The sequence below is a fragment of the Elizabethkingia miricola genome (assembly GCF_001675285.1).
GTDB classification, from domain to species: Bacteria; Bacteroidota; Bacteroidia; order Flavobacteriales; family Weeksellaceae; genus Elizabethkingia; species Elizabethkingia miricola.
The window spans coordinates 1-461,373 of record NZ_LSGQ01000003.1 but is presented as its reverse complement, the minus strand read 5'-3'; the positions used below and the strand labels follow the sequence as shown (position 1 = coordinate 461,373).

General features: G+C 35.8%; 437 protein-coding genes, 11 tRNA genes and 1 riboswitch (1 of these 449 only partly in view). Of the genes, 198 read left to right on the top strand and 250 right to left on the bottom strand.

Annotated elements, in window-relative coordinates:
• The 3 genes from ATE49_RS05040 to dnaK form a co-directional block, all read right to left on the bottom strand.
• Positions 1–368, bottom strand: the 5' portion of a protein-coding gene (locus ATE49_RS05040; RefSeq protein ID WP_065081286.1) for an OmpA/MotB family protein. Its footprint begins 355 nt before the window's first position; 368 of the gene's 723 nt are visible here — the first part of the coding sequence; the start codon lies at positions 366–368; the stop codon falls past the left edge of the window.
• A gap of 169 nt (positions 369–537) precedes the next feature.
• A complete protein-coding gene (locus ATE49_RS20490; RefSeq protein ID WP_260255571.1) occupies positions 538–723 on the bottom strand; it encodes a hypothetical protein in 186 nt (61 codons plus the stop codon).
• A 546-nt stretch (positions 724–1,269) separates the two neighbouring features.
• On the bottom strand, positions 1,270–3,156 hold the full coding sequence (gene dnaK, locus ATE49_RS05030; protein WP_059343702.1) for a molecular chaperone DnaK: 1,887 nt from the start codon (positions 3,154–3,156) through the stop codon (positions 1,270–1,272).
• A gap of 203 nt (positions 3,157–3,359) precedes the next feature.
• Here dnaK and ppk1 point away from each other — a divergent pair, with 203 nt between their 5' ends.
• On the top strand, positions 3,360–5,438 hold the full coding sequence (ppk1, locus tag ATE49_RS05025; protein ID WP_065081285.1) for a polyphosphate kinase 1: 2,079 nt from the start codon (positions 3,360–3,362) through the stop codon (positions 5,436–5,438).
• A complete protein-coding gene (locus tag ATE49_RS05020) occupies positions 5,419–6,306 on the top strand; it encodes a Ppx/GppA phosphatase family protein (protein WP_065081284.1) in 888 nt (295 codons plus the stop codon). The genes ppk1 and ATE49_RS05020 overlap by 20 nt, the downstream gene beginning before the upstream one ends.
• Before the next feature lie 47 nt (positions 6,307–6,353).
• On the opposite strand, the gene ATE49_RS05015 is transcribed toward ATE49_RS05020, so the two are convergent.
• From ATE49_RS05015 to ATE49_RS05005, 3 genes are all read right to left on the bottom strand, one after another.
• Entirely contained in the window at positions 6,354–8,612 is a 2,259-nt protein-coding gene (locus ATE49_RS05015) for a TonB-dependent siderophore receptor (protein ID WP_065081283.1), read from the bottom strand.
• A gap of 115 nt (positions 8,613–8,727) precedes the next feature.
• Entirely contained in the window at positions 8,728–8,973 is a 246-nt protein-coding gene (locus ATE49_RS05010; RefSeq protein ID WP_009087823.1) for a NifU family protein, read from the bottom strand.
• An 8-nt stretch (positions 8,974–8,981) separates the two neighbouring features.
• A complete protein-coding gene (locus tag ATE49_RS05005; protein WP_059154245.1) occupies positions 8,982–10,085 on the bottom strand; it encodes an Mrp/NBP35 family ATP-binding protein in 1,104 nt (367 codons plus the stop codon).
• A gap of 182 nt (positions 10,086–10,267) precedes the next feature.
• Between ATE49_RS05005 and ATE49_RS05000 the strand changes: the two genes are divergently transcribed.
• Both ATE49_RS05000 and ATE49_RS04995 read left to right on the top strand, forming a co-directional pair.
• Positions 10,268–10,933: a DUF2461 domain-containing protein gene (locus tag ATE49_RS05000; protein ID WP_065081282.1), complete on the top strand. Its 666-nt coding sequence runs from the start codon at positions 10,268–10,270 to the stop codon at positions 10,931–10,933.
• Position 10,934: 1 nt separating this feature from the next.
• Positions 10,935–11,816 carry a chitinase gene (locus tag ATE49_RS04995; RefSeq protein ID WP_065081281.1) on the top strand — a complete coding sequence of 294 codons (882 nt, stop codon included), beginning with the start codon at positions 10,935–10,937 and terminating at the stop codon, positions 11,814–11,816.
• A gap of 112 nt (positions 11,817–11,928) precedes the next feature.
• Here ATE49_RS04995 and ATE49_RS04990 read toward each other — a convergent pair whose 3' ends face one another.
• Entirely contained in the window at positions 11,929–14,442 is a 2,514-nt protein-coding gene (locus tag ATE49_RS04990) for a M1 family aminopeptidase (RefSeq protein WP_065081280.1), read from the bottom strand.
• A 102-nt stretch (positions 14,443–14,544) separates the two neighbouring features.
• Positions 14,545–15,339 carry a thymidylate synthase gene (locus ATE49_RS04985; protein ID WP_059343696.1) on the bottom strand — a complete coding sequence of 265 codons (795 nt, stop codon included), beginning with the start codon at positions 15,337–15,339 and terminating at the stop codon, positions 14,545–14,547.
• Between the two features lie 127 nt (positions 15,340–15,466).
• Between ATE49_RS04985 and dusB the strand changes: the two genes are divergently transcribed.
• Together dusB and ATE49_RS04975 are read left to right on the top strand one after the other, a co-directional pair.
• Positions 15,467–16,456 (top strand): tRNA dihydrouridine synthase DusB, encoded by a 990-nt coding sequence (gene dusB, locus ATE49_RS04980; protein ID WP_059343695.1) that lies wholly within the window; start codon positions 15,467–15,469, stop codon positions 16,454–16,456.
• A gap of 103 nt (positions 16,457–16,559) precedes the next feature.
• On the top strand, positions 16,560–17,324 hold the full coding sequence (locus ATE49_RS04975; RefSeq protein WP_059343694.1) for an exodeoxyribonuclease III: 765 nt from the start codon (positions 16,560–16,562) through the stop codon (positions 17,322–17,324).
• A 61-nt stretch (positions 17,325–17,385) separates the two neighbouring features.
• On the opposite strand, the gene ATE49_RS04970 is transcribed toward ATE49_RS04975, so the two are convergent.
• The 4 genes from ATE49_RS04970 to ATE49_RS04955 all read right to left on the bottom strand — a co-directional run bounded on the left by ATE49_RS04970 (position 17,386) and on the right by ATE49_RS04955 (position 18,224).
• The gene (locus tag ATE49_RS04970; protein ID WP_065081279.1) at positions 17,386–17,775 is read right to left on the bottom strand and encodes a hypothetical protein; all 390 of its coding nucleotides are present in this window, start codon (positions 17,773–17,775) and stop codon (positions 17,386–17,388) included.
• A 135-nt stretch (positions 17,776–17,910) separates the two neighbouring features.
• A tRNA-Lys gene (locus tag ATE49_RS04965) sits at positions 17,911–17,983 on the bottom strand.
• A gap of 48 nt (positions 17,984–18,031) precedes the next feature.
• A tRNA-Leu gene (locus ATE49_RS04960) sits at positions 18,032–18,115 on the bottom strand.
• A gap of 36 nt (positions 18,116–18,151) precedes the next feature.
• A tRNA-Lys gene (locus tag ATE49_RS04955) sits at positions 18,152–18,224 on the bottom strand.
• A gap of 105 nt (positions 18,225–18,329) precedes the next feature.
• On the opposite strand from ATE49_RS04955, the gene ATE49_RS04950 reads away from it, so the two are divergent.
• Complete coding sequence (locus ATE49_RS04950; protein ID WP_059154253.1) at positions 18,330–18,851, top strand: shikimate kinase; 522 nt, start codon at positions 18,330–18,332, stop codon at positions 18,849–18,851.
• Here the strand turns inward: ATE49_RS04950 and ATE49_RS04945 are convergent.
• The gene (locus ATE49_RS04945; RefSeq protein ID WP_065081278.1) at positions 18,823–19,269 is read right to left on the bottom strand and encodes an RNA-binding S4 domain-containing protein; all 447 of its coding nucleotides are present in this window, start codon (positions 19,267–19,269) and stop codon (positions 18,823–18,825) included. The genes ATE49_RS04950 and ATE49_RS04945 overlap by 29 nt on opposite strands.
• 64 nt (positions 19,270–19,333) lie before the next feature.
• On the opposite strand from ATE49_RS04945, the gene ATE49_RS04940 reads away from it, so the two are divergent.
• A complete protein-coding gene (locus ATE49_RS04940) occupies positions 19,334–20,101 on the top strand; it encodes a hypothetical protein (protein ID WP_065081277.1) in 768 nt (255 codons plus the stop codon).
• A 47-nt stretch (positions 20,102–20,148) separates the two neighbouring features.
• Here the strand turns inward: ATE49_RS04940 and recO are convergent, their stop codons facing one another.
• The gene (gene recO / locus ATE49_RS04935; protein ID WP_065081276.1) at positions 20,149–20,823 is read right to left on the bottom strand and encodes a DNA repair protein RecO; all 675 of its coding nucleotides are present in this window, start codon (positions 20,821–20,823) and stop codon (positions 20,149–20,151) included.
• Between the two features lie 125 nt (positions 20,824–20,948).
• On the opposite strand from recO, the gene dapA reads away from it, so the two are divergent.
• From dapA to ATE49_RS04920, 3 genes are all read left to right on the top strand, one after another.
• Positions 20,949–21,821, top strand: a complete 873-nt coding sequence (dapA, locus tag ATE49_RS04930; protein ID WP_065081275.1) for a 4-hydroxy-tetrahydrodipicolinate synthase — start codon at positions 20,949–20,951, stop codon at positions 21,819–21,821.
• Between the two features lie 122 nt (positions 21,822–21,943).
• On the top strand, positions 21,944–22,438 hold the full coding sequence (locus ATE49_RS04925) for a GNAT family N-acetyltransferase (protein ID WP_059154258.1): 495 nt from the start codon (positions 21,944–21,946) through the stop codon (positions 22,436–22,438).
• Between the two features lie 161 nt (positions 22,439–22,599).
• On the top strand, positions 22,600–23,742 hold the full coding sequence (locus ATE49_RS04920) for an NAD(P)H:quinone oxidoreductase (protein WP_065081274.1): 1,143 nt from the start codon (positions 22,600–22,602) through the stop codon (positions 23,740–23,742).
• A 21-nt stretch (positions 23,743–23,763) separates the two neighbouring features.
• Here ATE49_RS04920 and recG read toward each other — a convergent pair whose 3' ends face one another.
• A complete protein-coding gene (gene recG / locus ATE49_RS04915) occupies positions 23,764–25,854 on the bottom strand; it encodes an ATP-dependent DNA helicase RecG (RefSeq protein WP_065081273.1) in 2,091 nt (696 codons plus the stop codon).
• A gap of 89 nt (positions 25,855–25,943) precedes the next feature.
• Here recG and ATE49_RS04910 point away from each other — a divergent pair, with 89 nt between their 5' ends.
• Positions 25,944–26,624, top strand: coding sequence for an aspartate/glutamate racemase family protein (locus ATE49_RS04910; protein ID WP_059154261.1), 681 nt, complete (start codon positions 25,944–25,946; stop codon positions 26,622–26,624).
• 56 nt (positions 26,625–26,680) lie between these two features.
• Here ATE49_RS04910 and hemL read toward each other — a convergent pair whose 3' ends face one another.
• The 4 genes from hemL to ATE49_RS04890 are packed head-to-tail and all read right to left on the bottom strand — an operon-like array spanning position 26,681 to position 30,231.
• Entirely contained in the window at positions 26,681–27,955 is a 1,275-nt protein-coding gene (gene hemL, locus ATE49_RS04905) for a glutamate-1-semialdehyde 2,1-aminomutase (RefSeq protein WP_065081272.1), read from the bottom strand.
• The gene (locus ATE49_RS04900) at positions 27,955–28,995 is read right to left on the bottom strand and encodes a glucosaminidase domain-containing protein (RefSeq protein ID WP_059154263.1); all 1,041 of its coding nucleotides are present in this window, start codon (positions 28,993–28,995) and stop codon (positions 27,955–27,957) included. The genes hemL and ATE49_RS04900 overlap by 1 nt, the downstream gene beginning before the upstream one ends.
• Positions 28,992–29,903 carry a 1-aminocyclopropane-1-carboxylate deaminase/D-cysteine desulfhydrase gene (locus tag ATE49_RS04895; protein WP_065081271.1) on the bottom strand — a complete coding sequence of 304 codons (912 nt, stop codon included), beginning with the start codon at positions 29,901–29,903 and terminating at the stop codon, positions 28,992–28,994. The genes ATE49_RS04900 and ATE49_RS04895 overlap by 4 nt, the downstream gene beginning before the upstream one ends.
• A 1-nt stretch (position 29,904) precedes the next feature.
• Complete coding sequence (locus ATE49_RS04890) at positions 29,905–30,231, bottom strand: hypothetical protein (RefSeq protein ID WP_059324233.1); 327 nt, start codon at positions 30,229–30,231, stop codon at positions 29,905–29,907.
• Between the two features lie 35 nt (positions 30,232–30,266).
• On the opposite strand from ATE49_RS04890, the gene ATE49_RS20315 reads away from it, so the two are divergent.
• Both ATE49_RS20315 and ATE49_RS04885 read left to right on the top strand, forming a co-directional pair.
• Positions 30,267–30,440: a DUF5522 domain-containing protein gene (locus ATE49_RS20315; RefSeq protein ID WP_021348876.1), complete on the top strand. Its 174-nt coding sequence runs from the start codon at positions 30,267–30,269 to the stop codon at positions 30,438–30,440.
• An 11-nt stretch (positions 30,441–30,451) separates the two neighbouring features.
• Entirely contained in the window at positions 30,452–31,000 is a 549-nt protein-coding gene (locus ATE49_RS04885) for a DUF4136 domain-containing protein (RefSeq protein ID WP_021348875.1), read from the top strand.
• A 47-nt stretch (positions 31,001–31,047) separates the two neighbouring features.
• Here ATE49_RS04885 and ATE49_RS04880 read toward each other — a convergent pair whose 3' ends face one another.
• From ATE49_RS04880 to ATE49_RS04825, 12 genes are all read right to left on the bottom strand, one after another.
• Entirely contained in the window at positions 31,048–31,779 is a 732-nt protein-coding gene (locus ATE49_RS04880; RefSeq protein ID WP_065081270.1) for a membrane lipoprotein lipid attachment site-containing protein, read from the bottom strand.
• Between the two features lie 13 nt (positions 31,780–31,792).
• Positions 31,793–33,877 carry a WG repeat-containing protein gene (locus ATE49_RS04875; RefSeq protein ID WP_065081269.1) on the bottom strand — a complete coding sequence of 695 codons (2,085 nt, stop codon included), beginning with the start codon at positions 33,875–33,877 and terminating at the stop codon, positions 31,793–31,795.
• A 55-nt stretch (positions 33,878–33,932) separates the two neighbouring features.
• Complete coding sequence (locus ATE49_RS04870) at positions 33,933–34,382, bottom strand: hypothetical protein (RefSeq protein WP_059343681.1); 450 nt, start codon at positions 34,380–34,382, stop codon at positions 33,933–33,935.
• Positions 34,383–34,466: 84 nt separating this feature from the next.
• Complete coding sequence (pafA, locus tag ATE49_RS04865) at positions 34,467–36,107, bottom strand: alkaline phosphatase PafA (protein ID WP_065081268.1); 1,641 nt, start codon at positions 36,105–36,107, stop codon at positions 34,467–34,469.
• Positions 36,108–36,123: 16 nt separating this feature from the next.
• Positions 36,124–37,374: a dicarboxylate/amino acid:cation symporter gene (locus tag ATE49_RS04860; protein WP_009087882.1), complete on the bottom strand. Its 1,251-nt coding sequence runs from the start codon at positions 37,372–37,374 to the stop codon at positions 36,124–36,126.
• Between the two features lie 92 nt (positions 37,375–37,466).
• Positions 37,467–37,832 (bottom strand): septal ring lytic transglycosylase RlpA family protein, encoded by a 366-nt coding sequence (locus tag ATE49_RS04855; protein WP_024564888.1) that lies wholly within the window; start codon positions 37,830–37,832, stop codon positions 37,467–37,469.
• A 210-nt stretch (positions 37,833–38,042) separates the two neighbouring features.
• Positions 38,043–39,347 carry a 30S ribosomal protein S12 methylthiotransferase RimO gene (gene rimO / locus ATE49_RS04850; protein WP_058877510.1) on the bottom strand — a complete coding sequence of 435 codons (1,305 nt, stop codon included), beginning with the start codon at positions 39,345–39,347 and terminating at the stop codon, positions 38,043–38,045.
• Between the two features lie 112 nt (positions 39,348–39,459).
• Positions 39,460–40,647 (bottom strand): ETX/MTX2 family pore-forming toxin, encoded by a 1,188-nt coding sequence (locus ATE49_RS04845; protein WP_059343679.1) that lies wholly within the window; start codon positions 40,645–40,647, stop codon positions 39,460–39,462.
• A gap of 56 nt (positions 40,648–40,703) precedes the next feature.
• Complete coding sequence (locus ATE49_RS04840) at positions 40,704–41,270, bottom strand: hypothetical protein (RefSeq protein WP_065081267.1); 567 nt, start codon at positions 41,268–41,270, stop codon at positions 40,704–40,706.
• Positions 41,271–41,359: 89 nt separating this feature from the next.
• Complete coding sequence (locus ATE49_RS04835) at positions 41,360–43,744, bottom strand: TonB-dependent receptor (RefSeq protein WP_078796001.1); 2,385 nt, start codon at positions 43,742–43,744, stop codon at positions 41,360–41,362.
• 224 nt (positions 43,745–43,968) lie between these two features.
• Positions 43,969–44,307 (bottom strand): hypothetical protein, encoded by a 339-nt coding sequence (locus ATE49_RS04830; protein WP_024568565.1) that lies wholly within the window; start codon positions 44,305–44,307, stop codon positions 43,969–43,971.
• Between the two features lie 49 nt (positions 44,308–44,356).
• On the bottom strand, positions 44,357–45,337 hold the full coding sequence (locus ATE49_RS04825) for a hypothetical protein (RefSeq protein WP_065081266.1): 981 nt from the start codon (positions 45,335–45,337) through the stop codon (positions 44,357–44,359).
• Positions 45,338–45,456: 119 nt separating this feature from the next.
• Here ATE49_RS04825 and ATE49_RS04820 point away from each other — a divergent pair, with 119 nt between their 5' ends.
• Positions 45,457–46,608, top strand: coding sequence for a formylglycine-generating enzyme family protein (locus tag ATE49_RS04820; protein WP_065081265.1), 1,152 nt, complete (start codon positions 45,457–45,459; stop codon positions 46,606–46,608).
• Between the two features lie 20 nt (positions 46,609–46,628).
• Positions 46,629–48,146 carry a sulfatase family protein gene (locus ATE49_RS04815; RefSeq protein WP_065081264.1) on the top strand — a complete coding sequence of 506 codons (1,518 nt, stop codon included), beginning with the start codon at positions 46,629–46,631 and terminating at the stop codon, positions 48,144–48,146.
• A gap of 47 nt (positions 48,147–48,193) precedes the next feature.
• On the opposite strand, the gene ATE49_RS04810 is transcribed toward ATE49_RS04815, so the two are convergent.
• Both ATE49_RS04810 and ATE49_RS04805 read right to left on the bottom strand, forming a co-directional pair.
• Positions 48,194–49,915: a RagB/SusD family nutrient uptake outer membrane protein gene (locus tag ATE49_RS04810; RefSeq protein ID WP_065081263.1), complete on the bottom strand. Its 1,722-nt coding sequence runs from the start codon at positions 49,913–49,915 to the stop codon at positions 48,194–48,196.
• Positions 49,916–49,925: 10 nt separating this feature from the next.
• On the bottom strand, positions 49,926–52,913 hold the full coding sequence (locus ATE49_RS04805) for a SusC/RagA family TonB-linked outer membrane protein (protein WP_065081262.1): 2,988 nt from the start codon (positions 52,911–52,913) through the stop codon (positions 49,926–49,928).
• A gap of 363 nt (positions 52,914–53,276) precedes the next feature.
• Between ATE49_RS04805 and pfkA the strand changes: the two genes are divergently transcribed.
• From pfkA to ATE49_RS04765, 8 genes are all read left to right on the top strand, one after another.
• Positions 53,277–54,263, top strand: a complete 987-nt coding sequence (gene pfkA / locus ATE49_RS04800) for a 6-phosphofructokinase (RefSeq protein ID WP_059154277.1) — start codon at positions 53,277–53,279, stop codon at positions 54,261–54,263.
• A 32-nt stretch (positions 54,264–54,295) separates the two neighbouring features.
• Positions 54,296–55,300: a type I glyceraldehyde-3-phosphate dehydrogenase gene (gap, locus tag ATE49_RS04795; RefSeq protein WP_009087903.1), complete on the top strand. Its 1,005-nt coding sequence runs from the start codon at positions 54,296–54,298 to the stop codon at positions 55,298–55,300.
• Positions 55,301–55,485: 185 nt separating this feature from the next.
• Positions 55,486–57,720: a TonB-dependent receptor plug domain-containing protein gene (locus ATE49_RS04790; RefSeq protein ID WP_065081261.1), complete on the top strand. Its 2,235-nt coding sequence runs from the start codon at positions 55,486–55,488 to the stop codon at positions 57,718–57,720.
• Positions 57,721–57,862: 142 nt separating this feature from the next.
• A complete protein-coding gene (locus tag ATE49_RS04785; protein WP_059343671.1) occupies positions 57,863–58,315 on the top strand; it encodes a 6-pyruvoyl trahydropterin synthase family protein in 453 nt (150 codons plus the stop codon).
• 5 nt (positions 58,316–58,320) lie between these two features.
• Positions 58,321–59,088 carry a UDP-2,3-diacylglucosamine diphosphatase gene (locus ATE49_RS04780; RefSeq protein WP_065081260.1) on the top strand — a complete coding sequence of 256 codons (768 nt, stop codon included), beginning with the start codon at positions 58,321–58,323 and terminating at the stop codon, positions 59,086–59,088.
• A 3-nt stretch (positions 59,089–59,091) separates the two neighbouring features.
• Complete coding sequence (locus tag ATE49_RS04775) at positions 59,092–59,673, top strand: Crp/Fnr family transcriptional regulator (RefSeq protein WP_065081259.1); 582 nt, start codon at positions 59,092–59,094, stop codon at positions 59,671–59,673.
• 60 nt (positions 59,674–59,733) lie between these two features.
• Positions 59,734–60,654: an NAD-dependent epimerase/dehydratase family protein gene (locus ATE49_RS04770; protein WP_065081258.1), complete on the top strand. Its 921-nt coding sequence runs from the start codon at positions 59,734–59,736 to the stop codon at positions 60,652–60,654.
• A 47-nt stretch (positions 60,655–60,701) separates the two neighbouring features.
• Complete coding sequence (locus ATE49_RS04765) at positions 60,702–61,706, top strand: LuxE/PaaK family acyltransferase (protein ID WP_065081257.1); 1,005 nt, start codon at positions 60,702–60,704, stop codon at positions 61,704–61,706.
• 86 nt (positions 61,707–61,792) lie between these two features.
• Here ATE49_RS04765 and aqpZ read toward each other — a convergent pair whose 3' ends face one another.
• The 3 genes from aqpZ to aceB all read right to left on the bottom strand — a co-directional run bounded on the left by aqpZ (position 61,793) and on the right by aceB (position 65,542).
• Positions 61,793–62,512, bottom strand: coding sequence for an aquaporin Z (aqpZ, locus tag ATE49_RS04760; protein ID WP_009087912.1), 720 nt, complete (start codon positions 62,510–62,512; stop codon positions 61,793–61,795).
• Between the two features lie 151 nt (positions 62,513–62,663).
• Positions 62,664–63,938 (bottom strand): isocitrate lyase, encoded by a 1,275-nt coding sequence (gene aceA / locus ATE49_RS04755; protein ID WP_065081256.1) that lies wholly within the window; start codon positions 63,936–63,938, stop codon positions 62,664–62,666.
• 38 nt (positions 63,939–63,976) lie between these two features.
• The gene (aceB, locus tag ATE49_RS04750) at positions 63,977–65,542 is read right to left on the bottom strand and encodes a malate synthase A (RefSeq protein WP_065081255.1); all 1,566 of its coding nucleotides are present in this window, start codon (positions 65,540–65,542) and stop codon (positions 63,977–63,979) included.
• Between the two features lie 78 nt (positions 65,543–65,620).
• Between aceB and ATE49_RS04745 the strand changes: the two genes are divergently transcribed.
• A complete protein-coding gene (locus tag ATE49_RS04745; protein WP_065081254.1) occupies positions 65,621–67,126 on the top strand; it encodes a helix-turn-helix domain-containing protein in 1,506 nt (501 codons plus the stop codon).
• A gap of 21 nt (positions 67,127–67,147) precedes the next feature.
• Positions 67,148–67,801 carry a ComF family protein gene (locus ATE49_RS04740; protein WP_065081253.1) on the top strand — a complete coding sequence of 218 codons (654 nt, stop codon included), beginning with the start codon at positions 67,148–67,150 and terminating at the stop codon, positions 67,799–67,801.
• 5 nt (positions 67,802–67,806) lie between these two features.
• Here ATE49_RS04740 and upp read toward each other — a convergent pair whose 3' ends face one another.
• Entirely contained in the window at positions 67,807–68,457 is a 651-nt protein-coding gene (gene upp, locus ATE49_RS04735) for a uracil phosphoribosyltransferase (protein ID WP_065081252.1), read from the bottom strand.
• A gap of 109 nt (positions 68,458–68,566) precedes the next feature.
• Between upp and ATE49_RS04730 the strand changes: the two genes are divergently transcribed.
• The 3 genes from ATE49_RS04730 to ATE49_RS04720 are packed head-to-tail and all read left to right on the top strand — an operon-like array spanning position 68,567 to position 73,874.
• Positions 68,567–72,487, top strand: coding sequence for a Pls/PosA family non-ribosomal peptide synthetase (locus tag ATE49_RS04730; RefSeq protein WP_065081251.1), 3,921 nt, complete (start codon positions 68,567–68,569; stop codon positions 72,485–72,487).
• Between the two features lie 44 nt (positions 72,488–72,531).
• Positions 72,532–73,017: a GNAT family N-acetyltransferase gene (locus tag ATE49_RS04725; RefSeq protein WP_161583451.1), complete on the top strand. Its 486-nt coding sequence runs from the start codon at positions 72,532–72,534 to the stop codon at positions 73,015–73,017.
• A 14-nt stretch (positions 73,018–73,031) separates the two neighbouring features.
• Entirely contained in the window at positions 73,032–73,874 is an 843-nt protein-coding gene (locus ATE49_RS04720; protein WP_260255560.1) for a carboxylesterase family protein, read from the top strand.
• Positions 73,875–73,894: 20 nt separating this feature from the next.
• Here the strand turns inward: ATE49_RS04720 and ATE49_RS04715 are convergent, their stop codons facing one another.
• Together ATE49_RS04715 and der are read right to left on the bottom strand one after the other, a co-directional pair.
• A complete protein-coding gene (locus tag ATE49_RS04715; protein ID WP_065081249.1) occupies positions 73,895–74,542 on the bottom strand; it encodes a 4'-phosphopantetheinyl transferase family protein in 648 nt (215 codons plus the stop codon).
• 54 nt (positions 74,543–74,596) lie between these two features.
• Positions 74,597–75,907 carry a ribosome biogenesis GTPase Der gene (der, locus tag ATE49_RS04710; protein WP_065081425.1) on the bottom strand — a complete coding sequence of 437 codons (1,311 nt, stop codon included), beginning with the start codon at positions 75,905–75,907 and terminating at the stop codon, positions 74,597–74,599.
• Positions 75,908–76,134: 227 nt separating this feature from the next.
• Here der and ATE49_RS04705 point away from each other — a divergent pair, with 227 nt between their 5' ends.
• The 4 genes from ATE49_RS04705 to murA all read left to right on the top strand — a co-directional run bounded on the left by ATE49_RS04705 (position 76,135) and on the right by murA (position 79,083).
• The gene (locus ATE49_RS04705; protein ID WP_034868598.1) at positions 76,135–76,614 is read left to right on the top strand and encodes a heme-binding domain-containing protein; all 480 of its coding nucleotides are present in this window, start codon (positions 76,135–76,137) and stop codon (positions 76,612–76,614) included.
• A gap of 7 nt (positions 76,615–76,621) precedes the next feature.
• On the top strand, positions 76,622–77,041 hold the full coding sequence (locus tag ATE49_RS04700; RefSeq protein ID WP_065081248.1) for a thiol-disulfide oxidoreductase DCC family protein: 420 nt from the start codon (positions 76,622–76,624) through the stop codon (positions 77,039–77,041).
• Between the two features lie 75 nt (positions 77,042–77,116).
• Positions 77,117–77,776, top strand: coding sequence for a DUF4290 domain-containing protein (locus ATE49_RS04695; RefSeq protein WP_034868592.1), 660 nt, complete (start codon positions 77,117–77,119; stop codon positions 77,774–77,776).
• The gene (gene murA, locus ATE49_RS04690; protein WP_034868590.1) at positions 77,776–79,083 is read left to right on the top strand and encodes a UDP-N-acetylglucosamine 1-carboxyvinyltransferase; all 1,308 of its coding nucleotides are present in this window, start codon (positions 77,776–77,778) and stop codon (positions 79,081–79,083) included. Before ATE49_RS04695 ends, murA begins: the two co-directional genes overlap by 1 nt.
• Positions 79,084–79,137: 54 nt before the next feature.
• Here the strand turns inward: murA and ATE49_RS04685 are convergent, their stop codons facing one another.
• From ATE49_RS04685 to ATE49_RS04675, 3 genes are read right to left on the bottom strand one after another with little or no spacing between them, the layout of a single operon-like run.
• Positions 79,138–81,132, bottom strand: coding sequence for a DUF2207 domain-containing protein (locus ATE49_RS04685; RefSeq protein ID WP_065081247.1), 1,995 nt, complete (start codon positions 81,130–81,132; stop codon positions 79,138–79,140).
• Positions 81,133–81,134: 2 nt separating this feature from the next.
• The gene (locus ATE49_RS04680; RefSeq protein ID WP_065081246.1) at positions 81,135–81,689 is read right to left on the bottom strand and encodes a LemA family protein; all 555 of its coding nucleotides are present in this window, start codon (positions 81,687–81,689) and stop codon (positions 81,135–81,137) included.
• A 19-nt stretch (positions 81,690–81,708) separates the two neighbouring features.
• The gene (locus ATE49_RS04675) at positions 81,709–82,155 is read right to left on the bottom strand and encodes a DUF1801 domain-containing protein (RefSeq protein ID WP_078795983.1); all 447 of its coding nucleotides are present in this window, start codon (positions 82,153–82,155) and stop codon (positions 81,709–81,711) included.
• A gap of 105 nt (positions 82,156–82,260) precedes the next feature.
• Between ATE49_RS04675 and ATE49_RS04670 the strand changes: the two genes are divergently transcribed.
• The 3 genes from ATE49_RS04670 to murB are packed head-to-tail and all read left to right on the top strand — an operon-like array spanning position 82,261 to position 84,971.
• Entirely contained in the window at positions 82,261–83,454 is a 1,194-nt protein-coding gene (locus ATE49_RS04670; RefSeq protein ID WP_065081244.1) for a pyridoxal phosphate-dependent aminotransferase, read from the top strand.
• A gap of 18 nt (positions 83,455–83,472) precedes the next feature.
• Positions 83,473–83,952, top strand: a complete 480-nt coding sequence (locus tag ATE49_RS04665; protein WP_065081243.1) for a hypothetical protein — start codon at positions 83,473–83,475, stop codon at positions 83,950–83,952.
• Positions 83,952–84,971 carry a UDP-N-acetylmuramate dehydrogenase gene (murB, locus tag ATE49_RS04660; RefSeq protein ID WP_065081242.1) on the top strand — a complete coding sequence of 340 codons (1,020 nt, stop codon included), beginning with the start codon at positions 83,952–83,954 and terminating at the stop codon, positions 84,969–84,971. The genes ATE49_RS04665 and murB overlap by 1 nt, the downstream gene beginning before the upstream one ends.
• 50 nt (positions 84,972–85,021) lie before the next feature.
• Here the strand turns inward: murB and hemB are convergent, their stop codons facing one another.
• Complete coding sequence (gene hemB / locus ATE49_RS04655; protein ID WP_059156911.1) at positions 85,022–86,011, bottom strand: porphobilinogen synthase; 990 nt, start codon at positions 86,009–86,011, stop codon at positions 85,022–85,024.
• 104 nt (positions 86,012–86,115) lie between these two features.
• Between hemB and ATE49_RS04650 the strand changes: the two genes are divergently transcribed.
• Positions 86,116–86,475, top strand: coding sequence for a T9SS sorting signal type C domain-containing protein (locus ATE49_RS04650; protein ID WP_065081241.1), 360 nt, complete (start codon positions 86,116–86,118; stop codon positions 86,473–86,475).
• Positions 86,476–86,520: 45 nt separating this feature from the next.
• On the opposite strand, the gene deoC is transcribed toward ATE49_RS04650, so the two are convergent.
• From deoC to ATE49_RS04625, 5 genes are read right to left on the bottom strand one after another with little or no spacing between them, the layout of a single operon-like run.
• A complete protein-coding gene (gene deoC, locus ATE49_RS04645; protein WP_065081240.1) occupies positions 86,521–87,264 on the bottom strand; it encodes a deoxyribose-phosphate aldolase in 744 nt (247 codons plus the stop codon).
• 7 nt (positions 87,265–87,271) lie between these two features.
• Complete coding sequence (locus tag ATE49_RS04640; RefSeq protein WP_009087955.1) at positions 87,272–87,742, bottom strand: Lrp/AsnC family transcriptional regulator; 471 nt, start codon at positions 87,740–87,742, stop codon at positions 87,272–87,274.
• Complete coding sequence (locus ATE49_RS04635) at positions 87,739–88,719, bottom strand: endonuclease/exonuclease/phosphatase family protein (protein ID WP_233174497.1); 981 nt, start codon at positions 88,717–88,719, stop codon at positions 87,739–87,741. Before ATE49_RS04635 ends, ATE49_RS04640 begins: the two co-directional genes overlap by 4 nt.
• Positions 88,720–88,729: 10 nt before the next feature.
• Positions 88,730–89,407 carry a tRNA (guanosine(37)-N1)-methyltransferase TrmD gene (gene trmD, locus ATE49_RS04630; protein ID WP_059156907.1) on the bottom strand — a complete coding sequence of 226 codons (678 nt, stop codon included), beginning with the start codon at positions 89,405–89,407 and terminating at the stop codon, positions 88,730–88,732.
• The gene (locus ATE49_RS04625; protein ID WP_065081239.1) at positions 89,404–90,663 is read right to left on the bottom strand and encodes an NAD(P)/FAD-dependent oxidoreductase; all 1,260 of its coding nucleotides are present in this window, start codon (positions 90,661–90,663) and stop codon (positions 89,404–89,406) included. The genes trmD and ATE49_RS04625 overlap by 4 nt, the downstream gene beginning before the upstream one ends.
• 122 nt (positions 90,664–90,785) lie before the next feature.
• Here ATE49_RS04625 and ATE49_RS04620 point away from each other — a divergent pair, with 122 nt between their 5' ends.
• The gene (locus ATE49_RS04620) at positions 90,786–91,643 is read left to right on the top strand and encodes a GH25 family lysozyme (protein ID WP_065081423.1); all 858 of its coding nucleotides are present in this window, start codon (positions 90,786–90,788) and stop codon (positions 91,641–91,643) included.
• A gap of 45 nt (positions 91,644–91,688) precedes the next feature.
• Here the strand turns inward: ATE49_RS04620 and ATE49_RS04615 are convergent, their stop codons facing one another.
• The 3 genes from ATE49_RS04615 to ATE49_RS04605 all read right to left on the bottom strand — a co-directional run bounded on the left by ATE49_RS04615 (position 91,689) and on the right by ATE49_RS04605 (position 94,249).
• A complete protein-coding gene (locus ATE49_RS04615; RefSeq protein WP_065081238.1) occupies positions 91,689–92,510 on the bottom strand; it encodes a carboxypeptidase-like regulatory domain-containing protein in 822 nt (273 codons plus the stop codon).
• Between the two features lie 69 nt (positions 92,511–92,579).
• The gene (locus ATE49_RS04610; RefSeq protein WP_065081237.1) at positions 92,580–93,095 is read right to left on the bottom strand and encodes a 5' nucleotidase, NT5C type; all 516 of its coding nucleotides are present in this window, start codon (positions 93,093–93,095) and stop codon (positions 92,580–92,582) included.
• A complete protein-coding gene (locus ATE49_RS04605) occupies positions 93,095–94,249 on the bottom strand; it encodes a TlpA family protein disulfide reductase (protein ID WP_065081236.1) in 1,155 nt (384 codons plus the stop codon). The genes ATE49_RS04610 and ATE49_RS04605 overlap by 1 nt, the downstream gene beginning before the upstream one ends.
• A gap of 138 nt (positions 94,250–94,387) precedes the next feature.
• Here ATE49_RS04605 and ATE49_RS04600 point away from each other — a divergent pair, with 138 nt between their 5' ends.
• Entirely contained in the window at positions 94,388–96,283 is a 1,896-nt protein-coding gene (locus tag ATE49_RS04600) for an ABC-F family ATP-binding cassette domain-containing protein (RefSeq protein ID WP_065081235.1), read from the top strand.
• A 58-nt stretch (positions 96,284–96,341) separates the two neighbouring features.
• Positions 96,342–97,049 carry a purine-nucleoside phosphorylase gene (deoD, locus tag ATE49_RS04595; RefSeq protein ID WP_034870604.1) on the top strand — a complete coding sequence of 236 codons (708 nt, stop codon included), beginning with the start codon at positions 96,342–96,344 and terminating at the stop codon, positions 97,047–97,049.
• A 69-nt stretch (positions 97,050–97,118) separates the two neighbouring features.
• On the opposite strand, the gene ATE49_RS04590 is transcribed toward deoD, so the two are convergent.
• Positions 97,119–98,264 carry a pepsin/retropepsin-like aspartic protease family protein gene (locus tag ATE49_RS04590; RefSeq protein WP_065081234.1) on the bottom strand — a complete coding sequence of 382 codons (1,146 nt, stop codon included), beginning with the start codon at positions 98,262–98,264 and terminating at the stop codon, positions 97,119–97,121.
• 75 nt (positions 98,265–98,339) lie between these two features.
• Entirely contained in the window at positions 98,340–99,395 is a 1,056-nt protein-coding gene (locus ATE49_RS04585; protein ID WP_065081233.1) for a Gfo/Idh/MocA family oxidoreductase, read from the bottom strand.
• A 219-nt stretch (positions 99,396–99,614) separates the two neighbouring features.
• On the opposite strand from ATE49_RS04585, the gene ATE49_RS04580 reads away from it, so the two are divergent.
• From ATE49_RS04580 to ATE49_RS04570, 3 genes are all read left to right on the top strand, one after another.
• Positions 99,615–101,855 (top strand): TonB-dependent siderophore receptor, encoded by a 2,241-nt coding sequence (locus tag ATE49_RS04580; RefSeq protein ID WP_065081232.1) that lies wholly within the window; start codon positions 99,615–99,617, stop codon positions 101,853–101,855.
• 240 nt (positions 101,856–102,095) lie between these two features.
• On the top strand, positions 102,096–102,698 hold the full coding sequence (locus tag ATE49_RS04575; protein WP_065081231.1) for an outer membrane beta-barrel protein: 603 nt from the start codon (positions 102,096–102,098) through the stop codon (positions 102,696–102,698).
• Between the two features lie 71 nt (positions 102,699–102,769).
• Positions 102,770–103,624: a mechanosensitive ion channel family protein gene (locus tag ATE49_RS04570; protein ID WP_059343645.1), complete on the top strand. Its 855-nt coding sequence runs from the start codon at positions 102,770–102,772 to the stop codon at positions 103,622–103,624.
• A 53-nt stretch (positions 103,625–103,677) separates the two neighbouring features.
• Here the strand turns inward: ATE49_RS04570 and sucC are convergent, their stop codons facing one another.
• The 5 genes from sucC to ATE49_RS04545 form a co-directional block, all read right to left on the bottom strand.
• On the bottom strand, positions 103,678–104,871 hold the full coding sequence (gene sucC / locus ATE49_RS04565) for an ADP-forming succinate--CoA ligase subunit beta (protein ID WP_009085002.1): 1,194 nt from the start codon (positions 104,869–104,871) through the stop codon (positions 103,678–103,680).
• A gap of 78 nt (positions 104,872–104,949) precedes the next feature.
• Positions 104,950–105,507 carry a PsbP-related protein gene (locus tag ATE49_RS04560; protein WP_059343644.1) on the bottom strand — a complete coding sequence of 186 codons (558 nt, stop codon included), beginning with the start codon at positions 105,505–105,507 and terminating at the stop codon, positions 104,950–104,952.
• A gap of 9 nt (positions 105,508–105,516) precedes the next feature.
• Positions 105,517–105,906, bottom strand: a complete 390-nt coding sequence (locus tag ATE49_RS04555; RefSeq protein ID WP_065081230.1) for a DUF423 domain-containing protein — start codon at positions 105,904–105,906, stop codon at positions 105,517–105,519.
• A gap of 11 nt (positions 105,907–105,917) precedes the next feature.
• Entirely contained in the window at positions 105,918–107,246 is a 1,329-nt protein-coding gene (locus ATE49_RS04550) for a hydroxymethylglutaryl-CoA reductase (protein ID WP_065081229.1), read from the bottom strand.
• A 103-nt stretch (positions 107,247–107,349) separates the two neighbouring features.
• A complete protein-coding gene (locus tag ATE49_RS04545) occupies positions 107,350–109,284 on the bottom strand; it encodes an ABC-F family ATP-binding cassette domain-containing protein (RefSeq protein WP_065081422.1) in 1,935 nt (644 codons plus the stop codon).
• Between the two features lie 166 nt (positions 109,285–109,450).
• On the opposite strand from ATE49_RS04545, the gene ATE49_RS04540 reads away from it, so the two are divergent.
• On the top strand, positions 109,451–110,728 hold the full coding sequence (locus ATE49_RS04540) for an esterase-like activity of phytase family protein (protein ID WP_065081228.1): 1,278 nt from the start codon (positions 109,451–109,453) through the stop codon (positions 110,726–110,728).
• Positions 110,729–110,769: 41 nt separating this feature from the next.
• On the opposite strand, the gene ATE49_RS04535 is transcribed toward ATE49_RS04540, so the two are convergent.
• From ATE49_RS04535 to ATE49_RS04525, 4 genes are all read right to left on the bottom strand, one after another.
• Complete coding sequence (locus ATE49_RS04535) at positions 110,770–111,378, bottom strand: DUF5715 family protein (RefSeq protein WP_059156892.1); 609 nt, start codon at positions 111,376–111,378, stop codon at positions 110,770–110,772.
• 75 nt (positions 111,379–111,453) lie between these two features.
• The gene (locus ATE49_RS20110) at positions 111,454–111,591 is read right to left on the bottom strand and encodes a hypothetical protein (protein WP_021348829.1); all 138 of its coding nucleotides are present in this window, start codon (positions 111,589–111,591) and stop codon (positions 111,454–111,456) included.
• 155 nt (positions 111,592–111,746) lie between these two features.
• Positions 111,747–112,661: a hypothetical protein gene (locus ATE49_RS04530; protein ID WP_065081421.1), complete on the bottom strand. Its 915-nt coding sequence runs from the start codon at positions 112,659–112,661 to the stop codon at positions 111,747–111,749.
• Between the two features lie 87 nt (positions 112,662–112,748).
• Positions 112,749–113,291 (bottom strand): helix-turn-helix domain-containing protein, encoded by a 543-nt coding sequence (locus tag ATE49_RS04525; protein WP_065081227.1) that lies wholly within the window; start codon positions 113,289–113,291, stop codon positions 112,749–112,751.
• A gap of 299 nt (positions 113,292–113,590) precedes the next feature.
• On the opposite strand from ATE49_RS04525, the gene ATE49_RS04520 reads away from it, so the two are divergent.
• The 4 genes from ATE49_RS04520 (at position 113,591) to ATE49_RS04505 (ending at position 118,531) form a co-directional block, all read left to right on the top strand.
• A complete protein-coding gene (locus ATE49_RS04520) occupies positions 113,591–115,753 on the top strand; it encodes a TonB-dependent receptor (RefSeq protein WP_065081226.1) in 2,163 nt (720 codons plus the stop codon).
• Positions 115,754–115,853: 100 nt separating this feature from the next.
• Positions 115,854–116,516, top strand: a complete 663-nt coding sequence (locus ATE49_RS04515) for a hypothetical protein (RefSeq protein ID WP_065081225.1) — start codon at positions 115,854–115,856, stop codon at positions 116,514–116,516.
• A 123-nt stretch (positions 116,517–116,639) separates the two neighbouring features.
• Entirely contained in the window at positions 116,640–117,803 is a 1,164-nt protein-coding gene (locus ATE49_RS04510) for a sensor histidine kinase (protein ID WP_081278410.1), read from the top strand.
• Positions 117,804–117,805: 2 nt separating this feature from the next.
• A complete protein-coding gene (locus tag ATE49_RS04505) occupies positions 117,806–118,531 on the top strand; it encodes a LytR/AlgR family response regulator transcription factor (RefSeq protein WP_065081224.1) in 726 nt (241 codons plus the stop codon).
• 60 nt (positions 118,532–118,591) lie between these two features.
• Here ATE49_RS04505 and ATE49_RS04500 read toward each other — a convergent pair whose 3' ends face one another.
• Together ATE49_RS04500 and ATE49_RS04495 are read right to left on the bottom strand one after the other, a co-directional pair.
• Positions 118,592–119,371 (bottom strand): hypothetical protein, encoded by a 780-nt coding sequence (locus ATE49_RS04500; protein ID WP_065081223.1) that lies wholly within the window; start codon positions 119,369–119,371, stop codon positions 118,592–118,594.
• A gap of 45 nt (positions 119,372–119,416) precedes the next feature.
• Complete coding sequence (locus ATE49_RS04495) at positions 119,417–120,238, bottom strand: hypothetical protein (RefSeq protein WP_065081222.1); 822 nt, start codon at positions 120,236–120,238, stop codon at positions 119,417–119,419.
• 280 nt (positions 120,239–120,518) lie between these two features.
• Between ATE49_RS04495 and ATE49_RS04490 the strand changes: the two genes are divergently transcribed.
• Positions 120,519–122,390, top strand: a complete 1,872-nt coding sequence (locus ATE49_RS04490; RefSeq protein ID WP_081278409.1) for a penicillin-binding transpeptidase domain-containing protein — start codon at positions 120,519–120,521, stop codon at positions 122,388–122,390.
• A 410-nt stretch (positions 122,391–122,800) separates the two neighbouring features.
• Here ATE49_RS04490 and ATE49_RS04485 read toward each other — a convergent pair whose 3' ends face one another.
• Together ATE49_RS04485 and ATE49_RS04480 are read right to left on the bottom strand one after the other, a co-directional pair.
• A complete protein-coding gene (locus tag ATE49_RS04485) occupies positions 122,801–123,622 on the bottom strand; it encodes a hypothetical protein (protein WP_065081221.1) in 822 nt (273 codons plus the stop codon).
• Positions 123,623–123,978: 356 nt separating this feature from the next.
• Positions 123,979–124,049, bottom strand: a tRNA-Gln gene (locus ATE49_RS04480).
• 190 nt (positions 124,050–124,239) lie between these two features.
• Here ATE49_RS04480 and recA point away from each other — a divergent pair.
• Together recA and htpG are read left to right on the top strand one after the other, a co-directional pair.
• Positions 124,240–125,241: a recombinase RecA gene (gene recA / locus ATE49_RS04475; RefSeq protein WP_059343632.1), complete on the top strand. Its 1,002-nt coding sequence runs from the start codon at positions 124,240–124,242 to the stop codon at positions 125,239–125,241.
• 145 nt (positions 125,242–125,386) lie between these two features.
• Complete coding sequence (gene htpG / locus ATE49_RS04470; RefSeq protein ID WP_065081220.1) at positions 125,387–127,282, top strand: molecular chaperone HtpG; 1,896 nt, start codon at positions 125,387–125,389, stop codon at positions 127,280–127,282.
• A gap of 70 nt (positions 127,283–127,352) precedes the next feature.
• Here htpG and ATE49_RS04465 read toward each other — a convergent pair whose 3' ends face one another.
• Both ATE49_RS04465 and ATE49_RS04460 read right to left on the bottom strand, forming a co-directional pair.
• Positions 127,353–128,147, bottom strand: a complete 795-nt coding sequence (locus ATE49_RS04465) for an alpha/beta hydrolase (protein WP_065081219.1) — start codon at positions 128,145–128,147, stop codon at positions 127,353–127,355.
• A 119-nt stretch (positions 128,148–128,266) separates the two neighbouring features.
• Positions 128,267–129,214, bottom strand: coding sequence for an NADP-dependent oxidoreductase (locus tag ATE49_RS04460; RefSeq protein ID WP_065081218.1), 948 nt, complete (start codon positions 129,212–129,214; stop codon positions 128,267–128,269).
• 133 nt (positions 129,215–129,347) lie between these two features.
• Here ATE49_RS04460 and ATE49_RS04455 point away from each other — a divergent pair, with 133 nt between their 5' ends.
• Complete coding sequence (locus tag ATE49_RS04455; RefSeq protein WP_059324168.1) at positions 129,348–129,686, top strand: winged helix-turn-helix transcriptional regulator; 339 nt, start codon at positions 129,348–129,350, stop codon at positions 129,684–129,686.
• Positions 129,687–129,956: 270 nt separating this feature from the next.
• On the opposite strand, the gene ATE49_RS04450 is transcribed toward ATE49_RS04455, so the two are convergent.
• From ATE49_RS04450 to ATE49_RS04405, 10 genes are all read right to left on the bottom strand, one after another.
• Positions 129,957–130,646, bottom strand: a complete 690-nt coding sequence (locus ATE49_RS04450) for a type 1 glutamine amidotransferase domain-containing protein (RefSeq protein ID WP_065081217.1) — start codon at positions 130,644–130,646, stop codon at positions 129,957–129,959.
• A 106-nt stretch (positions 130,647–130,752) separates the two neighbouring features.
• Complete coding sequence (locus ATE49_RS04445; protein WP_059343625.1) at positions 130,753–131,319, bottom strand: Crp/Fnr family transcriptional regulator; 567 nt, start codon at positions 131,317–131,319, stop codon at positions 130,753–130,755.
• A 2-nt stretch (positions 131,320–131,321) separates the two neighbouring features.
• The gene (locus tag ATE49_RS04440; protein ID WP_059156877.1) at positions 131,322–131,630 is read right to left on the bottom strand and encodes an MGMT family protein; all 309 of its coding nucleotides are present in this window, start codon (positions 131,628–131,630) and stop codon (positions 131,322–131,324) included.
• Positions 131,631–131,677: 47 nt separating this feature from the next.
• Complete coding sequence (locus tag ATE49_RS04435; RefSeq protein ID WP_065081216.1) at positions 131,678–132,376, bottom strand: Dph6-related ATP pyrophosphatase; 699 nt, start codon at positions 132,374–132,376, stop codon at positions 131,678–131,680.
• 104 nt (positions 132,377–132,480) lie between these two features.
• Entirely contained in the window at positions 132,481–133,569 is a 1,089-nt protein-coding gene (locus ATE49_RS04430; RefSeq protein ID WP_059343623.1) for an acyltransferase family protein, read from the bottom strand.
• Between the two features lie 61 nt (positions 133,570–133,630).
• Complete coding sequence (locus ATE49_RS04425; RefSeq protein WP_034870957.1) at positions 133,631–134,608, bottom strand: deoxyhypusine synthase family protein; 978 nt, start codon at positions 134,606–134,608, stop codon at positions 133,631–133,633.
• Between the two features lie 77 nt (positions 134,609–134,685).
• Entirely contained in the window at positions 134,686–135,078 is a 393-nt protein-coding gene (gene arfB, locus ATE49_RS04420) for an alternative ribosome rescue aminoacyl-tRNA hydrolase ArfB (protein WP_059156874.1), read from the bottom strand.
• Positions 135,075–135,557, bottom strand: a complete 483-nt coding sequence (locus tag ATE49_RS04415) for a hypothetical protein (protein ID WP_059156873.1) — start codon at positions 135,555–135,557, stop codon at positions 135,075–135,077. The genes arfB and ATE49_RS04415 overlap by 4 nt, the downstream gene beginning before the upstream one ends.
• A gap of 3 nt (positions 135,558–135,560) precedes the next feature.
• Positions 135,561–136,586: an AMP-binding protein gene (locus ATE49_RS04410; RefSeq protein ID WP_065081215.1), complete on the bottom strand. Its 1,026-nt coding sequence runs from the start codon at positions 136,584–136,586 to the stop codon at positions 135,561–135,563.
• A 43-nt stretch (positions 136,587–136,629) separates the two neighbouring features.
• Entirely contained in the window at positions 136,630–139,194 is a 2,565-nt protein-coding gene (locus ATE49_RS04405) for a M1 family aminopeptidase (RefSeq protein ID WP_065081214.1), read from the bottom strand.
• A gap of 162 nt (positions 139,195–139,356) precedes the next feature.
• Between ATE49_RS04405 and ATE49_RS04400 the strand changes: the two genes are divergently transcribed.
• Complete coding sequence (locus tag ATE49_RS04400) at positions 139,357–141,516, top strand: S9 family peptidase (RefSeq protein ID WP_065081213.1); 2,160 nt, start codon at positions 139,357–139,359, stop codon at positions 141,514–141,516.
• A gap of 53 nt (positions 141,517–141,569) precedes the next feature.
• Here ATE49_RS04400 and argS read toward each other — a convergent pair whose 3' ends face one another.
• The 3 genes from argS to ATE49_RS04385 all read right to left on the bottom strand — a co-directional run bounded on the left by argS (position 141,570) and on the right by ATE49_RS04385 (position 148,170).
• Positions 141,570–143,333 (bottom strand): arginine--tRNA ligase, encoded by a 1,764-nt coding sequence (gene argS / locus ATE49_RS04395; RefSeq protein ID WP_065081212.1) that lies wholly within the window; start codon positions 143,331–143,333, stop codon positions 141,570–141,572.
• A gap of 360 nt (positions 143,334–143,693) precedes the next feature.
• Positions 143,694–145,136, bottom strand: coding sequence for a SusD/RagB family nutrient-binding outer membrane lipoprotein (locus tag ATE49_RS04390; protein WP_065081211.1), 1,443 nt, complete (start codon positions 145,134–145,136; stop codon positions 143,694–143,696).
• Between the two features lie 19 nt (positions 145,137–145,155).
• Complete coding sequence (locus tag ATE49_RS04385) at positions 145,156–148,170, bottom strand: SusC/RagA family TonB-linked outer membrane protein (protein ID WP_065081210.1); 3,015 nt, start codon at positions 148,168–148,170, stop codon at positions 145,156–145,158.
• Positions 148,171–148,408: 238 nt separating this feature from the next.
• Here ATE49_RS04385 and ATE49_RS04380 point away from each other — a divergent pair, with 238 nt between their 5' ends.
• Positions 148,409–148,933 (top strand): hypothetical protein, encoded by a 525-nt coding sequence (locus ATE49_RS04380; protein WP_065081209.1) that lies wholly within the window; start codon positions 148,409–148,411, stop codon positions 148,931–148,933.
• 72 nt (positions 148,934–149,005) lie between these two features.
• Here the strand turns inward: ATE49_RS04380 and ATE49_RS04375 are convergent, their stop codons facing one another.
• Together ATE49_RS04375 and ATE49_RS04370 are read right to left on the bottom strand one after the other, a co-directional pair.
• Complete coding sequence (locus ATE49_RS04375) at positions 149,006–150,565, bottom strand: SusD/RagB family nutrient-binding outer membrane lipoprotein (RefSeq protein WP_065081208.1); 1,560 nt, start codon at positions 150,563–150,565, stop codon at positions 149,006–149,008.
• A gap of 11 nt (positions 150,566–150,576) precedes the next feature.
• Complete coding sequence (locus ATE49_RS04370) at positions 150,577–153,528, bottom strand: SusC/RagA family TonB-linked outer membrane protein (protein ID WP_065081207.1); 2,952 nt, start codon at positions 153,526–153,528, stop codon at positions 150,577–150,579.
• Between the two features lie 739 nt (positions 153,529–154,267).
• Here ATE49_RS04370 and ATE49_RS04365 point away from each other — a divergent pair.
• Positions 154,268–154,846, top strand: coding sequence for a ribonuclease HII (locus ATE49_RS04365; RefSeq protein ID WP_065081206.1), 579 nt, complete (start codon positions 154,268–154,270; stop codon positions 154,844–154,846).
• Between the two features lie 71 nt (positions 154,847–154,917).
• Positions 154,918–155,055: a bacteriocin leader domain-containing protein gene (locus tag ATE49_RS04360; protein ID WP_065081205.1), complete on the top strand. Its 138-nt coding sequence runs from the start codon at positions 154,918–154,920 to the stop codon at positions 155,053–155,055.
• Between the two features lie 59 nt (positions 155,056–155,114).
• Here ATE49_RS04360 and yidC read toward each other — a convergent pair whose 3' ends face one another.
• Positions 155,115–156,896 (bottom strand): membrane protein insertase YidC, encoded by a 1,782-nt coding sequence (gene yidC / locus ATE49_RS04355; protein ID WP_059343612.1) that lies wholly within the window; start codon positions 156,894–156,896, stop codon positions 155,115–155,117.
• 8 nt (positions 156,897–156,904) lie between these two features.
• Positions 156,905–158,524, bottom strand: a complete 1,620-nt coding sequence (locus tag ATE49_RS04350; protein WP_065081204.1) for a CTP synthase — start codon at positions 158,522–158,524, stop codon at positions 156,905–156,907.
• Between the two features lie 216 nt (positions 158,525–158,740).
• Between ATE49_RS04350 and radA the strand changes: the two genes are divergently transcribed.
• The 7 genes from radA to ATE49_RS04315 all read left to right on the top strand — a co-directional run bounded on the left by radA (position 158,741) and on the right by ATE49_RS04315 (position 165,937).
• The gene (gene radA / locus ATE49_RS04345; RefSeq protein WP_059156859.1) at positions 158,741–160,087 is read left to right on the top strand and encodes a DNA repair protein RadA; all 1,347 of its coding nucleotides are present in this window, start codon (positions 158,741–158,743) and stop codon (positions 160,085–160,087) included.
• A 20-nt stretch (positions 160,088–160,107) separates the two neighbouring features.
• Entirely contained in the window at positions 160,108–161,262 is a 1,155-nt protein-coding gene (locus ATE49_RS04340; RefSeq protein WP_065081203.1) for a helix-turn-helix domain-containing protein, read from the top strand.
• Between the two features lie 2 nt (positions 161,263–161,264).
• Positions 161,265–161,945: a class I SAM-dependent DNA methyltransferase gene (locus ATE49_RS04335; protein ID WP_065081202.1), complete on the top strand. Its 681-nt coding sequence runs from the start codon at positions 161,265–161,267 to the stop codon at positions 161,943–161,945.
• 6 nt (positions 161,946–161,951) lie between these two features.
• Positions 161,952–162,656: a VanW family protein gene (locus ATE49_RS04330; protein ID WP_065081201.1), complete on the top strand. Its 705-nt coding sequence runs from the start codon at positions 161,952–161,954 to the stop codon at positions 162,654–162,656.
• 325 nt (positions 162,657–162,981) lie between these two features.
• Positions 162,982–163,815, top strand: a complete 834-nt coding sequence (locus ATE49_RS04325; protein WP_065081200.1) for an SDR family NAD(P)-dependent oxidoreductase — start codon at positions 162,982–162,984, stop codon at positions 163,813–163,815.
• Positions 163,812–164,798 (top strand): NAD-dependent epimerase/dehydratase family protein, encoded by a 987-nt coding sequence (locus ATE49_RS04320; protein WP_065081199.1) that lies wholly within the window; start codon positions 163,812–163,814, stop codon positions 164,796–164,798. Before ATE49_RS04325 ends, ATE49_RS04320 begins: the two co-directional genes overlap by 4 nt.
• 563 nt (positions 164,799–165,361) lie before the next feature.
• Complete coding sequence (locus tag ATE49_RS04315; RefSeq protein ID WP_065081198.1) at positions 165,362–165,937, top strand: acyl carrier protein phosphodiesterase; 576 nt, start codon at positions 165,362–165,364, stop codon at positions 165,935–165,937.
• Here the strand turns inward: ATE49_RS04315 and ATE49_RS04310 are convergent.
• A complete protein-coding gene (locus ATE49_RS04310; RefSeq protein WP_034866413.1) occupies positions 165,934–166,446 on the bottom strand; it encodes a DUF6702 family protein in 513 nt (170 codons plus the stop codon). The genes ATE49_RS04315 and ATE49_RS04310 overlap by 4 nt on opposite strands.
• A gap of 87 nt (positions 166,447–166,533) precedes the next feature.
• Here ATE49_RS04310 and ATE49_RS04305 point away from each other — a divergent pair, with 87 nt between their 5' ends.
• The 6 genes from ATE49_RS04305 (at position 166,534) to ATE49_RS04280 (ending at position 174,880) form a co-directional block, all read left to right on the top strand.
• Positions 166,534–167,112, top strand: a complete 579-nt coding sequence (locus ATE49_RS04305; protein ID WP_034866410.1) for a HupE/UreJ family protein — start codon at positions 166,534–166,536, stop codon at positions 167,110–167,112.
• A 281-nt stretch (positions 167,113–167,393) separates the two neighbouring features.
• Complete coding sequence (locus ATE49_RS04300) at positions 167,394–169,754, top strand: M1 family metallopeptidase (protein ID WP_065081197.1); 2,361 nt, start codon at positions 167,394–167,396, stop codon at positions 169,752–169,754.
• 1,094 nt (positions 169,755–170,848) lie between these two features.
• The gene (locus ATE49_RS04295; protein ID WP_024564629.1) at positions 170,849–171,127 is read left to right on the top strand and encodes a co-chaperone GroES; all 279 of its coding nucleotides are present in this window, start codon (positions 170,849–170,851) and stop codon (positions 171,125–171,127) included.
• Positions 171,128–171,242: 115 nt separating this feature from the next.
• Positions 171,243–172,868, top strand: coding sequence for a chaperonin GroEL (gene groL / locus ATE49_RS04290; RefSeq protein WP_024568375.1), 1,626 nt, complete (start codon positions 171,243–171,245; stop codon positions 172,866–172,868).
• Between the two features lie 327 nt (positions 172,869–173,195).
• Positions 173,196–174,254 carry a DUF262 domain-containing protein gene (locus ATE49_RS04285; RefSeq protein WP_065081196.1) on the top strand — a complete coding sequence of 353 codons (1,059 nt, stop codon included), beginning with the start codon at positions 173,196–173,198 and terminating at the stop codon, positions 174,252–174,254.
• On the top strand, positions 174,254–174,880 hold the full coding sequence (locus tag ATE49_RS04280; protein ID WP_065081195.1) for a hypothetical protein: 627 nt from the start codon (positions 174,254–174,256) through the stop codon (positions 174,878–174,880). Before ATE49_RS04285 ends, ATE49_RS04280 begins: the two co-directional genes overlap by 1 nt.
• A 100-nt stretch (positions 174,881–174,980) precedes the next feature.
• On the opposite strand, the gene ATE49_RS04275 is transcribed toward ATE49_RS04280, so the two are convergent.
• Positions 174,981–175,322, bottom strand: a complete 342-nt coding sequence (locus ATE49_RS04275) for a helix-turn-helix domain-containing protein (RefSeq protein ID WP_260255550.1) — start codon at positions 175,320–175,322, stop codon at positions 174,981–174,983.
• Positions 175,323–175,372: 50 nt separating this feature from the next.
• Between ATE49_RS04275 and ATE49_RS04270 the strand changes: the two genes are divergently transcribed.
• From ATE49_RS04270 to ATE49_RS04135, 28 genes are all read left to right on the top strand, one after another.
• The gene (locus ATE49_RS04270) at positions 175,373–175,789 is read left to right on the top strand and encodes a helix-turn-helix domain-containing protein (RefSeq protein WP_024564633.1); all 417 of its coding nucleotides are present in this window, start codon (positions 175,373–175,375) and stop codon (positions 175,787–175,789) included.
• On the top strand, positions 175,786–176,364 hold the full coding sequence (locus ATE49_RS04265) for a hypothetical protein (protein ID WP_065081194.1): 579 nt from the start codon (positions 175,786–175,788) through the stop codon (positions 176,362–176,364). Before ATE49_RS04270 ends, ATE49_RS04265 begins: the two co-directional genes overlap by 4 nt.
• A gap of 61 nt (positions 176,365–176,425) precedes the next feature.
• Positions 176,426–177,418, top strand: a complete 993-nt coding sequence (locus ATE49_RS04260; RefSeq protein ID WP_065081193.1) for a phosphotransferase — start codon at positions 176,426–176,428, stop codon at positions 177,416–177,418.
• Between the two features lie 382 nt (positions 177,419–177,800).
• The gene (locus ATE49_RS04250; RefSeq protein ID WP_065081191.1) at positions 177,801–178,355 is read left to right on the top strand and encodes a hypothetical protein; all 555 of its coding nucleotides are present in this window, start codon (positions 177,801–177,803) and stop codon (positions 178,353–178,355) included.
• Between the two features lie 155 nt (positions 178,356–178,510).
• Positions 178,511–179,077 carry a hypothetical protein gene (locus tag ATE49_RS04245; RefSeq protein WP_065081190.1) on the top strand — a complete coding sequence of 189 codons (567 nt, stop codon included), beginning with the start codon at positions 178,511–178,513 and terminating at the stop codon, positions 179,075–179,077.
• Between the two features lie 161 nt (positions 179,078–179,238).
• On the top strand, positions 179,239–179,535 hold the full coding sequence (locus ATE49_RS04240) for a hypothetical protein (RefSeq protein WP_065081189.1): 297 nt from the start codon (positions 179,239–179,241) through the stop codon (positions 179,533–179,535).
• A gap of 1 nt (position 179,536) precedes the next feature.
• Positions 179,537–180,208 carry a hypothetical protein gene (locus ATE49_RS04235; RefSeq protein ID WP_065081188.1) on the top strand — a complete coding sequence of 224 codons (672 nt, stop codon included), beginning with the start codon at positions 179,537–179,539 and terminating at the stop codon, positions 180,206–180,208.
• A 116-nt stretch (positions 180,209–180,324) separates the two neighbouring features.
• Positions 180,325–181,209 (top strand): GLPGLI family protein, encoded by an 885-nt coding sequence (locus ATE49_RS04230; RefSeq protein WP_081278408.1) that lies wholly within the window; start codon positions 180,325–180,327, stop codon positions 181,207–181,209.
• Between the two features lie 44 nt (positions 181,210–181,253).
• Positions 181,254–181,907, top strand: a complete 654-nt coding sequence (locus tag ATE49_RS04225) for a DUF4919 domain-containing protein (protein ID WP_065081186.1) — start codon at positions 181,254–181,256, stop codon at positions 181,905–181,907.
• Positions 181,908–182,106: 199 nt separating this feature from the next.
• Positions 182,107–182,808: a DUF3667 domain-containing protein gene (locus ATE49_RS04220; RefSeq protein WP_065081185.1), complete on the top strand. Its 702-nt coding sequence runs from the start codon at positions 182,107–182,109 to the stop codon at positions 182,806–182,808.
• 68 nt (positions 182,809–182,876) lie between these two features.
• On the top strand, positions 182,877–183,575 hold the full coding sequence (locus ATE49_RS04215; RefSeq protein WP_065081184.1) for a DUF6304 family protein: 699 nt from the start codon (positions 182,877–182,879) through the stop codon (positions 183,573–183,575).
• 167 nt (positions 183,576–183,742) lie between these two features.
• Positions 183,743–185,038, top strand: a complete 1,296-nt coding sequence (locus ATE49_RS04210) for a hypothetical protein (RefSeq protein ID WP_059343592.1) — start codon at positions 183,743–183,745, stop codon at positions 185,036–185,038.
• A 34-nt stretch (positions 185,039–185,072) separates the two neighbouring features.
• Positions 185,073–185,471, top strand: a complete 399-nt coding sequence (locus ATE49_RS04205) for an NUDIX hydrolase (RefSeq protein ID WP_065081183.1) — start codon at positions 185,073–185,075, stop codon at positions 185,469–185,471.
• A 192-nt stretch (positions 185,472–185,663) separates the two neighbouring features.
• Positions 185,664–185,846, top strand: a complete 183-nt coding sequence (locus tag ATE49_RS04200) for a hypothetical protein (protein ID WP_034869423.1) — start codon at positions 185,664–185,666, stop codon at positions 185,844–185,846.
• Positions 185,847–186,002: 156 nt separating this feature from the next.
• On the top strand, positions 186,003–186,455 hold the full coding sequence (locus ATE49_RS04195) for a nuclear transport factor 2 family protein (protein WP_065081182.1): 453 nt from the start codon (positions 186,003–186,005) through the stop codon (positions 186,453–186,455).
• Positions 186,456–186,465: 10 nt separating this feature from the next.
• The gene (locus tag ATE49_RS04190; protein ID WP_065081181.1) at positions 186,466–186,849 is read left to right on the top strand and encodes a 5-carboxymethyl-2-hydroxymuconate Delta-isomerase; all 384 of its coding nucleotides are present in this window, start codon (positions 186,466–186,468) and stop codon (positions 186,847–186,849) included.
• 18 nt (positions 186,850–186,867) lie between these two features.
• Positions 186,868–187,425 carry a YdeI/OmpD-associated family protein gene (locus ATE49_RS04185; protein ID WP_065081180.1) on the top strand — a complete coding sequence of 186 codons (558 nt, stop codon included), beginning with the start codon at positions 186,868–186,870 and terminating at the stop codon, positions 187,423–187,425.
• Between the two features lie 12 nt (positions 187,426–187,437).
• A complete protein-coding gene (locus ATE49_RS04180; RefSeq protein ID WP_065081179.1) occupies positions 187,438–187,959 on the top strand; it encodes a YdeI/OmpD-associated family protein in 522 nt (173 codons plus the stop codon).
• A gap of 2 nt (positions 187,960–187,961) precedes the next feature.
• Positions 187,962–188,462 (top strand): DinB family protein, encoded by a 501-nt coding sequence (locus ATE49_RS04175; protein ID WP_065081178.1) that lies wholly within the window; start codon positions 187,962–187,964, stop codon positions 188,460–188,462.
• 39 nt (positions 188,463–188,501) lie between these two features.
• Positions 188,502–189,527 carry a proline-specific peptidase family protein gene (locus ATE49_RS04170; protein ID WP_065081418.1) on the top strand — a complete coding sequence of 342 codons (1,026 nt, stop codon included), beginning with the start codon at positions 188,502–188,504 and terminating at the stop codon, positions 189,525–189,527.
• Between the two features lie 65 nt (positions 189,528–189,592).
• On the top strand, positions 189,593–190,069 hold the full coding sequence (locus ATE49_RS04165; RefSeq protein WP_065081177.1) for a GNAT family N-acetyltransferase: 477 nt from the start codon (positions 189,593–189,595) through the stop codon (positions 190,067–190,069).
• Between the two features lie 408 nt (positions 190,070–190,477).
• Entirely contained in the window at positions 190,478–191,206 is a 729-nt protein-coding gene (locus ATE49_RS04160) for a DUF3108 domain-containing protein (protein WP_065081176.1), read from the top strand.
• A 24-nt stretch (positions 191,207–191,230) separates the two neighbouring features.
• Positions 191,231–191,737, top strand: a complete 507-nt coding sequence (locus ATE49_RS04155) for a hypothetical protein (RefSeq protein WP_065081175.1) — start codon at positions 191,231–191,233, stop codon at positions 191,735–191,737.
• Positions 191,730–191,888 (top strand): hypothetical protein, encoded by a 159-nt coding sequence (locus ATE49_RS20105; protein ID WP_155759289.1) that lies wholly within the window; start codon positions 191,730–191,732, stop codon positions 191,886–191,888. Before ATE49_RS04155 ends, ATE49_RS20105 begins: the two co-directional genes overlap by 8 nt.
• 137 nt (positions 191,889–192,025) lie before the next feature.
• Positions 192,026–192,715 carry a hypothetical protein gene (locus ATE49_RS04150; protein WP_065081174.1) on the top strand — a complete coding sequence of 230 codons (690 nt, stop codon included), beginning with the start codon at positions 192,026–192,028 and terminating at the stop codon, positions 192,713–192,715.
• Positions 192,716–192,837: 122 nt separating this feature from the next.
• Positions 192,838–193,398 carry an SHOCT domain-containing protein gene (locus ATE49_RS04145; RefSeq protein ID WP_065081173.1) on the top strand — a complete coding sequence of 187 codons (561 nt, stop codon included), beginning with the start codon at positions 192,838–192,840 and terminating at the stop codon, positions 193,396–193,398.
• A gap of 197 nt (positions 193,399–193,595) precedes the next feature.
• Positions 193,596–193,721, top strand: a riboswitch (FMN riboswitch).
• Between the two features lie 92 nt (positions 193,722–193,813).
• Complete coding sequence (gene ribB, locus ATE49_RS04140; protein WP_009084850.1) at positions 193,814–194,464, top strand: 3,4-dihydroxy-2-butanone-4-phosphate synthase; 651 nt, start codon at positions 193,814–193,816, stop codon at positions 194,462–194,464.
• A gap of 271 nt (positions 194,465–194,735) precedes the next feature.
• A complete protein-coding gene (locus ATE49_RS04135; protein ID WP_065081172.1) occupies positions 194,736–195,197 on the top strand; it encodes a hypothetical protein in 462 nt (153 codons plus the stop codon).
• Positions 195,198–195,268: 71 nt separating this feature from the next.
• On the opposite strand, the gene ATE49_RS04130 is transcribed toward ATE49_RS04135, so the two are convergent.
• From ATE49_RS04130 to ATE49_RS04115, 4 genes are all read right to left on the bottom strand, one after another.
• The gene (locus ATE49_RS04130; protein ID WP_065081171.1) at positions 195,269–196,402 is read right to left on the bottom strand and encodes an efflux RND transporter periplasmic adaptor subunit; all 1,134 of its coding nucleotides are present in this window, start codon (positions 196,400–196,402) and stop codon (positions 195,269–195,271) included.
• Positions 196,403–196,404: 2 nt separating this feature from the next.
• Positions 196,405–197,631, bottom strand: coding sequence for a TolC family protein (locus ATE49_RS04125; RefSeq protein ID WP_065081170.1), 1,227 nt, complete (start codon positions 197,629–197,631; stop codon positions 196,405–196,407).
• A gap of 5 nt (positions 197,632–197,636) precedes the next feature.
• On the bottom strand, positions 197,637–200,792 hold the full coding sequence (locus ATE49_RS04120; RefSeq protein WP_065081169.1) for an efflux RND transporter permease subunit: 3,156 nt from the start codon (positions 200,790–200,792) through the stop codon (positions 197,637–197,639).
• A 66-nt stretch (positions 200,793–200,858) separates the two neighbouring features.
• Positions 200,859–201,248, bottom strand: a complete 390-nt coding sequence (locus ATE49_RS04115; RefSeq protein ID WP_034869448.1) for a hypothetical protein — start codon at positions 201,246–201,248, stop codon at positions 200,859–200,861.
• A 147-nt stretch (positions 201,249–201,395) separates the two neighbouring features.
• Between ATE49_RS04115 and ATE49_RS04110 the strand changes: the two genes are divergently transcribed.
• Positions 201,396–201,749 carry an FEKKY domain-containing protein gene (locus tag ATE49_RS04110; protein ID WP_065081168.1) on the top strand — a complete coding sequence of 118 codons (354 nt, stop codon included), beginning with the start codon at positions 201,396–201,398 and terminating at the stop codon, positions 201,747–201,749.
• 179 nt (positions 201,750–201,928) lie between these two features.
• Here ATE49_RS04110 and ATE49_RS04105 read toward each other — a convergent pair whose 3' ends face one another.
• Positions 201,929–202,441 carry a nitroreductase family protein gene (locus ATE49_RS04105; RefSeq protein WP_065081167.1) on the bottom strand — a complete coding sequence of 171 codons (513 nt, stop codon included), beginning with the start codon at positions 202,439–202,441 and terminating at the stop codon, positions 201,929–201,931.
• 194 nt (positions 202,442–202,635) lie between these two features.
• On the bottom strand, positions 202,636–203,169 hold the full coding sequence (locus ATE49_RS04100) for an SRPBCC family protein (protein ID WP_065081166.1): 534 nt from the start codon (positions 203,167–203,169) through the stop codon (positions 202,636–202,638).
• A gap of 92 nt (positions 203,170–203,261) precedes the next feature.
• On the opposite strand from ATE49_RS04100, the gene ATE49_RS04095 reads away from it, so the two are divergent.
• The 3 genes from ATE49_RS04095 to ATE49_RS04085 all read left to right on the top strand — a co-directional run bounded on the left by ATE49_RS04095 (position 203,262) and on the right by ATE49_RS04085 (position 206,298).
• Positions 203,262–205,298 (top strand): M3 family metallopeptidase, encoded by a 2,037-nt coding sequence (locus ATE49_RS04095; RefSeq protein WP_065081165.1) that lies wholly within the window; start codon positions 203,262–203,264, stop codon positions 205,296–205,298.
• A gap of 176 nt (positions 205,299–205,474) precedes the next feature.
• Complete coding sequence (locus ATE49_RS04090; protein WP_185154890.1) at positions 205,475–206,086, top strand: PH domain-containing protein; 612 nt, start codon at positions 205,475–205,477, stop codon at positions 206,084–206,086.
• 2 nt (positions 206,087–206,088) lie between these two features.
• On the top strand, positions 206,089–206,298 hold the full coding sequence (locus tag ATE49_RS04085) for a TM2 domain-containing protein (RefSeq protein ID WP_065081164.1): 210 nt from the start codon (positions 206,089–206,091) through the stop codon (positions 206,296–206,298).
• Positions 206,299–206,397: 99 nt separating this feature from the next.
• On the opposite strand, the gene ATE49_RS04080 is transcribed toward ATE49_RS04085, so the two are convergent.
• Positions 206,398–206,742 (bottom strand): helix-turn-helix transcriptional regulator, encoded by a 345-nt coding sequence (locus tag ATE49_RS04080; RefSeq protein WP_065081163.1) that lies wholly within the window; start codon positions 206,740–206,742, stop codon positions 206,398–206,400.
• A gap of 209 nt (positions 206,743–206,951) precedes the next feature.
• Here ATE49_RS04080 and ATE49_RS04075 point away from each other — a divergent pair, with 209 nt between their 5' ends.
• Positions 206,952–207,176 carry a hypothetical protein gene (locus ATE49_RS04075; RefSeq protein WP_065081162.1) on the top strand — a complete coding sequence of 75 codons (225 nt, stop codon included), beginning with the start codon at positions 206,952–206,954 and terminating at the stop codon, positions 207,174–207,176.
• A gap of 42 nt (positions 207,177–207,218) precedes the next feature.
• Complete coding sequence (locus ATE49_RS04070) at positions 207,219–207,887, top strand: hypothetical protein (protein ID WP_065081161.1); 669 nt, start codon at positions 207,219–207,221, stop codon at positions 207,885–207,887.
• A 14-nt stretch (positions 207,888–207,901) separates the two neighbouring features.
• On the opposite strand, the gene ATE49_RS04065 is transcribed toward ATE49_RS04070, so the two are convergent.
• The 4 genes from ATE49_RS04065 to panD all read right to left on the bottom strand — a co-directional run bounded on the left by ATE49_RS04065 (position 207,902) and on the right by panD (position 210,258).
• A complete protein-coding gene (locus ATE49_RS04065) occupies positions 207,902–208,144 on the bottom strand; it encodes a VF530 family protein (RefSeq protein ID WP_034869467.1) in 243 nt (80 codons plus the stop codon).
• A gap of 108 nt (positions 208,145–208,252) precedes the next feature.
• Positions 208,253–208,753 (bottom strand): FKBP-type peptidyl-prolyl cis-trans isomerase, encoded by a 501-nt coding sequence (locus tag ATE49_RS04060; RefSeq protein ID WP_034869468.1) that lies wholly within the window; start codon positions 208,751–208,753, stop codon positions 208,253–208,255.
• 122 nt (positions 208,754–208,875) lie between these two features.
• Positions 208,876–209,904 carry a lysylphosphatidylglycerol synthase transmembrane domain-containing protein gene (locus tag ATE49_RS04055; protein WP_065081160.1) on the bottom strand — a complete coding sequence of 343 codons (1,029 nt, stop codon included), beginning with the start codon at positions 209,902–209,904 and terminating at the stop codon, positions 208,876–208,878.
• A gap of 3 nt (positions 209,905–209,907) precedes the next feature.
• The gene (gene panD / locus ATE49_RS04050; RefSeq protein WP_034848729.1) at positions 209,908–210,258 is read right to left on the bottom strand and encodes an aspartate 1-decarboxylase; all 351 of its coding nucleotides are present in this window, start codon (positions 210,256–210,258) and stop codon (positions 209,908–209,910) included.
• Positions 210,259–210,658: 400 nt separating this feature from the next.
• Here panD and ATE49_RS04045 point away from each other — a divergent pair, with 400 nt between their 5' ends.
• Positions 210,659–210,946, top strand: coding sequence for an HU family DNA-binding protein (locus ATE49_RS04045; RefSeq protein WP_034869473.1), 288 nt, complete (start codon positions 210,659–210,661; stop codon positions 210,944–210,946).
• A gap of 53 nt (positions 210,947–210,999) precedes the next feature.
• On the opposite strand, the gene pdxH is transcribed toward ATE49_RS04045, so the two are convergent.
• Positions 211,000–211,644 carry a pyridoxamine 5'-phosphate oxidase gene (gene pdxH, locus ATE49_RS04040; RefSeq protein ID WP_065081159.1) on the bottom strand — a complete coding sequence of 215 codons (645 nt, stop codon included), beginning with the start codon at positions 211,642–211,644 and terminating at the stop codon, positions 211,000–211,002.
• Between the two features lie 22 nt (positions 211,645–211,666).
• Here pdxH and ATE49_RS04035 point away from each other — a divergent pair, with 22 nt between their 5' ends.
• Both ATE49_RS04035 and ATE49_RS04030 read left to right on the top strand, forming a co-directional pair.
• Positions 211,667–212,215 carry a YqgE/AlgH family protein gene (locus tag ATE49_RS04035; RefSeq protein ID WP_059156815.1) on the top strand — a complete coding sequence of 183 codons (549 nt, stop codon included), beginning with the start codon at positions 211,667–211,669 and terminating at the stop codon, positions 212,213–212,215.
• A 39-nt stretch (positions 212,216–212,254) separates the two neighbouring features.
• Positions 212,255–212,665: a hypothetical protein gene (locus tag ATE49_RS04030; RefSeq protein WP_059156814.1), complete on the top strand. Its 411-nt coding sequence runs from the start codon at positions 212,255–212,257 to the stop codon at positions 212,663–212,665.
• On the opposite strand, the gene ATE49_RS04025 is transcribed toward ATE49_RS04030, so the two are convergent.
• The 10 genes from ATE49_RS04025 to ATE49_RS03980 all read right to left on the bottom strand — a co-directional run bounded on the left by ATE49_RS04025 (position 212,662) and on the right by ATE49_RS03980 (position 222,268).
• Positions 212,662–213,465 (bottom strand): aminotransferase class IV, encoded by an 804-nt coding sequence (locus tag ATE49_RS04025; protein ID WP_065081158.1) that lies wholly within the window; start codon positions 213,463–213,465, stop codon positions 212,662–212,664. The two genes, ATE49_RS04030 and ATE49_RS04025, sit on opposite strands and share 4 nt — an antisense overlap.
• A gap of 6 nt (positions 213,466–213,471) precedes the next feature.
• On the bottom strand, positions 213,472–213,858 hold the full coding sequence (locus ATE49_RS04020; protein ID WP_009085832.1) for an START-like domain-containing protein: 387 nt from the start codon (positions 213,856–213,858) through the stop codon (positions 213,472–213,474).
• Between the two features lie 74 nt (positions 213,859–213,932).
• The gene (locus ATE49_RS04015; RefSeq protein WP_034869481.1) at positions 213,933–215,108 is read right to left on the bottom strand and encodes an aspartate aminotransferase family protein; all 1,176 of its coding nucleotides are present in this window, start codon (positions 215,106–215,108) and stop codon (positions 213,933–213,935) included.
• A gap of 71 nt (positions 215,109–215,179) precedes the next feature.
• Positions 215,180–216,931, bottom strand: a complete 1,752-nt coding sequence (locus ATE49_RS04010; protein WP_065081157.1) for an OstA-like protein — start codon at positions 216,929–216,931, stop codon at positions 215,180–215,182.
• Positions 216,932–217,010: 79 nt separating this feature from the next.
• Positions 217,011–217,490 carry a Fur family transcriptional regulator gene (locus tag ATE49_RS04005; RefSeq protein ID WP_009094261.1) on the bottom strand — a complete coding sequence of 160 codons (480 nt, stop codon included), beginning with the start codon at positions 217,488–217,490 and terminating at the stop codon, positions 217,011–217,013.
• A gap of 23 nt (positions 217,491–217,513) precedes the next feature.
• Entirely contained in the window at positions 217,514–219,496 is a 1,983-nt protein-coding gene (locus ATE49_RS04000) for a KUP/HAK/KT family potassium transporter (RefSeq protein WP_034869486.1), read from the bottom strand.
• Positions 219,497–219,618: 122 nt separating this feature from the next.
• A complete protein-coding gene (locus ATE49_RS03995) occupies positions 219,619–220,602 on the bottom strand; it encodes a pyruvate dehydrogenase complex E1 component subunit beta (protein ID WP_034869489.1) in 984 nt (327 codons plus the stop codon).
• A 46-nt stretch (positions 220,603–220,648) separates the two neighbouring features.
• Positions 220,649–221,251 carry a hypothetical protein gene (locus tag ATE49_RS03990; RefSeq protein ID WP_065081416.1) on the bottom strand — a complete coding sequence of 201 codons (603 nt, stop codon included), beginning with the start codon at positions 221,249–221,251 and terminating at the stop codon, positions 220,649–220,651.
• A 5-nt stretch (positions 221,252–221,256) separates the two neighbouring features.
• Complete coding sequence (locus ATE49_RS03985; protein ID WP_065081156.1) at positions 221,257–221,751, bottom strand: RNA polymerase sigma factor; 495 nt, start codon at positions 221,749–221,751, stop codon at positions 221,257–221,259.
• Between the two features lie 94 nt (positions 221,752–221,845).
• The gene (locus tag ATE49_RS03980; protein ID WP_024564702.1) at positions 221,846–222,268 is read right to left on the bottom strand and encodes a DUF2147 domain-containing protein; all 423 of its coding nucleotides are present in this window, start codon (positions 222,266–222,268) and stop codon (positions 221,846–221,848) included.
• Positions 222,269–222,510: 242 nt separating this feature from the next.
• Between ATE49_RS03980 and ATE49_RS03975 the strand changes: the two genes are divergently transcribed.
• From ATE49_RS03975 to ATE49_RS03960, 4 genes are read left to right on the top strand one after another with little or no spacing between them, the layout of a single operon-like run.
• Complete coding sequence (locus tag ATE49_RS03975) at positions 222,511–223,230, top strand: CDP-alcohol phosphatidyltransferase family protein (protein ID WP_065081155.1); 720 nt, start codon at positions 222,511–222,513, stop codon at positions 223,228–223,230.
• Positions 223,227–223,991: a 3'-5' exonuclease gene (locus tag ATE49_RS03970; RefSeq protein WP_034869494.1), complete on the top strand. Its 765-nt coding sequence runs from the start codon at positions 223,227–223,229 to the stop codon at positions 223,989–223,991. Before ATE49_RS03975 ends, ATE49_RS03970 begins: the two co-directional genes overlap by 4 nt.
• 51 nt (positions 223,992–224,042) lie before the next feature.
• Positions 224,043–224,648, top strand: a complete 606-nt coding sequence (locus tag ATE49_RS03965) for a fumarylacetoacetate hydrolase family protein (RefSeq protein ID WP_021348349.1) — start codon at positions 224,043–224,045, stop codon at positions 224,646–224,648.
• Between the two features lie 29 nt (positions 224,649–224,677).
• Complete coding sequence (locus tag ATE49_RS03960; protein ID WP_009085808.1) at positions 224,678–225,121, top strand: universal stress protein; 444 nt, start codon at positions 224,678–224,680, stop codon at positions 225,119–225,121.
• Positions 225,122–225,143: 22 nt separating this feature from the next.
• Here the strand turns inward: ATE49_RS03960 and ATE49_RS03955 are convergent, their stop codons facing one another.
• The 7 genes from ATE49_RS03955 to ATE49_RS03925 form a co-directional block, all read right to left on the bottom strand.
• Positions 225,144–225,359, bottom strand: a complete 216-nt coding sequence (locus ATE49_RS03955) for a hypothetical protein (RefSeq protein ID WP_065081154.1) — start codon at positions 225,357–225,359, stop codon at positions 225,144–225,146.
• 13 nt (positions 225,360–225,372) lie between these two features.
• On the bottom strand, positions 225,373–225,552 hold the full coding sequence (locus ATE49_RS03950) for a hypothetical protein (protein ID WP_034869501.1): 180 nt from the start codon (positions 225,550–225,552) through the stop codon (positions 225,373–225,375).
• The gene (locus ATE49_RS03945; protein ID WP_233174325.1) at positions 225,549–226,919 is read right to left on the bottom strand and encodes a S41 family peptidase; all 1,371 of its coding nucleotides are present in this window, start codon (positions 226,917–226,919) and stop codon (positions 225,549–225,551) included. Before ATE49_RS03945 ends, ATE49_RS03950 begins: the two co-directional genes overlap by 4 nt.
• A gap of 84 nt (positions 226,920–227,003) precedes the next feature.
• The gene (locus ATE49_RS03940; protein WP_065081152.1) at positions 227,004–227,747 is read right to left on the bottom strand and encodes a hypothetical protein; all 744 of its coding nucleotides are present in this window, start codon (positions 227,745–227,747) and stop codon (positions 227,004–227,006) included.
• A 63-nt stretch (positions 227,748–227,810) separates the two neighbouring features.
• Positions 227,811–229,091 carry a hypothetical protein gene (locus ATE49_RS03935; RefSeq protein ID WP_233174324.1) on the bottom strand — a complete coding sequence of 427 codons (1,281 nt, stop codon included), beginning with the start codon at positions 229,089–229,091 and terminating at the stop codon, positions 227,811–227,813.
• Between the two features lie 229 nt (positions 229,092–229,320).
• On the bottom strand, positions 229,321–232,623 hold the full coding sequence (locus ATE49_RS03930; RefSeq protein WP_065081150.1) for a TonB-dependent receptor: 3,303 nt from the start codon (positions 232,621–232,623) through the stop codon (positions 229,321–229,323).
• A 2-nt stretch (positions 232,624–232,625) separates the two neighbouring features.
• The gene (locus tag ATE49_RS03925) at positions 232,626–233,621 is read right to left on the bottom strand and encodes a FecR family protein (RefSeq protein WP_065081149.1); all 996 of its coding nucleotides are present in this window, start codon (positions 233,619–233,621) and stop codon (positions 232,626–232,628) included.
• Positions 233,622–233,855: 234 nt separating this feature from the next.
• Between ATE49_RS03925 and ATE49_RS03920 the strand changes: the two genes are divergently transcribed.
• Complete coding sequence (locus tag ATE49_RS03920) at positions 233,856–234,461, top strand: RNA polymerase sigma factor (protein WP_234107789.1); 606 nt, start codon at positions 233,856–233,858, stop codon at positions 234,459–234,461.
• A gap of 49 nt (positions 234,462–234,510) precedes the next feature.
• Here the strand turns inward: ATE49_RS03920 and ATE49_RS03915 are convergent, their stop codons facing one another.
• The gene (locus ATE49_RS03915; protein WP_034869512.1) at positions 234,511–234,741 is read right to left on the bottom strand and encodes a hypothetical protein; all 231 of its coding nucleotides are present in this window, start codon (positions 234,739–234,741) and stop codon (positions 234,511–234,513) included.
• 44 nt (positions 234,742–234,785) lie between these two features.
• Here ATE49_RS03915 and ATE49_RS03910 point away from each other — a divergent pair, with 44 nt between their 5' ends.
• Both ATE49_RS03910 and ATE49_RS03905 read left to right on the top strand, forming a co-directional pair.
• Positions 234,786–235,682, top strand: coding sequence for a DUF6427 family protein (locus tag ATE49_RS03910; RefSeq protein ID WP_059343560.1), 897 nt, complete (start codon positions 234,786–234,788; stop codon positions 235,680–235,682).
• A 9-nt stretch (positions 235,683–235,691) separates the two neighbouring features.
• On the top strand, positions 235,692–236,273 hold the full coding sequence (locus tag ATE49_RS03905; protein WP_065081148.1) for a DUF3109 family protein: 582 nt from the start codon (positions 235,692–235,694) through the stop codon (positions 236,271–236,273).
• A 38-nt stretch (positions 236,274–236,311) separates the two neighbouring features.
• On the opposite strand, the gene ATE49_RS03900 is transcribed toward ATE49_RS03905, so the two are convergent.
• Positions 236,312–237,313 carry an alcohol dehydrogenase catalytic domain-containing protein gene (locus tag ATE49_RS03900; protein WP_065081147.1) on the bottom strand — a complete coding sequence of 334 codons (1,002 nt, stop codon included), beginning with the start codon at positions 237,311–237,313 and terminating at the stop codon, positions 236,312–236,314.
• 71 nt (positions 237,314–237,384) lie between these two features.
• Between ATE49_RS03900 and ATE49_RS03895 the strand changes: the two genes are divergently transcribed.
• Positions 237,385–237,753, top strand: coding sequence for a winged helix-turn-helix transcriptional regulator (locus tag ATE49_RS03895; protein ID WP_065081146.1), 369 nt, complete (start codon positions 237,385–237,387; stop codon positions 237,751–237,753).
• Positions 237,754–237,803: 50 nt separating this feature from the next.
• Here ATE49_RS03895 and ATE49_RS03890 read toward each other — a convergent pair whose 3' ends face one another.
• Complete coding sequence (locus ATE49_RS03890; RefSeq protein WP_065081145.1) at positions 237,804–239,138, bottom strand: trigger factor; 1,335 nt, start codon at positions 239,136–239,138, stop codon at positions 237,804–237,806.
• A 339-nt stretch (positions 239,139–239,477) separates the two neighbouring features.
• Between ATE49_RS03890 and ribB (ATE49_RS03885) the strand changes: the two genes are divergently transcribed.
• On the top strand, positions 239,478–240,605 hold the full coding sequence (gene ribB, locus ATE49_RS03885; protein WP_059156801.1) for a 3,4-dihydroxy-2-butanone-4-phosphate synthase: 1,128 nt from the start codon (positions 239,478–239,480) through the stop codon (positions 240,603–240,605).
• Between the two features lie 61 nt (positions 240,606–240,666).
• Here the strand turns inward: ribB (ATE49_RS03885) and ATE49_RS03880 are convergent, their stop codons facing one another.
• The 6 genes from ATE49_RS03880 to folK form a co-directional block, all read right to left on the bottom strand.
• Positions 240,667–241,236, bottom strand: coding sequence for a histidine kinase (locus tag ATE49_RS03880; RefSeq protein ID WP_065081144.1), 570 nt, complete (start codon positions 241,234–241,236; stop codon positions 240,667–240,669).
• Positions 241,237–241,244: 8 nt separating this feature from the next.
• Entirely contained in the window at positions 241,245–242,192 is a 948-nt protein-coding gene (gene fmt / locus ATE49_RS03875; RefSeq protein ID WP_065081143.1) for a methionyl-tRNA formyltransferase, read from the bottom strand.
• The gene (locus ATE49_RS03870; protein ID WP_065081142.1) at positions 242,193–244,094 is read right to left on the bottom strand and encodes a RecQ family ATP-dependent DNA helicase; all 1,902 of its coding nucleotides are present in this window, start codon (positions 244,092–244,094) and stop codon (positions 242,193–242,195) included.
• 88 nt (positions 244,095–244,182) lie between these two features.
• Positions 244,183–245,637, bottom strand: coding sequence for an OmpA family protein (locus ATE49_RS03865; RefSeq protein WP_065081141.1), 1,455 nt, complete (start codon positions 245,635–245,637; stop codon positions 244,183–244,185).
• 480 nt (positions 245,638–246,117) lie between these two features.
• Positions 246,118–247,647 (bottom strand): OmpA family protein, encoded by a 1,530-nt coding sequence (locus tag ATE49_RS03860; protein WP_065081415.1) that lies wholly within the window; start codon positions 247,645–247,647, stop codon positions 246,118–246,120.
• 64 nt (positions 247,648–247,711) lie between these two features.
• Positions 247,712–248,146 carry a 2-amino-4-hydroxy-6-hydroxymethyldihydropteridine diphosphokinase gene (folK, locus tag ATE49_RS03855; protein WP_065081140.1) on the bottom strand — a complete coding sequence of 145 codons (435 nt, stop codon included), beginning with the start codon at positions 248,144–248,146 and terminating at the stop codon, positions 247,712–247,714.
• 27 nt (positions 248,147–248,173) lie between these two features.
• Between folK and sppA the strand changes: the two genes are divergently transcribed.
• On the top strand, positions 248,174–249,931 hold the full coding sequence (gene sppA / locus ATE49_RS03850; RefSeq protein WP_065081139.1) for a signal peptide peptidase SppA: 1,758 nt from the start codon (positions 248,174–248,176) through the stop codon (positions 249,929–249,931).
• A gap of 77 nt (positions 249,932–250,008) precedes the next feature.
• Here the strand turns inward: sppA and ATE49_RS03845 are convergent, their stop codons facing one another.
• The 13 genes from ATE49_RS03845 to ATE49_RS03785 form a co-directional block, all read right to left on the bottom strand.
• Complete coding sequence (locus tag ATE49_RS03845; protein WP_065081138.1) at positions 250,009–250,269, bottom strand: GlsB/YeaQ/YmgE family stress response membrane protein; 261 nt, start codon at positions 250,267–250,269, stop codon at positions 250,009–250,011.
• 81 nt (positions 250,270–250,350) lie between these two features.
• Complete coding sequence (gene ftsY / locus ATE49_RS03840) at positions 250,351–251,313, bottom strand: signal recognition particle-docking protein FtsY (protein WP_059156793.1); 963 nt, start codon at positions 251,311–251,313, stop codon at positions 250,351–250,353.
• 11 nt (positions 251,314–251,324) lie between these two features.
• The gene (locus tag ATE49_RS03835; RefSeq protein WP_233174447.1) at positions 251,325–251,801 is read right to left on the bottom strand and encodes a RidA family protein; all 477 of its coding nucleotides are present in this window, start codon (positions 251,799–251,801) and stop codon (positions 251,325–251,327) included.
• Positions 251,802–251,881: 80 nt separating this feature from the next.
• The gene (locus ATE49_RS03830; protein ID WP_009085754.1) at positions 251,882–252,031 is read right to left on the bottom strand and encodes a DUF4295 family protein; all 150 of its coding nucleotides are present in this window, start codon (positions 252,029–252,031) and stop codon (positions 251,882–251,884) included.
• A gap of 20 nt (positions 252,032–252,051) precedes the next feature.
• Positions 252,052–252,234, bottom strand: a complete 183-nt coding sequence (rpmG, locus tag ATE49_RS03825) for a 50S ribosomal protein L33 (RefSeq protein WP_009085751.1) — start codon at positions 252,232–252,234, stop codon at positions 252,052–252,054.
• A gap of 7 nt (positions 252,235–252,241) precedes the next feature.
• Positions 252,242–252,478 carry a 50S ribosomal protein L28 gene (rpmB, locus tag ATE49_RS03820; protein WP_009085749.1) on the bottom strand — a complete coding sequence of 79 codons (237 nt, stop codon included), beginning with the start codon at positions 252,476–252,478 and terminating at the stop codon, positions 252,242–252,244.
• Positions 252,479–252,635: 157 nt separating this feature from the next.
• Entirely contained in the window at positions 252,636–253,133 is a 498-nt protein-coding gene (locus ATE49_RS03815) for a cupin domain-containing protein (RefSeq protein ID WP_065081137.1), read from the bottom strand.
• Between the two features lie 19 nt (positions 253,134–253,152).
• A complete protein-coding gene (locus tag ATE49_RS03810) occupies positions 253,153–255,432 on the bottom strand; it encodes a GH92 family glycosyl hydrolase (RefSeq protein WP_065081136.1) in 2,280 nt (759 codons plus the stop codon).
• Positions 255,433–255,451: 19 nt separating this feature from the next.
• Positions 255,452–256,312: an ROK family protein gene (locus tag ATE49_RS03805; protein WP_059156790.1), complete on the bottom strand. Its 861-nt coding sequence runs from the start codon at positions 256,310–256,312 to the stop codon at positions 255,452–255,454.
• Complete coding sequence (gene lnt / locus ATE49_RS03800) at positions 256,312–257,958, bottom strand: apolipoprotein N-acyltransferase (RefSeq protein ID WP_065081135.1); 1,647 nt, start codon at positions 257,956–257,958, stop codon at positions 256,312–256,314. The genes ATE49_RS03805 and lnt overlap by 1 nt, the downstream gene beginning before the upstream one ends.
• Before the next feature lie 518 nt (positions 257,959–258,476).
• The gene (locus tag ATE49_RS03795) at positions 258,477–259,475 is read right to left on the bottom strand and encodes an LLM class flavin-dependent oxidoreductase (RefSeq protein WP_059343548.1); all 999 of its coding nucleotides are present in this window, start codon (positions 259,473–259,475) and stop codon (positions 258,477–258,479) included.
• Positions 259,476–259,522: 47 nt separating this feature from the next.
• Entirely contained in the window at positions 259,523–261,670 is a 2,148-nt protein-coding gene (locus ATE49_RS03790) for a helix-turn-helix domain-containing protein (RefSeq protein ID WP_065081134.1), read from the bottom strand.
• 116 nt (positions 261,671–261,786) lie between these two features.
• Complete coding sequence (locus tag ATE49_RS03785; RefSeq protein WP_009085732.1) at positions 261,787–262,305, bottom strand: gamma carbonic anhydrase family protein; 519 nt, start codon at positions 262,303–262,305, stop codon at positions 261,787–261,789.
• Between the two features lie 157 nt (positions 262,306–262,462).
• On the opposite strand from ATE49_RS03785, the gene ATE49_RS03780 reads away from it, so the two are divergent.
• Both ATE49_RS03780 and hemH read left to right on the top strand, forming a co-directional pair.
• Positions 262,463–263,341, top strand: coding sequence for a NifU family protein (locus ATE49_RS03780; protein ID WP_065081133.1), 879 nt, complete (start codon positions 262,463–262,465; stop codon positions 263,339–263,341).
• 33 nt (positions 263,342–263,374) lie between these two features.
• Positions 263,375–264,406, top strand: a complete 1,032-nt coding sequence (gene hemH / locus ATE49_RS03775; RefSeq protein ID WP_065081132.1) for a ferrochelatase — start codon at positions 263,375–263,377, stop codon at positions 264,404–264,406.
• Between the two features lie 54 nt (positions 264,407–264,460).
• Here the strand turns inward: hemH and ATE49_RS03770 are convergent, their stop codons facing one another.
• Entirely contained in the window at positions 264,461–265,729 is a 1,269-nt protein-coding gene (locus ATE49_RS03770) for a M24 family metallopeptidase (RefSeq protein ID WP_065081131.1), read from the bottom strand.
• Between the two features lie 136 nt (positions 265,730–265,865).
• On the opposite strand from ATE49_RS03770, the gene ATE49_RS03765 reads away from it, so the two are divergent.
• Positions 265,866–266,747 (top strand): AraC family transcriptional regulator, encoded by an 882-nt coding sequence (locus ATE49_RS03765; protein WP_065081130.1) that lies wholly within the window; start codon positions 265,866–265,868, stop codon positions 266,745–266,747.
• Between the two features lie 32 nt (positions 266,748–266,779).
• Here the strand turns inward: ATE49_RS03765 and ATE49_RS03760 are convergent, their stop codons facing one another.
• Positions 266,780–267,589 carry a GLPGLI family protein gene (locus ATE49_RS03760; RefSeq protein ID WP_065081129.1) on the bottom strand — a complete coding sequence of 270 codons (810 nt, stop codon included), beginning with the start codon at positions 267,587–267,589 and terminating at the stop codon, positions 266,780–266,782.
• 3 nt (positions 267,590–267,592) lie between these two features.
• On the bottom strand, positions 267,593–268,399 hold the full coding sequence (locus tag ATE49_RS03755; protein WP_065081128.1) for a GLPGLI family protein: 807 nt from the start codon (positions 268,397–268,399) through the stop codon (positions 267,593–267,595).
• A gap of 92 nt (positions 268,400–268,491) precedes the next feature.
• On the opposite strand from ATE49_RS03755, the gene ATE49_RS03750 reads away from it, so the two are divergent.
• Together ATE49_RS03750 and ATE49_RS03745 are read left to right on the top strand one after the other, a co-directional pair.
• The gene (locus ATE49_RS03750; protein ID WP_065081127.1) at positions 268,492–269,130 is read left to right on the top strand and encodes an MBL fold metallo-hydrolase; all 639 of its coding nucleotides are present in this window, start codon (positions 268,492–268,494) and stop codon (positions 269,128–269,130) included.
• Between the two features lie 5 nt (positions 269,131–269,135).
• Complete coding sequence (locus ATE49_RS03745; protein WP_065081126.1) at positions 269,136–269,627, top strand: DinB family protein; 492 nt, start codon at positions 269,136–269,138, stop codon at positions 269,625–269,627.
• Positions 269,628–269,679: 52 nt separating this feature from the next.
• Here the strand turns inward: ATE49_RS03745 and ATE49_RS03740 are convergent, their stop codons facing one another.
• Positions 269,680–271,512, bottom strand: coding sequence for a WG repeat-containing protein (locus ATE49_RS03740; RefSeq protein ID WP_065081125.1), 1,833 nt, complete (start codon positions 271,510–271,512; stop codon positions 269,680–269,682).
• A gap of 127 nt (positions 271,513–271,639) precedes the next feature.
• On the opposite strand from ATE49_RS03740, the gene ATE49_RS03735 reads away from it, so the two are divergent.
• From ATE49_RS03735 to ATE49_RS03725, 3 genes are read left to right on the top strand one after another with little or no spacing between them, the layout of a single operon-like run.
• Entirely contained in the window at positions 271,640–272,065 is a 426-nt protein-coding gene (locus ATE49_RS03735; RefSeq protein WP_065081124.1) for a MarR family winged helix-turn-helix transcriptional regulator, read from the top strand.
• Positions 272,066–272,081: 16 nt separating this feature from the next.
• Entirely contained in the window at positions 272,082–272,420 is a 339-nt protein-coding gene (locus tag ATE49_RS03730; RefSeq protein ID WP_065081413.1) for a GIY-YIG nuclease family protein, read from the top strand.
• Between the two features lie 4 nt (positions 272,421–272,424).
• Entirely contained in the window at positions 272,425–272,847 is a 423-nt protein-coding gene (locus ATE49_RS03725) for a DUF1330 domain-containing protein (RefSeq protein WP_065081123.1), read from the top strand.
• Positions 272,848–272,961: 114 nt separating this feature from the next.
• Here the strand turns inward: ATE49_RS03725 and ATE49_RS03720 are convergent, their stop codons facing one another.
• Positions 272,962–273,516, bottom strand: coding sequence for a thioredoxin family protein (locus ATE49_RS03720; protein ID WP_065081412.1), 555 nt, complete (start codon positions 273,514–273,516; stop codon positions 272,962–272,964).
• 230 nt (positions 273,517–273,746) lie between these two features.
• Between ATE49_RS03720 and ATE49_RS03715 the strand changes: the two genes are divergently transcribed.
• The 4 genes from ATE49_RS03715 to ATE49_RS03700 all read left to right on the top strand — a co-directional run bounded on the left by ATE49_RS03715 (position 273,747) and on the right by ATE49_RS03700 (position 280,433).
• On the top strand, positions 273,747–274,343 hold the full coding sequence (locus ATE49_RS03715) for a TetR/AcrR family transcriptional regulator (RefSeq protein WP_021348381.1): 597 nt from the start codon (positions 273,747–273,749) through the stop codon (positions 274,341–274,343).
• A 249-nt stretch (positions 274,344–274,592) separates the two neighbouring features.
• Entirely contained in the window at positions 274,593–275,756 is a 1,164-nt protein-coding gene (locus ATE49_RS03710) for an efflux RND transporter periplasmic adaptor subunit (protein ID WP_065081122.1), read from the top strand.
• A gap of 72 nt (positions 275,757–275,828) precedes the next feature.
• Positions 275,829–279,005, top strand: a complete 3,177-nt coding sequence (locus tag ATE49_RS03705; RefSeq protein WP_059156772.1) for an efflux RND transporter permease subunit — start codon at positions 275,829–275,831, stop codon at positions 279,003–279,005.
• A gap of 15 nt (positions 279,006–279,020) precedes the next feature.
• On the top strand, positions 279,021–280,433 hold the full coding sequence (locus tag ATE49_RS03700) for an efflux transporter outer membrane subunit (protein WP_065081121.1): 1,413 nt from the start codon (positions 279,021–279,023) through the stop codon (positions 280,431–280,433).
• Positions 280,434–280,496: 63 nt separating this feature from the next.
• On the opposite strand, the gene miaA is transcribed toward ATE49_RS03700, so the two are convergent.
• From miaA to ATE49_RS03635, 13 genes are all read right to left on the bottom strand, one after another.
• Positions 280,497–281,432, bottom strand: coding sequence for a tRNA (adenosine(37)-N6)-dimethylallyltransferase MiaA (gene miaA / locus ATE49_RS03695; protein WP_065081120.1), 936 nt, complete (start codon positions 281,430–281,432; stop codon positions 280,497–280,499).
• Positions 281,433–281,516: 84 nt separating this feature from the next.
• Complete coding sequence (locus ATE49_RS03690; RefSeq protein ID WP_034869587.1) at positions 281,517–281,855, bottom strand: YkvA family protein; 339 nt, start codon at positions 281,853–281,855, stop codon at positions 281,517–281,519.
• A gap of 57 nt (positions 281,856–281,912) precedes the next feature.
• Positions 281,913–282,464, bottom strand: coding sequence for a TlpA family protein disulfide reductase (locus ATE49_RS03685; protein WP_059156768.1), 552 nt, complete (start codon positions 282,462–282,464; stop codon positions 281,913–281,915).
• Between the two features lie 9 nt (positions 282,465–282,473).
• Entirely contained in the window at positions 282,474–283,052 is a 579-nt protein-coding gene (locus ATE49_RS03680) for a thioredoxin family protein (RefSeq protein ID WP_065081119.1), read from the bottom strand.
• On the bottom strand, positions 283,052–284,113 hold the full coding sequence (aroC, locus tag ATE49_RS03675; protein ID WP_059156766.1) for a chorismate synthase: 1,062 nt from the start codon (positions 284,111–284,113) through the stop codon (positions 283,052–283,054). Before aroC ends, ATE49_RS03680 begins: the two co-directional genes overlap by 1 nt.
• Positions 284,114–284,278: 165 nt before the next feature.
• Positions 284,279–284,875 (bottom strand): glycine zipper domain-containing protein, encoded by a 597-nt coding sequence (locus tag ATE49_RS03670; RefSeq protein ID WP_065081118.1) that lies wholly within the window; start codon positions 284,873–284,875, stop codon positions 284,279–284,281.
• A gap of 266 nt (positions 284,876–285,141) precedes the next feature.
• Positions 285,142–285,212, bottom strand: a tRNA-Cys gene (locus ATE49_RS03665).
• Between the two features lie 68 nt (positions 285,213–285,280).
• Positions 285,281–285,790, bottom strand: coding sequence for an RDD family protein (locus ATE49_RS03660; protein ID WP_065081117.1), 510 nt, complete (start codon positions 285,788–285,790; stop codon positions 285,281–285,283).
• A gap of 78 nt (positions 285,791–285,868) precedes the next feature.
• The gene (gene folB / locus ATE49_RS03655) at positions 285,869–286,228 is read right to left on the bottom strand and encodes a dihydroneopterin aldolase (protein ID WP_034869645.1); all 360 of its coding nucleotides are present in this window, start codon (positions 286,226–286,228) and stop codon (positions 285,869–285,871) included.
• A gap of 78 nt (positions 286,229–286,306) precedes the next feature.
• Positions 286,307–287,323, bottom strand: coding sequence for a quinolinate synthase NadA (gene nadA, locus ATE49_RS03650; RefSeq protein ID WP_065081116.1), 1,017 nt, complete (start codon positions 287,321–287,323; stop codon positions 286,307–286,309).
• Positions 287,324–287,364: 41 nt separating this feature from the next.
• Positions 287,365–287,928: a guanylate kinase gene (gene gmk, locus ATE49_RS03645; protein WP_034869600.1), complete on the bottom strand. Its 564-nt coding sequence runs from the start codon at positions 287,926–287,928 to the stop codon at positions 287,365–287,367.
• Positions 287,929–287,991: 63 nt separating this feature from the next.
• Complete coding sequence (locus ATE49_RS03640; RefSeq protein WP_065081115.1) at positions 287,992–288,759, bottom strand: methyltransferase domain-containing protein; 768 nt, start codon at positions 288,757–288,759, stop codon at positions 287,992–287,994.
• A gap of 81 nt (positions 288,760–288,840) precedes the next feature.
• On the bottom strand, positions 288,841–289,698 hold the full coding sequence (locus ATE49_RS03635; RefSeq protein WP_065081114.1) for a YicC/YloC family endoribonuclease: 858 nt from the start codon (positions 289,696–289,698) through the stop codon (positions 288,841–288,843).
• 245 nt (positions 289,699–289,943) lie between these two features.
• Here ATE49_RS03635 and lpxK point away from each other — a divergent pair, with 245 nt between their 5' ends.
• Both lpxK and ATE49_RS03625 read left to right on the top strand, forming a co-directional pair.
• Positions 289,944–290,975, top strand: a complete 1,032-nt coding sequence (gene lpxK / locus ATE49_RS03630) for a tetraacyldisaccharide 4'-kinase (RefSeq protein WP_065081113.1) — start codon at positions 289,944–289,946, stop codon at positions 290,973–290,975.
• Positions 290,976–291,076: 101 nt separating this feature from the next.
• Positions 291,077–292,174: a TlpA family protein disulfide reductase gene (locus tag ATE49_RS03625; protein WP_065081112.1), complete on the top strand. Its 1,098-nt coding sequence runs from the start codon at positions 291,077–291,079 to the stop codon at positions 292,172–292,174.
• A 77-nt stretch (positions 292,175–292,251) separates the two neighbouring features.
• On the opposite strand, the gene rplL is transcribed toward ATE49_RS03625, so the two are convergent.
• From rplL to ATE49_RS03600, 5 genes are all read right to left on the bottom strand, one after another.
• Entirely contained in the window at positions 292,252–292,620 is a 369-nt protein-coding gene (rplL, locus tag ATE49_RS03620; protein WP_034869608.1) for a 50S ribosomal protein L7/L12, read from the bottom strand.
• Positions 292,621–292,670: 50 nt separating this feature from the next.
• Positions 292,671–293,258, bottom strand: coding sequence for a 50S ribosomal protein L10 (gene rplJ, locus ATE49_RS03615; RefSeq protein ID WP_065081111.1), 588 nt, complete (start codon positions 293,256–293,258; stop codon positions 292,671–292,673).
• Between the two features lie 13 nt (positions 293,259–293,271).
• On the bottom strand, positions 293,272–293,964 hold the full coding sequence (gene rplA, locus ATE49_RS03610) for a 50S ribosomal protein L1 (protein ID WP_059326045.1): 693 nt from the start codon (positions 293,962–293,964) through the stop codon (positions 293,272–293,274).
• An 11-nt stretch (positions 293,965–293,975) separates the two neighbouring features.
• Complete coding sequence (gene rplK / locus ATE49_RS03605; RefSeq protein ID WP_009085663.1) at positions 293,976–294,419, bottom strand: 50S ribosomal protein L11; 444 nt, start codon at positions 294,417–294,419, stop codon at positions 293,976–293,978.
• 161 nt (positions 294,420–294,580) lie between these two features.
• Positions 294,581–295,990 carry an MFS transporter gene (locus tag ATE49_RS03600; RefSeq protein ID WP_065081110.1) on the bottom strand — a complete coding sequence of 470 codons (1,410 nt, stop codon included), beginning with the start codon at positions 295,988–295,990 and terminating at the stop codon, positions 294,581–294,583.
• A gap of 78 nt (positions 295,991–296,068) precedes the next feature.
• Between ATE49_RS03600 and ATE49_RS03595 the strand changes: the two genes are divergently transcribed.
• A complete protein-coding gene (locus ATE49_RS03595) occupies positions 296,069–296,440 on the top strand; it encodes a winged helix-turn-helix transcriptional regulator (protein WP_024564732.1) in 372 nt (123 codons plus the stop codon).
• A 267-nt stretch (positions 296,441–296,707) separates the two neighbouring features.
• The gene (locus ATE49_RS03590; RefSeq protein WP_065081109.1) at positions 296,708–297,313 is read left to right on the top strand and encodes an OmpW/AlkL family protein; all 606 of its coding nucleotides are present in this window, start codon (positions 296,708–296,710) and stop codon (positions 297,311–297,313) included.
• Between the two features lie 501 nt (positions 297,314–297,814).
• Here the strand turns inward: ATE49_RS03590 and nusG are convergent.
• The 11 genes from nusG to rpsU form a co-directional block, all read right to left on the bottom strand.
• Positions 297,815–298,357 (bottom strand): transcription termination/antitermination protein NusG, encoded by a 543-nt coding sequence (gene nusG / locus ATE49_RS03585; protein WP_009085655.1) that lies wholly within the window; start codon positions 298,355–298,357, stop codon positions 297,815–297,817.
• A 12-nt stretch (positions 298,358–298,369) separates the two neighbouring features.
• Positions 298,370–298,573: a preprotein translocase subunit SecE gene (gene secE / locus ATE49_RS03580; RefSeq protein ID WP_034869613.1), complete on the bottom strand. Its 204-nt coding sequence runs from the start codon at positions 298,571–298,573 to the stop codon at positions 298,370–298,372.
• A gap of 13 nt (positions 298,574–298,586) precedes the next feature.
• A tRNA-Trp gene (locus tag ATE49_RS03575) sits at positions 298,587–298,657 on the bottom strand.
• A 52-nt stretch (positions 298,658–298,709) separates the two neighbouring features.
• Entirely contained in the window at positions 298,710–299,897 is a 1,188-nt protein-coding gene (tuf, locus tag ATE49_RS03570) for an elongation factor Tu (RefSeq protein ID WP_034869614.1), read from the bottom strand.
• A 228-nt stretch (positions 299,898–300,125) separates the two neighbouring features.
• Positions 300,126–300,197, bottom strand: a tRNA-Thr gene (locus ATE49_RS03565).
• Positions 300,198–300,244: 47 nt separating this feature from the next.
• Positions 300,245–300,317 (bottom strand) — tRNA-Gly (locus tag ATE49_RS03560).
• An 88-nt stretch (positions 300,318–300,405) separates the two neighbouring features.
• Positions 300,406–300,488: transfer RNA gene (locus tag ATE49_RS03555), tRNA-Tyr, on the bottom strand.
• A 21-nt stretch (positions 300,489–300,509) separates the two neighbouring features.
• A tRNA-Thr gene (locus ATE49_RS03550) sits at positions 300,510–300,583 on the bottom strand.
• 113 nt (positions 300,584–300,696) lie between these two features.
• Positions 300,697–300,987 carry a ribosome hibernation-promoting factor, HPF/YfiA family gene (gene hpf, locus ATE49_RS03545; protein WP_034869616.1) on the bottom strand — a complete coding sequence of 97 codons (291 nt, stop codon included), beginning with the start codon at positions 300,985–300,987 and terminating at the stop codon, positions 300,697–300,699.
• Positions 300,984–301,874: a tyrosine-type recombinase/integrase gene (locus ATE49_RS03540; RefSeq protein ID WP_065081108.1), complete on the bottom strand. Its 891-nt coding sequence runs from the start codon at positions 301,872–301,874 to the stop codon at positions 300,984–300,986. The genes hpf and ATE49_RS03540 overlap by 4 nt, the downstream gene beginning before the upstream one ends.
• Before the next feature lie 79 nt (positions 301,875–301,953).
• A complete protein-coding gene (rpsU, locus tag ATE49_RS03535; RefSeq protein ID WP_034869620.1) occupies positions 301,954–302,151 on the bottom strand; it encodes a 30S ribosomal protein S21 in 198 nt (65 codons plus the stop codon).
• A 92-nt stretch (positions 302,152–302,243) separates the two neighbouring features.
• Here rpsU and ATE49_RS03530 point away from each other — a divergent pair, with 92 nt between their 5' ends.
• Entirely contained in the window at positions 302,244–305,375 is a 3,132-nt protein-coding gene (locus ATE49_RS03530) for a UvrD-helicase domain-containing protein (RefSeq protein ID WP_065081107.1), read from the top strand.
• Positions 305,376–305,461: 86 nt separating this feature from the next.
• Here the strand turns inward: ATE49_RS03530 and ATE49_RS03525 are convergent, their stop codons facing one another.
• Together ATE49_RS03525 and ATE49_RS03520 are read right to left on the bottom strand one after the other, a co-directional pair.
• On the bottom strand, positions 305,462–306,283 hold the full coding sequence (locus ATE49_RS03525; RefSeq protein WP_065081106.1) for a GLPGLI family protein: 822 nt from the start codon (positions 306,281–306,283) through the stop codon (positions 305,462–305,464).
• A gap of 138 nt (positions 306,284–306,421) precedes the next feature.
• Positions 306,422–307,255, bottom strand: a complete 834-nt coding sequence (locus ATE49_RS03520) for a GLPGLI family protein (RefSeq protein ID WP_065081105.1) — start codon at positions 307,253–307,255, stop codon at positions 306,422–306,424.
• Positions 307,256–307,353: 98 nt separating this feature from the next.
• Here ATE49_RS03520 and uvrC point away from each other — a divergent pair, with 98 nt between their 5' ends.
• Positions 307,354–309,156, top strand: a complete 1,803-nt coding sequence (uvrC, locus tag ATE49_RS03515; RefSeq protein WP_065081104.1) for an excinuclease ABC subunit UvrC — start codon at positions 307,354–307,356, stop codon at positions 309,154–309,156.
• A 37-nt stretch (positions 309,157–309,193) separates the two neighbouring features.
• Here the strand turns inward: uvrC and ATE49_RS03510 are convergent, their stop codons facing one another.
• Positions 309,194–309,997: a hypothetical protein gene (locus ATE49_RS03510; RefSeq protein ID WP_065081103.1), complete on the bottom strand. Its 804-nt coding sequence runs from the start codon at positions 309,995–309,997 to the stop codon at positions 309,194–309,196.
• A gap of 192 nt (positions 309,998–310,189) precedes the next feature.
• Between ATE49_RS03510 and ATE49_RS03505 the strand changes: the two genes are divergently transcribed.
• The gene (locus tag ATE49_RS03505; RefSeq protein WP_065081102.1) at positions 310,190–310,939 is read left to right on the top strand and encodes a 4-hydroxy-tetrahydrodipicolinate reductase; all 750 of its coding nucleotides are present in this window, start codon (positions 310,190–310,192) and stop codon (positions 310,937–310,939) included.
• Here the strand turns inward: ATE49_RS03505 and ATE49_RS03500 are convergent.
• The gene (locus ATE49_RS03500; protein WP_065081101.1) at positions 310,929–311,819 is read right to left on the bottom strand and encodes a DMT family transporter; all 891 of its coding nucleotides are present in this window, start codon (positions 311,817–311,819) and stop codon (positions 310,929–310,931) included. The two genes, ATE49_RS03505 and ATE49_RS03500, sit on opposite strands and share 11 nt — an antisense overlap.
• A 58-nt stretch (positions 311,820–311,877) precedes the next feature.
• Between ATE49_RS03500 and ATE49_RS03495 the strand changes: the two genes are divergently transcribed.
• Positions 311,878–312,705, top strand: a complete 828-nt coding sequence (locus ATE49_RS03495) for a TerC family protein (RefSeq protein ID WP_059326033.1) — start codon at positions 311,878–311,880, stop codon at positions 312,703–312,705.
• Between the two features lie 321 nt (positions 312,706–313,026).
• Positions 313,027–314,655 (top strand): acyl-CoA carboxylase subunit beta, encoded by a 1,629-nt coding sequence (locus ATE49_RS03490; RefSeq protein WP_065081100.1) that lies wholly within the window; start codon positions 313,027–313,029, stop codon positions 314,653–314,655.
• A 59-nt stretch (positions 314,656–314,714) separates the two neighbouring features.
• On the opposite strand, the gene hutH is transcribed toward ATE49_RS03490, so the two are convergent.
• The 8 genes from hutH to folE all read right to left on the bottom strand — a co-directional run bounded on the left by hutH (position 314,715) and on the right by folE (position 324,023).
• Positions 314,715–316,208, bottom strand: coding sequence for a histidine ammonia-lyase (gene hutH, locus ATE49_RS03485; protein WP_049037303.1), 1,494 nt, complete (start codon positions 316,206–316,208; stop codon positions 314,715–314,717).
• Positions 316,209–316,280: 72 nt separating this feature from the next.
• On the bottom strand, positions 316,281–316,790 hold the full coding sequence (locus ATE49_RS03480; RefSeq protein WP_024564743.1) for a ferritin: 510 nt from the start codon (positions 316,788–316,790) through the stop codon (positions 316,281–316,283).
• A gap of 78 nt (positions 316,791–316,868) precedes the next feature.
• On the bottom strand, positions 316,869–317,288 hold the full coding sequence (locus ATE49_RS03475) for a hypothetical protein (RefSeq protein WP_045182257.1): 420 nt from the start codon (positions 317,286–317,288) through the stop codon (positions 316,869–316,871).
• 100 nt (positions 317,289–317,388) lie between these two features.
• Positions 317,389–318,372, bottom strand: a complete 984-nt coding sequence (locus tag ATE49_RS03470; protein ID WP_065081099.1) for a glycosyltransferase family protein — start codon at positions 318,370–318,372, stop codon at positions 317,389–317,391.
• Between the two features lie 127 nt (positions 318,373–318,499).
• On the bottom strand, positions 318,500–318,961 hold the full coding sequence (locus ATE49_RS03465; RefSeq protein WP_065081098.1) for a hypothetical protein: 462 nt from the start codon (positions 318,959–318,961) through the stop codon (positions 318,500–318,502).
• A 123-nt stretch (positions 318,962–319,084) separates the two neighbouring features.
• On the bottom strand, positions 319,085–321,739 hold the full coding sequence (locus ATE49_RS03460; RefSeq protein ID WP_065081097.1) for a 4-alpha-glucanotransferase: 2,655 nt from the start codon (positions 321,737–321,739) through the stop codon (positions 319,085–319,087).
• A gap of 10 nt (positions 321,740–321,749) precedes the next feature.
• Positions 321,750–323,213 (bottom strand): cysteine--tRNA ligase, encoded by a 1,464-nt coding sequence (gene cysS / locus ATE49_RS03455; RefSeq protein WP_065081096.1) that lies wholly within the window; start codon positions 323,211–323,213, stop codon positions 321,750–321,752.
• 144 nt (positions 323,214–323,357) lie between these two features.
• Positions 323,358–324,023, bottom strand: a complete 666-nt coding sequence (folE, locus tag ATE49_RS03450) for a GTP cyclohydrolase I FolE (protein ID WP_034867868.1) — start codon at positions 324,021–324,023, stop codon at positions 323,358–323,360.
• Positions 324,024–324,216: 193 nt separating this feature from the next.
• Here folE and ATE49_RS03445 point away from each other — a divergent pair, with 193 nt between their 5' ends.
• From ATE49_RS03445 to ATE49_RS03420, 6 genes are all read left to right on the top strand, one after another.
• The gene (locus ATE49_RS03445; RefSeq protein WP_002976354.1) at positions 324,217–324,456 is read left to right on the top strand and encodes an acyl carrier protein; all 240 of its coding nucleotides are present in this window, start codon (positions 324,217–324,219) and stop codon (positions 324,454–324,456) included.
• A 26-nt stretch (positions 324,457–324,482) separates the two neighbouring features.
• Positions 324,483–325,730 (top strand): beta-ketoacyl-ACP synthase II, encoded by a 1,248-nt coding sequence (gene fabF, locus ATE49_RS03440; RefSeq protein WP_034867870.1) that lies wholly within the window; start codon positions 324,483–324,485, stop codon positions 325,728–325,730.
• The gene (locus ATE49_RS03435; protein ID WP_034867872.1) at positions 325,730–326,500 is read left to right on the top strand and encodes a ribonuclease III family protein; all 771 of its coding nucleotides are present in this window, start codon (positions 325,730–325,732) and stop codon (positions 326,498–326,500) included. Before fabF ends, ATE49_RS03435 begins: the two co-directional genes overlap by 1 nt.
• Positions 326,472–326,942: an IPExxxVDY family protein gene (locus ATE49_RS03430; RefSeq protein ID WP_009085607.1), complete on the top strand. Its 471-nt coding sequence runs from the start codon at positions 326,472–326,474 to the stop codon at positions 326,940–326,942. Before ATE49_RS03435 ends, ATE49_RS03430 begins: the two co-directional genes overlap by 29 nt.
• The gene (gene pyk / locus ATE49_RS03425; protein WP_034867875.1) at positions 326,935–328,380 is read left to right on the top strand and encodes a pyruvate kinase; all 1,446 of its coding nucleotides are present in this window, start codon (positions 326,935–326,937) and stop codon (positions 328,378–328,380) included. The genes ATE49_RS03430 and pyk overlap by 8 nt, the downstream gene beginning before the upstream one ends.
• A gap of 98 nt (positions 328,381–328,478) precedes the next feature.
• Positions 328,479–329,936 (top strand): alanine/glycine:cation symporter family protein, encoded by a 1,458-nt coding sequence (locus ATE49_RS03420; RefSeq protein ID WP_065081095.1) that lies wholly within the window; start codon positions 328,479–328,481, stop codon positions 329,934–329,936.
• Between the two features lie 62 nt (positions 329,937–329,998).
• Here ATE49_RS03420 and ATE49_RS03415 read toward each other — a convergent pair whose 3' ends face one another.
• Genes ATE49_RS03415 through hutI form a run of 3 tightly spaced genes read right to left on the bottom strand, consistent with a single transcriptional unit; the run spans position 329,999 to position 333,462 of the window.
• Positions 329,999–331,300 (bottom strand): aldehyde dehydrogenase family protein, encoded by a 1,302-nt coding sequence (locus ATE49_RS03415; RefSeq protein ID WP_065081094.1) that lies wholly within the window; start codon positions 331,298–331,300, stop codon positions 329,999–330,001.
• Between the two features lie 19 nt (positions 331,301–331,319).
• Complete coding sequence (gene hutG / locus ATE49_RS03410; RefSeq protein ID WP_065081093.1) at positions 331,320–332,237, bottom strand: formimidoylglutamase; 918 nt, start codon at positions 332,235–332,237, stop codon at positions 331,320–331,322.
• A 1-nt stretch (position 332,238) separates the two neighbouring features.
• Positions 332,239–333,462: an imidazolonepropionase gene (gene hutI, locus ATE49_RS03405; RefSeq protein WP_065081092.1), complete on the bottom strand. Its 1,224-nt coding sequence runs from the start codon at positions 333,460–333,462 to the stop codon at positions 332,239–332,241.
• A gap of 77 nt (positions 333,463–333,539) precedes the next feature.
• Between hutI and ruvB the strand changes: the two genes are divergently transcribed.
• From ruvB to coaE, 4 genes are all read left to right on the top strand, one after another.
• Positions 333,540–334,562, top strand: coding sequence for a Holliday junction branch migration DNA helicase RuvB (gene ruvB / locus ATE49_RS03400; RefSeq protein WP_059343509.1), 1,023 nt, complete (start codon positions 333,540–333,542; stop codon positions 334,560–334,562).
• A 90-nt stretch (positions 334,563–334,652) separates the two neighbouring features.
• On the top strand, positions 334,653–335,282 hold the full coding sequence (locus ATE49_RS03395; RefSeq protein ID WP_065081091.1) for an FMN-binding negative transcriptional regulator: 630 nt from the start codon (positions 334,653–334,655) through the stop codon (positions 335,280–335,282).
• A gap of 61 nt (positions 335,283–335,343) precedes the next feature.
• Complete coding sequence (locus tag ATE49_RS03390; protein ID WP_045182272.1) at positions 335,344–336,210, top strand: MBL fold metallo-hydrolase; 867 nt, start codon at positions 335,344–335,346, stop codon at positions 336,208–336,210.
• Positions 336,211–336,215: 5 nt separating this feature from the next.
• Entirely contained in the window at positions 336,216–336,818 is a 603-nt protein-coding gene (gene coaE / locus ATE49_RS03385; protein WP_065081090.1) for a dephospho-CoA kinase, read from the top strand.
• 199 nt (positions 336,819–337,017) lie between these two features.
• Here coaE and ATE49_RS03380 read toward each other — a convergent pair whose 3' ends face one another.
• The 10 genes from ATE49_RS03380 to lpxB form a co-directional block, all read right to left on the bottom strand.
• On the bottom strand, positions 337,018–337,692 hold the full coding sequence (locus ATE49_RS03380; protein WP_065081089.1) for a DUF6048 family protein: 675 nt from the start codon (positions 337,690–337,692) through the stop codon (positions 337,018–337,020).
• On the bottom strand, positions 337,658–338,146 hold the full coding sequence (locus ATE49_RS03375) for a DUF6452 family protein (protein WP_065081088.1): 489 nt from the start codon (positions 338,144–338,146) through the stop codon (positions 337,658–337,660). The genes ATE49_RS03380 and ATE49_RS03375 overlap by 35 nt, the downstream gene beginning before the upstream one ends.
• A complete protein-coding gene (gene rlmD, locus ATE49_RS03370; RefSeq protein WP_065081087.1) occupies positions 338,143–339,555 on the bottom strand; it encodes a 23S rRNA (uracil(1939)-C(5))-methyltransferase RlmD in 1,413 nt (470 codons plus the stop codon). The genes ATE49_RS03375 and rlmD overlap by 4 nt, the downstream gene beginning before the upstream one ends.
• Positions 339,556–339,561: 6 nt before the next feature.
• Complete coding sequence (locus tag ATE49_RS03365) at positions 339,562–341,073, bottom strand: TlpA family protein disulfide reductase (RefSeq protein ID WP_059156731.1); 1,512 nt, start codon at positions 341,071–341,073, stop codon at positions 339,562–339,564.
• A gap of 329 nt (positions 341,074–341,402) precedes the next feature.
• Complete coding sequence (locus ATE49_RS03355) at positions 341,403–341,621, bottom strand: hypothetical protein (protein WP_034867898.1); 219 nt, start codon at positions 341,619–341,621, stop codon at positions 341,403–341,405.
• Positions 341,622–341,794: 173 nt separating this feature from the next.
• On the bottom strand, positions 341,795–342,568 hold the full coding sequence (locus ATE49_RS03350) for a succinate dehydrogenase/fumarate reductase iron-sulfur subunit (RefSeq protein ID WP_034867900.1): 774 nt from the start codon (positions 342,566–342,568) through the stop codon (positions 341,795–341,797).
• 23 nt (positions 342,569–342,591) lie between these two features.
• Positions 342,592–344,601, bottom strand: coding sequence for a fumarate reductase/succinate dehydrogenase flavoprotein subunit (locus tag ATE49_RS03345; RefSeq protein WP_045182284.1), 2,010 nt, complete (start codon positions 344,599–344,601; stop codon positions 342,592–342,594).
• A 15-nt stretch (positions 344,602–344,616) separates the two neighbouring features.
• On the bottom strand, positions 344,617–345,279 hold the full coding sequence (locus ATE49_RS03340) for a succinate dehydrogenase cytochrome b subunit (RefSeq protein ID WP_034867904.1): 663 nt from the start codon (positions 345,277–345,279) through the stop codon (positions 344,617–344,619).
• A 109-nt stretch (positions 345,280–345,388) separates the two neighbouring features.
• Positions 345,389–347,164, bottom strand: a complete 1,776-nt coding sequence (locus ATE49_RS03335) for a ComEC/Rec2 family competence protein (RefSeq protein ID WP_065081085.1) — start codon at positions 347,162–347,164, stop codon at positions 345,389–345,391.
• Positions 347,165–347,259: 95 nt separating this feature from the next.
• Positions 347,260–348,360, bottom strand: a complete 1,101-nt coding sequence (gene lpxB / locus ATE49_RS03330) for a lipid-A-disaccharide synthase (protein ID WP_065081084.1) — start codon at positions 348,358–348,360, stop codon at positions 347,260–347,262.
• 140 nt (positions 348,361–348,500) lie between these two features.
• On the opposite strand from lpxB, the gene ATE49_RS03325 reads away from it, so the two are divergent.
• From ATE49_RS03325 to ATE49_RS03295, 7 genes are all read left to right on the top strand, one after another.
• The gene (locus ATE49_RS03325; protein ID WP_065081083.1) at positions 348,501–349,013 is read left to right on the top strand and encodes a DUF2480 family protein; all 513 of its coding nucleotides are present in this window, start codon (positions 348,501–348,503) and stop codon (positions 349,011–349,013) included.
• A 32-nt stretch (positions 349,014–349,045) separates the two neighbouring features.
• On the top strand, positions 349,046–349,666 hold the full coding sequence (locus ATE49_RS03320; protein WP_223200091.1) for a DUF937 domain-containing protein: 621 nt from the start codon (positions 349,046–349,048) through the stop codon (positions 349,664–349,666).
• 143 nt (positions 349,667–349,809) lie between these two features.
• The gene (locus tag ATE49_RS03315; RefSeq protein ID WP_065081082.1) at positions 349,810–350,385 is read left to right on the top strand and encodes a DUF2975 domain-containing protein; all 576 of its coding nucleotides are present in this window, start codon (positions 349,810–349,812) and stop codon (positions 350,383–350,385) included.
• Between the two features lie 3 nt (positions 350,386–350,388).
• On the top strand, positions 350,389–350,595 hold the full coding sequence (locus ATE49_RS03310; RefSeq protein ID WP_024564758.1) for a helix-turn-helix domain-containing protein: 207 nt from the start codon (positions 350,389–350,391) through the stop codon (positions 350,593–350,595).
• Positions 350,596–350,612: 17 nt separating this feature from the next.
• Positions 350,613–352,139 carry a S41 family peptidase gene (locus ATE49_RS03305; RefSeq protein ID WP_065081081.1) on the top strand — a complete coding sequence of 509 codons (1,527 nt, stop codon included), beginning with the start codon at positions 350,613–350,615 and terminating at the stop codon, positions 352,137–352,139.
• A 129-nt stretch (positions 352,140–352,268) separates the two neighbouring features.
• Positions 352,269–354,023: an aspartate--tRNA ligase gene (gene aspS, locus ATE49_RS03300; protein WP_065081080.1), complete on the top strand. Its 1,755-nt coding sequence runs from the start codon at positions 352,269–352,271 to the stop codon at positions 354,021–354,023.
• Positions 354,024–354,086: 63 nt separating this feature from the next.
• Positions 354,087–355,022 carry a dihydroorotate oxidase gene (locus ATE49_RS03295; RefSeq protein ID WP_059156721.1) on the top strand — a complete coding sequence of 312 codons (936 nt, stop codon included), beginning with the start codon at positions 354,087–354,089 and terminating at the stop codon, positions 355,020–355,022.
• A 61-nt stretch (positions 355,023–355,083) separates the two neighbouring features.
• On the opposite strand, the gene yajC is transcribed toward ATE49_RS03295, so the two are convergent.
• The 3 genes from yajC to ATE49_RS03280 are packed head-to-tail and all read right to left on the bottom strand — an operon-like array spanning position 355,084 to position 356,946.
• Positions 355,084–355,494, bottom strand: a complete 411-nt coding sequence (gene yajC, locus ATE49_RS03290; protein WP_059156720.1) for a preprotein translocase subunit YajC — start codon at positions 355,492–355,494, stop codon at positions 355,084–355,086.
• 28 nt (positions 355,495–355,522) lie between these two features.
• Positions 355,523–356,020 (bottom strand): DUF1573 domain-containing protein, encoded by a 498-nt coding sequence (locus tag ATE49_RS03285; RefSeq protein ID WP_034867926.1) that lies wholly within the window; start codon positions 356,018–356,020, stop codon positions 355,523–355,525.
• 20 nt (positions 356,021–356,040) lie between these two features.
• Positions 356,041–356,946 carry a transcription antitermination factor NusB gene (locus ATE49_RS03280; protein WP_065081079.1) on the bottom strand — a complete coding sequence of 302 codons (906 nt, stop codon included), beginning with the start codon at positions 356,944–356,946 and terminating at the stop codon, positions 356,041–356,043.
• A gap of 108 nt (positions 356,947–357,054) precedes the next feature.
• Between ATE49_RS03280 and ATE49_RS03275 the strand changes: the two genes are divergently transcribed.
• Positions 357,055–358,743, top strand: coding sequence for an ABC transporter ATP-binding protein (locus tag ATE49_RS03275; protein ID WP_059156718.1), 1,689 nt, complete (start codon positions 357,055–357,057; stop codon positions 358,741–358,743).
• A 108-nt stretch (positions 358,744–358,851) separates the two neighbouring features.
• The gene (locus ATE49_RS03270) at positions 358,852–359,193 is read left to right on the top strand and encodes a DUF3276 family protein (RefSeq protein WP_009085547.1); all 342 of its coding nucleotides are present in this window, start codon (positions 358,852–358,854) and stop codon (positions 359,191–359,193) included.
• 84 nt (positions 359,194–359,277) lie between these two features.
• Here ATE49_RS03270 and ATE49_RS03265 read toward each other — a convergent pair whose 3' ends face one another.
• The 19 genes from ATE49_RS03265 to ATE49_RS03175 all read right to left on the bottom strand — a co-directional run bounded on the left by ATE49_RS03265 (position 359,278) and on the right by ATE49_RS03175 (position 379,656).
• Complete coding sequence (locus ATE49_RS03265) at positions 359,278–360,642, bottom strand: RagB/SusD family nutrient uptake outer membrane protein (protein ID WP_233174359.1); 1,365 nt, start codon at positions 360,640–360,642, stop codon at positions 359,278–359,280.
• A 10-nt stretch (positions 360,643–360,652) separates the two neighbouring features.
• Positions 360,653–363,700: a SusC/RagA family TonB-linked outer membrane protein gene (locus tag ATE49_RS03260; RefSeq protein ID WP_065081078.1), complete on the bottom strand. Its 3,048-nt coding sequence runs from the start codon at positions 363,698–363,700 to the stop codon at positions 360,653–360,655.
• Positions 363,701–363,810: 110 nt separating this feature from the next.
• Positions 363,811–365,166, bottom strand: coding sequence for a HAMP domain-containing sensor histidine kinase (locus ATE49_RS03255; RefSeq protein WP_065081077.1), 1,356 nt, complete (start codon positions 365,164–365,166; stop codon positions 363,811–363,813).
• Position 365,167: 1 nt separating this feature from the next.
• On the bottom strand, positions 365,168–365,842 hold the full coding sequence (locus ATE49_RS03250) for a response regulator transcription factor (protein WP_065081076.1): 675 nt from the start codon (positions 365,840–365,842) through the stop codon (positions 365,168–365,170).
• A 138-nt stretch (positions 365,843–365,980) separates the two neighbouring features.
• Positions 365,981–366,054: transfer RNA gene (locus ATE49_RS03245), tRNA-His, on the bottom strand.
• Between the two features lie 39 nt (positions 366,055–366,093).
• Entirely contained in the window at positions 366,094–366,822 is a 729-nt protein-coding gene (gene bshB1, locus ATE49_RS03240; protein ID WP_059156714.1) for a bacillithiol biosynthesis deacetylase BshB1, read from the bottom strand.
• Positions 366,823–366,895: 73 nt separating this feature from the next.
• Positions 366,896–368,545, bottom strand: a complete 1,650-nt coding sequence (locus tag ATE49_RS03235; protein ID WP_059343490.1) for a tetratricopeptide repeat protein — start codon at positions 368,543–368,545, stop codon at positions 366,896–366,898.
• Positions 368,546–368,637: 92 nt separating this feature from the next.
• Positions 368,638–369,498, bottom strand: coding sequence for a PstS family phosphate ABC transporter substrate-binding protein (locus tag ATE49_RS03230; RefSeq protein ID WP_059343489.1), 861 nt, complete (start codon positions 369,496–369,498; stop codon positions 368,638–368,640).
• Entirely contained in the window at positions 369,488–369,616 is a 129-nt protein-coding gene (locus tag ATE49_RS03225; protein ID WP_255522142.1) for a hypothetical protein, read from the bottom strand. The genes ATE49_RS03230 and ATE49_RS03225 overlap by 11 nt, the downstream gene beginning before the upstream one ends.
• A gap of 130 nt (positions 369,617–369,746) precedes the next feature.
• Positions 369,747–370,583, bottom strand: coding sequence for an energy transducer TonB (locus ATE49_RS03220; RefSeq protein ID WP_065081075.1), 837 nt, complete (start codon positions 370,581–370,583; stop codon positions 369,747–369,749).
• A 29-nt stretch (positions 370,584–370,612) separates the two neighbouring features.
• Positions 370,613–371,155 carry an ExbD/TolR family protein gene (locus tag ATE49_RS03215; protein WP_065081074.1) on the bottom strand — a complete coding sequence of 181 codons (543 nt, stop codon included), beginning with the start codon at positions 371,153–371,155 and terminating at the stop codon, positions 370,613–370,615.
• Positions 371,156–371,167: 12 nt separating this feature from the next.
• On the bottom strand, positions 371,168–371,764 hold the full coding sequence (locus ATE49_RS03210) for an ExbD/TolR family protein (protein ID WP_065081073.1): 597 nt from the start codon (positions 371,762–371,764) through the stop codon (positions 371,168–371,170).
• A gap of 56 nt (positions 371,765–371,820) precedes the next feature.
• Complete coding sequence (locus tag ATE49_RS03205; protein WP_009085523.1) at positions 371,821–372,693, bottom strand: MotA/TolQ/ExbB proton channel family protein; 873 nt, start codon at positions 372,691–372,693, stop codon at positions 371,821–371,823.
• Positions 372,694–373,013: 320 nt separating this feature from the next.
• Positions 373,014–375,833, bottom strand: a complete 2,820-nt coding sequence (gene leuS, locus ATE49_RS03200; protein WP_065081072.1) for a leucine--tRNA ligase — start codon at positions 375,831–375,833, stop codon at positions 373,014–373,016.
• A 115-nt stretch (positions 375,834–375,948) separates the two neighbouring features.
• On the bottom strand, positions 375,949–376,401 hold the full coding sequence (locus ATE49_RS03195; protein ID WP_260255542.1) for a lipocalin-like domain-containing protein: 453 nt from the start codon (positions 376,399–376,401) through the stop codon (positions 375,949–375,951).
• Positions 376,402–376,657: 256 nt separating this feature from the next.
• A complete protein-coding gene (locus ATE49_RS03190; RefSeq protein WP_065081070.1) occupies positions 376,658–377,896 on the bottom strand; it encodes a 3-deoxy-D-manno-octulosonic acid transferase in 1,239 nt (412 codons plus the stop codon).
• 25 nt (positions 377,897–377,921) lie between these two features.
• The gene (locus tag ATE49_RS03185) at positions 377,922–378,272 is read right to left on the bottom strand and encodes a nuclear transport factor 2 family protein (RefSeq protein ID WP_065081069.1); all 351 of its coding nucleotides are present in this window, start codon (positions 378,270–378,272) and stop codon (positions 377,922–377,924) included.
• Between the two features lie 17 nt (positions 378,273–378,289).
• A complete protein-coding gene (locus tag ATE49_RS03180; protein ID WP_059156703.1) occupies positions 378,290–379,009 on the bottom strand; it encodes a C40 family peptidase in 720 nt (239 codons plus the stop codon).
• On the bottom strand, positions 379,009–379,656 hold the full coding sequence (locus tag ATE49_RS03175; RefSeq protein ID WP_065081068.1) for an O-methyltransferase: 648 nt from the start codon (positions 379,654–379,656) through the stop codon (positions 379,009–379,011). The genes ATE49_RS03180 and ATE49_RS03175 overlap by 1 nt, the downstream gene beginning before the upstream one ends.
• 133 nt (positions 379,657–379,789) lie before the next feature.
• Between ATE49_RS03175 and tilS the strand changes: the two genes are divergently transcribed.
• From tilS to ATE49_RS03155, 4 genes are all read left to right on the top strand, one after another.
• Positions 379,790–381,091: a tRNA lysidine(34) synthetase TilS gene (gene tilS, locus ATE49_RS03170; RefSeq protein WP_065081067.1), complete on the top strand. Its 1,302-nt coding sequence runs from the start codon at positions 379,790–379,792 to the stop codon at positions 381,089–381,091.
• On the top strand, positions 381,088–383,139 hold the full coding sequence (locus tag ATE49_RS03165; RefSeq protein ID WP_065081066.1) for a protein-disulfide reductase DsbD family protein: 2,052 nt from the start codon (positions 381,088–381,090) through the stop codon (positions 383,137–383,139). Before tilS ends, ATE49_RS03165 begins: the two co-directional genes overlap by 4 nt.
• 134 nt (positions 383,140–383,273) lie before the next feature.
• Positions 383,274–384,029, top strand: a complete 756-nt coding sequence (locus ATE49_RS03160) for an alpha/beta fold hydrolase (RefSeq protein WP_065081065.1) — start codon at positions 383,274–383,276, stop codon at positions 384,027–384,029.
• Positions 384,030–384,039: 10 nt separating this feature from the next.
• Positions 384,040–384,807 carry a hypothetical protein gene (locus ATE49_RS03155; protein ID WP_065081064.1) on the top strand — a complete coding sequence of 256 codons (768 nt, stop codon included), beginning with the start codon at positions 384,040–384,042 and terminating at the stop codon, positions 384,805–384,807.
• Between the two features lie 68 nt (positions 384,808–384,875).
• Here ATE49_RS03155 and ATE49_RS03150 read toward each other — a convergent pair whose 3' ends face one another.
• Both ATE49_RS03150 and ATE49_RS03145 read right to left on the bottom strand, forming a co-directional pair.
• Positions 384,876–387,983 (bottom strand): TonB-dependent receptor, encoded by a 3,108-nt coding sequence (locus ATE49_RS03150; RefSeq protein WP_065081063.1) that lies wholly within the window; start codon positions 387,981–387,983, stop codon positions 384,876–384,878.
• Between the two features lie 116 nt (positions 387,984–388,099).
• The gene (locus tag ATE49_RS03145; RefSeq protein ID WP_065081062.1) at positions 388,100–389,104 is read right to left on the bottom strand and encodes a DHH family phosphoesterase; all 1,005 of its coding nucleotides are present in this window, start codon (positions 389,102–389,104) and stop codon (positions 388,100–388,102) included.
• A gap of 150 nt (positions 389,105–389,254) precedes the next feature.
• Here ATE49_RS03145 and rpmH point away from each other — a divergent pair, with 150 nt between their 5' ends.
• On the top strand, positions 389,255–389,410 hold the full coding sequence (rpmH, locus tag ATE49_RS19965; protein ID WP_009085498.1) for a 50S ribosomal protein L34: 156 nt from the start codon (positions 389,255–389,257) through the stop codon (positions 389,408–389,410).
• A 171-nt stretch (positions 389,411–389,581) separates the two neighbouring features.
• Positions 389,582–390,292: a cell division ATP-binding protein FtsE gene (locus tag ATE49_RS03140; RefSeq protein ID WP_009094372.1), complete on the top strand. Its 711-nt coding sequence runs from the start codon at positions 389,582–389,584 to the stop codon at positions 390,290–390,292.
• A gap of 57 nt (positions 390,293–390,349) precedes the next feature.
• On the opposite strand, the gene ATE49_RS03135 is transcribed toward ATE49_RS03140, so the two are convergent.
• From ATE49_RS03135 to ATE49_RS03125, 3 genes are read right to left on the bottom strand one after another with little or no spacing between them, the layout of a single operon-like run.
• Positions 390,350–391,039, bottom strand: a complete 690-nt coding sequence (locus ATE49_RS03135; protein ID WP_065081061.1) for a tRNA1(Val) (adenine(37)-N6)-methyltransferase — start codon at positions 391,037–391,039, stop codon at positions 390,350–390,352.
• Positions 391,039–392,496, bottom strand: coding sequence for a sensor histidine kinase (locus ATE49_RS03130; RefSeq protein ID WP_065081060.1), 1,458 nt, complete (start codon positions 392,494–392,496; stop codon positions 391,039–391,041). Before ATE49_RS03130 ends, ATE49_RS03135 begins: the two co-directional genes overlap by 1 nt.
• A 3-nt stretch (positions 392,497–392,499) precedes the next feature.
• Positions 392,500–393,081: a riboflavin synthase gene (locus tag ATE49_RS03125; protein ID WP_065081059.1), complete on the bottom strand. Its 582-nt coding sequence runs from the start codon at positions 393,079–393,081 to the stop codon at positions 392,500–392,502.
• 43 nt (positions 393,082–393,124) lie between these two features.
• On the opposite strand from ATE49_RS03125, the gene pdxA reads away from it, so the two are divergent.
• The 6 genes from pdxA to rocD all read left to right on the top strand — a co-directional run bounded on the left by pdxA (position 393,125) and on the right by rocD (position 398,489).
• Positions 393,125–394,213, top strand: coding sequence for a 4-hydroxythreonine-4-phosphate dehydrogenase PdxA (gene pdxA / locus ATE49_RS03120; RefSeq protein ID WP_059156693.1), 1,089 nt, complete (start codon positions 393,125–393,127; stop codon positions 394,211–394,213).
• Between the two features lie 48 nt (positions 394,214–394,261).
• The gene (locus ATE49_RS03115; protein WP_059156692.1) at positions 394,262–394,801 is read left to right on the top strand and encodes a YceD family protein; all 540 of its coding nucleotides are present in this window, start codon (positions 394,262–394,264) and stop codon (positions 394,799–394,801) included.
• A 38-nt stretch (positions 394,802–394,839) separates the two neighbouring features.
• The gene (gene rpmF, locus ATE49_RS03110; RefSeq protein ID WP_034868008.1) at positions 394,840–395,043 is read left to right on the top strand and encodes a 50S ribosomal protein L32; all 204 of its coding nucleotides are present in this window, start codon (positions 394,840–394,842) and stop codon (positions 395,041–395,043) included.
• 104 nt (positions 395,044–395,147) lie between these two features.
• Positions 395,148–395,624 carry an acetyl-CoA carboxylase biotin carboxyl carrier protein gene (gene accB / locus ATE49_RS03105; protein WP_034868010.1) on the top strand — a complete coding sequence of 159 codons (477 nt, stop codon included), beginning with the start codon at positions 395,148–395,150 and terminating at the stop codon, positions 395,622–395,624.
• 90 nt (positions 395,625–395,714) lie between these two features.
• The gene (accC, locus tag ATE49_RS03100) at positions 395,715–397,073 is read left to right on the top strand and encodes an acetyl-CoA carboxylase biotin carboxylase subunit (RefSeq protein WP_059156691.1); all 1,359 of its coding nucleotides are present in this window, start codon (positions 395,715–395,717) and stop codon (positions 397,071–397,073) included.
• Between the two features lie 180 nt (positions 397,074–397,253).
• Positions 397,254–398,489 carry an ornithine--oxo-acid transaminase gene (rocD, locus tag ATE49_RS03095; protein ID WP_065081058.1) on the top strand — a complete coding sequence of 412 codons (1,236 nt, stop codon included), beginning with the start codon at positions 397,254–397,256 and terminating at the stop codon, positions 398,487–398,489.
• Here rocD and ATE49_RS03090 read toward each other — a convergent pair.
• Complete coding sequence (locus ATE49_RS03090; RefSeq protein WP_065081057.1) at positions 398,486–399,574, bottom strand: glycosyltransferase family 4 protein; 1,089 nt, start codon at positions 399,572–399,574, stop codon at positions 398,486–398,488. The two genes, rocD and ATE49_RS03090, sit on opposite strands and share 4 nt — an antisense overlap.
• A gap of 500 nt (positions 399,575–400,074) precedes the next feature.
• Here ATE49_RS03090 and ATE49_RS03085 point away from each other — a divergent pair, with 500 nt between their 5' ends.
• From ATE49_RS03085 to ATE49_RS03075, 3 genes are read left to right on the top strand one after another with little or no spacing between them, the layout of a single operon-like run.
• Entirely contained in the window at positions 400,075–400,872 is a 798-nt protein-coding gene (locus tag ATE49_RS03085; protein ID WP_065081056.1) for a glycosyltransferase family 2 protein, read from the top strand.
• Positions 400,873–400,875: 3 nt separating this feature from the next.
• Positions 400,876–401,661, top strand: coding sequence for a glycosyltransferase family 2 protein (locus ATE49_RS03080; protein WP_065081055.1), 786 nt, complete (start codon positions 400,876–400,878; stop codon positions 401,659–401,661).
• Positions 401,662–401,683: 22 nt separating this feature from the next.
• Positions 401,684–402,700, top strand: coding sequence for a hypothetical protein (locus tag ATE49_RS03075; protein ID WP_065081054.1), 1,017 nt, complete (start codon positions 401,684–401,686; stop codon positions 402,698–402,700).
• A 286-nt stretch (positions 402,701–402,986) separates the two neighbouring features.
• Here ATE49_RS03075 and ATE49_RS03070 read toward each other — a convergent pair whose 3' ends face one another.
• Complete coding sequence (locus ATE49_RS03070; protein ID WP_065081053.1) at positions 402,987–405,053, bottom strand: glycosyltransferase; 2,067 nt, start codon at positions 405,051–405,053, stop codon at positions 402,987–402,989.
• Between the two features lie 1,209 nt (positions 405,054–406,262).
• On the opposite strand from ATE49_RS03070, the gene ATE49_RS03065 reads away from it, so the two are divergent.
• The 6 genes from ATE49_RS03065 to ATE49_RS03040 all read left to right on the top strand — a co-directional run bounded on the left by ATE49_RS03065 (position 406,263) and on the right by ATE49_RS03040 (position 413,229).
• Positions 406,263–407,474 (top strand): glycosyltransferase family 4 protein, encoded by a 1,212-nt coding sequence (locus tag ATE49_RS03065; protein WP_065081052.1) that lies wholly within the window; start codon positions 406,263–406,265, stop codon positions 407,472–407,474.
• A gap of 68 nt (positions 407,475–407,542) precedes the next feature.
• Positions 407,543–408,364, top strand: a complete 822-nt coding sequence (locus ATE49_RS03060; protein WP_065081051.1) for a DUF6492 family protein — start codon at positions 407,543–407,545, stop codon at positions 408,362–408,364.
• Positions 408,361–409,260 carry a glycosyltransferase family 2 protein gene (locus ATE49_RS03055; RefSeq protein WP_140384417.1) on the top strand — a complete coding sequence of 300 codons (900 nt, stop codon included), beginning with the start codon at positions 408,361–408,363 and terminating at the stop codon, positions 409,258–409,260. Before ATE49_RS03060 ends, ATE49_RS03055 begins: the two co-directional genes overlap by 4 nt.
• Positions 409,261–409,545: 285 nt before the next feature.
• The gene (gene gltX / locus ATE49_RS03050) at positions 409,546–411,057 is read left to right on the top strand and encodes a glutamate--tRNA ligase (protein ID WP_065081049.1); all 1,512 of its coding nucleotides are present in this window, start codon (positions 409,546–409,548) and stop codon (positions 411,055–411,057) included.
• 46 nt (positions 411,058–411,103) lie between these two features.
• Positions 411,104–412,060, top strand: coding sequence for an acetyl-CoA carboxylase carboxyltransferase subunit alpha (locus ATE49_RS03045; RefSeq protein WP_034868033.1), 957 nt, complete (start codon positions 411,104–411,106; stop codon positions 412,058–412,060).
• 122 nt (positions 412,061–412,182) lie between these two features.
• Positions 412,183–413,229 carry a hypothetical protein gene (locus ATE49_RS03040; RefSeq protein WP_065081048.1) on the top strand — a complete coding sequence of 349 codons (1,047 nt, stop codon included), beginning with the start codon at positions 412,183–412,185 and terminating at the stop codon, positions 413,227–413,229.
• A 29-nt stretch (positions 413,230–413,258) separates the two neighbouring features.
• Here ATE49_RS03040 and ATE49_RS03035 read toward each other — a convergent pair whose 3' ends face one another.
• The 3 genes from ATE49_RS03035 to tsf form a co-directional block, all read right to left on the bottom strand.
• Positions 413,259–415,265, bottom strand: a complete 2,007-nt coding sequence (locus ATE49_RS03035) for a beta-N-acetylhexosaminidase (protein ID WP_065081047.1) — start codon at positions 415,263–415,265, stop codon at positions 413,259–413,261.
• A gap of 117 nt (positions 415,266–415,382) precedes the next feature.
• Positions 415,383–416,843, bottom strand: coding sequence for an IMP dehydrogenase (guaB, locus tag ATE49_RS03030; RefSeq protein ID WP_065081046.1), 1,461 nt, complete (start codon positions 416,841–416,843; stop codon positions 415,383–415,385).
• A gap of 107 nt (positions 416,844–416,950) precedes the next feature.
• Positions 416,951–417,775: a translation elongation factor Ts gene (gene tsf / locus ATE49_RS03025; RefSeq protein ID WP_059156678.1), complete on the bottom strand. Its 825-nt coding sequence runs from the start codon at positions 417,773–417,775 to the stop codon at positions 416,951–416,953.
• 143 nt (positions 417,776–417,918) lie between these two features.
• Between tsf and ATE49_RS03020 the strand changes: the two genes are divergently transcribed.
• Complete coding sequence (locus tag ATE49_RS03020) at positions 417,919–418,359, top strand: DUF6759 domain-containing protein (protein WP_065081045.1); 441 nt, start codon at positions 417,919–417,921, stop codon at positions 418,357–418,359.
• 72 nt (positions 418,360–418,431) lie between these two features.
• Here ATE49_RS03020 and rpsB read toward each other — a convergent pair whose 3' ends face one another.
• From rpsB to rplM, 3 genes are all read right to left on the bottom strand, one after another.
• Complete coding sequence (rpsB, locus tag ATE49_RS03015; RefSeq protein WP_009085459.1) at positions 418,432–419,190, bottom strand: 30S ribosomal protein S2; 759 nt, start codon at positions 419,188–419,190, stop codon at positions 418,432–418,434.
• 183 nt (positions 419,191–419,373) lie between these two features.
• Complete coding sequence (rpsI, locus tag ATE49_RS03010; protein ID WP_034868046.1) at positions 419,374–419,760, bottom strand: 30S ribosomal protein S9; 387 nt, start codon at positions 419,758–419,760, stop codon at positions 419,374–419,376.
• Positions 419,761–419,765: 5 nt separating this feature from the next.
• Complete coding sequence (gene rplM, locus ATE49_RS03005) at positions 419,766–420,221, bottom strand: 50S ribosomal protein L13 (RefSeq protein WP_034868048.1); 456 nt, start codon at positions 420,219–420,221, stop codon at positions 419,766–419,768.
• A 318-nt stretch (positions 420,222–420,539) separates the two neighbouring features.
• Here rplM and ATE49_RS03000 point away from each other — a divergent pair, with 318 nt between their 5' ends.
• Positions 420,540–421,652 carry a DUF3667 domain-containing protein gene (locus ATE49_RS03000; RefSeq protein ID WP_059156922.1) on the top strand — a complete coding sequence of 371 codons (1,113 nt, stop codon included), beginning with the start codon at positions 420,540–420,542 and terminating at the stop codon, positions 421,650–421,652.
• Between the two features lie 76 nt (positions 421,653–421,728).
• Here ATE49_RS03000 and ATE49_RS02995 read toward each other — a convergent pair whose 3' ends face one another.
• Together ATE49_RS02995 and ATE49_RS02990 are read right to left on the bottom strand one after the other, a co-directional pair.
• Complete coding sequence (locus ATE49_RS02995) at positions 421,729–422,061, bottom strand: hypothetical protein (RefSeq protein WP_009085455.1); 333 nt, start codon at positions 422,059–422,061, stop codon at positions 421,729–421,731.
• Between the two features lie 8 nt (positions 422,062–422,069).
• On the bottom strand, positions 422,070–423,596 hold the full coding sequence (locus tag ATE49_RS02990) for a membrane-binding protein (protein WP_260255541.1): 1,527 nt from the start codon (positions 423,594–423,596) through the stop codon (positions 422,070–422,072).
• A gap of 178 nt (positions 423,597–423,774) precedes the next feature.
• Between ATE49_RS02990 and ATE49_RS02985 the strand changes: the two genes are divergently transcribed.
• The gene (locus ATE49_RS02985) at positions 423,775–427,140 is read left to right on the top strand and encodes a methylmalonyl-CoA mutase family protein (RefSeq protein ID WP_065081044.1); all 3,366 of its coding nucleotides are present in this window, start codon (positions 423,775–423,777) and stop codon (positions 427,138–427,140) included.
• 54 nt (positions 427,141–427,194) lie between these two features.
• Here ATE49_RS02985 and ATE49_RS02980 read toward each other — a convergent pair whose 3' ends face one another.
• Entirely contained in the window at positions 427,195–428,604 is a 1,410-nt protein-coding gene (locus ATE49_RS02980; RefSeq protein WP_065081409.1) for a pyridoxal phosphate-dependent decarboxylase family protein, read from the bottom strand.
• Positions 428,605–428,735: 131 nt separating this feature from the next.
• Here ATE49_RS02980 and ATE49_RS02975 point away from each other — a divergent pair, with 131 nt between their 5' ends.
• The 4 genes from ATE49_RS02975 (at position 428,736) to ATE49_RS02960 (ending at position 432,047) form a co-directional block, all read left to right on the top strand.
• Positions 428,736–429,503: a hypothetical protein gene (locus ATE49_RS02975; RefSeq protein ID WP_065081043.1), complete on the top strand. Its 768-nt coding sequence runs from the start codon at positions 428,736–428,738 to the stop codon at positions 429,501–429,503.
• Between the two features lie 118 nt (positions 429,504–429,621).
• Complete coding sequence (locus ATE49_RS02970; protein WP_065081042.1) at positions 429,622–430,752, top strand: serine hydrolase domain-containing protein; 1,131 nt, start codon at positions 429,622–429,624, stop codon at positions 430,750–430,752.
• The gene (thpR, locus tag ATE49_RS02965; protein ID WP_065081041.1) at positions 430,745–431,272 is read left to right on the top strand and encodes an RNA 2',3'-cyclic phosphodiesterase; all 528 of its coding nucleotides are present in this window, start codon (positions 430,745–430,747) and stop codon (positions 431,270–431,272) included. The genes ATE49_RS02970 and thpR overlap by 8 nt, the downstream gene beginning before the upstream one ends.
• A 13-nt stretch (positions 431,273–431,285) precedes the next feature.
• Positions 431,286–432,047 carry a hypothetical protein gene (locus ATE49_RS02960; RefSeq protein WP_065081040.1) on the top strand — a complete coding sequence of 254 codons (762 nt, stop codon included), beginning with the start codon at positions 431,286–431,288 and terminating at the stop codon, positions 432,045–432,047.
• A 32-nt stretch (positions 432,048–432,079) separates the two neighbouring features.
• On the opposite strand, the gene ATE49_RS02955 is transcribed toward ATE49_RS02960, so the two are convergent.
• The 5 genes from ATE49_RS02955 to ATE49_RS02935 form a co-directional block, all read right to left on the bottom strand.
• A complete protein-coding gene (locus tag ATE49_RS02955; RefSeq protein WP_065081039.1) occupies positions 432,080–432,772 on the bottom strand; it encodes a hypothetical protein in 693 nt (230 codons plus the stop codon).
• 43 nt (positions 432,773–432,815) lie between these two features.
• Entirely contained in the window at positions 432,816–433,526 is a 711-nt protein-coding gene (locus ATE49_RS02950; protein WP_065081038.1) for a hypothetical protein, read from the bottom strand.
• A gap of 4 nt (positions 433,527–433,530) precedes the next feature.
• Entirely contained in the window at positions 433,531–434,253 is a 723-nt protein-coding gene (locus ATE49_RS02945; protein ID WP_065081037.1) for a hypothetical protein, read from the bottom strand.
• An 11-nt stretch (positions 434,254–434,264) separates the two neighbouring features.
• The gene (locus tag ATE49_RS02940) at positions 434,265–434,594 is read right to left on the bottom strand and encodes a PadR family transcriptional regulator (protein ID WP_065081036.1); all 330 of its coding nucleotides are present in this window, start codon (positions 434,592–434,594) and stop codon (positions 434,265–434,267) included.
• A 161-nt stretch (positions 434,595–434,755) separates the two neighbouring features.
• Positions 434,756–437,491: a M16 family metallopeptidase gene (locus tag ATE49_RS02935; RefSeq protein ID WP_065081035.1), complete on the bottom strand. Its 2,736-nt coding sequence runs from the start codon at positions 437,489–437,491 to the stop codon at positions 434,756–434,758.
• Positions 437,492–437,585: 94 nt separating this feature from the next.
• On the opposite strand from ATE49_RS02935, the gene ruvC reads away from it, so the two are divergent.
• Entirely contained in the window at positions 437,586–438,140 is a 555-nt protein-coding gene (ruvC, locus tag ATE49_RS02930; protein ID WP_059156668.1) for a crossover junction endodeoxyribonuclease RuvC, read from the top strand.
• A 340-nt stretch (positions 438,141–438,480) separates the two neighbouring features.
• Complete coding sequence (locus tag ATE49_RS02925) at positions 438,481–439,569, top strand: DUF4407 domain-containing protein (protein ID WP_065081034.1); 1,089 nt, start codon at positions 438,481–438,483, stop codon at positions 439,567–439,569.
• Positions 439,570–439,610: 41 nt separating this feature from the next.
• Here the strand turns inward: ATE49_RS02925 and ATE49_RS02920 are convergent, their stop codons facing one another.
• The 5 genes from ATE49_RS02920 to ATE49_RS02900 all read right to left on the bottom strand — a co-directional run bounded on the left by ATE49_RS02920 (position 439,611) and on the right by ATE49_RS02900 (position 444,163).
• Positions 439,611–440,183 (bottom strand): DUF6759 domain-containing protein, encoded by a 573-nt coding sequence (locus ATE49_RS02920; RefSeq protein ID WP_065081033.1) that lies wholly within the window; start codon positions 440,181–440,183, stop codon positions 439,611–439,613.
• A 17-nt stretch (positions 440,184–440,200) separates the two neighbouring features.
• Positions 440,201–440,875, bottom strand: a complete 675-nt coding sequence (trmB, locus tag ATE49_RS02915; protein ID WP_059156665.1) for a tRNA (guanosine(46)-N7)-methyltransferase TrmB — start codon at positions 440,873–440,875, stop codon at positions 440,201–440,203.
• A 38-nt stretch (positions 440,876–440,913) separates the two neighbouring features.
• Entirely contained in the window at positions 440,914–441,729 is an 816-nt protein-coding gene (locus ATE49_RS02910) for a hypothetical protein (protein WP_059156664.1), read from the bottom strand.
• A 100-nt stretch (positions 441,730–441,829) separates the two neighbouring features.
• Entirely contained in the window at positions 441,830–442,618 is a 789-nt protein-coding gene (locus ATE49_RS02905; protein WP_065081032.1) for an SDR family oxidoreductase, read from the bottom strand.
• Positions 442,619–444,163 (bottom strand): MazG nucleotide pyrophosphohydrolase domain-containing protein, encoded by a 1,545-nt coding sequence (locus ATE49_RS02900; RefSeq protein WP_059156662.1) that lies wholly within the window; start codon positions 444,161–444,163, stop codon positions 442,619–442,621.
• 387 nt (positions 444,164–444,550) lie between these two features.
• Between ATE49_RS02900 and ATE49_RS02895 the strand changes: the two genes are divergently transcribed.
• From ATE49_RS02895 to ATE49_RS02855, 9 genes are all read left to right on the top strand, one after another.
• Positions 444,551–447,088, top strand: coding sequence for a DUF2339 domain-containing protein (locus tag ATE49_RS02895; protein WP_065081031.1), 2,538 nt, complete (start codon positions 444,551–444,553; stop codon positions 447,086–447,088).
• Positions 447,051–448,295 carry a hypothetical protein gene (locus tag ATE49_RS02890; RefSeq protein ID WP_065081030.1) on the top strand — a complete coding sequence of 415 codons (1,245 nt, stop codon included), beginning with the start codon at positions 447,051–447,053 and terminating at the stop codon, positions 448,293–448,295. The genes ATE49_RS02895 and ATE49_RS02890 overlap by 38 nt, the downstream gene beginning before the upstream one ends.
• Before the next feature lie 203 nt (positions 448,296–448,498).
• Complete coding sequence (locus ATE49_RS02885; protein ID WP_034868092.1) at positions 448,499–448,753, top strand: type B 50S ribosomal protein L31; 255 nt, start codon at positions 448,499–448,501, stop codon at positions 448,751–448,753.
• 88 nt (positions 448,754–448,841) lie between these two features.
• Positions 448,842–450,146 (top strand): branched-chain amino acid transport system II carrier protein, encoded by a 1,305-nt coding sequence (gene brnQ / locus ATE49_RS02880; RefSeq protein WP_081278406.1) that lies wholly within the window; start codon positions 448,842–448,844, stop codon positions 450,144–450,146.
• Positions 450,147–450,200: 54 nt separating this feature from the next.
• The gene (locus ATE49_RS02875) at positions 450,201–451,364 is read left to right on the top strand and encodes a GlmU family protein (RefSeq protein ID WP_065081028.1); all 1,164 of its coding nucleotides are present in this window, start codon (positions 450,201–450,203) and stop codon (positions 451,362–451,364) included.
• A 141-nt stretch (positions 451,365–451,505) separates the two neighbouring features.
• Positions 451,506–452,015 carry an RNA polymerase sigma factor gene (locus ATE49_RS02870; RefSeq protein ID WP_059156657.1) on the top strand — a complete coding sequence of 170 codons (510 nt, stop codon included), beginning with the start codon at positions 451,506–451,508 and terminating at the stop codon, positions 452,013–452,015.
• Positions 451,987–452,706, top strand: a complete 720-nt coding sequence (locus ATE49_RS02865) for a hypothetical protein (protein WP_065081027.1) — start codon at positions 451,987–451,989, stop codon at positions 452,704–452,706. The genes ATE49_RS02870 and ATE49_RS02865 overlap by 29 nt, the downstream gene beginning before the upstream one ends.
• 11 nt (positions 452,707–452,717) lie before the next feature.
• Positions 452,718–453,263, top strand: a complete 546-nt coding sequence (locus tag ATE49_RS02860; RefSeq protein WP_065081026.1) for a DUF4252 domain-containing protein — start codon at positions 452,718–452,720, stop codon at positions 453,261–453,263.
• A gap of 4 nt (positions 453,264–453,267) precedes the next feature.
• Entirely contained in the window at positions 453,268–453,783 is a 516-nt protein-coding gene (locus tag ATE49_RS02855; protein ID WP_059344878.1) for a DUF4252 domain-containing protein, read from the top strand.
• Positions 453,784–453,839: 56 nt separating this feature from the next.
• Here ATE49_RS02855 and ATE49_RS02850 read toward each other — a convergent pair whose 3' ends face one another.
• Positions 453,840–454,895 (bottom strand): carboxypeptidase-like regulatory domain-containing protein, encoded by a 1,056-nt coding sequence (locus tag ATE49_RS02850; protein ID WP_065081025.1) that lies wholly within the window; start codon positions 454,893–454,895, stop codon positions 453,840–453,842.
• Positions 454,896–454,986: 91 nt separating this feature from the next.
• On the opposite strand from ATE49_RS02850, the gene ATE49_RS02845 reads away from it, so the two are divergent.
• Positions 454,987–456,024, top strand: a complete 1,038-nt coding sequence (locus ATE49_RS02845; RefSeq protein WP_065081024.1) for a LacI family DNA-binding transcriptional regulator — start codon at positions 454,987–454,989, stop codon at positions 456,022–456,024.
• Here the strand turns inward: ATE49_RS02845 and uxaC are convergent.
• Genes uxaC through ATE49_RS02830 form a run of 3 tightly spaced genes read right to left on the bottom strand, consistent with a single transcriptional unit; the run spans position 456,014 to position 459,416 of the window.
• A complete protein-coding gene (gene uxaC, locus ATE49_RS02840) occupies positions 456,014–457,420 on the bottom strand; it encodes a glucuronate isomerase (protein ID WP_065081023.1) in 1,407 nt (468 codons plus the stop codon). The two genes, ATE49_RS02845 and uxaC, sit on opposite strands and share 11 nt — an antisense overlap.
• A 1-nt stretch (position 457,421) precedes the next feature.
• Positions 457,422–458,582 carry a mannonate dehydratase gene (uxuA, locus tag ATE49_RS02835; protein ID WP_065081022.1) on the bottom strand — a complete coding sequence of 387 codons (1,161 nt, stop codon included), beginning with the start codon at positions 458,580–458,582 and terminating at the stop codon, positions 457,422–457,424.
• Positions 458,583–458,594: 12 nt separating this feature from the next.
• Entirely contained in the window at positions 458,595–459,416 is an 822-nt protein-coding gene (locus ATE49_RS02830) for an SDR family oxidoreductase (RefSeq protein ID WP_065081021.1), read from the bottom strand.
• A gap of 148 nt (positions 459,417–459,564) precedes the next feature.
• Here ATE49_RS02830 and ATE49_RS02825 point away from each other — a divergent pair, with 148 nt between their 5' ends.
• Complete coding sequence (locus ATE49_RS02825) at positions 459,565–460,551, top strand: sugar kinase (RefSeq protein ID WP_065081020.1); 987 nt, start codon at positions 459,565–459,567, stop codon at positions 460,549–460,551.
• 5 nt (positions 460,552–460,556) lie between these two features.
• On the top strand, positions 460,557–461,201 hold the full coding sequence (locus ATE49_RS02820) for a beta/alpha barrel domain-containing protein (RefSeq protein WP_059156648.1): 645 nt from the start codon (positions 460,557–460,559) through the stop codon (positions 461,199–461,201).
• On the opposite strand, the gene ATE49_RS20440 is transcribed toward ATE49_RS02820, so the two are convergent.
• A partial coding sequence (locus ATE49_RS20440; protein WP_221407062.1) for a hypothetical protein occupies positions 461,174–461,373 on the bottom strand: 200 nt, incomplete at its 5' end. The genes ATE49_RS02820 and ATE49_RS20440 overlap by 28 nt on opposite strands.

The window sequence follows — 461,373 nt, the reverse complement described above, 5'->3', positions numbered from 1 at the left end:
TCTTTGTATTTGTCTTGCAAAACGACTGAAAGATATTTTGGTAGAAACTCGTTTAAGATTGTTTGGAAGTATGGTGTTATTTCAGATTTTCCTGTCGGGAAAAGCACTTGTGGGTTTGTAAATTTTATGGAAAGGTCATTGTCGAGTTTTAAGTTCCATTTTGCAAAATCATTTTTAAATGCTTGATTTAACTCGTTGTACAATGCTATTTTTGATTCTTCGTAGTTTTTGAATATTTGATTTTGCTCCTTTTGGCGTTTTTCCATTAATGCCATATATGAAATAGACATAAACAGAAAAATGACCATTAAAACGGTCATAAGGTCGGCTAACGGAATCCAATGGCTTTCTTTCTTTGTTCCTGACATTACTATTGTGATACTAAGTCTGTTTTATAAATATTTTCAATTAATTTCCATAATTTTTATGTTCAGAAAATTAACTTCTAAAGTTAATCAATTCATCTGTTATAGAAATACGGTTTTCCGTAAAATTGAGCAGCATTCAATATTGGCGATTGGTAAAAATGAAAATGTATTAGTTACCTACCTGTTTTTTCGGTATACTAAATTTTCTAATTACACTGCTTACAGTCGAAGGATTAGCATTGAATTTAGAACTAACTTCAGAAAGTGTATAGCAATCACCAATTGCATAGTCTAATTTTTCAGGTTCTGTTTCTTTTTCTATAGGTAATTCAACAGCCGTAAATAATACTTCCAAATCTACTCATCGTAATCCAGTCAATCTTACTCCCAGATTGACACCAGTTATCATTCCCTTTTTTAATAGTCTGTGCAATGTATCTTTTGAAATTCCATACATTACCTTTGCTTCAGCTACTAAAATAAATTCCCGGGTTGAGCTTCCGCAATTTTATTTAAATACTTTTTTAAAGGTGTTTCTGTTTTCCTCCTTTTCTAATTTCTTTCGTTCCTTCCCTGCTTTATTAGCGCAAGAAATACTACAAAAACGAGTTGTAACTGTCTTTGCTTCAAATGGTCTAGAGCAGTACTCACATACCCTCGGTATTTTTAATTTACTAAACCCCATTATGAAATAACATCCTGTATATTACCGGTTTTTTTAGTTCTGAAATAAAATAAAGCGTACATTACATCCGCTTAGTTCGCGGTACAAATATGATACAAAAACATGATAAAATTTAATTAAAATCAAACACTAACTAAAATTACTATATCAAAAAAAACCGCTGTAAACATTACATTTACAGCGGTTTTTTATTGTTTATTATTGACTACTCAATAATTATTTTACTTCTTCGAAGTCAGCGTCCTGTACATCTTCTGCACCACCACCTGCATTTTGCTGAGCACCAGCCTGCGGGTTAGCTTGTTGTTGTGCATACATCTCTTCAGATGCCGCCATCCATGCTGCGTCTAAAGCTTCAGTTTTAGCTTTAACAGCTTCAGTATCTTTAGCTTCGAATGCAGTTTTAAGTTCTGCAGCTGCAGTTTCAATTGCAGATTTTTTGTCAGCAGAAAGCTTTTCACCAAACTCTTTCAGTTGCTTTTCGGTCTGGAAGATTAATCCATCAGCCTTGTTGAATACTTCAACTTCTTCTTTTTTCTTAGCATCAGCAGAAGCATTTTCCTGAGCTTCTTTTTTCATTCTTTCGATTTCGTCATCGGAAAGACCTGAAGATGCCTGAATTTTGATAGACTGCTCTTTACCAGTTCCTTTATCTTTAGCAGATACACTTAAAATACCATTAGCATCGATATCGAAAGTTACTTCGATCTGAGGAACTCCTCTTTGTGCTGGTGGAATATCTGTTAATTCGAATCTACCAATTTCTTTGTTATCGTTGAACATTGGTCTTTCCCCCTGTCCTACTCTGATAGTTACTGCCGGCTGATTGTCGGATGCAGTAGAGAATACCTCAGATTTTTTAGTTGGGATAGTTGTGTTCGCCTCAATTAATTTAGTGAAAACAGACCCCATAGTTTCGATACCTAAAGAAAGAGGAGTTACGTCAAGAAGTAATACATCTTTTACGTCACCTGTTAATACACCACCCTGAATTGCAGCACCAACAGCTACTACTTCATCCGGGTTAACACCTTTAGAAGGTTTCTTACCAAAGAATTTCTCTACTTCTTCCTGGATAATAGGAATACGTGTAGAACCACCTACTAAGATTACTTCGTCGATTTCAGAAGTTGAAAGTCCTGCATCCTGAAGAGCTTTTTTACAAGGCTCCATAGAACGTCTTACAAGGTCAGCAGATAATTGCTCGAACTTAGCTCTTGTTAAAGTTTTAACCAAGTGCTTAGGACCTGTAGCCGTTGCAGTAATATATGGTAAGTTAATCTCTGTCTGAGAAGAAGAAGATAACTCGATTTTAGCTTTTTCAGCAGCTTCTTTTAAACGTTGAAGGGCGATAGCATCAGATTTAAGATCTACACCTTCTTCAGCTTTGAATTCATCTGCCATCCAGTTAATGATTACATCATCGAAGTCATCACCACCAAGGTGAGTATCACCGTTTGTAGATAATACCTCGAATACACCATCACCTAAGTCAAGGATAGAGATATCGAAAGTACCACCACCAAGGTCATATACAGCAATCTTCTGATCTTTGTGGCTCTTATCTAACCCATAAGCCAAAGCAGCTGCTGTAGGCTCGTTGATAATTCTTTCCACTTTAAGACCTGCGATTTCTCCAGCCTCTTTAGTAGCCTGTCTTTGTGCATCGTTAAAGTAAGCAGGAACAGTAATTACAGCTCTTGTTACTTCCTGGCCAAGGTAATCCTCAGCTGTTTTCTTCATTTTCTGAAGAATCATTGCTGAAATTTCCTGTGGCGTATATTCTCTGTCGTCAATTTTTACTTTTACAGTATCGTTTGGTCCGCTTACGACTTTGTAAGGAACTCTTGATATTTCAGAACCATCATCTTTAAAGTGAGTTCCGATGAATCTTTTGATAGAATAAACTGTATTTACCGGGTTGGTTACAGCTTGTCTTTTTGCAGGATCACCTACTTTTCTTTCACCATCTTCGGTGAAAGCAACGATCGAAGGAGTCGTTCTTTTACCTTCTGCATTAGGAATAACAACAGGGTCTTTCCCTTCCATTACGGCAACACAAGAGTTGGTTGTTCCTAAGTCAATTCCGATTATTTTGCTCATAATTAGTATTTTTTATTTCTTGAAATTTAATATTGATATTTGACTGCTATTTCTCAATATCTGTACCAATGGAAATTTTATGACAAATTGGCACAATACTTCTCCAAACAGCGCTAAACACACAGAAATTTTTATATTAATTTTCATTAAAGTGACATTAAAAAGGCTTATCTTTAACTACTTTTGAAGCACAAATATTACATATGCCACAGTTTAATGCCAGAGACATATCATGGTTATCCTTTAATGCCAGAGTACTACAGGAAGCCGCAGACCCGCAGGTTCCTTTACCTTTAAGAATTAAATTTCTGGGAATTTTCTCTAACAACCTGGACGAATTTTTCCGGGTTCGTGTTGCCGGGCTAAAACGGGCTATGGAAATGAAATCCAAAATCACTGCGGAGTCTTTTTTCGAGGAACCTCAGAAGATTTTGGACAAGATTAATAAACTGGTTATACAGCAACAGGACGATTTTAATATTATCTGGGAAAAGATCCAGAAGGAAATGGCAGAACAAAATGTCTTTATCCGCACCAATTCTGATCTTAACTTCCAACAACGGGCTTTTGTCCGAAACTACTTTGATGAAGATGTTGAATCGAATGTTATTCCGATCCTGCTGGACGAGAAGAAACCTATGCCTTTCCTGCGTGACAAAAGTTTATACATAGGTATTGCCATGTGGAATAAGAATGACAAAAAGCAAAAGCATTTTGCCATTATTGAGGTTCCTTCGCGTGCCATTGGAAGATTCACTATTCTGCCTTCCACCAACGGCGAAACAAATGTTATCCTGCTGGAAGATGTTATTATAGAAAACCTACCCTATATCTTCTCCTATTTTGGTTATGACGAATTCAGTGCTCATTGCTTCAAAGTAACCAAAGATGCAGAATTTGATCTGGACAATGACGTAAGAACCAGCTTTGTAGAAAAAATAGAAAAAGGCTTAAAAAACAGGAGAAAAGGAAAACCTACACGTTTTGTTTTCGATAAAAATATAGATCCGCAATTACTGGACTTTTTAACTAAAAAATTAAGTTTAACTAAGAAAGACAGTATGATACCAGGAGAGAAGATCCACAACTTTAAACACTTTATGGATTTTCCGGATGTCTTCAAAAATTATGTAAAACCCATAGAAAGAACATCTTTCATCCATCCTGATTTTGATAATAAAAGCAGAGTTACAGATGTTATTTTAAAGAAAGATGTTTTACTTAACTTCCCTTATCACTCGTTTGTATCGGTTATCGATCTTTTACGGGAAGCTGCTATGGACCCTGATGTTACCACCATTCATATCACAGCTTACCGCCTGGCTTCCAATTCCAAAATCGCCAATGCATTGATTAATGCGGTAAGAAACGGAAAAGAAGTAACCGTGATGCTGGAATTACGTGCCCGTTTTGACGAGGAAGCTAATATCTTCTGGAAAGAAAGACTGGAAGAAGAGGGTGTAAAAGTACTGGTAGGAATCCCCAATAAGAAAGTTCATGCCAAATTGTGCATTATAAAAAAACGTGTTCATAACAAAATGACACAATATGGCTTTATAAGCACCGGAAACTTTAATGAGAAAACTGCCAGAGTATATGGTGACAATATGCTGATGACCAGCAATAGTACTATAATGGCTGATATCAACAGAGTTTTCAGCTTACTGAAGAAGCCAAAACAAGATCCTGTTCTTGCATTAGAGAAATGTAAAACACTAATGGTATGTCCGCAGCATATGCGGAATAAAATAGTTTTTTATATTGACAAAGAGATAGAAGAAGCGATTGCTGGCAGAAAAGCCGAAATCATTGTTAAAGTAAATTCACTGAGCGATAAAGAGCTTATTAAAAAGCTATATGAAGCTGCAGAAGCGGGTGTTACAATTAAATTAATTGTCCGTGGAATATACTGTGCCGTGAATCAAAAAACCTTCAAAAAGAAAATTCATGCTATAAGTATTGTTGATGAGTACCTGGAACATTCCAGAATTATGTATTTTTACCACGGCGGAAAAGAACTTATGTACATTTCTTCTGCCGACTGGATGACGCGTAACCTGGATTACAGGATTGAGGCTGCGGTAAGAATTAACAATAAAGATCTGAAAAAAGAACTTAAAGAAATTCTGAACATACAGTTGCATGATAATGTAAAAGCCCGTGATATTGGTAAAAACCTAAAAAATCAGTATTACGAAAACGATAGAAAACCTTTCCGCTCCCAAATAGAAATTTATAACTATTTAAAACATAAAGCAGAAAATGAGGCTAGCAGCAATTGATATTGGAAGTAATGCAGCAAGACTTCTGATTAATGAAGTGGTGGAAAATGAAAATGGCCAGGCAGAATTTACAAAACTAAACCTCCTGAGGGTTCCGTTGAGGCTTGGTATGGATGTTTTTAAGATAGGCGAAATTGGCCCTGAAAGAGAAAAAATGGTCATCCGCTCTATGAAAGTATTTCATGACCTGATGGAAATTTATAATGTAGAACACTACAGAGCTTGTGCTACAAGTGCTATGCGCGATGCTAAAAATGGCAAGCATATTATAGATACGGTAAAGAAAGAAGCCAATATTAATATCGAAATAATATCCGGAGACGAGGAAGCTACACTAATCTATGAAAACCATGTTGCTGAAAATATGGATCATAATTTTGGTTATCTGTATATCGATGTTGGTGGTGGTAGTACCGAGCTTACCTATTATGAAAACAAAAAGCTTAAGTATAAAAAATCTTTTAATATCGGAACTATCCGTATCCTGAATAACCTTGTAAAAGAGGAAAGCTGGGAAGAAATGAGATCCGAAATCAAAAATGAAATTTTTGGTAAAAAACCTATTGTAGCTATTGGCTCCGGAGGAAATATCAACAAAATATTTTCGATGAGTAAAACCAAGGATGGTAAACCAATGTCTGCAAACCTATTGAAGATTTATTATAAAGAAGCCGCACCGCTTAGTGTACAGGAAAGGATGATTAAATACAACGTCCGTGAAGACCGTGCCGATGTAATGGTTCCGGCATTGGAAATATTCAATAAAATTATGCTCTGGGGAGAAATTAAACAGATCTATGTACCGAAGATTTCGGTTGCGGATGGTTTAATCCACTCTCTTTACAATAAAATAAAAAAGAAGCGCTGATAATATCAGCGCTTCTTTTTTGTAAAATATCAATATTGTTGGGGTTATTAAAACTTATAATTTAATTGTACTCCAAAGTTTCTTGGCTGAATTTGATCGATGTAACCACCTCTGAAATAAGAGCTGTACCCAACAGAGTCGAAGATATTATTAAAGAATACTCTTACACCTACTCCATTTTTCAGTGCGTAACCTACCTGAGCATCTACAGTAGTATATTCTGGCATATCAAATGGTCTAGCACCTGGCTGCACACTATTTACGTGTCCAGCAGTGAAGGTTTTCTGAGTCCATTCATCAACTGGTCTTTTTCCTACATAATAGATACCGGCACCAACATCAAGTCCATCCAAGATCCCTTGATTAAACTTGTAGTTTAACCATGCATTTGCAGTATGTTTTGGTGAGTTCATCGGAGCAGAACCATTTACGTAAGCAGGGCTATCTTCATATTGAGCATCTAAATAAGCCCAACCAGACATAATCTGTAAATTTGGCAAGATTCGTCCAATTAGTTCAACTTCAAGTCCTTTTCTTCTAAGATTTCCGGCAAGGCCATATAATGTATTTTTATTAGTATCAATAACCGGGTTATAATTTGAGTCAAGAATCTGGTAAGCCAAATTATCTGTTTTAATATCAAATAAAGTAACATTGAACCTTAACTTCTCATTAAACCAGTCTGATTTAATTCCTGCTTCCCATTGTGCTGTTTTAGATGGACCTACAGTACCACCAGTCTGTAATACATTGTTAGCAGACCTTAATGATGTTGTTGTGGTATACGATCCGAAAACGTTAACATTTTCCAATGGAGAGACAATCAATCCAAAAGATGGATTCCATGTAGCAACATCATTCTTTGTAGAACCATTTAACCTGCTGTATCTGATTCCTAAGTGTGCCTTCACATATTTACCGAATGACATTACATCCTGAGCCATTAATCCCATTGTAGGAGTTTTAACTTCAGCAGTTCTGAGGTGTTTGTAAACAACATTTACAGGAAGTGCATTAGAAATATCTCCTAGTACATTAATTACATCTAATGGATTATCATAGATAACTTTATTTGTATCTGGGTCACGACGTGTACCTATAAAATTATTCGAAGCAATAGAGTTTTTGTATGCTTCAAAGGACTTAGTTGTAACTGTTGTTTCTTTCCAGTCAAAACCTACCTGGAAGGTATGCTTAATAAAGCCAGTCTGTACATCTTGTCCGATGAAGTCAAACTGAAATACTTTATTCACATCTTCACCCATACTCTTACCATAGTAACGCTTTCTTTCATTCCATTTCGTACCATTTGGTGCAATAGACATTGCCTGGCTATCAGTATTATTAACTGAATTAATGAAAGCTGCTCTCACTTTAAATTTATCATTGATCTTTCTGTCAATGCTTGTCATAAAGTTGTAAGATTCGGTTTTTGCACGATCTGCATCATATCCTAAGAATTTACCCTTTGGCATAGTATATAAAGCTTCAGTACTTCCGTCTGCCAGGTTAACGGTACCTCTGTCCGGAGTTCTTCTGTCATTCATATAATCCATTTCCACTGTAATATCCGTCATTTTATCCGGACGGAAAGTGATGGATGGATTTACATATATTCTTTCACCTTTTACATGAGATCTGAAAGAGTTATTATTCTGATATGCTCCGTTAAATCTTATTGCGACTTTACCTTCGTTGTCTAAAACTCTCTGAAAATCTACAGTAGGACGGTAGAAATCCCAGCTGCCATAACGGAAACCAACGTTGGTTCTGTTAACAAACTGAGGTCTTTTTGTTACTACATTAATAACACCACCTGCTGCCCCAAGCCCGTCTCCGATACCTTGTGTTACAGCTGCAGAACCTTTAATCACCTGAATACTTTCTACACCCTGCATATCAGTCATCATACCAGCAGTACGGAAGTCAGAGTCTAATAAAACTCCGTTCTTTAGTACTGGTACACCTCTGTATCCACGAATAGACATACTTTCACTTCCGCCACCATAGCTTGAGAATAAAGTAACTCCCGGAACATTTTTCGCAACATCAATTAGAGATAAACCTCCTAAAGTTTCAATTGCTTTATATGAAATCACTGAAATACTCTGAATCTGATCTCTGGTCTTTAGAGGCAATCTTGTAATTACTTCCAGACCTTCAGGCTGCTTCTTTCTTTCACCGAAAAGTTCAACCTGCTCAATCTCCTTATGCTTGTTAGAAGACAGCGTATCCGTCTTTTTAGTCTGCGCATTAACCATCAATCCGCCAAGAACGAAAAATGAAGTAGTAATGTATTTATTCATATAGTGTTAATTTGCTGCAAAGTTATTTTTAATTATTCTAATTAGCAACATGATAAGACTCATGAAAAAAACCTCCCGTTTGGGAGGTTTTAAAAAAATTTATTCTGATAATATATTAATCTATATTAATAACTTCAACAATTTCAGGAACGTGCTGTTTAATTGTATTCTCTACACCCAGTTTCAGTGTTGAAGTATTGATATGACATGATGAGCAATTACCTAGCAGACGTACTATTACAGTATTCTCCTTTACATCAATCAATTCAATATCACCACCATCTTTATTTAAAAACGGGCGAATTTCTTCTAAGGCTTCCATTACTTTTGTTACCGTCTCGATGTGTTTAGTCTCACTCATATTTCAACTTATTTTTTGGGCGAGCAACCCGCCATTGTTGTTATTTTTACTGCTTCCGTTGGTGGAAGATTTTCATTTCTTTCTACAAGGCTCTCAATCATATTCTGAGCCGTTTTGGTATAAATATCAGCTATTCCGGTATTTTCCTGTAATGCTACCGGACGGCCTACATCACCAGCTTCACGAATACTCTGGATCAACGGAATCTCCCCTAATACAGGAATTCCAAGATCTTCGGCTAAGTTTTTAGCACCTTCTTTTCCGAAAATATAATACTTATTCTCTGGTAATTCTTCGGGTGTAAAATACGCCATATTTTCTATTAATCCAAGCACCGGAATATTAATGCTGTCCATTTGGAACATTCCGATTCCTTTTCTAACATCTGCAAGTGCAACGTGCTGAGGTGTACTTACAATTACCGCTCCTGTTACCGGAACTTCCTGAATAATTGAAAGGTGGATATCTCCTGTTCCCGGAGGAAGGTCTAATAACAAGAAATCCAATTCTCCCCATGCAGCATCACGTAACATCTGGTTAAGTGCTTTTGCAGCCATTGGGCCTCTCCAAACCACGGCCTGATTAGCTCCTGAGAAATATCCTATTGATAAAAGTTTTACACCATAGCTCTCAATTGGCTTCATCAGATTTCTACCGTTTTCTTCAACAGAAACTGGTTTTGCACCTACAGTATCAAACATAGTCGGCACAGATGGTCCATAGATATCAGCATCTAATAAACCTACTGAAAATCCCATTTTTGCTAAAGTTACTGCCATATTTGCAGCTACAGTAGATTTTCCTACTCCACCTTTACCAGATGCAATAGCAATAATATTTTTAATCCCCGGAATTTGTTTTCCTTTTATCTGATTTTGTTGTACTTCACTAGCCTCCGGAGATTCAATTTTCAGTTTTAAAACTATATCTTCTCCAAAGTGGCTTGTAAAAGCCTGCTTCATTGCAACCTCCAGTTTTTTCTTTTCGTGCATTGCCGGAGAATGAGCTACCATATCTATAAAAACACTGTCACCCATTATCTGGATATTCTTCACAAGATCGTCTACCTCAACTTCTTTTAAGAAATCCTGAACAGCTTCCTTTTTAATCATAATTATTCTAAATAAATTACAAATTTACGCATTTATTTACAGAATCTCAGATGATAGAGATCATTTCATCTATAGCTAATATTTATAATCTTTATCTATCGGATTTAACACAAAATTAGTACAGATCGAAGGCGATTTACAACTAACTTTTAGTTAATTTTGATACAAACAATCACCCAAATATGGAAAACACAGCTTACATATTAAATTTCCTGAAGCAACTTTCTCAGAATAATAACCGCGAATGGTTTACAGAAAACAAACCACAGTATCAGCAAGCACACGAATATTTTATAAGTCTTGTTGAACTGGTAATTGCTGAGCTGGCAAAAACAGAACCGGAAATGGAAAGACTGGATCCTAAAAAATGTGTTTTCCGTATCTATAGAGACACCCGATTTTCAAAAGATAAAACACCCTATAAAACAAATTTTGGAGCGTCCTTTTTTATGGGACAAAGCAAAGGAATTGGTGAAGCTGGATACTATATGCATTTTGAGCCTGGTAAATCTTTTATTGCTGCCGGACTCTACCAGCCCAATTCTGATGTTCTGAAAAAATTCCGAAAGGAAATCAGCTATAACAAAGAAGAATTTCTGAGTATTATAGAAAAACCGGTATTCAAAAAAAGTTTTAAAATTGAAGGTGAAAAACTAAAAAAAATTCCACAGGGATTTGAAAAAGACGATCCTATGGCTGAATATCTTAAACACAAAGAAATGATTTTGATTCACTCTTTTGAAGATACCGAAATTACTTCACCAAAATTTGTGCAGGAAATTGGTAAACTGTTCAAAATCGCTTTACCTTTCAACCAGTTTGTAAAGGAAAGTACAGAATACAATTAATATGAAATTCTCATTTATTACAAGCATATCTTTAGTTTTTTTATTGTCCGGACAGTCATGTGCCCAGAAAGCTCAAAGTAAAAGCTTACAACACAATGTGGATAACAATTCTTCTCAGCGTATTGCCCGCCTTATAGATGCCAAAACATGGAATAAGCTATTCCCTAACAGAAATAATATTCAGGGAAAGGACAGCAAGCATCAGGATTTCTATTCTTATCAAGCTTTTATAAAAGCCGCAGCACATTTCCCCACCTTTCTAAATGAAGGTTCTGTTGAAGACCAAAAAAGAGAACTTGCTGCTTTTTTGGCTAACATTGCACAGGAAACCAGTGGCGGATGGAGCGATGCTCCGGGCGGATATTTCGCATGGGGACTTTATTTTATAGAAGAAAACAATAAGGGAAACGGGAACAATTATACCGATATTTCCAAAACAGCTTATCCACCAACTGAAGGACAGGCATACTATGGTCGTGGTCCCAAACAGCTTAGCTGGAATTATAATTACGGACAATTTAGCGAAGCATGGTTTGGTGATAAAAATGTACTCTTAAAAAATCCAGGACTTTTAGCACAGGACAATGTACTGTCTTTTGCTTCAGCAATCTGGTTTTGGATGACAGCCCAGGCTCCGAAGCCATCTTGTCACGATGTAATGACCGGCAAATGGAAACCTACAGAAAAAGATATAGAAAGTGGAAGAGTTTCCGGATTCGGAACAACTGTTAACATCATTAACGGTGGCATCGAATGCGGACAGGGAAAAACATTACCCAAAACCCAATACAGGTATGAATATTACCAATATTTCTGTAAATATTTTGGTGTGAAACCTGGCGAAAATATCACCTGCAGTAATCAAAAACCTTTTGGAACATAACCAAAATGAACAAAAAAGGATAAGAAATCCTTTCGAAGTTAATATCTGGATAAGAAATAAAAAAAGCTGCATCAAAATCTGATGCAGCTTTTTTATGATAAGCAATCAGCAATTACTTGCTGTAAGCTTCTATAGTATTATTAATCATTTCGATTTGCTTATGCAGTTCCGCATTTTTCGGATCAGCTTTCAATACTCCCATTTTTGTATTAAGTCCGGCTTTCAGCATATTCACAATCATCATCTTTGCCTGTGGATTTTCTCCTACCTGGCTTTTCGCTAAACCTAAAACTTTTGTAAGGCGTTTAGTCGCTTCTGTATTATCCGACCCCATAATCCAGTTATAAGCATCTTCTGCTGCCTTACCCTCTTCAGGATCCTGCATCTTTATGAAAGGATAAAATGCTGCTGTCTCTGCTATTGCAGGCATTTGTTTTGTTATTTTATTTTTAACAATAATAGGTAACAATGTAGAGATTAAACCTTCACTTGCATTATTCAGATCAATTTTATCCGCATAAGCAACTATTTTCTCTGGCGCTACAGTTGCCAATGCTGCTAATGAATTTCCGCTAACGGCGTTAGAAACTACAGTAATTCCTTTTTCATATAAGGACTGATATTTTTTATCCTTTGTTTTAGCCAATGCAGCAATTGCTTCTCCTTGTACCAATGTCTTAGGATCATTCGCAGCCAATTTCTCTACTTCAGCAAGTGCTAATTTTGCCTGATTAGGCTTAGACAGGTCTAATCCGTTTAAAGCTTTCATTCTTACTCTGAAGAAAGGATCTTTTAGTGCAGCCAATAATGTTTTCAGTGCAGCGTCGTTCTTATCTGCACTTTTAGCAGCTTCCTGAACAGCTTTGTAACGGCTGTAGAATTCCTTAGAACCCTGGTACTGTAACAAATATTGTTCTGGTGTTTTAGTTTCTGTAATTGCAGATAACAAAATACCATCTGCATTTATATTTACTAAATCAGGACTTTTGGATGAAGGAAATGTAAATGAATTATTTGCTTTAGCATCTACCCATACATTCTGGCGTACTGGTTTACCATTATCATACACATCTATAGCCAGTGGGAATTGGAACAAAGGTGACTGTGACTGATTGATTGTAACAGTTACCTGCTTCTTAACAGGCTCATAGTTGTAGTTGTAAGATAATTTCGGGTGACCGTTTGAGAAATACCACTGATTAAAGAACCAGTTAAGATCTTTTCCACTCACTTTTTCCAATGAAAGACGCAATTGATGAGCTTCTCCATTTCCGTACTCATTTGTTTTCAGATAATCTGTCAGCCCTTGTCTGAAAGCATCTTCACCAAGATAATTGCGAAGCATATGAAGAATTCCGCCACCTTTCTGATAAGTTACCAGATCGAAAACATCTTCTTTATCAGCATAATTGAAGCGTACTAAATTTTTAGAATAATCATTTGGATTATGCAGATAATTGCCCACATCCTTCATAAGATGGTAGTCAGCCAAATCTTTACCATACTTATGTTCAAACCACAAATATTCAGAATAGTTGGCAAAAGATTCGTTTACAGTAAGATTACTCCAGCTTTCAGCCGTTACCAAATCCCCAAACCAATGGTGAAATAATTCGTGAGCGATTGTAGATTCCCAGCTATTTTCATCAGCTAATTGACCCGGCTTTTGCTGTACAGCATCTCCATGTAAAGTAGCCGTTGTATTTTCCATAGCACCACTTACATAGTCACGTCCGGATATCTGAGCATATTTAGCCCATGGATAATCATAATTAAGATATTTTGAATAGAACTCCATCATCTCCGGAGTATTACCATAGATTTGCTTAGCATATGGTTCATATTCTTTCTCGATATAATAGTCTACCGGAATATTTCTCCACTTATCTTTTACAACTGCATAATCCCCGACACCCATAAAAAATAAATAAGGAGAATGTCTCTTTTCCATTACCCAATGGTCGGTACGTAGGTTGTTTCCTTCTTTTTTAGATTCTTTCAGGATTCCGTTGGATAATGTAACATATTTATCCGGAACAGTCATATAAATCTCCTGAGTTGTTTTTTGGTTGGTTTTATCTATTGTAGGGAACCACGCAGAAGAAGATTCCGTTTCTCCCTGTGTCCATATTTGCGTTGGTTTATCCGCTTCTTTTCCCTGAGCATTGATAAAGTACAAACCTTTAGCATCACTAATTGCTGAGCTTCCTCTTTGCTTTACTTCACCAGGACGGGCTGTATATTTGATATATACTGTATAGTCCTGATTTTTGTTATAGGTTTTATCCAGATTAATTTTCAGGATATCATTTTTATAATCAAATTTCAGAGGAGTCTTACTACCGCCTTTATCCAAAGCCACTTCGTGAATAAGCATAGCTTTAGCATTCAGAACTAAAGAGTCTGTAGCATAAAAATAAGGTGAGGCTGTAAGCCATTCTTCACCATTCATTTGCTCTTTCTGATAGTCGAAATTTACTTTTAGTTTAGTATGTTTCAGCTCCGTCATTTTTGTATGGGCAGCTCTATAAACACCATCTCTTCCGGATGTTTCTGTCTGGCCAAATGCCATATTTGCATTTAAAAGCGTTCCTAAAAACAGGGCTGCAATAAAGATCTTTTTCATTTTACATTGAATTTACAAAGGGTATACTTTAGCGGATTTGTCTTTAAACAAAGGGAAAAGTTACAAAAAAAGTGAGAACAAGTCTCACTTTTTTTATTTATTTTAAATAGCAACAGGTGCTTTAATACCTGGGTGTGGATCATAATTCAACAATTCGAAATCCTCAAATTTAAAATCAAAGATATCTTTTACATCAGGATTTATCTTCATTACCGGCAAAGGTTTCGGATCACGCGCCAGCTGTCTGTTTACCTGTTCAAAGTGATTGTTATAGATGTGTACATCTCCGAAGCTATGTACATAATCGCCAACCTGAAGCCCCGTAACCTGTGCTACCATCATTAATAGCAAGGCATAACTTGCAATATTAAAAGGAACTCCCAGGAAAACATCGGCACTTCTCTGGTACAGCTGCAAAGACAGCTTTCCATCCGCTACATAAAACTGAAACATTGCATGACAAGGTGCCAATGCCATATTCGGAATTTCTGCAACATTCCATGCAGAAACAATAAGTCTGCGGGAATCAGGATTCTTTTTAATCTGATCAATTACTTCGGATATCTGGTCTACAACTTTATTATCTGCTCCTCGCCAGCTTCTCCACTGAGCACCATATACCGGCCCAAGATCACCATTCTCATCTGCCCATTCATCCCATATGGAAACACCATTGTCCTTAAGGTACTTAATGTTTGTATCTCCCTTCAGAAACCAAAGCAATTCATAGATAATGGATTTAAGGTGAACCTTTTTAGTAGTTACTAATGGAAAACCTTTAGACAGGTCATAACGCAGCTGATACCCGAATAAACTTCTGGTTCCTGTGCCTGTTCTGTCTGTTTTATCTGATCCGTTATCTAAAATATCCTGAAGTAAATGAAGGTAGTTTTGCATGTTGGGTAGCGTAAAAATTACTGTCAACAAATATAGAAATTACTCCCTACATCTCAAAAATTAATGTCTTTGACTATAGCTGTTACATTTATTGATTTCATCTAAAAATCGTAATTTTGCACCACTTATGGTAAAAATTGGTAACATAGAACTTCCTGACTTCCCGCTGCTTTTAGCTCCGATGGAAGATGTTTCGGATCCTCCTTTCCGCAGACTCTGCAAAATGCATGGTGCGGATCTTATGTATTCTGAATTCATTTCCTCCGAAGGATTGATCAGAGACGCGATAAAGAGTCGAAAAAAATTAGATATTTTCGATTATGAAAGGCCTGTAGGTATCCAGATATTTGGAGGAGATGAAGAGGCGATGGCAATGTCTGCCAGAATTGTAGAAACTGTAGAACCGGATCTTGTAGACATTAACTTTGGTTGTCCGGTAAAAAAAGTAGTTTGTAAAGGTGCAGGTGCAGGAGTATTAAAAGATATTGATCTGATGGTACGCCTTACCAAGGCTGTTGTAAATTCTACCCACCTACCCGTAACAGTGAAAACAAGACTAGGCTGGGATACGGAATCTATTAACATTGACGAGGTAGCGGAAAGATTGCAGGAGACCGGTATTAAGGCACTGACGATCCACGCCAGAACACGTGCACAGATGTATAAAGGTGAGGCTGACTGGAACCATATTTCCCGTATAAAAAATAATCCGAATATTGAGATTCCAATTTTTGGAAACGGAGATATCGATTCACCGGAGAAAGCCTTAGAATATAAGCAGAAATACGATTGCGACGGTATTATGATAGGCCGTGGTGCTATCGGATACCCTTGGATATTCAATGAAATCAAACATTTCTTCCAGACAGGTGAAAACCTGCCTAAACCAACTGTAAAAGACAGGCTTCTCGCAGTACAGCAACATGCAGAATGGTCTGTAGAGTGGAAAGGAGAAAGACCCGGTCTAGTAGAGATGCGCCAACATTATAATAACTATTTCAAAGGGATCCCCCATTTTAAAGAATTAAAATCCAGATTCCTTCAGGCATTGACACTCCCTGAACTTAATGAACTTATTAATGAGGCTAAGAATCAGTTTGAAAATGTTGAAATCTGATACAAAGCACAAAATATTAATTCAGAGACATAGCAATTCGTTTATCTGTGAATGGTAACCGAGTGAGACATTTGTTTCTGATCTCAAATCTTCAATTAAATTTATGAAAATTATAAGCTATAACGTTAATGGCATCCGTGCAGCTTTTGCAAAAGACTTTACTACGTGGTTATCTTTTGCAAATCCTGATATTATTTGCTTCCAGGAAAGCAAGGCACAACCGGAACAAATCAATATAGGAGCATTCAGTGATCTTCAGTACGAAAGTTACTGGTATTCCGCACAGAAAAAAGGCTACAGTGGCGTAGGTATCGCTACAAAACACAAACCTAATCATATAGAATACGGAACAGGAATAGATTATATAGATTTTGAAGGCCGGGTAATAAGACTGGATTTCGATAATTTCTCAGTAATCTCTGTTTACGTACCTTCCGCAACTAACATTTCGCGACTGGATCTGAAAATGCAGTTTTGCTATGATTTCCTGAATTACCTGAAGGAGCTTCGTAAGACTATTCCTAATCTTATTGTTTGTGGAGATTTCAATATCTGTCACGAAGCTATCGATATTCACGATCCGATTCGTTTAGCTAGTGTATCGGGCTTTTTACCTATGGAAAGAGAGTATCTTTCCAAATTCTTAGACGAAGGAGAATTTACCGATGCTTTCCGCTATAAAAATCCAGAAACACGACAGTACAGCTGGTGGAGCTATCGTGCTAATGCAAGAGCCAATAACAAAGGCTGGCGATTAGATTATAACATGGTAAGCAATACACTGAAAGATAAAATCCAAAGAGCTATTATACTACCAGAGGCTATGCATTCCGATCACTGCCCTGTAATGGTAGAATTAGATCTATAAAAGCAAAAAGACAAATTACTGTGTAATTTGTCTTTTTTTATTTTCTATTGGTATAACCAGGTTATCTTCGCCTTTCAAACTCCAGCTTCACTGCCGGCGTTGAATTAGGATTAGTTAGTATCATCCGGCCAGACCCCTCAAAGGTCAATACAAATTTATTTCCTCCAATATAAACGACATCTTGTTTCTGATCCTGGCTTTTAGGGTCTTTATAGTTTTCATAGACTACAGAATAAGAATAAGTATTTGAACTTGTTGCAGTACCCGATTCCGTGATAACTACATCACTTGCTCTGAAGTTATAGGTAACCGTTCTGCCGGCCACTGTATTCTGCAATATCCATTCTCCCTGTATTTTATTACTTGGCGGCAAACTATCTTCATTTCCTCTGCATGCAGCAAAAGCGACAAAGAGCAGCATACCAAATACAATCTTCAATACATTTTTCATAGGGAGTACTTTAGCGTAAATATAGGGATAAAAAGGAGAACTTCATAAAAAAATTAAAAGCCCTTCAGGTTACTGAAAGGCTTTTAAAACACCAAATCACAAAATATTAATATGAAAAAAATTCAAATTAAATTGTGACCTGGCTGGGATTCGAACCCAGGACCCATACATTAAAAGTGTATTGCTCTACCAGCTGAGCTACCAGGTCTTGAATGTAAGTCCTAAGACTTGCTATTCAAAATTATTTTTCTCTGTGTGCCTGCGACTGGATTCGAACCAGCACATCCTATTGGATACCACCCCCTCAAGATGGCGTGTCTACCAATTTCACCACACAGGCAAAAAAATTTCTCTAGTGAGACATTTTTTTGAGTAGTGACCTGGCTGGGATTCGAACCCAGGACCCATACATTAAAAGTGTATTGCTCTACCAGCTGAGCTACCAGGTCGGTCACTTTATTAATCAGTGTTTATCTCTGTTTCTAAAGTGGTGCAAAGATACTACTTTTTTTTATATCTCAAAATTTTTTTGGACATTTGTTTAAAAAAAAATCATGATCATTTCGCTATTAGGCTACATGGGCAGTGGTAAGTCTCACATATCCAGAACCCTCGCCCAGAAAATAAATTTTAAATTATTTGACCTCGATAAAGAAATTTCTTTGCACCTGGGAAAGGACATTCCCACAATTTTCAAAGAAATGGGAGAACTTGGTTTTAGAAAAGCAGAGAAACATATACTGGAACAACTCCTTTCTTCGGAAGAAAACATCATATTAAGTCTTGGTGGAGGTACCCCTGTTTATTATAATAACATGGATACCATCACCAGACATTCTAAAAGTTTTTATTTGAGAGCTAAAGTGGGTACTCTAGCAGAAAGGTTATCGAAACAAAAAGATAAACGTCCTATTATTGCCAGAATAAGTGAAGAAGATCTTCCGGAGTTTATCGCAAAGCATTTATTTGAAAGGAATACCTACTATAACGAAGCCGAGTTTATTATAGACACAGATAATAAAACTGATGAAGAAATCTCAAACGAGATTATTCATCACCTTCAGCTTCATCATTAAAGAAGTTGTCCCAATCTTTATCTGACGGTTCTGCTTCTTCTTCATCGTCGTCATCTACATCAAGAAAGCCGTCCATTTCCCGACGGTCTTTTTTGGTAGGTCTTCCCTCTCCTTTCTGGCGGTAATAATCCTGAGCCAGTCTACGGGATTCCAAAAGTGCATATTGCTCGGAATCCGTCATATCCTTGATGTGCAGGGTTACTAATTTCGCCCCGATTCTACTTTTAGGGACCTGTATTACTTTTATTTTATAGTCAATCTGGTTTTTACGGATCGTGATCACATCTCCTTCTGTCACCTCTTTAGAAGACTTTACAACCTGCCCGCCAATACTAACTCTGTTCTTTTTAATTTCCTCTGTTGCAATACTTCTGGTCTTATAGAATCTTACACTCCATAAAAATTTATCAATTCTCATATTTTTTTATACTTTTGCGTAGTTATATACGTTTAAGAATAGTCAATAATTTTATAAAGATACAATGAAAAAATTATTATTAGGTTTGTTGGTAGCTTCTACTGTACTAAATTCATGTAGAAATGACAATTACTACAATCAAAATATTATCCCGAATGTAGATCAGGCTACGCAAAATTCCTATGATGATACTGCGATAAAAGATTACTTAGATACCCATTACTTCGACGACAGAGGAAAGATTAAAACATTTGATGATACCAATAAGCCAGATGACAAAAATATAAAGTTATCCACACTGGCAAAAACATTACCTTCTGGTGTAATCTATGTAATCCGTCCAAATGCACAACCTACAAACGGTACTGATGTAAAAGATAAAAATGTATTACAAATTATGCAGGTCGCTTTCGCAACCCGTGCAATTAAAGGTACTGATGATAAAATTGTATTTACAGGATCTCTTCCATTTTACAATACTGTAGATCAGGGTGGAGTTCCGGTGAATGATCCATTATGGTTCTATGCTAAAAAGGCATTAATAGATTCTGAGCAAAAGAGACTGGATGCTGCCACTACTAATAATACTGTAAAAGTTACAAATAGCTATTTCGAAATTGAAGGCTTCCAGGAAGCTATCAAATTATTCAAATCGTTTACGAATGATGTTACAGCTAATTACAACCTTCAAGGACTAATTATTGTTCCTTCCAGAGCGGCATTTGCAAAAGATCCTCATTACAATTATGTTGGAGCATCTCTAAATGATTACAGCTTCTTCTTCAACTTCCAATTATATGGGTCCAGAGAAAGAACGCCTTCTGAAGAATAAATGAATATCGGAAATAAAATACAACCTGCTTATACAGCAGGTTTTTTTTATGCCCAGATTTGCTGAAGAACTTCCAGTGAGGCCGGATTTTTAAATTCCGGTATATGAATACTGTAGTATACCAGAATACTTTCCAAAAGCCTTCTTCGTTCTGCATTCGTAAGCTTTACGGAATAACCCTCTTCTAAAATACTTTTCCACAATCCAGAAGTACTATCGTCAAAACAATGGTGTGAAGAAAAAGGCTCATAGACTCCTTTTTCAGGATTTAGATAAATTGAATCATTCAGTAATGGTTTTATACCAAGATCTTCCGTCAGAGTTACTAAGAAGTGAACGTGTGCTGAGATATTTTCCTCTTTCAGCTGATCCATAAAACCAGAAATTTTGGAATATATGCTCTCATTTTGAGCTTCATTCCGGAGGATATTGCTTAGTACATCGGCAATAAAAAACTGAAGAGCATTTGTTTTAATATTCCATTCGGGAAGATGGCCATAAGCTTGTAAATCCGAAATTAATGGCAGTCCGGATGCTTTAGGGTTTGTAGTAAACTGTATTTCGAACAAAAACTGTAACAGTGCTTTCTTTTTATTTCTCTTGGAGTAAATTCCTTTCAGAAAATAGCTTTTGTATCCTTCATTATGTGTATAAATATGAAGGACAGCATCATTTTCTCCGTATTTAAGATATGAAATAAGAAAACCCTTCTCCTGTACCATTATTCTTTACTTTAAAGCCAAGTAACCGATTGCAAATATAGGAGTTAATAATAGATTTTTATACACGCATAACCTGAAAACACAGAAAAAATCCCTACATTTGAATACTTAATTTTTAACGTACTATGAATAAATTATCCGGAGTAGGTGTTGCACTAATTACACCCTTCAATGAAGATTTGTCCGTAGATTTTGATTCACTAACAAAATTAGTAGAGTTCAATATCGAAAACGGAACCAGTTATTTAGTAGTTTTAGGAACAACAGCTGAAGCTGCTACACTTAATGATGAAGAGAAGGATAAGGTAGTCAAACACGTTATAAAGGTTAACAATGGTCGTTTGCCATTGGTTTTAGGAATCGGAGGAAATAATACTGCAGAGGTTGTAAAACAAATTAATGAAACTGATACTTCAGCTTTCGATGCTATTCTTTCAGTTTCTCCCTATTATAACAAACCTAATCAGGAAGGACTTTACCAGCACTATAAAGCATTAGCTTCTACAGGAAAAAATATTATTGTCTACAATGTACCGGGAAGAACCGGACAAAACATTGAAGCTTCAACGACTCTTCGCTTAGCGAATGAGTTTCCTAATCTTGTAATGATTAAAGAAGCTGCACCAAATATCAACCAGTATTTTGACATCCTTCGTCAAAAGCCTGAGAACTTCAGCCTTGTTTCCGGGGACGATGAATTTGCATTACCTGTAACTTTAGCAGGTGCGGATGGTGTAATCTCTGTAATCGGACAGGCTTATCCTAAAGAGTTTGCACAGATGATCCAATTGGGTATCGAAGGCAATGCTAAAGAAGCTTATAAAATCCATAACAAACTTGTGGATATTACACGTTTGATTTTTGCTGAAGGAAACCCTACAGGTGTTAAATACATACTTGCTGAGTTAGGCATTGTCAAAAATTACCTAAGATTACCATTGGTGGCTGCATCTGAAAATTTAGAGCAGAAATTAAAAGCGGAAATGGCTAAAATCTAGTCATTTGATATAGTAAAAACATTTATCAGAAAGCATCCACAGGATGCTTTCTTTTTTTTATCTTTATCCTTCGGTTTCCCTTATTCAAGGGGAAAACACATTACAACAAAAACAACAGCAAAATGAAAGTATTAGAAGCTACACCAAAGGATATTCCTTTGATTCAGGATTTGGCTAAAAGATCATGGGAAATGGCCTATTCAAAAATTCTCAGCCCAGCCCAAATCAGTTATATGATGGCCGAGATGTATTCTGAAAAGGAAATTTCTTCTCAAATGGAAAATCCTGACTGGCGATACTTTCTGATAAAAGATGATGAAGGAAACTTTGGAGGATTTATAGGCTACCAATTCAATTATGAGCCTCAAACTACCAAACTTCACCGCATATACATGGTACCGGAATCCAAAGGCAAGGGTTTAGGAAAATTTGCTTTAAATTATCTGAAAAATCATGTTTCTGAAAATGACAATGAGCGTATTATCCTGAATGTAAACAAATACAATAATGCCAAGGATTTCTACGAATCTCAGGGATTCAAAGTTTATGAAGAAGGAGTATTTGATATCGGAAATGGTTATGTAATGGATGACTATCTGATGGAGTTTTTCGTTTAATTTATACCGTATTCTTTCAGAAATTCACCTACAATAATTAACTGAATTCTTATTTAAAAACATACAATAAGACAGATTTTTTGTCGTTTTAAATATATTTTTTGTCAAACTTAATAAAAGTAACGTTAGTATTTTTGCAATGTAATTTTAATGGACAAAAAATGAAAAAACTACATATTATTTTAGCCGGTATCTTAACAATACTCGCCATAAATATATCTGTTGCACAGGAAAACAAAACCAAAATACTGGTGTTATTCTATTCCGATAACGGTGGTACTTATGAACTGGCAAAAGAAGTTGCTAAAGGAATTGAAAGTGAGAAAAATACAGAAGCCATAATCAAGCAGGTAAAAGCATCTTCAAATTCTAAATTAAAAAACATCCCTGTTGCTTCAGTAGATGAATTAAAATCTTACGACGGGATTGCATTTGGTTCTCCTGTTTACTTTGGCAATATCAGTACCGGGATGAGTGAATTTTTATCAAAAACTGTCAACCTGTGGACAAACCATGCTTTGGAAGGAATCCCAGCTACTGTATTTATGTCCGCAGGCAGCGGAGCTGGTAAGGAGCTGGCTATACAATCTTTCTGGAACAGCTTGGCTGTACACGGAATGATCCTTGTACCTACAGGGATAAGAGGAAATGAAAATATTGACAAAAACATTCCACAGGGAAATACCGTATTAGGCACCACAAGTCTTAATTCAGTAAAAAACACAGAAAGACCCAGTCAAGGTGAACGTTACCTAGCGGAATTACAAGGAAAAACAATCGCAAAAGTATCTTTAGCACTTAAAGGTACATTTATACAAAAAGAGATAATCCCAACACAGGAAAGAGCTGATGTTAATAAAGTATTACAGCAAAAACAGATTGTTTTACCACAGGTTCCAAAACCCGCCGGAAACTATCAGCCTTTCGTACGATCAGGCAATCTGGTATTTATTAATCAGGTTGCATTAAAAGACGGCAAAATTGTTAATCCCGGAAAGCTTGGAACAGAGGTAAATGAACAACAGGTAAAAGAAGCAACAAAAGTCACCATGCTAAATGTATTAGCCGTTCTGAGAGAAGCAGTAGGTGGAGATCTGAATAAAGTGAAACAATGTGTACAACTAACCGGTATTTTTAATACTCCGAATGATTACACCAAACATGCTGATCTTATGAATACTGCTTCTGATCTTACTGTTGAGGTACTCGGAGAGAAAGGCAAACATGCAAGAGGCACCCTTGGGGCATCTTCCCTGCCAGTCAACTCTTCCGTAGAAATACAGGCTGTTTTTGAGGTTGAATAATATTAATACAGGGCTAGAATATTAACTTATTTTAGCCCATTTATTTTTCCCTTTATACTGTCGGACATAATAACTCTTCATTCCCTGATGTTCCTGAAAAGCCAATAGCGGATCTGCTTCCAGAAGCTTTTCCACACATTCTTTTGCTGCTTTAATAATATTGGAGTCCTGCATCAGATCCAGCTTTTTAAAGTCGATGACTCCACTCTGCTGTGTTCCCAGAATATCTCCCGGACCTCGAAGCTCCATATCAACCTCCGAAATTTTGAATCCGTCATTAGTTTCCACCATCGTTTTAATCCTCTTCCGGCTTTCCTGAGTCATTTTGTCGGAAGTCATCAAAATACAATAACTCTGCTCTGCTCCACGACCAACACGGCCTCGTAACTGATGCAGCTGAGACAAACCAAATCTTTCAGCACTCTCTATAATCATTACCGATGCATTGGGAACGTTCACTCCTACTTCTATTACAGTAGTAGCCACCATTATCTGTGCTTTTCCACTGGCAAAATACTGCATGGCCGCATCTTTTTCATCGGGCTTCATTTTTCCATGAAGCATTACTACATCATAATCGGGTACAGGGAAAAATTCTTTTACAGTATCGAATCCTTCGTTCAGGTTTTTATAATCAAGTGTTTCACTTTCTTCAATTAGTGGATACACAAAATAGATTTGGCGACCTTTAGCAATTTCTTCCTTCGCAAAATTGAAAACAAATAAACGGTCTTTTTCTTTGCGGTGTGCTGTAACAATAGGCTTCCTTCCAACCGGCATTTCATCGATCACCGAAACATCCAGATCCGAATAGAAACTCATCGCCAGGGTTCTCGGAATAGGAGTTGCTGTCATCACCAGAATATGTGGTGGTATCGCATTTTTAGCCCATAGCTTCGCCCGTTGCGCTACTCCAAAACGGTGTTGTTCGTCGATAATAGCCAGTCCAAGTTTTTTAAATTTCACCTTATCTTCCAATAAAGCATGTGTGCCTACAATAATAGGCAAGGTTCCGTTTTCCAGCATTTCGTGGATAACTTTTCTCTCCGATGCCTTAGTAGATCCCGTTAATAGTTTGACCTCGATACCTGTTCCGTATAGAAGATCGGAGATACCATTGAAATGCTGTTGAGCCAAAATCTCAGTCGGAGCCATCAGACAGCTCTGAAAACCATTATCCAATGCGATAAGCATAGATAATAAAGCCACCATCGTTTTTCCCGATCCTACATCTCCCTGTAATAATCTGTTCATTTGAACAGGAAGCTTCATATCGTTCCTTATTTCTTTCAGAACTCTTTTCTGCGCATTTGTAAGTTCGAACGGCAGATTATTTTCATAAAATCCGGTAAAATAATCCCCCACTAATGGAAAAGGATTTCCCAGGGACGAAGTTTTATTGTGCTTCTTTTTCAGACCATATCCCAGTTGGAAAAAGAATGCTTCCTCAAATTTCAGCCTCCTGTCTGCAGCTTTCTGCCACTGACTATTTTTAGGAAAATGAATATTCTGATAAGCGTCTATTCTGGAAATCAGCTTGAGGCCTTTCATTAAACCAGAAGGAAGATTCTCATCAATAAACGTAGGAACATTCTGTACAATCTCTAATAAAATCTGTTGAAAGAATCGATTATTTATCCCACGTTTTGTCAGTTTTTCACTACTTGAATAAACAGGTAAAAGTGTTGGAGAGTTTTCTTTATTTTCATTTTTCTCTATTTCAGGATGCGGCATAGAGAATACATTGTTAAAAATCTGTACTCTTCCGAAGATTATAACTTCAGTATTAAGCGGAATCTGTTCTTTCAGCCATTTAGAATATTTGAACCACACCAATTCCATTGTTCCGGTTTCATCCCGAAATTTCGCTACCATACGCCTTCCTTTGGCGTATGCCACTTCCTGAATATCTGTAATTCTGCCTTTCAGCGGAATTTCATTGTTTATTTCTCTTAATTCGCCAACTTTGTAAAGTTTACTTTTGTCGATATAACGAATGGGATAAAAGGTCAGAAAGTCCTCTACCTTATGGAGATCCAAAACGTTTTTAATAAGCTTCGCCCGCTCGGGCCCAATGCCTTTAAGGTATTCTATAGGAGTTGATAATTCCAAGTCTTATATTTGCTGCCCGAATTTCGGGAAAAGTAACGGATTATAAAAGTTTTTATACCTTAACCATAAAATTAAAATACCCTTCAGTAATGAAAAAAATAGGAATATTAGGAGGTACAAGTTATCCTTCTACAATATTATACTATGAAACCCTTAATAAGCTTTACAACCAAAAGTTTGGAGCTTTCCATTCATGTCCGATTTTGCTTTACAGTATTGACTACAACGAAATCAAAAGCAATTATAATGATGGCTGGGATGTAATTCCACAGCTATTAAAAAAAGAACTCCAGGTATTGCTGGACAGCAATCCATCTTGTGTAATGATTGCTAACAATACTTTGCATAAAGCTTTTGATCTTATAAAACATGAATTGGAAATCAATATTCCTGTATTCCATATTATAGAGCTTACCAAAGAATATATTCTAAATAATAATTATAAAAATGTTTTACTTCTCGGTACCAAGTATACAATGGAAAGCGATTTCTTTAAGGAACCTCTTATTCAGGCTGGTATTAATGTTGTAATTCCGGACGAAGAAGAGAGAACTGAAATCCAGAAAATACAAATTCAGCTTTCTTCCGGAAAACCTGTAACACCAGAATCTATAGCTTATTTTGAAAAACTTAATGAAAAATACAGCCATCTGGACGCTTTTATATTAGGCTGTACAGAAATTCCGCTTTTATACAAACAAATGGACAGCCCGGTAAATCTTATAGACACCCTGCAAATCCAATGTGAAAAAGCAATGAGTATATTCTAACTAAAAATAAAACGAGCCTTAAAGGGCTCGTTTTTATTATCTGTAAAGTATTAATCTTAAAACTTTCTGATTGCTTCCAATGTTTTATTCACTTCTGCATCTTTAATTGCATCGGAAATAAACCATGTTTCGTATCCACTTGGCGGCAGGTAAATACCTTCTGCCAATAGATGATGGAAAAACTTGTTGAATGTCGTATGATCTGCTTGTGCAGCTTCATCAAAATCAGAAACCTTATTGGTATTGAAGAATACTGACATCATACTGCCAAAACGGTTAATATGATGTGCTATTCCTTTTTCAGTAAGTATTTTAGTAATCTCCTGATCAAGAGTTTCTGTTGTTTTGTTAATCCTGTTGAAGAAGTCTTTGTCTTCTTTAATCAATTGCAATGTTGTTAAACCTGCACGCATTGCCAACGGATTACCGCTTAAAGTTCCTGCCTGATATACACTTCCTAAAGGAGAAAGATTATCCATAATTTCATTACGGGCTGCAAATGCACCTACCGGCATCCCGCCTCCGATAACTTTACCAAAAGTTACGATATCTGCATTGACACCTAAAGCTTCTTGTGCTCCCCCCATACTTAGACGGAATCCTGTCATTACTTCATCAAAAATAAGCAGGGCCTTATGCTCATCACAAACCTGTCTTAGTTTTTGCAGGAAATCATTTTCAGGAAGTACACAACCCATATTCCCGGCAACAGGTTCTACAATAACTGCAGCAATCTGGCCTTCGTTCTGGCTGAATAATTCTTTTACCTGCTCGATATCATTATATCTTGCCAGTAAAGTATCCTGAGCTGTTCCTTTTGTAACTCCGGGACTGTTTGGATCTCCAAAGGTTGCGGCTCCACTTCCTGCTTTAATCAGGAATGAATCTGAGTGACCATGGTAGCAACCTTCAAATTTTATAAATTTATCTTTTCCGGTATAGCCACGTGCTAAACGAATAGCACTCATACATGCTTCTGTACCGGAAGATACCATTCTGATTTTATCTATATTAGGAACAACACTTGTAATAAGTTTTGCAATTTCGGTTTCCAACTCAGTTGGCGCTCCGAAAGAAAAACCACTTTCTGCCTGTTTCTGAATTGCCTCTAATACCACCGGATGGGTATGCCCTACAATTGCAGGTCCCCATGAGTTGATATAATCTACATATTGTCTGTTATCTGCATCGGTAAGATAAGCTCCTTTTGCTGACTTCATAAATACCGGAACTCCTCCTACTGATCTGAAAGCTCTAACGGGAGAGTTAACTCCTCCCGGGATATAACGTTGTGCTTCATCGAAAAGAGCACTACTTCTTTGGTATAACATTAATTTCTTGGTTTTTTAGAATCTAAATATACTAACTGACCGGCTACTGGCTGCTCTCCAAAAGACATTCTGTTCTTTTTATAAAGTTTTGCCAGTTTTATTGCAAACTTCTGGGAGATATCATACATTGTTTCTCCTGTTTTTGCATTATAAGTTTTCTGATTTCCGGAAGAGTTTTTAGATTCTAAAAATACGATCTGGTTTTTCTGTAACTGAGTTCCGTCCAATTCATTGTACTTCATTAATCTGGATACAGAAACTCCATATTTCTGGGAAATATAAGAAAGATCTATTTTCTCAGGAATTACAATGAACTTAAGATCTCCGTTAGGGTGATTTTTCACCAGAATATTATCTAAGATAGCCTGAGGTGTAACAAGTCTTGTTTCTTCAGCTTTCTTTTTAGGTTCCTGATAAACAACCGTCTGAACAGGAATATCTTTATTTTTCTTATTCTGAGATACCTGAGCCATAAATACAGCATCATTTTTAAGGTCAGGATATCTGTTTAGTAATGTTGCATAAACTTTATCGCTCGAGATATTATCGAACTCATAAAGTCTGTATTGTTCAATTTTTCTGATTAGCGCCGGAGCATAGCTAGGGTTGGTTGCATATCCGGATCTTTTAAGTCCGTAAGCCCATGCTTTATAATCTTTAACATCTAAAAGGAAAAGTGGACTGTAATGCTTTCTGGTTGTTAAAAACAGAGAGTGGTCTCTGTAAGAGTCTTTGGGAGACTCATAAACTCTGAAGCATTCGTTTGGAGCATCATCTGTATGGGACATCGTCTTACCTGTCCAGGTTTCTTTACATTTGATACCAAAGTGGTTTTTCCCTTCCTGAGCCAGGCGGCTTTGCCCTCCAGCCGTTTCAATAAGCCCCTGAGCAAGAGTAATACTTGCAGGCACTTTATACAATTCCATTTCTTCTACAGCATAAGGAGCAAATCTCTGAATATATTGCTCTTCTGTATTCCACGTTTGGGCTTTTACTGCAAATGCCGAAACAACAAGACATATACTTAAAAGTTTCTTCATAACCTAATCTCTATCGTATTTCTGTTTTTATTTCTTAATAACTGGTTCGCTCCTTCAATTCCTTGCAAACCTCCTGTATGGAAGGCCAATATTTTGCTGCCGGCAGGAAAAAATCCTTCTTCGACTAACTGAAAGAGTCTCATCATCATCTTACCTGTATATACAGGATCCAGCGGGATATTGTATTGCTTCCAAAAATCGTTTATGAAACGTACAATTTCGTCGGATATTTTACCGTAGCCTCCATAATCTGCTTCAATCAGATTAAAGTTATTTTTAGTACTCAGTTCTTTGATCCTTTGCTCAAGGCTAACATCTCTGACAACTGTAAATCCGATAACTTTCTGGTTTTCTTCCGCATACTTAGAAATCCCCGCAATACTTCCGCCTGTCCCAACAGCCGTGCAAAGGTAATCAAAATCTTTTGTATGTTCCGTCAGCATAAACTTCACGCCCTCAACAGCTTGCAGATTACTTCCTCCTTCCGGCACAATTAGTGCTTCCGGGAACTCTTTCCGGAGTTTTTCTGTTATTGCATCTTTATTCCGATAGTCCGTCCGGCTTACAAACCTGAAGTCCATCCCATTTTCATGCGCTTTTCTCAGCGTAACATTTTCTAAAAATCTGGCTTCCAGTTCTTCCCCCCGGATAATCCCCATAGTAGAAATACTAAAAATCCTGCCAAACGCTGCAACTGTAGCAATATGATTTGAGAAAGCCCCTCCGAATGTAATAATAAGGGGCTTTTCTATTTTTTGATTTAAATAATGATTGACATTATAAAATAGTTTCCAATACTTATTTCCGGAAATATCAGGATGGATGAGATCTTCTCTTTTCAGAAAGATATCTACATCTCCGGATTTAATTTTCTGAATAGGTATTTCGGTTTTTGGAAGTGTCAGCATGCTACCAATATTTTATAAAATTCCAGAATTTTCTTTTTTTCAGATAATCAAAATCATCTTCTTTTGCATAAGCTTCCCGCTCGAAGGAAATAGCGAGATAAGCTTTGTGTGCGTTTTTCAGTTTAAAATACTTGATTCCGTATTCTATCATATACAAAATATAAAACGGTAATATCAGCAGCTCCAACTGTTGCCGCAGATGAATTTTCTCATGATTGAGCAATACAAAATCTTCCTTTAATTCTTTTTTTTTCAACAGAATGAAAGGGAACAACGTTATCGCCGTAATTTTTGTATTTTTGAGTAAAGATTTACATACCAAAATCATTTGACAAAGATAAAAATCATTTAAGATTTTAACTTATGCAGGAGAATACAATCAAAGAAAATGAAGACTTTTATTATAACGAACAAGGTTATAAAGTTTTTACTGAAAAATTCCATTTAAGGCGTGGTTATTGCTGTAAGAATGGTTGTAAACACTGCCCGTATGGGTATGATAAAAAAACAGATACGTTCAACAAAAAGAAAAAATAATTGACTCTATTATGAAAAATTACGTAATCATAGCTCTGGCAGCAATACTTACTTTAGGATCATGTAGTCCTTTCAATGTAAGATCTGATTATGATCAGAGTGCCAGTTTCAACCAATATCGGACTTATGAAATCCGTCAGAACGATCTAAAACTGAATGATATTGACAGGGAGCGCGTTATTGGCTCCATCAGACAACAGATGAACGCTAAAGGAATGACAGAAGCTTCTCCTGCAGACCTTGTAATTAATCTGAAAGCTACACATAAAGAAATCCAGGATATCCAAACTACTTCACCTTGGGGCTACGGCTGGGGAATGGGCTGGGGAGGTCCTTACTGGGGAATGGGTTGGGGATATAACAGAACCTACACAGACTACTATAACAGAGGTACATTGGTAATGGATTTTGTTGACTCCCGTACCAACAAATTAGTATGGCAGGGAATCGGTAGTGGATTGAATGTAGACAGTCCTAAAACCAAAGCTAAACAAATTCCTAATATGGTAGCTGAGGTATTGAAAAATTATCCTCCGCAACAAATGCAGAACAAAAGATAATTCATAATTTTTGAGTATAAAAACGCCCCGGAAAACCGGGGCGTTTTTTATCTGTATGAAGTTAAATCTCCTGAGTAGCTTGAAGCCTGATCTAAAGCTTTATCAAAATCTGCCTTGGAGAAGAAAAGTGTACATTTCACCTCTTTCTCTTCTTTTATTTTATCCTTTAGCTGTTGATATAAAGAATTATTGAACTTTTCTTTCTTTTTATCTTCATCGCTCTGACTGTAATAATCATGGGCACTATTTTCATTAGAAGCACTTTCCAGAGTAAACGGAATCCGCAAAGAGAATATACTTACCTTGTCTCCTTTCGCCCATCTCAGGATCAGTTCATCACCATTTCCACCAATATCTTTAATCTCTGCTTCTCCAAAATCCTTGTTCAGCTGGTCAATAATTTTAATAATATCAGCTGGCGTCGCATAATCGGTTTGAGCACTTACTAACAATACCCTTTCATCATTTTCGTCTGAACATAGGCCTAAAGATTCAAACTTTACATCTGCAAATGAAGCTAGTGGACGCTTTTTACTCATGGATACTGTACTATACTGAATATAGTTTTGTTGTACAGCGCTGTTTTTAATACTTTGTTCTTCCGATGAAATTGAGTAATTGGTTTTACCTCGAAATACGTTTTCATCTTTGAAAAATTTATCAAGGTTTAGTTTAAAGTCAAAATTATTGAGATCCAAAACATTCTTCCCATACTCTGGTGCTTTACTACACGAACTAAGCAGAAATAAAGCCGTTGTTATAATAAATATCTTTTTCATTTTTCAGTATGTTTTATAATTTAACCGGGTTGCCTTTGTAATCGTAGTATTGACCATTAATATTATAATGTGCAGTAGGATGACTTATAATATCTGCTTTGTAATCTGCTCCTCCCGGGAAGGTTAAGACTTTATTTCCTTTGGTATCGATTAAATAATATTCACCACTGGATAAAATAAGTGCATAACCTTTATAAAAAGGATAAGCCTCATCGAATTTATAATTAAAAACAGGCTGCCCTTTGGTATTGATATAAAAATAAGGAGAATTACCTGAGTCATAAATTGCTACCGGAGCCAGCCCGCTGGAAAAGTTACCAACATAGGAGTACTGTGGTTGTGAAATTATTTTTCCGTCACCTGTCATAATTCCTAATTTTTCGAGATCTATATACTCCATTTCTTTGGTAGGAAGTTCTCTGTAGGCAATCATATTTTGCCCTATACTCCGCAATTCATTAGGTTTCATTTCTACTGTCAGCTTTCCGTTCTCATCTATTACACCATATTTATTGTCTTTCCCTTTAATTACAATATTAGGGCTTCCTTCTGTTGTGGATACTTCCTTTGTAAATGGTGTTTCCAGTTTCTTTCCTTTTATAGAATAGAAATCGTAGTATGGTCGTCCTCTTTTTGTAGCTTTCGCTATAAAAACATTCCCGGCCATTGTAATATCATCATATTTAAAAGGAATAATCTCATCCTTATTATTTTTAAGAACCCCTGTATAATCCTCTTTATTGTTAAACAAAGAAAAATCATTATTCAGTGTTCTTTTATAGCTCATATTATCTGGCAGTTTTTCCAGTTTCTTATTTTTCAGATCCAGAAAATAAGAGGTTTCTATTGTATCTACACGATTTGTAAAATACAGATTATCTTTCCGCTCTAACTGTTCGTAAGTTGCCGGAATGATAATATTGGAATTTTTGTCTATGATTCCGTATCGATCGGACTTTTCATCAAAGAACACTTCATTTCCTTCGGGCTTTATTAAAGCAGAAGCCATCAAATCTTTACTTAGTATCTCTTCTTTCGTAGCTACATAAAAATAGATTTTATCCACTTCAGCTGGAAATCCTAATTCTATTTTCGAAGTTTTTGGAGCGATCAGATCCTTATACTTTTTTGTAAATTCTTCTATGATACGCATTATTTTTCCGAAAGAAAGCTTCTTGTCGTCTGCTTTAGCAAATTCATCAATATCTTTTGTAAGCTGCTGAAGTTTGTTCTTATAAGTAAAGGCTTTTTCGGAAAGCTCCTGTAAGTCTTTAACCATAGCTTCTTTGCCAGCTTCTCCTCCTGCTTTCTTTAAGGTATTCAGCATTTTTTGCATTTCTCCCAGCACCTGACTGCTTATTCCTGTAGAAGGGAAACTCGAATAATTACTGGTTGCAACCAAAACACCATCTGATGTTACACCTTGCTGCCCAATAATCTTAGAACCTATTTCTATCGGAATGCTAATTTCAGCTGACTGTCCATCAAACTTATCGATTTCAATTTTTGTTCCTTTGTAAGTTGCCTCTTTGAGGTTAGATTTGCTAATAACCAAAGTATCATAAGCTACAGGAAAAGAATAGCTGGCTGTTACCGCTATACTATCCGGTTGTTTTAATTTCAGACTTTCAGGTGTAACCTCTTTATTTCCTTCAAAAATTTTGTTGATTTTATATTTGATATCATAAGCATCTATTTTCTGCATCGCCTTCAAAGGGTTAAAAGAAAATCCTGAGGTAGGTAATCTGAAAGACTGAATAGCATTAACTTCTTTAATATCATTAAAATCTTTTCGGATAGAATCGGGTGAGCCCAAACCAAAAGCTTTCGCAGTATCTCTAACAGTCCCAGTTCCTGATCCGGAGACTTTAGCACTCATGGAGAAACTACCGGAAAACTCGACACTGTTAGCCGTATCTATCACTCTTTTTATAAACTTTGCGTCTTTATCTAGCTGCTCTTTCAACTGACTCTGAGACATTCCGGAGCGCGATTGGATATAATCAGCTTTTGTTTCGATATCTTCAATTCCTTTACTGGAACATGATCCCAGTATAATACTGATGATAAGAAAAGCTAATAAACTTTTTATTTTCATATGATGTTTTGTGTAGTTTTAGATAATAAATAGGAATAATTAAGAACCAAATATATCATCGTTTATTGATATAAAACTCATTTACAGAAATTATTTGATGTTTTTCATTCAATTCAAACTGATAAAAACCGTCATGGGGTTTAGCAATAATCGTTTGTTTCCTTTTCAGAAATACGGCTTTGGGTACCTTCACCCAATCGTTCTTGCCAAAATAAGTTATACTGTCTGCCAATTTATAGGTTTTGCTTTTTTTAGCGATACAGCTAATGTGAGATTCTTCATGTTCATTTTTTCCGTCTTCATCTGGCACATAAGCCCGAATAACAGTAGCACACTGAAATAAAACTCCATTCTTGCCGAAGCGGATATTGGTTCCGATTACGGGGCGATTATTATATTCTGAGCATGGACAGTCCTGTTGTTCTTTCCCTACATTATTACTTATTTCGTCTTGTGGTATCCAGGAGACCAATAGTATTACTGTAATAACATACCAATATTTCATCGTTATCTGTTATTTGGTTATTTAAATATAAAAAAATCCTGACAAGAAATATCTCATCAGGATTTTAGTAATATTTTTGGTCGTTTATCTTCCTATAACTTCGGTAATTGGCTTACCAACAGCACCACTAGGGAACTGAATTTTAAGTAAAGATGAAACAGTTGGTGCAATATCCGTCATATGGTATGGCTGATTGGATTCTCCCTGCTTGATACCCCATCCCATGAAAAGTAAAGGAATATGTGAATCATAAGAGTTCCATACACTGTGTGTTGTTCCTTTTTTGGAATATGCCGAAAGATATCCATCTTTAGAAATGATCTGAATATCTCCGCTTCTTTTCCAGTTATAGCCATTGATTACTCTGGATTTTATCGGTTCCGGAATTGAAGCTTCTGCTATTTCTTCTGTACTAAGAACATACAGAACAGAAGGTTCATTTTTAAGCTCTTCCATTACGTAATCTCTTACATCATCCAGCTTCAATTTGCTGTCTGCTAAAACCTTTCTATCGAAATAAACCTGATAGTTCATTGCAGCTGCAATTATATTATCAGCACCGAATTTTTGTTTCAGCTTAACGTTCATTTCTTTTTTCATGTCTTCCACAAAGAAGCCTGTCGGCATTTTATGCGCCTGCATAAAGCCTACAGAATGTGCTGCACCATGATCCGCAGAAAGGAAGACAAGGTAGTTTCCTTTTCCAACCTTTTTATCGAGGTTATTGAAGAAGTCAGCCAAATCTCTGTCTAATCTCAGATAAGTATCCTCAACTTCTATAGAATTTGGACCAAAGTTGTGTCCTACATAATCCGTTGAAGCCAGGTTTACTGTAAGGAAGTCAGTAATGTCATCAGCTCCCATTTGGTTACCATCAATAGCGGCATCTGCCATCTGAAGAGTTAAAGTATTTCCAAATGGTGTAGTACGGATTAATCCTTTTTTAGCTTCATAATCTTTAGCCAGATCTGTATAAGGGAATGTAGGCGTTTTCTTACTTCCTAATAAGCCTTCCCACTCTACATTATCTTCTGAACTTTCTGTATACTGATTAATTGGCAATAGTGTATTCCAGCCATTGGCTACCAACTGAGCCGGAACATTTTTATTATTAAAGTCGTTTACCCATTTAGGTAATTCTTTAGTATAGTATGTACTGGTAATGAATTTACCAGTAGTATCATCGAACCAAAATGCTCCTGTTGGGTTGTGCCCTGCAGGCAGAATCGATGCTCTGTCTTTCAATGAAACACCTACAACCTTAGAAGTAAAGTTTGTTGCCAATCCTAACTGATCTGTTACAGTTGTAGACCAAAGATTTCTTGGTGAATGCTGTCCCATAGCATTAGAAGTAGTTCCTACCGGTTGTACTGTTTCATCGGATGTACAGTAAACACTTTTCCCTAATTCTTTATCATACCAATCGTTTCCTGCGATTCCGTGGATAGAAGGAACAGAACCTGTAAAGATTGAGGTGTGTCCGATTGCCGTTACTGTAGGTACATAGTCTATATGAACATTATTTAACGAATAACCGGTATTCAGCATTCTCTTAAAACCTCCTTCACCATACTTGCTATAATAACGGTAAAGATAATCCCATCTCATCTGATCAACTACCAGTCCTACAACAAGCTTAGGTCTTGGTACAGCATTAGTTTTTTGGGCTCCCAGCATTCCTGATACTACAAGAACTCCCAGCAACCACTTCTTCGGTGTTAACATGATTATTTTTAATTTATTAATGTATACTTTCCTGCTCTACTGCAATATGCCCTTCCCATTTATCTACAGCTGTTGTAGCCAAAGCATTTCCTAATACATTGGTCATACTACGCGCCATATCACAGAAGTGGTCGATTGGCAGAATTAAGGCAATACCTTCTGGTGGAATACCAAACATAGAACATGTAGCCACTACTACAATCAGCGATGCTCTTGGTACACCAGCAACACCTTTACTGGTAAGCATTAATACCAATAACATTAGTAACTGCTTTTCAATAGGCATATGAATATCATATACCTGAGCAATAAATAAAGATGCAAAAGTCATATACATCATACTACCATCCAGGTTAAAAGAATAACCCAAAGGAAGTGTAAATGAAATAATCTTATTCTGTGCTCCGAATTTTTCTAATTCTTCTACAAGTTTTGGGAAAACCGCTTCAGAACTAGTTGTTGTAAATGCAATTAATAAAGGTGTTTTTATATGTCTTAATAAGTCTTTTAATCTCTTTCCTAATACCAGATAACCAACTCCAAGTAGTACAGCCCATAGCGTTGCAATACCCAGAACGAATGCCAGTAAATAATGGGCATAAAGGGTAAATATTTCGAAACCGTATTTTGCAACGGCTGCTGCAACGGCTCCCAATACTCCTAAAGGTGCAAACCACATAACATAGTTTACCATGATTAGTACAACGTGAGCTATTTTGTCCAGGAAGTCTGTTACCATTTGTCCTTTTTCACCATAAGCACCTAATGCAATCCCAAAAATTACAGAGAAAACCACGATCTGCAGAATCTCGTTTGTGGAAAAAGCTTCGAAAATACTCTTTGGCACCATATGGTTAACAAAGTGTTCCAACGTAAAGTCGCTTTGTGTTTTTAATAAGTCTCCTGCATCGCTTACATTCATTACAATATCAGTCCCTTCTCCCGGTTTCATAATGTTAACCAGTACCAGACCTATTAATAATGATGTTAAAGATGCTGTAATGAACCATGTCATTGCTTTAGCACCAACACGTCCAACCATTTTCATGTCCCCCATTTTAGCGATACCTACTACCAATGTAGAGAATACTAATGGTGCAATAATCATCTGTACCAGACGAATAAATAAGCTACCTAAAAGTTTAATGTTTTTGGAAAAAGTATCGATAGTTTCCTTTGGATAGTTAAAGTGAACAATGGCTCCTATAATTACACCCAAGATAAGGGCGGCGATAATAGAAATAAAAAGTTTATTTTGTCCTTTCATAAAATTGTCTCTCCTGCAAATATAATTTAATTTTCTTGTAGTTCTGATTTAGTATGTATTAAATAAAAAACCTCTGTATATGAGGCTTTTCTTTATTCTAATACCCTATAAGTGACTTTCAGTACACCCTTTCGTACATCTCCTAATTTTTTAAAAGCTGACTTCGTAATATCAAAGGCTCTTCCTTTATGAAGATATCCTCTGTCGTTTACTTTTACGGTTACTGTATCTCCAGTGGCAACATTTGTAAGCAATACTTTGGTACCGAAAGGAAGATTTGCGTGTGCAGCGGTTAGTTTACCATTATCGAAAACTTCACCACTGGAAGTCTTGCGCCCGTTAAACGTGTCGCTGTAATAAGAAACTGTTGTTGACTTTTCTTCGCCTGACTTCATATTACTAACCGTACTACAAGCAATTGCCGGCAGCAGGGTTAACAGAAATATAACTCTACTCATTCGTTTTATCAATTTCATACAGGAGCCAAAAATAAGCATTTTTATTTTGACAGGTTTTTATACACTTTCCCGATATATAAACAAACTAATAATCAACGTTTTAAAAAAATAAATATTCTATTTACAGCAAACAAAAAGCCGGAAGACTAATCTTCCGGCTATGTTAAAGGGTTATCCCCTGATTCTATTATTTAAGTGTAGATTAATATATTAGTCTACAACTTCTCCGTATAAATCGAAATCGTCGGCAGAAGTAATTTTAACATTAACAAACTCTCCTACACTGATATACGTATTTTCAGCAGGTACCAAAACAGTGTTATCTACATCCGGAGAATCGAATTCTGTTCTTCCGATAAAGTAGTTTCCTTCTTTTCTATCGAACAGACATTTGAAGGTCTTACCAACTTTTTCCTGATTTATCTCATATGAAATTTGCTGCTGAACTTCCATAATTTCTTCTACACGGCGTTCTTTAACTTCTGCAGGAACATCATCTTCATAAATAAATGCACCTGTATTTTCTTCGTGAGAATAGGTAAAACAGCCTAATCTGTCAAAACGCTGATCTCTTACCCAGTTCTTCAATTCTTCAAAATGCTCTTCAGTTTCACCGGGGAAACCTACGATAAGAGTTGTTCTGATAGCCATTCCCGGAACTTTCTCACGGAACTTATCCAATAAAGCATTGGTTTTCTCGAAAGTAGTTCCACGTTTCATACGCTTTAGAACATCATTATTAATATGCTGAAGCGGAATATCTATATAGTTACAGATTTTAGGTTCTTCTTTTATAATCTCCAATACATCTTCCGGGAAACCTGTAGGGAAAGCATAGTGCAGACGAATCCACTCAATTCCTTCTACTTTTACAAGCTCTTTCAGAAGATCACCTAATGCACGTTTTTTATAAATATCTAATCCGTAGAATGTAAGATCCTGAGCGATAAGAATTAATTCTTTCACACCATTCTTAGCCAAATTCTCAGCTTCTTTTACCAGATTTTCTATCGGCGTAGAAATGTGATTACCTCTCATTAAAGGTATTGCACAGAAAGTACACGGTCTGTCGCAGCCTTCAGAAATTTTAAGGTAAGCATAATGTCTTGGCGTTGTAGTAAGACGCTCTCCTACCAGTTCATGACGGTAATCTGCTCCTAAATGTTTTAGCAAAATTGGCAGATCGCGGGTTCCGAAATACTGATCCACATCCGGAATTTCTCTTATCAAATCCGGCTTATATCTTTCGGAAAGACAGCCTGTAACGAAAACTTTTTCTACAGCACCCTGATTTTTAAGATCTACATATTCCAGAATTGTATTAATACTCTCTTCTTTAGCATTATCTATAAATCCACAGGTATTAATTACAACAATATCTCCCTTGTCTTCATGAACTACCTCTTTGCCATTGGCTTTAAGCTGCCCCATCAATACTTCGGAGTCATATACATTCTTGGAACACCCGAGTGTTACAATATTAATTTTCTTTTTATTAGAAGATTTTGTCCGCATTTGTCAATTTTCAGTTTGCAAAGATACGAATTTGAAATATGAAGTAAAAAGTATGGGGCATGAAACCTAAATGCTTCACACCCCATAGCTTGTTAAATTACACAAAAAATATCTACAGCTTATATAGTGTTTTGGGAACTTCACTTAGTACTTTCGTAGCAATTACAGAATTTGTATCTAAATTACGTTGCTCCAACGTAACTTTAATATCTGTACATGACACTCCATTCCATGTTCCTTTTAAAGTAATTAATTTACCAGTATTTTTACCTCGTAGTTTAGCAGTATAATTTAGATTAATTAAATATCTACCTACTGTCGCTGTTGCAGTAACACTAGTTCTTGGAGCAATGACAATTGGAAAATTATAAGTTTGCGTATCCTCCATAGTTTCACTTTTCCCATAGGTAGAGGAATAATTGGTATTCACTGTAGTTGTGATTTTTCCTTCTGCAATAATAGGAATACCAACCTTAAGCGTAGTATTAACACTTAAAGAGCCACCCGTAGTCTTAGACCAATTAGAGGAAAATGATGCTCTCTTAGAAAAACCAGTTGTCATACTCTGTTGTACAGAAGTATTATTTGAATAGAACCAAGTAGTAATGAAATCTGGTTGTTTGATTATTGTCCCGGTATCCGGATTATCATATTCCAAACTAATAATTTCAAAATCATCAATAGGTCTTATTTCAAATTCCTGTTTTCCCTGACTAAGATATTTATCTACAAAAATCTTACTCGCATCAGAATTCCCTATAACTCCATAGGTTGTAATACCATTGTCTCTATATCTTATCCCTGTATTTTGTAAGATATAAGCATCAGGATGAACAGTACCTCCTCCTAAAAACTGCCAGAAAGTTCCTCTAAAAGAGTTGTCTCTTATCTTAGGGATCAAGGAACTCGTAGCAGGATTGATACCGGTAGTCAAAACGTACTTTTGTCCATTGATAAAAGTATATATTGAAATTCCTCCATTTGATTCAGACGGAAACTCTAAATAGAATTTTTGATTATCTGAGTTATTTTGTTTTTCAAAAGTTGCATTACGATTCGTTCCTTGTGTCGTAAGATAAAAATTGCCATTAACATTTTCTTTAGATATAATATTAACAGGATAATCTTTTAATTCTAAAAAAGAACTACTTCTGTCTTCTATAAAATTCCCGGCATTCTTTAGTATACTTGCAGAAGCCTGTAGAGCATTTTTTTCATTTTTAATTTCATCTTCTCTTGAACAAGAAGATAAAAGGATTAATATAATAGATGAAAATAGTAAGCTAATTATTTTTTTCATTTTATTTTAATTTATAATATTTATTGTGATTATGTTATTTATGCTATATGGTAAGGTTATTTAGTTATACTGTATTTTCCTTCAGCATCTGTTTCACCACCTGTATGAGTACCCCACTCAACACCATTTTTAGCTTCCGATACTGTTACTGGTTCATGATATAGAGTAACGATAACTTGAGTCCCATCCCCTGCTTCTGCTCTATTAACTTTCCAGCGTGTCTTTAGTCCTACTTTTACATTATCTTTTGTACGAGTAGAAGAAGCATCATCTGTTCTTGTTAACTCAATATCTGACTTAGTGAAATTAAAAACTATAAAATGTTCATTTATAGCCTTCTTAATTGCTTCAGTTGCATCTTCATTTCCATTTAAGAATGAAACTGACACATCATAGCTATGACCATCCTGTAATTTAATTTTAGGAAAAGCAGTACTATTTTGTTGGTAACTGTAAACAGCGGTTGTTTTATCCGCAATGTCAGTTACATTTAAAACAACATTAGAAATCGTCTCTTGATCTAGATCGTCTTCTTCCACAGAACCTCTGTTACATGATAAAGACACTAAGCTTAAAGTTGCTAATAAAACGCTGATATTGAATATTCTGAATATATTTTTCATTTTGTTATAAATTTATTTTTGTTATTGAAAGAAATATAAATGGTTACAATTAACATAACCTCCATATATATTTAATCTTTAACTGATGATTAAAAATTGTATTTAAGATTTAAGATAAAATTGCGCCCAGCTTCATAGCTAAAGAAACGCAGTCTGTTGAGATAATCTTTATAATTGGTATTTAAAAGATTATTTACGGTAAGTCCTACAGAGAAATTTTTATAAATATCAACTCCGGCCTGCAGTCCCCACAGATTATATGCTTTTGGAGGGGTTGAAAGGTCTAATATTGCTGTATAAGCTTCTCCCGTATCTCTGTACAGAGTAATGTCTATCGGATTGTATGGATATCTGTTCTGGTGAAACACCTGTCTGTTATTCACATTGAAATAGAAATTACTCCACTCCGGTTTATTAAACTCTATAGCATTGTAAACGTTAGTTGGTGCCATCAGTATTAGCGGAACATTATTTGTCATATCCTGTCCGTATAAATAAGCTGCACGACCTTTATATGTTAAATTAGAAGTAAGTCTCCAGTTAACATCTAAGTCTGCACCAAACATTTTGGCATCAATCTGTTGATAACTCCATACCGGGAAAACGCCACGAATTGTATTCTGTATTCCTGTAGGAACTTCGTTGATATAGTTTTTGGTATAGAAAAAATATGGATTCAGTGAAATTTGTAATCCTTGTAGTGCATTAATTTTGCTTTCGATTAACAAATTGAACTGATTACCCGTTTCATTTTTCAGGCTCATATCACCAACTTCTATAACCGATGCTGAATGATGTAATCCATCGGAGAATAATTCTGCAATATTTGGTGTTCTGCTTACTCTGGAATAATTAAATTTCAAATTAAGTGTTGAAGAGGGCTTATATTCTACCCCGGCACTGAAAGAAAAATTATGATAATTCAGAATTGGATTTGTAAGTGTACGGCTCTTGTCTTCTTTTACTTTAAATTCCGGATATAAGGCTGCATAACGACTATTCCAATCCGAAGTATCGTACCATTTTTGTACATCATATCTGTTAAAATCGTATCTGGCAGACGCTTCTGTATTCCATTTTGAATTGAATTTATATTTAAATATGGAATAAACGCCACCTGCATATTTATCATAATTAGGAATCAGCCTTCTGGCTTTAGTAGCCGGATCCGAATAATTGTTCTGATAGGTCCCATCAATTCCGGATTCCAGACTCCAGTTATCCTTATTCAGTAAATGATTAATATTAATCTGATTTGTAATTAGAGCCATGTCCAGAGCTGGTAGTTTATTAAGATCTCCAACGCGGACATCATATTCCTGTCGGTGATTGTACTGGAAACTATAGGTTAATGACAGTTTACCGAAGTTTTTAAAATCATTATAAGCATTAAATTTCACCAAATGATGTTCTACAACCTGTTTAGGATTATCTATATCATAGCTGAAATTTCTTTCATAAATTGGACGTGGAGCATTTATAGCAGCATAAAAATCTTTTAAACTTCCAATATGTGAACCTCTGAAAATACCGAGATTTTGGTTAGTTAGATAATAATCTATGGAAAATCCTCTATGTGCATTTTTCTTCTGAACTCCAAAATTAAAAGAACTCGATTCTAGTCCGGTATTCATTAATCCGTAGTCAGGTGCCTTAAGGTCTCCTAGTTTATTATAAGCTCCGTTAGTATTAATTGCCCAGCCATTTTTCCATAGCTTCAGAAGGTTTACATTAACACCTCCGCCCCGGCCGTTAGACTGCCCATTCAGCGTTACACTACCTTCCAGTGTATCTTTTTTAGGATATATTGCTGGTTCCAACAATACAACCCCACCAATAGCATCACTGCCAAACTTTAGCGCCGAAGCTCCTTTTACCACATCTATATGCTGGTAATTATTAATATCCACATTAGGAGCATGCTCTACACCCCATTCCTGTTCAGCCATCTTTACCCCGTTATTAAGGATTGCAACACGGCTTCCGTACATCCCATGGATAATAGGCTTTACAATATTATTACCAGTTTTCAATCCTTCAACTCCGGATATATTTGTTAGCAAATTTCCCAGATTACTGGCCACATTTCTGGAAATCATATTTTTATCCAGAGAGCTAACAATCATAGCACCTGGAGTACGATGTTTTACATTCAGCACTACTGTTTCTATATCTTCAGCTCTATGCTCCAGATTAATTTCAAGTTTGAGATGCTTATCTACTTTCAGATTTTCTTTGAATGCATCAAACTTTGGATGTGTAACCACTACTGCATATTCTCCGCTGTTTATTTTCAGAGAAAAAACGCCTTTAGCATCAGATATTGCTTTAATACCCCCAATATTAATTTGTGCCTGAGCTATCGGAGAATGATTATCTGAATCTTTTACCGTCCCCTGTACGGTAAAGCTGCTTTGCGCATAAGACATTACCATACCACATAGCAGCAGGAATATCGTCATATATTTTGACATAATTTTACCTTAATTTGTTTTAGAACGTGTCTGTTGTAATGATGTACATCAAATTCGCCAGCATTTCTGATAGCTTATTAGAAGTATACAGCCATGTTGTTATACTCATAGAAATAATGAGCAAACTACATATTCATACACTATTACATGAATACATCTTACCAATACACAATTCAACGTTTCTACTTTATGCGACTGTAAGAGAATACAAACCGCTGTATACGTTAAACAAAAGGAGGTCCCCGTAAAGAAAAATAGGTTTTTGCTTCTAAGAAGAATTTTTGCTGATAGAAATAAATCTGTTCCGCAAAAATCTGAGAGCTGAATAACTCTAATGAAAAATCAAAAGATTCATAAATCTGATGGCTTCCCATAAGATGACAGGAAAGACAATCGTTGACATTTGGCTGGAAAGATTTTTCCATTTTCACTTTAGTTCCTGTACCAAATGTAACATCTGCTTTGTGGGTATGCAAAAATCCCGCAAAGAAAACTACGAAGGCGTATATGCCAACGATAATCCCTGCTACAAGCTTTTTATATTGCCCGGAATCTTTTTGCATTGCACAAATATAATAACTTTATGTGAGTTATATCTATCCGTGGAACAATCTAATGATTAAATATATTTGGAATTACAATTTTTTCAGGTTTTTCATCACTATACATAATATCAATATAACCTTCTCTACGCAGTGCTGGTATATCAATCAGTTGTACAACCTTTTTATAAAAAGCCTGATAAACAACTCCTTTTTCATTTGCATAAGAAACATCGAATCTTACTTCCGGCTGATCATTTACCAGAAGTCCGGTTTGTCTTACATTTCTTATTTCTGCAGAAACCATTTTGCCGGCATACAATAATTTTTGTTCCCATTTCTTCCCAAACATCAGAGGCTTGAGTAAAAGCTGATAGACAGCAACAAAAAGCAAAATCATAAAACCGGTAAAAATAATCGGATGCATGAAAGTAAGAAATTGCCATTCATGCCCTTTAGAATCCCGGTCGTAAAAATAAATATACAATCCTGCAACATAAGCCAGTAATAAGACAAGTCCCAACAACCTGTACAGCATACCGCTGTTGTTATATTTTGTTTGTTGTCCTTTCAGAATAAAATAAGGTGTATGCTCTACATTTCTGTTCAGCAGAATATCTATTTCTTTACCTTTTGCAAATCTGTTTTCTTCCGGCTTAATATCCACAAAGAAGTGACTGTCTTCAATAGGGTAATTATTGAGATTATTAAATCGAAGATTTAGCTGCAATAATTGCTGATTTTTTAAGGTTTCATTTTTCAGTATAACCTGACTTGTAATATTAGCTTTTCTTTCAATGCCATTTTTAGCAATACTCTGTATCACTTTCTTATCTTTTACAGGCTGTATTAAAGACTGATTAATAAAAAACCAGAGAATATATCCCCAAATAAGAACTGATAATCCTAACCAGAACCATGACCAAAACAATGAACTTTCTGGTGTATAGGTATCAGATGATTCATCAGTTGCCATATAGATAATAATGGGAAATGGTATACAAAAAAATAAAAGATACAGTCCCCAAAAGATGAGCATTCCTTTCTTCATACTTAAATTTCTTTACTAAAATAACACTTTTAACCATAGTTTAGTATGTACAACCGGAAAATGTGGATAAGTAGGAAAACAAGATTTAATAGAATATTTGCTATTTTTGAAAAAAAACCATGACCTCTATTCAACGGCTAATCTGTTTCTGCATAAGCTTGACAGGAGTTGCATATCCCGGCATTGCAAACGGACAAACAAAGACTACAAAGCTTTCCTGCTGCGAAGTTTCCGGTAGCAAAGCCCGGCAAATTACTTCACAAAAAAAAGTAAACCCACCAACTACAACAATTTCATTAAAAGATAAAAGCGCTACAGATGTAACAAACAAAATGGCTTTAATTCCTGCCGGTACTTTTATGATGGGTTCTAATGGTGATGAATGGTCTCGTAACTGGGAGTCACCTCAGCATAAAGTTTCGGTAAAGTCCTTTTATATGGATACACATGAAGTAACCAATGCTGAATTCGAAAAATTTGTAATTGCCACAGGCTACATTACTACAGCCGAAAAACCTGTTGACTGGGAAGCACTGAAAAAAGAACTACCACCTGATACTCCTAAACCTTCAGATGAGGATTTAATGCCTGGATCTATGGTCTTTGCTTCTCCTGAATCGGTAAACGGATTAGAAGATTACTCGCAATGGTGGCGTTGGGTAAAAGGAGCTGACTGGCAGCATCCACTTGGGCCGGGAAGTAATATAAAAGGTAAAGAAAATCATCCGGTAGTGCATGTTTCCTATTATGATGCTGTTGCCTATGCAAAGTGGACAGGAAAACGCCTTCCTACTGAGGCTGAATGGGAATGGGCTGCACGTGGTGGTTTAGATAACAAAATTTATCCATGGGGAGATGAACATATAAGCAGTGGATCTCAAAAAGCCAATTACTGGACAGGAACATTCCCAATAAAGAATACCGAAAAAGATGGTTATTATTATACTGCACCGGTTGGATCATATGCTCCAAATGCTTATGGCCTTTACGATATGGCCGGGAATGTTTGGGAAATATGCTCAGATTGGTTTAGTGAAAATTACTATCAGTCTTTACAAGGAAATCAAATAACCAACAATCCTGCAGGACCATCGAAACCTTATTATCCCTCCGAACCTTTTGCTAACAAAAGAGTGGTACGTGGCGGAAGCTTCCTTTGTAATGATTCATACTGTGCCAGCTATCGGGTTTCTGCAAGAATGCCTTATTCAGAAGACACAGGCATGGTACACACAGGTTTCAGATTGGTAAAAGATCTTGAAACCAAATAAAAAACTAAAACTAATTAACCATGAATAAAATCTTAACTCTGCTTTTGGGTTTATTGGCAATAGCCAATATTAATGCTCAGAAAAGCAAAAAACCAAATGTCCTTATTATTTATACGGACGACCTGGGTTATGGAGATCTCCGTTCATACGGAGCAAAATCCATTAACACACCCAATATTGATGCTCTTGCAAGTAATGGACTAAAATTCACCAATGCTTATGCAACAAATGCTACCTGCACACCGTCGCGCTATTCACTTCTTACAGGAACATATTCCTGGCGCAGGAATGATACCGGAGTGGCAAATGGTGATGCTTCCCTTATTATTAATGAGGATACTTATACATTAGCCGATCTTTTCAGAGATTCCGGATATGCTACAGGAGTTATTGGCAAATGGCATCTTGGGATAGGTGGCAAAGAAGGACCTAACTGGAACGGAACATTAAAACCTGGTCCTTTAGAACTGGGCTTTAATTATTCTTATATTATGGCTGCAACTCAGGATCGTGTACCATGTGTGTATATAGATGGACATCAGGTAGAAAATCTGGATCCTGCTGATCCTATTACAGTTAATTACAAAGGTCCAATTCCGAACGCTAACATACCGACATATAAAGAACATCCGGAATTATTGGAGATGACTTCTTCTAACGGGCACAACAATTCGGTTATAAACGGAATTGGACGCATTGGTTATATGTCCGGAGGAAAAGCTGCAATATGGGATGATTACAGTATGAATGAGCATTTCGCCGACAAGGCCAGCAAATTTATTACCGAACACAAGGATGAACCTTTCTTTCTGTATTATGCGACTCCGAATATCCATGTACCCAGAACTCCAAATAAAAAATTTGCTGGAAAAAGTGGAATGGGACCGCGTGGTGATGTTATTCTGGAATTGGATTATTGCGTAGGCCAGGTAATTAAAACATTGGACAGTTTAGGCATTAGAGACAATACTCTTATTGTTTTCAGCAGTGACAATGGTCCTGTAATAGATGACGGATACAATGATCAGGCAAAGCAACTCTTAGGCAATCATCGTCCGGCAGGAAACCTTAGAGGTGGTAAGTATAGTATATTCGAAGGTGGAACCCGAATTCCTTTTATTGTAAATTATCCTAAAAAAATAAAAAAAGGAGAAACCAATACGCTTATCAGCCAGATTGATTTGTTCGCATCTTTTGCATCTCTGAATAAACAAAACCTAAAACAAGGACAGGCTTTTGATAGTTTCAATATGCTAAACCAGTTATTAGGAAAAAGCAAAGAAAACAGACCATATCTGATAGAAGATGCATATGGAATTGCTATTATCAAAGATTCCTGGAAGTATATTAAACCTAATAACAGAAGTTCGTATCTAAAAGAAACGGAAACCGAATTAGGCAACAATCCTCAGCCTCAACTTTATGATCTCCGAACAGATGAAGAAGAAAAAATAAATGTTGCAGTAAAGCACCCCGAAAAGGTAAAAGAACTTGCTTCTCTTTTAGATGAAGTTATGAAGAAACCTATAAGTCAATAAATAGATCAAAAATAAAAACCGCTTCTTTTGAAGCGGTTTTTTTATAATTACCAACCTGGGTTTTGTTCTATTTTAGGATTTTTAGCAATCTCAACCGTTGGCAATGGCCACAAATAATCTTTCTTAGGATCAAATTTTCTCGAAGTAGCAGGCTGCAGTATAATATATTTGTTCGAATCTACTATAGTAGAAGTATCCCAGCCTCCTGTCGTAATGTATTCAGTAAACAAATAACTACCATATAATGTTTGAGGTAATTCTGTTTCTGCTGTTTTCCATCTTATTAGATCCCAATAACTAAACCCTTCATAGGCCAATTCTATCCTTCTTTCTCTTCTGATTTCTTCTCTCATATCTAATCCATTAGCCGTTACAAAAGCATTGCTTAATTTCGCCATAGAAACATAGTTAGGAGCAGCATCTGTCCCAATATTAACTTGTGGCAACCTTGCACGAAGCAAGTTCACTGTCTTATCTAAATCGGAATCTGAAATAGTACCATTAATCTCATATAATGCTTCTGCATAAGTTAATAATACTTCTGCATAGCGCAATATTGGACGGTCAATGAATGATCGTTGATATGTCCAATCATTTCTATTAGCATATTTTCTAATGCCATAACCACTTCTTTGATATGTTGGGTTTGGGGTTGTATAATCAGATGTCGCAATAAATTCATCACCTCTTTTGAAAAGAGTAAATGACATCCTAGGATCTCTTTTCTTAAAGAAATCTGCATGTGTCATTGTTGCGTCTGGTGTTTTATATAAAGGAGATTTAGTAATTGGCAGTCCGTCTGCCATTAAGTATCGGCTCACAAAATTATTCGTTGGAACAATATAACTTCCTTCATAAATACGTTGTGTAAGGTGAGAAACTACATTATTATTTGCATCTACTCCATAAATACGCACTATGATATTTTCTTTATTAGCTCTTCCGTCCCCTTTTTCCTGAAAAAGATTATAATATGCATCATTTAACTGTTGCCCATTAGTACCAACTGTTGGAGTACTAAACAAGGCATGCTGTCCGGAATTCATAACTTTTTCAGCACATTCCTTAGCAATATTCAAATGTTTTGCCGGTGTTCCATAGCCATGATATTTACTTCTTGTACCTTCAAATAATGCAATTCTTGCCTTGAATGCTAAAGCTGCAGTATTAGAAATCCTTCCATATTCACCCGCCGTATTTAGTTGATCCGGTGTTCTAAGAACGCTTATTGCATAGTCCAGGTCGCTATAAATGAGATCTAAAACTTCATCTCTTGTTGCACGAGGTTTAAATACATCAGGATCATCAATCTGCATGGTCTTAGTAATAAGAGGAACTCCTCCAAATCTTTTAAACATTTCAAAATAATACCATGCTCTGAAAAAACGAGCCTCTCCGACATATTGATTAACCACTGTAGCATCAGCACCTTTGGCAATTACTTTAGGAGCTTTTTCTATTAAATTATTTGCCTGAAAAATACCATAATAGCTATAATCACTACTGCTCGTGGGAGCAACTCTTGATCCATCACTTATGTTATTAGCATTATTATTAGGATATGCATCTGCAGACCAGTTATCATTAGTTTCCGCAAGCCCTGGTAAAGTTGTATAAAAATAATTTGCGGCAAGTCGTACATCAGATGCTGAATTCCAAAAATTACCATCTGAAACTGATGTTTCAGGAAATCTATCTGTATTACATGAAACCACCGAAGTCAATAATGGTAATGTCAATAAACTTATATATATAATATTTTTTTTCATTTTTTTCTAATTAAAAGTCAATATTTACACCTAGAGAAACTGTTTGAGCAAAAGGATAACCTCCAACAACTCCTTGTGGTTGTTCTGGATCTATAGTTCCTTTAAAGACTCCCAGTTTGGAAAATGTCAATAAATCTTCACCGGAAATATAAATACGCATACGAGAAATTGGCATATTCTTCAATGCCTCTTTAGATAAAGAATAACCTAATTGAACATTTTTCAGTCTTGCATAAGCACCATTGATAAACCATTTATCAGAATTCACATAATTATGATCTCCAGATAAATAAGGTCTAGGGAAGGCAGCATTAGGATTATCTGGTGTCCAGTAGTCCATTTGGAATGTCATTGGTAAATTCCAAGGTTGAATAGCAGGCTGCATTAACTCATTACCTGGCTTAAATCTACGTTTAGCAATTCCCTGAATAAAGAAACTAAAGTCTACATTCTTATAATTCAGGGCAACATTAAACCCAAACTGATATCTTGGGTTAGTATCTCCTAAGTATACCAAATCTCCATGATCAGATACAGTTCCTTTTCCAGGACTAATCTCACCATTTCCATCAATATCCACATAACGAACATCTCCAATTCCTGGCACACCAGCTTTGTTCAATAGCTTCTTATAGCTAGGAGCCTTATCTACATCCCCTTGGTTTTGAAAGTATCCATCCGTTTTATATCCCCAAACAGAATTCAGTGCATATCCTTCTACCAAAGAATTTACACCTGCATTAATTGAATTACTTGATCCCCCATACCAAAGTAATTTATTCTGACTATCGGATACATTTGCTGTAATACTGTAACCAAAATCTTTTCCTATTTTATCTTTATAGCTTACAGTCGCTTCCCATCCCCATACTTTCAGTCTTCCTGCGTTTTGTTTTGGAGTACTAATACCTATTGTTGCAGGTAAATTTACAGGTACTAGCATGTTATTATTATATTTATTATAATAATCAAAAGAACCAGTTAATTTACGGTTGAATAATGAAAAATCGACTCCTAAATTTCTGGTTTCAACTGTCTCCCAGCCTAATAATAATGCAGGAAGACTATTTTGATACACATAAGTTTGTCTACCATTTCCTAAAACCAAACTTGTTCCTGTAGATAATTGCGATATATAATCATAATAACCTATACCAACATTAGAACCTACTTTTGCCCAAGATACCCTTGGTTTAAATTCATTCAATATATTTCCAGAAATTTTATCAAACCATGATTCTTTTGCTATATTCCAACCCAATGAAAATGAAGGGAAAATTTTGATTCGATCTCCATCTGTTAATCTTGAACTTTCATCACTTCTTATGGTAGCTTCAAATAAATATTTTTCCTTGTAGTTATAATTAAATCTACCAAAATAAGATTGCATAATATCCGAACTTACACCCTCTGCATTAGACTTATTAGCGGCATCAGAAGTAAATCCTAAACTTGGATTATCATTAACAAATAAATTTTTGGTACTTCCCTGTAAATAGCTATATCTATATTTCTGTAATTGGTAACCTCCTAATAGATGGAAATTATGGCCTCCTTGTAATTTCAAATCATAATCGACCATACCCTGAAAGTTTTCAGTAACTGTTTTATAATTAGTAACTGAATAATTATTAGGGTCATTTAGTTTTTTTATAGAACTAGCTGTTGGTCCTGCATAATAAGAAAGTGTCCTTCTAAAATTCTTATTTTCCTGATCTGTAGTTTCTCTACCATATACCAATTTAAAATCTAAACCTTTAGCTAAATTCGTAATAGTAGCGGTAATGTTATTAAAGAAATTTTCTTTTCTGTCTCTATTAAATCCACCATCTTTAAGTAAAGCATATCCAAAATAAGATGAGGTACCGCTGATATAATAACTTCCGTCAGGATTAAAAATAGGAAATCTTAATCTTGAATTATACATTTGTCTAAAAATACTATTTCCACCACCTTCTAATCCATTACCTCCATCTTGTGGATTATCCGTAGCTTGGGATGTATAAGCACTGCTGATATCAAATTTAAGATAATCATTAACTTTAGCAGAAACATTAATTCTTGCATTCCATCTGGAGAATAAATCTTCACCTACTTTAAAGATTCCATTTTGTTGCATATTCCCAATGGAAGCCATATAAGTAACTTTCTCATTCCCTCCAGAAATTTGTATATTATTGTTTGTCAATGTATAAACATCTCTTAAGGTAGCTTTTATAAAGTCTTGTTGATTATATGTTCTCCACAAGTTATTTGTAGGATCTAGAACAAACTCTATTCCCCTACGAGCATAATCAAGATCATCATCTTTATACTCTGGTGCCAATCCTGCATTTTTTCTTGCAAGATTCATATACTCCATTTCTTCTATTAGTGTTAAACGCTTAGGAAGGTTCATAGGTCTTTGGAACCCCGTATTACTCGAAAAAGAAATTCTCGCTTTCCCGCTTTTCCCTCTTTTTGTTGTAACCACTATTACCCCGCCAGCTGATTGTGCACCATAGATAGCTGTTGCTCCCCCATCCTTCAACACACTGATATTATCAATATCATCCGGATTTAGAGAAACAAAGGTTGACTCTGAGCTTACAACACCATCTATTACATATAATGGACTGACATTACCACTAGCAGAGGTAACACCTCGAATCTGCAAGTTCAATCCTTGTCCTCCAACTTTTCCTGACGTCCTGGTTACAGTCAATCCTGGCGCAGCACCTTGTATCATATTAGCAACTGTTGGTGACGGTCGGTCTTCTAACATTTTACTATCAATTGTAGAAACTGCGGTAGTTAAATTAGTCTTTTTTTGCTTTCCATATCCGACGACAACTACCTCATCTATAGTCTTAGATTTAGTAGTAGTGTCTGACTTTTTAGCACTTTCTTTTCGATTAGGAGTTTGCTGAGCCATGGCCATTTGTACTCCTGAAGTAGAGAGAAAAAAGGCGATAGCAACCTTCAGATAATTTGAAGGCACCATTGGGTGAATTCTCATAATTCGTTAATTTTAGGTTAATTAGTTTGTTAATTTTAAACGCAATCTAAATAAATTCGAAACCCAATATTAACATTACGTTAACTTTTTACGAAAACGTTTTAGTAAAATTCAAACCCCTGAAATAATGGACTAAAAAACAATATCCCAATTTTCATATATTCTTGTTTTTTACCAATTTTATGCATTTTAACAAAAAATAAATCCCCAAAAATGCCATATAGACAATACAAAACCCAAACTTTTATATTTTTGTATATAAATTAAGTTTCACTATATTTACCGAAACAATCATCAAAATAGACAAAGGAATGTGTAAAAAAATTCCTTTTTTATCCGTAAATTCGCATTATATATTTTTTTATGACTGAATCACAGGTTAAAAAAATCGGAGTATTGACTTCCGGAGGTGATTCTCCGGGAATGAACGCAGCTATTCGTGCTGTAGTCAGAACTGCTAATTATTATCATTTAGAATGTTTCGGAATCCGTGAAGGCTATTCAGGCTTAATGGAAGGCAACCTTACCAAGATGGGTGCCCGTTCCGTAAAAAATATCATCAACCAGGGCGGTACTATTTTAAAATCTGCCCGTTCTCTGGAATTTAAAACTAAAGAAGGAAGACAGAAAGCTTTTGAACAATGTCAGAAAGCTGGTATAGACGGATTGGTCTGTATCGGTGGAGACGGTACTTTTACCGGAGCTAAAATTTTCTGTGAAGAATTTGGTATAAAAGTAATCGGTGTACCGGGTACCATCGATAATGATATCTTCGGTACCGATAATACTATAGGATACGACACTGCGCTAAACACAGCAATGGAGGCTATAGATAAGATCAGAGACACCGCAACTTCTCACAACAGAGTATTCTTTGTAGAAGTAATGGGACGTGATGCTGGTTTTATAGCGTTAAACAGTGGTATTGCTACCGGAGCTATAGACATTCTGATTCCTGAAAGAGAAGATAAAATTGAAGACCTGTTTGAAAACTTCAGAAAAGCTGAAGGTACTGGAAAATCTTCAAGCATTGTCGTTGTTGCTGAAGGAGAAAAACTGGGTAACATATATGACCTTGCCCAAAAAACAAAAGATGAATTTCCGGAATTCGACATCAGAGTATCAACTCTAGGACATATCCAAAGAGGAGGTTCCCCAAGCTGTGCTGACAGAGTTCTTGCTAGTCGTCTGGGATATGGTGCTGTAGTAGGACTTATGCAGGGGTACACCAATGTAATGGCTGGTATAAGAGCCAACGAATTGGTTTATACTCCTATAGAGGAAGCCATCAGAAAACATAATGAAATGAATGGCGATTTAATGAAGATCGCCGAAATCCTTGCCATATAAATTATTTACTAATCAATTAAATTTATTTTAAAATGTCAAAAATCAAAGTAGGTATCAACGGATTTGGTAGAATCGGACGTCTTGTGTTCAAAGCAATGACTGAAAGAGACAATATTGAGGTAGTTGGTATCAACGACCTTATCGATGCAGAGTACATGGCTTACATGTTAAAGTACGACTCTGTACACGGGCAATTTAAAGGAGAGATTTCTGTAGAAGGTAACGACCTTGTTGTAAACGGAAACAGAATTCGTGTAACTGCTGAAAAAGATCCTAACAACCTTAAGTGGAATGAAGTTGGGGCTGAATATATCGTAGAATCTACTGGTTTATTCTTAACTAAAGAAAGTGCACAAGCTCACATTAATGCTGGTGCTAAAAAAGTAATTCTTTCTGCACCTCCAAAAGATGATACTCCAATGTTCGTAATGGGTGTAAACCACAACGAACTAACCGATGATATCAAAATCTTATCAAACGCATCTTGTACAACTAACTGTTTAGCTCCTTTAGCTAAAGTTATCCACGATAACTTTGGTATTGCTGAAGGTCTGATGACTACTGTTCACGCTGCTACTGCTACTCAGAAAACTGTTGACGGTCCTTCAATGAAAGACTGGAGAGGTGGACGTTCTGCACTGAACAACATTATCCCTTCTTCTACTGGTGCTGCTAAGGCTGTAGGTAAAGTTATCCCTTCTCTTAATGGAAAACTTACAGGTATGTCTTTCAGAGTACCAACTGCTGACGTTTCTGTAGTAGACTTAACTGTAAGATTAGATAAAGCTACAACTTACGATGAGATTTGTGCTACTATTAAAGCTGCTGCTGAAGGTGAATTAAAAGGAATCCTTGGTTATACTGAAGATGCTGTTGTATCTCAGGATTTCGTAGGAGAAAAGAGAACTTCAGTATTTGATAAAGATGCTGGTATCATGTTATCTCCAACATTCGTAAAATTAGTTTCTTGGTATGACAACGAAACTGGTTACTCTAACAAGTTAACAGACATGTTAATCCACTCTGCTTCTTTATAATTAAGATCAGAATTCAGATAAAGAACGCTTCCATCCGGAAGCGTTTTTTTGTTTTATACAACAAAGCTTCCAAAGCCGTTTTATTCTTTTTATATCTCAATATTTCAAATTAAAAACATTTTAAATTTTTCTTTTGAAATATTTTTGTTAGATTTGTCTAACTTTTTAACTATACAGATATAACAATGAAGAAGTTTTATGTTTCAGTTTTGGCATTATGCAGCCAATATGTGTTTTCGCAAGGCTTTGTAAAAGACAGTCTCAAAGAAAATAGTATAGATGCCGTTGTAATGACAGGACTCTCTAAAAAAACATTTGTAAAAGATAATCCATTACCTATCAAAAGAATTACGGCTAAAATGATGGAGAAAACAAATGAGACGAATATTATAGATGCATTGGTACAAAATACGCCAGGGTTAGTAGCCGTAAAAACCGGGCCGAATGTATCAAAACCCTTTATAAGAGGTTTAGGTTATAACAGAGTTCTTACGCTGTATGATGGACACAGACAGGAAGGGCAGCAATGGGGAGATGAGCACGGAATAGAAGTAGACTCTTACAACATTGCTCAGGCAGAAGTTATCAAAGGACCATCCAGCTTAATGTACGGATCCGATGCTATAGCCGGAATCATTAGTTTCTTTCCTTATATTCCCGTTACACCTAATACAGAGTCCCTGAAGGCTACATCAGAATATCAGACCAACAATGGTATGGTGGGAGCAGGTTTCCGTTGGGCAGCTAATAAAAACAACTGGATTATTGCTACTTCAACTTCACTAAGATTTGCAAAGAACTATAGAAATAGTGTAGACGGAAGAGTTTATAACACCGGGTTTAATGAGAAAAACTTCTCTTTATTATTAGGTTATCAGAAAGGGAATAATTATTCTCATTTCAATATTACCTATTATGATAATGAACAGGGAATTCCAGATGGCAGCAGAAATCCGGAAACACGACAATTTACAAAACAGATTCATGAAGCGGAAGACGATGTAATGGAAAACAGACCTATTGTGAGTGACAAAGAATTGAACTCCTACAGCCTGTCACCACTGCATCAAAATATACGACATCTGAGAATTTATACCAATAACCATTATGAGACCTCCATTGGTGACTTTTACGCCAACGTTGGCTACCAAAGAAATAACAGAATAGAATACAACCATCCTACTAAGACATCCCAGGCCGGAATGTTTGTAAGACTAAACACCTTAAATTATAGTTTCAGATTTATTCCGAACAATACCGGAAACTTTGAATTCAGTTTCGGAGCAAACGGAATGTTGCAGAATAATAAAAATAAAGATGCAACCGATTTTCCCATTCCCAATTATAATCTGACAGATACGGGAGTATTTGCCTATGCAAAATGGTCCAAAAACCGTTGGAATGTAAGCGGAGGTGTTAGATATGATCATAGAAATCTTCGTTGGGATGACTTCTATGTTGCAGCTGATCCTGCCACAGGTTTTGACAGACAAGTTTCTGCTGGAACACCAGACGCAAATCATCAGTTTAGTGCTTACCAGAAAAAATTCAATGGCGTATCCGCTAGTTTGGGAGCAAGTTACAAACTGGCTTCACAGTTGTACATAAAAGCCAATATCGGAAGAGCATACCGAGCACCGAATATTACAGAAATGGCTTCAAATGGCTTGGATCCGGGTGCTCACATTATTTATTTAGGAAATAAAAACTTCGATCCCGAATTTTCATTCCAGCAGGATCTAAGCCTTATTGCCAGTTATCGTAATTTCTCCGGAGAAATTAATGCGTTCAATAATAATATGGACAACTTTATTTACCTTACCATGCTATTGGACAAAGATGGAAAACCACAAACCGATGCACAGGGGAACCGTACTTACCAATACCAACAGGCAAAAGCCAGACTATATGGATTAGAAGCATACTTTGCCCTGCATCCTCAAGCTTTAAAAGGATGGACACTAAGTAATAGTATTGCATTGGTATATGGTTTTAATAAAAATCCGGAATTCAAAGACAAAGGTACAAACGGAGAATATTTACCATTAATAGCACCTTTAAAATGGCTGGGTAAACTGGAGAAAAATTTCACACTCCGGAAAAATAACTGGAAGAATATTACTCCGATGGTAGAAGCAGAATATGATGCTGCACAGAACAGATATCTTGGACTGAATCAGACTGAATCTTATACCCCATCATATTTTCTGATGAACATCGGGATCTCATCAGAATGGAAAGTAGGAAATAAAAGCAGTCTTATGTGCAATTTACAGGTCAACAATGTTTTTGACAGAGCCTATCAGTCACATCTTAGCAGACTAAAATATTTTGAACCACAGGAAACAATAAACACAGGACACAGAGGTATTTATAATATGGGAAGAAACTTTGCTCTGAAGTTAGTTTTCAGTTATTAGTTTGAGCGAGTTGATGTTGACAGTGAGTCCGGATACATGGAAAAACAAATGACATTACCCCGCCCTTATATTCAGGGCAACACTTTCATGTAACTTACAGGCTTTACTGTCAACTCTCAACTCATATTCGTATCTTTGCCATATGATTCGTATTACTAAGATTTTCACGTTTGAAACTGCTCATGTACTTTACAATTATGATGGTAAGTGTAAAAACATGCATGGACATTCCTACAAGTTATTTGTTACCGTAAAAGGGAAACCTGTTAACGATTTAGACAATCCTAAAAATGGTATGGTTGTAGATTTCGGCGATATCAAAAAGATTGTAAATGAAGAAGTTGTAGACATCTGGGATCATGCAGTACTAATCAATGCAAATTCTCCACACAAGGAGCTGGGGAACGAGCTTGAAGGAAGAGGACATAAAGTTATTTACTGTGGTTTTCAGCCCACATGTGAAAATATGCTGTACGAAATTGCTGCAAAAGTTCAGGCAAAACTTCCTTCGGAAATTTCTCTTGCTTATCTTAAGCTTCATGAAACCGAAAACTCTTATGGAGAATGGTTTGCTGAGGATCAATCTGAAAATTAATTTTTATGAAAATTGATTTACAAGAAGGTAAAAAAATATATTTCGCTTCCGATCAGCACTTTGGAGCTCCTACTCCTAAAGAAAGCAAAGTCCGTGAAGCAAAATTCATCCGCTGGCTGGACGAAATAAAAGAGGATGCACAGGTACTTTTCCTGATGGGCGATCTTTTCGATTTCTGGCACGAATGGCAACATGTAATTCCTAAAGGCTATGTAAGGCTTTTGGGCAAACTTGCCGAATTAAAAGACAGCGGAATAGAACTTTACTTTTTTGTAGGCAACCACGACCTGTGGATGAAATCTTATTTTGAAGATGAACTGGAAGTTCCGGTTTATTTCACAAAAAAATACTACGAAATTTCAGGCAAAAACTTTCTTTTAGCCCATGGCGACGGATTAGGCCCCGGAGACAAAGGCTATAAAAGAATGAAAAAACTTTTCACTAATCCTGTAGCGCAATGGTTTTTTAAATGGCTGCACCCTGATATCTCCATGAGAATAGCATTATATCTTTCTCAGAAAAATAAGATGATCAGCGGTGAAGAAGACAAAGAATTTCTGGGTGAGGACAAAGAATTTCTGATTATCTATGCTAAGGAAAAATTAAAGACTGAAAAGATCGATTATTTCATTTTTGGCCACCGCCACCTGCCAATGGTATTGGATCTGAACGCCGGGCAATCAAAATACATTAACCTTGGTGACTGGATTGGCTATTTTACTTATGGTATTTTCGACGGAAATCATTTTGAATTAAAAACCTACGAAGGATAAAACATGGAAAATCATCCCCTCATAGAAGTTATCAACAAAACAACACCTTTTGAGGAGGAAGATATCAGATTGTTTTTATCTGTTTTTGAAGAGAAAAAATTTAAAAAGAATATGCTTCTGTTGGAAGCCGGAAAAACAGCTCATGAAGCTTTTTTTGTTATCAAAGGAGCTTTACGCCAATACTACATCAATGAAGAAGGAAATGAAAGAGTCTGTTACTTCGCTTTTGAAAATGAATTTCTGACTGATTTGGAAAGTTTTTCCAGGCAGATTCCGGCCACGTCCTTTATTATTACCCAAGAAGAAACAACCTGTCTTGTTACCAGCTGCACAAATCTTGCGAATGCCATGAGAGCATCAGAAAATATTGCAACTTTCTTTAAAGTTGTTGTTGAAAATGTAGCTACAGAGAGTATGCGCAGGACAAAATCACTACTCTCCTTTTCTCCGGAAAAACAATTCCTGGAACTGATACAGGAGAAACCACAAATCCTGCAGAGGATTCCACAGCGGTATATTGCACAATATCTGGGAATAGCCCCGGAAAGCCTTAGTAGAATCAGGAAAAGACTGATACAATCCTAAAACCTTAACCCAAGTCATCGTTTTAGGTACAACATTGCTTATATTTTTACAAAAAAAATTATGCAGACAATACTTGGTGCCGGCGGAGATATAGGAACCCCATTAGCACAAGAACTTAGAAAATACACTGACAAAGTCAGACTTGTTGCCCGAAATCCAAAAAAAGTAAATCAGGATGATGAATTATTTGCTGCCAATTTACTTGATGAAAAAAATGTTATTCAGGCTCTGGATAATACAGATGTAGCCTATCTTACCGTGGGCCTTCCCTATGATTATAAAATTTGGGAGAAACAATGGCCTGTTATTATACAAAATGTAATAAAAGCCTGCCTTACCAACGGTACAAAACTCGTTTTCCTGGACAATGTATATGCATACTCTGAAAAAGAAATTGGAAACATGCATGAAGACAGCCGCATTAATCCTCCTTCTAAAAAAGGAAAAATAAGAGAACAGCTCATCAGAAAACTCCATGAAGCAGAAAAAAATAATGGCCTAAAACTAATCATTGCCAAAAGCGCTGACTTCTATGGACCTGACGCAAGAAATGGCATCTTGAATCTGTTAGTTATTGATAACCTTAAAAAAGGTAAAAAAGCACAATGGCAGTCTGATACTGCTAAAATCCATTCTTTCACCTACACTATTGATGCTGCCAAAGGTCTTGCATTATTAGGAAATACAACCTCCGCATACGGACAAAACTGGCACCTCCCAACTTCTTCGGAAAGGTTAAACGGCAAACAATTTATAGAACTTGTCGCTGCAGAACTAAATACAAAGCCCAGATATACTTTACTATCTTCTTTTATGTTAAGATTGGCTGGTTTATTTTCCAAAACAATAAAAGAGCTTATAGAAATGCAATACCAGAATAACAGAGACTATTTCTTTAACAGCGAAAAATTCGTTCAGGAATTCAACTTTACACCAACAACCTATAAGCAAGGAATAAAGGAAATTCTAAAAACCTCATAGCTCCCACAAAAACTTCGTAAATTTGTAGCGTTTTTGACATTAGTATTATGGAGTTAGATATTTTTAATATAAAAACAGAAGAGGATTTCACACAGGCTTGTCTGGAAACGTTTCGTTATCAGTATCAAAATATTGAAGTTTACAGAAAATTTACAGATTATCTGAATATCAAACCCGAGGAAATTACTCGGGTAGAAGACATTCCTTTTCTACCAATAGAAATGTTTAAAAATCATACAGTAATTGATCAGAACAAAAAACCTCAATTTTATTTTCAAAGTAGTGGCACCACACAAATGAATCTTTCCAAACATTGGATTTGTGATGCCGGGCTATACGAAGAAAGTCTTTATAAAAGTTTTGAACAATTTATTGGTAAACCTGAGGACTTTATTTTTCTGGGGCTTCTGCCTAATTATTTGGAAAGACAAAACTCCTCCTTGGTCTATATGGTCGATTACCTGATGAAAGTTTCTAACCAGCCTGAAAATGGTTACTTTTTATATAATCATGAAGATCTTTTAAAGCAGATTCAGCATCTGGAAAAAGAACAGAAAAAATACATTGTATTTGGAGTTTCTTTCGCTTTATTAGACTTCTTAGATACCCTACAACAACTTAATGTAACCAACTTTAAAATCCCTAATGGTATTGTTATAGAGACCGGAGGAATGAAGGGAAGAAAAGAAGAGATCACAAAAGATCAGCTTCTTCAGGAATTACAGACAGGTTTTGGCACTGAGAAAATTTACTCTGAATATAGCATGACTGAATTATTATCGCAGGCATATTCAAAAGGGAATAATGAATACGAAACACCAAACTGGATGCGAATTCTGATCCGTAATACAGAAGATCCATTTTCGTATGTAGATGAGGGACGCACCGGAGCCATTAATATTATTGACTTAGCCAATAAGCATAGCTGTGCATTTATTGCCACACAAGATCTAGGTCGTTTTGATATTGACGTGGATGGTAAAAGAAAATTTCAGGTTCTGGGAAGAATAGACCACTCAGATATCAGAGGCTGCAGCCTTTTGGTAAGCTAAAAGATATTTGATTATTTATGATTCTAATATAAAAAAAGACCTTCTCTTCAGAAGGTCTTTTTTTTATATTCAATATTTTGTTACTCTTAGTTAGCAATTTCTTCTCCACCATCACGCTGAAGCAAGAACTTATAGATCAGTCCGCCGGCAATACCACCAAGGATTGGCGCTACCCAGAACAGCCATAATTGCTGTAACGCTACTCCACCAACAAATAAAGCCTGAGAAGTAGATCTTGCCGGGTTAACAGAAGTATTGGTAATTGGAATTGAAATCAGGTGAATTAATGTTAAACCTAAACCAATTGCCAATCCTGCAAATTTACCATTAGCCCATTTATCTGTTGCTCCCATAATAATAATCAGGAAGAAAGCTGTTAGTAAAAACTCCGCAAGGAAAGCTGCTCCCATAGAATAACTTCTTCCGTTATAACCTGGCATATCGTAGAAGTTAGTTGCAAATGCTCCCGGTCCTTCAGCAGAGAATGCACCAGCACCATTCAGGATAATGTAAAGACAACCAGCTGCTGCTGCCGCTCCTAATACCTGAGCAATAATATAAGGAACAAGATCCTTTGCACTAAATCTTCCACCAGCTAAAAGCCCGAAAGAAACAGCAGGATTAAAATGTCCTCCGGAAATATGACCAACAGCATATGCCATTGTAACAACTGTTAACCCGAAGGCTAATGCTACACCTAATAATCCTATACCAATGTCTGGAACACCGGCTGCAAATACTGCACTACCGCACCCTCCGAATACTAACCAAAAGGTACCAAAAAACTCAGCGAATAATTTTTTCATTTCATTAATATTTTAATATTTGTTTATCAAATGTAAAAAATATTCTGCAATACTGATAGATGTTATGCTGTTTTAACATTCAAACCATAGTGTTTTTGCTTTTACAACAAAATGTATTTCGCGTTAAATCATAGCGTTATCTAAGTTTTTTTTAGAATTGTGCTGTTTCTGTAGAACCCTTTAGAGCTACCGTTGCTGCTTCTCCGGCTGTCACAATAGTCTGAATCTCGTCAAAGAAACCTGTTCCCACAAAAGACTGATGTTTTACAGCACGGAAACCTTCCTGCTGCAATGCAAATTCCTTCTCTTGTAATTGGGAATATCCTGCCATACCATGCTCACGATAGGCTCTTGCTAATTCAAACATAGAATAATTCAGGGCGTGGAATCCTGCAAGTGTAATAAACTGGAATCTGAATCCTAACGCTGCTAAATCTTCACGGAATGTTTCCATTTCCTGCTGACTTAGCTTAGAAGCCCAGTTAAAAGAAGGAGAACAATTATATGCTAATAATTTCCCAGGATATTCAGCATGAATAGCTTCAGCAAACTGTCGTGCTTCCTCTAAATCCGGATGAGAGGTTTCCATCCATAACAAATCGGCATATGGTGCATAAGCCAATCCTCTAGCGATTGCCTGCGGCACACCTGCATTTACTTTAAAGAATCCTTCAGAAGTACGCTCTCCTGTTACAAAAGGCTTATCTATGTCATCAACATCAGAAGTGAGCAAGTCTGCAGCATCAGCATCTGTTCTCGCAATAATAATGCTTGATACACCGCAAACATCTGCCGCCAATCTCGCTGCAATTAGCTTATTTATCGCTTCCTGAGTCGGCACCAATACTTTACCACCCAAATGTCCACATTTTTTTGCAGAGGACAGCTGATCTTCAAAATGTACTGCTGCTGCTCCGGCTTCTATCATTTGTTTCATCAGTTCATAGGCGTTGAGGTTCCCTCCAAACCCTGCTTCGGCATCAGCAACAATAGGAACCAGGTATTGCTTCGACTGATCTCCGTTTACTCTGTTAACAGACTGAATCTGATCTGCACGCAGCAGGGCATTATTAATTCTTTTCACAACTGCCGGAACAGAATTGGAAGGGTATAATGACTGATCCGGATACATTTCTCCTGAAAGATTCGCATCTGCAGCAACCTGCCAGCCGCTCAGATAAATTGCTTCCAATCCTGCATCTACTTCCTGTACAGCCTGATTTCCGGTTAACGCACCTAATCCGGCCACGTACTCCTGGCTATTTAGCTTGCTCCAAAACTTCTCAGCCATTAGCTGTGCTATGGTATAATCTATTTTATAGCTTCCACGTAACCGAAGTACATCTTCTGGTGTATACGGGCGAATTATGCCATTCCATCTTGGGTTTTCATTCCAGTCCTGTTGTAGTTCCTGAATAGTTTTCATAATAATATTTATTTTTCGGTTTGATTTATTTTTTGATTTCAGATGTATTTATAAGCTCTTAATGTTAGAAAATCTTCAAAATTTTCTTCAAAAACCATATCCTGCAGTAGCTGTGTTGCAAGTGCAAAGTTTCCATCGGTATATCGTGTAGCGCCTACATATTCTTTTATCTTCTCGAGCTCTTCATCCTGCCATTTCAGATAATTTTCTTTTGTAAGGTATTGTCCGTCTTCTAAAGGTTTTTGTGAATGGAATACCTGCCACAATTGGGTTCTGGAAATTTCTGCTGTCGCAGCATCTTCCATCAGATTGTAAATAGCTGCAGCACCAACTCCTACTAACCAGGATTCGATATAGAGAATCCCTACATTAATATTCTTGCGTACACCTGCTTCGGTAACTGTCCCTTGTGGAACAGTCAGCAGATCCGCTTCAGCAATATTGTATTCTTCTTTTTTCTGGTCAATCTGATTCGGTGTAGGCATTCCCGCATCGAAAACTTCTTTGGCAACACTTACCAAAGCCGGATGCGCCACCCATGTACCGTCATGACCGTTCTTTACTTCGCGTTCCTTGTCTGCTCTTACTTTTGCAAAGGCTACTTCGTTGGCATTCTCATCATGTTTTACCGGAATTTGTGCCGCCATTCCTCCCATTGCAGAGACGCCTCTTTTATGACAGGTTTTTACCAAAAGCTTTGAGTACGAACTCATAAAATGAATCGTCATTGTCACCTGATCTCTGTCTGGTAATATAAATTCAGGGAGCCTTCTGAACTTTTTAATAAATGAGAAAATATAATCCCAGCGCCCACAGTTCAGTCCCGCCATATGCTCTTTCAGAGAAAAAATAATTTCATCCATCTGAAAAGCAGCTGTAATAGTTTCTATTAAAACAGTTGCCTTAATTGTATTTTGTGGGATTCCAAGATAGTTCTGTGAGAATACAAAAACTTTATTCCACCATGCCGATTCATGATAACTCTCCAGCTTCGGAAGGTAAAAATAAGGTCCAACTCCATTTTCCAACTGCTTTTTAGCATTCAGAAAAAGGAAGATTCCAAAATCAATTAAAGAGCCCGATGCCTGCTCTCCATTAATAAGGACATGTTTTTCATTTAGATGAAGCCCTCTTGGGCGTACCAGCAAAACTGCAGGTCTATCATTCAGAATATATTGTTTCCCTTTAATTTCGAAATCAATATTTCTGTTATTCAAATCTCTGAGATTCACCTGCCCATCCATTACATTCTCCCAGGTAGGAGAATTGCTGTCTTCAAAATCAGCCATGAAACAGTTAGCTCCGGAATTCATAGCATTAATAATCATTTTACGGTCAACAGGACCTGTAATCTCTACCCTTCTGTCCAGCAAAGAATCCGGTAGTGGTTCACATACCCAGTTTCCATTCCTGATTTCTTCGGTCTCTTTCAAAAATCGAGGTAAAATTCCCTGATCAAATTCCTTCTGCAAAACCTTTCTTTTATCTAAAAGAGCTTGTCTCTCAGCATTAAAATGCTCATGCAACTCTGTTAAAAACAATTGTAATTCAGCAGAGTATATCTCTTCATACTTTTTTGAATGTTGAATACTAAATTTTTCCATGAGTCTGATTTTTTTGCTAATGTAAAAAATAAATTTTCACCAACAGCGAATTTTCGCTAAAATTAAAAATAAATTATTATGCGAATAATCGCTTTTATTTTCTATATTTATTTTATGAATATCGAGAGCGATTATATACGTACTATTTTCGGGGTAAAGCTGAGACAGCTCCGCCAACAGAAAAACTGGTCACTACAGGAAATTTCTGAAAAAACAGGTATGTCCAAATCTTACCTGAACGAAATAGAAAAAGGAAAAAAATATCCCAAGCACGACAAAATATTAGCTCTGGCAGATGCTCTGGATTGTAATTTCGATGAATTGGTCTCTATTCAGCTCGATAAAAACCTGGCTCCAATTGGAGAACTGATGCAAAAAGATTTCTTTAGAGAACTTCCTCTGGAACTTTTCGGAATCAATAAAAATTCACTTATCAACATTGTAAGTGAAGCCCCAAAAAAAGTAAATGCTTTTATCAACACTCTTATAGAAATTGCACAGACTTATAATTTTGATAAAGATCATTTCTATCTTTCGGTACTACGATCCTTCCAGGAACTTTATAATAATTACTTTCCGGAAATTGAAGAAAAAGCCATCGAATTCAAAAAAAAATATGGACTTACTACAATTAATATTCAGATTTTAGAAGATATATTGAAGCAAGAATCAGGTTATCAGATTTACTATGAAGACTACGAAGAACAGGGGCAGCTAAAGCATCTGCGCTCTTTATACTCCGCAGATCATAAAATTCTTTCCATTAACCAGAAACTTGGAGAACAGCAAAAGCTATTTATTCTGGCAAAGGAAATTGGATTTCAGTATTTAAATCTGCAACATCGGCCAAACACTTATACCTGGGTAAAGTTCACCAACTTCGATAGTCTTGTTAATAACTTTTATGCATCTTATTTTGCAGGCTGCCTGCTTATCCCAAAAGATCAGTTGATACAGGAAACAAAGAGTATATTTTCTGATAAAGAATGGAATAATGAAAAATTTGATCATCTTATAGAAAACTATACACAGTCTCCTGAAACTCTTTTTTACAGACTTACTAACATTCTTCCTGAATTTTTCGGGATGAAGGATATTTTTTATCTGTGTTTTGTAAAAAGAAAGAACAGTGACAAAATAGATATTCTGAAAGAATTGCACCTCAACAGACATCAGGCTCCACATGCCAATACAACTAACGAACATTATTGCCGCCGATGGATTGCTATAAAAAATATGCAGAATCTTTCCGACTCCAAGAGTCTGACAGCCATACAAATATCAGAATATGAAAATTCAGGTCTCAATTATCTGGTAATATCCACATCTCAGAAAAACCCTTTTGCTGATGGTAATAACAGAAGCTATTGTCTGGGAATCCTACTAAATCCCGAAACAACAAAACAATTAAAATTTCTGAAGAATATATCCAGAGAAAGTGTAGGTGTTACCTGCGAAAGCTGCTCTATAAAAGATTGTGAAGTACGCCAGGCTCCAGCTATAAAACTGGAAAAACAAGAACTCAATGAAAAAATACAAATCTCTGTTGAAAAGAAACTTAGAGAAATGAAAAATAAATTATAAATTACTGACTCAATATGAGTTATGAATTTATTTACGGATATATTATTTCCAAACCGTTGCCTTCAATGCAATCACATTATTGGCGGAAAAGATATTATTTGTGAAGAATGCTATGATCAAGTAGATTTCATCCATTGGGAATCATTACCGGAGACACCATTGCAACAGAGATTATCTTCTCTTTTTCCTATCGAGAACTCTTATGCTTTGATGAACTTTGAGAAAGAAGGTCTAAGCAGAAAATTAATCCACAATCTCAAATATGCTAATCGCGAAATTATAGGAGATACATTAGCCCGGTGGACAGCAGAAAAAATAAATCTAAAGTCAAAACCCGATATACTGATTAATATTCCGCTACATATCAAAAAACTAAAAAAACGGGGATACAATCAGCTACATCGCTTTACAGAAATATTATCAAAGGAATGGAATATTCCATATAATCATCATTATTTAAAAAGAACAGCTTACAGTACTGCTCAAGCCAGAAAAAAATTGATACACAGAAAGGAGAACCTCAATATATTCACAGTTCCTAATCCTGTTGAAAACATTCATTTTCTTCTTATTGATGATGTATGCACTACCGGGAGTACCTTGGCTTCCTGCGCCTGGGAGATACTAAAAACGCCCGGCAATAAGCTGAGCGTTTTGGTTATGGCAATTGATTAATTTGTTTATCGCTGTAATTTTTCCCCATAAGAAAGATCACCTGCATCTCCTAGTCCTGGTGTAATATAACCTTTGGACGTAAGGGCAGCATCTACAACACCTACCCAAAGATGTGCTTCAGGGTAAGCTTTACGAATCACCTCAACTCCTTCTTTACTTGCAATTGCCGCTACAATATGCATTTGTGATGGTGTTCCGTGGGTCAATAGATCTTTTATTGCTTCAATAAGTGATGCTCCGGTTGCTAACATAGGATCTGCAATAATCAACGGACGACCTGTTAAATTAGGGCAGGTAAGATAATCCTGCTTTATAGAAAAATAGTCATTTGCATCATGTTTTCTGTATGCTGCTACAAAGCCACAATCGGCTTTATCCAAATAATTCAGAATCCCCTGAAATAATGGAACTCCGGCTCTCAGGATTGTAGTAATCACTGGCTGTACTGCAATTTCTTTTGACCTGATTGTCTCCAATGGCGTTACAATCTCAACTTCTTTTTGTTCAAGCTGCTTGCTAATTTCAAATGCTGCTATCTCTCCGATACGTTCCATATTTCTACGAAACTTCATCCTATCTCCCTGAACACCAACATTTCTTAAATCATTAATCCACGAATTGACAAGGGAAAAGTTTTCTGATAAAATATAAAGCATGAATTTTTATTTTGGGTTAAACAAAAATACGATTAAAAAAACTGAATCAAAAGCTTTACGGATACAAAAAAATATTACCTTTAGTTAATTATTTCCCCACCAGAACTTTATGAACAAAAGCTTTATTTTAGGCAAAATAGCACCGGAATTTATTAAAAACGAAACTTTACCGGAGCTATTGATTCCCACTTTTGAAAAATATAAAACCAAACCTGCTTTTATTTTTAAAGACAGGACTCTTACATATGAAGAATTAGACAACTGGAGTAATGCTATAGCCTTGCGACTAAAAGAAGAAGGCGTACAGGAAGGCGACTGTGTAGGTGTATGGTATCCAAGAAGTATGGAACTCCCGGTTGCTATATTAGGAATACTTAAAGCAGGAGCCTGCTATATACCTCTGGATAGAGAAATGCCTGAAGATCGTATCAAAATGGTATTTACAGACATCAATGTGAAAACTTATTTTTCTGATACAGATGCTGGCATCCATTGCAGCCCCATTATTATTCCGGAGCAACCAACAGAAAAAGTTTCACTTCCGGAAGTTGCTATTAATCCGGATAATTGGGCATATGTACTTTTCACCTCCGGGAGTACCGGAAATCCGAAAGGCATCCCTATTTCTCATCGAAATATATGTCACCTGATTCGTTCTGAAGAAGATTTCATTGGTATTAAAGATACCGATAGAGTTTATCAGGGCTTTTCTGTATCGTTCGACATGTGGTGTGAAGAGGTGTGGATAAGTCTTTTTGCAGGTGCTACAATATGGATAGCAGATGCTACCACTGTCAAGGCCATAGATGAACTCAGTACGGTTTTAATAGAAAATAAAATTACTATTCTGCATGCCGTTCCGAGTATCTTAGCCATTATAGATGAAGTTCCAGCTTTACGGCTTGTAAATGCAGGTGGCGAAGCCTGCACCAAACAGGTTCAGGAAAAGTGGGCAAAACCTTACCGTACATTCATCAACAGCTACGGACCAACAGAAACTACTGTTTCTTCTAATATGGCAATACTAAATGCCACACAGGAACTTACTATAGGACCACCATTACCCAACTACCACATTGCCGTTGTGGATGAAAACATGAATATTGTGCCGCATGGTGAACGTGGTGAAATGATTATCTCTGGCCCGGGTGTAAGCAAAGGATATTTTAATTTACCAGAACTTACTGCACAAAAATTCCTGCCCAATCCATTCCCTGAATTACCGGGGGATACAATATATAAAACTGGCGATGCTGTTGCTTTCAGAGAAGATGGCTTCATTGATTTTCAGGGAAGAATCGACGATCAGATTAAGCTACGGGGCTACCGTATTGAGTTAGGTGAAATAGAAACCCGCCTTAACCAACTGGAAGGTGTTTCCTCTGCAGCTGTTACGGTAAGAGAAGATGCAAACCAGCAGGGGCAACTGGTTGGTTATGCTGTCATGAAATCTGACGCAGATTTTAATGAAAACGAAATGCGCAAAGAGCTGGCAAAATTTCTGGCTCCTTATATGGTTCCGATCACCATTATAAAAATGAAAGAAATGCCACGAATGCCAAGTGGCAAAATAGACAGAAAAAAACTACCCTTACCCGATAGCTTCTTAGTACAGGAAAGTACAAGCCATATCGAAATTGGGGAAAATGATTCTGTAGATGAAAAACTTATAAAAGTTCTCCACATTGTATTTCCTGGAAAAGATATTAACCTGTCTCAGGATTTCTTCACTGACCTTGGCGGACACTCCCTACTGGCAGCCACTCTTGTTTCACATTTAAGACAGAAAGCTGGAATACCTTATGCCTCTCTTAAAGATGTATACGAAAACCGACCACTTTCAGCATTTACAGAAGTTCTACAGAAAAAACAAGATACAAAAGCAGAACGTAAAGAACCTTTCCAAAAGGCATCTACCTTGCAATACTATCTTTGCAACTTAGCACAAACACTAAGTTTACTGGTTGTATACGGGCTACTAAGTATCCAGATATTCTTTCCATATCTCGCTTACTATTATTTCCAGCTAAACGGTTTCGGCCTGCATTACGCTTTACTAAGTGCAATGTTATTATACACCCTTATCCCGCCAGTTTATTCCTTAATTATACTTATTACCAAATGGCTGGTTATCGGAAAAATAAAAGAAGGAGATTACCCGTTATGGGGTTGGTATTACTTCAGATGGTGGTTGTGGAAAACTGTAAAAAGATTAATGCCATCTGAATTTATTGTAGAAACTCCTCTTTATCCTAAATATTTACGCTTATTAGGTGTAAAAGTGCATCCGTCTGCTCAGTTAAGCTTACTACCAATTGCAGCCGAAGACCTTGTAACCATAGACGAAAATGTAACAACCAGTTCCGGATGCTGTATAGACAATGCTTCTGTGGAAAACGGAATATTAAAAATACGCAAAGTACACCTAAAGGCACATTCCTATATAGGTTCTTCTGTTGTGGTATGCGGTGAAACTACTATAGAGGAATTTGGAGAGCTACAGGATCTTAGTTGCCTGAATGAAGGCGAGAAAGTAGGTTACGGAGAAGTTTGGAACGGAAGCCCGGCACAGAAAATAAGAACAAAAACAACAGAAGAAACACAACAACCTAAATTAACTTCCGCAGGAAAAAGAAGTTTATTCTCGTTGTTCTATGCTATATCACTGTTTTTCTTTCCATTGATTATCGTATTACCACTAGCTCCTACCCTTTATACATTATACTATCTGGATGAACGTTCATCGGATTATAATTTCTATTATTTGTGGCAGGCACCGATACTTTCTACCGTTTACATTTTGTTATTTATTCTGGTTGTAAGTTTCCTTACCAGACTACTACAAATCAAGATGAAACCCGGTGTATATCCGGTATACAGTTTTACTTATTACAGAAAATGGGTAAAAGATCAGATTTTCAATATATCTTTGGTCGTATTACATCCTTTATTCGCATCTATCTATATCTCCAAATTTTACAGAATGATGGGAGCCAAAGTAGGGAAAAATTCAGAGATATCCACTGCGAGTGATGTATCACACAACTTACTGGAAATTGGTGAAGGGTCTTTTATTGCCGATGCAGTTATTCTGGGAGAACATGATGTAAGAAATGGGCAGTTAATATTGGCTAAAACAAAAATTGGCAACAATAGCTTCGTAGGTAATAGCGGACTGATACCACAAGGATATCAGCTGGGAGATAATATGCTTATTGGTGTTCTAAGTAAAACACCGACTGAGGAACAGTTAGCCAATTCTGCAGAGAAAGACTGGTTTGGCTCTCCACCTATCGGACTGCCTTCCCGCCAGAAATCCGATATATTTAACGATCATCTTACTTATAATCCACCGGCATCTTTAAAATTCGCACGTGCTATTGTTGAAGGTATAAGAATTATTCTGCCACAAACCATTATCATTATATGCAGTGTACTTTTTATAGCATACACAAGTATCTATTTGGAAGGCAGAATCCCATTATTATTAGTATTATCACCATTCTATTATCTTGGAATCGTTGCATTGCCGGCTTTCTTCTTTACAGTTTTACTTAAATGGATTTTTGTAAGAAAATATAAAAAGACAGAAATCCCGATGTACAGTCTGAGAGTATGGCTAAGCGAGGGAATTACAACATTATACGAAGCTTTGGCTATTCCTTTTTTCCTTGATGCTTTACGCGGAACAATGTGGCTCCCAATCTTTATGAGATTTCTGGGTGTTAAAATCGGAAAACGAGTATGGCTGAACACAACAGACATTACAGAATTTGATATGGTATCTATTGGGGACGAATCTATGCTGAATGAAGAATGTGGACCACAAACACACTTGTTTGAGGACCGGATTATGAAAATCGGCAGTGTAAAAATCGGAAAGCAAACTACCATTAGCGCCAGAAGTATTATTCTTTATGATACTGAAATAGGAGACAATGTACATGTAGATGCTTTATCTTTAGTAATGAAGGGAGAAGTTCTTTCCGACAATACATCATGGCATGGCAGCCCGGTAAGGGGGAAGTAAATATTGAAAACCTATTTCACCAGACAAATTTCATAAAATACAAAATGGAATATCAGATCAGGAAAATAAAAATTAGCGAACATTTACCTATAGTAGATGAGCTGGTAGGAGAACTTCATCTCTCCGAAAGAGAGATGAACGAACATACTGCGAACTGGAAACATATCCGAAAAAATTATATGCGGTTTATGGAAGATTGTGAAGATGAGAATGACGGTTCTTTTCTTATCGCTGAAGTAAATGGTAAAGCTATAGGTTTTATTTTCGGTTATATTGATGAGAAAGATAACAGTAATTTTGAGCTGGGTGATGCTGATGATCTGTATGTTTCTGAAGGCTATGTAAAAAAAGAATACAGAAAGAACGGAATATATACAGCACTAAATAAAGCTTTTGAAAAAATGTATCTGGAACAATATAAGATCCGCAAAATCTACAGATTCACTTTATGCAACAATGAAACGATGCAGCGTTGGTTAGCTTCACAAGGCTATCAGCCTGTAAGGCTTTTGTATGAAAAATGGATATAATTACAATACAAAAAATGATTAAACTCTATTTCCGAATCATTCAGGGAATCACTTTTCTTTACCTTTCCACTTTAGGAATAATGTGGGGACAAACGCATTTATATAACAATACTAAAGTAGACAGTATTACATTTGTTAACACCAGAAAAGCATTAAATAATCTTTCTATAGATAATTACCAAAAAAAAGTCTTCAGCTACAAAGACAAAGAACTGCCTTACAGATTTCTTTTACCCCAAAATGTTGATAATAAAAAGAAATATCCTCTGGTTATTACATTTCATAATTCATCCAGAATTGGTCACGATAATGAAAACCAGTTAGAACACCTTGCCAGAATATGGCTTCGGAACGATATTTATAGTCGATACAATTGCTTTGTTATAGCACCACAGTTTGGAAAACGCTCATCCAATTATGCTGAAAATAATGAAGGCACTCTTGTCTCAAAACCTTCTGAAGATGTATTGGCATTACCAGAACTCATTAAGAAAATAACAGCCGAATATCCGGAAATAGATAAGAACAGAATATATCTGGTTGGTTATTCCATGGGAGCTTCTACAGCTCAGGATTTACTAAGTATTACTCCCGAAACATTCGCAGCAATCGTTTCTATTGCCGCAGTTCCAAATTTTTCTAACCTTGATAAAATAAGAAACAAAAAGATATGGCTTATTCACGGAGGTGAGGATAATGAAAATCCGTATGCCGGAAGTGAGATGCTTTACAAAAAACTCAACGGGAACAAAAATCTTTTATTCACCACCTACACATATCTTAACCATAATAATATTATGATTCCTTTTCTATTGAATGATGAGATTCCGAAATGGTTATTTGAAAAAAGAAAATAGCGATGAGCTCCTGATGAGGCTTAGTCAATTGATATGTTGTATACACTGATTTTTACAGATGGGTTTTCCGATGCTATGAAAACTTTATAAAGTTCTGAGATAAAGACTTCGTTTGTAAAAAAATCCTGACCATTGACCTGTATACAATCCGGCAAGGTATTTACTTCATTTAGCTCTTTAGAAACCCCTAAGCCATAAGCCTTTAGTACAGCTTCTTTTTTCACCCATATATTATAAAAGTTATCCACAGAATTCTGACTTTTCAATAAATAATCCTGTTCCTCAGAATGAAGAAAATCTTTATAAACTGAAACATCCAGGGGATTTAACACCTCGACATCAACCCCGCATTTATTATTTACAGAAGCACAGACTACACATAAATCTTCGCTGTGTGCAGATGAAAAATTAAAGTGATAGTCTTCCAGATAAGGTTTAGAGTTCTCGTCTTTTTTTAGTCTTTTCCAGTCTAATTGATAATCCGGATAAAATTGATGAAATAGCTTTTCAGTTAAAAACTTAGACAATACCCTGGCCTGTTTGTCTTTCTGATTCTGATATTGTGATATAGAAAATCTTAGTTCTTCCGGAAGTGTATAGAAAAAAGCATCTATTTCTTCGGGTGTATTTTGAGAAATAAAGGTATAAAAAAGTATAACCTCCATCATACAGCAGGATTTTAAAAACCCTTGCTAAGAGTAATCTTAACAAGGGTTTCTTTATTATTTTTGTCTGAAATATACTTCTATCGGAACTCCGGTAAAACCAAACTCTTTACGCAGCTGATTTTCGGTAAACCTCTTATAAGGCTCCTTCACATATTGTGGAAGGTTACAGAAAAATACAAACTGTGGAGAAGGTGTTGGCAACTGTACACAATACTTAATTTTTATATACTTACCTTTTATTGCTGGCGGTGGTGTCCCTTCGAATATTGGTAACATTACCTCATTAAGCTTGGAAGTTTTAATTTTCTTCTGACGGTTTTCATACACCTCCATTGCTGTTTCTACGGACTTCAGAATTCTTTGTTTTGTAAGAGCTGAAACAAAAAGAATAGGAACATCAGAGAACTGACCAATTTTATTACGGATCGCCTGTTCAAAATCACGCATTGTATTGGTTTTCTTATCTTCAACCAAATCCCATTTATTAACAAGGATTACAATACCTTTTCTGTTTCTCTGAGCAATACCAAAGATGCTCATATCCTGAGCCTCCCATCCTAATTCAGCGTCTACCATAATAATTACTACATCCGAATTCTCAATAGCTCTTACCGAACGCATTACAGAATAGAACTCAAGATTTTCAGAAACTTTGTTCTTTTTACGCATCCCTGCGGTGTCTACCAATACAAATTCGTGTCCGAATTTGTTATATAAACTTTGAATACTATCTCTTGTTGTACCGGCTATATCCGTAACAATATTACGTTCGTTATCTAAAAGAGCATTGGTCATTGTAGACTTACCAACATTTGGACGGCCAACAATTGTAATTTTAGGAAGACCTTCAAACGGATCTTTATATTCAGTTGTAGGGAAATCTCTTACCACATCATCTAACAAATCTCCAGTACCAGAACCCGTAGCAGATGAAAGTGTAAAATACTTATCAATTCCTAATTGATAAAATTCCGTTGCCGGAAGCTCTTCTCTTGAAGAATCAACTTTGTTTACAACAATATAAACAGGTTTATTCGACCTTCTTAGTAAATGATAGATTTCATAATCTGTATCTGTAAGACCTTCTTCAACATTCATCATGAAGATAATGGAAGTAGCCTCATCTACTGCAAGCTGTACCTGCTTACGGATCTCTTCTTCGAATACATCATCAGTACCTACATCATAACCACCTGTATCGATTACGGTAAACTCTACTCCGTTCCATTCCGATTTTCCATAGTGACGGTCACGGGTTACTCCGGCTGTAGAATCTACAATAGCTTCTCTTCTCTCTAAAAGTCTGTTAAACAGGGTGGATTTTCCAACGTTGGGGCGCCCAACGATTGCAACAATATTTGACATAAAATTTTGTTTCTCTTCGGCCTCACTCAGTGTATAGTATAGTCTGAGCGAAAAAGAAGACGTTAAAGAATGGGTTACCCGGTCTTTCCGAGCCCAAAAATTTTTGCAAAGATACAAATTTAGTTTGTTGTTACCAGTTTTATATTTTCAGCAAAATAAGTTTATATATTGAAGATGAGCATACAAGCAATATTTTTTATAAATTTGATAAGGAAACTTCACTTTCAATGAAAAAATTTTTGGTTATACTACTGGTTGCTTTCATTATCATTCAGTTTTTTCCGATTGATAAAGTCAACCCACCTGTGAATGAAAGGATGGATTTTCTTACTATAAAGAAAACTCCCGAAGAAGTCAGTAAGGTTATTAGAAATTCCTGTTACGACTGTCATTCCAATGAAACTAAATATCCATGGTACAGTAATATTGCTCCTGTATCCTGGTGGATGAAAGATCATATTATTGATGGTAGAAAACATCTTAATTTTTCTACCTTTGCACTTTATGACACTGAAAGACAACTCCGAAAGCTGGATGAGTCTGTAGAGATGATTGAAAAAGATAAAATGCCTCTGGAAACCTACCTTCTGGCTCATCAAAATGCCAGACTTAGTGACACAGATAAAAAGATGCTGATCAAATATCTGAAAAATGCCAGAACAGATACCGAAATCAGATATAATACGACTGAACAGGAACAGCCGTAACAAAAAAATGCATATACAAAATAAACATATTGTTCTGTATGATGGTGATTGTCCGATGTGCAATTACTGGGTAAATTTTATTCTGAAACGCGACGATAAAAACAAATTTATGTTTGCCGCACTCCAATCAGATTTCGGACAGGATTTTCTGAAAAAGAGAAACCTGAACCACACAGAATTCAATACAATTTACCTGTTAAAACCTCAGCAATACTACCTGGTGAGATCTAAAGCAATCTTTAAGATCTTTGCTTTACTGGGTGGTATATATCGTCCATTATCATGGATGAAGTTTATACCCGAATTTATTTCTGATACCATTTATGATTTTGTTTCCCGAAACCGGAAAAAAGTAGACGTTGAAGCCTGCCCTATTTTGACCATTGAGGAGAAAAAAAAGTTTATAACTGAGCCATTTCTGACCTAATTCAGAATACTTTTGGGAATATAAAAACCAAAATAAAAACACTATCTTTGACCCTTATTTTACATCCGTCTATCAATGGAATACAATACTGAAAGAACACCATTATATATGCCTGAGTACGGGCGCCTTATACAATCTCTGGTAGAGCATTGCAAAGCACTTCCTACCAAAGAAGAACGAAACGAAATGGCAAATGCTATTATCGCTTTCATCGGGCAAAGGAATCCACATCTTCGGGATGAAGAAAATTATAATCATAAGCTTTGGGATCACCTTTTTATCCTTGCAGATTATAATCTGGATGTAGATTCACCCTACCCGATTCCTACCGCTGAAGAATTACAGCAGAAACCTAAAAAACTAGAATACCCTTCTTATGATAACGAGTATAAGTTTTATGGGAAAAGCATTCTGCAACTTATAGATAAAGCTATTTCTCTTCCAGAAGGCGAAGAAAAAGAGGCTCTGATTCAGGTTATTGCCAACAATATGAAGAAGTCGTATAATGTTTATAACAAAGAGCATGTACAAGACGAGGTAATCTTCAGACATCTAAAAACACTTTCCAACGAACAACTTGATATTACAGGTGTTGATTCTTTAGAAAAGAGTAAGATTTATCATTCTGGCAATAATCACAGAAACAAAAATCAGAACCAGAATCAAAATAATAAAAACAACCAGCAGAAAAGAAGAAATTTCCAGAATAATCATAAAAACAACCGAAAGAATTAATGAGTAACGCATTTCAAATACGAGGAGGAAAGCCTTTATCCGGAGAAATTACTCCACAAGGTGCTAAAAATGAAGCATTGCAGATTCTTTGTGCCGTGCTTTTAACAGGTGATGAAGTAAGAATTAAGAATATACCAGACATTAAAGATGTTAATCAGCTTATTGACATTTTAAGAGATCTGGGCGTTATTATTACAAAAAATGGTAAGGGTGATTACACCTTCAAAGCAGATAACATTAACTTCGATTATATCAAGTCTCCGGAATTCAAAATGAACGGAGCAAAGCTAAGAGGTTCTGTTATGCTTTTAGGTCCGCTTTTAGCACGTTTCGGTGAAGCTTACATGCCGACACCGGGTGGTGACAAAATCGGAAGAAGAAGACTAGACACTCACTTTCAGGGGTTCGTTGAATTAGGAGCTGAGTTTCATTATGATGAAGAACAATATTTTTATTCATTAAAGGCCAAAGAACTTCATGGTAAGTTCATCTTACTGGAAGAAGCTTCCGTAACTGGTACAGCTAACATTCTAATGGCTGCTGTTCTGGCGAAAGGAAAAACCAGAATTTATAATGCTGCCTGCGAACCTTACCTTCAGCAACTTTGTAAGATGCTGAACAGAATGGGAGCTAACATTTCCGGTGTAGGATCAAACTTATTAACTATTGAAGGTGTTGATCATCTTCACGGAACCGAGCATACAATGCTTCCGGATATGGTAGAGATAGGTTCATGGATTGGACTTGCAGCGATGACGAAGTCTGAAATCACTATTAAAAATGTTAACTGGAACCAATTAGGAATTATTCCTGATACTTTCAGAAAGCTTGGAATACAACTGGAGAGAAGCGGAGAAGACATCTACATTCCTGCACAGGAACACTATAAGATACAGAAGTTTATTGACGGTTCTATTCTTACCGTTACCGATGCTCCGTGGCCAGGTTTCACTCCGGATTTATTGTCTATTGTTTTAGTTGTTGCCACTCAGGCAAAAGGGACTGTTCTGGTTCACCAGAAGATGTTCGAATCCCGTTTGTTCTTTGTGGATAAATTAATCGACATGGGAGCACAGATTATCCTTTGCGACCCGCACAGAGCAACAGTGGTAGGACTAAACCACGAAGCTCCACTAAGAGGTACAACAATGACATCGCCGGATATTCGTGCCGGAAACGCACTGCTTATTGCAGCTTTATCAGCCGAAGGAAAATCTATTATTCACAATATAGAACAGATTGACAGAGGTTACGAAAATATAGATGGAAGATTAAAAGCTCTGGGAGCAGATATCCAAAGAATATAATAACACATAAAAAAAGCATTCAGAAAATTCTGAATGCTTTTTTTATGTGTGAAGCTACCAGCCACCGCCACCGCCGCCACCGCCACCGCCGCCGGAGAATCCACCACCACTGGAACCGCTGCTAAAGCTAGAGCTGCTTCCTGATGAACTACTACTTGAAGGCGGAGTTGAGCCTGAGGAGATAGAGTTGGTTAAGCTGGAGTTAAGTGTATGTCCCAGACTCGCAAATCCAATCGTACTTCCGGTATACCAGTCGTTGGTATAATCCACAGACATCTGCTGCAGCGTATCCTGAAATTTTTCACCCCAAATTTTATCCACACCCAATACCATTGCGTATGGTAGATAAGTTTCAAATATAGCCGGCGTCATCTGCGGAGGGTTGTGAAACTTAATAACCTGGTTTTCCGCTGCACCCATATACATTTTAAAACCTTCTATAAGTGACTGTTTGCGTAATTTTTCTTCAGAAGGTCTTTTGATAAGGTATCGGTAAACAAAAAGAAAAGCTATTCCAGCTATCAGAAAAAGAAAACTGGATCTTGTATTCTGGTCAAAATTTCCTTTAATAAAAAACACGGTAAAGCCAATAAAGAACGGGAGAAAAAATATTGCAATAAAAGCTATAATACATCCTTTATTCAGTCCTTCCATTTTAGAGATAAGAACCATTGTAACCGCAAAGAAAATAATAACGAAGATTAGTCCGAACATTCCGATTACCAATTGCTCTGTAGAATCTCCAATAATACTACTTACAATAAAAGTCAATATAAAAACTGCAAAAACAACTATAGCCGGAAGTACAACTTTATTGCCATTATTTCCTTCTTTAATAAAAGCTTTGTACTGAAAGGTCATATTGTGAGTAAAGTTGCCCACAGCTTTCTCTATTTTGCTGCTATAGCTGCCATCCAACGTTATTGTAGAAGACTTACCAAAAAGATCGTTCATTAGTCCAATCTCTTCTTTAGCCAATTTCGGACTTGGTTCCTTTAACTTGGTAATTTCATATTCTTTCCCGGAAGACAATCCTAAAAGGGATTTCTTTGTAATTTCTTTTATTATAACAAACTTCTTTATAGCAAGATTTACAAGTGCCGCCGTAAGGTAATTTGTATTGTAACCTTCATGATGTATATATCCTAATTCTGCTGGAGACATGTCTTCCGGCACATTAAATTGTGGATAAACTACAGGCTTTTCCGGATCCACTCCATACTTTTTCCAAGAATTATATCCATACAGCAATAAGCCTCCAAAGACCAGTAACAGAAATATACTGATCCCATATTTTTCTATGAATGATGGCGGTGGTGGTGGCATTACAATTCCTTTAGGGAATCCAACAGAAATAGTCAGGTTCTCCCGACTTAAGAGACTTCCCCCCTGCCATTCAATTTCATTATCAGAAATAATCTTTGAAGAACAGTTTTGTGCCCTACTTCCCTCTACTCCTGAATAACAAGCATTTTGTAATATTTTAGCTCCCTGAGGCAAGTGAACTGTCGCCGAAATTTTGTCTATAGGAAAATCCCAGGCCATACCATTTACATTCCAATACAGCTCATCATACTTAGGAAAGAATCCTATCTGATCTGGTGTCTCATATGTAATCTGATAGGTATATTTCCCCGGATCCAAATAAGTATCTTCATTCCCTACATATATTGTCTTTTGACTGCTCTCATATGTAGTAGAATAATGTTCTGTCACACCATCTTTCTTAACAGAAAGAATTTTAAACTTAACTTTTTTCGTCTTCCCGTTCAGATTTCTCACAGAGGGAAAGGTTCTGAAAATCCCTCTTTTAAAGTTGTATCCAAGACTGTTGATAACTATAGTTTCGGTAACTGTAAGTGATGAATTTTTATGAACTGTAATATCTGAATGAAAAGATAAAATCCGTTCAGTCGGTTCTGTGTTTTCTGTTGTTGCACTATCTCCTACGGCATCTGCAATTGCAGCAGCCGCTGCCGCCGTAGCCTGTTCCTGGGCTTTAAAAAACAGGACAAAAGAGAATAATACAAATATAAATAAACGCTTCACTCTTAAAATTTTACAGAAGGAACTTCTCTTTCAGCGGTATTCTGCAACTCGAAGAAAGGTACTTTTTCGAATTTATACATATTTGCAATAATGTTGCTTGGGAAGGATTCTACAAGTGTATTATTCTCCCGTGCGGTGCCATTGTAATATCTTCTGGATTTTTCGATATCACTTTCCAGAGAGGAAAGTTCATTTTGTAGTTGCTGAAAATTAGTATTAGCCTTCAGATCCGGGTATTGTTCGGCCACAGCAAATAAATTCATCATAGCCTGATTAAGATTTTTCTCAGCAGCTTCTTTCTCCTGTACAGAACCGGCATTTTTTGCCATAGTCCTCGCCTGCGTTACACTATCCAGTGTTTCTCTTTCGTGTGTAGCATATCCTTTTACAGTTTCAACCAGATTTGGAATAAGATCATATCGCTTTTTCAGCATAACATCAATACTGCTCCAGGCTTCCTGAACCAGATTTCTGAATTTAACCAACTTATTGTACACAGAAACCCCATACAACAAGACTATAACAACAAGTGCAATAACAACAATAAGTGCAATCATAAGATTATTTTTAGTTTAATTATTTTTTAAAAACAGTTTCATATTTTTCAATCCACATTTCCGGTGATATTTTAGCGCTTAATTCAGCAATTATACCATATGGAATATCATCCATTTTTTTGAACCGTACACAACTTTTCCCCATATCCAGTTTATATTTTGCATGTTGTGTATAACTTTCCTGAAACCATTCCAACAGATCTTTATCGGCATATATACCCATATGATAAAATGCCAGAAAATTCTTCTGACTGGCCAAGCTTAGAAAAGGAAGCGGTGTACCCGGGGCACAATGGTAACCCGCAGGATATGAAGATAATGGAACAACCCATGTAAGCATTCCGTATGCTTCAGTTAATTGAAATCCCGGCGGCAAATTATCATGAATTGCATTAAACAATTTTTCAAAAGATATTTTTCTCTCATCAGGGACTTTTTCCAGATATGTTTGTATCAGGTTACTCATCATCATTTATTTTCCTTAAAAATAAACAAATTTATTTCGTCGAACAATGAAAAGTTTTTCCTTTAAAATTTAGTAAATTTGTTACTCGAAAAATAAATCTTAGAAATGCCAAAAATATCGAACAGAGCCGAACATATGCCGGCTTCACCAATCAGAAAATTAGTTCCTTTCTCTATTGCTGCCAAGCAAAAAGGAATAAAAGTTTATCACCTTAATATTGGACAACCGGATATTGAAACGCCTCAATCTGCACTGGATGCTCTAAAAGATATTCATTTAAAAGTTCTGGAATATTCTCTTTCCGAAGGAAATATTGAATACCGTGAACAATTAGCAAAATATTACAATAAAATTGGTTTTACAGACATCACACCAAAAAACTTTATTGTGACCAATGGTGGATCTGAAGCTTTAAATTTTGCTATCTCTGTACTTTGTGATCAGGATGATGAGATTATTGTACCTGAACCATATTACGCAAACTACAATGGTTTTTCCAATGCATTAGGTGTAGTGGTAAAATCTATCCCGTCTTCTATCGAAACAGGTTTTGCATTGCCTCCAATTGAAGAGTTTGAAAAGAAAATTACTGATAAAACTAAAGCTATACTTATATGTAACCCTGGTAACCCTACCGGATATCTTTACACAAGAGAAGAGCTTGCTAAACTTGCTGAAATTGCATTAAAACATGATATTGTAGTAATCTCCGATGAAGTTTATCGTGAATACGTATACGACGGAAAAAGCCAGGTGTCTATGCTTGCATTCCCTGAGCTTGCAGACAACTGCATCATTATCGATTCTGAGTCCAAGCGTTACAGCATGTGTGGTGTAAGAATTGGTTTCATGGTTACCCGTTCACAAAAGATTTTAGATGCGGCAATGAAATTTGCCCAGGCAAGACTTAGCCCGGTGCTTATCGGTCAGATTATTGCTGCTGCTGCACACGTTGATGACGATGCATATATCCGTTCAGTTCGTGAAGAGTACACAAAACGTAGAAACCTTTTAGTTGATTTGTTAAACAGTATCCCTGGTGTTATCTGTCCTAATCCTAAAGGAGCTTTCTATTGTATGGTGGAGCTTCCGGTAAAAGATACTGACGATTTTGCACAATGGTTACTGGAATCTTATAACTTCAATGGTGAAACTATTATGGTTGCTCCTGCCGGAGGATTCTATTCTGACCCTGCATTAGGTAAAAAGCAGGTAAGAATGGCATACGTGCTAAAAGAAGAAGATCTTAGAAAATCTGTTGAGGTTCTTAGAAATGCTCTTCAGGTTTACAAAGATTAATTTAAATAAAACTTTAAGATGTCAGCAATAAGGCTTTATAAATGGAAAACCATATTATTAACGGCATTATTGCTGATATTTTTTTCATGTAAGGAAGAAAAAGCTTCAAAGGATATAGCTATCCCCTCTGAGAAAATAGTATCTATAGATATTACAACTGAAGGTGGAAACTTAGGCTATTTCAGAAATATCCGGGTAAATAAAGATTCTGTTTCATCTATACAAAGACAAGCTGATACTGACCATCTGAATAAATCTCACAAAAGAGCAATTACATCCACAGAATGGAATAAATTAATTTCGGAAATTGATCTATCCTCAGTATCAAAAATTAAAAATGGTCCAAGTTATCAGCCTTTTGATGGAATAGATGACATATGGGAAATAAAAACTTCCACCCGTACTTATCGTGTTATTAACGGAAAAAAGGACACAGATAATTACAAATCTCTAGAAGCGGTATATTCGCAGCTAGAGGAATTAATCCAAAAAAAATAATGCAGTTACAGGAAAACTTTTCATTAAAACAATACAATACATTCCAGGTCGAAGCCAAAGCTTTATTCTTCCTTGAAGTTCAGAGCATTGAAGAATTAAAAGAAGCGCTTCAATTTTCAAAAGAGAAAAACATTCCCTATCTGATTCTCGGAGGCGGGAGTAATATGCTTTTAACTAAGGATTATGAAGGCCTGATCATTGCTTTACGCCTGAAAGGAATTACAGAAGAAAAAGCCGATGAAAACCATATTCTGGTTACTGCAAAGGCAGCTGAAAACTGGCATCAGTTTGTTCTTTATTGTATTTCTAAAAATTATGGCGGACTGGAAAATCTTTCCCTGATTCCAGGTAATGTAGGGACATCACCTATCCAGAATATTGGTGCTTATGGTACTGAAATAAAAGATACTTTCCATTCCTGCAAGGTTTTGGATACTGAAGATTTCAGCGTAAAAACATTAAATCTGAAAGACTGTCATTTTGGTTACCGCGACTCTATCTTCAAAAGTACGGCAAAAGGACGTTATATTATTCTGGAAGTAAGTTTCCTTCTTACAACCCGCGAGCACAAAATTTCTGCAACTTATGGAGCTATACAGCAGGAATTGGATAAGAATAACATTACTACAATTACTATAAAAGATATTTCGGATGCCGTAATTGCTATAAGACAAAGCAAACTTCCGGATCCTGCTATAACAGGAAATGCAGGAAGTTTCTTCAAAAATCCGGTTATCCCGGCTGCACAGTTCAACAGCCTGAAAATAACATTTGAAAATATCCCTAACTATCCTAACGGAGATGAAGTAAAGGTGCCTGCTGGCTGGCTAATCGAACAATGTGGCTGGAAAGGCAAAACAATTAATAATGTTGGCTGCCATCCGTTACAGGCATTGGTTATTATTAATGCCACAGGAAATGCTACAGGAAAAGAAGTATTCGATTTTTCATCACAGATTATTAATTCCGTAAAAGAAAAATTCGGAATAGAATTAGAAAGAGAAGTTAACATCCTATAAACAAAAAGCTGTTTCAAATGAAACAGCTTTTCTATCTTAAAATCTCAGATTTATTTATTCAAAAGCAATGAAGCCTCTTTAGCAAAATATGTAAAGATTAAATCTGCTCCAGCTCTCTTAATGCTGTGTAAACTTTCCAGAATAACTTTGTCATTATCTAACCATCCGTTCTGAGAAGCTGCTTTTAGCATTGCATATTCTCCACTCACCTGATATACAGCAATTGGCTGAGTAATAATTTCTCTTACTTTTGCTACAATATCAAGGTTTGGCATTCCCGGCTTAATCATAATAATATCAGCACCTTCATCCACATCATCCAAAACCTCACGGATAGCTTCACGAGAGTTTGCAAAATCCATTTGGTAAGTTTTCTTATCCTTAGGAATTTCCTGATTATCTACCGGTGCACTATCCAAAGCACTTCTAAACGGTCCGTAAAAAGCACTTGCATACTTAGCAGCGTAAGAGATAATACCAACATTGGTAAATCCATTTTCTTCAAACGCCTGACGTATTGCAAAAGTACGACCATCCATCATATCAGAAGGAGCTACAAAATCAGCACCTGCTTCAGCATGAGAAAGACTCATTCTTACTAACGCATCTACCGTAGCATCATTAATAACTTCTCCTTTTTCTATAATCCCGTCGTGACCGTAAACTGAATATGGATCTAATGCAACATCCGGCATAACAATCATATTGGGCTCAGTATCTTTGATAAGCTTAATTGCAGCCTGCATTAACCCATTCGGATTCCACGATTCCTTTCCTGTATTATCTTTCAGATTATCGCTTACTTTAACGTAAACATTAACCGCTTTTATACCGTGTTTATAAAGATCTTTTATCTCTTCTTTTAAAAGGTCTAAAGAGTGTCTGAACACACCTGGCATAGAAGCTATAGGTTCTTTTTTTCCGCTGCCTTCCATTACAAAAATAGGAAGCACAAAATCGTTGGTAGTTAGTGTAGTTTCACGCACTAAATCTCTAACAGACTGACTTGTACGCAGTCTTCTGTTTCTATTAAAATTCATGAATGAATTATTTAAAATTTAATACAAATTTAACTATACCGGAGCCGTAAACCTATTATTTTGTGATTTGTTTTTTCTAATTTCGTCATAATTAAACATGACATTTGAGAGCATTTTTATTTTATTTATTTCTGTTTGCCATTTTATCCTTTGTGCCACATCTGGCATATAGTGATCCTGAGAAACAACAGGCATCTTCATTAAGTGATTCTTCAAAAAGAAGTGTCCCTGTTAATCTTATCCCTACGGGCAATCATGAATTAAATTTACAAATCGAGGACTCTCATTTCACGTTAAAATCGGTTACCATATATGCTATAATAGGCAAACCAGTGATGGAACTAAAGAACATAAATCTGAATATGGTAAAATTACCAACAGAACAGCTGAAGCCTGGAAAGTATCTTATAAAGTATACACTCAGTAACAATATCGATCAGGTAATACAACTTGTAAAAGAATAAAAAAAGCCGCTTCATAGAAGCGGCTTTTTTTATTCTTTACGGATATTAATAATCTCCTTTCGAAGTATTTTCTCCGATTAATGCTAAAGCTGAAGATGTTCCAATACGCTGAACTCCCATCTCTACCATTTTTTCAGCTTCCTCCGGAGTTCTCACTCCGCCGGCAGCTTTCACTGGCAATCTCCCTGCATTTTCCAACATAATCTGGATACCTTCTACAGTTGCACCATTAGGCTTTCCGCCTTCGGTTTTATAGAAACCTGTAGAGGATTTTACAAAAACTTTATCCACATTTTCAGAGAAATTTTCTTCTGTCCATGTAGCAATTTTTTTAGTGATATCTGCAATCTGATCATTGCTTAATGCAGCAATTTCTATAATCCATTTTGCAATTTTACCATTTTCTAATGCTAATTTGGTACAAGTAATTACCTCCTCCTGTACCAAATCGATATTTCCGTTTTTGTAAGCTTCATAATTGATTACAAAATCCAGCTCATCTACTCCGTCTTCAATTGCCTTTTGGGCTTCCGCTACTTTCTCCCCAACCGAAGCTGTACCTTCATGAAAACCAATAACAGTTCCTACTACTACAGATGCTCCCTGCTGCTGAAGAAACGCTTTTGTTTCTTTTACATATTCAGGACGGATCATTACAGCAAAAAGCTGATGATCTATAGCCTCTTGTGTAAGGTTGTGTACGGTTTCACGGGTTTGCTTTTCTGTAAGACCAGATTGTTGAGGTGTTTTAAGATAAGTGGAATCTAAATAATCTTTTATGCTCTTCATTATGTTATTATACTTTAAGCTGTCTTGAAATACTTTGCTCCAAAGATATGAAAGTCTCAGTTCTCATCACACCTTTAAGCTTCTGAATTTTGCTTAAGATCTCCATTAAATGGTCATTGTCTTTTGCAAGAACTTTAAGGAATACAGTGTAGTTTCCTGTTGTATAATGAGCTTCAACAACCTCATTAATCTGTTCTAAAGACTTGATAATTTCATTGTAGTGGCTAGGCTGATCAAGATAAACTCCCATATAAGAAGTTACTTTGTACCCTACTTTTCTCGGATTCAGGAAAGAAATCGAATTTTCGATTACACCTGCCTGTTCTAATTTTTTTATCCTCTGATGTACTGCTGTTGTAGAAATACCTACGTGAGATGAAATGTGTGCCAAAGAAGTTTTGGCATTATCCATCAATAAGTAGATAATTTCCTTGTCAATAGCATCAAGATGATATCCTGCGCTTGCTAGATTTTTCATATATTTCCTATTTGTTTTGTCAACTTTAGCGCTACCAACACCGGAAAATGGTCACTATATCCTCCCAGATAACGGGTTCCTACATATGTCCTAAATGGGCGACCCCGATATCGATAGCTTCTTTCTTTAAGATGTTCCGAATTAAAAACGTGAGCGTTTATAAACTTAACATCACTTTCTAAGTTAAAAAATGAAGGCGATAAAATTATTTGATCAAATAATAAGCCTTCGCTTCTATGAAACGTAGAATATTTTTTTTTATTATATAATTCTTCAAAAGAATTTACTAATATTTTTTCATTTTCTTCACTGGAATGTATAAAGCTCTGAACATTAGCATCGTCAGGATTTTCATTAAAATCTCCCATCACCAGAATATTTTCCTGAGGATTCTGAGAGAGTTTATCCTGTATTTTTTTCTTCAGTTTGTCCAGAATAATTTTACGCTTCGGAGCATTTACATCTTTTTCCCGTTTGGAAGGTAAATGCAGTACATAAACATTAAGCTCTGTAACTCCATACTGAAACACACAATACAGAACATCCCTTGTTGTATCAAATGTATTGGGCAGCCCGTCTTCAATATCAAATATTTCGGAATAGACCTCGGAATGCAACAGGACGAGTTTACTTTTATCGTACAGTAATGCAGTATCTACACCCCGCTCGTCCAGTGAATCATAATGTACAAAATCGTATTTCCCTTCAAAGATCTCCTGTTCTGTTATATGCTGAAGTACTTTATCATTTTCTACTTCTGCAAGACCTATAAGCATTGGAAATTGTCCAATTTCTTCACGAATATATTCAAAAGTTCTGGAAAATTTAAATATTTTATTCTGATAACGTTCTTCATTCCAGTTTTTTAAACCAGATTTGGGAATATAATTCCGATGATACTGTTCTTCCTGCGGAGAAAAAAAATTTTCAGTATTATAAAACATTACCAGTTCCGAAACTGCAGGGGGTAATTCCAAATTATGCTTTTTATTTGTTTAATAAATCAGGCCTTTTTTCCTGTGTAATTCTTACTGCCTCATCATATCGCCAATCTTCTATATTCTGCGTATGACCACTAAGCAAAACATCCGGAACTTTTAGTCCTTTATACTCTTCTGGTCTTGTATAAATTGGTGGGGAGAGTAAGTCATCCTGAAAACTGTCAGTCAATGCAGACTGCTCATCATTCAATACTCCCGGAATAAGACGAATCACAGAATCTGCAAGTACACATGCTGCAAGCTCTCCGCCTGTAAGAACATAATCACCAATAGAAATCTCTTTGGTTACATGCAGCTCTCTTACTCTCTGATCTATTCCTTTATAATGTCCACACAGGAAAATAAGATTTTCCTGAATGGAAAGTGTGTTGGCTATTTTCTGATTCAATGTCTCTCCATCAGGTGTCAGATAAATAACCTCATCATAGTTTCTTTCTGCTTTTAATGATGAAATACAGTTATCTATAGGTTCTACCATCATAACCATTCCGGCTCCTCCTCCATAAGGTTCATCATCTATTTGGCGGTGTTTACCAAATCCCCATTCTCTTAAATGATGGAAATGTACTTCCGCTATTTCCTTCTGCATTGCTCTTTTAAGGATTGATGCCTTAAAAGGACTCTCCATTAACTCTGGTAAAACAGATATTATATCAATTCTCATTGTTCAGTATTATTCTTTTTGTGCGGAACGATAATAAGCCTTAAAGACGAATCTTTATTTATGTAAGCCCACGCCCAGTTATAAAAAATGGCAATTTTATTTCTTACACTCAGAATGAGCATAAGGTGTAAAAACATCCAGAAATACCAGGCCAGCCTTCCCTGGAATTTAAAATCCCGGAGATCGACTACAGCTCTGTGTTTTCCTATCGTTGCCATAGAGCCTTTATCTTTATATTTAAAAGGTTCCCATGCCGATGCTGATGTTTTTAACAGATTTTTTCCAAGTTGCTCTCCCTGGTCGATTGCCACACTAGCCAGCTGTGCATGTCCCTGAGGATATTCTGCTGTTTCCATATAGGCAATATCTCCAATAGCGTATATATTATCGTATCCTTTTACTTTGTTGTACTCATCCACTATGTAGCGGTTCCGCATAATATGCTCCTGCGAAATACCATCTATAATATTTCCGGTAACCCCTGCCGCCCAGATAACATTGTTGGATGGGATAACAGTTCCGTCGTGTAAAGTAACATTTTCACCATCATAAGCATCCACCCGGGTATTGTTCATTAGTGTAACCCCCAGCTGTTTTAAATATTCTTCGGATTTATTCTGTGCTTCTGTACTCATTGATGCTAAAGGTTTATCCGTAGCATTAATAAGAATAATATTCAGATTTTTGAAGCTCATTTTAGGATAGTCCCGTGGCAGAACATCGCGTTTCATTTCTGCAAAAGCTCCTGCCAACTCGGCTCCTGTAGGTCCTCCGCCTACAATAACCAAATTCCAGTCACCATCATCACTCCTCTGTCTTTCAATAATCAGACGCTCAAAAGTCATGAGCACATGATTCCGGATACTGATTGCTTCCTGAGTGTTTTTCATTCCGTATGCATTTCCTTCCAGAACTTCATTTCCGTAAAAATTAGTCTTGCATCCAGTTGCTATAACCAGTTTATCATATTTGAATTCCGCATCTTCACTAACCACCTTATTTTCCTCGGGTATAATCTTTACAATATCAGTCATCCTAAACTGAATATTTTTCGATTTTTGAAATATTTTTCGGAAAGGAAACGAAATATTAGAAGGTTCTATACGTCCACTTGCAACCTGATAGAATAAAGGCTGGAACATATGATGATTTACCTTATCAATCACCGTAATACGTTTTTCTCTTTTCTGGTTTAGCCTTCTGGCAAGACGAAGCCCTGCGAAGCCACCACCTATAATAAGGATTTTTTCACTCATAGTATGGGGAAAAACTGTTTATATGCATCAAATTTACAAAAATAAAAAGGATGTTTTTAGGAATAAATCACTATTTAGACTTCCAAAAACAAAAAGCTTTTAATAGTTTTGCAGCAGAATTTATGCCAAAAAAAACAACACAAAAGCGAAGAAAAACTATTGCGAAAAAGCGTACAGATGCCCGAAAGAAACTTTGGGTATTATTTATCATTCTTTTTCTGTCTCTTATCGGAATTGGTTTCTACATGAAAGATCAGGTTGTTTTTTACTATGCCATGCATTTTAAAGGCAAAGAAAAACATTCACTAAGGAACCCTAAAACAGAAGAAGAGCGAATAAACAGAATTGTTTCGCTTTACTCGGATAAAGTTTTCGGCATCGATATTTCCCATTACCAGCGAAAAGAAGATATTAACTGGAAAAAGCTGACTATAGCCAACGGATCAATAGACATAAGGTTTATACTCCTTCGTGCAACCATGGGAAAAGATGGCAAAGACCAGCATTTTGATGAATACTGGAAAACGTCTCAAAAGAACGAACTCATCCGTGGTGCCTATCATTTTTACCGTCCAAAAGAAGACCCTGTGCAACAGGCTAATAATTTTCTTGAAACAGTCAAATTAGAATCCGGAGATATGCGTCCTGTTCTGGATATTGAAAAAATTCCCCGGAATAAAAGCCTTAACGAATTCAGAAGCGATCTGAAAATTTGGCTGAAAATTGTAGAAGAGGCTTATGGTGAAAAACCTATTATATATACCTATTATTATTTTTACAGAGATTATCTTCAGGACGACTTTAAAGACTATCCTCTCTGGCTCGCCAATTACAATGATGTAGATGTACCGTCAGATAAAGCAGAATGGAGATTCTGGCAGTTTACAGAAAAAGGTATCGTGGGTGGCATCAATACCAAAGTGGATGTTAATGTCTTCAATGGGAATATATGGCAGCTAAAGGGCTTAACATTGGATTAAAAATCTGTTTTGCAAAAGAAAAAAGTGAAGCAGGCTGCCTCACTTTTATTTTTTAATTTTCACATCAATATTAATGGCAGGGGCCGCTATCCCTATTTTCTCCCATGCTCCGTAAAACGAACGGTAAAATCCAGAATGAAATAGAGCTCCGCTTAAAGCTACCTTAGCATCAGACTGACCTATAAACTGGATTCCCACATAAAAGTTTCCCTGCAGCCAGATATTATCTTTACTTACATCGAGTGAATATGTCTGATCTATAATCTGATTTTTGGTAATTGTCTCAATAATCTCTTTGTTCAGTATAAGCTGATCCGGTTTTCCGTCTTTTTCATTGTAAATAGTATATCTCACCTTAATAGGAACAGTAGAATCAAAACGGGCAAAATTCATATTAATCTTCATTATTTTCAGCTTCTTATTGGCTTTAAACCCTACAGCTGTTTCTTCTATTACATTATTTCCCTTTTCCATATTTGGTGTAAACATCATAGATTTCGATTTGCTGTTAACCCCCATATTTTTCTCTTTATAATCGGGTGTTATAGTGACCTCTTTAATGTTGGTAACTTTTGGTTCCAGATAGATAGGATGTGGATTATCTCTGATAAAATCAGCTACTGAGGTTTTAAAAGTTTCGTAGCCTCCTACCAGAATCATTAACTGTTTATCTTTGTTTATATTGTCCAGTTTTAGTGTATACTGCCCCTTTTCGTCTGCCTGGACTCCATAGTTTTCATTCACAATCCCAATTTTTGCATAAGGAACAATCTCTTGGCTGCCTTTAGAATAAACTGTTCCTGTTATTGTTTGTGCGGATATACACAATGTATTTATTACCCCAAGTAAGAGATAGTATTTTTTCATAATCAGATTTTATTTAACAACCGAATAGTCGTTACTAGAAAATCATTGTTACAGTCCGAAAACAAATTATTACAAAATAGCTCTTATTTCTTTCCAGGAACCTATTCTTCTATAATCAGAGTTATCCACAGACTGATTATGTGGTTGTGTGAAAAGTAATTTCTCTCCCTGAAAAGTATCTAAATTCTTTGGATAATCGTCGATCATATAATCTCCGGTTACCGCTTTCTTACTCCCACAGAATATAATTTGCTCCCATGTAATAAACGGGAAATACTCCGCTAGCCAATCATATTTCTCCCGCAAACTGTTTGGAAACTCCATTGCTGCAGATAAAATGAAAACCTCATATTTGGAATTAAGATATTCCATTACTTCTATACTATCTTCCATTACCTGTAGATTTCTGAAAAATCCATGTTCATGTAGATGTCTGTCAACATTCGGAAAAGCTATTGTTTCATCAAGTCCTTTTGATTCTTCTATCTTTATCCTGGTACCGGAATCTCTTTCTTCATATTTTATAAACTGGTGATACACATCTGCTAGTACTCCATCCATATCAACTAAAACTCGTTTCTTCATTATTTTAATTTTTCTGCTAATAATTTTTCCAGATCCTCTACTGAAATATCTTTTTGAACGATAACCCCATTACTGTCTAATAAAAATTTACTTGGGTAGTAAGTTACCACCCATTCATCTGACTGTTTTCTATTTTCATCCAGATAATTAGCCCAAGTCATATTAAAATCTTCTTTTACAGTTTTCTGCAAATATGGAAGAGCCTTTGTAATATCTGTAGCAATACTTACAATTTCGAATCCTTTACTCTTATATTTTCCATAAAGCTCCACTAATTTAGGCATTTCTTCTCTACAAGGCTTACAATGGCTAAACCAAAAATCCACCAGGATAATCTTGGCTTCCGGCATTTTAAAAACTACTGGCTTCTGATCGATTGAAGTGACTTTGGGAACTGGAAATTTCTGACCTACAGCAAGAATCTTTGCCGAGTAAATGCTTTTACCTAAAGCTCTCCCTGAATAAGTATCTTTTAAACTTGTAGAAAGATGGTTGTACATGTCTTCAAAAATAGGTTTATAGCCTTTTCTTTGAAAACGTTTCACCAACTGCCAGAAACCTACAAATGATTTTGGATTTTTCTTGATAAAATCCAACAAACGTATAGTTTCTTGTTCATTAATTTCATTTCTGATTTCTTCAGATTTGATGATAATGTCTTTTGGTATATTATCATATGTTCCATATTTCTGGAAAGTTAATTCTTCCACAGCTCTCAAAGAATCACTCTTAGTATTTATATCTTTATAAAATTTTTTAAACTTAGCAACTTCTCTAGCTACAGAACTACTTTCATTGGAATATTTGATATCATAGTTAGCTGAATCCTTTGGATTACCCATAATTAAAGACTGAGTTCGGGAATCCATATAAAAGTCTTCAGAAAAATAAAACCTATCCTTTCCGGTAATAAGAAAATTAAAAGGATAGACCATTTTATCTTTTGCACTCTTTACTTTGAAAAGAATTTTCTGATCTTTTACTTTGCCATTAATTATTGTAAAGTTACCATCAAAGTATTTTTCACTGGTAACTCCGCTGGCCAAGCTAATCTTCTTACCATCTTTTTGGTAAAAAGTTGCGTTAAGATTAAATGTTTGTGCCTGAGCATAAATTCCCAAGATCACAAGAAAGAAAGAATTGAGACGCTTCATTTATTTAAATATTTCAACAAATATTGAAAAATTTTCACAAAGAAAATACAGGTGATACAAGAAATATCTGTTAAAATATTCTATTCGTAGGAACCTTTCTATTTTTCGTATTTTCGCAGTTCAAATTTAGAATCAGGAATGAATTACGTTACCGCAGAAAATCTTACCAAATCTTACGGGATTAAAGTTTTATTCAAAAATATTTCTTTCAACATCAATGAAGGGGATAAAATTGCTATTGTTGCTAAAAACGGAAGCGGAAAATCTACATTGCTGAAAATCCTGATGGGAAAAGAAATTGCCGACAGCGGAAATGTAGTTATCAACAAAGACATTCAGGTAGTCTTATTTGATCAGGAAATAGACTTTGAATCTGATCTGACAATAGAAGAGTTTATGATGACACTGGATTCTGCGCCAATTATGGCTCTTAAAAATTACCATGCTTCACTTCATTCCACTGATCATGATTTTATAGAAAAAGCACTTGCTGAAATGGAAGCTCATAAAGCATGGGATCTGGAGAACGAAATGAAACAAATTCTTTCTCAGCTAAAGATTACAGATCTTGATGCTAAAATGGGAACATTATCCGGGGGACAGATTAAAAGAGTTGCACTTGCTAAATTGCTTACGGAAACCCGTGCAGAGCACCGCCACACTCTTCTTATTATGGATGAGCCTACCAACCATCTGGATGTGGATATGGTGGAATGGCTGGAAAATTATCTGAGTAAAGCCAAAATCACTTTACTTTTGGTAACTCACGACCGCTACTTTCTGGACAGTGTATGCGATACCATATGGGAAATGGAAGATCAGGCACTATATCTTCATAATGGTTCATACGCTACCTATCTGGAAAATAAAATGATTCGCGAAGATAATCTCGAAGCAACTATTGATAAGGCCAATAACTTATACAGAAAAGAACTGGAATGGATGCGTCGGCAGCCTAAGGCACGTACAACAAAGTCTAAAAGCAGAATTGATTCTTTTTACGAAACTGAAAAAGTTGCAAAAACTGACACCAGAAAACAGGCTCTGGAGCTTGATTTTGATATGAAACGTTTGGGAAAAAAGATTCTTGAACTAAGAGATATCAATAAAAGCTATGGAGATAAAGTTTTACTTAAAGATTTTAGTTACCAGTTCCAGCGTGGTGAAAAGGTTGGTATTATCGGAAAGAATGGTGCCGGAAAGTCTACATTACTCAATATTATTCAGGAATTAGAGCCTAAAGATTCTGGTGAAATAGAAACGGGTGAAACTATAAAATTCGGTTACTTTTCTCAGAAAGGTTTAAAATATAAGGAAGATGAAAGGGTTATAGACTTTATTAAAGAAATATCCGAGAATTTCCCGCTTGCCAATGGCCGGACAATCTCTGCATCTCAGTTTTTACGTTTGTTCTTGTTCGATGATCAAACCCAGTATTCACCAATATCTAAATTATCCGGTGGAGAAAAAAGAAGACTACACCTGATGTACGTGCTTTATCAGAATCCTAATTTCTTAATTTTCGATGAGCCTACTAACGATCTGGATTTACCAACACTTACCGTTCTTGAAAACTTTTTATTAAACTTCCAAGGGAGCTTAATTATCGTATCTCACGACCGTTACTTTATGGACAGAATTGTGGATCATGTTTTAGCATTTGAGGGTGAAGGCAAAATTAAAGACTTTACAGGAAATTTCTCTGAATACAGAGAATGGAAAAAGAATCAGGATAAAAAACAAGATACAATTGACAAAGCTCCGGAAGTACAGCCTCAGGAACCAAAACCTGTCATCAACAATCAGACTCCTGCTAAAAAGAAGCTTTCCTTCAAAGAACAGCGTGAACTGGAAACAATAGAAAAAGAAATGCCTGAACTGGAAAAGCAGAGAAATATCATATTAGACAAATTAAATAATGAAGCGGATTATGAAAAGATATCTGTTTTATCTGCTGATTTAGAGAGAGTTTCGGAAAAATTAGAGAATTATGAACTGCGTTGGCTAGAGCTACAGGAAGCTTCCGGCAACTAGTTCTGTTTAGCCCAATACAATCAAAGTCACTATATTTGTCTTTTCAAAAAATAAAATTATGAGCGTTCACATTAGTGCTAATAAAGGAGATATTGCAAAAGTTGTATTACAACCGGGAGATCCGTTACGTGCGCAATATATTGCGGAGAATTTTTTAGAAAACGTAAGACTTGTAAGTAAAACCCGAAACATATTCTACTTTACCGGAGAGTATAAAGGAAAAACAATATCAGTTGGTGCCAGCGGAATGGGTTGTGCCAGTATCGGAATCTACTCTTATGAGCTATTTACTGAATACGATGTAGATACCATTATCCGAATCGGAACTTGTGGTGCTTACAATACAGATCTGAAACTTTTCGACATTCTGAATGTTGAGAATGCAGCAAGTGAAAGTACTTATGCTAAATATGCATGGGAAATTGAAGGAGATCTGCTTTCGCACCAGGGGAAAGTTTTTGATATGATCAACGAAACTGCTGCTGCTCAGTCTATCATTACTAAAAATACAAATATCCATACAAGTGATATTTTCTATCGCAAGGCTCCGGGAACTCCTGCTGTTGCAGAGAAGTATAACTGTTCTGCTGTAGAAATGGAAGCATTTGCTTTATTTGCCAATGCTCAACATTTAGGAAAAAATGCTGCAACGATATTAACAGTTTCAGACATTATCCCTACAAGAGAGGAGATTTCTGCAAATGAAAGAGAAAGAGCTTTAAAGCCAATGATTGAACTAGCTTTAGAAACAGCTATCAAACTATAATTAATAGTTACTAACAATAAAAAAGCTGCATAACCGTGTTATGCAGCTTTTTTTATATCGAATTCTATCTTAGTTTATTAACTCTTTGTTGAATAAGGTATTTGGTTTAAGATAGATTATATTATTTTGAAAATCAAGGACTGTATTGAATCGCTTTAGCATATCATTTCCAAGTATGTGGATCTTAGCAGATCCCATCGGTTTGTTTGCTGTCAGAAGCTGGGCCGGAATATTTTTGAGTTCAGCTTTTCCGATCTTTATCTTTTGTAAATTAGCCGTTATTACCGGAATTTCTTTTCCGCTAACCCCGCGCAGACTTGTTTTCTTTATAATCTTCATATTCTCCACAGGGAAGTTTTTCTCTTTCAGCAAATCATTATCAAGCATTACAGATCTTTGATACCCAAGGTCAAAAAGAAACCATTCTTTATACCAAACACCATTTTCCCACATATCGCATTCGATAAAAGGTTTATTGTTGAAATACCAGATTTTAAACTTTGAATAAGCTTTATCCTCCAATATATTTTTAGGCATCTTAGAATGTACTATCATTTTCTCTTTATCATAATTCAATTCTACCAGCATTCCATCAAAAATATTCCATCCCAATAAACCATCCGCTTCCTGACCTACCATTTCATGATCGTAGATCTCACTTTTATAAGTTCTTTTACCTATTTGTATATCGTAATGTGTATTATAAAGCTGAGGATTAGATTTTATCCTGTTTTTCAGCGCATCTCTTGTAACAGACATTTCTGTAGCTCCGGTATCAAAATTAAAAGTAAGAGAATCTTTATGGTTAAAGAATGTCCTGACAAGGTTGGTATTATACTTATTCACGATAAAAGGGATTGTATCATGAATCTCTGGCTTTGTTTTACTAAAGTTTTTTACTTCCGGTCCCTGAATTCTGGTATAACATGAGTCTTTACCATTTAAAAGTACAATAAAGTCTTTTTTCTCTCCGGGTCTTAGGTTTACCACTATAGAATCTATATCGGTTTTGAATACCACCTTTTTACTCTTTGTAATTCTACCTGTTGTATGAATATCGGGTTTTACCTTTGGATTAATCCCCCAACCCGATACCATATTATCTTCTTCATAGATTTTAGCCTTATTGGAATTTGCCCTAACCACAGTTACTTTCTGTTGAGAAAAGCATAGAACCATCACAAAAAGTAATGATATAGAAAAAAAATGTTTCATTTTTACTACAATAATTTATTGACATAAAAATAGAAACATTTTTAATTCACTTCTATAAGAAATAATGTTTTTTTATCAGAAATTAATTACCTGTCCGGATTTTGCACTTTCCAGAGCTTTATCTATAAGTTTCATATTCTGTATAACTACTTTACCAGGAGATGGTAATGGATTACCAAATACAACATGTTCGTATATTTCCTGATAGTAGTCCATATAATCTCCGGCTTTACTGCTTTGTGTTATACGATTTGTATCACCATTTTCATCCAGATAATTCAGGATACTGTCATCTCCGTTAAGAGGTTTTTGCCATTCCTTGTTATATTCGGGAATAGCCCCAGCAACAAGCTCTGCTTCCTGATTATCTGTTCTTTCCTGAAGAAAACTTCCTTTATCTCCATGAATTTTGTAAGCATAATGATCTTCTTTGGTAAATACAGAAGCTTTTACACGAACTCTCAGACTATCTGGATAGTACAAAAGAATTTCAAAATAATCATTTGCATACTCTGTTCCTTTCATTGAAAAAACATCTGCAAATAATTTTTCTGGCTCTCCAAAAAGCTGAATAGCCTGATCTGTAAGATGTGCTCCTAAATCATGTAACGCTCCGGATGCAGGCAGATCCGGATTTTCTTTATGTACTTTTCCGCTTGCGGTAGTACGGAATCTGTCAAAGCGTATCTCAGCTTCTTTTATATTTCCAAGTTTTCCTTCAGATATAGTATTTTTCACTTGCAGAAAATCCCGATCGAATCTCCTGTTCTGATAAACACTCAGAAACAATCCTTTTTCTTCTGCAAGCTTTACCAACTCTTCAGCTTCGGATGTATTTACTGTAAAAGGTTTTTCCACAACTATATTCTTACCCGCTTCCAATGCCATTTTAGCATATTCAAAATGCGTCTGTACAGGTGTATTTACGACCACCATGTCGATATCCGCATTTGCCAGCATTTCTTCTACCGAACGGTAAATAATTGCATCAGGATATTTCTCTTTTGAGTCATTTTTGGATCTCTCTACAACCGCAGACATAAAATATCCGGGATGTTCCTTCAGAAATGGTGCATGAAATACTTTCCCACTCATTCCAAATGCACAAAGGCCAACTTTTACTAATTGCATTTCAATTTTTTATCAAAGATATTACATATTCAACTGTCTGATATTACAGAATAATGCAAAATTATTGATAAAGAAAAATATAGCGTTGTAAATCAGATGAATACAAACAAAACATTCTTTTTTTTAATAATTCTAAATAAAATATTGCTTTAATGCTAAAAATTTCTACTTTTGCAAAATTATTTTAAATAAGTCTAAATAGATTTAATTCAACAACTTATGAATAAAAGCACTATTGCTCTGGGACTCCTACTATGCGCTACTTTTGCTCATGCACAGAAAGGAAAATTCATCAAGACTGACACTATTAAAGTTCAGCAGATAGAAGATATTAATCTCCATAAAACGGGAAATCCTAATAAAGCTAAACCATTATCTACCAAATCCAATCTTACGGTAATGGAAACGCCACAGCCCATTGCTATTGTTACTCATGAAATTATAGAACAACAACAGGCAAAACAATTAAGTGATGTGCTGCAAAATGTAAACGGAATCTATGTTACCTCTTCCAGAGGTAATTCTCAGGACAGCTTTGGAGGAAGAGGCTTTAGCCTTGGGAACGATAATATTTATAAAAACGGAGCCAGAATAAATAGTGGTGTATTCCCTGAAGTAAGTGGCTTGGAACGTGTGGAAGTTTTGAAGGGAGCTAATGCGATGTTGTACGGAAATACTGCTGCAGGCGGAGTTATTAATATGGTTACCAAGAAGCCAAGATTTCAAACTGGTGGAAGCTTTAGCCTGAATGGCGGAAGCTGGAATACCTATAAACCAACTTTTGATGTTTATGGTCCTATATCTAAAAGTGCAGCCTTTAGACTAAATGCGGCTTATGAAAATGCTGACAGCTTCAGAGATAGGGTTTCTTCAGAAAAAATCTATTTCAATCCGTCTTTACTTTTCAACATTGGAAAAAAATCTCAGTTAATTGTAGAGGGTGATTATCTGATCAATAATTTCACTCCTGATTTCGGTATCGGAGCTATTACCAATAAAGATGGCAGCTACTCTATGAACAATCTCCTTCCAAGAAATGCTTTTCTTGGAGCAAACTGGCAATATCAAGATATAAGACAGACTTCAACCAATATAACATTCAACCACCAGATTAGCAACAACTGGTCTCTAAATGTAATTACCTCATACCAGAATTACACAAAAGATTATTTCTCCACTGAAAGAGTACAGTGGGAGTATGATAAGAATAACAGACTTAACTGGAAAAGACCTCTGAACAAAACATACAATGAACAGAACTACACTTCTTTTCAGGCAAATGTAAATGGGGAATTTAACACCGGAAAAATTAATCATAAAGTTCTCATCGGTGCAGACAGTGATTACAGTGCTGCAGATTCCTATACCTACTTTAACCCGTCCAACAATAAAACTTATGGTACTGGTTATATCTATGGAACAGACGGAGGTAATGGAACGCTATATTTAGATGATGCATCTACCTGGAACAGTGGAAGCATTCCAGCTTCTGCAACACAGGACAGAAACCGTATAAGAACAAGAAGAGTCGGAGTATATGTGCAGGACTTTATCAGTCTGACTAAAGAATTTAAAGTTTTAGCAGGTCTACGTTGGTCATACATCCAGAATATGCCAACCATAAATACTAATTTCAGAACCAATACCAAAAAATTAGTAGACAATTCCTCAACTTCAGATCAGGCATTATCTCCAAAAGTAGGACTAGTATATATGCCGAATGATAACCTGTCATTATTTGCAACATATACCAATTCTTTCTCAGCCAATACTGGTTACGACATTAACAGATCTACACTGAAACCTACTACCATCGATCAGTATGAAGTAGGTGTAAAAAAGAATTTGTGGAACAATGCAATAGCTGTTAATCTTTCTGCTTATCAAATTCTGTATAAAAATTATTATCAGACGGCAGAGCTTACTGCTGGGGGACAACCAAACAGTGACCCGAACATGAAAGAATTTGCCGGAAAAATGCGCAGCCGTGGTGTAGAGTTAGACATTACAGGAAATCCATCAAAAAACTTCTCATTAATAGGAGGAATCTCTTATAACAACTCCGTTTATTTAGATACACCGGATACTTTTGGTTATGTAGAAAATCAGAGAATTGTAAGAACTCCGGCTACAACTGCTAACCTTTCAGCTTTCTATACATTACCAAAATATATCAAAGGGCTAAAAGTAGGTGCAAGCTTATATTATATTGGAGACAGACTTGCCGGATGGAACGATACAAAGGCAACCAACAATACCAGAAACGGAGTATCCAGAATTTTCACGTTAAAAGATTATACAACTTTTGCACTTTCTTTAGGATATGACTGGAAGAAGTTTTCTATTCAGGCAAAAGTTAATAACTTATTCGATACAGTCAATTACAATGTACACGAAAACTACTCTGTAAACCCTATTGCACCGAGAAATTATTACTTTACTTTAACATACAGACTCTAGGAAAAATATCCTGATTCTATTCAGTTATAATAAGCAGCAAATTTAGAATTTGCTGCTTTTCTGTTTATAATGCCAAACCCATTTTATTGAAAATATAACGTAATGGAACAATAATTGTATTTATAATTTTCGTTAAAAAGTTATAAATATACTTGCTGCAGATATTTAACCTGTGAAGTCGGTATATGTCCAAATCAAAAAAATTTAAAAATTTATTTCTTTAACAAAAAATAATACAAAATGAAAAAGTTAATTTTAAGCACAGCAATTTTAGCAACCGGTCTATTTTCAGTAACAAAAGCTCAGCTACAGAAAGGAAACTGGATGGTAGGTGGTAACATTATTACCTCCAGCTTCGGATTAAACACTGGTGGTGGTTACAACTTCACACTACAACCAAAAGCTGCATATTTTATCGATGATAACTTTGCACTTGGAGGTCAGGTTACTTTTGGATTTGCAGGAGCAAAAGATGCTAAAACTATCTACACATACAATGTTGGTCCTATGGCTAGATATTACTTCAATAACGACCAGGTAGACAGCTTACTGAAGCATGGCAGATTTTTCGTAGAAGGCAATGCAGGAATTGGGGGAACAAGTGGAACTAGAGCAACTGCTACTCAAGAAGCGGGTAAATCTACAACAGGTCTTAATGTAGGCGTTGGTCCTGGATATGCTTACTTTATTTCTCCAAATATTGCACTAGAAGCCTTGGTAAAATACAATGGTGATTTTGGTTTCGGAAACAGAGGAGCTACATCTAACATTGGCTTCAATGTAGGTTTCCAGATTTACCTTCCGACATCTAAAGTAAAACAGATTACAAGAGGAGCACAATAAAATTTATATTTTAATACAAAATGCCAGCCCTAATCCGGCTGGCATTTTTATTTTTGCATAAATTTACGAATATGAACGAAGGATTAAAATACATTGATATTGTATTGGCTGTATTGAAGAGCTGGTATGTAAAATTTGCTGAATTATCTCCAAGACTGATTATTGGGATACTGGTTTTTATATTATTCTTAAAAGGCAGCAGATATCTGAGTAAAGTAACCGTAAAACTTGTTAATAACTTTTTCCCGGACAGCAGTAAACAGGGAACCGCTGTTGCCTTGGTAGGTGTTTTTCGTTTTCTGATTATTCTGATGGGAACTTTTATTTCTCTGGAAATAATGAACTTCAGTGGTTTCTTGTGGAAATTCATCGGAAGCTTAGGAGTTGCCGGGGTTATTGCCGGGGTAGCATTAAAAGATCTTGTATCCAGTATTTTCTCCGGAATGCTAGTTGGCATAGATAAATCTTTTAAGGTTGGCGATTACATTACATTAGGTGCCCATTCCGGTACTGTAACCGAGATAGGTTTCCTTACCACAAAACTGATCAATGATGAAGGAAAAAAAGTTTATATTCCCAATCAGACAATTTTCAACGCTCCATTTTATAATATTACAGCTTCTCCACAGCGGAAAATTATATTTGACTTCGATATTCCGGCCAGTCAGGATATACAGAAGGCAAAAGACTGTATTTTGGAAGTTATTAAAAATATGGATAAAGCAGACCGGCTGGAGAGCGCAGATGTTATATTCACTTCCCTCAAACAAGGAACATTTAATATTCAGGTAAAATTCTGGATTGCCATCGGATCTAATGTTGCCGATACCAAGAGTGATGCTCTTGTAAAAATAAAAGAAAAACTGGATCAGGAAAATATTCTGCTAAGCACTCCGATGAGTATCAGTATAGAAAAAGAATCATAAATAAAAAAGCCACTTCGAATGAAGTGGCTTTTTTTATGCAATTGCAAATGTAATTAAGAAGCTAAAACTTCTTTTACTTTATTTGCAGCTTCTTCTAATGTAATAGCAGAATGTACAGGAAGACCTGAATCATCAATTAATTGCTTAGCTTCTACAGCATTAGTTCCTTGTAATCTTACGATTAATGGAACAGGTAAGCTACCCATAGCTTTGTAAGCGTCTACAACACCTTGTGCTACTCTGTCACATCTTACGATACCACCGAAGATATTGATTAAGATAGCTTTTACGTTTGGATCTCTAAGAATAATTCCGAAAGCTGTTTGTACTCTCTGAGCATCAGCAGTACCACCAACGTCAAGGAAGTTAGCAGGATTACCTCCTGAAAGCTTAATGATATCCATAGTCGCCATTGCAAGACCAGCTCCGTTTACCATACAAGCAACGTTACCATCTAACTTCACGAAGTTAAGACCAGCTTCACCAGCCTCAACATCCATAGGATCTTCTTCTCTTGTATCTCTTAGTTCTGCTAAGTCTTTGTGACGGTATAATGCATTGTCATCTAAAGTTACTTTAGCATCTACTGCGATAATTTTGTTATCAGAAGTTTTTAATACAGGGTTAATCTCGAAAAGAGAAGCATCAATACCTACATAAGCATTGTAAAGACTACCGATAAATTTAACGAATTCCTTGAAAGCGTTTCCTTCTAATCCTAGGTTGAAAGCAATTTTTCTAGCCTGGAAACCTTGTAGCCCGTAAGCAGCATCAATAACTTCTTTGTGGATAAGGTGAGGCGTAACTTCAGCTACGTGCTCGATATCCATACCACCTTCTGTAGAATATACTACAGTGTTTTTACCTAATGCTCTGTCTAAAAGAATAGAAACATAAAATTCTTTAGTTTCTGTTTCTCCCGGATAATAAACATCTTCAGCTACCAATACAGAATTAACTTTTTTACCCTCAGCAGATGTCTGTGGCGTAATAAGTTGCATACCGATAATATTACCTGCATTTTCCTTAAGTTTATCCATATTTGGAGAAAACTTAACACCACCACCTTTACCACGACCACCGGCGTGAATTTGTGCTTTTACAACCCAGCCTTGTGCTCCGGTTTCAGCAGTAAGTTTTTCAGCAGCAGCAACTGCTTCATCCACATTATTAGCTACAAAACCACGTTGTATAGCTACACCGTACTTCGCTAAAATCTCTTTTGATTGATATTCGTGAAGATTCATATTGTTTTGATTATATTTTTATTTTTTTAGATTTACAAATGTACAAAATAGACCCGAAACTAAAGAAGGGTGAAATGTTTATTTTTCTTTAATTGAGGCTACTACAGTTTTGAATATTTTTTCAAATTTCGCCTTATCTTTTACCGGGCAGAAGGAATATACAGAATAGGTAGACTTAGCTGTTTTAATACCTACAGTAACATAAGCATACTTGGAAAACTTAGTCTGTTCCTTACCATTATCATCGTAATCGGTATACTTATAATCCCCTTCAAAATTCTGGTAAGCATACTGCATTCCGTTTTTAGCTTCGGTTTTAATATCACCAATCTTTAAAGCAGAATTTCTTTCTAAAGATTCAATTGCTGTAGAGTTATAATGCTTGATTACATCTTCAGCCGATCCAAATAAAGGAGTCTCTCTCCAGTCTTCTATCGGATCCTGAATGATATATAATGTGAAATCATTTGGCTGATCAAAGATTTGGAAAACAACATTTTCCTGCTCTCCTTCTACCTGCTTAAAGTTATCAGGATAGCTAATTTCAAAAGGTACTCCAACAGTTTTAGTAATATTTTTCTGAGCAAAAGCCCCAACTGATAATACTAAAGCCGCTGTAAAAAGTAGTTTTTTCATTTTTTATGTTTAGTTAAATTTTGATTTAAAGATAATAATCATCAGCATCAACCAGCTTAAGATCATAAATAAACCGCCAAGAGGTGTAATTGGTCCTAAAAACTTCAGATTGGTATTCCAGACTTCCTGAAAAGAAAGGAAATATATACTTACCGAGAACAAGAATGTTCCGGCAATCATAAACCAACCAGCACTTTTTTCAATCCCGGTATCAAATTTCAGGAAAAACCCAATAATCAAGAGATATAACGCCGCATACATTTGGTACTTTACTCCTACCTCGAAACTTTCAAGTCTTTCTACTGAAAGAACCTTCTTAAATGCATGTGCCCCAAAAGCTCCCAGTATTACTGAAAGCATTCCGTAAAAAGCACCGAAAAATAAAGTTATTGTTTTCATTCTTATTGAATTTATTTATTTCTCAATTTCTCCAGTTCAGCAATCACCTCATGATGGCTCACTGTTTTATCTTTGAAGTAATGTACAAAATGTTGTTTTTCTGCTTCTGTTGCACCGAACTGGTTCAGGATATTGAACAAGTGCATTTTCATATGCCCTTTTTGTATACCCGTAGTTACTAATGAACGAAGTGCTGCAAAGTTTTGGGCTAAACCAGAAACCGCAATAATACTCATAAGTTCTGTTGCAGAAGGTTTTCCTAAAAGAGCTAATGAGAATTTCACTAATGGGTGCAGATTTGTTAACCCACCAACAACTCCAACAGAGATAGGAAGATCTAACCAGAATCTGAAAACACCATTATCCGTTGAGCAATGTGTTAAACTTGTATATCTCCCATCTTTGGAAGCATAGGTATGTGCACAAGCTTCTGTCGCACGGAAGTCGTTTCCGGTAGCAATAACAACCGCATCTACCCCATTCATAATTCCTTTATTATGGGTTGTAGCACGATAAGGTTCGATCTCTGCAATATTTACAGCCTGCTTAAATTTCCAGGCAAATTCTTCCGGAGCAATACCACTATCATCGATAAGATCTTCAATTTTACAGGAAACTTCAGCTCTGACAACACAGTCTGGTGTAAAATTGGACAGGATATTCATAATAACACGAAGGGAATCTTTCTCTTCCTGTGTAAATTTATCAGATAATTCAACTTCTTTTTTCAGGGTTTTACCAAACTGCTCCAGACAAGAATTGATAAAATTAGCTCCCATACTGTCTTTGGTGTTGAAAGAAGCTTTTATCTGATAATAATCCTGCATTTGTGCAGTTTTGTCTACCAACTCAATATCCAGAATCCCGCCACCACGTGAACGCATATTCTTTGTAATATCCTCGGTATCGTCAAATAATCTTTGCTTTAAGACATGGTTAAAAAATGACTGAAGTTTTACACTTTCCCCGTTAAATGTAAAGTGAGTATGTCCCAGTTTCTTTTCGTTGATTACAGTAGTCTTGAAACCACCTTTATCCAACCAGAATTTTGCGGACTTGGAGGCTGCAGCTACTACAGAGCTTTCCTCTACAGCCATTGGAATTGCTTTTAGTTCTCCATCAATTAGAAAATTAGGTGCTATACCATAAGGCATGTAAAAGTTGGAAATGGTATTTTCTGAGAACTCTTCATGAAGTTTCTGAAGGTCTGCATTGTCATTCCAGTATTGCTGTAAGATATCTGTGTATTGTTGGTTGCCTTCCAGATATGTACTAACTAACCAATCGATTTTCTTTTGTTTGCTAAGCTTTGAAAAGCCTTCTATAGGCTGATGTTTCATTATTTTATCTTATAAAATATCCTCCCAAAGATACAACATTAAAAACAAAGAAAGCAGATGCGATGCATCTGCTTTTTATCATGGATTGTAGTGATATACACATTTATTCAGCTTCCAGCTGAGCTGCTAAAAATTCCCACTCCTGTAATGCAAGATCAAGATCTTCTTTCAGTTTTTGGTATTTTTCCAGTTGTTCCTCTGTAGGATTTTCTTTAGAGAACCCCTGTTCCATAGCTTCTATCTGACTTTCCAGTTCATTGATTTTCTGCTCAGTTTTAGAAATCTTATTCTGAATATTCTTTTTCTCTTTGCTTACAAATTCTTTTTTTGTTTCAACAAGTTTCGGTTCCTCTTTCACCTTCGGAGCCGGAGTTTCTTGTTTCGCTTCTGCCAGTTTGGATTTCTCAATTGAAACTTCACGAATACTTTCTTTTTGTCTGTACTCCAGATATTCGTCAATATTTCCAAGATACTCTTTCATATTTCCGTCTCTGAATTCAAAAATCTTATCAGATAATCCCTGTAAAAATTCACGGTCGTGAGAGATCAGAATCAGAGTTCCTTCAAACTTCTGTAATGCAATTTTAATAATCTCCTTGGACTGAATATCCAAGTGGTTGGTAGGTTCATCCATTATCAATGTATTGAATGGACGCAATAATAGTTTACAAAGAGCCAAACGGTTTCTCTCCCCTCCGGAAAGAACTTTTGTTTTCTTCTGTACATCCTCTCCCTGGAAAAGGAAAGATCCTAACAGGTCTCTAACTCTTGGACGAGTTTCTTCAGTTGCAGCGTCTTCGGCTTCTTCCAGTACGGTTTTATTAGGAGATAAAACTTCTTCCTGATTCTGAGCAAAATAACCGATATTAACATTATGCCCCAGGTTCCATTCTCCGGAATAATCACGGATCTCACCAGCTAAAATTTTCGCCAATGTTGTTTTTCCCTGTCCGTTCTGTCCTAACAAAGCGATCTTCGCTCCTCTTTCTATGAAAAAGTCAACATTATTGAAAACCTGTTTTTCACCATAAGCTTTTCCCAGCTTTTTAGCTTCAAAAATTACTTTCCCCGGAACAACAGACTGTACGAAACGGATATTGAACTTGGAAACGTCATCATTTTCTACTTCAATTCTTTCCAGCTTATCCAGCTTTTTAATAAGGGATTGTGCAAAAGCTGCTTTAGAAGCACTCGCACGGAATTTATTAATCAGATCTTCAGTATGCTTAATCTCTGCATCCTGATTTTTCTTCGCCTGAATTAATTTTTCTTTTCTGTCTTTTCTTAATTCAAGATACTTGGTATAATTAGCTTTATAGTCGTCAACTTTTTTGTTATTGATATCAAAAGTACGGTTACAAACTGATGTCATGAACTGCTTGTCGTGAGAAACCAGTACAATAGCTCCCGGGTAATCTTTCAGGAAGTTTTCTAACCAGATAATAGATTCCATGTCCAGGTGGTTGGTAGGCTCATCGAGAAGCATAATATCATTCTTCTGAAGAAGAAGTTTTGCCAACTCAATACGCATTCTCCACCCTCCGGAAAACTCATCTGTAATCTTTTCGAAATCACTTGCTCTAAAACCAAGACCTAATAATACCTTCTCCATCTCAGCATCCAGATTGTATGCATCATGATGAACAAGAAGATCGTTTAGTTCCGTCATTCTATCAATAAGCTTTGCATACTCTTCACTTTCATAATCTGTACGCGTTGCCAATCCGACATTTACTTCTTCCAGCTCAGTCTTCATAGCATTGATGCTTTCAAAAGCCTGCATGGTTTCATTCCATACTGTTCTTCCTTTTACAAAGTCCAGATCCTGTTTCAGGAAACCGATAGTAATACTACCATCCGGAACAACATCCCCTTCATAGAAGTTAATTTCGCCGGAAAGCATTTTTAATAATGTCGATTTCCCTGCACCATTTTTACCTACCAGGCCAATTTTATCATTCTTCTTAATGGTAAAATTCACATTCTGGAAAAGATAATTTCCGGCATGATGCAGTCCTAAACTTTGTACTGAAAGCATAATAATTTTCTGTATTAAACGATTCTCTCTAAGAATCTGCAAAAATAGGAAATCTATTTTTTATCCAAAGCCCTGATTTTCTTTTTGTTCATTAAAAGATAATATTCTATTAAAATACTGTAAACACTAAAAAAATATTTTTGCCGCAACTTAATCAACTATTATAATGAGAAAAAAACTTTTATCCATGGTCGTATTAGCAGCTTTGTACGCTTGTAACAACGACGACAACCCTTTTAAATCTGTTAGCTATCCTGATATGGCAGAGGCTTCCGAGCCAAAAATAATCAACGACATCAATGGTGTTAAGGTTTATAATGGAGGCTACGGATCTTCTCTCGTACAGGATCCACAGGACAAATCTGTTTTCTATATGCTGACTGACAGAGGTCCTAATATTGACGGCCCCGTTAAAGATTCGAAAGTATTTTCCAACCCTGATTTTACACCGCAAATCGGAAAATTCCAGTTAAAAGACGGAAAATTAGTACAGATTGGTACTATTTTGCTAAAAAATGCAGCCGGTAGAAACCTTACAGGACTACCTAATCCTATAGGTTCAGGAGGAACTGGAGAAATTGCGTATGATACTAAAGGTAATATTCTGAGCAATGATATCGACGGTTTGGATTCGGAAGGTCTTGCTATAGCTCCTGACGGAACATTCTGGGTAAGTGATGAATATGGTCCGCATATTATCCATTTTGATAAAAACGGAAACACTATTGAAAAGATTAATCCATTTAATACATCGAGAAAAATCCCAAAAGTTTTTGCTAAAAGACGTCCTAATCGTGGTATGGAAGGACTGTGTATTACCCCGGATGGTAAAACACTGGTAGGCATTATGCAGTTTCCACTGTACAATCCATCGTCCGCAGACATGAAAGGTTCTTTAATTATTCGCATTATTACTTTTGATATTGCATCGGGCAAAACACAACAGTTTGTTTACCTTATGGAAAATAAAGATTTACAAGCCGTTAGCGAAATTGCTGCTATAGATAACAATACCTTCCTTGTACTGGAACGTGACGGAGAGTATGCTACTTCAGCAAATAAAGGTTCTGTTTTCAAAAAGGTATACAAGATTGAACTGGATGGTGCTACGGATGTATCTGATCCTAATAATGGTGAAAACGGAAAACTATATAATGGAAAACCTTTGGAGCAGCTTATTAATCTAAGTGGTCTGCAGCAAAATAATATAGTCCCGGTAAAGAAAACTCTTGTTCTTGATCTGATGACTGATCTGAATATGATTTATCCACATGACAAAGCTGAAGGTATCTTTGTAATCGACAAAAATACAATAGCCATTAGCAATGATGATGACTTCGGTGTAACTGGCAGTGGAAAATATGAACAGAAGGTACTTCCTTCATCCAACACTATTGACAGAAACACCATCTATTTCATTAAGCTGAAGAAGTCTTTAAAATAAATTTCATGAAAAAGCCTTCAGGTCATCTGAAGGCTTTTTATTCAATAGTTTCTTACTGTTATATGATAACAGCTCTGCTGTCTTTCTTTAATATAGTAAAGTTTTCCTTCGTCTCTGTAAACATTCAGTACCTTTTCCAGCGCTGCTTCCAGCCTTGGGTTAGACTTATGTCTGTCATTGAAGCGGACATAAGAAATATCAAAAGAGTTACCATAGTTATGGGAACTGATTCCCAAAGAAGCATTGGGATTTACTCTCCGCAAGCGGCATTGATCTTCCAGAGTTCTGGTAAGAGATGTTATTGTTAAAGTACTTCCTTTAGTATTGGCATTAAACTTTTTAGCGATGCCCCGAAGCGTCGTTTTCGCTTTTGGGACCAAATAAGCCCGGCTATAATCCAGTTTCTGAATCCGGTAACCTTTCCCAAGACTTCCTATAGAAACAAGCTTCCCTTTTTTAGTGTACTTATTTATACTCTTGGAATTCTCCAGAATGTTAATATTAAACTTTGCCGAAGCATCGAGATGCTGTTTATAGATTGGGGTAGGCTCTACCTTCAGAACTGTACTAAGATCATAACAACGAGCGGACTGAGACTTGCCTCCTGTCCAGATCAGTACCCCTAAAAAAGCAAAAAATAATTTCCTCATTATTAATTTTCATCATTAATAACGTTGTAAAAGCAACATTTGTTGTATCTGGTCACACATATTTATTTTTCAGGATCATTTTGCTTCACTCATAGAAGTTAAAACATCCGGAAAAAATAAAGCCATAATGAGATAAACAATGATCATCACAACAAGTATTCCAATAACACCAAGCACAAGTCCGTTTGGTATATTTCTGTCAGACTCTTTCATAGCTCAATTATTTAATACCTACTAAAGATACAAAATTTACCAGTAAAGGGAAAGATAATATTTACAAATATGATTTGAATTAATAATAATAATAAAATTTGTTTACTATTTTCTAAAAGCTAAACTAAAGTATTATGTAACAGGAATAATATGCTTTATTCAATGCCTAGTTTATGATTAAAGCAGTCGATATAGAGAATATTATTCATAAATATCTGATTCCCCAGCATTCCTGTCATACCCGAAAACTTCATCATAGAATATTGTGCCTGCGAAAAACCTTCTACATAAGTAACATTGTTTAGCGGTATATTTTTGCTTCCTATTTTTATAAGGTTATCTGTCTTTGCTGTATAAGTGGTTAAAACATTCTGCCAGGAATTGGCTTTTTCTTTAATAACTTTTGAATCTTTTGACTTTAAGACTTCCCATATTTCTTTGGATGTTAGTAACTCATAAGCACTGGTTCCTGAATCGTACAGGAATTTCTCTTTATTACCTTTCAATAGTGCCGGAATAATGATATGCCTTTTTTTAAATGTGAAGTCTTCAAGATTATTTTTAAAATCGTCCGGGGTATCAGGCAAATTAAAAACAATATAATTTTCTTTGAAGCTGATAACGGTTTTTCTGTCTTCAAGAATATCTGCTCCCAGTGTACCGATAATTTTTAAGGAATCATTCTTATCAGAGCTTTCTCCATTATCTATAATTCTGAATTTATCCGAAGTCACTGTTGTATTTCCCAGATAAAATGTTGTCCTGCTTCGCTCATTTGAAGTCGCAATTCCTTTTATATTCTTTATAGCTTTGGTATAAAACAAGGTATAAGGTGATCCTGTATCAAACTGTAAATAATATACTGTGGAATCACCGGAAAAATGAATAGGTACTAACAATACATTTTTATTTTCTCCCGGCCAGGTTATGGGGATTTTTCCACTTTCTTTTTCTACAGTCAGATAGTTTTTTTCCGGGGTAAACTTTTGATCAAAATAAATATAGCCTGCTATCAAGGCTAAAACTAAAACACCTAAAAAGGCTAATACAATTTTTTTAAAGATTTTCATTTCAGATTTTTGTGCAAGATTCGGATTTAACAATCTGTTTTCCCACAAAAACAATATGACAATCTTACGTCAGTTTTATGTCAGAAATTACAAGAAGCTGGTTTTCAGCTTAATAAAAATATCGCTTTTTTTATTAAGACAGATACCATTGTGGATAACTACAAATAATTTCAGACAGATGAAGATAATAAGTGGAATAATAAAAAGCGGAAATCGGACAGATAGTGCTTTCTGAATGAAAGGACTTATAATCATAAAAACAGATACAGCGAGGGCCAAAATAATCTGAATACTTACAATGCTTTTCCCAATCGCTCTGTTTTTGACGTCCTTTGTTTTACATGTCAATATCAGCGGAAAAATAACTCCTCCATACGGAATAACAAGACCGGCTAAAGCGGAAAGATTAATTAACTTGGCTCTGTCAACATTAAGAGTTTCTTCTTTTCTATCAACCAGATCTTCAGGGGTAACTTCCAATGCTCCGGCAAGAGCTTTCAAGGTAAAGCCCTTGGGAATATTCCCGGCCTCAATCCGCTGAACAGTTCTTAATGAAACTCCGGATTTCTCTGCGAGTTCAGTCTGAGTAAGGTTTTGCTCTTCTCTCAATTTTTGAACTATTGTTTTCATTTTCTGTTAACCCGGATTTATATACTTTTTATAATTGCAACTTAGACAAAAATAGGCATTGTTTTCTATTAGAAAATAAACTGCCCAATAAAAAGCACGAAAGATATTTCCCGTCATATAAACATAGCATCCGAAAGTATCTTTCTTTATAATACAGCCGGGATTTATAAAATTGTTCACCGATAAGCTGATCATATTCGTCCACTGAAACCCTTATCTCATCGAAAAAAATTTTATCAGTTATCCTACCCTTCTACATTTGACCCATAAATTAATAAACAACAACTAAAACCAGTCAAATGTTAAATAAATTATTCTCTCTATCCGCAATACTTATTTTTTCAGTAGTCTATTCCCAAACAAGTATTACCGGTTTTATCAAAAGCACAGCCAAATCCCCAATTTCCGGAGCAAATATATATCTGGAAAATACAATTCTGGGGGATACTACAAATGAACAAGGGCAATTTAAAATCAATATAGAAAAAGACCAGGCTCCTGGAAAAATGGTATTGATTATAAGTGCTACAGGATATGAAAGTAAGTCAATCAGCCTGGATAGCAATTCACCATCAGTTTTGGATCTGGGAAATATAATAGTCGACAAAAAAGCCAAATCCATAGATGAAGTTGTTATTTCTGCCAATTCTTTTAGTTTAGGAAAAAGCAGAGGTGTAGAACAGCTGAATGCCCTGGATGTTGTAATGACCGGCAGCTCTAATGGTGATATTATGGGAGCTTTACAATCATTACCCGGAACCCAGAAAGTAGGCGAAGATGGCAAGCTTTATATTCGTGGCGGAGACAGTAATGAACTGGGAACTTATATTGATGGCATGCATGTATTTTCACCATATACTGCAAATGCACAGGATACACCATCCCGTGGTAGATTCTCCCCTTTTATTTTTAAAGGAATCAATTTATCTCTGGGCGGATACGAATTAGAATACGGGCAGGCACTGTCATCAGTATTACCGATGGAAACGAAAGATGTTTCTGGTGAGTCCAAACTGGGTATTAACTTTTCTCCTCTTAGTGTTGGAGGTGGCGGAACTTTGGGAAAAGAGCATCAGTCTGTATCTTTTAACCTCAATTATACAAATCTGGGTTTATACAACCGTATTTTTCCTGACCGCTATACCTGGAAAAAAGATTATAGCAACTTTTCCGGGGAAGGACAATTTAAAAATATATTTAAAGACAAATCACAACTAAAGGTTTACTGGGGCTACAACAGAACTGATTTCAACAGAGAGTATAATGATATAAATACTTTACAATCCAGAGATCTGGGACTGGCAGAAAATAACTATTACCTGAATACAACTTACCAAACAAAGCCTAAAAACGGATTACAATATTTTGCAGGACTGGCTTTCTCAAGAGTAGATGACAAATACAGTAATACACAAGTTAGCGGTGATGCTTATAATGAGGCACAACAGGAAATCCATGCAAAATTCAGACTTAGAAAAACATTCTCCAAGTACTATAAATTAACTGCTGGCGTTGAAAATTTTATAAGAAACTATGACAATCAATATTACCTGAATGACCAGAAATTGCAGAATCAAAAACTCAATTATTTTATATCAGCAATCTTTGCAGACAATCAACTAAGGTTACATAAGGGCTTATATACAAATATTTCAGCAAGAGCAGAATATAATGATTACAATAAATCATCTGTTTTCTATCCGAGATTATCATTAGATTATATCAATAAAAAGTTCCAGTCATCATTAATATATGGAAGATATTACCAATTACCCGGAAATGTGGTATTAGCCAAATCTAATAATCTATCCCAAGAAATTTCAGATCAATATATTGCCAGCTTTAGTTATGACAATCACGGTATCAGCCTGAAAACAGAATTTTATTACAAGAAATACTCAAACTTACATTTATGGAAGGATAATGAGTATACCTCTAACGGATTTGGAGACAGTAAGGGTTTTGATGTTTATTTTTCGGACGATAAGAGTATCAAAAATTTCAAATATTCACTTTCATACTCTTACAATGATTCTAAAAGATTGTATGAAAAGTACACTGAAACAGCAACGCCATCTTTTGCATCAAAGCATAATATCAGGTTAAATGCGCTTTATTACATATCACCTATTAAAACCTATTTCGGAATTACCCATACATTCGCCAGCGGAAGGACTTACAACAATCCGGCTTTACAAGGATTCAACCAATCGAAAACCCCGGTATACAGCAGCTTGGATGCTAATGCAAGTATTTTGCTTGGGAAAAAGGTAATTCTGTATACTTCTCTATCTAATCTATTGGGACGGGAAAATATTTTCTCTTATCGATTTGCACAGCATCCAAATAATAACGGATTTTACAACAATGAACCCATTACAGCCTCAAGAAACAGATTTTTCTATATCGGTATTTTCATATCACTTAAAAACAATTCTGCATACGATGTATCGAACTTCTAACAATAATCTATTCTGAGAATACACCTGTTACATCATATATAAATTAAATACACAATACTTAAAACAAAAAACCACCAATTTAACGCCAAAAATTAACCTTATGAAACTAAAAACATTACCTCTTGCAGCTTTTATTCTAATACAAATTCACTGTATGGCACAATCTAACGTATCTTCTGAAAAAAAAGAAGAATTTCTGGAAAGAGCTCTGGAAAAGGCAAAAGCTGTCCATACTGAAAGTGATATACAAAATTCGATCAATGAAATTAAAAGAATAGAATCTCTAGATTCCAATTACTGGCTACCGTCATACTATGTTAGTTATATGGAAACTTCTATGTCCTTCTTTACTGATCCTGATAAAAAGGAAGCAATACTAACAGATGCTAAAGAACGGATTGAAAAACTATTAGACAATCCGACTTCTGATAAATCTGAATTATATACATTATTAGGTTACTACTATTATGCTAAAATATCTCAGGATCCACAGAAAAACGGACAGATATACTACAAAGATGTTATCAGCAATTATCAAAAAGCAATTACTATAAACCCTGCTAATCCAAGACCTCAATATTTACTGAATTTATTTGAGGATAGGATGAATAGCTTCATGGGAAAAAAAGATAATGATCTTTGCAGTAAACTTCAGAAAAATAAAGAATTATTTACCAGCTTTAAGCCTGCAGGCAAAAACTATCCGACATGGGGAGAGAAGGAGCTTTTTTCTAAAATCAAAGACAGCTGTAAACAAGATTAATATGCTTGATCCAAGAGCTTACATTATTTATTTTGTAAGCTTTTCTTTTTTATTCGATAAAATTTACTTCACGGATTAATAATTATGATATTTTTGCTTCTTTCTAAATGATTAAGTAAAAATATGCACATACCTCATCAGAAAATGACTCCTTTTTTAGAAAGAATTTCTAATATAAATTTCGATAAGCATTATACGCCTCTTATAAGAGTCCTATGCCATATGAGCATGTGGATTTTAATTTCCACATTATTATTTTTATACTATATAATGGAGCTGAAACTACCACTAACAGTTAGTTTCTTAATCACCTCCAGAGCTGCTATTAATAATATTGTTGTATTTTATTTGCTTTTCTATCTGGTTATTCCTTATATCATTAAAGGCCGTTTTGGGATTTTATTTCTTATTCTGTGCTTGCCCCTTGCTGTCTATACATGGTTATTTGTTAACCATTTACAACTTGTTGTACTGAATTATTTTAATATTGATATTCACAATGGGTTCCTAAAGGATATTATAAAGAAAAATGCGGCTTTAAAGCTTTCGGAAGCCTTATCAGTAGAAACTGTATTGGGGAATACGATACAAGTTATTTATTCATTTTCACCGCTATTTTTTACAAAAATGCTTTTTGACACTACAAGGCTTTTTAGCAGAACTATATTTTTTCAAAAACAAACTTTAGATTTAGAGCTTCAAAATTTAAACATAGAAAAAGATTTTCTTAAATCTCAGCTCAATCCACATTTTTTATTTAATACCATGAACAATCTTTATGGCTTGGTTGTTAAAAATGATCCTTCTGCTCCTCAAACTATTATCAGTATTTCAAACCTTATGGCCTACTCTTTATATGAGTCGGACACCGAAAAGGTCGCTCTCGAAAAAGAATTAGATTTTATCCGCAATTATTTTTCCCTGGAGAAAATGCGACACTCCAAAAACAAAGATATTTCATTAAATATCAACACTCCCGAGGAAATACAGGGTCTACTGATTGCTCCTCTGCTGACATTTACATTCATAGAAAATGCTTTTAAATACGGACTGAAAGAACCGGAAAATAATTTTGTGAAAATAAATATAAATATTGCTGATAATATTTTTAATTTTCTCATTGAGAATAATAAAGAAAAAAAACCTTCCAAAAAGGCTGCTCTGGGAGGAATCGGAATTAAAAATATTGAGAAAAGGCTAGCTCTGATCTACCCCGACAAACATGAATTTAAAATAGAAGACAAAGAAACTTATTTTTCTGTTTCACTATCCATAAATTTAAAATAAAAATGGCTGATAAATTACGCTGTATCGTTGTTGATGATGAACCTATTGGTAAAGAACTGATTGTTGGTTTTGTACAGACCATACCTTTTCTGGAACTAAGAGCCTCCTTTGAGGATCCTATAGAAGCTTTAACCTATCTGCAGTCCAACGAAACAGATATAATCTTTAGTGATATTCAAATGCCAAAAATCAATGGTATAAACCTCATCCGTTCCCTTACCAAACCTCCATTAATAATATTTATCACTGCACATCGGGATTTTGCATTGGATGGCTTTGAAAATGGTGTTGTTGATTATCTTATAAAACCAGTCGCATACGACAGGTTCTTGAAAGCTGTAAACAGAGCAAAAGAAAGAGCTGATTCAGCAAAAATAAGTACCGTTCCCGAGTCTTTAAAACCAGAATTATCTTCTTCTGATCACATATTTGTAAAGGTAAATGGTAAACTTGTAAAGGTAACCCTGAAAGACATTCTTTACATAGAAGCTTTGGGAGATTATCTAAAAATTGTAACGTCCTCGGAGTCTCTTACAACATTAGCGACTCTAAAATCAATGGAAGACATATTGTTACCTTTAAAACACTTCAGAATACACAGGTCATTTATTGTAAAAATAAGTGCTATAAAATCTATTTCCGGAAATACTGCGGAACTAAATAATGGTAAGGTAATTCCTATAGCCCTGACCAAAAAGGAAGATCTATTTAATCTTTTGGGTATTTAGTTTTTCTGAAAACATTATGGCTCAACAGATTCAATCATATCTTATAATGTTTTGAATCTGTTATAATCTTATGTACTCATAATTATACTGTACCCAATTGTTGCCTTTCTCATCTTTTCCCAAACTTTTCACAGGCAGCCCTTCTGCATTATAATCTATGACATAGGTAATAGTCATTCGATTGCTATGAATCTTTTCAGTAAGAATATTATTGATCCCCATAAGATCCTGATAAGCAAAAACAACTCTTAGATAATTATTCATATTAACTGATGGATTGGGTTTATTATCATAGGTATAATCACTCACAAACACATATGAACTTCCTCCTCCCGAATCGGATCTTGAGTTAACATTTGCTCCGGAATAATAGAATGTCGTTTTTGACGGATTGCTACAAGGCGGTCCTTCGCATATGGATCTGGTCTTCAAATTCCCGTCACCATCATATGTATAGTCAATAATTCTGTTAAATGCTTTATTCTCATATTCTGCAATTATTTTTATCAACTGATTATTCTGATAAGTAAAATTCTCGGTATACTCAATACCCTTATTATTCTTATAGTGATTCATTTTACTGATCTTCTTATCAGCAGTATAATCAACGGCAACATAGTTACCGGAATTCCCCGATTTTATTTCTATTACATCTCCACTGGTATTATATTTAAAGGACTGAACACTCACATCCGGAGATGCCGGATTATCAAAAGAAGTAACCGTTATTTTACTAATCATCATCTTTTTTTGATCCGAAGAATCATTATTATCACGGCCATTACAAGACATAAATAATGTAAATACTAACGGTACAAATAATAGATATAGTTTATTCATCAATTTTTATTTTTGTGATAATGGGCAAAATAGTATCAGAGATTATTATTTACCGTATTCAAAAAAATCCGTTATAGTATCACCTTGTTGTTGATTATTGGTGCCGTATTGCTTAGAAATAATCTGTATAGGATAATCACTGGATGAATAACTATTACTATAGACATCTTTATATTTACTTGTTTCACCTGCAACTGTGATATTAGTCAGGCTTTTAGTTAAAAGATTATTATTGGAGCCAGATCCTACATAATCTTTTAAATCTGCAAAAAGGTATACTTTGATTTTATCAAAGCCTAAAACATTTTTATATACATTATTTTTATCATCATAAGTATAAGTGGCAGAGATATTTCCATATAGTTTATTATTATGATAATACACCATTTCTTCTGAAACAATATTTCCGTTTTTCAAGGTATAAGTTACATCCTCTTTATCTGTCATAGACTCTCCTGCAAAAGTATAATTTCTTACTTTAGTCTTAACTACTGTATTAGCATCCGGATATGAATAAACAAATGTTTTTTTATTATTTGTAGCATTATAAGATACATTTGTTAATTTACCATTGCTATATACAAAATCAACTGTTTCTATTTCTATTCCTTTTGTATTATAACTTTTTATTTTAGTAATAATATCTCCTGAATATTCAAAAACTGTTTTTGAATCCGAGCCCATCATTTCAGATAATTTATTACCGTTATATTTAATTGTTTTCACTCCCCAACTTCCAGATATTTTAGTGGGCAAAATTGGAGTCTCAACTACAGGATCTACAATGATTTCATTTGTATTATCACTACTCCTGCTACAGCTTGCGAAGATTAAAGTTAAAGAAGCTAATAAAATTATTTTTTTCATATCTGTTTTTATATTATTTGATAAAACTTGATGCTATTTAATGAAAGAAAAAATACATTTTTCACTTTTCGGGGACAAATATACTTTTTCTAAAGAAATGAATCAAATAATCGAAATAAATCTACAGAAGTTATATTATTTTGTTCGTAAACATTTAGACAAGTGATTAAATTAAACTTATAAAAACAGCTTTAGGGAAATTATTTTCATAAAGCAAGAAACTATTTTTTATATATTTGCTTTTCCCATTCCCCATTACGATATAAAACCAATAATAGACTTGAAAGCTAATTATTTAAAGATCTTTTCAGTCTTGCTGATTATCTCTGTGATATTCATTGCAAGACTTATTTATTTACAATTAGTAACAGATCGGTATGCCCTTAATGCAGCCAATACATCTATAAAAACAGAATATATTATTCCCCAAAGGGGGGTGATTTTTGACCGTAATGGAAAAATAATGGTTGGAAACCAGCCTTCATATGAAATGTCCTTTACGGAAAATCTTATGAAGCCCGATTTTGACACACTTGGCTTTTGCCATCTCCTTAAAATAAGCAAAGAGGTATTTGCAAATAAAATAAATACAATAAAAAAGGAAAAGTATTATTCTAAACTAACTCCGATGACTTTTATGAAGGACCTAAGTCGTGAAGAAATAGCAAGAATACAAGAGATTATATTTAAATATCCCGCATTTAATATTGTTTACAGACCACAACGAAAGTATGAAGTATCTACCTCAGGAAATCTTTTGGGGTATACCAATGAGGTAAATGAGAAAGAGATAAAAAAAGATTCAACCTATTATCTCCCGGGAGATTTTATCGGAAAAACCGGAATTGAAAAAGCTTATGAAAAAGATCTCAGGGGAATTAAAGGAACAAAATATATCCAGAAAGACATAAAGCTCAGGAATATTGGCTCTTACAAAAACGGAGAACAGGATAAGAATGTTGTTACAGGAAAAGACATTGCTCTTACGATAGACTACGATCTTCAAAAAATAGCAGAAGAAATGCTTATAGATAAGCACGGGGCTATTGTAGCTTTAGATCCGAGTAACGGAGAAATTTTAGTTTTAGCCACAGGACCGGATATCGATCCCAACCTTTTTACAGGTAATGAAAAATCCAAAAATCTTTATCATTTAGCAAAAGATTCTTTCGATATTCCCACGCTAGACAGATCCGTACAATCTTCTTACCCTCCGGGATCTACTTTCAAACTACTCACGGCTTTATCAGGAATGCAAATGGGAGTTATAGACGAAAATACTGTTTTTCCATGTGGAGGAGGCTTCCATTATAAAGGAGTAAGCATAAAAGGACATGGAGGTGCAGTACCACTTATTCCTTCTATTCAGGTCTCCAGTAACTGTTATTTTTCATATGCATATCAGTCTATGTTGAATAAATACCCCGGTAACCCATCAAAAGGTATAGACGAATGGTACAAAATCATGGAAAGTTTTGGGCTAAACAATTATATGGATAACGATGTGGCAGTTGGAGCAAAAGGTTTCATCCCGGACAGCAAATACTATAAAAAAAGGTATGGTAAAAACTGGAAACCTATTCAGGCTGTTTATAATGGTATGGGACAGGGAGAAATATTACTAACACCTCTCCAGATTGCCAACTTTACAGCAGCAATAGCAAATAAAGGATGGTATTACACTCCTCATATTGTAAAACTGATAGATGGTAAAAAGAATCCCGATCCACGTTTTAGGATAAAACATAAAACTCTGGTACAAAATGACAAATACTATGATTTAGTAATGCAAGGAATGGAAGCTGTAATGCTAAGAGGTACCGGGGCAGGACTAAAATCCAAAGATTTTACTCAATTGGCTAAAACCGGAACCGCACAGGTTCCTCAGGGAAAAGACAATTCAATTTTCACGCTTATAGCTCCTGCAGATAAACCTAAAATAATTGTGACTGCCGTTATGGAACATGCTGGCGGCGGAGCAGCATGGGCAGGCCCTGCATGTACAGTTATAGCAGAAAAGTATATAACAGGAACCCTAAAACGGGAGCATTTGTATAAAAAAATGACAAGCTCCAGCTTTATGCCGGAGTATAAAAGACAATGGATTGCAGATCTTAAAAGAAAGGGATTGTATAAAGATTCTGCACATTAGAAAACTGGTTTGACCGTTGTATGTTTTTTCTAAAAAAGACTAGTCTTCAAATATCATCATATCAGATTTCCGGGATAGTTAAAATAGCAATATGTCCATCTTTTATTTTCGCCGTTAAAGTGGATGCTAACCTACAATTGACAAATCTGTTTTGATTGAGTTCTTTAAACCTATATATTTTATCAAAGTTGCCTTTCAAGCAAATATAAACTGTCCGGGATGGATAGTATTGGTTAAATGATAAAGCTTTGTATAATTCAATATAATGTTTTCTATATCAAATTATAGTAAAACCCTTTATTCACAGATTCCGGGATAAAAGATACTTCACAACTCTGATTATCTTATTCAGACAGTTGCTCATCTATCATAATATAAAAAATAATGGGTCGATGTGATACCTGAAATTATTATTTATTGTATTCAAAAAAATCCGTTATAGTATTGCCCTGTTGTTGATTATTAGCATCATATTGCTTAGAAATAATCTGTATAGGATAATTGTTGGCGGAATAGGAAATATTATTAATGAACTTATATTTAGTAAGCACACCAGCAAGCGAGATATTGGTTATATCCATTGTCAATATATTATTACTGTTGCCAGTTATACTCTCCACCAGTTCTTCTGAAGAAAGAAAAGCCTTAATTTTATCAACTCCTAAAATATTTTTAAACGTGTTATTTTTATCATCATAAGTATAGACTATAGAAGCTTTTCCATCTGGCTTATCATTAGAATAAAAAACTACTCCTTCAGAAACAATATTACCATTATTCAGTGTATAAGTTATTTCTCTTTTACTGTAACTAATCAATCCCGAAAATGTAAATTTCTTTATCTCTGTACAATTAATCACATTAGCACTTGGGTAAGAATAACTGAAGGTCCCACTATAATCTCTCCCGTTAGAAGACACATTTGTTAAATTTCCGTTACTATATGTAAGTTCAACTGTTCTTTCCTTTTCTCCACTTGCTTTATAATTAGTCACTCTAGTAATAAGTCCGCCTGTATATTCAAGTACCATTTTTGATGTTAATGAACTTATTTCAAGTAATTTATTCCCATCATATTTGACTGTTCTCACGCCATAACTTCCTGAAACCTTAGTGGGCAAAGCCGGAACTTCTGCTACAGGATCGACAATGATTTCGTTTGTATTATCGTTGCTTCGGCCACAGTTCGTGAAGATTAGAGTTAAAGAAGCTAATAAAACTATTTTTTTCATATCTATTTTTATATTTTAGTCAAAGGAAGAATTTTTCACTCAATGGAGACAAATATACTTTTTCTAAAGAAATGAATCAAATAATCGAAATAAATCTATGTGGATGTTGATTGGTAAAATTGTCAGACAGATTGAACTTATTTAACGAAAAAGCCCACTTTGAAAGTGGGCACATAATTTTATTGATCTAGTCTTGTAACTTTTAATTTAAGATTTTTATTAGATCAACAAGTTCAAAATTCTTGTCATTCTCAAAAAAATGTTTGAATACAGCTTCATATCCTGTTCCAAAAAGAATAAAAATACCACAAATAAAAAAGCAACCAATTATAAAATTGATTGCTTGTCTTAAACTGTAGACCCACAGGGATTCGAACCCCAGATGACTGAACCAAAATCAGTAGTGTTACCGCTACACCATGGGTCTCTGTTTTATTGTGGTGCAAATTTACAACAAATTTTCTACTTTGCAAGTATTTCCTGAAAAAAATACGCACTTTCTTCTCTGAAAACCGCTATCCGGCTGAATTTCAATATTAAAAAATACATCGTAATTTTTATCCACAGAGTGGTTTTAGTATATTTATTTCCGTAATTTTGAAAAAATTAAATTTTAGATGAGCAATACAGACGATAAGAAAAAAGCGCTGGCCCTTGTGCTGGAAAAGCTTGATAAAACCTACGGAAAAGGAACGGTAATGACTTTAGGAGAGGATTCTGTAGACCACTCTATCGAAGTTATTCCTTCAGGTTCTTTAGGACTTGACCTTGCATTAGGTGTTGGTGGTTATCCAAAAGGAAGAATTATCGAAATCTATGGACCTGAATCTTCAGGTAAAACAACTTTAACGCTTCACGCAATTGCTGAAGCTCAAAAACAAGGCGGAATTGCAGCATTTATTGATGCTGAGCACGCTTTCGACAGAAATTATGCAGCTAAATTAGGAATCAACTTAGAAGATCTTATTATTTCTCAACCGGACAATGGTGAGCAGGCATTGGAAATTGCAGATAACCTTATCCGTTCAGGAGCAATTGATATTGTAGTAATAGACTCTGTAGCAGCGCTAACGCCAAAAGCAGAAATTGAAGGGGAAATGGGAGATTCTAAAATGGGTCTTCACGCCAGATTGATGTCTCAGGCATTAAGAAAGCTGACAGCTACTATTGCCAAAACAAAATGTACCGTAATCTTCATTAACCAGTTAAGAGAAAAAATCGGTGTAATGTTCGGTAACCCAGAAACTACAACTGGTGGTAATGCTCTTAAATTCTATGCATCTGTAAGAATCGATATCCGTAAGGCAAGCGCACCAATCAAACAAGGTGACGAAGCTGTAGGTAGCCGTGTGAAAGTAAAAATTGTAAAAAATAAAGTAGCACCTCCTTTCAAACAAGCAGAATTCGACATTATGTACGGTGAGGGAGTTTCCAAAGTAGGAGAAATTCTGGATCAGGGTGTTGAATTAGGAGTTATTCAGAAAAGCGGTTCATGGTTCAGCTATAATGACACTAAATTAGGTCAGGGGCGTGATGCGGTGAAAGACGTTATCAAAGATAATCCGGAACTTCAGGAAGAATTAGAAGAAAAAATCAAGGAAAAGATCAACGCAAACTAGTATGATCTGAAAACAGAGGTTTAGAAATACAATCTCTCATTTTTCTTTACAAAACATAAGAATGCCATTCTGTCACTTTTTGCAGGATGGTATTTTTTTTGAAAAAATTCCTCTGTAAATCATAAATAAAAAAATCTAAATAATTATGGCAAAAGGAAATATCAATGTATCGGTGGAAAACATTTTCCCGCTTATCAAAAAATTTCTTTACAGTGATCACGAAATCTTCTTAAGAGAACTTATTTCTAATGCAACAGATGCTACACTAAAACTAAAGCATCTTACTTCTATTGGTGAAGCCAAAGTAGAATATGGCAATCCAAAAATTGAAGTTAAAATAGACAAAGACAACAAAACACTTCATATTATAGATCAGGGACTTGGTATGACTACTGAAGAGGTAGAAAAATACATCAACCAGGTTGCTTTCTCCGGAGCAGAAGAGTTTTTGGAAAAATATAAAGATTCCGCTAAAGATTCCGGAATTATCGGACACTTTGGTTTAGGCTTCTACTCTGCATTTATGGTTGCAGACAAGGTGGAAATTATTTCTAAATCGTACAAAGAAGGAGAATCTGCTGTACACTGGACTTGCGACGGAAGCCCGGAATTTACACTGGAGGAAACGACTGCAAAAACAGACCGCGGAACTGAGATTATTCTTCATATCGCTGAGGACTCTACTGAGTTCTTAGAAGAATCCCGTATTCGCGAGTTGCTTCTAAAATACAATAAGTTTATGCCGGTTCCGATTAAATTCGGAATGAAGACAGAAACGCTTCCTCTTCCTGAAGATGCAGCAGAAGATGCTAAAGCTGAAACTATAGAGATAGACAATATCATCAACAATCCTAATCCGGCATGGACAAAATCACCAAGTGAACTAACAAATGAGGATTACCAAAAGTTCTATCACGAGTTGTACCCAATGCAGTTCGAAGAGCCTTTATTTAATATTCACCTGAATGTCGATTATCCATTCAATCTGACAGGAGTTTTATTCTTCCCTAAACTGGGTAACAATCTTAATATTGAAAAAGATAAAATCCAGTTATACCAAAATCAGGTTTTTGTAACAGATGAAGTAAAAGGTATTGTTCCGGACTTCCTGATGTTGCTTCGTGGAGTGATTGATTCTCCGGATATTCCGTTGAATGTTTCCCGTTCTTATCTTCAGGCCGATGGTGCTGTAAAGAAAATCTCTTCTTACATCACGAAGAAAGTGGCAGACAAAATGGTTTCATTAATTAATGAAAACCGTGAAGATTACGAGAAGAAGTGGAATGACATAAAAGTAGTTATCGAATACGGAATGATTTCTGAAGATAAATTCTATGAGAAATCTGACAAGTTTGCCTTGTATCCGACAACTGATGGCAAACATTATCTATGGGAAGAGTTAACCGAAAAGATAAAACCATTACAAACCGATAAAGACGGAAAACTGGTTATTCTTTATGCTTCTAATACCAACGAGCAGGATAGTTATATCCAAAATGCCAAAACTAAAGGATACGAGGTTCTTTTATTAGACTCTCCTATTATTCCGCATTTGATACAGAAACTCGAATCTTCAAAGGAAAATATCTCTTTTGCGAGAGTAGATGCAGACCATATCAACAATTTGATTAAAAAAGATGAGCCTGTAATCGCTAAGTTGAACGATACAGAAAAGGAAACTTTGAAAAAATCTGTTGAAGAAGCGGTAAACGATCAGGCATACACTGTACAATTAGAAGATCTGGACAGTGATGATGTTCCATTCATTATAACCCAGCCGGAATTTATGCGTCGTATGAAAGACATGCAGATGACCGGTGGCGGTGGAATGTTTGCAATGGGAGGATTCCCGGATATGTACAATCTTGTTGTAAATGCAAACAGCGATTTAGCGACAGGAATACTGAAAACCGAGAATACTGAAGATAAAAATGCTTTGGTAAAACAGGCTTTAGATTTGGCTAAGCTTTCCCAAAACTTACTGAAAGGTAAAGACCTTACCGACTTTATCCAGAGAAGTTTTGCACAACTGAAAAAGTAATCTTTTTTTCATATATATTCAATGAGAAACCTCATAGGGCATTTCAGATTCTATGAGGTTTTTATTTTAATTAAAGGCTCAGGATTGCTTTCAGGATTTCAGCAGAATTATTTTGCATACCGCCTAAATGCGCTCCCGTAGATTCAATAAATTGTTTTGGCTCCGGAGCATTGTCGAAAACTAATTTGCCCTGCTCATAAGGAACTTCTTTATCCTCTTTACTGTGGATAACTATTTTAGGAAGCTTCCCAAGTCCTTTTATATCTTCCTTTGCTGAATAAGGAGAAACCATACCTTTCAGGATCATTTCTTTATACTGAGGCGCATAGAACGCTGCTATATCAGTAAACGAAGCCATGGGACAGTCCAAAATTAAACCTGAAATTTTATCCACATTATCTTTTGCCAGATGCGTTGCAATCTGTGATCCTAAAGAAGCGCCATAGATATAAACTTTAGTGTTTTTGATATCTGGTCTGTTGATAAACTTATCGAATAACATCTGGCCATCCGCAGCTACATTCAGGTGTGTAGGTTTTCCAGTTGACTTTCCATAACCGCGAAAATCTATCATCACCACCTGAAATCCTGCATCTACTAAAGGTTTTGTAATATATTGGTAAGTAGTTACATTCCCCCCTGCACCATGAAAAAAGAAAATAGTTTTCTTAATCTTTTTAGTCTCAGGTTTCACAATATAAGCAGTAACAGTATCTTTTTCAACCGGAACAGCAATATATTCAACTTTTGAAAATTCAAGTGGTTTAAGTTTTTTCCCTGGCTGATAAAACTTATCGTCCATTTGTGCATGAGCAAAACTTAGTAAGAATAAAAAAAGAGCGGATAAAATGTTGATAGCTTTCATAGTATTTGATTTTTAAATTATGGTTCAAAGCTACCCTACCGTCCCCAGAAATGAAAAATAATATCGCTGAGCTGTTATTTTAAAATACCGAATGGTGAAAATCCTGAACTCAAACTTTTTTAAACATTCACAATTACCTTACCTACTACCCTTCCGGTTTCTACTTCTGTATGAGCTTTCCCCATTTCTGAAAAGCTAAATTCCTGATGAATATGAGGCTTTAATGCTTTAGTTTCTAGTAAATGAGCTATAGTTTGTATGGTTTCTTTTTTTGAAGACACTAAATAGAACTGTAAATCGACATTTTTTTGTGCAGCTTTTTCCAATGCTTCATCCTGAATATCTCCGGAAGGTAATGTTATCACAATTCCGTTATCTTTCACTACATCCAATGATTTTAATAAAGTTTCACCAGCAATACCATCCAATACAACATCAATATCTTTAACTAAATCTTCGATATCCCCTTTTGTATAGTCAATATGTTCATCTACTCCCAAAGACAATACAAAATCTCTGTTTTTAGCAGAAGAAGTCCCGATAGCATAAGCACCTAAGTATTTTGCTATTTGTACTGCATAATGGCCAACACCTCCTGAGGCCGCATGGATTAATACACGATCGCCCTTTTTGACTTTACCGATTTCTGTTAGAGCCTGATAAGCAGTAGAAGCTGCCAGAGTTGTTGCAGCGGCTTCCTGAAAAGATACGCCTGCTGGAATAAGTGCCAAATGATTCGCCGGAGATGCCACATATTCAGCATAAGCTTTTCCGTTTCCAAAGAAGTTAACCATTCCGAATACCTTATCTCCGGATTTAAAATCTTTTACATTTTTGCCAACTTCCGTTACTTCACCGGAAATATCCCAACCCAAAATAACAGGTCGCTCTTCTGCAAATAGCCAACTTAGGACACCATCGTTGCGTCTTGCCTTTACATCAACAGGGTTTATACTAATAGATGCCACTTTTACCAGCACCTCATCGTTTTTAATAGCAGGAATTTCTATTTCAGTTAATTGCAGGTTTTCCACTCCGCCTGCTTCATTTAAAAAAATTGCTTTCATCTGAGTTTTATTTTAAATATTATGAAGCAAATGTAGAATATTTAGTACCTTTATGTCAAGTATGCACTTTTTAGTACTCTACATACCAAAAATATACTAATACTGATTATCAGTAAATTAAATTTTAATAAAAATGAAAAACAACAAATATATCAATGAAGTATCCTGTCCGGTGGACTATGCTTTTAAGCGAATAGGCGGAAAATATAAGGGCAGAATATTATGGCATTTACACCTAGAGAACATTATGCGCTATGGAGAATTACGGAAGACATTAAGCGATATTACCCCAAAAATGCTTACTCAAACGCTGCGTGAATTGGAAGATGATAATTTGCTACATAGAAAGGTTTATCAGGAAGTACCTCCAAAAGTTGAATATTACCTGACCGAAACGGGTGCTGAGCTTATTCCTTTTATTACTTACTTAAAGAAATGGGGTAAAAAAGAAATGGAGAAAGCCCGGAGTTAGATTTTTAGTTATACACTATAAAAAAGCCTTGCCAGGGTTTAGAATTCTGGCAAGGCTTTTAGAACTTGTTTAAATTTTATTACTAATACTCTTCGACAGACTCAGAGTGACATTGCTCGTTCAAAATATCTTCCTTTTAGGAGTGTCAAACTGAGTTAAGTCTATAGTGAGTCAGTTTATAGAGAGCTTGACGAACTAAACTATCAAAGTCTAATATTATTTTGAATCAAAATTTAAACAGACTTTTAAATTCTTCTATATTAAGTATTCTTATTGATTTAGAATTTCTAATACCTGATCTCCTACAGCTCCCCCAGATTGTGGATTCTGACCAGTTACCAATCTGCCATCTGTCACAGCAAACGGTGTAAAATCCTGCTCAGCTTTTACATAATTTGCACCTTTGCTTTTCAGCACATCTTCTGTAAGATATGGCATATGATCTGCCAACTCAGCCGCTATCTCCTCGGAATTACTGAATCCTGTAACGGTTTTATCTTTAATTAATAAAGAGCCGTCGGAAAGTGTAATATTAAACAACCCTACTGCCCCGTGACATACAGAGGATATAATTCCCTGATTTTCATAAATTTTTCTTGCAATATTTTGCAATCTTTTATCTTCAGGAAAGTCCCATACAACTCCATGTCCACCGGCATAATAAATAACGTCATAATCAGAAGCATTTACTTCTTCAGGTTTCAAAGTATCTGCCAGTCTATTTCTAAAAGTTTCATCAGCGTAATATTTCCAGTCCACAGGCTGTACAAACTGCTGAATACTTACAGGATCCAAAGGCGTATAACCTCCTCTGGGACTTACAAAATCAACATCCTTTCCGGCGTTTACCATTTTATCATAAAAATGTACAGCTTCTCCCAGCCACAGACCTGTAGCTCTTTCCATATTAGGATATTTCTCTACACTTGTCACAACGATTAATGCTTTTTTCTGTTCCATAATATTTTGCTTTTGTATTATTAATATTTACTGACACAAAGTTCGGTTAGCGCTAAAAATTATCACAGGACATACCTCAAAAAAAAGTTGTGATCTAAGTCACATTTCAGGAACTATAAAGCCGGCTTAGAGTCTCCCTGGACACACCGAGATAGCTGGCAATAAGCTGCTTGGGTATTCTGTTTCCCCATTCTGAATACTGATGAATAAAATCCTCATATCGTTCTTTTGCTGTTTTAGTCATAAGAGCCAAAACCCTGTCCTGCAATGCACAATAACCCAAATTACTTTTCACACGGAAAAAATGTTCTGCTTTAGGTATCTTTCTGCACACCTCATTCATACGCTCAAAGGTAATAGAGTAAACCTCGCTGTCTTCTATACAATCTACAGCCAGGCGTGCAGGTTGGTGTTTATAAAAAGCGGTGTAGTCCGAAATCCACCAGTCTTCTGTAGCAAATTGCAATATCTGTTCTTTACCGGAATCGTCAATCATACCACATTTTAACAATCCTGATTTCACAATAAACAATTCGTTTACCATTTGGTTTTCCTGAATCAGAAATTGTCTTTTTCTGTATTTCCTGAGCTCAAAGAACCCCAGAATTTCTTCATATTCCTCATCGGATAGGCGGATAATATTTTCTATATGCTTTCTGAGAAAATCTGACATTATTAAATTTCGTTTAACGGATCCCAAAAGATTTTTCTGAAGTTCTGAATTTTATTTCCCTTTACATCTACCCCCTCTTTGGCAAGCTTTTTAGTAAAATCCGGAATACAGGATTCAGCTGTAATAACACCCGACGAATTACAAACTCTGTGTGCCGGAAAATCTGCATCATAATGCCGCAATGCATTTCCTACGTGCCGGGAATGATTTGGGTAACCTACAGCTTTTGCAATAGCACCATAAGATGTTACCCTGCCTTTTGGTATCATCCTGATAATTTCAAAAACCTGATCTTTAAACTGCTGATCCATGAAGAATATGTTTATCTAAAGTTAAAAAATATTTACTAACAATACACCTACTGATGATCCTCTAATAGGATATCGCAAAACTCGTATCCATAAGACTTTCCATCGTGATTATAAGATTTCTCTACCCGCTCCCCATTTCTAATATTCAGGTTATGCTGAAATACAGGTCCGGCATATACAAACGTATGAAACTCGCCGTTTTCTCCACAAGGATCTACATTTTCAGGAAGCTTATCAATAAGATATTCATCCAGATCACATCCTAAAAAGTCGGAATCCAGATATTGTTTATTGATGCAACAGATTCTGGTACGAAAGCCCAGTTCTAAGAATTCATATACCAGATTTCGGGTATCTTTTTTCCAAAGCGGAAAAATAGCTTTCCACCCAATTTTTTCTAATTGTTTCTCCCTGTATTTCCTCAAATCTTCCAGAAAAATATCACCAAATACAGATGTTCTTATTCCTTGCTCTGTAAATGTGGATAAAGTCTGCTCCATTATATTTTCATAGGCAGTCATATCGGAGGATTCGGGTAAATTAATTTTAGTGAGTGGCAAGCCTATACTTTCAGCTTGTTTTACTAACAAACTTCCGCTTACACCATGCATAGAGATTCTCTGATTAGAAGCATTAACAGAGGTAAGTAAGCCCTCAACCCGATAGTCTTTGTTGCAGAGTATATTATAAAGTGCCATTGCAGAGTCTTTTCCTCCGCTCCAGTTCATTAATACTTTTTCCTTCATACAGAAGTTAAAGTTACTGGTTATTGATGAACAGTCAATAGTATATTTCTTTATCCTGAAAAAAAGATAAAATTAAACGGAGATATAAGTTACAATGTGGAAAACTAAATTTTAGCAATAAGATTTCTGCACAGTTTGTAGAGAGGTTTTTCTATCCACAGATAAATTATGATGGAACAAATCCATAGCAATATAAAATTGCGATCTGGCAAATAAAGTAGGGATTTAAGTTTCAGATTAAAGTAACTGATGTGGATAAGATAAAAAACAAAAGAGGCATTTCCCAGGAGTACCAGAAACTTTGTGGATAAAAATCGGGAGACCCATGTTTTTTCAGACATTAATCCCCAAAAGAATAATGCTATAGCAACAGGAAGAAACAGCTCATGAATTAATCTGCCTTCCCAACGTTCCACTCCATGCACAAAATTATTTCTGGCAAAAAAAGCAATAGCAATTGTAAACAGCATTATCAAAAGACCTCCGTACAATGTAGGATTTTTTAGTTTCAACAATGTATTTACTTTGCTTTCCTGCTTCATCATATAAGCCAGTAACATCCCGAAAAAGAATTCTGTACTTCTTCCGAAAAAAGTGTTGCTCATAATAAAGTTCAGCGGGTACAAGAAACCTTTGGGATTCGCATTGTACCAATCTAAGCCATAGCCTATAGCGCAACTGAGAAGGAATAATCCCAACATTAGTGAGACACAATACTTCCAGCTTTTCTTCAGTAAAAGAAATAACACAGGTGAGAGCAGATAGAAAAAGAATTCCACATTGAGTGACCAGGCCTGTACAATTCCGGTAAGAACATATTTATCAAACAATGAATACAGTAGTGAGTATTGCAGAAAATAGGTATCTACATTCTTAGAATATTCCGTGTCCAGAAAATAGAAGCTAAGCAAAATCCAGTATAATGGAAAGATTCGGGCTATTCTTAGCAGAATGTATTTTAGGTAGTCCTTTTTACTTTCCAAGGGTTTGTCCTGATAACGATAAGCCAACAGAAAACCACTCAGAACAAAAAATACAGTTACTCCAATGTGCCATTCACTGATGAATCGCATTACTGCCCATGGCAGATCATTGCGCCAGTATTTTCGGTTATGATAAACAAATACCATAATCGCGGCAATAGCACGCATTCCGGTAAGGGCATCGTATTTAACGGTGTTTGGAGACTGCATTGTAAAAAATAAAAGGCTTATTGGATAAGCCTTTTATTAAGAAATTTATATTCTGTTTCTATTAAGAATTCTCAAGAATGTAAGTAAACATTAGTGGAGCACAGATTGTAGCATCACTTTCCACAATAAATTTAGGAGTGTGGATATCTAATTTACCCCATGTAATTTTCTCATTCGGAACAGCTCCGGAATAAGAACCATAAGATGTTGTTGAATCAGAAATCTGGCAGAAATAAGACCAGAAAGGTACATCGTGCATTTCAAGATCCTGGTACATCATCGGAACTACACAAATAGGGAAATCTCCTGCGATACCTCCACCAATCTGGAAGAAACCAACACCTTTCCCACTGCTGTTACCTTTGTACCAGTCTGCTAAGTAAGTCATATATTCGATACCAGACTTCATTGTAGAAGCTTTTAATTCTCCTTTAATGCAGTAAGATGCAAAGATGTTACCCATTGTAGAATCTTCCCATCCTGGTACTACGATCGGTAAGTTTTTCTCAGCTGCAGCAAGCATCCATGAATTTTCTTTAGGAATTTCATAGTATTGCTCTAATACACCTGAAAGAAGCATTTTGTACATATATTCATGCGGGAAATATCTCTCTCCTTTATCTTCTGCATCTTTCCAAATCTCGTGAATATGTTTTTGTAATCTTCTGAAAGCTTCTTCTTCAGGAATACAAGTATCTGTTACACGGTTAAGGCCTCTTTCTAAAAGATCCCATTCTTCCTGTGGAGTAAGATCACGGTAGTGAGGAACTCTTTCGTAGTGAGAGTGTGCTACCAGATTCATTAAGTCTTCTTCAAGGTTAGCCCCTGTACAAGAAATAATAGCTACTTTATCCTGACGGATCATTTCTGCTAAAATTTTACCTAACTCAGCAGTAGACATTGCACCTGCTAAAGTAATCATCATTTTCCCGCCATCTTTAAGGTGGGCAACATAACCTTTAGAAGCATCTACTAAAGCTGCTGCATTAAAGTGTAAATAATATTTTTCTATAAAATCAGAAATGGGTCTATTGCTCATTTTTATTATTATTTAATTTCTGCAAAGATAGGGATTCGTAATTAGAAATATAGCTTCATCCAACCACCCTATTTAATTTACATTCTAAATTTTCGGTTTTCTTTTTTTTCGGAATGTTGCTTTTTCTGATTCAACCTTTTTTCCTTGGATGACTTTGTAGGCTTGGTCTTAAATCTTTTCTTCGGTACAAAGAGTGCTTTGTCTACCAACTCCAGTAACTTTTGGATTACTTTTTCTTTATTATCAAGCTGAGAGCGGGACTCCTGAGCGCTTAACTGTAAATAACCTTCTGCACTGATCTTATTTTTCAGTTTTTCGAAAATCAGTTTTTTCTCTTCATCCGAAAAGAATTTAGAATCCCATACCGCCCAACGGGCAGTGACCATGGTTTCTACTTTATTCACATTCTGCCCTCCCGCACCACTACTCCGTGCAGTTTTAAAGCTTAATTCTGAAGAGAAATCTTTCATGGCATATTTCTGTTAAAATTATCTTTAAACAATAATTTAGTTTTTCTTTTTACCTCAAAAACTTTACCACCAATAAATCTCAGATCCCCCTCGGCATTATATGTTGTATTTCTTGATATAATTTTCACATATCTTTTATCTGAATCTAAAATAACAGAATCTCCTTTTTTAATATCATGCAGGCATGCCCACGAATAAATCTCACATTCATTTCTTTGAATTGCATAAGGAAAAACATCTTTTTGAAAAGGATTAAATTCTTCCACATTACTTTTAAAATGTTTTAAATAAACAATTCCAAAACAATGATCACCCGAATCATATAGACTATCAACAACTCCTTTTATAATAATATGATTCTGAAAAAAAGGAGCTTCGTATCTTTCCTGTTCTTCAGCCGCTTCACTTGAACACTTTACAAAAAAAGGAAACCCAATAATAGCTATAAGAAAAAATACTAAAATATACCTTATTCTCATATCTTAAATATATTCAAGTAAACCATTCCTATCTACTTTACCATTAGGTGTCCTTGGAATTTTAGATACAAATACTATTTCTTTGGGTTTATGAAAAGGCTTTTCATATTTAACATCCAAGACCTGGGATCTCAGTATTTCGTTTTCATCTGACTCAATAACCAAGATTAATTTCTGTCCTAGTACCTCATCCGGAATTCCCATAAAAACTGCTTCATTAGAAATATGCTTTTTTACCAGAGCTTCTAATTGCTCAGGAAATATTTTGGCTCCACCGGAGTTAATTACATTATCCGCTCTTCCTAAAAACCTGAACTGTTTAGGATTCAATACATCAACGATATCATTAGTCTGAAGCAATTCAGCATTAATTTTAGGTGCTGAGATCCGAAGGCAGTCACGGTCATCCAAGGAGATTGTCACTCCATCGAAAAGCGTAAAATAATCTTCACCTTCAGGATAGATTCGCTTTAGTCCGATATGAGAAAGAGTTTCAGACATTCCGTATGTTTCATAAACTTTGGATGCCGTTTGTTTTCTTTCTAAAATATCACTCAGCTTTTTCTTCAGACTTTCAGATACAGCTGCTCCACCAATGATTAAATTTTCTATCAAATGTATTTTGTCCAGAGAATTTTCAACTTGCAATGGTGTCATCGCACAGAAGGCAAAACTTTCATCTGTATTTTTAAGCGGATCCAATTTAGGCTCAACAGCTGTAAGTTTTAGTTTTCTGAACAGAGACCGAACAACCATCATTTTGCCGGAGATATATTCTACTGGAAGGCAAAGTAAGGCAGTATCTCCTTCTTTAAGATTTAAAAAATTACAGGTCATTTCTGCAGAATTCAACATTCGGGATTTTTCAATCGGGAATTTTTTAGGAATCCCTGTTGAACCGGAAGTCTGCACCTCAACAGTTTCAGAGTCTGAATACCACTCAGCTAAAAAGTTTTCAACTTTTTCTTCAAAGTCGTTTTGAGGTTTTAGGTTCCCTGCACTAATATTTTTTGAAAAATCAATCTTCATAATCCAAATTTACAGCAATCTGTTTCAAAGGGCAACATAACTTTTATTTTACCAGTTTTTGGGCTCTTCTCAGGTTTTCAGTCGCCTGCAAGATTTTATTCTTCAGTATCGAATTATAATCAGGGTTTTTCTGAATAAACTGATTGACAACAATAAGTGCTTCAGGATTCTGGTAGCTGCTAAAGGTAGAACGAAGCCAGTTATCCGGGAAAAAGATATCTCCCGTTTTCTGTATTTCCTGCAACAAGTCTAAAGTTTCCGGCAGATAATTAACAGAAACCTGCTGTCTTAACGGATGGTGTAAATATCCCAGTGCAGCACCAACAGCCGATTCATTGGATCTGTTTTGCTTTTCTGCAAGGCTATTAAAAAATTCGTCCCGAATCTTTTTATCTGAAGAAGCAGCTTTCATTATAATTTTAAAACGGTTAATTCGATCAGGATTTTTAATTCTGGTTAATTGCTCCTGTAAAAGATCGCTATTGTTATTATTTCGCAATGATAAAGCCAGCGCAAGACTTGTAAAGTCCTCATCATTTAAAGTAATACCTTGTGGTACAGTCTGCGTCTTCCATATTGTATACAAATTATCGTATGCCTTTTTAGACTGAAAAATTCCCTGATAACAGTCGAACAAATTCTTTTTATTATTAACTGCGGCCTGTTTCTGTAAAGCATTCCAAACAATATTTTCTAAGCCTTCAGATTCTTTATTTCTTGTACTTTCAGGTAGAAACCCCCAATATATTCCGGAAATATATCCTGTGATAAGTCTCAGGTTAAGTTCAGTACTTTCCTTTTGTAGTTGCCCTGCAAAAAAATGCAATAATTCCTGTGGCGCAATACCTGATCCGCCCAGCATATTTTCGTACAATGAAATATAAGCACTGGCTCTACTCACAGGGTCTTTTATCAATGAGAAACCTCTCATTAAGTCTTTATCAACTTTGAACACTCCATAACCTATTCCCGATGAATTTTGAAGAACAAATAAAGGTTTCTGCTTTCCTTTTAATTCAGGTATATCCTGTTGCTTTTCGGAAAGCTTTACATCAACTTTTTCTATTTTATCAGGATAAAATAAACTAATCTGAAATTCTTGTGGCCAGAGTTTCTGGACTTCTCCATGCTCCGGATGTTGGGTGATTGTAAAGTACCCAATCTTATCTCCATTATATTTTACTTTATAGTCAATAACTGGTCTCCCTGGTTCATTCACCCATACTTTATTCCAGCTTTGCAGGTCTTCGGGTGTCTGGTTATCCAAAATTGTAATAAGATCCGGCCACGTAGCATTGCTGTAAGCATATTTTCTCAGGTATTCACTTACTCCTTTTCTAAAATTTGCTTCACCTATCAACAATTCCAACTGGCGCATCATAATAGGAGCTTTATTATAAATAATCGGACCATACATCATTCCTGCATTTTGCAGGTTATCCAGAACCTGACGGATAGGATTAGCACCTATAGTCCGGTCTACAGAGTAAGCCGCCGGGAAATGTGTTGTCAGAAATTTCAGATCATAAATACTTTTATCTGAAGAGGCTCCTGTACTTTTGTCTGCCATAAAATTGGCAAAAACTTCTTTCGTCCACACATCATTAAACCAATCCATGGTCACCATATCCCCAAACCACAGATGGGCAACTTCATGAGCAAGAAGATTAGAACGGTTATTCAGCTGGCTTTGCGTTGCATTTTTATCTAAAAATAAAGTAGAGTTCTGAAACAGGATTGCCCCGGGATGCTCCATGCCTCCAAATTGGAAATCAGGAACAACAACCAATCCATGTTTCTGGAAAGGATACTGAATACCTGTCCACTTTTCATAATAAGCAAGTGAATTTCTGTAAATATTATAAATAGAATCCATACTATTTTTAATCTTTACGGAATCGGTTTCACGATATAGCATACCAGCATCCTGTTGCCCTATCTTTTCTTTGAAATATTTAAAATCTCCGGCTGCAAAAGAAAACAGATATGTTGGTAATAAATCCGACTGGGCAAAGCTCATTTTTTTTCTTCCCTGATTCACGGAAGTTTCTTTTAATATTCCGTTAGCCATAGCATTCCACTTTTCAGGGATTGTTAATGTTAAAGAATAATTTGCTTTCAGGTTAGGCTGATCGAAGCACGGAAACATGGTTCTCGCACGATCCGGCACAAACAGTGTGTACAAATATCCATCGCGTCTGTTCAGTGCTGAATTACCTGCTAAAAATTTAAAAGTAATCTGGTTAAGTTCTGATTTCAGATACTTCTGATCTATTAAAATATGTTCATTTTCTAAAACAGGCTTTATAGCTTGTCCATTTACAGTTACCGACAATAAAGAAGCTGCATTTTCTTTGAAATCTATTTGTAATGGTAATTCACCCTGTTTCTTATAATTGAAAGTCAAATTTTCGGTTCCCGAAATTCTTTCGGTTTTGTTTTCAGGAATATCCAGGTCTAACTCGTATTTAATATCGCTTAATGTACTTTTTCTAAACTGAGCTAATTCATAAGATACACCAGACTCAACTTTTAGACTGGGCTTTATTTGGGCATTATAGCAACTGCTGAATATGATAAAAAATGATGTGAGTAAACCTGTTTTCATAGCTTAAAGATAAGAATTGAATTGGAATTACTGAGTAAAGGAGAGTAGAGAAAATAGAGTACAATTAGTCTGAGTATTAATTAATATCAAATCACCAACCATTTTATTAAATTATTAGCATTCATATTACGATATTTGTTTTTCTAATTAACTAGTAATAATATGAAGTATTCAAAATTGGCTCTGATTGCATTAGGGTCGGTATCTGTTTCTATGTTTTACGCTCAGGATTCTGTTACCGTTGCAGATTACAGAAGAGCAGAAAGCAGATTGTTTTATAAAACCGCACCTCTGGTCCGGAATGTAATGAATGGACCTATATGGGATAAAGATGGTAAAAGCTTTAAATATACCAAAACTTCATCAGCAGGCGATCTCACTAATGTTAATGTTGTTCTCGAAAAAAAGACTAAAACTGAAGCAGTAATTCAGACTGTTCAAAGAAATTCCAACTCTCCAATCACACCGCCACAAAGGAAAAACAATAAACCTGGCGTTCTTTCTCCCGATGGAAAGAAACTAGCTTACATTGATAATTACAATCTGTGGATAGAAGACACAGCCACTCATGATAAAAAGCAACTGACCACTGACGGAATAAAAGATTTTGGATATGCTACTGATAATGCAGGTTGGAAGCACAGTGATGCTCCTATACTAAGATGGTCACCTGATTCCAAAAAGATTACTACTTTTCAGATGGATGAAAGGAATGTAGGCGAAATGTATCTGGTAACCACTAATGTCGGACATCCACAATTAAAAGCATGGAAATACCCTCTACCTGGAGACACAGTTCTTCCGATGTTGCACAGAGTTGTTATAGATACTGAAAACGGTGGTTTAGTTCGTTTCAAAATGAAGCCCGATTTTCACAGAGGAACACTTAGTGATGATATTGCTGCCAGCGGAACTTTTGATGACATCGACTGGAACCCGAATGGTTCAGAAGTTGCCTTTGTATCTACTTCCAGAGATCACAAAAATGCAAAATTAAGAATTGCCAATACTAAGGATGGTTCTATCCGTGAAGTTTTTGAAGAAACCGTTGCTACCCAATTTGAATCCGGACGTAATGCAATCAACTGGCGTTATTTACCTACAACAAATGAAGTATTATGGTACTCCGAAAGAGATAATTGGGGACATCTTTATCTATATGATGCTAAAACAGGAAAACTGAAACATCAGATTACTAAGGGTGACTGGCTTGTAGCCAATCTGTTAAAGGTAGATGAGAAGAACCGGAAATTATACTTTACAGCAGCGGGTTTGCAAAAAGAAAACCCTTATTTTATTTCTTTCTGTTCAATCGACTTTTCCGGAAAAAATTTCAAAAACCTGACTCCAGAAACAGGTACTCACCAAGTTACACTTTCTCCAGACGGTGCACATTTCATAGATCAATATTCGCAACCTAATATAGCTCCGGTTTCTTTAGTTAAAAAACTGGATGGTATGAAAGTAATGGATTTGGAAAAGGCAAACTTAACAGCTTTGGAAGCTACCGGCTGGAAAGCGCCGACGCCTGTAAAACTAAAAGCTGGTGATGGTGTGACTGATGTTTATGGTCTTCTCTTCCAGCCTAGTAATATTGTTGCCGGTAAAAAATATCCGATTATCGATTATATATATCCGGGACCACAAGGAGGAAGTGTTGGAAGCTGGGCATTCACTGCATCTAAAGGAGATAACAATGCACTTGCTGAATTAGGTGCCTATGTTTTGGTTTTGGAAGGAACCAGCAATCCATATCGTTCAAAATCTTATCATGATATGAGCTACGGAAATATGTCTATCAATACCTTACCTGATCAAATCGCTGCCATTAAACAACTTGCAGCAACATATCCTATAGATGTGGACAAAGTTGGTATCTGGGGACATTCTGGCGGAGGCTTTGCAACTGCTGCAGCTATGTTCAGATATCCGGATTTCTTTAAAGTTGGTATTTCAGAATCTGGTAATCATGATAACCGTAATTATGAAGATGACTGGGGTGAGAGATATAACGGGCTTGTAGAAAATTCGGACTATGCATCTCAGGCCAATCAGCTCTATGCTAAAAACCTGAAAGGTAAATTACTTATTGCACACGGTATGATGGATGACAATGTACCACCATACAATGCTCTTTTAGTAATTGAAGCTTTGGAGAAAGCTAATAAAGATTATGATTTCATTGCTTTTCCTAACAGTGCCCATGGTTTTGGGGAACACACTTATTATATGATGAGACGCCGTTGGGACTATTTTACAGCTCATCTCTTGGGTAAGAAACATCCGAAAGAATTCTTACTGGGACCTAATAAGACAAAATAAACACTAAAAAACCTGCTAAAAAGCAGGTTTTTTATATTTAAAATCTCAATAAATTACATTCTGTTGACAGTTCCTATTCCTAAAAGCTCTAATGCTTTCTGAATGATATTTCCAGTTACTTTGGAAAGTTTCAGGCGAAGTTGTTTTGCATCTTCATTATCCTGATTAAGAATAGGATTATTCTGATAAAAAGAGTTATATGATTTCACCAAATCATATACATAGTTTGCTACCTGCGCAGGGCTTAATGTTTCAGCAGCTTTAGCAATTACTTCATTAAACTGAGAAGCCATTACTAGTAATTCTTTCTCAGAAGCATTTAGCTGATAGCTCTCCGAAATATTACCTTCTTTATATTCTGCTCTGTTCAATAAGGATTGAATTCGTGCATAGGTATACTGGATAAATGGCCCTGTATTACCATTGAAATCAATACTTTCAGCCGGGTTAAATAATATTTTTTTCTTCGGATCAATCTTCAAAATATAATACTTCAAAGCACCAAGGCCTACCGTTTCATAAGATTTCTCTTTATCTTCTTCCGTAAGACCTTCCATCTTACCTAGTTCCTGTGCTTTTTCTTTTGCAGTAAGGTACATTTCTTCCATTAATTCATCCGCATCGACAACAGTACCTTCACGGGATTTCATTTTACCATTAGGAAGTTCTACCATTCCGTAAGATAAATGATGTAAATGATCTGCCCATGAATATCCTAACTTCTTAAGTACCAAAAACAGTACCTGGAAGTGGTAATCCTGTTCATTTCCTACTGTATAAATTAACTGCTGAATATCATTATCTTTAAAACGCTCTACCGCTGTTCCTAAATCCTGAGTCATATATACAGAAGTTCCATCGGAACGCAGTAATAATTTCTGATCCAGACCATCCTCTGTAAGGTCTATCCATACTGAACCGTCATCTTTACGGAATAAAATGCCTTTATCCAGCCCTTCCTGAATAATATCTTTCCCAAGAAGATAGGTATTACTTTCATACTGACGCTGCTCAAAATCGACTCCCATACGCGCATAGCTCTCATTGAAACCTTTATACACCCAAGCGTTCATCATTTCCCAAAGCTGACGTACTTTTTCATCACCATTTTCCCAGTCCAGTAACATTTTCTGAGCTTCCAGCATTATCGGAGCCTTCTTTTTAGCTTCTTCTTCTGTTACTCCCTGAGTTTTTAGATCCTCAATCTGCTTTTTATATTCCTGATCGAATCTTACATAATAGTTACCAACCAGTTTATCACCTTTCAGCCCTGTTGATTCAGGAGTCTCACCGTTTCCAAACTTCTCCCATGCCAACATGGATTTACAAATATGAATACCACGGTCATTGATAATCTGAGTTTTAATTACATTATAACCTGCAGCTTTCAATATCTGTGCAACAGAATAACCTAAAAGGTTGTTTCTTACGTGACCTAAGTGCAATGGTTTATTGGTATTCGGAGACGAATACTCTACCATGATAGTTTCTTCCTTTGCAGGAAGTGTTCCTAAATCATCACCTAAATTCTGAACCTGGCCGATAAAAAAATCATTTTTCAGAGAAAGATTTAAAAAACCTTTCACAACCTGATAGGACCTGATATAATCAGTAGCTGCTATAAGTCCTTCACCCAATTCCTGTCCCAATGCGTCTGGACTTTTCCTCGCTTGTTTTACAAGCGGAAAAATCACTACAGTGAAATCTCCTTCAAAATCGGTTTTATTCTGCTGAACTTCTAGTGCAATACCTTCTAACTGGTATTTCTGCTGAATAATTTCAGTAATTTGATCCTGAATCTGTTTTTTTATCTCCATTCTTAAAATAGTTGTAGCTGCAAATTTACGAAATAAAAAAAGGCCTTCAATAAGGCCTTATTAATTTATCATCCTGGATATCCCGGATTTAAACAATTAGGATCATATCCATATCTACATTTTTTTGTATCAGGGTTCCAACCAAGACAACATGTTGGTGCCATTCCACCTCCTATAACTCTTAATTCATCCCGATTTAATGCTTTTAGATTTTTCATAATAATATTTTTTATTTGGTTTAAATGACAAATGTCATGTTTTATTTTCTAACAACAAAATAATTCACACAATTTTGAATAATTATAGTTTACAAATAAAAAAACCGCCCGAAGGCGGTTTAGTTATTGTTTGAAATAAATATTAATTTTTATCCCAGAAAAGTTTAGTTGACGCTTTATCTCCTCCAATCTTAGAAGCGGCAGCACTAACATTTGTTTTGTTTAGTGTATACTCCTGATCAGAATATGGCATTCTTACCGGAAGTCCATCAATTTTAGATGCTGGTGGGTTAACCAAAGACTTTGGATAATCCAATCTTCTTGTAAAATTCCATGTTGATAGGCCTTTATTAAACAAACCAATATAAGCTTCTTCACCAATGGATTTCTGCCAGTTTGTAGCATCAAATGGATTTGCCACTAAATATGCCGCTGCTGAAGAACCTATACCACTTTCAGTCATTGATGCTGTAACTGCACTTGCATAATAAGTGGCAGCTGTTCCTCCAACAGAATAACCACGAGCTGCTGCTTCAGCTAAAAGAAATTGAACTTCAGTATAGCTCATTAGAGTAGCAGGGCCAGTTTTACTAGTAAAGAAACCAGTGAATACAGATAATGTAGGGGAAGGTAATGCTGGAGAAGAAGAAGATCCATATATACCTCCTGCATATTTATCTGTTGTCCCATTTAAAGGTAAAAACCATACAGCTCTTCTTGGGTCATTTTTAGCATTCATTAAATTAATTACTCTGTCTGATGGAACGAAATCAAATCTACCAGTCCCAATAACGTCATCATATAATGGATTAAAGAATGTTGTTCCATCAAATGTTAACTGGTAATTATCAGACGCTGTCAGAAGACCTGAAGCATATGCTTCTTCCGCATATTTCTTAGAAGTAGCAGGATCAACATCTGCAAGATTCATAGCTAATCTTAGCTTTAATGAATTAGCCATTTTTTTCCATTTACCCATGTTGCCTTTATATACTAAATCTTCTGAAGTATATCCTGAAGCAGAGAGATCAATTTTTGCAATAGCATTATCAATTCTCTTGAATAAATCCATATATATCGCTTTTGCGTCATCGTATTTAGGTGAAAATGCATTACCAGCCGCATTTAAGGCTTCTGTATAAGGTACATCTCCAAAAGTATCTACAAGATTTTCCCAGGTATAAATAGAAGATAACTCTAGTGTTACCCATTTATTATTCTTCACTGCCGGCGTATTCACTTCTCCTTCAAGATTCTTCATACCTTGATTAAAGTTATTAAGTGTATATACCATCATTCTGTTATAATGGGCCCTTGATTGATTATTCGTTGTTAAATTGTAGTTAGACTCATCGGTATAAGTTACTTCAGACCATTGTTGTGTGAAAAATCTATAGTTATTATTAAATACACTTCCTGAATACATATAATAAAACTCCTGATTTGTTCCCATCGCTAATAAGGATCCTGAAGGCAGTACTGATGGGTGCTTAGGATCTGTGTTCATAGATGATATATCTCCTTCGCAAGAGGTAATGGATAACACCACAGCAAGTACAGATACTATATTTATTATTTTTTTCATGTTTTCTATTTATAAATCATTAAAATTTTGCAGTTATGCTAAATCCGATATCTCTGGTTGCTGGTAAAGAACCAACTGAATAACCATAACCTCTCACTGAATTTGTACCATTTGTAGCACCTGTAGAGACACCTCCGCCGACCATTGCTTCAGGATCTGCATAAGGAAGATTTTTATGAATAATCCACAAATTACGTCCAACTAAAGAAAGTCTTAATTCATTTAGGAATGTTCCTTTTAAGACAGATTTTGGAAGGCTATAAGAAATATTTGCCTCTCTTAATTTTATGAACGATCCATCATAAATAAATCTAGACTGAGGCATTACTCCATATCCATCATATGGACTGTTATTTGCAACTACAACAGGCGTTGTATTTACTTTTCCATCTGGATTAACACCAGGAAGAACTTGTGGCTGATTTCTGTAATCACCTGTCTCTTTATACATACCTGTAGCTAACCCATAATACATATCATTTGAATAAATATCCCCTCCTTTTCTAACATCAATTAAGAATCCGAAGGATAAATTACCATATTTAAAAGTGTTTCTTACACCTCCAGTCCATTTAGGCATTACATTTCCTATAACCTGATTTGGATTGACAATATAAGCTCCCGTTTTTGGGTCAATCAATTTATTTCCATTTGCGTCATAGGTAAAATCTCCTCCTCTTAGAGTTCCCCAAGTTTCTCCCTTCGTCGCATTTAACGAAACACCTCCCTGGAACGTTCCAAGTTGATAGTTCGAAATACCTTCTAATAAATCAACTACTTTATTTCTATTCTGCCCCCAGTTGAAATCAACATTCCAAGTGAATTTATTATTTCTTACAGGCACAACACCTAACTGAACTTCAACTCCATAGTTGTCAATTCTTCCAGCATTAACTACTGCAGATAATAACCCTGCACCTGAAGAAATCGGCAATGATATAATTTGATTTAATGTTTTAGTTTTGTAATAAGCAACATCAAAGGTTAGCCTGTTGTTAAATAATTGAGCTTCTGTACCAAATTCAAATTCTTTCGATCTTTGGGGCTTTAAATTTGCATTTGGCAACACTGTTTGGCTTCCAAACATTGGAACTCCTGAGAATGATCCGGCAGCTACATAATAAGGCATTAATTGATATGGATCCGCTGTTCCTCCTACTTCTGCATAATTACCTCTTATTTTCCAGAAATTTAACCAGTTAGTTTTTATAAGCTGAGAAAGAATAACAGCACCCGTTATTGAAGGATAACTATATCTGGCAGCATTTGCTGGTAGTGTAGAACTATTATCCCTTCTGTATGTAGCATCTATATAATATGTCTTGTAAAAGTCCAAAGAAGTCGTCACATAAAGACCTTGTGTCTGCGTACGATACTCTGTTTCTAATGGAGCTAATACTGGTGATCTAGAATTCCCTAGGTTATACAACCCCGGAACAGTCAATCCTCCTTCAGTAGAATTATAAATAGAGCTATAATTGTTTCTTCTATTATTAGCTCCCACAACTCCCGATATACCAATATTATCAGTAATATTAAACTTATAATTCACTATCAAATCAAGGTTAATCTCTCTTGAGGTAATATTGTTTCTCTCATATCCGGAGCCAACTGGATTATTACCAGTACCAAACCTCAATGGAACAGAACCAACAGCTACTCTGTTTTCGAAAAGTAAATTTGTATTGTCTATAGTTGCCTTACCAGTAACAGATATATTCTTGCTTACATCATAGGTAAGAGATGCATAACTGAATATTCTTGTTCTATCATCACTCTGATAATTCTGATAACGCTGAAAATAAGGATTGTTGTGGTAAGCTGCTGTACCATCAGTAGCTGATTTTCTATTCCAGCTAATATTTTGCTCATTATTATTGAAATAAGCATCTCTTTGTGCTAAAACATCCACATTAGTTTGCCACCATTGTCTGAACAAACTCATCAGGTTACCACCACTATATCCGGTTTCATTTCTACCTACAGTATTCTGAAGTGTTAGTGTTGCATATACTGTAGAATGCAATTTCGGAGTAAAATCATAATTAACCTTAGTGGAAACTGTATTTTTTTTCAAATCAGAGTTTGGATATAAACCATTAGAAAGCATATTATCATAACTTAGCATAAAGTTTAGTCCTTTTGTTCCTTTCTCTAATGATATACTGTTCACATAAGTTATCGGATTTTGCAAAAACTTAATTGGTCCATTCTTAGCAGCGACCCAAGGAGTTGCTTTTCCGTAATTAGGACTGGTAGGAAGAAAAGAATCCCATTGATATACTAATTGATTTGGGTCAAAAGCTGGTCCCCATGATGCATCTTCACCGAAGTTTGCATAATATTTACCATCCGGAGCTGTTCCGTAATACCATGAATTAGGTTTGCCAGAACCTTTATTTCCTGCACCATAGCTTGTTTGATATTCCGGGAAAGTAGATTTATCAATAAAACCAGCCTGGATACTGCTATTCAGTGTAACTCCCCAAGAAGTATCATCTTTACCTTTTCCATTTTTAGTTGTAATAACAATAACTCCATTAAGTCCTCTTTCACCATATAATGCAGAGGCAGCTGCTCCTTTCAGAACGTTAATTGACTCTATATCATCCTGGCTAATGTCTGAAAGAGCATTTCCTAAATCATATCTTGTTGCAAAAGTACTGGAGTTATTAACAGGGGATCCATCTATTACAATTAGAGGGCTACTCCCTCCAAGAGATTTCACTCCTCTAATTACCATACTAGCACTTCCTCCAAAGTTTGCATTAGTATTTACAGTTAAACCTGCAACCTTACCCGAAAGCTGAGAAGCAATATTTCCAGTATTGGTTGTTCCACCCGTTAGAGCATCTGCTTTTACTTCTTGAGAAGCATATCCCAAGGATTTTTTCTCTCTTTTAATACCAAGAGCAGTCACTACAACCCCCTCAATATCTTTTGTTTTTGCAGAGTCTTGTTTCTTCTGAGCATTGACAAATACAAAAGAAGAAGACAAAACCACTACCAAAACACTGTTAGTTAGTTTCTTCATATCAAATTAAATTTTAACTTTTACAAATATGTAAAAGTTTATTAACATGACAAAATAAAAAATTAACAATAAATTAACTTTTTCACAAACAGTATGAATTTATCCGGGAATAGAAAATCAGAAAACTTCATAGAACCCTATCTTTTTTACATTAATTTTATAAATTATACTTTATTAATAAAATGTCATTTACAAACAATATTTATTATAAATTTGGGTAATCATTAAATAAAAAATTATGAAACACAACATCACAATCTTATTAATATTCGCTTCTTTTATTGGAGCATATGGGCAAGCATCAGGAGTCGGAACCTGGACAACCACAGTTCAAGGACCAATTGCACCTACTGCTAGTAATACAGTAATAGAAAATCAGAGAAACCAAAATTACATTAACCGTAATAGAGATAAAAATTATGCAGAGTTATCTAATTATAATGATTACCTAAAAGTAAAAGAAAGTCTTGGAGACAAACCAAAAAAATTAAAAGAACAAGTTTTAAATTTCATTTATCTTAATGAACAAGATAAAATCCAATTAGACAAAGAAATGGAAAAGCTGACAACAAAAAAGCTGATTATAGAAAAAGATTTATCACAAATATCTGATAAAACATCAAACAAGTATACAGAATCATCAAAAAAACTTGCAAGCATTAATCATGAAATTGACAAACTAAACAGCTATCTTAAACAAAATGCCGAAGAAAATAATAAACTCTCTCAAGAGTATTATAAATTACCTCAGGATAAAAAATAAAATTTTATACTACTAATAAAAAAATAACTTTCTCCGTGGAGAAAGTTATTTTTTTATATATTATTAATATTGTTATCTTAACCAGAATGGAGTTGTCTGATTTTTAGTAAAACAATCTGCTGCACTAATATTAGGAACATTTGATGAATTTCCTGTATATTCTGAAACCGGATAAATTAACCTGTAAGGCTTACGCGGCTGCTGTGCATTACTAGCCAACGGAGTTTCCGGGAATCCTGTTTTAATATAATTAAGATAAGTTTCCATAGGACGATAATTTGCTAACGCAAATAATCTTTGATACTGTAAAGGTTCTAGTTTGTTACCTGCCGCATCCCATCCTAAGTGAGTATTACCATTAATTGCTGTTATATAAGTAGCTGCCTGAGCACTGGTTAACCCCCAAAAAGTAAATGAATCTCTAATTCCTTGTTCGAAATATGTTTTACCATTTGAGAAATATTGAGGGTATACAATTGCTGCCTCAGCTAATAAGAAATTACCTTCTGATGCTAACATTAGATATCCGTTATCAAGCCCACCAAGAGCATTAGACGCAGATCTGTTCAGATTACCGCCAAGAGCTGAAAAATCATCCTGAGATGCCCCTGCAATTTTTCCATTACCTTGTGGCGTTCCCACCAACTCACCATCAATAGCTATAAATTGTTTTACTCCTCTCGGATCTACAATTCCTACAGTAGGCTTTGAAGCATCTCCGTTTATTAACTTAGCGTAGTGCTCTGACACCCTAATCTGTGTATATGTATCATTATCTGTACCTGAAACATCTACAGCTCCATATCGTCTAAAGAAAGGATTCAACCCCTGATTACTTCCTGCATTATAACCAGGATTAATAGTCACATTATAAGTAACAAATCTTGTTGCAAAAGGAACTTTATCACTATTTAATTTCACTAATTCACTCGCAACAAATGACTTAACTGTTCCATCAGTAGCATTAGACATTCTCAACAACATTCTTAGCTTGATAGAATTTGCAAATTGTCTCCATTTAGCTATTTGTGCACTACCTCCAAAGATAACATCTTCACTCGCTTTTACTTGGTTATCATTATTTACCGGAGTATTATCTATAGCATCTATAGCTTCATTTACTCCTTTAATAAGGTCCATATAAATTGCTTCACCTTTATCATATTTTGGAGCTAAATTTGATTGCTGCTTAAATGCATCAAAATAAGGTGCATCTGAATAAAAATCTACAATATAATGCAAGTAATTAGCTTTTAAGATCTTTGCTATAGCCACATGTAAAGGCAAACTTTTTGCCGAAGACCCATCAATAATTGCCTGAAGGTTAGCTACTGAAAGATAAGTATTATTCCATAGTTGATTTCTGAAAGCACTGTTCAAATTTAATGAGCTTTCGTTAGGATAAACATTTGCCCATTGATAATTATTCCCTGCTGTTGTATTCATCCAGAAATTTGAAAGCTCAATCAGGTCACCAGTCTGAGCATCAAAAGTTGACGTTTCGGCTGCTGCTAATTTTTGTCTTGCTGGAACATTTCCATCAGGAACGGCATTGGGTGACATATTATCATCCAGACGACTGCATGAATATATTGAAAAGACTGCTCCTGCTATTAAAAATATTTTTTTCATAACGATTCTAATTAAAAATTTAAATTAAGACTAACACCATAAGACTTCAACACCGGATACTGACTTGATGTACTAAGCCCTTGTGCATTACCATTTGTAAATGAAGTATCAGGATCATTATAATTATCATTTCCTTTTGCTAGTTTAGTAAATGGATTTCTTGCGTGTATTCCGATAGTAAATCCTGTCAAACCAATTGGCTTAATAACCTCTGCCGGGAAAGAATAACTTAGTGCTATTTCCCGAATTCTAAATACTGTAGCATCTATAATAAAGTTATCTGCAATATTTGTATAAACATTAGAATAATATGAAGAAACACCAGAATAACTATCCCCCCCTGTCTTCACTGTGGTATTTGGAACATAATTTCCTGAAGCATCTTTATAAACAGAATTTGGCATTACGAAACCTCCTTTGGTTCTATCAAAATCAGCAGATTCCAAAAGCTCTCCAGAGAATGCGAATCCATTCTTAGCTCCGGCAAAAAATTTCCCCCCTTTACTATACTCTAATACTGCACTTAACTGGAAGCCTTTATAATTTAAACCTGTTGTAAATCCTAATTTATACTTAGGGTCAACTTTTCCATAACTCTGTAGCGTACTCGTATATAAAGGATCTCCTGTAACCGAATTCACAATAATTCGACCTTGGGGATCTCTCTGATATCCAGTCCCTTTTAAAATAATTCCTTCTCCTTTTTTGGCATATACTCCAGCAAAAGTATAACCACCTAAGAATACTTCATCAGTATCATCCGTAACTTTTAATACATTGGTATCAAATGTTGTTAAAGACATACCAATATCCCATTTAAAATCTTTTGAATTAAATATCTTAACATTTAAATCCGCATCAATACCTCGGTTTCTCAACAATCCTATATTCATTGTTCTCAATGTTAGCCCAGACGTTCTGGAGGTTGATGCATTAGTAATCAAATCATTAGTATCATCCTGATACAACGACCCCCCAAAGGTAATTCTATCTTTTAAGAAACCTAATGCAATTCCGATTTCCGCCCTTGTTACTTTTTCAGGTCTAATATTAGGATCGGTTTGTGAAGTACGTACAACAAAACTTAAGTCACCTTTATATGGGAAACCATAGCCTAGATCAGATAAATTCTGAATAGCATATGTTCCAATTGCTGAGGAACTAGTCGTTGTCCCATAGTTACCAAATACCTTCATGTAATTTAGTACATTACCACCAAAATCAAAAGCTTTAGTCGGTATAAATGAAACCCCTACAGAAGGGAAAAAGTAACTATTATTATTTTTTGGCAAAATTGAAGACCATTCATTTCTTGCTGTTGCATTAAGGAATAAATAATCTTTGTATGCCAAATCTAAGTTTGCAAACAATGCATGAACATTATATCGCGTAGTACCATTATTTAAGTTATATGGAATTGTAGGGTTTGCCAAATTCCATACCTGATAAAATTGAGGTATAATCATCCCGGTTCCTCCGGCTGTAGTAATTGAATATTTATACTCTTGATAGTTATGACCTGCATTTACTCTCAGATTTAAATCATCTGTAAGATCATAATTAAAATTCGCAATAAAATCACCATAATAACGCGCCAATTGGCTATTATACTGATTATATGATGAAGTAATTGCTTTAATCTGCGATCCTAATAAAACATTGGAATAACCATTATTATAAGCCTTATATTCTGAAGAAGTTAGCTGTAGATTGCCTCTATATAGTAAATCAATATTTTTATTAATTTTATATCCTACACTTCCGGTAGCATTAATGAAATAACTTGAGTTGTTATTTCTCACATTATCTATATACCAATATGGATTTCCATAATATTTGTTCCATCCATAAGCAAAATCTCTGTGCTCTTTCCATCTGGTAATAGGAATATCAGATGATGATTGCAATAACCAATAGTATATATCAGGTGTCGTTTGTGACGTATATGATTTCTGAATATTTACACTTCCGTCAAAAGACCATTTATCAAACTTAATTCCTGCTTTAAATAAAGCTGTGGTTCTTTCTAATTTATCTTTATCTACAACAAATCCTCTCTGAGTGTTATTTAATGACATTAACAAATAAGAATTCTCTCCTCCAACATTTGCAGTTATTGTATTCTGATACAATGTACCATTAACGAAAAAGTCTCTTGCATTATCTTTACCGTAAGGCGCAAATGGTGAATAAATAGAAGCTGGAGAATCCGGTGTATCCGCACCAGTATTAGCATTTATTGTAATTTTGCCATCCCCGTTATAATCATACAATGGAATACCATAAGGTAAAAGCTTTCCCGCATATTTAGGATCATCAAAAGCCGGCCCCCATGCCCCATTTTCTACAGAAATACGATCTCCATCCCATCCTTGCCCATATTTAGTCTGGCGTTTAGGAAGATACGCAGGTGATTCAAAGTCTACGGAACTATTAAAGGTAATATTCATCCTTCCTCCTCTAGCACCTCTCTTAGTAGTAACAACAACGACACCATTAACCCCCTGTGAACCATAAAGAGCTGAACCTTGCGCTCCTTTTATAATGTTGATCGACTCAATTACATCTGGAGGAAGCTGTTGCAGAGCAGTAGCTGTAGAAATTACATTATCTATAACTACCAAAGCTTCATTACTTCCCGTAATTGTTCTTTTACCACGGATAATAATACTGTTTGTACCATCAACACTACTATTTGTTTGGCGGATTTGAACTCCCGATACTTTTCCTTGCATTGCAAGAATTGGATCCGGGTTAGACGCTTGTCTTAATTCATCACCTTTTACGACTTGTTGAGCGGAAGTCTGTGCATCTTTAGATTTCTTAATCCCTAGCGCACCCGTAATAACAACTTCTTCAATGCTTTTAGTTTTAGCAGAGTCCTGTTTCGTCTTTTGTGCAGAAACCATTACAAAAGCCGAAGACAAAACTACCACCAAAACATTGTTAGTTAGTTTCTTCATATCAAATTAATTTTTCACTGTTTCAAATATGTGAATTTTAATTAACATAACAAAAGAAAAAATTAACATTTTTTTTATAAATTAAAATATATTCAATAATCGCTAATAAATAAATATAAAATAAATGTAATAATATAAATAAAATAAACAAATAGTAAATTAAAATAAAAAAACAATAATATTATAAACAATTAAATATTATCATATATAAATAAAAACAATACTAAAACAAAATTAATTATAACAAATTAACATATTAAACACAAGACATCATAAAACAAAACAATAAAAATAATTAAAATATTCATATCAAAACTATCAACAAAAAAACATATACGTACATATTAAACAATATATATCTATAATTTTCATTCTATCGTTTAGTTTTTTTATTCCAAATACTACTGATACTAGAAGGAAGTAAATTCATTTTCAACAAAATATCAGCCCTAAATCACTTTCACAATATTCACACAATTAATTAGAATAAGTAGTAGAGCAAATCACACTACAAAATCTATTAGTTATAAGCGATACTGTTACTATTAATAAATACTTTAATATAACTAAGAACTTCTTACTAAATTACTATTGCTTGCCCGTTTGATATCAAATTATTATTTATAAATTATAAGACTCATAAGGTTCATATAATATCACCAAAAGATTATTTTTTTTTAAAATAATTCAATATATTTGAAGTATTAATAAAAAACACGCACCTAAAAAGGAATAAATTATGGATTTGATGAAAAATTGGCAAAATAAATATACCGAAGCAGGTTGTGATGAGGTAGGAAGAGGCTGTTTAGCAGGTCCTGTGGTGGCAGCTAGCGTTATATTAGATGAAAATTTTAACAATTTATTTGTTAAAGATTCTAAAACCCTGTCAAAAACATCCATAAAAGAACTCGCTGAATATATCAAAGCAAATGCTCGTGATTATGCGATTGCAGAATTGCCTCCGGAGTTTATAGATAAACATAACATTCTAAATGCAAGTATCCATGCCATGCACTTAGCACTGGATCAATTGAAAGTACGCCCTGAATTTATTTTAGTAGATGGCAATCGGTTTCACCCCTACAATTATATACCTCATCAGTGTGTAATAAAAGGAGATTCCAAAGTATTAAGTATTGCTGCTGCATCTATTCTCGCAAAAGATTACAGAGACCGGTTAATGGAAAAGTTACATGAGGAATATCCACAATATGGCTGGGCCAAAAACGTAGGCTATCCTACCAAAGCACACAGAGACGCTATCCGGGAATTTGGCACTACACCCTATCACAGAATGAGTTTTAAATTACTTTAGATAAAAAAATAATCACTTAATAGTGATTATTTTTTTTTATATTTGATCTACAACCAACTAAATATCACAATATGAAAACGTTTTCAAAACTTGCTAATGCAAAACTTTTGGACAAAAAAGGGCTACGGCAGATTACAGGGGGAATGGAATGTGTATGCGGCAGACCATGCCCGGATCCAAACCAACCACCTCCAAAAGAATGTGACTAAAAAAATAAAGCCTCGGTACGTGTACCGAGGCTTTATTATATATTTTATACGTAAGAAGTTTACTTCTTCTTATTTTGTTGCTTCAATTGCTCCATCTGCTTTTGCTGATCCTGAGCTTTTTCCATCATTTCACGCATTCTTGCCTGGAAACGGCCTTCTTTTTTAGGCTTAGCCTTATTTTCCTGAATCTGAGCATGAATTCTCTTTTCATCCAAAATGAAATACTTGATGACTAAGATAATTACAATGTTAATAGCGTTGGATACAAAGTAGTACCAAGATAAACCTGATGCTGCAGAGTTCAGGAAGAACAGGAATGTAACCGGGAAGATATACATTAATGGCTTCATATTTGGCATTCCCTCCTGAGTAGGCTGCTGCATATTACCCGCAGTCATCACTGTATAGATAAGAATTACAATCGTACACGCCAATGCAAAAACACTAAGGTGCTCTCCTAAGAAAGGAACATTAAATGGCAACTTAATTAAGTCATCATATGCTGTAAGGTCATTTGCAAACCAGAAACTCTTACCTCTCAGATCTAACATATTCGGGAAGAATCGGAACAAAGCATAGAAGATCGGAATCTGCACCAAACCCGGGAGACACCCTGCAAACTGATTAACACCAGCCTTTCGGTAGACTTCCATTGTTGCCTGTTGCTTCTTCATAGGATCAGCATTCTTATACTTTTCCTGAGCCTCTTCAATTTCCGGACGAATCACACGCATCATAGCACTCAGCTTATGCTGCTTGTACATAATTGGAGAAAGGATAATCTTCACCGCAATTGTCATCAAGAAAATCACCCATCCTGCAGCAATACCCCAAGATGAAAGAAGGTTATAAACAGGGATAAAGAACCATCTGTTTAAACTTCCGATGAAAGACCATCCAAAAGGAAGAATTTCATCAAAGTTTTTATCATAAGACTTTAACAGATTAAGATCTAATGGCATGAAATACCATTTAAAATCCTGATTCAGCTCATTTGCTGCCAAATCAACCTGCCCGTTATAATTGAATTTCTTCAGGTATTCACCTTTTTCAATTGTTTCCTGATTACCTTTAGAGTTTTTGAAACCATTCTGAGCTTCAATTACTGCAGAGAAGAACTGTTGCTTTACACCGATCCAGTTAAGGTTTTCTTTGGTTTCATCCATATCACCTCTCGAATCATAATCATAACTTTTATAGTTATTGAAAGCGTAAACAAACTCTGTATGTGTCTGTTCCTGAGAGCGTCCTTTTTCAGCCTCACGAACATTATAGTTCCATACAAACTCAGCTTTGTTATCAGACACTAACTGAGAAAGTCCCTGTGTTCTTACTTTAAAGTCTACAGTATACTTATCTAATAAGGTATAGACAAACTGAATTGTAGCTGCTCCAACATTCGCCTGCATTGTAATAGCGTTGCCATTAGCTGTTGCATTAAAGACTAAGTCTTTGGTATTAATTACTTTTCCGGATTTGTCTTTAAACTGGAAGCCATAATCAGCATTGTTATTGGCAAATAACAAAAGAGGCTTGTCTTTTGTCTTTTCATCAAAAGCGTTGAACTTATTAAGTCTTACCGTAGAAATTTGTCCGCCAAGCGTTGTAAAATCAACTGTCAGTAAATCATTCTTCAACTGTACTTTCTGAATACTTGCCGCATTGGCATTATTCTGCATTTGTGCAGCATTTGATTTCTGAGCAGACTGTGTCACCTGAGTTTTTGCATGATCTTCAGGTTTTTGCTTCGACTGGAAGTAAAACATAACCCCCATAAGGATTAATGAAAAAACCGCAAAACTGATCAGTTGGCTTTTGCCTACACCATTATTTTGTTGCATTTAAAAAATTATTTTTTTGTTTGAAATTTTACAGCAGCCTCTACCAATGCCTTGAATAAAGGATGTGGATTTGCTACAGTACTTTTGTATTCCGGGTGATACTGAACACCTACATAGAATGGATGACTTTTCAATTCCAAAGCTTCTACCAATCCTGTTTCAGGATTCTTACCTGAAGGAATAAAATCTTTAGCTTCAAAATCAGAAGTATAATCACTGTTGAACTCGTATCTGTGACGATGTCTCTCAGAAATATTTTTAGAATTATAGATATCAAAAAGCTTAGTAGAAGCCTTCACAGCACATTTCCATGCACCTAAACGCATTGTACCTCCTTTTTCGGTAACATCTTTCTGTTCCTCCATCAGGTTAATTACCGGATATTCAGCGTTTGTATCGAACTCGGTACTGTTGGCATTATTAAGACCCAAAACATTTCTTGCAAATTCTATCGTCATAATCTGCATACCAAGGCAAATTCCCAATACCGGAATATTGTTTTCACGGGCATATTTCGCCGCTTCAATTTTACCTTCAATACCTCTGTCACCAAATCCAGGTGCTATTAATACACCATCTACACCTTTTAGCAATTCAGCAACATCTCCGCTTTCGATATCTCCACTGTATACCCAACGTACTTTTACCTCAGTCTGCATAGAGCCACCTGCATGGATAAATGCCTCGGCAATAGACTTATAAGAATCCTGAAGGCTTACATACTTACCTACCAAAGCAATTTCTACACTCTTCTTAGGGTTTTTATATTTTTTCAGGAAGTCTTTCCAGTCTTTCAGATCAGGTGTATTGGTTGTTGGCAATGCCAATTCAGTTAATACAACCTCATCAAAGTTTTGCTTATGCAGCTCTAACGGAACTTCATAAATTGTTGGTAAATCAAGACATTCGATAACATTTGCCTGATTTACGTTACAGAACTGTGCTAATTTAGCACGCTGATCTTTTGGAATTTTATGTTCGGTTCTGCATACCAAAACATCTGCCTGAACGCCGTACTCCATTAACTGACGTACAGAGTGCTGAGAAGGTTTGGTTTTCAGCTCACCACTGGATGCTAAATATGGAAGAAGTGTCAGGTGAATCACCATAGAATTGGTTTCACCAAGCTCCCAACGAAGCTGACGTACACTTTCTATATAAGGAAGAGATTCGATATCACCTACAGTACCACCGATTTCAGTGATAATGATATCGTAATTTTCTTTTGCAAGAATTTTAATTCTGCGCTTGATTTCATTGGTGATATGAGGAATTACCTGTACAGTTTTACCCAGGAAATCACCTTTTCTTTCTTTATCGATAACAGTCTGGTAAATTCTACCTGTCGTAACGTTATTGTTCTGACTGGTCGGTGAATTCAGGAAACGCTCGTAGTGCCCTAAGTCCAAATCTGTTTCAGCACCATCTTCTGTTACATAACATTCTCCATGTTCGTATGGATTTAAAGTTCCCGGATCGATATTAATATACGGATCCAGTTTCTGAATAGTTACATTGTAACCTCTGGCTTTCAACAACATACCAAGGGACGCAGAAACGATCCCTTTTCCCAAAGAAGATGTTACACCACCGGTGACGAAGATGTATTTTGTAGCTTTTTTACTCATTAGATTAGGTTTGTGCAAAGTTAAAGGTTCTCATCCAATTGGGCAACGTGAAATGCAATTGATTTAAAAATCAATTAATCAGCCCTTTATAAAACAAGTCTTTATTTTCTCTGCCATTACACCTTCACCAAAATCATTCCTCAGCAAAACTTTTTTGGCAAAAACTGAAAATGAAATTGTAATTTGCAGTATTAATCAAAGGTTTAGAGATAAAAAGTGGCAAAGGTCAAAACGGCATATTACTGTCAAAATTGCGGAACTCAATATCCGCAGTGGCACGGACAGTGCAAAAATTGTGGAGAATGGAATACTTTGGTTGAAGAAATTATTGAAAAATCGACTTCAAAAAATTATTCCGGAGAAAAGAAACAACATATCATTAACATTATTGAGGTCAACGCTCAGGAAGAACCAAGAATTGCAACTCCGAGCGACGAACTGAATCGTGTATTGGGAGGTGGAATTGTACTGGGTTCTGTTACCTTAATTGGTGGTGAACCAGGCATCGGGAAATCTACCCTTTTGCTTCAGCTGGCACTAAAAATGCGCAAGCGTGTTTTGTATGTCTCCGGAGAAGAAAGTGCTTCACAAATTAAAATGCGTGCAGACCGTCTTACTGACCTCCAAAATCCGGAGTGCTTCCTTTTTACAGAAACTTCTGTGGATAAAATTCTGCATGAAGCGAAAAAGCTGCAGCCACAGTTTATGATTCTGGACTCTATACAGACATTACATTCCAGTCTTATAGAAAGCTCACCGGGAACAGTTTCTCAGATTCGGGAATGTTCCTCAGAAATTATAAAGTTTGCCAAAGAAACCAATACTCCGGTATTTCTAGTAGGTCATATCACCAAAGACGGACAAATTGCCGGTCCGAAAGTACTGGAACATATGGTAGATGTAGTTCTAAATTTCGATGGCGACAGAAATCACCTTTTCAGATTACTAAGAGCTAATAAAAACCGTTTTGGCTCCACTTCCGAAATTGGTATTTACGAAATGATATCTCAGGGCCTGAAAGAAATTAAAAATCCTTCTGAAATTCTGATTACCAAAAAATTTGAAGAGCTGTCCGGTAACTCGGTAGCCGTAACCCTGGAAGGAAACCGCCCAATGCTACTGGAAATTCAGGCTTTGGTAAGTACCGCTGTTTATGGTACTCCACAGAGAAGCTGCACTGGTTTCGATGCAAAAAGACTGAATATGCTTCTGGCAGTATTGGAGAAACGCGCAGGCTTCCAACTTGGATCGAAAGACGTGTTCCTGAATATAACCGGTGGTATTAAAACAGATGATCCGGCACTGGATTTAGCTGTCGTAGCCTCTATCTTGTCTTCCAATGAAGATATTGCTATTTCCGAGAAGTATTGCTTTGCAGGAGAAATAGGTCTTAGTGGAGAAATACGGCCTGTTCCCCAGATTGAACACCGGATCACAGAAGCCGAAAAGCTGGGATATGATAAAATCTACGTTTCCAATCTGAATAAAATACCTAAACGGAAATTTGCGATAAAGATTGAAGAAGTCAGTAAAATCGAAGATTTCCACGAAAGACTATTTTAAATAATTAAAACAACATCAGAATGCCGATTGAAAATATTCAGAAATTTGTTCTTGTATTGCTATACGGCAGTCTGGTTTTGCAGTCATTCACTCTGTTGTCAAATCCTATGAACGTTAATAAGAAGGCAAATTTTGCTTTCGGAATATTCCTGTTCTTATGGTCCGGCTATTGGATTTTGGACATTCTGACAATTTGTGGATTTTCACCTGGCCCCATATTAATATTCTCAGTCTATTCTGTATTAATATTTACCCCTCTTTTCTTATTCTTCAGCGTTGTATTTTTCATCAATCCCAATTACCAATTCGGAAAAAAAGATTTAATATGCTTTGTTATTCCTGCTATTTACTTAATTGTATTATTCAACTCTGAGGAAAACAAAATACTACATATCCTTGCAATGCTTATTGTAATTGCCCACAACCTTCCTTATGTTGGCATTATCTATTATAAGATAAGGAAACACCAGAAAAGAATTGAAATCATTTCCTCCAATACTGAAAGCATCAACCTGCAGTGGCTTATTAAGCTAAGCTTCCTGTTATTTATAACGATTATCATAACTGTTTGCTACGAACTTTTTAATACGTTTATCTACAAAATGCATCAGAATCTTGTAATGGATTTATTGTTCCTATTTATTGTTTACAGTACTTTTTATCATGTTCTGCGACAAAAAGAAATCTATCCTGTAAGCAAAATGCAGCTGGAAGAATTGTTATCTATAGAACCAGAATCTGAAGAAAAAGCAGAAAAGAAAAAATTAATTCCGGATGAAGATTTTGAAAGCCTGAAAGAAAAGTTACTAACATTAATGAAGGACGGAAAACCTTACCTGGAAGGCGATCTCAATTTATTAAAACTTTCAGAACTTATCGGCATCAGTACGCATCAGCTCTCCTATCTGCTGAACAATGGTTTTAATGAAAACTTCTTTCAGTTTGTTAATAAATACAGAGTAGCACATGCCAAGGAATTATTATTAAGTGACTCTTATTATAAAATGTCTGTTTTAGGCATCGCTTTTGAATCAGGATTCAATTCAAAAACAGCCTTCAATACGATGTTCAAAAAGATAATGGGAATAACACCTTCTGAATTCAGGAAAAATCAGAAAGAATCCGACTCTGCCGATACAGGAAATTTAAACAGCTATCCTGAAAAACCGTTATAATTATGCACCAGAAAGCTATTCAAAAATATTACGATCAGCTGGCCAGCACCTATGACGAAAACAGATTCAGCAATTCTTATGGTCAGTATATAGATGCTCAGGAACGGAAATTTCTGACATCCTTTTTTCATAAGCGTAAAAGGCTGAACAAAACACTGGATCTTGGATGCGGGACCGGCAGATTATTAGACTTTGCGACCTCTGGTGTGGACTTTAGTGAAGAAATGCTGTCACAGGCTAAAGCTAAATACCCTTATAAGAACCTGACCGTAGGAAACATTACAGGCATCCCGTTTGAAAATGAAAGCATGGACTGTATCTTTTCTTTTCATGTCATCATGCATCAGGACAGAGAAACAACGCAACAATTCCTTTCGGAGTCCTGGCAAAAACTGAAACCAGAAGGATTTTTAATTTTTGATTTTCCCGTTAAAAGACGGAGAAAAAATCATGCTTCTACAGAAAGCTGGCATGCTTATAACAGTTTTAACCCTGAGGAAATTAAATTTTTATTCAGGAATCAATGGGCTATTACCGAGACCCATGGAATTTTATTTTTCCCGGTACACCGCATTCCAAAATCTTTACGCAGATTATTTCTTCCTCTGGACAATTGGCTTTGCCGCTCCTTTCTGAAAAAGTGGGCTTCATATCAGATTATTGTTTTACAAAAAACTCAATAAACCTTCATGAAGTTCATCAAAAGATATATTCCACACTCTCTTAAAATTCAGTTATACCTTCTGAAACGAAAACTTCTGGATACGCTTCAGAATAAAAAATATGCTTCCGTTATTCACATAAAAGATATTGGGGATATTCAGACAGCGCTGACGCTTACAATAATGCCCAGTCCCTTTTTCGAAAACAAAGTTCATAACCTGAGAATTGTTCAGCAAAAACTGGAAGGTATTACAATTTATCCTGGTGAATACTTCTCTTTTTGGAAATCTACAGGTAAAGCCAGCAAAAAAAATGGATTTAAGGAGGGACGGAATCTTGTTGCCGGAAAGCTATCCCAGGATACTGGTGGTGGGATTTGTCAGTTTTCATCCCTGTTATATTATGCCGCTTTAAAAACAGGATTTATTATTACCGAACGCCACCATCATTCTATAGATATCTATAAAGAAGATGAACGCTATATTCCACTAGGTGCAGACAGCACTGTTGTTTATGGTTTCCGGGATTTGCAGTTTATCAATCCTTACAATTTCCCCGTTCAGCTGAAATCAAAAATTGAAGACAACTCAATTACATTACATATACTGGCTGAGAATAAATTTCCGAAACATCATGTAGATTTTGAATACAGCCATCAACCTGATACAGTCAGTGTAAAGACAGTAATCAATCAAAGAGTTGTAGCCGAAAATATTTATATAAAATCCTAATCAGGTAATTTAGGAACAAGAAAACTACATACCGGTTTATAAAACCGCACTATTATATAATCCAATCATCATTATTACAAGCCTTTATTATATAGTTCCGTTTTATAAATAAGGGCTTTTGGAATACCTGCCGGCAGTACATTTGGCTAACCAAATATTAAAAAAATGTCACTACCCGCCATTCCTCCCACCACTTATGCACATCTGTTTAAAAGATTTATAATACAGACAAAGCATCTTTTTAAGTTCCCTCCGACTATTGCAATAAAAAAATAATTTATATTTGTTTAGCATCTAAACAAATGATGCAGAACCAATTACAAAAATGTCTGAAAACAAATATGCAATTGTAACAGGAGCCAGCCAGGGAATGGGAAAACACATTGCTCTGGAATTAGCTAAAAGGCATATCAATCTTGTTTTGATAAGTCTTCCCAATCAGGGGCTGGATTCATTCTGTCAGACTTTGATTTCAGATTTTGGAATCGAAGCCATTGCGTACGAAACGGATCTTTGTATTACCGGAAATATTATGGAACTCGCCCAATGGGTCAATGAGAATTTTGAAGTTTATATTCTTATTAACAATGCAGGTCTTGGCGGTTCCATGAAGTTTACAGAAGCGCGGACAGAGTACATCAGCAAAATTATTCAACTGAATATAACTGCTACTTCCCTGCTCACCCATCTGCTCCTCCCCAACCTCATCCGTCAGAAAAAAGCATATATTCTAAATATTTCCAGTATTGCAGCTTTAGCACCGATTGGCTATAAAACAGTTTATCCTGCATCCAAAGCCTTTGTACATTCTTTCTCCAGAGGATTGAGGTATGAACTAAAAGATACAAATGTACTGGTAAGTGTAGCACATCCCGGCCCCATGAAAACAACTGTGGAAAACACCGAAAGACTAGACAGACAAGGAGCCCTGGGAAAATTCCTGATGTCGACACCGGAGAGAAATGCCCGAGTATGTGTAACGCAATTATTAAAAGGCAGATCACTAATTATCCTGAACAAACTAAGCTGGCTGGTGATGAATTATGCTCCGGACTGGTTAAAAACACGTCTAATCTCCGAAGCCAGTAAAAAAGAGATTCTGGAACAATATACTGAACACAAAAAAGCAGCACCAAGAACTGCTTCGTTAAAAGAATGAAGAATATATTTATTACCGGCATTTCCGGACTTCTGGGCACCAATCTTGTCAATCTTCTTTTGGAACAGAACTACAGAGTTACCGGACTTATCCGGAATCCCGATAGCTTTACAGGCACCAGAAATGAAAATCTCACTTTATTAAAAGGTAATCTCTTCGATGATTATTCCACAATATTTTCTGATATCGACATTGTTATCCACATTGCTGCCGAAACCAGGCAAAATATACTTCAGTATGAAGACTATTATAAAACCAACTACGAAGCCACACATCATTTATATGAAACTGCTGTAAAATCAGATGTAAAGAAATTTATTTTCGTAAGTACCGCTAATACTTCCGGATTTTCAGATTCAGACGGTTTGGGCAATGAAGGCAAACCGATGAAATTCCCATTCACAGAATCTTTTTATGCTTTGAGTAAAAAAGCTGCGGAAGATTATCTCCTCCAACAAAACAATGCTACAGAAACTGTCATCATATGCCCCACTTTTATGCTTGGCGCTTTTGACACCAAACCCAGCTCAGGCAGGATTATCCTGATGGGACTTCATAAAAAGCTTATTCTCTATCCACCGGGCGGAAAGAACTTCGTGTATGTAAAAGATGTTGCACAAACCATTATCAATGCGATAATCCATGCTAAAAACGGTGAAAAATACATCGCCTGCAATGAGAATATAAGCTATAAAGATTTCTTTCAGAAACTGAATACAATAAACAACCAGAATCCTCTGATGGTAAAAGTCCCCGGATTCGTTCTGAGAATAGCAGGCCTTTTCGGAGATCTGCTAAGAAAGTTGAATATTAAGACGGATCTGTGCACGCCAAATATGGAATCGCTGTGTATTGAAAATTATTATACCAATCACAAGTCAGCAACGGAACTCAATGTGCAGTATCACTCCATTGAAACCGCTATAAAAGAAGCTTCAGATTATTTCAATACGGACTTCCGGAAAACAAACCGGAAACATTAAAACTCTTTACGTTCCTTTCGCTAAAATTATAACATCAACACAAAGGCACAAAAGAATCAAAGATTTTAAAACTTTGAGGTCGTTGCTAAGCGTTAGTGGCTCCGCGGACTTAAAAACATGATAAATATCCAAAGAACCTTTGCGAACTTTGCGTTTAAACTATTACCACAAAATTTTCACCCAAGATACTTATGCTATGTCCCTATGTGGTTTAGAAGTTAGAATAAACCACAAAAGGCACAAAAGATATATTGCTACCGTTTAGTTTTCACCACATAGATACATAGTTTCCATAGCTGATGTGGGGAAATTTATTTTCCTATGTAAAACCTATTAGGGATTATTAGCTATGTTTCTATGTGGTTTAAAAGTATTAGGCTTTGCGGTCTTCAAAACGTAATAAAAGCCCAAAAAACCTTTACGAATTTTGCGTTTAAACAACAATTACCAAACAACTTTCATAATGTTGTGTAAAGAATTAGACCATTCCTTTAAGCTGCTCGGAAAAGACCTTTATAATTTATTCTGAACAAATTCGCTACCTTTACTCAAATAAAATAAAGATGAATCTCCTTGCTCATTCCTATTTATCGTTTTCCGATGGACAAATTGTGGGCAATATGATTGCGGACTACGTTAGAAATGCCGACCGGGAAAAACTTCCTGTAGAAGTACAAAATGGCATTATTATCCACAGAGAAATTGACACCTATACCGACCAGCATCCTGTTACGCATAAGGCCAAAAAAGTTTTCCAGCCTTTGGTCAGATTATATTCCGGTGCTTTTGTAGATGTCAGCATGGATTACTTTCTTGCCAATGATACGGCAATACATGACGAAACCGACTGGAAGAAACATACAAAGCATGTATACAATACATTGTGGAATTATGAAGAAATACTTCCGGAAAGATTTCTCCACATCCTCCCTAAAATGGAAGCCGATGACTGGCTCTTCAACTACCGATATGATTGGGGAATAAAATACAGCCTGCAAAATGTTCTGAACAAAGCCAGGTATCTGGAAAAGGATATTCCGGTTTTCAATTCGTTTATGGAAGAAAAAGATTTCCTGAAAGAATGTTATGATGAGTTTTTCCCAGATCTGAAAAATCACATAGAAAATCTGAAAGTTTAAAATTGCTGATATTGGTAGCGGTCAGGGTACAACAATTTAGTACTCTTTCTTTGTCCGCCGACTACAATATGTATAATATTCATCTGGTCGTCGAATAAATTGTACAGTATGCTTACTGCTGTTTCTATTTTTTTTGGATTCACCACTTTTTCGGTTTCCAGATAGACGTCTACAGCTTCTGAATTTTCTTCGTAGCCCAGAAAGTTTATCCGGATTTGATTGTTATTTACTTTCAGTTTCAGGTATTCCTCAAAATACTTCTGCAGCAGAGCCTGCATATCGCTTTTAAATTTCGGATTATTAAAGAACACTTTTTTCGCATACTTTTTATCCAGCGCATTTTCCATATCGTCTATGAAAAACTTTCCGGTAATCTCAAAAGTCTGGGATTTGGCATTGTAACTGAATTCTACAGAGCCTACATGATAAGGATGAACATCTTTTGCTTTTGCAGAAGAAAAAAACAAAATTCCCGAAATCAACAAAAAGATCCTAAAAAAGATTTTCATCTGCACACATTTATAATTATTCGTATTTAAGAGGCTTTGCTGTTAAGCTAATTCAAAAATAATCAATATTTTCGCAAAAACGACGCCATGAACGATTTTATGTTTTACCTCAGGATGGGCTGGGATCATATTGTTAGTAAAGACGCACTGGATCATCAGTTATTTATTCTGGTACTAATCGCAGTGTATACCATACAGGATTTCAAAAAAGTACTGATTTTGGTTACTGCATTTACAATTGGCCATTCTCTTACACTGGCGCTAAGTGTTTTCGATATCCTTAGAGTTCCTTCTGCATGGGTAGAATTTCTTATTCCGTGTACCATAGCTATTACTGCACTGATTAATATTTTTGGTAAAAATAATGTTCAGAAGCAAATGAAACTCAACTATTCTCTGGCACTCTTTTTTGGGCTCATCCACGGAATGGGTTTTGCCAATTCTATCCGGATAACGCTGGCCAAAGAACAAAGCATTGCGACAGGGTTATTAGGTTTTAATATAGGTCTTGAACTGGGACAGATTGTTGTGGTACTTGCCGTTCTTATTATTCTGTTTTTACTAACAACTATCTTCAAGCTGGATCGTAAAAACTGGATTATGTTTGTCTCCTCCGGTGTATTTGCATTATCCCTGCAGATGGCTTTAGAAAGAATTCCTTTTTAAGAACCTGTTTGAATTTTAGTCAAAAAAAAATATAAGGCTTCGATAGTTCGTCAGGCTCACTATAAACTCAACTCAGCCTGACACTACTAAAAGGAAGCTCTTTTGGACAGGCATTGTCACTCTGAGCCTGTCGAAGAGTACTAACTATAAAATTCAAACAAGCTCTAAAGATTTTAATACTTAATAAAACAAATATCAAATAATTCTGTAAAAAAGTTCATTCCTTTTTGCAGAAAATACACCTGCATTTTTATACCTTTGAAATAAAAATAATTTCGACCATGAAATTTAAGTCTTTGTATTTATTATCCCTTTGCAGCCTTGGTGCCTTTGCACAGAATATTCAGAACAATCCGGGCAGCAATCACGGAAACAAATTCGAACAACTAGGAACCATACTTCCTACTCCCAATGTATACAGAACTGCCAGCGGCGCACCAGGTGAAAAATACTGGCAGCAACGTGCAGATTACAATATCAACGCTTATTTAGACGAAGATAAGCAGCATTTGAAAGCATCGGAAACGGTTACTTACTACAACAACTCACCCGATACTTTAGATTATCTATGGCTGCAGCTGGATGAAAACGAGCACAGCTCTGTGAACAATGCAGGCTTCGAATTCTCCAGTACGATTCCACAGGCTGTTACTGCAGACAAACTGAAGATTTCGGAATATCCGATAAAAGATAATGGCTATGGTGTAAGAATAGAAAAAGTTACGGATGCTAATGGCAGTCCGCTAAAATATACCATCAACAAAACCATGATGCGTATAGACCTTACCACACCTCTGAAGAAAGGAGAAAAAATAGTCTTTAAAGTAGACTGGAACTACAACATTTCTGACCGTATGAAAGATGGCGGCCGTGGCGGATACGAATACTTCCCGGAAGATGGCAATTACCTTTTCACCATGACGCAATGGTTCCCGAGAATGTGTGTATACAGCGATTTCCAGGGATGGCAGAACCACCAGTTTACAGGGCGTGGTGAATTTGCACTTCCTTTCGGTAATTACAAAGTAAGCATCAATGTTCCTGCAGACCATGTTGTAGGTGCTACCGGCGAATGTAAAAATTACGACCAGGTAATGTCATCCGCACAGAAACAAAGATGGCAAAAGGCACAAAGCGCTACTGCACCGATAGAAATCGTTACACTGGACGAAGCTAAAAAAGCGGAGAAAAATAAATCCAAAGAAAGAAAAACCTGGATCTTTGAAGCCAATGATGTACGTGACTTCGCATGGGGATCTTCCCGTAAATTTGTATGGGATGCTATGCCACAGGTTATCGCCGAGAACAATAATAAGGTAATGTGTATGAGTTTCTACGGAAAAGAAGCTTATCCTATCTACAGCAAGTTCTCCACAAGAGCTGTAGCACACACCATTAAAACCTATTCAGATTTTACCATTCCTTATCCATACCCTGTAGCACAAAGTGTAGAAGCTTCCAACGGAATGGAATATCCTATGATCTGCTTCAACTACGGAAGAGCAGAAAAAGACGGCACTTATTCCGAAGCGACTAAAAACGGGATGATTGGTGTGGTGATCCACGAAGTGGGACACAACTTCTTCCCAATGATTGTAAACAGTGACGAGCGCCAATGGAGCTGGATGGATGAAGGACTTAACACCTTTGTGGAATATTTAACAGAAGAACTTTGGGACAATAAGTTCCCTTCTAAAAGAGGTCCGGCACATACTATTGTCGATTATATGAAACTTCCGAAAGACGAGCTGGAACCTATTATGACCAATTCCGAAAATATTACCCGTTTTGGTCCTAATGCTTATTCCAAGCCGGCAACCGGACTTAATATTCTTAGAGAAACCATTATGGGGCGTGAGCTTTTTGATAAAGCATTTAAAACCTATGCTAAAAGATGGGCTTTCCGCCACCCTACTCCGGCAGATTTCTTCAGAACAATGGAAGATGCCAGTGCTGAAGACCTTGACTGGTTCTGGAGAGGCTGGTTCTACGGAACAGATCCTGTAGATATCGCCATAGAAAAAGTAAGCGTTGCAAAAGCTGACACCGATACAAAATCTATGGAGAAATCTACTTCTGTAAAAGTTGCCAAAGCTGAACTTCCGGTATTCGATGATATTTCAAAAGTCAGAAACCGCGAGGACAAGAAGATTACTTTCTACACTGATAAAGATAAGGAAGCACAGGATTTCTACTGGAGATACGACAGAGGTATGGAAAAAGTAGATCCTAACAAGACTTTCGAAGTAAAAACGCCGGCATCTGAAAACCTGACAGGAAAAGACAAAGAACAGTTTAAAGATACTTACGCTTACCAGGTAGACTTCGCCAACAAAGGTGGACTGGTAATGCCGCTGATTGTGGAATTTACTTTTGAAGATGGTTCCAAAACCACAGACAGAGCTTCAGCACAAATCTGGAGACACAACGAGCAGAAAGCATCCAAAACTTACTTCTTCAACAAGAAAGTAAAATCTATACAATTGGACCCAATGCTGGAAACAGCAGATATCGACACCTCCAACAACTACTGGGGTGCAATGCCTGAAGCCAGCAAGTTTAGCATCTTCAAAGCGAAACAAAATCAGGCACGAGGTGCTGCAAACGGTGTCATGAATCCAATGCAGGCCGCAAAGAAATAGCCAAGACCAATTATTAATTAATATGATTGAAAGCCTTATTACCTATGTGATAAGGCTTTTTTATGGTTATTTTCAAACCACATAGATACATAGCTAATAATTCTAAATAAAGTTTTACATAGGAAATAAATTTTCACACATCAGCTATGTATTCTATGTTAGTATCGAAGATACCTTCATTCAATGCTATGGAAACTATGTATCTATGTGGTGAAAACTAAACGGTAGCAATATATCTTTTGTACCTTTTGTGGTTCATTCCAACTTCTAAACCACATAGGGACATAGCACAATATCCCTGAAAACTATGTGGTAAAAATTATTTAATCGCAAAGTACGCAAAGATTTTTTGAGCATTTATTACGTTTTGAAGAGAGCGGAGCCGCTAGCGCTTAGCAAAGGTTAATAAGAACATAACTTTATTAATTTCTAAAATGGTAGAAGTAATTTTACCTTTAGGTGAAATCTTTGTATCCTAAAAACCATAACATATTAACATTATCTTTTGTGTCTTTTGTGGTTTATTCTAATTTCTAAATCACATAGGTACATAGCACAATATTCCTGAAAAACTATGTGGTAAAAATTATTTAATCGAAAAGTACGCAAAGCCGCTAACGCTTAGCAATGACCCCTGAGGTTTATTCAGTGTGTATATCTAATTCTGAAAATCTTTGATTTTCTTGTGCCTTTAAAACATACTCTCGATATGCTGTAATTTGTGCCTTTGTGTTGATATTATAATTTTAACGCATGGAGCACTGAGTTACTCATGCCTGGCAATGATCTTTAAATCTTGGCTGAATGAAATGCCTTTGCGTTCGTAAAATATCCACAATTATTATATATTACTTTGCGTTCCTTGCGTTTATATTTTTTATATCCTGATGATATATTGTGAATAAATCCCCGGGCAGATTTATGCCTTTCTGGTTCGGATCTTAAAATTTCATTTTCATTTTTTCTGCCAAAATTTCTTATCCTGAAAAAAACTCTGCCAATTTTTGACCATCAACTTGCAACTTGCAACCAATAATCAACTTGGCACATTGTTGGAGAAAACTAAACCAGAAATCAAAAAAATTAAGATAATTATGTCAGTAAACTTCAAACCATTAGCAGACAGAGTTCTTGTAGAACCAATCGCTGCAGAAACTAAAACTGCTTCAGGAATCATTATCCCGGACACTGCAAAAGAAAAGCCGCAAGAAGGAACAGTTGTAGCTGTTGGAAACGGTAAAAAAGACGAGCCGTTAACTGTAAAAGTTGGAGATAAAGTACTTTACGGAAAATACTCTGGTGCTGAATTAAAACTGGAAGGAAAAGACTACTTAATCATCAGAGAAGCTGATTTATTAGGAATCATTGGATAAGCGATAAGGCTTATTGCTATTGGCTTCTGGCAGATAGCTTTTCTATATAAAAATTAATTTAAAAATAATGTTAGTGTCTAATATCTGACTTCTAACATCTAATATCTAAATAAAAATGGCAAAAGAAATTAAATTCGATATTGAATCAAGAGACGCCCTAAAAAGAGGTGTTGATGCATTAGCAAATGCAGTAAAAGTAACATTAGGTCCTAAAGGTAGAAACGTAGTAATCGAAAAATCTTTCGGTGCACCACACGTTACAAAGGACGGGGTTTCTGTAGCTAAAGAAATCGAACTTGAAGACAAAGTAGAAAACATGGGAGCGCAAATGGTAAAAGAAGTTGCTTCCAAAACTAATGATATCGCAGGTGACGGTACTACTACCGCAACTGTATTGGCACAGGCTATCGTAAGAGAAGGTCTTAAGAACGTAGCTGCTGGTGCAAACCCAATGGACTTGAAGAGAGGTATTGACAAAGCTGTTGTAGCTGTAGTTAAAAACCTACAATCTCAGTCTCAGTCTGTAGGAGATTCTTCAGAAAAAATCGAGCAGGTTGCTTCTATTTCTGCAAATAATGATGATACTATCGGTACTCTAATTGCTGAAGCTTTCGGTAAAGTAGGTAAAGAAGGGGTAATCACTGTAGAAGAAGCTAAAGGTACTGATACAACTGTAGACGTTGTAGAAGGTATGCAGTTCGACAGAGGATACCAGTCTCCTTACTTCGTAACCAACCCAGAGAAAATGGTTGCTGAGTTAGACAATCCATATATCCTTTTAGTTGAGAAAAAAATCTCTTCTATGAAAGAATTATTACCAGTTCTTGAGCCGGTTGCACAAGGTGGTAAGTCTCTATTAATTATCTCCGAAGAAGTTGAAGGTGAAGCTTTAGCGACATTAGTAGTAAACAAACTAAGAGGTTCTCTTAAGATTGCTGCTGTTAAGGCTCCAGGATTTGGTGACAGAAGAAAAGCTATGTTAGAAGATATCGCTATCCTTACAGGTGGACAGGTGATCTCTGAAGAGCAAGGCTTCACTATGGAAAACATTACTTTAGATATGTTAGGAACTGCTGAGAAAGTTTCTATCGACAAGGACAACACAACTATCGTAAACGGTGGTGGTGAAGAAGCTAAAATCAAAGGAAGAGTAGCACAGATCAAAGCTCAGATGGAGACTACTACTTCTGACTACGACAGAGAAAAACTTCAGGAAAGACTGGCTAAGTTAGCTGGTGGTGTTGCTGTACTTTATGTAGGTGCTGCTTCTGAAGTTGAGATGAAGGAGAAAAAAGACAGAGTGGACGATGCACTTCACGCAACAAGAGCTGCTGTAGAAGAAGGTATTGTTGCTGGTGGTGGTGTTGCTTTAGTTAGAGCTATCTCTTCTTTAGACAACCTTACTGGTGCTAATGCTGATGAAACTACAGGTATCAAAATCGTAAAAAGAGCGATCGAGGAGCCATTGAGACAAATCGTTGCTAACGCAGGTGGTGAAGGTTCTGTAATCGTTGCTAAAGTAGCGGAAGGTACAGGTGACTTCGGATACAATGCTAAAACTGACGAGTATGTAAACATGTTGGAAGCAGGTATCATCGACCCTACTAAAGTAACAAGAGTTGCTCTTGAAAACGCAGCTTCTGTATCAGGTATGCTTCTTACAACTGAGTGTGTAATCACTGAGGTGAAGAAAGACGAACCAGCTATGCCAATGGGTGGTGGTATGCCAGGAATGATGTAACGGTCGGCGACCGACGCAATAAATAAAAAAACCGTTCTGGAAACAGAGCGGTTTTTTTGTGCTTTTAAATAATATTTTACATAAATACGGTTTTCCGTAAGGAATCAATTTTGAAATATTATAATTTTATCTAATAATATAGTTTCGTAAATAATATTAATTACCTATTTTTATTAAACTAATACTAAAAATTCATAACCAGTGAAAACATACATAGAAATTACAAAGCACAAGATTCTTTTTTGAAAGGCAACAGTAGTATTTTAATCTGACTTGCGAATTTTTCAAATCTTCTTTAGCAAATTATAATAAACGAAAATTACTTAAATGAAAAACTTTGATAGTAGGACTTACAGTATTAACGATTTTCTAGAATGGAATGACAAAAAACAACTACAGCTATCACCAAAATTTCAAAGAAAATCAGTATGGACAGATGATGCTAGGTCATATTTATTAGACACAATAATCAGGGGCAAACCAATTCCAAAAGTTTTTATTAGACAAACTTTAAATGTTGAAACAAGACAATCAGTTAGAGAGGTTGTAGATGGTCAACAAAGGCTTAGAACAATATTATCATATATTAATGATGGATTTGTAATAAACAAAAAGCATAACGAAAAATATGGTGGTTATTATTTTAGTCAATTAGGTAATATAGATCCGGAAATACAAGCCCAAATTTTAAATTATGAATTAGCAGTAGATTTATTGGTAAATTTACCTGATAAAGAAATTCTTGATATCTTTAGTCGGTTAAATTCTTATTCTGTTACATTAAATGAACAAGAAAAAATTCATGCAAACCATTTTAGTGAATTCAAAATTCTTGTGGATAAATTAGCACATAAATATAATGATTTTTGGACTGACAGTAAACTTCTAACAAATCAAAAAATTCTGAGAATGGAAGATGCAACTTTAGTTGCAGATTTAGTAGTTGCCATGTTAGAAGGTATTCAATCAAAGAAACAGATCAAAAATTTTTATAATAAATATGAAAAATTTTTTGACTTTAATGTTTTTGAAATTGAACAAAAATTTGATACAACTATAGAGTTAATCAAAAGTGTTTTTGATGAAGGGTTAAAATCCACTGAATTTAGGCGTATTCATTTATTCTACTCTCTTTTTACTACTTTTTATTATTCTCTATTTGGATTAAAAGATATCGAAATTACTATGAATTCTATAAATCCAAACAAATACGAAAGAATAAAAATTTCATTAACAAATCTTAATGATTTGTTCAGCAAAAAAACTCTTACAGGTTTACCTGAAAATGAAATACAATTTTTAAATGATAGTAGAAGAGCTACTACAGATACAGTTGTTAGAATGAGAAGAACTGAATTTCTAATCAACAAAATAAATGATGTATAATGGCTTTAAATCAAAATTTAGCAGAATTTAGAGCTACTATAATAGAATTGAATCAACATATTCAGTTTGCACACCAAAAATATGCCAGTGGCTCTTATAAAATTGGAGTAAGTCTGAGAGAATTTATTTCAGAATCTGCTTTCCTAAAAATTTTTGTTGCGTGGGAGACATTTGTTGAAAAATGTTTTATTGATTATTTAATCAATGAGGAATCTATACTAAATCGTAGACCAGCAAAATGGGCAACTCCTATCGATTTTAATCATGCAAATCAAATAATAATTGGTAATCAAAAGCATATGGATTGGTCGAATCCAGAAACAATTAGAAAAATAAGTAAAATATTTTTTCATCAAGGCTATGTATTTGATACTGCGCTCTCCGCCATAAATACTGATTTAATGGATATGAAAGCCATAAGAAATTCTGCAGCTCATTTGTCTTCGACCACTGCAACTAAATTAGATGGCGTAGCTAAGAGAATATTAGGAACCCCAGTGGTAAATTTTACAGCTTATAAATTACTTTTTCATAATGACCCCAGAAGTACACCAACATTACAGACCGTTTTAGAAAGATATTTGAATCTTTTGGATATAGCTGCAGAAGAAATAGCAAATGGATAATCAATATATAAATCATAAAAAATACTCCACTATACAAATAACCTGACTTTGCGCAGAATGAAACTAAGTTCCGAGATTTTTAGACTTCGGAGCTTAGTTTTTATTCTATTTTAAAATCAAATAATTCTTGAGGATGAACTTCTAAGCCTTTAGCTAGTTCCTGTATTGTTGAAATTCTTAGATCAACTTTTTCTTTTTCAATTTTACTGATATTACTATGATTTACGTCACATTTCTGAGCTAACTCTCGATAGCTTAGTCTCTTCTTCTTTCTAAATTTTTCAACTCTTTTACCAAAAGCTATTCGAAATTCAATTCTAAACATATTTCCCCGCTGCGTAAGGTCTCCCAACTTTGCATTTTTAAATAAAACAAAATCCGAAGTCTTACACTTCGAATTCTTTATAATCACACCCCATCTAAAATACCCAAAACCTGTCATTTTTTATCCTGTAGGTTTTACTTATATTTGTTTTTATAAGCCACATAACTATGCAAAGCAAAAAAATACATCAGGGTAGAAATGTCAAGCGTTTTCGTGAAATGTTAGGCATAAAGCAGGATGCTTTGGCTTTTGATCTTGGTGAAGACTGGAATCAAAAGAAAATTTCGCTTTTGGAGCAGAAAGAAATTATTGAAGATCCTTTGCTAAAAAAGATTTCGGAAGCATTAAAAATTCCGGTGGAAGCGTTTCAGAATTTTGATGAAGAACAGGCAGTTAATATTATTGCTAATACTTTCCATGATTCTGCAGCTTATGCTTATACAGCTAATTTTAAACCTACTTTTCATCCACTTGACCAAGTAATAAAACTTCACGAAGAAAAAATTGCTTTGTACGAAAGAATGCTGAAAGAAAAAGATGAAATGATGGCCAAGTTGGAAGAGTTTATATCTAAGGATAAATGAAACAAATCTATTGGCTAATACTTTCATTTATTTTTATAGTTGGTTGTTCTCCAAATCATACAAAAGAAAAAACAGAGCTAAATAAAATACTTCATGCTGTTTTTAAATATGAGTCCAATCATAATCCTTCCAAGGAGAATATCCATTTGGTCAATCCTAAACTTCTACAATTAAAAATCTATACTCCAAGCCCAAAAGAAATTTTAGGAGAAGAGCCACCTCCCCCACCAGTTTTTAATAAAAGTATTATTCGGCTGCTTGATTTAAGAAACAGCCAATCAGCCGAAAGAAAAATAGATTCTTTAAATCTGTTAAAGCAGGGTAAATACATTTTTGATTCTATAAGAATTGATGATAAAATAAACCCGAATATAAAACTGGCCAATAAAAGCGAAGTTCATAATCCTATTAAATTATATCAATTCTCAAATCCGGTATACTTTAATGATCGTTTTGTGTATATAGAATTAGTTCATCATGATTATGGTTTTGGTACTGGCTTCGGATATCTGCTGGAAAAACAAAAAGATGGGAGTTGGATAGTAAAAGAGAGTGTCAACACTTTTATAACTTAAAAAAACATAGACCATTAGCCGTCGTTGAGCGTGAACATAACCATAGACAAATCAAGAATTAATGACAGAGAAATTTCCGGCAATAAACAGCACACTTTCCCCAAATGAACTTGGTAAGCTTATTCAACAAAAATATGGACTAAGCAACAAAACGGAATGCAGCATATTCAGAATTGCCATGAACCATTTGTATATTGTTTACGATGGTGAAAACAAATATGTTTTCAGAGTTTACACACACAATTGGCGGACAAAATTAGAAATCGAAGAAGAGTTAAGACTTTTACTTCACCTAAAAGAAACTGACCGACAAGTTGCTTTTCCGCTTGCTGACAAATCCAACCAATACATTCAGGAAATTGAAGCACCGGAAGGAACAAGGTTTGGTGTTTTATTTTCATATGCCAAAGGCACAAAGACAGCAAGATTTTCACCACAGACAAGTTTTCTTATTGGACAAGCCTTAGCAAAAGTCCATCAATCTACAGAGAATTTTGAACTCGCGAGAATCTCTTACAATACTCAGAATTTACTTGACACCCCTATTTTGAGAATAAAAAAGTTCTTCAATAATAGTAACAGTGAAGTTATTTTTTTAGAAAAACTGTCTGCATTTTTAGCGCTAAAAATCCAAGATATTGACAAACCAAAGATGAGATATGGAAGTGTCCATCTTGATGTTTGGTTCGATAATCTGCACATTGATAACGAAAAGGAAATAACATTTTTTGATTTTGACTTTTGTGGCAACGGTTACTTATGTTTTGACATTTCTTATTTCCTATTTCAGCTACTTACAACTAATTTGAACGAAGCAGAGTATCAGGAAAAAGCAGAAAGCTTTTTAAAAGGCTATGAAACTGTAACAGTAATAGGCTCTGAAGAAAAAAGATTTTTGCCTCATGCCTGTTTAGCAATTATGGTATATTACATAAGCGTCCAATGCGACAGATTTGAATATTGGACAAATATTTTCGTGAATGAAGACCATTTAAAAAGGATGGTTGGAAATCTGAAGCGATGGATTTCATACAACAAAATTGAAATTGAATAAAACAGTCAGCGGTCAGCAATCGGGGCAATATATAAAAACAGCAAATCTCGGAATTATAAATGTGCAATCTTATTTTATTATGGAATTAATTGCAAGCTTCTCCCGACAGAAAACAAGTGAAAGAATTATAAATGAATTTATTTTTCAAAATACAGGTTCCATCAGAAAGCACGGTAATGCTGAAATCCAAAAATTAATTGCCAAATATAATATTCAACAAATTGAGAAAAATAAGTACAGCTAGTATTGTATTGAGAAAATTTGGAGGGCGTACAAAATTAAAAATATCGACCGCTTTCCGATTCATTCTTTTTGTATTTTAGTTTACTTGAAAACAACCCAACAAAATAGTCCAACAAAGCCATAAACTAAAACCATATTAATGAAAGGAAAACTTAAAAACTATGCTATTCAATTTATAAAAGAAATTATTCCGGTAATTGCCGGTATTCTGATTGCACTCTTTATCGACAACTGGAATTCTGAACGAAAAGACAAAGCCTATGTTAATCAGATATTTTCAACTATAAACAGCGAATTAAATGAATCAAAAGAGGATATTAAAGATATTATCCCAAAACAAAAATCTTTAATCGATTCACTTGAATTTCATGCTAACAATAAGAATACTACCGTTCTAGACATTGTGATGAAATCAAAAGGAATTTATATCCCGCAAATTAAACTTAATGCATGGAAATCTGTTTCAGGTTCTAAAATTGATTTGATCGATTACAAGAAAATAACCGAGTTATCCTATATTGAAGAACAAAAGCAAGCACTAACTAATAAAAGTGATTTTTTAATGAACTTTCTGTATAATAATATCAACGAAGCTGATAAAAATAAGAAACAGACACTGAAAATGATTCTGATGGACATTGTTCAAACCGAGGAGTCAATACAAAAAGCCATCGAATTGTTTCAGAAAAAATAACAGAAAACATTATATTGACCTCGCAAGCGTGAGCATGATGTTCCCCTCGCTGGCGCGAGCGTTACGCTCGTGTATGAACCCTTATAAATCAGTCAGAACTTGATTTCTATCTTGCATTCATTATTTATATTTGTTTTTATAAGAGTAGCAAAACAATGTGGTTAAACAGACTTTTCAACAATAAAAAAGTAAAAGGATTAACGAAGTTCGAATATTTCGAGAAATTTCAACTTATAGAATTATTTGATTTGCTTCATCAGGCTGAAAAATTCATGAAACTCCAAAATAATTCAGATCCGGAATTCAACCAATTTAAAAATGATCTAATTGAAGAAATATATGAAATTGAATGCAATAATGTTGTAGACTTCACACGAATATGGGATTGGTTTAAACCCAATCATGAATGGAATAAAGCAACTCAGAATGAAGGCAAAAATTTAGGTAATCAAATTTTTAAAATAGCTGATTACTGGAAACGAAATCAGGATTTTTTACCAGGGACAAAACTAAATTTGAATGAAGAAAACGGAGTTGTTCTTGATGTTGAGATAAATGGAATTTTTGGAAAAATCCGATGGGACACTAATAAAGAAAATGATATTGAAGATTGGAGTGGATTACTTGGAAGTTTTTTTGATGGTGGAGGAAAAATATTAAATCAAGATTTCAAATTTAAACATATTAACGATGATGGAACTCTAAAAAATAATTGTGGATAACTTTATATCATCCCTTTTAAATCTCCCTCGCTAACGTGAGCTTCACGCTCGTGCTTGGATCCATATAAATTAGCCGGAACCAGCCATTTTTCATTGTTCAACTTTTATTTATATTTGTTTCTATAGCAAATAGGTAAAGCAAAAACAGTATACAAATTGAGATGAAACCTGCCAGAATTCAAGTTGACTTTAACGAACTTATTGAAAGCGATTTGGTTTTGCTTTCTCGGCAGGACATTAAATTGGACAATAGCGGGCAAGAAATTTTACTATTCCCGGGCAAAGAAATTGACATTTATATGGATGATACAGATGAAAATGGCGCTGTTGACAATTTAGTAGCCAGTGGAACTGTAGAGCTAAATAAGACGGGATTATTTCCGATTTGCAAATGGAATTGCAGAATTAATGCCAATGGGATTCAACATGAAAGCGAATTGAAAAATAATAAAAAGTAAATTGAAAAATCAAAGAATAACATTTATTGTCTTTTTAAGCTATCTAACATTTTCTTGCGGTCAGAAAAATGAAAAAGTCGAAAATAAAATTTCGGTTGATAATACAAATACTGAAAACTCAATTTCCACAGAAATTAAATCGACTACGAAAGAAAATGAAATGAACGATACTATAATAAAGATCGTTAAGGCTTATCAAAGGAAAGATGAAAATACCTTAAATAGCTTAATTTCCAAAGATTATGGCCTTACATTTCTGTTTGCAAGAGGCGTCGCTGATAATATCTCTATAGCAAAACAAATTTCATTCAATGAGCCTGTTCCAGAATACTTACCGTATGACACAAATTTTGAAATACAATATCTGATAAATGAAACTGGTTCTCCCATCTTTAACTGTGAAACTGAAAGCTGGAATAAGCCTTCCGGGATTTATGTTGATATGACGACCAACAACAAATTTTTATCAACAATTGCAATAAGTGAAAATAAGCTTACGGAGGAAACCATTTGGAATGAAAAAGAAATTAAGTTATTTGAAGAAATAGAGCGTAAGAGTCATAAAGTTACTTTAATTGGTAAAAATCAGGAAGCTTTTATTTTCTACATCGCCAAAATAAATAATAAATGGTATTTAACCGCAATAGATAGATTTGAAGTTTGTTCTGCCTAAAAAACACTAAAACAGGAGAATGGAAATATTATTGTGATTTTTACTAAAGATAAAAATAGGAATAGATCTAATTTTAGGGAAATATTTATCGTGTGAGCCCATAAATCTAAGAATAAATGTTATTTTTACTTTTTACACCAAACGCCATGAATAGCACCAAGAAAATCTCAATATTAATAAGTTTCTTTTTATTTGCTCTATTTTATTCTCAGACAGACAAAAAAGACAGCCTGATTGCCAGTTTCACCTATTTGGTAAAGGCAAAACTCTATAAGTCGACTCCCGATCAGGTATTCGAAGAACTTTTCTCTTTGCAGGTACTGAAGGATCGTGCATTTTTCATTAGCGAGAAATCGATGAAATATGATTCCACTTTTCAGAGTGAATTTCAAAAAGCTACTGTAGGAGGTACTACACGTATAGACTTCAGTGGAAAATCTTTTCCAAAGACAAAGTTTCCATATACTATATTACAAACCAATCAGAACAATCAGTATTTTGAAAGAGCCGGAATGTCATTACTCAGCTATAAAGAACCTGTAATCAACAACTGGAAACTTGTAGATGAGTCAAAGACTATACAGTCATTCAACTGCAGAAAAGCAGAAATCAATTACAATGGAAGAAACTGGACGGCATGGTATACTACCGATATTCCGCTTGCTTATGGTCCTTACAAATTTACCGGATTACCGGGGTTAATTATCAAAATATCCGATCAGAGTGGGGACTATGATTTTGAACTTGTAAAATCCATACCAAGCAGTCAGCTGAAAGGTAAGATGCTGGCTATTGAAAAACGCAGGTATGAAAATGCTAACATAACAACTATGTCGGGCTTGCGGGAGGCAAAAAAGAATTTCGTTAATAATATGGTTGGAACACTTCAAAGTATGGAAACAACCATAGCACCGGAATCGAGAGAAACCTTCCGGAACATTCAGCTGCAAAAACAAAAAAGTTTTAACGACGAGAATACTATTGAAAGAATTAAATCGTAGACAAGTTTAGCAAACAATTGTTAGATTCAAATTATAAAGAACCAATGAGAAAATATATCATTTCAGGTATTTTACTTCTAATTTTTCAGGTATTCCATGCACAGATAAATACGGAATTAATTAAAAAGAATGTTACCGAAAATCCTCAAGAAAATTTTTATAAACTTTTAGACATATTTAAAGTAAATCCATCTGAATTAACACAGGAACAATTAAATCAACTTTATTACGGAAGTAAATTCTTAAAACCTGATTATACAATTGGGAATTACAATAGTGAATCTGGTACATTCTGGAAACCAGCTCAAAAAAGATTATCAAAAAGTAAAGCTGAAAAAATGCTTTCTGAAGCAGAATCAAAATATTTAATTAACCCTCTCAATAAAAATCTATTGGACAATATGATAAATATTTATCGGGCACTTAATGACAATCAGAAAGAAAAATTATGCTCCAAGCAAAAGGATTTAATCATTCAGACTATAGAAAAAAGTGGAGATGGAAAAAGTGAAGAAACAGCAATTTGTGTTTTAACAGCTGGAGAAGTTTTAGAGCAGCTTGGCAATTTGATGCGATCAGGACCAATAGGAGGATTTGATCAAAAAATGAAATCACTTCCCGACGGAACTATACTAACAATTTATAAAATTGGATCCCGAGAAGTATTTGTAAAATTAGTTGGCGGAGCTTTTCTATAAAAGTTATTTCTATTAAGACTGAAACACTTATTTCCATAACTATTATGAGTCTTTTAAAATCTTAGTAAAACCGTTCTGTTTTTCAGAAATGGTTTTTGTTTTCAGAAAAATAAAATGTATTCTGCCAAAAATAACTTTCTTTGTTTCACTCGCTAATGTGTAAATTTAGCCATGATAACCATCTACACCCACAATTTATATGAAAGAAGCAAATAATGCAGATAAAAATTATCCGTTAAAGCGGATTAACTCATCATATATCATTCACGAGATACAACACCTCTTACATCTTGAAAGCGGATTCCTGTTCACCGTAAAGCAATTGCTTATTAAACCGGGAAAGCTGGTAAGAGATTTTATTTTTGAAGACAGAAGCAAAGCAACAAAACCTGTAATTTTCTTAATATTCTCTGCAGCACTATTCACACTTATATTTCATTTTTTTCATATCGAATATGAGTTCTTTTCACTGAATCAGAAAATTGGAAATATAGACCAATATCTGGAAAAAGAAAAAATTAGTAACTGGGTCAACGGTCACCTTGGTTATACCTCACTTATAATTGGATTCTTTATTGCCTTGTGGATAAAACTGTTTTTCAGAAAGCACCATTATAACATTTACGAAATTACAGTTTTGCTATGCTACTCCATTGGTCAGGCATTGTTAATTATAAGTCTGTTTGCGCTGTTCGCAGTGATATGTAAAAGCCAGACAATAATATCTGTCGGAATTCTGGCAGGCTATTTTTACATTTTCTGGTCCGTAGGTCAGTTTTTTGGTGAAACAAAACTTATAAATTATCTCAAATCCTTTATATGCTGTATTCTGGGAGCTATATCTTTCAGATTGATTCTTATATTTATTGCTTACATTTTTTACCTGGCAGGTATAAAATAACAGCTCGGAAACTTTTTATATTGGATTGTTAGTGGTCATCTTATAATATCACTGCGAATACAAAACACATGACAGAACGAAAAAAATACAACGGAACATATACTGACCACTCAGGAACAACTTCTGTAATTGTTGAGAACGATTTCAAAAATTTATATACCGAAATCGACGGTGTGAAATTTTCAGGATCTGAATTTTCCGATCAGTCTGTGGATGATAAAATAAAATATACCGGACAGCAGCTGGAAAGATTTACATGGAGCAAGGCACCTATTTACAACTCAGAAACAGTTCGAGAAGAACTTTGCAACTGTACTTTTGAAATTTTGGTTCCACAGCTGATTATAGACAAAGCTACAGATTCAGAATTTTATTCGGATCTGAAAATTGAATACACACTGGGAAATGCTGAACCAGGTGGCGGAATTGAAGATGAGAGGATCTCAATCTCTTTAACCATCGAAGGAAAGCTTTACACCGGTATTGGCGATCTAATGGAAACTGCGTTGGACGAGATCCATAGTCAATTTGGAGAAAGCTATCATTTTAAAAACTGTTATGGTTGTCTGTATAGTGATTATAGCGTTTATGGACAAAGTAGTTTTGGGACAATGCTGTGTTTTGCTGCCCAAAAAGAGAAATATAAAAAAGTGATCAATAAACAGGAATATATGGATCTTGAAACTGATGAAGCCGCCACAGTACAGGAAATATATTACTGCGATCAATATGAAGTAAGAAAAGCCGGAGCAGGTTATCGCGGCTAAGAAAAAAGATACTAACACCGGTTATTAAATAAATAAACAGTCAAAAACTGATTATTTATGCTTTTTTAAACAAAATCAACAGATTACCATACATTCTATAAACATAATCTCAATAGAATGCTTAAATTTAGGCTTTGTATGCAAATACAAGTTAAAACTAAGCCTCCATGAAAAAAGTATTTTTAGCATTTTTATTCCTCATCAAGATTCCAACAATATCTGCCCAAAAATCCGAAGCTCAGGATTTCGATCATATTTCTAATTACTTTCAGGAAATTAAAACTGCCACCCAGCAAAACACCAGATTATGGAACAAAGACCTGTATGGTGGAATTCTATTGGTAGAACCTAAAACCAGGCAATTATACAGCAACGAAGAAGATGCTAAAAACAGTTTAACAAAACAGGGCAACATATACGTTGGCAAATTACCCGACAATATTAATATGGCCAATACTTCCCTAATGTGGAATGGTAAAAACTGGGCTATGATCATGCTGCCATTGTCCGAAAATAAAAACGACCGGATAAACCTACTGGCGCACGAACTTTTCCACAAAGCTCAATCTGCATTAGGTTTCACCCAAAGTAATAAAGAAAGCAATCATTTAGATCAGAAAGACGGGAGAATATACCTTCGTTTAGAACTGGAAGCTCTTACAAAAGCTGTACTCTCTGATTCAAAAAAGGAACAAAAAGAACATCTGACCAATGCGCTTATATTCAGAAAATACAGACATACTCTTTTCCCGGAATCTTCCACTACTGAAAATCAACTGGAACTGAATGAAGGACTTGCAGAGTACACCGGATTTATGATAAGCGGAAGAAACAAAGTGCAAACAAAAGAACATTTTGTAAAGACAACCAACGCTTTTCTTAAAAATCCGACCTATGTTCGTTCATTCGCCTACAGTACCATTCCGGTTTATGGTTATTTGCTCAGTCAGAAGGATAAATACTGGAATCAAAAAATTAAAGGTAACACCAATCTTACAGATTTCTTTATTCAGGATTTCGGAATAAAAATACCCGCTCATTTAAAAGCCAGTGTTGACAAAATTGCCAACAATTATAATGGAGCAACTATTTTTTCGGAAGAAGAAATAAGAGATGAAAAAATAAAAAAACTGATCGCTGAATATAAAAGCAAATTGATTGAACAGCCACATCTTGAAATAAAATTTGAGAAAATGAATGTTTCTTTTGACCCAAGGAATATAATCCCGATTGAAGATAAAGGAACTGTTTATCCAACAATTCGGGTTACGGACAACTGGGGTATTCTGGAAGTTACTAAAGGAGCATTAATGAGCCCTAACTGGGACAAAATATCGGTAAGCTCGCCTGTAAAAATAAATGATGAACTGATTGAAGGAGAAGGCTGGACAATCAAAATCAATAAAGCTTACACCGTAAAAAAAGATGAGAAAAGCAACAATTACAATCTCACAAAAAAATAAACTCAATAAAATACAAACAACTATTTAACAGAAAATGAAAATAATTGACAAACTAGCCTGGATCGAACTAAAAGACAAATCCATTTTGTCTACCAAAAGCTTCGGAAAAAACAAATATTATCTGCCAGGTGGTAAAAGAGAAGCCGGAGAAACAGATGAGCAAGCGCTTATCCGCGAAATAAATGAAGAACTGAGTGTAACAATAGACAACAAAACACTTAATTATATCGGGACCTTCGAAGCTCAGGCACATGGACATGAAGAAGGTACAATTGTGAAAATGACTTGCTACGCTGCAGAATATTCCGGAGAATTAAAAGTAAGCTCTGAAATCGAAGAAATGAAATGGCTGAAATATTCGGACAAAGACAAGATATCTGAAGTTGACAAATTGATTTTCGATAACCTGAAAGATAAAGGTTTACTGGATTAACATAGCTTGGAATACTAAAATTGATGTCAGATTGAGCTTTTCTGAAAGAAAAGAGCGTCGAAATCCAATCAATTTCAGTATCCAGAGTTAGTCTTCGATACGATTCTTTCCAAAAATCACTCTGACTGACAATATAGTATTAAGAATTTGCTTAACTTAAATTCAGGGATAAATTAACACAATACTCAACATATGGAAAACAAAAAAGCAACAACTATTATTTTTGCCACTATAGCCATTATTCTTGGTTTTACACTCTATAAACAATTTGATTTTCAGACCTTCAAATTTGAAAAACCGGCATTGGCACCTGTTTATGCTACAACCTTTTTTGCCAGTCTTTTCTTTCTGGCAAGAAATGCGAAAAAGAAATAACAACAATAATTATATTGGCATAAAACCACTCTGAAACTTAGAGCGGTTTTTTATTTTTTCTATCCAACAATATATTTTATATTCTCTTTTTTCATTAATTTCGACAGATAATCAATTATTTAGCTTTCAATCTTTACACCGGATCAACTTAATAATATGAAATATCCTTTTATTTATATTTTTATCCTGTTCTTTTCAGCATTTGCTTTGGGACAGACAAAACAAGATACACTGGCGATAAAGCAGGCGGCTCTTGATTATATAGAATCACAGCATTCACCAAATCCTGCCAGAATGGAGCGTGCCTTACATCCCAGAATGGTAAAGCGTACTTTCTGGAAAGACAAAGCTACAGGCAAAGATTATGTTCGGGAAACCAATACAGAATCTATGGTATTGCTTGCTGAGAGCTATAACAAAAACGGAGATAAATTTCCGGCTTCTCCACGAAAAGATATAAAACTACTCGATGTTTCTGACGGAACAGCTTCTGTTAAGCTCTTTGCAGATGAATGGATAGACTATATGCATCTCGTTAAACTCAATGGCACATGGAAGATCATCAATGTTCTGTGGCAATACAATGATTCCAAACGTCAAACCAATTAATTTTATCACCATGCCCAACTTTATTATAGATTGTTCACAGGATATTATTCAGCAGGCAGCACCTGACGATATTATGAACGCTGTTTACGAAACAGCTGAAGCAACTGGATTATTTGCAGCCAATGACATAAAAGTGAGAATACAGCCTTTCCAATACTATAAACTGGCTGAAAGCAAGAAAAACTTTATCCACATTTTCGGCTATATAATGGAAGGACGGACTACGGAACAAAAAGCCAATCTTTCAAAACAGATTATTACAAAACTTGCAGTCTTACTTCCCGATATTTCATTTTTATCCATCAGTATCAACGATTTCGAAACAGCTACCTATTGCAACAAATCATTGATTAATCCGGAAAATACAAATCATAACAGGCATTTTGAACTATAAACAATACACTTACTAACAATGGAGCCTCAGTTTTTCAGTACGCAATCCGATTTCCGAACGTGGTTAGAAAATAACCATCAGGCAGAAGCTGAGCTTCTGGTAGGCTTTTATAAAGTGAACAGTGGCAAACCTTCTATGAGCTGGTCGGAATCTGTGGATCAGGCAATCTGTTTCGGCTGGATCGACGGGGTAAGAAGATCTGTAGACGAAGAAAGCTATACCATTCGTTTCACACCCCGAAAGAAAGACAGCATCTGGAGCGCTATCAACATAAAAAAAGTTGAAGAACTCTCTGAACAAGGATTAATGAAAGAAGCGGGTCTAAAAGCTTTTAGTCTTCGTACGGAAAATAAATCCAGGATATATTCTCACGAGAAAGAACCTATCCCACTCCATCAGGATTTCGAGAAGCAATTTCAGAAAAATAAAGCTGCATGGAATTTTTTCATAACACAAGCTCCTTCTTATAAAAAGGTAATGATACACTGGATTATGAGTGCCAAGCAGGAAAAAACACAACAATCCCGTCTGGAAAAAGTAATACAGGAAAGTGAACAGCAAAAAAGGATAAGATAATACTAACAGCATATGATACCTGCCGAACAACATAGTTTTAGTGCCCGACTGGAAATTATCGGAATCAATCCTTTTGTATTTCTGCCTCCGCCTGTACTGGAAGCCATGCTAAAACATTATGAAAAGTACAAAGGTAAAATTCCCATAAAGGGTGCAGTAAATGGTGTCGACTATATACAAACTCTTGTAAAATACAGTGGCGAATGGCGGCTGTACATCAACACCACTATGCTGAAAAATTCACCTAAAAGAATTGGTGAATTACTGGATATTAGTATAGAGGTAGATCATGAAGAAAGAAAAATTGAGGCACATCCTAAATTATTAGCAGCACTGGAGGAAAATCCGGAAGCGTTGAATGTTTTTAATCAGCTTCGCCCTTCTTCCAGAAATGAAATTATAAAATACATCTCCTACCTGAAGACAGAGCAAAGCATTGATAAGAATGTTGCTAAAGCCATTAATTTCCTGCTTGGAAAGGAACGCTTTGTTGGACGTGACAAGCCTGAATTAAAACTAACTAAAGATCTATAGTCATGAGTCTAAAAATTTTAATCTCAAAATCCGTTCAGTACAACAATTGGGTAGTTGATAAATACCTAGACTGGCTATCGTCCAAATCCGATGAACAGTTGAATCAGGAAACACCTTCCAGCTTCCCTACTATTCTTAAAACATTACACCATATATGGCAGACCCAGGAATATTGGTGGAGCCATATCTCTGAAAACAATGAATTTGATTTTGCAGCTACTGCTGCACTATCCGGCAGAGAAGAAATATTCAGTGCTATTAGAAATAACTCTCAAAAGCTGGCAGACTATGTAGATGGTCTTACAGAAGAAGACCTGATTAAAAATGTAAAAATCGAATCTAAGTGGTTTCAGTGCGATTTTTCTAAATACGAATATATACAACATGTTATTATCCACGGAACTTACCACCGCGGACAGATTGTAACCATGGGACGCTGCATTGGCATTACCGATGCACCAATGACCGATTACAACTTCTGGAATATTTATAAAGACAAATAAAACACACCACCCTATCACCCTATTAACATGAAAAAAACAATGCGAATTTTTATCCTGCTTTTCATCGCAGTATTTATAGTATCCTGCAAGCAAAAAGAATCAACAGCTGCCAGTGTTTCTACTGCCGATTATTTCAATTATAAAGATTCTGTAGAAGCCGGCGGTGTAAAAATGATTCCCATTACCACTCCTGTTGGTAACTTTAAAGTATGGACCAAACGCTTCGGAACCAATCCAAAAATAAAAGTTTTACTGTTACATGGCGGTCCGGCAATGACCCATGAATACATGGAATGCTTCGAAACTTTTTTTCAGCGTGAAGGATTCGAGTTTTATGAATACGATCAGCTGGGCTCCTATTACAGCGATCAGCCTACAGACAACCGCCTATGGAATATCGACCGTTTTGTAGATGAGGTTGAACAGGTACGCAAAGCCATTCATGCTGATAAAGATAACTTCTACGTTTTGGGAAATTCGTGGGGTGGAATTCTGGCAATGGAATACGCCTTGAAATATCAGAAAAACCTGAAAGGCCTGCTTGTAGCCAATATGATGGCCAGCGCTCCGGAATATGTAAAATATGCTGAGGTTTTAGCCAAACAAATGAAACCCGAAATTCTGGCAGAAATCCGTGCTATTGAAGCTAAAAAGGATTATACTAACCCCCGTTATACAGAATTATTATTCCCCAATTATTATTCACAGCACATCTGTCGTCTTCCGGAGTGGCCGGACGCGTTAAACCGTTCTCTTAAACATGTGAACAGTACTGTATATACACTTATGCAGGGGCCTAGTGAACTTGGAATGAGCAGCGATGCAAAACTCGCTAAATGGGATATAAAAAACAGGCTTCATGAGATTGCCACACCAACACTGATGATTGGTGCAAAATATGATACAATGGATCCAAAGGCCATGGAGGAGCAAAGCAAGCTGGTACAGAAAGGAAGCTATTTGTACTGCCCCAATGGCAGTCACCTTGCGATGTGGGACGATCAGAAAGTATTTATGAACGGCGTTATCAAATTTATTAAAGATGTTGATTCCGGAAAGTTATAGCAATTACCAGTAATGTTAAGGATTGGCATAAATTTGACTATTACACACGAATAAAAAACAAAAAAATGGAAGTCTTTATCAGACATCAGGATAAAAATAAAAGAAAAGAGGAAGCTGTTAATTTCTTTATTGAACACAAAACCAACAGCTATATTTCGCATTCCGAAATTATGTCCGGTCGTGCCAAATCTACAACAGAGTGGAGTGAGAACTTTGCTGATATCTTATCTGCAGAACTGGATGAAGACGACTGCAATCTGATTACCATAGAAGATATCCACAATAAAATTATAGGAATTGCTATTCTACGAATTTACAGGAAATACCTTATTATAGAAGATATGATTGTAGATGGTAGCCTGCGAGGAATGTCCTTAGGACAAAAACTCATGGATTTTATCCACAATTTCGCAGCCGAACAAAAAATTAAAGCTTTGTTTCTGGAAAGTGGAATTACCAATGATAAAGCGCATTCATTTTTTGAAAAGAACGGCTTCGAGAAAGTATCAGTCACTTATATTAAATCATTACCTGATAACTAAAAGCCTGTTCAAATTTTATTGTTAATACTCTTCGATAATTCGTCATGCTCATTACAAGCTTAGGGCTCAGAGTGACATTGCTAGTATCAATTATCCTCTTTTTAGAGGTGTCAGGCTGAGTTAAGTCTATGGTGAGCCTGGCGAACCAAACTATCGAAGCCTAATACTTTTTTGAATCAAAATTAAACAGGATTTAAATCGATTTTGCATATACCTATAAGTTTTTAAAAATACTAAGGAGATTTTATTCCTTAGGTATCTTAATCTCTAAATGGTTTAATTTATCATTTAAGGATTGAGGTAATTAAACACTATATTAACTCTACAACTATAATTTTAACGATTAAATCTGTAACATTTTAAGTTGTTAATCAACTGATTGTCATATAACAATTAAATAATATCTGTATGAAGTCAGTTAGATTTTTAATTCCGGCAATTCTGTTATTGCTTACCGCTTCCGGTTTCAAAGCGCAGGAAAAAACTCAGTCCCCAAAACACAATGATGTGAATTCTACTCTTATCAAAAATGAAGAGACAGAAATGAACTGGTATGCTGTAAAGGATACCACGAAGATTGAAATAGGAAAAGTGATAACCAAAATAGCACGTACCCCAAACGCTGTAAATATTACAACTACTGTAAAAATGAAGGGAGCTCCTTCAGACTGGACAGATGAAACTTCAGCAAAATTACCAAACCTTGCTCCCGTAAAACATTCTTCCTTTAATATGCAAAGGGATATGGTTCTGAATTTCGGAAAAGAAATAACTGGCTACTATCTGGATAAAGCAGCAAATAAAAAAACTGAGATTAATGAGAAAACCCAGGAAGACTTTTTCGACAGCAATATTTATCCACAATTGATTCGTTGGCTTCCGTTGAAAGAAAACTACAAAACCGATATTGCTATTTACGACTACAATCCTAAAAAGAGTGGTGTATTAAAAGTTAATATACAAAGTACCGAAAAGGGAATGTATAAAAATACACCTGTATGGATTGTAAAAACAACTGATGGCATTACTGATCACAAAGCTGTTACAAGCTTTTATATTGATATCAAAACACGCCAGCTTCTGAAACAGGAAATGGATATGGGACCAAGAAAAATGCTGATGGAAAAGGTAAATTAATATTTTTGTACAAAACCAAATTGTATGAATTCAGCCATATCAAGTATTGAATTTATTTTAAATAACATTATACCTGAGCCTGAGGATAAAGCTATTATTCACAACAAACTGTCAAGAAAAAACAGAATAAAACTTAATAAAAGCCAATATGAAGAAACAAAAATTTATTGGTGCTTATTAGAGTATGTTGGATTAAAAGAGGACGATGGGTTCGACTGGGTATATAAGGCATCCTCAACGGAATTAAATAATGGATTATCTGCAGAGATATTCCAACAAATTATAAATTCAGATTCTTTCTTTTCAAATTATATTATAAAAGACAAAGATCTCTTAACCATTAGCTTAGAATATATTCACCCCGTAAAGTATAATAAAACAAGACCCTATATTGGAAATCATTTATCTTTTATTTTTAATAAAGTGTGGAAAATTAATAATGGCTATGATCATATTTCTAATATGTATAGAAAATTACAAGAAGGAGAAGTTGTTGTACATTATTCAGAATGCAGAAAAAGAAATGTTTAAAAACATACCCGTATGGATTGTAAAAACAGCAGATGGTATTACCAATCATAAAGTCATTACTACCTTTTATATTGACTTCAAAACTCACCAGCTTCTGAAACAGAAAATGGATATGGGACCTAGAAAAATGCTGATGGAAAGAGTGAAATAAGATAAGTTATTTAAAATTTTAAATAAGCAGAGCTCGGTTAGTTCTGCTTTTATTTTTTCACAATTACATGATATAATTCTTTTTTTATTAGTTTAGTAAAATATAAACTGATTAAATACCATTTTTCTAGCAACACCATGAACGAAAATTTAAAAATTATCTCAACCATTACCAGAAAATCTCTGTGGGCCTGGATAAAAGTCATTCTGATCGGAAGCCTATTTGTACTGGCAGATCTTATCATAGGTTTTTATTTAATTATCAGCAGTCCGCAAAGTGGTATGGCCGCTGGTCATGTTAACGGTGCCGCCGCCATTTTGGTTTTATTTATCGTGATTATTAATTATTTTACGATCCATTTCTTTCCAACACTATTAATACTGATTGGCTTTTTAAAGATTCCTTTATTTATTATTTTAGCCAATAAACAGGCGATGAGCAGTGCAATGTATAACGCCTACACCTATAAACTCACGGATTATATAGAGCCTAAAGTTCAGATGCTGATTAATAAGATCATAGCCAAACAGCCTAATTTTGTAAAGCAAATTCCGAATTGGAAGATCTTCCGTATAAAGCTTATCCAGGAAAATAAACAAGACAATACAACTTCATGGTTTCTCAGAAAGATAACCGGATACTGTCTGAAAAAAGTTAAAATGGATGATGTTAACTTCTCCGATCCCAATCTGAATTATGGAGAAGTAATTTCTTCCAAACTAAAGCAGTTTGTACAGGAATCATTGGAGCCATCGATGCTGTTGGTATGGATTGCCTGCGGAGTAGATCTTTTATTGATTATATTAGCAATTGTATTCAGATCTTAAAATCTAACAGATTCTATCTTTGGAAATAAAAATTCTAAAAACCCTCATTAAATAGGGATTTCCGTAAGTTTACCTTCAATCCATACTTTATTTTTGACGCACAGTTTTTAAATAAATAAAGTATGAAAAAAGTATTATTGGTTTTTCTTTTCCTTTCTTTTGGAATATCCTATTCACAAACCCTTCCTCACGTAAAAAATGACACACTGATAACCTCTACCAGCTATAAAATTTATGCAGGTTTAGATTTAAAAATCGGAACAGGATCTATGAATGACGGAGATTTTAAATTTATCCGAAGAAATGCAGCTTCTCTTTTTAATTATTACTCCACTACAGGTTACCAGGGGCTGGCTAATCAGGCCAACTCTTTTAGCAGAAGTAATTCCGGCCTTACATTTAAAGTCAAAAAAATTATGCCCAGAGGAAGTGAAAAGAATGGTTATGTATACTATGTCAAAATCGGAAGCGGATTAATTAATTATGAAGTAGATATAGAAAATGCTATTAAATCCGGAGAGATTGTTCTGCCAGACGAATTTATGCCACAATCTCAGTCTCAAAACCTCAGCAATGAATCTAAATACGATAAATTAAAGAAAATTAAAGAGCTAAAAGATTCCGGAGTGCTATCTGAAGAAGAATTCCAGAAAGAGAAAGAAAAGATTATGAATCTAAAATAAAAATAGCCTGCCGTTCTAAACACCAGAACGGCTTTTTTATGATTAAACACTTACAGTCTATATTTAGCATTATTGATAAATTATATCAGAAGGCTATTTCCGGATTGAAAAAACTTTCGGAAATTAGCGGTCTGTACGTTAAATAGTAATCAGTGAAATAAAAAATTTAATTAGAACATACAGTAAAACTTAGTATAAGTTTTCTTCGGGGCAGGGTGCAATTCCCTACCGGCGGTTACAGTCCGCGACTCCTTTTATTTTAAAGGACTGATTTGGTGAAACTCCAAAACCGACAGTTAAAGTCTGGATGAGAGAAGAAAATGGAACAATCGGTAAGGCTATTCTTATAGACTTATTGTATTGTATTTCATTTCCATGTACCGAAGACCTATTTTAACTTTTAAAAGTAAAATACATGGAAACATTATTAGAAAAATTCGGAGTAAACTCCAAAGAGCGTGTAGAAAATGCGCTTCTGAAATTACAACAAGGCAAAGGCATCCTGCTAGTGGATGATGAAAACCGTGAAAACGAAGGCGACATCATCTTCCCTGCCTCTACTATCACAGAAAAAGACATGGCACTTCTGATCCGCGAATGCAGCGGAATCGTTTGTCTGTGTATTTCCGAAGAGAAAAGTAAGCACTTGAATCTTCGCCCGATGGTAGAAACCAACAACAGCAAAAATCAGACAGCATTCACCATTACGATTGAAGCCAGGGAAGGTGTAGAATCCGGCGTATCGGCTAAAGACCGTGTAACAACCATTAGAACAGCTGTAGCAGAAAATGCGCAGGCCGAGCATATTGCCAGCCCGGGACACGTATTTCCGCTTATTGCCAGAAAAGATGGTGTATTCGAAAGACGTGGCCATACCGAAGGAAGTGTAGATCTTGTAAAACTGGCAAACCTTGGTGAAGATGCTGTATTATGTGAATTAACCAATGAAGATGGTTCTATGGCAAGACTTCCGGAAATTGTAGATTTTGCGATTCAGAGAGAAATGACCGTAGTGACTATTGAAGATATTTACACTTACCGTAAAGATCTGATCAGCCAGAATTAATTGTGGCTCTCTTTACAACTCGAAAATAGTAGTGAATATGTCACTTCGAGTGAAATTCTGAAAGAATTTTGTATCGAGAAGTATGTTCATAATATTTAAATGTAAAGTGAGTTAACCCAAACCTATTACTTTAACGTACAGAAAAAATCCGTTGCGAAAATTCACAACGGATTTTTATATAACATATATTTCAATTGTTTTTTAATTATATTTGAATAAATTAACATTATATCAATCATTAATATATTTATTAGCAACAAAATATTATTTTATGAAAAACTACTTTACCATGATCTCTGCCGGATTACTATTATGTGCATTTTCCTGTCAGCAAAAAGAATCAACAACCAAAGCCGATATATTAGACGGTACATACCGACTTGTAGGTTCTGAGACAGTAAAAGGAGCCGATACTATCCGCACTACAATAGATCCGGCCAAAACCGAAATGATTAAAATGTTTAATGACAGCCATTTCGCCTTCCTGAACCATGATAAATCAAAAGGAAAGGACAGCCTGAAATCATTTTCCAGCGGTGCCGGAACTTACCAGTTAAAGGGAAAGGAGTATACCGAAAACCTGGAGTACTGCAGTTACAGAGAATGGGAAGGTAGACAGTTTCATTTTACACTGGAAAAACGTGCTGATACATTAATCCAGACAGGAGAAGAAGATATTCCGGAATTGGGGATAAAACAAAAGATAAAAGAGGTATACGTGAAAGTAAAATAACTCATACTTATTCAAAAATATAAAAATGGGCGGAAATATTTCCGCCCATTTTTATCATAAGTATTTATGTATTATTCTTCATCTTCTACATTCTTCAGTGCCATTAAAAGATTATAAGCACCTTTTGTTACCCATTTTTTAGAAGCTTGTTCAGAGGTCAATCCAGTAATCTCCGTAAAGCCATGTTCGGAATTACCTGTTTTCACCGGAACCATTTTATATGTTTTAGGCTTGACTTCCTCAAAAATATATTGTTTACCTTCGAATGCCACTACCCCGCTATCCGGAATTGCAAGAGAAGCACGGCTATTGGTCTCAATCTCTGCATTCATAAATGTACCTGGTAATAAATGTGGTTCATAATTCTGGAAGTGACAATGAATCAGTACACTTCGGTCTGCTGCAAAATCTTTGCTGATCAGCACAATACGTGCTGTATATTTCTTTTCCGGATTCTGATTGGTATACGCAATTACCTGCTGATCCATAGAAATCTTATCCAGATCTTTTTCAAAAACTTTTAGCACTAAGTGAATATCACTGGTATTAACGATCTCGAATAGTTTATCTGCTGGTGATACATATTGTCCGATATTAACATTCACCGAAGAAATATAGCCATCGATAGGGGAAACTACCGAAGTAACTCTTTTGATGTTATTTGCTGTTAATGCTTCCGGATTAATTCCTGCAATTCTTAGTTTTTCCCCCAGCGCCCGCATATTAATCATATGATTATTGCGCTGGTTAAGTGCCTGCTGCATTACTTTATCACTGCTTGCCTGGCTCTGGTTAAGATCCCGCTGGCGCAAATAGTCTTTTTGTGAATATTCCAGATTGGATTTTGCCAGTAGGTAATCCTGTTGTATCTGTACCAGTTCGGGATTTTCAATGCTTGCTAATACCTGTCCTTTACCAATATGCTCACCTGGCATCCATTTGGTGTATTTAATATAGCCGCCGAATGGAGCGCTGACACTGGCTACAGACTGTGGCGGGATATCGATAGAACCGGTTACCATAATACCGGAAGCTGTTTCTTTTCCTTCCAGAGCTCCTGTTTCTATTCCTGCATTTTTATATTGTGTATCGTTTAAAACAACTTGGTTTTCCGTGGTATGGACAGCTTTTTTCTCCGCCGGTGCTTCTTTGGAGCATGAAGAAATAACAGCTGTTGTAAGTATAATTAAAAATATCTTGTTCATGATTAGTCGATTTTTGTTTGTTGAAGAGCATTCATTTCAGTAACAGCATCATTAAGTTTCTTTACGCTGTCGATGCTTCTGTTTCGGATGTCCAGTGCCTGATTAACCAACAAGACATAATCCAGATAATTAATCTCTCCATTATAGAATTGCAGATTAGCGGTCTTTAGAATAGTCTCTGCATTTTTCAGCCCGTCATTTTGGAAATAGTCCGTTTCTTTCAGTGCATTCTGATACTGAATTGTATACTGCTTATACTGCATATTCAGATTATTCAGCGCCAGTTGGTAATTATTCGCGGCTATTTTCTCATTCACTCTTTGTGCTTCTATTGCCAGCTTCTGTGCTTTGTTGAATAAAGGAATACCTACACCTATTACAGCTGAATGAAACCTTTTGCTGCCATCATTATAACTTCCGTTTTCCTGATTTCCGATCATGGAAGTATTATTGTATCCCAGGTTAATGCTCGGGGATAATCGTGCTTTAGCTTCTAGTATTCTTGCCTTCTGTATTTCCTGTTCCTGCTTTAAAGTTTCTACATAAGGATTTCCTTCCGGATTTTGCAATTGGGAAAATAAAGCATTTTGCACAGAGAACGACTGTTTCTCGTTTGTATAACTATCTCCGTCGTTAATCAGAAAGTTTAGTTTTTCCTGTGTTACTGCTTTATCTTTTTCTATAGCCAGCAGCTGAAAATGCGCCTGGGATTTATAATTCTCGGCGGTAGATTTCTCCAGAACATTACTCTCTCCTTTTCTCAGCCTCAACGCTGCTTTATCATAATACACTCCATAAAGACTATCCGCTTTTTTAATCAATGCATATTTTGCATCCAGATAATTCAGTTCATTGAAGATCAGTGTAAGCTCCCTTCTCAGCTGCCACTTTTGCAGAGAAAGATTCAGTAAACTCTGTTTCCATTCTTCTGTAAAAACCTGCTTTTGCTTCTGATAGAATCCCGGAAAACGAAAATTCTGAGATACCGAAAACTTATGATCTGTTTTATCGGTATTAAACTGACCAAACTCTGCACTTACATTCAGCGGATCCAGATTAAAAGCCGATTGCTTTAAAATCTTTTGTGCATCTATTTTCAGAGCACCGCCTTTCAGATTCAGGTTGTTATCCAGTATTTTCTGATAAGCCTCCTCCAAAGAGATTGACTGTTGCGCTTTAGCTCCCCAAAGAGTAACAAAGAGCGCTATAATAACACTTAACTTTTGCATGTCAGTTATATCTTATGTTCCGTTTCCGAAACTGTTTTTGTTTTATTGAATGATTTTTTCTCGAAGAATATGTAAAGTATTGGCAACACATACAGCGTAAGAAATGTTGCCAGTATCAAGCCACCGATTACCACAGTTGCCAGAGGCCTTTGCACCTCAGCACCTTCACCATTGCTCAATGCCATTGGCAGAAAGCCTAATGATGCCACAGTAGCCGTCATCAGTACCGGACGCAATCTGTTTTTACCCCCTGTAAGAACAACATCCCGAAGGTCTTCTTTTTGTGTCTTCTGTCGGTTGAATTCAGCAATAAGTACAATCCCATTCAGTACTGCTACTCCGAAAAGAGCAATAAAGCCAATACCTGCCGATATACTGAAATCCATACCACGCAGCCATAAAGCAAATACACCGCCTACAGCAGAAAGCGGAATCGCCGTAAAAATAATCAGGCCATACTTTACCGAGCGGAAAGCAAAATACAACATCAGTAAAATGAGCAATAACGAAACAGGCACAGCAATTCCCAGTCTGGCTTTTGCTTCCTGCAGGTTTTCGAAATTACCACCATAAGTGATGGAATAGCCAGCCGGCAGTTTTAACTCACTGTTTACCCTGTTTTGCAGGTCATTTACGGTAGACTGAATATCACGGTTACGGACATTGAAACCTACAATAATTCTCCGGGCAGCATTTTCGCGCTGAATCTGGTTTACACTTTCTTTAATATCCACGTCTGCCACACTTTTTAACGGAATATCTGTTCCGGATGAAGTTGTGAGTAATAAGTTCTGTACATCTTCCAGCTTTCTGCGTTCTTCACTGTCCATACGTACAACCATATCGAACTTTTTCTCACCTTCGAATACCGCTCCGGTTACTTTTCCGGCAAAAGCAGCATTCACCACATTGTTCACATCCGATACATTTAGCCCGTATTGTGCTAAAGCACTTCTGTTATAGTTTATCACAATTTGTGAAAGTCCTGAAACAGGTTCTACATATATATTCTGAGCCCCGTTTACCTTATTTACTACTGCTGCCAGTTTTTCGGAATACACCTTCAGAGTATCCAGATTCTCACCGAAAATTTTACAAACCACATCCTGGCGGGCCCCCGTCATTAACTCATTAAATCTCATTGCTACAGGATACTGGAAAGAATAGGTTACACCTACCATATTCTTTTGCAGCTCTTTCTGCATTTTATCTGCCAGATCATTGTAATTATCTGCGGAAGTCCATTCTTTTCTATCCTTCAGAATTACCATCATATCACTGGCATCCAGAGGCATCGGATCGGTTGGAATTTCACTACTTCCGGTTTTCCCTACAATCTTTTTAATTTCCGGAAACTTACTCATCAGCACCTGCTGGCTTTTTAGCACAACTTCTGTGGATGTTTTCAGGCTGCTTCCCGGTAAAATTCTGGTCTCTACAGCAAAGTCACCTTCCGGAAGGCTCGGAATAAATTCACCACCTAGTTTTGATAATATAAATACCGCTAAAGCAAATAACAGGAACACAACTGTCATAACTATCTTTGAAGATTTTAAAACCCTAGCAAGACTTCTGTCATAAAAAGCAACCAGCTTTTCAATCATCCTGTCTGAGAATGTAGGCTTTGTCTGTATTTTTCTGGATAAAAATACTGAACTCATCATCGGGATATAGGTAAGCGATAAAATAAAAGCCCCTATCAAAGCGAAAGCCACAGTTTGCGCCATTGGTTTAAACATTTTCCCTTCAATTCCCTGAAGCGAAAGTATTGGCAGGTATACAATAAGGATAATCACCTGACCAAATACCGCCGAGTTCATCATTTTTCCGGCAGAAGTTTTCACCTCATTATTCATTTGCTCACCGGAAATTCTTTCACCTTCTTTTCCTTTAATGGAATGCAGCCTGTGCAATACAGCTTCTACAATAATAACAGCTCCATCCACAATAAGCCCAAAATCCAGAGCCCCAAGACTCATCAGGTTTCCGCTTACTCCGAAAATATTCATCATGATAATCGCGAAAAGCATCGCCAGTGGAATTACAGAAGCTACTATAAAACCAGCCCGGAAATTCCCTAAAAACAAAACCAATACAAAAACCACAATCAGTGCCCCTTCTATCAGGTTCTTAGAAACTGTTCCAATAGCATTATCCACCATTTTGGTTCTGTCCAGAAAGGCTTCTATTTTCACACCTTCCGGTAAAGTTTGCTGAATTTCCTCGACTCTGGTTTTAATCTTATCAATAACCTGATTGGAATTCCCGCCCTTCATCATCATAACTACTGCTCCGGCTACTTCTCCTTTACCATTATAGGTCATAGCACCATATTTTATGGCTTTACCCAGCTTTACTTCGGCAATATTCTTCACCAGGATTGGCGTTCCATCCGGCAGATTCTTTACAACGATATTCTCGATATCGGAAATATTCTTTGCCAAACCTTCAGTTCTTATAAACAAGGCATTGGGGCCTTTTTCTATATAAGCGCCACCGGCATTCTGATTGTTATTCTCTACAGCTGCAAAAAGCTGCTGCATGGTAACACCCACTGCTTTTAACTGTGCTGGTTTTATGGCAACCTCATATTGCTTCAGGTCACCACCAAAACTGGCAACATCTGCAACTCCTTCTACTCCCAGTAGCTGACGTCTTACAATCCAATCCTGAATTGTACGAAGCTCCATTGCTGAATAGCGATGTTCATAACCTTTTTTAGGCCGAACAACATATTGATAAATTTCACCTAAACCTGTGGTAATAGGTGCCATAGCCGGTACTCCGATTTCTTTGGGTATATCCTGTGAAACTTGCTGCAGTCTTTCGGCTACCTGCTGACGTGCAAGATATACATTGGTTTCTTCATTGAAAACAATGGTGATCACAGAAAGTCCGAAACGGGAAAAGCTACGGATTTGTTTTACACCTACAATATTACGGCACACCTGTTCTATAGGAAATGTAATAAATCGTTCTACATCCGGTGCACCTAATGATGGAGAAGTTGTAATGATTTGTACCTGATTGTCGGTAATATCCGGTACAGCATCTATAGGAAGTTTACGCAGTTCTATAACTCCGTATATGACTAATGCCAAAGTCATAAGACCAATAATGAGTTTGTTCTTAATAGAAAACTCAATGATTTTATTTAGCATAAAAATCTAATTTTTAAACGTTGAAAATTCATTCCCTGTATGTGGGAATGCTCTGTACTTTAAAAATTAGGCTACTTTAGGCGGCTGAAAAATAGAAAATAACGGTGAAGGGATTTCACCGATAGTATAGAAAAAGTTTCTTGTTTTGCTTTCTTCAAAACTTGGTGCTTTAATCTCCAGATTAAAGGCTTTAGGTATATCCTGAATAATAACCGAGGTTACCAGATAAAGGTCATGTTTCTTGAAGGGCAACTTCATATTGGTTTCATAATCCGGAGCATCGGGATCACCATTAAAATAATGAAGCTTGATGAATCCAAATAATGTAAGCTTTGGATTTGCTGCAGAATGTTCTTTGAAGTGCTCGATAAAAATAGGCAGTTTGATAACCTGACTCAATTCTGTGGAAGAAAAAAGATAGAAGACCAGTAATATGATAGTAAAATACTTTCTCATCACCTCTCAGGTTACGGTGCAAAAATATTTTAATTTTTGGAAAGAAAAAAATCAAAGTTGTGATTTAGAATAAGTCCAACTCAAATTTAGGATACAATTCCAACCTTTCAGCATATTTGTCCATCATATAAAGTAAAATAATACATCATGCACAAAATATTGATATTATTCTGTTTACTGCTTTTATTTTCCGGTAGTATCTCCGGACAAAAAATAAAAACAAACTCCCGATCTACAGAATATCATGCACCACAATATGCTACAGAATCTAATTATCTGGACTTAATTAAAAACAAATCTGCTGCTTTTATTAAGTTTGGTTTTGCAGGTATTGATGGCAGAAATTTTCAGAATAAATACGGAATCGGCGTATGGAATATGGGATGCCTTGTTACATCTGATTTATCCCGAAAAGCCCAGATTAATAACACTGTTCTAAAAAAATATCTCGATAAAAAACATGGAAATTCTTGGGAAAAAGATCTTGGCTTTAAACCTTAATCATTAGCAAAGTATTTATACCCTTAACACCAAAGCACAAGTAATGTTTAAATCCTCATACTTTTTAAGGCTCGAATTGCTTCGCAATATTTTTCTTTATTAACTAGCCTTGGCAAGGTTTGAAATAAAAAAAGGAAAGATTGCTCCTTCCTCTTTATTTTTTGTACAGCTTCATACTATTACTTCATTCCCATATAGAAGAAACCTAAACACTTCTCATTTTCTTTAAGCTGAAGATATTCTCCAATATGATGAATCATTCCCGGTGAACTCCAATAGCAGCCTACATTGTTGGCTGTAGCCATCAGATACATGTTCTGAACTGCCATAGCCGTTGCTGCAACTTCTTCCCATTCCGGCACTTTACCACTAAAATCCGAAACAATACTTAGAACCGTATTGGCTTTGCTCACTTTATCTGATATGTCAATATATTTCTTCTCTAAAAATGTTTCCGGAGATGTGGTTGCTTTGTATAGCTCTGCCAGAGTCTCTCCCAATTCTGTTTTTTCTAGTCCCTGAAAAATTCTGAATCGCCATGGATTGGTCTTTTTATGACTCGGTGCATAATTAGCGGATTCCAGGATTTTATCCAGAACATCCTGCGGAATTACCTCTGCTGTATAGTCTTTTGGAAAAATACTTCTTCTGGATTTTATAATATCTTCTAAGATTTCTGCGCTTGTCTTCATCAACTTTTTTTATTTTCAACGTTTTACAGAGCAATGTCTCTACTCTTTTTTGCTATACAAAAATAGACAATATTATAGTGCTTCAGGTGTATTTTGTGTAATTTAGAATACTGCTACCAGATGTAATTCCAAGCCTTAACAAATAAAACCCTCACAGAAATCTGTGAGGGTTTTTATTATTATAATACGGTCTTTTACTGTTCGCTGATTTCTTTCAAACTCTTAAGACCTCTTCCATAAGCATCATCCATGAAGCCATCCATAAAAAGTTTCATAAGATTCATAGGATAGTTCATTTCTGTATCCATATCCCAGGTTACTTTAGTCTGTGTTCCTTCGGGAGTAAGTATGATATTAGAAGTCGCCTGACCTTCATTGGGTTTGATAAAATGAATGGCAGTTTTAATTCTTTCACCAGGAACAATTTCTAATAATTTTTGCTCACCTTTTCCGGCATCACGGACATTACTGTCCCATGTAAAAGAATCTCCAACTTCTCCGGAAGTCCCACTATAAGTTCTTTTCATATTAGGATCAAGCTTCATAAAAGGGCTCCATTCATTCAGCGCCTTCATGGAGTTAATGTGTATCCATACTTTCTCCTTAGGTGCGTTAATTGTAATAGACTTTTCATAGTGGTATTTCTTACCCAATACAAACATAGTAACGGTAAGGAGGATGAATACTATGGCGAAAAACCACAGCATAATTTTGAAAAATTTCTTCATAGTTCAGATTTTAATAGTTATTAACAACAAAGGTAAACAATATTATTGGTGCGAATTTTGTAAATTTATATCTCTAAAAATTTAAGATTTAAATGAACAATATTTTATTAGAATCCTTTCAAACGCCTTTTCATACTGCACCGTTTGACCAGATAAAAAACACAGATTACCTTCCTGCATTCCAAGAGTTGATAAAAACATCAGAAGAAGAAATTGAACACATAGCCAACAATCCGGAAGCACCAACTTTCTCCAACACTATTGAAGCACTAGCTTATGCAGGAGAGCAGCTGGATGTTGTTTCAAATATTTTCTTCAACCTGAACTCTGCTGAAACCAATGATGAAATCCAGCAAATTGCACAGGAAGTTTCACCTTTACTAACAGAATACTCTTCTAAAATATCTCAAAACGAGAAGCTTTTTGAACGTATTAAAAAAGTATATGATGAAAAAGCCAACTATGAACTGAATGAAGAACAGCAAACTTTATTGAATGAAACCTACAAAGGTTTTGTTAGAAACGGGGCTTTACTGAATGAAACGGATAAAGAAAAACTAAAAAACATTAGTATAGAGTTATCCACAAAGCAGCTTCAGTTCGGACAAAATGTATTGGCTGCTACAAATGCTTATGTAAAGCACCTGACAAATAAAGAAGACCTTGCCGGAATTCCGGAAGCCATTATCGCACAATATGCAGAAGAAGCTAAAGAAAGAGAACTGGAAGGCTGGGCTGTAAGCTTACAATATCCTAGCTATGTTCCCTTTATGACGTATGCAGAGAATCGCACATTGCGCCAGGAGCTGGCTTTAGCCAATGGAAAAAAATCATTTGATGGTAGTGAATTCGACAATCAGCAAATGATTAAAGATATTATCAGCCTCAGAGATCAGAAAGCAAAACTTCTGGGCTATGAAAATTATGCTGCTTTTGTGCTGGAAGAAAGAATGGCAAAATCACCACAAAAGGTTGAAAGTTTCCTACATGAATTATTGGAAAAAGCAACACCATACAGCCAAAAAGAAATAGAAGAATTAAAAGTTCTTGCTAAAGCTGACGGAATCGAGGATATGCAAAGCTATGATCACGCCTATTATGCAGAGAAACTAAGAAAGCAAAAATATGATCTGAACGATGAGGAATTAAAACCTTATTTCCCCTTAGAAAAAGTTCAGGATGCTGTTTTCCGTCTTGCTAAGCAATTATTCGGGCTAACTTTCGAAGAAAGAAAAGACATCCCTAAATACCATGATGAGGTAAGAACCTATGAGGTAAAGGAAATCTTCGATGGCTCAACTGACAATCAACAATACAAAGCTATCCTGTATGTGGACTATTTTCCGAGAAAAGGAAAGCGTGCCGGTGCATGGATGACAAGCTATAAAAAACAGTACAAACAAAATGGTGAAAACAGCCGCCCGCATATTTCTGTAGTATGTAACTTCAACAAGCCAAGTGGAGATACACCAAGTTTATTAACATTCCAGGAGGTGACTACTTTATTCCATGAATTTGGACACGCTATCCACGGCATTTTGGCAAACACTCAGTACCCTGGTCTTTCCGGAACATCAGTAAAATGGGATTTTGTAGAATTACCTTCCCAGTTTCTGGAGAACTTCTGCTACGAGCCGGAATTCCTGAAAACGTTCGCACAGCATTACCAAACGGGTGAAGTACTAAGCGATGAAAAGATAGAGAAAATTGAGAATTCCAAAAACTTTATGGAAGGCTACCAGACTCTGCGTCAGCTAGGATTCGGATTGCTGGATATGGCTTATCATATAAAATCTGAAGAAGTAAAAGATATTAAAGCTTTTGAAGATGCACAGACTAAGGCTACTCAGTTATATCCTGTAAATCCGGAAACAGCTATCAGCTCTAGCTTCTCTCATGTATTTCAGGGAGGCTATGCTTCAGGCTATTATTCTTACAAATGGGCAGAGGTACTGGATGCGGATGCTTTTGCTTATTTTAAAGAAACCGGAATTTTTAATCCGGAAACTGCAGCAAAATATAAAGTATTATTGTCTTCAGGCGGAACCAAAGATCCTATGGAATTGTATAAAAATTTCCGCGGCAGCGAACCAAAAGTAGAAAGCCTGCTGAAAAGAGCATTCGGATAATTACAAATAAATTCAGATATATTAAATCCTCTTAGAACTTTAAGGGGATTTTTGTTTTTATCAATACCAAACGATTACGGAAAACCGTAATTATTTCTAATGCCCAGATTATAATTTAGCAACTGTAAAACAATGAAAAACATTACAAATGTTTCACCATTAAATCGCTGTAAAATATGATTAATGATTTAAAAAAGTTCTTAAATGAAGAACAAGACCCCAAAGCTGTAGAAAAAATTTTAGAAAAAGTCAATGGACTATTAACTACAGACGAGTATGTAGATTATATTGCTGTTCAAAAGAAACCAGCGGTAAACATTTCTCCTGATTGTATTGCACTAACTAATAAAAGAATAATTTTCTGCAGGCCTAAAAATTTTGGGCTTGCTATGAACTTTCAGGATTACCTATGGAAAGAAATTGCCGACTGCCATATGAGTGAAGGCATATTGGGCGCAACATTCAAAATAAAAACGGTTTACGGGCTTATTAATATGCTTGATTACCTTCCTAAGCAACAGGCAAGAAAGTTATATCAATATGCTCAGGGTAAAGAAGAAGATATGATGGAATACAGAAGGCAGCGTGCATTAGAAGAAAAGAGAGCCGCAGCAGGTGGCGGAGTTATTGTTAATAACCTATCTTCTGCAACGGAACCTCAAAATACAGCCGATTATAAAGAAGACCCTTTAGCTGTCTTACAAAAGCTGAAATCTCTTTTGGATAATCAGCTCATTTCTCAAGAGGAGTTCGATCATAAAAAAAGTGAAATTTTAGCAAGAATATAATTATGAAAAACAAATTTACTACCGTACTGTTAGCTTTTTTTCTGGGAGGCTTTGGAATACACAGATTCTATTTAGGGGAAACTAAAAAAGGCTTGTTATATTTATTTTTTTGCTGGACTCTAATTCCTGCTTTTTTTGCTTTTTTCGATACAATTATATTTTTATTTATGTCTAATCATCAATTCAACCTAAGATATAATAATACATTCTAGATCTATAAAATAATCTCTTTTATCAGAAATATTAGTATGTATACTTCAATCCTCTTAAAATTCTAAGGGGATTTTTAAGATAGCGAGTATATACTACTCTCAGTTCTCACACCTCAATATTTGAACCAGAATATTGTTTTGTATTTCTGTCAGCTCAATCAGTTTTTCCTGATTATCGATAATACGCTTTACAACATCTTCATTTATTCTTATTTCTTTCCTGTTTATATCTTCCGATAAAATTTTAAAATTATCATCTAATAAATCTGCAATACCAATATTGTAGTAATTACACAACTTTATTATATTTTCTAAAGAAGGCTTAGCAGATCCTGTTTCCCATTTATTATAAGCTGTCTGAGAGACTTGTAACTCATCAGCTACGTCTGCCTGGCTAGACTTCTCTTGCTCTCTTAGTTTCCTGAGTTTAATTGAAATTTTCATCGCAAATGCATTTTTAAGTCAAAAATATACTGAATATTTAAGAAATCAAATAATACTTTAGTTGTAAAAAAAACAACCAAAGTATATCATACTTAAATAAATAATTGGCCACATTTGAGAAAAGTTGTCGTGAAAACTTATGGTCAAAAGATGCTGAAAAATGACCTTAAAAAAAGTAGGCATATTAAAATCATTAAATACTTGTTAATATGAAAAAGAAGACAATTATTTTAAGCACGGCAGTATTCTTAACATTTACTGTAGGAATAGCCCTGTTAGAGGCCAAATTTTTTGGTTCAGAAACTGTTTTAGGAAAATGTATGTGGATGGGAGGAGATAGATATGAAGCTCCTGTATTAAAAAAAAGTTATGTTTTCTGGATTCCCACTGGAGTAAAAGCTACCGGAGATTGGGCTTCATGCATACCTGAGTAGCAATTTAAAAGAGGAGAAATCCTCTTTTATTTTAGTCCAATTATGAAATATTTACTTTTATTTCCGATTATTCTTTCGTCATTTTTATTCTCTCAGGAGAAAATTATTGACACTATTTACATCACAAATAAAATAAAACTTACAGTAGATAAGTCATCCAGTTCTGTCAATATTGAGGATGACAAAGAATTTGCAATAGAATATACAAATATTAAAGAGAACTGTTTTGTTGATAAATTAATAATTAATGTTAAGAATTATGAGCCTTTTTCTGATAGTCCGTCCATATTCCAATTAAAGTTCTACGCTGATAATGACGGAATAATTGGTGAGGAAATTAAAAATACAACTTCTTTCACCAAACATTTGTCTGTTGCTAAAAGTGACTTTCAGATTATTTTTAAAATACATCCAACAATTAATATTTCTACTGATAAGCCTTTCTTCATTGGAATCACTCTTCTAAAAAACAAAACGGATAAAGCGAATAACAGAAAAACCAGATTATCTGTTTACTCTACTAAAAGTAAACATACAAAAATGTATATAAGAGGAAATGATATTAATTTTTGGATAGAAGACAGCTCATTGAAATTTGATAAATCAAATAAGGTATTATTTCCATCAATAAACCTTGATTCAAAATGTACAGGAAACTTCCTCCCGCCACAATCCGCAGCAATCAGTTTCAGTATGCTTCATCCTGATTAGAAGTAAGCTTAATTTTACAGCAACCCTTTCTTCTTTTTTTGCCTTAAAACATATAGATAAAGGCTTTCTACTTTGGTTCTGGCCCATGGAGTTCTGCGAAGAAATTTTAAAGAGGAACCAATACTCGGATCATGAGTAAAGCACCGGATATTAATTTGATTTCCCAGCTCTTCAAAACCCTGATAATAGTCTACCAATTCTTCGAGAATATCGACTAGTTTTTTTCCGTGTAAAGGATCTTTAGATTGCTGTTCCATCTTTTTTTGGCAAAAATAGGAAAATAAAAATTCCTGATATGCTAATGCAAACAGGAAACCGTCTTTGATTAAAATAAAAATGCCCGGCAAAAGCCGGGCGTTTATTTTTTAGTGACCTTCTGTGCCGTCAACACCATGAGCGTGACCGTGAGAAAGTTCTTCTTCTGTAGCAGGACGAGTTGATAAAACTTCAACATCGAAGTTTAAAGTCTTACCAGCCATTGGGTGGTTAAGATCTGCGATCACAACCTCCGGAGTAACTTCTACAACGATAGCCTGGAAATTATTCCCTTGGTTATCAGATAAAGGAAGCATAGCTCCTACTGGTGGCATACCAGACTCTTTGAACATATCTACTGGTAATTGAGCCAATGCATTAGGATCTTTTTCACCATAAGCTTCTTCAGGAGCAATTGTGAAAGAAGTTTTATCACCTACTGTAAGACCTTTGATGTTTTCCTCGAATTTAGGAATCATCATTCCAACACCATATAAAAATGTTAATGGGTTCTCACTTGTTGTTTGCTCAACAAAAGTTTTCTCACCGTTTTCTTCAATTGTATGAAGTGTGTAGTTTAAAGCAACTACATGATTGTTGTCTATTGTCATGTTCTTTCTTTATAGGGATTTCCCCCTGTTATTGTATTTATAATAGCATTTTATTGCTATCGTTATATGCAAAGATAATATTTTGATTTAAATGTAATCTGAAATAAAGATATGCTCAGCCTTTATATTTTTCTGGCTTTAGCCAAAAGCGGTATAGAGATTAATCCCATAGATAACATAATAAATAACTGAAGCGTATGTGAAAGGAAAGCATAACTTAAACCTACTTCAGCTCCAGCCTCAGGATCTTTGCCCCAAGCCAGAAATAGTCCCATTACGCCTAATTTTAATGCCAGATGATATGCACCAATACCTCCTGAGGCCGGCACCATCATTCCTAATGTTCCCACTGTAATCAGGAAAAATCCATCTGCAAACCCAAAGGAAGAAGTCTCAGGTAAGGCAAAGCATATTAAATAAGCAGCAAAGTAATAACAAGTCCAAATCCCTGCTGAATACAGGAAAAACTTTGGTTTATTTTTTATCTGAACTATAGATTTCAATCCATCTGCAAGCCCTTTTCCAAAGTTTATAACTTTAGCATATACCGAAGTTTGCTGCAACTTTTTACGAAAAGCAATAAACAGTATGACTCCTAATCCTATACAACCTGCTATTAGCCATTTCCACGGAACCCCCTGTTCTTGCTGCGGCGTGTTCTCTTTTTGCTTTGTCAGATAATTATAGAAAGATATCAGTGCTTCATATTTAAAAACTGCAGTAAGCAGCAAAAATAACATCATGAAGAACAGATCTACTACCCTCTCCAGGATAATGGTTCCAAAAGATTTATCTACCGGAACTTTTTCTACACCATATAAAGCTGTTGCTCTCGCAACTTCTCCGCTTCGGGGGATAGTAAGATTCATTAAATAGCCAAAGGACAATGTCCAAAGCGCATTGGAATTGGATATTTTGTAGCCCATAGGCTCCAAAAACATATTCCAGCGAATAGCACGAATCCAGTATGCCATAATCCCGAAGACAAATGCTGCAAAAATCCAGAAATAATTAGCTTTAACAAAAGCTTCTTTGATTTTTGAGAAATTGAGCCCTCTTGTTGCCAGCCACATAAAAAAAGCAGCAAACACCAAAGATATTCCAATAGTAAGGGCTGTCTTTAGTGTATTATTTTTTTTAGCCTCTGCCATTTATTAAGTTAACAGGTTAGTTTCTTCGTTCGGGAAAACTATTTTTGGCTGGAATGTTTGGGCTTCTTCCGGAGTCATCTGTGCATAAGCAATAATAATGATAATATCTCCTTTGTGAACTTTACGTGCTGCAGGTCCGTTCAGGCAGATTTCCCCTGAATTTCTCTTTCCTTTTATCACGTAAGTATCGAATCTTTCTCCGTTATTCACGTTTACAATGTATACTCTTTCCCCCACAACAAGTCCTGCTGCATCGATAAGATCTTCGTCTATAGTAATACTTCCTATATAATTAAGATCTGACTCAGTTACTTTAACTCTGTGAATTTTGGATTTAAAAACTTCTATTAGCATAATGCAAATTTACTGGTTTCCGGCGAAAGCCAAAAGAATTCTTCAAAGTATGCATATTAAAAAAAAGAAACGTCAAAGGTAATATGACTACTGCTAACCTACATATAATGAGCCTTTTTCATAAAAATCATTAAATAAACCCCTATAAACACTTAAAATTTAAAATATGATAATTCAAAGCAAAATATTAACAATTCTTTAAAAATACGTTGTCATGGACTTTTGGCACACTTTTAGTTACCCGTAAAGCAGCATTTTAGTAAAAACATGCATTATTAAATTTCAACCCTTTGAGAAGTATTAGCATGCTTTTATTAAAAAAAAACACTAATTATTTGCATGAGACAAAATTTGTGTTATATTTGCTATTAGTTAAATTAAACTTTAAATATTATTTACTATGAACAAGTCTGAATTAATCGACGCAATTGCAAAGGATGCTGATATCACTAAAGTAGCAGCTAAAAAAGCATTAGAATCTTTCATTTCTAATGTATCTTCTACATTGAAGAAAAAAGATGGTAAAGTATCTTTAGTAGGTTTCGGAACTTTCTCCGTAGCTGAAAGAGCTGCTAGACAAGGTATCAACCCTTCAACAAAGAAACCAATTAAAATCGCTGCTAAAAAAGTAGCTAAGTTTAAAGCTGGTTCTGAGTTAGCAGAATCTGTAAACGGCAAAAAGAAATAATAAGTAGTTTCTTAAAAGAAATTAAGCTGCCCAATGGGCAGCTTTTTTTATGTTTATGGAGCCAGGCGTTCAGTTGTCCAGCTTCCGTCTTCAGCTTTAGTATAAACGATACGGTCGTGTAATCTGTTCGGTCTACCCTGCCAAAATTCAATCTCATACGGTTTAGCAATATAGCCACCCCAATGCTCAGGTCTTTCTACTTCTTTATTTTCGAATAACTTCTCTGTTTCTATCAGTTTTTCTTCAAGAAAATTCCTGTTCGGAATAACGCTGCTTTGTGGCGACACAACAGCTCCTATCTGGCTGCCACGAGGACGCGAATGAAAATAAGTATCGGAATCCTGTGCCGATGTTTTTACCATTTCCGCTTTAATAGTTACCTGACGTTCCAAAGTGGACCAGAAAAAATGGAGACAAGCTTTAGGGTTATGCGCTATAGCCGTTCCTTTGTAGCTATTATAATTGGTGAAAAATACAAAACCTTCATCCGAATATTCTTTTAATAAAACAATTCTGGTTCTTGGGCAACCGTCTTCATCTACCGTTGAGACATCCATTGCATTGGCCTCTACAACACTTGTATCTTCTTCTGCGGCTTTCAGCCATATTTTGAACATTTCAAAAGGAGACTGTTCGATTTGACTTTCAAGCAATTCTGCTTTTTCATAAACTTTTCTTCTGTCGTGTAGGTTTTCCATCGAAAAAATATTATTTTTGAGTATGAATAACTCCTACAAAGGTAAGATTTTAATCTCCACACCTGATATTTCCGGAGATATATTTTCCCGCTCTGTTGTCCTCATCATCGAACACAACGAATCAGGAGCCTTTGGCCTTATCCTTAATAAGAAAAATAATTTCCTGAGTAAACGCTTCAATAAGATAATGCAAAATGATATTGAGGTCTACGAAGGCGGACCTATATCTCAGGACAAAATATTCTTCATTATTCATGGAGAAAGAGCTACTTCTGTAAATTCTGAAATCAATGATGACTACTACCTTACAGACAATGTTGAAGAGGTAATAGAGCTTATTGTAAAACAGGAACTGGAAACAAAAGATATCAAAATATTTTCCGGCTATTCAGGATGGTCTCCCCAGCAGTTGGAAGGTGAGATAAAAAACAAGATGTGGACAGTTATAGAAGTTATTAATCTGGATTACACAGAATCCAATGACCAGAACTTGTGGAAAAAGATAATGCAGGGATTAGGCGGAGAATTTTTATTATGGGCTAATGCGCCTGAAGATATTTCCCAGAACTAATCAGGAGGGCATCATTTATAAATAACAATCAGAACTATTTTGAAACGAATTTATTTCAACAATGCGCTTAGCATTTTCAATATTACCAGTATTATTATTGGTGTAACCGCTGTTATCGGACTTAATTTTGTAAAAAACATATCTTATGAACAGCTCTACTGGTACAAGATGACTGCGTATGCATTTATTGTTGTTGTATTTGGGAAAACCATTGTTCAGAATCTGATTCTGAAAAACTTTGTAGGCTGGAACAGCAAAACCCTTCAGATAAAAATTAATACCCGAAAGAATACGCTAATATACTTTAATGAAGTAAGCAAGTATTCCCTTACCCATAAGATTCTGAACATTAAAACAACATCCCAGGATTATTCTTTTGACTTAAAAGATTACCGGGACCGCGATGCTCAAAAAATCTTACGGATACTGAAAAAGTTTGTGAAAGCTTAGTTAAAACTATTTTGCCATTCCTCTAACAGGCTTGCAAATTTCGTTTTAGAAAACTCTTTATTTCTAATTTTTGTTACGTGGTGTATTCCACTCATTTCAGAAATCATCAGGACTTCATCCGCTTTCTGAGTCTCAAAGGCAATAATCTCGGCTTCTTCCAGAAGAGCCAGTCCTTTTTTATCCAGAAAGGTTACAAATGATTCCAGCAACGGAGAGATATAAGCACCTTCAGTATGTTTCGGAACACGCAGTGTATTATCTGTTAATAAAAGGATATTTCCCTGCGATGTTCTTGCAATTCTTTTATCAGGATTCAGCAATATAACATCATCCAGATCATTTTCGGATGCATAAATTCCTGCATATATATTTTCCGGAGAATGCACATGGATATTACTCAAAAGATTTGTATTAACATTAATCTCCTTGATAAGATCCATTTCATAGTCTTTAGCGCTTGCTAAAACATCTTCTGCTTCCTCTGCCTCAAAATAATATTCTACTTCATTTTTAGCCAGATTAAGGCCATTATTACTTCTGTAAGCAAAGAATCGGACAATAGCATTCTTTGTTCCTTTATCAATTACTTCTTCCTGAAACAATTGTTTAAAAAACTCCAGTGTATAAGACTGCGGAATATTTAGCCGAAGCTTACGCATAGAAGCCATAAGATAGAAATAGCATTCTTCAGCCAGAATAAGCTCATTATTTCTGATATAAAAAGAAACCCATACTCCGTCACCGAACAAAAAAGCCCGGTTAGCCGGGTCTTTTTGTATATTTTGAAAATTCTTAATCATGATGTTTTAAGCTGCACCTAATTTTATCTGTAGATTTTCGATAAGATTATCCCAGTACTGTTGTACCTCTTCTTCATCGCCTTCATCTGCAAAATCTGTAACGTTAAGAGAGAGGTCATTGGTGATCTCATCAATAACGATAGTTAATTCAAAAAAATTCTTTGTTCCTTCATCTGCCTCCCATCTGTATCTTACAAAACTTTCTGGTTTATAACGAATCATGGTAGCTTTTTCGGGTTCCCCTCCATTCCAGCTGAAATAGAAATCATCTCCTTTTTCCACAACATCATCCGCAAACCATTCCGCCAGTCCTTCAGCACTTGCTAGATATTCATACAAGATCTCTGATTGACAATGCATTGGATACTCAAAATGTACTTTTGTTTTCGCCATAAATTACCAACTTTTGGTTGCGCAATATATAAATTAGTTTATACTTTAACAATAGTGGGGGAAGAAAATATCAATTAATTTTCATTGAGAGCGTCTATTATGATCTTGCACCCTTTTTTTATCTCTTCATCGGTGATTATCAGAGGCGGAGTGATGCGCATAAAATTATTTTTATAGAGCTGCCAGAATACAATAAGTCCATTTTCCATACAACGTTTTGCTACATCCAGACAATACTCAGGAGTCCCAAGATCTACTGCCAGCATAAGCCCCATTCCGTTAATTTTTTTAATCTTCGGATGTACTAATAATTCTCTGAAAAGCTGCTCTTTTCTATACATTTCATCCATCACACCGGATTCCAATACTTCGGATAAAGTAGCATGAGATGCCGCTGCGATTAATGGATTTCCACCAAATGTTGTAATGTGTCCCAGTTTTGGAGAATGTGAAAGTGTTTGCATAACTTCGGCACTAGCCATAAATGCTCCTACGGGAACACCTCCTCCCATTCCTTTACCCATTACTAAGATGTCCGGAACAATTCCGAAGTGTTCAAAAGCAAAGAGTTTCCCGGTTCTTCCAAATCCAGGCTGGATTTCATCCAGAATAAGCAATGCACCTACTTCCTCACATCTTCTCTTTAGCTTTATAAAGAATTCATTTTCCGGCATAATAAATCCGGCAGCACCCTGTATTGTTTCAACAATAACTCCGGCTGTTTTTTCCGTGATCTGCTCCAGATCTTTTTCTTCATTAAAACCAATGAAGTTAATCATCGGTAGTAAAGGACGATATTCTCTTTTGTGTGTCTCATTACCGGAAACACTTAGTGCACCGTGAGTATTTCCATGATAGGAATCTTTAAAGGAAATAATCTCCTCGCGGCCAGTATATCTTTTGGCTAATTTCAATGCTCCATCAATAGCTTCCGCTCCGGAGTTTACCAAATAAGTAACTTCCAAAGGTGCAGGTGTAGCATCGGCTAAAAGCTGACAAAGTGCAACAGGTTTTTCCTGTGCATATTCGCCATACACCATTACATGAAGGTATTTGTCTGTTTGCTCTTTAATAGCCTGAACAATTTTCGGATGGGAATGTCCTAATGTATTGGCAGAAACTCCTGCTACAAAATCCAGGTAAGCTTTTCCGTCTTTACCATAAATATAACTTCCTTCTGCACGTTCCACTTCAAATCCTGAAGCAAATTGTGTTGTCTGCGCCTGATATTTATAAAACTCTTGTTTCATTTTAAAATTGTTGATTGATTTATTAAAAAATCAGATGATGAATAACTCTTTTTCGTACTTCGTGAGTAAGATTATTCTTTTTTAACCCGTTTAGGTTCTTTTGCTTTCTGAGCATCTTCTTTGCTCTTAATAATTCCCTGAGCGGCATCGTAAAGTGTATTATCCGAGGTATACTGTTTCTCCGGATAATTCGGGGTATCTAAGAATATATCCCGCCATCGCTGCAGTCTGTCTTTTGTATTCCAATTAAAATCCGGGAAAAATCTTTTCGCCTTCGCGACTTTACTCATTGGGTACAAGTCGGTGAGTGCACCGATATTACATGTTATCGTTTGTACTTTTTTTTCTTCAAATTCAGTAATGATTTCGCCGCAGGTAGAATAAGCAATACCTATACGGTCTACCTTCTTAGTTTTTTCATCCTGATTATCGGCATATGTAATAGCCTGGGCATTTCCTTTTACCCTGGCTTCTTTCAACTGACCTTCCTGAAAGTAAATCGTCATGATCTTTCCTTTCACCTGATTGAATTCATCTTTAAGATTCAATGAATCCACCTTACTGATAGCAAAAGCATCTCCCATTACTCGTACAGAATCTATACGCTGCATATCGGGCGTGGAGTAAGCTCTGATGGTATCTCCGGTAACCTGTCTTTCACCAGCCCAGAAAACTGGTTTCCCTACAAAGTGCATAACACCATCAGTTTCGTTATATGCTAAAGAATCTGAACGTCCCTGCGCATTGGTTTTAAACATTCTTGCTTGCTTAAAAGCTCGCATGTAGCTTTTTTTCTGTCCTGTCTTACTGTCCAACTTTTGGTATGCCAGAATTTTCTTAGCGGCAATATATACAGAATCCGTTTTCAGGACTTTTATAGCATATGGCTTTTCGGTAATTACAGCAGAGTCAGTTTTTTCATAGATCTCTCCGTAACCTCCCAGTATATATCTGTTTTCAGCGGGATCATCCAGTTTTACATTACCAATCGCCTTACCAAAACCGGTAATTTGATTGAAATACATATCGTCTCCGGTAAGGATTTTTCCGTTATAGTGGATACGTGAATTTTTCTTCAGGTAAACTTCTTTAGAATTCATCAGATAGCGCCCCTGTTCTGTATAAACGTAATTGGAAGGATTCTTTTTGTTGGTAACGGTTGTTGGCCCGTTAAATACTGCAATACCCTCACCACGGAGATAGTTTACATTCTTTCCGTCTGTAATATATTCATCGTTGACAATGCGGTAATTGGAATCGAAAACAATACGCTGTTCATTAACATAATAAGTTCCAATCTTGGTTGTAATAACACTATTGTCCTGATGAACATTAATAACCCCGCCGTCATTAAAATATGCTGTATTCGCATTTCTGTCATAATACAGCGTTTCGGTTTTAATAGTTTGTTTAGGGTCTGTAAGGACAACATTTCCTTTAGCAATAGCTTTTCTGGTATTACCATCATATTCAGCTTCATCAGAGGTAAGATGTGTTCCGTCCGGATTGGTAATATCAATATTACCTTTCGCTTTAATGAAATTTTCTTTCTGATACAGAACAACCTCGTCCCCCTTGAAGATACTTCCCTGATGATGTACTTCTACATTACCTCTCAGGAAAGGATTTCCTTCGTAAAGCTCAGGGCGTACGTTGGTACTATCTGCATGGATTAGCTTGATCTTTTCCGGAGTAGTCCCAGGCTTTGTTTTCGGAGCAGTACTCTGATTAAAGTAGGGATCCTTTTTCAGAGGAGTCGTAGGAATAGTCTGCGCTGCTCCTGTGATATAGATAAGAAGAAATAGAAAAAGGATTCTTTTCATGAATGTGAAACGCTATTAAACCTTGAAACGCAAAGAGAGGCTTCTCTCCTTGCGCTTTATTTATAATATCTTTACGAGATTAGTTATCTTTTTTGTACCCATAGAAGTAAAGAGAGTGGCTATCGATACTTACGCCAAATGCGTTTTCTATAGCTTCTTTAATTCCCTGAATTCTCGGATCACAAAATTCTATAATCTCATCAATTTCTTTATCAGATCCCGGTTTATAAACGACCAAGTGATCGTGTTGCTTATCGAAATATGATTTCTCATAAGAGGAAGAGGTAAGCGTCTTTTCCCCAAACTGATGTTTACGGATTAATCCTGCATCTAAAAAGATCTCGATCGTGTTGTAAATTGTTGCTTTTGAAACCTGATATTTCTTCTGAATCATCAACAAATACAAATCATCTACATTAAAGTGGTGATCCAGATTGTAGATTTCTTCGATAATAGCGTAACGTTCTGGTGTATTACGATACCCTTTATCCTGTAAATACTGTTTCAAAACACTCTTTACAGTCTCAATATTTTTTTCCTTTTGTTTTTGGTCCATCATAGTACAAATTTACAACATAAAAATTAATCTTCATCAAAACGGTTAAAACCAACCTGCTTGATCTTGTGTACACGCACCGGATTATAAAGTAGCGGTGCCGACTCTACAACCACGTTGTGAGAAACTAAACCGAATGCAGTAAAGTCATTACTACCCATTTTACGGACAAAATTATAAACATTCATAATAATCTTTTCACGGATTGTAAGAAGATAATCATTGATATACACGTTGTCTATAATTATATATTTAAGATCCGGCGGTATATTATGTGCTCTTAGCGACGGATGGCTACTTCTGTCCGGAATAATTCCTTCATCCACCATATCCGTTAATACCTGCTGGAAATAATCATTGATAAGTCTGTCGACCTTAAATCCTAAAATAAAATGTATGCGGTAAATAGTTCCCGGAAGAATTTCATCTATTTTATACTCATAAGTATAGGGATCTTCATGGTTTACAATATTCAGAATAAAATAGTGGTCTGCACGCTTGGGCTGAGAACGAATCATAGAATAGATAATCTTAGATTCTATTTCCTGCGTGTTTTTAGCACGGCTGAAATAAGCCAGGTTTGTTGCATACTTAGGAATCGTTTCATCCAGTTTCATATCCTGGATAGTAGATATGTAATGCTCTAGTTTTACAAACTTGATGAATTTGGTTTTAATCATTCTTCCGTTGTACCATGCATACATACAAATTCCTATAAATCCGGCTAAGAATACAGTAATCCAACCACCTTCAAAGAACTTGATCACATTGGCACTAAAGAATCCTAATTCTAAAGAAAGATATACTAATGCGAATAGCAAAACGAGCCACTTATTAATCCTTTTCTTGAAAAGATAAAATACCAAAAGAACAGTTGTCATCAACATCGTTACTGTAATAGACAGACCATAGGCAGCCTCCATTTTTCCCGATTCCTTAAAGTAAAGTACAACGAAAATACAGAAGACCAATAACCCCCAGTTTACTTTAGGAATATACATTTGTCCTTTTACCCCGGATGGATAATCAATTTCCTGTAAAGGCCAGAAGTTAAGTGACATTGCTTCTGAGAAAATCGTAAACGATCCGGTAATCAACGCCTGACTGGCAATAATAGCGGCTGCAGTTGCCATAATTACTGCAGGTAGTACGAACCATTCCGGCATCATAGCAAAGAAAGGATTTTCTCCTGCGAAAACCTGTTGATAGTTTCCTACCAGCCAAGCCCCCTGCCCAAGATAGTTAAGAATAAGGCAAATTTTCACAAATACCCAGCTAATACGGATATTCTTGATACCACAGTGTCCAAGATCCGAATATAAAGCTTCAGCTCCTGTTGTACATAAGAAAACAGCTCCAAGGATAACGATAATAGAAGGTGATGTTATAATAAGCCTTACTGCATAGTAAGGATTTAATGCTTTCAAAATCTGTGGATAATCGAAAAGATGGATTACGCCTAATGTTCCTAACATAAGGAACCAGATCGTCATTACCGGTCCGAAAAATTTACCAATAAAGCTTGTTCCGAACTGTTGTATGGTAAAGATTGCAACCAGTACAATAAGCGTAATGGTAACTACTGGTGTTTCCGGATTATATATTTCCAAACCTTCTATAGCTGCCATTACAGTAAGAGAAGGTGTAATAACTCCATCTGCAATAAGAGTTGCTGCTCCTATAATCGCAATAATATACAGCCACTTTTTCTTCAGGTTCTTTACCAGTGAGAAAAGTGCCAGAATACCACCCTCACCTTTGTTATCGGCCCTGAGGGAAATTAATACATATTTAATCGTAGTCTGAATCGTCAGTGTCCAGATGATACATGAAAGAGCCCCTTCCAGGAAGATTGGATCTAATGTTCCAGATTCTTTTCTGGCATTCACAATAGCCTTCATTACGTACAACGGAGAGGTTCCAATATCCCCGAAAACAATTCCTAATGACACTAAAACACCTATGAAGGTTAGCTTCTTGGTATCGATATGTGCATTCAGTCCTAACATATTTTAAAATATAAAAATTAGCGCAAATGTATAAGAAATTACCCCTAAGTTGTATAAATTTATTTGACAAAATTAAAAAACCTTCCGAAAAGGAAGGTTTTAATATCTGTTAATCTACGTTATTATTGCTTAACGTACATTGCATTTTTAATCTCAGCTTTTACTTTTTCCAGTTTCGGGAACCATTCTGCAAATAATGCTGCAGAATATGGAGCCGGAGCATCCGGAGTTGTAATTCTCTTGATTGGAGCATCTAAATAATCAAATGCTTTTTGCTGTACCATATAAGTAATCTCAGAAGCTACAGAAGCGAATGGCCATGCTTCTTCTAAAACTACTAAACGGTTAGTTTTCTTTACAGAAGTTAAAATTGTATCGTAATCTAAAGGACGAACTGTTCTAAGGTCGATAACCTCAACAGAGATTCCTTCTTTTTCTAAATCTTCAGCTGCCTGAATAGCTAACTTCATGATTTTACCGAAAGAAACTAAAGTTACATCAGAACCTTCTTTCTTGATATCGGCTTTACCTAATGGGATGTAGTACTCTTCCTCAGGAACTTCCATTTTATCACCATACATCTGCTCAGACTCCATGAAGATAACAGGGTCGTTATCCTGGATAGCTGTCTTCAAAAGACCTTTCGCATCATATGGATTAGATGGTACTACTACTTTCAATCCCGGGCAGTTTGCATACCAGCTTTCTAATGCCTGAGAGTGAGTTGCTCCTAACTGACCTGCAGAAGCTGTAGGCCCACGGAAAACGATTGGACAGTTCCACTGACCACCACTCATCTGAAAAATTTTTGCTGCGTTGTTAATGATCTGGTCAATACCTACTAAAGAGAAATTGAAAGTCATAAATTCAACAATCGGACGGCATCCGTTCATTGCTGCACCTACAGAGATACCTGCGAAACCAAGCTCAGCAATCGGTGTATCGATAATTCTGTCTGGTCCGAATTCTGCTAACATACCTTTAGATGCTTTGTAAGCACCGTTGTATTCTGCAACCTCCTCACCCATTAAATATATTGACTGGTCTTTGCGCATTTCCTCGCTCATTGCCTGTGCAATTACCTCACGAAAAGTATATTCTGCCATAATTTTTAATTAATTTGAAAGTACAAAAATAACCATTTTCATTTTATTATGCATTACTTTCTTCTAATTTGGTCAGTTCTTTATAATTAGCCCTCAATTTATGGAGGATATTTCCATAAAAATTTTTATAAATCAAACTGATAAAAAGCAATATTGAAAGCAAAATCACCGAAAACAATATATAAATTTTCAATGTCGGTTGTAACAAATTTCCGACCTGATATTTCCCATGCCTCCCCTCCTGCCAACCAGTATAAAATTGGTTGGTCATAATATCAAAATTCAATATACACTCTATAATTAATGTCGAAAACACCGCAATAACATATATAACAACAATTCGCCTCAACATTAAAATACTTTTCATTAAATCCTTTGAGTTGGTTGTATTCTTAATTCTATAGAATGTATACACCAAAAGACCCGTGAAACAGAAAAACAAAGTATATCTCACTAATCTGTAATCTAATCCGTAGATCACATCAAATACCAGCCACAATGCAATCTCGGTAATTCCCAAGATAAGTAATGATGTAGAAAACGAAATTGATTTCCGTTTTAACATCCTAAAAATCTCTTTAGCAGAGTATGCCTTAAAATCTTCAGAATTTTTATTCCAATCTTTTTTTAGTAATTCCAGTTCATCCATAGCCATTATTTTTTTATAAGTGATTTCAGATTATTTTTAGCTCTGTTCATTTTCACACGGGCATTACCTTCTGTGATTCCCAAAACCTCTCCTATTTCTCTATAACTTTTATCGTCCAGATACATCATAATCAATGCTTTTTCTATATCCGAAAGTTTATGTATCATTTTATACATATTCCGAATTTTTTCTTCTTCATCAGTATATTCATCGCATTCTATTTTCAGTGAGACAAAATCTATATCCGATTGCAATCGGATCTGTCTGTCGGATTTTCTAAATAATGATATTGCAGTATTCAGCGCTATACGGTACATCCATGTAGAAAATTTTGCTTCGCCTCTATATCCCGAAAAAGACTTCCACAACTGCAACGTAATTTCCTGAAAAAGATCTTCATGATCTGCTTCATTGTCTGTATAAATCCTGCATACTTTATGGATTAATCGCTGATTTTCCGTAATCTGTTTTACAAAAGTTTCTTCGGCTTTACTCTGCATACTCTATAAGTGTATCCTTTTATTTTTCGTTACACTTTTTCAACAAAAAAAGCATCAAATTTCTTTGATGCTTTTATGAATATATTGATAAATATTAATCTACTTTATACCAAGTTTGAGATCTTCCTAATGCTGAGAATCCAATATAACCTCTTACATTAAGTTTATCTTCGCCTTCTTTTTTGATAGTACACTTATAAGTCTTACCATTTTTAGGGTCAGTAATTGTTCCTTTTGTAAACTCGCTTCCGTCCTTAGACAATCCTCTGATTACTTCCATACCAAGGATAGGTTTATCTTTACGGTCATCCTTACAGCCAGAGCAGTTAGGATCTGCAGGTTTTATTAATAACTGGATTACTTTACCATAATATTTACCATCCGATTTTTTAAAAATCTCGACGATAGACTTAGGCTTTCCTGTTTCATCGTCTATAGTCTTCCATTTTCCTTCAATCTGTGCATAAGATAACACACTGAAAAATACTGCAACAAGGCTAAAGATTATTTTTTTCATTTTCATATAAATTTGTTTAAAGATAATTATTTATCTGAATTAAACAATCTTTAAAGTTATTTTTTACATAGTTTCTGGTAAATACAGTTATTGTTAAACAGCTATTTATTTCTACACGTCTTCCTTATCACCTTCCTGTTCATTTTTAGCTGTAGTTTATTTTATAGCAGTTTTACCGGGTGAATAGTGTTTAACACCTAACTTATACCAGATAATTCATAATTCCTCCCTATTTTTGCTGCATGAATTTTATCCGGAATAATTTTGCAAATGCTCTGACACTTGGAAACCTGTTTTTCGGCAGTGTTGGTGCAATCCAGCTTGTACTGGGAGATTATAAAACTACAGCTTTATGTATTATCTGTTCTCTTGTACTGGACTTTTTCGATGGTTTTGTAGCAAGAGCACTAAAAGCAAACAGTGAACTTGGTGTCCAGCTGGACTCTCTTGCAGATATGGTTAGTTTTGGTTTCCTTCCCGGATTAACAATGTATAAAGCTCTGGAAGGTTTCGGAGATCAGGCATTTAGCATAAGTCTGCCTTTCGATGTTAAATATATCGGACTTCTGGTTACTCTTTTCTCGTGTCTGCGTCTGGCTATCTTTAACCTTGATGAAGATCAGAAATATTATTTCAAAGGACTTAATACACCTAGTAATACGATCCTGTTGTTTGGTATGTATTACGCTTTCAGAGAAAAGCATACATTCTCATTTTTATTCGAAAATGCAGGATTACTTATACTACTAAGCCTGTTGTGTTCCTGGTTGCTTGTAAGCCCGATAAAAATGATTGCCATGAAATTCAAATCTATGAAACTGCAGGATAATTATCCTAAAGTAGCATTAGTAGCAGGATGTATTATACTTCTTTCCGCATTCGGAATTACAGGTATACCACTTTGTATGATCTATTACATCGCTGTTTCTTTATTATTTCAAAAAAATTTAACGCAAATATGAATTTAAAATTACATAAACCTCTTTGTATTTTCGACCTGGAGACCACAGGTATTAACATATCTAAAGATCGTATTGTTGAAATCTGCATCCTGAAAGTTTTCCCGGATGCCTCACGTGAATCTAAAACATGGCTGGTAAATCCGGAAATGCCTATTCCTAAAGAATCTAGTGACATTCACGGAATCACAGACGAGATGGTAGCAGACAAACCTACATTAAAAGAGATTGCCCCTAAAATCATTGATATGATTAAGGATTCTGATTTAGGAGGTTTCAATTCTAACAGATTTGACATTCCTTTACTGGCAGAAGAATTACTAAGAGTTGGTTTCGACTTCGATCTGTCAAAACATAAACCAATAGATGTACAGACTATTTTCCATAAGATGGAACCTCGAAATCTTTCTGCTGCATACCAATTCTATTGTGGAAAGTCTCTGGAGAACGCTCACTCTGCAGAAGCAGATACTTTGGCAACTTTTGAAATATTGGATGCACAGGTGGGTAAATATGACGAATTAGGAGATGACGCACATTCTTTAAGCGAATTTTCTTTCCATAAAAGAAGCGCTGATTTAGCAGGCTTTATTATCTACAATGAGAAGGAAGAAGAGATGTTCTCTTTTGGAAAATATAAAGGACAAAAAGTACTGGATGTATTTGATAAAGATCCTGGTTATTTCGGATGGATACAAAATGCTGACTTTCCATTGTACACCAAAAAGATATTAACAGCTATAAAGCTGAAAAGTAAATTTTAATGACTAATTGCTAAAACGAGTATATATCCTCTATAGCTAATATTAAACAATATGAAGATAATTTGTGTCGGCAGAAATTATACAGAACATGCCAAAGAACTAAAAAATGAAATTCCTACAGAGCCTGTTTTATTTATAAAACCCGACACCTCGGTTCTAAAAGGTTCTGATTTTTATATTCCTGAGTTTTCTAACGATATCCATTATGAGCTGGAACTGGTGATCAAAATATCCAAAGGAGGAAAATATATTCAGGAAGAAAATGCAGCAAAGCATTATGAGCAAATTGGTCTGGGAATAGACTTTACAGCCAGAGACTTACAGAGTAAGCTGAAAGAAAAAGGATTGCCATGGGAGAAAGCCAAAGGTTTTGATGGTTCGGCTGTTGTAAGTGATTTCTTTCCGGTTGAAAATTTCAATACAGAAGAAATTCACTTTGAGCTGAAAAAAAACAATCAGACCGTTCAGGAAGGTAATTCTAAAGACATGATTTTTGACATCAATAAACTTATAGCCAATATCTCACAATATTTTACGCTTCGCGTTGGTGACCTTATCTTTACGGGTACACCTGCGGGGGTTGGCAAAGTTGAAGAAAATGATATATTAGATGCCTATCTGGAAAATGAGAAGCTTTTTAGTGTAAAAGTCCATTAATTTTCTTAATTTAGTAAGAAAGAAAGCTTATGAAAACAATTGTTCTGCCTATAGATTTTTCAGAAAGATCTGAATACCTGATTGACGAGGCTGTAAAATTTGCAAAGGAGGTAAATGCTAAAATAAGCCTTATCCATGTTGCCCCATTAGATATTGGATTTGCTATTGGTGATATGGGTTTCCAATATTTTCCTGAAATCGAAAAATCCGAAATAAAAGAAGAGCTTTTACAGCTAAACCGTTTGGAGCAAAGAATTATCGCTCAGGATATAGACTGCGATCACCTTCTAAAACAGGGCGAAGCATCCTCTATTATTCTGGAATTTGCTGAAGAAAAAAATGCCGACTACATTGTAATCGGTTCTCACGGACGAAGCGGCATGTATGATGTATTCATTGGCAGCTTAACGAAGTCTATTACTAAGAAATCCAGCATTCCGGTATTGGTAGTCCCGATACATGATGCTAAATAAAAATAAAATATCAAGAGTAAGGTTATACCTTACTCTTTTGTTTTGTAGTACCCGCTTCCACCTCCCGCTGGTAAGCAAAAATAAGATTCTTTAGTTCGTTGCAGGTATTCAGGTAATCCAGAAATATTGCATTGAGCTCTTCGACTTTCCCCTGAGTAAGTTCAGGATTAATCTCATCATATTTTTTCTGGAGTTTTCGGAGATTACGGGCATGATCTTCTTTGGATATAAGTCTCATAACTATAATTATTTTAGCGTTCAGACAATTTTATCATACACTCTTTATACAGTGCATTAGAGTTAATTAAGCGTGCAATTGCTTTTTCGTATCGTATGTACAAAAACTGCAGTTTCTCTTCTACTTCACTGTCCTGTAACTTTCGTATACGTTCGATATTCTTAAAATGTTCAAAAGCTGTTATTCCTTTCATAATGGTATTTTTATAAAATTTTCAGGTTTTTCACTTTCCGCCAGAATGCGGAAAACCATATTTTTTGTGTTGTGGCTTTTTGTTTTTAAGTTACTACTTGCCTGTCCTGTTATCACCAATAATGCGGAGGCCAGTAGTGTTTCGTCTTTGCTCCCCAATGGTTGTAATGGGAGTTGTGCATATTCGTCTGCCATAAGAGCAGGTTCGATTCCTGAGGTATAATTTCCGGAATCCAGAATATTAAATATTTTGTACACCATAGGATAAATGACCCATTTATTTTCCGGTGTTTCAGTATCGGATAATGTAAATGCCGCCATATCCTTACCCAGCGTTTTATCGCCAATTTGGGTAACTTTAATATAGGGCTTAAGATTATTAATAACCACCTCAGCAGCTGAAGCGGTATTAGCAGAGGTAATAATATAGACTTCGGGCAAAGATAATGCAGAAGCTTTCAGAGCATCAAAACTTATATTCTGATTACCGTTTGCAAATGCCTGATCAATTGAATGATTTACAGTTCCGCCATTTTTATTTCCTTTATAAACGATAAAAGGTGTTCCAGATTTTAGCTTATCCGTTATCAGCGCACAAAGTGCCGCAGCCGATGAGACAGAGCCTCCGCCGTTATAGCGCAAATCTAATATCAGATGACGAATATTCTGTCCCTTAAATTCCTGAAATGGCTTTACTAATGAGCCTGCTAACCCGTCCTGAAAATCGGCAAGATAAAGATAACCTGCCTTATCATTATTTATCTCCAGTATTTTAGACAATAAAGGCTGATTAAAGCTGAGCATAGCCTGAACTTCTACCGAGCGCTTAAAGACCAGCTGGTTATCTTTTAACTCAGCTATCTTCAATGATAGAGTCCTGGATCCAGAGACCGCTGCCATTATCTTATTAACATTTTCCGGACTAACGTTCAGCTCATTAATTCCGGTAATAATATCTCCACGTTGTAATCCTGCACGTTTTGCCGGTGAATCCTCCAGTACCATTTTTACAAGTGCAAACGTAAGTTGATTATGTTGCTGTATTACGGAAAAATCAAAACCAAACAACGTACGTACAGATTGCGGAATAGTTCCCGGGTCATCTTTTTTTATAGCCACAGAAAACTGATCGTCTTTTACCAGTAAACTTTTGAAATAGTCTTTGGGGCTCTGGTCCAAGTTTGTTTGCGAAGGTATTTGATCTGCCCACAGATAATAACGCTGCATAGTCTTCAGCATCCACTGATTGACCTGCTGGCTGCTTCCTGCCGGGTATGTACTAAGCATATCCTCATCTGCCCGACAAGAATACAATATTGTGAATAAAATAGTATAACACAATAAAGACCATCGCATTAACTTTTTCATTTTCTAACTATTAATTTGTGAGTAAAAATCCTTCAAATATCAAAAGTTGGCATTACCTATATTTTAATTTAGTGTTAAATCTGTTTAATTTAAATACTGTGTAAGCTCAGTACCTTGTATACCAGTTATTTCACTATCTCCAGTTTCCTGAATTAACATCATTAAACCTTTATCTCGGACAGAATTCTGATTAATTCTTGAGTTTATAGTGGACACATAAGAAATTTTTGTCCCGGGCTTTACAAGTGCTATTGTAAAAGCCGTATTTTGCGTTGGTACAGCTAAATCCAGATATACCTGCCCGTCATTATTGAATTTTGCTCTTGTAATATCCGTAGTCTTCCCCAGTTTGGTTGCAAAAACATAAATTTCAATATCTGAAAGCGGTATTTTGGTTATTCTTCTCTCCGAAAAATCGATTAAGATCCCAACATTACCGGTGGTAGGCTTGGGAACATCGGGTATTTTATCTATAAGAGTAATACCGTCGTAAAAAAACTTGAATTTATTATTAAAAGTACTTCCTTCATAATTCTTGGTTGCCAGTACTTTTCCTTTTCCGTCTACAAGGCTAAAAACAGACGGAGCAAATGCATCAACATTTTTATCTACAGCATTTTTAAAATATTTTTTATTTCCATCGTCTGTTGTAACGATAGTATTTCCCATTTTTATTTGTAACGAATCTTTTGCAATATATCCTTTGATATTTACCTGTATTACCTTTTTATCTGGATAATACTCCCTTTGATCATCCGAACAGGAAGTAAATGCAATAAAAAAGGAAAGGATATAAAAAAAAGAATATAGATTTTGCTTTGCTTTCATAAAATTGATGTTAGAAAAGAGTGGTGGAAACCACCACTCCGAAAATTTAAAACTATTTGCTTATTAAAATTCGTATTGTACCCATCCCTGAGTCCAATCACCATTAACGAAAGCCCCTTTGTTTGAACCACTAAAATCAAGAATATCAAAGAATGGACTTGATGCACCAAAAGTATTAGCTGATCCGTTGAAAATTGAATTGGTATTATTAACTGATCCTGCAGGTGTAACAGCAGCTGTAAATCCGCTAAATCCAGAGTTATTAACTGAAGACCATGCAGCATTAGTATCTCCGTCGAATACTACACCATGAGTAAATCCGGTAACCACTACATTATTCAATGTAATCTCACCTCCTCTTCTGATTCTAGCACCATATTTGTAAAGTGCAGCATCACCTGAATTATTAACACCATAAACACTTACATTATTTAACGTAGGGTGTGTTTTTGGCAATAATCCAAAGCTTGCATCTTCAGAAGCAGCATTGTTATCCAGTTCAATTCCGTTAGAGTCTGGCTTCCCGCTACTTTGGCTATGTGTAGAGTTTTTATCTACAATTACAACAGCATTTGTAATTGTTCCTGTATAACCATTATCAAAATCTAACCCGTCATCATCCGCAGCAAATGAAACTAAATTAGAAGCATTAACTGTTCCTCCGAAGAATTCGAAAGAGTCGTCTCTACCATAAGAAACCTGGATATGGTCTAAAGTAGTACCATTACCTACACCACCACAAGTAAGACCATTAATTTCATTATCTTGAGAAAGGTTATAACCCGCATATTCTATTCTTACATATTTTAAAATACCTGAATTATCTGCAGCGTTAGTACCTAAATCACCTCCAAACTTATATTTATCATCAGTAGTAGGAAGTCCTTCAATTGTTTTTTTAACATTAGCAGGTGCATTTCCTAATAAGATAATACCTCCGAAATCTCCTGGAGTTGCAGTAGTAGAAGCATCATTATCCAACAATTTATAACTTGTAAATATAATCGGGTTTTGTTCAGTTCCTACTGCATTAATCTTAGCTCCTCTTAGTACAATAAGAGCAGAAACAGTTCCCTGTTTTCCTTTAATAAAAGTACCTGGCTGAATAGTTAGAGTAACTCCCGGAGCAACATCAACTTGTCCGTCAAGTTCCCAAACTTTGTCACTTGTCCATGTAGTGTTAGCAGTAATAGTACCACTTACTGTTTGTACCGCAGCAGGAAAACCTGTGTAGTCAGCAGTTGTGGACTGCATTTTAAAATTGTCTTGTTCTGCTATTCCCTCACGGCTACAAGAGTTTAACATTAATGCTGCAACTGAGGCAGTTAAAAAAAGCTTTTTCATATTAATTGATTTTTTTACTTTTGCCATCTTTAGAAGAATTTCAATTTGGTGGGGAGCAATTGGTTACAGCATGGCAAATATTCTGTTCCCTCTTTGCTCTCTGCTTTTTTTACTTTCTACAGAACGAAAGCCTTCTTTGCCTCTGCAATATGTGATGAGTTTCTGTTATACTATAATGTGATTGGTTCTTACTTGAAAACTCCATACTATGCAGTGGTGAAAGAATATTTTAAAAATTGTAGGTAAAACTTAGTGTGAAACGACGGCCAACATTAAAGCGGTACAATACGTTATCTTTTTCATCATAAGCATCAGACCAGCCCTCTTTATGTGTCGCATATTTCTTATAAAATACAGGATTTTGGAATCTCACGTCACTCCTTCCTTTATCTGAATTAGGAGGATTGAACTGATAACTATTTTCATTATTATAATAAATATAGTCTTCATTGAAGATATTACTGATGTTCAGTTTAATCTCCAATTGTTTGTTTTTCATTAATTTATAGGAAATCTGAGCATCAGCTTTTCCATAAGGGGCAAGATATTCTTTACCAGCTTCATCAAAGGAAACTACATTAAGCATTTTACCAGCTTTATTATACAAAATATTTACACCAAGGCGGTCACCAAAATAGCCTAATCCCAGATTGAATATATATGGAGACTGTCCATACAAAGGACGATTATCTGTATACGCAATTTGCTTATTAATACTTTCTCCTTTTTCATTTTTAAAAGAAACACCATCTTCGTCAACACTTGAAGGTTCTTCAACTTGTACTTTAGTATCATTCACTGAAAGATTTCCTATAAACTTCAGATTTTTAAGGCTTTCAGAAATAAAACTAAAATCTTTTTGTATATCTACCTCTATCCCTTTTACTTTAGCGTTTTTAGTATTTAACCTTGTAAAAACATTTGCCGCATCGGGAGTAATACGTCTGTAAAGCTCGACAGGATTATCTATATTTTTATAATACAAACCTACTGAGATCAACTCTCCTGGTGATGGATACCATTCTGCCTTAAAGTCATAATTACTAGCAACAGAAGAAATTATAGGCATATTAAAAATTTCACCGCCCATAATTGGTTCATAATAAGGATACTTATTCCTTTCGGAGAATTGAGGACGGATTACACTTTTTGAATAAGCAAGCCTGAAATTAAAATTATTCCATGGAGTATAGGTAAAGTTGACTGAGGGCAGGAATTGCCATTTTTTATCATCAGTCTTACCTTCATAAGACCATCTTGTTTTATAAGCTGTATTTTCAATATCCTTATATAGATAATACTCTGCTTTGAGCCCCCATACAAGACGGAATTTATTCCATCTGTTATCCATCATTATATAAGGTGCGTGCTGATCTACTTTTCCGTCAAATTTATTTCCTGCTTCCCAGGTAGGCACCCAGGCAAAACCGTTTGGATTGTAATTTTTCTGATCCAGCTTAACTGAAATTGGGGCCATTAATAATTCCTGTGGAGTTAGATATCCCCCGCTTCCAGTAGCAGATCTCATGGCATTTAAAGACACCTCAAAAAAGTCCTGAGTAGCTTCTTTTGCAGCACCAAAGTAACCTACTTTTAGATTATTTTTAAAACTCCCGAGTATAAAAGGGTATGAAAAAGAAGTTTCCCAGTTATAATCTTTTTCATTATATAAATAGCTTCCTCGTCCAAAAGGCACTCTCTTAAATGTATTTCCTAATACATCCGGCATGGTGTAATAAAAATATTCATTACCGATTTTCTTATTCGTAAAGTTGAGATAGGTTACATCTTTTTGATCTCTATTGATTTCTGTTCTCGAAATAGCCCAATCCCACTTAACTTTTCCTAATTGATGTGTTCCTTCCAGTTTATTTTGTAAAAGAGCTGAAAAAACAGGTCTATTAGTCTCTTCAATAATACTAGGAGCCGTTCCTTCCGATGTATCATCATAATTCCATCCTAAAATTCTGTTTAGTCTTTGATCAAAAACTCTGGAGTAAATATTACGCAATGTAAACCTGTTCTTTCCTAGCTGTGCACCAACATTAAATAAGGCACTCCATGTAGTATTAAATTCATAGTTTCCACCAGTATTTCTGCTACTCCTTTCTATTAAATCACCATTCTTATTAGTAAAATACCGTCTGTAATTTCCCCGTTCAAAATTTTTAATCTCTTCTTGCTCTTGCCTGTTTCGGTAAGATAATGCGGCAACAAATCCCAGTTTGTTACTATTATTATGATTTAAATTAAAATAGGTCCCTCCCGAGGCTTGATACTGAATTCCTAATGGGGTATTTGATCTGTATGTTGTAAAATTGTCGTATTTAAACAGTTTTGATTGCTCTAACAATTCAGGATTAGTTTGAGCATTACCTCCATTTTCACTAGATAGTTGAAGCAGGGTTTTAACCTGCCCTATTGGAAGGTTTCTGGACCCATCATCAAAAGCCAGATAATCATACTTTCTTACTTTTCTGCCCAACTGTTCCTTAAATGTACTAATGTCATTATAGGATGAGCCCATTGAAAAATTAAAAAATGGCTCTGTGGGAATATCTTTTGTCACTATTTGTACAAAGCCACCAGCGAAATTTGCATTCATATCCGGCGTTGCAGTCTTGCTTACAATGATGTTATCTATTACCGATGTAGGGATAAGATCGAAAGAAAACATTTTTCGGGTAGGATCTGTACTTGGCTGTGTTACTCCGTCCAGTGCAGTTTCGTTCCAGCGTTCTCCCATCCCTCTTACCACAACAAATTTGTTATCTACGGTAGAAAGTCCTGTAATTCTTTTTATAGCATCTCCTGCATCATTATCAGGAGTTTTGGATATCTGCTCGGCCGAAATTCCGTCCGAAAGTTCTGCTGCTTTTTTCTGTTTAGCCAACAGCCCGCTTACAGTATTCTGCTTTTTAGCTGCTGAGATTGTTACTTCTTTTATAATACGTTCGTCCTTCCCTATTGGGCTAAGACTAAGAGAAACCTGGTTCGTCTCACTGTTTTTTACAATAACATCATCCAATATTGTGGTACTATAACCTTTTGCCCTTATTGTAAGTGTATATTGCCCTTCCGGTAATTCTATGGAAAAATCTCCGTTATTACCTGTTACAATTGTTATCCCTTCCGGATTAACACTTATTACAGCTCCTGCAAGCGGAGCGCCTACTTCATCTAATATTTTCCCGGAGACCCTTCCCTTTCCAAGAGATTGATTCCTTTGTACAATCATAAAGGAACTTTCTCCCAATGGACGGTAAGTAAATGCTGTACCGGACAAAGATTTACGGATAAGTTGTTCAGCAGATTTTGAATCCCCTTCTACAGACGGGGCATTGGTATTTTGCAGCATCGTATTATCGAATGCGATGTTGCGGCCTGTTTGCAGGCTAATTTTTTGCAACCTTGTCGTTAGATTTTCTGATGCAAAACTAACGCTTTGCGCTGGCAGAAGACCAACTAAGCTAATGCCGGCTAGTAGCAGTATACTTTTCAGGTTAACAATACTCTGGTAGTTCTTTTTCATTTTTACTTAACAGATTTATTTTTTTTATTTTCAGATTCATCAGTTTCTGTTTTATGAGAGAAAATAATTTGTTTCCCTTGCTTTTTATACTGCAGTTGGTAAATACCGCAAATAGCATCTAATATATTCTGCAGGCTCTCATCATTCCTGAAGCTGGCATTAAGGCGGATATTATCCATATTAAATGTTGAGATAAGCGTAACTCCATATTTCATTTTTACACGCATGGCCACTTCCTGAAATCCCGCATTGGAAAATACAAGATCACCTGTACGCCATGATGCTGTACGATCTGCATCGGCTTCATTTACACGCGAAGTCTTATTACGCTGATCATAGGTTAGTCTTTCATTTTTTTCGAAAACACCATACACATGCTTTGCATCAGAAATCTGAACCTTACCAGTCCTCACCGTAACAATACTCTCTCCAAGAGCCTTATAAGATTTGATATTAAATGAAGTTCCTAAAACGGTTGTTTTAAGATTTTGATAATGGACAATAAATGGCTTTTTAGGGTTTTTAGTCACAGAAAAGAAAGCTTCCCCTTCTTCTAACCATACTTCACGAAGCTTGTCATTGAATTTTGCCTTATCGTAGGTAACTCTCGTAGCATTATTAATGAATACCTCACTACCGTCCGGAAGTACTATTTTTTTAATTTCATTTTTAGCGGTAGAAAATATTGCTTTTTCGCTTTCTGAAGTTTTATTTAGCTCGAAGAAAAAGAACCCTAAAGCAAAAATGAATATGACGGATGCTGCCACAGCATAAGATCTGATAGCAATTTGTCGTGGTCTCTTAGCTCTTACATTAATTTGTATTTTCTGAGAAAGCTGCTTCCATATCAAATCCTTTTCTCTACTCTCATCAGCTGTAATTTCTGATTCTTTATCCAGTAAATTCTGTATTAATTCCTTCTCCTTAGGCAACAACTTATCTTCCCTTTCCAGAAGGCGGAAGAAAAAAGCTGTTATCTTTTCTGTTGTAAATTTCATAAATAAGTTTTCGATAGTATATCGTATCAAAAACCAATTTGTCCTTTGGCCTTTTTAGTTATTTTTCAGCAGTATCTCTTTTTCCTGAACAACTATTAATATTATATAACATTGATTAATAATTATTTACAACAAATTAAAGCTTATATGAATTTTCATTATATCAATTAAATTAATAATGTATTAATAGATTGTTCACGAAAACTTAATCCATTTACCCATAAATTTGAAGCAGTGAAAACAGAGACTGACATAGCTCTTTTAGAAAGAGTGAAACGCAAAGACCAACAGGCCTTTCGTATGTTGTATAACAGATATTTTACACTGTTATTCAGGAGAGTTTATGCCAAAATTAAAAATGAAGAAATCGCACGGGATATTCTTCAGGAAACCTGGATGAAAGTATGGGAAGAGCCCGATTTTATCCTGAAAAAGGAGATACAGCTAAATGCTTTCCTGCTAAAACATTGCGATTACCGTATCCTGGATTATTTTCGAAACCTTAAATATAAAACTGAATTCTCTGAGGAAAGTTATCCGGAGATATCTGATGATGAATATCTGGAAATACTGGATACCTTTGATACAAAAGAGTTGCTGCAGAAAATACAGGCAATTATAGACCAGCTTACCACAACCGAAAAACAGGTTTTCGAACTTCGAATGATGAAAAGGAAGTCTGTTGAAGAAACGGCAAGAATATTAAATATAAGTGAAAAAACGGTTAGAAATTATCTTTCATCTACTCTGAGCGAAGTAAGAAAGCAGCTAAAAACGCATTATAAAGCTTCTCGCTACGTTGCAGCAATATTCTATATAGAGTTATTTCTAAATAAATAAAACCGGCTGATATTTCAGCCGGTTTTTATTATATTTTTTTAAGTAATGACTAACCTTGCTTATACAAATCTTCTCTGTAATAAGGGTTGTCGTCTTCTGTATCAGAGTGGTACTCATTATCTTTATTATTTCCTAATGGAGCTACCAATATCCAGCACCAGTATACGAAATATCCACATGCTACTATGAATAGAATCCAGTTAAGAACATTTCCGAAGGTATCGTAAAACCCGAATGACCATTTGAAAACTTTGCTCAAGAATAACCAAAAAGACGTCATTATTTCCTTATTTTAATATTAACTTTGTCGCAAATTTAATAAAAATGTTCCGATTACTGTCTAAACAAACCAATATTTTTTCAATTCCGGCCTATTTGGTTTGTTTGCTGGTATTCATATCCCTATTTAATATACTGAATTTCAATTTACTAAGTATAATTTCAAGTATTATTGCTTTTCTTGGAATAGCTCTGGGATATTTCCTTTTTAATAATATAGGACTGAACAGGAACACTCATTTACCACTTTTTATATACACCATATTAGTATTTAGCTTCTATTTCGGAGATGTAAGTTTCCCATTGGCCTTTACCATTCTTACAGCCAACCTTTCTACACTGATACTAATAAGTAACAACGAAAAAATAGGAAAGAGATCCTATTTTCTTGTAGGCTGCCTTATGGGGTTCATGTATGTTGTGATGCCACAAACATGGCCTCTGATTATATTTATTATACTCCATATCTTTGCAACTTCGGGCAATATTTCTGCTAATCTTTTTCGACTATTCTTTGGGATACTCCTGCTGTTTGTCAACTACGCCGGGGTATACTATTTGCTGGATATTCCCGATTATTATACAAGACTTATTCCGTACGTATCGGATAAGATGATCACCAATATAGAACCTCTGATATTCCTCTCTCCTGTTCTACTGTTCCTGTTGTACAGTATTTATGATCATTTTGTACATTTTTCTAAGAAAAGCCCTTCCAGTAAGTTTCGTTATACGCTGCTATTGGTATACTCATTAAGCATATTGATTATTCTTATATTTTATATGGGAACCCAATACGAATTTCTCTTACTCATCGCTTTTCCGGTAAGTGTTATTACCAGCAGAGGACTTCGTTTTATATCCAAATATTGGGTAAAGGAACTTATATTATGGGGTATTATTATTTTTGCATTGCTTTTTAAGCTTGCTTATTATTTTTAAAAACAGATTATGATTCAGATAGACGATAAAATTATTTCAGAAGATGTATTTGCAGAAAATTTTGTCTGCAATCTTAGCAAATGTAAAGGAATTTGCTGTGTGGATGGGGATGCCGGAGCACCATTAGACCAGGATGAAACAGAAATCCTTGCAGAAATCTACCCTAAAATCAAGGGATACTTACGCCCTGAAGGTGCTGAAGCTATAGATGCCCAGGGTACCCACATTGTTGATGTAGATGGAGATCTTGTTACACCTTTGGTACACGGAAAAGAATGTGCTTATGTTATCTTTGACGAAAAAGGATATACCAAATGTGGTATTGAAAAAGCTTATGAAGATGGTGTAATCGATTATCAGAAACCTATTTCTTGTCACCTGTACCCTATTCGGGTAACAAAATACTCTACTTTTGATGCATTGAATTATGATGTTTGGAAGATTTGTGCTGATGCATGTACACTTGGCGATGAGCTAAAAGTGAGTGTTTACCAGTTCCTGAAAAAACCTCTGATCCGAAAATATGGCGAAGAGTTTTACAGTACTCTAACCGATGCTGCAGTAGCATGGAAACAGGAATTCAATAAATAAATATAAAGAAGCGGGAAAATGGTTTTCCCGCTTCTTTTTTATTCCATCTCTAAAACCATTTTTTTTCCGTTGGTTTTATTCTTTTCCATCAAATTAAAAGCTGTCATAAGATTTTCTGCAGACAGCTTTCCGAGATTTAAAACCTCTTGCAGATGCCAATTCTCTTCACTTTCTAAAACAGAAGATACTTGATTCAGAATTTCTCCGTATTTAAAGTGTAACTCGGGCTCTGCATAGCGGGCAATATTCATAATTATTGCCGCTTTCTGAAACAGTATATAGTTGGCTTCTTCAGTTCGCAAATTGGTAATATCTACAAACATACCTTCTCTTTTCAGAGAGTTAGCTCCAGTTTCTGTCATTTGACCACCAATACAATCAATTACAACATCATAAAGACCACTATTCCGCGTCAGTATTATTCTATCCAGATCAGACCGCTTATAAGAAACTATTTGCTCTTTGGACAATCCTTGCTTCATTAATTCACCCATGCTATAATCATTTCCTGCAGTCGCTATAATCTTATGGTATCCAAAATAATGCAACACATTAATTAATGCCTTTCCAACACTTCCTGATGCTCCCAGAATTAGTATCGACGACTCTTTTGGTAATTGTAATCTGAATACGGCCTGCCAGGCTGTGACATAAGCGATTGGAAGAGCTGTAATCTGCTCAAAGCTTAATTCCTTAGGTTTATGTGCCAATATTTCCTCAGAAACTACTACATACTCTGCAAAAGCACCATTACTGCCCATACTGCCAACAGCCAAAAAAACCTCGTCTCCTTTTTTAAAGTTTTTCACCTTATTTCCGGTTTCCTCTATTATACCTGCCAACTCGCGTCCCAAAATGTCTGAACTCATAATCCTGGCTTCATTCTTTCCTTGAAACATTTGCAAATCGATTGGATTGACGGCAACAGCCTTAACTTTTACAAGTACCTGGCTTTCTTTTTTAATTTCAGGTTTAGAATAAGTACTATCATTAATCAGTTTATTTTCTCCTTGTACAGAGACTAGTTTTACTGCATTCATAAATTTTATTTTTATGTAAATTTAGCCGGTGTAAGCTGCCAAAAGCAATAGACTTACCCGGAGGAAAGTATATGGGAAACATCAAAAAAAATGGTAATATAAGAGAAGCGTCCTGTGACGAAGAATTACGTGCAATGCGGGATTGTTTGTTTGTAATAGGGGGAAAGTGGAAACTTCTGATTCTGCGGTATCTTGCCAACAGGCAACACCTCGAATTAAATTACACTAAGATTCTTCAGGATATAAGTGGTATCTCACCTAAAGTTCTCATCAAAGAATTAAAAGACTTGGAACAAAACCAACTAATATGTCGTAAACAAAACAATGACAAGGTTCCGAAAGTATTTTACAGTCTTAGCGGATATGGTAAAACAGTTATTCCATTAACGGAAGCTATTGTTCAGTGGGGACTGGATCACAGAAGTAAAATAACAGAATAAAAAAACTCCGCTGAATAGCGGAGTTCGTATAAATAGAAAAACAACATCAATTATTTTTTCAATTCTTCCATAAATTGGTCGTGAGAGATTACCTCTTCTTTCTTACCACCTTTTTCAAGGATAGTATCTTTCAATTTAGCCATTGCTACTTCAGAAGAAATTTGTCTTACTTGCTCTTGATCTTTTAGCATTTCAACAGCATATTTCTGAACTTCTTCGTCAGAAAGGTGGTGAATACCGTAGATAGCTAATTGGTTTCTTACCAATTGCTCGGATTGTGCTAAAATATCTGCATAGTCAATTTTAACATCATTATCATTCATTAGTTTACCTTCGATGATTTGATATTTCAACTGAGCTTTTTCATTTTCAAGAATTTCTTTAGCCTGCTCTTCTGATTGAATGTTCTGATTGTTGAACATTAACCACTTGATTAAGAAAGTTTCAGGAAGCTGGATTTCTTCTTTTTCAACGATTTGTTCCAACATTTTGTTCACATAGTGTACGTCTGCATTTTGTTGGAAGTATTCGTCTAATTCTTCTTTTACTTTGTTCTTAAGTTCTTCTTCAGACTTAATGTTTTCGCTGCCATATACTTTATCAAAAAGCTCTTGGTTTAGTTCAGCTAAATCTAAAGAATAGATTTCTTTTACGGTAACTTTTACTTCGTTGTGGTGAAGGTGTTCTACCTCTCCCTGAGCGAATCCTAATTCTTTTGCTAAAGTTTCATCTTTCTGAAGATCTTCTTTAGTTACAATAGCACTCTCGTCAACTTTTTTACCTTTTACTACAGCGTAAACTTCTTTGTTGTCTTTGTTAATTGTAACATTTTTAGGTGCGTGGTGATGCTCACCTTCTGCATCTTCTTCTACAACTTGCTCAACTTGTAAAGCAATGTAAGAATCTTTGTTCATTTTGTCCTGAGGCACACGCTCTGCAAATCTCTTCTGCATGTTCTCAATACTCTGGCTGATCTCTTTTTCAGAAGCTTCTACTTTGTAGTGAGGTGCTTCATATTTAGCAAGATCAATAGTAATTTGAGGCTCGTAACCAACTTCGAAAGCCACTGTTACGTTATCATTATTATAATCTAACTCTTCTACCGGCTGTGGCACAGGCTGCCCAACAAGTCTAAGATTGTTTTCATTAATATAATTGTTTAAAGCATCGGAAACCTGATTATTGATTTCTTCATAAGCTACCCCTGCTTCATATTGTCTACGAATAAGACTTAAAGGAGCTTTACCTTTTCTAAAACCCGGAATGTTTGCATTTTTCGCGTAGTTAAGCAAAGTTTTTTCAACTTTCTCTTTATAATCAGACTTATCCAGTGTCACTGTAAGTAATGCACTTACTTCATCGTGATTTTTATTCGTAATCTTCATTAATTGAAATTTTTAGACGGCAAAAATAAGAAATATTTACTTTATTAAAAAGTCTCGTTTTATTTAGATTGCTTTTTTGTGAAAATTTTATGAATTGACTAAAAATCATATCCCAAAGCTATACTCAAATGTAGTGCGGCCCACAATTCTTTTGTATTAATATTTCTTGTATAGTTTGCAGAACTGTTCTGAAATTCATTATAGAGTCTTTCCAAAAGTTCTAACATCTACAATAAAGAATGCTTATCCACACAGAGAAAAATTTAAAACAGTTTTCAAAAATTGCGAATTGCTATCGGAATAAGTAAATTTGTGGAAAATAATATAATACAAGTAAAAATGGATAGAATCCAACTCGATACTATTCCTGAAGCTATAGAACACTTACGCCAAGGGAAAATGATCGTCGTAGTAGACGATGAAGATCGTGAAAATGAAGGAGACCTTATTGGTGCTGCCGATCTGGTAACTCCGGAAATGATAAACTTTATGACGGTTCATGCCCGTGGATTAGTTTGCGTTCCTCTCCCTGAAACAAGATGTGATGAGCTAGGTCTGGACATTATGGTAAGCCGCAGTAGCGATCCAAAAGAAACAGCTTTTACAGTTTCTATTGACCTTCTGGGCAACGGAAATTCTACAGGAATTTCTGCAGGTGACCGTTCCAGAACTATACAGGCTATGATGGATCCTAATACTAAACCAACTGATTTTATGCGTCCGGGGCATATTTTCCCTTTACGCGCTAAGGAAGGAGGTGTATTAAAACGTGCAGGACATACTGAAGCTTCAATAGACCTTACAAGATTAGCAGGCCTGAACGAAGGTGGTGTTATCTGTGAGATTATGAACGAAGACGGCAGCATGGCCAGGCTTCCGGAGCTGAAGAAATTTTCGGAAAAACATGATCTGAAAATTGTTTCTATCGAAGATCTTATCCAGTATCGTATGAAGCAGGGAGATCTTGTTGAAAGAATTGAGGAGCAAGCTATTCAGACGCATTTTGGAGATTTCAATTTCTATGCATACAAAGAAAGACATACTGACCAAATTCATTATGCTATAACAAAAGGGAAATGGGCGGACAAGGAACCTGTATTAATACGAGTACAATCCAGCAGTGCTTACTTCGATATATTCACCCGTTTAGCTAACGGTGAAAAGCCTTTGATGGAAAAAGCAATCCAGATGATTAATGCTGAAGGAAAAGGTGCCATTGTTTTTATCAACAATGTATCGGATTCAGAAAAAACAATGAACAAGCTTCAACAGTTTTTAGCTTACCAATCCGGAACTCAGGGCAAACCGACAATAAGAGCCAACTATAAAGATTATGGCATCGGCATCCAGATTCTGAAAGATTTAGGAATTAACAATTTAAAGGTTCTTACTCAGAGTCCAGACCAAAGACCAATCGTAAGTGGTTACGATGTAGAGGTTAGCGAACTGGTAGAACTAACAGTATAAAATAAAAAGTCCGGCTTAAAAAAATTGCCGGACTTTTTATTTACTAATAAACTTATATCGTTTATTTTATAAAAGCATCTATACTCTGGAAATTCCCTTCCGGATAATAAGTATTTGAGAAATTATTATTAACAGAAGGCTCATTAGTCCATCTCCTAATAACCTGCTCAGTGATCAGGTCTTTCTTCATGACTTTTTCAGTTTCACCCTTGAAATAATAAAAGGGAGATTTCTTCAATTCAGGAAACATCTTTTCCGCTTGTTCTTTATTAGATATATTCTTTTCAAAAAAAGCACGATCCGAAGCAAGAGGTGTGATCACAGCTTTTCTGCCCTCTTTTTTTAGTAAAGAATACGATTCTTCTTCCAAAACAGAATAAGGAACTGCCATCACTTCGTTTATCGGATTAACAAAAATGGTATCTCCTGCAATCTTATCTACCCTATAGGCAGTGTAATATGTTTTTCTTCCCTGGCTACCAGAAAATCCGGAAACTTTACGGAACAATAAACTTCCTGTAGTAACATCCTGTACCTCCTGTTTCATTTTCCAGCTACTGTATAAATACAGTCCACCTGCCAACACTATTATCCCTATCAGGGAAAAAACAAAAATTTCTTTAAATTTCATATCAGAGACTAAATTATTTTAATATCTGCAAAACTTTGAAATCCATTCAGGAAATCTTTCAGCGTCATTCTCTTTTTACCTTCCAGTTGCAATTCTTCAGGATAATAAATTCCATCATGTGTATAAACAGCAAAACTATTCTTATCAATTTCAATCTGTCCCGCAGATTTATCGTGTTGCTTTTTCTCGAATTTACCTTTAAATATTTTAAGAGTCTTAGCCTGTCCCGAAATTTCAATAGTCGTAAATGCAGCCGGATAAGGAGACATACCACGGATAAAATTATATACCACTTCTATATCATTCCCCCAGTTGATACGGGTATCTTCTTTAAAGATTTTATATGCTGTTTTGGGGTTTTCTACTTGTGGCTGAGGCTTTTCTTCTACAATACCTTCTGCGAGTCCATCCAGAGTCTTTACAACTAACCCTGCACCTATATCCATAAGTCTGTCGTGGAGCTGTCCCGCATCCTCATCTATAGGCACATCAGTTTCTTCTTGTAGAAGAATATGTCCCTCATCTATTTTTTCGTTGATAAAGAAGCTGGTCACTCCTGTTTTCTTTTCACCATTAATTACCGCATAATTAATAGGTGCTGCACCTCTGTAATCAGGCAGCAGAGATCCATGAAGGTTGAAAGTACCAAGGCGCGGCATAGAGAATAACACTTTTGGCATCATTCTAAACGCTACAACTACAAAGATATCTGCATTCAGGCTTTCTATCTCTTTCAAAAATTCCGGATTACGGAGTTTTTCCGGCTGAAATACCGCAAGCTGATGTTCAACAGCATATTTTTTTACAGGAGACTCATTAATTTTCTGTCCCCTCCCACTAGCTTTATCTGCTACAGTAACTACACCTACAACTTCATGATTGCTATTATGAATTGCTTCTAAAGAAGCTCTAGCAAAATCTGGTGTTCCGAAAAAAACAACTTTTAGTTTATTCATTTATAGTGTATAAGTTTTATAATTCAACATTCTGACCTGACCTCTATCTAACAAAATTTTCAGGTGTTCCAACAGTTCATCTTTGGGATAAAATTTCAGATGAACAGCTAATTCGTCCAAAGTCATTGGTGACCGCATAAGAGCTTCAAAGATTATTTTTTTGTACTCTCTGTCACTGGTTCCCATTTTACTTGTGAGGCAATAGTTACATTTCCCACAATTTTCAGTTTCTTTCTCTCCAAAATATGAAAGAATAAGCCTCATTTTGCAATAGGAAGTATCCTTGATGAAAAATTTCATTTCCTCCCATTTCTGCAATTTATTTTTTTGAATACTGGCAAAAAGATTCCAGTATCTGTTTTGTAATTCTTTATCATTTCGTGGCATCAGAAACCTGATACCAGCCGAATTGCCATCAAAGTAGTCTACAAGTCCTTTTTCGTGTAATTCTCTTAAACGTGTCCGCATTGTTTGCTCATCAACATTCATCTTATCAGTAAGCTTTTTCTCCCTAAAATAGGTTCGATGCGTTGCAACCCCGTCTAATGCACGGGACAACTTTTCTACAAAGAAACTATCTTTCTTCCCAAGACTTTCAACTTCTGATATATTGAATTTTAGTTCCAGAGATGACATTCCTTTGGATTCTTTCAGGTAAATAATTTCCTGATTATGAAGAAATCGAAGAATAGATACTATTTTAGGACGGGAAATTTTGGTGAGATTTTGAATCTTATTGGTCTGAATTTCAAAGAAACCCTCCGGAAGCTCATGTTCTGCGACCTGACAGAAGGAGTAGACATAGGAACAAACTCTTTGGTAATCGGTTTTACTGGCCAACTGACTTCTCATCAGATCATCGATCTGAGTAAGCTCACTCTGATTCCAAAGTAAAATAGTCTCTGCATTTTGTCCATTTCTACCCGCGCGGCCTATTTCCTGATAATAATTTTCAATAGACGGGGACGGAGAAAGATGTATTACAAATCCTACATTATCTTTATCAATACCCATTCCGAATGCATTTGTGGAAACAAGGGTATAATTATTTTTACTAAGCCAGTAATTCTGGCGTATTTGCTTTTCTTTTACCGGTAAACCTGCATGATAATAGTCCACCTGCTCTATGCCGCTAATCTTTAACCAGTTACTCAGATATTCCGCTTCCTTTCTGGTTCTCACATAGATAAGACCCGATTTCTCATTACTCCTAAGATAATATAGAATATGATTATATTTATCCGAAAGCTCTCTTATTTGAATATAAAGATTATCTCTTCTATAAGATTTTTTGAAAATATTTGTCTTTTTAAAATCCAGCTTCTGCTGAATTTCCTGCATCACTTTAACAGAAGCTGTTGCCGTTAATGCCAAACATGGAAGATATGGATAAGCCTGTCTGAAATCTTTTATATTCTGATAACTTGGACGAAAGTCACTTCCCCATTCCGAAATACAGTGTGCTTCGTCTACAGCTATTAGGGATAGTTTTGTATCTGTAATGTTTTCCAGAAAATTTCTGTTGGTCAATCTTTCCGGAGAAACATAAAGCAGCTTATATTCTTCATTTTTTAAATTTTGATAAATAAGCTCTTCCTGTTCATCATCAAATTCAGAACTAAGATAGGCGGCAGGAATACCTCTTTGATTAAGCTCATGGACCTGTTCTTTCATTAAAGCCAGAAGTGGTGATATTACTATTGTTGTGCCTTCTAAAAGCAAGGATGGCAATTGGTAACATAGTGATTTTCCTCCTCCAGTGGGCAATAAAGCCAGTGTATCATTAGAAGATAATACAGACTCAATAATTTCCTTCTGCTGGTCTCTAAAATGATCATAACCCCAAAACTGTTTAAGGGTTTCATCTAAAATCTGTTCATTATAAGACCGGCTTGGAATCATCGGGTAAAATTAAAGCTTTTCAGGGGTATATAAAAATAAAAAGGTGTGCCAGCAGCACACCTTCTGTTATATAACTTATTAAGAATAATTATTTCTGTTGGAAATAAACTCTTCTGTTAGCTCTGTTTTTCCATTCTGGACATTTGCTTGCAGGATTACATTCAGGGTATTTAAGATCACTCTTACCATGTCCTACAGCATCTAATCTTGAAGACTGAACTCCACTTTGGATTAAATAGTTCTTTACATTATTAGCTCTTTTCTGAGATAATTTCTGGTTATACTGAACTGTACCTCTTGTATCAGCAGCTCCTACAACTGTATATTTAGAACCCATTTCAGATGAGTTGATATAATTAACAGCACTGTTTAGGATAGCAGTATTAGAAGAAAGAATTCTGTCTGAGTTTAAATCAAATTCGATTCCTTCAAGGCTTCTTGAAACTTCAGTAACAACCTGATTGTTTGTTGGACATCCGTTGTTTTCTGGTGGTCCAGGAACAGTAACACACTTATCGTAAAGGTCGATTACTCCGTCTAAATCTACATCCAATGCTCTACCAGAACCATCTACTCTTGCTCCTGCAGGAGTATTTAGCTCTCTATCCCAGTCATCACATACACCATCATTATCAGCATCACCTTTCTTACATACTTCAATATCCTGGCTCTTATTTTCTAAGACATCAAGTTTGTAATAGATTTCCTGTAACGGGTCATGCCAGAATAAATGAGATTCATGTTTTCCGATGTTATAGGTTAGACCTAATGTTGCATTGATCATATCATTGTTACCAGCTCTTGCAGGATCTATATAAACTCCTTTAGCACCATCAAACTGCTTTCCACCAGTAATAGAATACATTACTCTTCCTTCTAAATCAAAAGACTTGCTTACTCTATACTTTAATCCTGTACCTAACTGGGCATAGAATGAATTTAATTTAAATGGCTTTACTTCTTTTGTTAAAGATTGGTTGTAAACTGGCCCCGGCTCTTGTAAATAAGATCTGTAAGCGATAGTACCTATACCTCCGTAAGCATGAAGCGCCCATCTGTATGGAGAATGATTATCTACTCTTCTGAAAAGATTAGAAATATTAACATCTCCCAAGATTGAAATCGCATCATATTGAGTTCTTCCAGCTGCACCGCTACTTGCAACATGATCCTTGGTACTTACCGCTCCTTGTCTTGTTTCTCCTTTGTCATATTGAAGTTTCAATCCGAAAGCATGAGTAATGGCTTTGTCAACACTAAAATAAGCTGCCCAGCCAAATAGATTCTTCGAACCAGACTCATCATGAAGAGAGAATAAGCTACCACTTTTCATGATAACCGTACCTGCTCCAGCAGAAATAGACCAATCATTAAATCTTTTAGATTTGTTGGTGAAAGGAGATACATTAGCTGAACCAGATGTATACGCATTAGGGTATTGCCCCTGGGCTGCAGATGTTGTAGCAACAGCTGTAGAGTCCTGACCATAAAGGGCAACAGGCAATACAAATGCTAAAGCTACACTTGCGAAATTTAGTTTCATAATTCAGTATTTTAAGTTAATAAATGATTTCGGCTTTATAACATTGAATGAGAACCCAACATTATTTTTCTGTTTGTGTTTCGTCTTGCTAATCAACTCCATTTAAGAATCTTTATAATATATAAGATGATATTCTGTATAAGCAAAGCCAAACTTCATGTTAAACAGCACTTTATCATAACTTTTTAATATAAAACCCTTTCTTTTCTGCTTAACGTATTTTCAACTTTTCTAACAGTTTTTAACAAATAAACAGACAAAATTTATGTTCCCATTAACAATGCAATATTACAAAAAATATTATTACTGACAAATCTTATACAATTCTTTATTTTATTTGAAGATTCATTAACAAAAGTAATTACGATTTAAAAATCAATAAATAAACTATTATAAAATTATATATATCACTATTCATAGTGATTTAAAAAAATAGAGTGCACAATTATGTACACTCTATTTTAGTTTATGATAAAAAATTTACTTTTTCTTTTTAGTTACTTTTTTAACAGTCTTAGTCTTTTTTACAGCAACATCACTATAATCTTTTTTAGGAAGATTGTTCCATTCACTATCATCTACAAACCTTACAGTAACTTTTCTGTCCGCCATTCTTTCAGCATCAGATGCCGTAGCAGGCACATTTGCATCAGCAGAACCAACCCCTTTTGATTTAAGAGTGCTAGAAGATACTCCTCTAGCTTCTAGAGCGCCAACAACAGCAGCAGCTCTTTCTCTGGAAAGCTTAAGGTTGTATGCTGCACTACCTTTAGCATCTGTGTGCCCGGTTAATAGATAATTTCCACCGTTGCTTTTAATAATGTTAGCAGCTGCATCTAGTTTTGCCCCTGATTCACTTGTTATTGTTGCCTTATTGAAATGGAAATACACATTTTTCAATTCCGTTTCTACTTCCGTTGCAACCTGGTTATTGTCTTTTTTCACTGGACACCCGTTGTTTTCAACTGGTCCAGGAACAGTAACACACTTATCATAAAGATCGATTACTCCGTCCAAATCTGTATCTAATGCTTTACCAGAACCATCTACTCTTGCTCCTGCAGGAGTATTTAGCTCTCTATCCCAGTCATCACATACACCATCATTATCAGCATCACCTTTCTTACATACTTCAAGATCCTGATTTTTGTTTTCTAAAACATCAAGTTTGTAATAGATTTCCTGTAGCGGGTCATGCCAGAATAAATGAGATTCATGTTTTCCAATGTTATAGGTTAGACCTAATGTTGCATTCATCATATCATTCTTACCAGCTCTTGCAGGATCTATATAACCGTCTCTTGCTCCATCAAACTGTTTTCCTCCAGTCATAGAATACATTACTCTCCCTTCTAAATCAAAAGACTTGCTTACTCTGTATTTCAATCCGGCACCTAACTGTGCATAGAATGAATTTAATTTAAAAGGTTTTACCTCCTTTGTTAAAGTCTGTCCATTAGATCCCGGCGCCTGTAAATAAGATCTGTAAGCGATAGTACCTACACCACCATAAGCATGAAGCGCCCATCTGTATGGAGAATGATTATCTACTCTTCTGAAAAGATTAGATACATTAACATCTCCTAAGATTGAGATTGCATCATACTGAGTTCTCCCTCCTAATCCGTCTACATGATCTTTGGTATTTACCCATCCTTGTCTTGTTTCTCCTTTGTCATACTGAAGTTTCAATCCAAAAGCATGAGTAATAGCTTTGTCTACACTAAAATAAGCTGTCCAGCCGAATAAATTTTTCGGACCTGACTCATCATGAAGAGAATACAAACTACCACTTTTCATGATAACCGTACCTGCTCCGGCAGAAATAGACCAGTCGTTAAATCTTTTAGATTTGTTAGTAAAAGGAGATACATTGGCAGAACCAGATGTATACGCATTAGGGTATTTCCCTTGCACTGCAGATGCTGTAGCTACAGCCGTGGAATCCTGTCCATACATTGCGATTGGCAATACACATGCCAAAGCCACACTAGCAAAATTTAATTTCATAAATCTTGTTTTTAAGTTAATAAATGATTTCGTTGTCAAATAATACTGAATGAGAACTTCAACATTATTTTTTTTCAATATTTGTGTTTAATTGTGTTAATAACTCCTTCGAAAAATCTCTTTCATATAAGTGTTTAAGATGCGGGATCATTAATTTTTGTGAATAAAATCTGATATTACCAAATTCTACAATATCTATATCAATTATCCTGTCCTCGTATCCACCTTTTGCAAAAGAGTCTTCTACTCTTCCCATTTCATGTTCAATTTCTTTAATATTCTTTAGTAACTGAACAGGTGAGAATGGTGTTTTTATTAACACGGCAATATTACAAAAAATATTCTTACTATCAAATTCGACAGGATCAGTCATAAGTTTTGAAGAGCTGGCAATTATACTCCCTAATCTGTTATTGATCAACCCCATAGCAGCATCAATATTTTTTTCCGGAAAATTAATATTGCTTCCTAGTAACAAAATCACGTTATTTGACGACATATTACAAAAATTACAGTTTTTAAAAAGATGAAAAATTTTTTCAAGACCGTTATGGCCAATATTGTTGCCATATTTATAGTAGGATTTATAGGCATGATAGGATTATTCCTGTTCATCCTCATTTCGTCCATGTCCGGCAAAGGTAGCGTAAATGTTAAAGATAATTCCGTACTGACAATTAATTTAAAAGATAATATTATTGAATCTACATCGGAGCTTTCCAGCTCGATATTTGATTTTGGAAATGACAGCAGCCTGAAAATTTCCGATATATTAAATGCGATCAAACAAGCAAAAGATGACAAAAAGATATCCGGTATATCCATAGAAACAGACGGAACCAGTGCTGGTATAACACAATTAGATGATATCAGAAAAGCGCTGGAGGATTTTAAAAAGTCTGGAAAGTTTGTCTATGCTTATGGAAATAACGTTTCCCAGAGTTCTTATTATCTTTCTACTGTAGCCGATCAGTATTACCTGAATCCAACTGGAGGTGTAGAACTAAAAGGTTTATCTACCGAGGTAGTATTCTTCAAAGATTTATTCGATAAATACGGAATTGGGGCAGATGTTATCCGTCACGGAAAATACAAATCTGCTGTGGAACCTTATTTAACAAACAAAATCTCTGATGAAAACAAAGAGCAATTATCATTCTTATTAAATGATTTATGGGGTAACATTTCTAAAAAAATAGAAACTTCCAGAAAGCTGAGTGCTGAAGAATTAAAAACAACTACGGACAGCCTTTATGGTATCATACCTGAATACGCTTTAAAAAGCAAACTAATTGACAAGCTTCTTCAGAAATCAGAATACGATAATCTTATTAAAGGCAAATTAAAAGTTGCAGCTAAAGACGACCTTAATAAAGTATCTATTGGAAACTATATTGAGTATGTAAATAAAAATGCATCCAGCTCTAACGCTAAAGATCAGGTAGCTGTCCTTTATGCTTCCGGAGAGATTTTCAGCGGAAAAGGAAATACAGGTATTTATTCTGAGAACTTCATTAAAGAGATAAAAAAGATCGAAAAGAACGACAATGTAAAAGCAGTAGTTCTTAGAATTAATTCTCCTGGGGGAAGTGCTAATGCCAGCGACGAAATTCTTTTTGAATTACAGCAGCTAAAAGCTAAAAAACCATTAGTTGTTTCATTTGGAGACTATGCAGCATCCGGAGGTTATTATATTGCTATGGCCGGGCAAAAGATTTTCTCGGAAGCCAATACATTAACGGGTTCTATCGGGGTATTCGGATTAGTCATGAACTTTAAAGAACTTGCTAACAGAAACGGACTTCGCTCTGATGTTGTAGCCACCAATGTTAATTCTAAAATGTTCTCTACTATTTCCGGTATGACTCCTGGCACAAGAAACATGATGCAGAAAAGCGTTGAACAAACCTACAAGCGTTTTGTTTATTTTGTAACCCAGAACAGAAAGAAGACTTTTGAAGAAATAGATGCTATTGGAGGAGGGCATGTATGGTCCGGGACAAGAGCAAAAGAACTAGGTCTGGTTGATGAAATAGGCACACTGGATGATGCTGTAAAATATGCTGCAGGACTAGCTAAAACCAAAGATTTCAGCATCAAAAGCTATCCTAAGGATAAGAGTAATTTCGAAAAGTTTTTCGAGAGTATGAACGAAGAGGATGTTGCTGCTAAAGCCATAGAAACAAAATTTGGTAAAGAGAACTACCAGTTATTCCAAAAGATTAACAATCCTAACAATAAAGGAGTACAAATGGCACTTCCATATGTACTGAAAATAGAATAGTCATTGTAAAGAATGAATAAAAAGTAAAGGCGGGAAAATTTTCCCGCCTTTACTTTTTATTAAACATCAATAATTTCTTACTCCTTATTAGAGACTACCTTACTATAGATAAACAATAGTAGAATTGCGCCTCCGATTGAGAACAGCCAGTTTTTGAAACTCCAGAAACTGTCAGCTGCATACCAGCCTATAGCGCCAGCTATCCAGCGTCCTAAAATAGATCCCAGAATACCTAGAAGAATAGTTACTAACCAGCCTCCCGGATCCTTACCCGGATGTATTGCCTTAGCGATTGCCCCAGCAATAAGCCCAAATACAATATATGTAATCCAGCCCATAATTTTGTGATTTTTAATAGATTATAAAATAGTTTAACTTTGTTATCTCAAATTTAGCAGAATTTAATTAAAAACTGCAAATTAATTTTCTTCTCTCTTTTTGAAAAATGAGTCAACAAATTCTGTACCATTAAAAAGTTGCAGATCCTGCATCTTTTCTCCTACTCCTATATATTTCACCGGTACCTGGAACTGATCCGAGATACCAATCACCACTCCACCTCTAGCTGTTCCGTCCAGTTTAGTAACTGCCAAAGCCGAGACTTCTGTAGCTGCTGTAAATTGTTTTGCCTGCTCGAAAGCATTTTGTCCCGTAGACCCATCCAATACTAAAAGTACCTCGTGGGGAGCATCCGGAATCACCTTTTGCATAACTCTTTTAATCTTGGAAAGCTCATTCATAAGATTTACCTTATTATGAAGCCTACCAGCTGTATCTATAATTACAACATCCGCATTTTGCGACACTGCAGATTGGACTGTATCGAAAGCAACAGATGCAGGATCAGATCCCATAGCTTGTTTCACAATCGGCACCCCTACTCTTTCAGACCAAATGACCAACTGATCTACTGCAGCAGCTCTGAACGTGTCTGCAGCACCAAGGACAACATTCAGCCCTTCTGATTTAAACTGATGAGCAAGTTTTCCAATCGTTGTTGTTTTCCCAACGCCATTTACACCCACCACCATTATTACATAAGGCTTTTTAGTCTTATCTATATTCTGTGTTCCGGCATGTGGATTTTCCAAAAGTAAGCCCGATATTTCTTCACGAAGAATATTGTTAAGCTCTGCTACATTTACATATTTGTCTTTAGCTACCCTGTCTTCAATTCTTCTGATGATTTTCACAGTAGTTTCAACACCTACATCAGATGCAATTAATACTTCTTCCAGATCATCCAGAACTTCATCATCAACTTTACTCTTTCCAACAACAGCTCTGCTTACCTTATCAAAAAATGACTGACTGGATTTCTCCAACCCTTTGTCTAAAGATTCTTTTTCTTCTTTTTTGAATATTTTTTTAAACCAACTCACTTAGCTAAATATTATTTATTTTTAACAATTGCCGTAACTTCTACTTCTATAAATACATCTTTCCTGAACAGTCCTTTTACTTCTAAAAGAGAACTGGCTGGCGGATTTTCGGTATTAATAAACTGATCTCTGACTTCTCTAAACTCGGCTATTTTAGAAATATCAGTAGTGAAAATTCCTAGCTTTACAATATCATTAAGGCTTGCTCCGCAATGCTCCAGAACAGCGCGGATATTCTGAAATACCTGCTGCGTTTGCGTTCTGACATCTGTCCCAACAACTTCTCCTTTCTGATTAACAGGAACCTGTCCCGATAAAATAAGCATTTTAGAGATTCCCAAAGGAACTTCAACTACCTGAGAAAGCCCTTTGATCTGAAATACCGACTCTGTATTTTTAAATTGTATCATTTCAACATTCTTCTGACCAAACACTATCATGAAACCCAGCAACAAACTGAATACTAAAATACGTCTGGATGGTTTCATATTAAATGTTTAATAAAACAAATATATAAAAAAAACTACCTAAATAGGTAGTTTTCTGTATGTTAAGTTCTTAACTTAAATTATTTTTTAAGATATGCATCTACTTCATCAGCGTTCATTACTTTTTCTTCGAAAACGTAAGCGCCGGACTTAGGTGATTTAACCATTTTAACCACTTTAGTCATTTTTTTAGAAGATGTCTGAAGGGTTGCTACAACTTTCTTAGCCATTGTCTTATTATTTTAAGAAGTTATTTAATTTCTTTATGAACAGTATACTTCTTCAAAACAGCGTTGAATTTCTTCAACTCTAATCTTTCAGTTGTATTCTTTTTGTTTTTTGTTGTGATGTATCTTGACATCCCCGGCATTCCGGATTCTTTATGCTCAGTGCACTCTAATATTACTTGCACTCTATTACCTTTCTTTGCCATTTTCTAATTATTTAATAAATCCGTTTCTAGTAGCTCTTTCAATAGCTTCCTCAACACCAATCTTGTTAATAACTCTCAATCCGTGAGCAGATACTTTCAAAGTAACGTGCTTCTCTTGCTCCGGAAGGTAAAATTTCTTTTCCAATAAATTAATCTCAAAGCGTCTTTTGGTCTTATTATTGGCGTGAGAAACGTGGTTCCCGACCATTGCACGCTTACCTGTTATCTGGCAAATTTTTGACATATCTTTAGTCTTTTACTACTTATTCAAATTGAAGTGCAAAATTATGTATTTTTTTTCAAACACACAAAATTTTATATTTTATTTTCCTGAAAATCTTTTCAGAATACTTATCGTTCACGATATAATGAGAGGTTACGATGAATATGAAAGTTTAAAATTATCTTCCAAAATCATCCTGTACCCTTACAATATCATCCTCGTCGGACGGATTATCAGCATCTGTATGCTGCCAGATCTCGGCAACTACTCCCCATCCTTCTAACCCGATTAGACGGTGTCTTTCTCCCTGTTCTAGCTTTACCTGATCTTTTGGGCTATATTCTTTTAATTCGCCTTCTTCATCAGTATTACTTCTTTTAATACCTACAACACCATCCACAACTTGCCATATTTCAGCTCTTCTGTGGTGATACTGCCAGCTTAATCTAGCCTGAGGAGCAACCAAAAGAATTTTAGGACTTAGCTTCCCTCCTATCTTCAGGCTTTCTACATCAATTCCGTCAAAATATTGATTAGCGAAATCCTGAGCCTGTTTTTCTTCGATTACAAAGAAGCCTCCCCAAGGTCTGCTATCATCTTTTGCTACAATATTAAACCCTTGTTCTCCAAGTGTTTTTTCTATTCTGTTAAAGATTTCTGTTTTTTCAGTATTCATAATATATTAAATATCTCTGTTATAATTTTTCTGTTGACATAGAGTAAGGAAAATCTTTTTCCTGTGAACCTCTTTCTTTATTAGGCTGTGCTTTCATATCAAAATTCAACACCGCTCCTTTCATCAATTCCTGATGGTTCAACCAGTTTTTAGAATAAGGCAGGTTATTCACCTTTAAAGATTCCACATATATATTTTCCTGGCTGTTCTGTGGTGCTTTAATTTCAATTTTTTTACCATTCTCCAGGTGAATAGTTGCTTCCTTGAATAATGGAGCTCCCAAAACATACTGATTGGTAGCCGGTGTTACCGGATAAAAACCTAAGGCCGAAAACACATACCATGCTGATGTTTGCCCATTATCCTCATCTCCACAATATCCGTCCGGTGTAGGCTTATACAATTTGTTAATCACCTGGCGTGTCCAGTATTGTGTCTTATAAGGAGCACCTGCATAATTGTATAAATAGATCATATGCTGAATTGGTTGATTACCATGTGCATATTGTCCCATATTCATAATTTGCATCTCACGGATTTCGTGAATTACAGATCCGTAATAAGAATCATCAAAAACTGGTGGTAATGAAAATACCTCATCCAATTTTGCTTCAAATTTCTTTTTGCCTCCCATTAACTTAGACAGTCCGTCAATATCCTGAAAGACTGACCAGGTATAATGCCAGCTGTTACCTTCTGTAAAAGCATCTCCCCATTTAAACGGATTAAAAGGAGACTGGAATTTCCCGTCTTTATTTTTACCTCTCATCATTCCGGTAGAGGTATCAAAAACATTTTTATAGTTATAAGCTCTTTTCTTAAAAATCCCGATTTCAGACTCAGGTTTTCCAAGTGCTTTTCCTAACTGGTAAATCGCAAAATCATCATAAGCATATTCCAGTGTACGTGCAGCATTTTCATTAATCTGAACATCATAAGGAACATAACCTAAAGAGTTGTAGTAAGAAACACCTCTTCTTCCGACAGCATCCATCGGTCCTTCATTATTGGCACCATGAACAACAGCTTTCCACAAGGTTTCAATATCATAGCCTCTAAGCCCTTTTATGTAAGCATCTGCAACTACGGAAGCGGAGTTATTACCAATCATTACATCTGCAAATCCCGGACTGCTCCACTCCGGAAGAAAACCTCCTTCTTTGAATGCATTAGCCAGTCCCTCCTGCATTTCTACATTAATGCTTGGATACACCAGATTCAGGAACGGGTACAAAGCCCGGAAAGTATCCCAGAAACCTGTTCCTGCAAACATTCTTCCATCTAATATTTTCCCGTTATAAGGGCTCCAGTGTTTTATTTTATTCTGAGCATCTATTTCATAAAGTTTTTGCGGGAAGAACAAAGTACGGTACATCGCAGAATAAAACGTTCTGTATTGTTCATCTGTTCCGCCTTTAACCTCAATTTTACCCAATGTTTTGCTCCAGATATCTTTAGCATTGCTTTTTACCTGAGCAAAAGACTGATTCCCAATTTCTCTTTTCAGATTAATTTCAGCTTGTTCAAAGCTAATAAAGGATGATGCTACCCTTGCATAAACGGATTCTTTTGCCTTAAGCTTAAAACCTACAATCGCTCCTGCATGATTGCTTGTGATCTCCAACTGATCATTCACCAGTACATTATCTTTCCATGCTGATGTCAGATCAAAATCTTTATCAAACTGAACAACAAAGTAATTTTTGAAATTTTCGTATTTACCTGCTGCATATCTGGTTGTATACCCAATAATTTTCTTTTCCTTAGGAAGTATTTTGATATATGATCCTTTGTCCAGTGCATCAATTACTACATATGCACTATCCGTTTTAGGAAAATCAAACTTAAAATAGGCTGCTCTTTCTGTTGGTGTAAGTTCTGTCGTTACATCTGCATCTGCCAGATACACGCTATAGGAATAAGGTGTCGCAACCTCAGCTTTATGACTAAACCAGCTGGCTCGTTCATCTTCTTTAAATTTAGGCTTACCAACTCCCGGCATTATGGCAAATGCACCATAATCATTCATCCACGGGGATGGCTGATGAGTCTGTTTGAAGCCTTTTATTTTATCCGCATCATAAGTATAAGCCCAGCCGTCACCCATTTTTCCGGTTTGTGGTGTCCATAGATTCATTCCCCATGGCAAACCGACTGCCGGATATGTATTTCCGTTGGACAGAGAATGTTTAGATTGTGTACCCATAAGGGTATTTACATAATCTACAGGCTTAAGATCTTGTCCAAAGGAGAAATAACTGCAAAGTGACAAAACAGTTACAATAATTTTTTTTCTCATAGTTTAACAGTTACAGGTTTTAGTTTTTCATTTTCAAAGCATAACTAGCTGCTCCGAGAATTGCTGCATCTTCAAAAATTTCGGATATTTCAATTTTCAGCTCTATCCGGTTCTCCTCAAGAATATGATTTAAACGTTCAGAAAAATAAGGATATGCTTTAGAAATATTGCCTCCGATCACTAAAACTTCAGGGTCATAATATTTTACATATTTCAGTATAAATTCCGCAAAAGAATCTGCATATTCATCGAACATTTTGTTTCGAAGCTCCTCTGGCTTATCCAGTAAATCTTTAGCTCCTGTAATTGTTTCACCTGTTAGTTCCGCATAACGGTTAACAAACCATCTTGTCGCAAGGTAATCTTCACAGATACTCTCATGAAAAGGTGAATTCCACAAATCTTCATCAGTAGCTACAGTTCCGTTGTAAAAGGTAGTTCCCAAACCTGTACCAAGCGTAACACCAAAAATTCTTCCGTGTCCTTGTACACAGCCGCCAAATACTTCTCCTTCAAGAAAAGCAGCAGCATCATTGATGAAATGAATCTGATTTTTATTTATTTCCAGACGGCGTGCCAGTTCTTCTTTGATGTTCACTTCATATATGGAACGAAACTTTCCTTGTAACATCAATGAGACACCATTTTCGTAATCGAAGGGTCCCGGCATAGCGATACCAATAAGTAATTCCTCTTTTCTTAAATTTCCAACAGCTTTTTCAATACCCGAAACCCAGGCATGGAAAATTGTTTCAGGATCTGCGAAAGAGTCTACACGCTCACGGACATAAGTAGAAGTAATAATTTCATGTTTCTCAGGATCTACCTGTGCTAAGGTAATATGTGATCCGCCTATGTCTATGCCAACTATATTTTGCATTATTTCTTGACTTTATTTTTACTTGATAAATAGATTTGAGACCAAAAATAGATAAACAGAAAACCAAATACAAATAATGCTATTCTATAAATTACATCTCCGTATTTCACATAAGGAGTTTCTCCTTCAAAAATCCCTGCCTTCACCTGAATTGCTCCCTGAGCACCGTAAGGAAGATTCTCTACAACATCTCCCCTGACATTGATATGGGCACTTGTACCGCTATTAGCTGCACGCACAACTTCTTTACGCGTTTCTATTGCTCTTAGTTTTGCCAGAGCTAATAACTGGCGGTGACCAGGCGAGTACCCCCACCAGGAATCATTGGTCATAATTGCTAATAGATTAGCTCCGTTCTTTACATATTCTGTTACATATTCTCCATAAACACTTTCATAGCAAATAATAGGAGCAACTTTAGCAGTATTGTACGGATTTGAAAACACTTTTCTTTCTTTATCACTTCCCAGTGATGCTATTGTTCCGCCAAAGTTCAGCATAGCTTCACCCAGCAACGGTTTTAGCACTGTTATATAGGGGAAACTTTCCACACCAGGGACCAGTTTTCCTTTATGATAAGTTTCTATCTTTTGTCCCGGAACAATCTGCAATGCTGTATTATAACTATCTACCCACACACCAACGTTTCCTACCAGGTAAGCCGTTTCAGAAGCTTTCTCTTCACTTGAGTAAACTTTATAAGTTGAAGCTCCTGTCAGGAATACCGATTGCGGATATTGTTTTGTAAAATCCTGTATACTGTTCAGAACATGGCTATAGGCAAAGCCATTTTCACTAAGTCCTCCGGAACCTGGAATTGCAGTTTCCGGAGCAATAAAGAAATCTACTTTCCCTTTTGTATTCTTTTTAGCTATATCCAATAACTCATTTACAATAGTAATACTATCCTTGCTGTATTTTTCTGCATAAGGATCAAGTTCAGGCTGTAACAAGACTGCATTCACCGTTTTATCAGAAGTAAGTTTTATCTGATTATACTTTACCAGGGATAAACTCAGCGGGATTAATATAATGGCCAAGAAAATCGCTGTATTTTTTATGAGTTCCTTTCTCTTTCTGGTTACCTGGAAAAGTCGGTATGTATAATAAGCAGCAACATTGGCCGTCAGAATCCATAAAGACCCACCGAAGACACCTGTTGTATCATACCACTGAACCCACTGATGCCAGCCTGCAAATGCGTTTCCAAGTGTAAGCCATGGCCAGCTGAGCTCCCAACTGGTATGAAGTTTCTCAAAACAAATCCATAGGGCTACAAAAAATACCAAGCCCAGATAAGTTCCTATCCTTTTTTTGTAAACATGATAGAACAGAAATACCAGCGACATCATTGTAGAATTAAGCAATGTAGGCACAGCTACAGCTATAATGGAATGACTACCATCCGGCATTAGAGAATTGAATAACCACCATGTAGTAAGTACATTCCAGATGAAGAAGCTTAGAAAGCTGAATCCAAATACTGCAAGTTTTTTCCTTTTTACTGTACTGAAATTAGTAATATGATGCTCCAGTAACATGAGTGGAACAAAAGCAATGAATATAAATACAGGTATTCCGTGAGCGGGCCACGATATTGCGAACAACAATCCGCTAAGTACGGATAGGGATAAATATTTAAGCATAGATTTTAATCTTCACAAATTTAAAAAACTGTCTGAATTATTTTACCGCAAAGTCTGTAAAGATTTTATGAAATAATTCATTATTTTTCAGGACGTTGGTATATTAGCGTGAGCCCGAAATTATTTTTCTAATAAAGGAATTATTGTAAAACTGCAAAATCGGTTATTTGTAACTGTTTTTAAAACAAAAAACATGATTTTATTGCGAGGAACTCAAAGAGTCTATTACTTCTTATTCTCTTTTTAAGAATGCAAAGCCGTTAACACTTAGCAAAGCCCACCAAGAGCTTAATTTTCTGAATGTCTAAATGGTGAATTTAGAGTTGTCAGGCTGGGCCGAATTTATAGTGAACCTGACGAGCTATTGAAGCCGTACATTATACAAACTGCAAAATTGGCTTTTTATAACAGTTTTAAAACGAAAAAACATAAAGCCAAAACAATAAAAAACAAAGTACAAAAAGGAAATGATAAAAAGCCCTCTCCTTTTTGTACTTCTAAATACTATTTCTTACCAATTAACCTGTAATTGCTTCTTTCAGAATTTCATAAGACCTGAGCCTTGCTTTATGATCATAAACGTTGGTAACCGCCATTAATTCATCGATCTGATATAATTCAAGAAAATCATTTAATTTCTTTTGCACTGTTTCCTTACTTCCTATGATACTCAGGGAAAGCATTCGGCGAACCTGCATTGCTTCCATAGGCGACCAGATTGCATCCATATCTTCAACAGGTGGCTGAGCCGGCTTCCTGTCATTCCGGACGAGGTTAACAAATGCCTGATATAAGGTTGTAGACAAATATTCAGCCTCTTCATCTGTATCTGCTGCAATGATATTAGTTGCTGCAATAATATACGGTTTCGGAAATCTATCCGAAGGTTTATAATTCTCCCGGTAAATCTTAAATGCCATACCCATCTGATCGGGAGCAAAATGTCCGGCAAATGCATAAGGCAAACCTAATTCCGCAGCCAGCCATGCACTATCTGTACTGGACCCTAATATATAAACAGGAATATCCAGCCCTTCTCCCGGAATGGCTCTTACCTGTCCATTTTTATTTTCTTCCGAAAAATAAGTATGCAGTTCAGAAATCTGTCTCGGAAACTGCTCATTGATAATTTGTGGATTCCTTCCCAGAGCCATAGCTGTGTAACCATCAGTCCCCGGTGCACGCCCGACTCCCAGATCAATCCTTCCCGGATACAAGGACTCCAATGTCCCAAATTGCTCTGCTATAATCAACGAACTATGATTAGGTAACATTACGCCTCCGGAGCCTACACGAATAGTATTGGTCCCCTCGGCAATATAACCGATCAATACAGAAGTTGCCGAACTGGCAATACTTACCATATTATGGTGTTCTGCCAACCAGAAACGGGTATATCCCAATTTCTCTACATATCTGGCTAAATCCAGTGAGTTATTCAGCGTTTGTTTAATTGTATTGCCTTGTGCTATATAAGCCAGATCCAATACTGAGTATTTTAAATTTTGTAAAGTCATTTCTTTAAAATTTTAGATTTAATGCCTGAAATTTTATTTTCTGTTATCTAACTTTTATTTTCGTATTTATGGTTAAAATGATTCCATAGAATCCTGATTTCATGAAATTCAAATTCATCCGGTAATGCTTTCTTCCAGTCCGAAAGATTATCGAAAGCCTCTTCACGGTATTGATCTTCAAATATTCTAATTCTTTTTCTGTCAAAGATTCGCTCCATATCGACAAGCCCTAATTCGGCCATCTTTGCAAGATGTCCATATACAGTAGATGTTACCAGCCCTCTTTCTTTAGCAATCTCACCCGGTGTTTTTCCTTCTTCAAATAGCTGAAAGGTGATAATATGCGTAGGTTTTTTCATCATTTTAGCCGAAGTATCCAATTCTTTTTCTTTATCAAACAAAGGAACATCCAGCAAATAAGATTCTTTCAGCCTGTCAATATATTCTTCCAGATCATCTATAAAAGATTTCACCTCTTCATTATACGCCTTTAATCCTTTCACTCCTTTTGTCTCGGAGTAATAATCTTTTAATGGCAGTAAAAACTGTTCCACCACATTTGTATAAAAGAAATTTACAGCTCCTTTACACTTCTCTTCAATCTCCAGCCATTTGGTATTTCCGGCAATGAAACTTTTGGATTTTTGCTGAATAAATCTTTTAAATTTCTCAGATATACCGAAAAGCTTTTCGGTTTCTATTTTAAAAATCTGTGAAAGATTCTTCACTTTTTCCTGATCCAGTCCTTTAGCCGAAAGTGCAGATGCCATCCATGTAATTGCGGAATCTTTCAGCCAGGCAGCATCTATTGTCATCTGAACCTTATGCAGAGTATAATCATATTTTTCCTGCTCCAGAATCTGCTCCAGAATATCATTGGCATTAGTTGATTTCTGGAAATTTTCAATTCTGTGATCACTAAATATAACTTCCGGAGTTATTTTCGATTTTAGCACAATTCCTTCCAATGTACGACAACGGCTGAGCGCCACATACACCTGTCCGCTAGCAAAAGATTTACCTGCATCTATAATCACGCGATCGAAAGTAAGTCCCTGGCTCTTATGTATTGTCACAGCCCAGGCCAGGCGTATCGGATACTGCTCAAAACTACCCAATACTTCTTCCTTAATATTCTTTTCTTCGTCCAGAGAATATTTTTTCTGTTCCCAGGTTTCTTTCGTCAGCGTTATTTCCTCTTCCGTACCATCCAGCACTGCTTTTATAACATCTTCATCGATATAGGAAATCTCAGCAAGTTTACCATTATAAAATTTCTTCTCCGAAGAAGTGTCATTCCTGATAAACATAATCTGAGCCCCCACTTTCAGCTCCAAAACTTCTTCATTGGGAAACTGGCTTTCGCTAAAGCTTCCTACAACAGCTGCTTTGTAGAATTTGGTTTTACCGCCTAGTTCAGACAGTCTTTTCTGATTGATATTATCAGCTATCCGGTTATGTGAACACAGGTAGATATATGCTTCATCTTTTGGTTCAAAATCCGGTTCGTATCGGGAATTTAATTTTTCAAAATCAAGACCACGGACATCAGCATCACGGACTGCATTCAAAATCTCAAGAAACTCTTCATCCTGCTGGCGGTAAACTTTCATTAGCTCAACCGTAACCAAAGGAACTTCCTGTAATGCTTTAGCCGAGAAGAAAAAAGGTGAGTTATAAAACCTGGATAATATTCTTTCTGAATCATCTCTTACAACTGGTGGCAGCTGATACAGATCTCCTATTAACAATAGCTGTGCTCCTCCAAAAGGCAATTGATTTCTACGGACATGTCTCAGCGAATGATCCATCATATCCAAAACATCAGCACGCAGCATTGAAACCTCATCGATAATAATCAGTTCAATTTCCCGAAACAGTTTTAGTTTGTCTTTTCTGTATTTAAAATGTGGGAAAAGATCATTGATATTCATGGCCAGATTACGATCGATATGCTCTGTAGTGGGCACAAAAGTTCGTGGCGGAATTGTGAACAGCGAATGTATAGTTACTCCTCCTGCATTAATAGCCGCAATACCTGTAGGTGCGACAACGATGTGTTTTTTGCGTGTGTTTTTTACAAAATTATTCAGGAAGGTAGTCTTACCTGTTCCTGCTTTACCTGTTAAAAAGACGCTTCTGTTTGTATGTTCAAGTAATTCGACGAGTGCCTCCAATGAATGAAAAAGTTTCATCAAAGTTAAGGCATAAAAAAGCGAAAAGCAATCCTTACGGAAATGCTTTTCTGTATTTTAAATTTTCAGTTATATGCTTTCTCCCTTCGTAAAAGCAATAAAATAAGTATTAACTGCTAATCTTCTTTATACCAAGAAGAGTATTTAATATAGTTATTCGATATTCTGTGAATTTCTCCTTCCAGTAAGTCTACAGAAACCGATTTTATTTTTTTTGCCGGCACTCCTGCCCAGATTTCTCCGGCTTTAATATGTGTTCCTTGAGTAACAACAGCTCCGGCTGCAACAATCGAATTATTTTCTACGACACAATCGTCCATTACAATAGCCCCCATCCCAATAAGAACATTGTCATGTACCTGACATCCGTGAACAATTGCATTATGGCCAATAGAAACATTGTCTCCAATTATAGTTTCAGTCTTTTCGAAAGTACAGTGAATCATTGCATTGTCCTGAATATTCACCTGATTACCGATTCTTATACTGTTTACATCTCCTCTAATAACTGCATTAAACCATACGCTGCAGTCTTTCCCCATTTTAACATCACCAATTATCGTTGCAGTTTCTGCCAGATAAACATTCTCTCCAAACTCCGGTGTTTTCCCCAGTAATTCTTTTATTAAAGCCATAATTTATTTTTTATAAATAAAATCAATCGAAAGAATCGAATACCCGCAAACCTTTATCCATCAACAGTTTGAGCCCTTCACTGATTTTAAGTCTTGTTTAGATTTTTATTACCCACCAATTTACGATATTTTTGTATTCATTTTATTCAAAATAACAATGTATCAAATCTTAATAGAACCTACTGAAAATCCAAAAGTCCTGAAGTTTGTCGCTGGACATACTTTAATTGAAGGCTCTTTGGAACTGGATAGAAACTCTGATATTTCAGAGATCCCTGTTGCACAGGAATTATTCAACTATCCGTTTATCACCCGTATCTTTATTACTGCTAATTTTATTGCGGTAGCTAAAGAAGATACTGTTGAGTGGGATGTTGTGGCTCAAAGCCTTAAAAATGTAATTGAAGATCAGTTACTGGCTTATCCAAAAATCTTTTTACCAAAGAAAAAAGAACAGTATACATTATACGCTGAGATGACTCCAAATCCTGCGGTAATGAAGTTTGTTTCCAACAAAATTTTACTGGAAGGCTTTCTGGAAATACGCACACCTGAAGAGGCTACAGATATTCCTTTAGCTAAAACAGTTTTTGAAAAACTGGATTATGTAAAGGAAATTTTTATCAGTGATAATTTTGTAGCACTTACCAAGACGGATAATGTACAATGGCATGAGGTAATGATGGATGCACGTGGCTTTATTGCAGATTACCTTCAGAACGGTAACCCTATCAGCAATGTTCCCGCACATCAGCATGAAAATCCGGTACAAAAAATCATTAACCGTGATTATACTGACGATGAACAAAAAATCAGTGATATCCTAAATGAATATGTATCTCCTGCAGTAGAAAATGACGGTGGAAAAATTTCTTTAATTGAATATGATAAAGAAAGCAAAACTGCAAGAATGTTATTACAGGGAGCATGTAGCGGCTGTCCTTCTTCTACAGCAACATTGAAAAACGGTATTGAAGGAATTCTGAAACAATTTGTTCCTGAACTTGTGAACAATGTTGAAGCTGTTAACGGATAATTCTCTATTACAAACACCAATAATAAAAAACTTGTGAGTAACCCTCAGACTTCAAATATTAAAAAAGGAATTTTACTGGTTAACCTTGGCTCTCCCAAATCCACATCCATAAAAGATGTAACAGAATATCTTGATGAATTTCTGATGGATGAAAGGGTAATTGATACCAGATGGCTGTTCAGATCTTTATTGGTACAGGGAATTATTCTGAAAACCCGTCCAAAAAAGTCCGCAGAAGCTTACAAAACAGTCTGGACCGATCAAGGGTCACCATTGATTGTAATCTCAGAACAGATACAAAAAAAACTTCAGCAGGTAGTAGATGTTCCTGTAGCATTGGGGATGCGTTACGCACAACCCTCTATTGAAAAAGGAATTCAGGATCTTGTAGATAAAGGAGTAAACGAAATCATTCTTTTCCCTTTATATCCACAATATGCTATGAGTACTACCGAAACCGTTAGTGTAAAAGCTGAAGAGGTAAGAAAGAAAAAATTCCCTGATGTAAAGATTAAATATGTAAAACCTTTTTACAACCGCGATATTTACATTGATGCTCTTGCTGGCAGTATCAGAAAGCAATTGCCTGAGAAGTTTGATAAACTCCAGTTTTCTTATCATGGTGTACCTGAAAGACATATTTATAAAACAGATCCTACAAAAACCTGTAATCTGGAGAACTGCAGAACTGAAGGACCTCATCATTTCAATGAATACTGCTATCTGAATCATTGCTATGAAACGACCCGATTAGTCCGCGAAAAATTAGGATTAGCCGAGGACAAAGTAATCATTACTTTCCAATCCCGTTTAGGAAAAGATCCTTGGGTTCAGCCTTATACAGATGCTACTTTGGAAAGTCTTCCTAAGCAGGGAGTAAAAGATTTAGCAGTTGTATGTCCGGCTTTTGTTTCAGACTGTCTGGAGACACTTGAAGAAATTTCCGAAGAAGGAAAAGAAATCTTTGAACATGCAGGCGGAAAATCCTTCTCCTACATTCCTTGTCTAAACGACAATGATGAATGGATACAGGTCATGAAAAAACTCTGTGAAGAATTATATTAATATAAATTGTTGAAAAAAATACCTGAATTATCTTCAGGTATTTTTTTATTTAGGCTAATAATCTGCCCGCATTAGAAATGTCGAATTAGAATTAAGTTCTATTCCTTTATCTTTCCCGACAATCACTGTTCCTCCGATATTGGCAAGATGATTTTCAAAAGCACAATTAGGTTCAAACGCAAAGCACATTCCTTCCCGAAGAACGATATCACGTCCCGGATTTGGCAACCTTCCTACATTACCATAATTACCAGCCTGCTGAAGAGATTCTATTCCCGGCGCCGTACCAAAACCAATAGGTCCGTAAGGATTGATACTATGAATAAGCGGATGCACATGCCATCCTTTAGCAGCCAATAAAGGTTTCTCCATCGCATCGACTACTTCTCCGAAAGTTATACCTTCTTTTAAGTTTTCTACACCTATTTCATAACATTCCCGGGCCACCTCAGCTGCTCTCTCGATATCCGGATGAACTTTCCCAACTGCAACTGCAGCCTGGTGCTGAGTTTCGTACATACCATATAGTGCAAATATCTCAGACAGTACAATATCGCCTTCCTGTATAATTCTTGGAGCCTGCGAACGGTATTGCCATGCTGGTGGTCCCCATCCAATATATTCAGGTCCTGAACCTAGCAAAATCTCCGCAGTAAAACCTCCCATGGAAATACAGGTTGCTGTAATAGCTGCTGCAACTTCAGCCTCACTTACTCCCGGCTTTATTGTTTTTCGCATTGCCTCACTCATCTCTTCACCTATATGTGCAGCATATTTTATTAACGAAAGTTCTTCTTCACTTTTCACAGATGCAAGCTTGAAAAAATCTAAGAATACCGGTTTTAATACCGCATTTGGAAAAACCGCTGTTATACCTTTCCATGTAAGATGTGGCATTGCTCCATCAAAATAAAATGGAGGATATGGCTCTAATCCTACAATACCAATTTGCGGGGTTGTATCAACTCCTATATTCTTCAATACCTGTCCGATATATTCTCCGGTTTTGCCTACATAAATCTGTTCAGGGGATATCCACTGCTGGTCCCCACGCGACATAGCCTGCATATGATCTGCTATCATCATGGGTGCGAAAGTTACAACTACTGGTTTTTCTTCTTTATGAAATATTACAACTGACCCCAGGCGATCGTTTGTAAAATAATGATCAATACAAAAGGGTGCCGGAGCCGCAGATTCGCGATCTCCATAAATAATCAGTGTATCCAGATTATTATTTTTCATAATTTTCCTCGCCAGCTGCCAGCGGCGATCACGTTCTACAAAAGATAATGGCGCAGGAATTGACATTTTTGTTCTCATAATTTTATACTTAAATTAATAAGAACAAAGTACGTTGCACAAGTACAGAGAATTATTGCGCATTATTTTGGAATAACGTGCAATATGTTTGCATTTTTACTTTCAGCACCATAATTAGTCATACATTGCATACAATATGTACGACAAGACTCAAATTGATAATTACAACATCCCTTTTGTTGCTTCGGAATTCGGAATTAAAACCATTACAGGAATAGCTATAAACAAATCCCCTGATGATGTACGAAAACACCTGACAAAACACCCACATTTTGTAGATGGGTTTATCTGTGCAATATGCATACAGGGGGAAGCCAGACTCAGGATAAATTTTCAGGAACAGGAACTAAAGCCAGGTACTATTATGATTATTCTGCCTGACACAATGCTGGAGCCTTTAGATATTTCGGATGATCTGCATATTGACACCTTATTTTTCTCTTATGAACTGATGTCGGATGAACCTCTGATAAATGAGTTTGATATTTTTCAGAAAATCAGATCTTTTCCATGCATAAAACCAAAAGAGGCAGATATTGAAATCTTCAAAGACTATCATTCTTTTATAAGCAAATTGTTCTTCAGAGATAATGATCCTGATAAATATAAAAAACTAAGGTATCTGATTCTGGCCTTGGTAAATGAAATTAAATCAGTATACACCTCTGATCAATCGTCAAGTAAAGCATATCAAAAAACCGAATCATTAGCAGACCGTTTTCTAAAGCTGCTTTTCATACACCATAAACAAGAACACAGTGTTAATTTTTATGCAGATAAAGTATGCTTGACACCCAGATATTTCACGACTGAAATTAGAAAAAGTACCGGAAAACCTGCTCTTACATGGATCAATGAAGTCGTTACTGCACACGCCAAATCATTGCTGATTACTCAAAAGAGAACGGTCACAGAAATCGCAGAAGAACTAAATTTTGCAGACACCTCCATGTTCTGCAGATTTTTTAAAAGACATACAGGTCTTACCCCTTCAGAATACAGGCAGACTATTCGTTAATAAATTTACCCCAACATTATTTCTCCACAGGACTATGGATAACTAATTTTATAATTGAGCTCTACAGGATTATTTGTTTCTCTTATTTGTTTCTGCTCGGATAAAGTCATATCTTTATAATCAATTGGCAGTACATTACCATGTTCATCAACTACTCTTAGTTTCGATTGTCCGGCTTTATATTCTTTGAAAGGATCATTGTAATAATCTTTTGCCAGTTTCTGAAACTGCGCCCATGTCAAGACAAGACCTTTTCCTCTTTGGAAAAGTTGTTTTCCACTTTTTTTAATTTCTGTAAGTGTAAACTGGTAATCTTTCTTTTCATCTTCTATTTTTACAATAAGTCCGGGAAGACCACTAAAGATATGTGGTCCGTCTAAAATCGGAATTTCTGCTGCAAACCACGCCGTCCAGTTCCTGCCTCCATAATTGGTAGTAGCTTTTTGCACAGCAAACTCTCCTGCCTTGTCCTTATCAGGCAATATCTTCCACTGTAGATTTTCTTTTATTGGGATGGTATAAAGCTCTCTTGCATTCTGTACATTTTTAAAGGTTTCTTTCGTTTTCAGATTTTTAGAGATATATAGCTGATTCCCAAATCCTGTATCAAACCATGTCCATCTTCCTGTATTTGAAAAAATCGAATCAGTTTCTTTTTGCTTATCAGTTCTGAAAACTGATTGCTTATCCATAACATCCAGATTCATTTTCAGAGTTATGATACTATCTTTATTTGGATTGCTCTTGTATTTTACTTCATAAACAAACGTCCTGAGCTGAGCGGAAATACTCAGAAACAATACAGAAAAAGAAAGTAATAATAGTTTTTTAATGGTCATCATATTTTATTTGTAATCATTTTTATAATTGAGCTCTATAGGGTTATTGGTTTCTCTTATGTTTTTTTGTACTTCAGGAGTCATTTCACTGTAAGTCGCTTTTACAGGATTTCCATAGCCATCATCTTTTGAAACCCCTACTCCCCTTAATTTTAATTCAGCATACGGATCGTTATAATAATCTATCATTAGTTTTTTAAACGTTGGATAACTCATTTCCAGCCCCCTCTTTCTAAAAAAGAGGTTTCCCCTATTCTTTCTTATAGCTCTTAGTGTAAAGTCATAATCACCTTTGTTATCTTTTATCTTGACTATTAATCCTGGTAATCCGTTGAAAGCATAAGGACCTTCAGGAATCGGAATTTCATTGGTAAACCATGCTGTCCAATTCCTGCCACCGTAGCTCGTTTCTGCTTTCTGGACTTCAAAATCTCCTATTTTATCCTTATCCGGTAGAATCTTCCAGTTCATTTTCTCATCTATTTTCACATAATAATAGTCTCTAAGATGAGTCTTATAACTTTTTTTGATCTCATTTGTATTCAGATTTTTCATAACATAAATCTGACCTTCCATATTAGACCCCATACCAAATCCATACTTACCACTTGCCAGAAGAGAGTCCGACATCCTTTCACTTTCAGTTCTGAAAATTGACTGCTGGTCTACGACATCAAGTGTAAAAGTTTCTTTTCTCATATCATCTTTTTTATCACTGTATCTGTAATCCAGTTCATATACAAAAGTTTTGCTTTGTGCAATGAGGCATAGCGTTGCCAAAACAAGAAGAAATCCTGATAGCTGTTTTTTCATATTATTAAATATTCTAAATAGTACTTTTCGCGGTGAACCGATGAAAAGGTTTTGTAAATTTGGTCTTACGTAAATTTAAAATTTTTCTGCAAATGCTGCATATACAGATTTTTCCTTTTAATCCTTTTTCTGAAAACACCTATATCGTATACAATGATCAGAAACAGGCTTGGATTATAGATCCGGGAAATGTTCACCCAAAAGAAACGGAAGCCCTGCAATCTTTTATTTCCGATAATGGATTGAAAGTTGAAAAGATATTGTTAACCCATGCCCATATTGATCATATTTTGGGGCTACAGTGGGCACATGACACCTATAAGGTTCCTGTTTATTTACACCCCGATGAAGAAGAAATACTGAAAATGGGTAATCTTTCTGCACAGCGTTTTGGATTTGAATTTAATGACTTCAACGGTAAAGTAAAATTCCTTAACGAAGGCGATGAATTAAAACTGGGTGATGATGTATTTCATATCTATTTTACTCCGGGACATTCACCGGGAAGTATCAGCTATCACAATCCTGGCGGAAAGTTTATTATTTCCGGAGATGTCTTATTCGAAGGAAGTATTGGACGGACAGATCTGTTCAAAGCCAACTTTGACCAGCTAATCGATAGTATTAAAACTAAACTTCTGATTCTTCCGGAAGATACACAAGTATTTTCAGGACACGGAAATCCTACTAAAATAGGATTTGAGAAAGAACATAATCCATTTTTAAAATAAAACATATGAGTATTAAAGACGGAATCCTTATTGAAAATCAAAGAGAGGCGGATAACACTAAAAGAATTATCGAGAGACTTAAAGATGAAAATGCCTCCTGGAAACCTCATCAAAAATCGATGTCTGCATTACAACTGGCTTCCCACGTTGTAGAATTGCATTTATGGCTAAAAACCGCCCTAGAAAGAGACAACTTTAATTTCCATACAGATTATGTTCCGCTAAAGGCAACATCCTTCGCAGAACTACAGGATATTCTTGCAAAAGGAGTAGAAAACAATATCAATTTTGTTAACAGTACTGATGAAAATTTCTGGCTGCAAACTTATACACTAAAAGCCGGAGATCATGTTATCACTACACTTCCTAGAATTGGAGCATTACGTTTTATCATCAACAATCACCTGATCCATCACAGAGGACAGCTGAGCTTATATCTAAGAATGCTGGATATTCCTGTTCCCGGACTATATGGACCGTCTGCTGACGAAGCATAAAAATCATTACTCAATAGTAAACAGGCTCATCAATATCGATGAGCCTGTTTGCTTAATTCCGATCAATAACAGTTTTAACAAATCTGTTTTCCATAGCTTTCTCTTTTGGAATATTCTTTTTGAGAATTTTCCCTTCTATATCTATCTGATAATAATTATTTCCTAGCCTTGCATAAATAACCTGTTTAGTATTTTGGAACATTGATATATAATCATTCATAAATATTTCATCATATTTCAATGGACATAAAATATGATTTTCCATATTTATAATGCCTTGTTTTCCCTCTCTCTCTACAACTATAACACCACTCAACTGATATTCAAACTTATCATAAATAACGGGAACACAAACCTTAAAATGTTCATTTAACATTCCATATTTACTTCCTTTCTTCACAAAATGATTCTTTTCAGGGCCATACTCTACCCAATTACTAATCTGGTCATAAATAAAAGGGACTATAATTTTATTTTGCCGAGATACAACACCATATTTCCCTTTCTTTATAATAAACTTCTCTTCATCATAAAATACTTGTTCTATAGCTTCATAACTTAGATATACCTTCTTATTTACATCAATTAATTTAGCTCTGTCTTTCTCCATGAAAATATATAAAGGTATATTTTCGGAATTCACTCTAGATATAGAAGTATACTCAAATGGATAAAGCTCTTTCCCTTCCATATCAATAACTCCATATTTACCATCCTTTACAGCTATGAAATACTGATTATTAAATAATTCAAGTTCATCATATTTAAATGGCAACATAAGTTTGCCCGAATCATTAACCATTCCATAACCACTATTTTCATTAGTCTGATAAACTATATATAGTTTATCTTCATTATTTATCTTTATCTTATATGAAAAGAAATTTTCCCAGTTATTTTGTTGTTCAGCTACTTTCTGTAGTTTATGATTTAACAATACATGAGAATTGCCTTTAGTAGTAACATAAAAAGAAAATTTTGGACTAAAATTAGAATCATCAACTTTATAATGATAAATAGTATCATATGCAGGTTTTAATATAAACTTTCCTTGTTCATTTATAATACTGTATTTATCTTCAGTCTTTACTATAGCCATACCATTTATATCAAATGGAGCTATTTTTTGAAATTCCATCCCGAAAATATTTTTGAAACTATCATCAACAAAAAAAGTTTTTGCCCCTTTCCTTACAGCTGCAATTCTTTTAGAAAAAAATTGGTCCTTTATTCTATTTTCAGATTTATAAAAAACTTCATCATAAATAAACTCTGTTTTCTGTTTTCCCTCTAAGGTAAAAAAAGCCCACTTTTCATTTCTTTTTGCTATGAAAAAAAGATCTGTATCAGTACATACTATATCATCATATTCAATAGGTACAACTTCCTTTCCTAACTTATTAATAACACCAAAATATTTTCCTTTCGATACCTTACCGACTCCTGTATTTGTATAAGGTTCTGCATAAGAATAAATAAATGGGACAACCACTTTTCCGTCTCTTCCAAGATATCCCCAATTTCCACTTTTATTAGCTGAAACCAAATCATTACTAAATTCAGGAGACAAATAATCATATTCCGCAGGAATAACCTCTTTATTATTAATATCTATATAGCCACTTTTTGAATTTCTTTTTATATAAGCAAAACCTTTATTATCGAACGGATTTATAAAATCATAAACAAATGATATTTTCACATTCTTTTCTTTATCTATATATCCATATTTATTTGGCTTGATTAAATGTATTCTTGTCCATCCGGTAATTGAGTCATTAATTTGATCTTTTATATTGTTTAATGTAATATTCGGATGATTATTTTGTCCTGTACATGAAAAAAATATGGAAAGAAAAAGAAAGTAATAAAAAGTCCAACGCAAGATAAATTTTTAACCATCAATAATTTCAGAAAAAAAATGAAATAATTAATTTAAAAATAAATTTTGTAATTAATTAAAATGCATATATTTGCAATATTAAAATGATTGACTAGTCAAATACAAATCAATGATAAGCACTGAATTATTACTTTTAATTAACATCAATAAACTGCAGTCGGTTATTGCCAGAAAATTTGATTCCCTTAGTGTACATGGGCTAGGGTTCAATGATTTTGTCATTTTGTATATCCTCAACTCTTCTGTTGAAAGCAAAATGCGCAGAATTGATCTGGCTGAAAAAATTGGTCTTACAGCTTCCGGTGTAACCCGTCTGTTAAATCCTTTGGAAAAAACAGGGCTTGTAACAAGGGAAACAAATGAAAGAGATGCCAGAGTAAGCTATGTTGTAATAACTTCTACCGGAAAAAAAATACTAGAAGAAGCCCAAATAACAGCAGAGAATATTACCAAAGAGATTCTTTCATCTAAGAAAGGAAAGTCTCTAAAGGCTGTTACTGAATTTTTATTCGAATTGGGTGGAAACATACAATAATCTATATGATAATGAAATGAAAAATGTATTAAAACAAGAATTAAGGGAAAAAGCAAAAGCCCATAAAATAACCATGGGAGTCCTTAGTGTAAGAAATAATATAACAGAAAAACAATATGTTCAGAGCTCTCTGAATATGGAAGCTTTAGTCAATAAAATTAAGTTCTTGCTTAATGGCAGACTATTTACGAACCCTCAACTCCAAAATGACTGGACTGAACAAGGAAGCGAAAACTTCACTTTTGAATTTGTAACTGTCATCCACCCTCAGGACAATAAGTATATCAATTATCGTCAGGAAATAATGAAAGCCGAAAAGGCTTACCTTGACAGTATTGATACAGAAATATACTAATACAATGAATAAAAAATACTTATCTCCAAGCTTTGAAGCCGGCAAGCACCTCTTTCAGAAAAACATACAGGGAAGTATTGTCAATCTGAATCTGATAAAGCTAAAGAAAGAAGCAGATTATTCAGCTTGTCCTGATCTGAAACCGTCTTGTAGTATAAGTGGGCATGAAGCTTATCTTACTTACATTAAGGAAGCAAAACCTTTTTTAGAAGCCAGCGGCGGAGAAATCTTATTTATAGGAAGAGGAGATCTCTTTCTGATAGGCCCAGAAAACGAGTACTGGGATTTATGCATGTTGGTAAGACAAAAAAGCGTTAGTGACTTTTTAAGCTTTGAGCAAAATGAAGACTATATGAAAATTACAGGGCACAGAACTGCTGCTATTGAAGATTCAAGATTATTACCATTGGAAGAATTTTCATTGTAATCCTGTAATTTATACGAATCAAATTGTCAGTATTTCTAATCTAAAATATTAAAGCATAAAAATGGCCGGAAGTGATTCCGGCCATTATCTATTTATAAAGTAATTCTTTATAATTTATTTCCACTTAATACCACATCCTACACTTGGTATCTGAAATTCTTCCTGTGGCTGATCAGCCAGTAAGTTCTCAAACGCAATAATCAGATCTTCACCTGTAACCTCCTTTTGATTTCCTGGGCGAGACTCGTCCATCTGTCCTCTGTACACCAAATCCAGTTTGTCATCGAACAAATAAAAATCCGGAGTACAAGCTGCCTGATAAGCTTTAGCTATAGCCTGGCTTTCATCATACAAATACGGAAATGTAATATTTCTTTCTTTAATGAAGTCCAGCATTTTTTCTGGTGAATCTTCAGGAGACTGTTCCAGATCATTTGCATTGATACCTATCACCTGAATTCCTTCAGGCTGGTAATCTTCATGCAATTCAACTACTTTATCAATTACATGTTGTACAAATGGACAATGGTTACTCATGAATACAACCAAAGTTCCTTTCTTGCCCTTTAGTTCTTCAAGGTTCTCGGAAGTTTCTGTCAGAGGATTTTCTAGTTCAAAATAAGGTGCTTTAGTTCCTAAAGCCAGCATATTAGAAGGTGTTGTTGCCATTTTTTTAATTATTATAAAGTTATAAGCGTTTAAAAATCCATTCCTATAAACAGATCCATTCACACTCGATTATAAAGTGCTTCTACTAACTCAACAACAAAGATAAAATTTCTTTTAAAAATATAGCCTATCACATTTTTATAAACTTCGAAAATGTTAAAATTTAAAATTTATTTGGAAACAGAACAATAAGTACTGTAAATTTGCTAACACTGTTAGGAAAAATTATCATGGGAGTACATGAACGTAGACAGCGGGAAAAAGAATCGGTGCGTGCAAACATTTTGCAGGCAGCATTCAATCTGGCCAAAACGGAAGGATGGGCATCACTCTCTATGAGAAAAATAGCAGATGCCATAGAATATAGTGCTCCGGTAGTATATGATCATTTTGAAAATAAGGAAGCTATTCTCTTTGAAATTTCTCTTCAGGGATTTAAACTCTTACAAAAAGACTTAATAAAAGCCCAAAAGAAATATGAAACCCCGGAAGAACAGCTAACGGCTTTAGTAAATGCATACTGGGATTTTGCTTTTAAAAACAAAGAGTATTATCAGCTCATGTTCGGATTGGGAATGCAGTGTTGTGGCAAGGGCCAGATGAAAGATGAGTTCTCGCTTTTTCAGCAGATGATTTACGACTGCACCTATAGAATTATTGAGAAAAACGGTTCCAATACAGATGAAGCCTGTCATAAATCTCATGCTCTATTCTCTGCAGTACACGGAATGATTTCTATTATGATGATGCGTAATGCAGATATACCAGAAACAATGAACAAATCTACTTTTGATGAGGCGGTTGTTTCTTTTATTAAATCTTTGTAAATTTTTTTTGAACCAAATATTAACACCGTTAGGAAAACTAACGTACAAATAATAAACATACTGTTCATCACACTTTTTAATTAAAAAACTTATAAAACTAATGCGTCCGGATATTTGACACGCTCTATTTTTCAGACAGTTATATTTTATTTAATTATTAACACTGTTAGAAAATATTACACCTATAAACCTTATTTTAATCTGTAAAAACAGAAACTAAGCCTAAAAACAAAAAAATCTGAAATTATAATGAAAATGCTTGAAAAATCAGGAATTATTATACTGCTTTCTGGTATCATATTACTACTAAACAGTTGTAGCAAAGCCTCGGAAACTGCAGGACAGGCTCCTCCACCACCGCAGGTACCCGTATATACTGTAGTTTCTTCACCAGCTACTACTTATCAGGAATTTCCTGCTGCGCTTGAAGGAAAAAACAATGTAGAAATAAGATCTCAGGTAGATGGTTACCTGGATAAAATCTATGTAGAAGAAGGCTCTTTTGTAAGAGCAGGTCAGCCTTTATTTAAAATTGATTCCCGTACCTACGGGGAGCAGGTAAATATGGCTCAGGCTAATTTACAGGCTGCTAATGCCAACATACAAAAGGCTAAAGTAGAAGTAGACCGCTTAATTCCCCTTGTAAGTTCTAAAGTTGTTTCGGATGTACAGCTAAAAACTGCAAAAGCCAATTATGCAGTCGCTGTTGCAGCAGCAGAGCAGGCAAAAGCCTCTTTAGGAAATGCAAGAATTAATGCCGGGTTTACAACCATTACGGCACCAGTAAGCGGATATATCGGAAGAATTCCGAATAAAAAAGGAAGTCTTATTTCCAGAACAGATCCTAATCCGTTGACAACACTTTCGGACGTAAGCGAAATATATGCTTATTTCTCTTTAAGTGAGATGGATTTCATTGCTTTTAAAAACAAGTATACAGGTGCAACCCTGGAAGAAAAAATTAAAAATATGCCAATGGTAGATCTTGTGATTGCTGATAACAGCCTTTATCCTGAGAAAGGAAGAATGAGTATTATCGACGGGCAATTCGATAAAAGCACAGGAGCTATCAGCATAAGAGCAGTCTTCCCTAATGCTAATGGAACACTAAGAAACGGTAATACTGGTAAGGTACGTATGCCTCAACTGTTGAGCAGTGCATTGGTAATTCCACAGGAATCAATCTTTGAAATTCAGGATAAAACCTATGTTTATATTCTTGGAAAAGATAAGAAAGTAACCAGTAAACCTATCACCATTTCCGGAAAAACAAACAGTTACTATTTTGTTTCCGATGGTCTTAAAGCCGGTGATAAAATTATCTATACAGGTTTAGGAATGTTGAAAGATGGCGCTGCTGTTAATCCTAAAGCACTTTCTTCCGATAGTCTGCTTCAGGCAAAACCTCTATAACAGATAATGAAATTATAGAATATCATAACAATAAGGAGTATTCCCAAATGAATACTTCAAAATTCAATTCTTATGTTAAAAAAATTTATTGAAAGACCGGTACTCTCTACCGTTATCTCTATAATACTGCTATTGCTGGGGACTCTTTCATTGTTTAACCTTCCGATTACACTGTTCCCGGATATTGCACCTCCAAGTGTACAGGTTACAGCTTTCTATCCGGGAGCCAATGCAGAAGTTGTAGCCCGTTCGGTAGCCAATCCTATTGAAGAAGCAGTGAACGGGGTGGAAAACATGACATATATGACTTCCAATTCCAGTAATGATGGTACGATGACTCTAAATGTATTTTTTAAGCAGGGAACCGATCCGGACAATGCTTCAGTAAACGTACAAAACAGAGTATCCAAAGCAATGAGCCAGCTTCCTCAGGAAGTAACCCAGTCTGGTATTTCCACTCAGAAAGTACAGAACAGTTTTATTATGTTCATGGGATTATACAGTGAAGATCCTAAACAATATGATGAGCTTTTCCTTCAAAATTACCTGAAAATTAATGTTATTCCTCAGATACAGCGTATCCCCGGAGTAGCACAAGCCCAGGTGTTTGGAACAAGAGATTACTCTATGAGAATATGGCTGAAACCAGACCGTTTAGCAGCTAATAATCTTTCTCCTCAGGAAGTAATGGCCGCAATTAAAGACCATAACCTGGAGGCAGCACCCGGCCGTTTAGGTCAGGGAAGTAAAGAAACCTATGAATATATCCTTAAGTATAAAGGTAAACTGAATAAAAATGATGACTACGAAAACATTGTTATCAAAGCAAACGCTGATGGTTCTTTCCTTAGGCTAAAAGATCTTGCAAGAGTAGAATTAGGTTCTTACACTTATACCGCAGAGAATCGTGTAGACGGAAAACCTGTTGCCGGATTTGCAATCTTACAGACTGCAGGTTCCAATGCTAATGAGATCCTTACTGAAATCGAGAAACAGGTAGACGAGTTCTCTACGACTCTTCCTAAAGGTGTAAAGCCTATTATTATGTACAACTCTAAAGACTTTCTGGATGCATCTATCCATCAGGTTGTAGAGACTTTGGTTATTGCATTTATTCTGGTATTTATCGTAGTTTATATTTTCCTTCAGGATTTCAGATCTACACTAATTCCGGCGATTGCAGTTCCGGTTGCAATTATTGGTACATTCTTCTTCCTTCAGCTATTCGGTTTCAGTATCAACATGCTTACATTGTTTGCATTGGTATTAGCTATTGGTATTGTTGTGGATGATGCTATTGTTGTGGTAGAGGCAGTCCATTCCAAAATGGAGCAAACAGGTATGCCGGTGGAACAGGCAACAATGAGCTCTATGAGTGAAATATCCGGTGCCATTATCTCCATTACATTAGTTATGTCTGCCGTATTCGTTCCTGTAGGATTTATGCAGGGTCCTGCCGGTGTTTTCTACCGACAGTTTGCATTTACGCTGGCTATTGCAATTATTATATCTGCAATTAATGCACTTACTTTAAGTCCTGCGCTTTGTGCGCTGTTTCTGGATGATCCACAAGGTGAACATGGACATCATGAGAAAAAAGGATTTGGTGCCAAGTTCTTTAGAGCCTTTAATGCTGCGTTTAATACAATGACACGTAAATATATTTACAGCCTCAAATTCCTGATTAAGAATAAATGGGTAGCTGTAGGTGGTCTTGTATTGATTACTGCAATCAGTGTTTTCCTTATCAAAAAAGCACCATCCGGATTTATTCCAACCGAAGATCAGGGATTTGTATTATACGCTGTAAATACTCCACCAGGAAGTTCATTGGAAAGAACACACCGGGCTACAGAGGAGATTGATAAAATTGTGAAGAAGGAAAATGCTACAAATCACCTTTGGGTAGCAGATGGACTAAACTTTATCAGTAATGCTAATGCATCCCCATATTCTGCAGGTTTCATCAGACTGAAAGATATTGATAAGAGGGGTGATATGAAAGATCCTGATCAGATTGCTGCGGCTTTAACAGGAAAAGTAAGTGCTGTAAAAGATGCTAATGCATTCTTCTTCAACTTCCCTACTGTACAAGGTTTTGGTAACGTCAGTGGTTTCGAATTTATGCTGCAGGACAGAACTAACGGCTCTTTCGAGCAATTAGGAGCAACAACTCAGGCATTTATTGGTGAATTGATGAAAAGAAAAGAAATTGCATTTGCCTTCACTACATATGCTGCCGGAAATCCACAATACACGATAGAAGTCGATTCTGAAAAAGCAAAACAACTAGGTGTATCCATCACTGAATTGATGCAGACTATGCAGATCTATTTTGGTAGTAGCTTTGTATCCGATTTTAACAGATTTGGTAAATACTACAGAGTAATGGCCCAGGCCGATGTTCCGTATCGTACAGATATCAATTCATTGGAAGGTATTTATGTGAAAAATAATATGGGTGAAATGGTTCCGACTAAAACACTAGTTAAATTAAAACGGACTTTTGGACCTGAAACTGTAACAAGAAATAACTTATTCAATGCCGTTACCATCAATGGTACACCAAAACCAGGATACAGTACCGGAGATGCCATTAAAGCCGTAGAAGAAGTAGCTAAGCAATCACTTCCTCGTGGTTATGGTTACGAATGGACAGGTATTACCCGTGAAGAGATTAAAGCAGGCGGACAGACTGCATTTATCTTCCTGCTGAGTATATTATTCGTCTACTTCCTGCTTTCTGCACAGTATGAAAGTTATATCCTTCCGTTTGCTATTATTCTGACAATCCCAACGGGAATATTCGGGGTATATGCTTTCACCGGATTGGCAGGAATTGATAACAATATTTATGTTCAGGTGGGACTGATTATGCTTATCGGATTACTGGCGAAAAATGCAATCCTGATTGTGGAGTTTGCTGTTCAGCGGAGAAAAGCAGGCAAGTCGTTGATAGAGTCTGCGCTTCAGGCATCCAGACTAAGACTTCGTCCTATTCTGATGACATCTTTCGCTTTCATTATTGGTATGCTTCCATTGGTTTGGACACAAGGCGCGTCGGCTAAAGGAAATCATTCTATCGGAATCAGTACTGTTGGCGGAATGCTTACCGGAGTTTTACTGGGAATCTTCATTATTCCTGTATTATATGTAATCTTCCAGTACCTGCATGAAAAAATGCCAAGCAAGAAAAAACGCAGAGCACTTCAGAAAGAATTAGCTCATCAACATTCTGCTTCACACTAAAATTATTTAATAGACATGCAAAGAATACATCAAATATTTCTGGTAGTAGCACTGGCCGCAATTGTGGTTTCGTGTAAAACCAGAGTAGCTTATACAAAGCCTGATCTTCAGCTGCCCTCGGAGTTTCGTTTTACGGCAACTGCTGATACAGCCAGTATTGCCAATATGAGCTGGAAACAATTTTTCGGTGATCAGACACTTCAGCAGTTAATAGAGAAAGGAATTAACCATAATCTCGATTTACAGATCGCATTGAAGCAGGTAGCTGCATCGCAGGAAAGATTATTGCAGGCCAAATATTTACAATTCCCCGATATTAATTTTACGACATCGGCACAGATATCAAGGCCTTCTAAAAACAGTATGAATGGTCAGAGTCTGAATCTATTTATCGGAAAAAACCATGTAGAAGACTATAATGCAGCTTTCAACCTTTCCTGGGAAGCAGATATCTGGGGAAAAATTAAAAACCAGAAGGAAGTAAGCAAAATGCAGTATCTACAGACGTATGAAGCGTCAAAAGCAATACAGACTCAGGTTATCGCTGCCATTGCTCAGGGGTATTACAACCTGCTTATGCTGGACAAGCAAATGAAAATAGCAGAGTCGAATCTGGAACTAAGTGAAAGTACATTAACCATTACACAAAAAATGTGGGACAGCGGTGATGCTACAGCTTTGGGAATTCAACAGGCAAAAGCGCAGAAACAGTCAACCGAGCTTCTTATTTCGCAACTGAAACAGAATATTGCTATCCAGGAGAATGCTTTAAGTATTCTTACGGGAGAAGCTCCTAACACAGTGAACAGATCCCTGGATATTGCAGATGCTTCTATGCCTGCAAATATTTCCGCCGGACTTCCTGCAGCATTGGTAAGCCGCCGCCCGGATGTAAGACAGCAGGAACTGGCCTTACTGGAATCTAATGCTTTAGTTGGTATTGCACAAGCCAATATGTATCCCGCTCTGAAAATTACTGCAGGTGGTGGGATTAATTCTTTCAAATTTGATAACTGGTTTCAGATTCCGGCATCATTGTTCGGTTCTGCACTGGGAGGGATTACCCAGCCTATCTTCCAGAAAAGACAATTGAAAACTGATCTGGAAGTTGCGAAAATTCAACGTGAAAAAAATGTACTCATGTTCCGTCAATCTGTTCTGAATGCTATGGGTGAAGTCTCAGATGCTATGGCTTCCAACGAGCAGCTAAAGACACAGGAACTAACAGCTGTTGATCAGGTATCTACCTTGAAAGACGGGATAAAAAATGCACAGATGCTTTACAAAAGCGGAATGGCAAATTATCTGGAAGTGATTACCGCACAGGCAAATTCGCTTCAGGCTGAACTCAACCTTGCTTCTATCAAACGCCAGCGTCTGAGCAGCATGGTAGATCTTTACAGAGCCCTTGGTGGCGGATGGAAATAAATGTCAATCCATTTTTATATAATCTATTTAAACGGGAATCACGGCTTTAGGGCCGTGATTTCTTTATTTTATAAGAGATAATTGTCTCAATAGTTCTTCGAGATCTTTTGGGGTATAATCCAGCTGCAAGTAATGGATATCAGCTGCTTTACGATACCAGGTAAGCTGACGTTTTGAATAGCGCCTGCTGTTTTTCTTTATTTCTTCAACTGCAAAATCCAGTGTCCATTCGCCATCCATATATTTAAACAGCTCTGTATAACCAACTGTTTGCAATGCTGTCTTCTCACGGTAAGGATAAAGTACTGTTGCCTCTTCCAGTAAACCTTTCTCCATCATAATATCCACACGTTTATTAATTCTCTCATACAAGACCTCCCGTGGAGCCTCTATTCCTATTCGGAGAACATCAAAATTTCTACCTTCACGGCTTATATTCAAAAGGTCAGAATACGGCTTTCCTGTCTGCCAATAAATATCTAATGCCCTTAGCAGCCTTCTTGGGTTTTCAATATCAGCTTTTTCATAATATTTCGGATCCGCTTCTTTCAGGAGTTCCTGAAGTTTTGCAATACCTTCAGATTCTAAAATAGCTTCCAGTTTTCCAATATTATCTGCGTTGGCTTCCGGCAGTTTATCTAATCCGTCAATAACAGCCCTTTCATACATTCCGGAGCCCCCTACCATTATAACAACATCATATTTCTGAAACAACTCTTCTAATTTATTCAGAGCGTCTTTTTCATATTTACCAATAGAATAATCATCCTGAATACTGAGATTAGCAATAAAATGATGGGGTGCAGCAGCCAGTTCCTCTTCATCTGGCATAGCTGTACCTATAGGCATTTCTTTAAAAAACTGACGGGCATCGCATGAAACTATTTCTGTCCCAAAACGCTGTGCAATTTCAATTGCAAGTTTGGTTTTGCCTATACCAGTAGGTCCTACGACAGAGATCAGAAGTTTATTGTTTTGTTTCATCCGTAATATATTCATCGGCTGATATTTTATCAGCCACCGTTTCAAAGGTCAAAAATAAAAAAACCACCCGAAATGGGTGGCTTATTCTGTGTATTGTTTTTACTGAGCGTCGACTTCAATCGTTTTAATTCCGTTTTTCTTGTCATCTTCCCAGATTAGAAATTTTTCAACTTCTTTCATTAGTACCGGCATAGCCAGTGCTAATACTGCCAAATCATCCATTTGCCCTATTACCGGAATCCAGTCCGGAAGCACATCGATTGGTGATATAGCATATACAAGTGCCAGACCGGGAAGAATAAAACCTTTAAGATCGGGTTTGTAATCTCCTTTTGAAATGAATTTTATCATTCTGAATAAGTCCGGAAGCTTTCGGATAAAACCTTTATGTCTGAATGCCTCTTGTATCAGTCTGATTTTTGATGCTTTTAATGCCATTTCTGTAAATTATATTTTGGTTTGATGACATTAAAATTTCAAAATCTATACCAATGTTTATTTTGTGACAGTATCTACAAATTGCTGATTAGAATCTGAGTTCCAGTCATCTGCACCTTCTTCTTTTTTCAGTATTCTTCCTGTCTTATCAAGAATAAATGTAGAAGGGAAAATCTTTACCAGAAACTTATCCGGAAGCGGACTTGTTGCAATATATACAGGAACTGTGTAGTTACCTTCTTTCAAAAATTTAGCAACATCCTCTTCTTTATCCTGCATGGCAATAAGAACAAAATCCATTTTATCTTTTTTGCCATCATATAGTTTCTGGATTGTTGGCCATTCCTGACGGCATGGCGGACACCATGTTCCCCAGAAATTCAGAAATACAACCTTGCCTTTGAAATCTTTAAGATTAGCATTCGGCACATTCATCCCTTTTAATTCAATATTGTACTCAGCATCGGTTACAGTCACTTCATTATTCAACTTCTCAACCGTTGGCTTCATCATCACCTGATCTTTAAAAAAGTTTCTAAGACCCGGCACCAGAAAGATCACTGCAACAACAGCAACCAGTACCAATATCCATATTTTTGAACCTTTCATCTGTAATTGTTATTTACCCGAAGGGATTATTTCCAAAAGTTCTTCAATAGTATCATAACCTTTATTTCTGGCATAATACACTTGTAATTCATGGTAGAAATCATCTTTTGTATAATTCTCAGGATCGTTTTTATGCTTATTTAAAAGTTCTTTCCCGTGTGCCGGACGTGGTCCCCACTGACCTATTACATTGAAATCTTCATCCAAAAACAGAATAATCGGAATAGACTTTCCGCCATTGGTTAAAAATTCATCTATTAATGAAGGTTCCTGATCGCGGTATGTAATTCTTACTTCATATTGTTCGAAGAATTTTACAACAACCGGTATTGCCTGACTTGCATCACCACACCATGCTTCAGAAATAATTAGTATTCTTCCTCTGAAGTTTTTTTGCGCAAGTATTTCCACCTGCTTTTCATTAGGAAGGTATTTTTCAGACATTCTGTTCATTCTCTGAATTCCTAACTTGTAGTATTCCAGATAGTCAATATCCTGCTGATTTCTTGGATTTCCCAAAATTTCTCCGGCATGTCTTAAGTATTCGTTATAAGTAACAGCCTCGTCCCAGAATTTTTTAATATCCATTATAGTTTTCTCGTTTTATTAATTAACATCATATCTGCCAGTACAAATGCAGCTAAAGCTTCCACTACAGGAACAGCACGTGGCAATACACAAGGATCGTGACGGCCTTTCCCTTCCACAGTTACAGAGTTACCGTCTTTATCAATGCTTTCCTGCGGACGCAAAATAGTGGCAATAGGCTTAAAAGCAGCTCTAAAGTAAATATCCATACCGTTGGAAATTCCTCCCTGAATTCCTCCCGAAAGGTTTGTTTTTGTGGTTCCATCTTCATTAAACAGATCATTATGCTCACTTCCCAACATCTTAGCACCACAGAAACCTGAACCATATTCGAATCCTTTGCATGCATTAATATTAAGCATAGCCTTTCCTAATTCAGCCTGAAGCTTACCAAAAATAGGTTCTCCCCAGCCTGTTGGTACATTTTTGATTACACATGTAATCGTACCACCAATTGTATTTCCTTGCTTTTTAATTTCCTTGATTCTGGTAATCATTTTTTCAGCAGTCTCTTCATCCGGACAGCGAACAATATTATCGTCGATTTTACTAAAATCTAAATCCTGATATGGCTTTTCACAGAAAATATCACCTACTGAAGATACGTAAGCGTTAATCTGTACATCTGCCAATAATTGCTTTGCCAGTGCTCCGGCTGCAACCCAGTTAATAGTTTCCCTTGCAGAAGACTTCCCGCCACCACGATGGTCACGAAAACCAAATTTCTGATCGTAGGTATAATCTGCATGCGAAGGTCTGTAAGCCTGAGCCAAATGGTCGTAGTCTTTAGACTTCTGATTTTCATTTTCTATAATAAAGCCTATTGGTGTACCGGTTGTTTTTCCGTCAAAAATCCCTGAAAGGAATTTAACCGTATCGCTTTCTTTACGCTGGGTAACGATTGCAGACTGTCCCGGCTTTCTTCTGTCCAGCTCATGTTGTACTGCTTCAAGATCCACCTCCAGTCCTGCCGGAAAATTTGTTATAATTCCACCATAAGCCAGTCCGTGGCTTTCTCCAAAAGTATTAAGTGTAAGTAAATTACCTAGTTGATTCGACATAGTAATACAAAATTAGGTTATTTTGGGATAAAAAACTACTCTAAAAGAGGTCTCATTTATCTATTTCAATTATTCAGAAAATATAGTTTTGTTCGAAAGACATATAAAAAAGGGATGCAATCTCTGCACCCCTCTGAAACTATACTTAATTTAAGTAAAAGTAAATTAATATCTTGGTTGTACTCTACCTGTCTTTCTGTCATTTGCTCTACCGATTGCATATCCTGCACCGGCTCCAAGAATACCACCAATTACAGCTCCGGCTCCTCTGTTTCCTTTGCTGATTAATGCACCTGCTGCTGCACCACCTACAGTACCGATAATGGTACCTTTAGCTGCTGAAGACATTCCCCTCTTTTGTGGCTGCTGTACTCCTGCATTGGTGTAACCGCTGTTTCCTGAACTTCCGTTATTCGCATATCCACCATTGTAACCAGAGTTACCACTATATGAGCTTCTCTTTGTACGTTTTTTTCTTGGTGTATAATTCGTATTTCCTGCATAGTTAGCTTTTCCCGCAGCTACAGAAGATGCTGCTATTGCTGTTTTTTTAGCTTTATCTAAGCTGTCTGCTTTCTTTTCCTGCTCAAAAGCAAATTTTTCTTTCTCTATGGCTAGCTTCTGTTTTTCAATTTCCAGTTGCTTCGCCTGATAATCTAATTTTTGCTGTGCTACAGTAGGTCCTTCTACTTTCTGATCTCCTTTATTACAAGAAGCCAGTAGCAATGTTGTTACCAATCCGGTTAATACTATATTTTTCATATCTCTCGTTTTACCTCTGAAAAAAAAGACTTTTCAAAGCATTTATTTCCTATGCTCTCCAATATTGATTCCATTCCAACGTTAACGAATGTTAATTATGATGGACAAAAAGTCATTGATCTAATGAAACAACGATAAATATTGGGTTTTAGTATCGGAAAGAAAATTTATTTTTATAGTAAAAAAATAAGAATCGTATATAACTGTATTACAGATACTAAGTCTATAAAAAAAATAAAACCTCTGAATAATCAGAGGTTTTTAAGAGGTGCCTAGCGGATTCGAACCGCTGTAGATGGTGTTGCAGACCACTGCCTAGCCGCTCGGCCAAAGCACCGTTTTAGGTCTGCAAATATAGCATTTTTTCTTTAAAGATAAAATGTTTCCGCAAAATCTTTGAAAATTTCAGGCTACAACCTGCCCTATTTCCTCCATTTCATTTCTAAGTCTAAGACTTTCTTCAAATTGCTTGACATTGACCACTCGTATATTGGACCACTTATCATGAAGACCTACATTTCCAAAAAAGCTTAGTGCTTCAAAGGGAATAGCTCTTATAAAATTCCTTCTAAGCAGATCAATTATATTTAATGGTTCATTGTTTTCATTGACCACCTTAGTACCCGTAATAAATTTTGCAAAAGTTCTACCTTTAAGAAACCATTCCTGTAGAAAAAGAAAGATTGAGGTAATAAGCAATCCAGTCAATTTACCTATTGGTTTCTCTCCATTATTTTTCATAAACTGAATCATAGAATAGGCAACTTCCGACTCGGTTAAAGTATACCACCATACCAATACACCACCAAACAGAAAGGCAATTACGTAAAGAATCAAAATATCAATAATATAATTTAGGAATCTTATCCATTTAGTAGCTCGTGACTTTTCCACAAGCGTGTAATTATTTGTCATAGAATATTTATTTGAATTGGTATTTGAAGTCTTTATTTTTAGAAGGCATTAGTGCTTTAAAGGGAAGAAGAAGTGTTTTTAGAATGCTTTTTCCATCTCCAGGCTCACTCCTGTCATTTCGCCAGGCATTGGAGGCTGCACTTTAGTCAGCTTTATCTTAATAAAATTTACCTGTTTAAATTCCGCAGCAATACGTTTCATTATCCTGCCAATAACGTGCTCTAACAACTGAGATGGTATTTTCATTTCCTGATGGATAATCTCATTTACCAATGCATAGTTAATAGTATCTTTCAGATCATCACTCTCCGTTGCTTTCCACAAATCTGCATGAATTTCTGCATTAATCAGGTAATAAGTTCCCAGAATTGTTTCTTCCGGCAATACGCCATGATAAGCGTAAATCTTGATATTTTCTAAAATAATTTTTGAAATCATAATGGTCATAAAACTAAAAAAGTTTTGCCAATTACTGAACAAAACTTTTTTAATATTTTTTAATAGTTTGTCTGAATTTTATTTTATGCTCTTCGACAGATCCAACATTGCTTCGATAGGCTTCAGTGCTTTCAAACGCAGTTCTTCGTCGATTAAAATTTCTGGTAATTCATACTTCATACACAGGTATAATTTTTCCATTGTGTTTCTCTTCATATAGAAACATTCGGAACAATTACAACTTTCGTCGAATACCAATGCCGGAATTAAGGTTTTATGAGGTGCACGTTTTTTCATTTCATGCAGAATACCTTCTTCCGTTGCGATAATAAATTCCTGACATTCGTCTTTCTGTACATAATCCAGCAATGCCGAAGTAGATCCAATAAAGTGAGCCAGATCCAATACTGGTGTTTCACTTTCCGGGTGAGCAATTAATTTTGCATTAGGATGATCTGCTAACTGTTGCGCAATACGCTCCATGGAGAATGCTTCGTGTACAATACAGCTGCCATCCCACAAGATCATATCTCTTCCTGTTTTTTTAGATAGATATCTTCCCAGGTTTTTATCCGGAGCAAAGATAATCGGGCGGTCTGTTGGCAAGGCCTTGATAATTGTTTCAGCATTGGAGCTTGTTACAATAATGTCACTTTCAGCCTTAGTTTCAGCATTACAGTTGATATAAGTTGCAATTAAAGCATTCGGATGCTTTTCACGCATCTTACGAAGTCCTTCACCACTACAACCATCAGCCAATGAGCAGCCAGCCAATGTATCTGGCAAAACGACCTTTTTAGTCGGATTAAGAATCTTCGCAGCTTCTGCCATAAAATGTACACCGCAAAAAGCAATCATATCTGCATTTGTTTCTTTTGCCTGACGTGCTAATTGCAGAGAATCTCCTAAGAAATCAGCTATATCCTGAATCTCTCCCGGCTGGTAATAGTGAGCCAGAATAACTGCATTCTTTTCTTTCTTCAAATCCAGAATAGCTTGTTTCAGCTCTTCTCCCTGAGGAATAATCAGATCCTTATATTTTAAAAATCCCTGTACAGGAAGATTGGATTTTGCTTGTTCCAGCGTTTCGTTCATAAGTAACGTGTTCTTTATTGTATAGTTAAAGGTACTAATTTTTATGCTTTAATAAATGCCTCAACCAGCTCTTCAATTTCTTCTTTTGCTTTTGCGAGATCATCATTTACCACTACTTTATCAAAATCCTTTGCATAAGCCATCTCTTCTTCAGCCTTAGCAACGCGGATTTTAATAGTTTCAGCATCTTCTGTATTTCTTTTAATCAGTCTTTGTTCCAGCTCCTCAATGGAAGGTGGTGCAATGAATATAGACAGAGCCTGTTCTCCAAATATCTTTTTCAGATTCACACCTCCTTTTACATCCACATCGAATATAACTACGTTTCCGTAGTTCCAAATTCTTTCTACTTCTGTTTTCAGTGTTCCATAATACTTATCAGTATACACTTCCTCAAATTCCACAAACGCATTTTCAGCTATTTTCTGTCTGAAATCTTCCGGTGTATGGAAGAAATAATCTATTCCGTGTTTTTCTTCTCCACGGGGAGCGCGGGTTGTTGCAGAAATTGAAAATTGAAGTTTAGGAAACTGTCCTAAACAATGCTTTACCAATGTAGTTTTGCCACTTCCTGATGGCGCTGAAAATATGATTACTTTATTCATTATATTGTATTAACTGATCGTATGAAACGGTCAATAATCGTTATTATTTCTATTTAATATTTTTTAGCTTAAGATACCGGACATCAGTATTCTTTTGAAGGGATAGAATACAGGCGATTCCGGAAATTCTATGCGCAACCGGTTAATATATTCGTCTTTGAACTGTTCCTGTAAGTGCTCCGGAAGTTTTTCCATATAAGGAATTAATGCTGTACCCGATGTCCATTCATATAGAGCATCTGCATTTGGTAGGATATGTGGGTATATTTTCTCGAATACACAAATATCGCTAAGACCATTTTCGAAAAAGATTTTACCATAATTTTCTATCTTTAGTACAGTCAATGGTCTAACCCATGAATTCAATGCTTCTTTATACGGGGATTCGGATGCGAGATCTCTTATCAGTCTGTGTGTAAAATGGTCATGATTGGAAGGAATCTGTATTGCTACTTGTCCGCCTTTTTCAAGCAGGCCAACCACTTTAGGAAAAACTATTTCATGTTCGTTCAGCCATTGCAGCGCTGCATTGGAAAAAACCAGATCATACTTCTCTTCATCGGAAAGAGCCTGTTCTATATCTTTTTGCTGAAAATGAAGATTGTCATCTGCATAAGCTTTCGCTTTTTGCAGCATCTCGGCAGAAGAATCAACACCCAGTACTTTACTTCCGGGTAATTCTTTTGCCAGTTTGGCTGTCAGTTCTCCCGTTCCACATCCAAGATCTATAGCTTTCAGGTTTTCTTTCACCTGAACCAAACTTAGAAGATCGTAGAAAGGAAGATAACGTTCATTTTTAAATTTCTCATAAACATCCGGATTCCATGCCATAACACTATTCTTTTATGTTTTATATTCTGTTAGCCCGGTAAAAAGCTCTTCCATTACAGAAGAGCTGATTATATCAGTATTCTAAAGTACGTTAAGACTTTGTTCTTTAATTTTTTCTAAATCATCCTTCATCTGTACTACCAGCTTTTGGATTTCCTGATGATTTGCCTTAGAACCTAAGGTATTAATTTCACGGCCTATTTCCTGGGAAATAAACCCTAATTTCTTACCATTATTATCTTCTTCATTCAATACCTCAGTGAAGTATTTGCAATGTTGTGCCAATCTTACTTTTTCCTCAGAAATATCAAGCTTCTCAACATAGTAAGTCAGCTCCTGATAGAAACGGCTTTCATCCACATCTCTGAAATCCTTAAGATTGTTCAGCATTCTTTCTTTGGTCACTTCTATTCTGGCCTCTTCAAAAGGAGCGACAAGGGTAAGATTGTTTTCTATATTCTTAACGTAAGACCTAAGTTCAGTTTCCAGGGATTTACCTTCTGTAATTCTGAAGTCTATAAAGTTATCGATGGCTTTTTCTATAATCAACAACAATTCGCTCCACTCTTCTTCAGTAAGTTCTGAATTGGATGTAGAAACAGCATCAGGAAGCTTTGTTGCAATTTTAAGAAGTTCTACTCTGTCAGCAGCTGTAACGATATCTGAAAGTTCGTCCATATAAGCTCTGATAACATCTTTATTAAGAGTTGTATCGGTCTTTCCATCGATAATTTCTACGTTTAAATAGAAATCGACTTTACCACGAACTATTCTTTCGCTTAATATTTTGCGGATATCAAATTCTTTCTCTTTATAGCGAAAAGGAATTTTAAGATTTAAGTCGAAACCTTTACTGTTCAGCGACTTTACGTCAATACTTATCTTCTTGCCTCCGCATATACCTTCTGCTCTGCCGAAGCCTGTCATAGATAAAATCATATTCTTAGATTTTTGCAAATATACGAATGAATATAGCAATGTATCACTTTCGTTCTGTACAATATAATACAGAAGATCAGATTCCAGCTACAAGCCTGTCGCAATACATACTTCAATAAATACAGAAAGCTCTTACAGCAAGCAATATCAGACGTCCGGAGTTATTTAACGCAATGATATACAAACTATTTAAATTCATCTTTCAGAGTCCTTAATATTGATAATAAAGTTCTATTTTTGCAGTTATGAAGAGATGGTACCTCTACCCTTTTTCTCTGGGCTATGGTTTTGTAACCTCTGTCCGGAATTTATTTTTTAATATAGGCATACTTTCCAGCAAAAAATTCCGCACTCCGATTATAGGCGTGGGTAATCTTTCTGTGGGTGGAACCGGTAAGTCTCCAATCGTGATGTATCTGGCAGATATTCTCTCCAAACATCAGAAGCGCACCGGAGTTTTATCACGTGGCTACGGACGACATACCAAAGGTTATGAAGTCGTGAACTACGATTCTACCTATAAACTCGTTGGAGACGAAGCGATGCAGTTATTCGAACGTTTTAAAAACCGTATTGTTATCGCTGTTTGCGAAGACCGTGTTTTTGGAGCAAGAAAATTAATAGAAGATATGGATCTTAATGTTCTTGTATTGGATGACAGCTATCAGCATCGTTATATAAAGCCAGGTTTCAATATTTTATTAACAGATTATTCGGATCCTTTCTTTAAAGACTTTGTACTTCCTGCAGGAGATCTGCGTGAATCCAGAAGTGGCTATAAAAGAGCCAACATGATTCTGGTAACAAAATGTCCTGAAGATTTGACGGAGGAAAAGAAGCAATATTATATTTCCAGAATAAAGCCACAATACGAACAGAAAATATTCTTCACCTCCATTGATTATGCTGATGAAGTTTACTCTAAAGACAAATATTTACCCACAAATAACTTAGACTATTACGATATTCTACTCATTACAGGAATAGCAAATCCTAAGCACTTGCTAAAAGAACTAAGCAAATATTCACAGCGTGTAAAGCATCTTAAGTTCAAGGATCATCATTCATTTACTGAAGAGGATATTAAGAAAATTGCCAGTGAGTATAAAAAACTTGGTGAATACAAACTGATCTTAACTACAGAAAAGGACTATGTCCGTTTGAAGACTTTCGACTATCTTCGGGACAAACTCTATTATTGGCCTATTAATGTGGTTATAGACAAGAAAAATGAATTTAATGAGATGATACTCGCCTACGCTGAAAAGAAGCAGTAATAACATCTTATATAACGCTATATTAAAATCCTTATTTCAATAATGAAGTAAGGATTTTATTTTTGTACTTTCACAGGATTAATCGCATAAATAAATCCTAAGTGAACAAATTTATTGCTTTATCATTAGCATTAACCAATACAGTATTTGCATATGCCAATGATGTAAAATTAGAAAACACTCGTCAGAAATACAATAACACGGCTTCTATAAGCTACAAAGCAACAGCTTTTTATCCTAATCCTGATACAGACGAAATTACTAGTTTCAGCATTTTTTATACTATTTATAACCCCAAAAACAAGGCTTTTGATTTTCATAGTCAAAATGACGATACCGAAGAGCTTTATAAAAACGGGATTTACACAGAGATTAAGAAGTCAGAGAAAGCATATTATCAGTACGAAAATAAACAGAACCAGGATGAAGCAATGCTATCTTCTCGCTTAGCACAATACGGACCTGTGGCACTACTAAAACACAAATGGAAATATATAGACGACATATCAGCTGATGCTAAACTTCAGTCACATTATTCATTTATAGAGGATGAACATGAATACAATGGTAAAATCGTTAAAACTGTATTTCATCTTTACATTGCACCAGATAATTCCGTTTCAAAATTTGAAAGGAAAAGTTATGTAGATAACAAATTAGGGCAAATCGTAACTTATAAATTCAGCAACTATACGTTTTTGAATAAAAAAGAGTCTTTTAACTATTCTCTTCCGAAAGATTACTCTTTAAAATATTTTGAAAGAATTGAACAACTGAAACCACTAAAAGAAAATACAAAGCCTCCTCTCTTTGAAGCATTAGATATTAACGGAAATAAAGTATCTCTAAATACATTTCCGGCAGAAAAAAAACTATTATTGTTTTCTTCTACCAATTGCGGTGCTTCAAAAGTGGTGAACGATTATATAAGTCGCCCGGATTACACCCTAGATAATAATATTACGTTAGTTAATATTTTCGGATCGGATTCCAAAGAAAATGTTGTTAAATACTTCAGAAATAAATCTGTAAATAGCACCATAATTCCGAACAGAAAGGATCTTGAAACGGAATATGGCATTTCCGGTTATCCTGTTTTATACATAGTCAATAAAGAAGGCATTATTGCTAAAGTTGCAGATGGAAGTGATCAGGTAATTTCATTATTAAAAGAACTTAACAAGGCTAAAAATAAATAAGCAAATTTTATAACAGCTTACCTTATAAACAAAAAAAGACCGCTTTGCAGCAGTCTTTTTTTTGTATGTAAAATGAATTATTTCAATTCAACTTCAGCACCAGCTTCTTCAAGTTGCTTCTTAAGAGCTTCTGCTTCGTCTTTAGATACACCTTCTTTGATTGCAGCCGGAGCTCCATCAACGATATCTTTAGCTTCTTTAAGACCAGCACCAGTTAAATCTTTAACTAATTTAACGATAGCTAATTTAGAAGCACCTGCAGACTTAAGAATTACGTCGAATTCAGTCTTTTCTTCAGCAGCTTCACCAGCTCCACCAGCAGCTACAACTACAGCAGCAGCAGCAGGCTCGATTCCGTACTCATCCTTAAGGATAGCAGCTAATTCGTTTACGTCTTTTACAGTAAGGTTAACAAGCGTTTCCGCTAAATTTTTTAAATCTGACATTTTTAAATGTTTTAAATTGTTGAACGATTATATTTTTTCTTGAGTGTCTATTATTCAGCACTTGCTTCAGGAGCATCAGTGCTTTCAGCTGCTGCCTCAGGAGCAACTGTTTCTTCAACTGCAGGAGCTGTTGCTTCTTCAGCTTTAGCTTCAACAGTTTCTGGTTTGTTCTGTAGAGCAGAAACAACTCTCTGGATTGGAGATTGAAGTAATCCGATGATTTCTCCGATCATTTCCTCTCTAGACTTGATATTAGCTAGAGCAGATAATTGGTTATCTCCGATATAGAAAGTTTCTTGCAAATAAGCAGATTTCAAAGCTGGTTTCTCAGCATTCTTTCTGAAACCTTGGATAAGTTTTGCAGGAGCGTTTGCAGTATCAGCAATCATTAAAGTAGAGTTACCTTTGAAAGTTTCAAACATTTCAGAATAATCTACTCCTTCGATTTGCTCCATTGCTTTTTGAAGCAATGTATTTTTTACTACTCTTAATTGAACGTTGTTTTTGAAAGCTTGTCTTCTGAAATCTGAAGTCTGAGAAGCATTCAATCCTTCAAGATCAGCTACATAAACAGCTTTTGCGTCTTGTAGCAATTCTTTGATCTCTTGTATTACTAGTACTTTTTCTTCTTTAGTCATTGTTCTTCAGATTTTAGTTTACAGATTTAGAATCAATCGCAATACCTGGACTCATTGTAGAAGAGATATAGATACTCTTTACATAAGTTCCTTTAGCAGCAGTTGGTTTCAATTTAAGTAACGTCTGGATTAATTCCTGAGCGTTTTCTCTGATTTTTTCAGCATCGAAAGATACTTTACCAATTGCAGCATGGATAATACCATATTTATCTACTTTAAAATCAATTTTACCAGACTTCACTTCAGATACAGCCTTACCAACTTCTAAAGTTACAGTTCCTGATTTAGGGTTTGGCATTAAACCTCTTGGACCTAATACACGTCCTAATGGACCTAATTTACCCATTACAGCTGGCATAGTAACGATAACGTCAACATCTGTCCAACCTCCTTTGATTTTATCTAAATATTCGTCAAGACCTACATAGTCAGCACCAGCAGCTTTAGCTTCTGCTTCTTTATCTGGAGTTACAAGAGCAAGAACTTTTACATCTTTACCAGTACCGTGAGGAAGAGATACAACACCTCTTACCATTTGGTTAGCTTTTCTTGGGTCTACGCCTAATCTTACGGCGATATCTACTGAAGCGTCGAATTTAGCAGTGTTTACTTCTTTTACCAAAGCAGAAGCTTCTTCTAAAGAGTATACTTTGTTTTTTTCGATTTTGCTTGCAGCTTCTTTTTGTTTTTTTGTCAATGTTGCCATGAAATCAATTTTTAAGCGTTAAACGGATTTGTACCTGTTACTTTAAGACCCATAGATCTTGCAGTACCTGCAACCATACTTACAGCAGACTCCATTGTGAAGCAATTAAGATCCGACATTTTGTCCTCTGCTATTTTCTTAACTTGATCCCAAGAAACACTTCCTACTTTATTTCTGTTTGGTTCTCCGGAACCTCCCTTGATTTTAGCCGCATCCATTAATTGGATTGCTGCAGGTGGAGTTTTGATTACGAATTCAAAAGACTTGTCTTCGTAAACTGTAATTACTACAGGTAAAACTTGCCCTGGCTTATCTTGAGTTCTTCCGTTAAATTGCTTACAAAACTCCATGATGTTAACACCTGCAGAACCTAAAGCAGGTCCTACTGGTGGAGAAGGGTTTGCTGCACCTCCTTTCACCTGAAGCTTTACCATTTTAAAGACTTTCTTTGCCATTTTAGCTTTTTTAAAATTTTAAATTTATAATGTGGAAGCATTTATAAATCAGAGGATTAACATTCTCACATGGTTAACCCTACTATTTGGACTGCAAAATTATAAATTATTTTTGAATTAGCAATACGTAATAACCTAAAAATCAAAAAGATTTTATTTTTTTATTCATTAGCCCGATTTCTCCTGCTACTCAGGAATAAAAATATTCCGCCAACGATAATTAATGATACTATATTGGCATAAGTACTATAATGATATGCAACAGTTGCCTTCAAAATATCGCCCTCCTTCCCTAGTAAACGAAAGAAAATTCCGCCAATAATACTTACACCCAAGGCTATTGAAACCTGCTGTACGGTTAAGTATACTCCGGAGGCAGAAGCAGTAAGATCTGAAGAAATTTTGCGCAATGCCATAGTCATCATAGATGGCAGCATAGTTCCGCATCCTATACCATATAAGAATAGTATGAGGTAAATTAAAAAACTGCTGATATGCTCGCTTGTAAAGTAACAGATATGGAGTACCAAAGCCACAATCATAATACAACTCCCGCCAAGCATCACTTTATAATTGTATTTCATAACCATCCTTACCGAAAATAACGAGGCAATAAAATAACCTATCCCCTGCAGCACAAACATATTTCCTACATGTACAGAGGAAAGGTTCAGATGACTTTGAAGATAGATAGCATTCAGAAAAAAATAAGAATCCTGTGCGATATAATAGAATACCGCTGCCAATATACCAATATTGAATTCTTTAAGTGAGAAAAGACTAACATCTATCAGAACCGGATTCTGTTTTGTAAGTCTGTACTTTTCGTACATATAAAATACAAGCAGAATAATAAATGAAAACATAAGCATTGCAATACTCCATACAGGCCAGTGCGACTCTCCACCAACAATGAGGGGATAAATTAAAGTGATCAGAAAAACGGTTAACAGGAGTAATCCAAAAGCATCAAAAGACTTTTGCCTGATAACCGGCACTTCTTTCAGTTTTAAAATACTCAGAACAAAAGCAATTCCACCTAAAGGAATATTGATCATAAAAATAAGTCGCCAGCCTTCAATTCCCCAGACATTCAGTTCCGGTAGAAAACCTCCCAAAAACTGCCCGACAACAGAGGCTGCTCCGGCAATACTTCCGTAAATTCCAAAAGCCTTTGTACGGTCCTTAAAGTCTGGGAAGACATAAGGAATCATTCCAACACCTTGCGGCACCATAAAAGCAGCGCTTACTCCCTGAAAAAATCTAAATATATTGAGCAGAAATGTAGTTTGCGCAATGCTGCAAAAAAGAGAAAATACAGTAAACAGCAACATTCCCCATGCATATACTTTTTTCTTACCCCAAGTATTTCCGGCAATACTACCTGTTATAAGAAACGCAGCATATCCCAGAACATAGGCAACAATAATAAACATCGCTTCGGAATTAGTTCCGTTCAGGCTTTCCTTTATACTTGGCACAGCAACATTCACTACAAACAGGTCTATTACAGCTAAAAATATACTCATGGACAGCAACAGCAAAACACCAATATTTCTAAAACTTTTCATAATTTTATATCTAAATTTGCTGCAATTATAGCATTGAAAAGGTGCCAAAGTCAAGTAGGTAAAAAAACAATACATAGTATGGAAAACAGTACTAATCCAGAGAATGAGTGCATTACATATTCAGAAAAATCAGAAAAAAATTATGATGCCCTCAATACTCTTCAGCTGATTAGTGGTAAGTGGAAGATATTAATAATGAAATCTATTGCCGAAAGCTGTCCCAAAAGATTTGGAGAACTTCGGAAAGATATGGATTCGATGTCTCAGGGAACACTGACCACCCAATTACGGGAATTGGAAGAGAACGGACTTATATGCCGGAAAATATATGCAGAAGTACCACCCAAAGTAGAGTATAAACTCAGTAACCTGGGAATAACCCTGCTTCCTATTATCTCTGAACTGGAAAACTGGTGGCAGGATTATTCGCTTTGTATAAAAAACAAATAGAAAAAACGACACCAATTTATATACAGATCTTCTCTACAGAAGGTCTTTTTTTGTTATTTATTAATAATTACCTCACTATTTAAAAGTCAAAAAATGTATAAGTTAAAACTTATATCCGACCTATAACTACTGATTCAAATTTTCTTTAGTAGAAAAACTTCTATTGTATGATTTTCAGCACATGATTATTCCCTATGAAAAATATCATCAAACAACCACTATAATTAATATATAATTTAGCACTGTAAACAATGAATTATTTAAAAGATGAACAAGTATTTTATTTTAGCAGGATTATTTTTATCAGTGGGAGCAAGTGCTCAGAACTGGCAGGTAAGATTAAGAGGGATTAGCGTTCAGCCTAATGAGAAATCTACTATTGATGTAATCGGAGGAAATGCAAATGTTTCCAACTCTTATATCCCTGAAGTAGACTTCACTTACTTTTTCAATAAGAATATTGCAGCAGAATTAATTCTGGGAACGACAAAGCATAATGTAAATGCAGAGAACACTTCTCTGGGAAATGTAAACCTGGGCAGTGTATGGCTGTTGCCACCAACTCTTACACTTCAATACCACTTCTATCCGACAAAAACAATAAAACCCTATGTAGGTGCAGGTATTAACTATACTTTCTTCTACAGTTCCAAACCTGGTGATGTCACCCATGTAGATTACAAAAACAATGCAGGCTTTGCATTACAAGGAGGTATAGATTATATGATCAATGATAAGCTTTTTGTCAACTTTGATATGAAAAAGATATTCCTGAAAACTGATGTAACAGTAGATGCTGCCGGAACTAATATTCCTGCAAAAGTAACATTGGATCCATTTTTATGGGGGTTTGGTGTGGGAATGAAATTTTAAATAAACTAAACTCGTTATTTATAAATATCAATAGCCAGTGCTATTCAGTTACCAACGGCTTTAAAACAAGTAATAGCAAAAATTCAAGGACATTTTTAGGAGTTAAAAACCGGCTAATTGATAGAAAGGCTGTCTCGGGATTCTGATGACAGCCTTTTTTATTTCTAATACTTTATTACCAATCTTACTCCTCTTACTCCGAATCAGTATTATAATAAGGAGCTCCGTTAGGAGCTTTATCTCTATGGGTTGTAATTATGAACCTCAAGAGTGTTCCGGAGGAACGTTATCTTAATCCGAAAAGCAAAACCATTCAGATGAGAATTAAAAATTTTAGATTACTATTAAAATAGAATATTTATTTCACTCTCTTATCAGCTAAACTATTTATCTACCACTCAGTTTTCACTCCCGCATATATATTTGCATACAATTCTCGATACAATTAAGCACAAAAAAAAACCGAAAGCATAACTTTCGGTTTATATATTTTCAAGAACCTTAGTTCTTTTCTACCTGCATGTAGTTTAGTTCTAGTGGAGTCTTTCTTCCGAAGATAAGAACCATAACTTCTAGTTTCTTTTTGTCTTCGTGGATCTTTTCGATTGTTCCGTTGAATCCGTTGAAAGGTCCGTCGATTACTTTTACATTCTCTCCTACTGTGTAAGGGATACCTGCATCTTGTGCAAACTCGGATAATTCATCCATTCTTCCTAACATTTTGTTCACTTCTGCTTTACGCATCGGAACAGGATCTCCTCCTTTTGTTAAGCTTAGGAATGAAATCACTCCCGGAATGTTTTTAATGATGTGAGGAATCTCTCCAACAAGGTTTGCCTCAATCATAATGTAACCTGGATAGTAAGGTCTCTCTTTTGGAACTTTCTTACCATTTCTCATCTGGATAACCTTCTCCATTGGTATTACTACCTGCGATACGTCTTTTTCCAGACTAAGTCTTTTAACTTCAGTTTCAATATAGTTCTTAACTTTATTTTCCTGACCACTGATAGCTTTTATGACATACCATTTCAATTCGCTCATAGAAAATAATTTTTAGTTAAAAGCACCAATTAATAGAGTATAAATATTCTTGATAGCTTCACTAAAAAGCGTATCTATCCCGAAAGTAAAAACAGCAAGCAGAATAGTAGCTATCGCAACTACCGTAGTAGAAGACTGCAACTGAGGCCACTTTGGCCATTCTACCTTATCTTTAAATTCTATGAAAGAATCTTTAAGAAAACTTATTAAACTCATCATTATTAATTTGCACGGGCACTAGGATTCGAACCCAGATCAACGGTTTTGGAGACCGGTATCCTACCATTGGACGATGCCCGTAGATTAAAAGCTCCGCAAGTTTCCTTGCGGAAGCTTTATATTATTTTAAATCTTAGTCTAAGATTTCAGTAACCTGACCAGCACCTACCGTTCTACCACCTTCTCTGATCGCGAATCTAAGTCCGTCGTTAAGAGCGATTGGTTGTAACAATTCTACAGTGATAGTTAAGTTATCACCAGGCATTACCATCTCTACACCTTCTGGTAAGAAGATTTCACCTGTAACGTCAGTAGTTCTTACATAGAACTGAGGACGGTATTTGTTGTGGAATGGAGTGTGACGTCCACCTTCTTCTTTAGAAAGGATATAAACCTCAGCTTTGAATTTCTTGTGTGGCTTAACTGAATCTTTCTTAGCGATAACCATACCTCTCTTGATGTCAGTTTTTTCAATACCTCTCAACAATAGACCTACGTTATCACCAGCTTCACCTCTGTCTAGGATTTTTCTAAACATCTCAACACCTGTAATAGTAGAAGTTAACTTCTCGTCACCCATACCTACGATGTCAACAGGATCACCTGTGTTGATTACACCAGCCTCGATTCTACCAGTTGCAACAGTACCTCTACCTGTAATAGAGAATACGTCTTCGATTGGCATAAGGAATGGCTTATCAGAATCTCTTACTGGTTGCTCGATCCAAGTATCAACAGCTTCCATTAGAGCATCTACAGTAGCTACCCATTTCTCGTCTCCGTTAAGAGCACCAAGAGCAGAACCTTGAATTACTGGAGAGTTATCACCATCATATTCGTAAGTAGATAATAGATCTCTAAGTTCAAGCTCAACAAGCTCTAACAATTCTGGATCATCTACCATGTCAACTTTGTTCATGAACACAACAATTCTAGGTACGTTTACCTGACGGCAAAGTAGGATGTGTTCTCTAGTTTGAGGCATTGGACCATCTGTAGCAGCACATACTAAGATAGCTCCGTCCATTTGAGCAGCACCAGTTACCATGTTTTTTACATAGTCGGCGTGACCTGGACAGTCAACGTGAGCATAGTGTCTGTTTTCAGTTTCATACTCGATGTGTGCAGTATTGATAGTAATACCTCTTTCTTTTTCTTCAGGTGCAGAGTCAATTGCAGAGAAGTCTTTTTTCTCAGCAAGACCTTTATCTGATAATACTTTACTGATAGCAGCAGTCAAAGTAGTTTTACCATGGTCAACGTGACCAATAGTACCAATGTTAAGGTGTGGTTTGTTACGATTAAACGTTTCCTTTGCCATGATCTTAATGTTTAATTATTAACTAATTGATTTTTTTCAGTGTGCAAATATAGTCATTTTTTAGATAACAAAATTTTTTTTGAAAAATTTTATATCTATTTTATTCCTTAAAAAACACAAAAGGTTTTTTAAATACTTTCAAAAATCTTCTTAAAAACAAAAAGACTAAATGAGCTTTAACAAAAAACCCTCCCATTCATTAAGAGAAGACTTCCAATCTTTGCACTGAGCCAATATCGGGATTTGAACCCGAGGCCTCTTCCTTACCAAGGAAGCGCTCTACCCCTGAGCTATATCGGCAGGTAAAAAAAAATCACATTCCGCAAGGGTTTGTGATTTTTTTCTTGAGCGGAAGACGGGGGTCGAACCCGCGACATTCAGCTTGGAAGGCTGACGCTCTACCAACTGAGCTACTTCCGCTTATTAAGTTTTGAATATTTACGCCTGTTGGTAAGCGTTTGCAAATATACAACAAAAATTCAAAACTGCAAATTTTATTTAAAAATTGTGGGGAGAGCAGGATTCGAACCTGCGAAGTCTCACGACAACGGAGTTACAGTCCGTCCCATTTGGCCGCTCTGGTATCTCCCCAGTTTTTTTTTAAATATATTGAGCCTCCAGAGGGATTCGAACCCACGACCCCGAGATTACAAATCACGTGCTCTGGCCAACTGAGCTATGGAGGCAAAAGATTTCAAAAGAACAACTAATCTATATTTGTATCCGTTTTGCGAGTGCAAATATAGAACGTTTTTTTGAAATCTTCAAAATTATTTTAAACTTTTTTTCATTTTTTTTTCTAAGCAGTTTCTTTTTTCTTGATTAACAGCTTTTTAGCTGCATCCACGCAACTGTCAATACTTTCCTCAAAACTTGCCGATGTTTTCTTAACAACGATATCTTCCCCCGGAATATCCAAAATAACCTCAGCTGTTTTATTTTCTTTATCGGCTGTATTTTCAACTTTCAAAAGAACTTTACATGACTGAATTCTGTCATAGAAGGTTTCCAGTTTGTTTACTTTTTTCTCAATATGTTCTTCTAACGGAGCATGAGGGGTTAATCCAAAGGATTGTACAGTAATTTTCATAATTCATCTTTTTTTGTGGCTCTTGGATGAGCCTGGTTAATCACTTTTTTCAACTGTTCAATACTTGCATTAGTGTACACTTGCGTACTTGCAAGGCTAGCATGACCTAAGATTTCTTTTACCGCGAATATCTCCGCGCCGTTATCCAGCACATGTGTTGCAAAACTATGCCGGAGCATATGCGGGCTTTTCTTCTTCTTAGAACTAACATAACTAAGATAGAAGTTTACTTTGGAATAAACAAACTTTTCAGTCAGTTTCTTCCCTCTGTGATTGACGAAAAAGAGATGATTATAATCAGGTAGAGAATTCCTTTCCGCAAGATATTCCTGAAGGATATTTTCCAGGTCAGGAGACATTGGAATCTGTCTTTGTTTATTTCCTTTACCATGTACTTTCAGGATGCGGCTGCTAAAATCTACATCGTGAAACTGAAGCGTACACAATTCAGACTTTCTCATTCCGGTCTGATAAAGGGTTTCGATAATTGCTTTTGTAAGGGTATCCGGCTTTTCTGTAAAAACCTGCTGCAATTCCTCCATCTCTTCCTGAGACATCGGAATCTGCTTTTCGGCATAGAACTTTAAAGAATCTATTGCTTCCAGTGGTGATACTTTTATATCTCCCACCTTCATCAGAAACAAATAGTAGCTCCGTAGGCTGGATAGTTTTCGATTTATACTCCTGTTAGTAAACTTTTTTTCATTCAGAGATATAATAAAGTTCCGTACAATCTTTTTATCAACCTGTAGCGTATCTTCTATCCCCTCCGTATCCATGAGAAAAGCCATAAAATCATGGAGATCTTTTTTGTAACTGGTAACCGTGTTTTCCGAGTAACGCTTCTCAACTCTTATATATTCGAGAAACTTATCTATAAGTGTCATAATAGCTATAAAATAAAATCACTTTCCAAATATAAACATTCGGAAAGTGATTGTATCTAATAAACCTGGAAAAATTGGCTTATGCTTGTTCTTCCTGGCTAACGCCTCTTTGCTTGTGAGCTGCTTTTTGAATCTTTTGTCTATGAGTCACAGAAGGTTTAACAAACTGTTGTCTAGCTCTTAGCTTTCTTACAACACCTGTTTTATCAAATTTTCTTTTGTACTTCTTTAGAGCTCTATCGATAGATTCTCCGTCTTTTACTGGAATTATTAACATATTTTACATCTCATTTTCGAATGCAAAAGTAAATAAATTTTCTGAAAGCGCAAATTTATTTTTAAATTTAAACCTTAATTCTCAATTCTTTAATGAACACTTATACCGTTATAAATGCCTCTGCAGGCTCCGGGAAGACCTATAGTCTTATCAAAAATCTCCTGAAGATCTGCCTACGCAATAACAGACCTGAAATTATCCGAAATATTCTGGCACTTACTTTTACCAATAAAGCGGCCAATGAAATGAAGGAAAGGATTCTGTCATGGCTTGGGGATTTCACATCGGATCGTTATATGGATATTCAGGCATTGACTGATATTCAGAAAGAATTGAAAGCAGAAGGTATTCACCTGACTCTTGAAGACCTTCATTACAGATCCAAAAATTTACTGGATTACATCCTCCACCATTATTCAGCACTGAATATTAGTACTATTGATAAATTCAACACCAGATTAATTCGCTCTTTCGCTTACGAACTGGGATTGCCCCAGAATTTTAATCTGGAAATTAATGCTGCCCCCTTTCTTCTGGAAGCCGTAGACCAGACACTGGACAAAATTGGTGATAACGAACAGCTTTCTGTAGCATTTATGGATTATGTCAACTACAATCTGGATAATCAGAAGCGGGAAAATCTACAGAAGACCTTATTCGACAGTGCAAAGAACTTCAATAGTGATATTCATTATTTTACCTTAGGAAAGAATAAGAATTTTGACTGGGATGCTTATTCTGATGAAAAAGAAAAGCTGAGGAAAGAAATAAAACAACTGATGAAAGATGCTAAAGAAAGAGCTCTTTCGTCTATTGAACTCATAAAATCCCGCGATTTGTTAACAGAAGACTTTGCCGGTGGTAAAGTAAACAGTATTGCTGTCTTTTTTGAGAAATATCTGAATACCGAATCCCCTGCCCTTCCTACCAACTCGGAAGAAAAAGCTTTGGAAAACTACAATAAGCTGTCCGGTGCCAAATCTAAAAACCGTGCAGATGAAATCGCTGCTATCCTCCCTATCCTGCTGGATAACAGAAAAAATATTATCCATAATCATCTGGAAATAGAGAAGAAGAAGAAGATCCATACAGCCCTCCTTCCGCTGAAAGTAAATAAAGAGATACAGGACCAGCTAAAATTTATTGAAGATGAGAATGACTTACTAATGCTCTCCCGCTTCAATGTATTAATCAACGAACAACTTCGCGACGAACCTTCTGCATTTATATACGAAAAAGTTGGTGAGCAATATCAGCATTATTTTTTCGACGAGTTTCAGGATACCTCATTTCTACAATGGCAGAATTTCCTTCCTCTTCGGGATCATATTCTTTCCGAAGAAAATACCAGTTTTACTCTTGTAGGCGATCCAAAGCAAAGTATATACAGGTTCCGGGGCGGAGATGCGCAATTGATGCTGGACATTATTAATAAAAAGGAAGAGACTCCCAAATATGCGGACATTCATAATCTGGAGCATAATTACCGAAGTAGTTATAACATTGTAGAATTTAACAACAAACTATACCAGTATCTTTCTGATTTTGTAGAGGAAGATTACCGCGACATATTTGGTACTCTGGCGCAGCAGAGACCACATTCTGAGAATGCAGGCCGCGTAAAAATAAACCTTGTGGAAAACAATAGTGCAGATGTTTTCTTTGACGATGTTGCCGAAAAAATGAAAAATGATATTCAGGAATGCCTGAACAATGGTTTTAGTTTTTCGGATATTGCCATTTTATGCCGAGGTAATAATGATATTCTGAAGTTCTCCCAGTCGCTTTCAGCTCTGGAAGTAGATTATAAAAATGAAAAACAATTTATCCGGACTATTTCAGAAAAAGGATTAACACTGGATCTTTCTTCAACCATCAATGCTGTTATCCAGTATCTGCTATGGTACTCGTTTCCGAAAAACAGAAGATACCTGGTTCTTTGCCTTTATTATCTGAATAAGTCAGGCCGTATAAGTATTGAAGACTTCAGTGCAGAACTTTCCGATATTCTATTGGCCGAAAACACCTCGTCCCTGCAAGAGAAAGTAGAGGAAAAATACAAACTGAAGCTTACTTCCGATATTCCAAATCTCAATACCTATAGTTTTATCGAAAGTATTTTACAGGAATTCTCTGTAAAAGGAAAGGAGACCGATTACCTCATCAATTTTCTGGAACTTTTATATGGCTTCTTCCAAAATATGGCGGCCACCCTAAAAGATTTCCTTCAATACTGGCAGGAAGAGGGGCACTCCATAAGTATTCAGGCTTCAGAAAACACGGATGCCATTAACCTGATGACAATTCATAAATCTAAAGGACTTGAATTCCCTGTGGTTTTCCTTCCTATGAGAAACAGCCACAAGGATACTCAGTTTAATGACTGGTATGACATTTCGGATTCCAGAGAACAACCTTTACAAACAGTAAACCTTACTTCTTTTAATAAAGACCTCGCACAATATGATCAGGGCATGACTTCTTTTAATGAAGAAAACACTTATAAAAATAAAATCGACAGGTTTTGTATTCAGTATGTAGCCACAACAAGAGCGGTGGAGCAAATGTTTTTCTATATTCAGAAGCCAGGAAAAACTTCAGGGTATTTGGAAATATATGATTTTATTGCAGGACAAAAGAATACTGACGAGGATAGTTTCGATTTTTTCGAAACAGATGAGAAGCATTTGCTAAAACAGCATAAAAAAACAAAACAGCATACCGGGCAGGATCTTCACATTGGTTCGTTAAGGGCTTCTGATGAAACTTTCAGTACTGAAATAAAAATTGCGACACCTTCCAAAAGTTATCAGGAACGAAATGAAAGTGTAAAAACGGGTATATTCACTCACCAGATTCTGGAAAAAGTTGTTACGAAAGATGACGCGCCATATGTTCTGAAACAATATTTATTGGACGGAACTATTACTCAGGCTGAATTTGAAGCTGTACAGATTAGACTGAATAAATTATTTGAAGCCTATCCACAGTATTTCGATGGTCATTATGAAGTTATTAATGAACGGGACATTCTGTTTTCTGATAAGGGAGAATCCCGTTTGTTACGTACCGACCGTCTGTTAAAAGCACCTGAAGGCTGGATTATTATAGACTTTAAAACGGGAGCTGAACGTGAAAAATATGAAGCCCAGATCGATATCTATAAAAAGGCATTAGAAAAATCCGGAGAAAAAGTCTGGAAAGTAGAAGTGTTATATATATAAGAAGAGATTATCTCAAAAAAATCCATGAATATTTTATTTTGTCATCCTGAGCTGGGCTCAGGATGACATTTTTTGATAGCCATCTATTAAAATACTTCAAATGGCTTTAACTCCAGAAGATTATTTTCTTTCTTTTTTCTTTCCTTCAACCTCTTTTCTGCTTCACGCTGCATTTCAGGGCTTAGCTGAAATCCACTCATATTAAATACTGCTACCCCATCAGCATTTTCCCGCAGCTTTGCTAAATCTTTAGGTTTTATCTCCGTTACCCGCTGTATAGTCAGTGGGGAAAAGAGTACCCTTTCTTTTTTATTTCCCTGCAATATAAAGGAATAATGAGATTTTTCATCCGAAACTGAAACAATCAGTCCCGGTAATCCCTGAAATTTATAAGGTCCGGAATTTAATGGAATATCTGGTGTGAACCATGCTGTCCATTTCCGGCCTCCTATTACTAATGTTGCTTTCTGGCAATTGTATACACCTATTTTTTTAACCTCATCTTCAACCTTCCAATTCATTTTTGAAAGTGGAAATTGATATTTATAATTCTTCATACCAATTGTCTCTACAATCATCTGTTCCTGTTTATCCGGATTAGTATAAATATTATAATTAAACTTTGTTTTCATCCGTCCCATCATCGAAAGCGCTGCTGCGGCATCGTTGGTAACAGCAACAGAATAAATGACAGAATCTTTCATCAGCTTGTTCTGACTGGCAAAGCGCGACTCTTTTCCTAAGACATCCAGAAAAAAAAGTTCTTTTCTTACATCTCCTAAATCTGTTGAATCTATTTTATAGGTAAGTTCATACGTGAATCTGTTTATATTTTCCTCTTTAATATTTTGGGTAAAATATTGATTGATGATTAAAAGGAAAATAAAAAGTGTAATTTTTCTATTCATATAATATTATTAAACCTGATTTTGTGAAAATTAAATTTAACTAATTTTTTAGTGTTACGGAAGTATTTTTCCTATAAATTTTAAGTGAATAATTGATCAGATTTTATAACAAAAAAAATATTTCTAATACTTTTAAAATTATTCTTTTTCAATCGGATTATAGGGAATAGACTTTCCTCTGTCTCGTATCTGGTTCCCGGCCGCATCATAAGTCTCTCCCAGATAGTAACCTGGGTTTTCATGATAATCCTTTGCAAGTTTTCTGAATTGCTCTCGGGTAACAATTCGAATTTCCTTATCATTTCTTCTATAGATTTCTCTTGGTATTTTATCCATTGCAACCGCTTTAAAATGAAACTCATCTTTACTATCTTCTATTTCCATAATTAGTCCCGGAAGTCCTTCAAAAACATAAGGTCCATTACTAATAGGAATTTCAGTAGTATACCAGGCTACATATTTCCGTCCTCGGTATTGCGTTGTAGCTCTACTACAATTGTATCCTAGTATTATCTTAGTTTCAGTTTCAAGTTTCCAATTAAAATCAGGCTGCTTTTCATCATATTGATAAGCGTTAAGAACACGATCCTGAACTATAATTGTTTTATTATCCCTATCTTTTATTAAAACATTATTCCACTTACCTCTCATTTGAAACAATTTATTAAATTCTTCATTTGTAACCCTTTTTTGGGTATTATAAATCTTCGTGAGGGAATCAGACTTAATACTATTAAGATCAGAAAATTTTGATTTTGATTTGCCTAATTCTAAAATACATATCGTTTGTATCTTGGATTTCGATCTCTTAATAAAAGAGAATTCATAATATATATTTTGCTGGCTCTTATCCAGCGTCTCTCCACTAAAAGAAAAGAATCTCATTGGAATTTCTCCATTAAACTCAATCTTCTGAGATTTAATGAGGCTTGCTAAAAAGCAAAATAAAAATATTAAGGTCTGATTTTTCATTTTATAATTTGGTAGCAATAACTTTTGATAAAGATATAATTTTTGCTTATACCTTTTTTAAATCATTAACGTCAAGTACTTTTTCGTAATTTTACTCTGTGAATCCCAACTTAGAACTTCAGCTAAAAACCTTACCTCAAGATCCTGGTGTTTATCGTTATTATGATAAAGACAACAACTTATTATATGTAGGTAAGGCCAAAAATCTAAAAAAAAGAGTCCTCTCCTATTTCAATAAAAATCATGGCGGCTACCGTACCCGTATTATGGTATCTAAAATAATCCGCCTTGAAACGACTATTGTAAATAGTGAGTATGATGCTCTTTTACTGGAAAACAATCTTATTAAGGAGCTTAATCCATATTATAATGTAATGCTGAAGGATGATAAAACCTATCCTTGGATTTGCATTAAAAATGAATCTTTTCCCAGAGTCTTTCTTACCCGAAACGTTATAAAAGACGGATCCGAATATTACGGCCCCTATGCCAAGCCCCGCCAGGCAAAGATTCTGATCGATACTATTAAGAAGATTTACAAACTCAGAACCTGTAACCTCAATCTTAGTCCGGACAAAATTGACGACGGGAAATACAAAGTATGTTTGGAATACCATATTAAGAACTGCCTTGGTCCATGTGAAGGTTTGGAATCCGAGGAAGAATACAATGATAAAATTAAAGCCATCCGTGGGATTATAAAAGGTGATTATAAGATTGCCCGGCAGTATCTGACAGATCAAATGATGCATTTTGCAGAAAAAATGGAATTCGAGAATGCTCAGATGGTAAAAGAGCGTCTGGAAATCCTGGAAGACTACCAAACACACAGTATGGTTGTAAATGCCTATATAGATGATGTAGACGTTTTCGGTATTTTCTCAGACGAATCTGCGGCTTATGTCAATTACTTTAAAATCAACAATGGTTCTATAGTACAATCTTTTACAACAGAAATTAAAAAAGTTCTGGAGGAAAGTGACGAAGAAATTATGGAAGAAGCTTTAGTAGAAATCCGTCAGAAGTTTAGCTCAAAATCCAAAGAGATCTATCTTCCATTCCATCTTTCAGTAGAAATCCCGGGGGCAAAAATAATTGTACCGAAGGTTGGGGACAAAAAGCGAATTGTGGAACTTTCCGAAAAGAATGCCCGCGAATACCGTCTGGAGAAGCTAAAGCAGGTACAGATTGTAGATCCGGAAAGGCATACCAACCGCATTATGGCAGAAATGCAGAAAAACCTGCGCATGCCTGTTGAACCTCGGCATATAGAAGGTTTCGATAACTCGAACATTCAAGGTACAAATCCAGTGTCGGCCTGTGTCGTATTTAAAGATGGTAAACCAAGTAAACAGGATTACCGTATATTTCATGTAAAAACAGTAGAAGGTCCCAATGACTTTGCTACGATGGAAGAAGTCATTCTCCGCAGGTATAGCCGTCTTTTAGATGAAGGAGAAGACTTACCACAGTTAATCCTGATAGACGGAGGTAAAGGGCAGCTTAGCTCAGCAATAAAAAGCCTGAAAACTCTTGGACTATATGGTAAGATAACAATTGTTGGTATTGCAAAAAGGCTGGAAGAAATTTTCTTCCCGGAAGACCCTATTCCTTTATATCTGGATAAAAAATCGGAAACTCTTAAAATATTGCAGCGCGTAAGAGATGAAGCTCACCGCTTTGGGGTGAAGCACCATCGTACCCGCAGAAAAAACTCAACTATAAAATCGGAACTGGAAGAAATACCGGGTGTAGGCCCCAAAAGTATAGAATTGCTTCTGTCCAAAATGAAATCGGTAAAACGGATTCGTGAAGCCAATATGGAAACACTGGAAGAAATTCTGGGAAAAAGCAAGGCTAAAATGGTATTCGAATACTTTAACGGAAACGAAAATGCATAAAAAAAGCAGTGATTAATTCACTGCTTTTTTATTTTTACTATTTCTTCTGAAAGACTTCTTTCTGATAAGTATCGTTAGCCTGAGGAATCTCAATGATTAAGCTTCCGTTCTCTGCGTAGCCTAAAGCTGTAGCACCGTTTTCCATCTTCACACGGTAAACACCCTGCTTGCTGGTTTCAGTAAATACTGCATATGGAGAAGAGCTGCTTCCGCTTGCCAGGATAAACTGACCTGATCCCATATTGATCTTCTGCACACTAATCTTTCCGTTGCTGAATACTTCTGCTTTATTTGTTGTTGCAATAGGTGAAGAAACTTCAGATTTTGTTACTACCGGAGCAGAAACAGCTTCTGTTGTTTTAACTTTTTCAACTTTAGCTATAACTTCTTCTTTAGGCTTCTTCGTATTTTCTACAATACTGATAGTCTGAGAAGGATTAGATACAGGTACCGATCTTAGAGAAACATCTAAAGCATCTGGAAAGCCAGTTTCAAATTCTTTCTGCATAGACATTCCTTTAGCTTCTAGTAATACTTTATCATTACAATCACTAAATTTTACAATAACTCTGTTTCGAAACATGCTGCTATTGTCAAGAAGGTTAGCTCGCGCTACACTACATCTGTTTTGTAACAACTCTGCCGGCCAATCTTCTCTCTCCTCCTGAATAACCTTATAATTTTTACTCTCTAATCCTTTTACCAGTTGCTTGTTCAGATCATATTTGTTCATTTCTTTCTCAAACGTCTTCGGAACATAGATATACTGAAAGTCACTTATTTTTTGACCATAAGCTGTAACTACGCTACTGATAAGGAATATTGATAATAACTTCTTCATAACATGGGTATTTTACCTAATAAAATTTTGAACTAAATTAATCAAAAAACAAACTCTAAACACCGAATCTTTCAATTTATTATAAAAATAACCATAAAAGGCTTTATTTATATTTTAGTAACTTACACTATATAAACACATTCCATTTCTGGACTGTACAAATTCACTGAGTATTAACTAAAACCTTTTATTATGAAAATAGGACTTTTTGGATTCGGAAAAACGGGGAAAGCAGTTGCATCTGTCATTCTTCAGAATAAAGAACATTCCCTGCAATGGATTTACCGGAAAACAAACAGACTAAATAACAGAAGTGCTTCTGAATTTTTCGGAATAGAAAGTACAGACGCTGGTAATATTTACTCTGAAAACAATCTTAGTATAGAAAAGTTATTAGACGAACACCCTGTTGATGCAATCATCGATTTTTCTTCTTCGGATGGAATATATGCTTACGGAGACGCTGCTGCCAAGAAGAATGTAAAAATAATATCTGCAATTTCTCATTACACCGCTAAAGAAATAAATTTCCTGAAAAAACTGGCGAAAAAGGCAACAGTATTTTGGTCACCCAATATTACTCTCGGAATAAACTATTTACTTTACGCCTCTACATTTCTTAAAAAAATAGCACCTTCTGTTGATATCGAGATTATTGAAGAACACTTCAAAGACAAAAAAGGAATTTCGGGCACTGCTATAAGGATTGCAGATGCTTTAGATATAAAAGACGAAAACATAAACACTGTAAGAGCAGGAGGCATTGTAGGAAAACATGAAGTTATATTCGGTTTTCCTTTTCAAACGGTACGGTTAATTCATGAATCTATTTCCAGAGATGCTTTTGGTAATGGTGCTCTATTTGCAGCCGAGCATCTTGCGGATAAAAAATCGGGATTTTACAAATTCGAAGATTTATTGCATCCCTACTTTAATGTATAGCAGCTTCCGCCGTCTTTCTTCTTCTGGCTTTGATAACAGCATTTACAATAATAGCTAAAATCATAACTGCTGAAGCTCCGTAAAATACAGGACTCATTTCTTCGGATTTACCAAAGATAAAATAAGCCAAAATAATTCCGTAGACAGGCTCCAGATTTACGGTGAGTGCCAATGTAAAGGGGGAAATATATTTCATGAGTTTTACCGATTCCAGCATTGGATAGGCTGTGAAAAAACTGGCCAGAAGTAAAAGCAGTAAAATATTCTTCCAGTCTATGTTTACTACAGATCCTATTTCACCTGATCCAAGTAAGAATAAACTCACCAATATCCATCCTCCGAAGATTTCATAAAAAATGATGTTTTCTGAGGATGTTTTTCCAAATAGCTTTCCGTTCAGTACCGTAAAAGTTGCTCCGAGAAAAGCACATATCACCCCAAAAATAATTCCTATTTTGTGTTCAAATTCAACATTGAATATAAGCAGCATACAGGACACAATAATAAGTCCGAGCAGCAACTCTACCCAATCCAGTTTTCTTCGGTATACAATAGGTTCCAGTATAGATACAAATAATGTAACTGTAGCCAGACAGGACAATGCTATAGATACGTTGGATATCTTAATAGAATAAAAGAAGCACAACCAGTGCCCCCCCATTAGTCCGCCAACACCAATCAATTGCCAGAATAGTTTACGGGAAACTTTCATAGATTGTTTCTTCACAACCCTAATGAAAAGATAAAGAAATAAAGCCGCAAATAACATCCGGAAAAATACAAGCTCAAGGGCATCAACTGTAATCAGCTTTCCCAAAATCGCTGTAAATCCCCATAAAAAAACGATTAAATGCAACCGAAACTGTGAAGACCTGAACATCATAATTATTAAAATGCAAAATTAGCGAATTATTCATATTTTTACCCAAAAAATTAATATGGATTTCCTGAGCGTTTTCGCTTCTACAGATGCATGGGTTGCATTACTAACACTAACATTTTTAGAGATTGTTCTAGGTATTGACAATATCGTATTTATCTCTATTGTATCTTCCAAACTAAGTCCTAAAGACCAGCCTAAAGCCAGAAATATAGGTTTGGGATTAGCAATGGTTTTCAGAATAGCCCTTTTATTTGGAATCAAATGGGTACTCAGTCTGAATTCAGTTTTACTGGAAGTTAACCTCAGTTGGTTTCATGGTAAAATAACCGGACAAAGTATTATTATCTTCCTTGGCGGACTCTTCTTACTTTATAAGAGTGTAACAGAAATCCACCATAAATTGGAAGGAGAAGAAGAGCTGAAAACAGAAAATACTAAAAAAGTAGGACTAAACAGTGCTATTGTACAAATTGCTCTTCTTAATCTTGTCTTCTCTTTTGACAGTATCCTTACCGCTGTTGGCCTTGTAAGCTTTAAAGAGTTTGGGGAAACCGGAGCTTTATCTATTATGATTCTATCCGTTATTATTTCAATTATAATTATGATGGCATTTGCAGGACCTGTTAGTCATTTTGTAAACAAACATCCAACTATACAGATTCTGGGACTATCTTTCCTTATTCTTATCGGTGTAATGCTTCTTGCAGAATCATCCCATCTTGCCCATGTTGTAATATTCGAACAGGAAGTTGGTGTAATACCTAAAGGTTATCTTTACTTTGCTATTTTCTTCTCACTTGCTGTAGAATTTATCAATATGAAACTCCGAAAAGGCACTAAACCTGTAGCTCTGAAAAACTCCGAGACTATAGACAAACTATAAAACTAAAAGCTTCAGAATTTCTGAAGCTTTTTTTAATAAAAAAAACCCCGGGTACCTTATCAGTACTCGGGATCTTCAAATAATAAACTATTAAAAAAATAAACTTAGGAATTGATCTTTATTAAGACACAACTCATGAATTACCTCTTACCGTAACTCATTTCCTATATGCAAAGTTATTCAAAACACGATCCATATGCAACAGAATAAAAGTTAAAATATATTAAAATAACATATTGTTTATCAATAATTTAAAACACTAAAATCTATCATTTCAAAATCCTCTGAAAAAGCTTATATTTAGAGGATAAAATAAACCCAATGGACATAGAATTCAATAAAAGAGAAGATCAGAATAAATTAAAACTTTCAGAAATTAATCAGGTACTGAACCAGGTAAAAAAAGGAGGTGGTGAGAAACGTCTGCAAAAACTTCGTGATGAAGGTAAGATGACTGCCCGTGAAAGAGTTGAATATCTTCTGGATAATATTGAAAACGCTATTGAAATTGGTGCTCTTGCCGGTTATGAGATGTATGCCGAACATGGAGGATGTCCTAGTGGCGGTGTAGTGGTAATGATGGGGCATGTTTCAGGACGCCAATGTATCGTTGTTGCCAACGATGCTTCTGTAAAAGCCGGAGCCTGGTTTCCGATTACCGGGAAAAAGAACCTGCGGGCACAGGAAATAGCAATGGAAAACCGTTTACCAATCATTTATCTGGTAGATTCTGCCGGTGTATATCTTCCTATGCAGGATGAAATATTTCCGGATAAAGAACATTTTGGACGGATTTTCCGCAACAATGCTAAGATGAGTTCCATGGGAATTGTACAAATTGCTGCAGTAATGGGAAGTTGTGTAGCTGGTGGTGCTTATCTTCCAATTATGAGCGATGAAGCGATGATTGTGGATAAAACCGGAAGTATATTTTTAGCAGGAAGCTATCTTGTAAAAGCTGCTATTGGTGAAAATATAGATAATGAAACACTAGGAGGAGCCACAACACATTGCGAAGTATCCGGTGTAACTGATTATAAAGCTAAGGATGATAAAGATGCTTTAAACCGAATTAAAAATATCATGAAATCTCTTGGTGATTATGATAAAGCAGGGTTCGACAGAATTGAACCTGCACAGCCAAAAGAGAATCCCGATGATATCTTTGGAATTATGCCGGCTTCCAGAGCGGAGCAATACGATACATATGATATTATTAAGAGACTTGTTGATAACAGTGAGTATGAAGAATACAAACCAGACTATGGCAAAACCATTGTTTGTGCTACAGCAAGAATTGATGGCTGGTCAGTAGGTATTGTTGCCAATCAGAGAAAACTTGTAAAAAGCGGAAAAGGCGAAATGCAGTTTGGCGGTGTAATCTATTCTGACAGTGCGGATAAAGCGACTCGTTTTATCGCAAACTGTAACCAAAGAAAAATTCCGTTGGTGTTTTTACAGGATGTTACAGGTTTTATGGTAGGATCCAAATCTGAACATGGTGGTATTATAAAGGATGGAGCTAAAATGGTGAATGCTGTTTCTAATTCTGTAGTTCCTAAATTTACTATCATTACAGGTAATTCTTTCGGAGCTGGGAATTATGCGATGTGCGGAAAGGCTTATGACCCTCGTCTTATAGCAGCATGGCCTTGGGCTGAACTGGCTGTAATGGGAGGAGCACAAGCTGCAAAAGTTTTATTACAGATTCAGGAGGCTACATTAAAAAAACAAGGAAAAGAACTTTCCGCTGAAGAACATCAGGAACTTCTGGACAAAATTACTCAGAATTATAATAAGCAGACTCAGGCTACTTACTCAGCTGCCAGATTATGGACAGATGCTATTATCAATCCGCTTGATACCAGAAAATGGATTAGCATGGGGATTGAAGCCGCAAACCATTCCCCTATTACAGAGAAATTCAACCTGGGTGTTATTCAGGTTTGATCAGATAATTTGTGATTAAATAAAAAAGACATCCGTTTGGATGTCTTTTTTATTTCTTATTATATATTCACATTGAATTTTCTTTCTCTTATAAGATCTGCAATTGCCAGAATATCTTTACCGATTTCACGGTCATTTTCCAGTTTTGCAACTTTAGTACGAATCAGATCGTAAGCTTCTTCTATAATCGCTGAAGATTTCAAAGGTCTTCTGAATTCTAAGCCCTGAGCAGCAAACATTAATTCAATCGCCAGAATATTTTCGAGGTTACCTAAAACCTGATTGAATTTTCTTCCACTGATACTTCCCATAGATACATGGTCTTCCTGACCCAAAGAAGTTGGTACACTGTCTGCAGATGCAGGGAAACATAATGTTTTGTTTTCCGTAACCAATGCTGCAGAGGTATATTGTGGAATCATAAATCCGGAATTAAGACCCGAACTTTCAACCAGTAATTTTGGAAGTCCATATTTACCTTCCAGCAATAAATAACTTCTTCTATCAGAAATATTCCCCAATTCGGCAGCTGCCAATGTTGCATAATCTAATGGTAAAGCAATTAGCTGTCCGTGGAAATTTCCTCCGGAAATAGCTTCTTCATCGCTAACTACAATTGGGTTATCGGTTACAGAGTTCAATTCGGTTTCTATAGCACTTTTCAAATGAAGCCATGCATTGCGGCTTGCACCGTGCACCTGTGGTACGCAACGGAAAGAATAAGGATCCTGAACACGATCGCAATTTTCGTGATTTTTAAGATTTTTAGAACCTTTCAAAAGCTTAGTCATTCTTTCAGCTACTTTCTGACTTCCTTCAAATGGTCTTATCTCATGCAATTCCTTTTTGAAAGGGCTTGCCGATCCCTGATAAGCTTCCAGGCTCATCGCTGCTGCAAGATCTGCAAGATCCAGCAGATATTTCATTTTATCTAAACCTGCAACACCATGTGCCAGCATAAACTGAGTTCCGTTAATTAAAGCCAATCCTTCTTTTGGTCCCAGTTTTAATGGTTCAAGATTGTGCTGGTCAAGAACTGTTTTAGTTTCTTCAATTTGGTCACCGTTCCATACCTTTCCTAAACCTAAAAGAGGTAATACCATATGTGATAAAGGTGCTAAGTCTCCGGAAGCACCTACAGATCCTTGCTCCGGAATTACCGGAATGATATCTTTCTCCACCATAATCTGAAGCCTTTCCACAACTTGTGGAGAGATTCCGGAAAAACCTTTGGATAAAGCATGAATCTTTGCCACCATCATTATCTTAGACAATTTCTTGTCGATAGGCTTTCCTACACCTACGCTATGACTGATAATAAGGTTATGTTGTAACTGAGAAATCTCGTCATCAGAAATTTTGGTATCGCATAAAGGACCAAAGCCGGTATTAATTCCGTAAACAGTTTTTCCGTCTGCAATGATTTTCTTTACATTATCCTGCGATTTTTTAACCTGCAACATTGCTTTCGCAGACATCTCTGCTTTTTCAGGAGCATCTATAATCTTAATAATGTCCTCATACTGAAGGTAATCTACACCGTAAGTCTTCATAAATTTTATTTTGCTTAAATTTAAGAAAATCAGGCATACTAAAAAAAATAAACCGCCTTTCGGCGGTTTATTTTATGCTTCTGCATCAGCGTTAAAGACTCTCTGTCCCAATTCCTGATCAAAAAGATACAGGGCCGATGGATTATCCTTTACCATTTTAATTTTTGAAACATATTGTGAAGCTGTTGCTTCCTCCTCTACCTGCTCATTGATGAACCACTGTAAGAAAGATGTTGTTGCAAAGTCATTTTCCTCAGTTGCAACTTTTACAATATTAAAAATGCTTTTGGTTACTTCCTTTTCGTGAGCTAATGCCTTCTCGAAAATATTCAGTGCATCAGCAAACTCACTTGGAGGAGCCGGAATAGTCTGTAAAATTACTTTTCCACCTACATCATTAAGGTAATCAAACATTTTATCAGCATGCATTAACTCTTCTTTAGACTGAACTCTGAAATAATTAGCCAGTCCTTCAAGATCCTGAGTTTCAAACCATGCAGACATTGCAAGGTAATATTGTGCGGCATACTGTTCTTTAGCAATCTGCTCGTTAATTAAAGATTCAACTTTTGTACTGATCATAGTTTAGATATTTGTATCAAAAATAAGGAAAATAAAAAAGAGCGAAAAATTCTCGCTCTCTTATTTTAAATGATATTCTTACATGTTTTTTGATTTCTCTTTGTAAGCTTTCATCCTGTTCTGACGTTCGGCTTTTTTCTGAGCTTTTATATCATTCCACTTAGCATACTGTTCCGGAGAAAGAATTTTTTTCATTTCAGCATCATTCTGCTCTTTCTTAGCTTTCATTTCCTGCTTCATGTTTTCTCTGTCCGTTTTACGTTCAGCCATTTTTTGCTTCATGTCGGCAGCATTTCTTTCATGCAGTGCTTTAATTTTATTTTCCTGATCGGCAGTCAGATTAAGATCTTTCTTCATCTGATCCCAGTTTTGTTGACGCTTTTGCATCATTTCCTGTCTTTTAGCCTGGCGGTCAGCCTTCATTGGTTCAGTAGTTTGTTGTGCAAATGCGAATCCTGTAGCGCCCATTAGCAATAGGCTGAAAACTATTTTTTTCATTTTGTTCTGTTTTTATATTATTGAATTGTATGTATTTGATAAAAAAAAGAGAGTCCTGTTAAAGGACCCTCATGTTATTTATCGTTAAAAAAACAGAATTTTAGTTAAAATAGCGCTCAAACATATTCCCGACAATACTTTTTGTTTCATCCGGATAGGAAACTTTGATTACATCCGAATCGAAAATCCATTCATCCAGCTTTTTTTCCCAATCCGCAGTTGTCCAAATAACCGGCACTCCCATTTTTTCCATTGCCAAAGCATTGCACTGTTGCTCAAACTGATTTTTCATAGGAACAGAAAGTAATTTCTTTCCCAAATACAAGGCTTCAGCAGGGCCTTCAAATCCTCCACCGGTTAACAGTCCTTTACAGGTTTCTAAGGATTTATTAAACAGCTCATTATTCACAGGGGTTACTTTTATATTCTCTTTTTCATATGCCTGAGATGAATGTTTAGAAAAAATATGCCACTCCTTATCCTTATATTTCTGAAGCTTATTAATAATAAAATCGTCGTTATAGGCAGGAAGATAAATTGTATAATGTCCCTTGTCCGCGGGATTCAGATTTCTGATCTCGTTCCTTATAACTGGCGTATGGATAAAATCATCATACTTTTCAAAATGAAAACCTATCTGATAAGTGGTTGGTGCATAATTTTTCAGAATCAGTTTTCCCCAATGGAAGCCCTCTGTCATAGGTGTTTTATTTGACAAGAAAGAAGACTGATGGCTCAGAGCAACACTCTTTATACGCTTTCTTTTGCACGCCCATGCTGTGACAGGCTCGAAATCGTTGATAATTGCATCATATTCTTGCAACGGTAAGTTTTTAATATCCGATATAAAAGCTTTTGTATTGAACCTGTTCCATGTTTCCCGAAAATCGACTCCTCCCTTTTTTCCAAAGACAAATCCAAAGCCATTTAGCTGGTATTTTATGGAATAGGGCAAACCTACATCCGCCTGAGTACCACTAATAAGAAGATCTACATCTCCATATTGCTGTAAAATCGGTATCACTTCTCTCGCACGGCTTACATGCCCGTTCCCTGTACCTTGTATCGCATACAAAATCTTCATCTTACGAAGATAAATACATTTCTTAATGTGATGTTTTTTGCTAACAAAATTTAACACAGAAACAAATAAAAAACCGGAAGATTTCTCTTCCGGTTCTTTTGATTGATAATCTCTTTCTGCCTTTTAATTAATCATCATGATCTCTTCGGCCCCATCCTCTTCCCTGGTCATTGTCGTTATCACGATTTTTACGATATTGTTTCCACTGTTTTTTATAATACTTGTCTCTTTCTTTGTAGTATTTTTTATCGTAGTTTTTACCGTAGATCCATACTGGATTTTGCCCTCTGTAATAACGATCGTAGAAACGTTTATATTGTGCAGGCGTCATGATGCGCTCCATTTCTCCATAACGGTCTCTGTACCATCTGTCTGGTGTACCTCTGTAAACACGATCCCAGGAATCATAGTTTGGATAGCGGTTATTTAGTAAATCAATAGCTGCTATCTGTCTTCCGTTAAGGCCTAAATAAGAAGCAACATCCCTCCAGTTGATAGAAGAAACACTTCCCCTGTAGTCGTCATAATAATTTTGTGAAAAGCCTAGTGCAAATACTCCTAGGGCTAATACTGTTAATAACTTTTTCATAATCAATTTTACTTTAAAGATGCATACCCAAAAGCGTACCATTTTTTACATAACGGTTTTGATTACAATTTGTTATTTTCAGTATACGATATTCGAATTAAGAAAAATCGGGATGTAAAAAGATCATCTTCCGGAAGCGTTCACCCAATTAGCTATCTTTTGATTAAAACTTTTATTTTTTAATAAATCTTCTAATCCGATATGCATTCTGTACCTCCAATAATGAGGAAAGATTGCAGGAATATTAATTCTTTCTGCATTTTCATCCGGATTCTGAATATCTTTATCTGTTGCAAAAAATTCCTGAATCGGGAATATGGCCAACATTGCCTCTGTATGCAAATGTTGTTTTATAATGATCTCTGCCAGATAAGGTGCTAACTCTTCAGGAGCTTTACCATTTTGGTTCAGCTGCTCATTATAATATTTTTGGATAAGCACACGATCCTCTTTCCACCATTGCCTCAATGTACTGGTATCATGTGATGACGTTGTAACTACATTGAGATAAGTTGCATTTTTGGGGTTATAAAAAGCAACATTTTCCTTGGGAGAACGCTGTACTTTCAATGCTAAAATAGCAAGATGGTCCATGACCTCCGGTACTACTTCCGGCACAAGTCCTAAATCTTCTCCACAAATAAGCATATCAGTTGCCTGCAATAGTATGGGCAGTTTGTCCATTGCATTTTCTTTCCACATTTGATCCTGACGATGGAAAAAATAATTGATATACAGACCAAATAGTTTACCTTTTATTTCTTCTTCAAGATATTGGTATGATAAGGTTTTTGAAAGATTAAATCTTGGATGATAAACGATTCCTTCTTCTGTTTCTTCTTCCAGAAAAAGCACATTTGCCAGCAGATAATACAATTTATCTTTAATCTTCAGCGAATCATCGTGCTCTTTAAAATAAGCCTTTATTTTTTTCTGCGTATCATATTCAGGCCTGAAATGATAGAGTTTTTTATCCTTTATTAAAAAAGTATTAATCCCATCATTTTTTAGATCTCCTAATACATGCTGAAGAATTTCATCATTGATAAAAGGTTTGCAGTACCTGTCACGATCGAACCAGATCTTCTTATCTTCCAATTCTTCTGTAGTTACCGGAATTGCAGGATAAAAGCTACCCAGTATTCCCTGTACTGCAGATACCGGCATTCTCCATATTCTAAAGAAACCTAGTATATGATCTATGCGCATGGCATCGAAATATTGGGATAAAGCAGTAAATCTGTTTTCCCACCACTGATAGCCATTTTCTTTCATGACTTCCCAGTTATAAGTCGGGAATTCCCAATTTTGCCCCAGATCCGTAAATTCATCCGGTGGAGCTCCTGCCTGAAAGTCCATACCAAATAATTCAGGTTCTGTCCAGGCTTCTACACTATGCCGGTAAATTCCAATAGGAAGATCACCTTTTATTGCCAGTCCTTTACTATGTATATAATCTATAGCTGCTGTTAATTGTAAATGCAACTGGTATTGCACCCAGATATGGAATATAGCGGTAGTATAATCCGGATGATCTGAGTCTAAAAATCTGTTTGCCTCTTCAGCATTATAAACTGAAAGTTTTTTCCATTTGCTGAAATCTGGTGTTCCGTATACATCTCTTAATGTACAAAACACAGCGTAAGCATCTAACCAGTTTGAGTTTTGTTTACGGTAGTTCTGAAAGTTTTTATCTACAAAGATATTGTCCTGATTCTCGCTGAATATAACTTTCAGATATTTCAGCTTTCCACTCATTACGGCCTCATAATCTACCTGAGACAACAAATTCAGTCGTTTCTTTTCGCTTTCATATTCTTCTTTTAATGCTTCTGAAAGTGGATAAGTTAAATCATCTAACGACAAATATTGTGGATGGAGTGCATATACCGAAATTGCAGCATAAGGATAACTATCTGTCCACTGATGGGTAGCAGTGGTATCATTAATCGGCAGAATCTGTAACATTGATAGTTTTGTCTGCGCTGCCCAGTCTGCAAGCAGTTTAAGATCTGCAAACTCCCCTACTCCAAAGCTATTTTCTGAACGTAATGAAAATACAGGCACTGCTACTCCTGCCGCTCGCCACAATTTTTCTACAGGAAATTTGAAATAATGATCATGCAGAACATTAAGAGTTTCCGGATTCGGAGCTGTCCGAACTTTACGGTTTGATCCGTTTTCATAGACGATCTCTCCTGTTTTGATATTGAGAATTGCATATTTATACTCAACATATATATTATCCGACAAATCAACAAATACCTCCCATGTAACAATATCTGTCTGATGCATCTCTATACAATGATCCAGATCCCAGTTTCCCAATTCTGATGCACTTCCCAGAAGTACAACTTTTTCATCCTTATTATATAAAGGAGCCTGAACAGTGAAAAGATGACTCTCTTTCTGTTCAGGCTGTATTTTTTGAAATTCCCTACCTTTTAAAGCATTCTGAATTATCTTATTATTAAGATAATTCTCAGGAAAATTTTTATTATTCCATGAATCGAAAATACAATAGCTATCAAATGAAGGATATGTGCTAAGCAAATGTCCGTTCATTTCTTCATTCAATATTCTCCCGGCTACATCTTTTACCAAAAAATGGTATTCGGCATCACCTTCTTTTATTTCTTTACCAAAACGCCAGATACTGTCGTAGACATAGTCCAGTTCTTCTTCCGATACTTTCCCTGTCCCCAGTTCTTTTATTTTAATGAAAAGGCTCTCTCCTATAGCTGTTCTGTAGTGAATATTGAATTGTATTTTCTTCATTCCGGATGATCTAGTTAATCGTATAAGATGTCCCTTCTCTTCCGTCTTTTAGTTCAATACCTTTCTCCAGAAGGCGGTCCCTTATCTGATCCGACAACTCCCAGTTTTTAGTTTTTCTTGCCTGATTTCTCAGTTCAATCAATAACTGTAATGTTTCATCCAGTTTATCACTTCCCGTTTCTTCTGTTATCGTTTGTAATCCCAGCACATCAAATACAAAAGCGTTCAGCTTTTCTTTTAGCAATGCAAGATCTTCTGCTGTAATTGTTTCTTTCCCATCTTTAAGAAGGAAAATCCATTTCACAGCTTCGAAAAGGTGTGATATAAGTATTGGACTATTAAAATCGTCAACAAGTGCAGAATACGCTTTATCAAGCCATTCCTGAACATTAATTGTAGAAACATCAGATGCTTGAATTTCATCTAATATTTTTACAGCATCCATCAGACGGCTAAAGCCTTTTTCACTCGCCAGCATTGCTTCATTGGAAATATCCAGTACACTTCTGTAGTGCGCCTGCAGGAAGCAGAAACGCAATACACTTGGATGGAATGGCTTTTCGAAGAAATTATTATTCCCGGTAATTAACTCCATTGGCAGAATATAATTACCTGTAGATTTACTCATTCTTTGCCCATTCATCGTTAGCATATTAGCGTGCATCCAGTAGTTTACCGGCTCTGTACCATTGCAAGCTTTCCCTTGAGCGATCTCACATTCGTGGTGTGGGAATTTAAGATCCATTCCGCCACCGTGAATATCGAACTTATCTCCAAGATATTTAGTACTCATTGCTGTACATTCCAGGTGCCATCCCGGAAAACCTTCTCCCCAAGGAGAAATCCAACGCATAATATGTTGTGGAGATGCTTTCTTCCAAAGTGCAAAATCCTGTGGATTTTTTTTCTCGCCCTGACCATCCAAATCACGAGTATTGGCAAAAAGCTCTTCTATATTTCTGCGGCTTAATTCCCCATAGTTTAGGCCTCTTGCATTATATTCCAGAACATCGAAATAAACGGATCCATTGCTTTCGTAAGCAAAGCCTTTTTCAATTAACTTTTTTGTCAGTTCAATTTGCTCGATGATATGGCCTGTTGCCGTTGGCTCTATTGTAGGCGGGAGCAGATTGAATTTCTTTAGTACTTCATGAAAATCGACTGTATACTTCTGTACAATTTCCATTGGTTCTAATTTTTCCAGTCGGGATTGTTTAATGAAACGGTCATTATCTATATTACCATCATCAGTTAAATGCCCCGCATCTGTAATATTTCTTACATACCTTACTTTATATCCCAGAAATTGCAGGGATCTATATATAAAGTCGAAGGAAAGAAAAGTTCTTACATTTCCTAAATGGACATTACTATATACTGTAGGTCCGCAGACATACATTCCAACGTTTCCGTCCAATATAGGTTTGAAGTCTTCTTTTTCTCCTGTAAGCGAGTTATATATTTTAAGTTGCATTATTTATAATGTTGTTTAAAGTGAAAGATTAAAATGATCTTGTTGTAGTTTTCTGCCAATATAATTACTATTTGCCACAACAAATAATTGTAGCAAGAAAAATTCGGTTCGAAACTTTTTTAAATTTTATCATTTTATATTACTTTAATCCAGTTTTGCATGGCTTCCTACATAGTGAAGGAATTCCTGTCTTGTAATAGGGTTTGTTCTGAAAATACCACTTAGTTCTGCAGTAATTGTTGAACTTGCTGTATCTTTTATACCTCTGCAATTTACGCAAAGATGTCTTGCATCTATAATACAGGCTACATCTTTAGTTCCCAAAGCTTCCTTCATCGCTCCTACAATCTGCATTGTAAGACGCTCTTGTACCTGCGGACGCTTTGCATAATAATCTACAATCCTGTTGATCTTGGAAAGTCCGATTACTTTACCATTAGATATATAAGCTACGTGAGCTTTCCCTATTATAGGAAGAAAATGATGTTCGCAAAAAGAATAAACAGTAATATCCTTTTCTACTAACATCTGTCTATATTTATATTGATTCTTAAAAGTAGATATTCCGGGTTTGTTTTCAGGAAGTAATCCACCAAAGATTTCATTGACATACATCTTCGCTACACGCTTAGGCGAATCTTTCAGACTATCGTCGGTCATATCCAGTCCAAGTGTTTCCATTATCTCACTAAAAAGACCTTCAATCTTCTGAACTTTTTCGTCTGTAGACAGCTTAAAAGCATCTTTTCTTAGTGGTGTATGTTGATTTCCGTCGTAAATATCATCATCATTATCAAAAAAATCATTCATTCTGTAATATTTTCAAGCAAAAATAATGAATAAAATCAGGATGAAAGAATCCAGATTAAATTTTAAATAATTCGTTTTTAGAACCTTAATTTTTCAAACCACGTAAATCATCAAAATTGAGTAAAAAAATAGCAAATGATTCGATTTTTTATATATTTGCAGTTGGATTAACAATTTTTAAAATACATTTACTATGTCAGACATCGCATCAAGAGTTAAAGCTATCATCGCTGATAAGCTAGACGTGGAAGAAACTGAAGTAACACCAGAAGCTAGCTTCACTAACGATTTAGGAGCAGATTCTCTGGATACTGTTGAGTTGATCATGGAGTTCGAAAAAGAATTCAACATTCAGATTCCTGATGACCAAGCTGAAAAAATTACAACAGTAGGACACGCAATCGCTTATATTGAAGAAGTAGTCAACAAATAATTGTTGAAGAACATTAAAGAAAATTTATGGAATTAAAGAGAGTAGTAGTAACTGGCTTCGGGGCCCTTACACCGATAGGAAATAATGCAAATGAGTACTGGGAGAGCCTTGTAAAAGGCACAAGTGGAGCAGCGCCGATTACTCTTTTTGATTCCACTAATTTTAAAACTCAATTTGCCTGTGAGGTTAAAAACTTCGATCCATTAAACCACTTCGATAAGAAGGAGGCTAAAAAAATGGACCGTAACTCGCAATTAGGGCAGGTTGTTGCACGTGAGGCGATTGCTCACAGCCGTATTATTGAGGACAATGTAGACAAAGACCGTGTAGGTGTTATCTGGGGATCCGGAATTGGCGGACTTGAAACTTTTGAAACTGAAGTTTTAGGGTATGCTGCTTCAAATAGTATCCCAAGATTCAATCCTTTCTTTATTCCTAAAATGATCGCCGACATTACGCCGGGGAATATTTCTATAGAATTTGGATTCCATGGTCCTAACTATACTACAGTTTCAGCTTGTGCTTCTTCTGCCAATGCAATTATTGATGCTAAAATGCTTATTCAGCTAGGCAAAGCGGATGTTATTGTTTGCGGAGGATCTGAAGCAGCTGTAACAGCTAGTGGTGTAGGTGGCTTCAATGCTATGCATGCGCTTTCAACAAGAAATGACGATCCTAAAACAGCTTCCCGTCCATTCGACAAAGACAGAGATGGTTTTGTACTGGGTGAAGGAGCAGGATGTATCATTCTTGAAGAATACGAACACGCTGTAAAAAGAGGCGCTACAATTTATGCCGAACTACTGGGCGGAGGTCTTAGTGCAGATGCTCACCACATGACAGCTCCACATCCGGAAGGATTAGGTGCTTATTTAGTAATGAAAAGATGTCTGGACGATGCCGGAGTTACTACTGATGAAGTAGACCACATCAACATGCATGGTACTTCTACTCCATTAGGAGACATTGCGGAATCTCAGGCAATTGCTAAATTATTAGGTGAACACGCATTTGATATTCAGATCAATTCTACTAAGTCTATGACGGGGCATTTATTAGGTGCAGCCGGAGTTATAGAATCTATAGCAGCTTTAGGCACTATTATCCACGGAATTGTTCCTCCAACGATCAATCATTTCACAGATGATGAGAGACTGGACAGCAGACTTAACTTTACTTTCAACACAGCAGTGAAGAAGGAAGTGAATATTGCAATGAGCAACACTTTTGGATTTGGAGGGCATAATGCCTGCGTTTTATTCAAAAAGATTTAATGGAGATTAAAAGCTATTTTTCCAATCTTTTAAAAAAACGAACCAAAACTTTATCCGATAAAGATAAAAATTTTAAAGCCGCCATTAACAGACTGGTGGGCTACAAAGTGAATGACCTTAGATTATTCAAAGAAGCCTTCACTTTAAAATCTCCGAACACCACAAAAGAAGCCTTCAACTACGAAAGATTAGAATATCTGGGGGATGCTGTATTAGGAAGTATTGTTTCCTGTCACATTTTTCATGAATATCCTAATGCCAATGAAGGTTTCCTTACACAGATGAAATCTAAAGTGGTAAACCGTAAAAATTTGAATGCGCTGGGAGAGCGTCTGGAGCTTACCAGATTTTTACAAAACAAAGAAGAGAATACCACTTTGAGTGAAAATATCCACGGTAATCTTTTCGAAGCATTAGTTGGCGCTATTTATCAGGACATAGACTATGATAAATGCAGAGAAATAATTCTGGGCCAGCTTCTGACTAAACAGGACATCCTTAATCTGGAAAATAAGATTATCAGCTACAAAGGATTATTACTGGAGTGGGGTCAAAAGCAAAAAATTCACCTTCGTTTCGAAACTACTGAAGAGAACTATGTCAACAAGACTGTTCATTTCCGTAGCAGCGTATGGATGGAGGACAGACAAATTTCCAATGCATCCGAAGCTTCCAAGAAAAAAGCTGAGGAAAAAGCTGCACAGCGGGCTTACTACGCATTGCAAAAAAAAGAAAACATTAATGGCGAAAGTAAAAAAAATACGCCTTGATTTTGATGATGACGAAGCTATAACCGTCGGGCTTATCCGCTTGACGAAACCTGTTTCATATCATCAGTTTTTTTTTGACATTAATCGTTGTAACGAATTCCAATTTCACAGAACAGAAGACTTTATCACCCAAAACGGATTAACAGAATATGAATTCTTGTCCATGCAGGGTTATGATAAAGGTGAAAAAAACTGTTATCAGATAATAGCTAATAAATCCTTCAAAAAGGAAGAAAACACGCCGTCTAACCTCTTCGAGGGTTTGCAGGAGATACATTATCTGCTGGAAGAACACCAAGATGTCGATTTCTTAATAAAAACTCAGGATTCGTTTCCCGATTTTTCCTTAATTTTGTTTCCTGAAAATGTGATCTTTCCAATTCAGGAATATCAAATTCAACCTGAAGAATTAATATACCAATATATTCAAGAAAATGAGTGAATATCTAAAGAAAACTAAAATTATTGCAACCCTTGGGCCTGCATCCTCCAATAAAGAGACAATCCTGCGCATGGTACAAGCCGGAGCAGATGTTATCAGAATTAACTTTTCACATGCTGATTACGATCTGGTAAAACAAAACATTAACCTTATTCGTGAGATTAATGCTGAATATGGTTTCTCTACTTCTATTTTAGGAGACCTTCAAGGACCAAAGCTTCGTGTAGGTGTTGTAAAAGAGGGTTCTTACCTGAATCCTGGAGACGTACTTACCTTCACAAATGAAAAAGTAGAAGGTGACTCTACAAAAGTGTACATGACATATGAAAGATTCCCGTTAGATGTAAAAGTAGGAGAAAGAATCCTTATCGACGACGGAAAGCTTGTTTTAGAAGTTATCGACACTAATGGTAAAGACACTGTTAAAGCAAAAACAATACAAGGAGGCCCTCTAAGTTCAAAGAAAGGGGTAAACCTTCCTAATACCCAGATATCTCTTCCTGCATTGACTGAAAAAGATATTCAGGACGCTAACTTTATCTTAGATAATGAATTCGACTGGATCGCACTTTCATTTGTACGTCATGCACAGGATATCATAGATCTGAAAGAACTTATTTCTAACCACCCGAACGGAAAATTATTCCGTACACCTATTATTGCTAAGATTGAAAAGCCTGAAGGTGTGAAAAATATCGACGAAATTCTTGCTGAATGCGACGGTATAATGGTGGCACGTGGAGACCTTGGTGTAGAGGTTCCTATGGAAGAAGTTCCGTTAATTCAGAAGAAGCTAGCTGAAAAAGCAAGAAAGTATTCTAAGCCTGTAATCGTTGCAACCCAGATGATGGAAACAATGATCAACAGCATGACTCCTACAAGAGCCGAGGTAAATGACGTTGCAAACTCTGTATTAGACGGAGCAGATGCGGTAATGTTATCTGGAGAAACATCTGTGGGTAAATACCCTGTAGACGTTGTAAAAACGATGGCTAAGATTGTAAGCAACATCGAGAATACTCAGATGTACAGTACAAGAAATGAGCCTATAGAAAAGATTAACTGTGTAGACGACCGTTTCATTACAGATTCTGTTTGTTATTCAGCTGTAAGAATTGCTGAGAAAACAGATGCTAAAGCGATCGTAACACTTACCTATTCTGGTTATACAGCATTTCAGATTTCATCTCACAGACCGAATTCTCACATTGTAGTATTCAGTTCTAACAAGCGTGTTCTTACAATGCTAAACCTTCTTTGGGGTGTAAGAGCATTCTTCTATGACATGAAAAAATCTACTGATGAAACCGTTATTCAGGTTAATATGCTTACCTGGAACTATGGCCTTGTAGAGCAAGGAGATTTTGTAGTTAACCTTAACGCGATGCCGGTTCACGAAGGTGGAAAAACAAACACACTTCGTTTAACGACAATCTAAGAAGACCTATCCTTTTATATACAATCCCTGTCAGCAGACAGGGATTTTTTCGTTTTTAGTCCATCACCAAATAATTGTATATTAGGACAAATTAATACATGGACAAAATTATTCATTCTTTTAGCGACCTTGTATGGTCCGATGCTCTCATCTATCTCTGCTTAATTACCGGTCTTTATTTTTCTATCCGAACAGGATTTCTTCAGGTTACCTATCTGAAAGATATGGTGAAACTTCTCTTCAGTAAAAACGAATCTGATAAAGGAATTTCATCATTCCAGGCATTTTCATTAGCCATTTCAGGACGTGTAGGTACCGGAAATATTGTCGGAGTTGCCACAGCTATAGCTATGGGAGGACCGGGTGCTGTATTCTGGATGTGGCTGATTGCATTCCTCGGCTCTGCATCCGCCTTCGTAGAAGCTACACTGGGGCAGTTGTACAAACAGGAATCTAATGGTGAATATCGTGGCGGAGCCGCTTATTATATAGAAAAAGGTCTTGGAGTAAAATGGTATGCAGTATTATTCGCTGTTCTTACCATTATCAGTACTGGTCTATTGCTTCCGGGTGTACAGAGTAACAGTATTGCTTCAGCTGTAAACAATTCTTTTTCTATAGGAACAGAACATTATAATTTCCCCCTGGTTGGAGAACTGCCGGTAAACTATATCGGAATTGTGATTATTGTCCTTTTGGCACTGATTATATTTGGGGGTATAAAAAGACTTGGAAAAACAGCCGAATTTGTAGTTCCGTTTATGGCAGGAATTTATATTCTAATGGCGGTCATTATTATTGTTCTCAACATTAAAGAAGTTCCTTCTGTTTTAAAACTGATTTTCAGTTCTGCATTCAATATGAACGCAACCTTTAGCGGGATCTTCGGGATGGCTATAGCCTGGGGAGTAAAAAGAGGAATTTATTCCAACGAGGCTGGTCAGGGAACTGCACCACATGCTGCGGCAGCTGCGGAAGTAAAACATCCTGCTCAGCAAGGTCTTGTTCAGGCATTTTCAGTTTATATAGATACACTATTTGTATGTTCTGCAACGGCATTTATTATCCTGTTTACAGGGCAGTATAACGTATTAGGACCGAACGATACATATTTGGTGCAAAATATTCCGGGAATTGACTATACAGGCTTTACACAGGCTGCAGTCTCCCATGTTTTCCCTGGTATTGGTAAGCAGTTTGTTGCTTTTGCTTTATTCTTCTTTGCCTTTACCACTATTATGGCCTATTACTATTATGCGGAGACCAATATTTCTTATCTGGTTAAGTCCGGCAATAAAAAAACATACATCTGGATTTTAAGAGTTGTCTTCTTGTTTGCGGCATACTTCGGAACTGTTAAGGAAGCAAAAATTGCATGGGCACTGGGAGATCTTGGCGTAGGGTTAATGGCATGGGTAAATATTATTGCCATTCTCTTACTGGGAAATGTTACCCTAAAAGTATGGAAAGACTATAAGCTTAAAAAGAAAGCAGGAAACATGTATTTTAATTCCAAAGAAGCAGGAATTAAAAATGCTGACTTTTGGGAGAAATAACTTCCGGGACAGATTACTGATTATATAAAAAAACCGACAGCTGACTGTCGGTTTTTATTTTATTAAAGTGTTCCTATAATACTTTTAGGAATTGTAAATTCTTTTAGTGCAAATAAGGATAGCTCTGTGCCATATCCTGAACGTTTAGCACCTCCCAAAGGCATATCAGGCATAGATTTAGTCATTTCATTAACGCCTACAGCTCCGGATTCCAGATTTTCAGCAAAAAAGAAAGCTTTCTCTTTATTCTTTGTCCAGATTGAGTTCCCTAATCCAAATCTGGTATTATTTGCCAGTTGCAAACAGTCATCATCACTCTTTGCTATTAATACCATTCCTAGCGGGCCAAAAAGCTCTTCTTCCAGAATAGGATTACCTTCATTCACTCTCATTAATCCTGGTTTAAAAACAATATCCGAGATTCTTTCTAACGGAACTATTGGCTCTGCTCCATTATCCAGTGCTTTTTTATATTGAGCTTCCAAATCATCGGCTAAATCTTTACGAGCCATTGCAGAAAGTTTAGTTTCTTTATCGTTAGGATCTCCCGGAACATACTTTTTGAATTCTTTAATAAACTTAGGAAGGAATTCGTTCTCAGCATTCTGATGGATAATAAATCTTTTTGCTGCTACACAAGTCTGTCCACAATTCTGAAGTCTTGACTCTGCTCCTACTCTTGCTGCTTTATCAAAATCAGCATCTTCAAGAATAATAAAAGCATCGCTTCCGCCCAATTCTAAAACTGATTTCTTAATATTTGTACCTGCAATAGAAGCAACAGATGCTCCGGCAGGTTCGCTTCCGGTAAGACTTACTCCTTGTATTACAGGGTTCTCTATGATCCCCTTAATTTCTTTATGTCCGGCTTCCAGATTCAGGAATACTCCTTTAGGAAATCCTGCTTCTGTTAATATCTTCTCTATCGTATTCCCACTTTCAAAACAGATCGAAGCATGTTTTACCACAACTGTATTTCCTGCCAGTAGTGCGGGAACAGCAAAACGAAGCACCTGCCAGAAAGGATAATTCCATGGCATTACACCTAGTATAACTCCCATTGGCGTATGATGAACTTCACACACATTGAATTTAGTTTTTACTTCTTCCGGCTTTAATATATTCTCTGCTTTCGCATAATAATTCATCATCAAAGCACATTTCTCGATCTCAGCAATAGACTGAGAAATAGGCTTATTCATCTCACGTGTGATGATCTTTCCGTATTCTTCGGATTTATCTAACAGCAGCTGTGCTGCTTTCGCCAACAATTCCTGCTTTTCCTCAAAAGTTACCTTTCTCCATTCTCCAAAAGCTTTATCAGCTTCCAGCAACTTATTCTCAATTTGTTCTGTTGTAAGCATTTTCTGTTTTATATATTTTCTATATCATTAACCATTCATTTACTAAAGATGCTGCCAGTCGTGCTGTTCTGTCCTGAATATCATAGACAGGGTTTACTTCAGCAACATCTAAAGCTTTTAATTTATTATTCCGCAAAATATGTCTGTATAACAGCATAAATGCCTGATCCGTAAAAATTCCGTTATAGGCCGAAGCACTTACTCCAGGTGCGATAGATGCATTGAAAACATCCATACATATCGTAACATACAGTACATCTATTCCGTCCAGGAATTCATCTATCCTTGGATATAACTGAGGAAGATTTTCGAAGAAGAGCTCGTCTGCAAGAATATACTTCATCCCATACTGGTGTGCAGTATCGAATAATTTCAAGGTATTACTATTCCTTTGAATTCCAATATGCATAGAGTGGATTTCTCCTTCATTGGCAATCTGCCAGAACCCTGTTCCGGATGAAGCTAAATTATTTTCCGGTTCTCTGTTATCAAAATGAGCATCAAAATTAATAATCCCAATCTTCTTAGTCGGAAAAGCTTTTTTTATGCCTGAATAATGTGCATAAGTAACTTCGTGTCCGCCGCCTAATACAATGCTTTTACCATTATTTAGCAATCCACTGGCTACAACATCTGCCAAACTTTGTTGTGTTTTTTCCAGATTTTCATCCGGACAGTATATATCCCCGAAGTCAAAAAGTCTGAAACTTGGTGATACCACCGGAAAATTACTCATATTCTTTCGGATAACATTGGGTGCCGCTGCTGCTCCTACCCTGCCTTTATTTCTTTTCACGCCTTCATCTACTGCAAAGCCATGTAAAAAATAGCTGTTATCTATTATCTCTTTATAATCTGTTTTATCTTCAACTGCCTGAAAAAGCCTTCTGCTTAATAAGTCTTCACCATCAAAACGGCCGGACCAGATTCTTTCCATATTAGTATTTTTCTCCTTTTATGTAAACAGCACATGGCTCTAATGCACCTTGTCTGTATAATACATTCTGATAGTTATCTGTTTTATAGCAAACCATGTCCGCTCTTTTTCCTTCCGATAATACGCCACGGTCTTCAAAGCCTAAAGCATAAGCCGATCTGAATGTTATCCCCGCTAAAACTTCTGCTGTGGATAACTTTTGGAATGTTGCCAGAATCGAAGCCTGTGTAACCAGCTTACCCATTGGTGCTGAGCCAGGATTCCAGTCTGTAGCGATAGCTAATATTCCGCCGGCATCTAGTATTTTACGGGCTGGAGCAAAAGAATCTCCTAAGCCTATACTTGCCCCCGGAAGTGCCACTGCAACAGTATTTGATTTTGCTAAATAATCTATATCTTCATCAGAGGTTGCTTCTAAATGATCCGCAGACTTAGCACCACATTCTACTGCTACACGCGAGCTTCCCGGCGTAAATTGGTCCGCATGAACTGTGATTTCAAAGCCCATTGCTTTTGCCCTTTCTAAAAACGCCTTACTCTCTTCCGGCTGAAAAGCAGATTTTTCAATAAATATATCTACTCTTTCTGCAAGATGTTCTTCCTGAACCACAGGTAAGACGTATTCTAATACATAATTAAGGTATTCTTCTGAATCTCCGTTGAAATCTTTAGGCTTCATATGTGCTGCAAGGCACGTAGGTATCAATTTCGCTGGTGTTTTCTCTTTAGCATGGTTAATTGCTCTCAGCATTTTAAGCTCGCAATCCAGCTTTAACCCATAACCACTTTTAATTTCTATTGTTGTAATACCCTGACGAACAAGGTCATCTATTCTAGTGCAAAGTGTTTTATGCAGCTCTTCTTCCGTTGCTTCACGGGTATGCTTTACTGAACTCCAGATCCCCCCTCCGGATTCTGCAATCTCCAGATATGTTTTTCCGGCATTACGCATAGAGAAATCATTAGCGCGATTTCCTGCAAAGCAGATATGTGTATGACAGTCTGTAAATGCGGGCATAGCAATTTGCTCTCCTTCCGTTTCTTCCAAAGTAACGTTTGGAAATTCTTTTCTTAAAGTTTCAAAATTGTCAACTTTAACGATTTTACATGACTCAATTAATATCCCGGCGTTCTCTATAATTTCCAGCTGTTCATCTTTTAAACTACCTCGTAGAGGTAAGTCGGCAAGTGTTACTACTTGCTTAAAAGGTCCGATTATTTTCATCTCACTAATTTACGATAAAAATAGAAATTTGATTGCGCTTTATTTTTTTATAAATTTGACTCTACACAAATTTAGTTATGCCTAACTTCCTTCACCCCGATAAAGAGAATTTTTCCGATGATGAGCTTTTTCAGGAGGATCATATTCGTCCGCAAAGTTTCAGAGATTTTGCAGGGCAACGCCAGACATTGGAAAATCTGGAAATCTTTGTTGCGGCAGCCAAATCCAGAAACAGTTCTCTGGATCATGTCTTACTACATGGCCCGCCGGGATTAGGAAAAACTACCTTAGCTCACATTATTGCCAATGAGCTTGGCGTTAACTGCAAACTGACTTCCGGTCCGGTATTGGATAAACCCGCAAATCTTGCAGGATTATTAACGAATCTGGAAGAGAATGATGTATTGTTTATTGATGAAATCCATAGACTATCTCCCGTAGTCGAAGAATATCTGTATTCCGCAATGGAAGATTTTAAGATAGACATTATGCTGGAAACCGGCCCCAATGCACGTTCGGTACAGATAGGACTAAACCCTTTTACATTGGTAGGCGCCACTACGCGTTCCGGTATGCTAACAAAACCATTACTTGCCAGATTTGGTATCCAATCCAGACTGGAATATTATAACATCGAATTGCTTTCTACAATTATACAAAGAAGCGCAAGGGTTATGGGCATCAAAATCTATGAAGATGCTTCTATAGAAATTGCCAGAAGAAGTCGTGGTACACCCAGAATTGCTAATGCTTTGCTGAGAAGGGTACGTGATTTTGCAGAAATAAAAGGTAACGGAGATATTGAAATTGAAATTACCAAATTTGCTCTAAATGCATTAAAAGTTGATGAATATGGTCTTGATGAAATGGATAACAAGATATTGAGAACCATGATCGAGAACTTTAAAGCACGCCCGGTTGGTATCAGTGCTTTAGCGACTTCTATTGGAGAAAATCCGGAAACATTGGAAGAAGTCTATGAACCGTTTCTTATTCAGGAAGGCTTTATTATCCGAACTCCGAGAGGGCGTGAAGTAACAGAAAAAGCCTATAAGCATCTGAATATGGCCAAGCCTAAGAGACCGGACGAACTTTTTTAATTTATCAGTTTATTAACTTATCTTTATAGTACAGCATTGTCTCCTAAGGACTTTGCCAAAATCTATTGTTTCAGATAAAAACTTATACACATGCATATTCCTAAACTCTATAAAAGTGAGGATTTTGGATTGTTAAAGGAGATTATTAGTAATCATTCCTTTGGTCTTCTAATTTCTTCCAAAGAAAAACTGTTTGCCACCCATTCTATGTTTTTGATGAATGGTACCAATGAAGATTTTATGCTGGAAACCCATATTTCTAAAGCTAATTTTCAGGCTAAAGCCCTGAAAGACGGAGATCAGGTGCTGTGTGATTTTCTTGGCGCGCATACCTATATTTCGTCCTCCTGGTACGATCATATAAATGTTTCAACATGGAATTATGAAGCAGTACAGGTTCGCGGTACAATAAAAATAATGACCGATGAAGAGCTCTACAAACATCTGGAGAAGCTGACGACTAAATATGAGAAATACCAGAAGTGCCCAATGTATGTTCAGAATATGGGAGATGATTTTGTAAGGAAAGAAATGAAAGGAGCCTTTGGGATGAATATTATTCCGGACGAAATTTTCATTAAAAGCAAACTCTCTCAGAACCGCAATAAAAAGAACCTTAATATGATTATCGAAAACCTACAGGACTCTGGTGATAACAATGCTCTGATTATTGCAGATAAAATGCTAAAAGTAGCGGCTGACAAAGATCAGGAAGTATAAAAAGATCAATAAGTACCGGTCATCTCCGGAAAAATTACTATCTTAACCCAAAAGATTCTTTATGAAACTATATCCTATAGAAACCGGAAATTTCAAATTGGACGGCGGTGCTATGTTTGGTGTTGTTCCGAAATCTATCTGGCAAAAAACAAACCCTGCGGACAGCAAAAATCTTATCGATCTCGGTATGCGTTGTCTGCTGATTGAAGACGGAAAAAACCTTATTCTTATTGATAATGGTCTTGGCAATAAGCAGGACGATAAATTCTTTGGGCATTACGACCTTTGGGGAGATGCTACTTTAGACAAATCTTTGGCTAAATATGGCTTTGTTAAAGACGATATTACCGATGTTTTTCTTACCCATTTGCACTTCGATCACTGTGGAGGATCTATAGAATGGAATAATGACAGAAGCGGCTACCGTACTGCATTTAAAAATGCCAGATACTGGAGTAATGAAAGTCATTGGGAATGGGCTACAGAACCCAACCCAAGAGAGAAGGCAAGCTTCCTGAAGGAAAACATTCTTCCTATCCAAGAAAGCGGCCAGCTTAATTTTGTGCCATTACCTACAACGGGTAATTATGGATTTGCGCCTGACCTTAAAATGGATATTATTTTTGTGGACGGTCATACTGAGAAACAAATGTTACCGGTGATCAAATATCAGGAAAAAACAATTGTTTTCGCAGCAGACCTTATTCCTACTGTAGGCCATATTCCATTAGTATATGTAATGGGTTATGATACGCGTCCCCTTTTAACAGTATCTGAAAAAGAAAAATTCCTGAAGCAGGCTGTGGATAATGAATATATTCTATTCTTCGAACACGATGCCCACAATGAATTAGCAACACTAAAAATGACAGAAAAAGGGCCTCGCTTAGATGAAATTCATAAGTTCAATGATATATTCGGATATTAATAAATATGCATAAAATCATTGGCCTTACAGGCGGTATTGGTTCCGGAAAAACAACTGTGGCTCGTTTCATAGAAGAAATGGGATATCCTGTTTATAATTCGGATACAAGGGCAAAAGATCTGGTGAATGAAAGTGATGATCTAAAAGCAGCTATTATCCGGCTATTAGGATCACAAGCTTATGACGAAAATGGGCTCTATGACCGAAAATATGTTGGGTCCGTTGTTTTCAGTAATGATGAATTGCTAAAACAACTGAATGCAATTATTCATCCTGCCGTTAATAAAGATTTTCATGACTGGATTAAGAGGCAATCCCGTGAAATTATCTTTAAAGAAACAGCACTACTTTTTGAACTGAAATTAAACCTGCAGTGTGACAAAAGTTTGCTGGTAACAGCTGATGAAAGTATAAGAATAAAAAGGGTGATGGACAGGGATTCAAAAACCTATCGTGAAGTAGAAAAAGTAATAGATAATCAAATGCCGGAAAGAAAGAAAATACGGCTTGCAGATTACGTCATTGAAAATAATTCGGATATGCAGCACCTTCGTTTGAGTACCGAAAAAATTATGACATCTCTTATTAGCGATTTGCATAAAATTTAGAACTAAACCCTTTCTACAAGGGTTTTCTAATTTTCATACATATAAAAAACTTTGGTAAAATAATATTGAATATTAAAAAATTCATATTATTTTTTTTATTATTTTTGGAAGCATTTTGTTTTAGCTCACAATTGATGAGTAGATTAAAATGTTTAAGTAATAAGTGATTGGAAGCCTCCTGAAAAGGAGGCTTTTTATGTTAAAACAGGTAAGCTATACTCCACATAAAGCCAAGCTTGAACTTATTGGCATCGGTTCCAAATCCCGGAATTACCATTGGAGTTATATTCTCTTGTTTTGTTGTATAAATCATATATTTTGGCTGTACTTGCGCATCTATATAGAAGTTAGAATGGAAAAGTTCCACCCTTCCCCCAATAGCTCCTTCCAGCCAGTAAGCAGATTGAGATGATGTCGGAAATGATGCATAAGAATCATGCCCCTGAAATCCTCTGGTTGGGATTGATCTCATTTCCTGCTGATAAAAAGATGCTGCAACCTTTCCGCCGGCATAAAATCCGTTTTGTTTATTTTCAGGGTCCGGACTTAGCATGTATAATGTTCCGGCTTTAACGAATAATCCTTTTGCTGATACATCATATCCGTTTTTGTCGTACTTATTCTTTTCATAACCTACATCAGCTACCAGGTGAAGCCTTGGTTGTATACGTGATGTAGCAAAAGCCTGGAATAATTTCTGGTCGGTAAAAGCCATTAGTCCTAGGTGAAGCACATCTACTCCAATCATTACATTCGGCTTATATTTCCATTTCTTAGCAGCAAGGGTATCACTGCTTATCTTTTTCTTCTCCTGCGCAAAGCTTAAGGAAATAAAAAGACTAAAAATTAAAGTATAGAACAGTCTTAACTTCATTATGAATTTGATTAGAGTTAATATCAACACTTTTCACCGGATTTAGACCTTCAACTGGGGATACTGTAAGATTATCATACAATTTTCTTATTCCGCAGCCTGGTGAAACATATTCTGAAGACTCAGTATACTTTACTTTGATTTTAGAGATATCAGTTTTTGATTTTGGATTGGTCTGAACCAGAATATCTGTAAAGCCATCTCCGGTAACTTTTAGAGGTATCATTACTGAATCCACCGCTTTAACGTTTGGTGCTACCATCAGCGTATCTGTCCCCCATAAGATACGGACCGTAAGGCTGTCCATCCTGGTAAGCTTACCATCTGCAGCTCTTTTAAACTTTACTTTCATCTTAGGAGAACCTCCCTCAGTACATATATCATCTTCCTGATTACAGGCTACAATAGCCAGTAACAAGGGAACAAAGCAAAATATAAACTTTATATACTTCATGATTTTTTAATAAGCAGTGCTATATTCTCTACGTGATGGGTCTGCGGGAACATATCTACCGGCAAAACCTTCACTAAGTTATAATGTTCTTTTAACATAGCCAAATCTCTGGCCTGCGTTGCAGAATTACAGCTTACATATACAATTTTCTCTGGCGACAGATTAAGTATCTGTTCCACAACTTTAGCATGCATCCCGTCTCTTGGAGGGTCAGTAATTAAAACATCTGCTTTAGGGTGAGATTCTAAAAACTCCTGATTGAAGATATCTTTCATATCTCCACAGTAGAATGTACAATTGGTAAGACCATTCAGTTCCGCATGTTCTTTAGCTGCATCTATCGCCTCCTGTACCGCTTCTATACCGATTACTTGCTTTGCATTACGGGCAACATATTGTGCAATAGTACCTGTACCTGTATAAAGATCGTATACAACTTCATCTCCTTTCAGATCAGCAAACTCAAGGGTCTTACGGTACAATTCCAAAGCCTGCTTATAGTTAGTCTGGAAAAATGATTTTGGCCCTATTTTAAATCTAAGCCCGTCCATTTCTTCATACAAAAATCCTTCTCCGTAGTAGGTCTGAATATCCAGATCATAGATACTATCATTCCCTTTTGGATTAATAGCATAAAGCAATGTATGGATTTGTGGAAACTTCTGTAATAAGTAATCAAGAAGCTTTACACGTTCTGTTTCGTTCTCTTCAAAAAGCTGGAATAAAACCATCCATTCTCCTTTAGAGTTCTGACGCATCATTAACGTACGAAGAAAACCTTCCTGATTTCTTACATCAAAGAATTCAAGGTTATTTTCCTCGGCATATTCTTTTACAGCTAGACGAATATTGTTGGATGGATCTTCTTGCAGGAAGCACTCCTTCAGGTCCAGAATCTTACTCCACTGTCCCGGAATATGAAATCCTAACGCATTTCTGTCAGCTATTTCTTCGGTAGAATTTACTTCTTCCAATGTAAGCCAACGTGCGTTAGAGAAAGAAAATTCCATTTTATTTCTGTAAAAATACTGTTCTGCAGATCCCAGAATAGGCAATGCCTCAAAACCGTCAATACCTCCAATTCTGCGGATGTTATTCAGTACTTCACCCTCTTTAAACTCTAATTGCTTTTCGTAACTAAGATTCTGCCATTTACATCCTCCACATACGCTGAAATGCATACATCTCGCATCTACTCTGTCTGGAGATTCCTCCAGAATTTCTATTGCTTCAGCTTCAATATAGTTCTTTTTCGACTTTTTCATACGGGCGTTTACCAGATCTCCAGGTACAGCCCCACTCACCAAAATGGTTTTACCATCCTCTGTTTTACCAACAGAAACTCCTTTCGCACCGGCTGAAAGGAGTTTGATATTTTCAAGAATTACATTCTTCTTTTTTTTCTGCATCTTATATTATTTAGCTTTCGCTTCTGTCTTTACTTTTGCCGAATCCACAGGTGCGGGTGCAGGCTGCATTTGCATTTGTGGTGGAGCAATAGCTGGTCCGGTAATTCCGGATACCTTATCTAAAGCAGTTTTAAAGTCAGGCTCCATCATACTCATGAAACTCTTGCTTGCTATTTTACCATCTTTATCTAAGATTACAAAGCTTGGCAATTTAAATCCGTATAATGCATATTTTTGTGCCATTTCAGATTTAAGACCTCCTTTTGCATATAGTTTCTGTCCTTCAGTTCCGCTTAACATTGCTACAGCTGTTTTCTTAAATTGAGCTGCATTATCATCCACATCAATGAATACAAAGTTTACTTTACTCTTATAAGCATTAGTAACTTCCTTAAGCATTGGTACTACAGATTCCGCAATATATGGATTCCAAGAAGCGTAGAACATGATCAATGTAGGCTTTCCGTTGAATGAAGAAGAAGGTACTTTTTTACCACTCACATCAATAAAGTCTACTGACGGTGCAGCTGTACCAACTTTAAGACCGTAAACAGCTTTTTCTACTTTCTCCAATCCTGCTTTAACTTCAGAATCTTTAATGTTATCATTTAATAACTTCATTAATTTTTCTGAGTTAGCTTGTTGTGGGTGCATATCCATTCCGGCAACAAAAGAAATCAGGTAGTCTTTAACCAATTGAGAATAATCTTTTTTATCCTTGATATAGTTAATGAACATTTCAGTTGTAGTACCATCTGGCTTTTGGTTTTTCATAGCATAAGCCTGGAAATCCTGACCAAGAGTACTTAGCATATAACCTCTGTATGAAGGATACATTTTGATTTTAGCATCTTCATCTCCTTTCAGTTCTTTCTGATAATCTTTTAGCTTCTGAGATGCTTTATAATCAGGTTTTCCTGTAACCTGTCCGTGAAGCTCTATATATTTTCCAGAGAAAGAAAGAAGGTTAACATCTAGTTCATCTTTTTTCCATTTTACTAAATCACTGTCAGCTCCTGTAGATTTCGCCAGGTTATCCATTTCTTTATTCAAGTCTGATCTGAATTTTTTCAATTGATCGATGAATTTAGTTTCATCCTGAGTGATGATATCTTGCTGAATTTTAGAAAAATAATTATCTAAATAAGTTTGTGTCTTTTGTAAAAACACATTGTTTTTTGAATCTCCTTCAACAGTAAATACTTTTGGAAAACCAGCCGCGCTGTTACCAGAAAGTCTTACATTCTCTCCACCTTTTAAATAAACGGTACCATAGTTACCTCCATAAGAAAGTGTATATACACCATTTTTAGGAATCTGGATCGTATCAGAGAAATTACCTTGTGCATCTACACCAAAGTTAGCGATAGGCAGTGTTGCAACACCTGACATATCAACAATTTCTATCCTTTCCAATGGTGAACCTCCAATAACTTTACCAGAGATAACAACAGTCTTTTTGTTTGAACAAGACACTATAAATAAAGTGCATAATACTATTAATAATAGTTTTTTCATCTCAAAATTTTAATAGAAGCAAAAATAACCTTTTTTCCATATATATCCCTGATTTTGTCATCTTTTAATATTATTTAACGCTTACTTCTATTTTCACAATGTGCTTTAAGGCTAAAATTAAGTTTTTCTATACAGCATTATTGTCTAAAACAATCAGCTCCGGATTTAAAATAACATTATTATGCGTTGTTATCAAAGAAAAAACCGCTGAATTCAGCGGTTATATTTATACGAGGATGATAGATGTTCATGTCCTCCAACAGCTAAAGGCTGTTTTAATTTAGTAACTCCAGTCTTGGAACTGAATTAAAAATGGGTAAAAAACGAAATTAAGGCTTACGAGGTATAACGCCGTCTATGACTTTGTCTATACCACCAATAATACCGTCACGAACCTTTTTCAGTTCCTGTTCGATTTTACTCAACTCTTTGTCAAGACCTCCAATGATATTACCTAGAAGTCCACCTCCAACGATACTGTTCAGTTCTTTAGAGGATAATTTTTTTCCGCCAAAATTCAATTTGGTCTCTAAATTTTTATTTTCCATATGTTTAGATTTGGTAATACTAATTTATAAATAAATATTTATTATTGAATATTAAATAATTAAAATATACAAAACTTAACATTTCAATAATTAAAACATTAACATACAGATTAGGTTTATAAATAAAAAAGCCGCTTATTAGCGGCTTTTTTATTTATAAAGAGATTGTAATCTTAGTGATTAGCTGTTGTAAAGTTAGCACTTAGATATTCTCTGTTCATTCTTGCAATATTCTCCAAAGAGATACCTTTTGGACATTCAACCTCACAAGCTCCTGTATTAGAACAGTTACCGAATCCTTCTTCGTCCATTTGTTTTACCATGTGAAGTACTCTACGTTTTGCTTCAACTCTACCTTGTGGCAATAATGCAAACTGAGAAACTTTAGCTCCTACAAATAACATTGCAGAACCATTTTTACAAGTTGCTACACAAGCTCCACATCCGATACATGCTGCAGCATCCATTGCCTTATCAGCATCTTCTTTTGGTACTGGAATATTGTTAGCATCAGTTGTTCTACCTGAAGTATTTACAGAAATAAAACCTCCGGCAGCCATTACTCTGTCAAATGCAGAACGGTCTACTACCAAGTCTTTGATCACTGGAAAAGCAGCACTTCTCCATGGTTCGATATGAATAGTTTCACCATCTTTGAAGTGACGCATGTGCAACTGACAAGTAGTAATACCTGTATCAGGACCATGCGCTCTACCATTAATGTATAGAGAACACATACCACAAATACCTTCACGACAGTCGTGATCGAAAGCGATAGGGTCTTTTCCTTCGTTGATTAAATTTTCATTCAGAATATCTAACATTTCAAGGAATGAACTGTCTGTAGATACATCTGAAATCTTATAGGTTTCGAATTGACCTTTTGTTTTATTATTTTTTTGTCTCCAAATTTTCAGTGTAAGATTGAGACCTTTTTTTTCACTCATAACTTTTATTTTAAGGTTGGAGATTATTTGTAACTTCTTGTTTTAACTTCGATATTGTCGTAAACAAGATCTTCTTTATGCATTACCTCATGGTTAATATCTGCTCCTTTGTATTCCCAAGCAGCAACATATTTGTAGTTAACGTCATCACGCTGAGCCTCTCCATCTGGTGTAGAATACTCTTCACGGAAGTGACCTCCACAAGATTCATTTCTGTTTAATGCATCAATTGCCATTAGCTGGCCTAGTTCCAGGAAGTCTGCAACTCTGAAAGCCTTTTCTAATTCCGGATTCAGGTTATCTGCATCTCCCGGAACTCTTACGTTCTGCCAGAAATCTTTTCTTACTTCTTCAATTTCTTTAATCGCTTCCTGAAGCCCCTGAGCTGTACGTCCCATACCAACTTTATTCCACATAATGTTTCCTAATTGCTTATGGAAATGATCTACAGAATGAGTTCCTTTATTGGTAAGGAAGAATTCAACTTTATTTTTAATTTCTGTTTCAGCTTGATCAAATTCAGGTGTATTCGTTGGTATAGCACCGGTTCTGATATCTGCAGAAAGATAATTAGCAATTGTATATGGCAACACAAAATAACCATCTGCAAGACCTTGCATAAGTGCAGAAGCCCCAAGTCTGTTTGCACCGTGATCGGAGAAGTTAGCCTCACCTACAACGAAACATCCCGGAATAGTAGACATCAGGTTATAATCTACCCATACACCACCCATTGTATAGTGTACAGCAGGATATATCTTCATTGGAGTTTCATATGGATTATCCGCAGTAATTTTTTCATACATCTGGAAAAGGTTACCATACTTCTCTTCAACCCAAGCTTTACCTAAAGAATAAATTTGTGCAGAAGAAGGATTGTGGATATTCTGCTCAGTAGCAGATTCCTTACCTTTCTTCATAATCTCTGTAGAGAAATCTAAGTATACACCTTCTTTAGTATCATTATTTTCGATACCGAAACCAGCGTCACATCTTTCTTTAGCAGCACGTGAAGCAACGTCACGCGGCACTAAGTTACCGAACGCAGGATATCTTCTCTCCAAATAGTAATCTCTGTCTTCTTCAGCAATATCTTTTGCTTTTTTCTTTCCTTCACGGATCGCAATAGAATCTTCAATCTTTTTAGGAACCCAGATTCTTCCTGAGTTTCTTAGAGATTCAGACATCAACGTCAGTTTAGACTGCTGTGTACCGTGTACCGGAATACAAGTAGGGTGAATCTGAACGTAGCAAGGATTTGCGAAGTAAGCACCTTTTTTGTGAATTTTCCATGCAGCAGAAACGTTAGATCCCATTGCATTTGTAGAAAGGAAATAAACGTTACCATAACCACCAGAAGCAACAACTACAGCGTGAGCAGAATGTCTTTCGATTTCTCCAGTCACCAAGTTTCTTGCGATAATACCTCTTGCTTTTCCATCTACAATAACAAGTTCCATCATCTCGTGACGGTTGTACATTTTAATACGACCTTTACCAATCTGACGGCTCATTGCTGCGTAAGCACCTAAAAGAAGCTGCTGACCTGTTTGCCCTTTTGCATAGAAAGTTCTTTTTACCTGAACCCCACCAAAAGAACGGTTATCCAACATACCTCCATATTCTCTACCAAATGGCACCCCTTGAGATACACACTGGTCTATGATGTTACCAGAAACCTCAGCCAAACGATATACGTTAGCTTCTCTTGCACGGTAGTCACCACCTTTAATAGTATCATAAAACAAACGATAGACAGAGTCACCATCGTTCTGATAATTTTTTGCTGCGTTAATACCTCCCTGAGCTGCAATAGAGTGAGCTCTTCTTGGAGAATCCTGATAACAAAAAGCTTTTACGTTATAGCCTTGTTCTGCCAAAGTTGCTGCTGCAGAACCGCCCGCAAGACCTGTTCCTACAACAATAATATCAATTTTGTCCCTGTTGTTTGGCGCAACAAGTTCCATGTGATCTTTATGATTTTTCCATTTGTCAGCCAATGGCCCCGCTGGAATTTTAGAATCTAAACCCATAATAATATTTATTGGTTATTGAGTTACATAATGAAAGATAGCAATAAAAATAAATCCTAAAGGAATGATTACAGCGTAAACATTTCCGATAGTTTTAATTGCTGGTAAATACTTTGGATGATTAGCCCCAACCGATTGGAAAGAAGACTGAAATCCATGAGATAAGTGAAGACCTAGTAATACAAATGAAACTACATAAAGCGCTACTCTCCACAGATCTGCAAATTTGTGATGAAGCTCTTCCCAGTAACGCGTAGGCTCTGGTGACAAATGCTTTACATATTTGAAATCCATTTCATGAATCCAAAAATCATAAAGGTGTAATGCCAAGAAAGCTAAAATTACTGCTCCTGAAATAATCATATTTCTGGATACCCATGTAGCATTAGCTCCATTGTTGCTGTAACCGTATTTTACCGGACGTGCTTTATTATTCTTCGCCTCAAGAATAAAGCCCATTACAAAGTGAAACACTACTGCAAACCCTAAAATAGGTTGCATTAAAAACTGTACAAGCGGGTTATATCCCATAAAATGAGACGCCTCATTAAAGGCATCCTGACTAAAAACCGAAATAAGGTTTACAGAAAGGTGCATAATAAGGAATATCAGCAAAAACATCGCTGATAAAGCCATAAGGAATTTTCTCCCGATTGATGAAGATGTCAATCCTGCCATAGTCTAATTATATTATTTTTCTAATTTCACAAAATTAACAATTCTTGTGCGTGTAGTAAATGAGATTCATCATTAAACCTTAGTTTATATTGAATCTAAATAATTAACATTATTTAACAGATTTTATCTCATTTCTATATTTCAACTGATCAAATTCCTTAGTGTTAAAATAAATAATTTCATAATTCTTAATTCTTCGGGAAACGACATAAGGCTTAACTAAGTAATTTTCAATCTTATTTTTATCCAGATTATCAGCAAAAAAGAAGACAGCTTTGGCGTTTTTTCTGACAGAAAAAATCTTCTGATTAAAATACTGATGACTCAAAAATTCTTCTTTATGAAAAGCATGAATATTTAATCCGAGTCTCAGCAAAAAGAAAAGACAGACCACAAAACAAAACTGAAGCACCCTCCTATCCCTTCTTTCTTTTATCAGAAACCTCAACAAATACAGAAGCACAAAAAGCAATATAACTTCCAATAAAGACATTGGTATATCATCAAAAAACAAAAAATCTGCCTGAGCAAAAAAATGGATGAGTTTTAATAAATGAATAATCAACTGGTCATAAAGGAAATTAATCACAAAGACATCTCCAAAAAAACTCAACACGAAAACCATCAACAGGGAAAAGACAATAATAATTTCGGATAGCGGAACTACAACCAGATTTGCAATAACAGAAACTAAGGAAAACTGATGGAAATAATACAGAATAAGCGGTAAGGTTATTAACTGTGCAGAAAGTATAATACTAACTACCTGAAGAAAAAAATCATGAACACTATTTCGGGCTTTCGGTAAACAATTTAAGATAGGTCGATTTAACCAATAAATTCCAAACACCGCCAGAAAACTTAATTGAAAACCTATATCAAACAATTGCTGAGTATCAGCTATCAAAATTATCAGTCCAGACAATGCCATGGAATGTAATAAGTCCGGTTTTCGTTGTAAAAGTACCATAACATAATAAAATGTGAGCATAAGACAGGATCTTACAACCGAGCTTCCATAATCTATGAATACCGCAAAAATCCATATTAATACTAAACTTATTATGACAGTGATATTTTTGAATTTTAACGGAATGCTTCTTTTCAGAACAATCATTAATAACCAAAAAATAATCACCATATGCGTTCCGGAGATTGCTAAAAAGTGAACAAGACCCGTTTTAGTGAAGTCTGCTGATACACCAGTATCCATATCAGTTCTGTCTGCAAGGATAATACCTTTCAGAAAATCTCTGGACTCCTTGGAAAGTGCTGAATTATCAATATGCTGTAAAACATCAAGACGAATCTGTCTCACTTTATATGCCAACGAGGCATTTTTCTTTATGGCTATAGGCTCTTCTTTTGAATAGATTTGATAAGCCACATTATTTCGCAACATGTATTTCTGATAACTGAACTGGTAATCGTTCTGTGGAGGTTTAATTTTATTGATATAATAAATTCCTGAATAAGTATGTGTGAAATCTAATGGATTTCTATTCTTTTTAAGGCTATAAACAGCATAAAAAGGCTTCACCAACTTTCCTTCTCCGCCGATTGCAGATACATATACAATATAGCGTCTGTTTTCTTCCGTACTATTAAGCTTTTTTACAATCTGAAAATTAATAGCCTTCTTCCCTTTAAAGTCAGAAAGGCTTTTATCCGGTGCATTAAATAAATGTGAAAGCTGCCCCAGAAAAATAAAGAACAGCATAAACGCTATAGCTTTTCCCTTTTTAAAACAAAAAGAAATTAAGAAGCACACTACAACAACAAGCATAACGAACCCAGCCGCATTTTTGTCTGCAGAAAATTCATCTCCGGTTAAAATTCCAATTGAGAAAGAAATGAAAAGACAGAAAACTGGCTGCTTTTTCATTAACAATCATTTTAATTAAACTTAGTTTCAATACATTTGAATCTTAAATTTAATTAAAAATTTAAATAAAAAGTAAAATATATGGGAAAATAAAACTATTTAACAATAATATTTGCGGCTTCATCTGAAGCTCCGGCACCGCCAAGCCTCTCGCGAAGGATATAATATTCATCCAAGATCCGTTCTCTGTCCGATCCGGAAAGAATTAAAGAAAGCTCTTTTTTTAGATTTTCTGTGGTCAGCTCTTTTTGAATCAACTCTTTCACCACTTCTTTATCCATAATAAGGTTAACCAGACAAATATATTTTATGTGCTTCACAAGTCGCTTAGCTATTTCATAAGAAATCTGACTTCCACGATAGCATACTACCTCCGGCACATTTAGCAATGCTGTTTCCAATGTTGCAGTTCCCGAAGTTACCAGAGCTGCTTTGGAAGATCTAAGAAGATCATAAGTTTTATTAGAAACGAAATGAACCTGATCGTCTACATACTGCTCATAAAATTCTTTTTCCAACGAAGGTGCTCCTGCAATTACAAACTGATAGTCCGGAAAGAAAGGCCGAACAGAAAGCATAATTTCCAACATCTTCTCCACCTCCTGCTTTCGGCTACCGGGCAATAAAGCAATTATCTCTTTGTCTGTAAGGTTATTTTCAGTCCTGAATTTTTGTGTATCCAGATCTGGCAGATTATGTATAGCATCTAGTAGTGGATGTCCAACAAAATGAGCATCTACCTGGTGTTTTTTATAAAAATCTTTTTCGAAAGGCAGAATCACCAGCATGTCGTCTACATACTTTTTAATAATCTCTACGCGTCCTTCCTTCCATGCCCATAATTGTGGCGAGATATAATAAACAACTCTTATTCCCAGTGATTTTGCAAACTTTGCAATACGTAAATTAAATCCCGGATAATCTATCAGTACCAAAACATCGGGTTTGTAATCCTGAATATCTTTTTTACACAGCTTGATATTCCCCAGAATTGTTCCAAGATTCTGAATAACCTCAGCAAATCCCATAAATGCCAGATCACGGTAATGCTTCACTAATGTTCCGCCTTGTGCTTCCATTAAATTTCCGCCCCAGAACCTAAATTCTGCGTCAGCATCTTTCATTTTAATGGACTTCATAAGATTTGAACCGTGTAAATCTCCGGAAGCCTCTCCGGCAATAAGGTAATATTTCAAAGGTAATCAGCTATTAGATGTTATTCATTCAGATATCCGTTCTGTAAGCATTCTTCATACTTCATTGACAGTATCTAAATCTGGTATTATTTTCTTCTAAATTAATTTGACTTAATTTTGTGTAAAGATAAAAATAAAAAATGTCAGAAGAATTTGAAATTCGCAATAAAGTAGCTGAGAACACTAGTCTGGTTAATTTTGACCTGGCAAGCCTGCAACCCAAAGGAAAAAGAGTCGGAATCGACATAAAAGATTTCCTTTTTCAGGAGCTTATTTTGAGGGAAAAGGATTTTCGCCAAATGATTTCAGATCTGGATACAGAACCATATAAAGACTGTTATGTATACATCTACTGTTCTGTAGATGCTATTGTTCCGCTATGGGCCTATTTCCTTCTTGGAGACAAGCTAATGTCTTCTGCTAAAAAGGTAGTCTATGGCTCTCAAAAAGAATTGGAATTAATACTTTTCCATGATGCGATTCAGCAACATGATTTTTCCGAAATGCAGGACAAAAGGGTTCTGGTAAAAGGATGTTCTGATTTCAGCATTCCGGAAAACGCCTATGTAGAATTGGTAGAAAAGCTTCGCCCTCTTGTAAAGTCATTGATGTTTGGGGAGGCTTGCAGCAATGTTCCGATTTTCAAAAAATAAATGCTGAACTCATATTATTTTTTTTAAATTCGTTGAGTAAACAACAAAATAAAAACACTATGAGTTTATTAGACCTTATTACAGGTAACACCGGCAACCAGGTTGCTGAACAAGCTGAAAATAAAATGGGAATCAGCAAAAGTCAGATTATTGCACTATTGGCAGTAGCCGCTCCTTTAGTAATATCTTATCTTAGAAACAAATCTAAAAATGCAGCTGACGCTGAGGCTCTAAATAATGCACTGGACAAAGATCATGATGGAAGCATTTTAAATGATCCTAGTCAGGCCCTAAACAGACAAGACGAAGGTGGATCTATCCTGAATCACGTTTTTGGAAGCGATAAACAAAATGTTGAGAACCAACTTTCTCAAAGTACAGGTATCTCTATGGATAAAATAGGCCCGGCATTAGCAATGCTTGCACCAATTATTATGGGATATATCGGACAGCAAAAACAAGCTAACAATACAGGAGCTGGTGGTCTTGGTGATTTATTAGGAGGCATTATGGGAAATGCGACTAACGAAGCACAAGCTTCTTCCGGAAACTCAATCACTGATCTTTTAGGAAGTGTTTTAGGTGGAGGTAACCAACAACAAGGACAAAGCGGTGGCCTTGGAGGCCTTTTAGGAGGTTTATTCGGTAAGTAATTATTCCTAAACACATATACAAAACCGGGACTTTGTTCCGGTTTTTTTATTTACACCAATTCATGCTTTTATTTTTAAATAAAAAATATTTATTGTAATACGATAAATATTTATACATTTGCGATATCATCAAAATATTAAATATGAAAATTATTGGCAAAAATTCATTGGCCAGATATATCAACTGGGGCATCACATTTATCTTTTTTTTATTTTTCGTACACCTTATTTATTTCCTTTTAGGTTATACCATCTGTTATTATAACAACACTAGTGACAGCAAGCTTATGGCAAACACTTTTTCTACCGGAATAAAGTTATACACCGGGGTACAAGAAAATACTTTCAGTATAAAATATCCTTTCATCGATTTAAACTTCTTTAGCGGTGTTTTTTCTTCCCGTTTATTTTTTGAAGGCTTAATTGGTTTTGCTGGTTTTGCATTTTATTTTTACTGTCTGAAAAAAATATTTGGAGCATTAAGCAGCGGGAATATTTTCAGCCTGAATCTTTTAAAATGGACAAAATTATTTCTTGGCTTTAACATTATTCTTGGGGGCATTTATACTTTTTTCTTTGGAGAAGTCAAGCTTAATGAAGTTACAAGAATAATTTCTCATCTAATACCTTTCCTATTTGTATTTTTCATCACCTTATTTGCTTATGCATTTTTCAAAAAGGGATATGATTTACAATCTGAAAATGAACTAACCATTTAGACCATGCCTATCATAATTAATGTAGATGTAATGCTTGCAAAGCGTAAAATGCAGTCTCAGGAACTTGCAGAAAAAATAGGCATTACACAGGCCAATCTTTCTATCCTGAAAACAGGAAAAGCCAAGGCTATAAAACTTTCCACACTAGAAGCTTTATGCAAAGCTTTAGATTGTCAGCCTGGAGACCTTTTGGAATATACAGAAGACTAAAATCAACAAATATCATTATGAAAAAACTATTAGCTCTGGCGGCCTGCCTATTCCTGAGCTGGAATACTTATGCCCAAAATCAAATTAACCCTCCATTAAATCTTAGTTTTGAAGAAGCTGAAAATAATCTCCCAAAGGGATGGTATATTTCCGGAAGCCCTTCATATAAAGCCAGTATAGACAGCAAAAATGTTCAAAACGGCAAGAATGCTTTACTTATTGAAGGTAACGGAGGATATAAAATCATAACTTTAGGATTACCACATAACTATACCGGAAAAAAAATTACTTTCTCCGGATATATTAAAACCGAAAATATTTCAGATGGACAAGCTGCTCTCTGGATGCGTATAGATCCGAAAATAGCTTTTGACAATATGCAGGACAGGGGTATAAAAGGAACAACTGACTGGCAAAAAGCAGAAATTACACTTTCTTTAAATCCCGATGCAACAGACCAGATCCTCATTGGCGCAATGCTATCAGGGAGTGGTAAAATGTGGATTGATAACTTTAAAGTAACAATTGACGGAACAGATATTAAGGATGCAAAATTTATTATTAAAACTGTTGATCAGAAAGAAGCATTAGATACACTTAATCGTATCATAGAAGCTACTAAAAACAATAGTATATACAAGGACAAAGTTAATTGGAGCGAGCTTACACCAGAAATTCAGAAAGCATTAAACCCAAATGCCAATAATATATTTAATGCTGTAAAGCCTGCCGTAGCGCTAATGCTGGACAAATTAAATGACAACCATTCTTTTCTAAAATCTAAAAATGTATCGGTTGGCCGCCTAAATCCGGTAAACCTGTACAGCAGAGTCAATCAGGAGACAATGGAAGCACTCAATACATCTAAAGGCACTATTAATATTCAAAAATTAGAAAAAAAGATTGGCTATATCTCTATTCCGGGAATGAGTACTTCTCAGAAAGATGGAGAACAAGAAGAACAGGTTAAGAAACTAGGCCAAGCCTTACGAGATTCTCTTTGCAAACTGAATCTAAAAGATTTAAAAGGAATTATTATAGATCTGCGGTTAAATACGGGTGGCAATATGTATCCAATGATTTCGGGGATCGCACCTTTATTAGGAAACGGGAAAGCTGGTTCTTTTGTAGACAATGGCAAAATACTCAACTCATGGTCTGTTAAAGACAGTAGCTTATTGATAAATGACAATCCATACATTACACTACAAAACAATTGTACTCCTGCCAAAAACATTAAAATAGCGTTACTAATCGGTCCTGCAACTGCCAGCTCCGGAGAAGCAACTACAATATCCTTCATTGGTAAAAAGAATGTAAAGCTAATCGGAGAAAAAACAACAGGACTGGTTTCTGCAAATAACAGCATCAAAATCTCAGAAGATCTTTATTATTTATTATCCAGTTCTTATGAAGCGGACAGAAACAATAAAGAATATAAAGAAAGTATTCCTCCCGATGTGGAAGTAGTGGGTGGTGATAATTTCAAAGACCTTTTAAAAGACAAGAAAGTCCTTAGTGCTATTCAATGGATTAAGCAATAATAAATAAAGCCTTTTGGATATAAAATTCTAAAAGGCTTTTTTCTTTAAATTCCGTATCTTTGCACCTGAAAAATTCTGTCAGGCTAATACCTGAGTGAAACCACAAAATCAAATTTTAAATACAATAAAATGTTCCGAACGCACACCAACGGAGAATTATCTCTGAAGAATCTAAACGAAGAAGTAACACTTTCAGGATGGGTACAAACTATCCGTGATAAAGGCTTTATGATTTGGATAGATTTACGAGATCGTTACGGAATAACACAGCTGGTTTTTGATCAGGATCGCTCTTCCGCAGCATTACTGGAAGAAGCAAAAAAATTGGGCCGTGAATTTGTAATTCAAGTGAGTGGAAAAGTAATTGAAAGAGCTAGTAAAAATCCTAAGATACCGACCGGAGAAATTGAAATTCTGGTTGAGAAATTAACTATTCTGAACAATTCCGAACTACCTCCTTTCACTATTGAAGATGAAACCGATGGTGGTGAAGAACTTAGAATGAAGTACCGTTACCTGGATATCAGAAGAAATCCGGTAAAAGAAAAATTAATTTTCCGTCACAAAATGGCTCAGAAAGTAAGAAATTATCTTTCTGACCAAGGATTTATAGAAGTAGAAACACCGGTTCTTATCAAGTCCACACCTGAAGGTGCAAGAGACTTTGTTGTACCAAGCAGAATGAATCCGGGTCAGTTTTATGCACTGCCACAATCTCCGCAGACTTTCAAACAACTATTGATGGTTGGCGGAATGGATAAATACTTCCAGATTGTAAAATGTTTCCGTGATGAAGACCTAAGAGCCGACAGACAGCCGGAGTTCACTCAGATAGACTGTGAAATGGCTTTCGTAGAGCAGGAAGACGTTATGAATATTTTCGAAGGTCTTACCCAGAATTTATTAAAGGATATAGCAGGTCAGGAATTTGGGAAATTCCCGAGAATGACTTTTGCAGACGCTATGAAAAAATATGGTAATGACAAACCGGATATCCGTTTCGGAATGGAATTCCATGAACTAAATGACCTTGTAAAAGGTAAAGATTTCAAAATCTTTGACGAAGCAGAACTGGTTGTTGGTATCAATGTAGAAGGTTGTGCAGAGTACACGAGAAAACAAATAGACGAATTAACCGATTGGGTAAAACGTCCACAGATAGGCGCTACAGGTATGGTATGGATAAAATACCAGGCTGATGGCGTTGTAACTTCTTCTGTTAACAAGTTCTATAACGAAGAAGATTTAAAGAAAATTGCAGAAGAATTTGGCGCTAAGCCAGGTGACTTAATGCTTGTACTTTCCGGAAACGAAAACAAAGTAAGAGCTCAGTTATCTGCATTGAGAATGGAATTGGGTAACCGCCTTGGATTAAGAAAAGGAAATGAATTCGCTCCACTTTGGGTTATTGATTTCCCGCTTTTAGAATGGGATGAAGATACACAGAGATATCATGCAATGCACCACCCTTTCACCTCTCCTAAGCCGGAAGATATACACTTACTGGAAAATGAAGCAGGAAAAGCAAGAGCTAATGCTTACGACTTAGTTATCAATGGTAACGAAATCGGCGGTGGATCTATCAGAATCTTTGATAAAGATCTTCAGGCTCAGATGTTCAGCCTTCTTGGGTTTACACCTGAAGAAGCAGAAGCACAGTTTGGCTTCTTGATGAATGCCTTCAAATACGGAGCACCTCCACACGGGGGTTTAGCTTTCGGATTTGACAGACTTGTAGCTGTATTAGACGGAAATGAAGTCATCAGAGATTATATCGCCTTCCCTAAAAACAACAGTGGTCGAGATGTAATGATCGACGCTCCGGCATCCATTGCCAATGAGCAGCTCGATGAGTTAGCACTTACAATTAACATTAACGAATAAAAATAGAAGCGGGATACTCTCCCGCTTTTTGTTAAATTTGAAATACGAATAAAAAAGTAAAAAATGAATCTTACCTCCCGAATTGCCAATTACGAATTTGAAAATCCATTCATGAACGCTTCCGGCGTAATGTGTTATGACGAAATGGAACTGGATCAGTTACTGAGATCTTCTGCAGGTGCTTTTGTAACTAAAAGTGCGACACCAGATTTCAGAGAAGGGAATCCAAGCCCAAGATATGTAGATGTGCCTTTAGGAAGCATAAACTCCATGGGATTACCTAATAAAGGTTTTGATTTCTATCTGGATTTTTCTCTTAACTTTCAGAATGAAAATCCGGGAAAAATCAATTTCATCTCAATTGCAGGAATGTCTATGGAAGATAATCTGGAGATGTTACAGAAAATAAATGATTCCGATTTTAAAGGAATTACTGAATTAAATCTTTCTTGTCCTAATGTACCCGGGAAACCACAGGTAGGTTATGATTTCGAAAGAACAGAGGAGGTTCTAACCAAAGCTTTTGAATTTTTCCAGAAACCAATCGGTGTAAAACTTCCACCATATTTTGATATTGCACATTTCGATCAAATGGCAGAAATCCTAAATAAATTCCCACTTCAGTATGTTAACTGTATCAACTCTATCGGAAACGGACTTTATATAGATGTAGATCACGAAGAAGTTGTTATTAAGCCAAAAGACGGATTCGGAGGAATTGGAGGTGCTTATGTAAAACCAACTGCACTGGCGAACGTAAGAGCTTTCTATACAAGACTAAACAGTGATATCGCTGTAATCGGATGTGGAGGAGTAGAAAATGGAAAAGATGCTTTTGAACATTTACTTTGTGGTGCACAGATGGTACAAGTTGGTACCCAGCTGATGAAAGAAGGTACTGGCGCCTTCGACAGAATACTGGAAGAGCTAAAAGCGATTATGCAGGAGAAAGGCTATACCAGCATAGAAGACTTCAGAGGTAAGCTGAAAAGCTTATAAATAATAAACAAAAACGCCGCAGACTTTGTCTGCGGCGTTTTTTATATCTGTAAAGAAAAAATTATTTAGTTTCTGTTTCGTCAGTAACTGTAACATTTTCTTTTTCCTCCTTCGCTACTTCTTTTACTTTATTTTCTTTTGGAGTTTCTTTAGCAGCAGGTGCTTTTTTATCTCCAAAACGAGCTTCAGTAAACTCTCTGGAAATTGCAGCTCTTTCAAACTTTAATTTACCAGACATTGTTTCGATGATTACCCCGTCTTCCATTACATTTACAATCTTACCGTGCATTCCTGAAGTTGTAACAACTCTGGTTCCCGGCTTTATAGATTCCTGGAAATTCTTTTCCTGTTTTTGTTTTTTCATTTGCGGACGCAGCATTAGGAAATAGAATCCAACCAGCATTACAGCCATCATGATGAACATCATAGAACCACCACCTTGCTGTTGCGCCTGTAAAAAAATTGTTAGCATATTATGGGTTTAATAGATTAATAAAAAATTATTTGTTTAAAACATTAGCTGAAAAAGTAAGTACTACCGGAGATTTTTCCGTATTGGTATATACCTCAGCATATTTGTTTTGTAATCCGTCGAAAGAACTTGAATCGAACTTAAGCGTCACTTTTCCTTTTTGTCCCGGAAGAATAGGGTCTTTAGTATACTCCGGAGCAGTACAACCACATCCAGGCTTTACTGTAGAAATTACCAAAGGCTTATCTCCTGTATTAGTCACAGTATAAGTATGCTCTACATGATCCCCTTTTTTAACATCCCCAAAGTTGAAATTATTTTCTGAAATTGCCAGAGTCGTTAACGGAAGCTTCTTAGCTTCTGCAACTATATCCGCCTGTGTTTGTTCAGCAGCAAGGGGTTGTAATCCCGATGTACTTAAAGCAGACTGATCTTCTGAAACAACCAGTTTTTTTTCTTCTTTTTTACATGCTACCACAGCCATGGCAGAAAAAGAAATCATCAGTAGGTAGGTAAGTCTTTTCATGTGAAAGGTATTATTTTATTCTATATTCTTGAATTGTCCTTGGCATACTTATCCAGGATACCATTAATGAATACATTAGATTTGTCAGAAGAGTATACTTTTGCTATCTCTATATATTCGTTTATAATAATTGAAGAAGGAGTCAATTTAAATTCATCCATTTCGCTAAGCGCTGTAATAAGGATTACTTTATCCATTAAAGAAACTCTTTCCAGATCCCAGTTCTGAAGTCTTTCTTCTAGTTTCTTCTCTGTGTTGTCCCAGTTAAGTGCAGTCTGAGCTAATAATGTTTTAGCAAAGCTCTCATCATCATAATTTTTAATAATCTTGATAAGAGTATGAGTCTCCTGCTCTGCTTTCATAAACCCAATTGTTTTCTGAATCAATGAATTCGCAATATGAATGTCATCTGCCCATGCCATTTCTTTTCCTTCTAAGAAATCATGAAGATCTTCATTTTCCGCAACATAACGAAGAAAAAGTTTTCCTATGAATTTCTGATCATCTTCAAAGCTACTATCAGCCGACTCCATATAATCTTTATATCGTTTTCCGGCTTTTATTCTCTGGTAGGTTTTTACAACAAGGTCGTCATTAGTGTCCCACATCAGTTGTTTGTTGTTTGCTGTATACTCTCCTCTTTCATCGTTGTCAATGATTTGAAGCAATATTTTATTTTCAACAAACTTCAGATTGGGATTAGCTTCCTCTTCAGATTTGATGTATTTTCTTTTTCCGATTTCAATTTGCTCTTCAGCTAATTGATGAATTGCGACCAAAAAGTTAAGCTCATAGACATATAAGTCATAGATTTTGCTTATTTCTTTCATCATATTTTTCAGAACTACATCGACACTTTTAGGGTTTTGCTGATATGCATAAAGCGTTTGCACTACTTTTTCGCGGAGCTGTCTTCTTCCTACCATTTCAAAGAACTTAAATTTAAGGCACAAATTTACGCATTTCTCTTTGCATAAAAAACCTTAATTTTGTCATTCGTAACGGAACGTTTTTAAATAAACAAAATTCAGAAGTTGAAAGCACTAAAAACACTTAATCCCTATTTCTACAAACATCGTGTATTACTGGCTTGGGGATTACTTTTCATTATACTCAGCAATTTTTTTGCTATTTATAAAGTACAATTTATCGGGAAATCCGTCAATGTCATTCAAGAAGTACTGACCAATAAACATATATCGAAAGATTCTTTGTTCAAGGCTTTACTTATTAATGCAGCTATTATTGTCGGCAGCTCTGTATTATCAGGGTTCTTTACATTCATGATGAGGCAGACTATTATCGTAGCTTCCCGCAGAATCGAATACGAGCTGAAAAATAAAATTTACACTCATTATCAGAATCTCTCTCTGACTATTTTCAAAAATACGACCATTGGAGATTTAATGAACCGACTGAGTGAAGATGTTGTGGCTATACGTATGTATTTGGGTCCGGGTGTAATGTATGTGGTGAACTTATCAGTACTACTGATTATTACAACCACTTATATGCTGCTTACCGATGTACGCATGACAATATGGACACTAATCCCTCTTCCGATTTTATCTTTTGTTATATATAAGGTAAGTTCTATCATCAACAAAAAGTCCAAAGTAATGCAGAAAAGTCAATCTGCAATTTCAACTTTTGTACAGGATAGTTTCTCAGGAATCCGTGTTGTAAAATTCTTTAACAAGGAAAAGTATATTGAAAAGAATTACAACAATAAAGTTGGAGACTACATGGTAAAAGCGTTGGATCTGGCGAAGACTGAAGCCTATTTTTTCACCATTATTCTTTTTGTGATTGGACTTCTAAATGTAGCCATCCTTTATATTGGAGGTGAACAATACATCAGTGGAAAGACATCTGTCGGGACTATTGCCGATTTCTTCATGTACATCAACATTCTGATCTGGCCTTTCAGTATGGTAGGCTGGGTAACATCTGTTAATCAGCGTGCAGAAGCTTCCATGCAGCGTGTAAATGAGTTTCTGGAGATGAAATCAGAAATCAGAAACAGCAACCACGACCTTTATAACATTACTGGTGACATTGAGTTCCGTAATGTAAGCTATACATATCCTAACACAGGCATTCAGGCTTTAAAGAATGTAAGTTTTAAAGTTAAGGCTGGAGAATCTTTAGCCATTATGGGTAAAACGGGAAGCGGTAAATCTACTATTGCATTACTCTTATGCCGTTTACTAGATCCGGACAGTGGAGAAATCCTGATAGATGGTAAAAATCTAAAAGAGCACAACCTAAGTGTTTATCGCGAGAATATAGGCTTCATTCCTCAGGAAAGTTATCTGTTTTCCGATACTATTGAGAATAACATCGGATTTGCGATAGACAATCCTACAAAAGCTTTAGTTGAGGAATTTGCTAAAGTAGCTGATGTACACAAAAACATTGTTGGCTTTAAAGACCAGTACAATACAATGGTTGGGGAAAGAGGCGTTATGCTGTCCGGAGGACAAAAACAAAGGATAAGCATTGCCAGAGCATTGATTAAAAAACCTAAAATTCTGATTTTTGACGATAGTCTTTCTGCATTAGATACCGAAACAGAGGAAAATATCTTACGAAATATCGAAAAGGAAATTAAACAAACAACGTCCATAATCATCACTCACCGTGAATCCAGCGCCAAAAATGCGCATGCAATTCTTCATCTAAATGATGGTGTAATTACTGATTTCGTACGTGTTCAATAATTTTTCATTACTGATAACAAGGTAATTAACAATATTTAATAAAAATTCTTTGATATTCAGAATATTCTTCTATATTTGTTAACGCACGAATCTTAAAATGTTAGAACAATGAGCGATTACAAGGAACGCCAGGAGAATGAGATTTTCACAAAAGTGTTAAAGGCAGGTAGAAGGACTTATTTCTTCGATGTGAGAGAAACAAAAGCAGGAGATTATTACCTGACAATCACAGAGAGTAAAAAGAATTTCTCAGAAAATGGAGAAGCAAGCTTCGAGAAACACAAAATTTACCTTTACAAAGAAGATTTCAAAAGTTTTTCAGAATTATTCAATGAATCAACAAACTTCATCCTGGATGAAAAAGGAGAAGAAGTTATCTCTGAAAGACATAACAAAGACTACAAAACAACTACTAATTCTTTCACAATAGATACTGACGAAGAATTATAGAAAGAATTTCAAAACAAAGAGACAGCCTGTGGGCTGTCTCTTCTTGTTTAAAAGTATAATTGAAAAATATGAAGACTGAGCTTCTTATTTCAGATTGGGATTGACAATAGTCTCCTTCAACGGTATGGGCAAAATATAAGCTTTGTTGCCACTACTTAGTTCGCTCTGATCTCCTTCTGCAGCCAGATCTTTTTCCAACCTCTGAACCGGGAGCCTCAATCTTTTCAGATCATAATAGCGATGCCCTTCATAAGATAGTTCGAGATATCTTTCGTTTAGTATGGTATTCAGATCAATAGTGTTCAGTTGCCCACCATTGCTAATTCTGTGCTTTCTTAACTCATTAATATCCTGCAAGGCGGCATCATTTCTGTTCAGGAAATAATTGGCTTCAGCACGGATTAAATACATCTCTGATGCACGGAAAACTTTAACATCATTTACCTTATCACTAAAGTCATTTCCGGGATATTTATTAATAAACTCTTCTTCTGTATCCCCATCTTTACTAAAATTACTTAGGCGTATATCGGATTCTGTATAACTATCCATTAATTTATAAGAAGGTTGAAAGAATTTACGTCCAGCTGTATAATCCTGCCATAGCGTATTTGGTCTCAGTTTATTGTCATTACTTCTCTTCAGACGAAAGATGACCTCCGAAGGAGATTTATCTTTCCAAAGATTCTCATACTGGCTTATATCTGATAGCTGAAACTGATTAATAATCTGAGTGGATTTCGCCAGAGCAACAATATAATTTTTCTGATACAATGCAACTCTTGCTTCCAAAGCTGTAACCGCATTTTTATTCATTCGGAAATCTACAGTTTCATCTACATCTTTTGCTTTTTCCAAATCCAACCATAGATATTCATAAAATTTTGACAGACTGATTTTACCAGGTTTCTTATTAACATCGGTATCTGTAATATATGGAATGGTTAAAGCCTTATTACCCTCAGCATCAGGTGCACCAAAATTTCGATGTAGCTCAAAATGCACCATTGCCCGTAATCCATATAACTCTGCAACCAAAGATTTTTGTTTAGCTTTCTCTTGCTCATTCCGAACTGGTACTTTAGCCGCATTTTCCAAAAGAAGATTAATACTATAAATATCTGCATAGTAGTTTTTCCATGCTTTTAGCAAAATATCGTCTTCAGAAGTATACTCCCAGCGGTTCAGCAAATTCCCGAAACCATTTACTCCATTATTCTGGGAATTCAGACGACATTCATCAGCCATTATAGATCCTATAAGGACACTATACTCCGGAGAATACAAGCTGTAACTACCCAGCACTCCTTTTTCGAAATTACTCACAGAGGTATAAACTTTCTCCGTATCCAGAGCATCCTGTGGATCTACATCCAGCATATTATTACAACTTACCATACTTATACCCAGACAGGCAAACAGCATTACTTTTAATATATTTTTACGCATTTCTTATCATTTAAAATAAAACATTAAAGCCTAATGTAATTGTTCTTGGCAAAGGATATTCATACTGATACCAGTTGTTATCATCTTCCGGATCCTGCCCTTTCCATTTTGTCCAAGTCAACAAGTTTTGTCCCTGAGCAAAAATGTTAACCTCTTTAAAGACTTTATTCAGACTGCCTAGATCTTTCAGTTTATAATTGATACTAACATTTCTCAGCTTTATATAATCCGCAGATTGCAATTCCCGATCTGTCATATATCTTGCATACTGAGCTCCCGGATTCTGGCTTACGTCCCCTGGCTTCTGCCACATATTCAGCATATCAGCGGACTGATTATAAATTCTATAGTTAGGATCGGCTGAAGTTCTGTACAACTCGGCAGTGTTGAGTCTGTACATTCCTTTCACAAAAGTAAATAAGGCATTAACCTGAAGATTTTTATAAGTAAATGACGTTGTTATTCCTCCCTTAATTGGTGGATCATAGGATCCTTTTACCATTACAGCATTTTCCGGATTATATTCTTTGGTTACAGCACCACTTTTATCATAATACAATGGCGCTCCGGTAGCAGCATCTACTCCGGCCCATCTTACCATATAAAAATGCCCAAGAGCTGAGCCTACTTTGTGTATGGAATAATTTTCTGTAACAATTTCATCTTCGGATCCCAGGCTCAGGATTCTGTTCTGATTGTAGGCCAGATTAAGCCCCAGATTCCAGCTAAAATTATCGTTTCTGAATATGTCTCCGGACAAACGAAACTCTACTCCTCTGTTTCTGATTTTACCCATATTGTCTGCAATAGACTCGAAACCAGATGTCATAGACAGACTACGGTTGATAAACAAATCGCTTGTTATTCTGTTATAAAGATCAACTTCTCCAATAATTCTGTTTTTAAATAATCCGAATTCTAACCCTACATCCGATATCTTATTCATCTCCCAGTTATAATTGGGGTTACCCGGAGATATTGGGACAAAAGCTGTATAACCATTATAATGCTGAGGCTTGTATAGCTGGCGATAACCAAAATCACTTGCAAAGCCGCCCGCATTTCCTGTTAATCCATGGCTTAATCTTAATCTAAGTGTACTTAAAGCATCCCAATTCTTCAGGAATTCTTCATTCTTCATGTTCCAGGTTGCCCCGAAAGCGTAAAAATATTTATACCTGTTTTCTAAAGGAACTCTGGAGGATCCATCACGTCTGAGACTAGCGGATAAAGTAAATCTGTTTGCATAAGAATATCTAAGCATTCCTAATTGTGATACCAATATATTTTCGGAAGCACCACCACTTATTTTTGGAATAAAATTATTGTCTGGTGTTCCGGGTGTAATTCCCCCCGGCGTATTTTCCAGTCCGGGTATAAGTCCATAACCAGTAAAACCATCATAGTTAGTACTATATTTATTGAACTCAGCAAGGGCAATCGCCTCGACTTCATTGGAGCCCCATCTCTTTTTATAATTAAACCCAAAATTGGCCATGTAGGAAGTTTTCTGTGTATTAATCCTTTCATAGAGCCCCTGCTCACCAGGATCTACCATACTTCCGAAGTATGTATCCGGTTTTATAATTCTCGTAAATCTCGTTTGCTGATGGTTCACCCCCAATGTACTGGTCAATTTCAGATTTTTGGTAATTTCAAATGAAAGGTTAGACGACAAGACTCCCTGAAGTTGCTTCTCTTTCCGGCTTATATCCTGGTACATGGTCAAAGCATTTGCGCCAAACCGGTTTACACCTGGTGTAAGATTCCCATCCTTATCATATGGTTTTTCATATGGCATTGCAAAATACAGAGATGCCACAGGATTGGTTTCGCTTACATCAAAATCGGATTCAGAAAGTTGTGTCTGCCCTCCGGTTAAATTAAGATTAAAAGAGGAAGTAAAACGTCCACTCTTATGATTCACTCCACTATTAATGTTAAATCTTTCAACTCCGGAGTTTGGCAATACACCCTCTTGCTTAAAATAGGAAAGCGATGAATAATGATTGGTCTTTTGGTCACCACCACCCATACTTAGATAATGGGAATTGGTGACTCCGTTTCTTAAAAGCAGCTTTCTCCAGTTTGTATTTGTTGCCCGCAAATCTGCCAACTTCTGATCACCTTCTGTATAATCGGATTCTGTTTTTGCAATTTTCTGCCCGTTGACAATCTTATATGGATTTTTTCTGGAATATGCCCAACCAGGGAAATTAGGGTCTTGCAGAATTTCTTCAAATTCTAATCTTTGGGAACTGTTCATCATATCCCATTTTTGATTATTTACAGAAGATATTCCGAATTGATTCTGATAAAAAAACTGAGAGTGCCCTTTATCATTGTTTTTTCCTTTTTTAGAAGTAATCTGTATTACACCATTTGCTCCTCTCGAACCATATTGCGCAGTAGCAGATGCATCTTTTAGTACTACGATATCCTCATAGTCTAAGGGGTTAAGTACCGCAAAAACTTCCGGACTGATAGGCACTCCGTCCAGTATATATAATGGATTTGTTTTATCATCCTGCACAGAACCTATCCCTCGGATTGTTACCCTCCCCATTGCTCCCGGCTGCCCGGAAGGAGAAGCCACATACAATCCCGGAACCTGCCCCTGCAACGCCTGATCTAACGAAGCAACCGGAGTCTTTGCAATAACTTCTGCCTTTATACTGGACACGGAACCTGTCGTCTTAGCCTTGGACTGCCTTGTATACCCGGTTAATACAACACCTTCCAGTTGTTTTGTTTCGGGTGACAGATATACACTGTCCGGTAGCTTGCCAGCACTTAAAGCAATATCCTGAGCAATATAACCTTCTAATGAAATAACATAGGTCCGCGGGTCTGCTTTAACTTCAATAGCTACCTTCCCGTCTCCGTCCGTTACTATCTCCTTTCCTGTCGCTGTATCTTTAATACTTACATTGGATAAAGGCTGCTGAGTGGTTTTATCCCGCACAATAATATCATGTACAGATTCCTGAGCCTTTAGTGTTGCAGTTATTCCGAGAAAGAAAACCGCGGCCAGAATCATTTTCCTGTTTCCGAACATATTTAATTACTTTTTTACAGAGCAAAAGTAAATATGGGGGATTAGGAAGATTTTAAAACAATATTAAAGACCAATTAGAAAGTCATTAAAAATTTCTAATAACTTGTTCATTATGGCACAACAGGTATTTCAACTATAGAAGTAGTCCCAATTCCTAATACAGACTGAAATGATAGTTTACTTTTATTTTGTTCTATGATTTTGGATGATAATGATAAGCCCAGACCAAAGCCCTTAATACCATAGGCGTTCTGACTTCGGTAAAACGGACGGGTAATTTTTTCTATATCCTGCGGTGCAATTCCTATTCCCTGATCGACAATTGATATTAGAACAGCATCTTTATTAATACGAATTCTCATTTCTACTTCTTTCTGTGAAAATTTATATGCATTAGAGATAAGATTGCTAATGGCAATTTCCATTAAGCCTGAATTAATATTTATAAATGTCGTTTGGAATTTATCCGGATTTTCAATTTCAATATTCAGACGTGTACCGGAAGTATCTTCCATATATTGATCTGTAACTTTCCAGATAAATTCTTCCAGAGCCATTTTATATAAAGGATATGAAGAATGCTCCAACTGTGACAACATAAGCAAATCGCTTACAATACTGTCCATACGGGTAGCATCACGGTGGACTCCTTCCAGAATTTCTTTATACTCCTCGGTCTCCCGGTCTTTTCGCAATGCTATTTCAGCATTTCCCAATAAGGAAGCAATAGGCGTTTTTAATTCGTGAGAAGCATTGGAAACAAATGACTGCTGGCTTTCAAATGAGTTTTGAAGTCTTTGTAAAAGATCATTAATTGTAGAGCTAAGAACTGTAATTTCATTTTTACTTCCTTTTTCTACAGGAATTCTATAATCCAGGCTGCTTGCCTGAATCTTTTCCATTCTGTGGTTAATCCTCTTAATAGGTTTCAGACAAAGATATGAGAACCATTCTCCAAGTACTATACAGATACCCAAGGCTATCACAAGGCTTATAATCATTACATTTCGAAGTTCCTGCAGAGACTTTTCCCCGGAAGCATTTTCTGCTTCAGCCATTACAATATAATCTCCGGAATTATCTACGTAGTAGATACCGATAACATATTTATGATCATTTTTATAAAAAAGAGTTTTCTTCTGAGCTACCTGTTGCAGAATTTTCCCATCCCATGTCGTTGTATTTTCCTTTATGAAAACCGGGTTAAAGCTGGTATCATAAATTCTTATTTTTTCTTTGGGCAGTGTTCTGGGGAGCTTACGAAGTACTTCATCAAACTCCACTTTAGAGAAGTTATCTTGGGCCAGGTAATTATGCCCTACAGTATAAGCTCGGTCTTCTAACTGCTTTCGGAAATTATTCTGCCAGTCCTGTGCTACAATAAAATAAACAGAAGTAAGCACTGCTATCAGCAGTACGGCAAATAAGCCTGTAAAAATTAAAGATAAACGTCTTTGTAGTTTCATACTATTCGTCTTTCAGTATATAACCCATTCCGACTACAGTATGTATCAGTTGCTTTGAAAAGCCTTTATCTACTTTTGTCCTTACATAGTTAATATAGACATCTATAAGATTAGTCCCTCTGTTAAAGCCAATCCCCCAAACTGCTTCTGCAATTTTTGCACGGTTAATAACCCTGTTTTTATTTACCAGAAGATATTCTAACAAGGCATATTCTTTTACCGTCAGCGTAATCTCCTGCCCTGCCCTTTTTACAACTTTCTTATAGCAATCCATTACAAGATCATCTGCAGTATAGGTTAGTACCGGAAGGCTATTCTGATTTCTTCGGCTTAGCGCATTAATCCTCGCCAGTAACTCTTCGAAATGAAATGGTTTGGTAAGATAGTCATCTGCGCCCTTATCAAAGCCTTTTAGCTTGTCTTGTATGGTAGAGAGTGCCGTCAGCATTAAAACCGGAATTTCCGGCTTAAAACGCTTTATTTCCGAGCATATTTCAAAGCCATTCACCTGTGGAAGGATTACATCTAAAATAATCAAATCAAAATCCTGCTCCATAGCTAGCTGAAGCCCCATAGCACCTTCGTATGCCAGGATTACATGGTGCTGACTTTCTTCCAGTCCTTTTTTAATAAAATTGGAAACACCAGCTTCGTCTTCTATCAGCAGAATATTCATAATATGACAATTTTCTCCAAATTTAGCAGAAAAGTGCTGAGAATAAATGGTTATTAGAAAATTCTAATCAGTTTTATAAATGAAAACAGATACTTTCAAACATAAAAAAAGCCGTCATAAATGACAGCTTTTATTTTGGGTGGATGAGGGGTCTCGAACCCCCGACCTTCGGAACCACAATCCGACGCTCTAACCAACTGAGCTACAACCACCGTTTTGGTTTTGTGTGTGCAAAGATACACTATTATTCGTTACTGGCAAATAATTCCGTCAAAATTTTTCAATGCAATTAATTTTGCTGTATTAAAACCTTCTGCAAACTCTACACCGCTCTGTCTACCCAAATTTTGAGCTCTGTATGTAATGCTCTCATAAAAATCCTTTGTAGCAATAGGTGTAACAGGTTCTTTAGAGTTTGGATCATAAAATTGTGATGAATATGCTGCACAACATTCAATTTTTTTATCCAAAAATCCGGTAATATCTACAACAAAATCCGGCTGAAGATCTTTCCATTGAATATAATGGAAAACATGTTTAGGTCTCCACGCTGCCTGCTCTTGGCCGTCTATAGATGTTTCAACTCTTCTCAATCCGGATAGGAAACATGCATCTGATACCAGCTTAGCTCCTTTAGCATGATCCGGGTGTCGATCGTCCAGTGCATTACAAAGCACTATTTCCGGTTGGTATTTGCGAATAGCTTCCACAATACGAAGCTGATACTCTTCTGAGTTTACCAAAAAGCCGTCTTTCAGCTTCAGATTCTCCCGGTATTCGACCCCTAAGATTCTTGCCGCTTCTGTCGCTTCCTGATGCCTGATTTCCGAAGTTCCTCTTGTTCCCAACTCTCCTTGTGTCAGATCTACAATAGCCACTTTTTTTCCTTCAGAAATAAGTTTGGCCAGAGTTCCGCTACAGCTTAGCTCAACATCATCAGGGTGAGCTCCTATAGCCAATATATCTACTTTCTTTACCATGATCTAAAATTAAAAAAAACTTCTGATCCGTGGGACCAGAAGTTTTTGATATTTTCATTTCTTCTAATAGAAATTATTTGCTCAACTTTTCTTTTAGTTTTGCAGCATCTGCGTCTGCAGGGTTAGCTTCAAGAGCTTTAGTTACATACTCTAATGCTTTTGCTTTGTCAGCGTTTGCTGTTAAGCTTGCCATGTTGTAGTATGAGTTAGCCAATAACTCTTTTCCTTTAGCTTGATCTGCTGCTGGTTTAGCTGCCAATACATCAACATATTTCTGGTATGCAGCGATTGCTCCTGCTGCGTCACCACTTTTCTGTAATGCATAACCTAAGCTGTAGTAAGCAGGCTCCCATGTTTGTAACACATTTGCCATCTGAGACCATGCAGAAGCTGCTCCACCCCAGTTTTGAACACCTTGGTATTCATTTGCCAATTTATAAAGTAAATCCGTGTTTTTAGGATCAGCTGCTACTTGCTTTTTCAATGCATCAATTGCAGCATTTGAAGGACCACCTTCACCAGAAGCTACTTTTGGTGCTGTACCACTAGCAGAAGCTAGTTCAGCATCCCAGTCGAAAGTTTCGTCTTTTGCAGCTTTAGCAACAGCAACTTTTTGTTGTGCTTGTTGTAACATTGCTGCATCTTTCTTCTCTTTACCGATAGCCGCTAAGATTAAACCTTCTAAACCTGAATCACTCGGAAGGATTCTGGATTTTTCAGCTTTGCTTAGGAACGTTTCTAAACTTGTTTTTGCTCCTGCGTAATCTTTAGCTTGGTACTGTAAGTAAGCTTTAATTCTGTATTTAATAGGGTCATCAATTTTATCGAAAACAGAATCTAAAGCAGATCCTGCATTAGTGTAGTCTTTCGCAAGGAAAGCTAATTTAGCATAATCTAAGACTGTATTAGGATCTGAATCTGCAAGATCTAAATATTTCTTGTAATCCAATGCAGCCTGATCATATTTTTGGTATACGATGTTGAATCCACCTCTTGCTTTGTATGCTGGTGCATAGTTTGCATCTGCCTGGATCGCTTTATCGATATTATCTTTAGCTCTTTCCCACTGTTTTGCAGAAGTCCATAATGTACCGATTCTTGTATATACTGCAGCTTTGTTTTTAGCAACTTCCAATGCTCTGTCATAAGCATTCATTGCTTCACCCCAGTTTTTGTTCAAACGGTTAGCGTCTCCCAGAGTATAGTAGTAATACTCAGGAACTCCTTTTTTCTCAGCAAGATTAACTGCTTTATTAAGATATTCGATCGATAGTTTAGGATCGTTATGGTTAGGATAAAGCGCTAAAGCTTCACCAATTCTGTATAATACTTCAGGATCTTTTTCTCTGGAGTCTTTAGCAACCTGGTTAAGTTCTGCAATAGCTCCTGCTTTATCTCCTTTTCCTAATTTAACTGATGCCTGACCAATTCTGCTGAAGAATGATTTCTTTGCATCTAAAGCAACACCTTTACTAAAGTATTCTGCTGCTTTTTCAAAATCTGGTTCAGACTGAACTAAATAAGCATTTCCTAAATAGAAATAGTTAGCGTCTGAAGGTTCTTTGTTTACTAGTGCTGTGTAGACTTCTTTAGCTTTACCAAATTTATAGCCGTCAATATCATTAATTCCTTCCGCAACTGTCTGTGCTCCTACCATATTCATGGCAAAAAAAGCAGCTGCACCTAACACTATTTTCTTTGATAATCCAAATCTCTCTTTCATAATTATTCTATTTTTATTAATTATTCTTCTTAAATATAAACACAATTACTATTCCATATATTGCGGAACTAATGTTAAAAAAATACTAATATTTACTTTATTTCTACCATTCTCTTGTACAGTAGATAAGGCTGCAGTCCATTCTTATCAACAATAAGCTGACCAACCTGACTGCAGGAGTATCTTATAAACCCATTCCCAACTCCGAAATTACCTTCATTGGTAAGGAAATATAATATACGTGTAAATGGATATTTCTGATACCTCAGATTCTCTCTGCTAGGAGCAAATTCTCCTTTTGCATCTGTAATATTAAGTATTTTAATTTTTGATCTTAATTCTTTAGCCTTTTCATCATAAGGGCGGCTAATTGTATTAAGACTAATTACCCCAATATGACCAGGGAATTTAGTCAGATTTTCAATAATTTCTTCATTGGACTTTAACGAAGAATACTGCATTTTAGCAGGATCAATTTTAAGTTTTTCAGCAATATAATCTGTATTACTCGTATTTGCCCCGTCAAAGATTAAAGTTCTTTTTTCGTCAGTCAACATCTTTGCAACATCATCTACCGAAATTTTTTCTATTGAAGATTCCTTTGGAACAACAAAGACTAAAGCATCAGCAGCAAAATATGCCGGAACAGCTTTTAATTTGATGTTGCTAAGAAAACTTTGTTTTTCTGTCTCCGTTAGTTCACGGGACATTACAATAGTAGAAACTTTATTATCAATTAAAGCTTTTAGAGCTTCCTTTTCTTTCATTTGTTTCAGCTCGATCTTTGCATCCGGATATACTTTCATATAGCGGTAAGAAAGCGCATCTGCAACATTATAGAAAGAAGGATCTGTAGCCATAACTACACTGCCTGTAGCATAATCATTTTTTTTATCATTATTACATGATCCTAATATGATTAATAATACTAATAAAAAAAGGCTATTCTTCATTTCTCTTTCTGAATTTATTTACGACTCTTATCAGTCTGAAAATACCATATATGATAAGTAGCCCACCCAGCGGATATGCAGCAGCTTCTCCTAATTCTACAATGAAAAATTTATACATAATCACAAAAATACCCAATGTGATATAACAAATTCCCGCAACAATTGATAACAAATTAAACGTCATGGAAACAAAAATACAAAAAAAAGAGAAGCTGCAATAGCTTCTCTTTTTTTATTTAGGTATAAACTTATTCGAAGTTCATTGTAACCGGGAATCTGAATCTGGATCTTACAGGATCACCGTTAAGCTTACCTGGGCTCCATTTCCCTTTGATTGATCTAATTGTTCTTTCAGCCTCTCTGTTAAAGTCAGAATTAGGTCCTGAAGCTTTAACGTCAGAAAGAGAACCATCTCTTTCTACAACGAAAGTAACTGTAGTTTTCAATGTACCTTCACCTTCTACAGAAGAGTTATCGAAATTACTTGTAAATAAATTTCTAAATTTCTCAATACCCCCTGCAAATGCTGCTTCCTGGTCAACTCGGTCAACGATTTCGTTACCTACTGGCTTAGGAGCTTCAACATTCTTACCTGCACCTGTACTAGCTGGTGGCGGTGGTGGAGTGTATTTAGCAATTTTCTCACCTTCCTGGTTTGTTGTACCAATTGTAGTTTCTTTTACCTCTTCAATTTTCTTAGGTGGTTCTTCCACTTTAGGATTTGGTTTCGGCTCCGGAATCATATCCCTTACAATCTCTTGCTTAGGAGGCTCAACTGGTGGCGGTGGTGGCGGTGGCGGAAGTTCTTTTTCTTCTACCGGTGGTGGGATATCTTTAATATCTGTTAAGTCCACTGACACTTTAGTCTCTTCTTTCTGTTGCCCTTCTTTTATCTTTAGATAAACTAAAGGTGCAAGTACAGCAAAAAGAAATAATGCTGAACCTACTAGTAAAGATCTTGTCAGTATAGGTCTGTAACTTTTTCTCAGATCATACGCCCCGTACTCTTTATTTCTATGCTCAAATACGATTTCATCCAGCTCTGCTGGTTTACCGTAAGTTGCATTAATATTATCTACTGACATAATTAAATTATTTTTGTTAAAAAAGGTAATTACTTACCTATTTTCTGATCATAGATTTTCTGCTCCCAAGGCTTCACTTCACCAATACCGTATCTTTCACTCTTAGTAATTGCCATTTCATCTAACAAGTCTACAAAATTTTTGTAGTTAGAGTCATCTGTAGGCTTAATAATTACAGTAAAAATATCTGGTTTACGAGCTTTTCTTTTAGCATCATCAATCACCTTCTCAATACCATTTTTATCAAATGTAGTTTCCTGAAGCTTACTTGGATCTGTTAAACCTGTTTGGTCTAACTGGTGATAATATACTTTATCATCTTTTCCTAGTAAGAATGTGATTGAGTTTGTTAGGTCAATCTGAGGAACATCTACCGGTTGATTTTTATCTGGCTTCGCAGGCAACTTCATATCCATCGTGTTAGGCTTACTTAAAGTAGTTGCTAACATGAAGAATGTAATCAGAAGAAAACCTAAGTCTACCATCGGGGTCATGTCGACCCTTACATTTACTTTCTTGGAGCGGACTTTGCCGTCCTTGCCTCCTTTATCCTGTACTTGTACTTCTGCCATGTTGAATATTTTTTACTGATTTTCAGAAGAAGTAATCAGAACGAATTTATAAAACTTAATATCTTTCAATCCTTCAAATAGAGCCTTGAATTTAGGGTACTGCGCTTTTGCATCACCTTTAATTGCAAGTCTGGCATCAGGATTTACTTCCAAACTATATTTTACCCAATCTACTAGTTCTTTATTCACACTATCCATTGGAATTGTAGCACCCTTTACATTCGCCCTCTGAGCATCCGGCAAGTTAAGATAACTTTTCATCTGCGCCATAGAGGCACCTACCATTGGCAACTTAAGAAATTCACTTTTCTCAGCAGCAGAAAATCCAATTCTGTACTGCCCTGCCATTTTATCTAATACCTGAACTTTCTCAGAATTATTATCAATAGGTGTAAAGAAATACCTTCCATCCGGAGTAATACTAATCGTCATTAAATTAGTATCGTCTAACGAAGTTGTAGAAATAGATGAAGGCGTTGTAATAGCCTCAGCATCTGGCTTCTTGAACTGCGCTGTCAGAATGAAGAACGTAAGAAGTAGGAAAGCAACATCCGTCATTGCCGTCATATCGGTAACTACACCATGTCGTTTTGGTTTAACTCTCGCCATTTCTTAATTCTTTATAATTTATTTATTGTTAAACAGAATATTATATTCTGTCCTGATTAGTTATGCTCAGCAAAAGATTGTTGGATGCTCATTCCGATTTCGTCAATCTTATAAGTTAATCCATCGATCTTAGAAGTAAAGAAATTATAAAGAATAATTGCAACAGCAGAAGTACCAATACCTAAAGCCGTGTTGATAAGTGCTTCAGAGATACCTACTGATAATGCAGCAGAGTCAGGAGTACCACCACCAGAACCTAAAGCAGAGAACGCTTTAATCATCCCGATTACCGTACCTAAAAGTGCTACTAACGTTGCAACTGTACCTAATGTAGAAAGAATCATCATGTTCTTTTCAAGCATTGGCATTTCAAGAGTTGTAGCTTCTTCTAGAGATTTCCCTAAAGCTACTAACTTTTGCTCTTTGTTCATTGTATTATCATGCTCAAGAGCTTTGTAAGTTGTAAGACCTTCTTTTACAACGTTACCTACAGAACCTTGTTGTCTGTCGCACTCTTCTAATGCAGCGTTGATTTCGTTTCTGTTAAGGTATCCTCTAACTGTGTTAACAAAGTTATCTAAGTTACCGCTACCAGAAGCTTTCTTAAGAACGAAATATCTTTCGAAAGAGAAAACAACTACTGTAATCATGAAAGTAAGAAGAATAGGTACGATTGGACCACCCATGTAAACGATACCCATTGGCTTTCCTTCAGCCGGGTGAAGTTCTGTGGATTTAATATCCGCAAGGGCTACAGACGCTACTCCATCTAAAGCAGGGTTTTTCTTAAAGTTACTCGGGTTACCGAATACGAATAAATAAATTGCAATACCAATTACAAATAAAATAGGGATTACAATCGCAGGATTTAAACCTCCCTTCTTTTTAGCAACAACTTCGTGCTCTGTGTTTGAAACATTCATTTCCATATTAATCTAAATTATTTATTGTTTATTTCTTCAAATTTTTGAGGTTGTAAATTAAAGTCATTTTATTGGAAAATGCAAGACGCAATTTCAATAATGATGATTTTTGTCATTTTTCACAAACTATTTTTGTTTTTCTCAGATAATCCATTGTTCCAAAATCGGAACTGAATTTGTTAAATAACAAAGAATCGTTTAAAAATCAAAAATAAACCTCCTTATTTTTTATCAATTAGCCAATGTTAATTTTTATTCACTTTTGTGTTATTTTTCATACAACATATTTTATCGTATAAATGATAAATATACCAAAATTTAATGAACTAAATAACGAAATTAACAATTTTTTTAGGCACAACAATGATTTTCTTAGGTATTGCCCCGTTTAAGATTTCAATTGTTTTGTCAAGTTTCAGCACTGCTTCTTCCACTTCTTTCGGTGTAAGGTTTGCCGATAATGCTGCCTTAAAACGCATTTTACCATTAAAGCTTACCGGATATTCTATCTCATCCAACTCCAAATACTGTGAATTAAACACCGGGAAAGGAGCATATTCTATACTTTCTTTTTTCCCTAAAAGAGACCATATCTCTTCTGTAATGTGTGGAGCATAAGGAGAAATAATAACAGCCAAAGGCTCTAATATTTGTCTTTTGTTTGTCTTTAATTTAGTCAGTTCATTCACTGCAATCATGAACGAGCTTACAGAGGTGTTGAATGAGAAGTTCTCGATATCAAAAAGAACTTTCTGGATCAGAGTATGCAGAACTCTGTATTCTTCTTTTGTTGGTTCTTCATCTGTAACTTCAAACTCATCATTGGCATTGAAGTATAAATTCCACAAACGCTTTAAGAAACCATAAACACCACTAAGTCCTTGTGTATTCCACGGCTTGGATTGCTCTAACGGACCTAAGAACATTTCATACAAACGAAGACAGTCTGCACCGTATTCATCACAAATATCATCAGGATTCACAACATTGAACTTAGACTTGGACATTTTTTCTACCTCACGCTCGGTAACGTATTTATCTCCTTCTTCTAAAATAAACTCAGCATCTTTAAACTCGGGTCTCCAACTTTTGAAAGCCTCAGTATCCAGTTCATCTGTTGCTCCTTTTAATAAAGATACATCAACATGGATTTTCTGAGTAACATAATCTTTAGCAAGGCTCTTTGAAACAAACTGATTTGTTCCGTCAATTCTGAATACAAAAGCACTCATCCCTAAGATCATCCCCTGATTGATCAACTTTTGGAAAGGTTCCTCTTGTTCTATATAATTACGATCCTTTAAAAACTTATTCCAGAAACGGGAATACAATAGGTGACCAGTAGCATGTTCACTACCACCTATATATAAGTCTACCTGCCCCCAGTAATCTGTCATTTCTTTATCTGCAAAGTAGGAGTCATTGTGAGCATCCATATAACGTAGGAAATACCATGAGCTACCAGCCCAACCTGGCATTGTGCTCAGCTCTAATGGGAAGATTGTTTTATTATCGATAAGGTCAGTCGCTACAATTTTCTGATTAGCTTCGTCCCATCCGTAATCTTTAGCGTTTCCTAATGGTGGATCTCCATCTTCAGTTGGCAAATATTTTTCTACTTCTGGTAATTCCAATGGTAATGCAGAAGCAGGCAAAGTATAAGGAACATCATCCTTATAATATACAGGTACCGGTTCGCCCCAATATCTCTGACGGGAGAAGATAGCATCTCTCTGACGGTAATTGGTTGTAGCATTTCCTAAACCACGGCTAACAACTTCAGCAATAGCTTTTGCTTTTGCCTCTTCATATTTCAGGCCATTTAGAAAATCTGAATTGATACAAATACCATCTTTAGCAATGAATGGTTCTTCCTGAACATTCTCCCCTCCTTCAACCACTTCGGTAATTTCTAACCCGAATTTCTTTGCAAAACGGTGATCTCTCTCGTCATGTGCAGGAACAGCCATTACAGCTCCCGTTCCGTAACCCATTAATACATAGTCGGAAATATAAACCGGCATTTTCTTCCCGGTAAACGGATTAATTGCATAAACTCCTGTAAAGGCTCCCGAAACAGTTTTCACATCTGCCATACGGTCTCTTTCTGATTTTAGAGAAGTCTGCTCTATGTAATTTTGTACTTCTTCTTTCTGCTCAGCCGTTACAATCTCTTGTACCAATGGACTTTCTGGTGCCAATACCATAAAAGTAGAACCAAAAATAGTATCAGGTCGTGTTGTAAACACTTTTATCTGTACATCAGAATTTTCAAGACCAAAGTTAACTTCTGCTCCCTGAGATTTACCAATCCAGTATTCCTGAGCGTCTTTCAACGGCTGTGGCCAGTCTAATGTTTTTAATCCTTGTAATAGTCTTTCAGAGTAAGCCGTAATTCTCATACTCCACTGCATCATTTTTTTCTGATACACCGGGAAACCTCCGCGCTCAGATTTACCATTGATAACCTCATCATTTGCCAGTACAGTTCCTAGTCCCGGGCACCAGTTTACAGTAGTCTCTGCACGGAAAGCCAAACGGTAGTTTAATAAAATCTCCTGTTGTTCTTTCTCTGACTTTGCATTCCATTCAGCAGCTGAAAATTCCAATTTCTCAGTCTGAACTGCATTTAAACCTTCTGTTCCTTTTTCAGAAAGATGCTTTATTAAAGTATCAATAGCTTCAGCTTTATCGGTATCATTATTATACCACGAATGGAATAATTCTATAAAGATCCACTGTGTAAATTTGTAATAACTAGCATCTGAAGTACGGAATTGTCTGGACCAGTCGAATGAGAAACCAATTCTTTTCAGCTGTTTCTCATAGCGGTTAATATTTTCTTCTGTTGTAATAGCCGGATGCTGCCCTGTCTGAATTGCATATTGTTCTGCAGGTAATCCGAAACTGTCATAACCAATAGGATGCAGGACACTAAATCCCTGATGTCTTTTGTAACGGCTTACAATATCCGAAGCGATATAGCCCAGCGGATGCCCCACATGCAGTCCTGCTCCTGATGGATAAGGGAACATATCGAGTACGTAATATTTAGGCTTTGTAGATTTCGCATCGGTTTTATAAGTTTCATTTTCGGCCCAATAATGCTGCCATTTGTTTTCAATCTGGTTATGATCGTAATACACTTTATAAAATTATTTTTTATTAAAATTAGATTTTCACAAAAGTACAATATAAAAAACAATAATCTCCACAAAAGCTTGTGGAGATCTATTAAATTATATTGACTTTATTTTTTTGTTATGCCTTGATATACTTTATCGTAGCCTTTACCTTTATGTTATCAACGGTTCTATTTTGTGAAACCACAAGCGTTGTATTTGTTACTTCTTCTACTCTTGCTTCATCTTTTTGCCCGTTTGTATAAGTCTGATAAATTGTACCCCTTTCTACACTAAATGTAAAGTTAAGATTTCCGGAATCTTTACAGGTACCTGGTGTTGAAATACTTTCGTAACTACGCTCTACACCCTTACCATCTGCACCATTAAATAAAATTGTAGATCTGCGGAAGCATTCGTCATTAAAAACCTTTTTCTGCCCATTTCCCTCAATAGTAAGAGATTCAAGCCTCCAATTCCCATAAACCTCTGAAGGCTCAACCACAAGGTAATTGTTATCATTATCCCGGGAACTACATGATCCGATTGCTAAAAAAGCAGCAATAAATAAAAAGAATAGTTTTAGTTTCATACTCATCTGATATTAATATTTCTCTATGTCGTGAAATTAAATAAAAAGATATATTCATTCCAACTTTTTCATAAATAGTATATAAGTATTTAGGGTTTGTTTAAATCTTAGTGTTAATACTCTTCGACAGGCTCAGAGTGACATTACATGTTCAAGATATCTTCATTTTAGGAGTGTCAGACTGAGTTGAGTTTATAGTGAGCATGACGAACTATCGAAGTCTAATATTATTTTTAATCAAAATTTAAACAGCCTCTTAGTTACAATGAATATTATCAAGGATAATAGCAGCCGCATCTGGCTGATCTGCAATAAATTTACCAGCTATAGAAGCCATTTTTTTTCTTTTTTCTTCGTCCCGGAATAATTGAAGAAGAAACGCAACAGCATCACTTTCATCGGAAAAACTTTTCGCAGCACCGGCATCGATCAAAGCATCGGCTTCAGGATTTTTCTTATACCGATTTCCAAAAATTACAGGTACAGCGTAAGCAGCTGCTTCCAATATATTGTGCAAACCTGAAGTATGAAAACCACCACCCACCACAGCAACATCTGCATAATGATAAAGACGGGACAACATTCCTATATTGTCAATAATTAATAACTGATAATCTAAAGCTGATAATTGGGTACTTTCTAAACTGCTATACAAAACGGCCTTATCACCAAAACGTTGCTTAATCTGTGGAATACGTTTCAGATCATGAGGGGCCAGAATTATTTTTGTGTCGGCATTCTCATTAATAAATTTTTCAACCAAATTTTCTTCAGCTTCCCAGGAACTACCGATAACTAAGACTGGTTTGTTCTGAATAAAACTTTGAATAAGCGGGACCTCTGTAAAGTTCTTTACATTTTGCTTTACTCTGTCATACCTTGTATCTCCTGTATACAAAGAATTGGTAAGCCCTATTGATTCTGCAAGCTTCAGTGAATGCTCTGTTTGGTGAAAAAAGATATTGACATTTTTCCGGAGCTGTTCCACCAAAAATCGTCCTCCGGATGTAAAGAACTTTTGTTTTTCATAAAACAAAGCTGAAACCACATAAATTGGTATATTCTTTTGATGTAATACTTCCAGCAATCGATACCAGAAATCATATTTTACCGTAAAAAAAATAACCGTCTGAAATGAATTTACAAACCGCTGGATTGTATTTTTTTTGTCAAATGGAAGGTAGCAGATAGCATCAGCAATATGCTTTTTCTTCACTACGTTTTCATAACCCGATGGAGAAAAAAAACTAACGAGAATTTTATAATCAGGATACTTGGTTTTTAATCTTTCAAGAACAGGAAGCCCTTGTTCGTATTCGCCTAGACTGGCAGCATGCATCCAGATAACTTTATCATCTTTAGCAAATGCCTGTTGAATATTTTTCAGGGAATCTCTTCTCCCGACCACACCTTTCTTCACTTTCTCATTAAAAAGTGAAGCAATCTTCATCCCGAAGGCCATTAGCGAGATAGATATATCGTATAAAAAAAACATTCTTTATCCGGAAACTGAATTTATTCTAAACAGTATAGTGTGCAAACATTTTATTCACCTTACCTTCTTCATTAAAAAACATCACTTCAACAGCTTTTTTATCCATTACTGATTTATAATAAAGCGCAACAGAATTAACTCCTTCCGTTACATCATAAAGCTCGAAATGCAAATCCGGCATTTTATCCAGCGCTCTTCTCCAGTAATCAGCAACAGCACCCTTACCCTTCAGGCTTCCATCACCTTCTCCCAGTGCCATCTTAATCATAGGTGTTGTAATCTCTATATCTTCTGAATAATGACTCAGAATAACATCCAGATCATGAGAATTCCATGCTTCAATCCATACTTTGGCAAATTGTTGGGCTTTAGACATCGCTTTAGGTTTATAGATTATCCAAGAATATTTCGGATAAATCTAAGTTTGTGAGTATGTTTATTTAGTTCTTTATTAAAGATACCTGATGAATCCAAGGTATCAATACGCACTTTACCATGTGCATGAATAATCTGATTATTCTCAAGCATAAAACCAACGTGAATAATACGCCCTTCAGAGTTTTCAAAGAAGGCAAGATCTCCTGGTTGTGCTTCTTCTATGAAGCTTAATGGTTCTCCTACTTCTCCCTGCTGATAAGCATCACGGGGATATTTTATATCGTGTACTTTTAACACTAGCTGTGTAAATCCGGAACAATCGACTCCAAAGAAACTCTTACCACCCCACAGATATGGAACATTTAGAAATTCTTTAGCTGTTTCTACAATACTCTGGCGTATTGTTGCGCCACGTTGTGCATGTACAGTTTCAAAAGAAACTTCTGAACCCATAGACAACAACATTTTCCCACTCTCCATTACACGGGATTGGAAAGGTTCTGTAACGAGATGGGTTTTTCTTTTTGTCAGAAAATCATCTGTTACCAAAGTAATCTGCTTGGTGTCAATCCAGCCTTCATAGCCATCATAGTGCATCTTGATTCTGGTCCAGTTATTTATTACTTCCAGTATATCCGCACTCTCTCCATACAGCATCTCTGTAACAATCTCCGCTTTATCTGTTTTATCAGCTCGCACCGGAGCTACAGATACGTTACAAACTCCTTTATCCATTATTTTTTTCTAATTAAATGTACACCGTCCCGCAAAGGTAGAATTACATTTTCGAAATCCGGGTCTTCTGTTACAATTTTATTAACCATTTTAATCTGTTGGGTAGATTTATCTTTAGGATTTTCTTCTATTACCTTTCCGTACCATAGTACATTATCTATAAGCACTACCCCTCCTTTTCGGAGTTTTGGTTTTATAAGTTCTATATAAGCTGCATAATTTTCTTTGTCAGCATCTATAAATACTAAATCAAAAGTTACATCTAATTTTTTAATTTCTTCTTTAGCATCTCCTAAAATAAATTCGATCCGAGCACTGTATTCACTTTCATCAAAATATTTTTGAGGCAGGTAAGCCAGATCTTCATTTTTATCCAGCGTGTAAATCTTTCCGTCTTCAGCCAGCCCTTCCGCCATACTCAATGTTGCATATCCGGTAAAAGTTCCGATTTCCAAAACATTCTTAGGGTTCAGAATATGTGATAATATACTTAAAAAACGTCCCTGAAGATAGCCGGAAATCATATGCGGCTGTGTTGTTTTCTGAAAAGTTTCTTTTCTCAGTCGTTTCAGGATATCGGGTTCTGCAGAAGCATTATCTTCCAGATACCTTTCTATTTCCGGGAATTTTTCTTCAAATAAAGCCATTTTCTTCTTATATACAGGTTAATAATAGCTTTTATCCGTAATACAATTAAGACGAATGGGTAAAAACTATTTAACAAATTTCAGATTATTTTTGCAACTAGCAAAATCCTACCTTTGTTGTTTAAACCTGTATATGCCCCAGCTAACATCTACATACCTGAAAGAACACTTACAAAGCCTTCACAATACTACAGAGAATCAGTCGTTTCTGCTTGCTCTAAGTGGCGGAGCAGACAGCATGGTTCTTGCGGATTTATTTTTGAAAGCAGGAATTTCTTTTGAAGCTGCTCATGTCAATTATCATTTGCGTGGAGAAGACTCTAATCTTGATCAGCAGGTCGTTGAAGATTTTTGCTTACAGCACAATATTATTCTTCACACATATGATGTATCTGAGAAAGACAACAAACCTGAGAATTCAATAGAATTATGGGCCAGGGAAATACGTTATCACTTTTTCTTCGGCCTTTTAGAGGAACAACAGTTAGATTTTATTGTAATGGGGCACCATCTGAATGATCAGTTAGAAACCTTCATTATCAACCTTTCTAAAGCATCTGGCATCACAGGTCTAAGCGGTATTCCGGAAAACAGCAACAAAATACTCCGCCCTCTACTCCATATAACAAAAACAGATATCTATAAATTTGCGAAGGAAAATGGGGTTAGTTTCCGGGAGGATCATACAAATCTGAGCAGAGACTATCTCCGGAACCAAATCCGGCATGACATCTCCCCTGAAATGGAGAAAACAAATCCTCATTTTTGGGAGAATTTCGATAAAAGCATCTCTTTTCTCAATCAGGCAAAAAACTTTATAGAGGAACAACTGCAAAAAATACTGGATGATATCATTATCTCTGAAACAGATGGTGAACTTATTCTGGATAAAGAAAAATTGGCTTCTCAGTCGGATTTTGTTCGTTATGAAGTTCTGAAAAAATATGGTTTTACCAATCCTGTTGAGCAACAAAAGATTTTTGAAGCAGCTTCAGGAAGCCAGTTTAAAAGAAATACACTCAATCTCTTTATTCACCGGAACCAGCTTATTATAACTCCTAGAAATATTTCCGAGGAAGAAACAGAGCAGGAAATAATTTTGATTCCTGACGAACCGATTAGCATTCCTGAAAAAATGTTACTTTCTGAAAACAAACTAAATCAGAAACCTTATTGGGAAATAGATCTTCAAAAGGTCGCTTTACCCCTAAAATTACGCAAAGCAAAAAGCGGAGATTTTTTTCACCCTAAAGGAATGAAAGGCAAAAAGTTAGTCTCAAAATTCTTTAAAGACGAAAAAATCTCTATTTTAGCAAGGCAAAAAGTCTGGCTACTTTCAGATTCGGAGGAAAATGTCGTTGGAATCATCAATTATCGACAAGACGGAAGATTTCTGCCAGAAAACAATAACCCAAAAATATATTTGTATTTATGAAAAAATGGCTTTGGCTATTTTTACTATTCGTATATACTGGCTTTAGTGCCCAGATTAAAGATGTAGTAAAATGGACCTACCAACTAAACAAGGTTAGTGATAGTGAGTATGAAGCGGTATTAACTGCTAAAATGGAGAGTGGATGGCATATTTATTCCAAAGATTTACCACCGGACAGTGGTATTCCTACCGAAATGAAAGTGACCTCCAAGGACATACAAACCATTGGTGGCTTCCGTGAAGGTGGCAAAAAAATTGAAGAATTTAGCGAGGCTTTCGGAGCTCAGATTGTATACTATTCCAATTCTGCTAAATTTATTCAGAAGTTCAAATTAAAAGATCCTAAGAAAGCGGCTAAAGTAGTTGCAGAAATTACCTTCCAGACATGTAATGACCGTGTTTGTCTTGCTCCGAATACGCTAGAATTCGAGAAAGAGGTTGCAGCAACCGGAGAAGCTAAAGCTGAAGAAAAAGAAGAGGTTAAAGCACAGGATACAATGCCTGAAACCACAACAATTACCGAAACCGGAACTACTGCCGATGTAGAAGTAAAAATGCCTGTAAGTACAGACGGAGTCAGAGTAAATAGCCTGGATTTCAGAAAACCTTTGGTAGATTGTGGAACAGAGCAGGTAAAAGAGGATTCCGGCAACGGATTGGTATTTGTTCTTGGTTTTCTAGGAGGTCTTATTGCTCTTCTTACGCCATGTGTATTCCCAATGATCCCGCTTACTGTTTCTTTCTTTACAAAAGGAGCAGCTAACAAGGCGAAGGGAAAAAGAAATGCCATTATTTATGGACTTTTCATTCTGCTTATTTTCGTGGCATTGAGTATTCCATTTTATATTCTGGACGGTATCAGCGGAAATATTTTCAATGATATTTCTACCAATATATGGCTGAACCTATTCTTCTTTGCAATATTCTTATTCTTTGCACTGAGTTTCTTCGGATACTACGAGATCACACTGCCAAACTGGATTGCTAACAAATCTGCAAAGGCAGAGGAAGCCGGAGGTTTAATCGGTATATTCTTCATGGCCCTTACATTGGTTATTGTTTCATTCTCATGTACTGGTCCTATTCTGGGGAGCTTATTGGGAGGTGTTGCTTCCAGCGCTAAAAATATTCCGGTATTATTGACTTTTGCTTTAGGTGGATTTGGTCTGGCATGGGCTATTGTTTTCGGATTACTGGCATTATTCCCGCAAGCATTACAGTCATTACCAAAATCCGGAGGGTGGATGAATACTGTGAAAGTTGTATTAGGCTTTATAGAAGTTGCGCTAGCATTAAAATTCCTTTCCAAAGCAGACCTGGTTTCTAAAACATTCCTTTTGAAAAGAGAAATATTTATAGGACTATGGATTCTCATCACGATTGGATTAGTATTGTACTTATTCGGAAAAATAAGATTCCCGCACGATGATAAAAATCCAAAAATATCCGTTACCAGAAAAATATTAGGTGTACTGGGAATAGGGTTTATTCTCTATTTGATTCCGGGCTTACTTCCTTCTGAAAAACCAAGACTGGCAACATTAAGCGGTATTTTGCCTCCGATGAATGTGAGTCTTTACAAAAGTGAAAAAGATGGCATTCTGGGACTAAAACCAGAGCATGATTACTTCAAAGCAATAGAATTGGCAAAGAAAGAAGGCAAGCCTGTACTGATTGACTTCACTGGATACGGTTGTGAAAACTGCCGTAAAATGGAAGAATTTGTGTGGAGCGAAGCAGACATTCTGCCAATTATACAGAACGAAGTTATCCTGGCATCTGTCTATGTAGATGACAAAGAAGAACTTCCTGCTGACCAGCAAACATCCATAGATATGGGGAATGGCCAGAAAAAGAAGATTAAGACAATTGGAGACAAATGGTCTATGTTCCAGCAGGTAAACTTCAATAATAACTCTCAGCCGCATTATGTGTTAGTAACACCTGACCAGAAAGTTATAAACGCACCTGTTTCAGGATATATGCCTAAAGAAGACTTTAAGAAATTCCTGGAGTGTGGAATTAACTACTACAAAAAGAATAAATAATATAGCATTAGAATGCTAAAGGCGGCCGGAAATTTTCCGGCCGCTTTTTTATTCACCTCTATACTTACTCCCAAAACATATGTCAGCTTTTTGTTCCCGGACTAAAGTCGTATTTTCGTAAAAAAGAATTTATAATGCTTCATTACGAAATATCCGGAGATAGCAATCAGACTTTAGTCTTACTTCATGGTGTTATGGAGAGTACCGAAGTATGGTATGACATGCTTCCTGAACTGGAAAAACATTTTAGAGTAGTGCGAATAGATTTGCCAGGTCATGGGAAGTCAGAAACCATCGCAGAAGTGCAGACCATGGAACTGATGGCTGCAGAAGTTAAAAACACATTAAAAGATCTTGTCAATGGTAAAATACATTTACTGGGACATTCCATGGGTGGCTATGTTTCTCTGGCGTACGCAGAAATGTATCCTGAAGATTTACAATCAATAACACTCTTCTTCTCTACCTACTTCCCGGACACTGAAGAAAAGAAAAATACCCGAAGAAAATCCTTCCGTATAATTATGGAGGAATACAATAAATATGTAGCTGCAGGTGTTCCAAATTTGTTTAATCCGTATGAAAAAGAACAGCTTCGCGATAAGATTGACTATGCCAAACAAGTTGCCCTGGATACACCACGCGAAGGCGCACTTGCTTCAGTAAAAGGAATGATTGAACGTACAGACAAAAGACATATTCTGGAAACATTGGATGCAAAAATCCTGATCCTTTCGGGACGTTTTGATAATGCGGTGAATAGCGTACAGGTTATGGAAAATCTTCCGGACAGGAATAATATAAAAGCATACACTTTAGACTGCGGACACAATGGACACTGGGAAAAACCTACCATCTGCACCGAAATTATTAAAACCGAATTACTATAAAATTACATAAATGAAAAAAATTATTCTGAGTATTTGTCTGGGAGTATTTGCAATAGGCTGGAGCCAGAAAAAACTCCCCCAGAAGAAAAGCAATCTGGTTCTTTATTCTTATCAAACTTTTAATTGCGACAATAAAGGCTATTACGATCCTACAAAATACAAAAAAGAAGAAATTGACGGCGTCCATAAACTCCTATATAAATACAGTGGAGTTCATTTTGATAGCCATACCGTTTTCAAGCTTTCGGATCTGGAAGATGTCCGTAAAAATAAAACAAAGTATCTGGAACAATTGGAACAGCAGTACCAAGAAAAGAAAAAGGACTTATACAGTCTGAAGATAATAGATGCTCCTATATGGAAAAAGCTGCGTGAAGAAACAATCCAGGCTTTCGAGGGTGAATACCTTCTGAACAAAACTCTCCTTTTGGCATACTCAGACCCTTCCATCCTGAAAAAGAGCAAATTTTATGAAACCTGTAAAAGCTATGTTGATGCTGTAACTTCTCCTGACAAGCAGAAAATGTATGATGCATGGAAAATTCATATTGAAGCACAAAGTAAACTCAATTATGATCCCAAAAGAATAATCGCAGAATTCAATAATAAATTAAAAACACCACAGAAGGATGATTATGCCTTGATTGATCTTCTTGGAATAGGATTTCATAATTGTGCTAACAATAGCTTTAGACCCGCTATAGATGAAGACGGAAAAACTTTCACAAGTTTTGATAAAATATTTTCCAAACTAAAAGCCGACTGCGACGAACCTTAAATAACAAAAAGAGACCGGAAAATTCCGGTCTCTTTCCTGAACTAATAAATATGAATTATAAAAAACTTTTAGAAAGAATATCTTACTCCAATCTGAATCTGATATGGATTACCCGATAATGGCGGAAGACCTTTTGTATTCAATTCATATACGAATTGTTTAGTATTAGGGTCAAAATTCTTAATCTTATACAAACTTGTATTTCCATATGATTTGTTTACTCCCCACTCTTTGTTTAGTAAGTTTGCAACATTGAATATATCTACAGAGAATTCAAGATTTCCTACTTTTTCAAATTTAAGTTTCTTGGCTATTCTCAGATCCCAGATTCCATAGAAGCTATTTATACCGCCATTTCTTTCAGCTATTTTACCATTGTACTCGCTGATATAGTTTTTAAGTGCTTTCCCCACTTCCGGATCACTTAATAATGAAGCAGTAAGATTAGGGAATACATAAGCAAGATCATTACCGTTTACAAAATCTCCATTGATGTTCCCTCCTGCTGTCATCGAGAATCGGGTTCCGCCAATTCCGGCATATCTAACCCCAATAACAAATCCTTCAAAAGTTGGAGAGTTACCGTATACAACCACTTTATGTCTGAACTGGTTATCAGAATACCCCATTCTAAGATCTCTTGGATCACTGCTTACCATTGTAGAAAGAGTTGCAGAGTTTGCTACATTACCATTGTAAGAAGTATTGTCTTTAATATCTGCCCATGTATAGCTTGCTGTGATTTCTCCATCTTTAAAATATTTGAAGCTGGTATCAAAAACTACGGAATATTGGTTTACCTTACCATCACTAACAAGCTCCAATACCCTTCCGAAGTTTTTATTGACACGTCCATCCAACCAGTTAGAATTCCCGTTCGATGTGTTAATACTATTAACAGGTACAAAAACACCTCTGTTATCCTCATTAGCTAATGTAAAGAATGGCTTCTCTTCCATATTTCTGTCATAGTAGAAATAGTTATTTCTTCCAAATGCAGCATAAGCAGCAAGTCCTACACGGAATCTTTCGGTAAAGAAGTGGCTATAGGAAATATTAGCTTTATAGATGATAGGAATTTTAGCATCTTTCCCTGTATAATTAATCGTTGGCACTTGATCTTGCACAAATGAAGGAACTGTTGAATAATCCTTTCTGTAACTTAAAAAATCCGGGTTAAATCGTGGAAAAGTTTTTGTTAAATCAACATCAACTGTTGCAGAATGTCTTCCGTCAAAGTACAAGTTATTGATCAACATATAATTGTTGATATCCGACGAGAATATCCCACCTCCAAGTTTGACGAAATCTTTATGATTGTCATTAATATCCCAGTCGAACTGAACTCTTGGCTGAATAACGAAAGATTTAATCTTGTTATCTGTTCTGATCCCCATTTCATCATACAGTTTCTGATTAAGTTCTGTTTTAGGATAACCACCATAATCAAATCTTAACCCAGCCGTGAAATTAAGCCCTGTCGCAATCTTTGCCATCATTTGACCATAGAATCCTAAATTCCAGATACTGGACTTTACAGACGGATCATCCAACAACGGTACTTCCCTGTAGAATCTATAGGGAGTCATATCCTCGAAATTTTTAATGCCATCAAAATGGAATCTGCCGTTGACTTCACTTCCGTAAACAGATTTAGCACGTGTATACATGAGATCCACACCAAACGTATACTTTACTTTATCGGTGTTATAGTAAAGGTTATTTACCAACTGGAATACATTATTTTTAAAAGATTCCTGTCCAAATCTATGTCCCCCAAACTGAATATTGGTAAAAAGAGAACCTTTCTGTCCTTCAACATCAGAACTTACACGCTCCACAATACCACGCGGAACTGTACGCCCTAGTTCATCATTCTGATAACTATTCTGGAAAGTATATAAATGCTGGAATTTTAATTCATTGGTTATTGAAGGACTAAAATTAGATCTTAAGGTTAACAATAAACTATTATCCCAGTTCTTGTCATTACCATAGGATTCATAGAAGTTAATGTTGGTATTATCTGCAAGCCCATTCTTATTAAAGTCATACGTAAAGTTATTCCTTAACGTCAATAAATGTTTTGGACTAATTTGCCAGTCTAAACGAAGAAAACCGGCATCTGAATTCCTTGTTCTGTCAAACGTTCCAAACTGAGGTGTATTCCCTACACCGTATTTATTTCTTCCAATTTCCAGAACTTTATTTAACCTCTCATTTGTCACATTGAAACGAAGCGCATCTTCTCTGGTTTGCACATCGGCAATAATAAGAGGTTTACTATCTAATTGATGATCCCACGCCATGAAGAAATGTAATTTATTCTTAATAATCGGACCTCCCAATGAGAACCCAAATTGATAGGTTGAGTAATCATTTTTCACTCTGTTTCCTCTGATGTCATAACCACTGGTAAGCCATCCTGCTCTCTGATATTCGAATACGCTTCCGGTAAATGTATTAGTACCCGATTTGGTAACAGCGCTTATCGTTCCTCCTCCGCTTCTACCTAGTGTAACATCGTATTGGTTTGTTGTAATTTTAAATTCACGGACTGCTTCAATAGAGATAGAATATGGCGCACCACTTCTGCTGGTTGTTGCTCCTGCTGAAGTAGGGTTTTTAGCTGTCATACCGTCTATTGTATAATTTGTTGAAGAACCTAACTGCCCCGATAGGTTTCCATTTTTACCACTTAATGGAGAAAGCTCTGTAAGGTTAGTAAAATTTCTACCGTTAACAGGTAGTACACTTATGTTTTTGGCAGTAATTGCAGTCGCCGAACCAAGATTACCTACTTTATTTTTCAGGTTCCCGGTAATGACAACTTCTTTAATATTCTTTTCATCAGAATCTGCAAGATTAATATTTACAGTAAGCTGATCACCAAAATTAACGTTGTAGCCTTCTTTTCTTTCATGTCCGTTTACAAAAACCTTGTAAGGACCACCTAGAGGAATTTCTTTAAATATATATTCGCCGTTAGAGTTAGTTATTGTTTCTGTAGAAAAGCCAGTAGACTCATTAAGAATCTTGACAGTTGCTTTTGTCTGCGGCGCATTGCTCTGACTCGTTACCCGCCCCAGGATTGAAGCTTGCGTTGTTTGTGCATATACACTCATGCTTCCGAAGCTTAGCAGCATAAATGCAAAAGCTACATTAATACGTTTCATAGGTACTTTTATATAATCCGGACAAAAGTACCCCACGCGTTTTGCGGGAATGATAAGTTAATTTTAAGGAATCATTAACTTATCACATCTCCTCTTTAACGTATCTTTAACAAGACTTAGAAATCTTCTTTTTCGATAATATTTTTAAAGCGTTCTAAAGTATCTTCTATTGATAATTCAGAGCGTCCTCCAGCTGCATTAATATGGCCACCACCGCTAAAATAGCTTCTGGAAAACAGGTTTACATCCAAATCGTCTTTGGAGCGGAAGGATATCTTAATAAAATCATCCTGGATATCTTCCATAAAAAAGGCAGACATTTTTACACCTAATACACTTAGCCCATAATTTACAAAACCTTCTGTTGCTCCTTTTTCAAAACCAAAACGCTCCATTTCCTCACGCTTTAACCACAAAATTGCAACCGTCCCATCTTTTACAACTTCTATTCTGCTCAAAACTAAAGAGAGCAAGTGCAAACGGCTTACTGTATTGGTATCCCAGGTATCTGAGGTAATCTGTGCCGGGTCTGCTCCTTTCTCTATAAGATTGGCAACAATTCTGTGAGTAGTTGCGCTTGTAGAACGGAAACGGAATCCACCAGTATCAGTCATTATACCTGTATAAAGACACCTCGCGCTGTCTTCAGAAATACACTTATCCAATCCTAAGGCTTCTAAAAAATGATAAACCATCTGACAAGTCGCCGGGATTGAAGTATCTGAATAAACATAATCGAATTCCTCAGGCATCTGATGGTGGTCAATAAGTATTTTCACAGCAGATGATCTGGCGATCCATTCACCAATAAATCCAATTCTGGAAAGTGTATTGAAGTCTAAACAAAAAATTACGTCTGCATTATGAAATATTTCTGCAACTTTTTTTCTTTTGAATTCTGACACCATAACCTGCTTGGCTTCCGGCATCCATTTTAAAAACTTTGGAAAGTCATTTGGAACGACCACTGTAGCGTCAATTCCAAGATTTTTCAGTGCATGTTTCAGCCCAAGACTAGAACCAATAGCATCTCCATCCGGGTTATAATGAGTGACAATAACAATCTCTTTATCAGGTTGAAGTAGTTTTTTTATTTCGGAAAGTTCCTGGTTTGAAAACATAGACGGTCTTTAAAATATAATCCTGCAAAGATATTAACTGCAATCTCTAATAAAAAATAAAAATATTTTTGCAGGTTAATAAAAAATACATAAATTTGCAGTCTGAAAATATACAATAGAAATATTACTAACTATAAATATACTTAGGTAATGAAAAGAACATTCCAGCCATCAGAAAGAAAGAAAAGAAACAAACACGGTTTCAGAGAAAGAATGTCAACGCCAAATGGTAGAAGAGTTTTGGCTGCAAGAAGAGCTAAAGGCAGAAAGAGATTGACTGTTAGCGCGTCTAGAGCTAAGAGATAATTTCTGTATTATTATAGATTTTAAAATGCTTGAGGTATTCTGTACTTCAGGCATTTTTATTTGTTTATACTCTGATTTATACAAAAACTCATTTATTCTAAAAAAGTTTTTTGTATTTTTAGCCTTTAAAATCAGTACCAGTTGCTGATTTCAATTGTTAAAAGTAAAGATATGCCACATAAACACGAGCATGGTGATGATGTCATCATTCTTCAAAATGCCAAAATAATTCAGAAAAACTTCACAGTTCTTTCAGATGTTAACCTTAACATTAAGAAAGGAAGATTCTGCTACCTTATTGGAAAAACAGGTTCCGGTAAAAGTTCACTTTTAAAGGTTCTTTACGGAGATCTTCCACTAAGACAAGGTATTGGAGAGGTTGTTGGTTTTGATTTATCTAAATTAAGAACATCCGACATACCACCTTTAAGAAGAAAGCTGGGTATTGTATTCCAGGATTTCCAGTTACTTACTGACAGAACTATTGAGAAGAACCTGATTTTTGTACTTCAGGCAACCGGCTGGAAAGATAAAAGATTAATCACGGACCGTATAGACGAAGTACTAAACAGTGTAGGCATGAAGACTAAAAAGCACAAAATGCCTCACGAGCTTTCAGGAGGAGAGCAACAGCGTATTGCAATCGCCAGAGCCCTGCTGAATCACCCTGAACTAATCCTTGCTGATGAACCTACCGGAAACCTTGACCCGGAAACATCTAATGAGATTATGCTATTATTAACCAATATCTCAAAAGAGCGTAACTGTGCCGTACTAATGGCCACACACGACTATCACATGATTCAGAACTATCCTGCCGAAGCTATCCGTTGTGAAGACGGCAAGGTAACAGTAATGAATACTGCAGAACTTTTCGAATAAGATAAATGATATAAATAATGTAAAAATCCCGCTTAGTAATATTAAGCGGGACTTTTTTTAAAACATCGGATGAAAGTCTTTCGTTAACTCTCTATACTCATCCGAATAAATTCTTTTTTCTTTTTCCAGAACAAGTTTTTCCAAAACCAGCCCTGATGGTTTTCTGGAAAACTCCAGAATATTTCTTTTCAACTTTCCACCTTTTATTCCATAAATATCAATTTTACGAATAAGATGTAAGTCATTATCTTCAGCAATACTTATAAAACTTTCAGCATCATCACTCGGAATAATAACAGATAAAATCCCAGAATCTGAAATAAGCACAGCGCTTTTACATATGAGCTCCTGAAAGGACAATAGTACCTGATGCCTTGCGATAAGATCTTTAGAAGAGTCTGATTCAAAATAAGGCGGATTGCTTACAATAAGATCGTATTTATCAGCAGATACAAAGTCATTATAATTGATTTCAATAACATTCAGCCTGTCAGCAAAAGGAGAATTACTAAAATTTTGTCCTGCGATTCCTACCGCTTTAGCATTGATATCTAAAGCATCAAGTCTAACTGATGGAAATCGCTGCGCCAGCATAAGAGAAATGAGTCCGGTTCCACAGCCTACTTCTAAAGCATGAATAGCTTTCTCACCATTACATAAAGCTCCAAGTACAACCCCATCGGTACCTACACGGAAAACTTCTTTATCCTGAAGAATTTCAAATTGTTTAAAAACAAAAGGCTTCATTAAATTCCGACTGGTAAGCTAATGGTAAACTGTGTTCCTTTTCCGAATTCAGATTTCACAGATATAGTCCCTCTGTATTCATCAATCATCTTACGGACCATTGTAAGCCCAAGCCCCATCCCACTACTTTTAGTTGTAAAATTAGGTTCAAAAATCTGTTCAAGCTTTTCTTTTTCGATTCCACTTCCATTATCTTCTACCTTAATGGTTACCTTCTTATTAAATTGCTCCAAATCGATATTTATGATAGGCCTTCTTCCGTAGACTCCTGCCTGTTGCGCGTTGGTAATAAGGTTCGTCATGATACGGCTGATATAGATTTTATCAAATTTCAGCATGATATTATCCTTATTTGAATGTATAAAAATATCGTTCTTATCGAATATATCAACGATTTTCTTAATCTCCTCGTTAAGATTAAGAATAGTATCTTCTTTTTCAGGCAGCTTGGCAAATTCAGAAAATGCACTGGCAACTTCTGCAATAAGATCAATCTGTTCTACCACTACCTTGCTCATCTTATGTACTTTATTTTCTATTTCAGGATCCTGAGGATCAAATTTCCTCTCGAAATTCTGAATAGTTAACTTCATAGGAGTCAAAGGATTTTTCACCTCATGTGCAACCTGCTTAGCCATTTCCCGCCACGCCTTTTCTCTTTCAACCTGAGCTTTGAGCTGTGTCTGCTCCCGAAGCTGATAAATCATTCTGTTATAAGCTCTAACCAGAACACTTAACTCATCCCTACTGGAATACTTTATAGGCTTAAGATCTCTTCCTTCATCGCTTATCTTAGATGAAATTGATGTGATAGTCTTGGTGATATTTTTGGAAATTCTCCAGCTGATAAATATACTTAGCAACACTGCAAACACATTAACTAAAACAATAAACTGAAGGTGCTTATTGAATATATCTACATATTGATTGTTAAAATAATATGATGGAAAATAAGCAATTGCCAATGGTTCGGAATCAAGACTCGGATCATCCCTAAGGATTCTGTATGAAGATGTAATTGTAGCATTACTTTTATCGTCATAAAATCTAAAATCCAGTGCTCCGCCTTCACTACGCAGAATTTTATTAAGTACTTCCGAAGGGATTCTTTTCTGTTTTATCAGTGCCGCATCCCTGTTAGAAACCAGAAAATTTCCTTTACTGTCATATAATATAATATCTAATAGTCCATTGATATCCGATATCTCCATCAGTTTGTAACGAAGTTCGGTCGCAATATTCTCTTTAGTAACATGCGAATGGACAATTGCGTAATCTAATGCTGTAGTAAGTGCCAGAGATTTATTCTGAAGCGAGGTTTCATTCTGAACCTGTGCCACTCTTCTGATCACCAGATAAGAAATAAGAGTTGTCCCTGCAACACATAGCAGAGACACTAATATTAACCCCGAAAAAATTTTAAGTTGAAGACTTATTCCTCTCTGACCTAGAGCCATATATTATTTATTCATAAGCTTGGCAACATACTTGCCAATAATATCAAATTCTAAATTCACCTTATCCCCAATATTTAACTGGTGCATATTAGTATGTTCCCACGTATAAGGTATCAACGCTACAGAAAACTGACCTTTCTGGCTGTTTACTACTGTCAGGCTAATACCATTTACAGTAATGGAACCTTTGTTAACTGTTGTAAAATCCCTTTCATCGTATTTAAAGGTAAGCAGATAGCTCCCGTCCTGATTTTCTATAGTATCCAGATAGCCTGTCTGATCAACATGTCCCTGTACAATATGTCCGTCTAAACGACTATTCATAATCATACAACGCTCTAAATTTACCAGATTCCCAACTTTCAGTTCGTCTAAAGCTGTTACATCCAGCGTTTCTTTTATCGCTGTTACAACATACTCACTATCTTTTATCGCTACTACAGTCAGGCAGCAACCGTTATGAGCAACGCTCTGATCTATTTTCAGTTCCCCTGTAAAAGGGCTATTTATTGTAAAGTGAACATTAGCGTCTTCATGAACGATATTTTCTACTTTTCCTATCGCTTCAATTATTCCCGTAAACATTGATTTAAAAATATTAAATTTGTATCTTCAAAGATAGCAAAAAATGAGCGCTAAGCATCATAAAATACGTGTAGGAATCTCTATAGGGGATTTTAACGGCATTGGACCGGAAATCATCATTAAAACATTGAAAGAAAAATCTATACTGGATTTTTTCACTCCGGTTATATTTGGTTCCGGGAAACTATTCTCCTACCAGAAAAACGTTTTCAAAGTCAATCAGAACTACCACCTGATACAACAATTATCGCAGCTAAAGCATGGCGAAATTAATATTCTAAACCTGTGGAAAGACAATGTAAACATTGAATTTGGTAAACCCACTGAAGAATCCACTGCCCTGGCAATTCAGTCTCTGGAAGCAGCAACCGAAGCCCTGATGAAAGGTGAAATTGACGTTCTGGTTACAGCACCTATTAATAAGGATGAAATGCTAAAACAAGGATTTAATTATACAGGACATACTGAATATCTGGAAGCTAAGTTCAAGCAGAAAGCATTGATGTTTATGGTAACCGAAGACTTAAAAGTTGCTGTATCTACACATCATATTCCTGTTGCAGAAGTTGCTTCTAAGATTACCAAAGAAAGAATTGTAAAACAAGTCCGAACACTGGATCAGACATTACGCGAGGATTTCTGTATCCAGAAACCCAAAATTGCTATCTTAGGACTAAACCCACATGCAGGAGATGGCGGCAGCATAGGCCAGGAGGAAATAGAAATTATCACCCCTGCTATCAACAAGTTATTTGATGAAGGAGTTCTGGCTTTTGGACCTTTCCCTGCAGATAGCTTTTTCCAACCTGAAAAGTACAAAGCCTACGATGCTGTTCTGGCCATGTATCATGACCAAGGACTTACTCCATTCAAGACTATTTCCTATGAAGAAGGAGTAAATTATAGTGCTGGTCTTCCTTTTATAAGAACGTCACCTGATCATGGAACGGCTTATGATATTGCAGGAAAAAATATTGCCGATGCACAATCTTTTGAAGAAGCTATTTTTTCCGGAATAAAAATTTTCCAGAACAGAAGAGAATATCAGGAATTACTTCAAAACAAGTTACAGCCGAAGAAAACCTTCGATGCCAACGGAGTAGATGAAGACTTACCTGAAGAAAATGAATAATTTACTTTGTAATCTCAATTATTTAATTTATTTTTGCAAACCATTTTTATGGAGAAAATCAGAAACTACAATATCGCATTTACAGGTTTAAAAAACGGTAAACACGAGTTTATTTTTGATGTAAAACAGGAGTTCTTTAATTTATTTGATACTGAACAAGAGTTTGACAAGGCTGATCTTGAAGTGAAAGCACAGTTAGACAAACACTCAACTTTTTTAGAATTTGAAATTAAAGTTGAAGGAACAGTTCAGTTAACCTGCGACATCAGCAATGAAGAATTTAGTCACCCAATACATAATGATATAAAAGTATTGGTAAAATTCGGAGAAGAATATGACGATAGCAATGAAGAGGTTATTGTAATCCCACAGAATGAATATGAGTTCAATATTTCACAACTTATATTTGAAGCTGTAGTATTAGCAATACCGATGAAGAAACTTTCTCCTAATTTAACAGAAGAAGATTTGGAAGCTCTGGACCAATACAGCCCGAAAGAAGTTGAAGAGGATCAGGCAGAAGAAAATGAAGAAGGTGATATTGATCCAAGATGGGCAGCACTTAATAAATTAAAGGGCAAAAATTAACTAAAACAAGAATTAAAAAATATTAAAAATATCAGACAATGGCACATCCTAAAAGAAGACAGTCTGCTACTAGAAGAGATAAAAGAAGAACTCACTACAAAGCTGTAGCTCCACAGTTAGCTAAAGACGCTACAACTGGAGAACTTCACCTTTATCACAGAGCACACTGGCATGAAGGTAAACTTTACTACAGAGGTAAAGTTGTACTTGAAAAACAAGTTGAAACTACAGAAGAAAACTAATACCCGGTTTTCTCTGAAATTTATACAAAAACCATTCGATTTCTATGAAATTGAATGGTTTTTTGTTGTTATTTCGTATATTTGACCCCTAAAAAACTATTTTTATGGATATTAAAGATATACAGAACCTGATCAGGTTTGTTGCTAAGGCCGGAGTGTCTGAAGTAAAGTATAAAACAAAGGATTTTGAAATCAACATCAAAACTCCAAGCGCTGCTGCAGAAGGTGTTACTTACATCCCTCAACAGCCAGTTTTCCAACAAACAGCTCCTCAGGCTACTGCACCTGTAACATCTGCTCCACAAGCTACAACACCAGCTGCTGATAATGATGACAGCAAATATGTAGCTGTGAAATCTCCGATGATCGGAACTTTCTACAGAAAACCATCTCCGGATAAAGATGTGTTCGTAAATGTAGGTGATACTATCTCTTCAGGAGATACAGTTTGCGTTATCGAAGCAATGAAATTATTCAACCAGATTGAATCAGAAATAAGCGGTAAAATTGTAAAAATCCTTGTTGATGACGCGTCTCCAGTTGAATACGACCAACCTTTATTCTTAGTAGATCCTTCTTAAGGAATTTTAGATTAAAAATTATAAATTTTAGATGCTTTTGTATTTAAAATAATTTAAGATTCAGAATTTAAAATTTAAAATTTCGAAACAATGTTCAAAAAGATATTAATTGCCAATAGAGGTGAGATTGCCATGCGTATTTTGCGTTCTGCAAAAGAAATGGGAATTAAGACTGTTGCTGTATACAGTACAGCAGATAAAGACAGCTTACATGTGCGTTTCGCAGATGAAGCTGTATGCATAGGACCTGCACCAAGTAAAGATTCTTACCTAAAGATTCCTAATATTATTGCTGCAGCAGAAATTACTAATGCAGATGCCATTCACCCTGGTTATGGATTCCTTTCCGAGAATGCTAATTTCTCCAGAATCTGCCAGAAGAACGGTATTAAATTTATCGGAGCTACTCCGGAGCAAATTGAAAAAATGGGAGATAAAGCTACAGCTAAAGCTACAATGAAAGCTGCGGGTATCCCATGTGTTCCAGGATCCGACGGACTTATCGATTCTTATGAGCATGCTGTAAAGATTGCTAAAGAAATTGGTTATCCGGTAATGATTAAAGCTACTGCAGGTGGTGGTGGTAAAGGGATGCGTGCTGTCTGGAAAGAAGAAGACCTTAAAGATCATTGGGATTCTGCAATTCAGGAAGCTGTTGCTGCTTTCGGAAACGGAGGTATGTATATGGAAAAGCTTATTGAAGAGCCTCGCCATATTGAAATTCAGGTTGCTGGAGATCAAAACGGGAGAGCATGTCACCTTTCTGAAAGAGACTGCTCTATCCAGAGAAGAAACCAGAAACTAATTGAGGAAACTCCATCTCCATTCATGACTCCTGAGCTTCGTGAAGAAATGGGTAACGCAGCTGTTAAAGCAGCAGAATACATCGGATATGAAGGTGTTGGGACTATTGAATTCCTTGTAGATAAGCACAGAAATTTCTATTTTATGGAAATGAATACCCGTATTCAGGTAGAGCATCCTATTACAGAGCAGGTAATTGATTATGACCTTATCAGAGAGCAAATCTTACTAGCTGCAGGAACTCCAATTTCCGGTATTAATCACTATCCTAAGCTTCATGCTATAGAGTGTAGAATTAATGCAGAGGATCCATATGCGGATTTCCGTCCTTCTCCAGGTGTTATAAAAGGATTAAATATTCCTGGCGGACACGGCGTAAGAGTAGATACTCATGTTTATTCCGGATATGCAATTCCACCAAACTATGACTCTATGATTGCTAAGCTTATTACAACTGCACAAACGCGTGAAGAAGCTATTGCAAAAATGAGAAGAGCATTAGAGGAGTTTTATATTGAAGGAGTAAAAACGACTATTCCATTCCACAGACAACTTTTGGATAATGAAGACTTCATTGCCGGAAATTATACAACAAAGTTTATGGAGAGCTTTGTAATGGATAAAAATTATGAAAATCACTTCTAAAGTGATATATACATACAAAATAAAGAATGGCAGGAATTAGTTCCTGCCATTTTTGTTTACATCAGAATTAAATACAAAATCTGCTCGATTCACCAAATAATCATGCATTTTATATACTAAAAACCGAATTTGTGAAGGCGAAATAGAAACCGTAAATTCGTCATTCAAACTTTAAATATTATGTCAGAAACTAAAAATTCAGAATATTTCATTGAACTTGAAGAGAAACACGGAGCACACAATTACCACCCATTACCTGTTGTTTTAGACAAAGGAGAAGGTGTATTCGTATGGGATGTAGAAGGCAAAAAATACTATGATTTTCTTTCTGCATATTCTGCTGTTAACCAAGGACACTCTCATCCCAAAATTGTAGAGGCGCTTGTTGATCAGGCAGGCAAATTGGCATTAACTTCAAGAGCCTTTTATAACTCGAAACTGGGAGAATACGAGCAAAAGATAACATCTCTTTTAGGTTTCGACAAAGTTTTACCAATGAACTCCGGAGCCGAAGCTGTTGAAACCGCAGTAAAACTGGCAAGAAAATGGAGCTACGAAGTAAAAGGTATTGCTGAAAATGCTGCGAAAATCATTGTATGTGAAAATAACTTCCACGGAAGAACAACAACTATTGTATCGTTTTCCAATGATCCGGATGCAAATCAAAATTATGGTCCTTTCACTCCTGGTTTTATTCGTATTCCTTATAACGACATTGCTGCATTAGAAGAAGTTCTAAGCAAAGAAGCAGGAAATATTGCAGCTTTTCTTGTTGAGCCTATTCAGGGTGAAGCTGGTGTATATGTTCCTAATGAGGGATTCCTGAAGCAATCATCTGAACTTTGTAAAAAATACAATGTTCTTTTCATAGCAGATGAAGTACAAACAGGAATTGCCAGAACTGGTAAATTAATAGCATGTCACCATGAAAATGTTCAGCCAGACATTCTTATCTTGGGTAAAGCTTTGTCCGGAGGGATGTATCCTGTATCTGCTGTTTTAGCAAACAACAATATTATGGATGTTATCAAGCCTGGGCAGCACGGATCTACTTTTGGAGGAAACCCTCTGGCATGTGCTGTAGCAATGGCAGCTTTGGATGTTGTACAAGACGAGAAATTATCCGAGAGAGCCGAAGAATTGGGGAATCTATTCAGAAGTGAAATTGAAAAACTAATAGAGAAAACTGATCTGATTACTAAAGTAAGAGGAAAAGGATTATTAAATGCCATTCTTATCAATGATACACCGGACAGTTCTACAGCATGGAACTTATGTTTAGCACTTAAAGAAAATGGGTTATTGGCTAAGCCAACTCATGGTAATATTATCCGCCTGGCACCTCCATTAGTAATTACTGAAGAGCAATTACTTGATTGTGTGAAAATTATTGAGAAAACGATTTTGGAGTTTTAATTCAATAGCTCCTGGTACAGGTCAAGATATTTTCGAGCTGTAATCTTATAATCAAATTGTAAAGCCCAGTCAATAATTTGCTGTTGCAAATCTGGCTGGGTTTCATATTTCTCTAACCCCAATTCTATAGTTTTAGCCATATTTTTTGCATCAAAATCATCAAAATAGAAAGCATGTTCTCCTCCAACTTCAGGGAGACATGTTAGCTTCGAAAGAAAAACAGGTCTGCCAAAGTACATAGCTTCAATTGGAGGAATACCAAATCCTTCGGCAAGAGAAGGTTGACACAAGCCTGCACAATTCTCAATAAGGATATTTTTTTCTTCTTCTGTTACATTTCGAAAAATATGTACTCTGTCTTCAAGTTTAAGCCTCTTAATTTCATTATTAATCTTTGCCTCATAATCCTGTTTAGCATCAGATGCTACCAGAACCAGATCGATATCTATATATTCAAGCATTCGAATAATTGCCAACTGATTCTTTTTAGGAAATAAAACACCTATATTAATAATATATTTTTTATCTCGTAGCATTGAGAAGCGCGAGTCATAATCAATTGAATATTTGTTATTTTTATCAGGAAACGCCAAGCCGTTATAGATAGTAGTAACGCCTTTTAACTTTCTCAAATCAAAAAGTTGTTGATTTTGTATAAAATCATTTTTCACAAAATTTGATATGCACACGACATAATCGGCATACCGGAGATTATTATTAACTTTATTAATATACTTTCGTTTTCTTTTTTCATCAAAATTTTCATGTAAGAAATTCAAATCATGAAGTGTTACTATTTTAACCCCAAACTTATGATTTTTATGAAAGTAGGATGAGAATTGGTGGCTTACGTGCACAATTTGATATTGGCGGTTAAAGCGACTCAGAAACTTATGCCAAATCTTTCGTGGAATTACCTTAAAGCCAAACTTATTTCTCGATATCTCTTCTTCTGGTCCAAAAATATCAATTTCTAAATCAGTAGTACGTTCCTTAAGCCCTTTCGCAAGGTTTCTAAAAACAGTTGCAATTCCTGACTTGGGGTAACGAAGTCTTTCAAGATCAATAAGGACTTTTTTCTCCATTTATTACTATTTTCTACGTGGCAAAACAATTACAATTTTAATACATTTATGGTAATTATCAAAAGTTTCTCAATTAACTAATTGTATTAATTCATTTTTTTAGATTTTTAAATACATTGCTATTCAAAATATATCATTACTCTTATAACAAGGTATATATATCTGGATCAATTATATAGAAAAAAATACTCAACAAATTACTCGTTTTTTTGAGAAAAACATTTGAATTAATGTTTTTTTTATTAATTTAAACTTAGAATTCAAAACATACAGTAATAAAACTATATATTACAGAAGAAGTGAAAATCATAAAACCTGTTGAAAATTTCTCTATTTTGGCAATAAATAAATGCTTTTAGATGTTTATAATAAATATATGAAAATAACGCAACCTTTTTTATTTTTTTCATCCTATAAACAAATCATATATTTTATTTGTCATGCGACAAATAAAAAGAATAAATGATAAGTATTTGACAGTACCATAAAAACAAATTTTAGTGAAAATATCCTTAATTTTATCCACTTACAATTGGCCAGAAGCTTTAGATTTATGTTTAAAAAGTATAATGCTTCAGACCATATTTCCGGATGAAATATTAATTGCGGATGACGGCTCTACTTCTTCTACCTTAGAAATTATTCAAAAACATCAAAAAAATTCTACAATCCCTATTCATCATATATGGCATGAAGATAATGGCTTTGAATTAGCCAAGATAAGAAACAAAGCCATAGCCAGGGCTTCAGGCGACTATATTATTCAAATAGACGGAGATCTTATTTTACATTCATTTTTCGTTCAGGATCATATTAAATTTGCAAAGAAAAATTCTTTTGTAAGGGCTAGTCGAATCTATATGAATGAATCTCTTTCTTTAAAAAAATTGACAAAGCAAATTGCCCGAGCAAATCCATTTGAAAAGGGTATTTCTAATTTTTTCAGCTCTGTGCGCATTCCCTTTTTGTGGAAGTATTTCGAAACAAACTATAAAATGCAGGGAGATGAGCGTTGGGAAATACATGGTTGCAATATGGCTTACTGGAAAGATGATGCTATAGCTGTAAATGGATACAACGAAGATTTTAAAGGATGGGGACCTGAAGATAAAGAATTTGTTGCCCGGCTTTTGAACTCCGGAAAGCAAAAACGCTTTCTAAAACTAGGTGGAATTATATTCCACGTTCATCATCCTATTAATAAAAAGGAAAACCTTAAACGCAACGAAGAAATATTTGAGTATGCAAAAAAAAATAATGTCATATACTGTGAAAACGGAATTAATCAATATTTGTAATTTATGAAGGTGGCATTATTAATATCGACCTATAACTGGCCTAAAGCATTAGATTTGGTACTTCAGTCAATAGCTATCCAGACTGTACTCCCTGATGAGATTCTAATTGCTGATGATGGTTCCAGCTATCATACAAAAGAACTTATAGATGAATGGAAAACTAGATTTAGCATTCCTGTAAAGCATTTTTGGCAGGAAGATAAAGGATTTAGAAAGACAATAATCTTAAACAAAGCAGTTGCAGGTACAGATGCTGAATATATTATACAAATAGACGGAGATATTATTTTAAATAAAAAATTTATTGAGGATCATTTACATGAAGCAAGAGAAGGTTTTTTTCTTAATGGCAGCCGCTCTATGATAAATGAAACTAACACTAAAGCTTTACTTAGTGCTGATAAGCTCTGTATAAAAACTATGATTAAAAATGTGAAAAATAAAATCAATGCCACCAGATTTCCATTTGCATCAAAGTTTTTCAGAAAAGATCGTTTAAAATCCAATAATGTTAAAGGATGTAATTTTTCTTTTTGGAAAAATGATTTCATTGAGGTCAATGGATACAATAATGATCTAAATGGCTGGGGACATGAAGATATTGAACTTGCCGCAAGATTTAACAATATAGGAATTAAACAACGCAGGCTAAAGATGAAAGCAGTTTGTTATCATTTATTTCACAAGTATCTTGACAGAAAAAATGAGTCGAAAAACCTGTCATCATATCAACAGGTAGTCACAATGAAAATCATAAAATGTGAAAATGGATTGCAGGAAGTTTTATAATAATAAAATTTTTATCCTTGGAATGCCCAAAAGATATGGGATTTATAAGCTTATTATTAAAAATCTTGAATTACTTGGTTTTACTGTAATCAATATTTGCTTCGATGATGAAAATTTTCAATACAAAAATATTGGAGAAAAAATAGAAAACTTCCTGAGGAAAACATTTTTGAGAGATAAAGATTTTAAACAAAAATTAAAATTTCGCCATCAATATGATAATGTTGAAAAAAAAATTGATTCATTAAAAGATATTAAAGCTCATTATGCTTTAATAATTCGTGCCGATCTTTATCCTAACTCTATTATAAAAAAAATTAAAGCCAAAAGCGAAGCTACATATGCATATCAGTGGGATGGATTAGATATATTCCCCAAAATTAAAGACAAAATTTCTCTTTTTAGCCGCTTTTATGTCTTTGACCCCAAGGATATGGATTATCCTGATACTACAGGAATTACCAATTTTTATTTTGACAATACAATTCTTGGAACTAATACAAAAAATACACCCCGTGATTTATATTTCATAGGTGTATATATTGAAGAGAGAATGGATTTTATCATTAGCTTTCTCGAAAAAATTAATGCATTAAATATAAATGCTCTTATTGAGATATATGCCGATAATATTTCAGCTATTTCTAAAAAGCACCGCCATATTCCTTATATCCAGTATATTTCCGAAAAACAAAGCTTTGAACAAATATCCGAAAAGATGCTTGACTCTAAAGTATTAATTGACTTTGTAAACCCAAAACATAACGGATTATCTTTACGCATATTTGAGGCACTGGGACATAATAAAAAGTTGATCACAACTAATAAAGAGGTGAGAAAATATGAATTTTATGATGAAAGTAATATTCTGATATACGACATTCATACAAATACTGAAGAAATAAAGAAATTCTTTGAAAAAGCATATATACCTCCGGTCAGAGAGATTACGCTTAGATACTCTTTTAAAAACTGGATAGAAAATATTATAAATCCGGCTCCTCTTTCAAAAATTACACTTCCTACAACAGACCGATAATATATTTTGTAAACGAAATTTTTAAAAGCACTCTTATTTACCTCTTACGAATCTGGTTAACCTGATTAACGGAATAGTCTTCAACTTTTGACTCCCATTTATTAAGCACTAAGGATGGAAATTTTCCAAGCTTTATAATTCAGCCCATTAAGAATCTTTACCACTTCATGTTTCGTGGTCTATAATCAACAGCCAAATATATTTCGTTTATTTACTCACAATAATAAACTAATGGCACTACTTTTTTAAATAGTTATAATAAGAATCCAGTTTTGGAAAATATCTTCTAATTTGTTAAATATTTAAACATTTTCACAATACTATCTTTCTGTTTTTGTACTGAAAAATAGGTCAATCCTTTCTCACTATTATTATGCAAGTGATTCCATTTTTCCTTATCCTTATCTAGCAGCAATATATTTTTTGCAAAACCAACCGGATCATTTATATCAACTACTACAGCCGTCTCATCAGATTCCAGTTTCATCCCCTCAACACCAATAGTAGTTGAGATAACAGGAAGTTTATATTCCAATGCCTGACCTATCTTTCCCTTTACACCAGCTCCATAACGTAATGGTGCAACAAAAGCTTTCGACTTTGTAAAATAGTCATCTATATCTTTTTGATACCCTAAAATCTGAAATTTATCAGAATGTAACGCTTGGAGTTCCCCAGGTACATTACCTCCAATAATATAAACCTTTGTATCATTATTAGATTCCCATACTAAAGGCATTATCTCATTATACAAATATATTACTGCATCCACATTAGGTTTATGATTAAATCCGCCGATAAATACCAGTCCTTCTCTATCCTCAAAAGCTTCATGAAATACATTTTCCTTAATTATATGAATATTGCTTACTATAAATATTCTTTCGTCTGGTATACCCGTTCCGGCAATGGTTTTTCTCTCTATATCGCTAATTGCAATAACTGCATCGGCATCTTTAAGGGCTTTTCTTTCTAAGAATTTAACATTATTCTCTTTTTTAAGCTGTTTTGCTGATTTTGAAAAAAAATCTTTCTCCCGTTCGAATCTTAAATAATGTAAATCAACCGTGTCATAAATAACTTTAGCCCCGGAATTCATCCTTTTTATTTCTTTTTCATAGTATTCGAAGCCTTCCGGTCTAAAAATCCAGATAAAATCTACTAAAGGCATAATACCTTCTATTTGCTTCTTTACACGTATTATTTTTTTCCTAGAAGTCGGAAAATCTCTCAATACTTCAACCCCCATTTGCTCAAAAAACTTAATATAAGTCGCATCACTTTCAGTATTAAGATTTTTAACCAATAAATAAACTTTACAAGACTTGTTAATCAGAATTTTTATAATCTCAGTAAATCTATTAGCCCCTGAGTCCTGATCATATTTCGGAAGATATTCTTCTACCACTAATACTGTTTCTGAATAACCTTTATTATCATTAAAGTACTCTTTATTTCCCCTCACAATAAATTGCTCAGAAGTGATGTTTTCACCCCATCTATCCCAAAAAAACCTGTGATTTTTTTTCAATAATTCCTGTTTATTTTCGGATTTTTGCTGGTAGCTAACATCCTCATAATGTATAATTTCAGATTGAGGCTGATAGTATATGGTAAGTTTTTGATTTTCAACAAACCTCATGCAAAGATCTGTTTCTTCATAATATGCAGATGAAAAATCAGGATCTAACAGGTTTAAGTTTCCAGTTATATCTTTCTTTCTGAAAATTAAGCTGCTCCCGGAGCAATAATCAACTTTTCGTAAAAAATTAAATCCGGGGCTATGAACAGACTGTGAGGCACCTCTATTTACCCCCACCTCATTGTTAAACAATAAACATCCTGCTCCCTGCAATTTACCGTCCGCATAAATCAATTTTGAACCAACGGCCCCTGCATCTTTATGTCGTTCAAAAACATTTAATAATGAAGATAAATATCCGTTCAGAACTTTTGTATGATTATTGAGCAGATAAACAAATTCTCCAAGTGCTTCATTAATACCTTCATTCACGCATCTTAGAAATCCTAAGTTTTCAGAATTGTTGAAAATTTTTAATCCTGGTATTTTACTTAATACTTCTAATGAATTATCCGTGCTTTTATCATTAATTATTAATATCTCTAAAGGAACATTATCCTCAGCAGTCATAATAGAATATAGACAATTCAGTGTATACCTTAACTGGTTATGAACAGGGATAATAATTGTTACTTTAGGGTCTGCCTCTTCTTTAAACTCTATTTTCTTAATTAGATCATCTATTGTATATAAATCTGCTTTAATCTCTAAATAGGATTTCTTTAATTTAAGATCTTTTTTATATGATCTGATTAACTTTTTAATACTCATTTCAATCTTTCAAAACAGATCAAAGTAACAATAAAAAACTATTCATTCCAAACAAAAAATCATACTATAACGATCTCAAAAAATCAGTTATATCGATTTTCATAAGAATTACAGACCTTTTATTTCATTTTTTTTAAAAATGATTTTTTCACAAAATTTTCTTTTAGAAAGTGATCAATTATAGTATTCTACTGCGGTTCATTTCCCCAATAGTTTCTCCCCCCATATAATCTGCAGTCATCAATGCAGATTATTCATTCAGTCGTATTGAGGCAATCCATTTCTTCTATAAATCTTCTTATAATATCATCTGCACATAACGCTAGTGTCCAATGTTAATTGCAGACTATCCAAATGCCGTTTAAAGGTTACGGTCAATCCTGCATTCCGCATATATGTCATTCATCTATTCTGACATTATGATATATTTTTCTTTTCTTCTACAACCACATCAGTTTTTTTGTTTTTAGAAGATAGCGCAGGCAGCCTCCACTCCGTAATAAATAGTTTTGTTTTCGTTTATTCAGACAAGCTAAATAATTTTTATTTTAGCCAAAATAATGAAAAAATAGCGCAACCTTTTTTCATCAAACTCATCCTATTTAATGAGATTCGAATCTCCGTAAGAAGAAGAGAACAAAAAATAAAACGAATTAATGAAAATTTGCGTCATAAGCTTTGATTATTGGTATTACGATCGATATATAGTGGATTTTTTCCAATAAAGGAGTTGACGCTCACCATATAAATATTGAAGCACCGACACATACAAACTTCAAAGACAAGGATATCAATGCTTTTAGCAAAGTACTTCCGAAAAAATCTGAAATATGAAAAACACCAGAATTTTATTATTACGATAAAAAAAGACTTGGGCAGATAAGTATACTGGATAAAAAGAACAGATTCCAGAAACATGATTAAATCCTGCTAAAATGGTGCTGCAATTCTGACCAGAAAAGACTTTTCCTTCAGAGCTTTTGAAAGTCTCGGATATAGAAAAAACTGATAACTACTAATGTAATGGTACATAATTATTATTTTTACCATCCTAATAATATTAATATGTTGGTAATAGACAGTGAGGATATGAATGTTAGTGAAATTAAAAGATTTCTCGAATTACCTTATGTGGATAATTTCTCAAAACATTATAAATAAGTATAATGTAAAAGAGTTTCACAAAGAAAATATTTAAATTATAATGCCATGGGGATTAAAAGAAAAATAAAGAATTATATCTATATAAAGAGAAACTATCCATTATCAGAAAAAACAATTATTTCTGATGAGAACAAAAAAAATGTACTTATTGTAGACAGCCAAATCCCTACATTTGACAAAGACTCAGCTTCTAATCGAATTACAGAAATTGCAAAGTTTTTAGCAAAGCATTACAATGTTTACCTGATGGATTGGAAGAAATCGATTCCCAAAACCGAGTCAAAGAAATATATTAAAAACCTAAACGATCATAATGTAACCGTTTATACCCCATATATCGGGAAGTATGGTGTTATGAAAGGGAAAAAACACTTTATCAAAAACTTACTTCCAAAGTTAGATTTTGTATGGTGTCACAGACCTGAGCTTTTTGAATATTATCTGGATTTTTTGAGAAAAGAAGCCCCACGAGCCAAGATAATTTATGATATGGTTGATATTCACTATCTCAGACTGGAAAGAGGCCTGGAGATTAAATATGATGAGAAGAGAGCGAAAGAATTAATTCATTACAAACATATAGAAACTGAACTGTGTAAAAAAGCAAATAAAATTGCTGTAATCAGTACGAAAGAGAAAGAGTTTATGACTTCTTTCGTAGATGAATCAAAATTATTTACAGTAAGTAACGTTCATAATTTAAAAGTAAAACCTGAGGAAATGCCATCTTTCGAAAAGCGGAACGGAATATTCTTTATTGGCACATTCTTACATGATCCCAATGTAGATGCTGTAGAAATATTATATCATAAGATCATGCCTTTAGTATGGAAAGTCTTACCTGATTTAAAAATAACCATTATCGGTTCGGAAGCCCCTTTGTCTATTTCTAAAATGAATTCTGAAAATTTCGAAGTTGTAGGTTATGTCGAAAATATTATTCCGTATTATGAACAGTGCTTTGCCTCAGTATCTCCTCTACGGTTTGGCGCAGGGGTAAAGGGAAAGATAGGTCAAGCTTTAGAATATACTCTCCCTGTTCTAACTACTGATATCGGAGCAGAAGGTATGTTTTTAGAAAACGGAATAACCGCTTTAATCTCAGAAAATGAAGATTATCAAAAATTTGCTGATAATATTATTGAAATATGTACGAATGAATCAACATGGAATACTCTGCACAATAATTCTGAAAAAGCAATCTATCCATTTTCTATAGAAGCTCAGAAAGAAGAGATTTTTCAGTTATTACAATAATAAGATTATAATCACCTTAGATTATTTAACCTTTACAATAAATTTAAGAGCATTGTAAAATTTTAGAAATGCATAAATTAATATTATTTATCAAAAGTTTTCGCCGGGATTTTGATCCGGTAAAAAAACTAATTGCATCTATTGAACTATATAACAGGGATCATTTACCTGTTTATCTTTCCGTAAATGATTCTGACTTTGATTATTTTGCAGATAATCTCAATCACAAGAATATCAATCTTATTAAAGACAGTGATATTTTTGAATACCCAGATAATGATGGTTGGAGATATCAACAGATTATAAAGTCTAATGTGTATCGCCTGGGGATTTGTGAAAACTATCTTTGCATTGACTCAGATTCTGAATTTATTCGCGATTTCTATTATTCGGATTTCATGTATAACGATAATACTCCTTACACCATTATGCATGAGTCAAAAGGTTTTCTGGAAACAATGGAAAATATAGGACTGGATTCAGAAAAAATATTTTTTAAAGAAGCACTCCGCTTTACGCGTCCTCTATTCGGAAACACTGGAAAAGAATGGGACTACGGTCCTTCACCCTATCTGTGGAATTGTAATGTGTGGAAGCATTTCAATGAGGTATTTCTAGGAGAGCAAAATCTTAGTTTTATTGATTTCTTTAATAAGATAGATGAAAATACTCCTCCTTCAGAATGTGTTATTTATGGAGAGTATTTATTTAAAACAAAACTGATTGAAATCTTACCCATAGAAGGCTTTTTTAAAGTTTATCACCATAAAGAGCAATATTTACTGGAAAAGAAGTTTCATAATATTCATAAATTGAAAAAAAATTATTTGGGTGTTATCTTTCAAAGTAATTGGCAACAAAAAAAGAAAAAATTCCTGTTCTTCAAATGAAAATATCAATAGTTACAGCATACTACAACCGAAAGAAATTATTTGAAAATACACTTTCAAGTATTTCCCGTCAATTAAGTACCACATCTTTTAATCTGGAAGTTATTGCTGTAGATGACGGAAGTGATGAAAATGAAAGACTGGAAGATTTAACGGAGAAATATCCATTCTTAAAGGTTATCAGATTAGAAAAGGAAGATAAGTGGTATTTTAATTCCTGCATTCCATTTAACATTGGCTTTAAAGAAGCAAAAGGAGATATTATAATATTGCAAAATCCGGAATGCCTTCATTATGGTAACATTATAAATTTTGTGCAGAATCATCTTAATGATAATAACTACTTAAGTTTTGCCTGTTTCTCTCTAGGAATCGAGAGTACTCATAATTTGGATACATTGCTTCAACATCCTGAAAAAATTCAGACATTAATGGATGATAATAATGTTGGATATATTGGAGACGGGCTGGATTGCTGGTACAATCATTCTGTTACAAACCCTAAAGGTTACCATTTCTGTTCGGCTATTACAAGGAAAAACCTATATGACTTAGGTGGTTTCGATGAAAGATTTGCAAGAGGCATCGCTTTTGATGATAATGAGTTTTTATACAGAGTTCATTTAAAAGGATTAGAGGTAAAAATCATTGACAGTCCTATTGTGCTTCACCAGAATCATTATTCAAAAATATCTTATACTACCGACAGAAATTTGCTGGATGACGAAACTTATCAAAAAAGATTGAAGTTAGCTGAAAGAAACAGGGTTTTATATGAGCTAGTAACACGATCCGAGAAACCATGGAGAGCTAATTACTTTCATGAAAATGAAGAGCATAAAATAAAACGAAATTTTATAGAGAAGTTAAAATATAAAATCAAAAAAAGACTTTAAGTCTGGATAAGGCTTTATGCATTGTATGATCTGTAAATTGTTTAAATAAAAAAGATAAAGCTGATTATGAGCTTTATCTTTTTTATTTCATAAGAATATTTGGATGCTACCTTATTCGTCTTTTATCCATTCAGCACCATGATGCTTTTCTATAAAAAATCTTATTAGATAAATGTATTATCTTTCCACTATCGTCTATGAACCTCAATCTGTATAAATGAAATATTATAATCAAAAGCTGATAACCGTATAATTTTAAGTAAATTTGCACCAAATTTTTTTTACATGGAAAAAGTACGGGTACGTTTTGCTCCCAGCCCAACCGGGCCTTTACATTTGGGAGGTGTACGTACAGCATTATATGACTATCTGTTCGCAAAACACAATGGTGGTGATTTCATCCTGAGAATTGAAGATACTGACACCCAGCGTTATGTTCCGGGTTCCGAAGAGTACATTATGGAAGCTCTGGAATGGATTGGTATGGTTCCGGATGAAAGTCCAAAACATGGTGGTCCTTATGCTCCGTATCGTCAGTCAGAACGCAGAGATATCTATGACCGATATACAGAACAAATCCTGAAAACGGATTATGCTTATCTTGCTTTTGACACACCAGAAGAATTGGATCAGATTCGTGCGGAATTTGAAGCTAGAGGTGATGTTTTTGCCTATAACTACGAAACCCGTAACAGACTAAGAAATAGTATTTCTCTTCCTGAAGAAGAAGTAAAAAAACTTTTGGAAGAAAAAACGCCATATGTCATCCGTTTCAAAATGCCATTGGACAGAATCATTAATCTTAATGATATCATCCGTGGGAAGTTTAGCGTAAATACCAATACCCTGGATGATAAAGTTCTGGTAAAAAATGACGGAATGCCAACTTATCATTTCGCAAATATCATCGACGATCACGAGATGAAAATTACGCATGTTATCCGTGGTGAAGAATGGCTGCCATCTATGGCACTTCACGTATTATTATATGAAGCAATGGGTTGGGATGCACCGGAGTTCGCTCATCTTTCACTTATCCTGAAACCTGAAGGAAAAGGTAAGCTAAGCAAAAGAGATGGTGATAAATTCGGTTTCCCTGTATTCCCGCTTAATTTTACCGATTCTGCTACAGGAAACACCTCTGCAGGTTACCGTGAAGAAGGTTATTTACCGGAAGCCTTCATCAATATGGTTGCCATGTTGGGATGGTCTCCTGCTGACAATAAAGAAATTGTGAGTATGGATGAGATGATTAAAGAATTCGATCTTAATAAAGTTCATAAGGCAGGGGCAAGATTCAGTGCAGAAAAAGCAAAATGGTTCAATCAGCAATATCTGCAACTGATGTCTAATGAAGCTATCCTTCCGGAATTCAAAAAAGTTTTGGCAGAAAATAATATTGAAGTTTCTGATGAAAAAGCTTTAAAAATAATTGGTCTGATGAAAGAAAGAGCAACCTTTGTTAAAGATATCTATAATGACGGTAAATTCTTTTTCCACGCACCGGAATCTTTTGATGAAAAGGCTTCGAAAAAAGCATGGTCTCCGGAAACAGCTGTATTAATGCAGGAGTTAATCGGGGCTATTTCATCTGTAGATTTTAAGGCCGATGTTATTAAGGAAAGTATTCACCAATTAGCAGAAGCCAAAGGATTGGGTATGGGAAAAGTAATGATGCCTCTGCGTCTTTCTTTAGTTGGAGAACTTAAAGGACCAGATGTACCGGATCTTATGGAAATGATCGGAAAAGAAGAGACTATTTCCAGAATAACTAAAGCAATTGAAACTTTAAAATAGGGATTCCATAAAAAATCCTTAAATTTGAGACCTTGAATTCATACGAATGGAATATTTAGAATTTGAAAAGCCGATTGAAGAGCTTATGGAGCAATACGACAAATGCTCTTTGGTAGGTGAAGAAAGTGGTATCGATGTAAAATTGGCATGCAGCCAGTTAGAAGATAAAATTATTGCTGAAAAGAAAAATATCTACGGCAAGCTTACACCATGGCAGAAAGTTCAGCTTTCCCGCCATCCAAACAGGCCTTATGCTTTAGACTTCATTAATGGAGTTGCAGATAAAGGCAGTTTCTTAGAACTTCATGGAGACCGTAATTTTGCTGACGATCCTGCAATGGTAGGCGGAATTATCACAATAGAAGGGCAAAGTGTAATGATTATCGGAACCCAGAAAGGGAGAACGACAAAAGAAAGACAGCATCGTCGTTTCGGTATGTCTAACCCGGAAGGATACCGTAAAGCACTGCGTTTGATGAAGCTTGCAGAGAAATTTAACATCCCTATTGTTACTCTTATTGATACTCCGGGAGCATATCCGGGTCTTGAAGCCGAAGAACGTGGGCAAGGAGAAGCTATTGCAAGAAACATCTATGAAATGTGTCGTATGACTGTTCCTATTATCACGATTGTAATCGGTGAAGGAGCTAGTGGAGGTGCATTAGGTATTGGTGTAGGGAACAAAGTTTACATGATGGAGAATAGCTGGTATTCTGTAATTTCCCCTGAAAACTGTTCTACAATTTTATGGAGAAGCTGGGAGTACAAAGAAGTTGCTGCTGAAGCAATGAAACTGACTGCTCCTGATATGCTAAAAGAGAAATTAATCGATGGTATTATCGAAGAACCTCTTGGCGGTGCTCATTACGAGCCGGAAGTTGCTTTCCAGAATGTAAAAAGTACTATCCTGAGCAACATTAAATCTTTGAAGAAATTTAACGGTAAAGAATTAATGGAACAAAGACAGGAGAAATTTATCAATATGGGTAAATTCAAAGGATAAATCTAAATTCCTTAAAAATATACAAAGCCACTCAGTTGAGTGGCTTTTCTTATTGATAAAATAACAATTCTTAGACAAGGCATTCAAATATTTTTTATATTTAGATTAAAGTACATAATGTAATGAAAGATGTAAGGATTGCTTTTAGAAAACCCATATTTCCTGTTTCCGAGGCTTTACAGCAATATCTGGAGAAACACAACAGAACTACAAAAATTCAGTTTCTGTATGAAGATCTTTTACGGTTTAGTGACAGTATAAGTATTCTGGATAAAGAAGGCAAGGACACTCTATGGCTGGGCGTATTCTATCCTGAACATGAATTTCAGGAAATAGAAGCCAATCTGAATAAAATATATACTCTACTCCATTCGGACGGAGACGAGGCGACCTTACCTTATCTAAAGGTAGATACAATAGACTTCTGTACTTTTGGCAACTCCAAACCTTTTCGGATTCGGGTAAGAAATATTCTGAATGACAATTACACTAACTTCTATATCAAACAGGCCGATGCCTCGCGGATATACGGATTAGAACTGGAGGATTTACTCTCCCCAAACAGAATTAACTTTCTTATTCATAAAAATACTCTGATTGAGGAACATATTTTGGGAATTCCGGGTGATGTATTTATTAAGAAACATCTGTCTAATTGCACAGAACTTGAAAAGGCTCAGATATCCAAGGAATTTGTGAAATTCAATGAACGCTGTCTTATCGGCCTTTTAGGAGATATGCGATCCTATAATTATGTGATTATTCCTGTACACGATTTCGATCAGGTAATATACAGAATCCGCCCTATAGATTTTGACCAGCAGACCTATGAAGGAAATCTGAAAGTATATCTGCCTCAGTATTTCAAAGAAAACAGTATCATGGTGAATATGGTTCTGGAGAAACTGAAACCTAATTCTATAGAACAATACCGCAAAGAAGTACGTTCACAGATCGTAAAAAGAGTTACCAGTAGCCAAAACAGATTCGATGAGCTGATTTCGATTATGAAAAAAGAGGATCTTGCACCGGAAGCTAATGTCAAGGAACTTAAAACAGCATTACAAAAACTGACTTACGATGTAAATTTCAAATATTGTAAAACAATGGGCGATATTATCGAAACCGGGATAAAATTTGTACTCCGAAATTATAAAAAATCATATTAAAAAGCCTGAGAGATTCTCAGGCTTTTATATTAATTAGCTTCAACAGCTGTAAATGGTTTGTAAGGACTAAGATTAAATGTAAAATTTCCATTAGAATCTGTTCCCCCTGCTCCACGGACTTTTGCTTTTACCATATATTTCGCTTTAGAATTATACCAGTCTATCTTAAAATTATAATAGAATGGTTTTATTTTGTTCGTCCCTCTGAAAGTATCTGCTAATGAATGATGCAGGTCTTCTGATATTACTTTACCATCCTCCAGTAGCTGCACTCCATCGATTTCTAAAAAGTTTTTCCCGGAGGTATAGAAAAAACCGGCAACAATCCTTCCGTTTGTATAAACTTTAGGAGTAACATCAAACGATAGATCAGCAAACTCTTCTTTAATATCGTTTTGAGTCCATTTCCCGCTTATATATCCTCCCGTTTTATAATAATCGACCCTCAACTCGTCTAATCTTTTTTCACCTGTTAAAAGACGCTTTTTAAAGTCCTCAAAATTTTTGTTGGCAGGTAATGTCCATCCTGTTTCCGCAATGGCTAATAAACGCGGAAAAACATGCACATTCATATCTTTAGTTTCCTGTGTCAATGCCGACCAAAGATTCCCCTGAATACCCAATACAAATTTTTCTTCTTCCTTAGTTAGACCAGCAGACGGATCATAAGCATAAATCCTGTCTATTGAATTAATATTACTATACGCCAGATCACTTGGAGTTCCGTCATTTCTATCCGCCTGTGTAATATCTAAATAAACATGTGAATAGGGTGTTGCTACAGCTTTAAATCCATGACTTGCGGCATCTTTTATAGCTTCTTCTCCCAACCAGCTCATAATAGCTGTTTCTTTAGGCAAACCTTTATCATCCGCCAATACATCGTTCCAGCCAATAGGCTTTTTGCCCAACTTTTTGATAATACCTGAAACACGCTGAACAAAATAACTCTGCAGTTGTTTTACATTTCCAATCTGGTGTGCCTTCATAAACTCTTGTACATGCGGTTCTTTCTCCCACAGTACATGTCTGACTTCATCTCCACCAAAATGAATATACTCACCCGGAAACAATGCTGCTATTTCTGTAAAAACATTTTGCAAGAAGGTATATACTTCCTCTTTAGAAGGATCCAAGGTATTCGGTGTGAACTGATTTCCCCAATACCCCCATGAAGAAACAAAAGGAAACACAAAATATGGGTAACTGTTTTTATTAACACCCAGCTGTGGATAAGCTAATATTGTAGGCCACGAGTGCCCCGGAACATCAATCTCCGGAACAATTGTTATTTTACGCTCCCTGGCATAAGCTACAACTTCCTTTATCTGCTCCTGAGTATAAAATCCACTTCTTTCTGCCGGCTGATTTTCTGTTATGTGAAATATCGTTGCCTGCTCGGAAGTTAGTTTAGGATATTTTTTAATTTCAATACGCCATCCCTGATCATCCGTTAGATGCCAGTGAAAAGTATTCATCTTATAAAGTGCCATCAGATCTAAATACTTTTTTATAACATCCACTCCATAAAACGTACGGCTGACATCCTTCATATATCCCCGCCAGTCATATCTTGGATAATCTGTAATTGCTAAAGCCGGGACTGTCCAATTCTGTGCGTCCTTTTTATCTGAACTTTCTACAGAGACAGGCAGCAACTGTCTAAGTGTTTGCGTAGCGTAAAAAAGGCCGTTTCCATTTTTTGCTTTTACTACAATATTTTTATCAGATACATCCAATGTATAGCCATCCTGATTGGGCAAGTTCAGTTTTGTATCCAACTGGAAAACTATTGTATTTTCTTTTCCGTTTTTTACAGGCAAAGCATATCCCGAAGCTTTTCTCAGCTGGGTTAGAAATAGCTGAACATCTTTTTCGGACGCTCCTTTCAACTGTATTCCTGTATTTTGATCAATTACAAACTTTCCGGTCTTTTGGTGCAGCAGCTGGGGTTTAGGAATTACAGAAATTTCCTGACTATAAAAAGTACATACTGTACCTACCAGCAGACAGAGCTGAATGAAAACATTTCTCATTATAAATTAAGGAATTATGATTATTAGTTATCGTAAAGATATTCATATTTCCGGAATAATATTCAAACAAAAAAGCCAGCTGCACAGCTGGCTTTTATTTATTGTATTAAATATAATTTACAATGAGTAGTTAGGGGCTTCCTGCGTAATGATTACATCATGCGGGTGAGATTCTTTAAGTCCAGATCCAGTGATACGAACCATTTTAGAATCTTTCTGAAGAGATTCGATATCCTTAGCTCCACAGTATCCCATTCCGGCTCTTAATCCTCCGCTAAGCTGGAAAATAACTTCTTCTAACTTACCTTTGAAAGGAACTCTTCCTTCAATACCTTCCGGTACAAATTTCTTTGCCTCACTTTGGAAATATCTTTCTTTACCACCACGCTTCATTGCTGCTAAAGATCCCATTCCTTGATAAGACTTGAATTTTCTTCCCTGGAAAATAATTTCATCTCCCGGAGCTTCTTCTGTCCCTGCTAAAAGAGATCCAAGCATTACTGCTCCTGCTCCACTTGCAATGGCTTTTACAATATCTCCGGAAAGCTTAATACCTCCGTCTGCAATAACAGCTACATTTTGTGTTCTTGCATATTCGTAAACGTTATAGATAGCAGATAATTGTGGTACACCTACACCTGCAACAACTCTTGTTGTACAGATAGATCCCGGACCAACACCTACTTTCAGGACATTTGCACCTGCTTCAATAAGAGCTTTTGCTGCTTCAGCAGTTACAATATTTCCTCCAACGATATCCAGATCCGGATATGCTGCACGGATTTCTCTGATCTTTTCAAGAACACCTTCTGAGTGGCCGTGTGCAGAGTCTACTGCAATAATATCCACGCCAGCTACAACCAGAGCTTTCACTCTATCCATTGTATCTGCTCCAACTCCGACTCCGGCTCCTACAATAAGCCTTCCGTTTCCGTCTTTATTAGCATTAGGATACTCCAGCTGATTGTCGATATCTTTAATGGTGATTAATCCTACCAATTTGTTTTCAGCATCTACTATAGGAAGTTTTTCTACTCTGCTCTTCAACAAAATTTCTTTTGCTTCTTCCAGAGTTGTTGATTTATGAGAAACGATAAGATTATCTTTTGTCATAATCTCTTCAACCTTAAGATCTAGGTCTTCCTGATACTTCACATCTCTGTTAGTAATAATACCTACCAGTTTGTTATCATTATCTACTACAGGAAGTCCTGAAATTTTATAATGAGCCATCATCCCCTTAGCTTCTCCAAGAGTATGTTCTTTGGACAATGTAACAGGATCGGAGATCATGCCGTTCTCGGATCTTTTTACACTGTTAACCTGATTAGCTTGCTCCTCGATAGGCATATTCTTATGAATAAATCCTAATCCACCTACTCTCGCCAATGCAATAGCAAGTGAAGCTTCCGTTACCGTATCCATAGCTGCAGAAACGATAGGAACTTTCAAGGTGATTTTATCGGAAAGTCTTGATTTTAGAGAAACCTGATTTGGTAATACTTCAGAATATGAAGGTACTAGAAGAACGTCATCAAAGGTGATTGCCGTCTCTATGATTTTGTCGTGTATAGGCATAGCACTTTCTTTGCAAAATTACGAAATTATTATGGAATGAGAAACATTAATTCTGATTAACAAAAAACCCCGGGAAGTTCCCGAGGTTTCTTTTTATTTCAGTTTGATTAAGCTAAGCTTACTCTTACGAATCCTACTACTTTTAGGTCAGCGTTAACTGATTTTACATAGTCAGCTACTGATTGGCTTCCGTCTTTGATGAACGCCTGGTGAACAAGAGTGTTCTCTTTGTAGAACTTCTGCATTTTACCTTTAAGGATGTTATCGATAATGTTTGCAGGCTTACCTTCTTTAGTTAAGATATCTCTTTCGATCTCTAATTCTTTATCGATAGTTTCCTGAGAAACCTGAGTTTCATCAAGAGCGATTGGGTTCATTGCAGCGATCTGCATAGAAACAGCTTTTGCAGCATCAACACCACCTTCTACGTTAGCAGAAAGAGAAGTAATAGCAGCAATTTTGTTACCTGCGTGGATGTAAGCACCTAAGAAAGGTCCTTCAATTCTTTCGAAGCTACCGATCTCGATTTTCTCACCGATAACACCTGTCTGCTCGATTAATTTCTCAGCAACAGTAATTCCGTGGAAATCTGTAGCTAATAATTCTTCTTTAGTTGCAGCAGTAATTGCCATCTCAGCTAATTCATAAGCTAACTCTACGAAAGCTTCGTTTTTAGCAACGAAGTCAGTCTCACAGTTAAGGCTAATGATAGCACCTAAAGTGTTATCTTCATTAACTCTTGCGATAACAGCACCTTCAGTACTTTCTCTGTCAGCTCTGTTAGCTGCTACTTTCTGACCTTTTTTTCTAAGGATTTCGATAGCTTTTTCAAAATCGCCTTCAGCTTCCACTAAAGCTTTTTTGCTATCCATCATACCTGCACCTGTGTGGTTTCTTAGTTTAGCTACGTCTGCTGCTACTGGTGTATACATAGTTTGAAATATTTTAATTAAATAATGCTTGAAATTTTAGCAGTGCAAAGATAAAAAAAATACAACAAATTAAAAAGCTGTGTTTTGTGTTTCGGTGTATTACGAAATAATTAATTTTAAGAAGATTAATTTATCTTTGACAGATGAAAAAATATTTATTCCTTATTTCTGCAACAGTATTTCTGGCCGGGTGTGACGCTATGAATTATGGTACATACAACCGATTTCCAAGATATCCTTCTTACCCTGGGAGCAACAATACTTCTATGGCAAATACTGAAAGAGAATATAATGAGTTACTAAAGACTTATAAACCCGAAACGGAAGCTGTATTAAATGATCTTTTGAACAGTACAGATCCAAATGCTGTTAACACTTCTATTGTTATAAAAAATGAATCTTCCTGTAATATGGTTTTCACCATCAGCGGAAGCAATGGCTTTAAAAGGATACCAATTGGTACCGGACAGGTTGGTTATGCAATGATTCGCAAGGGAACCTATACCCTTTCAGCTAATGTCTGTCAGAAAGTTTACAGAGAAACGACTAACATCAGAAGCTCACAACAGCTGTCGTTAAAATAATCAACTCTGCATTAGATAAAAAAAGAACCCGCTAGTAAACTAACGGGTTCTTTTATGTATATAAGAAAATTCTTATTCAGCATCGAAATCAGCATCAGCATCAGCTGTAGCTTTTTCGCCTTCTTTAGATTTTTCTTTTTCAGCTTTTCTTTGAGACTGACCTTCTTTGATAGATTCAGACACTACAGAAAGAATCATATCGATAGATTTAGAAGCATCATCGTTACCAGGGATAACGAAATCTACTTTTCTTGGGTCAGAGTTTGTATCAACGATACCGAAAACTGGAATACCTAATTTCTTAGCTTCAGTTACCGCAATGTGTTCTCTCATAATATCTACTACGAAAATAGCAGAAGGAAGACGCACCATGTCAGCGATAGAACCTAAATTTTTCTCTAGGTTAGCTCTCTGACGGTCAACTTGTAATCTTTCTTTTTTAGATAAAGTTTCGAAAGTACCATCTTTCTTCATTTTATCGATAGCGTTCATTTTCTTAACCGCTTTTCTGATAGTTACGAAGTTGGTAAGCATACCACCTGGCCATCTTTCAGTAATATAAGGCATGTTCAATTCAGAAGCGTGTTTTGCAACAACTTCTTTAGCTTGTTTTTTAGTAGCTACGAAAAGAACTTTTTTACCAGCAGAAGTAATTTTTTCTAAAGCGTTACAAGCTTCGTCCAATTTTACTGCCGTTTTATGTAAATCGACAATGTGAATACCGTTTTTCTCCATGAAGATATATGGAGCCATATTTGGATTCCACTTTCTAGTCATGTGACCGAAGTGTACGCCAGCCTCTAATAGGTCTTTTACATTTGCTTTTGCCATGTCTTTAATTTTTTTAGTTTACATTCCGCTTTAAGCAATCAACAACTTCAAAGAACGGGAGAAGTGTTTGGGTGCTAAACTAAACGGGCAATTTTTGTTTTGTTTAAAATAGATTTCAGAAATAAGATAACAGACCAAGTGAAGCGTCCGAAATCCATGATCCGAGATCCTGAATTTTGAAAATTAACGTTTTGAGAATTGGAATCTCTTTCTCGCTTTTTTCTGACCGAATTTCTTTCTTTCTACCATTCTTGCATCTCTGGTAAGAAGACCGTGAGGTTTCAATGATAATCTGAATTCTTCATTGATTGCGCAAAGTGCTCTTGAAATACCTAGTCTGATAGCTTCTGCCTGACCTGTAATACCACCACCGAAAACATTAACGGTAACGTCATACTGTCCAGCAGTTTCAGTTAATAAAAATGGTTGATTTAATTTGTAAACCAACATATCTGTGCAGAAGTAAGTTTTAGCATCTTTACCGTTAACAGTAATGTTACCAGCACCTGGCTTAACGTAAACTCTCGCTACAGATGTTTTTCTTCTTCCGATTTTGTGTACTGTAGACATCTTAATTATTTAATTTCGTTAATATTAATTTCTTTAGGCTGCTGTGCTTCATGCTTGTGCTCTCCACCTACGTATACGTGAAGGTTTTTGAAGATAGCTTTTCCTAATCTGTTTTTAGGAAGCATCCCTTTTACAGCTTTCTCAACTACCGTTGCACTGTTTTTCTTGTGAAGCTCTTCAGCAGTTAAAGATTTTTGACCTCCTGGGTATCCAGTATGCCAGATGTACTCTTTATCAGCCCACTTGTTTCCTGAAAGTGCTACTTTCTCAGCATTCAAAATAATAACGTTATCGCCACAGTCAACGTGCGGTGTAAAGTTAGTTTTGTGCTTTCCTCTCAAAATCTTAGCCACTTTAGATGCTAAACGCCCTAAAGGCTGTCCATCAGCGTCTACCACAACCCATTCTTTATTTGCGGTAGCTTTGTTAGCCGATACGGTTTTGTAACTTAATGTATTCACTACTTATCGTTTACGATTAAACATAATTTTCCCCATTACGGGTTTGCAAAGGTATAAATAATTTTCCTAAAACAAAACAGCTATTTGCTTTTTTATATTACAAGCCTGTTTAAATTGACAAAACACTAGCATTCAAAAACTTATACAAAAATCGATTTTTATCTATATCACCTCAACCTATTTTGGCACACGAATTGTGTATAATTCAAACATAAAAACACATCAACATAGAAAAAAGCAGTCCCTTTTTATAAGGTATTGCTTTTTTTATTTCCATTTTTGCAAAATCTGATTATTTTTGGAAAAAACTATTCAGAAATGGGACACCATGGAAAACTCCGATCAGACAAGACATGCCTAAACTGTGGTCATCAGGTAGAAGAGAGATTCTGCCCGCATTGTGGCCAGGAAAATATAGAAAAAAGACAACCGTTTCATTATTTGTTCACTCATTTTATAGAGGACTTCACCCATTACGATGGCCAGTTTTGGGGAACACTTAAAAACTTATTTTTCAGACCCGGAAAATTAACCTCCGTTTATCTTGAAGGAAAAAGACAGCTGTATGTCCCACCTGTAAAGCTTTATATATTTATGAGCTTTATAACATTTTTCATATTCGCCCTTTTCCCTCCTATTAAAATTAATATCACAGGCAATAAGCCTGCACATAGTAATGAAGCTGGAAAACAAATTGTACAGGCAATTACAACAGGGATTGAGAGTGAAAAACAAAACCAGAGAGATACAGCAACCGTTGCACAACTTGATAAAACCCAGAAATTTATAAAAGATTCACTGGATGTTAATGATTTTCAGGATGGAGTTGCCAGTGTTATGGATACAGAAAATAAAATTTCTGATGATTCTACTTTTTCAGGATATAAAACACGGGAAGAATATGATAAAGGATCAAAAAACAAAATAGTGGCTTTAAGTTTTTTACAGGATCCTATCGCTCACAAATTTTTTGAACTTAAGGAAGCTGGTATAAAAAAAGGAGAAATCTATACAAATCTGATAGAAACTTCTTTTCACAATATACCCAAGGCTTTATTTATATATCTGCCAGTTTTTGCATTCTTCCTCTGGATATTCCATAAAAAGAAAAAGTGGTGGTATTTTGACCATGGCATTTTCACTTTGCATTATTTTTCATTTTTATTAGCAAGTATTCTGATAACTCACCTCCTCTCGCAAAGTGCCGGTGCATTAAAAGGAATACCTGTTATCAATTCGTTAATCTACCTGATTGTATCCGGAATTACTATTTACAGCCTTGCCTATTTCTTTATAGCACATCACAGGGTTTATAAATCACATGGTGTGATAAGTTTTATTATCGGCTGTTTTCTATTCACATTAAATTTTGTTGCTTTTTTATTCCTGATTGTAGGACTAGCAATTGTTAGTTTTCTGATGATGCACTAAATATCAAACACTAAGAATAAAAAAAAGCGTTTCAGATACCTGAAGCGCTTCTTTATATTTTAATAAAGTGAGTTTTTTAATTTCTCAATGATTTACTTTGTCTGAAACTAGCCAAAAGATAATAGGCTACAAAGACTGTTGAAAAACGAATAATAGAAGGAATAGCAATTTCCAGATTAAAGAAAACAATTCCCAATACTACCAAGAGGATTATTCCTATAAAGGATAGTCCCAATTTTTTGGGTAGTGCAAAATCGGGTCTGTCCAGAAAATAAGCCATTCCCCAACCTAATCCAAAAGCAAAAGCATAATAAAGGTCTAAAGAAACTTTCCCGAATCCTGATAAAAAATAATGGAACAGGAAACTAACTGCAGTTCCCAATAAAAGATATAAAATTGCTTTTTTCATACTTATTATTAATAGTTATAATTCTTGACAAGAGATTCTTCGCGAAAATAATAAGATTCTCCGTAAGGATTTTCATTAATAAGAATTTTTTCTTCTGAAAATAGCTTACCTGCTTTTGTATATTGTCGGATTATGATCCATTCTCCTTTTCTTTCGATCTCTACATCGCGTGCATCTTCATCGATCCGGATTTTACCACTTACAAGCTTATTATCCTTTATAAAAGCTTTATTACTTACTTTACCTTTTACATATTGTAATACTTCTCCATTAAATGAATCCTCCTGTACTGATTTTGTATAAGAATAAAGTACTGTTCCGTCTTCGTTATATACTTTAGATTCATATATATTTTTCTCAGGGTTAAGATGCCTTGTCCATTGTACTTTTCCGTTTTCGAAAAGTCTTTTCATATCCTGAACAATTCCGTCCTTATACACTATTTCACCAGCGTCTGCAATTTCAGTTCCATTATAAGCAACACCGTCCTTTAATTCCAGTTTTGCTTTTAAAGAGCCATCCGGATTATAGTAATTAACAGCTACTTTGTCTTCACCTTTATAGAAATTTTCGGTATTTAATTTCCCGTCTTCATCATAATTTCTATCCGAAATAAGTATTCCTTCATGATAGGTAGATATATGTCTTACAGTCTCTCCTTCTTCATAAAACTCATAATCCTCCCCTTCGTAAGCAACAGCATCTTTAATCTCCTCATTATATTTTAAGTCAAGTTTTGCTATTACTTTACCTTCTTCATTATACGTTATCTTCTGTCTGTTTTTACCAGATATTTTCACATCCTGCTTCAGCATGCCATTCTTATAATAGCTCTTGGATTCCAACAGATCACCTTTTTTGTTATATCTTTCTATACTGGCAATTCTCATCGGTGCATAATAGTATTCTATAATAGTCCCTTCATATTTACCTTCTTTACTATTATATGTTCTACTTCCTATATATTTCCCTTTTTCGTCGTAATATTTAACTTCAGATTCATAACCGTCCTTATAAATAGTCTCACTTCGTATTCCTTTTTTAGAATCATCAAAGACAACTGTATAAGTAGCTTCAGAATTCTTATACTCCGTGATCATATTATAACCTGTGTTCTCATCATTATTTTTGTACAGATAGGCTCTCCCGTCATATCTACCTTCTTTATTATAGATCAGATCTTCAACAATACGCCCCTGTCCGTCAAACATTTTAGATACACCTATTGGTACTCCTTTTACATATTCTGCAATTTTTTCAGGTTTGCCATCAGGAAAATACCACGTTGCTTTCCCTTCATAGACTTCACTGTTTGGTGTTACATCCGATGCCAGACCTTCAAACTGCAGTGATCCATTTTTATAATAATCTTTTAACAGAATAAGATTTCCTTGTTTAGAGGTTTCCCGGTAGTAAACCATCTGATCTTTGGTGGTAGTTTCCCAATTTTCATCAAAGTAAACACGCTCTTGTGCAAACGCTTCAGAATACGCACTGATTAACGCTATTATTAAAGTAGTTTTAAAATTCATCATTATAGTGTTTAGTATTAAATTTTACGTGTATAAAAGTATTAATTTCTAATCTACCGACTATGATTTATAAGCAAAAATGGCCGAAACCAGCCATTTTTAAGCCCTTTCTGTTAACCATATAATCCTGAAGAAGATATGCCCTCAATTTATTATATTTGGACTATTACTAAACCCTAATATGAACACAAAAAAATATACTCCTGACAATAAAGTTAGGATCGTTACTGCAGCGGCTTTGTTCGACGGACACGATGCTGCTATAAACATTATGCGGCGGGTGATCCAGGGAACCGGATGCGAGGTTATTCACCTTGGACATGACAAATCAGCAGAAGAAGTTGTAAACACAGCAATACAGGAAGATGCTAATGCTATAGCATTGACTTCTTATCAGGGCGGGCATAACGAATACTTTAAGTATATCTATGACCTGCTGAGAGAAAAGAACTCACCACAGATTAAAATCTTCGGCGGCGGCGGCGGTGTCATCCTGCCTGAAGAAATAAAGGATCTTATGGATTACGGTATCGACAGAATTTATTCTCCGGACGACGGCCGAGAGCTTGGCCTTCAGGGAATGATTGATGATCTTGTACACAGATCTGATTTTGCTACAGGAAAAGATATAACAGCAAAAGATCTGGATGCTATAAACTTCGATAATCCAACAAGCATTGCCCAGATTATTTCGGCAGTGGAAAATTTTTCAGACGAAAAACCTGAGCTTGTAAAGGCTATAGATGAACAATCAAAAGATCTGAATATTCCGATTATTGGTATTACCGGTACTGGTGGTGCGGGTAAATCTTCTTTAACGGATGAACTTGTAAGACGCTTCCTGCGCTCTAATCCGGATAAAAAGATTGCTATTATCTCTATTGACCCTTCTAAAAAGAAAACAGGCGGAGCCCTTTTAGGTGACAGAATCCGTATGAACGCGATTAATGATCCACGAGTTTATATGCGTTCGATGGCAACCAGAGAAAATAATGTTTCGGTTTCTCCATTTATTCACTCTGCGTTAAATGTTTTGAAACTTGCACATCCGGATGTTATCATACTGGAAACATCTGGTATCGGACAGTCCGGTTCTGAGGTTTCGGATTTTGCCGATGTCTCTATGTATGTGATGACACCTGAGTACGGAGCTTCCACTCAGCTTGAAAAAATAGACATGCTGGATTATGCAGATCTTGTAGCATTAAATAAATCTGATAAGCGTGGTGCTTTAGATGCATTACAAGCTGTAAGAAAACAATTTCAGAGAAACCATCTTTTATGGGAAAGTCCATTAGATGATATGCCGGTTTTTGCAACTAAAGCTTCTCAGTTCAACGATCATGGCACAACAGAACTCTATAACAGATTAATCGTAAAAGTAAATGAGACCCTTCGACAGGCTCAGGGGGACGCTGTATCTGAGTTTAATACTTTTATTGAGCAGGAGGTAACAGATGAAGTGACCATAATTCCGCCAAAAAGAGTCCGTTATCTGTCTGAAATTGTAGAAAACAACAAACAATATGATGCTGCCATAGAAAAACAGGCTGAACTGGCCAGAACTATGTATCATATTGACGGCGTAAAGAAAATTATCTCCAACGATGTTTTAGAAACTGAATATCAAAAAGCAGAAAAAGAACTGCAACAGGAGAATATAGATTTCCTTAAAAACTGGGATGATACAAAAAAAGCTTTCAACGCCGAATTTTATTCTTACTTCGTTCGTGGAAAGGAAATTAAAGTAGAAACCTCAACCGAATCTTTATCCCATCTTAGAATTCCTAAAATAGCATTACCAAAATACAATGATTGGGGAGATCTTATTAAATGGAAAGGTCAGGAAAATCTTCCGGGAAGTTTTCCATATACGGCAGGTATTTATCCTTTTAAAAGAACCGGTGAAGATCCTACCAGAATGTTTGCCGGAGAAGGCGGACCGGAAAGAACCAACAGAAGATTCCATTATGTTTCAGCTGAAATGCCGGCAAAACGCTTATCTACAGCTTTTGATTCCGTAACATTATATGGTCAGGATCCTGCTTTACCACCAGATATTTATGGTAAAATTGGTAATGCCGGAGTTTCTATTGCAACATTAGATGATGCTAAAAAGCTATACTCTGGTTTTGACCTTGTAAATGCTCTGACTTCTGTGTCTATGACTATTAACGGGCCTGCTCCTATGCTATTGGCTTTCTTTATGAATGCAGCTATCGACCAGAATGTTGAAAAATATATTACTGAACACAAACTTGAAGCGAAAGTAGAAGCTGCTCTAAAGGCTAAATTTGATGATAAAGGCTTAAAGAGACCTCAATATAATGGAGAATTACCTCCATCTAATAATGGTTTAGGCTTGAAATTGCTAGGAATTACCGGAGATGAAGTAATTCCTGCAGATGTTTACGAAAAAATCAAAGCCCAAACGATTGCTACCGTTAGGGGAACAGTTCAGGCAGATATTCTGAAAGAGGATCAGGCACAAAACACCTGTATTTTCTCTACCGAATTTGCGCTAAGATTAATGGGTGATGTTCAGGAGTATTTCATTAAAGAAAAAGTAAGAAACTTCTATTCGGTTTCTATTTCAGGATATCACATTGCTGAAGCCGGAGCTAATCCGATTTCGCAGTTAGCATTTACATTGGCAAACGGATTTACTTATGTGGAATACTACCTAAGCCGTGGAATGGACATCAACGATTTTGCGCCAAACTTATCTTTCTTCTTCTCCAACGGCATCGACCCTGAATATGCAGTTATCGGCCGTGTAGCTAGAAGAATCTGGGCAAAAGCCATGAAACTGAAATATGGTGCAGATGAAAGAAGCCAGATGCTGAAATATCATATTCAGACTTCCGGCCGTTCACTTCACGCTCAGGAAATTGATTTTAACGATATCAGAACCACGCTTCAGGCATTATATGCTATTTATGATAACTGTAATTCACTTCACACCAATGCATATGACGAAGCGATTACAACACCAACAGAAGAATCTGTAAGAAGAGCAATGGCCATTCAGCTTATCATCAATAAAGAATTGGGTCTGGCTAAAAATGAAAACCCACTTCAGGGCTCATTCATTATCGAAGAGTTAACAGATCTGGTAGAAGAAGCTGTATACACCGAGTTCGACAGAATTACAGAAAGAGGAGGTGTTCTTGGTGCTATGGAAACCATGTATCAGCGTTCAAAAATCCAGGAGGAATCCATGCATTATGAATGGCTGAAACATACTGGTGAATATCCTATTATTGGTGTAAACACATTCCTGGGCAAAGATGGTTCTCCAACGGTTTTACCAGGAGAGGTTATTCGTTCCACTGAGGAAGAAAAGCAGGCACAGATTGAATCACTTCACAATTTCCAGGAAGCCAATGAAGGAAAATCTGAAGAGGCTTTAAGAAAATTACAACACGCAGCCATTAATCAGCAAAACCTGTTTGGAGTTATGATGGATGCTGTAAAATATTGTTCTCTGGGACAAATTACCAATGCTTTGTTTGAAGTAGGTGGTAAATACCGAAGAAATATGTAGAGGCTACGGTCTAAAAAATAATCCCTCGTAGTGTTTTCTATGAGGGATTTTTATTTATTTGAAATTTGTTATCAATGTTGCCATTGTCTCTGTTATCAATTCTATATCCTGCGTCGTTGTTCGCCAGTTAACAAAAGCCGCCCTAATTCCTTTACGTTGATTATAGTTAGTCGGGGTCATAAAAACCTTACCTGTAGTATTCAGCAATTCCAGAAATTGGTTTACTTTCTCCTGCATCTCTTCACCTTTTAAGGTAAAGCATATTGTATTCAGACGCGCCGGGGCCAGCAATTCGAAATCATTACTTTTTTCTATAAATGCTCCAAATCGCTTTGAACAAAAAATACTATTTTCCACAATATCCCGATAACCATCTTTACCATAAGCCATAAGAGAGAACCATGCCGGCAAGGCTTTCAGTCGTCTTGAATTCTCCGGAAGAAAATTTAAATAATTAAAACTCTCCAAAGGATCTCCCAGATAGGGAGCATTAGAATTCTGGAAAGTTTCAACCTGCAACAACTTGTATCCCTCTTTTATAAAAAATACAGCACTCTCATATGGTACATTCAGCCATTTATGACAATCTACAGTAATACTGTCCGCATACTCCCAGTCTCTCACAAGATGTTTATACGTGTCGGAACATGCAGCAAAACCTCCGAATGCCGCATCTATATGCCACCAGAAATTATAGTTTTCTTTTAGCTTTCGTATTGCAGCAAAATCATCAAAATCAACAGTATTTACTGTCCCGGCACTTGAAATTAAAATAAACGGCTCTCCGTTCAGTTTCTGGATATGATCTTCCAAATCTTTAATACAAATTGCTTCTCTGTTACCCTCTTCAGTTTTAATCTTAATAATATTACTACTTCCTATTCCCAAAAGAGAAAGTGACTTTATAGCTGAAGAATGTGGTGTAGCAGTTAATACGTGTATAGGCATTATCATTCCTTCTTTTGCTATATCTGTATTTTTTTCTTTTCCATACCACTGCCTCGCTACAGCAAGACAAGTGAAATTAGACATCATAGCTCCGGTAACAAAACCTCCTAAAAAACTTTTAGGCAATTCCAAAAGATCCCTTAACATTGCTATGGTTTCCATCTCTATAACTGCCGAAATATCTCCCTGCCCTTTCACAGATTGGGTATTCTGATCATATATAGTCGATAACCAGTCTCCGGCAACAGACGCAGGCGTGGAACCTCCAGTCACAAATCCCAGATACCTTGGTCCGGATGAAGCTACCATCAGAGGTTCAAATCTTTTATTAAACAACCTAAGTACTTCTTCAGTACCACATCCTTCTTCTGGTAGTGTCTGCTTTTCGGGAATTAATTTATTATCTGCAGATGTTGCTCTATCCGAAATAGAATTCAAATATTCTACGCCTTGTTCTTTTATAATATTTAGTAAGTGCTCTATCCTTAAAGAATCACTCTTCAGACTGTCTTTCATATCCATTGTAATTAGCTAATCAAAGGTATTAATTAAATGCTCAATTTGCTATCAGAAGCCTTTTCATTAAGTATCTATAATATTTGTGTTATCATTATATTTTTTTAAATTTAATAACCTGAATTACAAATATGAAGAAAATCGATATTGAAAATTCATGCAGCATCAGTTGGGATGAGATGCAGGATTTAGGAAAAGACAAGTTTTGTCAACATTGTAATAAAACAGTTCTGGATCTGGATCTCAAAAATGAAGTGGAAATAGTGAGTCTCCTAATTGAAAATCCTAAGCTATGCGGTAAATTTTCAAAATTCAATATTGCCGCAAGTCTAATTTTAGCAGTATCTCTAAGCATTACTTCTTGCTCTGTTACCAACACACCAAGCAATCACCCTACAGAAAAAGGAATTGATAAAATAGTGAAAATATCCGGGAAAATTTCAGCGGCAAAAGGTATTACTATAAAACCGACATCTATCAAAGTCGTTACAAAATCCAAGCTATTTTCAGGAAAAATAGATAGTCAAAATAATTTTGAAATAGAGATTCCTGAATCTAAAATTAAGGAACGAAATATTATCAAAATAGATTTTATGAAGACAAAGCATGAAAATACTTTTCAGGATTATTCTTTACACCTTCTAACAAAGAAAGATTTATTTGAAAATACAACATTAATTGCAGATGATGGAATGGTCACGATAGGTGCTGTAGTAATAGTAACGCCTGAACCTCCTGATTTTTATTATTTCAACGGAAAAAGTATTTCTAAATACAAATTTGAAAATATTTTGAAAGAACATCCTGACTATGAAAAAATTGTCATAGATAAGGCACAATATAAAAATATCATTACAAGTACATATTCCGATACGCTTTATCTGCTTTACTCTAAGTAAATGTTTCAAAGCAATATGGCTTAAAATCTATGTTTAGCATAGATTTTGCAACATTATCAAACTTCATTCTATTAAGGATTACTATTACAGTAAATTCTTTCTTTATAACAAAACACTTATGATAAAAAAATTAGGATTTCTATTTCTTTTCGCGCTGCTATTTTCATGTAAAACGGAACAGCAAAAAACTATCGACCGTAATGTTGTTATAGATTCTACAATAACAGCATTTCAAACTAAACTTACACAGCAGCAGATTGCCACTGTATTTAAAAAGTATCACTTCAACGGGAGTATTGCTGTTTTTAAGGATAGTACTTTATTATACAGAAAAGAAAATGGCTATTCTAATTTTAAGAGTAAAGCTAAAATCGACAGCAACACCATTTTTGCTATTGGCTCGGTAAGCAAGCAATTCACTGCTGTTCTTATCTTATTGCAAAAGGAACAGGGTAAATTAAAACTGGACGATAAAGTTTCACAATACTTGCCTGATTTTCGAATCAAGGAATATGAAAATATCACTATTAACCAACTTCTGAATCACACTTCCGGCCTCAACATTATGGGTAACCGACTTATGTTTAGAAGCGGAACAGGTTTCTTTTATTCTAATGACGGATTTAATGCATTGGGGCAAATTGTGGAGAAAGTTTCCGGAAAATCCTATGACGAAAATGCCACAGAACTTTTTAATAAAACAGGTATGCAGCATTCGTTTACTGCGTCAACTTTTAAAACCGGAAATTTCGCAAGTGCATATCTTGGCAATGATAAAGTTCAGGAAGTTGTTCCCAATATGCCCAAGCGGCTTGCCGGAAAAGAAATCGGTACCCCCGCAGGCGGAATCCTCTCTACTATAGATGATCTTCACCTTTGGAATCAGAAATTATACAGCGGTAAGATTCTAAAATCGGAAACACTGAAAGAATTCACAAAGAAAAGCGCAGAAAGACAACATGCTATCTTTGGGAAAATGGGATATGCTTATGGCATTATGCTGAATACCGGAAAACCCGAAGCTTATTTCCATAGTGGTTATGTAAAGGGATCTCCTTCTTTGAATATTTATTATCCGGAAACCAAAACCTCGGTAATTATTCTTTCTAATATTGCTGATGAAAATAAGGGTAAAAATGCAGTATTTAACCCACATAAAGAAGTTAAAAACATTACAGATAATCTTCAGAACGTTATCATAGATTTACAGAAAGATTTACTAAAGCCTGTTGAACATAAAAATGAATAAACTATATTTCATAGCTATCTATCCTCCCAAATCTATTATTGAGGAAATCAAGGTTTTCAAAGAAGATCTGGCCAGAAATTATAATAATTCCAAGGCACTGAAAAATGATGCTCATATTACCCTCTTCCCTCCTTTTTCGCGGGATCAAGATATGGAACAGGATATTATTACAGCTTTTCAGAAGATCGATACACATATTGCACCTTTTGAGTTGGTATTAGATGGCTTTGGATCTTTTCCAAATCCCAAAAATCCAGTTTTATTTGTTCAGCCAAAGAAGAGTGAAAGTCTGAATACACTTCATTCCAAAGTAAAAGAACGTTTTAATTTTATAAAAAATTCTTTCAATCCTCATGTAACAGTCGGTTATAGAGATCTTAGCTTTGATAACTTCAAGAGAGCATGGAATTTTTACGAACACAAGGATTACAAAACTAAATTCGTAGTCGATGAAATTCAGCTTCTTCGTCATGACGGAAAATGGACCTCTATATCATCAAAAAAATTAACCGGAGAATAGTATCTTTGACCACATGAAAAAATTTATATCCTATCTTTTAATCTTTCTCTCAACTTTTACTTTTGCACAAAAACCCGATAATGCGTTACAAGGCTATTATGGCATTAAAGGAAATGGAAGTTTATATGGGAGTTTTAATTTCGATGGAAACGGAAAAGTTCTGATCGGCGACATGGCACATGGAGATTATTTTACCCGAAATGACAGCCTGATGATTTATCCCGATAAAGATATTTTTATATTTAAGATAAAAGGAAAGGAACTTCACGGTATATCGACCTGGGTTGAAAATGAAGTATGGAAATTCAATAAAGATTCTATATTGATAAATAACCGAAAGAATCCTGAGCTATCACAAAAGAAAGCAGAGTTATTAGCCCAATACTATGATAAAAAGAAAAATCAGGGTGATCTGGCCGCATTACTCGATCCGGATTTCATAAGCTTCAACACAGAACTTTGTGACAAAGGACTTGCAAAATCCTGTCTTGATCTATTTGGAGCTAAAATGTTAGAAGTTACCCCAGGCTTACTCACAGGAAAAGATCTTTCCAAACAAAATATCCAACCTCATCCGGAGCTATTGGCATTAGCAAAAAAGATAATAGATATGGGTGAACCTGAAGGCCATACTGCTTTAGGCAGTTATCTATATGCTATAGGCCGAATGGAAGAAGGAGAAAAAGAATGGGATAAGGCTATAGAAAAAGGCAGCCGAAGAGCCTTTCAGGGAAAAGCACTAATGGAGTTTAGTAAAGGCTTGGAAGAGAAATAAAAAAGGTGCAATTGATTGCACCTTTTTATTTTTTATGCTAGTTTCATTTTAGCAACTTCTCTTTTATATTTTATAAAAATAAAGGCAGCAAATAAACATACCGACGAAAAATATAATGGCATACTGAGTATTAATATTTTACTTAGTAAACTTGTTTCGGATATGTAAAATACATTATAAAATATTTCAGATGACTTTGATGTATTAGCTACATTTACCATCGGAAATATAAACATTCCTACTGCCAACTCTACCATTTTATGATAAGCATTCAGTGGACGCTTATTATGATTCCTTCTCTGAACCAATACTTTAAAGCTTAAGACAAAGATAATAATTGGAAGAATTATAAGCCCTGCATAAATAATTGTATAAAATGTTTTAAAATTTTCCATATCTAATACATAAACTCCTAAAACCAGAACTAATAATATCAAGGATGAAATAGTCAAAATTTTAGGCGTTATTTCTCTTATGTATGCACTCCTGATCTTAGCTACAATTTTCGGAACTGCTTTCACATCGCTAAAACTAAAATTCTGAAAGCTTAGTTCTTTTTTCCATTTAGTTTTCACCTGTAAAAAAGCTTTCTGAAAGCCGATTCCTTCATGTTCCAGCTCTTCAATCTGAGAAATAATATGATCTTCTATTTCTAAATAAATATCCAACGGAAGTCGTTTATCTTCCAGATATTTCTGAATCTGTTTTCTTTCAAGTATGTTCATCGCTATTGTATTTTTGGATTCTATTCTTCTGTTTTTGCAACAATCATAATGCTAATTGTTTTTTTATTTGTCGCACTGATTTTACAAACCTCTGACTAAATAAAAGGCAATAACAAGCCATTCCTAACCAGAACAATAAAAAGGCAAATATGAAGTAGGTATATAAAGTGTCTTCTACCTTATGTGCATTTAACAATTGGTAAAAGTCCGGGATTTGTTTTCTGGAAATCCAGAAAAAATTAAAGCCACCTAAAATAAAATTCCATACGATAAATTCCCGTTGGTATACTGTAAACTTGTTTGCAAATTTATCTGTAAACCGAAACACCCGGAAATATCTGATATAATACAAGACAGGGATAAAAGTAGACAGAATCACTATAACCATAAAAACAATTCGGAAAGACGAAATATCTAATCCTTTTGCAGCAAGAATAAGAAGCATTAATACGCACAAAGCAAAACCTACAGAACGAAAAATTACACTTTTACGCTTTTGCCAATAAATTTTCCTGACAAAAGGTGTGGCCAGAAATTCATTGTAAGTTGTTAATGCAGGACGATCTATTTTCAAATCTTTTTTCCACAATAACTGAACTTCTAAAAAAGCTTCTTCATATGTCAGATTTTTTGAAATTTCCAAATCCTGAACTTGTGTATGGATATGATCTTCCACTTCCAGCATAATATCCCAGGGAAGTTTTTTAGCCAATAGATACTGCCGAATTGGATTATTTTGTGATAGTGTATTCATGGTATTAAAATTCAAGTGTTATTCTTTCTTTTATTTTGATTATTGCCTTTTTATAGCTGATATAATTAAGGTATCCATAAACTACCATATAGATATAAAGATAGCTCATCGTAGCATGCGCGAAAACTCCAGGTTTAAAATTATGCTGAAAGAAAATCTCATTTAGACTTCCACTAATCTTTTCGATCTGCGAGTCCACTCCTAAAATATTATTGGCTGTAATAAAAAGGGCTCCTGTAAGCATTAGATTTCCTACACTTCTTTGAAAAACACTTATATTCTTTTTATAATTACCTTTAGTAGTTTCCAGTAGCTTCCGCCCTAAAATAGATACTGCAATTCCTAATATTGCAGCTCCTCCATTAAAAGCAATGAATGCATACATAGACAGTTTCGGGATATACAGAATAAAATATGAGGTCACAAAGAATATAGCTAACATTATCAGCAGAGATTTCTTTTGTATTCTAAGCTGATTGCGCATCATTATACTATTCTGCAATCTGGTAATCTTTCTGAATTTATAGGAAAAGAAACTAAACCTCATCTCAAGATCTTTTCCCCATGAAGCTTTAGTCTGTTCAAAAGCATTATCAAAAGTTATATTTTGTTCTGTCTCTAAAGCAGCAACCTGATCGGCCATATGATCTTTTACTTCAAGAAGGATATCCAAAGGAAGTCTTTTTTCGATTAAATAATCCGTTATCTTTTTATCTTGATATTCCATATCTATTGCTATTAAATATTAAAAATAGTATTCAGGTTCAAAATATAACTTTTCATTTCAACCTCTTGCTCTGCCTGCTGATGTTTACCTTTTTCAGTCAATAAGTAATATTTCCGATCACGTCCATTTATATTTTGTATTTCAGATGTAATAAGTCCGTCGTCTTCCAGTTTATGTAATAACGGGTAGAGTGCTCCCTCTGTCATCTCCAACTCCCCCTTCGTCAGGTCTTTTGCCCTTTGCGTCATTTGATAACCATACATCTTGACTTCCTGAGCTAATAGCTTCAGAATGATATTCTGTAAAGTTCCTTTGTATAATTTATTATTCTTTTTAGACATACCTAATTTTCTTATACATCAAATATACATAAATTTCTTATGCATCAATAAAAAGGTATCAAAAAATTTTGATACCTTTTTATTTCTATTTTTATATTTAAATCATTGCTTCCCGCGCAGAAATATTCGTTATAAAATTATTCCTGAGCAAAAATTACGAACTACTTTTTACTGAAATCTCCTACATCTAAAGTAGTAAGCTGATCTGTTTTCAGATATTTTCTTAGTGCTTCGTTTGCTTGTTGAACACTTATATTTAGTACTTTACTTTCAAGAGCATCATAGTCTTCTAACGGAATATCATATAGCAATTTACTATTTACTAATCCCATTAAAGTTCCATCATTACCCAATCCTGTTTTTCTTGAGTTCTGCCAACTCTGCTTATTTGCTTTAAGTTCTTCATCAGTGAATCCATCTTTTAAAGCTTTTGCAATTTCTTCACGGACAGCCTTGTCTACAGCATCTTTCTTTGTGGGGTTAAGAAAAGCATAATAGCCCCATGAAGCAGCATCATTAATATAAGGAACACTCATATATGATCCGGCACCATAACTGATCCCTTCTTTTTCACGAAGGCGCATCGGAATTCTTGCTGACAGGAAACCTCCGCTTCCCAGCATTTCATTGGCCAGAAGGAGAGCTGGATAGTCAGGGTTCTTTCTGTCCATCTTAAAGTTTATAGCACCAACTGCTGCTGCATTTTCTTTATCCGGAGTGTTAATGATTTTATCTTCTTTTTTAGATGGGAAGAAAGTTGGAACAACATAACTGTATTTAGTTTTTGTATTCCATTTTCCAAATGTATCTTCCAATACTGTTTTAACAGTTTTTGCATCCAAATCACCAATTACTGCCCCTACACCATAGTTAGCTCCAATAAGATTCTGATAGAAATCAACGATTTGTTCACGTTTCACATCTTTATTAAAGTCAATTTGTTCCTGGATTGATGGGGTATAGTAAATATGGTCTTTTGGATAACCTTGGTTTATTCTGCTAATCTCTGTGAATGCTAAGGTCTGAGGATCATTTAAAGATGCTTCCAGATATGTATTATATTCTTTTATAGATTTTGTAAGTTCGTCTTGAGGAAATGTAGAATCAGTCAATATATCTTTTAAGATACCCATCACCTCAGCAAAATTATTCTTATATGTATTGATATTCACCGACAGACTTTGTCCCCCATACCCAAAATTGATACTGGATTTCAGCGCGTCCAGTTTATCTTTAAGCTGCTCTTTGGTATATTTTTTTGTTCCGGTTTTCAATAGCTGTGCCATTGCATCTCCAATTTGAGATTTGCCTTTTAAACTTTTTTCATCTCCTATCCGGAAATTAAACGAAGCCATTACTTTCTCACCTTTAATCTCTTTTTTGATAAATCCATACTTCATTCCGTTTCCGGTTTTATCTTCTGTCAGGTTTTTCTTTAGATTAGAAATACTCGCTTCAAAAGGAGCGACTTCTTTTTCAAGGGCTTTTCCTTTATAATTATTTGTTAGCTCTGCCAATTTCCCGTCAGAATATTCTAAGGAACTAACTCTTTTCTCATCTTTAGACGGAATAAAAATAGCTACAGTCCTGTTATTGGATGTAAAATACTTTTGTGCAACTCTTTCTATGTCTGCTTTGGTTAATTTTTCAATATTGTCACGATATAAAAAGCCTAATCTATAATCTCCGGCACCAATAATTTCAGTAAGATTTATCGCATAATTAATTGTATTATTCTTAATATTATCATACTGTTTCAATAAGGCTGTTTTGGCTCTTTGAACATCCTGATCTGTAAATTTAATCGTCGATATTTTATCCAGTTCCGAACGTACCAGATTTTCCGTCACTTTAATATCTGTATCATTTGGGATATTAACTCCAAAATACATAAAACTTGCATCACGTAAAGATTCCTGATACGAATAGATGGATGCAACCTTATGAGTCTCTACCAATGATTTATAAAGATACCCGGAAGGGTCTGAGGTCAATATTTCCGATAATGCATCAAGTGCTGCATAATCTTTATCAGCATATGGAACCGTATGATAGACAGCCCCAAAAACTTTACTATCTCCTGCTCTCTTTAGTTCTACAAATCGTTCTCCATCCTGTGCTGGTTCTAATGTGTATGTCTTATCTAAAACTCTGGTTGGTTTTGGTATAGACCCGAAATATTGTCCAATATACTGTAAGAGCTTTGATTCATCAAATTTTCCTGCAACAACTAATGTAGCATTATCTGGCTGATAATATTTTTCATAAAAAGGACGAAGCCTGTCTGCTTTTACTCTTTCAACATCCTCTTTACTACCAATAGTACTATTTCCATAGTTATGCCACAGATAAGCCGCTGAAAGAGCTCTTTCACGTAAAATTCTTTCAGGGTTATTCTCTCCTATTTCAAATTCATTTCTTACTACGGAGAATTCTTTATCGAGATCAGACTGCAGAATTGTAGCATTAATCATCCTATCTGCCTCCATCTCTAATGCCCATCGTAAATTCTCCTCATTAGATGGAAATATTTCAAAATAATTAGTTCTATCATAATAAGTTGTTCCATTAGCATTTCCTCCTTTATCAGAAAGCATTTTCTTGATATCACCTAATTTTTTGGTACTTTTAAAAAGCATATGTTCCAGAAGGTGGGCCATACCTTTCTCTCCATAACCTTCATTTTTAGATCCTACATTGTATACTATGTTAACTATAACATTACTTTGTGAAGCATCCGGAATCAGAAGAACTTTTAGTCCATTATTCATGGTGTATTGCTTCACACCTTCAATATTTGAGACAAATTTTGGAGTTTGCTGTGCCTGTGCGTAAGTAACAACTGTCCCGGAAACGGTTGCTGATAACAGCACTGCCTTAAGTACAATTCTATTCATATATTTTGTGGTTTAATGAAATAAATATAAAGATTATTCACGACTTCATGTAATATTAATTTACCTCAATAATTCCCTGTATCTTTGCATAAGAATGCAACACGAAAAAATCATATTAGGTATTGATCCCGGAACAGCTGTTATGGGATTTGGTATTATTTCGGTAAAGGGACAGAAAATGGAATTAATTTCTATACATGAATTAATTCTGAAAAAACTTGAGACTCATGAAATAAAACTAAAGAAGATATTCGATCGCACTCTTGCATTAATTGATGAATACCATCCGGATGAAGTCGCACTTGAGGCTCCTTTCTTTGGGAAGAATGTACAGTCGATGCTGAAATTAGGCCGTGCTCAGGGCGTAGCCATGGCTGCCAGCCTTGCAAGAGACATTCCTATAACTGAATACTCTCCTAAAAAAATAAAGATGGCTATTACCGGAAATGGTAATGCCAGTAAGGAGCAGGTCGCCGGAATGTTGAAAAACCTTTTACAACTAAAAGAATTCCCGACCAAATATCTGGATGCCTCGGATGGACTTGCTGTTGCAGTATGTCATCATTTTAATATGGGTAAAGATATTTCTGAAAAATCTTATTCGGGATGGGATAGCTTTATTAAGCAGAATCCTGGCAGGATTAAATAAATTATTAAGTCTTGCATTATTTGGGGGCTTAGGACTTGGCCTTTTCTTAATCAATCCATTTGTATAAAAATCAGTAAAGTTAGATAGCTTATTATTCTTAATGTATAATTCCCAATATCATATATATTGTCTACTTTATCTGACGAAGACAATTTTTCTTTCTATTTTTCTATACATAAAATCAACCTAACAAAAAGACTATAAATTACTGTTTATCAGTATACAATATTTGTAAAATTGCTTTACAAGTATTGCACAATTATTTTACTAGGTAAAACATACTACTATTTGTAACATTGGTATGGTTTTTCGTACCTATTAAATTCAAGAGTAAAATTTTATGAAAACATTACAACCCAATATTGCACCCGCTGAAGCCAAAATGAACTGGTTTCAGCACTTTATGATGCTTTGCTCCGGGGCAAACATTCATGTTCTGAGAAAAACACCATCCGAGTGGAATAAGTATTCCGGAATTGGTGGTGTGGTATTATTTACTGCTGTATTTGCAACGTTATCTTCCGGCTATGCCATGTATACTATTTTTGACGATATCTGGGCAGCTATAGGCTTTGGACTGTTGTGGGGTCTAATGATCTTTAACCTGGACAGATATATTGTTTCTTCTATTAAAAAGACAGGAACATGGTGGAACCAGATACTAATGACTATACCCCGCCTTATTCTGGCAGCCTTTTTAGGAATTATTATTGCAAAACCGCTGGAACTAAAGATTTTTGAAAAAGAGGTTAATAAGCAGCTTAACACTATTATCCAGAGAAATAAGGCAGAACTTCAGGCTAAGATCAATAACCGGATTATGCAACAAAGCGGTCCTTATGACAAGGAGAAAGCCGAAATCAATTCGAAACTTGCAGCTTATCAGAAATCATATGATTCAGCTTCTGTGGAGCTGGAAAAAGAAATTCTGGGAAAGCAGTCGGGCCTCACTTCCGGAAAGATAGGCTATGGCAGCAATGCCAAGCGTAAGGAAGAATTGAAGAAAAACAGGCTTGCAGACCTACAAAATTATCAGAAACAGGTCGCTCCACGTTTGGAATATCTGGACAAAGAAACATCCAAAGTATATACTAACCTGGAGCAGGAACTAAAGAACTCTGAAGGTGCCGAAAATCGTTTTAATGGTTTTGCTGCCAGACTTCAAGCCCTGGATGAGCTTGGTAAAGCGAGTGCAATTATCGCATTAGCTTCAACCTTCATTATGGGACTATTTATATGTCTGGAAATATCTCCTGTACTGATTAAACTTATTTCCTCAGTAGGCCCTTATGACTGGCTGCTTGATAAAAATGAAAATGATGTAAAAGTCTATGCTAAAGAAAAAATAGAAAAAGCAAATATTTCTACCGAATACAGAGTAAACGAGCTGAAAGAAAATCTTTATCCCAAGAACACATCTACTTTATAAAAACAACCGGACATTCAGCTGAATGTCCGGTTTTATATTGGTTACTTTCTTGCCGTGCCTAAAGCCAGCGAAAGATTCTTTTGAATAATCTTAGTGGAGGTATAAGTTGCACCACATAGTGAGCCGGTAAGTTTATAAGTCCCTTGTGGTAATACCAAAGTATTTTGACCCTTTGCAGGTATTGCCATATTATAATACTTATCTCCCTGAATCCTTAGGATCATATTACAATCCGAATTATTCGCGACAAGTAAAATTGCATTGGTGTCGCTGATATCATTATTAAACATCTGATTGAGTACATTCACCGTTTTAGCATTATGACCAGATTTATCCTGAGCCATAAGTTTGGCAAATTCTTCAGCCTCCTGTTCCTCAAGAGTTTTAATAATAGGCTTAGGAATATCTGCTGCTTTTTTAGGATTGGCTGCGATTTGTAAAGACAATAATTTCTGCTTCAAGAAGGCAATATCTTTATGTTTAGGATATTTCTTAATGTAAGCCGAAAGCTCATTAATATCCTTAGTTTCCATTATATGCGCAAGTGTCACATTATTAGACGCACAACTCCACAACAAAACCGAACCAAGGAATACAAGTAAAATTTTCTTCATATCGGGGGCAAATGTAATTAAATTTTAAATCTTAAATACGTAATTGTTTTTCCTTTTGCAGAAAACAAGCCCTCATAATAAGTTTTAATTTCACGAAGATGTACGGCATCTGTTTCAAATTCAGGAGCTCCGTAGATATCATGATGTGAAACTTCCACATCATAACCTAATGCCTGAAGTATTCCCAAAGTATAACCATGTAAAAATTCAGAATCTGTTTTCAGGTGTATATATCCGTCTTTTTTTACAATCTTTTTATAACGCTCTAGAAATTCAGGATGCGTCATTCTGTGCTTAGCCCGCTTGAATTTAATCTGAGGATCAGGGAAAGTAATCCAGATTTCATCAACCTCATCTTTTTCAAAAAACAAATCGATTAATTCTATCTGCGTACGGAGAAAAGCAACGTTTGTCAGATCTTTCTCGACTGCTTCTTTAGCGCCAAACCAAAAACGTGCACCTTTGATATCTACTCCTATAAAGTTTTTGTCCGGAAAAGCTTTTGCCATTCCTACACTGTATTCTCCTTTTCCACAACCCAATTCCAATACAATCGGATTATCGTTTTTGAAGAAATCTGTTCTCCATTTCCCCTTCATTTTATAGCCTGAAAGAGCCTCTTCCCGTGTAGGCTGGAAAACATTTACAAGAGTTTTATTTTCTTCGAAGCGTCTGATCTTATTTTTACCCAAAATTCAAAATTTAGGGTGCAAAAATAACAAATTTACAGCTATTTATCTCCAATTACAGCTTGTAAGTTAGAATTACGCAGTCTTTTAAGGTAAACAGGGAGGTATTTCTCAATAGACATTTCGATCATAGCATATTCTCCACTCTTCACAAGAGGACCCAAATCATCGGATGTATAAACGAACTGCAGGAAATTATCTATAAGATTCTTAGGGATTTTCAGTTTAATGAAATAATCATCACCATAATAATTATGAAGATTGGTTACATTTTTCTGCATAGCTTCATAAGCATAAAGACGTTCTTGTTTCCTGCGCTCACCTGTCAGGATATCGAATACACTTTGTACATTGAATCCAAGTCCGCCATTATTGAAGGATGCAATTGGTGAACGTGGAGAGTTACCATCTCCTTTTGGTGAAGGCAAGCCGATTTTATTGGCTAAAGCAAGCCTTTTATCTTCCCGGGTAGAAAGAACATCCACTTTAAAATTTCCGGTTGGCTTAAACCTTTTTAATACCACTTCTTTAATTTCGTGATATGCAATAGAAAGCTCTACCAGCATTCTTTTGTCCTGGAAATATTGCGGAGTAAGAGTTATATCTTTCCGTTCAGTAACAATAGAAGTAAACCTTATAACATCTCCAACTTTTGCGGGGATATTAAATTCCCCCTGATAATCCGCAAGCACAGTTTTCTGCGTATTGAGGTTTGTTACGTAGATCTGATTAAGATATAATGCAGAGTTGTCTCTTAAGTATATAGTCCCATTAAAAGTCTGCCCCTGAAAAATGAGAATAAATAAGAACAATAAACCAGTAAAATATTTCTTCATATAGGTCGCAAAATTAAACATAAAAAAAGCGAGTTTGCTTTCTTTAGATTTTCAAAATGGGTTAAAGTTTTATTAAACTTTATATACTATCTGTTAAAAGAAGTGAAGAATATAAAATTATTTAATCCATTTTCGAATACTTACGCATCAGGTTTTCATAAAAATTCTGCGGCAGTATCCATTTCAATGGCACTCCTATCTTTTGTCCAAATTTCCCGAAATAGTAGTGCGCTTTCCAGCTTTTCTTATCTAATAAATTCACTACATAAGCTGCCACTTCAGAAGGCTCTGTTCCTTCATCTACATGAGCATTCATTAATTCATAAATTTTATTGAATACTGTTTTATAAGCTTCTGAAACTTTTGTTTTAATACGGCTCTCAGCAATATTGGTTTTTATATCTCCTAAATGCAGTGACGTAGCCTGAACATTCCAGTTTTTAATTTCGTAACGTAATGCTTCTGTAGCTTTATCCATGGCAGATTTGGAAGCCGAATAGAGCCCTCTGAAAGGTAGTCCCATTTCACTGCCAATACTGGAAACATTGATAATTCTTCCAAAACGTTTCTCCCGCATATAAGGCATTACCGCAGAAATCATCTGTATTGGCCCTACCAGATTGAGATCGAACAGCTTATGAATATCTTCTTTGGTAGTATCTTCAACCGAACCTACCATGCCCATTCCGGCATTATTAATCAGCACATCTATTCTTCCTTCTTTTTCAATAACAGAAGAAACGGCCTGATTAATTTGCTCTTTATCAGTAACATCAACAGAAAGCCCCTTAAAATGGGCACTATCTGCAATCTGCCGGCTAAATCCGTAAACAACATGTCCTTTTTTTGCCAGTGTTTCTGCCAGCGTAAAGCCTATCCCTTTAGAGGCTCCGGTAATAATAATGACCATTTATTTTCTTTTTACCACTTTATAAAAATCTTTCCAAAACTCCGGGTAAGACTTTTCTACTACGTTAGGATCTTCGATTTCCAGTGTACGACACAAAGCATATGGTGCAAAAGCCATTGCCATTCTGTGGTCATTATAAGTGGAAATTGTAATAGTCTCTGCCGGAGTAATATTCTCCAGAGATTTTATAGTTTCGTTTGTAATCGCGGTGTTAAGACCAATTTTTCTCAGTTCATTCTGCATAGCAGTCAGTCTGTCTGTTTCTTTAACCTTTAATGTTTCCAACCCTGTAATATAAAAAGGTATATCTAGTGCTGCTGCTGTTACACAAACTGTCTGGGCAATATCCGGGCAATTATTCATATCCAGCTGCATTTCTTTCGGAAACTGGAAGCCTTCTATCGGCTGAAGAGACAATTCATTTTCCGAAACCTCAACAGTCTCTATTCCGAAAAAGCTTTTATAAATTTCAGCTGAACGGGAATCTGCCTGCAAAGATTTTATATTTAGACTCTTCAGATTAATTTTTTTCCTGCCTATTGCAGCCAAAGAATAGAAATAAGATGCAGAAGACCAATCACTTTCTACAACGTAACGAATTGGCTCTAATGCTCCGGATAATGGTTTTATCCTGATAATATTCTCTTCAATAGAAGCATTGATTCCGGCTTTCTTCAGAATTTCGATTGTCATTAACAGATAAGGCAATGATGTAATTTTACCTTCAAGGCTTACATTCAGTCCATTCTCCAGACTTGCCCCTACCAATAAAAGTGACGTTATAAACTGGCTGCTGATATTCGCCGGAATACTCACCTGATTCTTTTCAATCTTTTTTCCTTTAATTTTTAATGGCGGATAACCTTCTTCTCCCAGATATTCAATCTCCGCATCCAGTTGTTTCAGTGCTTCCACCAATGGCTTTATAGGACGCTGCTTCATTCTTTCGGATCCTGTTAATATAACTTCTTTTCCTGCCTTTGTTGCAAAGTAAGAAGTAAGGAAACGCATAGATGTTCCTGCATGATGAATATCTACTATATCACTCTCATCATTCAGCGCTTTTATCAGAAGTGAAGAATCCTGAGAATCGGAAACATTTTCTAAGGTTATGTTTCCAAATATCTTCTCTAAAATCAATAATCTGTTCGTTATACTTTTTGATCCTCCGATTTTTACAGTCTCTCCGTCCAGCATTTCACAGAAAGGAACAGTTGATTGTAGTTTCAGGTTATTCTGGTGTCTTTCTTTATCTCTCTCCATATTAGATTTCATTTTTTTATTAAAAGCTTCCTGTAGGTCCGTTCCCGTCTGATTTGCCAGACACAAAGTAACAAAAAGAACATCTGCTAGTTCCTCTCCGAGGTCTTTACTCTTATCTGATTCTTTTTCTGACTGTTCGCCATATCTTCTGGCTATAATTCTGGCAACTTCTCCCACTTCTTCTGTCAGCATTGCCATATTAGTCAGTTCATTGAAGTAACGCACTCCTACTGTTCTGATCCATTCGTCAACCTGATGCTGAAGGCTCTTAATTTCTTCCATAATTTTAATACAATAATGCTATTCTACAGAACCCGGAACTATGATTCTGTAGCTTGTTGGTTATTATTTTTTAACAAATATACGATAGAAGAATAACTTCCTCTGCAATTAAAAGACTTAATATGCCAGAACTTACATTGGCTTATGCTCTGTATACCTGTTGTATTCGAAAAAAAGCTCAATTGCATTTTTTCGGGTCATAACAAATCAGGAATAATGTATTATAAATACAGAGAGGCTTACAAGATTTTATTTATTAAGGCTTTCGCATAAAAAGCTTATAATCAGATTATATAGAAAGTTAATCTTTCTAAAATCCTTGTGTTGCGTGTAAATATATCACCACTAGTTATATTTATTTTATATTTGTTAACATTAAAACACCACATGGAAATATTTTTATTGTTAATAATTCTTGTTTTTGTAATTATTTCACTTAACAAATCAGCTGCTAATTCCAAGGCAACACAGGAAGCAATTGGCAAGCTTAAAGATGAAATTAATGCATTAAACCTTAAGATTAGTACAAACACACAAACTTTAAAAGCTGAAGAACCTCAGCCGGAGATCATACCTGTTGTTACAGAAGAGCCACAACCTGCTATAAAGGAAGAAATAAAAGCCGAAGAAGAAAAGCAAATTATCGAAGAAATCCCCGTTGTTGAAGAAGCACCTGTACAGGCAGCCATGTCTGCGTCAGTATCCCAGGAACTTCAACCCGAGGCAATACCATTACAAGAAAATGCAGAGATTCCGGTAACAGAAAAAATTGTTTTACCTCCTAAAAAGAGCTGGCTGCAAACATTCAAAGAAAAAAATCCGGATATTGAAAAATTCATCGGAGAGAATCTTATTAATAAAATAGGTATTCTTATTCTGGTACTGGGAATTAGCTTCTTTGTAAAATATGCTATTGACAAAAACTGGATTAATGAACCTGCGCGTGTTGGGATCGGTATTTTGTGTGGTGCTCTCATTATGGGAGTTGCACACCGATTAAAGAAAAACTACAAAGCATTTAGTTCGGTATTTGTTGCCGGAGCCATTAGTATCTTCTACTTTACCATTGGTATTGCATTTCACGATTATCATTTATTTAATCAGGCAACAGCATTTATCATCATGGTAGTTATCACCATATTTAGTGCATTTGTTTCTGTATCCTACGACCGAAAGGAATTAGCTGTTTTATCACTTATTGGAGGTTTTGCGGTACCATTTATGGTGAGCACCGGCGAAGGGAACTATAAAGTACTCTTTACTTACATTGCCATTCTTAATATAGGAATGCTGATTATTGCTTATTTCAAAAAATGGAGTCTTGTCACTTTACTGGCATTTATTTTCTCCTGTGTTCTTTTCTCATTCTGGTTCGGTGAAAAGGTTATCGATGGAGGGCTTCCATATCGTGGAGCTTTATTTTATGCAACTATCTTCTATCTTATCTTCAGTATTGCTACCGTTGTTAATAATCTGCGGAATAAGGGGACTTTTTCCAATCTGGAGTATTTCATCATCATTGCTAATACATTCTTTTATTTCGGAATAGGAATTAGTATTATCCATAAATGGGGAATGGACTTCAAAGGTCTGTTTACTATTGCATTGGCACTATACAATCTCGCTTATGCTATATTATTGTACAGAAAATTCGGACTGGACAAAAATGCAATCTACCTTTTACTTGGTCTGACACTTACTTTTGTAACTCTCGCTATTCCAATCCAGTTTAATGGTAATTATATCACATTATTCTGGTCTGCCGAAGCCGTGCTTTTATTCTGGCTATTCCAGAAATCAAGAATTGCAGCCTTCAAATTAGGCGCTATTGTTGTTCAGATTTTAATGCTTTTCAGCCTCATGATGGATTGGGAGTTCTATTACACGAGAAGTACTGAAGTACTGAAACTAGTTTTCAACCCGATATTCATAACAGGCTTCGTTTCTCTGGTATCTCTTGTACTTACTTATCTTCTGTTGAGAAAAGAAAAAGAACCTGTTGATATTTTTACAGTTAAATTCAACCCTGCATTATACAGACAAGGAGTATCTATAGCAGCTGTTATTATCGGATATTTCATAGGATTATTCGAAATTTCTTATCAGGCGAATACGGGCATTGCCAATTATTATTCTGCCCAATCTTACTCTGTACTGTATCATTTTTTATTTAGTACAGGAGTTATATACTTTACATTAAAGCGCAAAAACATAACAGTAAACAACCTTGCAATTATTTTATCCTGTATAAATATCCTCTTGTATATCGTCGTTTTCCATCAGCTGGTAACAGATGAAATAGTGGAAAACTATAATGCAGGATTATCGGGCAAGTCAGCCTTTTTCTTACATTATATATTATTAGCATGTCTGATATATTTTGGGTATACCATCATAAAGTTGAGAAATGACAATAATTTCTCCATACTTCTCAATCATAAATTTGCTTTATGGATTTTTGCTTTCTGTATTGTTTTCATTATGAGTAATGAGATAATGGTTCATGGATTAATATTTTCCGGAGATATTATCTCTCAGGCAGAGCTTGCAAAAATATACCCTGTCACAAAGGAAAACCTATATAAATATCAGAGGATGTTTTTTATTGACGATAAACTCAGATTTGTAAAACTTCAAATCATTAAAATAGGATATCCTATTCTTTGGGGTGTATTATCATTCGTTTTTCTGATTATCGGAATAAAGAAACAAAACAAGCAACTTCGTATTATCGCGCTTGCTTTACTGGGGATTACCATTATTAAGCTGTTCTTATATGATATCAAAAATGTATCGGAGACAGGAAAAATTATAGCCTTTATTTTACTAGGGGTTCTTATCCTTATTATATCATTTGTCTACCAAAAAATAAAAAAACTAGTTATTGATGAATCCAGCAAACCAAATGATACAGAAAATAATTAAGCTGCTGCCAATATTAATTGGTTCTTCTGTCCTTCTTGCACAAAACTATCAGGGCAAAATCAGTAATATAAAAGAAAGCGGGCTGCATCAGATCGTGCTTTCTCCGGATGTTATTGCTGCAACCCGCAATAATATGGATTTCATAAGGATTTTCGATTCCAGGCACAATGAGGCTCCTTATATCTTGGGAAACGGAAATCTCAAAAAGTCTGATTTCAAACAATTCCCGATAAGCTCAAGAAATACAATTCCCAATGTTGTAACTTCTGTTATTATCTCTAATGAGAATACCGTTAATCTGGATAATCTTACTCTAAAGATTGCCAATACGGAAATAGATAAGAAATACAACATCAGTGGAAGCAACGACCAAAAGGAATGGTTTGGGCTTGTTGACAATCAGATTATATCCGGTCTTAATGAATCCGAAAAAACGTCAGTCGAAAAGAATTTCTCATTTCCTTTAAACAATTATAAATTTTTAAAATTCGATTTTCTCGACAAGAATTCTTTACCCATTAATGTACTAGAGGCCGGATTAGAATATGATAATATTGTAGCTGATGCTAAAACTGCATTACAAAACTTTGAGCAGAAAATAACCACGGACAAGAACAGTAAACAGAGCATTATTACAATTACTTTCCCAAATGAGCAGGTAATAAACGGAATTAGCTTTGATATTCTCTCACCTTCTTTTTATCAGCGCGATGTCCGGGTATTAATTAATAAGGCCAGAGTTTATAAAAGAAAAACCGAAAATTACAGAGAAGAGTTTACTGCTTTTCAAATCAGGTCTAAAAATAATAACCAGTTTGGATTCCCGGATTTATTCACAAAAGAACTGATTATAGAAATAGATAATCAGGATAACCCTCCATTAGATATAAAGAAAATAAACCTTTTCCAGTCTCAAAAGAAAATTTTGGCAGATCTGAAAGCAGGAGAAACCTATACGCTGGATATTAATCCCAAATTATCCGCCCCGCAATATGATTTAGTAAACTCCGGAATTAATCTTAGTCAGAACTATCCTGATGCAACGATTACAGATCTGAAAGAAACTGATCATTCTGTGCATCCAAAATCAGGAAAAGCATTTTGGCAGACTCCCTTCTTTGTATGGGGCTGTATAATCATTGCCATTATAACTATCGGATTTTTTGCACTGGGGCTCATTAAAGACATGAACAAAAAACCAGAATAATTACTTTCTTTTAAAATATTTTTTGGCCTTCCGGATAAACAGCTAAACAACAGTAAACTAGCATAGACATTCGTTTTAAGGTATATTAATTTTGAAGATTATGCTTCGGGAATGTTAAAACCGTCTAAATCATTTTTTAATTAATAAAAATATTTTGCCATTTAAAAAAATATTTATAATTTTGCGGTCTAATTATTAAGACAATGAAAAAAGATATCCATCCATCCAATTACAGATTAGTTGCTTTTAAAGACATGAGCAACGATGAAGTTTTCATTACAAGATCTACTGCTGAAACCAAAGATTCTTTGGTAGTTGATGGTGTAGAGTATCCATTGGTAAAAATGGAAATCTCTAGTACTTCTCACCCATTCTACACAGGTAAAGTTAAATTAGTTGACACAGCTGGTAGAGTTGATAAGTTCATGAATAAATACAAGAAATTCGCTAAGAACTAAGATATACAGTTTTATACTGAATAAAAACACCGAAGAATTGGATTCTTTGGTGTTTTTTATTTAATTGCACACCGGAAAATATTACAACGTGAGAAACAACAACGGCGCTATTATCACCCTTGGATTTGCTCTTTTTGCCATGTTTTTTGGCGCAGGGAATCTTATTTTACCTCCCTTTATCGGATTAAAATCCGGAACAGAATGGTTTTACGCCATTGTAGGATTTATCACCACAGGAATTATTGCTCCGCTGATCAGTTTGATCGCTGTAGTACAAATCGGGCATAACTTTACAGATATCGGGAAACGGGTTAATAAGAAAATGATAACCATACTTGCGTTTATCATCATCTGGTTAATCGGTCCCTTAATCGGGATTCCGCGTACCGGAGCAACTACTTTCGAAATAGGATTACAACCTGTATTTCCAGAACTTTCATCTATTATTAGTGCTGTAATATTTTTTACTGTAACAGGTTTTCTTGCAATCTCTCCAAGCAAAATTGTCGATATTATCGGGAAATACCTTACACCGGTACTTATTCTATTACTGCTTATCCTTATAGCTGTTGGTATTATTTATTCACCAGGGGCTCCTGCAGCATCTACTCTTAGCCACGGAGAAAGTTTCGCATTAGGATTTCATGAGGGCTATCAAACAATGGATGTACTATCCGCTGTTATTTTTGCCGGCATTATTATTACCACTATTACCGAAAAAGGATTCACCCAGGTTAGCCAAAGAGTCAGGATGACTATTATGGCCGGCCTTATCGCTGCTATTTGCCTTCTAGTAATCTATGGAGGACTTGTATATCTTGGAGCAACTTCAGGTTATCCTGTAACCGACGACTTATCCCGAACGAAACTGCTTTTACATATCTCTAATTCCGTATTAGGACAATACGGAACTTATATTATTTCTGTAGCCATAGCACTTGCATGTTTAACAACAGCTATTGCACTGACTTCAGCTTTTGCCAGCTTTATGGAAAAAATTACAAATGGAAAGTCCGGCTATAAAGTCAATGTTATTTTCTGTTGTGTACTTGCTGCTATACTTTCGGTAAAAGGAGTAGATGAAATAATTAACTATGCCGGAATATTGCTAGGCTTTGTATATCCTGTTGTTTTTGCTTTGGTCATGTACTTAGTCTTTTTCGGAAAAATTGTTAAGTCCAAGACTCCTTATGTAGCTGCTGTTATTATAAGCACACTGGTATCCTCACTATCTGTATTCCAGTATTATGGTATTGCAGAAAATTTTATAACCACTTTAAAAGACAGCCTTCCACTAGTGCAACACAACATGGAATGGGTACTCCCCTCTTTTTTAGCATTTATTATTACTGCTCTTTTTTCTAAAAATAATACTTTTGCAACCCAAGAGTAATTTTGGAAATTTTTGTTTTACTTAAATTTGTAATATTATTATCCTCACTAACAAATGAAACAACTTGTTTTCTCTGATGCCCAATATTGGGAAGAGTTTTTACCTCTGACCTTCACCCGCCCCATTGCGGATATGCGTGTAGGTATATTAACATTTAAGGAACGATGGGAAAAACTTTTAGGATTTGATGAAAGCTTTTTCGTCACCGAAAAGTACCTTCAGGTAAAATACCCCGAACCTGAAAAAAAAGAATCTTTATTGATCGTACCGAATTTTCTTCCAACAGAAAGTGTACTACAGCAAATAAAGGATCTACAGAAAGGAGAAGCCCTGGTATATGAGAATGAACTAATCGCTTCATATATCAATCTGGACAACTTTAATATTGGCCAGATTGAAAAATGTATAGATATTACTGAAGAGCTGATTGTCTTCAAAAAGCCATGGGATCTTTTTACATACAACGACAAAGCCATCAGATTCGATTTTGATCTGGTAACCAAAGGCCGTACTTCTCAGAAAATTTCTGAAACCAATAATATCCGTGGGAAAGTTGAAGATATCTTTATCGAAGAAGGTGCAGATCTTGAGTTTGCCTACCTGAACACCAATGGCGGTCCTATTTATATTGGCAAAGAGGCCGAAGTTATGGAAGGCGTTATGCTAAGAGGTCCAATTGCAATTTGTGATCATGCAGTCATGAAAATGGGAGCTAAGGTTTTCGGAGCAACAACATTTGGTCCTTATTCCAAAATATGTGGAGAAGTAAGTAATGTTGTAATCTTTGGCTTCACCAGCAAAGGACACGATGGCTACTTGGGGAATTCAGTCCTTGGTGAATGGTGTAATCTTGGTGCCGACACCAATACTTCTAACCTGAAAAATAATTATTCTGCTGTAAAAATGTGGTCTTACCGTGAGAAAAGATTTGTGGAAACAGGACTACAATTCTGTGGAACGGTTATGGGTGATCATTCTAAAACGGCAATTAATACACAGCTAAATACCGGAACTGTAGTTGGTGTCGCTGCCAACATTTTTAAAACCGGATTTCCGCCAAATCTTGTACACTCATTTACCTGGGGAGGTGCGAATGATGATCCGAAGTTCCGCTTGGATAAAGCCTATGAAACTGCTGAAATTATGATGGCCAGAAGAAAAATAGAACTGACTGAAGAAGATAAAGCCATTCTGAAACATGTATATCATGAATTTTAAGCTCTAAAATATTAGAATCATCATTACTGATGATTCTTTTTTTTATCTGAGAATCAAATATTTAAATATTATCATAATATTTTTTAATTTTAGATGTAACAGATTACTCCTTCCGATTGTCTTACTTATAAAAGCAATACTATGGACCAACAGACTTTTAAAACAACGGTTTTTATCCACAAGGATAGACTATACCGTTTTGCTAAAAGTTTTCTGGTCAGCGCAGATGAAGCCTACGATGTAGTACAGGAGATTATGATAAAGCTCTGGCAAATGAAGGACGATTTGCATCGTTATGAAAATATTGAAGCTTTTGCTTTACGGTGCCTGCGAAATGAATGTCTTAACAGACTGAAACACGCAAAAGTAGTAGAAGACTATCAAATTAGGAATGTGAGGCAGGACTATTCAGTTAACCATAGTGACAATACACGGGAAATTATCGTTAATATGATTAACCAGCTTCCCGAGAAACAGAAAATGGTGATGCATCTGAAAGATATTGAAGAATACAGCATTGCTGAGATATGTGAAGCCCTGGAAATGGAATCAAATGCAGTAAGAATAAACCTGATGAGGGCCCGACAAAAAATAAAAACACAACTCGAAAAAATTTTCGAATATGAAAACCGACAGATCCAAACAATATAAAGACCAGTACTTCGCAGGAAATTCTTCCGAGGCCGAAGAAAAATGGCTGAAAGATTTTTCGGATGATATTTTCTTTAAAACACTTCGGGAAGAAAAAGAAGTGACAATGGATTGGAGCTTTGAAGACTTTATGGAAAAAGTCGAAGAACAACCGATACCTGTAAAGAAAATTCAGCTAACAACAAAACCAGGACTTAGTAAATGGTACTGGATGGCAGCAGGTTTCATTATTTTCTTAAGTCTTGGTGGCTATCTGTTTTTTAATCAGAAATCTATAACAGACGTTACAGCAACTTCTGTTGCCAAAAATGAACCTGTAAAAAATAATACACCAGCCATTCAGGAACAACAAACAACCCCGACTGAAATAAATATTCAGCCCTCAGTTATCACTCCTGAGACTGAAAAAAAAGAAATAACAGAAAAAGAAAATATTAAGGTTTTAGCTCAGAAAAAACCTTTAGTTAAAAAAGAGAAAGAGATTATTGAAACTACTTCTGTTAAAAGTGTTCCGGAAACCGGTACAGAAGATGGTTATAATCCTAACTATGTCCTTATCAACGGAAAGCCCGTATACGATGAAGAAGAAGCTGCAGATCTTACAAAGAAATCGCTTAATCTTCTGGCCAGCAATCTGGATAAGGGAATTGAAAAAGTTGGACTCATAAAACATCTTTCTGTTAATTTTTAAATCAAACCATCATGAAAAAGATATTTCTAACATTATTTATAACTGCTGCAGGCATTAGTGTAAATGCCCAGATCAGCAAGCTCGAAAAACTTTTCGATCAGTATCAGGACACCAAAGGAGTGACCTCTATTAAAATAGCAAAGCCTATGTTTAACCTGCTTAACAAACTGGATATTCAGGATGCAGGTATAGACCAGATCAGACCATTGATAAAGGATGTTAATTCTATTAAAATACTGATTTTTGAAAAAGGCAAAAAAGACAGTATTGCTCCTACGGTTAATATGTCGAAAATAAGAGATGAAATTAACTCTTCTATTAAAAACCTGAAATATGAGGAGCTAATGACTGTAAACAGTGACGGAAAGAAAATTAAATTCTTAACTCAGGACACGACAACCAGTGTGGTAAAAGACTTATTACTGAGTATCACCGGAGACGATGAGAATCTGTTCCTTCTTTTGGACGGTAAAGTAAACGTAGACGATATTTCTAAGCTGGTTAACAGTGACGAAAAAGGTGATAAAGGGACAAAGGGTGATAAAGGTAAAAAATAATATAATGAAAGCTTTTTCCAAAATATTCGCTTTATCCATCCTGCTTGCTTTTTTACAATCATGTATTGTTTCCTCCAGTCCGAATATGGAGTTTCTGGATCGTGAAAGTCTGGGAAAAGGAGCACAGGTCACAGCTGTCAATCCACCAATGTTTCTGGTCAAGCCTTTTATAAAAAAAGCGCTTCGTGAAGACGGAGAAAGTGAAGAAGTGATTGCATTGATCAAGAAGGTAAAGAAAGTCCGTGTTATGACTGTTATCGCCCCAAATGCTAACTATCAGGAAAAACTGAACCGCTTCTTTGCAGAAAATAAATACGAAGAGTGGATGACTCTTAATTCGGAAGGGCAAAAAGTTAATATCCGAGCCATTACCAATGGCGATCAGATTAACAAATTACTTATTGCAGTGGATGGAGATAAAAACGGAGAAAAAGTTTTTGTAGATGTAAGAGGTAATTTTACTCCGGAAGATATTTCCAATATTGTCAATATGGCTAGTAAAAGCAAATCAATAAATTAAAAACATTATATTTCATATCTCTAAATTAAGGCTCTTGTTCTATAACAAGGGCTTTTTTATTTTTCAGGTTCATAGTCCAGCGGGAGCATTTTAGCCACTTTATCTGCCGCCCAGGACTTCTGAAACAACATCTGATCAGGATCTGAATAATTACCGTCAGATGTTATATGATAGCGAATACCACGCGTTTCAACATAAGAATTTATCGTACTATAAGAGTTTGTTCTTATAACCTCCCGCTTAGAAATATCGAAAAGATATTTCTTATAACTTACCATTAGTATATCCGGAAATTCAAAATACACTTTTCCATCCATTTCACTTCTGTACGCAGGTGCCTGAAGATCTTTTTCTACCAAAGCAAGTGCTTTTTGCCCCTCCATTTGTTTAACTCTATCCAGAATAAATCCTTCTTTATTAACACTATTATTAAATACAGATTTAAAAAAATGCTGCACACTACCATAATAGGCATTCAGCCTGTTCATTTTATAAACTCTGTTTTTAGATTCAGATGCTTTTACGGGTGTATAAAATGATGTTCCTGTATATTGGGAAATACCATTTCTATGATCTACATAGAAAGACATGAGTTTGTATTCTATCGTATAACCTAGTTTTTTATTGATAATTATTAAAGGTTTCTTAGCCTGAGCTCTGAGAATTCTTTCTGTTTTATCATAAGCAAATTTCACTTCTTTCGGATTCTCAATACTTACACCCTCTCTGCTTATTCCCAAAAAATTATCAAAAAAAGTATTAATGTATTTTTCATAATCTTTACTTGAATATCCAATTAACTTTACCTCTTCTATAAGGCGTTCTTTTTCCAGGACAACTTTAAGGGTTTTATTCATAGCCTGCTGCAGCGGATAAACAAAATCCTGATAGCCATCTTTTTGAAAAACAATATTTCCTTGTTTTATATTGGGAATACTAATATCAAATATCCCCTTGGCATCCGTTATCGAAGAAACCTGACTGCCGTCGATGTATATTTTAACATTAGACAAAGGCTGCTCTGCTGTAGTAACAACACTCCCTTTTATAACTTGTGAAAAGCACAAAGCCGATAAAAACAGAAATAGAATAAAGCTGATTTTTATTTTCATAACCCTAAAGTCTTAGGGATAAATATAGCTATTTTTTTGATTCTTCTTTATTGCTGATATAATTTTGTAAATTAGGAGACTTATTATAACCATGTCTAAAGTAACTATTCGTGATATCGCCAAAGCATTGAGTGTCTCTGTATCTACAGTGTCTAAAGCTCTGTCCGATAGTTATGAGATTAGTGCGGCTACCAAGAAAAAAATAATTGAATATGCTGAAAAGCATAATTATCACCCAAACAGGCTCGCAAAAAATCTAAAATTTGGAAAAACAAATACCATAGGAGTTATTGTTTGCGATATTTCCAATACATTTATATCCCAGGTTCTCGACGGGATACAAAGTAATTTTATGGATAAAGGCTTCGACACCCTTATCATGCAGAGCCATCATGACGAAGCTACAGAAAGACAATGCATTGAATCTCTTATTAACAAGGGAGTCGATGGTATTCTGATGTCCCCGTTAACAGAAACATCAAATTTTGATCTCCTAAAGAAGCTTCAGCCCAACTATCCAATTGTTCTTTTCGACAGAATACAAAGCTCACTGAATACGCATAAGGTAGGAGCTAACAACGTTGGCGGAAGTTTTAAGGCAACACAGCATCTGTTGCGAATCGGGAAAAAAAATATTCTGATTATACTTGCAGATAAATTAGGTGTCAGTGATTTACGCTTAGAGGGTTATAAAAACGCTCTAAAACAATATAACATCCCTTATCTTGATGAAAATGTATTGTTTGTGGATTTGAAAAACATCAATCAGCACGATGAGAAAATTAAAGAATTTATCTCTGAAAAACTAAGATCTGAAAATCCCCCGGATGCGGTTATTTGTGGCTCCGAAACCATTTCTACCAGAAGTCTTGGAATTTTTATGGAAGCTGGTATTAAAGTACCGAAAGATATAGCTGTTTTAGGTTTTGCCAATACAACTTTTGCGTTCTCCCTAAACCCGCCTCTGTCTACAATCGTACAGCCAGCATACGAAATTGGTAAGATAGCCACCGAGAAAATGATAGAATTACTGAATAAACCAACTAAGGATTACAAAACTATTGAACTGGAAACCCAGTTAGTCATTAGAAAATCATGTGGTTATTTTCCGGAAAATTTTAATTCTTAAAATAAGATTTGGCATTGTGATAACAAATATCACTAATTATACCTCCTACCCATTTCAGATCATTTGGCAATAAACCTTTTCTGATATCTTCTGCAAAAAGATTGCACAGTAACCTTCTAAAATATTCATGTCTTGGGAAAGAGAGAAAACTCCTGGAGTCTGTAAGCATTCCAATAAATGTACTGATTAGCCCCAGATTGGAAAGTGTATTAATCTGCTGTTCCATTCCGTCCAGCTGATCCAGAAACCACCATGCAGACCCAAACTGTATTTTTCCTTTTATACCTTCTCCCTGAAAGTTACCTGTCATGGACCCAAACACCGCATTATCCGCCGGATTGAGATTATATAATATGGTCTTGGTTAGTTTTTGTTGATTCTCTAAATTGTTTAAAAATGCGGATAATGCTTGTGCTTGTGGGTAATCCCCAATAGAGTCATAACCTGTATCTGTCCCTATTTCTTTTAACTTTATGGTATTGTTATTTCTTAATGCTCCTAAATGAAATTGTTGCGCCCATCCTTTTTCATAATACATTTTGCATAGCTCTGTCAAAATATAATGAGTATAGCCTTCTTCTACATCCTTTGCCTCTTCATCATCTCCCAATAAGACAGTAAAAAAGACATGGTTAATTTCTTTTAAACTATGTTTTCCCGACTGTGGAATAGACAACAGACCATGATCTGATGCTACACACCCCATATCATCGAAAAAATTCACCCGTTTCTGTAAAGCTTCAAGAAGAGTATCCAAATCTGAGATTTCTACTTTACTCACCTCTGAAAGCTTTCTTACATAATCCCGGAAACTATCACCTTTGCTTATAGCAAAAATTTTATCCGGTCGGAAACTAGGCTTTACGTCTATTTCTCTATTTTGTTGTCGTATACTCTGATGAAAACTAAGATCATCTGTCGGATCATCCGTTGTTCCCAACATTTCAACATTATAATTATTCAACAGACTTCGTGGTCTGAAGTTTTCCTGTTGCAATTTTTCGGTTGTCTCTTTATATATTCTGTCGGCCGAAGCTGCATTCAGATATTCATTTATACCAAACGGGTTTTTAAGTTCCATATGCGTCCAGTGAAACAATGGATTGCGCAATGTATTAGGTACTACTTCAGCCCATTTGCGGAATTTATCTTCATCAGAAGCATTACCGGTGATAAAAACTTCGTCTATACCGTAGGCTCTCATAGCACGCCATTTATAATGGTCTCCTTTCAGCCATACCTTTGTAATATTTTCAAAGTTCTTATTCTCTGCAATCTGTTGCGGTGACAAATGATTATGATAGTCTATAATCGGTAAATCCTTTGCATAATCATTGTATAATACTACTGCAATATCTGATTGTAAAAGAAAATTATCATTTAAAAAATACGACATACTATTTACCTAATATTCCTAGTTCTAATCCTCTCAACTCTGCTAATCCTCTTAATCTGCCAATCGCAGAATATCCGGGGTTGGTTGTTTTTTGTAAGTCATCCAGCATCTGATGTCCATGGTCTGGTCTGAAAGGAATTGCAGTCTCTCTTTTTTGATTTTCTGCTGCAATAACCTTCATTACCTCATACATGTCTACATCACCATCTAAATGATCTGCTTCATAAAAATTTCCGTGTGCATCTTTCTGCACATTTCTCAGGTGTATAAAATATACTCTGTCTTTTAGTTCATTGAACATTTGTACAAGCTGCCCTGCTTTTCCTGCTCCTAAAGAACCTGTACAAAAACAAATTCCGTTAAACTTTTTATCGACTCCCCTGATGATATATTTAAAGTCTTCTAAATTACCGGCTATGCGAGGAAGTCCCAAAATAGGATATGGCGGATCATCCGGATGAATAGTCATCGAAATTCCATATTCCTCGCATATGTCAGCAATTGATTGAAGAAAGTAAAGTAAATTTTGTTTTAATCCTTCAGCTCCAATTGTACTGTAAAGCTCAATACTCTTGTTCAGTTCTTCAATTTCAATATTCTTTTCTCCGGGAATTCCCATCAGAATATTGGTTTGTAACTGACTCAGTTGTTCATTAGTATAATTCTCAAAGCGTTTTTTTGCTTCTTCCCTTACAGAATCTGTATAGTCAGCTTCTGCATTCTTACGTTTCAGCATAAACAGATCAAAAACGGCCAAATCTATCCAGTTAAAATACAAGGCCTTTGATCCGTCTTTTAACTCTAGATCCAGCTGAGTACGTGTCCAGTCTAATACCGGCATAAAATTGTAACAAATAGTTTTTATTCCATTTTCTGCCAGATTTTTTAAAGTCTGTCTGTAGTTTGCAATATAATGCGCCGCATGTTCAGATCTTGTTTTAATAGCTTCATGCACTGGTACGCTTTCAACTACTGACCATCTGAATCCTGCGTCTTCAATAATTTCCTTCCTTTTAGCAATTTCATCCGACGGCCAGATATCTCCATGTGGAATATGATGCAGTGCCGTTACAATTCCCGTTGCTCCTGCCTGTTTTATATCTTGTAAGCTTACCGGATCTTCTGGTCCATACCAACGCCATGTCTGTTCTAATCTTCTCATACTACTCCTGCATTAAACCCCACACCATGAATTGAAACCTCCGTCTACAAAAATGGTCTCTCCGTTTACAAACTGAGATGCATCGCTTAGTAAATAAACTAATGTACCTGCCAGTTCATCGGGATTCCCTAATCTTGAATAGGGTGTTCCGTTAATAAATTTCTGTGCTCTTTCTGTATAAGTTCCATCACTATTTGTAAGTAATGTACGGTTTTGTTCTGTTAAAAATACGCCGGGCGCAATAGCATTACATCTTACGCTATCTCCATATCTTAGAGGGAGTTCTGTTGCCATCCATTTAGTAAGACCTTCTATACCATGTTTAGCAATTGTATAACCTAATACTCGTGTCAGAGGTCTGCTTGCTGCCAGCGAAGAAATATTCACAATGGAGCCTTTCCCATTTTTTGCAATTTCTTTCCCGAAAATGAAGGTTGGAATAATGCTGCCATATAAGTTAAGTTCAATCGCTTTAATTGTATCGCTAATTTTTGCATCAAACAAATCTTCATTTGGGGGAATGGTCGCTCCCGGAATATTACCACCGGCAGCGTTGACCAAACCATCTATCTTCCCCCATCCATTTATGATGATGTTATTAGTTTCTATTAACTGTTCTTCATTGAGTACATCTGTCTGAAAAAATTCAGCCTCACCACCTGCATTAACTACCTCTTGTACTCTTTCTCTTCCTCTTTCTTCATTCCTTCCTAATATTGCCACTTTAGCACTTGCTTCACCCAAGGCTTTAACAAATGATTGTCCCAGGATGCCTGTTGCCCCTGTTACGACAATTACTTTTCCTTTAAGCGAAAACTTTTCTAAAATGCTCATATTCCGTCTTTGAATCTGATGCCAAATTAACAAGATTTAACATGACAGTATTAAATAATCATTAAAATCTACTAAAACGTTTTCGTATAAATTAATAATCTTTAAATATTCCATATATTAAATTAAGTTAACTTAGTGATAGGAAAATATGAAAGGAAAAATTATCTGCTTCGGAGAAGCATTAGTACGATATCAGCCTGCAGAAGATTCATTCTTTAATGAGTCTAATAAAGTTATGGCTTTTCCAGGCGGATCCGAAGCCAATGTTGCTGTAAAGCTGGGTCAGACGGGTCTCCCGGTGTCTTATATTTCAGCAGCACCCGACAATCAGATTACCCGGGAATTTGTGAAAATACTAAAAGACAATAAAGTTGAAACTGATGGCTTTTTGTACAGAGGTGACAGGATTGGCTCTTATATATTGCTTTCAGCAAATGGATTAAGTAAAGGTGAGGTTATATATGATCGTAAGTATTCTTCATTCAGTCAGATAAAAACAGGTGAAATTGACTGGAATAAAATTTTTGAAGGATGCAGCTGGTTTCATTGGACAGCAATTACTCCTGCTTTAAATGAAAACCTTGCAGAAGTAATGAAGGAAGCATTAGAAGTCGCTTACTCAAAAGGAATTACTATATCAGTTGATTTAAACTACAGGAATAAATTATGGCAATACGGAAAAAATCCTCTGGAAGTAATGCCCAAACTGGTAAAATATTGTCATATTATCATGGGGAATATTTGGGCTTCTCATAATATGTTGGGAACCTCTATAGATAGCAAACTAGACAGAAATACAAGCCCAGAAGAATATTTTGAATTTGCTAAAAAGAACAGCATAGATCTGTTTTCTGAATATAAAGATGCCAGAATTGTGGCAAATACTTTCAGGTTTATGGATAATTCGAACCATAACCTTCTTTTTGGAACCCTTCATTCAAGAAATAAGAGCTTAATAAGCCCGATATATGAAACCAATGATATAATAGACCGTATTGGTAGTGGAGATGCATTTATGGCTGGTGCAATAGCCTCGCTGTATCAGAATCTCGATTTACAGAGTACAATAGACAATGCTGTACAGGAAGGTTATCATAAATTATTTGTAACAGGAGATTTTAGTAATACTAAATAAGTAAAATGGAAAAAACACTCAACTATATTGAAAAGCATCCGGTAATTCCGGTTTTTTATCACGACAACCCTGAAGTATGTAAAAAGGCATTAAAAGCTTCATATGATGGAGGAGTAAGAGTATTTGAGTTTGTAAACAGAGGTGCAAATGCAATCTCCAATTTCGAAATATTACAGCAATATAAAGATCAGTACTTTCCTGATTTAAAATTGGGTATTGGGACAATTAAAAGCAGAGAACAGGCTGAAGCATTTTTAAATCTTAATACAGATTTTCTGGTAAGTCCTGTTTTTGATGCAGATATAGCACCAATTGCAAATCAAAACGGTAAATTATGGATTCCTGGATGTATGACCCCTTCAGAAATCAATCAGGCAGAAAAAGCCAATTGTAAGCTTATTAAGCTATTTCCGGGGGATTTACTCGGAACAAAGTTTTTAAAGGCTATAAAGCCCCTATTTCCTGGCTTAAAATTCATGCCAACCGGAGGAGTCAAACTAAATAAGGAAAATATACACAGCTGGTTTGAAGCCGGAGTTACTTCTGTTGGACTTGGTTCCAGTTTATTCCCTGCAGATTTCGACACTGCAGAAGTAACCAATCAATTAAAGAAAGTATTCAGTTATATTGAAGAAGCGAGGAAATTATGAGTTAAGAATGAATAGTTATAAGCTCGTAAGGTTTGTCGGTCTAAGAGCTTTACGAACTCTATCCCCTGTTTCATAACCTTTGTAGCCATTATAACTTTATAACCTACATAACTCTTATAACCAGTATAACCTATTAGTTGTGTGGACAGATTTAGGAATAGTAATATCCTAA

Bases quoted from the DNA above. Each gene is read 5' to 3' on its own strand.
- aceA (WP_065081256.1), bottom strand. From the start codon at position 63,938: ATGAAAACTATTCAGGAACTACAACAGGACTGGAATGAAAACCCAAGA.
- murA (WP_034868590.1), top strand. From the start codon at position 77,776: ATGAGTAACGCATTTCAAATACGAGGAGGAAAGCCTTTATCCGGAGAA.
- ATE49_RS04805 (WP_065081262.1), bottom strand. From the start codon at position 52,913: ATGAGAATTCACCCAATGGTGCCTTCAAATTATCTGAAGGTTGCTATC.
- ATE49_RS04100 (WP_065081166.1), bottom strand. From the start codon at position 203,169: ATGAAGAAATTTTTCAAAATTATGCTGTGGTTTTTCGCCATAGTATTC.
- ATE49_RS04825 (WP_065081266.1), bottom strand. From the start codon at position 45,337: ATGAAGAAAGGAATGCTCATCTTTTGGGGACTGTATCTTTTATTTTTT.
- ribB (WP_059156801.1), top strand. From the start codon at position 239,478: ATGGATAGAATCCAACTCGATACTATTCCTGAAGCTATAGAACACTTA.
- ATE49_RS03150 (WP_065081063.1), bottom strand. From the start codon at position 387,983: ATGAAACGTATTAATGTAGCTTTTGCATTTATGCTGCTAAGCTTCGGA.
- ruvB (WP_059343509.1), top strand. From the start codon at position 333,540: ATGCCTAACTTCCTTCACCCCGATAAAGAGAATTTTTCCGATGATGAG.
- ATE49_RS04970 (WP_065081279.1), bottom strand. From the start codon at position 17,775: ATGAAAAATGTATTGAAGATTGTATTTGGTATGCTGCTCTTTGTCGCT.
- ATE49_RS03055 (WP_140384417.1), top strand. From the start codon at position 408,361: ATGAAAATATCAATAGTTACAGCATACTACAACCGAAAGAAATTATTT.
- ATE49_RS04790 (WP_065081261.1), top strand. From the start codon at position 55,486: ATGAAGAAGTTTTATGTTTCAGTTTTGGCATTATGCAGCCAATATGTG.
- ATE49_RS02845 (WP_065081024.1), top strand. From the start codon at position 454,987: ATGTCTAAAGTAACTATTCGTGATATCGCCAAAGCATTGAGTGTCTCT.
- ATE49_RS04640 (WP_009087955.1), bottom strand. From the start codon at position 87,742: ATGAAAAATCTAGCAAGCGCAGGATATCATCTTGATGCTATTGACAAG.
- aroC (WP_059156766.1), bottom strand. From the start codon at position 284,113: ATGTCGAATCAACTAGGTAATTTACTTACACTTAATACTTTTGGAGAA.
- ATE49_RS04870 (WP_059343681.1), bottom strand. From the start codon at position 34,382: ATGAAATATTGGTATGTTATTACAGTAATACTATTGGTCTCCTGGATA.
- ATE49_RS04665 (WP_065081243.1), top strand. From the start codon at position 83,473: ATGTCAGCAATAAGGCTTTATAAATGGAAAACCATATTATTAACGGCA.
- ATE49_RS04160 (WP_065081176.1), top strand. From the start codon at position 190,478: ATGAAGTCAGTTAGATTTTTAATTCCGGCAATTCTGTTATTGCTTACC.
- nusG (WP_009085655.1), bottom strand. From the start codon at position 298,357: ATGAGCGAATTGAAATGGTATGTCATAAAAGCTATCAGTGGTCAGGAA.
- ATE49_RS04210 (WP_059343592.1), top strand. From the start codon at position 183,743: ATGAAAAAAGTATTTTTAGCATTTTTATTCCTCATCAAGATTCCAACA.
- ATE49_RS04570 (WP_059343645.1), top strand. From the start codon at position 102,770: ATGAACGAAGGATTAAAATACATTGATATTGTATTGGCTGTATTGAAG.
- ATE49_RS04230 (WP_081278408.1), top strand. From the start codon at position 180,325: ATGTTATTTTTACTTTTTACACCAAACGCCATGAATAGCACCAAGAAA.
- ATE49_RS03000 (WP_059156922.1), top strand. From the start codon at position 420,540: ATGGGACACCATGGAAAACTCCGATCAGACAAGACATGCCTAAACTGT.
- folK (WP_065081140.1), bottom strand. From the start codon at position 248,146: ATGTCGTCAAATAACGTGATTTTGTTACTAGGAAGCAATATTAATTTT.
- ATE49_RS02925 (WP_065081034.1), top strand. From the start codon at position 438,481: ATGAAAACATTACAACCCAATATTGCACCCGCTGAAGCCAAAATGAAC.
- upp (WP_065081252.1), bottom strand. From the start codon at position 68,457: ATGCTTTATATTTTATCAGAAAACTTTTCCCTTGTCAATTCGTGGATT.
- ATE49_RS04080 (WP_065081163.1), bottom strand. From the start codon at position 206,742: ATGAAAATTTCAATTAAACTCAGGAAACTAAGAGAGCAAGAGAAGTCT.
- ATE49_RS04010 (WP_065081157.1), bottom strand. From the start codon at position 216,931: ATGAAAAGAATCCTTTTTCTATTTCTTCTTATCTATATCACAGGAGCA.
- ATE49_RS04465 (WP_065081219.1), bottom strand. From the start codon at position 128,147: ATGAAAGCTATCAACATTTTATCCGCTCTTTTTTTATTCTTACTAAGT.
- ATE49_RS03505 (WP_065081102.1), top strand. From the start codon at position 310,190: ATGAAAATAGGACTTTTTGGATTCGGAAAAACGGGGAAAGCAGTTGCA.
- pfkA (WP_059154277.1), top strand. From the start codon at position 53,277: ATGACTGAATCACAGGTTAAAAAAATCGGAGTATTGACTTCCGGAGGT.
- ATE49_RS03475 (WP_045182257.1), bottom strand. From the start codon at position 317,288: ATGAAAAAAATAGTTTTCAGCCTATTGCTAATGGGCGCTACAGGATTC.
- sppA (WP_065081139.1), top strand. From the start codon at position 248,174: ATGAAAAATTTTTTCAAGACCGTTATGGCCAATATTGTTGCCATATTT.
- ATE49_RS02885 (WP_034868092.1), top strand. From the start codon at position 448,499: ATGAAAAAAGATATCCATCCATCCAATTACAGATTAGTTGCTTTTAAA.
- ATE49_RS04985 (WP_059343696.1), bottom strand. From the start codon at position 15,339: ATGCAAAACTACCTTCATTTACTTCAGGATATTTTAGATAACGGATCA.
- ATE49_RS02945 (WP_065081037.1), bottom strand. From the start codon at position 434,253: ATGGAATATCAAGATAAAAAGATAACGGATTATTTAATCGAAAAAAGA.
- ATE49_RS04180 (WP_065081179.1), top strand. From the start codon at position 187,438: ATGATACCTGCCGAACAACATAGTTTTAGTGCCCGACTGGAAATTATC.
- ATE49_RS03205 (WP_009085523.1), bottom strand. From the start codon at position 372,693: ATGGAAATGAATGTTTCAAACACAGAGCACGAAGTTGTTGCTAAAAAG.
- ATE49_RS04390 (WP_065081211.1), bottom strand. From the start codon at position 145,136: ATGAAAAAAATAATAAATATAGTATCTGTACTTGCTGTGGTGTTATCC.
- ATE49_RS02860 (WP_065081026.1), top strand. From the start codon at position 452,718: ATGAAAAAGATATTTCTAACATTATTTATAACTGCTGCAGGCATTAGT.
- rpmG (WP_009085751.1), bottom strand. From the start codon at position 252,234: ATGGCAAAGAAAGGTAATAGAGTGCAAGTAATATTAGAGTGCACTGAG.
- recO (WP_065081276.1), bottom strand. From the start codon at position 20,823: ATGGTACAGGAGAAGGGTTTTCTTATTTCATATCTTAAATACGGAGAA.
- ATE49_RS02975 (WP_065081043.1), top strand. From the start codon at position 428,736: ATGAAGAAAATCGATATTGAAAATTCATGCAGCATCAGTTGGGATGAG.
- ATE49_RS04135 (WP_065081172.1), top strand. From the start codon at position 194,736: ATGAAAAACTACTTTACCATGATCTCTGCCGGATTACTATTATGTGCA.
- ATE49_RS02940 (WP_065081036.1), bottom strand. From the start codon at position 434,594: ATGTCTAAAAAGAATAATAAATTATACAAAGGAACTTTACAGAATATC.
- ATE49_RS03115 (WP_059156692.1), top strand. From the start codon at position 394,262: ATGGAGAAAATCAGAAACTACAATATCGCATTTACAGGTTTAAAAAAC.
- ATE49_RS04730 (WP_065081251.1), top strand. From the start codon at position 68,567: ATGAACAAAAGCTTTATTTTAGGCAAAATAGCACCGGAATTTATTAAA.
- guaB (WP_065081046.1), bottom strand. From the start codon at position 416,843: ATGCCTATACACGACAAAATCATAGAGACGGCAATCACCTTTGATGAC.
- murB (WP_065081242.1), top strand. From the start codon at position 83,952: ATGCAGTTACAGGAAAACTTTTCATTAAAACAATACAATACATTCCAG.
- ATE49_RS03670 (WP_065081118.1), bottom strand. From the start codon at position 284,875: ATGAAAAATATAGTATTAACCGGATTGGTAACAACATTGCTACTGGCT.
- ATE49_RS03255 (WP_065081077.1), bottom strand. From the start codon at position 365,166: ATGAAACTACAAAGACGTTTATCTTTAATTTTTACAGGCTTATTTGCC.
- ATE49_RS04695 (WP_034868592.1), top strand. From the start codon at position 77,117: ATGGAATACAATACTGAAAGAACACCATTATATATGCCTGAGTACGGG.
- ATE49_RS04555 (WP_065081230.1), bottom strand. From the start codon at position 105,906: ATGAAAACAATAACTTTATTTTTCGGTGCTTTTTACGGAATGCTTTCA.
- ATE49_RS02990 (WP_260255541.1), bottom strand. From the start codon at position 423,596: ATGATGAATTTTAAAACTACTTTAATAATAGCGTTAATCAGTGCGTAT.
- ATE49_RS20315 (WP_021348876.1), top strand. From the start codon at position 30,267: ATGCAGGAGAATACAATCAAAGAAAATGAAGACTTTTATTATAACGAA.
- ATE49_RS04020 (WP_009085832.1), bottom strand. From the start codon at position 213,858: ATGGCGAAAACAAAAGTACATTTTGAGTATCCAATGCATTGTCAATCA.
- ATE49_RS04515 (WP_065081225.1), top strand. From the start codon at position 115,854: ATGAAACTAAAAACATTACCTCTTGCAGCTTTTATTCTAATACAAATT.
- ATE49_RS02850 (WP_065081025.1), bottom strand. From the start codon at position 454,895: ATGAAAATAAAAATCAGCTTTATTCTATTTCTGTTTTTATCGGCTTTG.
- ATE49_RS03140 (WP_009094372.1), top strand. From the start codon at position 389,582: ATGCCACATAAACACGAGCATGGTGATGATGTCATCATTCTTCAAAAT.
- ATE49_RS03335 (WP_065081085.1), bottom strand. From the start codon at position 347,164: ATGAAAAAGCAGCCAGTTTTCTGTCTTTTCATTTCTTTCTCAATTGGA.
- aqpZ (WP_009087912.1), bottom strand. From the start codon at position 62,512: ATGAAAAAATTATTCGCTGAGTTTTTTGGTACCTTTTGGTTAGTATTC.
- ATE49_RS02830 (WP_065081021.1), bottom strand. From the start codon at position 459,416: ATGAGCATTTTAGAAAAGTTTTCGCTTAAAGGAAAAGTAATTGTCGTA.
- ATE49_RS04485 (WP_065081221.1), bottom strand. From the start codon at position 123,622: ATGAAAAAAATAGTTTTATTAGCTTCTTTAACTCTAATCTTCACGAAC.
- ATE49_RS04725 (WP_161583451.1), top strand. From the start codon at position 72,532: ATGGAATATCAGATCAGGAAAATAAAAATTAGCGAACATTTACCTATA.
- ATE49_RS03420 (WP_065081095.1), top strand. From the start codon at position 328,479: ATGGACAAAATTATTCATTCTTTTAGCGACCTTGTATGGTCCGATGCT.
- ATE49_RS04585 (WP_065081233.1), bottom strand. From the start codon at position 99,395: ATGCAATTAGTAAAAGTTGGCCTTTGTGCATTTGGAATGAGTGGGAAA.
- ATE49_RS03935 (WP_233174324.1), bottom strand. From the start codon at position 229,091: ATGAAAAAGCTTTTTTTAACTGCCTCAGTTGCAGCATTAATGTTAAAC.
- ATE49_RS03910 (WP_059343560.1), top strand. From the start codon at position 234,786: ATGTTCCGATTACTGTCTAAACAAACCAATATTTTTTCAATTCCGGCC.
- ATE49_RS04815 (WP_065081264.1), top strand. From the start codon at position 46,629: ATGAATAAAATCTTAACTCTGCTTTTGGGTTTATTGGCAATAGCCAAT.
- ATE49_RS03160 (WP_065081065.1), top strand. From the start codon at position 383,274: ATGCTTCATTACGAAATATCCGGAGATAGCAATCAGACTTTAGTCTTA.
- ATE49_RS03705 (WP_059156772.1), top strand. From the start codon at position 275,829: ATGTTAAAAAAATTTATTGAAAGACCGGTACTCTCTACCGTTATCTCT.
- ATE49_RS04740 (WP_065081253.1), top strand. From the start codon at position 67,148: ATGAATTTATTTACGGATATATTATTTCCAAACCGTTGCCTTCAATGC.
- tilS (WP_065081067.1), top strand. From the start codon at position 379,790: ATGCCCCAGCTAACATCTACATACCTGAAAGAACACTTACAAAGCCTT.
- ATE49_RS04365 (WP_065081206.1), top strand. From the start codon at position 154,268: ATGGATTTGATGAAAAATTGGCAAAATAAATATACCGAAGCAGGTTGT.
- ATE49_RS04350 (WP_065081204.1), bottom strand. From the start codon at position 158,524: ATGAGTAAAAAAGCTACAAAATACATCTTCGTCACCGGTGGTGTAACA.
- ATE49_RS03390 (WP_045182272.1), top strand. From the start codon at position 335,344: ATGAAACTATATCCTATAGAAACCGGAAATTTCAAATTGGACGGCGGT.
- ATE49_RS04430 (WP_059343623.1), bottom strand. From the start codon at position 133,569: ATGCAGTCTCCAAACACCGTTAAATACGATGCCCTTACCGGAATGCGT.
- ATE49_RS04330 (WP_065081201.1), top strand. From the start codon at position 161,952: ATGAAGTTCATCAAAAGATATATTCCACACTCTCTTAAAATTCAGTTA.
- ATE49_RS04205 (WP_065081183.1), top strand. From the start codon at position 185,073: ATGAAAATAATTGACAAACTAGCCTGGATCGAACTAAAAGACAAATCC.
- pdxA (WP_059156693.1), top strand. From the start codon at position 393,125: ATGAGCGCTAAGCATCATAAAATACGTGTAGGAATCTCTATAGGGGAT.
- yajC (WP_059156720.1), bottom strand. From the start codon at position 355,494: ATGCTAACAATTTTTTTACAGGCGCAACAGCAAGGTGGTGGTTCTATG.
- ATE49_RS04410 (WP_065081215.1), bottom strand. From the start codon at position 136,586: ATGAAGATTGATTTTTCAAAAAATATTAGTGCAGGGAACCTAAAACCT.
- ATE49_RS04995 (WP_065081281.1), top strand. From the start codon at position 10,935: ATGAAATTCTCATTTATTACAAGCATATCTTTAGTTTTTTTATTGTCC.
- ATE49_RS04615 (WP_065081238.1), bottom strand. From the start codon at position 92,510: ATGAAAAAATACTATCTCTTACTTGGGGTAATAAATACATTGTGTATA.
- ATE49_RS02960 (WP_065081040.1), top strand. From the start codon at position 431,286: ATGAAAAAATTTATATCCTATCTTTTAATCTTTCTCTCAACTTTTACT.
- ATE49_RS04720 (WP_260255560.1), top strand. From the start codon at position 73,032: ATGATTAAACTCTATTTCCGAATCATTCAGGGAATCACTTTTCTTTAC.
- ATE49_RS04315 (WP_065081198.1), top strand. From the start codon at position 165,362: ATGAATCTCCTTGCTCATTCCTATTTATCGTTTTCCGATGGACAAATT.
- ATE49_RS03735 (WP_065081124.1), top strand. From the start codon at position 271,640: ATGATAAGCACTGAATTATTACTTTTAATTAACATCAATAAACTGCAG.
- ATE49_RS04035 (WP_059156815.1), top strand. From the start codon at position 211,667: ATGAATAACTCCTACAAAGGTAAGATTTTAATCTCCACACCTGATATT.
- ATE49_RS03785 (WP_009085732.1), bottom strand. From the start codon at position 262,305: ATGGCTTTAATAAAAGAATTACTGGGGAAAACACCGGAGTTTGGAGAG.
- hemL (WP_065081272.1), bottom strand. From the start codon at position 27,955: ATGTTATACCAAAGAAGTAGTGCTCTTTTCGATGAAGCACAACGTTAT.
- ATE49_RS04175 (WP_065081178.1), top strand. From the start codon at position 187,962: ATGAGTCTAAAAATTTTAATCTCAAAATCCGTTCAGTACAACAATTGG.
- ATE49_RS03215 (WP_065081074.1), bottom strand. From the start codon at position 371,155: ATGGCAGAAGTACAAGTACAGGATAAAGGAGGCAAGGACGGCAAAGTC.
- ATE49_RS03415 (WP_065081094.1), bottom strand. From the start codon at position 331,300: ATGCTTACAACAGAACAAATTGAGAATAAGTTGCTGGAAGCTGATAAA.
- lnt (WP_065081135.1), bottom strand. From the start codon at position 257,958: ATGCTTAAATATTTATCCCTATCCGTACTTAGCGGATTGTTGTTCGCA.
- ATE49_RS02985 (WP_065081044.1), top strand. From the start codon at position 423,775: ATGAACACAAAAAAATATACTCCTGACAATAAAGTTAGGATCGTTACT.
- folE (WP_034867868.1), bottom strand. From the start codon at position 324,023: ATGAATGATTTTTTTGATAATGATGATGATATTTACGACGGAAATCAA.
- ATE49_RS04920 (WP_065081274.1), top strand. From the start codon at position 22,600: ATGAAAAAACTACATATTATTTTAGCCGGTATCTTAACAATACTCGCC.
- ATE49_RS03310 (WP_024564758.1), top strand. From the start codon at position 350,389: ATGCCTATCATAATTAATGTAGATGTAATGCTTGCAAAGCGTAAAATG.
- ATE49_RS03365 (WP_059156731.1), bottom strand. From the start codon at position 341,073: ATGAAAAAACTATTATTAATAGTATTATGCACTTTATTTATAGTGTCT.
- hutH (WP_049037303.1), bottom strand. From the start codon at position 316,208: ATGAAGACTTACGGTGTAGATTACCTTCAGTATGAGGACATTATTAAG.
- ATE49_RS03905 (WP_065081148.1), top strand. From the start codon at position 235,692: ATGATTCAGATAGACGATAAAATTATTTCAGAAGATGTATTTGCAGAA.
- ATE49_RS04110 (WP_065081168.1), top strand. From the start codon at position 201,396: ATGCACAAAATATTGATATTATTCTGTTTACTGCTTTTATTTTCCGGT.
- ATE49_RS03690 (WP_034869587.1), bottom strand. From the start codon at position 281,855: ATGGCATTAAAAGCATCAAAAATCAGACTGATACAAGAGGCATTCAGA.
- ATE49_RS03080 (WP_065081055.1), top strand. From the start codon at position 400,876: ATGAAGGTGGCATTATTAATATCGACCTATAACTGGCCTAAAGCATTA.
- ATE49_RS04025 (WP_065081158.1), bottom strand. From the start codon at position 213,465: ATGATTAAGAATTTTCAAAATATACAAAAAGACCCGGCTAACCGGGCT.
- ATE49_RS04580 (WP_065081232.1), top strand. From the start codon at position 99,615: ATGAATAAAAGCACTATTGCTCTGGGACTCCTACTATGCGCTACTTTT.
- ATE49_RS03940 (WP_065081152.1), bottom strand. From the start codon at position 227,747: ATGAAAGCAAAGCAAAATCTATATTCTTTTTTTTATATCCTTTCCTTT.
- rocD (WP_065081058.1), top strand. From the start codon at position 397,254: ATGTCAGAAACTAAAAATTCAGAATATTTCATTGAACTTGAAGAGAAA.
- ATE49_RS03265 (WP_233174359.1), bottom strand. From the start codon at position 360,642: ATGCGTAAAAATATATTAAAAGTAATGCTGTTTGCCTGTCTGGGTATA.
- ATE49_RS04460 (WP_065081218.1), bottom strand. From the start codon at position 129,214: ATGAAAGCAATTTTTTTAAATGAAGCAGGCGGAGTGGAAAACCTGCAA.
- ATE49_RS04910 (WP_059154261.1), top strand. From the start codon at position 25,944: ATGAAAAAAATAGGAATATTAGGAGGTACAAGTTATCCTTCTACAATA.
- ATE49_RS03925 (WP_065081149.1), bottom strand. From the start codon at position 233,621: ATGAAATTTACAACAGAAAAGATAACAGCTTTTTTCTTCCGCCTTCTG.
- ATE49_RS04625 (WP_065081239.1), bottom strand. From the start codon at position 90,663: ATGAGTGAAAAAATCCTTATTATAGGTGGTGGCTTCGCAGGGCTTCGT.
- ATE49_RS03040 (WP_065081048.1), top strand. From the start codon at position 412,183: ATGAAAGATGTAAGGATTGCTTTTAGAAAACCCATATTTCCTGTTTCC.
- ATE49_RS04785 (WP_059343671.1), top strand. From the start codon at position 57,863: ATGATTCGTATTACTAAGATTTTCACGTTTGAAACTGCTCATGTACTT.
- ATE49_RS03710 (WP_065081122.1), top strand. From the start codon at position 274,593: ATGAAAATGCTTGAAAAATCAGGAATTATTATACTGCTTTCTGGTATC.
- ATE49_RS20105 (WP_155759289.1), top strand. From the start codon at position 191,730: ATGTTTAAAAACATACCCGTATGGATTGTAAAAACAGCAGATGGTATT.
- ATE49_RS03510 (WP_065081103.1), bottom strand. From the start codon at position 309,997: ATGAAGAAGTTATTATCAATATTCCTTATCAGTAGCGTAGTTACAGCT.
- ATE49_RS04145 (WP_065081173.1), top strand. From the start codon at position 192,838: ATGAAAAAAGTATTATTGGTTTTTCTTTTCCTTTCTTTTGGAATATCC.
- ATE49_RS04945 (WP_065081278.1), bottom strand. From the start codon at position 19,269: ATGAGAATTGATAAATTTTTATGGAGTGTAAGATTCTATAAGACCAGA.
- ATE49_RS03230 (WP_059343489.1), bottom strand. From the start codon at position 369,498: ATGAAGAATAGCCTTTTTTTATTAGTATTATTAATCATATTAGGATCA.
- ATE49_RS04610 (WP_065081237.1), bottom strand. From the start codon at position 93,095: ATGAAGAAACGAGTTTTAGTTGATATGGATGGAGTACTAGCAGATGTG.
- ATE49_RS03035 (WP_065081047.1), bottom strand. From the start codon at position 415,265: ATGAGAAATGTTTTCATTCAGCTCTGTCTGCTGGTAGGTACAGTATGT.
- ATE49_RS04335 (WP_065081202.1), top strand. From the start codon at position 161,265: ATGCACCAGAAAGCTATTCAAAAATATTACGATCAGCTGGCCAGCACC.
- ATE49_RS03915 (WP_034869512.1), bottom strand. From the start codon at position 234,741: ATGACGTCTTTTTGGTTATTCTTGAGCAAAGTTTTCAAATGGTCATTC.
- ATE49_RS04860 (WP_009087882.1), bottom strand. From the start codon at position 37,374: ATGAAAGGACAAAATAAACTTTTTATTTCTATTATCGCCGCCCTTATC.
- hpf (WP_034869616.1), bottom strand. From the start codon at position 300,987: ATGAAAATTACTGTACAATCCTTTGGATTAACCCCTCATGCTCCGTTA.
- ATE49_RS02895 (WP_065081031.1), top strand. From the start codon at position 444,551: ATGGAAATATTTTTATTGTTAATAATTCTTGTTTTTGTAATTATTTCA.
- ATE49_RS04675 (WP_078795983.1), bottom strand. From the start codon at position 82,155: ATGAGTAACCTGATACAAACATATCTGGAAAAAGTCCCTGATGAGAGA.
- coaE (WP_065081090.1), top strand. From the start codon at position 336,216: ATGCATAAAATCATTGGCCTTACAGGCGGTATTGGTTCCGGAAAAACA.
- folB (WP_034869645.1), bottom strand. From the start codon at position 286,228: ATGATTTCAAAAATTATTTTAGAAAATATCAAGATTTACGCTTATCAT.
- ATE49_RS04045 (WP_034869473.1), top strand. From the start codon at position 210,659: ATGAACAAGTCTGAATTAATCGACGCAATTGCAAAGGATGCTGATATC.
- ATE49_RS02820 (WP_059156648.1), top strand. From the start codon at position 460,557: ATGGAAAAAACACTCAACTATATTGAAAAGCATCCGGTAATTCCGGTT.
- ATE49_RS04505 (WP_065081224.1), top strand. From the start codon at position 117,806: ATGGCTGATAAATTACGCTGTATCGTTGTTGATGATGAACCTATTGGT.
- ATE49_RS04305 (WP_034866410.1), top strand. From the start codon at position 166,534: ATGAACGATTTTATGTTTTACCTCAGGATGGGCTGGGATCATATTGTT.
- ATE49_RS04605 (WP_065081236.1), bottom strand. From the start codon at position 94,249: ATGAAGCGTCTCAATTCTTTCTTTCTTGTGATCTTGGGAATTTATGCT.
- ATE49_RS04060 (WP_034869468.1), bottom strand. From the start codon at position 208,753: ATGACAATAGACAACAATCATGTAGTTGCTTTAAACTACACACTTCAT.
- fabF (WP_034867870.1), top strand. From the start codon at position 324,483: ATGGAATTAAAGAGAGTAGTAGTAACTGGCTTCGGGGCCCTTACACCG.
- ATE49_RS04260 (WP_065081193.1), top strand. From the start codon at position 176,426: ATGACAGAGAAATTTCCGGCAATAAACAGCACACTTTCCCCAAATGAA.
- ATE49_RS04250 (WP_065081191.1), top strand. From the start codon at position 177,801: ATGAAAGGAAAACTTAAAAACTATGCTATTCAATTTATAAAAGAAATT.
- ATE49_RS02865 (WP_065081027.1), top strand. From the start codon at position 451,987: ATGAAAACCGACAGATCCAAACAATATAAAGACCAGTACTTCGCAGGA.
- ATE49_RS03460 (WP_065081097.1), bottom strand. From the start codon at position 321,739: ATGAAGAAAATACAATTCAATATTCACTACAGAACAGCTATAGGAGAG.
- ATE49_RS04810 (WP_065081263.1), bottom strand. From the start codon at position 49,915: ATGAAAAAAAATATTATATATATAAGTTTATTGACATTACCATTATTG.
- ATE49_RS03990 (WP_065081416.1), bottom strand. From the start codon at position 221,251: ATGGATGAACTGGAATTACTAAAAAAAGATTGGAATAAAAATTCTGAA.
- ATE49_RS04670 (WP_065081244.1), top strand. From the start codon at position 82,261: ATGCCAAAAATATCGAACAGAGCCGAACATATGCCGGCTTCACCAATC.
- htpG (WP_065081220.1), top strand. From the start codon at position 125,387: ATGGCAAAAGGAAATATCAATGTATCGGTGGAAAACATTTTCCCGCTT.
- ATE49_RS04525 (WP_065081227.1), bottom strand. From the start codon at position 113,291: ATGAAAACAATAGTTCAAAAATTGAGAGAAGAGCAAAACCTTACTCAG.
- ATE49_RS04375 (WP_065081208.1), bottom strand. From the start codon at position 150,565: ATGAAAAAAATATTTTTAATAGCAGGAGCAGTCTTTTCAATATATTCA.
- ATE49_RS04000 (WP_034869486.1), bottom strand. From the start codon at position 219,496: ATGTTAGGACTGAATGCACATATCGATACCAAGAAGCTAACCTTCATA.
- ATE49_RS03075 (WP_065081054.1), top strand. From the start codon at position 401,684: ATGCCCAAAAGATATGGGATTTATAAGCTTATTATTAAAAATCTTGAA.
- ATE49_RS04835 (WP_078796001.1), bottom strand. From the start codon at position 43,744: ATGTCAAAATATATGACGATATTCCTGCTGCTATGTGGTATGGTAATG.
- ATE49_RS04500 (WP_065081223.1), bottom strand. From the start codon at position 119,371: ATGAATAAACTATATCTATTATTTGTACCGTTAGTATTTACATTATTT.
- ATE49_RS03525 (WP_065081106.1), bottom strand. From the start codon at position 306,283: ATGAATAGAAAAATTACACTTTTTATTTTCCTTTTAATCATCAATCAA.
- ATE49_RS03350 (WP_034867900.1), bottom strand. From the start codon at position 342,568: ATGAGTGAAAAAAAAGGTCTCAATCTTACACTGAAAATTTGGAGACAA.
- recA (WP_059343632.1), top strand. From the start codon at position 124,240: ATGAGCAATACAGACGATAAGAAAAAAGCGCTGGCCCTTGTGCTGGAA.
- ATE49_RS02875 (WP_065081028.1), top strand. From the start codon at position 450,201: ATGAAACAACTTGTTTTCTCTGATGCCCAATATTGGGAAGAGTTTTTA.
- ATE49_RS04190 (WP_065081181.1), top strand. From the start codon at position 186,466: ATGCCCAACTTTATTATAGATTGTTCACAGGATATTATTCAGCAGGCA.
- ATE49_RS03860 (WP_065081415.1), bottom strand. From the start codon at position 247,647: ATGAAATTAAATTTTGCTAGTGTGGCTTTGGCATGTGTATTGCCAATC.
- ATE49_RS04270 (WP_024564633.1), top strand. From the start codon at position 175,373: ATGCAAAGCAAAAAAATACATCAGGGTAGAAATGTCAAGCGTTTTCGT.
- ppk1 (WP_065081285.1), top strand. From the start codon at position 3,360: ATGCCACAGTTTAATGCCAGAGACATATCATGGTTATCCTTTAATGCC.
- ATE49_RS03490 (WP_065081100.1), top strand. From the start codon at position 313,027: ATGGACATAGAATTCAATAAAAGAGAAGATCAGAATAAATTAAAACTT.
- ATE49_RS03210 (WP_065081073.1), bottom strand. From the start codon at position 371,764: ATGGCGAGAGTTAAACCAAAACGACATGGTGTAGTTACCGATATGACG.
- rlmD (WP_065081087.1), bottom strand. From the start codon at position 339,555: ATGCAGAAAAAAAAGAAGAATGTAATTCTTGAAAATATCAAACTCCTT.
- argS (WP_065081212.1), bottom strand. From the start codon at position 143,333: ATGGAGATAAAAAAACAGATTCAGGATCAAATTACTGAAATTATTCAG.
- ATE49_RS03445 (WP_002976354.1), top strand. From the start codon at position 324,217: ATGTCAGACATCGCATCAAGAGTTAAAGCTATCATCGCTGATAAGCTA.
- ATE49_RS03975 (WP_065081155.1), top strand. From the start codon at position 222,511: ATGAATTTTATCCGGAATAATTTTGCAAATGCTCTGACACTTGGAAAC.
- trmD (WP_059156907.1), bottom strand. From the start codon at position 89,407: ATGAGAATTGATATAATATCTGTTTTACCAGAGTTAATGGAGAGTCCT.
- ATE49_RS03960 (WP_009085808.1), top strand. From the start codon at position 224,678: ATGAAAACAATTGTTCTGCCTATAGATTTTTCAGAAAGATCTGAATAC.
- ATE49_RS03700 (WP_065081121.1), top strand. From the start codon at position 279,021: ATGCAAAGAATACATCAAATATTTCTGGTAGTAGCACTGGCCGCAATT.
- ATE49_RS04940 (WP_065081277.1), top strand. From the start codon at position 19,334: ATGAAAAAATTATTATTAGGTTTGTTGGTAGCTTCTACTGTACTAAAT.
- ATE49_RS03180 (WP_059156703.1), bottom strand. From the start codon at position 379,009: ATGGATAAAGGAGTTTGTAACGTATCTGTAGCTCCGGTGCGAGCTGAT.
- ATE49_RS04070 (WP_065081161.1), top strand. From the start codon at position 207,219: ATGAAATATTTACTTTTATTTCCGATTATTCTTTCGTCATTTTTATTC.
- rpsI (WP_034868046.1), bottom strand. From the start codon at position 419,760: ATGTCTACAGTACACAAAATCGGAAGAAGAAAAACATCTGTAGCGAGA.
- ATE49_RS03520 (WP_065081105.1), bottom strand. From the start codon at position 307,255: ATGAAAAATCAGACCTTAATATTTTTATTTTGCTTTTTAGCAAGCCTC.
- ATE49_RS03760 (WP_065081129.1), bottom strand. From the start codon at position 267,589: ATGATGACCATTAAAAAACTATTATTACTTTCTTTTTCTGTATTGTTT.
- ATE49_RS03090 (WP_065081057.1), bottom strand. From the start codon at position 399,574: ATGGAGAAAAAAGTCCTTATTGATCTTGAAAGACTTCGTTACCCCAAG.
- aceB (WP_065081255.1), bottom strand. From the start codon at position 65,542: ATGGAAAAATTTAGTATTCAACATTCAAAAAAGTATGAAGAGATATAC.
- ATE49_RS03270 (WP_009085547.1), top strand. From the start codon at position 358,852: ATGAGCGATTACAAGGAACGCCAGGAGAATGAGATTTTCACAAAAGTG.
- ATE49_RS03195 (WP_260255542.1), bottom strand. From the start codon at position 376,401: ATGAAACTAAAACTATTCTTTTTATTTATTGCTGCTTTTTTAGCAATC.
- bshB1 (WP_059156714.1), bottom strand. From the start codon at position 366,822: ATGGTAAAGAAAGTAGATATATTGGCTATAGGAGCTCACCCTGATGAT.
- ATE49_RS02910 (WP_059156664.1), bottom strand. From the start codon at position 441,729: ATGTTTAATTTTGCGACCTATATGAAGAAATATTTTACTGGTTTATTG.
- ATE49_RS03965 (WP_021348349.1), top strand. From the start codon at position 224,043: ATGAAGATAATTTGTGTCGGCAGAAATTATACAGAACATGCCAAAGAA.
- ATE49_RS04530 (WP_065081421.1), bottom strand. From the start codon at position 112,661: ATGAAAATCTTTAAAAAAATTGTATTAGCCTTTTTAGGTGTTTTAGTT.
- ATE49_RS02920 (WP_065081033.1), bottom strand. From the start codon at position 440,183: ATGAAGAAAATTTTACTTGTATTCCTTGGTTCGGTTTTGTTGTGGAGT.
- ATE49_RS04765 (WP_065081257.1), top strand. From the start codon at position 60,702: ATGGAGTTAGATATTTTTAATATAAAAACAGAAGAGGATTTCACACAG.
- ATE49_RS03795 (WP_059343548.1), bottom strand. From the start codon at position 259,475: ATGACTTTACAAAATTTAAAATACTCAGTATTGGATCTGGCTTATATA.
- ATE49_RS04510 (WP_081278410.1), top strand. From the start codon at position 116,640: ATGCACATACCTCATCAGAAAATGACTCCTTTTTTAGAAAGAATTTCT.
- ATE49_RS04925 (WP_059154258.1), top strand. From the start codon at position 21,944: ATGAAAGTATTAGAAGCTACACCAAAGGATATTCCTTTGATTCAGGAT.
- ATE49_RS03540 (WP_065081108.1), bottom strand. From the start codon at position 301,874: ATGACACTTATAGATAAGTTTCTCGAATATATAAGAGTTGAGAAGCGT.
- ATE49_RS04775 (WP_065081259.1), top strand. From the start codon at position 59,092: ATGGAAAATCATCCCCTCATAGAAGTTATCAACAAAACAACACCTTTT.
- ATE49_RS02980 (WP_065081409.1), bottom strand. From the start codon at position 428,604: ATGAAAGACAGTCTGAAGAGTGATTCTTTAAGGATAGAGCACTTACTA.
- ATE49_RS04055 (WP_065081160.1), bottom strand. From the start codon at position 209,904: ATGGCAGAGGCTAAAAAAAATAATACACTAAAGACAGCCCTTACTATT.
- ATE49_RS03985 (WP_065081156.1), bottom strand. From the start codon at position 221,751: ATGCAGAGTAAAGCCGAAGAAACTTTTGTAAAACAGATTACGGAAAAT.
- ATE49_RS04195 (WP_065081182.1), top strand. From the start codon at position 186,003: ATGAAATATCCTTTTATTTATATTTTTATCCTGTTCTTTTCAGCATTT.
- ATE49_RS02955 (WP_065081039.1), bottom strand. From the start codon at position 432,772: ATGAACATACTTGAAAGAAAACAGATTCAGAAATATCTGGAAGATAAA.
- ATE49_RS04950 (WP_059154253.1), top strand. From the start codon at position 18,330: ATGATCATTTCGCTATTAGGCTACATGGGCAGTGGTAAGTCTCACATA.
- accC (WP_059156691.1), top strand. From the start codon at position 395,715: ATGTTCAAAAAGATATTAATTGCCAATAGAGGTGAGATTGCCATGCGT.
- ATE49_RS04745 (WP_065081254.1), top strand. From the start codon at position 65,621: ATGCGAATAATCGCTTTTATTTTCTATATTTATTTTATGAATATCGAG.
- ATE49_RS04975 (WP_059343694.1), top strand. From the start codon at position 16,560: ATGAAAATTATAAGCTATAACGTTAATGGCATCCGTGCAGCTTTTGCA.
- ATE49_RS04105 (WP_065081167.1), bottom strand. From the start codon at position 202,441: ATGAAGACAAGCGCAGAAATCTTAGAAGATATTATAAAATCCAGAAGA.
- ATE49_RS03235 (WP_059343490.1), bottom strand. From the start codon at position 368,545: ATGAAAGAGAGATTTGGATTATCAAAGAAAATAGTGTTAGGTGCAGCT.
- ATE49_RS03995 (WP_034869489.1), bottom strand. From the start codon at position 220,602: ATGGCAGAATATACTTTTCGTGAGGTAATTGCACAGGCAATGAGCGAG.
- ATE49_RS03220 (WP_065081075.1), bottom strand. From the start codon at position 370,583: ATGTCAGTAGATAATATTAATGCAACTTACGGTAAACCAGCAGAGCTG.
- ATE49_RS04200 (WP_034869423.1), top strand. From the start codon at position 185,664: ATGGAAAACAAAAAAGCAACAACTATTATTTTTGCCACTATAGCCATT.
- rplL (WP_034869608.1), bottom strand. From the start codon at position 292,620: ATGTCAGATTTAAAAAATTTAGCGGAAACGCTTGTTAACCTTACTGTA.
- deoC (WP_065081240.1), bottom strand. From the start codon at position 87,264: ATGAAGAGCATAAAAGATTATTTAGATTCCACTTATCTTAAAACACCT.
- ATE49_RS04780 (WP_065081260.1), top strand. From the start codon at position 58,321: ATGAAAATTGATTTACAAGAAGGTAAAAAAATATATTTCGCTTCCGAT.
- nadA (WP_065081116.1), bottom strand. From the start codon at position 287,323: ATGAACGAAACGCTGGAACAAGCAAAATCCAATCTTCCTGTACAGGGA.
- ATE49_RS04120 (WP_065081169.1), bottom strand. From the start codon at position 200,792: ATGCTAAATAAAATCATTGAGTTTTCTATTAAGAACAAACTCATTATT.
- ATE49_RS04340 (WP_065081203.1), top strand. From the start codon at position 160,108: ATGCCGATTGAAAATATTCAGAAATTTGTTCTTGTATTGCTATACGGC.
- ATE49_RS03280 (WP_065081079.1), bottom strand. From the start codon at position 356,946: ATGGTAGGAAGAAGACAGCTCCGCGAAAAAGTAGTGCAAACGCTTTAT.
- rplK (WP_009085663.1), bottom strand. From the start codon at position 294,419: ATGGCAAAGAAAGTCTTTAAAATGGTAAAGCTTCAGGTGAAAGGAGGT.
- ATE49_RS03295 (WP_059156721.1), top strand. From the start codon at position 354,087: ATGAATCTTACCTCCCGAATTGCCAATTACGAATTTGAAAATCCATTC.
- ATE49_RS03500 (WP_065081101.1), bottom strand. From the start codon at position 311,819: ATGTTCAGGTCTTCACAGTTTCGGTTGCATTTAATCGTTTTTTTATGG.
- gltX (WP_065081049.1), top strand. From the start codon at position 409,546: ATGGAAAAAGTACGGGTACGTTTTGCTCCCAGCCCAACCGGGCCTTTA.
- ATE49_RS04895 (WP_065081271.1), bottom strand. From the start codon at position 29,903: ATGCTGACACTTCCAAAAACCGAAATACCTATTCAGAAAATTAAATCC.
- ATE49_RS03340 (WP_034867904.1), bottom strand. From the start codon at position 345,279: ATGGCAGGATTGACATCTTCATCAATCGGGAGAAAATTCCTTATGGCT.
- ATE49_RS04215 (WP_065081184.1), top strand. From the start codon at position 182,877: ATGACAGAACGAAAAAAATACAACGGAACATATACTGACCACTCAGGA.
- ATE49_RS04840 (WP_065081267.1), bottom strand. From the start codon at position 41,270: ATGAAAAATATATTCAGAATATTCAATATCAGCGTTTTATTAGCAACT.
- ATE49_RS04385 (WP_065081210.1), bottom strand. From the start codon at position 148,170: ATGAAGAAACTAACTAACAGTGTTTTGGTAGTGGTTTTGTCTTCTTCT.
- ATE49_RS03600 (WP_065081110.1), bottom strand. From the start codon at position 295,990: ATGAAAAGTTTTAGAAATATTGGTGTTTTGCTGTTGCTGTCCATGAGT.
- ATE49_RS03145 (WP_065081062.1), bottom strand. From the start codon at position 389,104: ATGTTTTCAAACCAGGAACTTTCCGAAATAAAAAAACTACTTCAACCT.
- gmk (WP_034869600.1), bottom strand. From the start codon at position 287,928: ATGAATAAAGTAATCATATTTTCAGCGCCATCAGGAAGTGGCAAAACT.
- ATE49_RS03060 (WP_065081051.1), top strand. From the start codon at position 407,543: ATGCATAAATTAATATTATTTATCAAAAGTTTTCGCCGGGATTTTGAT.
- ATE49_RS03790 (WP_065081134.1), bottom strand. From the start codon at position 261,670: ATGAAACTTTTTCATTCATTGGAGGCACTCGTCGAATTACTTGAACAT.
- rimO (WP_058877510.1), bottom strand. From the start codon at position 39,347: ATGCGGACAAAATCTTCTAATAAAAAGAAAATTAATATTGTAACACTC.
- ATE49_RS04220 (WP_065081185.1), top strand. From the start codon at position 182,107: ATGAAAGAAGCAAATAATGCAGATAAAAATTATCCGTTAAAGCGGATT.
- rpmF (WP_034868008.1), top strand. From the start codon at position 394,840: ATGGCACATCCTAAAAGAAGACAGTCTGCTACTAGAAGAGATAAAAGA.
- ATE49_RS03635 (WP_065081114.1), bottom strand. From the start codon at position 289,698: ATGATTTTATCTATGACAGGCTTCGGCAGAGCAGAAGGTATATGCGGA.
- ATE49_RS04885 (WP_021348875.1), top strand. From the start codon at position 30,452: ATGAAAAATTACGTAATCATAGCTCTGGCAGCAATACTTACTTTAGGA.
- der (WP_065081425.1), bottom strand. From the start codon at position 75,907: ATGTCAAATATTGTTGCAATCGTTGGGCGCCCCAACGTTGGAAAATCC.
- ATE49_RS04550 (WP_065081229.1), bottom strand. From the start codon at position 107,246: ATGAAACATCAGCCTATAGAAGGCTTTTCAAAGCTTAGCAAACAAAAG.
- ATE49_RS04295 (WP_024564629.1), top strand. From the start codon at position 170,849: ATGTCAGTAAACTTCAAACCATTAGCAGACAGAGTTCTTGTAGAACCA.
- ATE49_RS04225 (WP_065081186.1), top strand. From the start codon at position 181,254: ATGAGAAAATATATCATTTCAGGTATTTTACTTCTAATTTTTCAGGTA.
- ATE49_RS02890 (WP_065081030.1), top strand. From the start codon at position 447,051: ATGAATCCAGCAAACCAAATGATACAGAAAATAATTAAGCTGCTGCCA.
- rpmH (WP_009085498.1), top strand. From the start codon at position 389,255: ATGAAAAGAACATTCCAGCCATCAGAAAGAAAGAAAAGAAACAAACAC.
- ATE49_RS04115 (WP_034869448.1), bottom strand. From the start codon at position 201,248: ATGAGAAAGTATTTTACTATCATATTACTGGTCTTCTATCTTTTTTCT.
- ATE49_RS04520 (WP_065081226.1), top strand. From the start codon at position 113,591: ATGTTAAATAAATTATTCTCTCTATCCGCAATACTTATTTTTTCAGTA.
- ATE49_RS03845 (WP_065081138.1), bottom strand. From the start codon at position 250,269: ATGGGCTGGATTACATATATTGTATTTGGGCTTATTGCTGGGGCAATC.
- ATE49_RS04445 (WP_059343625.1), bottom strand. From the start codon at position 131,319: ATGTCAGATTTTCTCAGAAAGCATATAGAAAATATTATCCGCCTATCC.
- ATE49_RS03830 (WP_009085754.1), bottom strand. From the start codon at position 252,031: ATGGCTAAGAAAGTTGTAGCAACCCTTCAGACATCTTCTAAAAAAATG.
- ATE49_RS04370 (WP_065081207.1), bottom strand. From the start codon at position 153,528: ATGAAGAAACTAACTAACAATGTTTTGGTGGTAGTTTTGTCTTCGGCT.
- ATE49_RS04155 (WP_065081175.1), top strand. From the start codon at position 191,231: ATGAATTCAGCCATATCAAGTATTGAATTTATTTTAAATAACATTATA.
- ATE49_RS04405 (WP_065081214.1), bottom strand. From the start codon at position 139,194: ATGAAAACAGGTTTACTCACATCATTTTTTATCATATTCAGCAGTTGC.
- rpsB (WP_009085459.1), bottom strand. From the start codon at position 419,190: ATGGCAAAAGCAAATGTAAAAGACCTATTAGAGGCTGGCGTACACTTC.
- uxuA (WP_065081022.1), bottom strand. From the start codon at position 458,582: ATGAGAAGATTAGAACAGACATGGCGTTGGTATGGACCAGAAGATCCG.
- ATE49_RS04240 (WP_065081189.1), top strand. From the start codon at position 179,239: ATGAAACCTGCCAGAATTCAAGTTGACTTTAACGAACTTATTGAAAGC.
- ATE49_RS04015 (WP_034869481.1), bottom strand. From the start codon at position 215,108: ATGAAACAAGAGTTTTATAAATATCAGGCGCAGACAACACAATTTGCT.
- ATE49_RS02995 (WP_009085455.1), bottom strand. From the start codon at position 422,061: ATGAAAAAAGCAATTTTATATCTTTTATTGGGAACTGCAGTTAGTTTC.
- ATE49_RS03755 (WP_065081128.1), bottom strand. From the start codon at position 268,399: ATGAAAAAACAGCTATCAGGATTTCTTCTTGTTTTGGCAACGCTATGC.
- ATE49_RS05000 (WP_065081282.1), top strand. From the start codon at position 10,268: ATGGAAAACACAGCTTACATATTAAATTTCCTGAAGCAACTTTCTCAG.
- ATE49_RS04300 (WP_065081197.1), top strand. From the start codon at position 167,394: ATGAAATTTAAGTCTTTGTATTTATTATCCCTTTGCAGCCTTGGTGCC.
- ATE49_RS04890 (WP_059324233.1), bottom strand. From the start codon at position 30,231: ATGATTTTGGTATGTAAATCTTTACTCAAAAATACAAAAATTACGGCG.
- ATE49_RS03155 (WP_065081064.1), top strand. From the start codon at position 384,040: ATGAAAAAAATTATTCTGAGTATTTGTCTGGGAGTATTTGCAATAGGC.
- deoD (WP_034870604.1), top strand. From the start codon at position 96,342: ATGAGCGTTCACATTAGTGCTAATAAAGGAGATATTGCAAAAGTTGTA.
- ATE49_RS04320 (WP_065081199.1), top strand. From the start codon at position 163,812: ATGAAGAATATATTTATTACCGGCATTTCCGGACTTCTGGGCACCAAT.
- ATE49_RS03375 (WP_065081088.1), bottom strand. From the start codon at position 338,146: ATGAAGTATATAAAGTTTATATTTTGCTTTGTTCCCTTGTTACTGGCT.
- ATE49_RS03805 (WP_059156790.1), bottom strand. From the start codon at position 256,312: ATGCAAAATATAGTTGGCATAGACATAGGCGGATCACATATTACCTTA.
- ATE49_RS02935 (WP_065081035.1), bottom strand. From the start codon at position 437,491: ATGAATAGAATTGTACTTAAGGCAGTGCTGTTATCAGCAACCGTTTCC.
- ATE49_RS03480 (WP_024564743.1), bottom strand. From the start codon at position 316,790: ATGATCAGTACAAAAGTTGAATCTTTAATTAACGAGCAGATTGCTAAA.
- ATE49_RS03435 (WP_034867872.1), top strand. From the start codon at position 325,730: ATGGAGATTAAAAGCTATTTTTCCAATCTTTTAAAAAAACGAACCAAA.
- ATE49_RS03780 (WP_065081133.1), top strand. From the start codon at position 262,463: ATGTATCAAATCTTAATAGAACCTACTGAAAATCCAAAAGTCCTGAAG.
- pdxH (WP_065081159.1), bottom strand. From the start codon at position 211,644: ATGGAAAACCTACACGACAGAAGAAAAGTTTATGAAAAAGCAGAATTG.
- ATE49_RS04700 (WP_065081248.1), top strand. From the start codon at position 76,622: ATGCATATACAAAATAAACATATTGTTCTGTATGATGGTGATTGTCCG.
- ATE49_RS03595 (WP_024564732.1), top strand. From the start codon at position 296,069: ATGGAAAACAGTACTAATCCAGAGAATGAGTGCATTACATATTCAGAA.
- ATE49_RS04285 (WP_065081196.1), top strand. From the start codon at position 173,196: ATGAAAAACTTTGATAGTAGGACTTACAGTATTAACGATTTTCTAGAA.
- ATE49_RS04150 (WP_065081174.1), top strand. From the start codon at position 192,026: ATGAACGAAAATTTAAAAATTATCTCAACCATTACCAGAAAATCTCTG.
- ATE49_RS03930 (WP_065081150.1), bottom strand. From the start codon at position 232,623: ATGAAAAAGAACTACCAGAGTATTGTTAACCTGAAAAGTATACTGCTA.
- ATE49_RS05015 (WP_065081283.1), bottom strand. From the start codon at position 8,612: ATGAATAAATACATTACTACTTCATTTTTCGTTCTTGGCGGATTGATG.
- dapA (WP_065081275.1), top strand. From the start codon at position 20,949: ATGAATAAATTATCCGGAGTAGGTGTTGCACTAATTACACCCTTCAAT.
- panD (WP_034848729.1), bottom strand. From the start codon at position 210,258: ATGCTAATAGAAGTTTTTAAATCCAAAATTCACAGAGTTAAAGTAACT.
- ATE49_RS04545 (WP_065081422.1), bottom strand. From the start codon at position 109,284: ATGCTTTCAGTACAAAGTTTAGGACTGCATCATGCCGGAAATTATCTT.
- gap (WP_009087903.1), top strand. From the start codon at position 54,296: ATGTCAAAAATCAAAGTAGGTATCAACGGATTTGGTAGAATCGGACGT.
- ATE49_RS03325 (WP_065081083.1), top strand. From the start codon at position 348,501: ATGTCAGAAGAATTTGAAATTCGCAATAAAGTAGCTGAGAACACTAGT.
- groL (WP_024568375.1), top strand. From the start codon at position 171,243: ATGGCAAAAGAAATTAAATTCGATATTGAATCAAGAGACGCCCTAAAA.
- ATE49_RS04450 (WP_065081217.1), bottom strand. From the start codon at position 130,646: ATGGAACAGAAAAAAGCATTAATCGTTGTGACAAGTGTAGAGAAATAT.
- ATE49_RS02900 (WP_059156662.1), bottom strand. From the start codon at position 444,163: ATGGAAGAAATTAAGAGCCTTCAGCATCAGGTTGACGAATGGATCAGA.
- ATE49_RS04170 (WP_065081418.1), top strand. From the start codon at position 188,502: ATGCGAATTTTTATCCTGCTTTTCATCGCAGTATTTATAGTATCCTGC.
- ATE49_RS04770 (WP_065081258.1), top strand. From the start codon at position 59,734: ATGCAGACAATACTTGGTGCCGGCGGAGATATAGGAACCCCATTAGCA.
- ATE49_RS03815 (WP_065081137.1), bottom strand. From the start codon at position 253,133: ATGAATACTGAAAAAACAGAAATCTTTAACAGAATAGAAAAAACACTT.
- ATE49_RS04590 (WP_065081234.1), bottom strand. From the start codon at position 98,264: ATGAAACATTTTTTTTCTATATCATTACTTTTTGTGATGGTTCTATGC.
- ATE49_RS02855 (WP_059344878.1), top strand. From the start codon at position 453,268: ATGAAAGCTTTTTCCAAAATATTCGCTTTATCCATCCTGCTTGCTTTT.
- ATE49_RS03730 (WP_065081413.1), top strand. From the start codon at position 272,082: ATGAAAAATGTATTAAAACAAGAATTAAGGGAAAAAGCAAAAGCCCAT.
- ATE49_RS04275 (WP_260255550.1), bottom strand. From the start codon at position 175,322: ATGACAGGTTTTGGGTATTTTAGATGGGGTGTGATTATAAAGAATTCG.
- ATE49_RS04575 (WP_065081231.1), top strand. From the start codon at position 102,096: ATGAAAAAGTTAATTTTAAGCACAGCAATTTTAGCAACCGGTCTATTT.
- ATE49_RS04075 (WP_065081162.1), top strand. From the start codon at position 206,952: ATGAAAAAGAAGACAATTATTTTAAGCACGGCAGTATTCTTAACATTT.
- rplJ (WP_065081111.1), bottom strand. From the start codon at position 293,258: ATGACTAAAGAAGAAAAAGTACTAGTAATACAAGAGATCAAAGAATTG.
- ATE49_RS02950 (WP_065081038.1), bottom strand. From the start codon at position 433,526: ATGAATACACTATCACAAAATAATCCAATTCGGCAGTATCTATTGGCT.
- yidC (WP_059343612.1), bottom strand. From the start codon at position 156,896: ATGCAACAAAATAATGGTGTAGGCAAAAGCCAACTGATCAGTTTTGCG.
- ATE49_RS04425 (WP_034870957.1), bottom strand. From the start codon at position 134,608: ATGAGCAATAGACCCATTTCTGATTTTATAGAAAAATATTATTTACAC.
- ATE49_RS03745 (WP_065081126.1), top strand. From the start codon at position 269,136: ATGAGTATTAAAGACGGAATCCTTATTGAAAATCAAAGAGAGGCGGAT.
- ATE49_RS03260 (WP_065081078.1), bottom strand. From the start codon at position 363,700: ATGTTCGGAAACAGGAAAATGATTCTGGCCGCGGTTTTCTTTCTCGGA.
- ATE49_RS04600 (WP_065081235.1), top strand. From the start codon at position 94,388: ATGAATTACGTTACCGCAGAAAATCTTACCAAATCTTACGGGATTAAA.
- thpR (WP_065081041.1), top strand. From the start codon at position 430,745: ATGAATAAACTATATTTCATAGCTATCTATCCTCCCAAATCTATTATT.
- rplA (WP_059326045.1), bottom strand. From the start codon at position 293,964: ATGGCAACATTGACAAAAAAACAAAAAGAAGCTGCAAGCAAAATCGAA.
- cysS (WP_065081096.1), bottom strand. From the start codon at position 323,213: ATGCAACTTAAAATATATAACTCGCTTACAGGAGAAAAAGAAGACTTC.
- ATE49_RS03980 (WP_024564702.1), bottom strand. From the start codon at position 222,268: ATGAAAAAAATAATCTTTAGCCTTGTTGCAGTATTTTTCAGTGTGTTA.
- ATE49_RS03065 (WP_065081052.1), top strand. From the start codon at position 406,263: ATGGGGATTAAAAGAAAAATAAAGAATTATATCTATATAAAGAGAAAC.
- ATE49_RS03900 (WP_065081147.1), bottom strand. From the start codon at position 237,313: ATGAATGCAGTAAAACTAGTCTCTGTACAAGGAGAAAATAAACTGATT.
- fmt (WP_065081143.1), bottom strand. From the start codon at position 242,192: ATGAATAAACTAAAAGTTGTTTTTTTCGGAACACCAGATTTTGCTAGA.
- ATE49_RS03185 (WP_065081069.1), bottom strand. From the start codon at position 378,272: ATGTCTAAAGCCCAACAATTTGCCAAAGTATGGATTGAAGCATGGAAT.
- ATE49_RS03305 (WP_065081081.1), top strand. From the start codon at position 350,613: ATGAAAAAACTATTAGCTCTGGCGGCCTGCCTATTCCTGAGCTGGAAT.
- ATE49_RS04360 (WP_065081205.1), top strand. From the start codon at position 154,918: ATGAAAACGTTTTCAAAACTTGCTAATGCAAAACTTTTGGACAAAAAA.
- rpsU (WP_034869620.1), bottom strand. From the start codon at position 302,151: ATGTTAATAATTCCAGTAAAAGACGGAGAATCTATCGATAGAGCTCTA.
- tsf (WP_059156678.1), bottom strand. From the start codon at position 417,775: ATGTATACACCAGTAGCAGCAGACGTAGCTAAACTAAGAAACCACACA.
- ATE49_RS04455 (WP_059324168.1), top strand. From the start codon at position 129,348: ATGAAAAACAACAAATATATCAATGAAGTATCCTGTCCGGTGGACTAT.
- uxaC (WP_065081023.1), bottom strand. From the start codon at position 457,420: ATGTCGTATTTTTTAAATGATAATTTTCTTTTACAATCAGATATTGCA.
- ATE49_RS03250 (WP_065081076.1), bottom strand. From the start codon at position 365,842: ATGAATATTCTGCTGATAGAAGACGAAGCTGGTGTTTCCAATTTTATT.
- ATE49_RS03955 (WP_065081154.1), bottom strand. From the start codon at position 225,359: ATGAGACTTATATCCAAAGAAGATCATGCCCGTAATCTCCGAAAACTC.
- ATE49_RS03685 (WP_059156768.1), bottom strand. From the start codon at position 282,464: ATGAAAGGTTCAAAAATATGGATATTGGTACTGGTTGCTGTTGTTGCA.
- ATE49_RS03865 (WP_065081141.1), bottom strand. From the start codon at position 245,637: ATGAAACTAAATTTCGCAAGTGTAGCTTTAGCATTTGTATTGCCTGTT.
- ATE49_RS02825 (WP_065081020.1), top strand. From the start codon at position 459,565: ATGAAAGGAAAAATTATCTGCTTCGGAGAAGCATTAGTACGATATCAG.
- accB (WP_034868010.1), top strand. From the start codon at position 395,148: ATGGATATTAAAGATATACAGAACCTGATCAGGTTTGTTGCTAAGGCC.
- ATE49_RS04680 (WP_065081246.1), bottom strand. From the start codon at position 81,689: ATGATTGCACTTATTGTTGTTATTGCACTTGTTGTTATAGTCTTGTTG.
- ATE49_RS04855 (WP_024564888.1), bottom strand. From the start codon at position 37,832: ATGAGTAGAGTTATATTTCTGTTAACCCTGCTGCCGGCAATTGCTTGT.
- secE (WP_034869613.1), bottom strand. From the start codon at position 298,573: ATGAGTTTAATAAGTTTTCTTAAAGATTCTTTCATAGAATTTAAAGAT.
- ATE49_RS03880 (WP_065081144.1), bottom strand. From the start codon at position 241,236: ATGAAATTTAAAGAAATTTTTGTTTTTTCCCTGATAGGGATAATAGTG.
- ATE49_RS03640 (WP_065081115.1), bottom strand. From the start codon at position 288,759: ATGGCATGGAATCCGGATGTTTATGAGAAATTTAAAAATGAACGTTAT.
- ATE49_RS03895 (WP_065081146.1), top strand. From the start codon at position 237,385: ATGGGAAACATCAAAAAAAATGGTAATATAAGAGAAGCGTCCTGTGAC.
- ATE49_RS03165 (WP_065081066.1), top strand. From the start codon at position 381,088: ATGAAAAAATGGCTTTGGCTATTTTTACTATTCGTATATACTGGCTTT.
- ATE49_RS03125 (WP_065081059.1), bottom strand. From the start codon at position 393,081: ATGTTTACGGGAATAATTGAAGCGATAGGAAAAGTAGAAAATATCGTT.
- pyk (WP_034867875.1), top strand. From the start codon at position 326,935: ATGAGTGAATATCTAAAGAAAACTAAAATTATTGCAACCCTTGGGCCT.
- miaA (WP_065081120.1), bottom strand. From the start codon at position 281,432: ATGAATATATTACGGATGAAACAAAACAATAAACTTCTGATCTCTGTC.
- ATE49_RS03135 (WP_065081061.1), bottom strand. From the start codon at position 391,039: ATGAAGCCTTTTGTTTTTAAACAATTTGAAATTCTTCAGGATAAAGAA.
- ATE49_RS03345 (WP_045182284.1), bottom strand. From the start codon at position 344,601: ATGGGTTTAGATTCTAAAATTCCAGCGGGGCCATTGGCTGACAAATGG.
- ATE49_RS04245 (WP_065081190.1), top strand. From the start codon at position 178,511: ATGTGGTTAAACAGACTTTTCAACAATAAAAAAGTAAAAGGATTAACG.
- ATE49_RS03530 (WP_065081107.1), top strand. From the start codon at position 302,244: ATGAACACTTATACCGTTATAAATGCCTCTGCAGGCTCCGGGAAGACC.
- ATE49_RS03465 (WP_065081098.1), bottom strand. From the start codon at position 318,961: ATGAAAAAGTTATTAACAGTATTAGCCCTAGGAGTATTTGCACTAGGC.
- ATE49_RS03355 (WP_034867898.1), bottom strand. From the start codon at position 341,621: ATGGAAAATAAAAATTTAGAGACCAAATTGAATTTTGGCGGAAAAAAA.
- ATE49_RS03495 (WP_059326033.1), top strand. From the start codon at position 311,878: ATGGATTTCCTGAGCGTTTTCGCTTCTACAGATGCATGGGTTGCATTA.
- ATE49_RS03590 (WP_065081109.1), top strand. From the start codon at position 296,708: ATGAACAAGTATTTTATTTTAGCAGGATTATTTTTATCAGTGGGAGCA.
- arfB (WP_059156874.1), bottom strand. From the start codon at position 135,078: ATGAAAGATTTCTCTTCAGAATTAAGCTTTAAAACTGCACGGAGTAGT.
- ATE49_RS03765 (WP_065081130.1), top strand. From the start codon at position 265,866: ATGTACGACAAGACTCAAATTGATAATTACAACATCCCTTTTGTTGCT.
- dnaK (WP_059343702.1), bottom strand. From the start codon at position 3,156: ATGAGCAAAATAATCGGAATTGACTTAGGAACAACCAACTCTTGTGTT.
- ATE49_RS04830 (WP_024568565.1), bottom strand. From the start codon at position 44,307: ATGCAAAAAGATTCCGGGCAATATAAAAAGCTTGTAGCAGGGATTATC.
- ATE49_RS04990 (WP_065081280.1), bottom strand. From the start codon at position 14,442: ATGAAAAAGATCTTTATTGCAGCCCTGTTTTTAGGAACGCTTTTAAAT.
- ATE49_RS03380 (WP_065081089.1), bottom strand. From the start codon at position 337,692: ATGAAGTTAAGACTGTTCTATACTTTAATTTTTAGTCTTTTTATTTCC.
- ATE49_RS04280 (WP_065081195.1), top strand. From the start codon at position 174,254: ATGGCTTTAAATCAAAATTTAGCAGAATTTAGAGCTACTATAATAGAA.
- ATE49_RS03725 (WP_065081123.1), top strand. From the start codon at position 272,425: ATGAATAAAAAATACTTATCTCCAAGCTTTGAAGCCGGCAAGCACCTC.
- ATE49_RS04380 (WP_065081209.1), top strand. From the start codon at position 148,409: ATGAAACACAACATCACAATCTTATTAATATTCGCTTCTTTTATTGGA.
- ATE49_RS04185 (WP_065081180.1), top strand. From the start codon at position 186,868: ATGGAGCCTCAGTTTTTCAGTACGCAATCCGATTTCCGAACGTGGTTA.
- lpxK (WP_065081113.1), top strand. From the start codon at position 289,944: ATGAAGAGATGGTACCTCTACCCTTTTTCTCTGGGCTATGGTTTTGTA.
- pafA (WP_065081268.1), bottom strand. From the start codon at position 36,107: ATGTTAACACCGAAGAAGTGGTTGCTGGGAGTTCTTGTAGTATCAGGA.
- ATE49_RS02870 (WP_059156657.1), top strand. From the start codon at position 451,506: ATGGACCAACAGACTTTTAAAACAACGGTTTTTATCCACAAGGATAGA.
- ATE49_RS04820 (WP_065081265.1), top strand. From the start codon at position 45,457: ATGACCTCTATTCAACGGCTAATCTGTTTCTGCATAAGCTTGACAGGA.
- ATE49_RS03130 (WP_065081060.1), bottom strand. From the start codon at position 392,496: ATGGCTCTAGGTCAGAGAGGAATAAGTCTTCAACTTAAAATTTTTTCG.
- ATE49_RS04620 (WP_065081423.1), top strand. From the start codon at position 90,786: ATGCCAAAAAAAACAACACAAAAGCGAAGAAAAACTATTGCGAAAAAG.
- ATE49_RS03315 (WP_065081082.1), top strand. From the start codon at position 349,810: ATGAAAATTATTGGCAAAAATTCATTGGCCAGATATATCAACTGGGGC.
- ATE49_RS03750 (WP_065081127.1), top strand. From the start codon at position 268,492: ATGCTGCATATACAGATTTTTCCTTTTAATCCTTTTTCTGAAAACACC.
- ATE49_RS04005 (WP_009094261.1), bottom strand. From the start codon at position 217,490: ATGATGGACCAAAAACAAAAGGAAAAAAATATTGAGACTGTAAAGAGT.
- ATE49_RS03660 (WP_065081117.1), bottom strand. From the start codon at position 285,790: ATGACAAATAATTACACGCTTGTGGAAAAGTCACGAGCTACTAAATGG.
- ATE49_RS03970 (WP_034869494.1), top strand. From the start codon at position 223,227: ATGAATTTAAAATTACATAAACCTCTTTGTATTTTCGACCTGGAGACC.
- ATE49_RS03870 (WP_065081142.1), bottom strand. From the start codon at position 244,094: ATGATTCCAAGCCGGTCTTATAATGAACAGATTTTAGATGAAACCCTT.
- ATE49_RS02905 (WP_065081032.1), bottom strand. From the start codon at position 442,618: ATGGTCATTATTATTACCGGAGCCTCTAAAGGGATAGGCTTTACGCTG.
- ATE49_RS04415 (WP_059156873.1), bottom strand. From the start codon at position 135,557: ATGAGAATAAGGTATATTTTAGTATTTTTTCTTATAGCTATTATTGGG.
- ATE49_RS04440 (WP_059156877.1), bottom strand. From the start codon at position 131,630: ATGGATCAGCAGTTTAAAGATCAGGTTTTTGAAATTATCAGGATGATA.
- ATE49_RS03225 (WP_255522142.1), bottom strand. From the start codon at position 369,616: ATGTATAAATTTTTCATTGTAGAATTAGGAGAAGCTGCTGCATATCCG.
- ATE49_RS04400 (WP_065081213.1), top strand. From the start codon at position 139,357: ATGAAGTATTCAAAATTGGCTCTGATTGCATTAGGGTCGGTATCTGTT.
- ATE49_RS03835 (WP_233174447.1), bottom strand. From the start codon at position 251,801: ATGAAACCATCCAGACGTATTTTAGTATTCAGTTTGTTGCTGGGTTTC.
- ATE49_RS04880 (WP_065081270.1), bottom strand. From the start codon at position 31,779: ATGAAAAAGATATTTATTATAACAACGGCTTTATTTCTGCTTAGTTCG.
- tuf (WP_034869614.1), bottom strand. From the start codon at position 299,897: ATGGCAAAGGAAACGTTTAATCGTAACAAACCACACCTTAACATTGGT.
- ATE49_RS04310 (WP_034866413.1), bottom strand. From the start codon at position 166,446: ATGAAAATCTTTTTTAGGATCTTTTTGTTGATTTCGGGAATTTTGTTT.
- ATE49_RS04165 (WP_065081177.1), top strand. From the start codon at position 189,593: ATGGAAGTCTTTATCAGACATCAGGATAAAAATAAAAGAAAAGAGGAA.
- ATE49_RS03770 (WP_065081131.1), bottom strand. From the start codon at position 265,729: ATGAGAACAAAAATGTCAATTCCTGCGCCATTATCTTTTGTAGAACGT.
- ATE49_RS03070 (WP_065081053.1), bottom strand. From the start codon at position 405,053: ATGAGTATTAAAAAGTTAATCAGATCATATAAAAAAGATCTTAAATTA.
- ATE49_RS04130 (WP_065081171.1), bottom strand. From the start codon at position 196,402: ATGAACAAGATATTTTTAATTATACTTACAACAGCTGTTATTTCTTCA.
- ATE49_RS02970 (WP_065081042.1), top strand. From the start codon at position 429,622: ATGATAAAAAAATTAGGATTTCTATTTCTTTTCGCGCTGCTATTTTCA.
- ATE49_RS03395 (WP_065081091.1), top strand. From the start codon at position 334,653: ATGCATATTCCTAAACTCTATAAAAGTGAGGATTTTGGATTGTTAAAG.
- ATE49_RS03430 (WP_009085607.1), top strand. From the start codon at position 326,472: ATGGCGAAAGTAAAAAAAATACGCCTTGATTTTGATGATGACGAAGCT.
- ATE49_RS04125 (WP_065081170.1), bottom strand. From the start codon at position 197,631: ATGCAAAAGTTAAGTGTTATTATAGCGCTCTTTGTTACTCTTTGGGGA.
- ATE49_RS03175 (WP_065081068.1), bottom strand. From the start codon at position 379,656: ATGGCTTTATTTGAAGAAAAATTCCCGGAAATAGAAAGGTATCTGGAA.
- ATE49_RS04560 (WP_059343644.1), bottom strand. From the start codon at position 105,507: ATGAAAAAACTACTTTTTACAGCGGCTTTAGTATTATCAGTTGGGGCT.
- ATE49_RS04540 (WP_065081228.1), top strand. From the start codon at position 109,451: ATGAGAAAAAAACTTTTATCCATGGTCGTATTAGCAGCTTTGTACGCT.
- aspS (WP_065081080.1), top strand. From the start codon at position 352,269: ATGTTCCGAACGCACACCAACGGAGAATTATCTCTGAAGAATCTAAAC.
- ATE49_RS04715 (WP_065081249.1), bottom strand. From the start codon at position 74,542: ATGATGGAGGTTATACTTTTTTATACCTTTATTTCTCAAAATACACCC.
- ATE49_RS04845 (WP_059343679.1), bottom strand. From the start codon at position 40,647: ATGAAAAAAATAATTAGCTTACTATTTTCATCTATTATATTAATCCTT.
- hutI (WP_065081092.1), bottom strand. From the start codon at position 333,462: ATGAAAATAATCGGACCTTTTAAGCAAGTAGTAACACTTGCCGACTTA.
- ribB (WP_009084850.1), top strand. From the start codon at position 193,814: ATGGAAACATTATTAGAAAAATTCGGAGTAAACTCCAAAGAGCGTGTA.
- ATE49_RS04085 (WP_065081164.1), top strand. From the start codon at position 206,089: ATGAAAAACAAATTTACTACCGTACTGTTAGCTTTTTTTCTGGGAGGC.
- ATE49_RS04435 (WP_065081216.1), bottom strand. From the start codon at position 132,376: ATGAAGGAAAAAGTATTAATGAACTGGAGCGGAGGAAAAGACTCTGCA.
- ATE49_RS04325 (WP_065081200.1), top strand. From the start codon at position 162,982: ATGTCTGAAAACAAATATGCAATTGTAACAGGAGCCAGCCAGGGAATG.
- ATE49_RS04265 (WP_065081194.1), top strand. From the start codon at position 175,786: ATGAAACAAATCTATTGGCTAATACTTTCATTTATTTTTATAGTTGGT.
- sucC (WP_009085002.1), bottom strand. From the start codon at position 104,871: ATGAATCTTCACGAATATCAATCAAAAGAGATTTTAGCGAAGTACGGT.
- rpmB (WP_009085749.1), bottom strand. From the start codon at position 252,478: ATGTCAAAAATTTGCCAGATAACAGGTAAGCGTGCAATGGTCGGGAAC.
- ATE49_RS03810 (WP_065081136.1), bottom strand. From the start codon at position 255,432: ATGAGAAAAAAAATTATTGTAACTGTTTTGTCACTTTGCAGTTATTTC.
- ATE49_RS04705 (WP_034868598.1), top strand. From the start codon at position 76,135: ATGAAAAAATTTTTGGTTATACTACTGGTTGCTTTCATTATCATTCAG.
- ATE49_RS03720 (WP_065081412.1), bottom strand. From the start codon at position 273,516: ATGGCAACAACACCTTCTAATATGCTGGCTTTAGGAACTAAAGCACCT.
- ATE49_RS04535 (WP_059156892.1), bottom strand. From the start codon at position 111,378: ATGAGGAAATTATTTTTTGCTTTTTTAGGGGTACTGATCTGGACAGGA.
- ATE49_RS03285 (WP_034867926.1), bottom strand. From the start codon at position 356,020: ATGAAAAGACTTACCTACCTACTGATGATTTCTTTTTCTGCCATGGCT.
- ATE49_RS05005 (WP_059154245.1), bottom strand. From the start codon at position 10,085: ATGATTAAAAAGGAAGCTGTTCAGGATTTCTTAAAAGAAGTTGAGGTA.
- ATE49_RS03045 (WP_034868033.1), top strand. From the start codon at position 411,104: ATGGAATATTTAGAATTTGAAAAGCCGATTGAAGAGCTTATGGAGCAA.
- ATE49_RS05010 (WP_009087823.1), bottom strand. From the start codon at position 8,973: ATGAGTGAGACTAAACACATCGAGACGGTAACAAAAGTAATGGAAGCC.
- ATE49_RS03470 (WP_065081099.1), bottom strand. From the start codon at position 318,372: ATGAAGATTTTGTATGCGATACAAGGTACAGGGAACGGGCATGTAAGC.
- ATE49_RS20110 (WP_021348829.1), bottom strand. From the start codon at position 111,591: ATGAAAGAGTCTGACAGAAATATACCAAACGGACTTGTGCTTGGTGTT.
- hemB (WP_059156911.1), bottom strand. From the start codon at position 86,011: ATGAATTTTAATAGAAACAGAAGACTGCGTACAAGTCAGTCTGTTAGA.
- ATE49_RS04065 (WP_034869467.1), bottom strand. From the start codon at position 208,144: ATGGAACAGCAATCTAAAGATCCTTTACACGGAAAAAAACTAGTCGAT.
- ATE49_RS04875 (WP_065081269.1), bottom strand. From the start codon at position 33,877: ATGAAAATAAAAAGTTTATTAGCTTTTCTTATCATCAGTATTATACTG.
- ATE49_RS03190 (WP_065081070.1), bottom strand. From the start codon at position 377,896: ATGTTTTTTTTATACGATATATCTATCTCGCTAATGGCCTTCGGGATG.
- ATE49_RS04095 (WP_065081165.1), top strand. From the start codon at position 203,262: ATGAACAATATTTTATTAGAATCCTTTCAAACGCCTTTTCATACTGCA.
- ATE49_RS03950 (WP_034869501.1), bottom strand. From the start codon at position 225,552: ATGAAAGGAATAACAGCTTTTGAACATTTTAAGAATATCGAACGTATA.
- hutG (WP_065081093.1), bottom strand. From the start codon at position 332,237: ATGGAAAGAATCTGGTCCGGCCGTTTTGATGGTGAAGACTTATTAAGC.
- ATE49_RS03890 (WP_065081145.1), bottom strand. From the start codon at position 239,138: ATGAAGATTACGAATAAAAATCACGATGAAGTAAGTGCATTACTTACA.
- ATE49_RS03945 (WP_233174325.1), bottom strand. From the start codon at position 226,919: ATGAAAAAGTTAATGCGATGGTCTTTATTGTGTTATACTATTTTATTC.
- ATE49_RS03020 (WP_065081045.1), top strand. From the start codon at position 417,919: ATGAAAAAATATTTATTCCTTATTTCTGCAACAGTATTTCTGGCCGGG.
- ATE49_RS03715 (WP_021348381.1), top strand. From the start codon at position 273,747: ATGGGAGTACATGAACGTAGACAGCGGGAAAAAGAATCGGTGCGTGCA.
- ATE49_RS04900 (WP_059154263.1), bottom strand. From the start codon at position 28,995: ATGAAGAAACTTTTAAGTATATGTCTTGTTGTTTCGGCATTTGCAGTA.
- ATE49_RS04090 (WP_185154890.1), top strand. From the start codon at position 205,475: ATGATTAATGATTTAAAAAAGTTCTTAAATGAAGAACAAGACCCCAAA.
- ATE49_RS03680 (WP_065081119.1), bottom strand. From the start codon at position 283,052: ATGGATATTAAAAAATTCTGGGACGAGGCTGTTACTTATAACGAATAC.
- ATE49_RS05020 (WP_065081284.1), top strand. From the start codon at position 5,419: ATGAGGCTAGCAGCAATTGATATTGGAAGTAATGCAGCAAGACTTCTG.
- ruvC (WP_059156668.1), top strand. From the start codon at position 437,586: ATGCAACACGAAAAAATCATATTAGGTATTGATCCCGGAACAGCTGTT.
- ATE49_RS04495 (WP_065081222.1), bottom strand. From the start codon at position 120,238: ATGAAAAAAATAATTTTATTAGCTTCTTTAACTTTAATCTTCGCAAGC.
- dusB (WP_059343695.1), top strand. From the start codon at position 15,467: ATGGTAAAAATTGGTAACATAGAACTTCCTGACTTCCCGCTGCTTTTA.